At 62.6% G+C, this 445011-nt stretch carries 487 protein-coding genes, 9 tRNA genes and 3 pseudogenes (2 of these 499 cut by a window edge); 251 read left to right on the top strand and 248 right to left on the bottom strand.

Annotated features, from left to right (window positions below; translation table 11 throughout):
• From B208_RS0105645 to B208_RS0105630, 4 genes are all read right to left on the bottom strand, one after another.
• Positions 1-918, bottom strand: the 5' portion of a protein-coding gene (locus B208_RS0105645; RefSeq protein WP_007977621.1) for a carbohydrate ABC transporter permease. Its footprint begins 75 nt before the window's first position; the window shows 918 of its 993 coding nt (coding positions 1-918); its start codon is at positions 916-918; its stop codon lies off the left edge, out of view.
• A 2-nt stretch (positions 919-920) separates the two neighbouring features.
• Positions 921-2378, bottom strand: coding sequence for a substrate-binding domain-containing protein (locus B208_RS0105640; protein ID WP_007977619.1), 1458 nt, complete (start codon positions 2376-2378; stop codon positions 921-923).
• A 331-nt stretch (positions 2379-2709) separates the two neighbouring features.
• On the bottom strand, positions 2710-3696 hold the full coding sequence (locus B208_RS0105635) for an aldo/keto reductase (RefSeq protein WP_007977617.1): 987 nt from the start codon (positions 3694-3696) through the stop codon (positions 2710-2712).
• Positions 3697-3756: 60 nt separating this feature from the next.
• The gene (locus B208_RS0105630; RefSeq protein ID WP_007977615.1) at positions 3757-5172 is read right to left on the bottom strand and encodes a DUF6498-containing protein; all 1416 of its coding nucleotides are present in this window, start codon (positions 5170-5172) and stop codon (positions 3757-3759) included.
• Between the two features lie 162 nt (positions 5173-5334).
• Here B208_RS0105630 and B208_RS0105625 point away from each other — a divergent pair, with 162 nt between their 5' ends.
• Entirely contained in the window at positions 5335-6135 is an 801-nt protein-coding gene (locus tag B208_RS0105625; protein ID WP_007977613.1) for a hypothetical protein, read from the top strand.
• A gap of 13 nt (positions 6136-6148) precedes the next feature.
• Here B208_RS0105625 and trmB read toward each other — a convergent pair whose 3' ends face one another.
• Positions 6149-7210, bottom strand: coding sequence for an HTH-type sugar sensing transcriptional regulator TrmB (gene trmB, locus B208_RS0105620; protein ID WP_007977611.1), 1062 nt, complete (start codon positions 7208-7210; stop codon positions 6149-6151).
• 636 nt (positions 7211-7846) lie between these two features.
• Entirely contained in the window at positions 7847-8593 is a 747-nt protein-coding gene (locus B208_RS0105610) for a proteasome assembly chaperone family protein (protein ID WP_007977609.1), read from the bottom strand.
• A gap of 111 nt (positions 8594-8704) precedes the next feature.
• Here B208_RS0105610 and B208_RS0105605 point away from each other — a divergent pair, with 111 nt between their 5' ends.
• Positions 8705-9694 (top strand): mechanosensitive ion channel family protein, encoded by a 990-nt coding sequence (locus B208_RS0105605; RefSeq protein ID WP_007977608.1) that lies wholly within the window; start codon positions 8705-8707, stop codon positions 9692-9694.
• Positions 9695-9696: 2 nt separating this feature from the next.
• Here the strand turns inward: B208_RS0105605 and B208_RS0105600 are convergent, their stop codons facing one another.
• Both B208_RS0105600 and B208_RS0105595 read right to left on the bottom strand, forming a co-directional pair.
• A complete protein-coding gene (locus B208_RS0105600) occupies positions 9697-10095 on the bottom strand; it encodes a universal stress protein (protein ID WP_007977607.1) in 399 nt (132 codons plus the stop codon).
• A 35-nt stretch (positions 10096-10130) separates the two neighbouring features.
• On the bottom strand, positions 10131-11492 hold the full coding sequence (locus B208_RS0105595) for a bifunctional metallophosphatase/5'-nucleotidase (RefSeq protein ID WP_007977606.1): 1362 nt from the start codon (positions 11490-11492) through the stop codon (positions 10131-10133).
• An 82-nt stretch (positions 11493-11574) separates the two neighbouring features.
• Here B208_RS0105595 and B208_RS0105590 point away from each other — a divergent pair, with 82 nt between their 5' ends.
• The 4 genes from B208_RS0105590 to B208_RS0105575 all read left to right on the top strand — a co-directional run bounded on the left by B208_RS0105590 (position 11575) and on the right by B208_RS0105575 (position 13718).
• Positions 11575-11814, top strand: a complete 240-nt coding sequence (locus B208_RS0105590) for a DUF5816 domain-containing protein (protein ID WP_007977605.1) — start codon at positions 11575-11577, stop codon at positions 11812-11814.
• Positions 11815-11916: 102 nt separating this feature from the next.
• On the top strand, positions 11917-12240 hold the full coding sequence (locus B208_RS0105585) for a DUF7116 family protein (RefSeq protein ID WP_026177747.1): 324 nt from the start codon (positions 11917-11919) through the stop codon (positions 12238-12240).
• A gap of 106 nt (positions 12241-12346) precedes the next feature.
• Positions 12347-12835, top strand: a complete 489-nt coding sequence (locus tag B208_RS0105580; RefSeq protein ID WP_007977603.1) for a DUF309 domain-containing protein — start codon at positions 12347-12349, stop codon at positions 12833-12835.
• A 76-nt stretch (positions 12836-12911) separates the two neighbouring features.
• Positions 12912-13718, top strand: a complete 807-nt coding sequence (locus B208_RS0105575) for a M99 family carboxypeptidase catalytic domain-containing protein (protein ID WP_007977602.1) — start codon at positions 12912-12914, stop codon at positions 13716-13718.
• On the opposite strand, the gene B208_RS0105570 is transcribed toward B208_RS0105575, so the two are convergent.
• Positions 13719-14168 (bottom strand): UPF0179 family protein, encoded by a 450-nt coding sequence (locus tag B208_RS0105570; RefSeq protein WP_007977601.1) that lies wholly within the window; start codon positions 14166-14168, stop codon positions 13719-13721. It abuts the gene before it with no gap.
• Between the two features lie 53 nt (positions 14169-14221).
• Positions 14222-14608, bottom strand: coding sequence for a DUF5820 family protein (locus B208_RS0105565; protein WP_007977592.1), 387 nt, complete (start codon positions 14606-14608; stop codon positions 14222-14224).
• Positions 14609-15139: 531 nt separating this feature from the next.
• Between B208_RS0105565 and B208_RS0105560 the strand changes: the two genes are divergently transcribed.
• The 4 genes from B208_RS0105560 to B208_RS0105545 are packed head-to-tail and all read left to right on the top strand — an operon-like array spanning position 15140 to position 22778.
• On the top strand, positions 15140-17212 hold the full coding sequence (locus B208_RS0105560) for a PrkA family serine protein kinase (protein WP_007977590.1): 2073 nt from the start codon (positions 15140-15142) through the stop codon (positions 17210-17212).
• A gap of 3 nt (positions 17213-17215) precedes the next feature.
• The gene (locus B208_RS0105555) at positions 17216-19501 is read left to right on the top strand and encodes a PrkA family serine protein kinase (protein ID WP_007977588.1); all 2286 of its coding nucleotides are present in this window, start codon (positions 17216-17218) and stop codon (positions 19499-19501) included.
• A complete protein-coding gene (locus B208_RS0105550) occupies positions 19492-20799 on the top strand; it encodes a YeaH/YhbH family protein (protein ID WP_007977586.1) in 1308 nt (435 codons plus the stop codon). Before B208_RS0105555 ends, B208_RS0105550 begins: the two co-directional genes overlap by 10 nt.
• Positions 20796-22778 (top strand): SpoVR family protein, encoded by a 1983-nt coding sequence (locus B208_RS0105545; RefSeq protein ID WP_007977584.1) that lies wholly within the window; start codon positions 20796-20798, stop codon positions 22776-22778. Before B208_RS0105550 ends, B208_RS0105545 begins: the two co-directional genes overlap by 4 nt.
• On the opposite strand, the gene B208_RS0105540 is transcribed toward B208_RS0105545, so the two are convergent.
• The 3 genes from B208_RS0105540 to B208_RS0105530 form a co-directional block, all read right to left on the bottom strand.
• Positions 22770-23978: a DUF7504 family protein gene (locus tag B208_RS0105540; protein WP_007977582.1), complete on the bottom strand. Its 1209-nt coding sequence runs from the start codon at positions 23976-23978 to the stop codon at positions 22770-22772. The genes B208_RS0105545 and B208_RS0105540 overlap by 9 nt on opposite strands.
• A gap of 621 nt (positions 23979-24599) precedes the next feature.
• Positions 24600-24674 (bottom strand) — tRNA-Glu (locus B208_RS0105535).
• Positions 24675-24794: 120 nt separating this feature from the next.
• Complete coding sequence (locus B208_RS0105530; protein WP_007977580.1) at positions 24795-26762, bottom strand: 3-hydroxyacyl-CoA dehydrogenase/enoyl-CoA hydratase family protein; 1968 nt, start codon at positions 26760-26762, stop codon at positions 24795-24797.
• Positions 26763-26877: 115 nt separating this feature from the next.
• Between B208_RS0105530 and B208_RS0105525 the strand changes: the two genes are divergently transcribed.
• The 4 genes from B208_RS0105525 to B208_RS0105510 all read left to right on the top strand — a co-directional run bounded on the left by B208_RS0105525 (position 26878) and on the right by B208_RS0105510 (position 31860).
• Positions 26878-28032, top strand: coding sequence for an acyl-CoA dehydrogenase family protein (locus tag B208_RS0105525; protein ID WP_007977579.1), 1155 nt, complete (start codon positions 26878-26880; stop codon positions 28030-28032).
• 150 nt (positions 28033-28182) lie between these two features.
• Entirely contained in the window at positions 28183-28476 is a 294-nt protein-coding gene (locus tag B208_RS0105520; protein ID WP_007977578.1) for a DUF7344 domain-containing protein, read from the top strand.
• Positions 28477-28731: 255 nt separating this feature from the next.
• Positions 28732-30234, top strand: a complete 1503-nt coding sequence (locus B208_RS0105515; RefSeq protein ID WP_139025487.1) for a S8 family peptidase — start codon at positions 28732-28734, stop codon at positions 30232-30234.
• Between the two features lie 117 nt (positions 30235-30351).
• Positions 30352-31860: a S8 family peptidase gene (locus B208_RS0105510; RefSeq protein ID WP_139025486.1), complete on the top strand. Its 1509-nt coding sequence runs from the start codon at positions 30352-30354 to the stop codon at positions 31858-31860.
• Positions 31861-31982: 122 nt separating this feature from the next.
• Here B208_RS0105510 and B208_RS0105505 read toward each other — a convergent pair whose 3' ends face one another.
• Together B208_RS0105505 and B208_RS0105500 are read right to left on the bottom strand one after the other, a co-directional pair.
• Entirely contained in the window at positions 31983-32600 is a 618-nt protein-coding gene (locus tag B208_RS0105505) for a DNA-3-methyladenine glycosylase family protein (protein ID WP_007977575.1), read from the bottom strand.
• Between the two features lie 92 nt (positions 32601-32692).
• Entirely contained in the window at positions 32693-34051 is a 1359-nt protein-coding gene (locus tag B208_RS0105500) for a RimK family alpha-L-glutamate ligase (protein WP_007977574.1), read from the bottom strand.
• Positions 34052-34185: 134 nt separating this feature from the next.
• Between B208_RS0105500 and B208_RS0105495 the strand changes: the two genes are divergently transcribed.
• The 5 genes from B208_RS0105495 (at position 34186) to B208_RS0105475 (ending at position 38990) form a co-directional block, all read left to right on the top strand.
• Positions 34186-35262, top strand: coding sequence for a succinylglutamate desuccinylase/aspartoacylase family protein (locus tag B208_RS0105495; RefSeq protein ID WP_007977572.1), 1077 nt, complete (start codon positions 34186-34188; stop codon positions 35260-35262).
• A 250-nt stretch (positions 35263-35512) separates the two neighbouring features.
• Entirely contained in the window at positions 35513-35905 is a 393-nt protein-coding gene (sdhC, locus tag B208_RS0105490; RefSeq protein WP_007977571.1) for a succinate dehydrogenase, cytochrome b556 subunit, read from the top strand.
• Positions 35906-36271 (top strand): succinate dehydrogenase hydrophobic membrane anchor subunit, encoded by a 366-nt coding sequence (locus B208_RS0105485; RefSeq protein ID WP_007977568.1) that lies wholly within the window; start codon positions 35906-35908, stop codon positions 36269-36271.
• Complete coding sequence (locus B208_RS0105480; protein WP_007977566.1) at positions 36272-37138, top strand: succinate dehydrogenase/fumarate reductase iron-sulfur subunit; 867 nt, start codon at positions 36272-36274, stop codon at positions 37136-37138.
• 16 nt (positions 37139-37154) lie between these two features.
• On the top strand, positions 37155-38990 hold the full coding sequence (locus B208_RS0105475) for an FAD-binding protein (protein ID WP_007977564.1): 1836 nt from the start codon (positions 37155-37157) through the stop codon (positions 38988-38990).
• Between the two features lie 417 nt (positions 38991-39407).
• Here B208_RS0105475 and B208_RS0105465 read toward each other — a convergent pair whose 3' ends face one another.
• Both B208_RS0105465 and B208_RS24905 read right to left on the bottom strand, forming a co-directional pair.
• Positions 39408-39611, bottom strand: a complete 204-nt coding sequence (locus B208_RS0105465) for a XapX domain-containing protein (protein ID WP_007977560.1) — start codon at positions 39609-39611, stop codon at positions 39408-39410.
• Positions 39612-39653: 42 nt separating this feature from the next.
• On the bottom strand, positions 39654-39833 hold the full coding sequence (locus B208_RS24905; RefSeq protein WP_449404114.1) for a DUF7556 family protein: 180 nt from the start codon (positions 39831-39833) through the stop codon (positions 39654-39656).
• Positions 39834-40129: 296 nt separating this feature from the next.
• Here B208_RS24905 and B208_RS0105455 point away from each other — a divergent pair, with 296 nt between their 5' ends.
• Complete coding sequence (locus B208_RS0105455) at positions 40130-41152, top strand: DUF1616 domain-containing protein (protein WP_007977556.1); 1023 nt, start codon at positions 40130-40132, stop codon at positions 41150-41152.
• A complete protein-coding gene (locus B208_RS0105450; RefSeq protein ID WP_007977554.1) occupies positions 41152-41733 on the top strand; it encodes a metal-dependent hydrolase in 582 nt (193 codons plus the stop codon). Before B208_RS0105455 ends, B208_RS0105450 begins: the two co-directional genes overlap by 1 nt.
• Before the next feature lie 20 nt (positions 41734-41753).
• Here B208_RS0105450 and B208_RS0105445 read toward each other — a convergent pair whose 3' ends face one another.
• The 3 genes from B208_RS0105445 to B208_RS0105435 are packed head-to-tail and all read right to left on the bottom strand — an operon-like array spanning position 41754 to position 44670.
• On the bottom strand, positions 41754-41996 hold the full coding sequence (locus B208_RS0105445) for a zinc ribbon domain-containing protein (protein WP_007977551.1): 243 nt from the start codon (positions 41994-41996) through the stop codon (positions 41754-41756).
• A 47-nt stretch (positions 41997-42043) separates the two neighbouring features.
• Positions 42044-43060: a lipid II:glycine glycyltransferase FemX gene (locus B208_RS0105440; protein ID WP_007977539.1), complete on the bottom strand. Its 1017-nt coding sequence runs from the start codon at positions 43058-43060 to the stop codon at positions 42044-42046.
• Positions 43057-44670 (bottom strand): alkaline phosphatase family protein, encoded by a 1614-nt coding sequence (locus B208_RS0105435; protein ID WP_007977538.1) that lies wholly within the window; start codon positions 44668-44670, stop codon positions 43057-43059. The genes B208_RS0105440 and B208_RS0105435 overlap by 4 nt, the downstream gene beginning before the upstream one ends.
• Positions 44671-44982: 312 nt before the next feature.
• On the opposite strand from B208_RS0105435, the gene B208_RS0105430 reads away from it, so the two are divergent.
• The 3 genes from B208_RS0105430 (at position 44983) to B208_RS0105420 (ending at position 47769) form a co-directional block, all read left to right on the top strand.
• The gene (locus tag B208_RS0105430) at positions 44983-45927 is read left to right on the top strand and encodes a hypothetical protein (protein ID WP_007977537.1); all 945 of its coding nucleotides are present in this window, start codon (positions 44983-44985) and stop codon (positions 45925-45927) included.
• A gap of 202 nt (positions 45928-46129) precedes the next feature.
• A complete protein-coding gene (locus B208_RS0105425; RefSeq protein WP_007977536.1) occupies positions 46130-47560 on the top strand; it encodes a hypothetical protein in 1431 nt (476 codons plus the stop codon).
• Positions 47560-47769 carry a hypothetical protein gene (locus B208_RS0105420; RefSeq protein WP_007977535.1) on the top strand — a complete coding sequence of 70 codons (210 nt, stop codon included), beginning with the start codon at positions 47560-47562 and terminating at the stop codon, positions 47767-47769. Before B208_RS0105425 ends, B208_RS0105420 begins: the two co-directional genes overlap by 1 nt.
• A 9-nt stretch (positions 47770-47778) precedes the next feature.
• Here the strand turns inward: B208_RS0105420 and B208_RS0105415 are convergent, their stop codons facing one another.
• Positions 47779-48330 carry a DUF7344 domain-containing protein gene (locus tag B208_RS0105415; RefSeq protein WP_007977534.1) on the bottom strand — a complete coding sequence of 184 codons (552 nt, stop codon included), beginning with the start codon at positions 48328-48330 and terminating at the stop codon, positions 47779-47781.
• Between the two features lie 412 nt (positions 48331-48742).
• Here B208_RS0105415 and B208_RS0105410 point away from each other — a divergent pair, with 412 nt between their 5' ends.
• The 13 genes from B208_RS0105410 to B208_RS0105350 all read left to right on the top strand — a co-directional run bounded on the left by B208_RS0105410 (position 48743) and on the right by B208_RS0105350 (position 63361).
• Entirely contained in the window at positions 48743-49321 is a 579-nt protein-coding gene (locus tag B208_RS0105410; RefSeq protein ID WP_007977533.1) for an acyltransferase, read from the top strand.
• Entirely contained in the window at positions 49318-50394 is a 1077-nt protein-coding gene (locus tag B208_RS0105405) for a DegT/DnrJ/EryC1/StrS family aminotransferase (protein ID WP_007977532.1), read from the top strand. The genes B208_RS0105410 and B208_RS0105405 overlap by 4 nt, the downstream gene beginning before the upstream one ends.
• Positions 50387-51364 (top strand): Gfo/Idh/MocA family protein, encoded by a 978-nt coding sequence (locus tag B208_RS0105400; RefSeq protein WP_007977528.1) that lies wholly within the window; start codon positions 50387-50389, stop codon positions 51362-51364. Before B208_RS0105405 ends, B208_RS0105400 begins: the two co-directional genes overlap by 8 nt.
• Positions 51361-52716 carry a nucleotide sugar dehydrogenase gene (locus B208_RS0105395; protein WP_007977525.1) on the top strand — a complete coding sequence of 452 codons (1356 nt, stop codon included), beginning with the start codon at positions 51361-51363 and terminating at the stop codon, positions 52714-52716. Before B208_RS0105400 ends, B208_RS0105395 begins: the two co-directional genes overlap by 4 nt.
• Positions 52709-53692 (top strand): glycosyltransferase family 2 protein, encoded by a 984-nt coding sequence (locus B208_RS0105390; protein ID WP_018128754.1) that lies wholly within the window; start codon positions 52709-52711, stop codon positions 53690-53692. Before B208_RS0105395 ends, B208_RS0105390 begins: the two co-directional genes overlap by 8 nt.
• On the top strand, positions 53689-54750 hold the full coding sequence (wecB, locus tag B208_RS0105385) for a non-hydrolyzing UDP-N-acetylglucosamine 2-epimerase (RefSeq protein WP_007977520.1): 1062 nt from the start codon (positions 53689-53691) through the stop codon (positions 54748-54750). Before B208_RS0105390 ends, wecB begins: the two co-directional genes overlap by 4 nt.
• Entirely contained in the window at positions 54734-55627 is an 894-nt protein-coding gene (locus B208_RS0105380; protein WP_007977518.1) for a polysaccharide deacetylase family protein, read from the top strand. The genes wecB and B208_RS0105380 overlap by 17 nt, the downstream gene beginning before the upstream one ends.
• 136 nt (positions 55628-55763) lie before the next feature.
• The gene (locus tag B208_RS0105375) at positions 55764-56837 is read left to right on the top strand and encodes a GNAT family N-acetyltransferase (RefSeq protein WP_007977516.1); all 1074 of its coding nucleotides are present in this window, start codon (positions 55764-55766) and stop codon (positions 56835-56837) included.
• Positions 56834-57907 carry a DUF354 domain-containing protein gene (locus tag B208_RS0105370; protein WP_007977513.1) on the top strand — a complete coding sequence of 358 codons (1074 nt, stop codon included), beginning with the start codon at positions 56834-56836 and terminating at the stop codon, positions 57905-57907. Before B208_RS0105375 ends, B208_RS0105370 begins: the two co-directional genes overlap by 4 nt.
• A gap of 140 nt (positions 57908-58047) precedes the next feature.
• Entirely contained in the window at positions 58048-58968 is a 921-nt protein-coding gene (locus B208_RS0105365) for a glycosyltransferase (protein ID WP_007977511.1), read from the top strand.
• Entirely contained in the window at positions 58968-60020 is a 1053-nt protein-coding gene (locus B208_RS0105360; protein WP_007977509.1) for a DUF354 domain-containing protein, read from the top strand. Before B208_RS0105365 ends, B208_RS0105360 begins: the two co-directional genes overlap by 1 nt.
• A 25-nt stretch (positions 60021-60045) precedes the next feature.
• The gene (locus B208_RS0105355; RefSeq protein ID WP_007977508.1) at positions 60046-61845 is read left to right on the top strand and encodes a hypothetical protein; all 1800 of its coding nucleotides are present in this window, start codon (positions 60046-60048) and stop codon (positions 61843-61845) included.
• Between the two features lie 49 nt (positions 61846-61894).
• Positions 61895-63361 carry an oligosaccharide flippase family protein gene (locus B208_RS0105350; RefSeq protein WP_007977507.1) on the top strand — a complete coding sequence of 489 codons (1467 nt, stop codon included), beginning with the start codon at positions 61895-61897 and terminating at the stop codon, positions 63359-63361.
• A 49-nt stretch (positions 63362-63410) separates the two neighbouring features.
• Here B208_RS0105350 and B208_RS0105345 read toward each other — a convergent pair whose 3' ends face one another.
• The 7 genes from B208_RS0105345 to B208_RS0105310 all read right to left on the bottom strand — a co-directional run bounded on the left by B208_RS0105345 (position 63411) and on the right by B208_RS0105310 (position 70964).
• A complete protein-coding gene (locus B208_RS0105345; protein WP_007977506.1) occupies positions 63411-63722 on the bottom strand; it encodes a hypothetical protein in 312 nt (103 codons plus the stop codon).
• A 424-nt stretch (positions 63723-64146) separates the two neighbouring features.
• Positions 64147-64231 (bottom strand) — tRNA-OTHER (locus tag B208_RS0105340).
• A 65-nt stretch (positions 64232-64296) separates the two neighbouring features.
• On the bottom strand, positions 64297-65244 hold the full coding sequence (locus B208_RS0105335; protein ID WP_007977505.1) for an NAD-dependent epimerase/dehydratase family protein: 948 nt from the start codon (positions 65242-65244) through the stop codon (positions 64297-64299).
• Complete coding sequence (locus B208_RS0105330; protein ID WP_007977504.1) at positions 65241-66827, bottom strand: alkaline phosphatase family protein; 1587 nt, start codon at positions 66825-66827, stop codon at positions 65241-65243. Before B208_RS0105330 ends, B208_RS0105335 begins: the two co-directional genes overlap by 4 nt.
• A gap of 340 nt (positions 66828-67167) precedes the next feature.
• Positions 67168-68127 (bottom strand): polysaccharide deacetylase family protein, encoded by a 960-nt coding sequence (locus tag B208_RS0105325; RefSeq protein WP_007977502.1) that lies wholly within the window; start codon positions 68125-68127, stop codon positions 67168-67170.
• An 88-nt stretch (positions 68128-68215) separates the two neighbouring features.
• Positions 68216-70036, bottom strand: a complete 1821-nt coding sequence (gene glmS, locus B208_RS0105320) for a glutamine--fructose-6-phosphate transaminase (isomerizing) (RefSeq protein ID WP_007977500.1) — start codon at positions 70034-70036, stop codon at positions 68216-68218.
• Positions 70037-70553: 517 nt separating this feature from the next.
• Positions 70554-70964: a chemotaxis protein CheW gene (locus tag B208_RS0105310; protein ID WP_026177745.1), complete on the bottom strand. Its 411-nt coding sequence runs from the start codon at positions 70962-70964 to the stop codon at positions 70554-70556.
• Positions 70965-71132: 168 nt separating this feature from the next.
• On the opposite strand from B208_RS0105310, the gene B208_RS0105305 reads away from it, so the two are divergent.
• The 7 genes from B208_RS0105305 to B208_RS0105275 all read left to right on the top strand — a co-directional run bounded on the left by B208_RS0105305 (position 71133) and on the right by B208_RS0105275 (position 77465).
• A complete protein-coding gene (locus B208_RS0105305; protein ID WP_026177744.1) occupies positions 71133-71471 on the top strand; it encodes an ArsR/SmtB family transcription factor in 339 nt (112 codons plus the stop codon).
• A 1-nt stretch (position 71472) separates the two neighbouring features.
• Entirely contained in the window at positions 71473-71751 is a 279-nt protein-coding gene (locus B208_RS0105300; RefSeq protein WP_018128752.1) for a DUF7521 family protein, read from the top strand.
• Positions 71752-71931: 180 nt separating this feature from the next.
• Positions 71932-72558: an archaellin/type IV pilin N-terminal domain-containing protein gene (locus tag B208_RS0105295; RefSeq protein WP_007977494.1), complete on the top strand. Its 627-nt coding sequence runs from the start codon at positions 71932-71934 to the stop codon at positions 72556-72558.
• A gap of 10 nt (positions 72559-72568) precedes the next feature.
• Positions 72569-73201, top strand: coding sequence for an archaellin/type IV pilin N-terminal domain-containing protein (locus B208_RS0105290; RefSeq protein WP_007977493.1), 633 nt, complete (start codon positions 72569-72571; stop codon positions 73199-73201).
• 102 nt (positions 73202-73303) lie between these two features.
• On the top strand, positions 73304-74524 hold the full coding sequence (locus B208_RS0105285; RefSeq protein ID WP_007977492.1) for a HEAT repeat domain-containing protein: 1221 nt from the start codon (positions 73304-73306) through the stop codon (positions 74522-74524).
• 253 nt (positions 74525-74777) lie between these two features.
• Positions 74778-76571, top strand: coding sequence for a methyl-accepting chemotaxis protein (locus tag B208_RS0105280; RefSeq protein WP_007977488.1), 1794 nt, complete (start codon positions 74778-74780; stop codon positions 76569-76571).
• Between the two features lie 27 nt (positions 76572-76598).
• The gene (locus B208_RS0105275; protein WP_007977486.1) at positions 76599-77465 is read left to right on the top strand and encodes a CheF family chemotaxis protein; all 867 of its coding nucleotides are present in this window, start codon (positions 76599-76601) and stop codon (positions 77463-77465) included.
• 27 nt (positions 77466-77492) lie between these two features.
• Here B208_RS0105275 and B208_RS0105270 read toward each other — a convergent pair whose 3' ends face one another.
• The 17 genes from B208_RS0105270 to B208_RS0105190 all read right to left on the bottom strand — a co-directional run bounded on the left by B208_RS0105270 (position 77493) and on the right by B208_RS0105190 (position 93534).
• The gene (locus tag B208_RS0105270) at positions 77493-78029 is read right to left on the bottom strand and encodes a metallophosphoesterase family protein (RefSeq protein WP_007977484.1); all 537 of its coding nucleotides are present in this window, start codon (positions 78027-78029) and stop codon (positions 77493-77495) included.
• A 95-nt stretch (positions 78030-78124) separates the two neighbouring features.
• Positions 78125-78994: a CheF family chemotaxis protein gene (locus B208_RS0105265; RefSeq protein WP_007977482.1), complete on the bottom strand. Its 870-nt coding sequence runs from the start codon at positions 78992-78994 to the stop codon at positions 78125-78127.
• Between the two features lie 63 nt (positions 78995-79057).
• A complete protein-coding gene (gene flaJ / locus B208_RS0105260; protein ID WP_007977481.1) occupies positions 79058-80788 on the bottom strand; it encodes an archaellar assembly protein FlaJ in 1731 nt (576 codons plus the stop codon).
• A 1-nt stretch (position 80789) separates the two neighbouring features.
• Complete coding sequence (locus B208_RS0105255; RefSeq protein ID WP_007977480.1) at positions 80790-82604, bottom strand: type II/IV secretion system ATPase subunit; 1815 nt, start codon at positions 82602-82604, stop codon at positions 80790-80792.
• A 2-nt stretch (positions 82605-82606) separates the two neighbouring features.
• Entirely contained in the window at positions 82607-83374 is a 768-nt protein-coding gene (locus tag B208_RS0105250) for an ATPase domain-containing protein (RefSeq protein ID WP_007977479.1), read from the bottom strand.
• Positions 83371-83829 carry a fla cluster protein flaG gene (locus tag B208_RS0105245; RefSeq protein WP_007977478.1) on the bottom strand — a complete coding sequence of 153 codons (459 nt, stop codon included), beginning with the start codon at positions 83827-83829 and terminating at the stop codon, positions 83371-83373. Before B208_RS0105245 ends, B208_RS0105250 begins: the two co-directional genes overlap by 4 nt.
• A complete protein-coding gene (locus tag B208_RS0105240; RefSeq protein ID WP_232423724.1) occupies positions 83830-84285 on the bottom strand; it encodes a fla cluster protein FlaF in 456 nt (151 codons plus the stop codon).
• Positions 84245-85528: a FlaD/FlaE family flagellar protein gene (locus tag B208_RS0105235; protein ID WP_026177743.1), complete on the bottom strand. Its 1284-nt coding sequence runs from the start codon at positions 85526-85528 to the stop codon at positions 84245-84247. The genes B208_RS0105240 and B208_RS0105235 overlap by 41 nt, the downstream gene beginning before the upstream one ends.
• 158 nt (positions 85529-85686) lie before the next feature.
• The gene (locus tag B208_RS0105230) at positions 85687-86481 is read right to left on the bottom strand and encodes a CheR family methyltransferase (RefSeq protein WP_007977472.1); all 795 of its coding nucleotides are present in this window, start codon (positions 86479-86481) and stop codon (positions 85687-85689) included.
• Entirely contained in the window at positions 86478-86984 is a 507-nt protein-coding gene (locus B208_RS0105225; protein WP_007977470.1) for a chemotaxis protein CheD, read from the bottom strand. Before B208_RS0105225 ends, B208_RS0105230 begins: the two co-directional genes overlap by 4 nt.
• Entirely contained in the window at positions 86981-88150 is a 1170-nt protein-coding gene (locus B208_RS0105220; RefSeq protein ID WP_007977468.1) for a chemotaxis protein CheC, read from the bottom strand. Before B208_RS0105220 ends, B208_RS0105225 begins: the two co-directional genes overlap by 4 nt.
• Before the next feature lies 1 nt (position 88151).
• A complete protein-coding gene (locus tag B208_RS0105215; protein WP_007977466.1) occupies positions 88152-88748 on the bottom strand; it encodes a chemotaxis protein CheC in 597 nt (198 codons plus the stop codon).
• Positions 88748-90814 carry a chemotaxis protein CheA gene (cheA, locus tag B208_RS0105210; protein ID WP_007977464.1) on the bottom strand — a complete coding sequence of 689 codons (2067 nt, stop codon included), beginning with the start codon at positions 90812-90814 and terminating at the stop codon, positions 88748-88750. The genes B208_RS0105215 and cheA overlap by 1 nt, the downstream gene beginning before the upstream one ends.
• A 6-nt stretch (positions 90815-90820) precedes the next feature.
• Complete coding sequence (cheB, locus tag B208_RS0105205) at positions 90821-91858, bottom strand: chemotaxis-specific protein-glutamate methyltransferase CheB (protein WP_007977459.1); 1038 nt, start codon at positions 91856-91858, stop codon at positions 90821-90823.
• The gene (cheY, locus tag B208_RS0105200; protein WP_007977457.1) at positions 91855-92217 is read right to left on the bottom strand and encodes a chemotaxis protein CheY; all 363 of its coding nucleotides are present in this window, start codon (positions 92215-92217) and stop codon (positions 91855-91857) included. Before cheY ends, cheB begins: the two co-directional genes overlap by 4 nt.
• 85 nt (positions 92218-92302) lie before the next feature.
• Positions 92303-92785: a chemotaxis protein CheW gene (locus tag B208_RS0105195; protein ID WP_007977455.1), complete on the bottom strand. Its 483-nt coding sequence runs from the start codon at positions 92783-92785 to the stop codon at positions 92303-92305.
• Positions 92786-92853: 68 nt separating this feature from the next.
• A complete protein-coding gene (locus B208_RS0105190; protein WP_007977454.1) occupies positions 92854-93534 on the bottom strand; it encodes a DUF7500 family protein in 681 nt (226 codons plus the stop codon).
• Positions 93535-93683: 149 nt separating this feature from the next.
• Here B208_RS0105190 and B208_RS0105185 point away from each other — a divergent pair, with 149 nt between their 5' ends.
• The 4 genes from B208_RS0105185 (at position 93684) to B208_RS0105170 (ending at position 94934) form a co-directional block, all read left to right on the top strand.
• A complete protein-coding gene (locus tag B208_RS0105185) occupies positions 93684-93905 on the top strand; it encodes a helix-turn-helix domain-containing protein (protein ID WP_018128750.1) in 222 nt (73 codons plus the stop codon).
• 73 nt (positions 93906-93978) lie between these two features.
• On the top strand, positions 93979-94149 hold the full coding sequence (locus tag B208_RS24210; protein ID WP_007977450.1) for a hypothetical protein: 171 nt from the start codon (positions 93979-93981) through the stop codon (positions 94147-94149).
• A gap of 39 nt (positions 94150-94188) precedes the next feature.
• Positions 94189-94641: a thioredoxin-dependent thiol peroxidase gene (gene bcp / locus B208_RS0105175; RefSeq protein ID WP_007977447.1), complete on the top strand. Its 453-nt coding sequence runs from the start codon at positions 94189-94191 to the stop codon at positions 94639-94641.
• A complete protein-coding gene (locus B208_RS0105170; RefSeq protein WP_007977445.1) occupies positions 94638-94934 on the top strand; it encodes a hypothetical protein in 297 nt (98 codons plus the stop codon). Before bcp ends, B208_RS0105170 begins: the two co-directional genes overlap by 4 nt.
• Positions 94935-94940: 6 nt before the next feature.
• Here B208_RS0105170 and B208_RS0105165 read toward each other — a convergent pair whose 3' ends face one another.
• The 7 genes from B208_RS0105165 to B208_RS0105135 form a co-directional block, all read right to left on the bottom strand.
• The gene (locus B208_RS0105165) at positions 94941-95291 is read right to left on the bottom strand and encodes a YbjQ family protein (RefSeq protein ID WP_007977439.1); all 351 of its coding nucleotides are present in this window, start codon (positions 95289-95291) and stop codon (positions 94941-94943) included.
• Positions 95292-95330: 39 nt separating this feature from the next.
• Complete coding sequence (locus tag B208_RS0105160) at positions 95331-95840, bottom strand: macro domain-containing protein (protein WP_007977437.1); 510 nt, start codon at positions 95838-95840, stop codon at positions 95331-95333.
• A gap of 36 nt (positions 95841-95876) precedes the next feature.
• Positions 95877-96266 (bottom strand): hypothetical protein, encoded by a 390-nt coding sequence (locus tag B208_RS0105155; protein ID WP_232423723.1) that lies wholly within the window; start codon positions 96264-96266, stop codon positions 95877-95879.
• 202 nt (positions 96267-96468) lie between these two features.
• Positions 96469-97956, bottom strand: a complete 1488-nt coding sequence (dacB, locus tag B208_RS0105150; protein ID WP_232423722.1) for a D-alanyl-D-alanine carboxypeptidase/D-alanyl-D-alanine endopeptidase — start codon at positions 97954-97956, stop codon at positions 96469-96471.
• Between the two features lie 352 nt (positions 97957-98308).
• Positions 98309-98382 (bottom strand) — tRNA-Thr (locus B208_RS0105145).
• A gap of 17 nt (positions 98383-98399) precedes the next feature.
• The gene (locus B208_RS0105140; protein ID WP_007977431.1) at positions 98400-98876 is read right to left on the bottom strand and encodes a GNAT family N-acetyltransferase; all 477 of its coding nucleotides are present in this window, start codon (positions 98874-98876) and stop codon (positions 98400-98402) included.
• Positions 98877-100076, bottom strand: coding sequence for a phosphoglycerate kinase (locus B208_RS0105135; RefSeq protein WP_007977429.1), 1200 nt, complete (start codon positions 100074-100076; stop codon positions 98877-98879).
• 381 nt (positions 100077-100457) lie between these two features.
• On the opposite strand from B208_RS0105135, the gene B208_RS0105130 reads away from it, so the two are divergent.
• From B208_RS0105130 to B208_RS0105110, 5 genes are all read left to right on the top strand, one after another.
• Positions 100458-101402, top strand: a complete 945-nt coding sequence (locus B208_RS0105130) for a branched-chain amino acid ABC transporter permease (protein WP_171970518.1) — start codon at positions 100458-100460, stop codon at positions 101400-101402.
• Complete coding sequence (locus B208_RS0105125) at positions 101399-102712, top strand: branched-chain amino acid ABC transporter permease (protein ID WP_007977426.1); 1314 nt, start codon at positions 101399-101401, stop codon at positions 102710-102712. The genes B208_RS0105130 and B208_RS0105125 overlap by 4 nt, the downstream gene beginning before the upstream one ends.
• The gene (locus tag B208_RS0105120) at positions 102709-103542 is read left to right on the top strand and encodes an ABC transporter ATP-binding protein (RefSeq protein WP_007977424.1); all 834 of its coding nucleotides are present in this window, start codon (positions 102709-102711) and stop codon (positions 103540-103542) included. The genes B208_RS0105125 and B208_RS0105120 overlap by 4 nt, the downstream gene beginning before the upstream one ends.
• A complete protein-coding gene (locus B208_RS0105115) occupies positions 103542-104249 on the top strand; it encodes an ABC transporter ATP-binding protein (RefSeq protein WP_007977422.1) in 708 nt (235 codons plus the stop codon). The genes B208_RS0105120 and B208_RS0105115 overlap by 1 nt, the downstream gene beginning before the upstream one ends.
• 139 nt (positions 104250-104388) lie before the next feature.
• Positions 104389-105234, top strand: coding sequence for a right-handed parallel beta-helix repeat-containing protein (locus tag B208_RS0105110; RefSeq protein ID WP_007977420.1), 846 nt, complete (start codon positions 104389-104391; stop codon positions 105232-105234).
• A gap of 8 nt (positions 105235-105242) precedes the next feature.
• On the opposite strand, the gene B208_RS0105105 is transcribed toward B208_RS0105110, so the two are convergent.
• The 4 genes from B208_RS0105105 to B208_RS0105090 form a co-directional block, all read right to left on the bottom strand.
• Positions 105243-106514, bottom strand: coding sequence for an ABC transporter substrate-binding protein (locus tag B208_RS0105105; protein ID WP_026177740.1), 1272 nt, complete (start codon positions 106512-106514; stop codon positions 105243-105245).
• Positions 106515-106667: 153 nt separating this feature from the next.
• Complete coding sequence (locus tag B208_RS0105100) at positions 106668-108026, bottom strand: ABC transporter substrate-binding protein (RefSeq protein ID WP_007977418.1); 1359 nt, start codon at positions 108024-108026, stop codon at positions 106668-106670.
• Between the two features lie 101 nt (positions 108027-108127).
• Positions 108128-108706, bottom strand: coding sequence for a CBS domain-containing protein (locus B208_RS0105095; protein ID WP_007977417.1), 579 nt, complete (start codon positions 108704-108706; stop codon positions 108128-108130).
• Positions 108707-108845: 139 nt separating this feature from the next.
• Complete coding sequence (locus tag B208_RS0105090; RefSeq protein WP_007977416.1) at positions 108846-109604, bottom strand: GTP cyclohydrolase III; 759 nt, start codon at positions 109602-109604, stop codon at positions 108846-108848.
• A 183-nt stretch (positions 109605-109787) separates the two neighbouring features.
• Here B208_RS0105090 and udk point away from each other — a divergent pair, with 183 nt between their 5' ends.
• Entirely contained in the window at positions 109788-110525 is a 738-nt protein-coding gene (udk, locus tag B208_RS0105085) for a uridine kinase (RefSeq protein ID WP_007977415.1), read from the top strand.
• Here udk and B208_RS0105080 read toward each other — a convergent pair whose 3' ends face one another.
• The gene (locus tag B208_RS0105080; protein WP_007977414.1) at positions 110526-110846 is read right to left on the bottom strand and encodes a DUF5785 family protein; all 321 of its coding nucleotides are present in this window, start codon (positions 110844-110846) and stop codon (positions 110526-110528) included.
• A gap of 44 nt (positions 110847-110890) precedes the next feature.
• Positions 110891-111097, bottom strand: coding sequence for a helix-turn-helix domain-containing protein (locus B208_RS0105075; RefSeq protein WP_007977413.1), 207 nt, complete (start codon positions 111095-111097; stop codon positions 110891-110893).
• A 176-nt stretch (positions 111098-111273) separates the two neighbouring features.
• Here B208_RS0105075 and B208_RS0105070 point away from each other — a divergent pair, with 176 nt between their 5' ends.
• The gene (locus B208_RS0105070) at positions 111274-112251 is read left to right on the top strand and encodes a malectin domain-containing carbohydrate-binding protein (protein WP_007977410.1); all 978 of its coding nucleotides are present in this window, start codon (positions 111274-111276) and stop codon (positions 112249-112251) included.
• A 63-nt stretch (positions 112252-112314) separates the two neighbouring features.
• Complete coding sequence (locus tag B208_RS0105065; protein WP_007977408.1) at positions 112315-112962, top strand: TMEM175 family protein; 648 nt, start codon at positions 112315-112317, stop codon at positions 112960-112962.
• A gap of 434 nt (positions 112963-113396) precedes the next feature.
• On the opposite strand, the gene B208_RS0105060 is transcribed toward B208_RS0105065, so the two are convergent.
• Positions 113397-113479: transfer RNA gene (locus B208_RS0105060), tRNA-Ser, on the bottom strand.
• A 147-nt stretch (positions 113480-113626) separates the two neighbouring features.
• Between B208_RS0105060 and arcD the strand changes: the two genes are divergently transcribed.
• The gene (gene arcD / locus B208_RS0105055; protein WP_007977407.1) at positions 113627-115075 is read left to right on the top strand and encodes an arginine/ornithine antiporter ArcD; all 1449 of its coding nucleotides are present in this window, start codon (positions 113627-113629) and stop codon (positions 115073-115075) included.
• A 33-nt stretch (positions 115076-115108) separates the two neighbouring features.
• Here arcD and B208_RS0105050 read toward each other — a convergent pair whose 3' ends face one another.
• A complete protein-coding gene (locus B208_RS0105050) occupies positions 115109-115861 on the bottom strand; it encodes a TIGR04282 family arsenosugar biosynthesis glycosyltransferase (RefSeq protein WP_018128749.1) in 753 nt (250 codons plus the stop codon).
• Between the two features lie 68 nt (positions 115862-115929).
• On the opposite strand from B208_RS0105050, the gene B208_RS0105045 reads away from it, so the two are divergent.
• A complete protein-coding gene (locus B208_RS0105045; RefSeq protein WP_007977405.1) occupies positions 115930-116139 on the top strand; it encodes a hypothetical protein in 210 nt (69 codons plus the stop codon).
• Between the two features lie 104 nt (positions 116140-116243).
• Here the strand turns inward: B208_RS0105045 and B208_RS0105040 are convergent, their stop codons facing one another.
• The 4 genes from B208_RS0105040 to aroC form a co-directional block, all read right to left on the bottom strand.
• Complete coding sequence (locus B208_RS0105040; RefSeq protein ID WP_007977404.1) at positions 116244-116873, bottom strand: uracil-DNA glycosylase; 630 nt, start codon at positions 116871-116873, stop codon at positions 116244-116246.
• A gap of 31 nt (positions 116874-116904) precedes the next feature.
• Entirely contained in the window at positions 116905-117819 is a 915-nt protein-coding gene (locus B208_RS0105035) for a DUF7504 family protein (RefSeq protein WP_007977403.1), read from the bottom strand.
• Between the two features lie 355 nt (positions 117820-118174).
• Complete coding sequence (locus B208_RS25025) at positions 118175-118390, bottom strand: HalOD1 output domain-containing protein (RefSeq protein ID WP_073096567.1); 216 nt, start codon at positions 118388-118390, stop codon at positions 118175-118177.
• Between the two features lie 187 nt (positions 118391-118577).
• Positions 118578-119726 (bottom strand): chorismate synthase, encoded by a 1149-nt coding sequence (aroC, locus tag B208_RS0105020; RefSeq protein WP_018128748.1) that lies wholly within the window; start codon positions 119724-119726, stop codon positions 118578-118580.
• 104 nt (positions 119727-119830) lie between these two features.
• Here aroC and B208_RS0105015 point away from each other — a divergent pair, with 104 nt between their 5' ends.
• The gene (locus tag B208_RS0105015; protein WP_007977400.1) at positions 119831-120220 is read left to right on the top strand and encodes a hypothetical protein; all 390 of its coding nucleotides are present in this window, start codon (positions 119831-119833) and stop codon (positions 120218-120220) included.
• A gap of 3 nt (positions 120221-120223) precedes the next feature.
• On the opposite strand, the gene aroA is transcribed toward B208_RS0105015, so the two are convergent.
• Together aroA and B208_RS0105005 are read right to left on the bottom strand one after the other, a co-directional pair.
• Entirely contained in the window at positions 120224-121513 is a 1290-nt protein-coding gene (gene aroA / locus B208_RS0105010; protein ID WP_007977399.1) for a 3-phosphoshikimate 1-carboxyvinyltransferase, read from the bottom strand.
• 123 nt (positions 121514-121636) lie between these two features.
• Entirely contained in the window at positions 121637-122173 is a 537-nt protein-coding gene (locus B208_RS0105005; RefSeq protein ID WP_007977396.1) for a universal stress protein, read from the bottom strand.
• A gap of 111 nt (positions 122174-122284) precedes the next feature.
• Here B208_RS0105005 and B208_RS0104995 point away from each other — a divergent pair, with 111 nt between their 5' ends.
• The 5 genes from B208_RS0104995 (at position 122285) to aspS (ending at position 128823) form a co-directional block, all read left to right on the top strand.
• Entirely contained in the window at positions 122285-123463 is a 1179-nt protein-coding gene (locus tag B208_RS0104995; protein ID WP_007977394.1) for a M24 family metallopeptidase, read from the top strand.
• A 161-nt stretch (positions 123464-123624) separates the two neighbouring features.
• Positions 123625-124857, top strand: a complete 1233-nt coding sequence (locus B208_RS0104990) for a carboxylate--amine ligase (RefSeq protein WP_007977393.1) — start codon at positions 123625-123627, stop codon at positions 124855-124857.
• Between the two features lie 399 nt (positions 124858-125256).
• On the top strand, positions 125257-126318 hold the full coding sequence (locus B208_RS0104985; protein ID WP_018128745.1) for an ATP-NAD kinase family protein: 1062 nt from the start codon (positions 125257-125259) through the stop codon (positions 126316-126318).
• 53 nt (positions 126319-126371) lie between these two features.
• The gene (locus B208_RS0104980; protein ID WP_007977391.1) at positions 126372-127400 is read left to right on the top strand and encodes a phosphate signaling complex PhoU family protein; all 1029 of its coding nucleotides are present in this window, start codon (positions 126372-126374) and stop codon (positions 127398-127400) included.
• A gap of 112 nt (positions 127401-127512) precedes the next feature.
• Positions 127513-128823 (top strand): aspartate--tRNA(Asn) ligase, encoded by a 1311-nt coding sequence (gene aspS / locus B208_RS0104975; RefSeq protein WP_007977389.1) that lies wholly within the window; start codon positions 127513-127515, stop codon positions 128821-128823.
• A gap of 77 nt (positions 128824-128900) precedes the next feature.
• On the opposite strand, the gene B208_RS0104970 is transcribed toward aspS, so the two are convergent.
• Positions 128901-129311: a DUF7528 family protein gene (locus B208_RS0104970; protein WP_007977388.1), complete on the bottom strand. Its 411-nt coding sequence runs from the start codon at positions 129309-129311 to the stop codon at positions 128901-128903.
• Between the two features lie 143 nt (positions 129312-129454).
• Positions 129455-130657 carry an LEA type 2 family protein gene (locus B208_RS0104965; RefSeq protein WP_018128743.1) on the bottom strand — a complete coding sequence of 401 codons (1203 nt, stop codon included), beginning with the start codon at positions 130655-130657 and terminating at the stop codon, positions 129455-129457.
• Positions 130658-130766: 109 nt separating this feature from the next.
• Between B208_RS0104965 and B208_RS0104960 the strand changes: the two genes are divergently transcribed.
• From B208_RS0104960 to B208_RS0104945, 4 genes are all read left to right on the top strand, one after another.
• Positions 130767-130955, top strand: coding sequence for a DUF7525 family protein (locus tag B208_RS0104960; protein ID WP_018128742.1), 189 nt, complete (start codon positions 130767-130769; stop codon positions 130953-130955).
• A gap of 67 nt (positions 130956-131022) precedes the next feature.
• Positions 131023-131247: a DUF7123 family protein gene (locus B208_RS0104955; RefSeq protein ID WP_007977383.1), complete on the top strand. Its 225-nt coding sequence runs from the start codon at positions 131023-131025 to the stop codon at positions 131245-131247.
• A 38-nt stretch (positions 131248-131285) separates the two neighbouring features.
• Complete coding sequence (locus tag B208_RS0104950; RefSeq protein WP_007977382.1) at positions 131286-131717, top strand: SRPBCC family protein; 432 nt, start codon at positions 131286-131288, stop codon at positions 131715-131717.
• Positions 131714-132514 carry a carbon-nitrogen family hydrolase gene (locus tag B208_RS0104945; RefSeq protein ID WP_007977381.1) on the top strand — a complete coding sequence of 267 codons (801 nt, stop codon included), beginning with the start codon at positions 131714-131716 and terminating at the stop codon, positions 132512-132514. Before B208_RS0104950 ends, B208_RS0104945 begins: the two co-directional genes overlap by 4 nt.
• A gap of 31 nt (positions 132515-132545) precedes the next feature.
• Here B208_RS0104945 and B208_RS0104940 read toward each other — a convergent pair whose 3' ends face one another.
• The 4 genes from B208_RS0104940 to B208_RS0104925 form a co-directional block, all read right to left on the bottom strand.
• Complete coding sequence (locus B208_RS0104940) at positions 132546-133145, bottom strand: archaellin/type IV pilin N-terminal domain-containing protein (RefSeq protein WP_007977380.1); 600 nt, start codon at positions 133143-133145, stop codon at positions 132546-132548.
• 203 nt (positions 133146-133348) lie between these two features.
• The gene (locus tag B208_RS0104935; protein WP_007977379.1) at positions 133349-133585 is read right to left on the bottom strand and encodes a UPF0058 family protein; all 237 of its coding nucleotides are present in this window, start codon (positions 133583-133585) and stop codon (positions 133349-133351) included.
• A 282-nt stretch (positions 133586-133867) separates the two neighbouring features.
• Entirely contained in the window at positions 133868-134047 is a 180-nt protein-coding gene (locus tag B208_RS0104930; RefSeq protein WP_007977378.1) for a DUF7836 family putative zinc-binding protein, read from the bottom strand.
• Positions 134048-134143: 96 nt separating this feature from the next.
• Positions 134144-134338 carry a cold-shock protein gene (locus B208_RS0104925; protein WP_007977377.1) on the bottom strand — a complete coding sequence of 65 codons (195 nt, stop codon included), beginning with the start codon at positions 134336-134338 and terminating at the stop codon, positions 134144-134146.
• A gap of 188 nt (positions 134339-134526) precedes the next feature.
• Here B208_RS0104925 and B208_RS0104920 point away from each other — a divergent pair, with 188 nt between their 5' ends.
• Complete coding sequence (locus tag B208_RS0104920; protein WP_018128740.1) at positions 134527-135720, top strand: putative manganese transporter; 1194 nt, start codon at positions 134527-134529, stop codon at positions 135718-135720.
• Positions 135721-135734: 14 nt separating this feature from the next.
• Here the strand turns inward: B208_RS0104920 and B208_RS0104915 are convergent, their stop codons facing one another.
• From B208_RS0104915 to B208_RS0104900, 4 genes are all read right to left on the bottom strand, one after another.
• Positions 135735-136025: a winged helix-turn-helix domain-containing protein gene (locus tag B208_RS0104915; RefSeq protein ID WP_007977365.1), complete on the bottom strand. Its 291-nt coding sequence runs from the start codon at positions 136023-136025 to the stop codon at positions 135735-135737.
• A gap of 131 nt (positions 136026-136156) precedes the next feature.
• On the bottom strand, positions 136157-136462 hold the full coding sequence (locus B208_RS0104910) for a hypothetical protein (RefSeq protein WP_007977357.1): 306 nt from the start codon (positions 136460-136462) through the stop codon (positions 136157-136159).
• Positions 136463-136520: 58 nt separating this feature from the next.
• The gene (locus tag B208_RS0104905; protein WP_007977355.1) at positions 136521-136796 is read right to left on the bottom strand and encodes an ArsR/SmtB family transcription factor; all 276 of its coding nucleotides are present in this window, start codon (positions 136794-136796) and stop codon (positions 136521-136523) included.
• A gap of 61 nt (positions 136797-136857) precedes the next feature.
• A complete protein-coding gene (locus tag B208_RS0104900; protein WP_007977353.1) occupies positions 136858-137142 on the bottom strand; it encodes a DUF357 domain-containing protein in 285 nt (94 codons plus the stop codon).
• A gap of 113 nt (positions 137143-137255) precedes the next feature.
• Between B208_RS0104900 and B208_RS0104895 the strand changes: the two genes are divergently transcribed.
• A complete protein-coding gene (locus tag B208_RS0104895) occupies positions 137256-138593 on the top strand; it encodes an FAD-dependent oxidoreductase (RefSeq protein WP_007977351.1) in 1338 nt (445 codons plus the stop codon).
• Positions 138594-138667: 74 nt separating this feature from the next.
• Positions 138668-139006, top strand: a complete 339-nt coding sequence (locus B208_RS0104890; protein ID WP_018128738.1) for a hypothetical protein — start codon at positions 138668-138670, stop codon at positions 139004-139006.
• Between the two features lie 4 nt (positions 139007-139010).
• Here the strand turns inward: B208_RS0104890 and B208_RS0104885 are convergent, their stop codons facing one another.
• Positions 139011-140231 carry an inorganic phosphate transporter gene (locus B208_RS0104885; protein ID WP_007977347.1) on the bottom strand — a complete coding sequence of 407 codons (1221 nt, stop codon included), beginning with the start codon at positions 140229-140231 and terminating at the stop codon, positions 139011-139013.
• A gap of 243 nt (positions 140232-140474) precedes the next feature.
• On the opposite strand from B208_RS0104885, the gene B208_RS0104880 reads away from it, so the two are divergent.
• Positions 140475-140774 carry a DUF7545 family protein gene (locus B208_RS0104880; RefSeq protein WP_007977346.1) on the top strand — a complete coding sequence of 100 codons (300 nt, stop codon included), beginning with the start codon at positions 140475-140477 and terminating at the stop codon, positions 140772-140774.
• Here B208_RS0104880 and B208_RS0104875 read toward each other — a convergent pair.
• Complete coding sequence (locus B208_RS0104875; RefSeq protein ID WP_007977338.1) at positions 140771-141607, bottom strand: MBL fold metallo-hydrolase; 837 nt, start codon at positions 141605-141607, stop codon at positions 140771-140773. The genes B208_RS0104880 and B208_RS0104875 overlap by 4 nt on opposite strands.
• A 234-nt stretch (positions 141608-141841) precedes the next feature.
• Positions 141842-142189 carry a DUF7344 domain-containing protein gene (locus B208_RS0104870; protein WP_007977336.1) on the bottom strand — a complete coding sequence of 116 codons (348 nt, stop codon included), beginning with the start codon at positions 142187-142189 and terminating at the stop codon, positions 141842-141844.
• 237 nt (positions 142190-142426) lie between these two features.
• On the opposite strand from B208_RS0104870, the gene B208_RS0104865 reads away from it, so the two are divergent.
• Together B208_RS0104865 and B208_RS22935 are read left to right on the top strand one after the other, a co-directional pair.
• The gene (locus B208_RS0104865) at positions 142427-142987 is read left to right on the top strand and encodes a helix-turn-helix transcriptional regulator (protein WP_049805631.1); all 561 of its coding nucleotides are present in this window, start codon (positions 142427-142429) and stop codon (positions 142985-142987) included.
• Positions 142918-143214 (top strand): transcriptional regulator FilR1 domain-containing protein, encoded by a 297-nt coding sequence (locus tag B208_RS22935; RefSeq protein ID WP_049805630.1) that lies wholly within the window; start codon positions 142918-142920, stop codon positions 143212-143214. Before B208_RS0104865 ends, B208_RS22935 begins: the two co-directional genes overlap by 70 nt.
• Here the strand turns inward: B208_RS22935 and B208_RS0104860 are convergent, their stop codons facing one another.
• The 4 genes from B208_RS0104860 to B208_RS0104845 all read right to left on the bottom strand — a co-directional run bounded on the left by B208_RS0104860 (position 143215) and on the right by B208_RS0104845 (position 147978).
• The gene (locus tag B208_RS0104860; RefSeq protein WP_007977332.1) at positions 143215-144039 is read right to left on the bottom strand and encodes an enoyl-CoA hydratase/isomerase family protein; all 825 of its coding nucleotides are present in this window, start codon (positions 144037-144039) and stop codon (positions 143215-143217) included.
• On the bottom strand, positions 144036-144971 hold the full coding sequence (locus B208_RS22930; protein WP_198292363.1) for a 3-hydroxyacyl-CoA dehydrogenase family protein: 936 nt from the start codon (positions 144969-144971) through the stop codon (positions 144036-144038). The genes B208_RS0104860 and B208_RS22930 overlap by 4 nt, the downstream gene beginning before the upstream one ends.
• 389 nt (positions 144972-145360) lie before the next feature.
• The gene (locus B208_RS0104850; RefSeq protein ID WP_018128736.1) at positions 145361-146803 is read right to left on the bottom strand and encodes a zinc ribbon domain-containing protein; all 1443 of its coding nucleotides are present in this window, start codon (positions 146801-146803) and stop codon (positions 145361-145363) included.
• Positions 146800-147978, bottom strand: coding sequence for a thiolase domain-containing protein (locus B208_RS0104845; RefSeq protein WP_007977325.1), 1179 nt, complete (start codon positions 147976-147978; stop codon positions 146800-146802). The genes B208_RS0104850 and B208_RS0104845 overlap by 4 nt, the downstream gene beginning before the upstream one ends.
• A gap of 187 nt (positions 147979-148165) precedes the next feature.
• Between B208_RS0104845 and B208_RS0104835 the strand changes: the two genes are divergently transcribed.
• Both B208_RS0104835 and hflX read left to right on the top strand, forming a co-directional pair.
• Positions 148166-148513, top strand: coding sequence for a DUF2209 family protein (locus B208_RS0104835; RefSeq protein WP_026177736.1), 348 nt, complete (start codon positions 148166-148168; stop codon positions 148511-148513).
• A complete protein-coding gene (gene hflX / locus B208_RS0104830; RefSeq protein ID WP_007977319.1) occupies positions 148510-149805 on the top strand; it encodes a GTPase HflX in 1296 nt (431 codons plus the stop codon). Before B208_RS0104835 ends, hflX begins: the two co-directional genes overlap by 4 nt.
• Here hflX and B208_RS24200 read toward each other — a convergent pair.
• Positions 149802-149966, bottom strand: a complete 165-nt coding sequence (locus B208_RS24200) for a DUF7331 family protein (RefSeq protein ID WP_007977317.1) — start codon at positions 149964-149966, stop codon at positions 149802-149804. The genes hflX and B208_RS24200 overlap by 4 nt on opposite strands.
• A gap of 286 nt (positions 149967-150252) precedes the next feature.
• Here B208_RS24200 and B208_RS0104820 point away from each other — a divergent pair, with 286 nt between their 5' ends.
• On the top strand, positions 150253-150627 hold the full coding sequence (locus B208_RS0104820) for a winged helix-turn-helix transcriptional regulator (protein ID WP_007977316.1): 375 nt from the start codon (positions 150253-150255) through the stop codon (positions 150625-150627).
• Between the two features lie 6 nt (positions 150628-150633).
• On the opposite strand, the gene B208_RS0104815 is transcribed toward B208_RS0104820, so the two are convergent.
• The 5 genes from B208_RS0104815 to B208_RS0104795 form a co-directional block, all read right to left on the bottom strand.
• Positions 150634-151461 (bottom strand): ABC transporter permease subunit, encoded by an 828-nt coding sequence (locus B208_RS0104815; RefSeq protein ID WP_018128735.1) that lies wholly within the window; start codon positions 151459-151461, stop codon positions 150634-150636.
• Positions 151458-152393 (bottom strand): ABC transporter ATP-binding protein, encoded by a 936-nt coding sequence (locus tag B208_RS0104810; RefSeq protein ID WP_007977312.1) that lies wholly within the window; start codon positions 152391-152393, stop codon positions 151458-151460. Before B208_RS0104810 ends, B208_RS0104815 begins: the two co-directional genes overlap by 4 nt.
• A gap of 172 nt (positions 152394-152565) precedes the next feature.
• Positions 152566-153504 (bottom strand): winged helix-turn-helix domain-containing protein, encoded by a 939-nt coding sequence (locus B208_RS0104805; protein WP_007977311.1) that lies wholly within the window; start codon positions 153502-153504, stop codon positions 152566-152568.
• 41 nt (positions 153505-153545) lie between these two features.
• Positions 153546-154058: a cyclic pyranopterin monophosphate synthase MoaC gene (moaC, locus tag B208_RS0104800; protein WP_007977309.1), complete on the bottom strand. Its 513-nt coding sequence runs from the start codon at positions 154056-154058 to the stop codon at positions 153546-153548.
• Positions 154051-155475 carry a bifunctional ADP-dependent NAD(P)H-hydrate dehydratase/NAD(P)H-hydrate epimerase gene (locus tag B208_RS0104795; RefSeq protein WP_007977307.1) on the bottom strand — a complete coding sequence of 475 codons (1425 nt, stop codon included), beginning with the start codon at positions 155473-155475 and terminating at the stop codon, positions 154051-154053. The genes moaC and B208_RS0104795 overlap by 8 nt, the downstream gene beginning before the upstream one ends.
• Positions 155476-155788: 313 nt before the next feature.
• On the opposite strand from B208_RS0104795, the gene B208_RS0104785 reads away from it, so the two are divergent.
• Entirely contained in the window at positions 155789-155998 is a 210-nt protein-coding gene (locus B208_RS0104785; protein ID WP_007977303.1) for a hypothetical protein, read from the top strand.
• Between the two features lie 133 nt (positions 155999-156131).
• Here the strand turns inward: B208_RS0104785 and B208_RS0104780 are convergent, their stop codons facing one another.
• Complete coding sequence (locus tag B208_RS0104780; RefSeq protein WP_018128734.1) at positions 156132-156410, bottom strand: helix-turn-helix transcriptional regulator; 279 nt, start codon at positions 156408-156410, stop codon at positions 156132-156134.
• 83 nt (positions 156411-156493) lie between these two features.
• Here B208_RS0104780 and B208_RS0104775 point away from each other — a divergent pair, with 83 nt between their 5' ends.
• The 8 genes and pseudogenes from B208_RS0104775 to B208_RS0104740 all read left to right on the top strand — a co-directional run bounded on the left by B208_RS0104775 (position 156494) and on the right by B208_RS0104740 (position 164144).
• Entirely contained in the window at positions 156494-156757 is a 264-nt protein-coding gene (locus B208_RS0104775) for a DUF7111 family protein (RefSeq protein ID WP_007977300.1), read from the top strand.
• 134 nt (positions 156758-156891) lie between these two features.
• Positions 156892-157704 carry a diadenylate cyclase DacZ gene (gene dacZ / locus B208_RS0104770; RefSeq protein ID WP_007977298.1) on the top strand — a complete coding sequence of 271 codons (813 nt, stop codon included), beginning with the start codon at positions 156892-156894 and terminating at the stop codon, positions 157702-157704.
• Positions 157705-158481, top strand: coding sequence for a mechanosensitive ion channel family protein (locus B208_RS0104765; RefSeq protein WP_018128733.1), 777 nt, complete (start codon positions 157705-157707; stop codon positions 158479-158481).
• 125 nt (positions 158482-158606) lie between these two features.
• Entirely contained in the window at positions 158607-159560 is a 954-nt protein-coding gene (locus B208_RS0104760; RefSeq protein ID WP_018128732.1) for a polymer-forming cytoskeletal protein, read from the top strand.
• Between the two features lie 170 nt (positions 159561-159730).
• A pseudogene (locus B208_RS0104755) lies at positions 159731-160580 on the top strand (electron transfer flavoprotein subunit beta/FixA family protein).
• A 2-nt stretch (positions 160581-160582) separates the two neighbouring features.
• Complete coding sequence (locus tag B208_RS0104750) at positions 160583-162079, top strand: electron transfer flavoprotein subunit alpha/FixB family protein (RefSeq protein WP_018128731.1); 1497 nt, start codon at positions 160583-160585, stop codon at positions 162077-162079.
• Positions 162080-162082: 3 nt separating this feature from the next.
• The gene (locus B208_RS0104745; RefSeq protein ID WP_007977286.1) at positions 162083-163756 is read left to right on the top strand and encodes an FAD-dependent monooxygenase; all 1674 of its coding nucleotides are present in this window, start codon (positions 162083-162085) and stop codon (positions 163754-163756) included.
• A 7-nt stretch (positions 163757-163763) separates the two neighbouring features.
• Entirely contained in the window at positions 163764-164144 is a 381-nt protein-coding gene (locus B208_RS0104740; RefSeq protein ID WP_018128730.1) for a hypothetical protein, read from the top strand.
• Here B208_RS0104740 and B208_RS0104735 read toward each other — a convergent pair.
• The gene (locus B208_RS0104735; RefSeq protein ID WP_007977282.1) at positions 164141-164536 is read right to left on the bottom strand and encodes a DUF2267 domain-containing protein; all 396 of its coding nucleotides are present in this window, start codon (positions 164534-164536) and stop codon (positions 164141-164143) included. The genes B208_RS0104740 and B208_RS0104735 overlap by 4 nt on opposite strands.
• Before the next feature lie 130 nt (positions 164537-164666).
• Here B208_RS0104735 and B208_RS0104730 point away from each other — a divergent pair, with 130 nt between their 5' ends.
• On the top strand, positions 164667-165398 hold the full coding sequence (locus B208_RS0104730; RefSeq protein ID WP_007980494.1) for a GNAT family N-acetyltransferase: 732 nt from the start codon (positions 164667-164669) through the stop codon (positions 165396-165398).
• Positions 165399-165820: 422 nt separating this feature from the next.
• Entirely contained in the window at positions 165821-166795 is a 975-nt protein-coding gene (locus B208_RS0104725) for a deoxyhypusine synthase (RefSeq protein ID WP_007980492.1), read from the top strand.
• Here the strand turns inward: B208_RS0104725 and B208_RS25020 are convergent.
• Positions 166782-166880, bottom strand: a complete 99-nt coding sequence (locus B208_RS25020) for a dodecin domain-containing protein (RefSeq protein WP_018128728.1) — start codon at positions 166878-166880, stop codon at positions 166782-166784. The genes B208_RS0104725 and B208_RS25020 overlap by 14 nt on opposite strands.
• Positions 166881-167185: 305 nt before the next feature.
• On the opposite strand from B208_RS25020, the gene B208_RS0104715 reads away from it, so the two are divergent.
• The gene (locus B208_RS0104715; protein WP_007980491.1) at positions 167186-168367 is read left to right on the top strand and encodes a redox-regulated ATPase YchF; all 1182 of its coding nucleotides are present in this window, start codon (positions 167186-167188) and stop codon (positions 168365-168367) included.
• 54 nt (positions 168368-168421) lie between these two features.
• Here the strand turns inward: B208_RS0104715 and B208_RS0104710 are convergent, their stop codons facing one another.
• On the bottom strand, positions 168422-169690 hold the full coding sequence (locus B208_RS0104710; RefSeq protein ID WP_007980489.1) for a heme-copper oxidase family protein: 1269 nt from the start codon (positions 169688-169690) through the stop codon (positions 168422-168424).
• Positions 169691-169821: 131 nt separating this feature from the next.
• On the opposite strand from B208_RS0104710, the gene B208_RS0104705 reads away from it, so the two are divergent.
• Both B208_RS0104705 and B208_RS0104700 read left to right on the top strand, forming a co-directional pair.
• Entirely contained in the window at positions 169822-170490 is a 669-nt protein-coding gene (locus B208_RS0104705) for a helix-turn-helix domain-containing protein (RefSeq protein WP_073096549.1), read from the top strand.
• Positions 170491-170603: 113 nt separating this feature from the next.
• On the top strand, positions 170604-170957 hold the full coding sequence (locus B208_RS0104700; protein ID WP_073096552.1) for a dihydroneopterin aldolase family protein: 354 nt from the start codon (positions 170604-170606) through the stop codon (positions 170955-170957).
• Between the two features lie 89 nt (positions 170958-171046).
• Here the strand turns inward: B208_RS0104700 and B208_RS0104690 are convergent, their stop codons facing one another.
• From B208_RS0104690 to B208_RS0104675, 4 genes are all read right to left on the bottom strand, one after another.
• Complete coding sequence (locus B208_RS0104690) at positions 171047-172399, bottom strand: lysine N(6)-hydroxylase/L-ornithine N(5)-oxygenase family protein (protein ID WP_007980484.1); 1353 nt, start codon at positions 172397-172399, stop codon at positions 171047-171049.
• Between the two features lie 113 nt (positions 172400-172512).
• A complete protein-coding gene (locus B208_RS0104685) occupies positions 172513-173706 on the bottom strand; it encodes an amino acid kinase family protein (protein WP_007980476.1) in 1194 nt (397 codons plus the stop codon).
• A 150-nt stretch (positions 173707-173856) separates the two neighbouring features.
• Entirely contained in the window at positions 173857-174453 is a 597-nt protein-coding gene (locus tag B208_RS0104680) for an anthranilate synthase component II (RefSeq protein ID WP_007980475.1), read from the bottom strand.
• A complete protein-coding gene (locus B208_RS0104675) occupies positions 174450-175934 on the bottom strand; it encodes an anthranilate synthase component I family protein (protein ID WP_007980473.1) in 1485 nt (494 codons plus the stop codon). The genes B208_RS0104680 and B208_RS0104675 overlap by 4 nt, the downstream gene beginning before the upstream one ends.
• 324 nt (positions 175935-176258) lie before the next feature.
• Between B208_RS0104675 and B208_RS0104670 the strand changes: the two genes are divergently transcribed.
• A complete protein-coding gene (locus B208_RS0104670) occupies positions 176259-177125 on the top strand; it encodes an aminotransferase class IV (protein WP_007980472.1) in 867 nt (288 codons plus the stop codon).
• Positions 177126-177232: 107 nt separating this feature from the next.
• Positions 177233-177667: a VOC family protein gene (locus tag B208_RS0104665; protein ID WP_073096498.1), complete on the top strand. Its 435-nt coding sequence runs from the start codon at positions 177233-177235 to the stop codon at positions 177665-177667.
• 59 nt (positions 177668-177726) lie between these two features.
• On the opposite strand, the gene B208_RS0104660 is transcribed toward B208_RS0104665, so the two are convergent.
• Positions 177727-178038, bottom strand: a complete 312-nt coding sequence (locus B208_RS0104660) for a Rieske (2Fe-2S) protein (RefSeq protein WP_018128726.1) — start codon at positions 178036-178038, stop codon at positions 177727-177729.
• 274 nt (positions 178039-178312) lie between these two features.
• On the opposite strand from B208_RS0104660, the gene B208_RS0104655 reads away from it, so the two are divergent.
• On the top strand, positions 178313-179383 hold the full coding sequence (locus tag B208_RS0104655) for an amidohydrolase family protein (RefSeq protein WP_139025513.1): 1071 nt from the start codon (positions 178313-178315) through the stop codon (positions 179381-179383).
• Between the two features lie 48 nt (positions 179384-179431).
• On the opposite strand, the gene B208_RS0104650 is transcribed toward B208_RS0104655, so the two are convergent.
• Positions 179432-180325 carry a PhzF family phenazine biosynthesis protein gene (locus B208_RS0104650; RefSeq protein WP_007980465.1) on the bottom strand — a complete coding sequence of 298 codons (894 nt, stop codon included), beginning with the start codon at positions 180323-180325 and terminating at the stop codon, positions 179432-179434.
• 56 nt (positions 180326-180381) lie between these two features.
• Positions 180382-181293 carry a DUF4268 domain-containing protein gene (locus B208_RS0104645; protein WP_007980463.1) on the bottom strand — a complete coding sequence of 304 codons (912 nt, stop codon included), beginning with the start codon at positions 181291-181293 and terminating at the stop codon, positions 180382-180384.
• A 164-nt stretch (positions 181294-181457) separates the two neighbouring features.
• On the opposite strand from B208_RS0104645, the gene B208_RS0104640 reads away from it, so the two are divergent.
• The 6 genes from B208_RS0104640 to thiI all read left to right on the top strand — a co-directional run bounded on the left by B208_RS0104640 (position 181458) and on the right by thiI (position 188592).
• Positions 181458-182918: a pyridoxal phosphate-dependent decarboxylase family protein gene (locus B208_RS0104640; protein WP_007980461.1), complete on the top strand. Its 1461-nt coding sequence runs from the start codon at positions 181458-181460 to the stop codon at positions 182916-182918.
• A 73-nt stretch (positions 182919-182991) separates the two neighbouring features.
• The gene (locus B208_RS0104635; RefSeq protein WP_007980455.1) at positions 182992-184491 is read left to right on the top strand and encodes a class I adenylate-forming enzyme family protein; all 1500 of its coding nucleotides are present in this window, start codon (positions 182992-182994) and stop codon (positions 184489-184491) included.
• 94 nt (positions 184492-184585) lie between these two features.
• Positions 184586-185518 carry a complex I NDUFA9 subunit family protein gene (locus tag B208_RS0104630; protein WP_007980451.1) on the top strand — a complete coding sequence of 311 codons (933 nt, stop codon included), beginning with the start codon at positions 184586-184588 and terminating at the stop codon, positions 185516-185518.
• A 48-nt stretch (positions 185519-185566) separates the two neighbouring features.
• Positions 185567-186106: a class IV adenylate cyclase gene (gene cyaB, locus B208_RS0104625; protein WP_007980450.1), complete on the top strand. Its 540-nt coding sequence runs from the start codon at positions 185567-185569 to the stop codon at positions 186104-186106.
• A 65-nt stretch (positions 186107-186171) separates the two neighbouring features.
• A complete protein-coding gene (locus B208_RS0104620; RefSeq protein ID WP_007980443.1) occupies positions 186172-187371 on the top strand; it encodes a methionine adenosyltransferase in 1200 nt (399 codons plus the stop codon).
• A gap of 51 nt (positions 187372-187422) precedes the next feature.
• On the top strand, positions 187423-188592 hold the full coding sequence (gene thiI / locus B208_RS0104615; RefSeq protein WP_007980442.1) for a tRNA uracil 4-sulfurtransferase ThiI: 1170 nt from the start codon (positions 187423-187425) through the stop codon (positions 188590-188592).
• Between the two features lie 431 nt (positions 188593-189023).
• Here thiI and B208_RS24645 read toward each other — a convergent pair whose 3' ends face one another.
• From B208_RS24645 to B208_RS24195, 3 genes are all read right to left on the bottom strand, one after another.
• The gene (locus B208_RS24645; RefSeq protein WP_232423720.1) at positions 189024-189179 is read right to left on the bottom strand and encodes a hypothetical protein; all 156 of its coding nucleotides are present in this window, start codon (positions 189177-189179) and stop codon (positions 189024-189026) included.
• A 270-nt stretch (positions 189180-189449) separates the two neighbouring features.
• The gene (locus B208_RS0104610) at positions 189450-189638 is read right to left on the bottom strand and encodes a hypothetical protein (protein WP_007980441.1); all 189 of its coding nucleotides are present in this window, start codon (positions 189636-189638) and stop codon (positions 189450-189452) included.
• Between the two features lie 399 nt (positions 189639-190037).
• The gene (locus B208_RS24195) at positions 190038-190202 is read right to left on the bottom strand and encodes an HEWD family protein (protein ID WP_007980440.1); all 165 of its coding nucleotides are present in this window, start codon (positions 190200-190202) and stop codon (positions 190038-190040) included.
• Positions 190203-190280: 78 nt separating this feature from the next.
• On the opposite strand from B208_RS24195, the gene B208_RS0104600 reads away from it, so the two are divergent.
• The 3 genes from B208_RS0104600 to B208_RS0104590 all read left to right on the top strand — a co-directional run bounded on the left by B208_RS0104600 (position 190281) and on the right by B208_RS0104590 (position 191962).
• Positions 190281-190898: a YbhB/YbcL family Raf kinase inhibitor-like protein gene (locus B208_RS0104600; RefSeq protein WP_007980439.1), complete on the top strand. Its 618-nt coding sequence runs from the start codon at positions 190281-190283 to the stop codon at positions 190896-190898.
• A 196-nt stretch (positions 190899-191094) separates the two neighbouring features.
• The gene (locus B208_RS0104595) at positions 191095-191418 is read left to right on the top strand and encodes an EthD family reductase (RefSeq protein ID WP_007980436.1); all 324 of its coding nucleotides are present in this window, start codon (positions 191095-191097) and stop codon (positions 191416-191418) included.
• A 55-nt stretch (positions 191419-191473) separates the two neighbouring features.
• Positions 191474-191962, top strand: coding sequence for a TspO/MBR family protein (locus B208_RS0104590; protein WP_007980435.1), 489 nt, complete (start codon positions 191474-191476; stop codon positions 191960-191962).
• A gap of 59 nt (positions 191963-192021) precedes the next feature.
• Here the strand turns inward: B208_RS0104590 and B208_RS0104585 are convergent, their stop codons facing one another.
• Positions 192022-192420, bottom strand: a complete 399-nt coding sequence (locus B208_RS0104585) for a YlbF family regulator (protein WP_007980434.1) — start codon at positions 192418-192420, stop codon at positions 192022-192024.
• Between the two features lie 110 nt (positions 192421-192530).
• Here B208_RS0104585 and dph2 point away from each other — a divergent pair, with 110 nt between their 5' ends.
• Complete coding sequence (gene dph2 / locus B208_RS0104580; RefSeq protein ID WP_007980433.1) at positions 192531-193568, top strand: diphthamide biosynthesis enzyme Dph2; 1038 nt, start codon at positions 192531-192533, stop codon at positions 193566-193568.
• Positions 193569-193603: 35 nt separating this feature from the next.
• The gene (locus tag B208_RS0104575; RefSeq protein WP_232423719.1) at positions 193604-194869 is read left to right on the top strand and encodes a hypothetical protein; all 1266 of its coding nucleotides are present in this window, start codon (positions 193604-193606) and stop codon (positions 194867-194869) included.
• A gap of 215 nt (positions 194870-195084) precedes the next feature.
• Here B208_RS0104575 and B208_RS0104570 read toward each other — a convergent pair whose 3' ends face one another.
• Together B208_RS0104570 and B208_RS0104565 are read right to left on the bottom strand one after the other, a co-directional pair.
• Positions 195085-195993, bottom strand: a complete 909-nt coding sequence (locus B208_RS0104570; protein WP_007980431.1) for an esterase/lipase family protein — start codon at positions 195991-195993, stop codon at positions 195085-195087.
• 92 nt (positions 195994-196085) lie between these two features.
• Positions 196086-197042, bottom strand: coding sequence for a hypothetical protein (locus B208_RS0104565; protein WP_007980429.1), 957 nt, complete (start codon positions 197040-197042; stop codon positions 196086-196088).
• Between the two features lie 126 nt (positions 197043-197168).
• On the opposite strand from B208_RS0104565, the gene B208_RS0104560 reads away from it, so the two are divergent.
• Complete coding sequence (locus B208_RS0104560) at positions 197169-197561, top strand: hypothetical protein (RefSeq protein ID WP_007980427.1); 393 nt, start codon at positions 197169-197171, stop codon at positions 197559-197561.
• 65 nt (positions 197562-197626) lie between these two features.
• Positions 197627-198247, top strand: coding sequence for an METTL5 family protein (locus tag B208_RS0104555; protein ID WP_007980426.1), 621 nt, complete (start codon positions 197627-197629; stop codon positions 198245-198247).
• Between the two features lie 59 nt (positions 198248-198306).
• On the opposite strand, the gene B208_RS0104550 is transcribed toward B208_RS0104555, so the two are convergent.
• The gene (locus B208_RS0104550; protein ID WP_007980425.1) at positions 198307-199941 is read right to left on the bottom strand and encodes a rhomboid family intramembrane serine protease; all 1635 of its coding nucleotides are present in this window, start codon (positions 199939-199941) and stop codon (positions 198307-198309) included.
• A gap of 109 nt (positions 199942-200050) precedes the next feature.
• Here B208_RS0104550 and B208_RS0104545 point away from each other — a divergent pair, with 109 nt between their 5' ends.
• Positions 200051-200440 carry a MaoC/PaaZ C-terminal domain-containing protein gene (locus tag B208_RS0104545; protein WP_007980424.1) on the top strand — a complete coding sequence of 130 codons (390 nt, stop codon included), beginning with the start codon at positions 200051-200053 and terminating at the stop codon, positions 200438-200440.
• Here the strand turns inward: B208_RS0104545 and B208_RS0104540 are convergent.
• On the bottom strand, positions 200437-200895 hold the full coding sequence (locus B208_RS0104540; RefSeq protein ID WP_007980423.1) for a hypothetical protein: 459 nt from the start codon (positions 200893-200895) through the stop codon (positions 200437-200439). The genes B208_RS0104545 and B208_RS0104540 overlap by 4 nt on opposite strands.
• Positions 200896-201090: 195 nt before the next feature.
• On the opposite strand from B208_RS0104540, the gene B208_RS0104535 reads away from it, so the two are divergent.
• A complete protein-coding gene (locus B208_RS0104535; protein WP_232423718.1) occupies positions 201091-202098 on the top strand; it encodes a DUF4397 domain-containing protein in 1008 nt (335 codons plus the stop codon).
• 37 nt (positions 202099-202135) lie between these two features.
• Here the strand turns inward: B208_RS0104535 and B208_RS0104530 are convergent, their stop codons facing one another.
• Entirely contained in the window at positions 202136-202615 is a 480-nt protein-coding gene (locus tag B208_RS0104530; RefSeq protein WP_007980420.1) for an acyl-CoA thioesterase, read from the bottom strand.
• A gap of 86 nt (positions 202616-202701) precedes the next feature.
• Here B208_RS0104530 and B208_RS0104525 point away from each other — a divergent pair, with 86 nt between their 5' ends.
• The 7 genes from B208_RS0104525 (at position 202702) to B208_RS0104495 (ending at position 209138) form a co-directional block, all read left to right on the top strand.
• On the top strand, positions 202702-204387 hold the full coding sequence (locus tag B208_RS0104525; RefSeq protein WP_007980418.1) for a bacterio-opsin activator domain-containing protein: 1686 nt from the start codon (positions 202702-202704) through the stop codon (positions 204385-204387).
• A gap of 46 nt (positions 204388-204433) precedes the next feature.
• Positions 204434-204769, top strand: a complete 336-nt coding sequence (locus B208_RS0104520) for an ArsR/SmtB family transcription factor (protein WP_007980416.1) — start codon at positions 204434-204436, stop codon at positions 204767-204769.
• Between the two features lie 85 nt (positions 204770-204854).
• Positions 204855-205154 carry a HalOD1 output domain-containing protein gene (locus B208_RS0104515; RefSeq protein ID WP_018128722.1) on the top strand — a complete coding sequence of 100 codons (300 nt, stop codon included), beginning with the start codon at positions 204855-204857 and terminating at the stop codon, positions 205152-205154.
• A gap of 79 nt (positions 205155-205233) precedes the next feature.
• Entirely contained in the window at positions 205234-206952 is a 1719-nt protein-coding gene (locus B208_RS0104510; protein WP_007980413.1) for a TraB/GumN family protein, read from the top strand.
• On the top strand, positions 206949-207566 hold the full coding sequence (locus B208_RS0104505; RefSeq protein WP_007980410.1) for a zinc metalloprotease: 618 nt from the start codon (positions 206949-206951) through the stop codon (positions 207564-207566). The genes B208_RS0104510 and B208_RS0104505 overlap by 4 nt, the downstream gene beginning before the upstream one ends.
• A gap of 50 nt (positions 207567-207616) precedes the next feature.
• Entirely contained in the window at positions 207617-208591 is a 975-nt protein-coding gene (purM, locus tag B208_RS0104500; protein ID WP_007980408.1) for a phosphoribosylformylglycinamidine cyclo-ligase, read from the top strand.
• A gap of 130 nt (positions 208592-208721) precedes the next feature.
• Positions 208722-209138: a hypothetical protein gene (locus B208_RS0104495; protein WP_007980406.1), complete on the top strand. Its 417-nt coding sequence runs from the start codon at positions 208722-208724 to the stop codon at positions 209136-209138.
• Positions 209139-209211: 73 nt separating this feature from the next.
• Here the strand turns inward: B208_RS0104495 and B208_RS0104490 are convergent, their stop codons facing one another.
• The 8 genes from B208_RS0104490 to B208_RS0104455 all read right to left on the bottom strand — a co-directional run bounded on the left by B208_RS0104490 (position 209212) and on the right by B208_RS0104455 (position 214380).
• A complete protein-coding gene (locus B208_RS0104490; RefSeq protein ID WP_007980405.1) occupies positions 209212-209706 on the bottom strand; it encodes a GNAT family N-acetyltransferase in 495 nt (164 codons plus the stop codon).
• Positions 209707-209827: 121 nt separating this feature from the next.
• Positions 209828-210403, bottom strand: coding sequence for a metal-dependent hydrolase (locus tag B208_RS0104485; protein ID WP_026177734.1), 576 nt, complete (start codon positions 210401-210403; stop codon positions 209828-209830).
• Positions 210404-210507: 104 nt separating this feature from the next.
• The gene (locus B208_RS0104480; RefSeq protein WP_007980401.1) at positions 210508-211047 is read right to left on the bottom strand and encodes a CBS domain-containing protein; all 540 of its coding nucleotides are present in this window, start codon (positions 211045-211047) and stop codon (positions 210508-210510) included.
• 44 nt (positions 211048-211091) lie between these two features.
• The gene (locus tag B208_RS0104475) at positions 211092-211466 is read right to left on the bottom strand and encodes a DUF555 domain-containing protein (protein ID WP_007980400.1); all 375 of its coding nucleotides are present in this window, start codon (positions 211464-211466) and stop codon (positions 211092-211094) included.
• Positions 211467-211535: 69 nt separating this feature from the next.
• Positions 211536-212021 carry a GNAT family N-acetyltransferase gene (locus tag B208_RS0104470; RefSeq protein WP_007980399.1) on the bottom strand — a complete coding sequence of 162 codons (486 nt, stop codon included), beginning with the start codon at positions 212019-212021 and terminating at the stop codon, positions 211536-211538.
• Between the two features lie 84 nt (positions 212022-212105).
• Positions 212106-212378: a hypothetical protein gene (locus B208_RS0104465; RefSeq protein WP_007980398.1), complete on the bottom strand. Its 273-nt coding sequence runs from the start codon at positions 212376-212378 to the stop codon at positions 212106-212108.
• Complete coding sequence (locus tag B208_RS0104460; protein WP_007980397.1) at positions 212375-213745, bottom strand: hypothetical protein; 1371 nt, start codon at positions 213743-213745, stop codon at positions 212375-212377. Before B208_RS0104460 ends, B208_RS0104465 begins: the two co-directional genes overlap by 4 nt.
• Positions 213746-213846: 101 nt before the next feature.
• Positions 213847-214380, bottom strand: coding sequence for an Rrf2 family transcriptional regulator (locus tag B208_RS0104455; RefSeq protein WP_007980396.1), 534 nt, complete (start codon positions 214378-214380; stop codon positions 213847-213849).
• A gap of 148 nt (positions 214381-214528) precedes the next feature.
• Here B208_RS0104455 and rocF point away from each other — a divergent pair, with 148 nt between their 5' ends.
• Positions 214529-215449 (top strand): arginase, encoded by a 921-nt coding sequence (gene rocF, locus B208_RS0104450; RefSeq protein ID WP_007980394.1) that lies wholly within the window; start codon positions 214529-214531, stop codon positions 215447-215449.
• 345 nt (positions 215450-215794) lie between these two features.
• Here the strand turns inward: rocF and gyrA are convergent, their stop codons facing one another.
• The 3 genes from gyrA to B208_RS0104435 form a co-directional block, all read right to left on the bottom strand.
• A complete protein-coding gene (gyrA, locus tag B208_RS0104445; RefSeq protein ID WP_007980393.1) occupies positions 215795-218290 on the bottom strand; it encodes a DNA gyrase subunit A in 2496 nt (831 codons plus the stop codon).
• Positions 218287-220203, bottom strand: coding sequence for a DNA topoisomerase (ATP-hydrolyzing) subunit B (gyrB, locus tag B208_RS0104440; protein ID WP_007980392.1), 1917 nt, complete (start codon positions 220201-220203; stop codon positions 218287-218289). The genes gyrA and gyrB overlap by 4 nt, the downstream gene beginning before the upstream one ends.
• Before the next feature lie 101 nt (positions 220204-220304).
• Positions 220305-220973 (bottom strand): hypothetical protein, encoded by a 669-nt coding sequence (locus B208_RS0104435; protein WP_007980391.1) that lies wholly within the window; start codon positions 220971-220973, stop codon positions 220305-220307.
• 230 nt (positions 220974-221203) lie between these two features.
• Between B208_RS0104435 and B208_RS0104430 the strand changes: the two genes are divergently transcribed.
• The 3 genes from B208_RS0104430 (at position 221204) to B208_RS0104420 (ending at position 224994) form a co-directional block, all read left to right on the top strand.
• Positions 221204-223621, top strand: coding sequence for a DNA topoisomerase VI subunit B (locus B208_RS0104430; RefSeq protein ID WP_026177732.1), 2418 nt, complete (start codon positions 221204-221206; stop codon positions 223619-223621).
• Positions 223618-224712 carry a DNA topoisomerase IV subunit A gene (locus tag B208_RS0104425; RefSeq protein WP_007980389.1) on the top strand — a complete coding sequence of 365 codons (1095 nt, stop codon included), beginning with the start codon at positions 223618-223620 and terminating at the stop codon, positions 224710-224712. Before B208_RS0104430 ends, B208_RS0104425 begins: the two co-directional genes overlap by 4 nt.
• Before the next feature lie 96 nt (positions 224713-224808).
• Positions 224809-224994 carry a hypothetical protein gene (locus B208_RS0104420; protein WP_007980388.1) on the top strand — a complete coding sequence of 62 codons (186 nt, stop codon included), beginning with the start codon at positions 224809-224811 and terminating at the stop codon, positions 224992-224994.
• Positions 224995-225000: 6 nt separating this feature from the next.
• Here B208_RS0104420 and B208_RS0104415 read toward each other — a convergent pair whose 3' ends face one another.
• The 3 genes from B208_RS0104415 to ligA all read right to left on the bottom strand — a co-directional run bounded on the left by B208_RS0104415 (position 225001) and on the right by ligA (position 228439).
• On the bottom strand, positions 225001-225855 hold the full coding sequence (locus B208_RS0104415) for a zinc ribbon domain-containing protein (protein ID WP_018128719.1): 855 nt from the start codon (positions 225853-225855) through the stop codon (positions 225001-225003).
• An 83-nt stretch (positions 225856-225938) separates the two neighbouring features.
• Complete coding sequence (locus B208_RS0104410; RefSeq protein ID WP_007980386.1) at positions 225939-226688, bottom strand: MBL fold metallo-hydrolase; 750 nt, start codon at positions 226686-226688, stop codon at positions 225939-225941.
• Between the two features lie 104 nt (positions 226689-226792).
• A complete protein-coding gene (gene ligA / locus B208_RS0104405; protein ID WP_007980385.1) occupies positions 226793-228439 on the bottom strand; it encodes an ATP-dependent DNA ligase LigA in 1647 nt (548 codons plus the stop codon).
• Positions 228440-228560: 121 nt separating this feature from the next.
• Here ligA and B208_RS0104400 point away from each other — a divergent pair, with 121 nt between their 5' ends.
• Together B208_RS0104400 and B208_RS0104395 are read left to right on the top strand one after the other, a co-directional pair.
• Positions 228561-229037 (top strand): hypothetical protein, encoded by a 477-nt coding sequence (locus B208_RS0104400; RefSeq protein WP_007980383.1) that lies wholly within the window; start codon positions 228561-228563, stop codon positions 229035-229037.
• 26 nt (positions 229038-229063) lie between these two features.
• Positions 229064-230566: a hypothetical protein gene (locus tag B208_RS0104395; protein WP_007980380.1), complete on the top strand. Its 1503-nt coding sequence runs from the start codon at positions 229064-229066 to the stop codon at positions 230564-230566.
• Here B208_RS0104395 and psmB read toward each other — a convergent pair.
• Together psmB and B208_RS0104385 are read right to left on the bottom strand one after the other, a co-directional pair.
• Positions 230563-231297 (bottom strand): archaeal proteasome endopeptidase complex subunit beta, encoded by a 735-nt coding sequence (gene psmB / locus B208_RS0104390; protein WP_026177731.1) that lies wholly within the window; start codon positions 231295-231297, stop codon positions 230563-230565. The two genes, B208_RS0104395 and psmB, sit on opposite strands and share 4 nt — an antisense overlap.
• A gap of 76 nt (positions 231298-231373) precedes the next feature.
• The gene (locus B208_RS0104385) at positions 231374-231553 is read right to left on the bottom strand and encodes a hypothetical protein (protein WP_007980375.1); all 180 of its coding nucleotides are present in this window, start codon (positions 231551-231553) and stop codon (positions 231374-231376) included.
• Between the two features lie 281 nt (positions 231554-231834).
• Between B208_RS0104385 and B208_RS0104380 the strand changes: the two genes are divergently transcribed.
• The 3 genes from B208_RS0104380 (at position 231835) to B208_RS0104370 (ending at position 233137) form a co-directional block, all read left to right on the top strand.
• On the top strand, positions 231835-232503 hold the full coding sequence (locus tag B208_RS0104380; protein ID WP_007980373.1) for a helix-turn-helix domain-containing protein: 669 nt from the start codon (positions 231835-231837) through the stop codon (positions 232501-232503).
• 105 nt (positions 232504-232608) lie between these two features.
• Positions 232609-232887 (top strand): HalOD1 output domain-containing protein, encoded by a 279-nt coding sequence (locus B208_RS0104375; protein WP_007980370.1) that lies wholly within the window; start codon positions 232609-232611, stop codon positions 232885-232887.
• Between the two features lie 40 nt (positions 232888-232927).
• Positions 232928-233137, top strand: a complete 210-nt coding sequence (locus B208_RS0104370) for a hypothetical protein (RefSeq protein WP_007980368.1) — start codon at positions 232928-232930, stop codon at positions 233135-233137.
• Between the two features lie 83 nt (positions 233138-233220).
• Here the strand turns inward: B208_RS0104370 and B208_RS0104365 are convergent, their stop codons facing one another.
• Positions 233221-234939, bottom strand: a complete 1719-nt coding sequence (locus tag B208_RS0104365) for an adenine deaminase C-terminal domain-containing protein (RefSeq protein WP_007980366.1) — start codon at positions 234937-234939, stop codon at positions 233221-233223.
• The gene (locus tag B208_RS0104360; protein ID WP_007980364.1) at positions 234936-235889 is read right to left on the bottom strand and encodes an MBL fold metallo-hydrolase; all 954 of its coding nucleotides are present in this window, start codon (positions 235887-235889) and stop codon (positions 234936-234938) included. Before B208_RS0104360 ends, B208_RS0104365 begins: the two co-directional genes overlap by 4 nt.
• 113 nt (positions 235890-236002) lie before the next feature.
• Between B208_RS0104360 and B208_RS0104355 the strand changes: the two genes are divergently transcribed.
• Complete coding sequence (locus B208_RS0104355) at positions 236003-236248, top strand: DUF7553 family protein (RefSeq protein WP_007980362.1); 246 nt, start codon at positions 236003-236005, stop codon at positions 236246-236248.
• Here the strand turns inward: B208_RS0104355 and B208_RS0104350 are convergent.
• Positions 236245-237546, bottom strand: a complete 1302-nt coding sequence (locus tag B208_RS0104350) for a hypothetical protein (protein ID WP_007980360.1) — start codon at positions 237544-237546, stop codon at positions 236245-236247. The genes B208_RS0104355 and B208_RS0104350 overlap by 4 nt on opposite strands.
• Before the next feature lie 96 nt (positions 237547-237642).
• Between B208_RS0104350 and B208_RS0104345 the strand changes: the two genes are divergently transcribed.
• Positions 237643-237717, top strand: a tRNA-Val gene (locus tag B208_RS0104345).
• Positions 237718-237963: 246 nt separating this feature from the next.
• Here B208_RS0104345 and B208_RS23745 read toward each other — a convergent pair.
• Together B208_RS23745 and B208_RS24900 are read right to left on the bottom strand one after the other, a co-directional pair.
• Positions 237964-238134: a hypothetical protein gene (locus tag B208_RS23745; RefSeq protein WP_154652463.1), complete on the bottom strand. Its 171-nt coding sequence runs from the start codon at positions 238132-238134 to the stop codon at positions 237964-237966.
• A 1-nt stretch (position 238135) separates the two neighbouring features.
• Positions 238136-238267: a PIN domain-containing protein gene (locus tag B208_RS24900; protein WP_007980358.1), complete on the bottom strand. Its 132-nt coding sequence runs from the start codon at positions 238265-238267 to the stop codon at positions 238136-238138.
• Between the two features lie 260 nt (positions 238268-238527).
• Between B208_RS24900 and B208_RS0104320 the strand changes: the two genes are divergently transcribed.
• The 4 genes from B208_RS0104320 to B208_RS0104305 all read left to right on the top strand — a co-directional run bounded on the left by B208_RS0104320 (position 238528) and on the right by B208_RS0104305 (position 241414).
• A complete protein-coding gene (locus B208_RS0104320; RefSeq protein WP_232423717.1) occupies positions 238528-239163 on the top strand; it encodes a hypothetical protein in 636 nt (211 codons plus the stop codon).
• A gap of 274 nt (positions 239164-239437) precedes the next feature.
• Positions 239438-239836, top strand: a complete 399-nt coding sequence (locus B208_RS0104315) for a hypothetical protein (RefSeq protein ID WP_007980351.1) — start codon at positions 239438-239440, stop codon at positions 239834-239836.
• A gap of 528 nt (positions 239837-240364) precedes the next feature.
• Positions 240365-241012 carry a helix-turn-helix domain-containing protein gene (locus tag B208_RS0104310; RefSeq protein WP_018128717.1) on the top strand — a complete coding sequence of 216 codons (648 nt, stop codon included), beginning with the start codon at positions 240365-240367 and terminating at the stop codon, positions 241010-241012.
• 57 nt (positions 241013-241069) lie between these two features.
• Complete coding sequence (locus B208_RS0104305) at positions 241070-241414, top strand: DUF7344 domain-containing protein (RefSeq protein WP_007980347.1); 345 nt, start codon at positions 241070-241072, stop codon at positions 241412-241414.
• A 73-nt stretch (positions 241415-241487) separates the two neighbouring features.
• Here the strand turns inward: B208_RS0104305 and B208_RS0104300 are convergent, their stop codons facing one another.
• The 5 genes from B208_RS0104300 to B208_RS0104280 all read right to left on the bottom strand — a co-directional run bounded on the left by B208_RS0104300 (position 241488) and on the right by B208_RS0104280 (position 244869).
• The gene (locus B208_RS0104300) at positions 241488-241682 is read right to left on the bottom strand and encodes a hypothetical protein (RefSeq protein ID WP_007980345.1); all 195 of its coding nucleotides are present in this window, start codon (positions 241680-241682) and stop codon (positions 241488-241490) included.
• Between the two features lie 32 nt (positions 241683-241714).
• Complete coding sequence (locus B208_RS0104295) at positions 241715-241912, bottom strand: hypothetical protein (protein ID WP_007980344.1); 198 nt, start codon at positions 241910-241912, stop codon at positions 241715-241717.
• 134 nt (positions 241913-242046) lie between these two features.
• Positions 242047-242916: a succinate--CoA ligase subunit alpha gene (gene sucD, locus B208_RS0104290; RefSeq protein ID WP_007980342.1), complete on the bottom strand. Its 870-nt coding sequence runs from the start codon at positions 242914-242916 to the stop codon at positions 242047-242049.
• Positions 242913-244055 carry an ADP-forming succinate--CoA ligase subunit beta gene (sucC, locus tag B208_RS0104285; protein WP_007980340.1) on the bottom strand — a complete coding sequence of 381 codons (1143 nt, stop codon included), beginning with the start codon at positions 244053-244055 and terminating at the stop codon, positions 242913-242915. Before sucC ends, sucD begins: the two co-directional genes overlap by 4 nt.
• A 142-nt stretch (positions 244056-244197) precedes the next feature.
• Entirely contained in the window at positions 244198-244869 is a 672-nt protein-coding gene (locus tag B208_RS0104280) for a glycerophosphodiester phosphodiesterase (protein ID WP_007980337.1), read from the bottom strand.
• A gap of 53 nt (positions 244870-244922) precedes the next feature.
• Here B208_RS0104280 and B208_RS0104275 point away from each other — a divergent pair, with 53 nt between their 5' ends.
• The 5 genes from B208_RS0104275 to B208_RS0104255 all read left to right on the top strand — a co-directional run bounded on the left by B208_RS0104275 (position 244923) and on the right by B208_RS0104255 (position 252446).
• The gene (locus tag B208_RS0104275) at positions 244923-245879 is read left to right on the top strand and encodes an NADPH:quinone reductase (RefSeq protein WP_007980336.1); all 957 of its coding nucleotides are present in this window, start codon (positions 244923-244925) and stop codon (positions 245877-245879) included.
• Between the two features lie 64 nt (positions 245880-245943).
• Positions 245944-248781 carry a DEAD/DEAH box helicase gene (locus B208_RS0104270; RefSeq protein ID WP_007980334.1) on the top strand — a complete coding sequence of 946 codons (2838 nt, stop codon included), beginning with the start codon at positions 245944-245946 and terminating at the stop codon, positions 248779-248781.
• Between the two features lie 175 nt (positions 248782-248956).
• The gene (locus tag B208_RS0104265) at positions 248957-250012 is read left to right on the top strand and encodes a sodium:phosphate symporter (RefSeq protein ID WP_007980332.1); all 1056 of its coding nucleotides are present in this window, start codon (positions 248957-248959) and stop codon (positions 250010-250012) included.
• Positions 250013-250173: 161 nt separating this feature from the next.
• On the top strand, positions 250174-250815 hold the full coding sequence (locus B208_RS0104260; protein ID WP_007980330.1) for a pyroglutamyl-peptidase I family protein: 642 nt from the start codon (positions 250174-250176) through the stop codon (positions 250813-250815).
• 125 nt (positions 250816-250940) lie between these two features.
• Entirely contained in the window at positions 250941-252446 is a 1506-nt protein-coding gene (locus B208_RS0104255) for an HTTM domain-containing protein (protein WP_368085860.1), read from the top strand.
• Positions 252447-252453: 7 nt separating this feature from the next.
• Here the strand turns inward: B208_RS0104255 and B208_RS0104250 are convergent, their stop codons facing one another.
• A complete protein-coding gene (locus B208_RS0104250; protein ID WP_007980326.1) occupies positions 252454-254595 on the bottom strand; it encodes a CDC48 family AAA ATPase in 2142 nt (713 codons plus the stop codon).
• Between the two features lie 77 nt (positions 254596-254672).
• Here B208_RS0104250 and B208_RS24895 point away from each other — a divergent pair, with 77 nt between their 5' ends.
• The 3 genes from B208_RS24895 (at position 254673) to B208_RS0104235 (ending at position 256127) form a co-directional block, all read left to right on the top strand.
• A complete protein-coding gene (locus B208_RS24895) occupies positions 254673-254807 on the top strand; it encodes a DUF7128 family protein (protein WP_007980324.1) in 135 nt (44 codons plus the stop codon).
• 141 nt (positions 254808-254948) lie between these two features.
• Positions 254949-255095 carry a hypothetical protein gene (locus B208_RS24190; protein ID WP_007980322.1) on the top strand — a complete coding sequence of 49 codons (147 nt, stop codon included), beginning with the start codon at positions 254949-254951 and terminating at the stop codon, positions 255093-255095.
• Between the two features lie 117 nt (positions 255096-255212).
• Positions 255213-256127, top strand: a complete 915-nt coding sequence (locus B208_RS0104235) for a cation diffusion facilitator family transporter (protein WP_007980320.1) — start codon at positions 255213-255215, stop codon at positions 256125-256127.
• Positions 256128-256155: 28 nt separating this feature from the next.
• Here B208_RS0104235 and B208_RS0104230 read toward each other — a convergent pair whose 3' ends face one another.
• Positions 256156-256404 carry a DUF7508 domain-containing protein gene (locus tag B208_RS0104230; RefSeq protein ID WP_007980318.1) on the bottom strand — a complete coding sequence of 83 codons (249 nt, stop codon included), beginning with the start codon at positions 256402-256404 and terminating at the stop codon, positions 256156-256158.
• Positions 256404-256838 (bottom strand): DUF5796 family protein, encoded by a 435-nt coding sequence (locus tag B208_RS0104225; RefSeq protein WP_007980316.1) that lies wholly within the window; start codon positions 256836-256838, stop codon positions 256404-256406. The genes B208_RS0104230 and B208_RS0104225 overlap by 1 nt, the downstream gene beginning before the upstream one ends.
• Positions 256839-257111: 273 nt before the next feature.
• Here B208_RS0104225 and B208_RS0104220 point away from each other — a divergent pair, with 273 nt between their 5' ends.
• The 4 genes from B208_RS0104220 to B208_RS22920 all read left to right on the top strand — a co-directional run bounded on the left by B208_RS0104220 (position 257112) and on the right by B208_RS22920 (position 259790).
• Positions 257112-258182 carry a CNNM domain-containing protein gene (locus B208_RS0104220; protein WP_007980315.1) on the top strand — a complete coding sequence of 357 codons (1071 nt, stop codon included), beginning with the start codon at positions 257112-257114 and terminating at the stop codon, positions 258180-258182.
• A gap of 58 nt (positions 258183-258240) precedes the next feature.
• Positions 258241-259086 carry a shikimate kinase gene (locus tag B208_RS0104215; protein WP_007980312.1) on the top strand — a complete coding sequence of 282 codons (846 nt, stop codon included), beginning with the start codon at positions 258241-258243 and terminating at the stop codon, positions 259084-259086.
• Entirely contained in the window at positions 259044-259349 is a 306-nt protein-coding gene (locus B208_RS0104210) for a chorismate mutase (protein ID WP_026177730.1), read from the top strand. The genes B208_RS0104215 and B208_RS0104210 overlap by 43 nt, the downstream gene beginning before the upstream one ends.
• 81 nt (positions 259350-259430) lie before the next feature.
• The gene (locus B208_RS22920; RefSeq protein WP_018128716.1) at positions 259431-259790 is read left to right on the top strand and encodes a hypothetical protein; all 360 of its coding nucleotides are present in this window, start codon (positions 259431-259433) and stop codon (positions 259788-259790) included.
• A 325-nt stretch (positions 259791-260115) separates the two neighbouring features.
• Here B208_RS22920 and B208_RS0104200 read toward each other — a convergent pair whose 3' ends face one another.
• The 4 genes from B208_RS0104200 to B208_RS0104185 form a co-directional block, all read right to left on the bottom strand.
• Positions 260116-260739 carry a GNAT family N-acetyltransferase gene (locus tag B208_RS0104200; protein WP_232423716.1) on the bottom strand — a complete coding sequence of 208 codons (624 nt, stop codon included), beginning with the start codon at positions 260737-260739 and terminating at the stop codon, positions 260116-260118.
• A gap of 71 nt (positions 260740-260810) precedes the next feature.
• Positions 260811-261266: an arsenate-mycothiol transferase ArsC gene (locus B208_RS0104195; protein ID WP_007980306.1), complete on the bottom strand. Its 456-nt coding sequence runs from the start codon at positions 261264-261266 to the stop codon at positions 260811-260813.
• Complete coding sequence (locus tag B208_RS0104190; protein WP_007980303.1) at positions 261263-262096, bottom strand: arsenite methyltransferase; 834 nt, start codon at positions 262094-262096, stop codon at positions 261263-261265. Before B208_RS0104190 ends, B208_RS0104195 begins: the two co-directional genes overlap by 4 nt.
• A complete protein-coding gene (locus B208_RS0104185; protein WP_007980301.1) occupies positions 262093-262491 on the bottom strand; it encodes an ArsR/SmtB family transcription factor in 399 nt (132 codons plus the stop codon). Before B208_RS0104185 ends, B208_RS0104190 begins: the two co-directional genes overlap by 4 nt.
• Before the next feature lie 142 nt (positions 262492-262633).
• Here B208_RS0104185 and B208_RS0104180 point away from each other — a divergent pair, with 142 nt between their 5' ends.
• A complete protein-coding gene (locus B208_RS0104180; RefSeq protein ID WP_073096501.1) occupies positions 262634-263275 on the top strand; it encodes a LysE/ArgO family amino acid transporter in 642 nt (213 codons plus the stop codon).
• A gap of 159 nt (positions 263276-263434) precedes the next feature.
• On the opposite strand, the gene B208_RS0104175 is transcribed toward B208_RS0104180, so the two are convergent.
• Complete coding sequence (locus B208_RS0104175; RefSeq protein ID WP_007980296.1) at positions 263435-264115, bottom strand: carbonic anhydrase; 681 nt, start codon at positions 264113-264115, stop codon at positions 263435-263437.
• A 190-nt stretch (positions 264116-264305) separates the two neighbouring features.
• Between B208_RS0104175 and B208_RS0104165 the strand changes: the two genes are divergently transcribed.
• Entirely contained in the window at positions 264306-265334 is a 1029-nt protein-coding gene (locus tag B208_RS0104165; protein ID WP_007980294.1) for a bifunctional biotin--[acetyl-CoA-carboxylase] synthetase/biotin operon repressor, read from the top strand.
• A 44-nt stretch (positions 265335-265378) separates the two neighbouring features.
• On the opposite strand, the gene B208_RS0104160 is transcribed toward B208_RS0104165, so the two are convergent.
• The 3 genes from B208_RS0104160 to B208_RS0104150 form a co-directional block, all read right to left on the bottom strand.
• Positions 265379-265864 carry a universal stress protein gene (locus B208_RS0104160; RefSeq protein ID WP_007980292.1) on the bottom strand — a complete coding sequence of 162 codons (486 nt, stop codon included), beginning with the start codon at positions 265862-265864 and terminating at the stop codon, positions 265379-265381.
• 237 nt (positions 265865-266101) lie between these two features.
• The gene (locus B208_RS0104155) at positions 266102-267115 is read right to left on the bottom strand and encodes an amidohydrolase family protein (RefSeq protein WP_026177727.1); all 1014 of its coding nucleotides are present in this window, start codon (positions 267113-267115) and stop codon (positions 266102-266104) included.
• A 69-nt stretch (positions 267116-267184) separates the two neighbouring features.
• Positions 267185-268429 carry an HD domain-containing protein gene (locus B208_RS0104150; protein ID WP_007980288.1) on the bottom strand — a complete coding sequence of 415 codons (1245 nt, stop codon included), beginning with the start codon at positions 268427-268429 and terminating at the stop codon, positions 267185-267187.
• On the opposite strand from B208_RS0104150, the pseudogene B208_RS25180 reads away from it, so the two are divergent.
• The 8 genes and pseudogenes from B208_RS25180 (at position 268334) to B208_RS25175 (ending at position 275330) form a co-directional block, all read left to right on the top strand.
• Positions 268334-269788: pseudogene (locus B208_RS25180) on the top strand (DUF7537 family lipoprotein). The gene B208_RS0104150 and the pseudogene B208_RS25180 overlap by 96 nt on opposite strands.
• 41 nt (positions 269789-269829) lie before the next feature.
• Entirely contained in the window at positions 269830-270822 is a 993-nt protein-coding gene (cofD, locus tag B208_RS0104135) for a 2-phospho-L-lactate transferase (protein ID WP_007980282.1), read from the top strand.
• Complete coding sequence (locus B208_RS0104130; protein WP_007980280.1) at positions 270822-271565, top strand: beta/alpha barrel domain-containing protein; 744 nt, start codon at positions 270822-270824, stop codon at positions 271563-271565. The genes cofD and B208_RS0104130 overlap by 1 nt, the downstream gene beginning before the upstream one ends.
• Positions 271562-272398, top strand: coding sequence for a triphosphoribosyl-dephospho-CoA synthase (locus tag B208_RS0104125; RefSeq protein WP_007980279.1), 837 nt, complete (start codon positions 271562-271564; stop codon positions 272396-272398). Before B208_RS0104130 ends, B208_RS0104125 begins: the two co-directional genes overlap by 4 nt.
• A complete protein-coding gene (locus B208_RS0104120; RefSeq protein ID WP_007980277.1) occupies positions 272395-272970 on the top strand; it encodes a DUF447 domain-containing protein in 576 nt (191 codons plus the stop codon). The genes B208_RS0104125 and B208_RS0104120 overlap by 4 nt, the downstream gene beginning before the upstream one ends.
• A 94-nt stretch (positions 272971-273064) precedes the next feature.
• Positions 273065-273787: a protein sorting system archaetidylserine synthase gene (locus B208_RS0104115; protein ID WP_007980274.1), complete on the top strand. Its 723-nt coding sequence runs from the start codon at positions 273065-273067 to the stop codon at positions 273785-273787.
• A 57-nt stretch (positions 273788-273844) separates the two neighbouring features.
• Positions 273845-275095, top strand: a complete 1251-nt coding sequence (locus B208_RS0104110; RefSeq protein ID WP_007980272.1) for a HEAT repeat domain-containing protein — start codon at positions 273845-273847, stop codon at positions 275093-275095.
• An 82-nt stretch (positions 275096-275177) separates the two neighbouring features.
• The gene (locus B208_RS25175) at positions 275178-275330 is read left to right on the top strand and encodes a DUF7837 family putative zinc-binding protein (RefSeq protein WP_007980270.1); all 153 of its coding nucleotides are present in this window, start codon (positions 275178-275180) and stop codon (positions 275328-275330) included.
• Here the strand turns inward: B208_RS25175 and B208_RS23735 are convergent.
• Complete coding sequence (locus B208_RS23735) at positions 275324-275569, bottom strand: hypothetical protein (protein WP_073096504.1); 246 nt, start codon at positions 275567-275569, stop codon at positions 275324-275326. The genes B208_RS25175 and B208_RS23735 overlap by 7 nt on opposite strands.
• A gap of 670 nt (positions 275570-276239) precedes the next feature.
• On the opposite strand from B208_RS23735, the gene B208_RS25155 reads away from it, so the two are divergent.
• Positions 276240-277337 (top strand): phospholipase D-like domain-containing protein, encoded by a 1098-nt coding sequence (locus tag B208_RS25155; protein ID WP_394294988.1) that lies wholly within the window; start codon positions 276240-276242, stop codon positions 277335-277337.
• 13 nt (positions 277338-277350) lie between these two features.
• On the opposite strand, the gene B208_RS0104090 is transcribed toward B208_RS25155, so the two are convergent.
• Entirely contained in the window at positions 277351-279261 is a 1911-nt protein-coding gene (locus B208_RS0104090) for a DHH family phosphoesterase (RefSeq protein ID WP_018128712.1), read from the bottom strand.
• Positions 279262-279414: 153 nt separating this feature from the next.
• Between B208_RS0104090 and B208_RS0104085 the strand changes: the two genes are divergently transcribed.
• The 3 genes from B208_RS0104085 (at position 279415) to B208_RS0104075 (ending at position 280966) form a co-directional block, all read left to right on the top strand.
• Positions 279415-279903: a Mov34/MPN/PAD-1 family protein gene (locus B208_RS0104085; RefSeq protein WP_007980262.1), complete on the top strand. Its 489-nt coding sequence runs from the start codon at positions 279415-279417 to the stop codon at positions 279901-279903.
• Positions 279900-280325, top strand: a complete 426-nt coding sequence (locus B208_RS0104080) for an adenylyltransferase/cytidyltransferase family protein (RefSeq protein ID WP_007980260.1) — start codon at positions 279900-279902, stop codon at positions 280323-280325. Before B208_RS0104085 ends, B208_RS0104080 begins: the two co-directional genes overlap by 4 nt.
• 206 nt (positions 280326-280531) lie before the next feature.
• Complete coding sequence (locus B208_RS0104075) at positions 280532-280966, top strand: cupredoxin domain-containing protein (RefSeq protein ID WP_007980258.1); 435 nt, start codon at positions 280532-280534, stop codon at positions 280964-280966.
• A 208-nt stretch (positions 280967-281174) separates the two neighbouring features.
• On the opposite strand, the gene B208_RS0104070 is transcribed toward B208_RS0104075, so the two are convergent.
• From B208_RS0104070 to B208_RS0104055, 4 genes are read right to left on the bottom strand one after another with little or no spacing between them, the layout of a single operon-like run.
• Positions 281175-281810: a 30S ribosomal protein S3ae gene (locus tag B208_RS0104070; protein WP_007980256.1), complete on the bottom strand. Its 636-nt coding sequence runs from the start codon at positions 281808-281810 to the stop codon at positions 281175-281177.
• Positions 281803-282042 carry a KEOPS complex subunit Pcc1 gene (locus B208_RS0104065; RefSeq protein WP_007980254.1) on the bottom strand — a complete coding sequence of 80 codons (240 nt, stop codon included), beginning with the start codon at positions 282040-282042 and terminating at the stop codon, positions 281803-281805. Before B208_RS0104065 ends, B208_RS0104070 begins: the two co-directional genes overlap by 8 nt.
• The gene (locus B208_RS0104060; protein WP_007980252.1) at positions 282039-283202 is read right to left on the bottom strand and encodes a hypothetical protein; all 1164 of its coding nucleotides are present in this window, start codon (positions 283200-283202) and stop codon (positions 282039-282041) included. Before B208_RS0104060 ends, B208_RS0104065 begins: the two co-directional genes overlap by 4 nt.
• Positions 283203-283667 (bottom strand): 30S ribosomal protein S15, encoded by a 465-nt coding sequence (locus tag B208_RS0104055; protein ID WP_007980251.1) that lies wholly within the window; start codon positions 283665-283667, stop codon positions 283203-283205.
• Positions 283668-284659: 992 nt separating this feature from the next.
• Here B208_RS0104055 and B208_RS0104050 point away from each other — a divergent pair.
• Positions 284660-284731 (top strand) — tRNA-Ala (locus tag B208_RS0104050).
• Positions 284732-285039: 308 nt separating this feature from the next.
• Positions 285040-285912, top strand: coding sequence for an AAA family ATPase (locus B208_RS24185; RefSeq protein WP_171970507.1), 873 nt, complete (start codon positions 285040-285042; stop codon positions 285910-285912).
• A 947-nt stretch (positions 285913-286859) separates the two neighbouring features.
• On the opposite strand, the gene B208_RS24180 is transcribed toward B208_RS24185, so the two are convergent.
• On the bottom strand, positions 286860-287039 hold the full coding sequence (locus B208_RS24180) for a hypothetical protein (RefSeq protein WP_171970508.1): 180 nt from the start codon (positions 287037-287039) through the stop codon (positions 286860-286862).
• A 147-nt stretch (positions 287040-287186) separates the two neighbouring features.
• On the bottom strand, positions 287187-288083 hold the full coding sequence (locus B208_RS0104035) for a glycoside hydrolase family 16 protein (RefSeq protein ID WP_007980244.1): 897 nt from the start codon (positions 288081-288083) through the stop codon (positions 287187-287189).
• Between the two features lie 305 nt (positions 288084-288388).
• Here B208_RS0104035 and B208_RS0104025 point away from each other — a divergent pair, with 305 nt between their 5' ends.
• A complete protein-coding gene (locus B208_RS0104025) occupies positions 288389-288814 on the top strand; it encodes a methylated-DNA--[protein]-cysteine S-methyltransferase (protein WP_007980242.1) in 426 nt (141 codons plus the stop codon).
• On the opposite strand, the gene B208_RS0104020 is transcribed toward B208_RS0104025, so the two are convergent.
• Together B208_RS0104020 and B208_RS0104015 are read right to left on the bottom strand one after the other, a co-directional pair.
• Positions 288800-289702, bottom strand: coding sequence for an iron-sulfur cluster assembly protein (locus B208_RS0104020; protein WP_007980240.1), 903 nt, complete (start codon positions 289700-289702; stop codon positions 288800-288802). The two genes, B208_RS0104025 and B208_RS0104020, sit on opposite strands and share 15 nt — an antisense overlap.
• 2 nt (positions 289703-289704) lie before the next feature.
• Entirely contained in the window at positions 289705-290787 is a 1083-nt protein-coding gene (locus B208_RS0104015; protein ID WP_007980238.1) for an amidohydrolase family protein, read from the bottom strand.
• A 130-nt stretch (positions 290788-290917) separates the two neighbouring features.
• Between B208_RS0104015 and B208_RS0104010 the strand changes: the two genes are divergently transcribed.
• Complete coding sequence (locus B208_RS0104010; RefSeq protein WP_007980237.1) at positions 290918-291961, top strand: NAD(P)-dependent alcohol dehydrogenase; 1044 nt, start codon at positions 290918-290920, stop codon at positions 291959-291961.
• A gap of 80 nt (positions 291962-292041) precedes the next feature.
• On the opposite strand, the gene B208_RS0104005 is transcribed toward B208_RS0104010, so the two are convergent.
• Complete coding sequence (locus B208_RS0104005; RefSeq protein ID WP_007980236.1) at positions 292042-292650, bottom strand: DUF106 domain-containing protein; 609 nt, start codon at positions 292648-292650, stop codon at positions 292042-292044.
• Between the two features lie 157 nt (positions 292651-292807).
• Here B208_RS0104005 and B208_RS0103995 point away from each other — a divergent pair, with 157 nt between their 5' ends.
• Entirely contained in the window at positions 292808-293512 is a 705-nt protein-coding gene (locus B208_RS0103995; protein ID WP_007980235.1) for an HNH endonuclease, read from the top strand.
• Between the two features lie 93 nt (positions 293513-293605).
• Complete coding sequence (locus tag B208_RS0103990) at positions 293606-295186, top strand: DUF4448 domain-containing protein (protein WP_232423715.1); 1581 nt, start codon at positions 293606-293608, stop codon at positions 295184-295186.
• A gap of 35 nt (positions 295187-295221) precedes the next feature.
• Here B208_RS0103990 and B208_RS0103985 read toward each other — a convergent pair whose 3' ends face one another.
• The 9 genes from B208_RS0103985 to B208_RS0103940 all read right to left on the bottom strand — a co-directional run bounded on the left by B208_RS0103985 (position 295222) and on the right by B208_RS0103940 (position 305192).
• Positions 295222-295974 carry a DUF7289 family protein gene (locus B208_RS0103985; protein ID WP_007980232.1) on the bottom strand — a complete coding sequence of 251 codons (753 nt, stop codon included), beginning with the start codon at positions 295972-295974 and terminating at the stop codon, positions 295222-295224.
• A complete protein-coding gene (locus B208_RS0103980; protein ID WP_007980231.1) occupies positions 295971-296444 on the bottom strand; it encodes a DUF7266 family protein in 474 nt (157 codons plus the stop codon). Before B208_RS0103980 ends, B208_RS0103985 begins: the two co-directional genes overlap by 4 nt.
• On the bottom strand, positions 296441-297376 hold the full coding sequence (locus tag B208_RS0103975) for a DUF7261 family protein (protein WP_007980229.1): 936 nt from the start codon (positions 297374-297376) through the stop codon (positions 296441-296443). The genes B208_RS0103980 and B208_RS0103975 overlap by 4 nt, the downstream gene beginning before the upstream one ends.
• Positions 297370-297996: a DUF7288 family protein gene (locus B208_RS0103970; protein WP_007980228.1), complete on the bottom strand. Its 627-nt coding sequence runs from the start codon at positions 297994-297996 to the stop codon at positions 297370-297372. The genes B208_RS0103975 and B208_RS0103970 overlap by 7 nt, the downstream gene beginning before the upstream one ends.
• Entirely contained in the window at positions 297990-298418 is a 429-nt protein-coding gene (locus B208_RS0103965; RefSeq protein ID WP_007980226.1) for a DUF7287 family protein, read from the bottom strand. The genes B208_RS0103970 and B208_RS0103965 overlap by 7 nt, the downstream gene beginning before the upstream one ends.
• 2 nt (positions 298419-298420) lie before the next feature.
• Positions 298421-300463 (bottom strand): type II secretion system F family protein, encoded by a 2043-nt coding sequence (locus B208_RS0103960; RefSeq protein WP_007980225.1) that lies wholly within the window; start codon positions 300461-300463, stop codon positions 298421-298423.
• Positions 300460-304278, bottom strand: a complete 3819-nt coding sequence (locus B208_RS25015) for an ATPase, T2SS/T4P/T4SS family (protein WP_018128711.1) — start codon at positions 304276-304278, stop codon at positions 300460-300462. The genes B208_RS0103960 and B208_RS25015 overlap by 4 nt, the downstream gene beginning before the upstream one ends.
• A gap of 511 nt (positions 304279-304789) precedes the next feature.
• Positions 304790-304862: transfer RNA gene (locus B208_RS0103945), tRNA-Arg, on the bottom strand.
• Between the two features lie 33 nt (positions 304863-304895).
• Positions 304896-305192, bottom strand: coding sequence for a twin-arginine translocase TatA/TatE family subunit (locus tag B208_RS0103940; protein WP_198292362.1), 297 nt, complete (start codon positions 305190-305192; stop codon positions 304896-304898).
• A 141-nt stretch (positions 305193-305333) separates the two neighbouring features.
• Here B208_RS0103940 and B208_RS0103935 point away from each other — a divergent pair, with 141 nt between their 5' ends.
• Positions 305334-306158 carry an HD domain-containing protein gene (locus B208_RS0103935; protein ID WP_007982582.1) on the top strand — a complete coding sequence of 275 codons (825 nt, stop codon included), beginning with the start codon at positions 305334-305336 and terminating at the stop codon, positions 306156-306158.
• 10 nt (positions 306159-306168) lie between these two features.
• Here B208_RS0103935 and B208_RS0103930 read toward each other — a convergent pair whose 3' ends face one another.
• The 4 genes from B208_RS0103930 to B208_RS0103915 form a co-directional block, all read right to left on the bottom strand.
• The gene (locus B208_RS0103930) at positions 306169-306837 is read right to left on the bottom strand and encodes a hypothetical protein (RefSeq protein WP_007982584.1); all 669 of its coding nucleotides are present in this window, start codon (positions 306835-306837) and stop codon (positions 306169-306171) included.
• Between the two features lie 39 nt (positions 306838-306876).
• The gene (locus B208_RS0103925; RefSeq protein WP_018128710.1) at positions 306877-307407 is read right to left on the bottom strand and encodes a hypothetical protein; all 531 of its coding nucleotides are present in this window, start codon (positions 307405-307407) and stop codon (positions 306877-306879) included.
• A gap of 473 nt (positions 307408-307880) precedes the next feature.
• On the bottom strand, positions 307881-308987 hold the full coding sequence (locus B208_RS0103920) for a glycosyltransferase (RefSeq protein ID WP_007982587.1): 1107 nt from the start codon (positions 308985-308987) through the stop codon (positions 307881-307883).
• A gap of 41 nt (positions 308988-309028) precedes the next feature.
• On the bottom strand, positions 309029-310075 hold the full coding sequence (locus B208_RS0103915) for a glycosyltransferase family 4 protein (RefSeq protein WP_007982588.1): 1047 nt from the start codon (positions 310073-310075) through the stop codon (positions 309029-309031).
• Positions 310076-310240: 165 nt separating this feature from the next.
• On the opposite strand from B208_RS0103915, the gene B208_RS0103910 reads away from it, so the two are divergent.
• The 3 genes from B208_RS0103910 to B208_RS0103900 all read left to right on the top strand — a co-directional run bounded on the left by B208_RS0103910 (position 310241) and on the right by B208_RS0103900 (position 311764).
• Entirely contained in the window at positions 310241-310516 is a 276-nt protein-coding gene (locus B208_RS0103910; protein ID WP_018128709.1) for a ribonuclease P protein component 4, read from the top strand.
• Between the two features lie 205 nt (positions 310517-310721).
• Positions 310722-311171, top strand: a complete 450-nt coding sequence (locus tag B208_RS0103905) for a DUF5799 family protein (protein ID WP_018128708.1) — start codon at positions 310722-310724, stop codon at positions 311169-311171.
• Positions 311171-311764: a protein sorting system archaetidylserine decarboxylase gene (locus tag B208_RS0103900; RefSeq protein WP_007982591.1), complete on the top strand. Its 594-nt coding sequence runs from the start codon at positions 311171-311173 to the stop codon at positions 311762-311764. Before B208_RS0103905 ends, B208_RS0103900 begins: the two co-directional genes overlap by 1 nt.
• Before the next feature lie 6 nt (positions 311765-311770).
• On the opposite strand, the gene B208_RS24175 is transcribed toward B208_RS0103900, so the two are convergent.
• The gene (locus tag B208_RS24175; protein WP_007982592.1) at positions 311771-311926 is read right to left on the bottom strand and encodes a DUF7557 family protein; all 156 of its coding nucleotides are present in this window, start codon (positions 311924-311926) and stop codon (positions 311771-311773) included.
• A 225-nt stretch (positions 311927-312151) separates the two neighbouring features.
• Between B208_RS24175 and B208_RS23725 the strand changes: the two genes are divergently transcribed.
• Complete coding sequence (locus tag B208_RS23725) at positions 312152-312385, top strand: DUF7563 family protein (RefSeq protein ID WP_049805629.1); 234 nt, start codon at positions 312152-312154, stop codon at positions 312383-312385.
• A gap of 94 nt (positions 312386-312479) precedes the next feature.
• Here B208_RS23725 and B208_RS24170 read toward each other — a convergent pair whose 3' ends face one another.
• Positions 312480-312635 carry a hypothetical protein gene (locus B208_RS24170; RefSeq protein WP_007982594.1) on the bottom strand — a complete coding sequence of 52 codons (156 nt, stop codon included), beginning with the start codon at positions 312633-312635 and terminating at the stop codon, positions 312480-312482.
• A 299-nt stretch (positions 312636-312934) separates the two neighbouring features.
• Here B208_RS24170 and B208_RS0103880 point away from each other — a divergent pair, with 299 nt between their 5' ends.
• The 5 genes from B208_RS0103880 (at position 312935) to B208_RS0103860 (ending at position 317662) form a co-directional block, all read left to right on the top strand.
• On the top strand, positions 312935-313387 hold the full coding sequence (locus B208_RS0103880) for a ferritin-like domain-containing protein (RefSeq protein ID WP_026177724.1): 453 nt from the start codon (positions 312935-312937) through the stop codon (positions 313385-313387).
• 47 nt (positions 313388-313434) lie between these two features.
• Positions 313435-313725: a DUF5779 family protein gene (locus B208_RS0103875; protein WP_007982598.1), complete on the top strand. Its 291-nt coding sequence runs from the start codon at positions 313435-313437 to the stop codon at positions 313723-313725.
• A gap of 235 nt (positions 313726-313960) precedes the next feature.
• On the top strand, positions 313961-314752 hold the full coding sequence (locus B208_RS0103870; RefSeq protein WP_007982599.1) for a helix-turn-helix transcriptional regulator: 792 nt from the start codon (positions 313961-313963) through the stop codon (positions 314750-314752).
• A 68-nt stretch (positions 314753-314820) separates the two neighbouring features.
• Positions 314821-315495: a hypothetical protein gene (locus B208_RS0103865; protein ID WP_007982600.1), complete on the top strand. Its 675-nt coding sequence runs from the start codon at positions 314821-314823 to the stop codon at positions 315493-315495.
• 109 nt (positions 315496-315604) lie between these two features.
• Positions 315605-317662, top strand: a complete 2058-nt coding sequence (locus B208_RS0103860) for a hypothetical protein (protein WP_007982601.1) — start codon at positions 315605-315607, stop codon at positions 317660-317662.
• 48 nt (positions 317663-317710) lie between these two features.
• On the opposite strand, the gene B208_RS24890 is transcribed toward B208_RS0103860, so the two are convergent.
• The gene (locus B208_RS24890) at positions 317711-317845 is read right to left on the bottom strand and encodes a DUF7503 family protein (protein ID WP_018128707.1); all 135 of its coding nucleotides are present in this window, start codon (positions 317843-317845) and stop codon (positions 317711-317713) included.
• A gap of 175 nt (positions 317846-318020) precedes the next feature.
• On the opposite strand from B208_RS24890, the gene B208_RS0103850 reads away from it, so the two are divergent.
• Positions 318021-318431: a hypothetical protein gene (locus B208_RS0103850; protein ID WP_007982603.1), complete on the top strand. Its 411-nt coding sequence runs from the start codon at positions 318021-318023 to the stop codon at positions 318429-318431.
• Here B208_RS0103850 and B208_RS0103845 read toward each other — a convergent pair.
• Both B208_RS0103845 and B208_RS0103840 read right to left on the bottom strand, forming a co-directional pair.
• Positions 318423-318632: a ribbon-helix-helix domain-containing protein gene (locus B208_RS0103845; protein ID WP_007982604.1), complete on the bottom strand. Its 210-nt coding sequence runs from the start codon at positions 318630-318632 to the stop codon at positions 318423-318425. The two genes, B208_RS0103850 and B208_RS0103845, sit on opposite strands and share 9 nt — an antisense overlap.
• 162 nt (positions 318633-318794) lie before the next feature.
• Positions 318795-319238, bottom strand: a complete 444-nt coding sequence (locus B208_RS0103840; protein ID WP_007982605.1) for a DUF555 domain-containing protein — start codon at positions 319236-319238, stop codon at positions 318795-318797.
• A gap of 105 nt (positions 319239-319343) precedes the next feature.
• On the opposite strand from B208_RS0103840, the gene B208_RS0103835 reads away from it, so the two are divergent.
• From B208_RS0103835 to B208_RS22905, 5 genes are all read left to right on the top strand, one after another.
• Positions 319344-320381: a dipeptidase gene (locus B208_RS0103835; RefSeq protein WP_007982606.1), complete on the top strand. Its 1038-nt coding sequence runs from the start codon at positions 319344-319346 to the stop codon at positions 320379-320381.
• Between the two features lie 40 nt (positions 320382-320421).
• Positions 320422-321303, top strand: coding sequence for a DNA-3-methyladenine glycosylase family protein (locus B208_RS0103830; protein WP_007982608.1), 882 nt, complete (start codon positions 320422-320424; stop codon positions 321301-321303).
• A 66-nt stretch (positions 321304-321369) separates the two neighbouring features.
• Positions 321370-321546, top strand: coding sequence for a hypothetical protein (locus B208_RS24165; protein ID WP_007982609.1), 177 nt, complete (start codon positions 321370-321372; stop codon positions 321544-321546).
• A 73-nt stretch (positions 321547-321619) separates the two neighbouring features.
• A complete protein-coding gene (locus tag B208_RS0103820; RefSeq protein WP_007982610.1) occupies positions 321620-321898 on the top strand; it encodes an acylphosphatase in 279 nt (92 codons plus the stop codon).
• Positions 321899-321954: 56 nt separating this feature from the next.
• Positions 321955-322131, top strand: a complete 177-nt coding sequence (locus B208_RS22905; protein ID WP_007982611.1) for a 30S ribosomal protein S17e — start codon at positions 321955-321957, stop codon at positions 322129-322131.
• A 67-nt stretch (positions 322132-322198) separates the two neighbouring features.
• Here B208_RS22905 and B208_RS24160 read toward each other — a convergent pair whose 3' ends face one another.
• Positions 322199-322357: a hypothetical protein gene (locus B208_RS24160; protein WP_007982612.1), complete on the bottom strand. Its 159-nt coding sequence runs from the start codon at positions 322355-322357 to the stop codon at positions 322199-322201.
• Between the two features lie 105 nt (positions 322358-322462).
• On the opposite strand from B208_RS24160, the gene asd reads away from it, so the two are divergent.
• Positions 322463-323497: an aspartate-semialdehyde dehydrogenase gene (asd, locus tag B208_RS0103805; protein ID WP_007982613.1), complete on the top strand. Its 1035-nt coding sequence runs from the start codon at positions 322463-322465 to the stop codon at positions 323495-323497.
• 42 nt (positions 323498-323539) lie between these two features.
• Here the strand turns inward: asd and B208_RS0103800 are convergent, their stop codons facing one another.
• Positions 323540-324172: a 2,5-diamino-6-(ribosylamino)-4(3H)-pyrimidinone 5'-phosphate reductase gene (locus tag B208_RS0103800; protein ID WP_007982614.1), complete on the bottom strand. Its 633-nt coding sequence runs from the start codon at positions 324170-324172 to the stop codon at positions 323540-323542.
• A 362-nt stretch (positions 324173-324534) separates the two neighbouring features.
• Here B208_RS0103800 and B208_RS0103795 point away from each other — a divergent pair, with 362 nt between their 5' ends.
• The 8 genes from B208_RS0103795 (at position 324535) to B208_RS0103760 (ending at position 333887) form a co-directional block, all read left to right on the top strand.
• Positions 324535-325806, top strand: a complete 1272-nt coding sequence (locus tag B208_RS0103795) for a Single-stranded DNA binding protein (RefSeq protein WP_007982615.1) — start codon at positions 324535-324537, stop codon at positions 325804-325806.
• Positions 325803-327575, top strand: a complete 1773-nt coding sequence (locus tag B208_RS0103790) for a hypothetical protein (RefSeq protein WP_007982616.1) — start codon at positions 325803-325805, stop codon at positions 327573-327575. The genes B208_RS0103795 and B208_RS0103790 overlap by 4 nt, the downstream gene beginning before the upstream one ends.
• Positions 327575-328327, top strand: coding sequence for a metallophosphoesterase (locus B208_RS0103785; protein ID WP_007982617.1), 753 nt, complete (start codon positions 327575-327577; stop codon positions 328325-328327). The genes B208_RS0103790 and B208_RS0103785 overlap by 1 nt, the downstream gene beginning before the upstream one ends.
• Positions 328328-328369: 42 nt before the next feature.
• A complete protein-coding gene (locus B208_RS0103780; RefSeq protein ID WP_007982618.1) occupies positions 328370-329077 on the top strand; it encodes an SDR family oxidoreductase in 708 nt (235 codons plus the stop codon).
• 116 nt (positions 329078-329193) lie between these two features.
• The gene (locus B208_RS0103775) at positions 329194-330531 is read left to right on the top strand and encodes a sodium-dependent transporter (protein WP_007982619.1); all 1338 of its coding nucleotides are present in this window, start codon (positions 329194-329196) and stop codon (positions 330529-330531) included.
• Between the two features lie 145 nt (positions 330532-330676).
• Positions 330677-331999 carry a sodium-dependent transporter gene (locus B208_RS0103770; protein ID WP_007982620.1) on the top strand — a complete coding sequence of 441 codons (1323 nt, stop codon included), beginning with the start codon at positions 330677-330679 and terminating at the stop codon, positions 331997-331999.
• 96 nt (positions 332000-332095) lie between these two features.
• Positions 332096-333640 carry an acyl-CoA carboxylase subunit beta gene (locus B208_RS0103765; RefSeq protein ID WP_026177723.1) on the top strand — a complete coding sequence of 515 codons (1545 nt, stop codon included), beginning with the start codon at positions 332096-332098 and terminating at the stop codon, positions 333638-333640.
• On the top strand, positions 333621-333887 hold the full coding sequence (locus B208_RS0103760) for a hypothetical protein (protein ID WP_007982622.1): 267 nt from the start codon (positions 333621-333623) through the stop codon (positions 333885-333887). Before B208_RS0103765 ends, B208_RS0103760 begins: the two co-directional genes overlap by 20 nt.
• A gap of 309 nt (positions 333888-334196) precedes the next feature.
• Here the strand turns inward: B208_RS0103760 and B208_RS23270 are convergent, their stop codons facing one another.
• From B208_RS23270 to B208_RS0103750, 4 genes are all read right to left on the bottom strand, one after another.
• Positions 334197-335456, bottom strand: a complete 1260-nt coding sequence (locus B208_RS23270) for an MFS transporter (RefSeq protein WP_073096512.1) — start codon at positions 335454-335456, stop codon at positions 334197-334199.
• 24 nt (positions 335457-335480) lie between these two features.
• Positions 335481-336326 carry an SAM-dependent methyltransferase gene (locus B208_RS23265; RefSeq protein WP_081460926.1) on the bottom strand — a complete coding sequence of 282 codons (846 nt, stop codon included), beginning with the start codon at positions 336324-336326 and terminating at the stop codon, positions 335481-335483.
• A gap of 23 nt (positions 336327-336349) precedes the next feature.
• The gene (locus B208_RS23720) at positions 336350-336562 is read right to left on the bottom strand and encodes a hypothetical protein (RefSeq protein ID WP_026177722.1); all 213 of its coding nucleotides are present in this window, start codon (positions 336560-336562) and stop codon (positions 336350-336352) included.
• 346 nt (positions 336563-336908) lie between these two features.
• Positions 336909-337730 carry a class I SAM-dependent methyltransferase gene (locus tag B208_RS0103750; protein WP_007982625.1) on the bottom strand — a complete coding sequence of 274 codons (822 nt, stop codon included), beginning with the start codon at positions 337728-337730 and terminating at the stop codon, positions 336909-336911.
• 407 nt (positions 337731-338137) lie between these two features.
• On the opposite strand from B208_RS0103750, the gene B208_RS0103745 reads away from it, so the two are divergent.
• From B208_RS0103745 to B208_RS0103735, 3 genes are all read left to right on the top strand, one after another.
• Complete coding sequence (locus B208_RS0103745; RefSeq protein ID WP_007982627.1) at positions 338138-339967, top strand: acetyl-CoA carboxylase biotin carboxylase subunit; 1830 nt, start codon at positions 338138-338140, stop codon at positions 339965-339967.
• Between the two features lie 144 nt (positions 339968-340111).
• Complete coding sequence (locus tag B208_RS0103740) at positions 340112-340888, top strand: nucleoside phosphorylase (RefSeq protein ID WP_007982629.1); 777 nt, start codon at positions 340112-340114, stop codon at positions 340886-340888.
• 102 nt (positions 340889-340990) lie between these two features.
• Positions 340991-341263: a hypothetical protein gene (locus B208_RS0103735; RefSeq protein WP_232423714.1), complete on the top strand. Its 273-nt coding sequence runs from the start codon at positions 340991-340993 to the stop codon at positions 341261-341263.
• Positions 341264-341386: 123 nt separating this feature from the next.
• On the opposite strand, the gene B208_RS24155 is transcribed toward B208_RS0103735, so the two are convergent.
• On the bottom strand, positions 341387-341560 hold the full coding sequence (locus B208_RS24155) for a hypothetical protein (RefSeq protein ID WP_007982635.1): 174 nt from the start codon (positions 341558-341560) through the stop codon (positions 341387-341389).
• Between the two features lie 106 nt (positions 341561-341666).
• On the opposite strand from B208_RS24155, the gene B208_RS0103720 reads away from it, so the two are divergent.
• Positions 341667-342197: a GrpB family protein gene (locus B208_RS0103720; RefSeq protein WP_007982637.1), complete on the top strand. Its 531-nt coding sequence runs from the start codon at positions 341667-341669 to the stop codon at positions 342195-342197.
• Positions 342198-342303: 106 nt separating this feature from the next.
• Here B208_RS0103720 and B208_RS24885 read toward each other — a convergent pair whose 3' ends face one another.
• From B208_RS24885 to surE, 5 genes and pseudogenes are all read right to left on the bottom strand, one after another.
• Complete coding sequence (locus tag B208_RS24885) at positions 342304-342438, bottom strand: DUF7331 family protein (protein WP_007982639.1); 135 nt, start codon at positions 342436-342438, stop codon at positions 342304-342306.
• Positions 342439-342444: 6 nt separating this feature from the next.
• On the bottom strand, positions 342445-342639 hold the full coding sequence (locus B208_RS0103710) for a DUF7576 family protein (protein ID WP_007982641.1): 195 nt from the start codon (positions 342637-342639) through the stop codon (positions 342445-342447).
• A 2-nt stretch (positions 342640-342641) separates the two neighbouring features.
• Complete coding sequence (locus B208_RS0103705) at positions 342642-342884, bottom strand: HalOD1 output domain-containing protein (RefSeq protein WP_007982644.1); 243 nt, start codon at positions 342882-342884, stop codon at positions 342642-342644.
• Between the two features lie 107 nt (positions 342885-342991).
• The gene (locus tag B208_RS0103700) at positions 342992-345331 is read right to left on the bottom strand and encodes a bacterio-opsin activator domain-containing protein (protein ID WP_007982645.1); all 2340 of its coding nucleotides are present in this window, start codon (positions 345329-345331) and stop codon (positions 342992-342994) included.
• A 57-nt stretch (positions 345332-345388) separates the two neighbouring features.
• A pseudogene (gene surE, locus B208_RS0103695) lies at positions 345389-346164 on the bottom strand (5'/3'-nucleotidase SurE).
• Between the two features lie 292 nt (positions 346165-346456).
• On the opposite strand from surE, the gene B208_RS0103690 reads away from it, so the two are divergent.
• Positions 346457-346669, top strand: coding sequence for a hypothetical protein (locus B208_RS0103690; RefSeq protein ID WP_007982650.1), 213 nt, complete (start codon positions 346457-346459; stop codon positions 346667-346669).
• On the opposite strand, the gene B208_RS0103685 is transcribed toward B208_RS0103690, so the two are convergent.
• The 6 genes from B208_RS0103685 to tfe all read right to left on the bottom strand — a co-directional run bounded on the left by B208_RS0103685 (position 346666) and on the right by tfe (position 352100).
• Positions 346666-348387: a small ribosomal subunit Rsm22 family protein gene (locus B208_RS0103685; protein ID WP_007982652.1), complete on the bottom strand. Its 1722-nt coding sequence runs from the start codon at positions 348385-348387 to the stop codon at positions 346666-346668. The genes B208_RS0103690 and B208_RS0103685 overlap by 4 nt on opposite strands.
• Entirely contained in the window at positions 348384-349124 is a 741-nt protein-coding gene (locus tag B208_RS0103680; protein ID WP_007982654.1) for a prephenate dehydrogenase/arogenate dehydrogenase family protein, read from the bottom strand. The genes B208_RS0103685 and B208_RS0103680 overlap by 4 nt, the downstream gene beginning before the upstream one ends.
• 277 nt (positions 349125-349401) lie before the next feature.
• The gene (locus tag B208_RS0103670) at positions 349402-350103 is read right to left on the bottom strand and encodes a competence/damage-inducible protein A (protein WP_007982658.1); all 702 of its coding nucleotides are present in this window, start codon (positions 350101-350103) and stop codon (positions 349402-349404) included.
• A 34-nt stretch (positions 350104-350137) separates the two neighbouring features.
• Positions 350138-350905, bottom strand: coding sequence for a DUF5803 family protein (locus B208_RS0103665; RefSeq protein WP_007982660.1), 768 nt, complete (start codon positions 350903-350905; stop codon positions 350138-350140).
• Positions 350902-351573, bottom strand: a complete 672-nt coding sequence (locus B208_RS0103660; RefSeq protein ID WP_007982662.1) for a DUF2110 family protein — start codon at positions 351571-351573, stop codon at positions 350902-350904. The genes B208_RS0103665 and B208_RS0103660 overlap by 4 nt, the downstream gene beginning before the upstream one ends.
• Positions 351573-352100 (bottom strand): transcription factor E, encoded by a 528-nt coding sequence (tfe, locus tag B208_RS0103655; protein WP_007982664.1) that lies wholly within the window; start codon positions 352098-352100, stop codon positions 351573-351575. Before tfe ends, B208_RS0103660 begins: the two co-directional genes overlap by 1 nt.
• A 218-nt stretch (positions 352101-352318) precedes the next feature.
• On the opposite strand from tfe, the gene B208_RS0103650 reads away from it, so the two are divergent.
• Positions 352319-352639, top strand: a complete 321-nt coding sequence (locus tag B208_RS0103650) for an FUN14 domain-containing protein (RefSeq protein WP_007982665.1) — start codon at positions 352319-352321, stop codon at positions 352637-352639.
• 1 nt (position 352640) lies between these two features.
• Here B208_RS0103650 and gvpO (B208_RS0103645) read toward each other — a convergent pair whose 3' ends face one another.
• The gene (gene gvpO, locus B208_RS0103645; RefSeq protein WP_007982667.1) at positions 352641-353120 is read right to left on the bottom strand and encodes a gas vesicle protein GvpO, halophile-type; all 480 of its coding nucleotides are present in this window, start codon (positions 353118-353120) and stop codon (positions 352641-352643) included.
• Positions 353121-353137: 17 nt separating this feature from the next.
• Positions 353138-353401 (bottom strand): gas vesicle protein GvpA, encoded by a 264-nt coding sequence (gene gvpA / locus B208_RS0103640; protein WP_007982669.1) that lies wholly within the window; start codon positions 353399-353401, stop codon positions 353138-353140.
• 594 nt (positions 353402-353995) lie between these two features.
• On the opposite strand from gvpA, the gene gvpO (B208_RS0103635) reads away from it, so the two are divergent.
• From gvpO (B208_RS0103635) to B208_RS0103585, 11 genes are all read left to right on the top strand, one after another.
• The gene (gvpO, locus tag B208_RS0103635) at positions 353996-354439 is read left to right on the top strand and encodes a gas vesicle protein GvpO (RefSeq protein ID WP_007982671.1); all 444 of its coding nucleotides are present in this window, start codon (positions 353996-353998) and stop codon (positions 354437-354439) included.
• Positions 354440-355120, top strand: coding sequence for a hypothetical protein (locus B208_RS0103630; RefSeq protein ID WP_007982673.1), 681 nt, complete (start codon positions 354440-354442; stop codon positions 355118-355120). It begins immediately after the preceding gene.
• A gap of 150 nt (positions 355121-355270) precedes the next feature.
• Positions 355271-355897: a GvpL/GvpF family gas vesicle protein gene (locus B208_RS0103625; protein WP_007982675.1), complete on the top strand. Its 627-nt coding sequence runs from the start codon at positions 355271-355273 to the stop codon at positions 355895-355897.
• Complete coding sequence (gene gvpG / locus B208_RS0103620; RefSeq protein ID WP_007982676.1) at positions 355894-356148, top strand: gas vesicle protein GvpG; 255 nt, start codon at positions 355894-355896, stop codon at positions 356146-356148. The genes B208_RS0103625 and gvpG overlap by 4 nt, the downstream gene beginning before the upstream one ends.
• Positions 356148-356570, top strand: coding sequence for a gas vesicle protein GvpH (gene gvpH / locus B208_RS0103615; protein ID WP_007982678.1), 423 nt, complete (start codon positions 356148-356150; stop codon positions 356568-356570). The genes gvpG and gvpH overlap by 1 nt, the downstream gene beginning before the upstream one ends.
• On the top strand, positions 356563-357315 hold the full coding sequence (locus tag B208_RS0103610; protein WP_007982679.1) for a hypothetical protein: 753 nt from the start codon (positions 356563-356565) through the stop codon (positions 357313-357315). Before gvpH ends, B208_RS0103610 begins: the two co-directional genes overlap by 8 nt.
• Positions 357308-357745, top strand: a complete 438-nt coding sequence (gene gvpJ / locus B208_RS0103605; protein ID WP_007982680.1) for a gas vesicle protein GvpJ — start codon at positions 357308-357310, stop codon at positions 357743-357745. Before B208_RS0103610 ends, gvpJ begins: the two co-directional genes overlap by 8 nt.
• Positions 357732-358049, top strand: a complete 318-nt coding sequence (locus B208_RS0103600) for a gas vesicle protein K (protein ID WP_007982681.1) — start codon at positions 357732-357734, stop codon at positions 358047-358049. Before gvpJ ends, B208_RS0103600 begins: the two co-directional genes overlap by 14 nt.
• On the top strand, positions 358042-358842 hold the full coding sequence (gene gvpL / locus B208_RS0103595; RefSeq protein WP_007982682.1) for a gas vesicle protein GvpL: 801 nt from the start codon (positions 358042-358044) through the stop codon (positions 358840-358842). Before B208_RS0103600 ends, gvpL begins: the two co-directional genes overlap by 8 nt.
• Positions 358839-359087, top strand: coding sequence for a gas vesicle protein GvpM (gene gvpM / locus B208_RS0103590; protein ID WP_007982684.1), 249 nt, complete (start codon positions 358839-358841; stop codon positions 359085-359087). Before gvpL ends, gvpM begins: the two co-directional genes overlap by 4 nt.
• Positions 359088-359154: 67 nt before the next feature.
• Positions 359155-359391, top strand: a complete 237-nt coding sequence (locus B208_RS0103585; protein WP_007982686.1) for a hypothetical protein — start codon at positions 359155-359157, stop codon at positions 359389-359391.
• Positions 359392-359408: 17 nt separating this feature from the next.
• On the opposite strand, the gene B208_RS0103580 is transcribed toward B208_RS0103585, so the two are convergent.
• The 6 genes from B208_RS0103580 to B208_RS0103555 all read right to left on the bottom strand — a co-directional run bounded on the left by B208_RS0103580 (position 359409) and on the right by B208_RS0103555 (position 364001).
• A complete protein-coding gene (locus B208_RS0103580; RefSeq protein ID WP_007982689.1) occupies positions 359409-360506 on the bottom strand; it encodes an AI-2E family transporter in 1098 nt (365 codons plus the stop codon).
• Between the two features lie 89 nt (positions 360507-360595).
• Positions 360596-361321 carry a ribosome assembly factor SBDS gene (locus B208_RS0103575; RefSeq protein WP_007982691.1) on the bottom strand — a complete coding sequence of 242 codons (726 nt, stop codon included), beginning with the start codon at positions 361319-361321 and terminating at the stop codon, positions 360596-360598.
• A 54-nt stretch (positions 361322-361375) separates the two neighbouring features.
• Positions 361376-362134 carry an archaeal proteasome endopeptidase complex subunit alpha gene (psmA, locus tag B208_RS0103570; protein WP_007982693.1) on the bottom strand — a complete coding sequence of 253 codons (759 nt, stop codon included), beginning with the start codon at positions 362132-362134 and terminating at the stop codon, positions 361376-361378.
• A gap of 4 nt (positions 362135-362138) precedes the next feature.
• Entirely contained in the window at positions 362139-362618 is a 480-nt protein-coding gene (locus B208_RS0103565) for an Rpp14/Pop5 family protein (RefSeq protein ID WP_007982695.1), read from the bottom strand.
• 89 nt (positions 362619-362707) lie between these two features.
• Complete coding sequence (locus tag B208_RS0103560) at positions 362708-363313, bottom strand: class I SAM-dependent methyltransferase (RefSeq protein WP_007982697.1); 606 nt, start codon at positions 363311-363313, stop codon at positions 362708-362710.
• Positions 363297-364001, bottom strand: coding sequence for an RNase P subunit p30 family protein (locus tag B208_RS0103555; protein ID WP_007982700.1), 705 nt, complete (start codon positions 363999-364001; stop codon positions 363297-363299). Before B208_RS0103555 ends, B208_RS0103560 begins: the two co-directional genes overlap by 17 nt.
• A gap of 168 nt (positions 364002-364169) precedes the next feature.
• Here B208_RS0103555 and B208_RS0103550 point away from each other — a divergent pair, with 168 nt between their 5' ends.
• Positions 364170-365240 (top strand): phytoene/squalene synthase family protein, encoded by a 1071-nt coding sequence (locus tag B208_RS0103550; RefSeq protein ID WP_007982702.1) that lies wholly within the window; start codon positions 364170-364172, stop codon positions 365238-365240.
• A 223-nt stretch (positions 365241-365463) separates the two neighbouring features.
• On the top strand, positions 365464-366309 hold the full coding sequence (locus B208_RS0103545) for a LolA-like protein (protein ID WP_007982704.1): 846 nt from the start codon (positions 365464-365466) through the stop codon (positions 366307-366309).
• Between the two features lie 46 nt (positions 366310-366355).
• Here the strand turns inward: B208_RS0103545 and B208_RS0103540 are convergent, their stop codons facing one another.
• On the bottom strand, positions 366356-367213 hold the full coding sequence (locus B208_RS0103540) for a 3-hydroxyacyl-CoA dehydrogenase family protein (RefSeq protein WP_007982705.1): 858 nt from the start codon (positions 367211-367213) through the stop codon (positions 366356-366358).
• Positions 367214-367350: 137 nt separating this feature from the next.
• Here B208_RS0103540 and B208_RS0103535 point away from each other — a divergent pair, with 137 nt between their 5' ends.
• The 3 genes from B208_RS0103535 to B208_RS0103525 all read left to right on the top strand — a co-directional run bounded on the left by B208_RS0103535 (position 367351) and on the right by B208_RS0103525 (position 369676).
• On the top strand, positions 367351-367929 hold the full coding sequence (locus tag B208_RS0103535; protein WP_232423713.1) for a DUF7409 domain-containing protein: 579 nt from the start codon (positions 367351-367353) through the stop codon (positions 367927-367929).
• A 119-nt stretch (positions 367930-368048) separates the two neighbouring features.
• Complete coding sequence (locus B208_RS0103530; RefSeq protein WP_007982709.1) at positions 368049-368837, top strand: class I fructose-bisphosphate aldolase; 789 nt, start codon at positions 368049-368051, stop codon at positions 368835-368837.
• 2 nt (positions 368838-368839) lie between these two features.
• Complete coding sequence (locus tag B208_RS0103525; RefSeq protein ID WP_007982712.1) at positions 368840-369676, top strand: class 1 fructose-bisphosphatase; 837 nt, start codon at positions 368840-368842, stop codon at positions 369674-369676.
• A gap of 43 nt (positions 369677-369719) precedes the next feature.
• Here B208_RS0103525 and B208_RS0103520 read toward each other — a convergent pair whose 3' ends face one another.
• The gene (locus tag B208_RS0103520) at positions 369720-372125 is read right to left on the bottom strand and encodes a hypothetical protein (RefSeq protein WP_007982714.1); all 2406 of its coding nucleotides are present in this window, start codon (positions 372123-372125) and stop codon (positions 369720-369722) included.
• Positions 372126-372439: 314 nt separating this feature from the next.
• Here B208_RS0103520 and B208_RS0103515 point away from each other — a divergent pair, with 314 nt between their 5' ends.
• The 3 genes from B208_RS0103515 to B208_RS0103505 all read left to right on the top strand — a co-directional run bounded on the left by B208_RS0103515 (position 372440) and on the right by B208_RS0103505 (position 375163).
• Entirely contained in the window at positions 372440-372862 is a 423-nt protein-coding gene (locus B208_RS0103515) for a DUF7344 domain-containing protein (RefSeq protein ID WP_232423712.1), read from the top strand.
• 142 nt (positions 372863-373004) lie between these two features.
• Complete coding sequence (locus B208_RS0103510; protein ID WP_007982718.1) at positions 373005-374708, top strand: acyl-CoA carboxylase subunit beta; 1704 nt, start codon at positions 373005-373007, stop codon at positions 374706-374708.
• Between the two features lie 110 nt (positions 374709-374818).
• Entirely contained in the window at positions 374819-375163 is a 345-nt protein-coding gene (locus B208_RS0103505; RefSeq protein ID WP_007982720.1) for a DUF5658 family protein, read from the top strand.
• On the opposite strand, the gene B208_RS0103500 is transcribed toward B208_RS0103505, so the two are convergent.
• Complete coding sequence (locus B208_RS0103500) at positions 375160-375615, bottom strand: MaoC family dehydratase (RefSeq protein ID WP_007982722.1); 456 nt, start codon at positions 375613-375615, stop codon at positions 375160-375162. The genes B208_RS0103505 and B208_RS0103500 overlap by 4 nt on opposite strands.
• Positions 375616-375781: 166 nt before the next feature.
• On the opposite strand from B208_RS0103500, the gene B208_RS0103495 reads away from it, so the two are divergent.
• Together B208_RS0103495 and gdhB are read left to right on the top strand one after the other, a co-directional pair.
• Entirely contained in the window at positions 375782-377131 is a 1350-nt protein-coding gene (locus B208_RS0103495; protein WP_007982724.1) for an outer membrane protein assembly factor BamB family protein, read from the top strand.
• Positions 377132-377281: 150 nt separating this feature from the next.
• The gene (gene gdhB / locus B208_RS0103490) at positions 377282-378556 is read left to right on the top strand and encodes a glutamate dehydrogenase GdhB (protein ID WP_007982726.1); all 1275 of its coding nucleotides are present in this window, start codon (positions 377282-377284) and stop codon (positions 378554-378556) included.
• A gap of 124 nt (positions 378557-378680) precedes the next feature.
• Here the strand turns inward: gdhB and B208_RS0103485 are convergent, their stop codons facing one another.
• A complete protein-coding gene (locus B208_RS0103485) occupies positions 378681-378866 on the bottom strand; it encodes a hypothetical protein (protein WP_007982728.1) in 186 nt (61 codons plus the stop codon).
• 101 nt (positions 378867-378967) lie between these two features.
• On the opposite strand from B208_RS0103485, the gene B208_RS0103480 reads away from it, so the two are divergent.
• The 5 genes from B208_RS0103480 to B208_RS0103455 all read left to right on the top strand — a co-directional run bounded on the left by B208_RS0103480 (position 378968) and on the right by B208_RS0103455 (position 383443).
• The gene (locus tag B208_RS0103480) at positions 378968-379813 is read left to right on the top strand and encodes an HpcH/HpaI aldolase/citrate lyase family protein (protein ID WP_007982730.1); all 846 of its coding nucleotides are present in this window, start codon (positions 378968-378970) and stop codon (positions 379811-379813) included.
• Between the two features lie 84 nt (positions 379814-379897).
• A complete protein-coding gene (locus B208_RS0103475; protein WP_007982732.1) occupies positions 379898-381154 on the top strand; it encodes a Glu/Leu/Phe/Val family dehydrogenase in 1257 nt (418 codons plus the stop codon).
• A 206-nt stretch (positions 381155-381360) separates the two neighbouring features.
• Complete coding sequence (locus B208_RS0103465) at positions 381361-382032, top strand: metal-dependent transcriptional regulator (RefSeq protein WP_007982735.1); 672 nt, start codon at positions 381361-381363, stop codon at positions 382030-382032.
• A 1-nt stretch (position 382033) separates the two neighbouring features.
• Positions 382034-382747 carry a TMEM165/GDT1 family protein gene (locus B208_RS0103460; RefSeq protein ID WP_007982737.1) on the top strand — a complete coding sequence of 238 codons (714 nt, stop codon included), beginning with the start codon at positions 382034-382036 and terminating at the stop codon, positions 382745-382747.
• 39 nt (positions 382748-382786) lie between these two features.
• Entirely contained in the window at positions 382787-383443 is a 657-nt protein-coding gene (locus B208_RS0103455) for a LysE family translocator (RefSeq protein WP_007982739.1), read from the top strand.
• A 30-nt stretch (positions 383444-383473) separates the two neighbouring features.
• Here B208_RS0103455 and B208_RS0103450 read toward each other — a convergent pair whose 3' ends face one another.
• Entirely contained in the window at positions 383474-384181 is a 708-nt protein-coding gene (locus tag B208_RS0103450; protein WP_018128702.1) for an HD domain-containing protein, read from the bottom strand.
• Positions 384182-384273: 92 nt separating this feature from the next.
• Between B208_RS0103450 and B208_RS0103445 the strand changes: the two genes are divergently transcribed.
• Positions 384274-384996, top strand: a complete 723-nt coding sequence (locus tag B208_RS0103445; RefSeq protein WP_007982744.1) for an alanyl-tRNA editing protein — start codon at positions 384274-384276, stop codon at positions 384994-384996.
• Between the two features lie 25 nt (positions 384997-385021).
• Here B208_RS0103445 and B208_RS0103440 read toward each other — a convergent pair whose 3' ends face one another.
• Positions 385022-386047 carry a metallophosphoesterase family protein gene (locus B208_RS0103440; protein ID WP_007982745.1) on the bottom strand — a complete coding sequence of 342 codons (1026 nt, stop codon included), beginning with the start codon at positions 386045-386047 and terminating at the stop codon, positions 385022-385024.
• A gap of 255 nt (positions 386048-386302) precedes the next feature.
• Between B208_RS0103440 and B208_RS0103435 the strand changes: the two genes are divergently transcribed.
• Positions 386303-386644 (top strand): hypothetical protein, encoded by a 342-nt coding sequence (locus B208_RS0103435; protein ID WP_007982747.1) that lies wholly within the window; start codon positions 386303-386305, stop codon positions 386642-386644.
• Positions 386645-386676: 32 nt separating this feature from the next.
• Here the strand turns inward: B208_RS0103435 and B208_RS0103430 are convergent, their stop codons facing one another.
• Positions 386677-386862 carry a hypothetical protein gene (locus B208_RS0103430; RefSeq protein ID WP_018128701.1) on the bottom strand — a complete coding sequence of 62 codons (186 nt, stop codon included), beginning with the start codon at positions 386860-386862 and terminating at the stop codon, positions 386677-386679.
• Between the two features lie 238 nt (positions 386863-387100).
• Between B208_RS0103430 and B208_RS0103425 the strand changes: the two genes are divergently transcribed.
• On the top strand, positions 387101-387361 hold the full coding sequence (locus tag B208_RS0103425; RefSeq protein WP_007982751.1) for a DUF202 domain-containing protein: 261 nt from the start codon (positions 387101-387103) through the stop codon (positions 387359-387361).
• A 142-nt stretch (positions 387362-387503) separates the two neighbouring features.
• Entirely contained in the window at positions 387504-388127 is a 624-nt protein-coding gene (locus B208_RS0103420) for a PEGA domain-containing protein (protein WP_026177719.1), read from the top strand.
• 200 nt (positions 388128-388327) lie between these two features.
• Here the strand turns inward: B208_RS0103420 and B208_RS0103415 are convergent.
• The 7 genes from B208_RS0103415 to B208_RS0103385 form a co-directional block, all read right to left on the bottom strand.
• Positions 388328-388429: transfer RNA gene (locus tag B208_RS0103415), tRNA-Gln, on the bottom strand.
• A 277-nt stretch (positions 388430-388706) separates the two neighbouring features.
• Positions 388707-389135 carry a metal-dependent transcriptional regulator gene (locus B208_RS0103410; RefSeq protein WP_007982756.1) on the bottom strand — a complete coding sequence of 143 codons (429 nt, stop codon included), beginning with the start codon at positions 389133-389135 and terminating at the stop codon, positions 388707-388709.
• Positions 389132-389632 carry a hypothetical protein gene (locus B208_RS0103405; RefSeq protein ID WP_007982758.1) on the bottom strand — a complete coding sequence of 167 codons (501 nt, stop codon included), beginning with the start codon at positions 389630-389632 and terminating at the stop codon, positions 389132-389134. Before B208_RS0103405 ends, B208_RS0103410 begins: the two co-directional genes overlap by 4 nt.
• Positions 389633-389704: 72 nt before the next feature.
• The gene (gene sufD, locus B208_RS0103400) at positions 389705-390913 is read right to left on the bottom strand and encodes a Fe-S cluster assembly protein SufD (protein ID WP_007982760.1); all 1209 of its coding nucleotides are present in this window, start codon (positions 390911-390913) and stop codon (positions 389705-389707) included.
• A complete protein-coding gene (sufB, locus tag B208_RS0103395; protein ID WP_007982761.1) occupies positions 390910-392340 on the bottom strand; it encodes a Fe-S cluster assembly protein SufB in 1431 nt (476 codons plus the stop codon). The genes sufD and sufB overlap by 4 nt, the downstream gene beginning before the upstream one ends.
• 9 nt (positions 392341-392349) lie before the next feature.
• Positions 392350-393255: an ABC transporter ATP-binding protein gene (locus tag B208_RS0103390; RefSeq protein WP_007982763.1), complete on the bottom strand. Its 906-nt coding sequence runs from the start codon at positions 393253-393255 to the stop codon at positions 392350-392352.
• 161 nt (positions 393256-393416) lie between these two features.
• Positions 393417-396098, bottom strand: a complete 2682-nt coding sequence (locus B208_RS0103385; protein WP_007982765.1) for a DNA-directed DNA polymerase — start codon at positions 396096-396098, stop codon at positions 393417-393419.
• A gap of 108 nt (positions 396099-396206) precedes the next feature.
• On the opposite strand from B208_RS0103385, the gene B208_RS23715 reads away from it, so the two are divergent.
• From B208_RS23715 to B208_RS0103370, 3 genes are all read left to right on the top strand, one after another.
• Entirely contained in the window at positions 396207-396392 is a 186-nt protein-coding gene (locus B208_RS23715) for a DUF7331 family protein (protein WP_007982767.1), read from the top strand.
• A gap of 96 nt (positions 396393-396488) precedes the next feature.
• Positions 396489-396824 (top strand): DUF7322 domain-containing protein, encoded by a 336-nt coding sequence (locus B208_RS0103375; protein WP_007982769.1) that lies wholly within the window; start codon positions 396489-396491, stop codon positions 396822-396824.
• A gap of 25 nt (positions 396825-396849) precedes the next feature.
• Positions 396850-397284: a DUF7346 family protein gene (locus B208_RS0103370; protein WP_007982771.1), complete on the top strand. Its 435-nt coding sequence runs from the start codon at positions 396850-396852 to the stop codon at positions 397282-397284.
• Here B208_RS0103370 and rad50 read toward each other — a convergent pair.
• Both rad50 and mre11 read right to left on the bottom strand, forming a co-directional pair.
• A complete protein-coding gene (rad50, locus tag B208_RS0103365) occupies positions 397261-399927 on the bottom strand; it encodes a DNA double-strand break repair ATPase Rad50 (RefSeq protein WP_007982772.1) in 2667 nt (888 codons plus the stop codon). The two genes, B208_RS0103370 and rad50, sit on opposite strands and share 24 nt — an antisense overlap.
• Entirely contained in the window at positions 399924-401345 is a 1422-nt protein-coding gene (gene mre11 / locus B208_RS0103360; protein WP_007982774.1) for a DNA double-strand break repair protein Mre11, read from the bottom strand. Before mre11 ends, rad50 begins: the two co-directional genes overlap by 4 nt.
• A gap of 61 nt (positions 401346-401406) precedes the next feature.
• On the opposite strand from mre11, the gene B208_RS0103355 reads away from it, so the two are divergent.
• Both B208_RS0103355 and B208_RS0103350 read left to right on the top strand, forming a co-directional pair.
• Positions 401407-402969 (top strand): succinic semialdehyde dehydrogenase, encoded by a 1563-nt coding sequence (locus B208_RS0103355; RefSeq protein ID WP_007982776.1) that lies wholly within the window; start codon positions 401407-401409, stop codon positions 402967-402969.
• Positions 402970-404046, top strand: a complete 1077-nt coding sequence (locus B208_RS0103350) for an SDR family oxidoreductase (RefSeq protein WP_007982778.1) — start codon at positions 402970-402972, stop codon at positions 404044-404046.
• A gap of 155 nt (positions 404047-404201) precedes the next feature.
• Here B208_RS0103350 and B208_RS0103345 read toward each other — a convergent pair whose 3' ends face one another.
• A complete protein-coding gene (locus B208_RS0103345) occupies positions 404202-404474 on the bottom strand; it encodes a MarR family transcriptional regulator (protein WP_026177718.1) in 273 nt (90 codons plus the stop codon).
• 143 nt (positions 404475-404617) lie between these two features.
• On the opposite strand from B208_RS0103345, the gene pan1 reads away from it, so the two are divergent.
• The gene (gene pan1 / locus B208_RS0103340; protein ID WP_007982784.1) at positions 404618-405835 is read left to right on the top strand and encodes a proteasome-activating nucleotidase Pan1; all 1218 of its coding nucleotides are present in this window, start codon (positions 404618-404620) and stop codon (positions 405833-405835) included.
• A gap of 128 nt (positions 405836-405963) precedes the next feature.
• On the opposite strand, the gene B208_RS24150 is transcribed toward pan1, so the two are convergent.
• The 6 genes from B208_RS24150 to B208_RS0103310 all read right to left on the bottom strand — a co-directional run bounded on the left by B208_RS24150 (position 405964) and on the right by B208_RS0103310 (position 409211).
• Entirely contained in the window at positions 405964-406101 is a 138-nt protein-coding gene (locus tag B208_RS24150) for a hypothetical protein (RefSeq protein WP_007982786.1), read from the bottom strand.
• A gap of 42 nt (positions 406102-406143) precedes the next feature.
• Positions 406144-406341 (bottom strand): DUF5800 family protein, encoded by a 198-nt coding sequence (locus tag B208_RS0103330; protein ID WP_007982788.1) that lies wholly within the window; start codon positions 406339-406341, stop codon positions 406144-406146.
• A 119-nt stretch (positions 406342-406460) separates the two neighbouring features.
• Positions 406461-406976: an acyltransferase gene (locus B208_RS0103325; protein WP_007982790.1), complete on the bottom strand. Its 516-nt coding sequence runs from the start codon at positions 406974-406976 to the stop codon at positions 406461-406463.
• A gap of 81 nt (positions 406977-407057) precedes the next feature.
• Positions 407058-407354 carry a DUF7344 domain-containing protein gene (locus tag B208_RS0103320; RefSeq protein ID WP_007982792.1) on the bottom strand — a complete coding sequence of 99 codons (297 nt, stop codon included), beginning with the start codon at positions 407352-407354 and terminating at the stop codon, positions 407058-407060.
• A gap of 69 nt (positions 407355-407423) precedes the next feature.
• Positions 407424-408713 carry a phosphoribosylamine--glycine ligase gene (purD, locus tag B208_RS0103315; RefSeq protein WP_007982794.1) on the bottom strand — a complete coding sequence of 430 codons (1290 nt, stop codon included), beginning with the start codon at positions 408711-408713 and terminating at the stop codon, positions 407424-407426.
• A gap of 69 nt (positions 408714-408782) precedes the next feature.
• Positions 408783-409211 (bottom strand): DUF7522 family protein, encoded by a 429-nt coding sequence (locus B208_RS0103310; protein ID WP_007982796.1) that lies wholly within the window; start codon positions 409209-409211, stop codon positions 408783-408785.
• Between the two features lie 366 nt (positions 409212-409577).
• Here B208_RS0103310 and B208_RS0103305 point away from each other — a divergent pair, with 366 nt between their 5' ends.
• Positions 409578-411719, top strand: a complete 2142-nt coding sequence (locus B208_RS0103305; protein WP_007982799.1) for a thioredoxin domain-containing protein — start codon at positions 409578-409580, stop codon at positions 411717-411719.
• Positions 411720-411761: 42 nt separating this feature from the next.
• Here the strand turns inward: B208_RS0103305 and B208_RS0103300 are convergent, their stop codons facing one another.
• Positions 411762-412133: a thioredoxin family protein gene (locus B208_RS0103300; protein ID WP_007982802.1), complete on the bottom strand. Its 372-nt coding sequence runs from the start codon at positions 412131-412133 to the stop codon at positions 411762-411764.
• A gap of 98 nt (positions 412134-412231) precedes the next feature.
• On the opposite strand from B208_RS0103300, the gene B208_RS0103295 reads away from it, so the two are divergent.
• Positions 412232-413233: a PLP-dependent cysteine synthase family protein gene (locus tag B208_RS0103295; RefSeq protein ID WP_007982804.1), complete on the top strand. Its 1002-nt coding sequence runs from the start codon at positions 412232-412234 to the stop codon at positions 413231-413233.
• A 165-nt stretch (positions 413234-413398) separates the two neighbouring features.
• Here B208_RS0103295 and B208_RS0103290 read toward each other — a convergent pair whose 3' ends face one another.
• From B208_RS0103290 to B208_RS0103275, 3 genes are all read right to left on the bottom strand, one after another.
• A complete protein-coding gene (locus B208_RS0103290) occupies positions 413399-413872 on the bottom strand; it encodes a hypothetical protein (protein WP_007982805.1) in 474 nt (157 codons plus the stop codon).
• A 108-nt stretch (positions 413873-413980) separates the two neighbouring features.
• Positions 413981-414445 (bottom strand): DUF5804 family protein, encoded by a 465-nt coding sequence (locus B208_RS0103285; protein WP_007982807.1) that lies wholly within the window; start codon positions 414443-414445, stop codon positions 413981-413983.
• Between the two features lie 112 nt (positions 414446-414557).
• Positions 414558-414932, bottom strand: a complete 375-nt coding sequence (locus B208_RS0103275; protein WP_171970509.1) for a CBS domain-containing protein — start codon at positions 414930-414932, stop codon at positions 414558-414560.
• 156 nt (positions 414933-415088) lie between these two features.
• Here B208_RS0103275 and B208_RS0103270 point away from each other — a divergent pair, with 156 nt between their 5' ends.
• Entirely contained in the window at positions 415089-415577 is a 489-nt protein-coding gene (locus B208_RS0103270; protein WP_007982814.1) for a dual specificity protein phosphatase family protein, read from the top strand.
• Positions 415578-415603: 26 nt separating this feature from the next.
• Here B208_RS0103270 and B208_RS0103265 read toward each other — a convergent pair whose 3' ends face one another.
• Positions 415604-416524 carry an alpha/beta fold hydrolase gene (locus B208_RS0103265; RefSeq protein WP_007982816.1) on the bottom strand — a complete coding sequence of 307 codons (921 nt, stop codon included), beginning with the start codon at positions 416522-416524 and terminating at the stop codon, positions 415604-415606.
• Between the two features lie 167 nt (positions 416525-416691).
• Between B208_RS0103265 and B208_RS22895 the strand changes: the two genes are divergently transcribed.
• Positions 416692-416928 carry a hypothetical protein gene (locus B208_RS22895; protein WP_007982818.1) on the top strand — a complete coding sequence of 79 codons (237 nt, stop codon included), beginning with the start codon at positions 416692-416694 and terminating at the stop codon, positions 416926-416928.
• Here B208_RS22895 and B208_RS0103255 read toward each other — a convergent pair.
• From B208_RS0103255 to B208_RS0103230, 6 genes are all read right to left on the bottom strand, one after another.
• On the bottom strand, positions 416925-417356 hold the full coding sequence (locus tag B208_RS0103255) for an NUDIX hydrolase (RefSeq protein WP_007982821.1): 432 nt from the start codon (positions 417354-417356) through the stop codon (positions 416925-416927). The two genes, B208_RS22895 and B208_RS0103255, sit on opposite strands and share 4 nt — an antisense overlap.
• Before the next feature lie 243 nt (positions 417357-417599).
• The gene (locus B208_RS0103250; protein WP_007982823.1) at positions 417600-417986 is read right to left on the bottom strand and encodes a nuclear transport factor 2 family protein; all 387 of its coding nucleotides are present in this window, start codon (positions 417984-417986) and stop codon (positions 417600-417602) included.
• A gap of 160 nt (positions 417987-418146) precedes the next feature.
• Positions 418147-418998 (bottom strand): UbiA family prenyltransferase, encoded by an 852-nt coding sequence (locus tag B208_RS0103245; RefSeq protein WP_007982825.1) that lies wholly within the window; start codon positions 418996-418998, stop codon positions 418147-418149.
• A gap of 58 nt (positions 418999-419056) precedes the next feature.
• On the bottom strand, positions 419057-420178 hold the full coding sequence (locus B208_RS0103240; RefSeq protein WP_007982826.1) for a pyridoxal phosphate-dependent aminotransferase: 1122 nt from the start codon (positions 420176-420178) through the stop codon (positions 419057-419059).
• A gap of 44 nt (positions 420179-420222) precedes the next feature.
• Positions 420223-420372 carry a hypothetical protein gene (locus B208_RS24145; RefSeq protein ID WP_007982828.1) on the bottom strand — a complete coding sequence of 50 codons (150 nt, stop codon included), beginning with the start codon at positions 420370-420372 and terminating at the stop codon, positions 420223-420225.
• Between the two features lie 339 nt (positions 420373-420711).
• Positions 420712-421458, bottom strand: coding sequence for a proteasome assembly chaperone family protein (locus B208_RS0103230; protein ID WP_007982830.1), 747 nt, complete (start codon positions 421456-421458; stop codon positions 420712-420714).
• A gap of 94 nt (positions 421459-421552) precedes the next feature.
• Between B208_RS0103230 and B208_RS0103225 the strand changes: the two genes are divergently transcribed.
• Positions 421553-422458: an RsmB/NOP family class I SAM-dependent RNA methyltransferase gene (locus tag B208_RS0103225; RefSeq protein ID WP_007982832.1), complete on the top strand. Its 906-nt coding sequence runs from the start codon at positions 421553-421555 to the stop codon at positions 422456-422458.
• Positions 422455-422988, top strand: a complete 534-nt coding sequence (locus B208_RS0103220) for a DUF7122 family protein (RefSeq protein WP_018128699.1) — start codon at positions 422455-422457, stop codon at positions 422986-422988. Before B208_RS0103225 ends, B208_RS0103220 begins: the two co-directional genes overlap by 4 nt.
• A 14-nt stretch (positions 422989-423002) precedes the next feature.
• Here B208_RS0103220 and B208_RS0103215 read toward each other — a convergent pair whose 3' ends face one another.
• Positions 423003-424514, bottom strand: a complete 1512-nt coding sequence (locus tag B208_RS0103215; RefSeq protein WP_007982836.1) for a DUF790 family protein — start codon at positions 424512-424514, stop codon at positions 423003-423005.
• Positions 424515-424592: 78 nt separating this feature from the next.
• Between B208_RS0103215 and B208_RS0103210 the strand changes: the two genes are divergently transcribed.
• The gene (locus B208_RS0103210; RefSeq protein ID WP_007982838.1) at positions 424593-424979 is read left to right on the top strand and encodes a hypothetical protein; all 387 of its coding nucleotides are present in this window, start codon (positions 424593-424595) and stop codon (positions 424977-424979) included.
• Here B208_RS0103210 and B208_RS0103205 read toward each other — a convergent pair whose 3' ends face one another.
• The 3 genes from B208_RS0103205 to B208_RS0103195 form a co-directional block, all read right to left on the bottom strand.
• Positions 424980-425501 (bottom strand): hypothetical protein, encoded by a 522-nt coding sequence (locus B208_RS0103205; RefSeq protein ID WP_232423710.1) that lies wholly within the window; start codon positions 425499-425501, stop codon positions 424980-424982. It lies immediately after the preceding gene.
• Between the two features lie 255 nt (positions 425502-425756).
• Complete coding sequence (locus tag B208_RS0103200; RefSeq protein WP_007982842.1) at positions 425757-427094, bottom strand: DEAD/DEAH box helicase; 1338 nt, start codon at positions 427092-427094, stop codon at positions 425757-425759.
• Positions 427095-427117: 23 nt separating this feature from the next.
• On the bottom strand, positions 427118-427876 hold the full coding sequence (locus B208_RS0103195; protein WP_018128698.1) for a DUF2797 domain-containing protein: 759 nt from the start codon (positions 427874-427876) through the stop codon (positions 427118-427120).
• 162 nt (positions 427877-428038) lie between these two features.
• Here B208_RS0103195 and B208_RS0103190 point away from each other — a divergent pair, with 162 nt between their 5' ends.
• The 6 genes from B208_RS0103190 to B208_RS0103165 all read left to right on the top strand — a co-directional run bounded on the left by B208_RS0103190 (position 428039) and on the right by B208_RS0103165 (position 433918).
• Entirely contained in the window at positions 428039-428266 is a 228-nt protein-coding gene (locus tag B208_RS0103190) for a S8 family serine peptidase (protein ID WP_232423709.1), read from the top strand.
• A gap of 107 nt (positions 428267-428373) precedes the next feature.
• The gene (locus tag B208_RS0103185; protein ID WP_026177715.1) at positions 428374-429531 is read left to right on the top strand and encodes a S8 family peptidase; all 1158 of its coding nucleotides are present in this window, start codon (positions 428374-428376) and stop codon (positions 429529-429531) included.
• 172 nt (positions 429532-429703) lie between these two features.
• Positions 429704-430894, top strand: coding sequence for a S8 family peptidase (locus tag B208_RS0103180; protein WP_026177714.1), 1191 nt, complete (start codon positions 429704-429706; stop codon positions 430892-430894).
• Positions 430895-431046: 152 nt separating this feature from the next.
• Positions 431047-432180 carry a S8 family peptidase gene (locus B208_RS0103175; protein ID WP_007982848.1) on the top strand — a complete coding sequence of 378 codons (1134 nt, stop codon included), beginning with the start codon at positions 431047-431049 and terminating at the stop codon, positions 432178-432180.
• Positions 432181-432287: 107 nt separating this feature from the next.
• Positions 432288-433400: a S8 family peptidase gene (locus B208_RS0103170; RefSeq protein WP_007982849.1), complete on the top strand. Its 1113-nt coding sequence runs from the start codon at positions 432288-432290 to the stop codon at positions 433398-433400.
• A 185-nt stretch (positions 433401-433585) separates the two neighbouring features.
• Positions 433586-433918: a BsuPI-related putative proteinase inhibitor gene (locus B208_RS0103165; RefSeq protein WP_007982850.1), complete on the top strand. Its 333-nt coding sequence runs from the start codon at positions 433586-433588 to the stop codon at positions 433916-433918.
• A 31-nt stretch (positions 433919-433949) separates the two neighbouring features.
• Here B208_RS0103165 and B208_RS0103160 read toward each other — a convergent pair whose 3' ends face one another.
• Positions 433950-434882, bottom strand: coding sequence for an NAD-dependent epimerase/dehydratase family protein (locus B208_RS0103160; protein ID WP_007982851.1), 933 nt, complete (start codon positions 434880-434882; stop codon positions 433950-433952).
• 124 nt (positions 434883-435006) lie between these two features.
• On the opposite strand from B208_RS0103160, the gene B208_RS0103155 reads away from it, so the two are divergent.
• On the top strand, positions 435007-435552 hold the full coding sequence (locus B208_RS0103155) for a tRNA (cytidine(56)-2'-O)-methyltransferase (protein WP_007982852.1): 546 nt from the start codon (positions 435007-435009) through the stop codon (positions 435550-435552).
• Between the two features lie 65 nt (positions 435553-435617).
• Here the strand turns inward: B208_RS0103155 and B208_RS0103150 are convergent, their stop codons facing one another.
• Together B208_RS0103150 and B208_RS0103145 are read right to left on the bottom strand one after the other, a co-directional pair.
• Entirely contained in the window at positions 435618-436760 is a 1143-nt protein-coding gene (locus B208_RS0103150; RefSeq protein WP_007982855.1) for an acyl-CoA dehydrogenase, read from the bottom strand.
• 71 nt (positions 436761-436831) lie between these two features.
• The gene (locus tag B208_RS0103145; protein ID WP_007982856.1) at positions 436832-437122 is read right to left on the bottom strand and encodes a hypothetical protein; all 291 of its coding nucleotides are present in this window, start codon (positions 437120-437122) and stop codon (positions 436832-436834) included.
• Between the two features lie 133 nt (positions 437123-437255).
• Between B208_RS0103145 and B208_RS0103140 the strand changes: the two genes are divergently transcribed.
• Positions 437256-438080, top strand: coding sequence for a hypothetical protein (locus B208_RS0103140; RefSeq protein WP_007982858.1), 825 nt, complete (start codon positions 437256-437258; stop codon positions 438078-438080).
• Here B208_RS0103140 and B208_RS0103135 read toward each other — a convergent pair.
• Positions 438064-438630: an NUDIX hydrolase gene (locus B208_RS0103135; protein WP_007982860.1), complete on the bottom strand. Its 567-nt coding sequence runs from the start codon at positions 438628-438630 to the stop codon at positions 438064-438066. The two genes, B208_RS0103140 and B208_RS0103135, sit on opposite strands and share 17 nt — an antisense overlap.
• A gap of 159 nt (positions 438631-438789) precedes the next feature.
• On the opposite strand from B208_RS0103135, the gene B208_RS0103130 reads away from it, so the two are divergent.
• From B208_RS0103130 to B208_RS23710, 3 genes are all read left to right on the top strand, one after another.
• Positions 438790-438978 carry a hypothetical protein gene (locus B208_RS0103130; RefSeq protein ID WP_007982862.1) on the top strand — a complete coding sequence of 63 codons (189 nt, stop codon included), beginning with the start codon at positions 438790-438792 and terminating at the stop codon, positions 438976-438978.
• Between the two features lie 30 nt (positions 438979-439008).
• Entirely contained in the window at positions 439009-439428 is a 420-nt protein-coding gene (locus tag B208_RS0103125; protein WP_007982863.1) for an RNA-binding protein, read from the top strand.
• 100 nt (positions 439429-439528) lie between these two features.
• A complete protein-coding gene (locus B208_RS23710; protein WP_154652468.1) occupies positions 439529-439684 on the top strand; it encodes a hypothetical protein in 156 nt (51 codons plus the stop codon).
• A 638-nt stretch (positions 439685-440322) separates the two neighbouring features.
• On the opposite strand, the gene B208_RS0103115 is transcribed toward B208_RS23710, so the two are convergent.
• Positions 440323-440407 (bottom strand) — tRNA-Leu (locus B208_RS0103115).
• 86 nt (positions 440408-440493) lie between these two features.
• Between B208_RS0103115 and B208_RS0103110 the strand changes: the two genes are divergently transcribed.
• The gene (locus B208_RS0103110; RefSeq protein ID WP_026177713.1) at positions 440494-440814 is read left to right on the top strand and encodes a transcription initiation factor IIB family protein; all 321 of its coding nucleotides are present in this window, start codon (positions 440494-440496) and stop codon (positions 440812-440814) included.
• Between the two features lie 22 nt (positions 440815-440836).
• Here the strand turns inward: B208_RS0103110 and B208_RS0103105 are convergent, their stop codons facing one another.
• Positions 440837-441316: a phosphopantetheine adenylyltransferase gene (locus tag B208_RS0103105; protein ID WP_007982868.1), complete on the bottom strand. Its 480-nt coding sequence runs from the start codon at positions 441314-441316 to the stop codon at positions 440837-440839.
• Between the two features lie 50 nt (positions 441317-441366).
• A complete protein-coding gene (locus B208_RS0103100) occupies positions 441367-442131 on the bottom strand; it encodes a helix-turn-helix transcriptional regulator (protein ID WP_007982869.1) in 765 nt (254 codons plus the stop codon).
• 105 nt (positions 442132-442236) lie between these two features.
• Between B208_RS0103100 and B208_RS0103095 the strand changes: the two genes are divergently transcribed.
• The gene (locus B208_RS0103095) at positions 442237-443163 is read left to right on the top strand and encodes an FKBP-type peptidyl-prolyl cis-trans isomerase (protein ID WP_007982871.1); all 927 of its coding nucleotides are present in this window, start codon (positions 442237-442239) and stop codon (positions 443161-443163) included.
• 37 nt (positions 443164-443200) lie between these two features.
• Entirely contained in the window at positions 443201-443812 is a 612-nt protein-coding gene (locus B208_RS0103090; protein ID WP_007982873.1) for a VOC family protein, read from the top strand.
• Here B208_RS0103090 and B208_RS0103085 read toward each other — a convergent pair whose 3' ends face one another.
• Both B208_RS0103085 and pyrI read right to left on the bottom strand, forming a co-directional pair.
• On the bottom strand, positions 443813-444484 hold the full coding sequence (locus B208_RS0103085) for a hypothetical protein (protein WP_232423708.1): 672 nt from the start codon (positions 444482-444484) through the stop codon (positions 443813-443815).
• A 76-nt stretch (positions 444485-444560) separates the two neighbouring features.
• Positions 444561-445011, bottom strand: the 3' portion of a protein-coding gene (pyrI, locus tag B208_RS0103080) for an aspartate carbamoyltransferase regulatory subunit (protein WP_007982879.1). The gene runs 11 nt beyond the window's last position; the window shows 451 of its 462 coding nt (coding positions 12-462); its start codon lies beyond the right edge, outside the window; the stop codon is at positions 444561-444563.

The raw sequence follows: 445011 nt of genomic DNA, 5'->3' as shown, positions 1-445011 counted from the left end.
GAACGCGATGGCGGACGCCGTTCCGTACCGCCGGACGCTGAACGTCGAAACGACGAGGCAGGACAGCGACGGCACGGTCGAACACCCGGACATGGTTTGGATGAGGCCGTAAATCCGCATCGCCGCGATGGTGCGGAACAACATGGCCACCATGACCGTCGGGAAGACGAGCGGCAGCGTGATCATCTTGAACTGCTGCCACTTCGACGCGCCCGCGACCTTCGCCACGTCGTAGAGGCTCCGGTCGACGCTCTGGAGTCCGGCAAGGATGAGCAGCGCCATGAACGCCGTCGTCTTCCACACGTCGGCGACGATGATGATGGACAACGCCTCCGGGCTGTTGACCAGCGGCGTCGTCGAGAACCCGACCACGTTGTGAAGGATGTCGGCACCGAAGCCGATACCCGGTTGGAAGAGCAGGTAGAAGATCATCCCCTGAATGACGATGGGAACCGCCCACGGGAGGATGATGGCCACCCGCACCCACCGCCGACCGCGGAAGTCCTGGTCCAGCACGAGCGCCTGTCCGAAGCCGATGACGGTTTCGAGCAGGACGCTCGCGATGGTGAAAATGAACGTGACGATGAGCGCGCTTTTGAACGGATTACTGAGGTCGATGAACGGTTGCGGTAAGGCGACCGTATCGAGTTTCCCCGTCAATAGGTTCACGTAGTTTTCGAATCCGACGAACCCGCCGATTTGAGCGGGTCCGGTGATGCTGTCCGCGTGCAATGACATCTCGAACGTCCGCAAGAGCGGCCAGAAGGCGATGACGCCGAGCAACAGCAACGCGGGGAGCAAGAGCAGATACGCGAATTGCGTCTCGCTCAGGCTCTCGATCCAGCGAACTGCACCGGCGTAGGCACCCGACTTCGGCTGCTCCCGCAAGCCGTGTTCCGATGGTTCTTCAGTTGCCATGATTATTTGTTGTAGTTCTCGATTTCGGTCAACTGGCTTTTCAAGGTGGACATCGCCGATTCCGGCGAAGCCTCGTTGGCGTACGCCGCGTGCACCTGCTGGGCGATTTTACCCGACTCCTGCGGCCAAACCGCCGTGACGGGACGCGGCACCGCGTTCTGTCCGGCCACTCGAAGTTCGTCGACGTACCGGCCGATAACCGGCACCTCCTTTGCCTTCTTCGATTTGAGGAGTTCCGGCTCCGGCGGGAGCCAGCCGATGACTTCGAACAGCTTGAGTTTGAACGACGGTTGCATCATCGCCCGAATCACCTCGAAGACGGTTTCCCGCTTCGGCGAGTTCGGGTTCACGGTCACGTGCCACCCGCCGAGGGCCGCGGCGGGACCGCCCGTTCCCTTGTACTTCGCTTGACCGGGTTTGACGCCGTACGGAATCGGCATGACGCCGAGGTCCTTGCCGAACACGTCGTCGGCCCCGTTGATGACGATGGAGTACGGCCAGTTCCGGTGCATGACCGCGTGGCCGTTAGTGAACGGGGCACGCGACGTCTCCTCGGACCACGAGAGCACGGCGGTCGGTGAAATGCCACCCTTATATCCCTGCAACGTTCCGGGAGCGGAGGAGCCGTGAATGAACGTCCGAATCATCTTGATGGACTTGATGACCGGCTCTTCCGCCACCGTCACCGGACGCTTGCCGATGGGTCCGAACAGGTTATCGTGCGAACCAAAGTACGCGCCGCCCCACGAGGTCATGAACTCGTTGAAATCACAGCACGAGAGTCCTTCGTAGATGTCCGCTTGGAAGGTGAAGCCGTACTGCATGTCGTTTTGCTTTTTGACCTTATCCGTCACCTCGGAGAACTTCTTCCACGAGATGGATTCCGTTCCCCAGTTTTCCTCGTCGGGTTTGTACCCGGCCTCCTTTACGAGGTCCTTCCGATACTGCATCGTCGGAAAGTCGGGAAAGAGGGGAACTCCGTAGAGGTCGCCGCTGGTGGATTTCGCGGTCTGAACGCTGGCTTGGAAGTAGTCGTTTTCGACCTTCTTTACCAAATCTTGCGGCAGGTTTTCGCTGAGGTTCAGCACTTGCCTCCGAGCGATGAACGTCAGCGCCCACCCGCTGTCCATGAGCAACATGTCCGGCTCCTCCAAGTTGGCCGAGAGCCAGCGCTGGTACTGGGACTGGCGAACGTCCGTGTTGCTCGACCCGGCGAGAACTTCGACGTGGATGTCCTCCGACAGCCCGGCGTTGTGAAGCGCGTCGTTTATTTCTCCTTGTGCGTCCGCCGCGTCCGAGTCGGCGGCGAATTTGATGGTATTCGGGTCCGCGGGCTTTCCTTGACTCGTACAGCCGGCGAGACCGGCGGCAGTGCCGGAGGCTCCGACGGCCTTTACGAAGGTCCGTCGTGAGACGCCGTCTCGCCGACGGCCTCTATCACGTTCGCTAACACCCACCATGGTTTTCTAAGACGGAATTGCCGCATTTATAACTTTGGTGCGATTGACTACTGCCGTTGTTATATTTTATATACACGAATTATCACGTTCATGTTGCTTGTATCCCGGATAGGTAAAATCATTTGTGGACGATAACCATCATATATGGGTATTGTCGTTTGAAAACGGCAGCAAGGGTTGACTTCAAAAAATGAATGTGTTTCTACATGAATTATTTCGCCGTTGGTCTTCGGAATCCCGTTTCGTGCCGCCTTTCGGCCATTATCGCGGCAATTTTGGCCGTCGTCCGGGGTCTCGAACGGGTTTGTTTCTCCGACAAACGACGCACATATCAGATGTTCGCAATATCTCTGGACCAGACTGGTGCTTTCGGCGATTCGAGGCGCTCCAGTTCTTCGTCCGAGAGTGAGATGTCGAGGGATGCGACGTTTTCGACCAAGTGGTCCTCCGTCCGCGGGCCGATGATCGGCGAATCGACGACGGGTTTGTGGAGCAACCACGCGAGACTGACCTGTGCGGCCGAGACGTCTTTTTCCTCCGCGATGGCGCGAACCTCGTCCAGCACGGCCCAGTTCTCGTCAGTGAATCGCTCTTCCGTGTACTCGTCGCTGGCCGCCCGACCCTCCGTTACCTCCTCGTCGCGGTGATATTTCCCGGTCAGGAATCCCCCGGCCAGCGGCGACCACGGGATGACGCCGACGCCTTCCGCGTCACAGACCGGCAGGAGGTTTTCCTCCTCGTGACGGTCCACGAGGTTGTACTCCGGTTGCATGCAGGAAAACCGCTCGTAGTCCTCGACGTCACTTTCGTACAGCGCCTTCGTGAACTGCCACCCCGCCATCGTGCTCGCGCCGATGTAGCGCACCCGTCCCGTCTCGACGAGGTGATCGAGCGCGGAGAGCGTCTCCTCGATGGGCGTCGTCTCGTCCCAGCGGTGTATCTGGTACAAGTCGATGTAGTCGGTGCCGAGTCGGTCGAGGCTCGCCTCGGCTTGGTCCAGGATGTGTTTTCGGGACAACCCCTGCCCGTTCGGATAGTCGCCCATCCCGCCGAACACCTTCGTCGCAATCACGAGTTCGTCGCGGTTCCGTCCCTCGATGGCCTTGCCGACTATCTCCTCGCTCTCGCCGTGTGAGTAGACGTTCGCCGTATCGAGGAAGTTGATACCCATGTCCATCGCTCGGTCGAGGAGGTCGAGGCTGGCCGCCTCGTCGTTCATCATCCACGGCTGTTCGCTCCCGAAGTTCATGCAGCCGAGACAGAGCCGCGACACTTCCAGACCGGTGCTCCCGAGTTTCGTGTACTGCATTTCCGTCATGCTCGTTGAACACGTTCACGGAGCGGAGATAAAGGGCTGTGGGCGAACTATCGAGGAAGCTCACCAGTTCATCGCGGCGACCCAGAGGAGCGCCCCGAGAACCACGAGGAACGGCCCGCCGAAGAGGAGCGTGAGGAGGACGACGCCGCCCGCACCCATCTCGCCCGAGACGACCACACCGACCGGCACCGCGAGGAACGTGAGCGCGATACCTGCCGCGGCTACGAACATGGTTCTGTCGGGGTCCTTTTGCTCCGCGTCCGTCGCGGACAGGCCCAACCGCTCCGCGACGTCGGTGACCTCCTCGAACGGCCCGAGCGACGGTACGTGTCGTTCTTCGTCGGCGTCCCGCCAATCGAACGCGATGGTTCCGGTTCCGAGGAATCGGTCCACCACCCGCCGCGGTACCGAGGATTCCTCGATGTCGTCGATGGCGACCCGCCACTGTGGTTCGTCGAGCCAGCGGTCGTATTCGACGATTTCGTCGCCGTACCGCCGATACTCGACCGTTCCACGGCGGAGGTAGTGGCTTCCCATCTTCCCGAGGACGATGGGCGAAAGCAGCGCCACCCCGGCCGCCACGACGACCCATTCGAGCACTATCACTCCGAACGCGGTGAGGAGGACGGCGAGGTATCCCGTCCGACTCGCCAAGCCGGACACCCCCGGCACGATTCCGTCGGCGACGACGGCACGGGAATCGGGCCGAATTCGCTCGTCCGGCGTCCCGTCGGGCATCGACACCCGCTCTGGCGGGTCTTCGTTGCCGTCCGAGTCGAGCAGTCGTCCGACGATGCCGCCCGGTCGCTCGTCCGCGTACTCCGTTCGATAGTTGTGCACCTCGTGGGCGAGTTTCGCCGCGACGATGACGCCGACTCCGACGAGGCTCGCCGTCCGCGCACTCTCGATTACTCCCGCGACACCCATCAGGAGCACGAACACCGCCATGTGCCGCGCGGTCGCTTGTTGTGTCGCGCGTGGGGACGTCTCGGCGTATTTCTCCTCGCGGATGTACTCCCGATGGAACTCGACGCCCCGTCCGACCGCCATGCCGACCCCGCCGACCGCAACCGTCCGTATCAGTGCGGACGTCATCCGGTTCTGGAGACCGAGTTGGGCGAAAAGGAAGGCACCCAGAACGAGCCACACCAACAGCAGGACGTTCACCTGTGCGGCGGCGAACGGAACGTTTCGAACATACGCCGGTGGGCCATCCCGCCAGAGGGATTTGCCGCCGCGTTTCTCCCGCAGTTCGGACAGCGGGAGGTGCCGGTCCCCAACCTCGGGCGACCGTCGTTGCGCGAACAGCACCTTCGGAACGGACCAGCAGGTAACGATTCCCATCTCGACCCAGTACAGCACGAGGACGGCAACAGGCGTCCAACCGAACGACAGGACGCCGACGACCGGGAACAGGTTCGCTCCCAGCAAGGGAATCACGGTGGCGACTCGTCGGAGCGCATCGCGGTCGATCATGTATTCGGCGGTTCGAAGGGTATCCGACGCGACCCGATGTGATGGATGGAGGGCATTTCGACCGATACTTACCAATCGACCGACGTATGGGTTGTGTTCGAACGGTCGTCGAATCGCCCGTCTCCCGAAGTTTCAACCTCCCGGCGTCCGAATCCCCTGCCAATGATTGACGGACTTCGAAAGTCGGAGTACACGGGTGAAAACCGCTGCTGGCCGTGTACCGTACTGAACACTAGCATTCTTCTTCTCGCGTGCGCGGGCGTAACTCGACTGCTGTCCGGAAGTCGCTCCCGTCGCTTCGGCGTCGCGTCGGTGCTCGGCGTCGTCGGTGGAGCGGGAATCGCGCTTCGGGGCTATCTCGTTCCCGGAACGCCTCAGTTCGCACCCAAACTCGTTTCGGCGCTCTCCCCGACGCCGCAACCACTCCAGCCACCCGCGGAGCCGGGGTCGTTGGCCGGTGAATCCGACGAGGAGACCGGCGAGCGCGCGCTCTCAGAACTCCTCGATGCGGGCGTCGTCCACGCCGTCGGCGAGAGCCTCCAACTGGACGAACGGTTTCGAACCGACTGGCGCGCGGAGATGGAATCCGTTCGAGAGGGCGACCTCGAGGCGGCGGTTCGTGCCGCGTCGTCGTCCTCCGTCAGCGTACAATCCGTCGATAGCGGGGCGTACATCGTCGTCTCCGCCGGTGGCGTGGAAACCGAGCGTTGGCTTTCGCGGCCGGTCGCCATCGCGGACGTCGCGGCGGTGCGGACGCTGGCCGAGTTCGACATCGACCGCGACGTCCGCGTGCAATCGGCGTCGGCGCTCCGCGCGTTCTGTCGCGACTGTCCGGTGTGCGATACCCCGCTCGAAGAAACCAGCGCCGACAGCTGTTGTGGCAGCGGGAGTTCCACCCCCCTCGATGCGCCCGACGACGTGCTGGCCTGCCCGGAGTGCGACCAGCGCGTTTTCACCTTCTAAGCTCGCTTCCCGCTCACCGCTCGTAGGCCGGTGGTTCGTCCGTCCCGATTCGGATTTCGTGCGCTTCGATGTCTTCGAGCGCGGCGACCTGCCCGCCAACGGTGACCGTTCCCGTCTCGGTTTCGACCGACATTCCCGCGACGCGCTCGCCGCCCTCGAAGGAGAAGCCGACGACCTTTCCGCGAACGATACGGTCGTTTCCGGATTCGATGTCGCGGCCCTTGATGGTCGCGTAGAACTCGCCTTCCATCCCTTGAATCTCCTTGACGCACCGACGAATGGAGGCGTATCGGCGCGGGAACGAACGCTTTTCGGCGTCCTCCGAGAGGGTTCGCTCGGCGGTCGTCCAGAGCACCGTGCCGAAGAAGCCGGACACGAGGAATCCCAGCGCGGAGCGGTTGAAGATGACGCCGTACCGGTCGCGGTCGTCGCGGAGGGCGTCCTGCGTCGCGTACATCGAGTATTCGCCGTCCGCCACCGCGATGACGGGCGTCGTGATTCCGCGGCGCGCGCGGGCGGTAGTCGCCACGGACTCGTAGTCGAACTCCGTCGGGTCGGGTGCTTCCGAGGCGGGCGTGACGAGCAGTTCGGTGCTCACGCCCGAGTCGATGGCCGCCGCGAGGTCGTCGGCGAACCGTTCGAGGAGGTCGGGCGTCAGCGACAGCGCGAGTTCGTACTCGGCCGCCTCGATGACGTCTTCGAGGTAACGGAGGATGGTCGAGCGGGATTTGACCAGCGAGACGGCTTCCGTATCCCGCGCCGGGGCGGTGTAGCGCTCTTCGAGTTCGGTTATCATCTCGCCGAGCGACGATTGCACGTCGGAGAAGGCTTCTTCGGGGTCGATGGCGATGACCTTCATCGGTCGGGATTCGCGGAGTTCGACCAGTCCACGGTCGCTCAGACTGCGAACGGTGTCGTACACCCGCGGTTGCGGAATGTCGGTGTGGTCCGCGATTTCGCTCGCCGTCAGTCGTCCGTGTTCGAGTACCGTGAGATACGCGTCGATCTCGTACTCCCCTAAGCTGAACCGTTCTCCGACTCGTTCGAGTGTCAGATAGAGGTCGTCGGAGCTCATTATGAAACGGGAATCCACGGAGGACTATAGAACCCCAGCTTTCGCTTCCACCTTTTACGACGGTCACAGGCCAGAGCGATGGCGAGTGCCATCGCCCTGGTCGGTTCCCTGTAAAAGCTGGACCAAAAGCACGACGCCACCCCACTTCCGTCGCTCCTTTCAGTCGCTCCGTCGGGGGTCCTCGGCCCGCGAACGGCGAAGCCGTTCGCGGAGAGGTCGTTAGCGCCCTGAAAGGACAGGTAGCCTATCGCTTCGCCGGTCGCTAGATTTCGGCGAGCGACCGAAGGGAGCGGTAGGCCAGTCACATAACCGACGGAAGTCCGCAATCGACACAACTGCCGAAAACCAGCCGATGACACAACCGCCAGAATGTCAGCAACCGACCAACCATCGAAAATCGGCGATTGAGACGACCACCAAACTTCCACTGGTAACACAGCCGCCAGTCGCTAGTACGCTCTCCGGAAAATCGAAGATTTTCCGGGCCGACGACCGAATGGAGACGAACGACTCGCGCCGCGAGTCGTTCGTCGAAATGAGGAAGGAGTGCTTTTGATGAACGTTTTACAGGGAGGCGTCGGGCGGGCGTGGTGACTCACCACGCTCGCCCGACACCGACCGTCGTAAAACGTTCTGCTACATGTACATCCGGTCGTCCGGTCGTTCTCTGTCCCCGGCCGATTCGACACGCTGGGCGAGTTCGGCGTAGTACTCGCCGACTTCCTCGGCGAATGCTTCGAGCGGGTCCGTGTCGATGGTCAGTCCGTACACGTCACGGACGGCATCGATGAGGCGGAGCGCGGCCTCGACGTCCGGCGTCTGTGCGTGGACGGGGGTGACGAACACGCCGGTCGCAAGCGGCGTGTCGAGGCCGCGAGCGATGAGGGTCGCGTTCACGCCGTCGAGGAATCCGCGACCCATGCCGGGGATGTCCGTGCCGTCGAGGCGCTTCTCGTGGAAATCATCGGTGGCGATGGAGAAGACGCGGTGTTCGTCGGGACCGTGCGGGACGGGAATCCCCGAGAGGACGGCTATCTCCTCGACCCCGTGCTTCGCCGTCCAGTCGAGAATCGCGGTGGCGAAGGGGTCGGCGGCCCAGACGGGAACGAACAGTTCGCCGACGAGGATGGTCAGGTCGAGGTCCGACCGCGAGAACAGTCGCGTGTGGTGGCGCGGACGCCCGTTCTCGAACGGCGTAATCGCGGGCAACTGCTCGGCCGTGATGTGGCCCATCTCTTCGAGGTCGAGTTGCTCGACGAGGTAATTCGCGGCGGTCAGTCCGGCGAGACCGAACTCGGAAAACCCGGCGAGGAGGGTGCCGCTCGGCTCCTCGTGGTGGCTGATTTCGAACGTGGCCCGGGGGCGATGTGATTCGGACGTCATACGTTCGAATTGTCGCGGCGTGACTTAGTTTTCGCCACTATTTTTCCCGGGAACGACACGTCAAGCGTCGAAATGCGGGGGTTTTACTTGGTCGGGTGAGACGGAAGACTCATGCCGACGACCGGTACAGCGATTGATGGTATTCTCCGTTGGTTCGGCGCCATCGGAGCGTTCGAAGTCGCCACGAACGTTACCGTCACGAACGTCCTCCTCGCGGCCTTGTTCGTCCTCCTCGGCTGGTACGTCTCGCAGTTGGTCGTCAGCCTCGTCGGTCGGCAGGTCGCGCGCCGATTCCGAAGGCCGAGCATCACGAAGACCGTTCTTCGCGGGATTCGTGGCATCATCCTGTTCATCGCGGTCGCCACCGCCGCCGCACAGGTCGGCTTAGGAGCGTCCAACCTCCTGCTCTCGGTCACGGTGTTCTCCGCCACGGTCGGTCTCATCCTCGCACCCATCATCGGGAGCGTCATCAACGGACTGTTCCTGCTGGCCGACCAACCCTACGAAATCGGCGACCTCATCGAGTTGGTGGACACCAGCACCCCGGAAGGTGGAACCCGCGGCTACGTCGAGGACATCACGCTCCGGTACACGAAGATTTTCACGATGCAAAACACGTTCCTCGTCATCCCGAACGCGACGATGCGCGAGCGGGACGTGGTGAATTATTCGGCCGAGGACACGCGTTCGCGGCTTTCTCTCCAGATGCAAGTCACCTACGAGGGCGACCTCGACGAGGCGCGAGCCATCATGGAGCGGGCGGCCCGCAACACGCCGGAGGTCGTCGCGTCGGGGCCGGACATCCGTATCGGGAGCGCCCGTTATCCGAGCGACCCCGTGGCGCAGATACGGGATTACGCCGACCACGGCGTTCTGCTCGAACTCCGCTACTGGGTGAAAGACCCGTACTACATGCGCCGCGTCCACTCACACATCATGGAGCGAATCTGGGAGGAAATACAGGATGCCGACGTGGAGATCGCGTACCCCCACTCGCACCTCGTCTTCGACGATACGAGCGGCGTCGCGCGGGTCGCCGTCGAACGAGAACCCCAGCAGCGAACGCCCCCCTCCCGACCGGTCGAGTTCGACGAACGCTGACGCTATCCCACCGTGATAAGTTCGCAATCCACTTTCTCGCTGAGGAAGGTCTCGATGTCGGGGTCGTCCACCAGTCGGCGAATCGCACGCCGCCACCGACCGACCTGCTTACGGCCGATGACCACCACGTCGGCGCTCGTCGCGGCGATTTCCTCCAAAATCGTCTCCTCCACGAGAAAGCCGTCGCGGACGACGTATCTGGCGTTCCTGATCCGACCGAAGGCCTTCTCGACGGTTCGTTTCAGGTCGGTGCGTCGTATCTCGCTTCCGCGGTGATACAGATTCACGTGCAATACGGTGAGGTCGGCGTCTCGCTCTTCGGCCACGCGAAGAGCCTCGGAGAGCGTCCGACGCGAGTGTTCCGAAAGCGGATAGCGAACCGGAACGAGGACGCGAGTCATATCGAGTCGGAGGTGGTGCACCCGGGAGAACCTTACTATCTTTGCGCGATGCGACCCTCTATCTGGGGGTCGATGCCGAATCGACGGGCGTAGTCGGCCAGCACCTCGTACTGTACGTCTCCGGTTTCGACGTGGTGGTCGATGTCGAGCGCGGGGAACTCCCGGTCGCTGTGCAGGAGGTACTCGGTCGTCGCGAGGCTGTAGGTCGCGTCGTCCCGAATCTCGCGTCCGGCGATGGTCGCGGATTCGAGCGCGTTCTCCGCCCGGTTCCAGACGAGTTCGACCCCGCTCAGGTGACCGTGCCACCAGTCGTGTTCGGCGAACCCGATGGTCGGGTCGTGAGCCTGCCGGAACACGTCGAGGAGTTCGTCACCCGAGAGTTCCGCGACGACGACGCGCTCCTGAAACGGCAGGACGCTCACGAGGTCACCGACGGTCACCTCGCCCGAAAGCGGGTCGCCTTCGCGGATTCCGCCGCTGTTTTGCAGGCCGACGGCCGCGTCGGTCGCCCAGCGGTAGGCGTCGGCGACGAAGTTCCCGATTCGACTCTCGCCGCGGAAGGTCGTGGTTTTGGTTCGTTCGATGGGGTCGTCCACGCTCGCGACGACCGAACCGAGTCCGGCCGACTCCTTTCGTTCGTACAGCCGACCGGCCACGTCCTCGTTCCGCGGTGCGTCCGCGACGCGGTGTCGGGTCACGGTCGGTTCGGACCCGCCGTCGAAGGCCACTTCGAGGAGGACGTGGCCGTTGACACCCGGACGGGTAACGAGCGTCCCGTTCAGCTGTTCCACCCGCTCGGAGTGGACGTGTCCGCCGAGGATGACGTCGATATCCACCGCGTCGGCGAGCGCTTCGTCGCCGCGGCCGAGGTGAGAGAGCGCGACGACGATATCGACGCCCTCGTCTCGGAGACGGGAGACGGTTCGTTCGGCCGCCGCTATCGGGTCGGTGAACGTTAGTTCGCTCGCGTTCGGATTTATCGACGCCGTTTCGGGCGTGGTGACGCCGAAGAATCCGACCCGGGTACCGCCGATATTTCGGGTCGCGTACGGCGCGGTTCCGGCACCGGCCGCGAACCGGTCGTCCCCTTCGCGGACGTTGACGGTGAGCCACGTCTGGGGGGAGCGCCGGACGAGTTCGCGGGTGCGGTCGATTCCGTAATCGAAGTCGTGGTTGCCGAACGTCCCGAAATCGGGGGAGATAGCGTCGAAGAAATCGAGGGCTTGCCGCCCCTCGGTGACGAGCGAGAGGACGCCGGGGGCGGTGTTGTCCCCGGTTCCGACGACGACGGTTCGGTCGTCGCGTCTGGCGTCGATACAACCCGCCAGTCGGCCGAGTCGGTCCGGGTCGTCGTAGACGTTCTCGATGTCCGAATAGTGGAGGAGTCGGAGGGTCATTGCCGACGTGTCTCAGGGAGGAGACAAGATACCTTCGATACGTTCAACATCCCTAAATCGATGGGCCGACAAGGGGTGGATAATGACCACAGCGACGACGCCGGATGACGAAACCGTCTACATCAACGAGTCGGAAGGAACTCGCGGGTCGAAAGGTCCGTTTTTCGTCGTCTATCGCTCGCCCGAGCACGAACGGCGCTACGGCTACTTCTGTGCGAACTGCGAGACGTTGGACAACGCGATGGATTCGATGGGCCGCATCGAGTGCAACCGGTGTGGAAACCTCCGCAAAGCGACGGAGTGGGACGCGGCACACGAGTGACCGCCGTCCGGTAGGCATCCGTTTCGATATTTTGAATAGAGGGTGACATTTGTTCGAATCCGCAAGAACATTTATTACGTATTGTGTGTTACGTTCACATGGATGGCCCCTGTTAGCACACCACCGACCAAGGAGGCCAGGTCGATTTTCAACAGCCTCGGATACGAGGTATTGGACGACGGAGACGAATTTCGCGCCAGACGAAAGTGGCGCGAGGTACGCGTTTCCGCCCTCGCGGATTCCGGGGAGGCTCCGAAATATGGGACGCTACGTTGCTTCGTGACGTGGACGGAGAATGCGACACGACTGCGAAAACGGATTCGGGATTCGAACCCGGACTACGAGTGGGCAGTCATCGCGGTCGATGAAAGTGGCGACTACGAAGTCGCGCGAGCGCCGCCGAGCAAAGCGGTGGTTGCGCAGTAGGGACCGAACGAATCGAGCGAAAACGAGTATCGATTTTTCTCGACGCGTCGAGGACGACCAGTACCAACACACAAACGACTGGACCACCAACGACCAAGCGACCGCAATGGACGACCACACACGCGACCCGACCGCCGACCCGCCACCGACCGGCCGAATCCCGTCGGGGTGGCTCCCGGAGCGAGACTGCTGGGAACACGGAACGCTTCGAACGGCGGTGGTTCACGGCGTGCGACTGTTCAACGCCGGGGAGTTCCACGAGAGCCACGACTGCTTCGAGGACGAGTGGTACAACTACGGCAACGGGTCGGTCGAGAGCGCGTTCCTCCACGGAATGGTGCAGGTCGCGGCGGGCGCGTACAAACACTTCGACTTCGAGGACGACAGCGGCATGCGCTCGCTCTTCGAAACCGCGCTTCAGTACCTCCACGGCGTTCCGAGCGACTTCTACGGCGTGAACGTCACCGACGTGCGAACGAAAATGACGAACGCGTTGGACGACCCGACGGTGCTCCACGGGTGGAAAATAGAACTGGACGGGGAACGGCCGACCGTCAGAGAGATGGATTTCGACTACGCTGACGGGCTGGAGTAGTCGCCAACACGGTACCCTTTTGCCGCGAAATCGCGAGTGTAAAGCGCTTTCAAGCTTCGACACCTGACTTCGGTAAATGCGAATCGAGCAGTTAGGTGAAGGAACGCCGGAAGTGGCAGTCGTCGCCGGGATTCACGGCGACGAGCCGTGCGGTCCGAAGGCGGTCGATAGACTGCTGTTGGAGGACCCGGACGTGGAGCGGGCGGTGAAGGTCGTCGTCGTCAACGAGCGCGCGCTCGAACGCGGCGTCCGGTACGTCAACGAGGACTTGAACCGCGTCTTCCCCGGCGACCCGAACGCGGAGACGTACGAGCGGCGGTTGGCGCACGACTTGGTGTCGGAGCTACGGGACTGTACGGTCCTCTCGCTTCACTCCACGCAATCGTACGCGAGGCCGTTCGCGCTCGTGGACCGGGTGAACGCGGTCGCGCGGTCCATCTGCCCGTACCTGCCGGTCTCACAACTGGTCGAGACGGACAAGTTCACGAAGGGAAAACTCATCTCGCATCCGCACACGCTGGAGGTCGAGTGCGGCCTGCAAGGGTCTCCCGAGGCGGTCGACAACGCCTACGACCTTGTTCGCGGGTTCCTCGCGGGAACGGGTGCCCTTCCGTTGCCGGAGGGCAAAAATCCGGTCGATGCGGGCGAACAGGACGAGGTGGAAGTGTTCCGGATGGACCAACCGGTGCGGAAAAACGGCGGCACGGAGTTCGAAGTGTTGGTTGAGAACTTCCAGCGGGTCGAGCGGGGAGAGCCGTTCGCAACCGCCGACGGGGACGAACTGGTCGCCGAAAACCCGTTCGTTCCGGTGTTGATGTCGGCGTACGGCTACGAGGACATCTTCGGCTACACGGCGGAGTACATCGGCGTGCTGGGGAACTGATTACTCGTCCGTCTCGTCGAACTCGACGAGCGTCAGGTCGCGGTCCAAGTGGCAGTAGTCGTGGGGAGGGTCCCCGACGATTTTCGAAATCCGGTACTCCTCGTCGAAGTCGGCACCGGTGGGTTCGCAGAACTCGTGGCTCGGGCACTCGACGTGCGGGCACGGCCCTTCGAGTTTCGCGTTGCTCCCAGCGTAGGCGTTCCGCGCGGAGACGTTGGCGCGGACGGTCGCCGGTTCGACTTCGACGGCGCTCACGCCGTCGTCGTGGACGCCACAGGGGAGCGTCTGTGCGCCATCCCTGACGTCCGTGACGCGATATTTCACCCCCTCGGAGAGATTGAGACACTGGTTTCTGTAGGGACAGCCCTCGCAGGCGCTGGCTTCGCCCTGATAGACGAACTCCTGACCGACGTCCGCGAGGCGGGTTCCGACGAGCGTGATGGTGGACATAGGCGGGCGTAGGTGTGGCCGCCGGTTAAGCCTCTCGCCACGACGAAATCCCGCTACTCGGTTCGTCCGGTCAACTCGTCCAGTTTGTCGAGGTACGCCTCGCGCGGAACTAGATACCACGACCGGTAGTCCACTTCGCCGCGGTCGAACTCGTCCGCGAGCGCGACGGCGGCCTCCAATGCTTCATCGCGCGAGGAGAACCGCGGCGTCCGCGGCAAAGCGACCTCCGGTTCGAGGAAGAACTCGAAATACCACGAGTCGGTCGCCCGGCGCTCCTGCGGTGGCCGATTCGGGGTCCCTTGCGTGAGATACAGCGTCGGCATACACTCCGGCGGGAACTGCCGCGTGTCGAACACGTCCGGCCGGTAGGCGAGGATGCACCGACCGTTCGGTTCCTCGTTCCAGACGACCCACGACTCGGGGAGGTTCTCGATGGACACGAACGGCGGTTGGCGGCGGACGGGTGTAAGGGTTGTCAGTCCACGAGCATCGACCTTGCATATAAAGGGTGGGTTCGGTGTGATTTTTCACAATGGCCGATTTGAACGCTACAGGCCCACTCGTTCGTAACTTCGGGTCTTTCGGATGCTTAATCTATATCAAAAGAATCTTGTGCATGGGCAACAGTTATATATGGCCTCGTCCTATCCATTAAACAGTATCGGGTGGTAGCAGTCCGCACGGTACACGGTCTCGAACCATACGCTTCCGGGTGGATGGGTTTCGCTGGAATACGCCGACTGGTTTCCGAAGCGGTGGATGGCACGCACAATGATCCCGCGATTGACGCAGGAGTTACTGCGGGCGCGCTCGCCGTCGCCCGACAAGCCCCGCCGGAGAGCAATCGCGGTGTTCCGACCGACACAACTTTGTGAATGCGTGTCGACTACGTACTTCCCGCCGGTATCGGGCCGCCCGGTCGGTCTCTCTCTCCCTTGGTCCATACGAAGTCCCAAACAATGCGTGATACAATGAAAGGTGACATCGAAACGCTGGACGACCTCAGCCGCAGTTACCAGGAATCGATGCCGGAAGACCTCCGTGAAACGAAGTCCTTCGACTGGTACCTCCGAGAGGTATACGAAGACCCGAAGGTAGCTAGAAACGCCCACCAGCGAGTCGCCGATATGTTCGACTACTACGGCACGGAGTACGACGAAGACTCCGGCGTCGTCGAGTACCGACTCGCGTCCGAAGACCCCATATTCGACGGGGAGAACACGTTCTACGGGCGTGAAATCCACCGTGCGATTCACGAGTTCGTGAACAAGGTGAAGAGCGGTGCGCGCGGGCTCGGTCCCGAAAAACGCATCAAGCTCCTCCTCGGACCGGTCGGGTCGGGTAAATCCGACTTCGACCGACAGGTCCGCAAGTATTTCGAGGACTACACCCTCCACGACGAGGGGCGACTGTACACCTTCCGGTGGACGAACCTCTGTGACGTCATTCCGGACCAGGACCCGTCCGACGACGAGATTCGGTCGCCGATGAATCAGGACCCGCTCGTCCTGCTGCCGCTCGAACAGCGCCAGCGCGTCATCGACGACATCAACGAGGAGTTGGACGCGCCGTACACCATCAAAAACGAGCAGGCGCTCGACCCCGCGAGCGAGTTCTACATGGATTCGCTGCTGGCCTACTACGACGACGACATCAAGCAGGTGCTCGAGAACCACATCGAGATATTCCGCCTCGTCGCCGACGAGAACAAGCGCCAGTCCGTCGAAACGTTCGAGCCGAAGGACAAGAAGAACCAGGACGAGACGGAGTTGACGGGCGACGTCAACTACTCGAAGATCGCCATCTACGGCGAATCCGACCCGCGCGCGTTCGACTACTCCGGCGCGTTCTGTAACGCGAACCGGGGTATCTTCAGCGGTGAGGAACTGCTCAAACTCCAGCGGGAGTTCCTCTACGACTTCCTGCACGCCACCCAGGAACAGACCATCAAGCCGAAGAACAACCCCCGCATCGACATCGACCAGGTCATCGTCGGCCGGACGAACATGCCCGAGTACCGGGACAAGAAGGGCGACGAGAAGATGGAGGCGTTCAACGACCGGACGAAGCGCATCGACTTCCCGTACGTCCTCGAATACGAGTCCGAGGCCGACATCTACCGGAAGATGCTCCGCAACGCGGACGTGCCCGACGTGCACATCGAACCGCACACCCTGGAGATGGCGGGGCTGTTCGGCGTGTTGACCCGCATCGAGGAGCCGGACACCGAGATGGTGGACCTCCTCCAGAAGGCCAAATCCTACAACGGCGAAATCGAGGACACCGACGACATCGACGTGAAGAAACTCCGCGAGGAAGCCGAGGAGAAAGCCGACATCGGCGAAGGGATGGAAGGCGTCTCCGCGCGGTTCATCGGCGACGAAATCGCGGAGGCCATCATGAACTCCACGCACCGGAGCCGCGGCTTCCTGAGTCCGCTGTCGGTGTTCAACCACTTCGAGGAGAACTTGGAGAACCACGGGTCCATCCCCGAGGAGAACTTCGAGACCTACTACCGCTACCTCGAAACGGTCCGCGGAGAGTACCGCGAACGCGCCATCGAGGACGTGCGCCACGCGCTCGCCTACGACATCGACGAAATCCAGCGGCAGGGTGAGAAGTACATGGACCACGTGATGGCCTACATCGACAACGCCACCGTCGAGGACGAACTCACGGGGCGCGAGCAGGAACCCGACGAGAGCTTCCTGCGCGCCGTTGAGGAGAAGTTGGAGGTTCCCCGCGACCGCAAGGACGACTTCCGGCAGGAAGTGTCGAACTGGGTGTCGCGGCGCGCCCGCGAGGGGCAGGCGTTCGACCCGCAGGACAACGACCGCCTGCGCCGCGCCTTGGAGCGCAAACTCTGGGAGGACAAGAAACACAACATCAACTTCTCGGCGTTGGTGTCGGCGAATGAAATGGACAACGACGAACAGAACGCGTGGGTGGACGCGCTCATGGAGCAGGGCTACTCACGCGAGGGCGCGAAGGAGGTGCTCGAATTCGCCGGGGCGGAAGTCGCCCGCGCCGAAATGGAGGAGTGACCAGTGACCGAAGGGAGCGACTACATCGACGACGCGAACCGTGAACTCCGCGAGACGTACGAGGAGCCGATGAGCCTCGCGGAGTACGTAGACGCGGCGTTCGAAAACCCGACCATCGCCTCGCACGCGAGCAAGTACCTCCTCGAAGCCATCGAGTCCATGGGGACTCGAACGGTGGTCGAAGAGGGCGAGGAGAAGGAGCGCTACCGCTTCTTCGACGACCCCCACAACGACGGGGAACACGCCATCCTCGGCAACACCGAGGTGCTCAACGCGTTCGTGGACGACCTGCGGTCCATCGCGGCGCGGCGCGGCAAGGAGGAGAAGATAATCTGGTTCGCCGGGCCGACGGCGACCGGGAAGTCCGAGCTGAAACGCTGTCTCGTCAACGGACTCCGCGAGTACTCGAAGACGCCCGAGGGACGGCGCTACACCGTCGAGTGGAACATCGCCACCGCGACGGACGCGCCGGGACTCACCTACGGCGACGACGCGGTTGCGACGAGCGAGGAGAACTGGTTCGCCAGTCCCGTTCAGTCGCATCCGCTGCTCGTCTTCCCGCCGCGGGTGCGCGAGCGACTGCTCGACAGGCTGAACGACACCATCGACGACCACCTCGACATCCTCGTCGAGGGGAAACTCGACCCGTTCAGCCGGGAGGCTTACGACTATCTGGAAGAGCAGTACCGACGCGACGGTGAGGAAGAACTGTTCTCAGCCATCACCGACCCGGCGCACCTCCGGGTGAAGAACTACGTCGTTGACGTCGGCGACGGCATCGGCGTCCTCCACTCGGAGGACAGCGGCCGCCCGAAACAGCGACTGGTCGGCAGTTGGATGCAGGGGATGTTGCAGGAACTCGACTCGCGGGGGCGCAAGAACCCGCAGGCGTTCAGCTACGACGGCGTGCTCTCGCAGGGCAACGGCCTGCTGACCATCGTGGAGGACGCTGCCCAACACGCCGACTTGCTCCAGAAACTGCTCAACGTGCCGGACGAGAAGGCGGTGAAACTGGACAAGGGCATCCAGATGGACATCGACACGCAACTCGTCATCATCTCGAACCCCGACCTCGAAGCGCAGTTGAACCAACACGCGGACGCCGGGGGAGCGGACCCCCTCCGCGCGCTGAAGCGCCGCCTCGACCGTCGGGAGTTCCGCTACCTCACGAATCTCAGTTTGGAGGCCGAACTCATCAGGCGCGAACTCACGAACGAGACGGCGGTGTGGCAGGCGGACGTGTACGACGAACTCGACGCCCGGATTCGGGAACCGGTCGGCGTGCGGGTTCGGGACGGCGACGCCATCAACGAGCGCGAACTCGCTCCCCACGCCATCGAAGCCGCCGCGCTGTACAGCGTGGTGTCCCGACTCGACGCGAGCGACGTGCCCGCCGGACTCGACCTCGTGGACAAGGCCGTCCTCTTCGACCGCGGCTACCTGCTGGACGGCGACGAGCGCATCGAGAAGGACGACTTCGACTTCGACGACGACGCGACGGACGGGTCGGGCGGCATCCCGGTCACGTACACCCGTGATATCATTGCCGGACTGCTCAACGAAATCCGTGACCGCCACCACTCCGACTACGACGTCGAGCAGGTCATCATGCCCCGCGACGTTCTCAACGTGATGGCCGAGAGCATCGGTGACGCCCCCGTCTTCTCCGCGGCGGAGCGCACCGAGTACGAAAACCGCCTCGTCCCCGTGAAAAACTACATCTTCCAACAGCAGGAGGGCGACGTGCTGGACGCCATCATGCGCGACCGGCGCGTGGACGAGGAGACCGTCGCCGAGTACATCGAACACGTCTACGCGTGGGCGACCGGCGAGGAGGTCGAAAACGAACGCGGCGAGCGTATCGAACCGGACGCGCTGAAGATGAAGGTGTTCGAGACGGAGCACCTCGGCCGGTTCACCCCCGACGCCTACGAGGCGAACCACGAGGCGAGCCCCGCGGTGGCCGAGTTCCGCCGGAACAAGGTCATCACCGCCCTGAACCGCCACGCGTGGGAGAACCGGAACGAGGAGTTCGAAGTCGGCAACATCGACCCGAAGGAGGTTCCGATCATCAAAACAGTGCTTGCAAACAACGACTGGGACGACGTGCACCGTGTCTACGAGGATTTCAACCCGAGCCAGTGGGAGAATCCGCCGAAGAACACCGAGACGGCCGAGGTGAAAGAACAGACCATCCAGAACCTACAGGACCTGTTCGGCTACTCGCCCGCCTCGGCGGAACTGACGAGTCAGCACGTCATGAATCAGGTGAGCTACAAATGGGACTGAGAGACGACCTCGAACGGTACAGCGAAGTCGGCGAGGACCGCCGCGAGGACCTCGCCGAGTTCATCCAGTACGGTGACCTCGGTCAGAGTCTCCCGGACGAGATTCACATCCCCATCAAAATCGTGGACCTCCCGGAGTTCCAGTACGACCGCCGCGACAAGGGCGGCGTCGGCCAAGGGGAACCCGACGTGGGCGACCCGGTCGGCCAGCCACAGCCACAACCCGGCGACGACGGGGACGAGGGCGACCCTGGCGACGAGTCGGACGAACACGGCTACTACGAGATGGACCCGGAGGAGTTCGCCGAGGAACTCGACGACGAACTCGGGTTGAACCTCCAACCGAAGGGCAAGGAAGTCATCGAGGAGATAGAGGGCGACTTCACCGATATGACGAAGACCGGCCCCGACAGCACGCTCGACTTCGAGCGCATGTTCAAGGAGGGGCTGAAACGCAAGCTCGCGATGGACTTCGACCCCGACTACATCCGCGAAGCGATGGGCGTCGAGGGCTGGGGACCGGACGAGGTGTTCCGCTGGGCGCGGGAAAACAACCTCACCGTCTCGAAGCGGTGGGTCGAGGAGAACTACGACGACCTGCCCGAAGACGAGCGCTCGAAGTGGGAGAGCATCGAGGAGATGGAGTCGAACGTCCAGCCGACGAGCACCGCGCAGAAGATTCGGGAACACGGCGTCAAGAACATCCCGTTCCGGCGGGAGGACGAACGCTACCGCTACCCCGAAATCATCGAGGAGCGCGAGAAGAACGTCGTCGTCGTCAACATCCGCGACGTGTCCGGGTCGATGCGCGAGAAGAAACGAGAACTGGTCGAGCGGACGTTCACCCCGCTGGACTGGTACCTCACCGGAAAGTACGACACGGCGGAGTTCGTCTACATCGCCCACGACGCGGAGGCGTGGCGGGTCGAACGCGACGATTTCTTCGGTATCCGGTCGGGCGGGGGGACGAAAATATCGTCGGCCTACGAACTCGCGGGCCAAATCCTCGAAGAGGAGTACCCGTGGGCCGACTGGAACCGCTACGTGTTCGCGGCGGGCGACAGCGAGAACAGCCGGAACGACACGGAGGAGAACGTCATCCCCCGGATGGAGGAGATTCCGGCGAACCTGCACGCCTACGTCGAAACGCAACCGGAGGGCAAGGCCATCAACGCGACCCACGCGGAGGAGGTCGAACGGCACTTCGCCGAGACGGATAACGTCGCCGTCAGCTACGTCAACGGCCCGGAGGACGTGACGAGTGCGATTTACGAAATCCTGAGCACGGAGGCATCATGAACGAGCGAATCGAAACGCAGCGCGAGGCGGAACAGGTGCGCGAACCGGTCGTGGAAGCGCGAAAACTCGCGCGGAAACTCGGGCTCGACCCCTACCCCGTGAAGTACTGGATCGTCGATTACGACGAGATGAACGAACTCATCGCCTACGACGGGTTTCAGGAGCGATACCCGCACTGGCGCTGGGGGATGAAGTACGACCGCCAGCAAAAGCAGGGGCAGTTCGGCGGGGGCAAGGCGTTCGAAATCGTCATCAACGACGACCCGGCTCACGCCTTCCTCCAGCAGTCCAACAGCCTCGCGGACCAGAAGGCGGTCATCACCCACGTCGAAGCCCACTCGGACTTCTTCGCCAACAACCGCTGGTATCGGATGTTCGCGGACGACCTCGACGCGGCGGCGCTCCTCTCGCGCCACGCCGACCGCGTGCGTCGTATCATGGCCGACCCCGAAATCGACCGCGAGGAGGTCGAGAAGTGGATCGACAACGTGCTCTGTCTGCAGGACAACATCGACCAGCATCAGGCGTTCAAAAACCAGCACCGGGTCGAAGACGAGGAGCACGAGACCGACGAACTCGCGGACCAACTGGAAGACATGAACCTCAGCGACGAGGTTCGTGACGAGGTGTTCGACGACGAGTGGCTGGAAGCTCAACAGGAAAAACAGGCCGGAACGCTCGAAGAACCGGAAAAGGACATCCTCGCGTACCTCCGCGACCACGGGCACGCCTACGACCCCGAGGAGGGCAAGGCGGTCGAGATGGAGGAGTGGCAGACGGAGATTCTGGAGATGCTCCGCACGGAGTCCTACTACTTCGCGGCCCAGAAGACGACGAAGGTGATGAACGAAGGGTGGGCCGCCTATTGGGAGTCGATGATGATGGGCGAGGAGTGCTTCGCGGGCGCGGACGAGTTCATCGAGTACGCCGACCACCAAGCGCGCGTCCTCGGGTCGCCGGGGCTGAATCCCTACAAACTCGGCAAACAGCTGTGGGAGTACATCGAGAACACCGAAAACCGGCGCGAGGTCGTTCGGAAGCTCCTCCGCGTGAAGGGAATCACGTGGCGTAACTTCCACGACGTGGTGGATTTCGACCGCGTTGCGGACCTCATCGAACCCGACCCGGCGCTCGAAACGATATCGTCGGAGACGCTTTCCGACCTCGAATCGCTCCCGTCCGAGACGGTCGACGCGGAGGCGCTGGAGCGCGCCGAGGAGGGCGAAATCGACGTCGATTCCCATCCGTGGAAAGTGCTCACCTACGAGGGGCTCGCCGAGCGACACTTCTCGCTCTGCAAACTCCAGAATCAGGGCTTCCTCGAAGCCATCCCGCAAGCGGATTTGGAGCAGTACGCCCGCTACATGATGGACGACGAGCGGTACGAAAGCGTCGAGGAAGCGATGGCGGACGTGGCGTACACCGCCGGGTGGGACCGGATGTACGAAGTCCGGTCCAGTCACAACGACGTGACGTTCCTCGACGGCTTCCTGACGAAGGAGTTCGTGGTCGATAACGACTACTTCACCTACGAGTTCAGTCGGACGACCGGCGACTACCGGGTGACGAGCACGGAGTACGAGGACGTAAAGAAGAAGTTGATGCTCCAGTTCACCAACTTCGGGAAGCCGACGATGGCCGTCTACGACGGCAACTACGACAACAAGAGCGAACTCCTGCTCGGCCACCACTACAACGGCGTCATGCTCGACCTCGACCAAGCGACGCGTACGCTGGAGCGCATCTACGACCTCTGGGGCCACCCGGTGAACCTGAAGACCATCGTGAAGGAAATCGACGAACGCGACGCCGAAATCGCCCGGCGGCGCGACCGCGAACCGGAACCCGAGGAGCAAGGAAAACTCATCCGCTACGACGGCAACGAGTTCGAGATGCGCGACTTGCCGTGGAGCGAAGTCGAGGACATCGCGGCGACGGACGTGGATTACAACACGAAACCGGACGAGTGGCTAGCGTGAGTCGTAGAGTTTGATCTCACCGCTATCGACCACCACTTCGTATCCTTCGTACTCGAACGTCGCGTAGACCGAGATATCGGTGTGTTCGGCGAGTCGCTGCAACGCGTCGATGTCGATGACCTCGGCGAGGACGGGCCGTAGTTCCGTCGCGTGGCTGTCCGAAACGTCGCCGAGCGCCCGTGCGAGCGTCACGACGACCGAATCGGGCGCCGTCCCGTACACCGTCCAGTACGCTTCGCTCGACTCGTCCATCGCCCGGTCGTCGATTCGAACCGGCTCTTGGCCCGGAAAGACGGGTGTCGTCCCCGTCGCGGCGTCGTCCGCCGTCAACCGGACGTATTGTTTCAACGTCTCCGCCTCGGTCCTTGCGGAGACGGTCTCTTCGTCGCGTTCGAGAACGCCGACCGCGGCCAACGCCGGGAGATGGACGTGATGAAGAGTGATGTGAACACGTTCTATCTCGTTTTCGCTCGGCGTTCCCGACCGCTCCCACGCGGCGACCTGCTCCGCGATAGCCGAGATGGGCGCGGAATCCACGACTTCGGAAAGGTAACGACAGACCAGTCGGCGGCGCGGCGCGCCGAGAAGCGACGAGAGAATTTCGGCGGGGACGGGTTTCTCGAACCCGCTTTCGTGACATTCGCCAGCGACATCGAACAGCGAGCGTAGCATGGCTACCGTCGTCTCGTCGTGCTGGTCCGGGTCGAGATGGAAGTGCGCGACGATATCGCGTTGGCGGAGAAACTCCGTCAGCGAGTGCAGGAATCGAAACGCGGTCGTCCGGTCCACGTGACGAAGCACCGCCGAAATCGAGTCGAAACAGAGTATCGTCGGATAGTCGTTCGCGGCCCACTCGTCCAGATATAGGTGAATCGTGGTTTCGAGTCGGCCGAGACTGGCGGGGTTCGCAAGCGAGACGTCGTTGTCGTCGCCGGGTTGCAACCGGTGCGTTCCGGTCCGTGCACCACCGCCACCGACGGCGACGACGCCGAACTCCGTCGGTTCGTCGCCGATGCGCGACTCCCAGTGTTTGTACACGACTTCCGGCGCTCGGTTGTACGTCACGATGAGGACGTTTCGGTCGCTCCCGTCGCCGACGGAGAGTTGGCGTACGCAGTCGCTATCGTCCCCTCTCCCCATCGCGGCGGTAAAGAGAAGACCGCTTCCGACGCCGAATGATGAATCGCCTGCTGTGGTCATATCGTATGTATCTGCGACTTATTTCCTTCTCACGGGTGGCGAACGCATCGTCTGACGTGTCATAGAAAGGAATCCGGGAATAATAAAGATATCCGCTAGACTATTTGAACGGCCGAGTACACGTCATATGTTTTCACGGTTTATCGGCCGTTTTCTCCGCATTTTGTTGTTTGCTGTCTGTTTTTATCTCTGATATTTTAGTGTTGGTGAGTGAGATGTCACTTCAAAGCAGAGCCTCGACGTGGGGAGGAGCGACCACACAGCGGTCGCTTGCGGAACTGAAATCGGGAAAATGCTCGGTCAGGGATTTGAACTTGCCGAGACGGTCCGGGCATGCGTCTCGTCTGCTCAAATCCTTCCCTACGCATCGCTTCTTATCACACGGGAAGACAAACCGCGTCTTCCCTGCTCCCGTTCGCTTCGTCGCCGGCGCTTCGCGCCGGCTTCCAACGGGACCTTCGGTCCCGCCCGGCTTACGAGAACTTTGTTCCTCGAAAAGTGCTCGGTCAGGGATTTGAACCACCTGAAGACGCTTCCTCGCCTTCGGCGAGACTGCTTCTTCCGTACTTCAAATCCCCGACGCTCCGCGTCTTCTTCACTCACTTCGTTCGTTCAGAAATATGCTCGGTCAGGGATTTGAACCCTGGTCCTCGGCTCGAAAGGCCAAGATGATTGGCCGGACTACACCAACCGAGCGTCCTACGCTTCTTCGCACTCATTGCTTTCTGGTGGACTAGTTTAAACCTTCCGTTATCGACCGACAGCGGGCGGATTCCGCGTCAATCGGTGCCATCCCTTGTGGGAAGGGATAGCAGTTTACTTCCCTTCGAACTCGGGTTCCTGCTTCCCCATGAAGGCGGTGATGCCTTCCATCAGGTCGTCGGTGGCCATCAGGTGGCCGAACGCTTGGGCTTCGATTTCGAGTCCGGCTTCCGTGCTCTCCCAGCCCTTGAGCATCGCGCGCTTCGTGAACTTCTGGGCGATGGGCGGGCCGCCCGCGAGGTTCGCGGCGAGCTCGAACGCGCGGTCCTCGAACTCGTCAGTCGGAACGACCTCGTTCACGAAGCCGTAGTCGGCCATCGTCTCGGGCTCGAAGCGGTCGGCCGTGAAGATGATCTCTTTGGCTCGACCTTCGCCAACGATGTGCTGGAGGCGCTGGGTGCCGCCCCAGCCCGGCAGGAGGCCGAGGTCGTGTTCCGGCTGTCCGAGTTCGGAGCGCTCGCTGGCGATTCGGAGGTCGGCGCACATGGACAGCTCCATCCCGCCGCCGAGACAGTAGCCGTCGATTCCGGCGACCACCGGCATCGAACAGGATTCGAGTTTGCCGAACGTCTCCTGACCCTTGCGCGAGAGTTCGATGGCTCCAATCGGGTCGGCACCGCCCGCGGCCATGCTCTGGACGTCCGCACCGGCGGAGAACGCCTTGTCACCCTCGCCCGTGATGAGGACGGCGCGAACCTCGTCGTCCGCCTCCAACTGGTCGATGGCTTCGGACAGTTCGTCGAGTAGTTGCCCGCTGATGGTGTTCATGCGGTGCGGTCGGTCGAGGACGATTTGCCCGACCATCTCGCCCGGCTTCTCGATGCGGATGGCCTCGAACTCGATGCCCTCGTCCTCGGTCTGGTCGGCGAAACCGCCGATGTCGGCGCGCTCTTCGAGGTAGTCCGCGGGCTCGTACCGCGCCGCACCGGTTTCCTCGTGGAGGGATTCGAGCGTTTCGAGCAGGGTGTCCAGTCCGGCGTCGTCGGCCATCCGGGCCGGGCCTTCGGGGAAGCCAGCGCCGAGCATGACCGCTTCGTCTATCTCGCTCGCGGGCGCGACGTCGTTGCCGACGAGGTTCGCCACCTCGTTCGCCATCACGGCCTGCAGACGGAGTACGATGTCCTCGCTTCCGGCGTCGGTCGGGATATCGACGCCGCCGTTCTCGTAGTCGTAAAACCCCTCGCCGGTCTTCTTGCCGAGGTCGCCTTCCTCGACCTTCTCGGCGAGGAGCGGACACGGCTCGTAGGCGTCGCCGAGCACCTCGTGCATGTATTCGAGGACGTGGTAGCCGACGTCGATGCCGACCTGATCCGCGAGTTCGAAACTACCCATCGGCAGGCCTATGTCGAACTTCGTCGCGCTGTCGACTTCCTCGACGGTGGCGTCGCCGGACTCGACGATCCACGCCGCCTCGTTCATCAGGGGGACGAGCACGCGGTTGACGATGAATCCGGGGCTGTCCTTGCGCACGCGAACCGGCGTCTTGCCCATCTCCTCGGCCAACTCCTCGGTCACGTCGAGAACGTCCTCGTCGGTGTGTTCGCCCGTGATGACTTCGACGAGTTGCATCCGAACCGGCGGGTTGAAAAAGTGCATCCCGCAGAACCGCTCGGGGCGGTTCGTCACCTCGGACAGTTCGGTTATCGAGAGGCTGGACGTGTTCGTGGCGAAGATGGCTCGGTCGGGTGCGTACTCCTCGAGCTCGCCGTACACGTCCTTCTTGATGGCCATCTTCTCTGGGACGGCCTCGATAACGAAGTCGGCGTCGGAGACGGCTTCCTCGAAGTCCACGAGGGGCGTCACGCGGTCGAGCGCGGCGTCGGCCTCCGCCTCGCTGATCTGCTCTTTCTCGGCGAGTTTGTCGAGGCTCCATTCGATACTCTCGTAGCCGTTCTGGACGAACTCGTCTTTGATGTCGCGCAGGTTCACGTCGAATCCCGCGAGTGCGGCGACTTCCGCGATTCCGTGGCCCATATTGCCAGCTCCGAGAACCGCTATGGTGTTGATATCTTCGAGCTCCATGTAAGAAACCTCGTTACGGGGGTGTTTCAACGTTTCTCTCTCCGAGCTAATAAACAGTCTCCCAGTTTATATCCGGTTACAAAACGATTTATTCGTTGCCCCGTAACTCATGCACATGGACTTCGAGCTGACAGACGAGCAGCAAGCCATCCGTGACGAAGTGCGGCGGTTCGCAAAGAACGAGGTCGAACCCATCGCGAAGGAGTACGACCAGAAGGAGAAGTATCCGTGGGAGATTATCGACAAGGCGGCCGAGATGGGTCTGACCGGCGCGAACATCCCCATCGAGTACGGTGGCGCGGGTTACTCACCCCTCGAAGTCGCCATCATCGTCGAGGAACTGTTCGCCGTGGACCCCGGTATCGGTCTCTGCATCACGAGCACGGCCTTCGGCGGGGACGCCATCCGCGAGTTCGGGACCGAAGAGCAGAAAGAGAAGTATCTCGCGCCGGTCGCGGCGGGCGATGCCGTCATGGGGACCGCCATCAGCGAACCCGACACCGGTTCGGACGTTTCCTCCGTCTCCACGACCGCCGAGAAGGACGGCGACGAGTGGGTCATCAACGGCAACAAGATGTGGATCACGAACGGGTCCATCGGCGACTACTTCGTCGTCATGACGAAGACCGACCCCGACGCCGACGACCGCTACGCCGGGTTCTCACAGATTATCGTCGAGTCCGACCGCGACGGATTCGAGGCCGACAAGATAACGGGCAAACTCGGTATCCGCGCCTCCGACACCGCCGAACTCATCTTCGACGACGTGCGCGTTCCCGAGGAGAACCTCGTCGGCACGCGCGGCATGGGCTTCCTCCAACTCATGCAGTTCTTCGACGAAACCCGGACGGCCGTCGCCGCGCAGGGTGTCGGTATCGCCAAGGGTGCCTGTGAACGCGCGCTCGACTACGCCCAAGAGCGCGAGCAGTTCGGACGTTCAATCAGCGACTTCCAAGCCATCCAGCACAAACTCGCCGAGATGCACACGAAGACCGAGGCCGCGCGTAATCTCACCTACAAATCCGCGTGGAGCGTCGCCAACGGCGACGGGCAACTGACCCAACTCGCCTCGATGGCGAAGGAGTTCTCCTCGCGCGTCGCGGTCGAATGCGCCGACGAAGCGGTCCAGATTCACGGCGGTTCGGGCTACGTCAACGACTTCGACGTGGAACGACTCTACCGCGACGCGAAGATTACCCAGATTTACGAGGGCACGACTGAAATCCAGAAGAACATCATCGCCCGCGAACTGCTCGGCAAAGGGTTCTGACGACCCACCGAACCATACCTAGGTGTGTAGGCATCGTTCTTTTGCGTTTCTCTCGTAACAATGCTAGTAACGATGAGTTCCAACTCGACTAGTGTTACAGGTACGAATTCGGAGGATGACTGGGGTAGGCCGGACGAGCTCGATACGATAATGGAGGTCCTCTCCGACCATCATCGCCGATACGTTCTCTATCACCTTCGAAACAGCGACAATTCCGCCGAATGCGAGGAACTCGCCGAACGAATCGTCGAGTGGGACGACCGCACGACGGAGCACGACGAGGAGGACGTTCTCACGGAATTGCGTCATAAACATCTCCCGAAGATGGAAGCGGCCGGTATTCTCGACCGAGAGGGTGAGAAAGTCCGGTTCGACGAGCCGAACATGCCGATAGAGTCGTACCTCGACCTCGCGGTCGAGTTGGAACCCTCGGAGAGTTTCTAGTCACCATCGAGACGGCTGTATCGCTTCAACGCGGCGCCACCACGGCGCCGCGAACGAGGACCCGACTTCGAACCTGTTTTCGCGGAAGCCACCCCCGTCCGCGAGTGTCGTCCCGTCGCGTTCATTTCCGTCGCATTCATTTCCGTCGTATTCGTTCCCGCCGTCTGGACACGCGTTATCACCGTCGCCTAGACACGCGTTATCTGTTGCCGGAATACATAACGTTAAAACAAGGAACAATTGATATCTACCGGAATGTCACAAAAACCAACTCGACGTTCCTTTTTGAAAGGTGCAGGGGTGGCCCTCGCAGGGCTGACGATGACGGTGCCGACGATTTCCGCGAGTTCGTCGGAAGACCGATACATTCTCGACCTCCGGTCCGTGAGCGAAAGCGATTTGGCCGATGTCGAAGTCGTCCACCGGCTCGACCAAATCGACATCGCCGTCGTCAGGGCCGACGACGCGAAGATGAGCGGAACTCGGTATTCGAAGGACGTAGAGATGACTGTCACGTTCCCCGAGGTGGAACATCACGGGGACGAACACGACCGACACAAGCGGATGAGCGACCCGTTGTATCGACTTCAGTGGGACAAACAAGCGCAGGACGTTCCGCGCGTTCACCGCAGGACGCGCGGTGAAGGGACGCGCGTTTCGGTCATCGACTCGGGTGCGTTCGAAGACCATCCGGACCTGCAATCCGCGCTCAACACCGACCTCTCGAAGAACTTCACCGATGACGGCGGTGACTTCAATCCGGTCGAGAGCGACCACGGAACGCACTGCTCGGGTATCATCGCCGCCGACGACCGGAACGGCAAGGGTGTCACCGGAACCGCGCCTGGCACCGACCTCGTCGCCCTTCGCGTGTTCTCCGGGCCGACCGCCACCTTCGGCGATATCATCGCGGCGATGGTGTACAGCGGGGATATCGGATCGGATGCGGCGAACATGAGTCTCGGCGCGTATCCGATGCCGAAGGATTCCGACACCGCGGTCGTCCGCGATGCCATCGAGCGCGCGGCCTCGTACGCGAACGAACAGGGAACGCTCGTGGTCGCGGCAGCGGGGAACGATTCGGCCAACCTCGACGCCGACGGCGACGTGATCAGCCTCCCGAACGAGGCCGACAACGTGATGAGCATCAGCGCCACCGGTCCCATCGGCTATCGGTGGGACGACGAGGGGAGCGGAAGGGAAAAGCGCAACTACCACGCCGCGCTTCACCACCTTCGAAAACCGACGTACGAACCCGCCTTCTACACCAACTACGGCGCGGAAGCGGTGGACATCAGTGCTCCCGGCGGCAACGCGGATCAGGACGCCATCGGCACCGATTCCAAATGGTACTACGACCTCGTTCTGAGCACCGTCTTCACCGAATCGGACGGCGAGCGCGTCGCCGACTACGGTTGGAAGGCGGGGACGAGCATGGCGTCGCCGCAAGTGGCGGCGGTCGCCGCGCTCGTCAAGAGCGTCAACCCGGACGCGACGCCCGGCGAAGTGCGCGAACACCTCGAAGCCACGGCCCGCGACCTCGACGACCCGACCTACCACGGCGAGGGACACCTCGATACCGCCCGAGCGGTTTGGGAGGAAATAGGGGACGACGACCACGACCACGGTCGTGGCCACGGTCACGGTCACGATGATGACCACGACCGAGGTCACGGCGGCCACCGAGGTCACGACGATGACCATGGTCACGATGATGACGACCACGACGGCACCCGCGGTCACGGCCACGACGACTGAACTCGTTGTCTCTGGCTTCACTCGTTTAAATGACATTAAATAAAAACACATCTTTAAAATTTTTAAACAATAATGGAGTATTAAGATTAATATATTTGTAATGGGATGTGCAACCGAATGTCACGAAAACCGACGCGCCGTTCTTTCCTGAAGGGCGCAGGGGCTGCACTTGGCGGACTGACACTGACGATGCCGACCGTTTCGGCGGAATCGCGCGAAGACAGATATGTCGTCGATTTGCGAGATGCCCCGTCGGACGTCCTCGACGGACTCGAAGTCGTCCATCATCTCGACCAGATAGACATCGCCGTGGTCAAGGCGGAGAAGAGCGACGTCAGCGGAACGCGCTACTCGAAAGACGTTGAGATGGAGCTCAACCAAGCCGAGACCGAACACCACGAACATCCGGATCACCATCCCCACGATACGCGCTACGACCTTCAATGGGACAAACAGGCACAGGACGTCCTACAGGTCCACCGCAGGACGCGCGGCGAAGGGACGCGCGTCTCGGTTATCGACTCGGGTGCGCTCGAAACCCACCCGGACCTCCAACACGCGCTCAACACCGACCTCTCGAAGAACTTTACCGGCGACGGCGGCGATTTCAACCCGATACTCAGCGACCACGGAACGCACTGCTCGGGTATCATCGCCGCTGACGGGTCGAACGAAGATGGCGTTATCGGCACCGCGCCGGACACCGACCTCGTTGCCCTTCGCGTGTTCACGGGACCGTTCGCCACCTTCGGCGACATCGTTGCCGCGATGGTGTACAGTGCTGACATCGAGTCCGACGTGGCGAACATGAGCCTCGGCGCGTACCCGCTCCCGAACGATTCCGATACGGCACTGCTACAGGAGACTATCGAACGTGCGTCGGGATACGCAAACGAGAACGGGACGCTCCTCGTCGCGGCGGCGGGGAACGATTCGGCCAACCTCGACGCCGACGGCGACGTGATCAGCCTCCCGAACGAGGCCGACAACGTGATGAGCATCAGCGCCACCGGTCCCATCGGCTTCCTCTGGGACGACGAACAGCGGAAGGAGAAACACGAGGAGAAACGCGGCCACGGCGGTTGGCACCACGACCGTCACCACTACAAGCGGGCGCTGCATCACTTGCGAAAGCCGACGTGGGAACCGGCGTACTACACCAACTACGGCGCGGAAGCCATCGACATCAGCGCCCCGGGCGGAAACTTCGACCAGGACGCACCCGAGGACGCCAACGCTCAGTACGACTTGGTACTGAGCACGGTCTTCGAGTGGGGCGACGAGGACGACGACGCGGACATGGTCCCCGCGTACGGTTGGAAGGGAGGAACGAGCATGGCGTCGCCGCAAGTGGCGGCGGTCGCCGCGCTCGTCAAGAGCGTCAACCCGGACGCGACGCCCGGCGAAGTGCGCGAACACCTCGAAGCCACGACCCGCGACCTCGACGACCCGACCTACCACGGCGAAGGTCACCTCGATACGAAACACGCCGTGTGGCGGCGAATCCGTGACCACGATCACGGTCACGGCCATGGCGGCCACGGTCACGACCACGGACATGACCACGGCCACGGTCACGATGATGACGACCACGACGGCGACCACGGACACGGCCACGACGACTGATAGTTCGGACTCGCGGTGAACGCGACGGAACGACGGCAACCACGTTTTCTCTCCGCTTCAGATACGAGCACAAGCGACCGCCGCATCGGAAGCGTTCTCCGCTCTCTCGAAGCGTTCTCCGCTCACTCCGATTCGTACTCGGCCCAGATGTATCGGGTCGCAACCGAGCGGTAGGGCCGCCACCGCTCGCCGATTTCGCGCATCTCCTCGCGCGTCAGTTCCTCGCCGTCGCCGTACAACTGCTGAATTCCGCGCCGAACCGCGAGGTCTCCGAGCGGAAGGATGTCCTCCCGTTCCAGCACGAACAACAGGTACATCCGTGCGGTCCAGTCGCCGACGCCTTTGATTTCGGTCAGCGCGTCCACGACCTCCTCGTTCGAGTGCGCGGCCAGCCCTTCCGCGGTAAAATCGTTCCGCCGGAACGCGCGCGCCGCGTTCTTCAGGTACTCGACTTTCGTGCGCGAAAGCCCGGCGTCCCGAAGGTCTGCCTCGCCCGCGTCCAGCACCGTCTCCGGCGTCACCTCGCCGAGCAGGGCGAAGACGCGCTCTTTCACCGCCGCGGCGCTCGCCGTCGATAACTGCTGGTTGATGATGGAGATACAGAGCCGTTCGTACTCCGTCCAGTTCGATTCCGTGTACGGGTCGTGCTTGTCGAGCAGTTCCGCCATCACGGGGTCCTCGCGGAGGACGCGCTCGGCGCTCTCGGCATCCGCTTTTGCCCCGTCACGGGAAGGTTCCATACTGCCCAGCGGTACGAATCCGAGCGTAAAAAACGGCGTGCTTGGCGGCGTCGGGCCGACCTCGCGTTCACATCGTCCTCGAACGCGGTCGATTACCCTTCCTGTTCCTCCTCTTCTTCCATCTCGGCTTCTTCCTCGCCGTCGACGCGCCGCCGAACGTCCACCTGATAGTGTTCGAGGATGTCGCGGCCGAGGAGGACCGGGTAGTCCATGTGACTTCGGTCCTCGATGCTCGCGGTGACGGTGTGGCGGTTGCCGCCGACGCCGATAACCACGTCGACGACGGGACGCGACTTGCTCGCCTTTCGGCTCCCGGATTTGACGCGCGTCATGCTCTTGATTGGACCGGCACCGATTTGCGCCGCGAGTTTGGTGTCGATACTCGACCGGGTGGCCCCCGTGTCGGATTTGGCGACGACAGTCTCCGACCCGCTCGTTCCGCTCACCAGCACTTCCTCGGTGTAGCCGATGACGACGGGTTCGGTCGGCTCCGGGCTGCTGCTAACGGGTTTGCACGATGGAACCGAATCGTCGAGCGTGGCGGTCAGTTCCTCGACGCGGGTGTCGTCCACTTCGCCGCCGCCCGCTTCGATAGCGGCCTTTGCGATGTACGGTGCCGCGCTCCGCCCGGTCGCCTTGTACAGCCCTTTGAACCCGGCCGTCGGGTTCACTTCGAGGACGTACCAGCCGTCGTGTCCCTCGATGAGGTCGACACCGGCGTAGTCGAGACCGATGACGTCCGTCGCTCGACGAGCGATGTCCACCACGTCGTCGGGGAGGGCGTCGGTCATGTCCTCCACGTCGCCGCCGAGCGCGACGTTCGTTCGCCAGTCGTTCTCCGGCGCGTAGCGGTTCATCGCGCCGACGATTCGGTCGCCGACGACGTAGACGCGGAGGTCCCGGTGTCGTCCCTCGTCGCGTTCGATGAGTTCCTGGAGGAACGCCTGCCGCTCGCCGACGCGCGGATTGACCAACTCTTCCGCGCCGACCTTCCACGTCCCGCCGCCGTGGGTTCCGATGGCGGTCTTGTAGACCGCTTCCTCGCCGTACTTCGCCCGCCCGTCGTTCAGGCGGTCGGTGTCGAGCGCGAGCAGTGCATCCGGGACTTGGATGCCAGCGTCCGCGAGACTCGACGCGGTGGAGAACTTGTGAATCGCCGTCATCACCGCGTGTGGTCGGTTGAGAATCGGAACGAGAGAGTCGTATATGTTCGCAAGTCCGAGGGCTTCGGAGGGTTGTTCCGTATTGGACAGCAACAGCCGGTTCGCAACGACGTCGATGTCGGGTTCGAGCGTGACGTCTCCGTCCTCGATTTCGACCGCCGTGTTCTCGTGGCGAAGCCACTCCGGTTCGTGACCGAGGTCTTCGATGGCGTTGCAGATCGCTTTCGTTTCTTTGCTGTTGTGTAGACTGAGTACTCCTACGCGAACGGGCGAACCGTCAGAATCCATGTAGGGTACATTTCGTCCGTTCGGCCTTAAATCGTTCTCACTCGTTTTGAAGCGTCAACGGCTCTCACAGAATGGTTTCGGAATCAGACAAGTGTAGTAGTATGTTTTTATGTAGTGGTCCCCGAGTGACGTACATGACCGGGGACGAGGCGGAGCCGTTCACGTATAATGGCGGTATCGTGAAGCCGGGCGAGACGCAGAACATCCGGTACGGAATCAGCGAGACGTATCTCGGTGATCCGGTACGGATACCCGTCACTATCATCAACGGCGAGCATCCGGGGCCGACCATCTTCCTTTCCGCGGCGGCCCATGGGGACGAACTCAACGGTATCGAGGTCGTGCGCGAAGTCGCCTACGATTGGAACCACGAGGAACTCCACGGGACCATCGTCTGCATGCCCGTGCTGAACGTTCCGGGCTTTCTCGCCCAACAGCGATACCTCCCCATCTACGACCGCGACCTGAACCGCTCGTTCCCCGGCCGCGAGGATTCCACGAGCGCGAAACGGATGGCCGACCAGATATATCGCAACTTCCTCGAACCGTGCGACCTCGGCATCGACTTCCACACGTCAACCCGCGGTCGAACCAACATGCTCCACGTTCGGGCGGATATGCAAGACCCCGACGTCGCTCGACTCGCACGAGCGTTCGGGTCGAACGTCATCATCTCCTCCTCCGGCCCGTCCGGGGCGCTCCGACGCGAGGCGTCCGAGGGCGGTGCGCCGACGATAACCATCGAGATGGGCGAGGCCCACCGGTTCCAGCGCAACTTCATCGACCAGGCGCTCGAAGGCGTGATGAGCGTCTTCGCGGAGTACAACCTCCATCCGGACGACCCGGTGAAGTGGCCCGGCTGGCGGACCGTCATCGACGACGAGAAGGAAAAAACGTGGCTCCGCGCGGACGCCGGTGGCCTCGTGGAAATGCACTACGACCGCGGGTCGCTCGTCTACGAGGGGACGCCCATCTGTTCCATCACGAACCCGTTCAAGACGGAACGCGAAATCGTCGAGGCTCCCTTCACCGGCCTCCTCGTCGGTGTTCTGGAGAACCCCGTGGTGTATCCGGGGAACCCGCTCTGTCACATCGTCGAACTGAACGCGGACACCCGCCGGGCGCTGAAACGCGACCGGGCACACGCCGAAACCGAGGGCGACGTCCAACCGCCGGGATACGTGGGGGCACCCGAACTCGGCGAGCAGTGACGAGGTGGTGTCGTCGGCTCGAAAAAAGCGGCAATCTGTGAGTCGGCGAATCGTTGACAGCTATTTTTGCCGCCGAACGCGAGCCGACCACGATGCGGGTCGAAATTTCGCACGTTAGAGAGTCTCTCACGCAGGGATGCGAAATCACCGCTCGCCTCCGCGAGAGCTATCAGCGCGGACGCAACTTCCCGGAAAGAACGCGGACAGGTAGTAACTTCTATTTGCTCCCAGTACCGACCATCCGATTGGAATGAGTCAATCGTACAACCGGGGCCTCATCGAGGACTTCGGCCGATGGCGCGAGTTTTCGGCCGGGATGTGGGCCTGGATTTTCCACAAATTTACTGGGTGGGTACTCATCGGCTACCTGTTCACGCACATCGCCGTGTTGAGTACCGCCACGGCGAATCCGGGTACCTACACCGCAACGATTCAAGGTCTCGAAGAACTGACCATCGTCCGAATCGGTGAAGTGGGCCTACTCGCCGTGGCCGTTTTCCACATTCTCAACGGCGTCAGACTCCTCTTCGTCGATTTGGGTGTCGGATTGGAATCGCAGGACAAGAGCTTCTACGCCTCGCTCATCGTGACGGCAGTCATCGTGTTGGCGAGCGTTCCGACGTTCATGCAGGGGGCGTTCTAAATGGCGGAGCGCTACTCCTCCTTCCAGAGCGGAAGCATGTCGTGGTTCCTCCAGCGCGTCACGGCGGCGTTCCTCGTCGTGGTGCTGGCGTTCCACTTCTTCATGCTCCACTTCGTCCACCACGCGCCCGAAGTGACGTTCGCGGGCACACAGGCCCGGATGTCCCAAATCGGGTACTTCCTCACGATGACGCTGTTCCTCATCACGGCGGCGTTCCACGGCGTCAACGGCGTCTACGCTGCCCTGATAAATCAGGGTCTCACGGGGAGTCGAAAGACCGCGGTCAAATGGGTTCTCGTCGTGGCTGGCGTCCTGCTTTCCGCGCAGGGAATCTACGTCGCACTCGTCATGAACGGGTTGATGTAAATGAGCACGCAACTAACCGAAGAATCAGAGAGCGAGACCGAAACCGAGCGCACCGAAACCCCCGGCGACCGCCGACGGGCGGAAAAGAAGGCCCGTCAAGGGCGGTCGTCAGAGGTGCAAGAGCCGACCGAGGCGGACGAGGAGACGGTTCACCTCAAGGTCTTCCGCTACGACCCCGAAGTCGAGGGCAAGATGGACCCCCGCTTCGACGACTTCTACGTCCCCTTCGAGAAGGGGATGACCGTCCTCGACGCGCTGATGTACGCACGTGATCGGTTCGACACGACGCTCACGTTCCGTCACTCCTGCCGACAGGCCATCTGTGGCAGCGACGCGCTGTTCATCAACGGCACGCAGCGACTCGGGTGCAAGACGCAAATTTCGGACTTGGACGGGCCGATTCGCGTCGAACCCCTCCCGCACGCCGAGGTCGTCAAGGACCTCGTTGTCGACATGGAGCACTTCTACGACCAGATGCACTCGGTCGAACCCTACTTCCAGACCAACGACGAGCCGAGCGACGAACTGGAAGAACAGCGCCAAACCCGCGAAAACCGCGAGAAAATCAAGATGTCCACGCGCTGTATCTGGTGCGGTGCGTGTATGTCCTCGTGCAACATCGCGGCGGGCGACAACCAGTATCTCGGCCCGGCGGCGCTGAACAAGGCGTTCCGGTTCGCCATGGACAAACGCGAAGGCGAGGACATGAAGGAACACCGTTTCGAAATCCTCGACCAGGAACACGGCGTCTGGCGCTGTCAGACCCAGTTCTCCTGTACGAACGTCTGTCCGAAAGACATCCCGCTGACCGAGCACATCCAGGAGCTCAAACGAGAAGCGGTGAAGAACAACCTCAAGTTCTGGTAAGGCTAATTCAGACACAATGTACGAACACGACGTAATCGTCGTCGGTGCTGGCGGTGCGGGGCTTCGTGCGGCCATCGCGGCCCACGAGGAGGGCGCAGATGTCGCCCTCGTCACGAAGCTTCACCCCGTGCGAAGTCACACCGGCGCGGCGGAAGGCGGTATCAACGCGGCACTGAGAGAGGGCGACGACTGGGAACTCCACGCCTACGACACGATGAAGGGGTCGGACTACCTCGGCGACGCCCCGGCAATCGAGACGCTCTGTCAGGACAGCCCGAAAGAGACCATCCAACTCGAACACTGGGGGATGGCGTTCTCCCGCGAGGACGACGGTCGCGTCTCCCAGCGCCCGTTCGGTGGACTCTCGTTCGCCCGAACGACCTACGCGGGTGCCGAGACGGGTCACCACCTGCTCCACACGATGTACGAGCAGGTCGTCAAACGCGGCATTCAGGTGTACGACGAGTGGTACGTGAGCCAACTCGCCGTCACGAACGAAGACGACCCCGAGGAACGCGACTGTCACGGCGTCATCGGCTACGACATCCAGACGGGCAACGTCGAGGGCTTCGTCGCTCGAGATGGCGTCATCCTGACCACCGGCGGTCTCGGACAGGTCTTCGACCACACGACGAACGCGGTTGCCAACACCGGCGACGGTGCGGCGATGGCGTACCGTGCGGGCGTCCCGTTGGAGGACATGGAGTTCATCCAGTTCCACCCGACGACGCTCCCCTCGACCGGGGTTCTCATCTCCGAGGGTGTGCGCGGTGAGGGTGGTATCCTCTACAACAGCGAGGGCGAGCGGTTCATGTTCGAACACGGCTACGCGAACAACGAGGGCGAACTCGCGTCCCGTGACGTGGTTGCCCGCGCCGAACTGACCGAAGTGAACAACGGACGGGGAATCAACGACGAGTACGTCCACCTCGACATGCGCCACCTCGGCGAGGAGCGCATCATGGACCGTCTCGAAAACATCCTCCACCTCGCGGAGGACTTCGAGGGCGTCAACGCGCTCGAAGAACCGATGCCCGTCAAGCCCGGCCAGCACTACGCGATGGGCGGCATCGAAACCGACGAGAACGGCGAGACCTGCATCTCGGGACTGTACGCCGCGGGCGAGTGTGCCTGCGTGTCCGTCCACGGGTCGAACCGCCTCGGCGGCAACGCCCTGCCCGAACTCATCGTCTTCGGTGCCCGCGCGGGCCGCCACGCCGCTGGCAAGGACCTCGGCGAGGCCGAAATCTCCACCGGCAAGACCGACGACGCCGAGATGGGCGAGGTCGACACGCCCGTCGAACCAGGTGCGGTCGCGTCGGACGACGACAGCGCGGTCGCCGACGGCGGCGCGACGTTCGCCGACCCGACCCAGACCGTCGAAGCCACGCTGGAAGCAGAACGCAACCGCGTCGAATCCCTCCTCGAAAAGGACGACGGCATCCAGCAGGCCGAACTCCGTTCCAAGCTCCAGAAGTCGATGACGGCGAACGTCAACGTCTTCCGAAACGAGGACGGTCTGAAGCAGGCGCTCCGCGACATCCGCGAAGTCCGCGAGGAGTATCAGGACGTGTACGTCAACGACCCGTCGCGCACGTTCAACACCGACCTCATCCACACCATCGAGATGCAGAACCTCATCGACCTCGCGGAGGCCATCACGCTCGGTGCGCTGGCCCGCGACGAGTTCCGCGGTGCCCACTGGCGACAGGAGAACCAGGAGCGCCGTGACGACGTGTGGCTGAAGCACACGCTCCTCTCGTGGGAGGACGGCACGCCGCAACTCTGGTACAAGCCGACCATCCTCGAAGGGGAGAACAAGACGTACGAGCCGAAAGAGCGGTCGTACTAATTCACCTTTTACGACGGTCGAAAGCCAGCGGTCGGGTCGAAGCAACCCGACCGCTGGCAGTCTTCCTGTGAAATCTGACGACATCACGAAAATCCTCTATTTTCGAACGATTTTCCCGAACGACTCGCCCAGCGAGTCGTTCGGCTCCATTCAGTCGGTAGCCCGGAAAATCTCCTATTTTCCGGTGTCTCACAATCGCGCCGCGGTCGTGATGACTCGAAAGACCGGCGGCCTTTCGGCGAATGATGGACTCCGCGGTTGCGTCTTCTGCTGATATCTGTTGATCGTGTCACCTGCCGATGTCCGGTGGTTGCGTCGCTCGTCGGTTTCGGCGTCGTCGAGTCGCGTAGGAGGAGTCGGTTCGTGCGCTTTCGTCGGTACGTTCGTCGGCCCGTCCGGTGCGTCAAGTCGTTCGTCTCATCCGGCGAATCCGAGCGTCGTGAGGAGCGCGTTGACGCTCCATCCGGTCGCATCGACGAGTTTGTAGCCGAGGTAGATTCCGACGATTCCCATGATGCCCGGCAGTTCGGGCGGGGCGGGAATCGGCGCGCCGACGAACTTGAACAGTGCGCCGGTCAGCAGTCCGGTCAGTAGCGCGAGCGCGGTCAGTGTGTATTCCATCGGATGTGGACTGCGGAGACTGCAGTGAAAAGTAGTTCGGAGTTAGCGACACTGAGAGAGTGTTTGTGCCCCCGCCAGTGGCATAGAAATCCACGCCTCGTCCCGTGTAATGTCCGCGATGATGGCCAACTGGTTACCGTCGTCGTCCTCGTCGACGGCGAACATCACGTCGCCGTCGGGAGCCTGTTCGTCCGAGTCGTCGGTTGCGCGTGTCCAATTCAGAGTCGATCACCGTGGTTCGCCCGCCGTTACTGAGCGAGCACAGGGGGTACATCTCATTTCTCCTCCTTTGTTATGGACTTCCTTCGGCGTTACAAGAACCCCTTACCGGGCCGAAAACGTCAGTTTCGCCCGTTCGGACGGTTCGTAGGCGAGGCGAACCACGCCGGGTGGAGGGTACGCGCTGGATAACAAAGTACCAGCCGAGAATACGACCTTCACGGACTGATTTCCATGTCTCCCGGAGAACAACGGACGGACCAGCACCGCACGAAGACAACCCGTGGATTTCCACCGACATGAGCCACGAAACGAACGACTCGTTGTGGACCCGTCTCACGCGTCCGGTGTTGGAGTTCCCCGTCGATTTGGCCGTGCTCGGTATCGTCGTGATACTCCTGTCGCTTGCGCTCGTCCAACCGGTCGTGTACGGGACGCCGCTTGCCGTCGCGCTGGGCCTCCCGCTCGTGTTCTTCGCGCCGGGGTACGCTCTCGTCGCGTTGTTGTTCCCGCAAGCGGGGGCGTCGAAGTCGTCGAAGTGGGCGAGTCCGGGTCGGGTTCGCCAACACGGCGTCACGGCGGGCGAACGCTGTGCGCTCTCGTTCGGGGTCAGCGTCGCCTTGCTCACGCCACTCGGCGTGCTGTTCTCGCTCGCCCGCCTTCCCTTCATCCCGATGTACGTTATCGGCGCAATCGCTGGTTTCACGCTCCTCGTCTCGCTCTTCGCCGTGATTCGCCGGTTCAACGTTCCGAAGAAGGACCGGCTATCGGTGTCCGTTCGCGGCGGTGCGGCGCACCTGTACCGCACCATCTTTCACGAGGACTCGGCGGCCGACGTGGCGCTCAACCTCGCGCTCGTCCTGTCGGTCGTGGTCGCGCTGACGACCGTCGGCTTCGCCGTCGCCGCCCCGCAGGACGGCGAGCACTTCTCCGACCTGTCGCTGTACACGAAAGGGGAGAACGGAAACTACGTCACCGAGGGCTATCCCACGAACATCACCGCGGGCGACTCGAAACCCGTGTTCGTCGGCGTCCAGAACCACGAAGACCGGTCGGTCGAGTACACGGTCGTCGTCCAACTACAACGCGTGGAACAGCGTCCGAACGGGGGTGCCCGCGTCATCGAGCGGACGGAGTTGGGTCGCCTCGACCATCGAATCGATGCGGGCGACTCGTGGCGAACCCGGTACGACATCGAACCGAGCATGGCGGGTGAGGACCTCCGTCTCGTGTTCCTATTGTACAAGGGCGACCCGCCGAGCGACCCCGCGACGAACAACGCCGCACAACAAACCCAGATTTGGATAAACGTATCCGGATAATGTGGCCGTGGGAACATCTCGCGTTCGGGTATCTCGCCTACTCCGGCTACACCCGGCTCCGAACGGGCCGCGCGCCGCGGAGCGATGCGGTGGTCGTCCTCGGCGTGGCGACCCAACTTCCAGACCTCGTGGACAAGCCGCTCGCGTGGTCGCTTTCGGTGCTTCCGAGCGGGCACTCGCTGGCCCACTCGCTCCTGACCGCGCTTCCGCTGTCGGTGGTCGCGCTCGTGTTGGCCCACCGCGCGAAGCGAACCGACATCGGCGTCGCGTTCGCGGTGGGCTACCTCTCGCACCTCGCGGGCGACATCATCTACCCCGCCGCAGTCGGCCAAACTCCGTCGTTCGACTTCCTACTCTGGCCCCTCGTCCCCGTTCCCACCGACCAGTCGGGCATGGGATTTCTGGCCCGATTCCACGAGTACTTCGGGGAGTACGTGACGTACCTCGGCGACCCGGCGATTCGGGGATACATCGCGCTCGAACTCGGCCTCCTGCTCGGAGTGTTCTTCCTCTGGCTCTTCGACGGAATGCCCGGAATACCCCGGCGAATCGTCCGTTACGCGCCGGTAATCGGCCGATAACGTCCACCGGCTGACGTTTCTTATTCCTCGGACAGCACCGTTCCGCAGTGGTGACAGAGGTCGTTCTCGCGGTCGTTTCTCGCGCCGCACGACGGACAGTTCGTTTTCTCCGACGGGTCCTCGGATGTCCCGTTCGACTCCGACGACGACAGTCCGATGCCGACCAGCGCTAATCCCGCGACGATGATACCGACTTGGCCGAAAAAGGAGCCGATTCCGAAGAATACCAGCGCGAGTCCGGCCGTGACGAGGGGATTCTCCATACTTCGACTACCGACGGTCGGATAAAAAATCTTGCCAGTCGAATTGACTATCTGAACCGCTTGTACACGTCCGTCAGCAGGTTCATCATCCGCGTCCCGCGCTCCAGACTGTGATAGCGGACGAGTTCCGGGTTGAACTTCGCCTTGTAGCCACAGAGTCGGCGCTCGTTCGCGCCCACGAGGTCGTAGCGCGGGATTCCCTCGTCCATCGCGTCGCGCATGATGGCCCAGTCCACGAGGTCGTTGATGGGCACGTCGAGGTCGTGTTTCGCCCCGCCCTGCCACCGGTACACCCGTTCGTCGTCCGCCAGCGCTATCATTCCTCCCGCGAACTCGCCGTCCACGTCACAGACGTAGGGTCGGACCGCGCCGTCGGGCAGAAATCGGTAGAGGTCCACGACGAACTGCGGGGAGAGGCGGTACGGTTCGTCCTGCTCGTCGTGGCGGGCTTTCACCTGTCCGATGATTTTACGAATCGCTTCCGGCCCGCCGACGTGGATTTCGTACCGGTCGTCGTCGGTCCTGATGTTGCTGCGGGCGTCGCCGCTGAAACTGGACAGTACGTCCTCTTCGCCGGGCGTGAGGTCCACCTCGTAGGTGTGTCGCGGCTGGATTTCGAACTCGTTCCACTCGAAGGGGCGAACGTCGTCGTAGGTCCCGCCCGTCCGAACGTGGACGTACTTCGGCGCGTACTCGCGGTCGAGCCAATCGAGACAGCCGTCGATGAACCGGCGGTGTCGTCGCTCGGCCTTTCGTCGCTTCAGCTTCCCCATGTTCAGTAGGACGGGACCGAGGTGCGGGAGCCAGAGGTTCGGCGGCGGCGAAAACGCCGTTGTCACGCCGCCCTTCGAGATGGTGAAGGCGGGAAACAGGCCGACCGGTTCCTGTCCCTTGTAGCCCACGAGCGGATGGAAGGTCGCGCCCGTGTGGTCGGCCTGCACTTCGAGGGCCTCCAATCGATGGAAGAGTGCCCCCTGTGGTGATCGCTCCACGAGGTCGTTCCAGCGGTCCACGTCGTTCGTCCGTTCTACCCTGATGCCGTTCTTTTCGATGGTAATACTCATTCGAGATATCCGAGGTCGGCGAGTCGCGTTTCCACGCGCTCGTCGTCGGTTTCGACCGTTTCGCCCGCGTCGAACGCGGGGTAGCTCTGCTCGCCCGCCGACTCGACGACGGGGAGGACGCGACCGTCCATCCGGTCGCTCGCCGGGATGTCGAAGGTCGCCAGAATCGTCGGGGCCACGTCGAAGAGGTGGGACCCGGCGAGGTTCGCGTCGGGGTCGACGCCCTCGCCCGCCGCGGCGAAGATGCCGTTTCGCTTGTGGTTCCACGGTTCGCGGGGCTTTCCGAACTGCTGGCCGCGCAGTTGGGCCGAGAGGAACTGGTCGTACTCGTTGGGGACGCACGCGATGTCCACGGCGTCCTCGCTGTACGGACCGGTGAAGAACTCCTCGCGCGGGGCGACCGTCTCGAACACGGGGTCGCCGTCGGGGGTCCTGACGCCGCGGAGCTTTTCGATTATCTCCGCGCGAATCGACTCGTACTGGTCCGGCGAGACGACGCCGTTCGGGTCGCGGCCTTCGACGTTGAGTCGAACGCCGCACTCGATTCGGTCGCGCATGTAGGCGACGGAGTTGGGGAAATCGACCTGTTCGGTCGCCGCCCGGATGAAGTCCTCGGGAACGCGCTCCGCGACGAACGCGTCCAACCCGGCGCGTTCGAGGACGGCACCGATTCGCTGGCTCGTGATGCCGACTTTCGCGGCGAGGGCGAGCCCTCGTTCGGCGACACCCTGTTCGCGCGCGGAACTCTCTTCACCCTGCTGTAGTTGGTTGCCTGCGATGGTGGACCACGACGGCATGCCTTCGCCGCCGCGGGCCGTTTCGACGTAGCCCTCCTCGCGCAGGAAGTCGTTGACCCGGAATTCGTAGCCGCTGTACTCGCCGATACCGTGGTCGCTGGCGACGACGACCGTTTCGGGGTCACAGGCGTCGAGAATCTTCCCGACCTGCTCGTCCACCGCCTCGTAGACGGCGCGGACGATTTCGTCGTCGCCGGGGTGTTCGTGAAACAGCGTGTCGGTGCTCTGGAACTGAACGAAGCCGAAGTCGGGGTCGAACCGGTCCGTGAGGTATCGAAATGCGTCACCGCGCATGCGCGTGAGGCGGCGATACCATTCGACCGACTCGTCGTCGGGAAGGTTTCGCGGGGGATACACGCGATAGCCGCCGATTTCGTCCCGAACGTCGTCCAGGAGTCCCTCCGGGTGACACGTCGGGTTCTCGGGTGCCGTGTATCCCGGCAGTATCGCGCCGTCGATTTCGCGCGGCGGGTGCGTGACGGGTGCGTTGACGACGACGCTCGACAGTCCGTGTTGGTCCAACAGTTCCCAAAGCGTGTACTCGCGGACGCGACTGGCGTTTATGACGTCCCAGTCGTAGCCGTCGAAGTGGAGGAAGCCGAACACGCCGTGTTTGCCGGGGTTGACTCCGGTGTACAGCGACGGCCACGCGCTCGGCGTCCACGGCGGAAGTTGTGATTCCAGTGGCCCGGATGACCCCTCGTCGAAAATCGATGCGAGGTGCGGCAGCGCGTCCTCCTCGAACAGGGGTTCGAGGACGGACCGGCACCCCGCGTCGATGCCGATGAGAAGGGTCTGCATCTGACAGTCCATGCTGTTTCGGGAAACCGCACCTGCGTCCTTTGTTATGCGTGGGTTTCCGGCCGTATAGTCGGGTCGTACTCCCCGAATTCAGCATCAGAGGACGCCCAACAGCGAGCATGCTACTCAATAGCACGTTTCTCCGATTCGGCGACGATTACTCCGATTTCGGTATATAGTCGGACTGCACCGCCCCCGAAAATCGCCCCTATCGGCGGTCCACTCGTCCCCCCACGCGAATCGGCCACTACATTTAAATTCGCAAGCAGGCATTGAGCTGGAATCGCAACGTACTTAAATCAGTAAGATAGCATTGAACCTGCAATGGCACGCGACCAAACGACACACGAGCGAACCGAAACCAGTGAGAAATTCGAGCGTAATCGGCGGTCCTTCCTGAAAGCTGCTGGCGCGACGGTAACGTCCGCTGTCGGTCTCAGCGTGGCGGGTGGCCGCGTCAGTGCGAGCGAGTATGAGACGATTACCGTCCCCGCTGGCCAGACGAAATCCATTACGGTCGGAGATGGGCAGACGTTCGAGAACAAGCTCATCGACCAAAGCGCTCCGGGCGCGGCGGCGACGATCCGCGCCTCCGGGAGCGGCTGGACGATTCGCAACGTCGGGTTTAAAGGCGGTTGTGGCGCGACGAACTTCGGCTTCTTCAGCATCATCCCGAGCGTCTCGTCGGGCGGCACGGGAACCATCGAGAACGTGTACATGGGCGACGGTGCGGAGACGAACAGCGCCAACGAGGCCCAGCCCGGCGGACTGTGGGTCGACGCGAACACGCCCCACGAGGGCGAGTTGATGCTTCGTAACGTCAACATCCAGAAGTACGCGAACAACGGTCTGTACGGGAGCGGTCCCGGTGCGGCGCACGGGGCTGGGTCAGGCGGTCCCGTCAAAGTCGAAGGCTGCTACTGTGCGAACAACGACATCGCCAACGTCCGCCTCGGTACGCCGGGGTCGTACGTGAAGAACACCGTCATCGAGGACAACGGCGCACCGGTCCACCACCCGAACGGACCGAACAAGCGCGGAATCTGGGGCTGGTACGTCCCGATCACCGTGAAGAACTGCGACGTGAACGTCACCGAATACGACGCGGTGAACGGCGGATTCCACGGCGGCGAGGTCGAAGTGAAGAACTCGCGGGTCAAGGGCCCGACGAGCGGAAACGTTGCGACGAAGAACGTCGGCGGCAAGCCGAAGACGAAGGTTCCGAAGAAGGTCCCGCGAACTGCGAAGCAAGCTGCGAACGGCAACTGAGCGAACGATTCTAACGACGATTTGACGAATTTTGGCTGATTTGCTGGCCGTAGCTGCGTTTCTCGCCCGGTAACGTGCCGTTTCCGGGAAGAAACGACACCATTCTCCTCACGGATCCTCGACACCAATGACTTTTAAACACACGATTCTGCATTGAGACTGAATCGGAATCTATTTAAATTGGTAATGTGGCATTGAATCCATGGCACGCGACGAAGCGGTACGCGATACACCAGACGATAGTCTGTTAAACCGACGTTCGTATCTGAAATTCGCCGGAGCGACAGCTGCGGCGTTCGCGGCGGCGGGCGCGGCGAACGCGAAGCAGTATCGAACCATTACCGTCCCCGCGGGTGACACGAAGGTCATCACGGTCGGCGACGGCGAGACGTTCGAGAACGTCCTCATCGACATGACGGCGGACGGCGCATCCGCAATGGTTCAGACCAGCGGTTCGGGCTGGAAGATTCGCAACGTCGGGTTCAAAGGCACGCACCCCGGCGGACACTACCTCATGGTTCCCGGCGTCTCCGACGCGAACGGCACCGGACTGGTCGAGAACGTCTACATGGGTGACGGGCAGGTCGCCCGGACGAAAAGCGGCGGCATCTGGGTCAACGCGAACCTCCCCCACCGCGGCACGATCACCTTCCGCAACATCCACGTGGCGAAGATGATAGACAACGGCCTGTACGGGAGCGGTCCCGGTGCGCGCGGCTACGGCGGTAACCTCCACGTCGAGTCCTCGTACTTCAAGGCCAACACCATCGCCAACGTCCGCCTCAACGCGAAGGCGCGACCCTGCAACGTGACGAACACCGTCATCGATACGCGCGGGAACCAAGCCTGCGGCGTCGGCTGTTCCGCCCCCGGTTCGAAGAACACGCGAGGGGTCTGGTCGTGGTACGGCGAAACTCACCTCCGGAACTGCGATATCGTCGGCTCCATCTCGACCGCCCACGGCGGGTCGGTCACCAAGACGAACACGCGAATCGGCGGTAACGCGGACCCGACCCCGCCCAAGGGCGTCCCGATGACCGCGAAACAGGCCGCGAGCGGTGCGGGCGGTAGCTCCGGCAACCGTAAGCAGATGACCACGAAAAAGCAGGCCAAAGCACAGGGCCTTCCGAACGTCATCAGCATCTCCAGTTCGAACTCCGGTGCGCCCGCCTCCTACGAGTTCGAGGTCGCCGGAAAGGTCAAGAAGTCGACCGACCGCGGTGCGTCGAAGGACGGCGACGACAGTCTCAAGAACGGTATCGCAAAGGGGTCCGTCGCCGGCGGCACCGACAGCTACCGGTTCTCCGGCACGCTCGCCAGCTTCAGCCTCGACGGCAACGCGACCGTCTTCTTCAACGGCGAGCGAGTCACACCGGGTAAACTCGGCCTGCCGAAAACCATCGTCATCGACGGAAGCGTGAACAAGGGTTCAAACAGCTACTCGTTCGACGTCGGCGGAGACGTCACGAAATCCCGCGCCCTCGGGTCGGTAAACAAGCACGACACCGTTCACGGCACCCGCGTGAAGGGCAAAGTGTTCGGCGGTAAGGACGGCTACCGCTTCTCGGGCGACCTCAAGCGACTTCGCATCGATGGCAACGCGCGCATCTCCGTGGGGTCGGGAGGGAACTGATGAACCAGCAGCGATGGGAGCGAGTCCCCGCGGACCCCGACCTCGAAGGAGACCTCGGCTACGAAATGGACGAATGGGACGTCATCCGCGCGCGTCGGGACGGACGCGGCCGTCTCATGTTCCTTCCGAAGGACACGGAGATGCTCCGCGACGACGCGTTCATCCTCGCTGACCCGGACGCCGTTTGCAACGTCGAACACCGACAGTAGACGGCCTTTTTATTGGCCTTCCGCTCGCCGCAGTTCCGGCGGTAGTCCCTGCACGGTTCGGCGTCGGTAGTAGAGGTACTGCCCGATGGCCGAAACCCCGTACGCGATGAGAATTATCATGGCAGTGGCGATGCCCGAAACCAGCGTGAACGGGTAGATGTTGAACCACACGCCGAGAACGAGCAGGATGCTTCCGAGCGAGAGCGCGAGGTAGTACCGGTCCCACGGAATCGCGGGCCGGGAAACGTCGCCGAGGTACGTATCGAGTTCGCGGGCGCGACGCGAGAGCGAAATCGTCCCCGCATCGCGGTCGTACTCGACGATACCCGCGTCGTCCAACTTCGGAAGATGAGTCTGGTAGAGCGAGATGTAGACGCGCTTTCGCTGTTCGCTCGTCAGCCCCGACAGCGTGGTGTCGTTTTCCCACACGGCCACTTGATCGGTCAGGTCGGAGAGGTCGACGACACCTCCTTCCCGCCGCAAGTAGTAGAGCGCGTAGCGCCGTCGTGGACTCTTGAGAACCTCGAACACTTGGTCCTGTGAGAGTCCGGAACTAGCCATTGTGTGAAGACAGCAGTCGCTCGCTCATCGAAACCAATACACCCCCATTCGAGTACGCGACCACCCTGTGGTCACGGATGCCACCACCGCATACACCGGCAATCACCGCTTCCCCACTTTGTTACCACGGTGCTGTTCGGGGGTAGCCTCCCCATACATCCCGTCTATTCGTTCATACCGCCCGTTCCCGGAGGCGTAACGCGGATTTCGGCGCGGTAACCACCCGTGAACGGGCTAGTCCCGAACTACCCGCCGCCAAGGAGCGTATAACAAAGAGGACAGGTAGGGCATGGAGGATAACGCCTGTCCGTCGCGTACGCGGCGGAATCGGGCGATTCACGACTCAACCTATGAACTCACTACCATCCACTGACACGCCCTGTGAATCGTGTCTCCGCTGGGGTGGTCGTCCATGACCGAATCGCAGAGCCACGACCGGACCGTCCACCCGGACGCGACGGTCGGATACGCTTATTCGGACGATTCGACGTCGCCGGTCATCGGCGACGGTGCGACCATCCGGTCGGGAACGGTCATCTACGACGACGTAACTATCGGTGACGACTTCACGACCGGTCACGGCGCGCTCGTCCGGGAAGAGACGACCATCGGCGATGACGTTATCGTCGGCACGAACACGGTTATCGACGGCCAAACGACCATCGGATCGCACGTAAGTATGCAGACGAACGTGTACGTTCCGACGAACACTACCATCGGAAACCGCGTGTTCGTCGGCCCGGCGGCCACGTTCACGAACGACCCGTATCCGATTCGGCAGTCGGCCGACCTCGAAGGCCCGACGCTCGAAGACGACGTTAGCGTCGGGGCGAACGCGACCCTCCTTCCCGGCGTCACGGTCGGTGCCGGGTCGTTCGTCGCCGCCGGTGCCGTCGTGACGGACGACGTACCGCCGGAGACGCTCGCGGTCGGCGCACCAGCCGAAATCCGCCCGCTTCCCGAATCGCTCGCCGGGGGGAACGACCTGTGATTCCCATCGCCGACCCGGAGATGGGAAGCGAGGAGATAGAAGCGACCGTCGCGTGCATCGAGGAGGGCCAACTCGCCGACGGGCCGGAAGTCCGGCAGTTCGAGGACGAGTTCGCGGCCTTCTGTGGCACCGAGTTCGGCGTCGCCACGAGCAACGGGACGACCGCCCTCCACGCCGCTTTCGCGGCGCTCGGTATCGGACCGGGCGACCGGGTGGTCACGTCCCCCTTCTCGTTCGTCGCCAGCGCCAACGCCATTCGGTTGGCCGGTGCGGAGCCGGTTTTCGCCGACATCGACCCGGAGACGTACACGCTCGACCCGTACGCGACGGAGCAGGCGGTCCGGGAATACGAGGCCGACGCGATTCTCGCGGTGCACCTCTACGGGTTGCCAGCCGAGATGAACCACCTCCGGGACATCGCGGAAACCCACGACCTCGCGCTCGTCGAGGACGCCGCGCAAGCGCACGGCGCGGAGTACGACGGTCGCACCGTCGGGTCGTTCGGCGACGCGGCGTGTTTCTCCTTCTACCCGACCAAGAACATGACCACGGGAGAAGGGGGAATGGTGACGACCGACCGTCGGGACGTCGCGGAGCGCGCGGCGAGTTTCGTCAACCACGGCCGCACGGCGAACGGCGGCTACGACCACGTTCGCCTCGGTCACAACTTCCGGATGACGAGCATGGCCGCGGCCATCGGTCGCGTGCAGCTGTCGCGCCTGCCGAAGTACAACGAGGCACGACGCGCCAACGCGGCGTATCTCACCGACCGCCTCCGCGACGCGGCCGTCAAACCGCCCATCGAACCGGACGACTGTCGTCACGTGTACCACCAGTACACGATTCGCGCGGACGACCGGGACGGCCTCCAAGAACACCTCGAATCGAAGGGCGTCGGGACGGGCGTCTACTACCCGACGCCGATTCACGAACAGCCAGCATACCAGCACGTCGACCACGATGCCCCGATTTCGGAGCAGATGGCGGGGAACGTTCTCTCGCTCCCCGTTCACCCCGGACTGTCGGGGGACGACGTGCGAACCATCGCATCCGCTATCAAAAGTTATGAGTGAACCAACGAACGCAGTCGTCATCGGCGTCGGAAGCATGGGCCGCCACCACGCTCGCGTCTACAGCGAACTCCCCGAGGTGAACCTCGTCGGGATTCACGACGTGGACGAGGCCAACGCGGCCGAAGTTGCTCGAAACCACGGGACGCAAGCGGTCGACATGCAGACGGCCATCCGCGCCGCGGACGTCGCCTCCATCGCCGTCCCGACCCCGTATCACTACGAAACGGCGAAGCAGTGCATCGACGGGGGGGTAGACGTCCTCGTCGAGAAGCCGTTCGTCGCCGACCCGGACGAAGGAGTCGAGTTGATTTCGCGGGCGGAGAACGCGGGCGTGACGATACAGGTCGGGCACATCGAGCGGTTCAACCCGGCGATTCGAACGCTCTCCGAAATCGTCTCCGAACTCGACATCATCGCCATCGACGCCCAGCGACTCGGGCCGCCGCCGGAAGGACGAGCGGTGGACGTGAGCGCCGTGATGGACCTGATGATACACGACATCGACGTCCTCCTGTCACTCGTGGACGACGACATCTCCTCGGTCGCCGCGGTCGGGACGCGGGACAACCGCTATGCGAGCGCGAGCATCGAGTTCGACGGCGGCGTCGTCGCCGGACTCACGGCCAGTCGGGTGACACAGGAGAAGGTCAGAAAGCTCTCCATCACGGCGGCGGAGTGCCGGGTGAACGTCGATTACACGAACCAGTCGGTCGAGATTCACCGCCACTCCATGCCGGAGTACATCGAGGACAACGGCGACCTCCGCTACCGCCACGAGAGTATCATCGAGCGGCCGACCGTCGAGAACGGCGAACCGCTGAAGAACGAACTCCGGTCGTTCGTGCGGAGCGCGAAGAACGGTTCGACGCCGGTCGTCACGGGCGAAGACGGTCTCCGCGTCCTCGAAGTCGCGCGGGAGATAGACGGGTTGGCGTCCGGCCCCAAAGAACGGGAGGTGCATCTCGGGTGAGCCTCCGGGAGCAGACGACACTCTACGCGAGCGACGCGACGACCGAAGAACAGCGCGAGGCGTTCCTGTCCGGCGATATTCCGGTCGCCGTGTACGGCCTCGGAAAGATGGGCCTGCCGCTCGCGGCGGTGTACGCGGAAACCTGTGGGAACGTCGTCGGTGCGGACATCGACCCGGACGTGGTGTCGGCCGTCAATCGCGGCGACTGTCACGTCCAGCGCGAACCCGGATTGGACGAACTCGTCTCGGAAACGGTCGCGGCGGGGGCGCTCAGCGCGGTCGAATCGCCGACCGAAGCGGCGCGGGACGCGACGATTCACGTCGCCATCGTCCCGACGCCGATAACCGACGACGACGAACCCGACCTCGCCATCCTCCAGTCCGTGATGGAGAGCATCGCCGCGGGACTCACGCCCGGCGACCTCGTGGTCGTCGAGTGCACGGTGCCGCCGGGGACGACCCGGGACCTCCTGCTTCCGATGCTGGAGGCGGAGAGCGACCTGTCGCGCGAGGAGTTCGGCGTCGCGGTCTGTCCCGAACGAACGTCCAGCGGGCGCGCGCTGCAGGACATTCGGGGTGCCTACCCGAAGGTGGTCGGCGGCGTGGACGAGGAGAGCACGCGCGTCGCGGAACTCGTCTACGGCGAACTCACCGACAACGAGGTCATCGCCGTGCCGAACGAGACCACCGCGGAGGCCGTGAAGGTGTTCGAGGGCGTCTACCGCGACGTCAACATCGCGCTGGCGAACGAACTCGCCAAAATCGCCGACGCGGCGGACATCAGCGTCAACGAAGCCATCGAGACGGCGAACACCCAACCGTTCTGTGACATCCACAAACCGGGACCGGGCGTCGGCGGTCACTGCATTCCGTACTATCCGTACTTCCTCATCCGGCAGTTCGACGAGGAGTTCTCGCTGCTGACCACCGCCCGCGAGGTGAACGATTCGATGCCCGCGTTCACGGTGGAGAAGGTCGCAGAGTTGCTATCCGAGGAAGAGAAGTCCGTGTCGGACTCACGGGTGCTCGTCCTCGGACTGACCTACCGCCCCGGCGTCGAGGAGACGCGAGCGGCCCCGGCCCGACCCATCTGTGCCGACCTGACCGAGCGCGGCGCGGACGTGTTCGCGGCCGACCCGGTGCTCCCGAACGCGGACGGCTTCGACGCGACGAAACTCCCGCTCGAAGCGCTCGCCGACTACGACTTCGACGCGGCGGTGCTGGTGACGGACCACGACGAGTTCGCGGGCATCGACTGGGCCGGGTTCGACCCGATGGTCGTCGTGGACGGCCGCAACTCCCTCGACCTCTCGTGGACCGACCATCGCGTCTACACCATCGGAGGTGACTGAATTGTACGAGGGAAACACCGTCGCCGTCGTCGTTCCGGCGTACAACGAAGAGGGACTCGTCGGACGGGTCATCGACACCGTTCCCGCGTTCGTCGATAGGGTGTACGCCGTCGACGACTGCTCGACGGACGGAACGTGGGAGGAGATACGGTCCCACGCCGAGCGGTCCGATGCGGCCGCCGACGGCGGGTCGGCGGACGACGGCCGGACGTCGTTCGACCAGCGCGTCGTGCCGATCCGCCACACGGAAAACCGCGGCGTCGGCGCGGCCATCAAGACGGGCTACTGTCGCGCTCACGAGGAGAACATCGACGTGACGGCGGTGATGGCCGGTGACGGCCAGATGCGCCCGGAGATGTTGGAGCGGATCATCCAACCCGTCGTCGATGGCCGGGCCGATTACACGAAGGGGAACCGCCTCTCGACGCCGGGGTTCCGCGAGGGGATGTCGGCGTGGCGAAGCTTCGGCAACTGGCTGTTGACCTTCCTCACGAAGGTCGCCAGCGGTTACTGGGGGATGGTCGACCCGCAGAACGGCTACACCGCGATTTCGGGGCGGGCGCTTTCCGAACTCGACATCGAGGACGTGTACGACGATTACGGCTTCGCCAACGCCCTGTTGGTTCGCCTGAACGTCCACGAGATGCGGGTCGCCGACGTGACGATGCCCGCGGTCTACGGCGACGAGCAGAGCACGATTCGCTACTCGACGTTCATCCCGAAGCTCTCCGTGTTGTTGTTGTGGAGCTTCCTCTGGCGACTGAAAGCGAAGTACCTCGTCCGGGATTTCCACCCGCTCGCGTTCCTGTACGGCCTCGGGGCGTTCGGAACCGCCACCGGGTTGCTCTCGATGATTCGACGGAAACGGGAGTCGAGCGACGGACTCGCCGCGACGCTCCTCGGCGGCCTCTGTCTCGTGCTGGCGATGGCGTTCGACAGGGAGGAGAACGCGGACCTGGAGGTGCACGAAGAATGAAGGTGCTGACCGTCGTCGGCGCGCGCCCGCAGTTCGTCAAGGCCGCCGCCGTCTCCCGCGTCCTCCGCGAGGACCACGAAGAGGTGTTGGTCCACACCGGCCAGCACTACGACGAGGACATGTCGGACGTGTTCTTCGAGGAACTGTCCATCCCGTTCCCGGACACCAACCTCGGCGTCGGGTCCGACACGCACGGCAGACAGACCGGCGCGATGCTTGCCGGGCTGGAAGCGGAGATAGAGGACGAAGACCCCGACGCCGTGCTCGTCTACGGCGACACCAACTCCACGCTCGCGGCGGCCATCGCCACCTCGAAGATGGACCCGCCGCTGGCCCACGTCGAGGCCGGAATGCGGAGCGGGAGCGACATCCCGGAGGAGACGAACCGCGTCCTCACCGACCACGCCGCCGACCTGCTGTTCGTCCCCTCGCCGGACGCCGAGAACAACCTCGACGGCGAGGGAATCACCGACGGCGTTCACTTCTCCGGGGACGTGGGCTACGACGCCCTGCTCTGGGCGCGCGACCGGGCAGACACGGACGTCCTCTCCGAGCTCGGCGTGGCAAACCGGGAGTTCGTCCTCTCCACCGTCCACCGGGACACGAACGCGGACGACCCCGATAAACTGGAAGCCATCGTGGACGCGCTGGTTTCGGATCCGCGTCCGGTCGTCCTGCCCGCCCACCCCCGGACGGTCGCCCGACTGGAGGAGTTCGGCCTGTACGGACGGGCGGAGCGCGGACTGACGCTCACCGAGCCGGTCGGCTACCGGCAGTTCGTCGCCCTGCTCGACGCCGCGACGGTCGTCGCCACCGATTCGGGCGGCGTCCAGAAGGAGGCGTTCTTCCTCGACACCCCGTGTGTCACGCTCCGCGAGCAGACCGAGTGGGTCGAGACGGTCGAGAGCGGGTGGAACACGTTGGTCGGCGCGGACGAGGGTGCGATTCGAACCGCGCTCTCCGACGCGACGACGCCGACCGAGAAGCCCACGCCCTACGGCGATGGGAACGCGGCCGAACGAATCGTGGAGGTGCTTTCCGATGTTACCCGGGTATGAATTCGAACTCTGTTTGACCCACGACGTGGATAGACCGTACAAGCGACTGCAGGCCCCGTACTACGCGCTGAAGGACCGCGACCCGAGCCACCTCTCGGCGCTGGCACCCGGCGTCAACCCGTGGTGGCAGTTCGAGGAGATAATGGAACTGGAGGAGTCGCTCGGCGTGCGCTCGGCGTTCTACTTCCTCCAGGAGGAGTCCATCTTCCAGAAGTCGCCGGACGACTGGCTCACGCCGCGCTACTGGATAGAGCATCTCGGTCGGTACGACCTGTTCGATACGGCCATCCTCGACGTGCTCCACGACCTCGACGACGGCGGGTGGGAGGTCGGACTTCACGGTTCGTACGACTCCTACGACGACCCGGAAGCCCTCCGTGACCAGAAGACGGCGCTGGAGGCCGCGCTCGGCCACCGGGTTCGCGGCGGTCGGCAACACCACCTGAACCGCGCCGACTCGACGTGGGAGCACCACCGCGACATCGGGTTGGAGTACGACGCGACCCTCGGGTCGAGCTCCGAGTACGGGTTCGACCACGGCTACGGCGTGAAACGCCCCTTCGACGACGATTTCGTCGTCTTCCCGCTCACGATGATGGACATCGCGGTGCCGGACCCCGGTGACGACTTCGAGGCAGCGTGGGAAGCGTGCGAGGATCTGCTGGACGAAGCGGCCGAGAACGACGCCGTGATGACGGTGCTGTGGCATCCGCGCATGTTCGCCGACGAGTTCCCCGGTCACCGACGCCTCTATCGTCGCCTCATCGAGTCCGCGATAGAGCGCGGTGCGTGGGTCGGTCCGCCGGGCGAACTCGCCGACCGCATCGGCACCGCTTCCAAGAGTCGAACCGGAACTGCGAGCGTCCACGGTCGATGAGTCGCGCGAGTATGAAGTCGATAGTTCTCTCTCGTTCGTCGTAGCGACGGCCTACCTGCCGTTCCGTGGTGCCTTCTCGTCGGCAGGTGGGGGATAACAAAGTGAAAACCACCGTTATCGACTGGCGAGACGACGAATGAGAGTCGAACGTTTAGATATTACAGAATGGGACGATGCACTCCCCAGCGACGGGTTCGAGGTGTTTCACCGACCGGCCGCGCTGACCGCCATCGAGCGGCACGCGCCGGGGGAACTCCACCTGTACGGGGGATTCAAGGGACAGCAGGCTATCGCCCTGCTCCCGGTCGTCGTTCGGAACGGGCCGCTCGGAACCGCCGCGATGTCGCCGCCGCCGGGCATGGCGATTCCGCGGCTGGGACCGATACTGATGCCCACGAGTCCGAAGCGACGGAAACAGGAGAAAGTCAACCGCGAGTTCACCGAGACGGTGCTCGACCGGATTCGAACCGACTACACCGGGCGGCTAGCGCGAGTCGGTTTCGATTCACCCATGGCACAGCGCGTGGGCGAACAGATGGAGTCCGGGCTGACCCTGTTTCGCATGATCTGTGGCACCGACTACGGCGACCCCCGACCCTACTCGTGGGGCGACCTGAGCGTCGAACCCTATTTCACGTACGAATTGGACTTGGAATCGACCACGGCCGACGCCGTGAAGAAATCGTTCAGCAAGAGTCTCCGGCGGGAAATCCGCGACGCCGAGGACCTCGACGTGACCGTCACCCGCGAGGGTACCGACGGCGCGCGCGACGTGTTCGAACACACCGTCGAGCGGTACGACGAACAGGACGAAACCCTCGGTCTGTCGTGGAACTACGTCCGCGACCTCTGGGAAGGGCTGGGTGACGCCGCCCAAACCTACGTCGCCCGCGACGACGACGGGAACTATCTGACCGGCATCACCGCCCTCTACTCCAACGACGCCGCGTACTTCTGGCAAGGGGGTGCCCGCTCGGTGTATGAGGGCACCAGCGTGAACAGTCTCGTCCACTGGCGCATCATTCAGGATATCGTGGACGACCCGCCCGTCGAGTCTGTGACGACCTACGACCTGATGGGCGCGAACACGGAGCGGCTCTGTCGGTACAAGGCGAAGTTCGGTGCCGACCTCGTTCCCTACTACCTCGTCGAATCGAGCGGCACGACCATGGACGCCGCCAAACGGGCATACCAGTTCGTCCGAGGATGAGATACCTGTTCTTCACCAACACGCCCGCGCACGTCCACCTCTATCGGCACGCGATAGAGGACTTGCAAGAGCAAGGTCACGACGTGCTCGTCCTCGGGCGTGATTACGGCTGTACCCGCGCCCTGCTGGAGTACCACGACCTCCCGCACGAAATATACGGCAAGTGCGAGACGACGAAGTACTCGCTGTTCCGCGAACTGCCACAGCACTACGTCCAGATATTCCGGCGGACCCGTCGATACGACCCCGACCTCATCTTCGGCGTCGGGTCCTACGCCGCCCACGCCGGTGCGATGTCGCGGACGCCGGTCGTCGTCGTCGCCGACTCGGAACCGACGACGTTCGACCACATCGCCGCCCGGCCGTTCGTGGACACGTTCCTCACGCCGCACACCTTCGGCAAGGACCTCGGTGCGAACCACTACGAGTTCCGCGGGTTCAAGGAACTCGCCTACCTCCACCCAGACGTGTACGACCCCGACCCGACGATTCGGGACCGCCTCGGGGTCGGCCCGGACGAAGAGTACGCCATCGTGCGGTTCAACGCCTTCGGGTCCCACCACGACGTCGGCCACTCCGGATTCTCGCCCGAAAAACGGCGGGAGCTCGTTTCGGCCCTCTCGGAGCACGTCACGGTGTTCGTCTCCGACGAGGGGGGTAACCCTGCCCCCGGCGAATCGCACGAGTTCGACCTCCATCCCGCACTGCTCCACGACGCGCTGGCGGAGGCGTCCCTGCTGGTCGCCGACACCCAGACGATGGTGACGGAGGCGGCCCTGCTCGGCACGCCCGCGATTCGGTCGAACTCCTTCGTCGGCGAGTCGGATATGGGAAACTTCGTCGAGCTCGAACGCGAGGGACTCATCCACAACCTCCGTGATTTCGACGACGTTCTCTCACAGGCGCTCATCATTCTCGCGAACGATTCGGCGAAAGAGCGCCTCCGGAAACGCCGGGACGAGTACCTCTCGGACAAGGTGAACCTCACCGACGTCATCGTGGACGTCGCAACGACCGCCGTGGTTCCGAAGGAACGCATCGAACGGACGGTCGCGGTGACCCACCGGTAACGAAAACGACTCTTTTCGGTACGCCACTCCTGCAACCGGGAAAGCGGTGGATAACAAAGGCCGACTCGGCCATCGACTTCGGCAACGTGTCGAGAGGAACTTCACAGCCGAGGACTAGCACCCAGCAGGAGTCACTGCAGGTGCTGAACCTCGTGACGAATACAGACGCCCGCTTTTACAACGAACAACTGCGGGTTCTCGCGGAGCGCGGCGTCCACGGAGAGACACTCGCGCCGCCGGGAACCCACCGTGCCCGCGAATCGGTCACGCGCCGGACGCCGACGGATTACCTGCGATTCCTCCCGACGGTCCTCCGGAACTCCATCGGAGACTACGACCTGATACACGCGAACTACGGGTTGACCGCGCCGATGGCGCTGGCACAACTTCGACTGCCCGTCGTGCTCTCGCTGTGGGGGTCGGACCTGCTCGGCGAGTACGGTTGGTTGAGCAAACGCTGTGCACGTCACTGCGATGCGGTCATCGTCATGTCGGACGCGATGGCGGCGGAACTCGACGCCCCGTGTCACGTCATCCCCCACGGAATCAACCTCTCGCGGTTCTCACCCCAACCGAAGGACGAGGCGCGCGATGCAGTCGGGTGGAGTCGGGACGCCAAACACGTCCTCTTTCCCTACCCGCCGACGCGCGAGGTAAAGGACTTCCCGCGGGCGGAGCGCGTGGTCACGGCCGCCGCGAAGCAGGTGGACGGCCTCGTCGAACTCCAGAGCGTGTACGGGGTACCCCACGACGAGATGTCCACCTACTACAACGCGGCGGACGTGCTCTTGCTCCCCTCCAAGAGCGAGGGGTCGCCGAACTCCGTCAAGGAGGCGATGGCCTGCAACGTGCCGGTCGTGACGACCGACGTCGGCGACGTGGCCGAACGCATCGCGGACGTCTCGCCGTCGCACGTCTGCCAGTCTGACGACGAACTCGTCGCCGGGCTGGTGGACGTGCTCTCCTCGCCGCGCCGCTCGAACGGCCGCGAGAACGTCCGCGACATCAGCCTCGAACGCATGGGAGAACGAATTCACGCGGTTTACGAATCCGTCGTCTGATGCGAATCATCATCACCATCCAGCATCCGGCCCACGTCCACTTCTATCGGGGAATCATCTCCGCGCTGCAGCAACGCGGCCACGAGGTGTTCGTCTTCGCCCGCGACAAGGACATCGCGCTGTCGCTCCTCGAACAGTACGACATCGACCACACCGTCCTCGCGGGAACCGCCGATTCGATAACCGAACTCGCGCGGGTGCAAGCGACCTACGAGGCCCGGCTATTCCGGGAGGCGCTCCGCATCCGACCCGACGTGATGACGGCCATCGGCGGCGTGGCCGTCTCGCACGTCGCGCCGCTGGTCGGGTCGCGAAGCGTCGTCTGGATAGACAACGAAGGCGTCCAGTCCCATCGCATCATGACGCCGCTCGCCCACATCGTCTGTACGCCCCAGCGGTTCCGGGACGACTTCGGCGACGGGCACGTGCGCTACGACGGGTTCCACGAACTCGCGTACCTCCACCCGAACCGGTTTTCGCCCGACCCGGACCGTCTTCGGGAGTACGGCATCGAGCCGACCGACCCGTACTTCTTCGTTCGGTTCCGGGAGTGGTCGGCCCTTCACGACGTGGGCGAGGCGGGGTTCTCTCACGAGGCCAAGCGTGACCTCGTGTCGTTCCTCGCGGACCACGGCGACCTGTACGTCTCCAGCGAATCCGACTTGCCCGAGGAGTTCGCGTCGTACCAGCTTCCCGTCCCGCCCCATCTGGTCCACGACCTGCTCGCGTTCGCCGACCTCTACGTCGGCGATTCGGCGACGATGGCGACCGAGGCGGCCGTCCTCGGCACGCCGTCCGTGCGCGCCCAGTCGTTCGCCGGGCGGGACGACATGACGAACTTCCTCGAACTCGCGGAGTACGGGTTGCTTTATTCGACGGCGGACGACCGGCAGGCGGTCGAGAAGGCGAAGTCGCTCGTCCGAACGGCGAACCACGACACGTTCCGTCGCCGCCGCGAACGCTTGCTCGCGGACAAAATCGACGTCGCCGGGTTCGCCACCGACCTCCTCATTCGGGCCGGTACCAATCAGGCGGTCTATAACAAAGGGTGAATCCGGCGACGCTGGTGACGACTAAATGGCACGTACGTTCGCACACCGACCGGAAAAGGCGGCGCTCGTTCTCGGGTTCTGCGCGCTCGCCGTCGGCGTTTTCATCGCACACGATTCGCCAGCGCGAGCCTACGAACTCTCGATCTACCGAGCGACGCCGCTCCTCTTTTGGGTCGGCTCGGGCATCGCACTCTTCCTCGGGGTCGGAGTCGCGGTGTCCACGCCCGACTGGTACCGCTCGCTCGGACTCGTCCTCGGCGGGACGACTGTCCTCTCCGTCGCGTCGCTTCCGCTCATCAGGGGCTATCACTTCTACGGGCCGGGGGACTCGCTGACGCACCTCGGCTGGACGAAGGACATCCTTTCGGGCGCGATGCCCACCTACGACCTGCTCTACCCCGGGACGCACACGATAGCCATCGTCGTTCACGAAGCGACGGGGGTTCCGCTCGCGCGAGCCATGCTCGTGATGGTCTCCGCGTTCGTCCTCGTCTACCTGCTGTTCGTTCCCTTGGGCGTGAGCGTCGTGGTGGACGACGACCGGTCGGTCACCTACGCGGCGCTCGCCGGGTTCCTGTTGCTCCCGATAAACGCCATCAGCGTCTTCGTCATGCCCCACCCGACCTCGCAAGCGATACTGTTCCTCCCGCTGGTCATCTACCTCGTGGCGAAGTACGTCACCGCGACGAACCCGCGGGGAGTCCCGCTGTTCGGAACCGGGGCCGGAGCGCTCCTCGCGCTGTCCTCGCTCGCCATCGTTTTCGTCCATCCACAGCAGGCCGCCAACCTCATCCTGCTGTTCGGCGGGGTCGTCTTCGTGCAGTTCCTGTACCGACTGTTCCACGACGAACACGCCATCGCTCGACATCGCCCGCTGTACGCACAGACGTTCTTCCTCACGGCGATGTTCCTCGCGTGGTCCCCGTTCCATCAGCGCTCGGGCGGGGCGGTGAAGGCGCTCATCAGCAGCCTCCTCTCGGACCCGACCGCGGGTGCCGACTCCGCCCACGCGGCCGCGAGCCTCTCGCAACTCGGCGGCAGCATCAAACTGCTGTTCCTGAAGCTCTTTCTCGTTAGCTTCGTCTTCCTCGTCATCGCCGGGTTCTTCATGCTCGGCGGGTTGTTCAACCGCGTCCGCGGGACCGACGCCAGCGCGTTCAGCAAGTACATCGCGGTCGGTACCTTCCCGCTGGGCATCCTCTTCGTGGCCTTCTTGGCCGCCAGTTACGGCCAGTTCCACTTCCGCGTCCTCGGGTTCATCATGGTTCCAATCACCATGCTCGGCGGCGTCGCGTTCGCCCGCGGCGTGGGCGCGCTCGGGACCAAACTTCCGGTGCGCCCCGACGGGGGGCTCGGCGCGGTCGCGGCGGTGCTGTTCGCGGTCATGCTCGTCCTCTCGTTGCTGACCGTCTTCCACTCGCCGTACATGTACCAGCCGTCCGGGCAGGTATCGGACGGCGAGATGACGGGCTTTTCGGCGGCGATATCCCACCGCGGAGACGCGACGTTCACGGGGCTTCGAGCGCCGGGTGAACGGTACTCCGACGCGATCCTCGGGTTCGAGCGGAGCCGGGACGCCGAGTTCCGTGGGGAGGGGATATACGGCAACTACAACGCCACCGAGGAGAACTTCACCGCCGCTCGACTGAAGCGGGTCTTCGACGGCCCGCGCTATCTGCCGGTGACGCAGGCCGCACGGGAGCGCGAACTGGCCGTCTATCGCGGACTTCGGTTCCCGAAGAAGGGGTTCCGAACGTTGGAGAGTCGCCCCGGCGTGAACCGGGTGCAGTCAGGCGGCGGGTTCGACCTCTACTACATCCGATGACGAACCGACGACACCAGACGCACGGACGACACCACGGAGGCAGCCGATAATGGACGCAAAATCATTCGCACGCGGTTTCAAAGCGACGCTGGGCGCCCGAACGATTCACATCGCCTCGAACGGATTGCTGGTGCTGGTCCTCACCCGATTCCTGCTCACCCCCACCGAGTACGGTATCCTCGGCAGCGCGCTCGCGGTGTTCGGGGTCGCGGGGCTGTTCGCCGACCTCGGCACCTCGAAGTCGGCGGCCCGGTACGTTACCGAATACCGCGAGAACGACCCGGGACAGGTGCCCTACGTCCTTCGCGCCGCGCTTCGATACCGACTCGCCGCCGTCGTCGTCGTGGCCGCGGCGTTCACCCTCTTTTCCGGGACCATCGCCCGCCTCGTCAACCAACCCGACCTCGCGCCGCTGATGACCTTCGGCGGGGCGTACATCGCGTTCTATTCTCTCTCGACGTTCGCCGTCGTCGTGTTCCAAGGGTTCAACAAGGTGACGTGGAGCGCCGTGACGCGGGCGACCGGAAGCGCGAGCCTCATCGTCTTCGTCGTCGTCGGCGTCCTCGTCTTCGGCGGCGCTGGCGGGGCGCTCCTCGGCTACGTCGTGAGCTACGGACTGGCGACGGTCGTCGGACTCGGGGTCCTCTACTGGAAGTTTTACGCGACCATCGACAGCGCTGACGCGCCCGATGACGGACTCTCGCGGCGCGTCCTCCGGTACAGCGTTCCGCTCACGGCGACCCAAGGCGCGAACGTCCTCGACAAGCGCATCGACACCATCCTCGTCGGAGCCATCGTTGGACCGGTCGCGGTCAGCTACTACTACCTCGCCAAGAACATCGCCACGTTCATTCAGGCACCCGCGGCCTCCCTCGGGTTCACCATCTCGCCGACCTACGGCGAGCAGAAGGCGGAGGACGCACGGACCGCCGCCGCGCGCCTCTACGAGACGACGTTCCGGCACACGCTCCTCCTCTACGTCCCCGCCGCCGCCGGGTTGGTGCTCGTTGCCGGACCCGCGGTGACGCTGGTGTTCGGCGATAAGTACGCCGGGGCGGTTCCCGTCGTGCAGGTGTTCTCCGGCTACGTCGTCCTCGAAGCCGTGACCCTGATCACCAGCGACGCGCTGGACTACCTCGGGAGAGCGCGGGAGCGGGCGTGGGCCAAGGGCGCGACCTCGGCGGCCAACTTCGCGCTCAACCTCGTCCTCATCCCCTCGCTCGGCGCGGTCGGCGCGGCGTGGGCCACCGTCGCCACCCACTCGGTGTACGTGCTGGTCAACCTCTACGTCGTGCACCACGAACTCGACCTGTCGGTTTCGCGCCTGCTCCGCCACGTCGCGTTCGTCTTCGGTATCACGCTCGCCATGTCCGCCGTCGTCTTCGCCGCCCTCCCGTTCGTCTCCGGCCCGCTCTCGCTCGTCGCCGTCGTGCTGCTCGGCGGAGCGGTCTGGGCCGGACTCGCAACAGTGAGCGGCCTGCTCGACCTCCGCCGCGTCGTCGCCGTGTTGTCGTGAGCGACCGTCACAGCCGACTCTTTTCGTCCCGTTCGGTCGGTCGCCCGTCCTAGTTTCGACGAAGGCTCGACCGCTCGACGAATGGCCGACCGGTCGCCGCGATGGTGACCGATCGGCCCGCTTTCCTTCCGCTGTGGCTCCCATCGAAGTCGATGGCACACCGGACGAGGGCGATGATACGGTGGTGGACCGGGCGGCGGGCGAGTTTACAGACTCGCCCGCCGCCGCTGTCCCCGCGAACGAAGTGAGCGGGGGTCGTCGATGCGGAGGTCGGCACCGACAGCACTGGCTGAGGAACGGGAACCGGAGAAACGGAGACGGAAACCGCGCGGCGGTGAGCGACGGTGACGCGAAGCGTCACCGGAGCGGTCGCCTTCAGCGGTCGTCGCCGCGTCGAGTTGGTCGCCGCCGTGCTCCCGTTTCGTTCGACCGAGCGGTTTCGCCCCCGGGACGCCGCGCAAAATAGGAAATAGTACTATTTAGTACTTTTTAGTAGCAATCAGTGTCACACATTGGCATTTAGTAGAATTTGAGACGAAAACAGTATTTCACAGTGTACCCATCACGTCGAGGTCGGTGTTGAGGCTGTGATTCGTTTACTTCAAATCCCCGCGTTCGATTTTTCTCGTCACGTCCGTTCCTCGCAAAAACGGAAGGGGCGGGATTCGAACCGAAGCCAACGGTTCCTGCTCGTCTCACTGACGTTCGACGTGCGCGGGCGTGCCGCTGGCAGGATTCGAATCCCCGCGTTCGATTTTTCTCGTCACGTCCGTTCCTCGCAAAAACGGAAGGGGCGGGATTCGAACCACGCGAAGCCTATCAAGCTCCCACCGACGAGTCGGTGGTGCTCTACCACTGAGCCACCCTTCCACACTCCTTACGAGGAGCGAGAGTAACTTTGTTATGGCGTCCCTGAACCGCTCGAAAGGCGTCGATCAGACCGTCGGTCCTTCGACCAGTTCGGCGAGGCCGTCTGACAACGAGACGGTCGGTTCGTAGCCGAGTGCGGTTCTCGCCTTCGTAATGTCCGCCCTGCTGTGGTCGATGTCGCCCGGTCTGGGGTCGGTGTGAACGATATCCGAGGAGGAGTCGGTGACCGAACGAATCGTCTCGGCGAGCTCTCGAATCGTAACGCTTTCGCCGGTACCGACGTTGAACGCTTCGCCGGTCCGGTCGGTCGTGGCGGCGCGGCAGTTCGCCTGCACCACGTCGTCCACGTGGACGAAATCGCGGGTTTGGGTGCCGTCGCCTTGGATGGTGATGTCCTCGCCTCGGCGCGCTTGGTCGAGGAAGGTTCGGACGACCGCGCTGTACTCCGGGTTCTGGCGCGGGCCGTAGACGTTGAAGTAGCGGAGGGTGACCGTCTCAATCCCGTAGAGGTCCGAAAATCGGCGGGCGTACTGGTCGGCGGTCAGCTTGTCGATGCCGTACGGCGAGGTGGGTCGCTTGTGCTCGGATTCGACGACCGGAACGGCGTCGGGGTGGCCGTACACCGCGGCGCTGGAGGCGAGGACGACGCGTGCATCCTCGCGCCGGGCGCGGTCGAGGACGACCAGGGAACCGTTTCCGGTGACGGCGTGGCTTCGAAGCGGGTGTTCGACCGACCGGGAGACGCTGACCATCGCGGCCTCGTGAAAGACGATATCGACGTCGGCCATCGCTTCGGCGACGGCTTCCGGGTCGCGGACGTCGCCCTCGATGAGCGTGGCGTCCGCCGGGACGTTGCCGCGCTTTCCGGTGGAGAAATCGTCGAGGATTCGAACGTCGTTGTCGCGTGCGAGGGACTCGGCGAGGTGACTGCCGACGAAGCCCGCACCGCCCGTAATGAGAATCGTTCGGTCGCGTGGTGCCGTTCGAGGTGTCGAAGCGGAACCCTCGGTCATTCCATATACCCCAGTCCGCGGAGTCTGTCCTCCACGTCGTCGAAGTCCGCTTCGACGGCATCGGAGGACTCGGAATCGCCGTAATCACGCTGTGAAACGGCGCGGCGACCGGGTTTCGACCGCGAGTGGAATATCTCCTTTAGGACGCGACCGTCGGCGTCAGACGGAACCGCTTCGTCGAGGGAGTGAAGAAGCGTCGGCGCCACGTCCGCGACGGTCGCGTCGGTGGGCGTCGATTCGGCCTCGACGCTCGCTCCCCACGCGAAGAAGATTCCCTCGGGACGGTGGCTGGCGACTTTGCTGCCACTGTCGGAGAACACCGAGCGCGTCAGCGACACCGCCGTCTCGTACTCCTCGTCGCCCTTCACCACGAGGTCTGGCGAGTAGGGGTCGGTCGGGAACAGTTCGTCGCCGTCGTAGACGTTCAACGCCTCCTCGTCCGTTTCGGGGTCGGTCAACCCCTCGAACAACGAACGGAGGTCCTCCTTGAGTGCGGGTACGTCAGATGGCGAGACGACGCCGGGGTCGAATCGCATGGTGTCGTTGACGTAGACGTTACCCGACCCGTGAGCGAACGCGACCGTCTCGCTGAAATCGACGTCGTAGAGGTTGTGGTCTCCGGGAACGTGGCCGGCGACCGAATCGACCAGTTGCCGCGGTAGGTGTTCGATGAGCGTCTTCTCGTTGATGCCGAGGCGAGAGATCAACCCCTCGATGCGGTCCTTCGTCAACCCGACTTTGGCGAGCGTCCCCCGCGTTCCGTCGCCGCTCTTCCGCATCAGCAGGTTCTCGCGTTCGAGGAGCGTGTTGAGGAAGACGAACCGCGAAATCGGGCCGAAGCCGTGGTCGGAGACGACGAACAACACCGCATCGCGGGATTCGAGGTACTCCATCACCTCGCCGAGGATGGCGTCGAGTTCGCGGTAGTGTTCGAGGAGCACGTCGTCCTCCCAAATGAGGTGCTGGAGGCGGTCCGGCGCGGTGTAGACGAAAAAGAACAGGCGCCAGTCTTCCTCCATCAGCCGTCGCATCAGGGTCCGCCGCGTGTCGAGCAGTTTCGACAGTTCCTCGCGGAACTCGTCGGGGCGGTCGCGGTACTCGTCCCACGACAGTCCGATTCGATAGTCGGAGATGGTGTCTTTGATTTCGTCCGCGAGTTCGGGCGGGTGGGTAAATCCGTCGTCCATCTCCGGCGTCATCATCCCCGTGACGAGCGACCCGTCGATGTCGCTCGCCGGGTAGGTCATCGGAACGTTGCCGACGACGGCGGGCGAGATGATGTCCCAGAGTTCCGGCCGACGAACGTCCGCACTGGTGTTCATTCGGTGGGTGTACCCCTTCTCCAGATGCTGAAAGCCGTACAGCCCGTGCTTGTCGGGCCATACACCCGTGGCGATCGTCGGCCACGCGAGCGGCGTCGCGTCCGGTGTCGTGCTCGTGAGCGGTCCGGCGGCCCCCTCTTCGAGCAACCGAGCGAAGTTCGGTAGCTTTCCTTCCCCTGTCCATCGGCGAATCAAATCCCATGGGACGCCGTCCAGTCCGAGGACGAACGCCCGCTCCGGGCTCGCAGTTTCCATCGACATAGGTTATCGTTGCCGGGGCAGATGCCTGCCCGTGGCTCTCTCGGATTCACCACCGGGATTCGCTTTGTTATGGGCTGATTTCAGGCGTTCCGGCTCGGTCTACTCGAAATTTTCCTCGTCGATTCGTCGGGATGGGTGTGCGTGACCGGCCGCCGGATGCGAACAACGAACGACGCTCGAAGTCATCGCACCGGGGACGGCGAGCGAAGCGAGCCGCGACCGTACTCGCCCCCGAAAAGTGGTCGGTGTCGATAGCGTCAGCCACATCCGCGCAGTCCCGACCGACGCGCCGCTGGGAAGCCGTGAAAACGCATCCGCGAAAAGCGAACCCACCGAACGGTTACCGCGGACCGATGGGCGTCCGCGTCGTCGCGGGGTCGACACCGCGAATCTCACCGGCGACGTCCCCCATCGTCCGGACTTGCAGTCTGGCCTCGTCGCGCCGGGCGGCGAGGTGTTCGAGGATGGTTCGCAACCGCTCGAAATCCCGCTCCTCCGTGAAGTTGTTCGGGTGCATCCAGAGGTGGAAAATCCCGTCCTCGGCGTCGGCGGCGCGGTCGATGCCCCGTTTGGCCGACCGGACGAGCGGGTCGTCCCAGAGCCGTTCCGTGACGGTCCGAACCCGTCCCTCGTAGCCGAACAGGAACATCGACGCGGGGATGTTCACCAGTCCGTACTCGTCCACCTCGGGGTCGACCAGCGGCGGGTTCGTCTTGCTCACGGTCAGGTCGATGAGCTTACCCAGCGAGTCGAAGCGCGACCCGTCGTACCAGAGTTCCGGTCTTTCGCCGCGGTAGCAGGTGAAGCCGTAGGCGGCGAGCACGTCCCGGTGGCCGATGTTGTTCCGCGGAAAGACGAACGATTCGAGGGTGTGTCCCGCATCGTCCGCCACCTCCAACCCCGTCCGTGCTTCCGCGACGGCCACCTCGCGGTCGGTTTCCTCGTCACCGAACTCGACGTGGGAGAACGTATGGCAGCCGATTTCGTGGTTCGCGTCGGCATCGACGATGGAATCGACGAGTCCGTCGCCGAACCAGAGCGGGTGTTGTGCCGCAACGCCGCCGGGGTCTCGGTCGAACCAGTCGCCGGTCGACGTCGGATGCCCCGCATGTGTGCCGTCACACGAGTCGAGAAAGAGATGGCCAACGACGGCCCACGTGGCCGGGACGTTGAACTCGTCGAACAGTGCGAGGAGCCGCGACCACGATGTGCGAGCGCTCTCGACGTGTTCGGGTACCTCTTCGAAGTCGTGATACCCCCATGCGAGTTCGGCGTCGAGAGAGAGGACGACGGCGTTCATATGTGTCGAAAATGCGGTCGGACTGCGATTAAACCGCGCCGACCGTTCAGTTTCGTTCTGGTGGGTAAGCGAGGATTACCCGACCGCCTCATTCGACAGTCACGCTCTTCGCTAGGTTGCGTGGTTTGTCGATGGGTCTGTCGAGCAGGGCAGCAGCGTGGTACGAGAGCAGTTGCAATTGCACGTTGGCGAGGACCCCCGCCACGTCGGGATGCGTGTCCGGAATCGTTAACACGTCATCCACGTGCTGGGAAACCGTCTCGTTTGCATCGCTCGTGACCGCGATAACCGGTGCGCCACGGGCCTCTACTTCCTTGACGTTGCTGAGCGTCTTTTCGTCGTTCTGGCCGTCGAACACCGCGAATACCGGGGTCGTCGGCGTTACCAACGCCAACGGTCCGTGTTTCAACTCGCCCGCCGCGAAGCCCTCCGCGTGTTCGTACGATATCTCCTTGAATTTGAGCGCCCCTTCCAACGCGACCGGGAAAGCCGTCCCGCGGCCGATGAAGAAGTAGGCATCGCTGTCGTGATACCGTTTCGCGATACGATGGGCCTTCGTGAAGTCGAGGATTTGTTGAACGTGGTCGGGAAGGTCGGCGAATGCGGACAACACCGCTTCGATGTCCTCGCTCCGATGGCCAACGACGTCCCGGACGATTCGTTCGCCGAGGAGGGACACCGACGCGACCTGTGAGGAGAACGTCTTCGTGGCGGCGACGCCGATCTCCGGACCGGCGCGGATGAACAGTGCATCGTCGCACTCGCGGGCGGCGGTCGAACCGATGACGTTCGTCAGTGCGAGCGTCCGTGCGCCGCTCGCGTTCGCACGTCGCAACGCCGAAAGGGTATCAGCGGTTTCGCCGCTCTGCGTGACGCCGATAACGAGCGTTTCGTCGTCGACCGGTGGCGTCGAGACGGCGTACTCGCTGGCGAGGAACGTCTGCGACGGGACGCCGCGACTCTCGATGAAGTGGCTTCCGGCGAGCCCGGCGTGGTAGGACGTCCCGCAGGCGACGAACTGGACGCGCCGAATTCCGTCGAACGTCCCCTCCGGGAAGTCCTCAAGGGAGATGTCGCCAGTGACGTGTTCGATACGTCCTCGAAGCGTCTGACGAAGCGCCGTCGGTTGCTCGTGAATCTCCTTGAGCATGTAGTGCTCGTAGCCACCCTTCCCGGCGTCTTGGGGGTCCCAATCGACGGTCTGGACGGCTCGTTCGACCGGCGTGCCGTCGAGTTTCGTTATCTCGTGGCCGCCCGGTTCGATAACGACGACATCCCCGTCGTCGAGGAATATCACGTCGTCGGTGAAATCCAGAAACGCGGGAACGTCACTTGCGAGGAAGTACGTGCCGTCCTGGACGCCGAGGACGAGCGGCGACCCCGAGCGAGTCGCGTACACCGCGTCGCTTCCCTCGACCAACATCGCGACGGCGTAGCTTCCCGAGAGCCGACGGATAGTCCGTCGGAACGCCTGTTCCGGCGTCGCCCCTCGGTCGAGGTGCTCCTCGACGAGATGGGGAATCACTTCGGTGTCGGTGTCGCTCTCGAACGTATGACCGCGGTCCGAAAGCTCCGCCCGGAGCGATTCGTAGTTCTCGATGATGCCGTTGTGAACGACGGCGACCTGCCCGGCGCAACCGGTGTGCGGGTGTGCGTTTTCGTCGGTCGGCGGACCGTGCGTACTCCACCGTGTGTGACCGATACCGAGTCCGCCCGCAGGCACCTCGTCTATCAGCATGTCCTTCAGGTGGGAAATCTGTCCTTCGCGTTTGAAGACCGCGGGACCACTGCCGTTTTTCACGGCCAGCCCGGCCGAATCGTAGCCCCGATATTCGAGGTTTTCGAGACCGACGAGCAGTTCGTCCACAGCGTCTTTCGTTTCGCCAACTCGGGCGATGATACCACACATTAGCCGAATACCTCCGAGAAGTTGTTGTCACTCATTGCCGACGAAGCGATAGCTGGTGTTTGTTCCGATGGACGGTGCGACTTCGATAGACTGTTCGTCTAGCGTTCGGGAATCTCATAGGTAACTCGCCTCTGCTGTGTTCAGCTCCCCCCGGTGTCCGGCATCGGGGGTTGAACGGTAATTACGAATACCCGTTTTGCCTCTTTGTTATACGCATACTGACCACGACGAAGGACGGTCTTAGGACCCGCCAAGATGGTCGTACCCGCGATTCTCGCCGCCGGGCCGAACACCGGTCGTACCAGCGATAGACTTCGGAAAACGTTCGGTGCTCACGATTACGGTTTCACTACTTTCGAGTCGCTGACCCGGGAAGCAATTCGTCGAGCGGACGGACCTACCGATATCGGGTACCGCCCATCTACGAAAAGTCGCGCTCGATGCGGAAACCGGCGGCAAATGGGCACGGTAGAACGGGATGAGACGAGACCCTCGAGTTCGTTGCGACCTGTCACTCTCAGACGTTGATTGCGGAGGGCTTTACCCAGATGATGAACTCGCCGTCCTGTCGAATGACGCCGTGAACCGACTGGCTCTCGACCGACTCGTCCACCTCTACATCGTCCAGACTGATGACCTGATTCACCTCGTCGATGACCCACCCGATGCTCCGTTCGTCCTCCGTCTCGAAGACGATAACGCGGTTCCCGGTCCCCGAGCCGGACAATCCGAGCACCGTCTTCGGATTGACGATAGTCGTCGTCGTGCCACGGAGGTCCATGACGCCTTCGACGTGCGGCTTCGAATCGGGAAGCTTAGTCAATTCGTGTCTATCGACAATTTCGTCGATATGTGCTATATCGATACAGTACTGTTTGTCTTCAAGTCGGAAGACCAACACCTGCAACGCAGAAACAGTTTTTGACATGACTGGTTCTCCTGTTGGAGTCCACTTTACTGTTCCGCCGACGGCTGTCGAGGGAGATTCGCTTTTCCGTCGAGTGCAGCTCTCTACAATTCAAATTTTCTCATGATAAGTTTCTAGAGGAACGGTGACGGTATCTTTTTATGGTCTGGTTATCAAAGTCGATAACCGATGGGGTCTGTGGAACTGCTGAGAGTTCTCGGCAACAAATATAATGCCGAAATACTCGACGCAACACACGAGCCGAAATCCGCACAGGAGCTAAGCGACGAACTCGGTATCCCGATAGCGACGAGCTACCGACGAATCGAAGAACTCACGGAAGCGAACCTACTCGAACTGACCGGACGGGAATTCTCGAACGAGGGACGTCGAACGAAGGTGTACCGGCGTGACATCGATGCCGTTGCGATTTCGTTTCAGCGTGACGGTATCGACGTGTCCATCGAGAATCGGCCCGAGGTCGAAAACGCGCTGGTCGACGTGTGGCGTGACTTGAAGGAGCGCTAACATGCAGACGATAGAGCTTCTCTATGGTGTTTTTAGCGTCACACTTGCTATCGCGGGACTATCGATGGTCGCATTCGCGGTTCGCGCGTACCGACGAACCGGTCGCCGGACGCTGTTCCATCTCTCGATCGGCTTTACCCTCGTCGTCGCGGCGGCCCTCGCGACGACCGTCAGTGCGTTCATCTACGATTTCGAAGGCATCCGATTCTTGTTGTCGGTTAACTATTTGTTCTCGATCATCGGATTTCTATTCATAATATTTTCAATCATGTCTAGATGACATATTCTCACAAGTAGCTATTTTTACTCGACAATATTGGGCGTATTCTTTGGTTTGGAGCCGTCTAAATTCGATATCATGCCTGATAATTGGATACGTAGTTTTAATACGGTCCTTTGATTCGTTCCGCATAGCGTCCGAACCGTGATACATATCGGGTCGGACATGAAGTGAGAAATCATGAAAGACGCAATTCAAGAGCGCCTCAACAACAGAGGTCAGGTCGGTATCGGGACGCTCATCGTGTTCATCGCGATGGTATTGGTCGCCGCAATCGCGGCGGGCGTGCTCATCAACACGGCGGGCTTCCTCCAGTCGAAATCCGAGCAGACGGGTCAAGACAGTACAGCACAGGTGTCCAACCGCGTGGAAGTCGTTTCCGGCTTCGGGAACGTAACAAATAACGAACAGGTTGACTACATCAACCTGACGGTCATGCGCGGTTCCGGTTCGGACGACATCAACCTCTCGACGGCCACTATCGAGTGGATCGGTCCGAACAAGGCGAAGACGTTGGTCGCCGGGAATATGTCCCAGGCTGACGCAACTAGCGCCGGAACTGGTACGCCCGGAAGTAGCAACTACTTCAACGTCTCTGACATCAAGGACGAGGATGCATCCGCGCCGGTCCTCAACAGTCAGGACGACCGCTTCACTATCTCGATGAACGCGACGGCGATCAGCGCCCAGTCGCTGCAGGAAGGTCAGACGGTCGAACTCAAGCTCACCACGCAGTACGGTGCAGTCACCCTCTACCGCGCGAACATCCCGCAGTCGCTCTCGCAGGAAAGCGCGGTGACAGTCTAAGGTAATTAGAATGAAAGACGCAATCCAACAACGCCTCAACAATCGAGGTCAGGTCGGCATCGGGACGCTCATCGTGTTCATCGCCATGGTATTGGTCGCCGCAATCGCGGCGGGCGTGCTCATCAACACGGCGGGCTTCCTCCAGTCGAAATCCGAACAGACGGGCCAAGACAGTACGGCACAGGTGTCCAACCGCGTCGAAGTCGTCTCCGGCTTCGGGAACGTGACGCTCCTCAATAGCTCGGGTGACTACGATGCTACGAATGGCGTCGAAACCGTTGACGAAATCAACCTGACGGTCATGCGCGGTTCCGGTTCGGACGACATCAACCTCTCGACGGCCACTATCGAGTGGATCGGCCCGAACACGGCCACGACGCTGACGAAAAGCGATACCGCCGATGCCGGTAACTTCAGCGTCTCATCCATCAAGGACACGGATGACTCCGTGCCGGTCCTTAACAGTCAGGACGACCGCTTCACCATCACAATGAACGCAACCGCAATCTCGGGGTCCGGCGTCTACGGACTCAGTGAAGGTCAGACGGTTGAACTCCGACTCACCACGCAGTACGGTGCAGTCACCCTCTACCGCGCAAGCATCCCGCAGTCGCTCTCGCAAGAGAGCGCGGTGACGGTCTAAACGATTTTTCCCTTTCTTTTATCGACGCCATATTGCCTAGCGGAGCGTATCGACTCCTTGTCGGAAAGGTAGGTTTTTCATTCAGTACGGTAATTCCAACCCGTGACATCGCTGTTCACTCTCGAAAAAGAGGCAGACGCCGAACGCCTCGTCACGTTGCTTAGCGAGAGCAACAACGACACCGTCCGACAGCGAGCCGCGGAAATCCTTGGCGACCTCGACGTTCCGGACGATGAAGTTGTTGATTCACTGACCACGGCCGCACAGGACGATTCGAACGGTGCGGTTCGAGCCGCCGCTATCGACGCTCTCGACCAGCGCGAAGCGGTCGAACAACTCATCAGCGCAATCGTTGGCGAGGAGATCAGCGGTAGCAAAGCGGAGTGGGCACGAGCGGAGGAACTTACGGATGCGCTCACGTCCGATCAACCGGAGCTTAGAATGGCCGCCGCAAACGTCCTCGGACGAATCGGCAGCAGGTCGGCGACGGAGGACCTGATTCGTCGACTCCCCGACCCGGACCCTCGGGTTCGTGCACGCGTTGCGCGTGCGCTGGGGCGACTCGAGGATAAGCGGGCCGTGTCGCATCTCGCCGAGCGGCGGACCGACGAGGAGGTCGACGTCCGGCGCGAAACGGCCGAAGCGTTGGGTCGAATAGAGGGCGACGAAGCGCTCTCTGCACTGCTCGGGATGCTCAACGACCCCGCGGAAGCGGTCCGACGAATCACCGCCGGGTCGCTCGGTAACTTCGGCAGCGTGAAACCGCTCGACGCGCTCGTCGGTCTGCTGGGCGACAAATCGGAAGCGGTTCGGAAGGCCGCCGTGTTCTCGTTGATCGAACTGCTTTCTAACGTACCGCCGGAGCAGAGTCACGAACTCCGCGAGACGATGGTCCAGAAGTTGAGCACGAGCGACCACCGTGTCGTCGTCAGTTCGCTCGTCGATATCATCGAGGAAGGCTCCCAAGCGCACCAACGCCGGAACGCCACGTGGTTGCTCGGACGAGTTACGGGCACGCAACATCGGTGGGAGGCCATCGAAACGTTAGTCGGCGTCTTGGACGCCGACGATGGCATGACTGCCCAATTCGCGGTCACCAGCCTCGCGACGATCGGTGGTGAGTCCGTCGAAACCGCGCTTTTGGAAGTCCTCTCCGACCCGGAAGCGACGACGGATGCACAAGCGATGGCCGCGTTCGGTCTCGGAAAAGTCGGCGGAGAGCGCTCACGTGAACGACTCGATACGCTGGTCGACACCACCGACGACGAAGAGGTGAGAAAGCGTGCGTTCTCCGCACTTTCCAAGCTCGGCGGACGGGCATAGTATCACCGTTTTGTCAACGTTTTCGACGCCCTCGTTATCTCTTTTGAGATTTTACTAAAGTTTTATATTCGCCTAGTGTCTTGATTCGCCAACAATGGTTACGGACTCGCTCATCCGGGTTTTAAAGGACACTATTCTGGGTTCCGACATGTCTGGTGAGTCTCAAAAACGTATAAAATTCGATGGAGGGACACAAAACGAGTCGGTTACTGTCTCCGATCAGAACAGCATATCGACTGATTCTATCACGGACGTGTACGGCGGGACGAACGCCGGTGACGATTTGCAGCGAGCGCAAATCGAGCATCTGAACGGGTTGTTCTCGAACACCGAGGCAGCTATCGCGGAGGCTCCCCAACTCGGTCGCAAGCACGCGGACGCCGCGGTTCCGGGGGCGGCGTTCGCCGCGACGTACGGTGCGGCATTCGAGGCGATGATCGAAGCGACGTTCGACCGACTCGACCACCGACTCGGGGAGGGAAACGATGCGGTTTCCGACGAACTCGTGCGAGCCGAGTCCGAACTCGTGGATGGGGTCTGGGCTGGTGTTTCGGGCATGCAGGCCGGTTTGGAAGCACACGAAACATCACTGCTGGGGGACGAAGACGAGGATGAGGACGAGCTCAACGTCGATGACGAGGCGCTTCTGGATGGCATCGGCGTTCCGGTGTTCATGCTCGATGCCAACCACCGAGTCGTTGCGTGGAACAGTTCTATCGAGGAACTGACCAGCACGCCGCGAGCGGAAGCCATCGGGACGGAGCAAGCGAGTACCGCGTTCTATCCCGACGGCCGCCGTGCCAAGACGCTTGCCGATAAAATCCTCGAAGTGCCGGAGAACGCACACCTCGAATTCAATATCGAACAAGACGAGGACGACCATCAACTCTACCGCGACGAAAGCCACATGATGACGAAAGACGGGGAGGAACGTGAAATCGTCTTCTCCGCCAAACCGCTCTATCAGGACGGTGAACTCATCGCGGTGGTCGAGACGGTTAACGATCGGACCGAAGACGCTCGTCGCCACGAGAGCGTGACTGGATTGGTCGAAGAACTCGGAAGCACGCTGACCGCCATGCGGAGCGGCAACCTGTCCGCCCGTGCCGACTTCACGGACGAATACGGCGTGGTCGACGACCGGCTCATCTCCGTGGTCGATCAAGTGAACGACATGGGGAAACGGTTCGAACTCCTCGCAAGCCGGGTCGACGAACAGGCGTCCGAACTCGCCGAGTCGGTAGACCAAGCTTCCGGGTCCGCACACACCATCGAAGAACGCGTGGACGAACAGACGTCGCTTCTCTCGACCGTCGCAACCGAGATGGAGAACTTCAGCGCGAGCATGCAGGAAGTCGCGGCGAGTTCCGATCAAGTCGCGTCCGCGGCAGAGCAGGCGAAGGCGGCCGCCGACAGCGGTCTCGGCTCCAGTGAAGGCGCGCGTGAAGCGACGGACGACGTGATCGAGATGAGCGACGACCTCGTGGAAACCGTCACAGAACTCGAATCCCAGATGTCAGAAATAGAGGGTGTCATCGAGGTTATTGCGGAAGTCGCCGACCAGACCAACCTCCTCGCACTGAACGCGAACATCGAGGCCGCCCGTGCGGGCGATGCCGGAAGCGGGTTCGAAGTCGTCGCTGACGAGGTAAAAGAACTCGCGAACCAGACCCGCGAGCACACCGAAGAGATTGCCGGTCGCATCGAAGATATCCAGTCACAGGCCAACGAAACCGTCGTCGCCGTCGAAGAATCGAACCAGCAGGTCCGCTATGCGGGTGAGGAGATCGAAGACGCCCTCATCGCCCTCGAGGAAATCGCGGACGCGGTGGACGAGGCCGCAACCGGCGTGACGGAAGTCGCGGAGGCGAACGACGAGCAAGCCGCCAACGTCGAACAGGTCATGGCGACCGTCGAAGACGTGCGCGATACGACCGAGGAGGTCGAATCCGCCACCGAAGACATCGTTGGTGCCACCATGGAACAGACGGCCGCAATCAGTGAACTCGCGGACCGTGTTGGCGACCTCACCGACGGGTCGAACTAACGGGTACGATTTCCATCTCTCTCACTCATGAGTGAAGGCGAATACAAAATCACGGATACGAGGGGGAAGTTCCTCCAAGCGATGAAAGGCGGCCACAAGCTGAAGGACGCCGCTTGGACGAGCGGCCGCGTTCTGCTTTCGAACCGGCGGCTCATCCTCGCCGGAAACGGCGGGAAACGAACCATTCCCCTCTCCAAGATCAGCGGCATGAGCGGCCGATACGACGTGAACCAGTCGGTCGCCAGCGTCTCCGATTACGTCAGTTTGGAGTACGACGGCGACGTGTTTCTCGTCTCCTCACAGTTAGATATCGAGGAGTTCGAGGCCAAGCTGTACGGCGCGATGTTGAACCAGTCGATGATTCTCGTCAAGCACCCCGCCGTCAAAGGTGGTGTGGTGCAGAATACGGACTGGGAGCGCGCTCGGGTTAAAATCGAAGTCGGCGAGGTCGGTATCGCGGTCGCCAGTGGCGTCTTCATCCAGCTCGAACTCGACGACATCGGGCAGGTGGACACCGCAAAGCGAACCGTGGAAGGAGAGACTCGAACCGTCCTCGAAGTCGAGCACTCGGAGGGAAGCACCAGCATCCAGACGTACATCTCCGGAAAAGCGCGGCGCTGTTCCCTCCTCGGGTCGCTCTTTCAGAAGGGCGAACAGCAGAGCGAGTCGGGTGCCGACCTCTCGGAGACGGAAAAGGAGGTGTTGATGGCGCTATACACCGGCGTCTCCGCGTTCGAAATCCCGGACTTCCTCGGGATGGACGTGGACAAAGTAGAGGAGATATTCGAACGACTCATCGAACTCGACGTGTTGGAGGAGGTCAGAAAGCGTCGCGAGGTGAGTTTGAAGACGCGGGGACGAAATATCGCCAGTGGCTCGATCAGCGAAAAGTAATCCGAGCGAGTTGGCGTCCGTTCTCTTTTACGCTTCGTGCCGAGTTACGTCGAGGTCCCCATCGACGACTTCGACGGTCAGCATCGTCGCCTCGGTGTCCGGTCCGACCCCCGTTGCCGACCCCGGATTCAACAGTCGAACGCCGTCGTGCATCGTGTCTTCAACCTCGTGAGTGTGTCCGCCGATTCCGACCACCGGTTCGTCGCTCCTCGCACGCGCCGTATCGGCAATCGCGTCCAACCAATCGTCGCGATTCATGACGACGCCCTCGGAACTGGAAACCGCCCGTTCGACGGGGTTGACGATGCCGTGGACGACGACGAACGTCACGCCCGCGATGTCCACCGACGCGACACTCGGAAGGTCGATGTCGTTGGGATCCGCGTTCCCGTAAACGGCCGTCAGATCCGATGCGAGCGCCTGCACGTCGACGAGAGCGTCCTCCGAGCCGAAGTCGCCAGCGTGGATAACGTGATCGGCCGTCCGAATGTGCTCACGAAACGCGTCGGGAATCCGCTCCGCTTGGCCGGGCACGTGCATGTCGGAAACGATTGCGACTTCCATACGGCCACAAATAGTTCAGTTTATTAATATTTCCTGTATCGAATATAATATCTGCGATAGAATCGGTCGCCAGATGAACCGAACTTCGCGCCGCGCTACGTATTCACTTTCTCGATGCGGTCGCTGACGAGCATCTTTCCGGGTGCCGTCAACGACAGTCCGTCGTCGGAGGGGTCCACCAGTTCTTTCTTTTCGATTTCGGTGAGAACCATCGCGGCGCTGCCAGCGTCGATACCGAGCGCTCCCGCGAGGTTGCCGCTGTTCGCGCCGGAGTAGATGGCGACGAGGGCCTCCATCTCCTGTTCGGTGACGTCGATACGTTCCGCACGCTGGGATATCTCGGCGTATTCGAGGCGGAGATAGCGACCGAGAAGGTTCAGTTTTCGCTCGGCACCGACGGCGAATTCGGAGGTGACTGTCTGTCCGTTGTCGTTGTGTCGAATCGCAACGACGGTTCGGGTTTGTCCGCCGACGTCGCGGTCCTGTTTCTGGAAATAGCTCACGCCGGAGAGGTCAACCGCGAACGGTTCGGGAATCGAGAGGAACTCGACTTTTCCGGGTTGGATACGCAGTTTTCCGGTTTCGAACGTCTCGCCGGTGACGCGCCCGCCGACTCGCGCCGGGTGTTTCACCGTCACGGGCGTGCCGCTCAGGATGGCCTTGAAGAGAAAGACTTTGAACTTCCCGACGTTATCGTTTTCCGCTTCGATGACCGCCGAATGGCCTGCACCGTCTCGCTCGAACGCGACGGTGATTGTGTCCTGGAAGAACCCTTCGAGTTCGGAGGGAACGTGTCCGACCGAGATGTCGAATACCGACGTGAGCGGAATCGTCGTTTTCGACTCGCTCGTCGCCAAAACGAGCCGTTTTTGGCTCAGAATGATTCGACCCCGCACCGGCTCTGGCGACGGTTGGGTATCGAGACTGTAGCGTGCGACGAAATCGGCGATGACTTTTTCAGACATGACGTTGCTCCACGATTCGCGTTCGTTTTCGTGTTCTGTGTGCTAAACTCATAAGTAACTACCTTATACGTTCAAGAACGTCCCGACGACGATACGAGTGATCCACGCAACGACCCCGCTGACCCACGTCAGCAGGACGAAATGCATGTAGGCGTTCACCTTGTGACCGCCATCGACGATTCGTATCATGAGCGAGGAGAGTACCGAGTTTAGGAGGATGATGATGACGAGGAGGTACTCTATCATGATGTTGTTGTACACACCGGTGTGAATCAGCGTCCCGAAGTTGAACTGCGGCGTGTTCAGTCCGATGGACATCCCCGAGAGGATATTGACGATTTCGAGCCCGATGAAGAACGCGAACGTCGAGGCGGCGGTGATACCGTAGAGGACGCCGATGAGCGTCATCGTGGACTGTTCGCGCTGCTCGCGCAACTGCATGACCTCGTTCATGTTTCCGCTGATGAGTTCGCCGAGGTGCTTCGGTTCGCCACCCATCTGCCTGCCGATGAGATACATCTCGCTGAACTTCTGGATGAGATACGAGCGGGCGTCGGCGGTGAAATGTCGCCACGCGAGTTCCGATTCGATTCGCATGCTAAGCCGCTTGTACAGGTCGTCGATGTCGTCGGACAGCGCGCCGAAATCCTTCGTTCGAAGGGTTTTGAGCACGCGCGAGGTAGTGCTCTGTTTCGCCGTCTCGCTCGCGCCGAGCGCGCGGATGAAGTTCGTGAACTCGTCGTCCCGCTCTTTCACCTTGCCCTCTTCCCGGCGGACCACCAGTCCGGGTAGCACGAGCGGCGTCGTCGGTAGTGCCGCGAAGATGGGAAGCGGTATCGAACTGGGATCGACGGAGGTGCGGCCGAGCAGGACGAGCAGACAGATGACGATAGCGATCACGGTCAACACGATTCCGACGATGACGCTGATTCGAACTTTTCGTTCGGAGTCCGTCCGTCCCTTCTCCTCCGGGTGATACCAGACCGGGTCGTACGGTGCCGTCGTCTGTATCATGAACAGAAACCCCATCTGGACGAACGCGAACATGACGACGACCGCACCGACCGTCATCGTCGGATTCGTCCCCGTGAGGATGGGGAGCACCGTCGCGAACACGAGCGCGAAGGTGACGGAGAGAATCATCGACAGATAGAGGTCCTTCATCACTTCGAGATTCCGCAACGAGCCCTCGTAGATGGTAACGTAGTTCTGAATCACCACGTCCTGTTCGGAGAGGAGGAAGTCCTGAATCTCACCGCCGGAACCGATGGTGTACGCGAGGCGGTCGAAGAAGTCGGAAAGCGGCTTGCTCGGCACTTTCTTCGCCCGAATCTGCAGGGCGTCGTCCAAGCTCTGGTTCCACGTATCGACGAGTTGGACGATACGTTGCATCTCCAACGCGAGTTCCTTGTACTCCGCCTCCTCCGAGAGGATTCGAAACACCTGCACGCGGTCCATGTTCGCCGTCGAGAGGACGGTCATGTGCGTGATGAACAGGTGCAACCGATCTTCTATCTGCTTGCGACGGCGGTCCCGGAGTAGCTTCGGGTAGATGACCGCCGTCGTCAGGGCGAGCGCTCCGAGCAGCGGCACCGGCAACGCGACGAGGAACGGCAAATCGACCGAAAAGACGACGACGAGGCTGATGAAGAAGAACAGTATCGACGGAACGATGACCAGCCCAACGTACCGCACCATCGGCATCTCCATCTGGTGGTACGCTTCGATGGTCGAGGAAGCGGCAGCGCTCAGGAGCTGTTTCGCATCCGTTTGCTGTGCTTCTGCCTCTGCCATATCAGATCGACCGATGAACGTTGAACGGAAGCCCATCGACGCCATCGCGCTGGAAGGCCTCGATGACTTCGTTCACCTCGTGGTAGCCGAGGATGTTTTCTTCTATCATCCGCTCCATAATCTGCGCCCGGAAATCGAGGTCTTGGTAGATGTCGCGGGTGTTCTTGTAACCGAGGAGCGTCGCTATCTGTTCTTCCAGTACGTAGGAGTTGTTCATCCCCTGGAAGACGATTTCGTCCTCAACGGGGTCCCAGTAGAACGCTTGGCGCGTCACCACGCCGCCCATGTCCTTCGAATACCCCTCGATTTCCTGCACGCTCGTCACGCGGCGCAGGACCTTATCGCCCTGCTTGACCCGGTTCTGGAACAGCGCCACGTCGGCGTTGTCCATGAATGTCTCCGGGACGTTGATGGGGTCGCCGGTAAACCGCTGAATCATGGAAACGATGTCGCTCGCGTGGAAGGTGAGCATCACCGGGTGACCGGTCTGTGCCGCCTGAAACGCCATGCGTCCCTCGGCACCACGAACCTCCCCGACGATGATGTAGTCGGGGCGAGAACGAAGCGCGGCGGCTACGAGGTCGAACATGTCCACGTCGGCACTGGCTTCGCTTTTCCCCTCGCGCGTGAGGAGTTGCTGCCACGTGTTGTGTGGCGGCAGGACTTCGGCGGTGTCCTCCGCAGTGTATATCTTGCTGTCGCGGGGGATAAACGACAGGACGCAGTTGAGCGTCGTCGTCTTTCCCGACGCCGTTTCCCCGACGACGAACACCGTCTGTTCGTTCTCCAGACAGAGCCAGAGATACGCGGCGAGTTGCGGCGACAGCGTGCCCCACTTCGTAATCTGTGCGACCGAGAGGGGCGTCCCTTCGCTCTGACGGATGGTGAGGCTCGGCCCCTTGATACTCACGTCGTCGCTGTAGATGATGTTGATACGCGACCCGTCGGGGAGCGTCGAGTCGACGATGGGGTCGGAGTCGGACACGGGGTCACCGATTCGCTCGCCCATGTTTCGGAGCCAGTTGTCGAACCGGTCGTTCGTTCCGAAGTCCACGGTGGTCCCGAGCATGCCGTAGGTGCCGTGGTCCACGTACGTCTCGTGCGGGCCGATGACGTGAATGTCCTCGTTCGACGGGTCGCGCATGATGGGTTCCAACGGTCCGAACCCAACGATATCCCGATTCAGCCGATAGCGGATGTTCTCGTACGTTTGGTCCGAAACCTGGTACCTCCCGACGCCGGAGAAGCTCATTAGCTCCTCTACGACGTCGTTTTCGCGCAGCAACTGGATGCCCGCCCGTACGTCCCCGTAGGAGATGCTACTGACTCGCCGTGCGAGGTCTTGGGGGGAGACGCTTTGAATCCGTTTCTGAAGGCTCTTCGGCGAGAAGTTCCCGATGCGCGCCGAGATGCTGTCGTTTCCCTCGCCGATTCGAACCGTATCCTGCAGGAGTTCCTCGATTCTGTCGTCGTACTCGGACTCGCTCTCGGGGGCGGGTTTGGTGACGCTCTTTTCCAAAATTTTGCTCCGAACGTTCCAGAACAACTCCTGTTCGGTGTCGCTCAGGTCCGGTTCGATGGCGTAGTATTTCGTATCCCGACCGATGTCGCCGTAGATGTGGCAGTAGATGGGACCGCCCGCCGAGTAGATGACGTTCGGTTTATCCGCCTCCCACTCTCCCGACGGCTCTTCGATGAGTTTCGGGAACTCACCCGTAAACTGCTTGAAGCGCTTCAAGTAGTCGCGGAGGTGTGGGCGGCGCATGGCGACCTCGCGGAGTTCGCCTTCGATTTGGGTGGTCCCGTGTTCGGTCATTTTTAGGCGACGCTACGGCTCTCGATGACGATACCAGCGTCGGCGCGAACCGAGTACCCGATGCTGTCACCCACCTGTTCACCCATTCCGGCGAACCGCTTCACGGAGATGTTCCGACGGACGTCGTTTCCGACTTCGACCATCTGCAGCTCCATGAACACGTCCGCGATGGCACGGAACGGGCCGATGGCATCCTCGTCGACCGTCGATGGGTCGACCGTCAGGACGACAACTTTCCCTTGCGTCACGAGGTCTCGGAAGAACGAGATGATTTCGAGCGCCGCCTGTCGTTCCTCGTTCTGGCGAACCAACGCCTCGAAGGTCGGGTCGTTGCGGAGAATCGCATCGAACGTGTCGATGATGACGACATCGGCCTTCCACATCGCCTCCGCCTGCATCAGACGATTCAGGAGTTCCTTTCGCTGGCCGTCGTCAGCGTCGTCCGTGGGTGCGGTGATCTGACGAGTGCCGGAGTCCACGTCGGCGTGGAGGAACAACAGCCGCTCGTTCAGCAGGTGTTCTTCGACGCCGTAGGAAAGCGAGTGCATCTGGTCGATAAACCCACGAATCGTTAGCTCCGTCGAGAGCAGCGTTACGCTGTGGTCCGTCTCACATAATCCGTAGCTGAACCGCTGGCTCATGGCGCTCTTTCCGGCACCGTAGTCGCCTTCGATGAGCACGATAGAGCCGCGTGGGATTCCACCGCCGAGTTCGTTGTTCAGACGGTCGTGGTCTTGCAGGCCGAGCGAGTAGAGATTATTTGAACTCATGTTCTAAACTCCAACACCTCCGAGTCGCCGTTGACGACCATCTTCACACGATGGTCCTCGTTGGGCGCCATTGGCGCGTCGTTTCCGATTGTAACTCGTAGCACATTTCCGACGTCCCAGTCGCTTCCGTCTACGACTTGGACCGAGACATTCGATTGATACTTCCCGTCCAGTAGTATATCAATTTGGTCGCTTGACCCTTTTAAATTCTCTGCCCCTGTATTCTTCACTAGAACGGTAATATTTTCATTTCCGCTGGCATTATAAACTGCGCCGCTTCCAGGGTCGCTGATTATTTCGATGTCCGTCCGAACGTCGTGACTGACGTCGTAGCTTCTGTCGCCCAACGCTCCCGACAGTCGCTGAATTCCCGTCGTGAAGGTTCCCGCGACGCTCGCCGCGATGATGAGGCTCGCGATGAACAGGATGAGGTGGGACGTGGAGACACTCGCCACTCAGACCGCCTCCGTATCGGCGAGCCCTGGTCCAGTTACGACTTTCACTCGGGTTGGACCCGTCGAAACGTTGATTCGGTAGTGGAGGGTCTCACCGGGAAGCCACAGTTCCGTATCGTTGACACCGTTAACGTCGCGTGCCACGATGGCCCCCGAATCGGGGTAGACGCCATCGACCAACACGTCAGTGTCGTTGATATCCAGCGTGGTCGAACCGGTATTGTTCACAGTAATGTTCAGGTATCCTGCCGAATAGTTCACTGTTGTGATATTCAGTGCGGTGTTCTGTTGGTCGAGCACGTTCTCAGAGTGGTCTGTTCGAGCGTCGTTGATCCGCTCGAACCCGTTGTAGGCGGCCGAGTAGATCATTCCGAAGCTGATGAACATTGCCAGGAAAATGATGGCCGTGGAACCACTAACGCTGAAGCCCATGGCCCTCTCCCCGTATCTGTGCACAGTGGTCGACGACTTTCTGCTCGATTGCGTCTCCGGTGAGTTGGCTCATGAAGGTGAGACTCCGAATGTGGTCGTCCACGCCGAGAGTGGCGGGAGTCGCGTCGGTATCGACATCCGTCACGTCAGCAATCCCGCGAACGAACGCGAGTAGTTGCTCTTTAACAGGTTCGCTTATCCAGTCGATGTCCTCGTAGTAGGCGATGGTTCGAACGGCGTCTTCGGACCCGAACTCCTCGACGAGGAACTCCAACCACTCCATCACGACGAGATCGACGATGTACCCCGCGGGAAGGGTGGCGAGATACGGCTTTTGCATGCCGTTTCGCATCTCCACGGTCGTCTCCGCCGCTTGGGATTCGTTGGTCTGAGCGGGTTCTTCGAACTCGAAGTCGCCCGTCTCGGGTTCCGGCGCCGTCTCCAGTGCCGCTTCCTCTTCCGGCGCCGGTTCGGGTTCGACGTCGAACTCGATGTCCGATTCCGCTGCGTCGTCGGGTTCGGCATCGGCTTCCTCCGCCCAGTCCGCCTCGCCGGATTCGTACTCCTCTTTGAGTTCTTGGAACGTCGAACCACCCGCTTGTCCGTCGCCTTCTTTTTCCTCCATCCCCATATCGTCCATTTCCATGTCATCCATCTCCTCGTCTTCGATGTCGTCGAAGCTGTCGTCGAAGAAACTGTCCGCGTCGGCATCGGCGATGTCATCGTCCAGATCATCGTCCGCTTCTTCTTCCTCTTCGTCGAACAGACCGAAGCCGCCGGACTCACCGCCGCCGAACGCGTCACCGCCGAGGCCGCCGTTCGGCACGTCGTCCACGAAGGGGTTGACACCGCGCGTGACCATCTCGTAGATTTCGAGCAGTTTGCGGACGTTCTCCTCTACGTCGTCCACTTTTTCGCTTATCTGTTCGTTTTCGCTCCGAACGGTGCTGACGGTGGACGCGATGTCGCCGACCTCGTTTTCGAGGTCTTGGAGACGATTTTCGAGTTCTTGGGTCGACCCGCCACCGCCCATGTCTCCGAACCCGTCGTCACCGCCACCACCCCAATCGTCCATACCGCCGTCCATGCCGTCATCTAAGTCGCCGAAGTCGTCGCCACCGAGGTCATCATCGAACAGGTCATCACCGCCCGACTCCGACTCGGCACTCTCGTCGTCCTCCATGAAGTCCATGATTCCCATGGCACCCATGGCAACCGACCCGCTCAGGAGCGGAGCGAAGTGGGGAGCAAGAGTTATAAGTTTCATTATGGACACCACCGAACGTCACCACATTAATCTTCTGCCTGAGTTATCACATTTGATACTATGAAGAAAATCGCACATTTAAAAGGAAGAATTTGATGCATTCGTCCTATAAGTCGCAATAATCTCGTTTCGGGTAGTATTACTTGCCGACCTAGACGCTATGATTTCTGATATATTCTAAGACGTTTGTCTACTGGTTCATATTCTTTTTTCAATACTTCTGGAAGCGTCTCCGTCTTTCCGATGACGAGGTAGCCGCCGGTTCGAAGCGAGTTCGTGATGGTTCGGAGCATCGGCAGTTTGTGCTCGGCGTTGATGTAGATGAACAGGTTTCGACAGGACACGAAATCGAAATCCGACTTCGAGCTGCCGTGGATCAGGTCGTGACGCTCGAAATCGACCAGTCGCTTTACTCGATTCGAGACGCGAAACTCGTTCCCGTCCCGTTCGACGTACTGCTCGTACCCGTCCAGGGGTTCGAGCTGTTCGGCGATATCGGTCGTTCGAGTGCTCCGATAGACACCGCGCCGTGCCTTCGCCAGCACCTCTCGGTCGATGTCGGTCGCCGTTATTCGCACTTTCGTCGCATCGATATCGGAATCCACGAGCGCGAGCAGCGCCAACGAGTACGGTTCCCGTCCGTCGGAACACGCCGCGCTCCAGAGTTTCACCTGTCGGTGTGAGTCCGCGAGCGAGCGCAAGACATCGCGGATTTCCTCCCAGACGTCCGGGTTCCGGAGGAAGCTCGTCACGTTGACCGAAAGCGCATCGAGGAGCGCATCCCGCTCGTCCGGGTCGTCCGCAAGTAGCGCCCGATACTGTTCGTACTTCTCGACGTCGGTCCGGCGCATCCGGGAGGAAACCCGTCTGTCGAGATACGAGGTGTCGTAATGGCTCGTCGCAAACCCGAGTTCCGACTCGATGAACGACAGCAACGTGTCGAACGAACTCAAATTCGCTTCACCCCTCGGTGGGCGCTCTTCACGACGAGCACCGCCGTCCTCGTGTCGAATTCGAGCGAACGTCCGTAGTCCCCGCCGGTATCTTCGCCGACGATTGGAATTCTTTCATCGGCCAGCGACGCCTCGGCCGCTTCGACGTTTCGCGTCCCGACCTCGCTTCCAATTCCTGATAGTTCGAGCATGTTGCTTCCGCCCGCGATTTTCGCTTCGACCGTCTCCATATTTGCACCCGCGTCTTCCATCTCTGTGAGCATTCTGTTGATAGCTGTGTCGACGAACTTGGCTTCGTTATCATCCGATTCGGCCGTGGACGGGAGCATTGCGTGGGCGAGTCCCGCAACTCCGCTGGTCGGCTCGGACAGTGCGATTCCGAGACAGGAGCCGAGTCCGGTCGTCGTCAGTCGCGTTTCCGCTTCCGTCACGACGTACTCCGCCACGCCGACTTTTATCGGCCCACTTCCCCCACGCTTCGAGTCGCTACGATACACCTTCATAATCGTCCCGCGTTCGTTTTCCGTTCCGACGTCGCGTCGGCGTCGAGCGACGAGAGGACTTCCCGGAGTTCGGATTCGTCGGGAAGCACGTACAACGAGCAGTCGAACGGCGTCTTGGCGGCACGGATGGTCGCATCGGAAACGAACGCGAACTCCTGTTTCTGGCCGAGTTGGGCGACCAACGGGTCCGCAATCGCGCTGCCCATGTCGTGGGCGAACGTCGGCGGCGAGATGTCGATGGTCGTTTCGAGCGCGTTCGCCCACCCATCGATGAAGCTGCTCGCCATGATGTTTCCGAGTTCCTGGATGGCATTTTGCTCCGTTTCGCTCAACTCGCCGTCCGAAAAGCCGTCATCGCCGGGGAGCAGCGCACCGGAGATGTCGCGCGCCGACGTTTCGTCGAACAGAATCAGAACGAATCCGCCGGGGGACGTTTCGAGTTCGATGACAACGCCGACGTACGTCGTGTCACCCAACGCTTCCGGGACCTCTTCGACCGGAACGAAACTGACGTGCGTGATTTCGACCGTCGTCTCGATGCCGGTCATGGCGGTGATGTTCTCGGCGACCGTCGTCGCACCTCCGCGTGTCATCTCGTCGAAATGAGAGAGGTCTTCGACGGAGACCGTCTCCCCGTCGTCCCCGAGGAGTTCGCCGTACTCCCCGACTTCGGGCGAGAGGTGGACGCTGAACGAGATGGACTCGTCCACGGCCCCGATAGAACTCGCGAAAACGAACGTCTCGTCCGCATCGTCGAAGAGAAGCGTCGGGTCGCCGTCCACGTACGTCGGCGGCGAGATGTCGATGGTGGTTCCGAGGTAGTCCGCCCATCCGTCGACGAACCCACCCGCCATCACGTTCCCGAGCTCTCGAACCAGACTCTCGTCCATATCCTCCATTCCGGGCGCGAGAACGTCGCGCACGCGTTCGACGGCTTCCGCGGGAAACGTAAACGCGGTGCGCCCACGTAGCCCGCCGTCCAATTCGATGACGACGCCGACACACTGTTGACGTTCCAGCGCAGTCGCATCCGAGCGAACGTGCGTTCGCGTCACGTCCACGGACGTCTCGATGTCGGTCATCGCGGACAGGTGCGACGCCGCGCGTTCCGCCCCCTCGTGTGCCATTCTGTTTGCCGCTTCGAGCTTTCGGATGTCCACTTCCATCTCAGACCTCTATCTTCCGCATCATCCGAACCAAGTCCTCCAGTTCGGGGAACGTGTACACCTTCACCTCGACGTTCGAGTCGGGAACTCGGACACGCGAGTCGAGCACCATCGCCACGTCGTCGTCGCGGTGCCCGACGAGCGCCTCGACCGTGCGGCTGGCCGGGCCGTAGGTGAACTTCGGCGTCGAAAAGTCGATAGTCGTCTGGAGAACGTTCGCCCACCCGTCGATAAATCCGCTGGTCATGATGTTGCCGATCTCCTGAACGGCGGACTTCTCCATGTCGCTGAACCCCTTCTTCGCGGGTTCTCCCATTCCTCCCATCATGCCGTGTGCAAGCTGTTTTGCGCTTCCCACGGAGAAGAGAAACAGGATGTAGCCGTAGGGCTGTTCGACCAGTTCGATGTGGATGCCGACCTGTTTCTCGTGGCCCATGTGGGCGCGAACGTCGCGGATGTCGATGAAGTTCGTCTTCGTTATCTCCATCTCCGTCTCCATCCCCGTCATCTGACTGAGATGGTTCGCCACCGTGTTCGCACCCTGCTTTGCCATCTTGTTGAACAGGCTCAACTTCCGAATGTCAATCTGCAAGCTCATTAAAGACTCTCCACGTCGAGGATGGTCACCACGTCACCTTCGCCGAGCACCGCCGCGCCCGAGAGGCCCGGAATGCCGGACAGGATTCCCTCGAACGGTTTGACGACGACTTCCTCCTGTCTGCTCACCGCATCGCAATGAATCGCCACCTGTCGCTCCGACTCGTTGACGCGGACGAGCATGCCGTCCCCGTTTTTGGTCTCGCCGGGAACGTCGAGCGCCCGCCCGAGTCGAATGAGCGGATATACCGTATCGTCGTGGGTGATGACCTCCTCGCCTTCGATGTGTTGTACTTCGCCCATCCGCCGTATCTCGTCCACGTTCTTGATGGGGATTCCGTACTCCTCCTCACCTGACTCCACGAACAACACCTTGACGATGGCGACCGTAACGGGGAGCGAGAGGCTTATCGTCGTGCCGTCCCCGAGTTCGCTCTCGACGCTGATGTCGCCGTCGAGCCGTTTGATGGTGTTTCTCACCACGTCCATGCCGACGCCGCGACCGCTCACATCGGTGATTTCGTCGGTCGTCGAGAATCCGGCGTGGAAGATGAGTTCGTACACCTCCTCGTCCGAGAGCTCGTCGGCTTCTTGGCGCGACATGATACCCTTGCTCACCGCCTTCGTTCGGACGGCATCCGCGTCGATACCGGCGCCGTCGTCCGACACTTCGATGGTAACGCGGTCGCGCTCCCGTTTACCGCGCAGATGAACCGTCCCGGTCCGCGGCTTTCCGTTCGCTTCACGCTCGTCCGGCGTCTCGATGCCGTGGTCGACCGCGTTGCGAAGCAGGTGCATGAGCGGGTCGCTGATCTCGTTCAGGATGGTGCGGTCGAGTTCGATGCTCTTCCCCTCCATCTCGAAGTCGATCTCCTTCTCCTGCGTGCGTGCGAGGTCCCGGACCAACCGCGGGAACTTGTCCACGATTTTCTTGAGCGGCACGAGCCGCATGTCCATGACCGTATCCTGCAGGCTGGTCGTTATCTTGTCGAGTTCGTCCAGATTGTCCGAGGCGCTCCCGAGTTCGCCCTGTTCGACCGATCGACGGAGTTTGATGCGACTGGTGACGAGTTGTTCGACCAACCCGTGGAGGTCGTCCAACTGGTCTACGCCGACGCGAATCGACTGGATTTCGTCCACTTGCGTTTTGGTGGTCGATGTATCCGCTTCCGAGGACGCGTCGGATTCGTTCGATGCATCAGATTCGTTCGAACCGTCCGACGCATCCGAATCGTCGGCAGAGTCGGGGTCCGACGTGGATTCGCTGACCGAATCCGCCGTTTCATCGGCGTCGTCCGCTCCGTCCGCCTCGGAAATCGCATCCGGGATGTCGTCGGTCACGTCCGAGATGGTGGCGGCTTCCACCTTTCCGACGCCGTTGACGACTTCGTTAGCTTTCTCCTCGTCGCCACCCGTGACGAACAGGTCGAAGCCGTCGTCGTAGTCTCCGTCGTTGATGGCTTCGACGGACGGCACCGCACCGAGGAGCTCGAGTTGCTCCGTCACCTCGCCGAGCACGAACATCGCGTCGACGCCTTTCATCTGCGAGTCGCGCATCTCCACGTCGGCGTGGAACACGACGTCCACGTCTGCGAGCGCCGAGGGGTCGTCGAGCCGCGAGAGCGCCGCTTCGGCGGCCGTCGTCTCGGTCGCCGTTTCGTCGTCCGTCTCGTCGTCGTCCGGCGCTTCGTTTGCCGTTTCCAACGTGTTTCGGATGTCCTCGATGGTCGCGCTCGGGTCGGTTTTCGACTCGCCGTGCTCTTCGATTTCGGCGAGTATCAGCTCGATTTTGTCCACGCCAGCGAACACGTGGTCCATTATCTCCGGCGTGACGTCCATCCGCCCCTGTCGAATCTCGTCCAACAGGTCCTCGATGGCGTGTGCGAGGTTGCTTCCGTTCTGGAATCCCATCGCCGCGAAGTTCCCTTTCAGCGTGTGCGCCGTCCGGAAGATGGAATCCATCGCTTCCGCGTCGTTCGGGTCGTTCTCCAGTTCGAGCAGCGAGTTGTTCAGTTCCGTTATGTTCTCTTCGCTTTCACGAATGAAGTCCTGTATGTATTCATCCATATCGAATCACGTCGGTTTTCGTACGGTCGAAAGTATCCCCTGGGCAACCTCGTCGGCGGGAAGTACGTCGTCGACACAGCCGGTTTCGATGGCCCGTGCCGGGATTCCGAACACCGAACAGGTCGCTTCGTTCTGCGCGATGGTTCGTCCTCCGGCGTTCTTTATCGCCTCCACGCCGACCGCACCGTCCGCACCCATTCCGGTGAGAACGACCGCGGTGAGCGGATCGGTAATCGTCTCGGCGGCCGTCTCCATCGTCACGTCGATGGCCGGGCGAACGCCGTGTCGTACCTCGTTCTGTGTGAGTCGAACACGGATTCGCCCTTTCGCGTAGTTCGAGACTTCCATGTGGTAGTCCCCCCGTGCGACGAGCGCCTGTCCCGCACCGATTCTGTCGCCGTCCGACGCTTCTTTCACGTCGTACTCGGTTCGGTCGTCGAGTCGTTTTGCGAACCGAGCGGTGAAGCTGTCGGGCATGTGTTGAACGATGAGAACACGAAGCTGAGCGGACCGCGGCAACCCGGCGAGAACGCTCTCGACGACTCGCGGCCCGCCGGTCGATGCGCCGATAATGATGGTCGCGTTCTCGACGTATGTGTCGTCGGGTTCCACCGGAGTCGCCGTCGAATTGTCCGGTGCGCTGACGGTGACGTCAGCGCGCGCGACCGACCGAACCTTCTCGATGAGGTCGTCTCTGTGGGCCGAAATCCGGGTCGAAACCTCGCCGCCGGGTTTCGCCAGGACGTCGATGGCCCCCCGGTCGATGGCATCGAACGTCGCTTCCGCGCCGTCTTCGGTGTGTGCGGACAGCATGAGAATCGGGGTCGGCGTCGTTTCCATTATCTCCTCGACCGCTTCGATGCCGTTCATCGTCGGCATCTCCACGTCCATCGTCACGACGTCGGGTTCCTGTTCGGCGACGACTTCGACCGCCTCCCTCCCGTTCGTCGCCTGTGCAACCACGTCGATATCGCCCGATTCGAGAACGTCGGTGATAACGGTGCGCATGAAATGCGAGTCGTCGACGACGACCGCCCGCGTCATGCTGAGATAACGTCGTTGATGGCTTCCATCACGCTGGGCTTCTGAAACGGCTTCGTGATGTATCCGTCGGCACCAGCTTTGATCGCCTTCTTCATCTTCTCTTCCTGTCCGATACTCGTACACATGATGATGTTCGCGCTCGAATCGAACTGCTTGATTTCGGCCGTCGCGTCGATGCCGTCTCGAATCGGCATCACGATGTCCATCATCACGAAGTCCGGTTGCTTTTCCTTGTACAGTTCTATCGCTTCGACGCCGTTCTCGGCTTCGTCGGCGATTTCGAAATTTTCCTCCAGAATCTCGCGCAGTAGATTCCGCATAAATTCCGAGTCGTCGACAATTAGTACGTCATTCACCATTCAACTTTCACTATCGAGAGCTTTTGAAAGCGGTCAAAATAAATGCTCCCCTGTGATTATCACAGTTGATGATTTATCGAGATTCTTAACTCAGGCTAGTAATCATTTTGTCAATATCGACCCAGATGATGAGGTCGAGACCGTTTTCGTCGTCGGGTCGCTTGATGATTCCCTGTGCGATTTGGTCGCGGATGCCGCGGGTGTCGAGGTTCTCCAGTTCGTCGCTGGTGTCGATGTGCTCCGGGGCGTGGGTCGTCACGTCGAGCACCTCGTCCACCCGAATCCCGATTTTCTGTTTGTCGTCGGGACGGTCCAGAACGAGAACGTCGTTCCCTCGCTCGTCGGAGGCGACGCTGAGGAACTCCTTGGGGTCGATGATGGCCGTCGTCTCGCCGCGGAGGTCCATGACCCCCTCGATGGAATCCTGTGTCCGGGGAATGCGCGTGACCTTTTTCACCTCGACGATGCTGTCTACCTGCTCGATATCGATGGCGCACACGTCTTCGCCGAGTCGAAACTCCACGACTTGGGTTTCCCCGGCCGACGGATTCTGTTTCTGAACGCTCATAGTCAGTTACCGAATACATCGAACGGCAATACATAAAACCTACTCCCGACTATCACGGCGGATAATCGCTAGCCGTTTTCCGGGGGAAAGACGATGCCGTTCGCGTCCTGCATCGCTCGAAACAGGTCGGCGATGCTATCGTCGGGTGATAAGTCGTACGTTCCGAGAACACCACGGAAACAACGCGACGGGTAACGGACGCGAACGTTCGACTCCATCATGAGAATGCCGAGCACGTCCTCGACGGGCATGCTCGGTTCGACCTGCTGGGCGTACCACATGAGAAGGCTGTCGAAGACGGTTCCAATGTCGTCCGAAAACATCCGCTGATGGTTGATTTCGTCCTCGGCCTTCGCCGTGATGTGAAACCCGTATCTGGACGCCACGTCGCCAACGTCGTCTTCGAGCCATTCGCGGACGTCTTGGGAATCGATGTGGGGTTCCCCGTCCGATGGCGCGGATTGACTCGGAGTGTCCGGTGCCGACGCCGGGTCGATGGCGGGCGGGGAGTCCGTCGATGACGGCGATTTCTCCGGGGGCGCAGGTTCGACACCGGGATTCGCGTCGGCGGTCGGTTCGCCGGTCGTCACTGCCTCCGGGTCGTCGGGCACGGACGGCCTCCCGGACGCGCCGATGACGAACCGGCCATCGTCCAGCGTGACGACGTTCTCGCTGTCCTCGATGTCGAGTTCTTCGGGAGAGATGACCTTTCGGCCCTCCGGGTCAGAATCGTCCCGCGCTGGACTCATTGCCCACGCCTACCACGGCTCGTTACATAAAATCACCGGCAGTTTACCTCGGTGAGAATACCTCTCCAAGAAACGACGACTCCGACAGATTTCGACGATTGTCGTAGGGTAATTTTATTATCGTCGAATGTCTGGACCAGCATACCAACATGAGTGTTCAAACAACGCCTCTCGCACCGTTGCCGGACGAACTGGATTCGCCGCGCGCCAAACTGGTCTATCTCTCGCTCGCGACGACGGGCGGGGCGACGCTCGACGAACTCCAGACGGGTCTCGACCTGCCGAAAATCACGCTGTACACCATCATTCGAACGCTTCGAGAGCGCGGACTCGTCCGCCAAGACGGCGAAGCGCTGACGCTCGCCGCCTAACTCCGGAATCGCTTCACGTTCACTTTCACTGCGCTAGGCTTGCCTTCATTATCTGACCGGACAACATTCGGACATGAACGTCGAAATGAGCACGCAGGAGTCGACAGTGCGACCGTGGAATTCGGCAGACGTCTCCGGGTTGTCAGCCAGCGAAGTCGCCGCGTACGTTCGTACCTCGGCCGAGGAAGGTGCCGTCCACCTCGAACGCAAGGGCGGACGAACGTTCGTCGTCGTCGGCGAGTGACACCGCAACGCAGTTGGTCGCTCGCTCCGAAGCCATCCCATGCTCGAACCCGGCCAACCGGCACCTCCGTTCGAACTGCCGAACCAAGACGGCGAGACAGTCTCGCTCGCCGACTTCGATACCACGGTCGTCGTCTACTTCTACCCCCGGGCGGACACGCCCGGCTGCACCACCGAAGCCTGTGGCTTCCGCGATTCGTGGGACGAATTCGAGGCGCGCGGCGTTCCGGTCCTCGGAATCAGCGACGACCCGGTATCCGACCTCGTGAAATTCCGAGACAAATACGACCTGCCGTTCGACCTCCTCAGCGACGAGTCCGGCGAGGTTGCGAGCGCCTACGACTCCTACGGCGAAAAGAACATGTTCGGAAAGACCTTCGACGGCGTGTTTCGAAACACGGTCGTCGTCGCTCCAGACGGGACCGTCGAAGCCGTCTTCGAGGACGTCTCGCCGGACGGACACGCGGACGAACTCCTCGAAACCCTCGAATGACGTACCTTTCACACCCCGTCCGTGCCATTCGCGACGACCCGATGTCCGACGAGTCGGCCACGCTTCTCCTCCGACTCGCCGATGCGAGCGTAGAAACGACCACCGCCCGTGTTGAAGACCTCGGCGGCGAGGTCCTCGAGGAACTCGAATTCGAGACGCTTCGCGTCACCCTCCCGGAACCCGCCGTGGCCGACCTGTGCGAACTCGACGGCCTGGAGGCGATAGAAACCGCCGCAACTATCGAAATCGGGGGAGGGGACGCGGGTGAGGACGTAGATTTAAACGGCTCTTAAGCAATCTCAGCGAATCGAAACCGCGGTTCCGAACGCCTTGATGTTCATCATTCCGCCCTGTCCGCCGAGGGATTCGTCGGTGATGTCCACCGCGACTACCGCGTCCGCGCCGACCGATTTTGCCTCCTCGACGAGTTCGTCGAGGGCAGTTTCCTGATTCTCTTCGAGGGTCTTCTCCCACGATTTGGAGCGTCCGCCAACGATGTCGCGCAACCCACCGGCGATGTCCTTCCCGATGTTTCGTCCCGGCGTCACGTCGGCGACGACCACGCCGTGGTGGCCCGTGATTTCCCGTCCCGGAACGGTGTGGCTCGTCGTCACCAATATCTCGTCGTCGTGGTAGCTGAACGCGGTCATCGGTCGGTTCTTTTCAGCCACGAATCATAATCCTGCTGGTTAGCCCGAGCGGACAGCGGCGGCAACCTCACGGAGCGTTTCGTACTCCTCGTCGCTGTAGGCGATGAGGCGCGCGTCTTCGAGGGACTCGGGGTCGAAGCGGTGAATTTCCTCGCAGATGATTCGACCACCCTCTCGGAGGTCGAATCCCGCGATACCGCATCCGAGCGCGGGAAGCACCACTGACCTCGCTCCCCGCTCGTCGGCTTCGCGGAGCGCGTTTCGGGTCGCGTCTCGAACGCTCCCGGGCGTCGCCCGTCCGTCCCCGTAGTGTGGCATGGCCGCCGCGTGAACGACGAACTCGGCGTCGAGTTCGTAGGCGTCGGTGACCGCGACGGAACCGAGTTCGACCGGTCCCCTCTCCATCGCTTCTTCGTTTATCGGCCCGTTCGCGCCACGGCGGAGCGCCCCGGCGACGCCGCTGCCCATCCGGAGGCTGGTTCCCGCGGCGTTGACGAGCACGTCAGCACGCTGTGCGGCGATGTCGCCCTGAATCACGCTGAACTCCATATCCCCGCTACGCGGTTCTCGAACAAAATTTTCGGGTCAGTCGATCTGCTCTTCGAGGTAGGTCACTTCGACCATCAGGTCGGGGTGCTCGGCGTCCGGGTAGCGGAACGTCCACGCTCGGTCGAAGTCGATCCCTCGACGGTACCCCTTCAACAAGAGGTCGCCGAGCACGTCGCGGAAGTCCTTGAGAACGGCCTGCTCGGGCGGCTTCGTCGGCTGGGGAGGGTTCGTTATCTCTTTCGTCCCACCCTTTTCGAGGTGGGTTATCTCCGCCATCAAATCCGGTGTGTCGTCGGGATAGCGAAACGTCCATGCTCGGTCGAACCGGCGGTCGTTTTTGTACGCCGTACTGAGTACCATCTTGAGCGTACTCTGGAACTCCTCGGGCGACGCCATCCAGAGGGGGACACTCTGGGTGCGACTCATGGAGAAGGAACAGGCTCGGAGGCAGTATAAAACCGTCCGATAATTGTGTTGGCAGGAACGGCGAGCAACAGTTCACAATGCGGAATTCGGCGTTAAGCGGTCGCTAATCATGTCCACGGGCGGTCGTGTCGTGAGACGCACAGTCGGAATCGGTCCCCGTAAATCCGGGCATACCGGTCACCGAATTCGTCATCGACAACGGTTACGCGTCGATGAGCGCACGAACCAAATCGTCCTGATAGTTGCGAGCATCGCCGAGTCCGACGGTCACGTTCGACATGAGGATAGAGAACAGTACGTCCGGGTCCGTCGGCCGCTCGATGACACCCGAAAGCGCACGTGTTCCGCGAACCGTTCCCGTCTTCGCGTGAACCGGAACGTCCACGTCCCGCAACCGATACGCGAGCGTGCCCTCGCCCGGCGTCGGAAGCGACCCGATGAGCGTCTCCGACCACGGCTTCTTCCGTATCCATTCGAGCAGGGAAACCATGTCCGCCGCCGAAACGAGGTTGAACTGCGAGAGCCCGGAGCCGTCCCGGAAAACGGTTGCGGGAGAACCCAAGCTCTCGAAGTAGGCGCCGGTTAGCTCCGTCCACGCGTCGAACGACCCGTCATCGAGCGCACGGCGGGCCGTCATCAATGCGAGTTGGTCGGCATCGACGTTGTTCGAGTACAACAGCATCGGACCGGTCGTCTCGTGGAGCGGTTCGGATTCGATGCTCGTCTCGAACGCCGCCTCCCGCTCCGTGGGTTCCGTTTGGAGGACGACATCACCTTTGACGGAGACGCCTGCGTCCGCGAGGCGGTCCCTGAACACCGCTGTCGCGTGTTCGTCGGGTCGCATCACGGGTGCCAGTTCCGTCTCCTCGTATCCCGGCGGCAGTTCGCCGATGGCGTAGATGGTGCCGTTCACCCGGTCGAGATAGGTGTAGAAATAGCCGTTCGCCCCTTCGGGTGCCGTGGAGAGGTGCGATTCGACGGTGACGAACTCCGAGTCGGGTTCGACGGCGAGGTCGATGCCGTTCTCGGTTCGCTTGGCGGTGAGGGACACCTTGTTCCAGTGGAGCGCGAGCGTCGAACTCGGTGCGCCGTAAGAGTACTGCGGGTCCTCCCACGTCCATCCCTCGGGGTACCCGGGGCCGCGAACCGAAAAGACGGGGCCGTACCCAGAGGTGTCGAACGCGGTGATGTCGGCCACGAGGTCGCCGTGAACCGTCCGTACTCCGTTCTCCGCGACCTGTTCCGCCAATCGTTCGAGGTCGGCGGTGGACAACACGTCACCGGTGCCGCGTAGCACGAGGTCGCCGTGGAGTTGATTCCCGGTTATCGACCCGTCGCCGACGACACTGGTCTCGAACCGTTCGTCCGGTCCCACATGTTCGAACGCCAATGCGGTGGTGAGCAGCTTCGTGTTCGATGCCGGTTTGACCACCGTGTCCGCCTGATGACTTGCGAGGACATCGCCGTCCGCCCCGGCCTCCTTCGCGTACACGGAGACGATACCGCCGGGAAACTTCTCGGATGCGCGTTCGAGTAACCGCTCCACGGCAGAGCACCCCGATTCCCTCGTCTCATCGTCGTCCTCCGTTCGATTTGCCAGCGCGGTATCGCCGAGCATCGCGTTCGCGCCGACGGTTCCAGTCGCTCCGAGCATCGTCCGCCTGTCCAACTGCCAAATTTTATCTCCCATCCCGTAGTTTATTTTTCAATTGTTGGTAAATATTCATGCCCTCTTGTGCTAGGTAATAACTTGCTTTGGTAGTGCAACGGCAATTTCCGTGGCGAAAACGGAATCAACGAATCGTTTCGAAGAGAATCGTCGACACGATTCCCATGTATATCGAGAAAACAGTCGAGGAGGAATGGCTTCGAGCGTCGATACAATTTCACAAAAGTCGAGCGCCTTCCGCACCGAAAACGGGCGCAGATAGAAAGCCAAGGGTGGGATTTGAACCACGCCCGAGAACCGACGCTTCGCGTCGAACCTCGGTCTGCTTCAAATCCAAGAAGGTTGCGCAGGCGACGGAACAGTCGCCTGCACAAGCCAAGGGTGGGATTTGAACCCACGTATTCTCGATTACAAATCGAGTGCTTGAACCACCCAAGCTCCCTTGGCGCAACTGCCAGTTGTCGCTACTCCTTTGAGTGGTTATCGTTTTCGTCCGATTTTTCCATCTCGATTCGATGTGGTTCGTAACCCCTGTTTTCGTACAGTCTGCGGGCGTTCTCGTTTCGCGCCAGCACTTCGAGCGCCAGCACCTCCGCGCCCCGCTCTCGGAGTTTTTCCTCCGCGGCGGCGAGGAGCGCCGACCCGACGCCCTCGTTCCGCGACGCGGGTTCGACGTAGATGTTCTGGACGATTCCGCGAGCGGTCGAGTGCCGGTAGAGACCCGTCTCCAGTTCGAACATCACGAATCCCACGATACCCTCGTCTCGGGCGACGAGCAGGTCGTTTTCGATGACGTGGCGCGCGACCGCATCGCGGACCGCACCGCGGTTCTCCTCCGCGAGGAGGTGTGACCCGTGGTCGCGCTGGTCGCGGGCGAGTTCGACCCAGCGGTCGGTAACGTGGTCGATGTCCGCGCTGGTCGCGGCCTCTATCGTAACCATCTATTGCGATAGCGCTTGCAACGCCGGGAGTTCGTCGCCGGTGAGCATCCGAAGACACGCGCCCCCGCCGGTGCTAACGTGGTCGAACCCGCCGAGGTCGAACTTCCGAATCGCGGCCGCGGTGTCGCCGCCGCCGACGATGCTGAACTCGGCATTCGCGGCCGCGGTGTACATCTCGCGGGTGCCCGTGGCGAAGGTGTCGTCCTCGAACACGCCAGCTGGGCCGTTGAGGATGACGGTCCCGGAATCGCGGAGGATCTCGGAGTAGGCTGTGATGGTGGCATCGCCGACGTCCATCGCACCCTCGTCTTCGTTCGGCGGGAACTCCTCGCGGGTGAGTTCGACGCGCTCGCCGTCCCGTTCGACCGCAGCGTCCTTCGGGAGATGGATTCGGTCGCTGTACGTGTCGAGCAGTTCGGCGGCGTCGTCGATGTAATCCCAGTATCCCTCGTCGTGGATGAAGTCCGCGCTGGCGTCGCCGAGGTCCGCGCCGTCGGCGAACAAGAAGACGTTCCCGACGACACCGGCCGTCAGCACGTGGTCCGCGAGGTCGCGCTCCAGCACGTTTTTCGCGACCGCGATGGAGTCGGAGACCTTCGCGCCGCCGACCACGTACGTTCGCGGGCGCGGCGTCGATTCGATGTCGCCGAGCACGTCCACTTCGCGCTCCATGACGCGCCCGGCGTACCCCGGCAGCCGGGTCGGAAACCCGACGAGGGAGGGCTGTGACCGGTGTGCGGCCGCGAACGCGTCGTTGACGTAGGCGTCGAGGACGGGGACGAGGCGGTCCACGAGGTGGGTTTGGGCGGCTTGTTCCGCCGGGAACTCCATGTACTCCTCGCTGTAGAAGCGGGTGTTCTCCAAGAGCACCGCCTCTCCCTCGTTGAGGTTCGACACGGCGCGGCGCGCGTCGGCGGAGAACGTCGCATCGCAGTAAGAAACCGGGAAGGAGAGCAGTTCGTCCAATCGCTCCGCGTGTGCGCCGAGCCCGGCGAAATCGTCGCTTCCGGGTCTGCCCTGGTGGGCGAGGATCGCGACCTTTCCGCCGCGCTCCAACAGCTCCGAGAGGGTATCGACGTGCGCCAACAGACGCGCGTCATCGGCGAGCTCACCGGAATCGGTCAACGGACTGTTGATGTCGATGCGCACGCCGAGGGTCGTCCCTTGGACGGCGAGGTCGTCAAGGGTCTGTATGGGCATACGTGTGCCTGCAACACCGCCCGGCATATGTGTGTCGGTAATCCGTGCTGGAAATAAACACGTTTTCGAGTAAATAGACGGATTATTTCTTTTCTCCACATTCCTCTCCGAGAGCTGTTAGTATGCCGCCGTTACTGAAATTCGCTGGACCGCTCTGTCGGAAAGGTTTAATAGTCTTACCGGAACCGGTTATCGTGTGGAGAGTTATCAATGAACGGCGTAAATGAGACCTATTCACGTGGACGTCGCCTCATCGTCGAACGACCGCTGCTGGTGGTCGTCGGACTGGTCGGGGTACTCCTCGTTTTCGACTTCATCAATCGCCTGCTGTCCGGCGACCTACTGGTTTCCGACGTAGGGTCACTCGTGTGGAACGGCCTCATGCGGGGACTCATCATCGGTCTCGCCGGAATCGGGCTTTCGATGACGTACAGCATACTGAATTTCGCAAACTTCTCGCACGGAGACTACATCACGAGTGGCGCGTTCTCGGGGTGGGCAGTTACGTACCTCATCGCGGGGTTGGGGAGCAACAACATCGCGGGGCTGTTGCTGGTCGGCGCGGGCGGCTCCGTCTACGCCAGCAGTCTCGGTATCACCATCGCGACGACCCCGATAGCGGTCGTCTTGGGGCTGGTGTTCGCCGGTGTTAGCACCGTCGTACTGGCGCTCCTCATCGACCGTATCGTCTACCGACCGATGCGGGACGCGGAAGGGATTTCGCTCCTCATCACGAGCGTCGGCGTGGCGTTCGTGCTCCGCTACCTCATCGTGTTCGTCTTCTCGACCGAGAACCGCGGAACGACGGCGCTACAGGATATCCCCAAGTGGAACCTGTTGCTCTGGGACGGAACCGTCCGCGTGACGGCACACGACCTGACGCTCCTCGTCTGCACGGTCGGCTTGATGATCGGCGTTCACCTGCTGTTGCAGCGGACGAAACTCGGCAAGGCGATGCGCGCGATGGCCGACAACGAGGACCTCGCTCGCATCAGCGGCATTCCGACCGAACGCGTCATCCGCTGGACGTGGATCATCGGCGGCGGTCTGACCGGCATCGCAGGCTACCTGTTGGTACTCTGGAAGGGAACCATCGTCTTCCAGTTCGGGTGGCTCCTCTTGCTCCCGATATTCGCCGCGGTCATCCTCGGCGGCATCGGGTCGATTTACGGCGCGATTCTGGGTGGGTTGGTCATCGGGCTGACGTGGAACCTCTCCATCATATGGATTCCGAGCGCCTTCGGCCGCGCCGCCGCGTTCGGCATGATGATCCTCATCTTGCTGTTCAAGCCACAGGGTCTGTTCGCCGGGAGGACGACCGCATGAGTTCGAGCGTCCGCGATTTCGAGATCAACGACACGATGCTCATCCTCGGCGTACTGCTGGCCATCTACGTGCTGTACCTCTTGGCGGGGTCGGCGCTCGGCTACTCGCTCCGTGGCCAGTTGAACTCCCTCGCACGCCTCACGTTCCTCATCGGCGTGTACGGGATGTTGGCGCTCGCGTTGAACCTCCACTGGGGATACACGGGCCTGTTCAACATCGGCATCGCGGGGTTCATGGCGGTCGGCTTGTACACGATGGCCATCGTCTCGAAACCCCCCGCGAGCGCGACCGCCGGTGCCGCGACCGTCTCCGGTCTCGGCCTCCCGCTGTGGGTCGGCATCCTCGCGGGGATGCTCGCGGCGGCGATTCTCGGGTTGCTCGTCGCGCTTCCGGCGCTCCGGTTGCGGGCGGACTACCTCGCCATCGTGACCATCGCGACCTCCGAGATCATCCGCTTCATCGTGATGTCGGACCAGTTCCAGACGTTCACGCTGTTCGGCAAGACGCTCGGAACCGGCGGCGGTCGCGGTCTGTTGTTGAACTTCGAAGACCCGCTGCAACCGCTGTTCGACAGCGCCCCGTACGGCGCGCTCGACGACGCGCTCAATCCGCTCGTCGGCGGGTCCATCGGACCGGTGCTCAACTCGCTGACCTACGCCGTCATCCTGATGGGATTCGTGGCGGCGTTCTACTGGCTGATGAAGCGGACCGGTGAATCGCCGTTCGGGCGCGTGCTCAAGGCCATCCGCGAGGACGAGGAGGTGGCGAACTCCCTCGGAAAGAACACCGACGTGTTCAAGATCAAGTCGTTCATGCTCGGCTGTGCGCTGATGGGGCTGGCGGGCATCCTCTGGCAGATGCGCCAAGGTGCCATCACGCCGACCTCGTTCAAGCCGCAGGTGACGTTCTTCGTGTGGTTGGCCCTCATCATCGGCGGTGCCGGGTCGAACACCGGGAGCGTCCTCGGCGCGGCGGTGTTCGCCGGGTTGCTGTATCAGGGACCGCTCTACCTCAAGAACATCATCCGGCAGGTGTACAACGTGTCCGGCGCGCCGAACACGTTCGCGGATGCGGTCGGCCCGCTGTTCAACGGCCACATCACGCCGATGGTCGCGTACATCATCAACAACATCAACGCGCTTCAGTTGGTCATCATGGGGGCCGTCCTCATCTGGATAATGCAACACCGGCCCGAGGGCGTCCTCGGCCACCGCAAGGAGGAAGCGGCGAGCATCCCGCTCTCGCGTCCCGGCGGCGGCTCCGGCGAGGCGAAACCGACGCCCGCGGCGGACGGAGGTGAGGAGCAATGACCGCGAGCGAGACGGCCGAAACCGAGACGCTCGACATCGGAAACGAGGTGGCGGACCTGAGCGAGACGCCGCTTCGCGTCGAGAACCTCCGGAAGACCTTCGGCGGCATCACGGCGGTCGATGGCGCGACGTTCTCCGTCGAACAGGGGTCGTTCACCGGCCTCATCGGCCCGAACGGCGCGGGGAAGTCCACGACGTTCAACCTCATCACGGGCGTCTATCAACCGGACAGCGGCGCGGTGTACTTCAACGACGACGAGATTACGGGACTCCAGCCGTATCAGATAGCCGACCGCGGCATGGTCAGGACGTTTCAGATAGCCCGCGAACTCTCCGAGATGACCGTCTTGGAGAACATGATGCTCGCCCCGAAAGCGCAGGAGGGCGAACGGCTTTGGCGGTCGGTGACGCCCGGATTGCGGGGCGACGTTCGGGAGCAGGAAGAGGAGATGCTCGAACGGTCGTGGGAGATGCTGGAGTTCTTCGAAATCGACCACCTCGCGAGCGAGTACGCGGGCAACCTCTCCGGCGGGCAGCGAAAACTGCTGGAGATGGCGCGGGCGCTCATGACCGACCCGCAGATGGTCCTGCTGGACGAACCGCTCGCGGGCGTCAACCCGTCGCTGGAGAAGAAACTGCTCAAACACGTTCACGAACTCCGTGAACGCGGCTACACGTTCCTGTTGGTCGAACACGACATGGACGTCATCATGAACAACTGCGAACACGTCATCGTCATGCATCAAGGCAAAGTGCTTGCCGAGGGGAAACCCGCGGCCATCCGTTCGAACGAACAGGTCATCGACGCCTACCTCGGGGAGGAAATCTGATGGCGCTCCTCGAAGTGGACGGACTCGATGCGGGATACGGCGAGGACCTGCAAATCCTGAACAACGTCGATATGCGCGTCGAGGACGGCGAGTACGTCACCATCGTCGGCCCGAACGGGGCCGGGAAATCGACCGTGATGAAGTCCGTCTTCGGGCTGACGACATACATGGGCGGGACGGTCACGTTCGACGGGGGGGAGATTCAGGGGGACGCGCCGGAGGACATCATCCACCTCGGCCTCGGCTACGTCCCGCAGAACGACAACGTGTTTCCGACGCTCTCCGTGCAGGAGAACTTGGAGATGGGCGCGTACATCCTCGACGAGGTGCCCGAAGACGCCCTCGCTGAGGTGTTCGACCGGTTCCCGATTCTGGACGAGCGCAGGGACCAGAAGGCGGGCACGATGTCCGGCGGACAACAGCAGATGCTGGCGATGGGCCGCGCGCTCATGCTGGACCCCGACCTGCTGATGCTGGACGAACCCAGCGCGGGATTGGCCCCCGACCTCGTGGCCGAGATGTTCGACAAGGTGGACGAAATCAACGAGAGCGGGACGGCCATCCTGATGGTCGAACAGAACGCAAAAGAGGCCCTGCGGCGCTGTGACCGCGGCTACGTGCTCGTGCAGGGCGGCAACCGCTTCATGGACACCGGGGACGCGCTGCTGGCGGATGACGAGGTTCGACAGGAGTTCCTCGGCGGATAGTCCGCTCCCTCGTCTTCCGCTCGTAGTCCGCTCCCCTGTCTTCCGCTCGTTTCCTCGCACCTCCGCTCCCGCTTCACCCGCTCGTTTCTTCACCTCGCTTCGCCACAACCGACAAGCACGAGCGGTGCGTGTTGCATCCATGGCGCGTTCACGGTGGGTGGCCCCGGTGCTCGCGGTTGCGGTCGTGGCCGCGTTCGTCTTCGTGTTTGGGGTACCAACACCCGCCACGCCCGCCTTCGACGACCCGCCGACTCGCCTCGATTCCTGTTCGGTGATACGTGATTCAGGGCGCTACGTTCTCACCGACGATATCGACGAGCGCGCGGAGTCGTGCGTTCGAATCACCGCCGACGACGTGGTTCTCGACGGGAACGGACACGTAATCGACGGGCACACGTTTCGGGAGAACACGACGGGTATCGCGGTGACGGGACGGAACGTCACGGTGCGAGATCTGACGGCCGTCAACTGGACGTTCGGCGTTCGATACGAGGGGGCCCGCGGGGGGACCGTGACGAACGTGACGACGTGGCACACCGGGGACGGCGTGACGGTTTCCGACTCCCCGGAGTCGCGGGTCGGACGCGTGACGGCGACGAACGGCTTCACCGGGATTTTCGTGCGCGACTCCGACGGGAGCGTCGTCTCGAACGGCGTCGTCCGGGATATGAGTTCGGTCGGCCTGTTCGTCGCCGACTCCCGAGACGTGACAGTGAACAACGCCTCGGTCGTACGGAGCAAAACCGGCATCGCGTTGCTCGGAGACCGGAACGGACGGGCCACGGATGCCGTCGTTCGTTCGACCGACGAGGCCCTCCTGCTCGTCGATTCACGGAACAACGAGATACGGAACGCGACGCTTTCGAATCCCGACGGAGCGGCGGTCGTGGCGCGCTCGAACGAGAGCGACAACCGGTTGGTCGGGACTCGTGGGAACTGGACGAGCGACGGCGCGTCGGGGACGACGCACAAAAATCGGGCGTAGCGGCGCGCTCAGCCGAGCGCCTGTTGAATGACGGAGGAGTACGACGACTCCCCTTTGTTGAACGCCACCTGGTTAGTGACGTTGCCGCCTTGGTCCTGCTGGAACTTCTGTGCGAACTGGTTCGACAGTTGCTGGCCGTAATCGTTGTTGACGTACAGCGTCGCGGCGGATTGCGCGCCGATGCGCTCACCGGCGACCTGTGCCATCACTCCGCCTTGGAGCAGGTCGCTCGGCGCGGTGCGGAAGATGTAGTCGTCGTCCTGCAGGCGCGTGACGGTTATGGCCGTGCTGGACGGCGAACAGCCGACGATTTGGTTCGGGATAAACACCTCGCTCGCAACGGGGATGTTGTTCCCCGAGGACGCCGGACCGGAGATGGCGGGGAAGCCCGCGTTGACGAGGGCGTTCGCGCCGCTGAGCGACGCCTGCCGAGCGGTCTGGGTGTCCTCGACTTGCGTTTCGACTTGGAGGTCGACGTTCCCCTCGTTCACCTGCTGAATCGGGATTCTCGACGCCTGAATCATCGGGCCGCCGACGGACGCGAGGTCGCCGGTCTGTGGCAACAGGATGCCGACCCTGATGGTTCGACCCAATCCTCCCGGTGCGTTGTTCGCTTCCGGACCGCCCGCGTTGCTCTGGAACTGTCGGGTGTTGACGACTCGAATTCCGTCTTCGGTCTGCGGTGCGAACTTCCAGACGTCGTAGGCCGCGGACGCCGGGTCGCCGTTCGCGTCGAAGTTCGTCGAACTCGATGCGCCTTGGTAGTTGATGTCTTCGCCGTTCGCGGCGGCTTTCACGGCGTCGACCAAGTTTTCCGGGCCGTACTCGGTTCCCGGCGGATTGGCGACGCGACGCATCTGGTCGCGGATCTTCTGCCCGTCGTTCTCTCCCGCCGCCGCGTTGGCGAGGATGAGAATCGCCACGGAATCGTACGACTGGGCCGTGAACACGCCCGGCGGCGAGTCGTAACGGTCGCGGAACAGTTTCGTGAACGCCTGTTGGTTCGGACCGGCGGCGGCGGGTGCCGTCCCGGTCACGTTCTGCATGTTGTTACCTACTTCCTTCGGAAGGCTGGAACTCTGTAGCCCGTCCGGCACGAGGACGGGAACGTCCCGTCCGGTCGCGTAGAAGTCGCGGAACAGCTGAATTCCGCTCTCCGGATAGCCGATGACGGTGAGCATATCCGGTCCACCCCCCTGTTGGAGCGTTCCCATCAGCCCCACGGTTGTCGCTGCACCTGCCGCTCGAAGGTAGGCGCGACGGTCGATTTTCTGACTCATACCCGGTGGAACCCTCACCGTTCCGAGGGAAAAGTATATCTTAAACTATCATTATAGATGGCAGTCGGTTCATCGTCCGGCGGTCGATACACCAGCAGTCAGCGCGACTGACGTTTTTTCCCGAGAAAACGGCCGAACGAGTGAGACGCGCGGTCAGTTCGAACTCATCGCCTTCTTGATGACGGACGTGTACGACGATTCGCCCTTGTTGAACGACACCTTCTGGAGCATCGTGCCGTCGTACTTGTCGGTGAAGGTGTTCGAGAACTTGTCGGACAGCTGTTGACCGTAGCTGTTGTTGACGAACAGCGTCGAGGCCGTCTTGCCGCTCAATCGCTCGGACGCGACCTGTGCCATGACTTTGCCTTGGAGCAGGTCGCTCGGCGCGGTGCGGAACACGTAGTCATCGTCGTTCAGGTTCGTCACCGTCAGCGCGGTGCTGGACGGCGAACAGCCGACGATACCCTGCTTGATGTACACCTGCTGGCTCACGGGGATGTTGTTCCCGGACGACGCGGGACCACAGATGGCAGGGTACCCGGCGCTGACGAGCGCGTTTGCGCCGCTGAGCGACGCCTGTTTCTTTGTCTGTGAATCCTCAATTTGGGAGTCCACAGTGATGTTGATGCCGGCGTCGTTGACCTGTTTGACCGGTATCTTCGCCGCGTTTATCATCAGGCTCCCGGTCGACCCGAGGTCGCCGGTTTCGGGAAGCAGGATACCGACCTTGACTTTTCGGTTCTTGCCGCCGGGAGAACTGTCCGCCATCTTACCGCTCGGTTCGCCTTCGAATTTGATGGTATCCTCCGTCTTGATGCCACCGTCGGCACTGGAGTCGAACTTCCAAACGTCGTAGGCCGCGGACGCCGGGTCTCCTTTTTTGTCGAAGTCCACGACGCTCGATGCGCCTTGGTAGTTGATGTCCTCGCCGCGTGAGGCGGCCTTGACGGCATCCACGAGGTCCTCGGGGCCGTATTTCTGCCCGCCGGGATTGGCGACACGACGCATCTGGTCGCGGATTTTCTCCCCGTTGTTGGCCCCCGCTGCCACGTTGGCAAGAATGAGGATGGCAACTGCGTCGTAGGTGTGGGAGTTGAACACGCCTGGTTCACGGTCGTACTCGTCTTTGTACATCTCCGTGAACGCCTGCTGGTTCGGCCCGGAAGCCGCCGGCGCGGTCCCGGTGACGTTCGCCATGTCGTTGCTGACCTGCTTCGGCAGTTTCGAGTCGCGCAGGCCGTCGGGGACGATTATCTTCTGCTTCCCGTCGGTGCTCTTGTAGTAGTCGCGGAACAGCTGGATACCGCTCTCGGGGTAGCCGATGACGTTGATGACGTCGGGACCGCCGCTGTTCGTGCCGCCACCGCCTCCGTCACTGGTTCCGTCTCCATCACCGGTGTCGCTCGTATTGTCGTTTCCGGCACCGCCACCACCGATACAGCCCGCGAGTCCGGCGATTCCCGCCGTACCCAGGCCCTTCAACACGTCACGCCGTTCGATATCATATCGCATGGACAGGGATGGGTATCGACCCAGCCGATATAAATCTACCTTTAGCCGTTTTTAAAATTCAACAAATGCTACCATTTTTCGGAGAAGTAGGAGCGAGTCGGCTAGAAATCGCGGCAGTCGGCACAGACCAACTGTCCGTTGACGTTCGTCAAATCGTGGGTGAGCGCGCCGCAGACCTCACAGATGCTCTGATTCGTGTACTCGCTGTCCCCTCCGTTCGTCTCCATTCGTCCGCCGAGTTCGGTGTCCGCGGCTTGCCGTTCGCGCTCCCGTTCGTTGGAGCGCGTGATGCTCGGCGGGGATGCGGACGCCGAGATGACGTCCCGTTCGGTGAGGACGCCGAGCAGTTCGTCGTCGGCCCCGGTGATGATGATGCGTCGAATTCCCTGCTGTGCCATCATCCCGGCCGCGTCGGCGAGGCTACGGTCGGGACGCATCGAGATGACCGGCTTCGACATCGCTTCGGAGACGGTGGTTTCCTTGGGTTCTTCCTCGTCCGCGACGAGGGACAGTACGTCCGCCTCCGTCATGATTCCGACCGGTTCACGTCCACGGAGGACGACGACGCTCCCCACACCCTCATCCGACATGAGGCGAACCGCACCCAGCACCGTGTCGGATTCGCTGACCCCGACGTATTCCCGGGTCATCACGTCCCGCACTATGACTTCAGCGTCCATATGTGAACGTTTGACACAACCGTCCTAAAAAGTATCCCCGGCATCTTTATTCCCGCGTCCGTCGAATAGTACTAGCTACGTTTTCGGCCCCGAAACCGAGGTCTCGAATTCGGGGACGGCTACCCGAATTCGAAGACGACTACTCGAACTCGATTTTGCTGCCGGTCGCACGACACGTTTCCAACGCGTGTTTTGCGTCCATCCCGGCGTCCTGTGGCACCCGACCCTGACCGACGCCGACTTTCAGGTCGACTTCGACGCTCTCCTTGACGTGTCGAATCGCGTCCTCGTAGTCCGATTCGGTCAGATTCGGGCAGACGGCGATAACGTTGTCGCCCCCGACGAAAAACGAGAGCGAGTCGTGTGCCTCGCGCATGTAGCGCATCAGTTCGGCGTACCCCTGCTCGATGTGGATGAACGAATCGAAGGCGTTCACCTCGTCGGTGTAGTTGCCGGTCATGTCGTTCACGTCGAAGTGGGCGATCTGCACGTCGTCGTCCGTCCGGAACTCCTCATCTATCGTCCGACCGTCGAGAATCTCCCGGCGCGAGTGGTCCTGTGCGCTTCCGGCGTCCTGTAGCAGTTCCGTGGCGTCGTGAAGGGCCTGCACTGGATTCGTTCCGGTGGCGACGCTCAAACTGACGGTCACGGGATAGCGGTTGCCGACCGATTCCTGCACGAGCGCGTGGTCGTCCAGAGAGAGACCGTTCGTCACGGCCACCATGTTGTCGAATCGCGTGAAGAAGACGTAGCCCTCTCGGTTGCCGATGAGTTGCGAGAGGTCGGCGTACAAGCGCGATTGCAACGTTTGAAGGTCCACTTCCCGACGCGGTTCGGGCGTCACGGTCCACGGCCCGTAGTTGTCGATCTGAATCAACGTTATCTGGGCGTTCGTCACTGTTGGTCGTGCGTTGGCAGCACTATCGTATAAGCGGTCCTAATCGTGATTTGCGTCTCAAAAATGGGATGGTGGGGAATCGTTGGGGGATGGGACGGTGAACCGTGAGAATATCGGAACGTCAGTTCTCGGACCGATTCGGATTCCGGGGGATTCAAATCTCCCTTCCACCTGCACCCCACAATGAGTATCCCGTCGTTCGTCATCGGTATCGCGGGGGGCACTGGCGCGGGGAAGACGACAGTGGCCCGCGAGATAACGGAAGCGCGGAGTGATTCTGTCACTCGTATTCCGATGGACAACTACTACAAGGACCTCTCGCACCTCGACTTCGAGGAGCGGACGGAGATAAACTACGACCACCCGTCGGCGTTCGAATGGGAACTGCTCCGCGACCATCTCGACTCGCTGCTTTCGGGCCAATCCATCGAGATGCCCCAGTACGATTTCAGCGTCCACAACCGCAAGGACGAACGCGTCACGATCGAGCCGACGGACGTCGTGGTCCTCGAAGGCATCCTCGCGCTGTACGACTCCGAAGTCAACGAGATGCTCGACCTGCAGGTGTACGTCGAAACCGACGCCGACGTGCGTATCCTCCGCCGAATCGAGCGGGACGTGGTGGACCGCGGACGCGACCTCGAAGGCGTCATGGACCAGTACCTCTCGACGGTCAAGCCGATGCACGAGCAGTTCGTCGAACCGACGAAAAAGCACGCCGACCTCATCATCCCCGAGGGCGCAAACCGGGTCGCGGTCAACCTCCTCGAAGAGAAGGTCCGTGCGGAGACGCGAACGGAGCACGCGTGGGACGTCGAAGAAGAGATTCGACTCCCGACGGACGAGGGAACCGAGCGACCGGAAGCGCCCGCCGCGACACCCGACGGTGGCGGCGAGCGATGGTCGGAAAAGTCGGAGTAGTTAGGCGCGTTTCTTCTCGGGGTTTTCGCCGACCGGGTGGTAGTCCCAGAAGCCACCGGCCCGCATCGCGTTGCCGACGGCTTTGTGGAAGTCGGTTATCGTCTCGAACTCGGTCGGTTCGACGTATTCGAAGATGTCGCCGACGCTGACAACCTTCTTGTAGTTGATCCGAATCGGCTCGTCGGAGTGTTCCTCGACGAACTCGTCGCGTTCGAGCGGGAAGTCCTCGTCCTCGTCCAGTTTCTTCGCGAGGATAGCGAGTCCGTACTTTCGTCCTCCCTCGCTCCCTTCGTCACCATCCGGGTCGTGAGGCCAGTCCATGTTCGCACCTCTATCAGGGGAGAGCAAAAGGGTTGCTTTCTGTCTCACTTTCTCGGCGTGGGGAGTCCGTGTTCGACCAGACACCGATGACCGCGCCGAAGCCGTTCCGAGACGGCTTGGTGTGAGACGCCGAGTTCCTCGGCGAGGTCCGTGGTCGTCATTCGCCGTGGAATCTCGTAATACCCTCTGTCCATGGCGCTCCGCAACGTTTCGTGCTGTTGTTCGGTGCGTTCGTGCGGTTCGGTTACCATCGTCGTCCGCTTTTGGACGTTCTGTATCTCTAGCGGGAATTCGGGTGCATTCAAATGGGGGCGGTAAAATAACGCACGTACTTTCGTCTCGGTTGTACTTTAACCGGTGTATAATTAACTGGATGGCCTGCTGAACCTCGGAGCATGGCGCGGTATACGCGGGGGAGATGAGAAACATGTCAGGCTCTTCATCCGGAGGATTCATCCACGGGATACTTATCGGCGGTGGCGTCGTTTTCTTCGTTGCGGGAATACTGATCGTGACGGGGGTGCCGGGCGGCGTGCTCCAACCGGCGTCCGGCGGTGCGAACGACTCCACCAGTACCCCGGTCGAAACGACACAGACGACGCCGACCGCCACGACCACGACGGCAGCGCAAACGACGCAAACGACACGAACGACTTCGACCACCACGCGACCGTCCACCACGACGGCACAGACCACAACGACGACACAAACGACGACAGCGACGACGGCACCGAGTAAGACGGTTCGGTACCGTGTCAACGTCGGTGGCCGATGGCTCTCGTCGTCGGACACTGGCCCGAACTGGCTGGAAGATTCCGAAAACGACCCCGTTCGGTTCGGGAACGCGCGTGTCAGCGGCAGTCACACCAACGGAACGAACGACCCCATCGCCATGACGCCCGCGGTTCCGGCGGGCACGCCCGAGGCGATGTTCCAGAGTCGGCGGTACGACGCCGACACGAAGAACGACCGGACCGACGACACGGAGATGCAGTACCGCTTCCCGGTGCGGAGCGGGAAATACGAGGTCAGACTGTACTTCGCGGAGACGTATCTCGGTAACTCGGGCTGGAACGACCACAAGAAGGAAGGACCGCGGGAGTTCGACGTCGAAATCGAGGGCAACCGCGTCCTCCACAAGTACAACATGTACAAAGAACTCGGTCACGACCGGGGAACGATGAAATCGTACACCGTCACCGTCCGCGACGGCACCCTCAACGTGAAGTTCCTCCACCGGAAGGAAGACCCCATGCTCTCGGGCATCGAAATCGTCCGGGTGAACGATGGCAACGTGAACAACAGCCGCGACGGCTCGGACGGAACCGACGGATGGTCGTGGTCCCGCGACGTGCCCACCCAACCGCTCGCCGCGGTCACGGACTCGGGCTTCGAACCGGCGTAATTCCTGCTCGTCTATTTCGACGCGGAGATAGATAAAAGCGTGTGAACGTCGTACATCGGCCGCATGAGCGGCCTTCTTTCACGGGAGACGGAGGAGACGGAACGCCTCGTCACGTTCAGCGATGGCGTCTTCGCCATCGCCATCACGCTGCTGGTGCTGGACATCTCCGTGCCGACAGTCCCGGCGGGAGAACCGGCGTCGGTGCTTCCCACTCTCGTCTTCGAACAGTGGCACGAGTTGTTCGGATACGTGTTCAGCTTCCTCGTCATCGGGTCGTACTGGGTGCTCCACAGACGGGTGTTCGTGTACATCGAGAAGTCCGACAAACGCCTCGTCTGGCTCAATCTCCTCTTCCTCCTGTTCGTCGCGTTCGTACCCTACGCCACGTCCCTGTTCACCGCCTATCCCGACCGGTTCGGCGTCATGTTCTATGCGGGAACGCTCGCCGCCACGGGCTTCCTCCTCGCTGGATTGTGGGGCCACGCCGCACGGACACGCCTCGTACAGGAAGGGCTCCCTCCCCGTGCGATGGCCATCCGAGCTGCGCGATTTTTCGTGTCTCCGACCGTCTTCGTCCTCTCGATAGGAATCGCGTTCATCGACCCGTTCGTCGCTATTTTCAGCTGGTTGCTGGTCCTGCCCTTCACCGCCCTGTTCGAATCACGGCTCGTCAACTACCTCGAAGGAGAAACGGAAGAATCGACGTCGTAAACCGAACGATGGCTCGAACCGCCTCACTCGACGCTCACGATTCGTTCGCGTCGAGAACGGTGGGATTGGGATGTTGAACAACGCCCGAGAACCTGCACTCCGTGCAGAACCTCGGTCTAATTCAAATCCAAACGCCTCACTCGACGCTCACGAGTTGCTCGCGTCGAGAACGGTGGGATTGGGATGTTGAACCTCGTCCAGACATTCCTGCTCGCTCGCTATCGCTCGCTTCGCGGGCTGTGACTGGCCTGATTCAAACCCAATCGCCTCACTCGACACTCACGGATAGTTCGTGTCGAGAACGGTGGGATTGGGATGTTGAACCTCGTCCAGACATTCCTGCTCGCTCGCTATCGCTCGCTTCGCGGGCTGTGACTGGCCTGATTCAAACCCAATCGCCTCACTCGACACTCACGGATAGTTCGTGTCGAGAACGGTGGGATTGGGATTTGAACCCAAGAGGCATGACGCCACCTGCTTTCAAGGCAGGCGCAATAGGCCGCTCTGCCATCCCACCACGGGCGGGTGTACTCGGTACCGGGTCTAAGAAGTGTCGGTCTCGGTTCGCCGACGTATCCATCGAGATAGATTACGCGAGTGAAATATTATTCAAGGACATTGAATCACAACCGTTTAATTCCCCTGGTGCATTTCCCCGGGTACGATGTCATCACTGGATTTCGAGCCGCTGACGTACGACGAGTTGCCGGAGGACAGGCGACCTTCGTTCGGACAGGCGCTCTTGCCCGTCCTCGCCACGGTCGTCTTTCTCGCGGTCGGGTCGGCGTGGTTAGGGATGGACCCCCACATGCCGCTGTTGTGGGCCATCGCGTTCACCGGTCTCGTCGGCTACTACGTCCTCGGCCTCTCGTGGGAGGACTTGTACGACGGAATCGCGGACAGCCTGTTGATGGGGCTACAGGCCGTGTTCATCCTGTTCACCATCTACGCCCTCATCGCGACGTGGATCAGCTCCGGGACGATTCCGGGGCTGATGTACTACGGGCTGAAACTGCTGTCGCCGACCGTCTTCCTCCCCGTGACGGCGGTGCTGTCGGGACTCGTCGCCTTCTCCATCGGGTCGTCGTGGACCACGGTGGGGACGCTCGGCGTCGCCTTCATCGGCATCGGGTCGGGACTCGGGATTCCCGCGCCGATGACCGCCGGGGCCATCCTCTCCGGCGCGTACGCCGGTGACAAGCAGTCGCCGCTCTCGGACACGACCAACCTCGCGGCGGCGGTGACGAACACGAAACTGTACGACCACATCCGTCGCATGCGAACCGGGACGATGCTCGCGTTCGGCCTCGCCGTCGTCGGCTACGCGATTCTCGGCCTCCGGGCCAGCGGCGCGGTGCCGACCGGTCGCGTCGGGAACATCCAGCAGGCGCTGCTCGGAACGTACCACATCTCGCCGCTGGTGTTCGTCCCGCTCGTGGTGACGTTCGGGCTGGCGCTCCGAGGATACCCCGCGCTACCGTCGCTCGTCGCGGGAATCTTCTCGGGCGTCGGGACGGCCATCCTCGTCCAAGGGGCGTCGTTCACGGCCGCGTGGAACGTTGCGCTGGCCGGAACCGAACCGAAGACGGGTATGGAACTCGTCAACGGACTGCTCCAGAGCGGCGGAATCCAGGGTTCGGCGTGGACCATCAGCGTCGTCGTCGCGGCGCTCGCTCTCGGCGGACTGCTCGAGACGACGGGCGTCCTCGCCGTCCTCGCACACCGCCTCTCCGAGTCGGTCAGCAGCGTGGGCGGCCTGGTCGCCGGAACGGGTGCGGCCGCGATGGTGACGAACGTGCTCACCGCCCAGCAGTACATGAGCATCGTCGTGCCGGGAATGACGCTTCGCAACCTCTACGAGGAGCACGGACTCGACAGCAGCGACCTCTCGCGGGCCGTCGAAGCCGCCGGGACGCCGACGGGCGCGCTCATCCCGTGGCACGCCGGAGCCATCTACATGGCGGGTGCGCTCGGCGTCTCGACGCTCTCCTACGCACCGTACTACCTCTTCGGCTTCCTCTCCCCGGCCATCCTGTTCGTGATGGCGCTCACGGGGTGGCGGCTCGAAACCGAATCGTCGGAAAAAGCGGGTACGGTCCCGTCCGCCGACTGACGGACGTCTGAACAACGAACGAAGGAGACTGTTCTACCGAACCAACTTGCGTTCTCCGTCCCGTTCTTCGACGCGCACGCCGAGTTCGTGGAGGTACGACGCCGTGTTGACCGGGACGATTCGTTCCGCGGCGATACGCGCGTTCAGCAGGGGAATCAGCGACCGCAGGTCCTCGCCCGTCACCACGCTCGTCATCGAAGGGAGGTAGTCAACGTCGTGTCCGGCATCGACGGCGCGATGGGTTGCCGTTTCGAGTTCCGGCACGGTGTACACGTCATCGAAGTCGATGGTGCCCGTCGCGCCGAGGTAGTATAGTCGCCCGTCGTCCGCGGGGCCGAGGACGACCTCGCTCCGGCGGAGTTTCATCGCCGCGCTGTCGATCTCCTTCCGCGTCAGCATGGGCGCGGTGCCGTCCACGATGGCGACCGAAGTCACCCCCTCCTCTTCGAGCAGGTGCGTCGCCGTGTTTCCGGCGCGTCCCGAGAACGTCTCGCCGACCTGCACTTCGAAGCGCACGTCGCTCACGTCGTCGAGCGCTTCCTCGGCCAGCGCGCGGAGTTCCTCCTCGGAACTCCCGGCACCCTCGTACTCGTCCGGGATTTGGTCGTCGGGACGGTAGTTGACGAGCAGTTCGCCGCCGCTGTTCGCCGCCGCGAGGAACGTGTCCTTCAGCATGGCGGCGTACAGTTCGGTCGCCTCGCTCGCGGAGAGCGGCGACGTTTCGGGGAGTTCCGGCAGGACGAACCCTTCGCGCGGCGGGTCGGCCAGTACGGCGATGGTGGTCATACCCGCCCGTCGGTGCGGAAGCGCCTTGAAAGCCACCATTTTATGGCCTCCTCGTTCCAATTTCGCCCATGCACTGGACGAAACCCCTCGGCCTGCTCGGCGTCGCCGTTCTGGCGGTGCTCACGGTCGGCGCTCTCGTCGCGTTCGTCACGCAAACGCTCACCGGCGACGCCGTTACCGCCAGCATCGCCTCCATCGCCCTGCTCGTCGTGGCCATCGCCGGACTGGCACACGTCGGCGGTCGCTCAAAACGGTGGCGGCAGAACCCGTACTGGTAACCAAATCGAGACCGCTTGTCGGCCCTGTCGCTCTTTCGCCTGCCGTTATCGGCCGTACCGCCCTTTCATCGACTCGTATCGGCCGTGCCGCCCTTCGTCGGCCGTTATCGGCCCTGTCGTCCTTTCGTCTGGCGGTAGTCAGTCCCCATCAACTCGGCGAAGTGCTCGACGAACGCTTCCGTCTGTTCGTCCGTCTGTTCTTCGGGGTGTATCATCGGCACGAGTTCGAAGCCCCGCCCGCGAATCGTCGTCGCGTGGTCGTCAACGATGTCGATGTCCGCCGCGGGCTTCGTGGTGTATTCGGCGGCGATTTCGGCCAGCGCGCCCGCACCGACCGGGACGAGAATTTCGGGGTTTATCATCCGAATCTCGGCGTTCAGGTACGGCTCACACGTCATTATCTCGCCGTCGTTCGGCGGGCGTTCCGGGTGGTGACAGCGCGTCAGATAGGTGAGAAACGCGTTCTCGATTTCGGGTTCCTCGGCGTCCGCCGGGGACTCGTTCATGCCGAGCCGACCGAGAAGTCCCTGTAGTCGCTCCCCCGCCGCGTCGCCGGTGAACGGGACGCCGGTTTCGTCCGCCCCCGCGCTCGGCATCTCGCCGACGAACAGGAAGTCGGCGTCCACGTCGCCGTAGCCGTGGACGACTCGTTCACGGCGGTTACACAAATCGCAGTTCGTACACTCCTCGTCCATTCCGAAGGGGTTCGAGCGCTCCTCCTGTTTCGCGTTCATGCGTTCGCTTGTGCGGCGAGCCTAAAAGGGGCTACTCCTCGGCGAGGGCGAGAAACGACGCCGCCCATCGCGCGCCGTCACGCGCCGAGACGCGGTGGCCCCGTTCGTCGTAATCGATGAGGCCCGCGGAATCGAGTTTCGGGAGGTGAAGCTGATACAGCGTCGAGTAGTACTGGCGGTGCTGGGTGGATTCCGGTTCCATCTCGCCGATTTCGCGTCGTGCGACCGCCGTTGCCAACTCGTCGATAGCGACCGCCCCGTCTGTATCGAGAAGGTATCGAAGCGCGTCACGCCGACGCCTCGAACCGAGCGCCTCGAGCATGCCGTCGAGCGCGGGGCCGTCTCGGACCATCGTCGCGGACGAGCGAACGTCGCGGCCTCCCTCGTCGGTGACTTCGACCATCTCGTCCGCGAACACTCGTAGGGGAGCAATCTCCGAATCGTCGGCCGCGCCGTGATAACAGAAGTACCCGACGGCGTTCGCGTCCGCGAGTCGCTCGGAGACGGCATCGAAGAAGGGAATTATTTCGCGGGGTGAGACGTGCTCGAACGCGGTCGTGAGCGAGTCGAAAACGACCGTCGTCTCCCCGTCGTTCGCCGCGAGCGCGGACGCGACCGCCGATAGAATTCCGTCGAGGTCGTTCGGTCGGTGGACGGCTTCGACGGCCGCTTGTACGGTGCGTTCGGCGGATGATCCGTCCTCCGTGGGCGGTATCGCTCCGCCAACCTCGACGAGTCGAACCCGGTCGGGGAGCGTCCCGACGGAGCGTCGCCACGTTCGGAGGAACGACTCGGCGGACTTATCGCACGTCACGGCCACCAGCGCGTTCGTTTCGTCGTACGGGAGGGCGGGGAGAGCGTGACCTCCCGTACGACCGTCGTCGCTCGCCGGAGTGGTGACGAGGATGCATCTTCCTGCCTCGAAATCGAGATTCGCGTTCGTCATGGCGGCTGGTCTCGGTGCTCGTTCGTCGCGTGCGATAGCTGCTGGAGGGTCGTGGTCCGAGGGGAAAGGGTGAGATGATGTGTCATTGGTTCGGTTCTGTGGTTCGCGGTGGATGGGGGGATCGTTTTACGGTGAAGGGCGACACGGTCTCGCGCGTCAGCGGACGCTTCCGAAGCCATCTCTGACGGCGGAGCCGACCGGTTCAACCGCGATGACCGGTGCGAAATACGACGATCGGAGTACTGCCGTTCGCCGTCGTCTGTTCACCTCGTACGATGCAATTCGTAATAAGTTTATTCGTGAATAAAAGGGGGTGAGACTGCACGATGGCGCTCGTCGAACGGATGCGACAGTCTTAGTGGCCGCTCGTCTCGTCGTCAGTGGGTCGTTCACGGAGCAATACGTGCCCGTTCGAGTGTGCGAACACCGCGAAACCGTCCATCGCGAACGTGATGTGGCCCCGTTTTCGGCCTTTCCCTTCACGTGTGTCGGTAAAGAGCGCGTCGAGGGCGTCGGGGTCGATAACGTCAGCCAGCGGAATTCGAGTTTTGGTCGGGTCTACGCCTTGAATCGACGCGACCTATTCGATGACGGTTTCGCTCAGAAATCGTGGTGTCGCCGTGTCACAATACACGTGGTACGCGTGCGGATCGGAAGCGACGCGCGTCGGGGTGTTTGCTCCATTTTCTTCGCCACTGTCGACATTTGGTCTGTTCATCTACGATACAGCAGCAATATGTATCGAAAACGATATAAAATTACGTCTCAGGGCGGCTGGGATGATAGTCCGTTTCGTATGCACCCGGTCGGTCGTCCAGTCGGTCGGGATTGACCCGTCCGCCGAGCAACATGAAATCCACGAGCGTCAGCGCGAGCATGGCTTCGACCACGGGGACGCCGCGGGGCGGGAGCACGGGGTCGTGACGGCCGATGACCTGCACGTCCTTCTCCTCGCCGGTTTCCCAATCGACCGTCGTCTGGGTTTTCGGAATCGAGGTCGGCGCGTGGAGCGTAACCTCGCCGTAAATCGGTTCGCCCGTGGTGATGCCGCCCTGAAGGCCGCCGTGACGGTTCGTCACGGGTCTCGGGTCGTCGTTCTCGTCGAACTCCCACTCGTCGTTTCGGTCGTGTCCGGCCCATTCGCGTGCCTCTCGACCGAGCCCGAACTCGAAGGCGGTGGTCGCCGGTATGGACATCATCGCCTGTCCGAGTCGAGACTCGACGGAATCGAACCGCGGTGCGCCCAACCCGCGCGGAACGCCGCGCGCTTCGAAGTATATCGACCCGCCGATGGAGTCGCCCTTCTCTTGATAGTCGTCTATCAGCTCGCGCATCTCGGCGGCGCCGTCGGGGTCGGCGCATCGGACTTCGTTCTCCTCGCTGTGTTCGAGTATCTGCTCGAAACTCACGTCGTCGGAGCGCACGTCGCCGATTTGGTTGACGTGGGCTTTCAGTTCGATGCCGACGGACGAGAGTATCTTCTTGGCGATGGCTCCCGCCGCGACCCAGTTCACCGTCTCGCGCGCGGACGACCGACCGCCGCCGCCCCAGTTTCGCGTCCCGAACTTCGCCGAATAGGTGAAATCCCCGTGGCTCGGCCGCGGCGCGGTGATGAACGGTTCGTACTTTCCCGAGCGGGCGTCCTTGTTCTGGATGACCATTCCGATGGGCGTTCCCGTGGTGTAACCGTCCTGAATCCCGCTGTTGATGGTCACGGCGTCGGGTTCGTCCCGACTGGTTGATATCATCGACTGACCGGGTTTCCGTCGGTCCAAGTCGGCCTGTACGTCGTCGGTCGTGAGTTCCAGCCCCGCCGGGCAGCCGCTCACCGTGACGCCCATGGCTTCCCCGTGGCTCTCGCCGTAGGTCGTCACCTGAAAGAGGCGTCCGAATCGGTTTCCGTTCATTACCCGTTCCTCTGGCACCCTACCATTTAGAGGTTACAGGCCGCGGAACGTTTCGCCACGACGGCCGAAAGAAAATTTATAGCCGGAACGCGAAGACGGAGGCGATGAATCGGCGTCGATTCACCGCCCTGCTCGGTCTCGCAGGAAGTTTCGCGGGTTGTGTCAGTCGCCTTCCAGTCGATAACGGTGCCGACGCCGCGAAACCGGTGAGCCTCCGCGTTCGCAATTTCTTCGACGAGCGGCGGGTCGTCACGGTGACTATCGACGGAAATCGAACGGGCGACCACTACAAATCCGACTTTTACCTCTTTCCCGGATGGATAGCGAACCGTCGAAACATCCTCGAAGCGGACACCTACGAGGTGAACGTCCAACTCGACAACGGCATGTGGCGCACCGTGGACTGGCAGATGGAAGGCTGTGACACGAACGTCATTTTGATAGACGTCGGACCGGACGGAATCGGCGTCACCGCGACGTGCCAGAAGGACTGACCCTCAGCGCTGTACGCCCGCGCCGAGGTCGTAGAGGACGTCGAAGAAGTCGGGGAACGACACGTCGACGTGCTCCGCGTCGGCGACCATCGTCGTCCCGTCGGCGGCGAGTCCGGCGACCGCGAGCGCCATCACGATTCGGTGGTCGCCGTGCCCGTCCACGACCGAGCCAACGAGGTTCGATTCGTCGCCGTAAATCGTGAGCGCGTCGTCTTCCTCTTCGACGCTCGCTCCGAGGTTCGAGAGTTCTTTCGCCATCACGGCCACGCGGTCGGTCTCCTTGTAGCGGACGTGTTCGCAGTTTTCGATTCTCGTTTCGCCGTCGGCGATGGCGCCGAGCGCGGCGATGGTCGGAAGGAGGTCGGGCGTGTCGCCGACGTCGACCGTGACGCCCGAGAGCGATGACTGCCGAACCGTGAGCACGCCGTCGTTGCGGTTCCACTCGATGTCCGCGCCCATGCGGTCCAGCACGTCCACGATGAACGTATCGCCCTGTGCGCTCGGATACGCGCCCTCGATTCGGACGCGCTCGTCGTCATCGGCGGCGACCGCGCCCGCCGCGAGGAGGTAGGAGATGGAGGAGAAATCGCCGGGGACGTGGTACTCGCCGTCGCTCGGTTCGTAGAACTGACCGCCATCGACGCGGTAGCCGCCGTCGCGTTTCTCGGCGGTGACGCCGAAGTCGTCCAGCAACTCCAGGGTGATGTCCACGTAGGGGGCCGACTTGAGTTCCGTTTCGAGGTCGATGGTCACGCCCTCGTCGGTCAGCGCGCCCGCCATCAACAGCGCGGAAACGTACTGTGACGACACGTCGCCAGGAATCGACACCGTTCCGCCCGAAATCGGTCCCTTCAGGACGAGCGGCGCTTTCCCGTTGCCGCGGGTGCTTTCGCCGCGTCCGCCGAGTTGGTCGATTGCGGAGAGCATCGGTCCTTGCGGCCGCGAGCGGAGCGACGCGTCTCCCGTGAAAACGGTAATGCCGTCCACGAGCGCGGCCGTCCCCGAAACGAGTCGGGTTGTGGTCCCGCTGTTCGCACAATCGAGCACGTCCCCGGGGATCGTCGGTTCGCCGCCGAAGCCGTCGATTTCGATGGCCTCGCCGGTGTCGGTCACGTCGCCGCCGAAGGCGTCGACGGCCCGCATCGTCGCTTTCGTGTCGGCGCTGATGAGCGGGTCGAACACCAGCGCGCCACCGGAGTAGCCTGCCGCGAGAATCGCACGATGCGTGTAGCTCTTCGACGGGGGTGCCCGCGCCGTCCCCGAGAGTTCAGACTGGGAGATTTCGACGTCCATGTCCGACCCGTCTATCCGAACGGGTATCAGACTACCGCCCCCCGGAAAATATCGCCGGTCGGAGAGATTCCGCCGAGCGAAGATATCGCGCCGGTCGGTGCCGTCCCGACGGTCGGAGTCGCCTCACCTCACGATGGTGACGGGAACCGTGGCGCGTCCGGCGACCTGTTTCGCTACGCTGCCGAACAGGGTTTCGTAGCGCTCCGACGCGCCCCGATGGCCGACGAAGATGGCGTCGAAGTCGTTGTCCTCGGCGAACTCCGTGATGCGCTCGACGGGTTCGCCGTACAGCAGGCCGGTTTCGATTTCGACTCCCTCGCGCTCCGCGCTTGCTACTGCATCGTCGAGCAGTTCCTGCCCGCGGGTTTCCGCGTCCTCGACGCTCGTCAAGAGGAGTTCGCGGTCCGCCTCGGCGAAACTTGTCGGCGGTACGTCGCCCCCCGTGAACACCTCCGTCGGAACGACGACGTGAATCGCCGTGACCGAGGCGTTCGTGTCCGCCGCGAGGTCCACCGCGTAGTTCAGTGCGTCCGTGCTCGACGGCGAACCGTCGAGCGCGACCAAATACCCTCCCATGACGAGTGGTAGTTCGTCGTGAAGGAGGATGTGGATTTCGGCGGAAACTGGCGGTGGGTTCCGAGACCGCCGACGGGAAGACATCACGGTATTGCTCGAACCGTTCGGCAGTCCGCGGGTGGTTCCCGGGCGATGTTGCCGGGAACACGTTCGCGCTCCGACATCGTTTTGGTCGTCGCCTCTGTTTCGAACGACATGGCACAGGACCTCTCGGAATTGGATTCTGCCCTCGACTCGATGGGTGTGGACGGCTTCCTCATCGACGCCGATTCGACGGATTCGGACCAGTTGTATCTCTCGGGTTTCGACGCGCCGGACGCCTTCACGACGCTGTACGCCGATGGCGTCCACCTCCTCGTCTCCAGTCTGGAGTACGGTCGGGCGAAAAAGGAGAGCAACGCCGAAACCGTCTCCCGACTGTCGGAGTACGACTACTACGAGAAGATCGCCGAACACGGACCGGAGGCGGCGAAGAACCACATTATCGCCGAGTTCCTCGCCGACCACGGCGTCGAGTCGGTGGCGGTCCCCGCCCGGTTCCCCGTCGGAACCGCGGACGGACTGCGCGAGGCAGGCGTGACCGTTCGCCCCGACGACTCCTCGGTCCTCGTGGGCATTCGGGCGACGAAGACGGACGAGGAGATAGAACACGTCCGCGTCGCCCAGAAAGCGAACGAGGCGTCCATGCGCGCCGCCGAGGACCTGCTCGCGGCGGCGACGATAGAGGACGGCCTGCTCTACTACGAGGGCGAACCGCTGACCAGCGAGCGCGTGAAAGAGGAGATAGAGGTGACGCTCCTCCGCCACGGGGCCGCGCTTGACGAGACCATCGTGGCTTGCGGCGCGGCGGCGGCGGACCCGCACGACCGCGGCAGCGGCCCGCTCGCGGCGAACGAAGCCATCATCATCGACATCTTCCCGCGCGACAAGACCTCGAAGTACCACGCCGACATGACCCGGACCTTCGTCCGCGGCGAACCGTCCGAGGAGATACGCGAACGCTACGAACTCACGCACGAGGCGTTCGACGCGGCCTTCGACGCCCTCGAACCCGGCGCGACGGGCGAGGACGTGCACGCCGCCGTGTGCGACGTGTACGAGGCGGCGGGCTACGACACGCTCCGGAGCAACCCGAACGCGGAGACGGGATTCATCCACAGCACGGGTCACGGCGTCGGTCTGGACGTCCACGAGGACCCCCGACTCAGCCCCAGCGGCGGCGAATTGGAACCCGGCCACGTCGTCACCATCGAACCCGGCCTGTACGACCCCGAAGTCGGCGGCGTCCGCATCGAGGACATCGCCGTCGTCACGGAGGACGGCTACGAGAACTTCACCGACTACCCGATTCGACTCGTGGTGGACGAGGAGTAAGCCGAACTCGATCGGCGAGCGACCCCGATTTTCGATTCGGTTCTCAATTCCCTCCTTCTCAATTCTCTCCTCTTCGTTCTTGTCTCCGTTTCTGCACCCGAGATACCGGCGGCTTTCACCCGGTCGAACAGCCTTTAGGTACCCCTCCGAAAATCGAATCCATGGCCGACGAATTCCGTTCCTTCGAGGGGCTTCGGCGCACGCTCGCCGAGACGACGTTCGACAAACCACCGGCGATAGTCTGCAACGCACACGTCACCGGATTGAGCGTGGCTCGCGCGCTCTCCGCCCACGACGTACCCGTCATCGCCATCGACCGGGACGGCCTGGGCGTCGCACCGCCCTCCGACGCCGTGGACTTCGCCGGACGGGTGACGTTTCCGCTCGACGATGCGGCGGGGTTCCGCGAGGACGTGGAAGCGCTCGCCGCCGAGTTGGACCACGAACCCGTCGCGTTCCCGTGCATGGACGAATGGGTCCACGCATTCGCCGGGACGGAACCCGAGGGCGTCCGCCTGCCGTTCGCCGGTCGGGAGACCATCGACGCCGTTCTCGACAAGGAGTCGCTCTACGCGAAAGCCGAGGAGCTGGGCGTCCCGTACCCCGAGACCTACCGCCTCTCGGAGACGGACCCGGAGGACGCGGCCGACGCCCTCGGTTTCCCGCTGGTGGTCAAACCCGCCCGCAAACGCGAGTTCGAGGAGGCCGTCGGCACCAATGTCATCGAGGTTGCAGACCGGGAGGAGTTGGCCGACGTGACCGCGATGGCCGACGACGCCGGAATTCGCGTCATGGCACAGGAGAAGGTGAACATCGCGGCTGGACGCGACTGCTCACTCGCCTCCTACGTCCCCCGGTCCGGCGACCCGGTGACGTTCGTCGGCAACGCCCGCGTTCGCTACCCGCGAGCGTTCGGCACCTCGTGTCTGGTTCGAGCGACCGACCAGCCCGAAATCGAGGACCGCGCGCTGAAGGTGCTGGACGAGACTGGCTATTATGGCATCAGCGAGTCGGAGTTCGTCTACGACCGGGACCGCGAGGAGTACGTCCTCCTCGACGTCAACACTCGTCCGTGGAAGTGGATTTCGCTGCCCGTGCAGGCCGGTGCCGACCTGCCGGGGGCCGCCTACGCCGAAGCGGTCAGTGAGACGTTCGAATCCGACGAGACGCACGACGCGACGTGGGTCTATCTCGCCGACTATCTGAAACTCCTGTCGAGCGAGGCCGGGTTCTCGGACGTGCTGTCCGCGGGGCAGTGGGAATCGTTGCTCTCCGTCGGATTCGAGGATTCGGACGACCTGACGACCGGCGTGTATCGACCCAGCGACGTCGGTCCCGCCTACCGGCTCGTGAAGACCGAGTTCGGAACCAGCGACTACTACTGCTCCTGTTAGCCCGATTTCGGAGTAGTCCGGTCGCCCGTCGATAATCGGCAGTTTCCTCGCGTCTGTTTCTCTCGCGACGGCTTTTCTTTTCGCCGTCTCGTCGCCTCGCCTTGCCGTCTCGTCGTAGCGTTTCTCGGGGGACGGCTGGCGGCGAGCATCCCGCACCGCACCCGCACCCGTACCGCCGGTGTCCCCACTCCTCCCCGCCAGCGCGGGGATGCGCTCGCCGTTCGCGTCGCTCCCGCCTCGCGCGAAGCGCGCTGGCGCATCCGTTCGACTGGCGAGGAGGCCGTAGTGACGCGGATGGACGGGGACGGCGAATGGAGGACATCCCGCGACGAAACGAGTCCGGGGTCCGACTGTCGGTACCCATACGCCTTTCCTTCGGGGTGCCCAAGCCCCAGCCATATGCGAATCGGCGTGGTCGTCAACCCAATCGCTGGCATGGGGGGACGAGTCGGCCTGAAGGGAACCGACGGAAAGGTCGCGGAGGCGCGGGAGCGCGGAGCGGAGCGACGCGCTCCCGACAGGGCCGTTGCCGCTCTGTCGGCGCTGTACGACCGCGCGCCGGACTCCGAACTGCTGACCTACGCTGGCGAGATGGGGGCCGAGGAAGCGCTGGCGGCCGGGTTCGACCCCGAAATCGTCGGCGAACCCGGCGAGGAGGAAACGAGCGCGGCGGACACCCGCGAGGCGGTTCGCCGACTGGTCGCGGACGGCGTGGACCTCGTTCTGTTCGTCGGCGGGGACGGAACCGCCGTGGACGTGGCCGAGACGCTGGCCGAGGTCGAGGCCGACGCGCCGATGCTCGGCGTCCCCGCCGGGGTGAAAATCTACTCCTCGGTGTTCGCGGTGACGCCGAAGGCGGCGGGACGGGTCGCGGCGTCGTTCGACCGCACGGAGGAGCGCGAGGTGAACGACATCGACGAGGAGGCCTACCGGGCGGGCGAGGTGCGGGCCGAACTGAAAGCCGTCGCCAGCGTTCCGGTGGCCGAGTCGCTCCAGTCGGGAAAGCAACTCGGGGGCGGAACCGTCGAGAGCCTCGCGGCCGGGGTCGCGGACGACGTGCAACCGGGCGTCACCTACGTCCTCGCGGGAAGCATCGTCGGAGCCATCAAATCCGAGTTGGGGTTCGACGGGTCGCCGCTCGGCGTGGACGTGTGGCGCGACGGGGAGGTCGTCGCCCGCGACGCGAACGAGGAGGAACTCCTCGCCGCGCTCGGCCGCGTGAACGTCATCGTCGTCTCGCTCATCGGCGGGCAAGGGTTCGTCTTCGGACGCGGAAATCACCAGATTTCACCGGCCGTGATTCGGCGGTCGGACGTCGAAATCGTCGCCTCGAAGACGAAACTGGACGGCCCCGGCATCCTTCGGGCGGATACGGGCGACGTGGTGGTCGACGAGTCCTTGCGCGGTTGGTGGAAGGTGCGCGTCGGGCGGTTCGAACGACGAATGTTGAAACTATCGTGAGGCATTTAGTGACATACGGTGAAGTTTAAGGCTTTCTACGCGGATACAAGGATATGGAAACACGAAAGGTACAGCGGCTGGGTCCATCGACGTTGGCGATGACCCTTCCGGCGGAGTGGGCACAGCAACACGGGGTCGAGAAGGGCGACGAAGTGTCCCTTCGCATCAGCGGGAAGGGGACGCTCACCGTCCTGCCCGAGTCGGCCCACGACGAGGAGTCGGAGGCGACGATTCACACCGAGCAACTGGACGCTGATGCGGTCGAACGCGCCATCGTCGCCCAGTACGTCCTCGGGCGGCGCGTCATCCACGTCGTGAGCGAGGACACGCTCGAAAGCAGCCACATCAACGCCGTTTACAACGCGGAGACGCAGTTGATGGGGTTGGGCGTCATCGAGGAGACGCCGGAAAGCATCGCCATCCGGTGCTCCGTGGACCCCGAGGATTTCGACTTGGACAACCTGCTGGAGCGGTTGGAGAACACGGGCAGCACCATGCGCGGCGAGGCCGTAAAGGCGCTCGCCCACGGCAACCCCGACCTCGCCCAACGGGCGCTCAACCGGGAGCGGCAGGCGAACAAGATATTCGTCCTCCTCTTGCGTCTCATCTTCACGGCACACGAGAACCCCTCCATCGCCCGCGCCATCGGGTTGGACAGCGGTTTCCCGCTCATCGGCTACCGCTCGATAGCGAAGAATCTCGAACTCACGGCGGACAACGCGGAGGACATCGCGGATATCGTCCTCGAATCGGAGGGACACACGCTCGAAGTCGATAGCTCGACGATGCGCCGCATCCGGGAGTTCACGGACCAGGTGGACGAGATGACCGCGCTGGCCGTGAAGGCGAGCGTCGAGCGCGACTACGACATGACGCTCGAAGTCAGGCACAAGTTCCACGAACTCGGCGACCGGGAGTCGGACATCCTCTCGGACCTCCCCGAGATGTCGAACGACGACCTGCTCGAAGTCCGGGACGTGCTCGTCAGCCTCCAGCACACCGCCCAGTACGCCATGCGGAACGCGGAAATCGCGGCGAATCTGGCGCTCAACGAGGAGAGCGAGCACACGACCATCAACTGAGTCGAGCCACCCGGATTATCCCGATTATTCCACCGATTTGCGGCCCGTAGTCGGAAGAATCAATAGCCGCGACTGACTCGGTGGGAACACGATACGAAGCGTAGTCGAGACAATGATAGAGCGAACGTATTCTGACGACATCACGGCGGAACAGGACGGCGAGACGGTATCCATTGCGGGACACGTCCACGACATTCGAGACCTCGGTGGACTCTCCTTCGTCATCGTCCGCGACCGGGAAGGGCAGACGCAGGTCGTGTTCAAGGAAGGGAACGACGAGGACCTCTTCGAGGCGGCGAACGACCTCGGGAAGGAGGACGTCGTTCGAATTACCGGCTCGGTGAAAGCGAGCGACCAAGCGCCGGGCGGCGTCGAACTCATGCCGTCCGAACTCGAGGTCATCAACGCGGCCGAATCGCCGCTGCCGATGGAAGTGGCGAAGGACATCGAGTCGGACCTCTCGACGCGGCTCGACAACCGGAGCATCGACCTCCGGAAGCCGGAGGCGTACGCGGTCTTCTCGCTCCGCTCGAAGCTCGTCAACGCGATGGAGGAGTGGTTCGACGGCGAGGGATTCCGTAACGTCGATACGCCCCTGCTCTCGCAAGAGGGTGCGGAGGGCGGCGCGGAACTGTTCCCCGTCGTCTACTACGGCGAGGAAGTGTTCCTCTCCCAAAGTCCCCAGTTGTACAAGCAGATGCTCATGGCGGCCGGATTCGACAAAATCTACGAAACCGGGACGGCGTTCCGCGCGGAAGCGTTCGCCACCTCCCGGCACGTCTCCGAAATCTCGATGTTCGACGTCGAGTTGGCGTACATCGACGACCATCACGACGTGATGGACGTTCAGGAGGAGTCGCTTCGCCACACGCTCGAACGGGTGAGCGAGAACGCGACGGACGAACTGGAGACGCTCGGCGTCGACCTCGCGGTACCGACCGACCCGTTCCCGCGCGTCACGTTCGAGGAGGCCCGCGACATCCTCGCCACGGAGTTCGACCACGTGCCGGAGGACGAAACCGACCTCGACACGAAGGGCGAGAAACTGCTCGGCGAGTACTTCGAGGAGCAGGGCCACCCCGCCTTCTTCGTCGTCGGCTACCCGGACGAGAAGTTCTACTACAAACAGGACGTGCCGGGCGACGACATCGCCTCGCGGAAGTTCGACCTCATCTACAAGGGCCAGGAACTCTCCTCGGGCGGTCAGCGTGAACACGATATCGAGACGATGAGCGAGTACATGGAAGACCAGGGTGCGGACCCCGAGAACTTCCACTTCTACCTGGAGGCCTTCCGGTTCGGCATTCCGCCCCACGGCGGCTACGGCCTCGGTATCGACCGACTCGTCCAGAAGGTCGGCGAGCTGGACAACATCAAAGAAGCCATCCTCTTCCCGCGCGACCCCGACCGCGTGACGCCGTAGACGCGGCCGATTTTCGACCGACTTCGCGCCCGTTTTTCGACTTTTTCACACCGTTCGATGCGTTCCGCGTCGGCACCTCAGTCGGCGCCGACCTCCGTCGTTCCGGTAGCGACGGCCACCTCGTCCTCCTTTTCCGCGGTCAGCGGGTTTCGTGAGGATATCCGACACGGGAAATCGGGGTGTTCCCCGAAGTGTCGAATGAGCAGGTGGCGGCGCGACCCCGTGATTCCGGTTCTGCCGACGTCCTCCGCGGTGAACTGCGCGGGGAGCCGGTCGAACAACCGCGCCATCGCGTCGAACGTTTGGAACACCTTGGCGTTCCCTGCGGAGTCGGCACCGCGGCGGGAAACCTCGTAGCTGCCGTCTTCGCGGAACGTCCCTGCCGTGCGGAAGAACTCGCGGCGCTCGGTCAGCGCGTCGCCTACCGCGTCCTGCAGGTCGGTAGCAGTTTCGCGCGATAGCTCGAAGGTTTCGCCATCGATGTCCACTCGAATCGATTCACCGTCCCGCGTTGCGGTTACGGTATTCTCATTACGGGAGAAGAACTCGACCAGGAGAGTGAGTACTCCGTGTCATACACCCATCTGCTCCCGCCGGAATAAAAACTCTATCGGTGGTGGTGAATTCTACGTCAGTCGTAACGGGGCGCGATGATGCCGAGGCCGCCGAGCAAACCGCCGTCGTCCGTCGTCGCGGTTGTGGTGGTCGTCGCGTCGGTCGCCGCGGATTCGGTCGTGACGGTCGTCGTGGTTCCATCCGTACCGGCCGCGGTTCCGTCGCCCTCCGTGGTCTCCGTCGCTGTCGTCGCCGTCGTTCCGCTGGCGGTCGTTTTCATCGAGTTACCGCCCGCCGTTCCGTTCGCTTGGAGCGTGCCCTCGGCCGAGTCGTTCTCGAAGATGTGGGTCTGTATCCGTTTCTCGTAGGTGAGTTGGCGGAGCGGGACGCGAACCGTCTTGCCGCTCGGCAGCTCGATGTTGGCGTAAAACGAGATTTTCAGGTCCGTCTGCTGTCCGTTTCGGAGGTGACTGACCCACCAGTCGTCGAGGTGTTCGTTCCGGATGACGGTTTTCATCCGAATCGTCTCCTCGGACTTGCCGGGAATCGCGTACGGCCGGTCGGTCGTTCCGTTCCCGACGGCGATGCCGTTCATCGTCATGTCGTAGCCGATTTCGCTGATCGTGTACGTCACCGTCTTGGGGTTGTACACCCGCATCCGCATCCGAATCGGCGTCGTCTCGCGCGTCACGGCACCCCAGTTCGCGCTCGTTTCGTTCACGTAGAGCACCGGGTCGGAGACGAGCGGCGCGTTCGCGTTCACGGGTCGCGTTTCCGAGGAATTGAACTCGCCGATGATGTCCGTCTCTATCTGCTGGCTGTAGGGCACGCGCACCGACCGCCCGACCAGCGAAGAGTGAACCGTCGACTGAAGCCGGAGCGTGGTTTGCTCGCCGTTGCGGATGTGCGACACCCACCACTCTGGGATTTTGTCGTTTCGCATCCGCGTGGAGAACCGAAGCGTCGTGTTGCCGCGGTCGAGCCCGAGGTTCGACCTGCTCCCGTTCGCCATCGTCACGTCGTTCATATCGACGGTGTAGTTCACCGACGTGTTGCCCGCGCTGATGGCGATGGGATTCGGATTGTTCACCACGAGCGCGGTTTCGATTCCAGTCGTCTGATTTGTTACTGTTCCGAACTCGTTGTCTAACCCGACGACGCTCGGTACGCCGAGAACGCCGTACAGCACGCCTGCGCCGACGAGTGCGACGACGAGTACGATTGCGAGAAATCCTCGCTTTCCGAGACGTAAGATTCCCTTGAGTTTTCCCACGACCATACGCGGTTCCTGTCGAGCGACGGCAAAAACCCCTCGAATTACTGTCGTACCGTGGTAGTCTCTCCACCGAGTAGAATGAACTAAGTTCCCGCTCCGAAAAAGAGAGCATATGGCAGGAACACAGGCAGTTACGACGGATATGGGGACGGGACTTTCCGTGCTGTTCGTCCTCCTCGCAATCGCTGGTGCAGCGGTAACGTTTGTCACGCCGGGGACGGAAACCGCCGCGTGGGGCTTTGCGGCAGCGATGATTGCGGGAGTCCTCGCGGTCGCCGCGAGCCACCTCTATCAGAACTGACTCGAAATCGATACTTGTCCGGCGGAGGATAATGGTTAAGGCCGTCAGGCCCGTAGTGGGGGTGAGGATGACAGAGTTCAGCAACGAGGAACAGCGTATCCTCGAATTCCTGCGCGAGAGCGTGGCTGGTGGTGAGCGCTATTTCCGCGCAAAGAACATCGCCAAACACCTCGGACTCTCATCGAAGCAAGTCGGTTCCCGACTCCCCCGACTGGCCGAAAAGTCCGAAGACGTGGACATCGAGAAGTGGGGACGCGCTCGTTCGACGACGTGGAAAGTAAGTCCGAGCTAAGTGGCTGGCTTTTTACCGCTACAGCCTAATCTAGTCGTATGACTGTCCGGGTAGAGCGGACCTTCGATCTTCCGGTACCGCCGGAGGACGTGTGGGACTTCATCGCCGACCCAAAACGCCGAGCCGAAGCTATCAGCGTGGTTGCGGACTACGACACGAAAGCCGGAGGCAGGAGGGCGACGTGGCACATCGAACTCCCGATTCCGTTCGTGAACCGAACGATTCCCGTCAAGACGGAGGACGTGAGCCGCGAGGAACCTCGATACGTGAAGTTCGTCGGTCGCTCATCGGCGATGCGCGTCACGGGCGAGCACACTATCGAGGAGACCGACTCCGGTTGTAAACTCCACAATCGGTTCATCGTGGAGGGTCGGGTTCCCGGCATCGAGCGCTATTTCAAAAAACACCTGGACGACGAGTTGACGAACTTGGAGACCGAGCTGCAAGAGGAGGTCGGTGTCGTCTCGTGAAACTCGCACTCGCCCAAATCGCCATCGACGGCGGCGACGTGGAAACGAACGTCCGTCGGGCGACCGACGCCATCGAATCGGCGGCGGAACGCGGCGCGGACCTCGTGGCACTCCCCGAGATATTCAACGTCGGCTACTTCGCCTTCGATACGTACCAGCGAAATGCGGAAGCACTCGACGGGCCGACGCTCTCACGAATCTCCGACCTCGCCGACGAACACGATATCGGCGTCCTCGCGGGAAGCATCGTCGAGGACCTCTCGGAAACCGACGGCGAAACCCCCTCCGAGGAGGGCCTCGCCAACACGTCCGTCTTTTTCGACCGCGACGGGCGACGGAAAGCGGTGTATCGAAAACACCACCTGTTCGGCTACGAGTCGGCGGAAGCCGAGATGCTTGTTCCCGGTGAATCGCTCGGCATCGCCGAGTTCGATGGAATCACCGTCGGGATGACGACGTGTTACGACCTTCGGTTTCCCGAACTCTACCGCGACATCGCGGAGGCGGGCGCGACGTTGGTTCTCGTTCCGAGCGCGTGGCCGTATCCGAGGGTCGAACACTGGGAAGTGCTTACCCGGGCGCGTGCCATCGAAAACCAGTGTTTCGTCGCCGCCATCAACGGGTCCGGGTCCTACGAGGACGCGACGCTCATCGGTCGGTCGTCGGTGTACGACCCGTGGGGAACGATGCTCGCCAGCACGGGCGACGAACCGGAAGTCGTGGTCCGGGACATCGACCCGACGCGGGTGGAAGAGGTCCGCGGGGAGTTCCCCGCGTGGCACGATAGGCGTCGCTGAGCAGGCTGAAAAAACTGACAAAGGGGTGTGATTATAGCGCGATTGCGTGGCTATCCGAGAGCGTTTCCGGGATGCTGTGGTGGTACGTCACCGCACCCGCGGTAGTCACGATTTTGATCGTGAACTCCTGTCGCTCTTTGAGTCCGCCGGTGATTCTCTCCGTATCGAGGACGATTCTAAACCGGTCGTCCTGATTGACGAGAACGGGAAGCGTGTCATCCGTGTCACGAATCGGTTCGACTGTGAAGTTCTGCTTGTCCGGGGTGCTTCCGTTCACCAGAATGAGACCGTCGTCGGGTCCGAGCCACTCGATTGTCGCCTTCGAGAGGTTGATGTCGCCTGCGCCGGAGCCTTTCATCACCGTGAGATTGACGTAATCCACGACGTGTTGATTCATCGAGGAGTTATACGTGACATTCCCGTACGCGCTGACCACGTGTACGCGGTCGGTAACCTGTGCGGTACTCTCCGTTCCAGTTCGTTGGGATTTCGACTGAAGGAATCCTGCCGTGTTGATGAGGACGCCCGCAGCGATTGCGGCGACCAGCACCATCGCGATGAACACGATGAGTGTTCCGATGCCGACCTGACCTCGTTCCAGCGACGAACTGTCTGTCTTATTATCTTTCATGTTTGTCTTATGGCGTTTTTGTTTGATATTTGTCAGTCCACTACCGTCCGAGTACGGAGTGACATGTATTATAACCCACAGACCGTTATCATGTCTGAGAATCCGGTACAGCACAGAAGTTGTCACTTCTGGCAGGAGAATTTAGCAACAGCGGAAGTTGCCACTGGAGAATCAGTTATCGTCGAGAATCGGCGTACCGTCGCTCAGTCTGCCTGCGGTGCGACCGCTTCGCGTTCGGTCGCACGCATACCGTCGGTGATGGCCTCGGAGAGTGCAAAAACAGCTGCCTTGTGGTCTGTTTTTGATTTATGAATAGACGTCGGTCGTACACCGAGAGAGTCGTAGTCGTCCAGCGTGATCTGTTTCCCGTCCTGTTCCTCGAAATGGTTGCCAACTTCCGCAAGCAGGCCGTGAAGGTGGATGAGCTCCTGCTTCTTCATAAGCACACGAACGTAACGGTTGCAGGGTTATATTATTATCTTGAGTCCCGTTAGCACGCCGTATAGTCAGCTTTTCGGTGGTTTCCGGTCGGTATCGAAGCCGACTCCGAAATCGTCCGGTTCTGACGCTCGAACACGTTCGATTTCGAGGGGGCAGTCGTCGAGTGTGTCGGGGCATAACGACGAGTAAACGACTCGTTCGCTACGGGAGACGAGAGACGGCGAACCGCAAAAAGAGATCCGTCGTTCGAAATCGGTCCCTTCGCCGAGTACAACGTCGGCTTACTGGAGTTGTTTGAGCGTTTCGAGGTCGCGCTCGGTCCGCGTGAACTCCGACGTCCGTCTCGTTGCGTGACAGTTCGGACAGTGGAACTGTCGTTTGGGTTCCGGCAGATCGTTGGGACTGGATTCCCAGTGTTTTCCGCATTCCGGGCAGAGTAATCGAACGTAGGTTTCCACCATACCGACAGTATCGGTCGGAAAGGAGAAAAATCTTGTTGGCGCTCTGCCGAAACTGAGCGGCCGCTGTCCGTCGTTCGTCCCCCGAACGAGATTCGTTCAGAGCCGCTGGAGATTCGTCGCGCGTGGGCCTTTGTCCGCCTGTTCGATGTCGAATTCGACTTCTTGTCCCTCCTCTAAGTCCGGGCCGCCGACATCCTCCATGTGGAAGAACACGTCGTCGTCCGCGTCGTCAGTCTCGATGAAACCGTAGCCGCCGGTGTCGTTAAAGAAGGTTACCGTACCTTTCGCCATTGCAGGTAGATAGAACGGAGTGACGGGCATAAAAATTGCGGCTATTGATATCATATGGCACTATCTCAGTTCTTCGGAGGAGAGACGACGGTTGTTCGACGGGCAAAACACTAATGTAGTATAGTGCTAAACTAGCTTTTAGATATGTCTAAAACCATCTCCGGTAGGCAGAACGGAGCGTGGAGCGGATGAATAACGTTGTGGAGATATTCTTCGCATCCGTCAGGGACGGCTACGTGCAGGTGAGTGCGTTCGTCGCCGTTACCGTCCTCCTCTTCGGACTCGTCCAGTACCGAACGAACGGGGCGCTGGTCGAGCGACTCTCCGAAAACGAGCGCCTCCAACCGTTGTTCGGCGCTCTCATGGGACTCACGCCGGGCTGTGGCGGGGCAATCGTGATGATGCCGCTGTACGTTCGCGGGACGGTTAGCTTCGGCACCGTCGTCGCAACGCTCATCGCGACCGCCGGTGATTCGGCGTTCGTCATCCTCGCACTGGCCCCGAAAGCGGGATTGTACGCCTACGGCGTCGCCTTCGTGACGGCCGTCCTCTCCGGCTACGCCATCGACCGCTTCGGGATGGGTGTCGGCCGAATCGACCGCGCCGTCGCATCGTTCGGACGGACCGCGACCGACGGGGGGTTCGCCGCCGACGGTCCCGGCGGCAATCCGACGCACGAGTACGACGCAGGTTGTGAAACGGGGGCCGCACGAACCTCGTCAGTCCTGACGCCGCTGAGTCACGCGGCTCACGCGGTCTGGTGGGTGTCGGCGGCCGCCGCGCTCGTCCTCGGAGTGATGTACCTGCTCGCGGGTGCGCCGGACGTCGCGCTCACCGTCGGTCCCTCCTATGCCGGAGCGTTCACCGTCGTCGGAGTGACGGGAACCACCCTGTCGTTGTATCTCTACTTCGTCGGCCGACACTACCTCGGCGACGGGCACGTCGGTCGGGCACCCGAATCGTTCGGGGATGCGTACGAAACCCTCACGCACGCGGCGATGGAAACGAGTTTCGTCACCGTCTGGGTGCTCGCCGCGTACCTGCTCTACGAGTACGGTGTCTTGCTGTTCGGTATCGACGTCGGCGCGCTCGCCGCGGCCGCGGGCCTCCTCGCCCCCATCGCCGGTGCCGTCGTCGGCCTGATTCCCGGCTGTGGCCCGCAAATCGTGCTCGCCAGTGTGTACGCCGAGGGCGCGATACCGTTCTCCGCGCTCACCGCGAACGCCATCAGTCAGGACGGGGACGCCCTCTTCCCGCTCATCGCCATCGACAAAACGGCCGCGGTCGTGGCGTCCATCTACACCACGATACCCGCGCTCGTCGTCGGCGTCCTGCTTCACGTCCTGTTCGGTCCGATGAACGGATTCGGCGTCCTCGGCTGAGCCGTGTCGGGACGCTACGACACCGTTCGGATTATCCGCTCGACCTCCTCCCAGTTCCGTTCGGTTTCCGCCGATAGGACGTACCGCGACCCGTAATCTCCCGTCTCCGTTTCGACGAGCTCGTGCTCGACGAGGACGTCCAGATGATGCCGAACGGTGCTGTAGTCGATGTCGAGGTCGGCCGCCAACCGGTTCGGATTGCGCGGCTCCTCGGCGAGTTCCGCCAGTAGGGTCGCCCGGCGAGCGCCGCCGCGACTGCCGGAGAGGACGTACCACAGTTTCCCGCTTCCGCTCACCTTGACCACGCCCCGGTCGGTGCGCTTCGAGTTCGAGGTGTCACGGACGTTTCGTAGGTCCTCCGGACCCCTTGCTATGGAGTGGCTAAACACGCGTAAATGGTCATCTAGTCCGAGAGGCGACGGTCGAGAAGAGGAGGTCAGTCCCACGTGACCCACGCGAGGAACACCAGCGCAAGAAATTCGAGGACGTGAAGCGCGAGCATCGCTTTCCACGCGGGGGCGGGAACCTTGGTTGCGAACCAAACGGACAACAAGTTATCCCACGAGTAGATGTAGAACGCCAACGCGTTTTGCGCGAGAAGGAGGACGGAAAACACGGAGAGACCGAGCGTGTGTTTCGACTGAAACTGACGGTAGTTGTCGAGCCACACGTAGCTCAAGCCGAGGAGTAACACCACGTTGAGCGCCGTGGAAACCCGCGCGACGTCTATCCAGATTCCCATCCGTCGTCCCTCCTTTGTAATCGTGTTCGCATATATGCTTTCCCAGATTCGGCCATACTCATTCCACCTTCCCGATTATCTCCTCGACCGTCTCCCAGTGCTGTCGCACTCGGTCAGTCAACAGGTACACCGCACCGTACTCGTCGCCGCTGTTCTCGACGATTCCGTTGTCCATGAGGACGTCCAGATGGTGACGAACCGTCTTGTAATCGAGGTCCAAGTCCTCCGCGAGTTGGTTGGCGTTCCGTGGTCGCTCGTCGACGGCCCGGACCAACCGAACGCGGTTGGCTCCGCCACGGGTACCGGTGAGCACGTACCAGAGGACGCCCTCCATCACCCCCAACCGAAACACTCTGCCCACGTAAGCGCATCGCCCTACTGATTCAGTATGCGGCCTACACTGTGAACAGATGCCCCTCTCGGGGAACGTCGAAGACGCCGATGCGCGCCCCGGCGTCGAGCCACGCGTGGCCGTAGGAAAACGACGCCAGCGCGTTGACGAAATCGTCCTCGTCCTTGAAATGCCGCCCGTCCTCCAGATACGACCGGGCCATCTCCCGGCAGTCCACCGCCGCTTCGCCCATCGGGGTGTCCGTCGGCGCGGCGATTTCGGCGGCGTCGAGCGCCTCCGACAGCAGGCGTTCGTAGCGGTTCGTCTTCTCGACTAACTCTGCGGCCATAGCCGAATCGTGGCGGAGCGCGAAGGTAAGACCTTCGAGCGAGTTCGACGGCGAAACCGGAAACGACGGGAGACAGCGCAAGGTAAATACACGACGACGAGTGATATTGCACCATGAACGAAGAGCCTCGTGTCGAGATGTACATCAAGGAGAACTGTTCCTATTGCGATAAGGCCAAAGAACTCCTCGACGGAAAAGGAGTCGAGTACGAGACGTACAACGTAACCCGCGACGAGGAGCTGTTCGAGGAGATGGTCGAACGCGCCGACGGGCGAAAAACCGCCCCGGAAGTGTTCATCGACGACGAACTCATCGGCGGCTGGGACGAAACCTGCGCGCTCGAAGAGGAAGGCGAGCTGGACGAAAAGCTGGGCCTCGCGCTGGCCGACGGCGGTGAAACCGTCGATTCCGACCCGGAACACCGGAAAGTCATCGTTTCGGGGAGCGGCATCTCGGGACTCACCGCGGCTATCTACTCCGCCCGGTCGAACAACGACCCGCTCGTCCTGCAGGGCGACGAACCCGGCGGGCAGTTGACGCTCACGACGGACGTGGAGAACTACCCCGGATTTCCCGACGGCATCAGCGGACCTGAACTCATCAACAACATGCAGGAACAGGCGGAACGCTTCGGTGCCGACGTGCGGACCGGCATCATCGAGGACGTTGACGAGTCCTCCCGTCCGTTCCGCGTCGAGCTCACGAACGGCGACGTGTACACGACCGACGCGCTCATCGCGGCCAGCGGCGCGAGCGCCCGCACGCTTTCGATTCCGGGCGAGGACGAACTGATGGGCTACGGCGTCTCGACCTGTGCGACCTGTGACGGCGCGTTCTTCCGCGACGAGGAGATGATCGTCGTCGGCGGCGGCGACGCCGCCTTCGAGGAGGCGACCTTCCTGACGAAGTTCGCGGAGAAGGTGTACCTCGTCCACCGCCGCGAGGAGTTCCGCGCCGAGGACTACTGGCAGGACCGCCTGCAGGAGAAGGTCGACGACGGCGAAATCGAGGTCATGAAGAACACCGAAGTCACCGAGATTCACGGCTCGCCGGAGGGGGGCGTGGACCACGTGACGATGGTACGAAATCCCGACGGAAAGCCGTCCGAGAAACTCGACGACCCCGAAACCGAGGAGTTCGACTTCGACATCGGCGCGGTGTTCCTCGCAATCGGCCACACGCCGAACACGGGCTACCTCGAAGACACGGGCGTCGAACTGGACGAGGAAGGCTACATTCGAACGAAGGGCGGGAAAGGCGGAGACCAGACGAAGACGGACGTCCCCGGCATCTTCGGCGCGGGCGACGTGGTGGACTACCACTACCAGCAGGCCGTGACCGCCGCGGGAATGGGCTGTAAGGCGGCCCTCGACGCGGACGACTATCTGGAGACGGCCGAACTCGGCGAGGCGAGCGCCGCCCAAGAGGGTGCGGCGGCCTCCGACGACTGATCGAGGATTCAAGGCACGACGTTTTTCCGCGAAGTGAACGTCCAGCCACAGCGTTTAGTGTTTGGACGCGAGTAATGGCCCGCATGGACTTCGACCTTCGCGTCTCCGAACTGGACCCCCTTCACGGTCGGCTCGAAGAAGCACAGGAGCGCGTCTTCGAGTTACAGGCGGGAACCCGGGTGGACTCGGACGAGTTCTTCTCGAAGGAGTTCATGCGAAGTCACACCCAGTACGACTCGTTTCGCGCCTTCTATCGGGAGAGTTCGTGGGACCTCGACGAGGCGGGAGACATGGACGAACTTCCGAACGACCGTCTCGACGGCTACGTCGCGGAGACGACGGAGTTCGAGACGTGGGAGGAGATGAAGACGGCGGCGGCAGAAGAGGAGATACTCGACCAACTGGTTTCGTGACCCCTCACGTGAACCCCGGAATCATCGTCAGCACGCGATAGAGACCGAAGCTGATGAGTCCGGCACCGACCATCGAGAACACCCACGCGCCGAGCGTGTAGCCCGCTTTGGACGCCGAAACGCCGCCGCCGGACCCGGACGAGCGAACGGCCAAGCCAGCGCCGACGATGCTGGAAATCATCACCTTGTTGAACGAGATGGGGATACCGAGGACGATTGCGAGTTGGGCGATGAGGAAGGCGGGGATGAGCGCGGCGATGGACCGACGCGGACCCACCGACGCGTACTCCTGTGAGACGGCCTGAATCAGGCGCGGTGCGCGGGTCCACGCGCCGACGAGGATGCCGAGGCCGCCGAGCGCGAGGAGGTACACCGGGGACAGGTGAAGGTCCGTTTCGAAGATGGATTCGAGCGGTCCGGTCGCCAGACCGACCTGCGTCCCGCCGCTCGTGAACACGACCATGAGGCCGAGGACGACCAGAAACCGATTGATTCCCTTCTCCTCGTTACCCACGAGCGCCCACCGGGTGGCGAGGAGGGCGAGGAGTCCGAAGCCGACGCTGATGACGACCATGCCGAGCGTGTAGCTTCCGAAAACGTGATTCGGAAGCAGGTGCCAGTCGGTCGAGAGCGCGCGGGCGATGGACCCCGGCGCGCCGTTCGGTTTCGGCGTCACCGTCAGTTGAATGTTGGCGACGGCGTAGCCGACCAGTCCGGCCAACAGAGGGATGCCGACCGATTCCGGCACCGACTCGCTTCTGAGCGTCCGAGCGACGCTGTAGGCGATGATGGCGTTTGCGATAGGAATCGTGAACCAGAAGGCGAGGATTCTGACGTACTCGTCCGTGGCGAACCCGCCGCCGAGCGAGATGCCCGCGCCGACCATCGCCCCCGTGACGGCGAACGCCGAGGGAATCGGATAGCCGCGCGTGTTGCCGATGGTGATGAGCGTCGCGGCGGTCAGCAGGGCCGCCGCGGCCGCGACCGGCGTTATCGTCACGCCGGTCACGAGGTCTTTCCCGATTGTTTCGGAGATGCTCCCGCCCTGGACGATGGCCCCGAGTCCGGCGACGACCCCGACCAAGAGCGCGGCGCGGAGGACGGACAGCGCGTTCGCCCCGACGGCGGGTGCGACGGGCGCCGAATTGCTGTTCGCGCCCACCGTCCACGACATGAACATCGATGCCGTCAGCGCGACGGCGACGACGAGAACTAACGATGCCATTGTGCGTGTGACGACGGGTCGGGTGGTAGTTGTGTCACGATAGTACGAAAGAGATTTTTCTCCTTCAGATTCATCGCTACTCCCTACCGAATACAGCGTTAAGTGGCCTTTGGTACGAATTCCGCCGAATTGGTTCGAGAAAAGTTACGGATGGCTTGTACCGATACGGACACAAATTTGAACCCGCGGTCGCGGTGCAGTCGGCATCCACAGACCCTTAACGCTTCACGTCAAAGCGGAGGTATGGTAGATACCGACTCCGTCGAAACGGAAACGTACACCATCGAAGGACCGGACGGCAACAGCGACGAGATCGAACTCCCGCCGGGACTCATCGACCTCCTCCGCGAAGAGGACGAATCCCGAGAAACGGTCGTCGGCGACATGGCTATCGTCTCGTTCGTCCAGCAGGCCCACGCGGCCGTTCACCACACGCAGGGCGAACCCAGCGAGGACGTCGTTGCCATCGAGGAAAAGGCGCGAGAACTGTTCGAGGACCGAATCGGCATCACGTTCGAGCAGGCGACCGGCCACTCGCACTAACGGTCAACGCGGTCGCCGATTTCTACGATTTCGAGTGATTCGGGGTAGTCGTAACTCCGCGTGTGGTCGTAGAGCGCGGTCGGGTCCGCCGTCAGTCCTTTCCACATGTCCCAGTGGGTCGGAAGCAGGCAGTCCAGTTGCAGGGCGTCCGCGGCGGCGGCGATTTCGTTTTCGTCGCTGTACCATTTCGTGTACTTCGGCTCGCGGGTTTCCTTGTCGGGAATCCAGCCGTCGGAGCCGAACGCCAACACGCCGAGGTCGATGTCGTACTCCTCGCCGATGGCGGCGAGTTCGTCGCCGGGTTTGGTGTCGCCGCCGTGGAAGAACGTGGCCGACTCGTGTTCGATGACGTAGGAGACGGGGTGGGTCGCGTCGTCGTCGTGAGCGGGTTCGACGTGGACGGTGAACTCGCCGACTTCGAAGGTGTCGCCCTCCTCGACCGCTTCGAATTGGTCGGGAGAAACGTCCCACTCCTCGGTCCACTTCTCGTCGTCGCGCGCGACAGCGAGGCTGTCGTCCGGCGCGTAGAACGTCGCGCCCGTCGATTCGAGGATGGGGGCTTGACTCGGCCCGTGAACGTGGTCGGTGTGTTCGTGGGTCGCCAGCACCGCGTCCGCCTCCGTCACGTCGTCCGGGTCGAACGGAACGGGGATCATTCGCACCGTTCGCGGTGGGTCGCCGGTCCCGACGTAGGGGTCGATGAACAGCGTCGTTCCGTCGCTCCCCTTCAGGATGAATCCGTTACAGCCGAGATACCAGAGCGAAAAACCCTCCGGCGTCGCGTCTTCGACCGCGCGTGGCAGCCAGTCCCCCCAGTCGCTGTGAATCGCCATACCGAACACTGCTCGACAAGTGCGCCTAAACCTTGCGTTCGTTCCCCCGTCGGGTCGCTTATATGTCCGAAGAAATACAGGATAAATAGACAACTCCGAATTATTAACCAAAGACATATATCCTACCAGTCACATTCCGAGAACGCCTGCGGACGGTGTTTTCACTGTCACAGCAGGCAGTCGGTACTGCAATGTGTCTCTGACGGGTGCGGCCTCTACCGCCGCACCTCACATTCACCCGAATGTACCAGTAGCACGTTCGAAGGCGGTTTTGAGCGTCGGGTCGTCGAACGCGCGCTCCACGGTGTTCGTGTCGATATCGTACTCGATGCAGCCATGGCAGTCGAGTCGCGGCAGGTGATTGTGGTGCAGTTCGATGGACACGCATCGTCTGTCGTCAGTGCAGACGGCTTCGTGTTCGACGACGAACGTGGCGAGTTCGTCCAACGAAACCGGACACTCGTGGTCCAACAGATAACGGAGGGCGATACGTCGCTGATGGTGTCCGTAGATCGAGAACAGTTCCGATGTCGATGGAACGCGTGTGTCGTCGTGGTGGTTCGTATGTGTGTTCGTAACCATTTCTCCCTCCTTGCAGTCAGGTAGTCCGGCGACGGGGAGTGTCGAGCCTGCACGTAGCGGGGACCGGTGTCCGAACCGAGTCCGAACGATCGAATAATTATACTATGTGATTATTACTTTAATTAATCAAACGAGGTTCGAAGTCGAAAACCCGTCTCGAAAACTAACCGATGTTTATAATTGTTACTGTTTTTTAAAATCATATTTTTAAGGGAGGAGAAGAATCGATGGATGAGTATGAACGATTCTGGTGAGCGTCCGGACGCGTTGCTTTCGACAGTCGTCAAGCGTGCCGGATTTCTCACCGCTCTCGCGTCGGGGCCGATACCGAAACGACATCTCAGGGACGAACTCGACGTGTCCCGCTCAACGGTTTACAAAGCGGTTCGGGAACTCCACGAGTACGAACTCGTCGAACGAACCGACGAGGGTCTCGCGTTGACCCTCGCGGGGCGGATGCTCGAATCCGAGTACGGCGCGTTTCGAAGCGTCGCCGAGGACGTCAATCGAACCCGAGAACTGCTCTCGGTTCTCCCGAACGATTCGAGGGTGTCCATCGAACTCGTCGAAGGCGCCACGACGATTTTCGCCGAACGACACGCACCGAACCATCCTCTCCGATATTTCGAGGAGATGGTTTCCGATGCCGACCGGGTGTTGGGTATCTCACCCGTCGCACTTCCACAGTACGTCGAACTGTTTCACGACCGCATACCGTCGGTGAAGGGATGGCCGCCGAACTGGTGCTCGAACGTCCGGTCGTCGAATATCTCATCACCGATTACGGCGAGCGGTTGAACGAAGCACTGGCGTCGAACCACGTCTCGATTTGGGAGCTAGACACGACGCTTCCGTTCGGTCTCATCGTCACCGAAGGGGAACGGGATGGCGTCAGCCTCGTCGTCTACGACGACCGGGGTGAACTCCGCGGTCTCCTCACGAACGACACCTCCGACGCGATGGCGTGGGCGAAAGACGTGTTCGAAACCTACCGCGAGCGAGCGACGCTCATCGGCGGGCCGTAACTACCGCTCTTGCCACTCGGGGTCGCGGTCTTCGAGGAAGGCGTCGATACCCTCGTTTTTGTCCTCGGAGGCGAACAGCAGGGCGAACAGTTCGGCCTCGTACTCGATGCCCGCCTCCAAGTCCATCCGACTGCTCGCTTTGACCGCCTTCTTCGCCAGTTCGAGCGCCGTCGGGCTTTTGTCGGCCATCCGTCCCGCGAGTTCGTACACGCGGTCCTCGAACTCGTCGTCGGCGCACACTTCGTCCACGAGCCCGATGTCGTATGCCTCCTCCGCGTCGATGATTTCCCCGGAGAGAATCAACCGCATGGCCTGCCCCTCGCCGACCAACCGCGCGAGTCGTTGCGTGCCGCCGCCGCCGGGCATGATTCCGAGGTTGATCTCGGGCTGGCCGAGTTTCGCGCGTTCGTGTGCGATGCGCACGTCACAGCCCTGCGCGAGTTCGCATCCGCCGCCGAGCGCGTGACCGTTGATGGCCGCGATGACCGGCTTTTCGAGGTCGTCCACGTACTCGTAGACGCGCGGTCGCTTGCTCGCTTCGCGCTGCTCGTGTGCATCCCGCTCCCGGAGTTCCGTTACGTCAGCCCCGGCGACGAACGCCTTCGCCTCCGGTGCGCCCGTGAGCACGACGACGCGGACGTCCGAGGACGCCTCGACGGCATCGAGCACGTCCTTCAGTTCGGCGCGCAGTTGCGCATTCAGCGCGTTGCGGGCGTCGGGGCGGTTCAGCGTGACCATCCCGACGTGCTCCTCGACGTCGAAATCGACCGTCTCGCACTCGTGTGCGACCTGTTCGGGGCTTCCGGGCGTTTCGTCGTCGGTCATCGGTTCTCGTCCTCCATTTCGCCCGAAACGCCCTCAGACCCCGACTGACGAGCCGTCCGGCTTTCGCCGGAGACCCCCACGATTTCGCCGTCCTCCCACACGTAGAATCCCTCGCCGGTCTTCTTGCCGAGCTTCCCGGCGCGCACCTTTTGCCGGAGAATCTGTGGCGGGCGGAACCGCTCGCCCAGTTCCTCGCGGAGGTGTTCGAGGATTCCGAGGCGGACGTCGAGTCCAACCACGTCGCCGAGTTCGATGGGACCCATCGGGTGGTTGTAGCCGAGTTCCATCGCCGTGTCGATGTCGCGCGGACTCGCCACGCCCTCCTGAACCATGCGAATGGCCTCGACGCCGAGCGCGACGCCCAGACGCGAGGAGGCGAACCCGGGCGAGTCGTTGACTTCGACGCCCACCTTGTCGATGCCCTCCACGAACTCCGCGGCGAAATCGACCGTCTCGCGGTCGGCCTGTTCGGGAATCACGATTTCGACCAGCTTCATGATGTGCACCGGGTTGAAAAAGTGCAGTCCGATGGCCCGCGTCGGGTCGTCCAACGCGCTGGCGATTTCGGTCAGCGAGAGCGAGGAGGTGTTCGACGCGATGATGGCGTCGTCGGACGCGAACGCCTCAACGTCCTCGAACGTCTCGCGCTTGATCTCCATCTTCTCGGGCACCGCTTCGACCACCAAATCGGCGTCGCCGACGGCAGCTTCGAGGTCGGTCGTGCCGGAAATCCGGTCGAGCGCGGCGTCCTTCTCGGCTTCCGAAACCTTGTCGCGCTCGACGCCGCCTTGGAGGTTCGCCTCGATGCTCTCGATGCCGTTCTCCACGAACTCCTGTTCGATGTCGCGGAGCGTCACGTCGTGGCCCGCCATCGCCGTCACCTGTGCGATTCCGTGACCCATCGTCCCCGCTCCGAGTACGCCTACCTTCATCGTACAAAAACGCGTGCGGACCCACGAAAAGCGTTTTTCTCCGCCCTCGGTTCGGGACTCCCCGACCACGACGACGCTCAGTCCACCATCGTTCGCCTCGAACGAACGTATCCCAACGCCGACTATTTACAGAAAGCTTTTATCGTACCCGTGAAATCGGTTAATTGTCTCGGGTAGGGGTACACGAGACAGCATTTCTTTCGACGCCGCATATCGGAGATGTGAGTCTCCCTACCGCTCGAACACCGTTCCCAATTTCGCCAGACGTGGCAGCTTCGTTATCAATCTGTCGAACCGATTGGTTCGCGTTCGACTGTCCGTTTCTGTATTTCATTTAAAATCTATCGCCGAGATTTCTACCCACCGTGAGTAGCGCTGTGCTTTCCCGCTCACAATCCGTCTGGTGGACGAATTTTGAATCCGTACCTCGTCACGCCTTCCTGCGTGTAGATGCGGCGCATCGTCGTCTCCACGGCGTCGCCGACTTCGAGGCTTCCGGGGGCGGTCCCCGTCACCTGCGCCGGGACGCTCGCTTCGCCGCCGTCCGGTCCCGAGAGGGCGACGACCGCCACGTCGAAGTCGCCCGACTTGGCCTGCTGTTCCGCGAACTCCGGCGGCGCACCGCCCTGCGAGATGGTCGTCACGGCTTCCACCGTCCCTTCGCCGGTGAGTGTCACCGTCTCGTACTCGACCAAGGAGTGACAGCCGTTGCACGCGCCCTCCGGCGGGAAGTTCAGCGCGCCGCAGTCGGGGCACTTCCCGGCGAGCAGTCGGTGTCGTTGGTCGAGCGTACGCCGCCACGACGGCACGCTGACGTAGGCCCCGCCGCCGCTCGGCGGACCGGAGGTGAGGTCGCCGCGCAGTCGGAGATATTCCGCGTAGGAAACCGGTTCGTCGCCGGCGAGCGCCGCCGCGACGGGAACGTCGGCCGTCGTTTCGAGTACGAGCGCGTCCGCGCCAGCACCGCTGCCGAACGAGGCGGCGAGGATACGTTCGCGGCCGTCCGCGAGGGATTTGGCGAGGCTCAACGGGACGCTCGCCGCGCCGGTGTCGCCGAGTTCGTGGACGAGCGCCCCCGCCCGAACCTCGTCGATACCGACGCCGAGCGCGCCCGCGGCCCGGTAGGGGAGTTTGCCGTTCGGGGCCTGTACCGCCGCGGCGTCCACGTCCCCGACGTCCGCGTCCAATCGCCCGACCGCCCCGGCGAGCGTCTCGGAGAACGCCTCCCTGTCGTAACTCGTGACGCCCAATCCCTCGACGTTCTCGTCGCCGGTGGCCCGGAAGCGCGTGCCGGGGAATTCGGCGGCGTACTCGGCCCGTTCGCGGATGCTGACGGGGCCGTCGGCGGCGAGGACGAAGGCCGCCGCGCCCGCACCCGCCGCGTGGTCTTCCGCGGAATCCGGTTCGCCGCGGGGGGCATCCGCGGCGACGACCACTCCAACGCCGTCGTCCCACGGTCCCGCCGCGAGTCCGGCGACGAACGCCCGCGTTCCGGCGCGGGTGCTTCCCGTGAACACGTGTCGCGTCGCGTCAGACGGTACGTCGAGCATCCCGCCGAGTCGGGCGGTCACGTCCTCCTCGGCCATCGGCGGGGTGGTAGAAGCGAACGCGAGGAAGGAAACGTCCGGGTTCCCGGCGGCGTCGAGCGCGCGCGTCGCGGCCTCGTAGGCCATCGTCAGGGCGTCCTCGTCGGCGTCCGGGACGGCTTTCTCGTTCACTCCGGCGGCGTGGAACTGCCCCCACGCCTCGGCGAACTCGTCGGCCGAGATTCGGAATCGCGGGGCGTAGGCACCGACAGCGGCGATCTCCGGTACCCCTTCGTCTCCCGTCATGCCTCCACCTCCGATTCCTTTTCGAGCACGTGGACGACCGCGGCACCGCCACTCCCGCCGACGTTGTGGGTCAGGCCGCGCGTCGCGCCCTCGACCTGCCGGTCGCCCGCCGTCCGGGAGAGCTGTTTGTACGCCTCGACCATCTGTCCGGCCCCGGTCGCGCCGATGGGGTGGCCCTTCGATTTGAGTCCGCCGGACGTGTTGACGGGGCGCTCGCCGCCGAGTTCGGTCGCGCCGGAGGCGACGAACTCGCCCGCTTCGCCGGGTTCACAGAAGCCGAGGTCCTCGTAGGCGAGCAGTTCCGCGATGGCGAAACAGTCGTGCACCTCGGCGAAGTCGATGTCCTCGGGCGTGACGCCTGCCATCTCGTAGGCGGACTGGGCGGCCTCGCGGGACGCCGGAACGGAGGTGTAGGTGTCGCGCTGGAAGAGTCCCACGCGGTCGCTGGCCGCGCCGACGCCCGCGATTCGGATGGGGTCGTCAGTGTACTCGTCCACCACGTCCTCGCTGGCGACGATGGCGCACGCCGCGCCGTCGGTCGTCGGACAGCAGTGATAGAGCGTCAGCGGGTCCGCGACGACTTGGGCGTTCATCGCATCCTCCAGGGAGCACTCGAAGCCGAGGTGGGCGTGCGGGTTTTTCGCGCCGTTGGCGTGGTTCTTGACCGCGACGCGGGAGAGGTGTTCGGCCGTCGTGCCGTACTTCTCCATGTGCGCGTCGGCCATCTGGGCGTAGACCCCCGCGAACGTGGTTCCCGAGAGTCGCTCCCACTCGGTTTCCCCGGAGACGCCGAGCCAGTACTTCGTCGCGTCGCTCGACGTGTCGGTCATGATTTCGACGCCGCCCGCGAGAACGACGTCCGCCATGCCGCTCTTGACGGCCTGCACGGCCTGCCGGACGGCGTAGCCGCTCGCCGCACAGGCGTTCTCGACGCGGGTACACGGGATTCCGTCGAGTCCGACGTGTTCGGTCACGGCTGGCCCGGACAGGCCGAGTTGTCGCCCGCCGACGCCGAGCGTGCCGACGACCGCCTCGTCCACGTCGTCCGGGTCGATGCCCGCCGGAACGCTGTCGCAGGCCGCCTCGAAGGCGGTGCGAAACAGCGACCGATAGCTTTCGTCGGGGAACGACCCGAAATCCGTCTGGGCCGCGCCGACCAGATACGCATCTCGCATGTCTCCAACTGGCGTTCGCGGGGAGAAATAACTGCCGTCACTTTCACGAGGTCGGTGGCGGTTCCCGCCGTCGTTTCGACCGACGCATCCAGCGGGAGATTCAAGAACCTCGGTGTCCTACGGGCGCACGTGCACGGAAACGCGGCACGAATCAAGGTGAAGAGTCGGCACGGCTGACGTGGTGGGTATCGACATCAGCGGTCGCCACGAGGAGGACGGCGAATACCTGATGGTCGCCGCCGCGGTCCACGCGACAGTCGGCACGACGCGCCTTCACAGCGTCCAAGGGATGGGGTTCGCGGTCAGCTACCACGAACCGACGCTTTCCGCGACGACGGGGGTCGTCGCCGAGGCGGTTTCTGACCCGTCGGCGGAACCCATCGTCGCCGAACGGGGCGAATTCTACGAGGAACCGGAGTGGATGGTCGAACAGTATCTCGAACCTGATTTTAAGTACGTCGAGAGCATAGCCGAACGTGAAACCGTGCAGGCCGCACACCACGCCGCGTACGCCGCCCGCAAACTACTCCTATGAAAGCGATACTTGCAAAACGGGTAGACGACGGAACAGCTTCCATCGACGAACTGGCCGAGTTGGCTCGCGCCGCGGGCTACGACGTCGCCGCGGAAGTCACGCAATCCAGAGAGGAAGACGCCGCGTACCAGTTCGGCGAAGGGAAAGTCGCGGAACTCGCGGCCACCGTCACGGAACGGGGCGCCGGGGTGGTCATCTTCGACAACCAACTCGGGCCGTATCAGACGTACAACCTCGGCCAGCGACTGCCGGACGGCACGCGGGTCATCGACCGATTCCGGCTCATCCTCGAAATCTTCGGGCAGCGCGCCCAGACGCGCAAGGCGCAGTTGCAGGTCGAGTTGGCCGAACTCCGCTACGAGTTGCCGCGCGTCGAGGCGAAGACGAGCCTCGCAAAACGCGACGAGCGGCCGGGGTTCATGGGGCTCGGAGAGTACGACGAGAGCCACGAACAGGACATCAAGGACCAGATAAGCCGTATCAAGGACGAACTCGACGTCATCGCCGACAAGGAGGCCGACCGCAGACAGAAACGCCGCGAGTCGGGATTCGACCTCGTGGCGCTCGCCGGATACACGAATGCGGGGAAATCCACGCTCCTCCAGCGACTCGCGGCGGAGTTGGAAATCGGCGAGAACGACGAGTTACACCCCGACTTGGACCCCACGGCGGAGGCCGAAGACCGCCTGTTCACGACGCTCGGCACCACGACCCGGAAGGCCGACATCGAGCGGCGTGACGTGTTGGTGACGGATACGGTCGGGTTCATCAGCGACCTGCCGCATTGGTTGGTGGAGTCGTTCAAATCGACGTTGGACGCGGTGTACTACGCCGACCTCGTGTTGCTGGTCGTGGACGTGAGCGAGCCGATGGACGACATCCGGGAAAAACTCGTCACCTGCCACGACACGCTGTACGAGCGCAATCAGGCACCCATCGTCACCGTGTTGAACAAGATAGACGCCGTGAGCGACGAGGAACTCGAAGAGAAGCGGCGGGCGCTGTCGGCACTCGCGCCGAGTCCGGTGGCTATCAGCGGCAAGGAAGGGGTGAACATCGAGGAACTGAAACGGCGGATCGACATCGAACTGCCCGCGTGGGAGTTCGAACGGTTGGTCATGCCGATGACCGACGAAACGATGAGCGTCGTTTCGTGGGTTCACGACCATGCTCGTGTGGAGGACGTGACGTACACCGACGACGAAGTGGTCGTGGAGTTCGAGGCCCGTCCGTCCATCGTTCAGCAGTCACGGTCGAAAGCGAGCGACCTGACCGCCGCGCCGTCGGCCTAAAGCATCGAATATAACGATACCGCGCCGTTCGAGCAAATCCATGCCGTGTGATTCTTCTGGTCGTAAATGAGGACTGCGTCGTCCTGCACTTCGAGTTCGGCGTATCGGTCGTCGTCCCGGTCCCGTCGGGAATCGTCTGCTTCGTGCGTGCTCGTGGTCATGCGATTCGGTTGTCTGTCGTTATCGACTTTCTCTCCAATACCCGGTAGCAACCGGTCAGTGATAAGTGTTACCCAGTACCATGATTCTCCACTGTTCGATAGGCGACGGTCGAACGAGAACCTTTCGATTATACGTACATTCTCCATCCGAAACCGTTGCGTGCAGGACTCTCGCCGTGGTGCGCACGAAATCGCGTTTTCCCCGTGAAAGCCCGACCATACGGTTACCTTCGGTAAGTCGATTTCGTAACGTAACTTTTTAGCGACCGACTTCCTACCTCGCCGTATGAGCGACGAACCGGAACGATTGACGATGTGGTGTGCCGGTGAGGAGTGGTGTCCGATCACCGCGACGGCGACCCTCGTCGGGAAGAAGTGGCACCCCGTCATCGTTCATCGACTGCTGGTGAACGGTCCCCTCGGCTTCAACGCACTCAAAGAGGAGGTGGACGGAATTTCGAGCAAGGTGTTGTCCGACAGCTTGGACGATTTGGGGGAAAAGCGGCTCGTGAACCGCGAAATCGTGAACGACAAACCGGTCCGCGTCGAGTACTCGCTGACCGCGACCGGCGAATCGCTGGAACCCGTCATCCTCGCCATGCGCGACTGGGGGATGGAGTACGTTTCCCCCGCCGAGGACCCGGATTCGGCGACCGTGTGAGTCCCGTCACCCGAGGTCGACGTGCTGGAATCGGAGGTAGCCGAGCGCCGCGGGCAGGACGAACCAGAGCGCCAGAACGACCAGCCCGAACCACGCGTCGAGGTAGAAGGGCGGGTCGCCGATGACGCGCGCCGCGAACGACGTCGCTTGCGCCTTCGGGAAAAAGAGCCCCGACGCCGACGTGTAGGCATTCTTCGGATTCAGCGTCAGAACCAAGAAGTACCACGCCGGAAGCGGTCCTCCACCCGGTATCGCTCCTTCGACGAGGTAGTAGATTCCCATCGGAACGTAATCCCAGAGAATTTGGAACGTGACGAACACCCCGACGGCGGCGGCCATCGCTCGCGCCCGGGTCGCGGTCGCCGCGGAGATTCCGACGGCGATACTGACGAACACAGCGCCGAACAGCGCGGTCAGGAGGAGCAACGAGAGGTAGTCCGCCAGTGAGACGGTGCCGTATAACGCGGCGAGGACGCCCGCTGTGACGACGAACGCCTCGCCGATGGCGACGGTGACGACGGCGGTTCGTCCGAGGAGTTTCCCGAGCAGGACCTCCAGTCGGGTGTGTGGCAGGCCGAGCAGGAGTTTGATGCTCCCCGACTCGCGCTCGCCAGCGATGGCGAGGTACGCGGCCACGAGCGCCGTGATGGGGATTATCAGCCCCGCCGGGAGGGTGAGCATCTGGAGCGCCGACGTGTTGTTCAACTCCATCACCTGGTCGAGCGCGTACACCGTTCCGCTGGTGAACAGGACGAAGAGCGCCGTTATCGCCCACAGCGTCTTGGAGCGAACCGCGTCTTCGAAATCCTTGCGCGCGACGACGAGGACGCTCACGACGACACCTCCGCATCGACGTGCGACTCGTCGGCGTGGTTCGTGTAGACCTCGAAGAGGTCTTCGAGCGAGGATTCCTCCATCGTGACGTCGGCGACGGTGACGCCCGCCGCCTCGACGCGGTTTATCACCTTCGCCTTCGCCCTCGAATCGGTGTACGTGACCGTGACGACGGTCCCGTCTATCGTCGCGTTCGTCACGCCGTTGATGTCGTCGAACGAGACGCTCGGCGTCGCGCTCACGGTCAGTTCCATGGTTGCACCCGAACCGACCGCATCCCGGAGGCCGTCGATGGTATCGACGGTGACGAGTTCGCCCTCGTCCATGATGGCCACGCGGTCACAGACCGCCTCGACCTGACTGAGGATGTGGCTGGAGAAGAACACGGCCGTACCGCGGTCGGCCTCCCGCTGGATGATTTGGCGCATCTCGCGGACGCCGTGCGGGTCCAGACCCGACGAGGGTTCGTCGAGAATCAGCAACTCGGGGTCACCGACCAGCGCCATACCGAGCGCGAGGCGCTGGCGCATTCCCTTCGAGTAATCGCCGGCGGGACGGGCCGCATCACCCGCCGAGAGACCGACGCGTTCGAGGATGTCGTCCACGTCCTCGTTCGTGCCCTTGGAGTCGATGGCGAACTGGACGTGTTTGCGACCGGAGAGCCGACCGTAGAGGTCGAACGCGTCGGGAAGGATACCGATGCGTTCGTGAATCGCCTTCGGTTCCCGCTGGGCGTCGTACCCCAGCACGGTCGCACGGCCGTCCGTCGGTCGGACGTAATCCAGAACCATGTTGATGGTCGTCGATTTCCCGCACCCGTTCGGGCCGAGGAAGCCGAATATCTCGCCCTCCTCGACGGTCAAATCGAGCGCTGAGACGGCGACTACATCGCCGAACCGCTTCGTCAGTGATTCCGTTTGGATAGCAGTCATCGCGTTACCGACGGAACGGTGCTCGGACGGGGATACCTGTTCCGATTTGTCGTCCCTCTAACAACAATCCAACTAAAAATTCTTTGTGCTACCTTTATCCGTCGTGGAACTTCCGATTCGCTCGAACGGAACGAACCGGCGATGGCTCAACGAATCTTTTGCTCGCGGGTTGTCACGATGTTTCGTCGTTTATAATTCGCGTCTCGACCGCGCGGACGGACGTCACCGACAGCGTTTCGTCCACCTCGACGCGGAGTTCGTCGTCGCCGACGGTCATCGTCACCCTGAATTCGTACGGGTCGGACGAGAGGCACTCCGTCCGCCATCGGTCGGAGTGTATGTACTCGAACAGCTTCCAGAGGGATTCGTCCCGGATGTCCGTCCCGTGCTCCCAGTAGAACGCGACGACCGCCGGATGATAGACGAGACACAGTTCGACCGGGGCGGTTACCCGGTACCCACACTGCTCGCACGAGTGGACGCTGAGATAGATTCCGCCGACGGGTTCCTGTCCCGGCCGGATTGTATTCGTCATCCGACCGAGGCACTCCGAGCAAACCCCGTCGAGCACCATCGAGTACTCGTCGCGGACGTACCGGTCGGCGCTGTCCATTATCCCCGTCGGGGTACGATTCTTGGTCTGCGCCGGGGAGAGCAGGAACGACAACAACCGGAGTTCACACTGCGCGCACCGAACCACCAGCATCTCATCCTCGTACGTCGCGCGGAGCGTCGTCTCGTGACAACTGGGACACAGCCCGTCGAGTTCGATCGGCTCGAACTCGGGGCGTTCGTGGTACGTCCCGGCGAGAATCGTTCGCACGATTTTGTCACCCGCGTACGTCAGCTTGTATCCGGTTTCGGTTTCGCGGACGAACGTGTCGGTGAGTTTCTGCAAGTGATACGAGAACCGCGACGAGTTCGTCGCATCGACGCGCTCGTAGAGCTGTGAAAACGTCAGGCCGGGACCGCCGGCGACCGTCTCCTCGGTGCGTGCCTCCGTGGCTAGCTCTCGAAGGATTTCCACTCGCAACTCGTTCCCGAGTATCGAAAACGCTTCCTCCGGGGTCATGCGTTCCCGGTTCTCCGACGCGTCGGAACGGGGGGCCATCAGTCACCCGTAGTGAACGAGCGGCAAAGACCCTTGCCGAATCACGTCGGTCGCTTTTCCTTTTCGACCACCCGGACGTCACGAATCGCGGTGTCGGGATACCCGCCGTCGTCGTCCTTCTCGACCGCCTTCACCATGTCCCAGACGACGTTCAGCCCCGTCGTGACGCCCTCCAGGGCCTCCATCTCGCATCCGGTCTTTCCCGTCGTCTCGACGGCCACGGATAGGACCACGCGGTCGTCGCGCACGTCGAAGTCGGTATCGACGTTCGTGATGGGTATCTGGTGGCACATCGGAATCGTCTCCCACGTGTGTTTCACCGCCTGTACCGCGCCAATTCGGGCCGTCGCCAGCACGTCGCCCTTCTTCAGGTCGTTCGCCCGAATCGCATCGACGGTCGATTGCTGAAGGTGAATCTCGCCGCGCGCAACCGCTCGACGGGCCGTGTCGGGTTTCCCGCCGACGTTCACCATCTGCACCTCGCCGGAGTCGTCCGTGTGGGTCAATTCCTCGTCCGTCGTCAGTTCCTCGTCGGTCGTCTCGTTTTCACGCATCGTCCTCACCCCACATCGCGGCCGGAATCGTTTCGAGCATGTCGGACGCGAGCAGACCCTCGTATCGCTCGTCGTAGAGCAGGTCGCCCGCCCGCCCATTGACGAACGACCCGACGCACGCGGCGTCGAAGGCATCCGTCGTGCCGAACAGCCCCGCGACGATTCCGGCGAGCAGGTCGCCCGTGCCGCCCACTTTCATGCCCGTGTTGCCCGTTCGAACGACGCGCGTTCGGTCGCCGTCCGAAATCACGTCCGTCGCGCCCTTCGCCAGCACGACGTGCCCGATGTCGTCCGCGAGGGTTTCGATTTCGTCCGTCACCTCGCGCAAGTCGTCCGCGTCCGGGCCGTCCATCTCGGCCAGTTCCTTCCGGTTCGGCGTACAGACCAGCGTCGCGTCCGTGTCGAGGCCGGGAATCGCGGGGAGCGCGTCGGCGTCCACGACCGCCCGACCCTCGAAGGATTCGAGGAAGTCCGTCGCCGCGTCGATGGTCTCGTCGGCGTTGCCGAGTCCGGGGCCGATGATAACCGTGTCGTCGTACGATTCGGCCGTCTCGACCAAGCCATCGACCTGCTCGGGCGTCAGGCGGTCGCCGTCGTAGGGTTGGACGATGAGGTCCTCCGCGTAGCCCTGAATCTCCCCCGCGACGGTGTTCGGCGCGGCGACAAACGAGAGGTCCGCGCCCGCCCGCAACGCCGATTGGGCCGCGAGCGCCGGTGCGCCGGTGAACGGTCCGCCGCCGATGACGAACACGCGCCCCCCGACGTCCCCGCGAACGCTCCGCAGGTCGCCCGGCCCGACGAACCGCTCCGCGGCGGCGGGGATGCCGATGTCGGCCACGGTCACGTCGCCGTCGTGGTCGGCGAGGCCGGGTTTCATGTCGTGGAACGTGACGACCGCATCGGCTTCGACGGCCACGCCCTCGGCCTCGCCGGAATCGGCGTTCACGCCCGAGGGAACGTCCACGGCGAGGACGGCGGCGTCGGCGTCGTTGATGGCCCGGGCGACGGTCGCGGCGGGTTCCCGGAGCGCCCCCGTCACGCCGGTTCCGAGCATGGCGTCGATAACGAGGTCACAGTCGGGCAGTTCGAACGCGCCGGAGTCTTTCACTTCCGTCGCGTCGTACTCGGCCCGGCGGAGCGCGTCCCAGTTCTCCCGCGCGATGTCGGTTCCGATTGTTTCGGCCCGCCCGAGCAGGAGGACGGACACGTCGTACTCGTCGAGAAATCGCGCGGCGACGAAGGCGTCGCCGCCGTTATTTCCCCGTCCGGCGACGATACAGACCCGCGCGCCCGGCGACACCATCTCGCGGACGCGGCGGGCGATGGCGTTCCCGCTCGACTCCATCAACTGCTTGCGGGGCACCCCGAGGTGTTCGGCGTTCTCGTCCACGGCGGCCATCCGGTCTGCGGTGATCATGGTCGAGCGTTCGGTCGGATTCCGGGTTAACGTTACGGGCCGCGGTGCGAAGTTCGGTCGCCGCGTGGCGCGGAAACGGTCCGCGGTGTGGCGCGCGAATCGTTTTCAGTGTGGCGCGGAAACGCTCGGACACGACGGCCGTCCGATTCGAGACGGGACGGCGGTTCGACGGCGCGCTTCTCGGATTTCCGAGCACACCGAACCAATAGAATTAACTCACCATCGTTTGATATGTCGGACGAAGCAGACGAGGTATTCGCCGAAAGGCCAGTGGTAGAGCACTGACCTCGTGTGCTTCGACACCTATCGAAGCATGTCCGACAACGAACCTTCTTCGGAAAAGCGTATCGCCATCAAACAGGTCGGCCTCCGGTTCCGCGGCATCGACGCCGACGACGTGGACAAGGAGCTTCTCGGCTCGATTCACGCCGTTCTCGACGAGCAGGAACTGCCCGTCAGTAGTATTTCGGTCGAACCGCGCGAGCCGTTCGTTCCGCGGCGGACGGGACCGCATCGGCCCTGAACGGGGCTCAAGTCGTCGTTTTTTCGGAAGCGGTGTTCGGGTACGGAGACGACGTTCGAACGTTTTGCGCCCATGGGTACGTCCGCTACCGATTCCACTCCGTTCGACTCCCGTCCGTTCCCCCTACCGCCCGTCACTCCTCGACTTTCTCGCGCATCCACTCGAACTGCTCGCGGAGTCTCGCTTCTCCGACGTCCGTCAGCGAGAACACGTCGTACAGCCCCTCGACGCGCTTTTCGACGTGGCCGCTCTCGACGAGTCTGTCGAGGGTGGCGTAGTAACGCTTGGGGTCGAGCTGTTTGTCGTAGTGCGATTCGAGCCGGGTCTTCAGCTTCTGGCCGCGGAGTTCCCCGGCCTCGGCGAGGAGGATACACATGTCCCGACGGGTGCCGCTCTGGTGCCAGCGAGTCATGTGCGGGTGTGGGGCGGCGGGACTCACGTGGTTTTCGGGTTGGAACCGATAGCTTCGACTGTACCCCCTCCGAAGCGCCGTTCATGACCGCTTCGGACGACATCACGGCACGATACTTCGAAACAGATCACGAACGCGTCCTCGAATTCGACCGGAAGGGACGAACCGCGGCCGTCGCCCAGAACCGCGAAGGGTACGGAATGCTGAAAGTCCGGGAGACGGCGGACAGTCCGGAACTCGAACGGTACTACGGATTCGACATGGCGCTCGACCACGCGGCGGAACTGCTCGGCGTCCGACCGAACGACTTGCCGGTTCCCGACCGCGCATCCGACATGGGTATGTAAGTGTTCGAACACGGATTGGGTCAAAATCGGACTAACATCTCCATTCAACGATGAGAGACAGGTCCGCAAAAAGAGATTTCTGGTGACATATACCCCCACAAACCTTTTCTTCGGTGATTGAGTGCCCTTCTGTAATGGCTACCCTGAGCGAACTTCTGGAGGACCTCGTCGGTGGTGTCGACGCAGTGTTTCTCTTCTCCCCGAGCGGGTCGTACTACGAACGGTTCGCGGACTTGAACGACACCGACGTGGTGGTCGTCGCGCCGGACAACAACGTCGGCGCGGACAACTTCGTGGAACTCCCGCTGGAGTTCGAGAGCGTCAAAGACCGCATCCGATTCGGCATCGAAGGGGCGATAGACCACGGACTCGCGGAGGACGGTGACGAACTGACGTGCATCGCGAACATGTTCGGCGACGGGATCGATACCGTCACCCGCGTCAGGGCCGACGAGGACGTTCACTCGGGAATCTACGACCTGTTCGCCAATTCGCGGGCCGACCCCGGCGTCATCCGCGACGTGTTCGAAGTCGCCATCGAACTCGGAAAGAAGGGACAGAAGGGCAAACCCGTCGGCGCGCTGTTCGTCGTCGGCGACGCGGGCAAGGTGATGAACAAGTCCCGTCCGCTGTCGTACAACCCCTTCGAGAAGAGTCACGTCCACGTCGGCGACCCCATCGTGAACGTCATGCTGAAGGAGTTCTCTCGCCTCGATGGCGCGTTCGTCATCTCCGACTCGGGGAAGATAGTCTCGGCGTACCGCTACCTCGAACCGTCCGCGGAGGGCGTGGACATCCCGAAAGGTCTCGGCGCACGGCACATGGCCGGCGGTGCCATCACCCGCGATACGAACGCGACGGCCATCGTCCTCTCGGAGAGTGATGGACTCGTCAGGGCGTTCAAGGGCGGTGAAATCATCCTCGAACTCGACCCGGAGGCGTACTAGATGGCGGCGGACTGGCAGGTACTCCTCCAACAGGAGTACCGCATCGTCCTCGCACTCCTCATCCTCATCGCGGGCGGCATCGCGGGATATCTGCTCGGCCGGTTGAACATGCGCATCCTCAAGGCCGCCGGCCTCCCCGAGGTCGTCGAGGGAACGCCGTTCGAACGCACCGCCCGAAGCCTCGGAACCACGACGGTCTCGCTCATCGCGCGTCTCACCTCGTGGTTCATCTACGGCGTCACGATTCTCCTCGCGCTCAACACGGCCGAACTGCCGCTGAGCACGCAACTGTTCTGGCAGATCATCCTCTTTACACCGCAGTTGTTCGTCGCGGCGCTCGTGTTCATCGTCGGGTTCGTCGTCGCGGACAAGGCGGAACTGCTGGTGAGCGAACGCCTCCGGAGCGTCAAGCTCCCGGAAGTCAACGTCATCCCCCGAATCGTCAAATACAGCATCGTCTACATCGCGTCGCTCATCGCGCTGAGCCAAATCGGTATCGCGGTGCTCACGTTGCTGGTGCTGTTCGGCGCGTACGACCTCGCCGCCATCGTCTTCGGCGCGGTCGCGTTCTGGGACTTGCTCCGCTCCTCGGCGGCGGGCATCTACCTCCTGCTCAACCAACCGTACGGCATCGGGGACGAGATTCGCGTCGCGGGCAATCAAGGAATCGTCCAGGAGGTGGATATGTTCGTCACGCACATCGAGAACGACGGCGAGGAGTTCATCATCCCGAACCATCTCGTCTTCCGGAAGGGCGCGGTTCGGCTCCGGAACTAGCGGGTTCGCGGTCAAGGTGGCGGTCGCGGTCACGCGGCCGATTTTCGACCGATGGCTGAAACGTGGCAGACGAACGTCTGACGGTCTCGGGAGGTTTTATTACGAGCGACTTGCTGGTAGGATGTGTGCCGCTCCGTTCCGACCCACTGGATGAACTCTCGATTCCCGACGGGACGACCGTCGAAGAACACGACCTCGTGACCGACGGGGACATCATCGTCGGTGCACAGACGAGCGGCGCGTTCGGCGTTCACGGGAACAACGTCATCGCGGGCGAACGGGCGACTTTCGGCGGACACATCGAGGCCGAATCGGACTGCCGCCTCGACCTCTGGTGCGACGTGAATGGCGACGTGCTCGTCGGACAGGACGCCTATTTGGGCGAGCGCGTCCACGTCACGGGGCAACTGATGGTCAGCGGCGACCTCGACATCGGCGACGACGTACAGATCGACGAAGGCTTCGAAGCCAACGGGTGGATCGTCATCCGCAACCCGATGCCGACCGTCGTCTTCCTCTTCGTCTACCTCTCACAGCTTCTCCGACTCGGCGAGGAGGAAGCCGCCCAAGGCATCATCGACGAGATGGTGGACGAGAGCGAGGCGGAACCGGTGACGATTCCCCGAAGCGGCCACGTCAGCGACGACGCGTGGCGCGTCTCGACGCCCGCGACGGTCGGCGACGACTGTCGCCTTCACGGCAACATCCGGGCGGAGGAGATTACGGTCGGTGCGGGCAACGAGGTCTTCGGGAGCCTTCGAGCGCGCGGCGACATCGTGGTCGGCGAGCGAACGCGGATTCACGGCGACGTGACGACCCGCAGCGGGACCGTCGTCCTCGAAGACGGTGCGGAGGTGCTCGGCGACGTCTCGTGTACCGACCTCGAATTCCACGAGAACGCGACCGCCGACGGGACCATGCGCGCCCGCGGCGAGATGACGATGGTGCGAGCCGACACGCGAAAATCGACCGACGAGGAGAGGGCGAAATCCGAGAATACCGACGAGGACGCTTCGGAAGCGGTCGAGACGACGCATCGGGACCGAAGCGGGTCCGACGGCCCGGCCCCACAAGCCTGAGTGCTGATACCTTTTCGCCGTCGTTTCCGCTGAGCACGAGCCATCAACAGACGATTGTCCCGCGGCCGTATGTCAGATTTTTGTTGACTCTCCGACAGTATAATAACGACTGGCGCAATTGGTAATGATTGACGTATGCATACTAAATACACTCACGGTAGGAGGTACCGATGCACTCGGTCGTGTTGACCAAGGGCGTCCCGGACTTCCGCGAGGGGCAGGTGTCGTTCGACGAGGACGGCCACCTCGAACGTGGGAAAACCCCGACGGTGATGAACCCGAACGACCGGTTCGCACTGAACGCCGCCCTCCAGACGAAGGTGAAACACGGCGGGCACGTGAGCGCGATGAGCATGGGACCGCCCGGTTACGGCAACGTGCTGGGCGAGGCGATGGAGGTGTACGCCGACGACCTCTACCTGCTTTCCGACCGTGCGATGGCCGCCGCCGACACGTGGGCGACGGCGATCACGCTCTCGGCGGGAATCGAGAAGATCGGCGACCCCGACCTCGTGTTCGCGGGCTTCAAGACGGCGGATGGGGAGACGGGCCAGACCGGTCCCCAGACGGCGTGGTGTCTCGACTATCCCATCATCACGCACGTCATCGCGTTGGAGGTGGACGAGGACGAGGGACGCGTCCGCGCCAAGCGACTCGTCGAGGGCGACGTGGACGAAATCGAGACGGTCGAATCCCCGCTCCCGGCGTTCATCGTCACCGACCCCGAGTACGAGGCGAGCTATCGGACGGCCAGACACCGCCTCCGGCGAAAACAGCTGAAAGCCGAGACGGCGGATCGCGCCGAGGAGTACGAGGAGCACCTCACGACGTGGGACCACGAGGACCTGAATCTCGACCCCGACTACATCGGGGCTGGACACGTCGCCGACCATCGAGACCTCGGTGGACCCGATTCCGAAGGCACCGGCCGAGCGCGAAGCGACGATGGCGACGTTGGACGACGAGGAGGCGATGGCGGACGTGCTCGAAACGATGCGACCATTCGCGGCGGGTGACTGATAATGACCGACACCGACCCCGGCGACCGAACCGTCGAGGAGATAGAAGACGACGTACGCACCATCGAAGACCCCGGCGCGCTGTCCGACCTCCTCACGGCCGAGGAGGAAGGAAAGGACCGCAAGACGGCCAAAGAAGCGATTCAGGCGCGAATCAACGAGGTGCGGGAAGCGACCGACGGCGGCGAGGATACGGTCGATGCGGACGAGGGCGATGGTACGGGCGACGCGGACGACGCAGAAACCGAGGGTGAGTACGAGGCGACGGAAGAAGACGTTCAAGACCCGGACGAAGGGGAGGCGACTCTCGACAAGAAACACGTCCGGGCGCTCGAAAACGGCGTCTACCAGGACATGTGGGTGTACTGCGAGACGCAGGGCGGCGAACTTCTCGACGTGTCCAAGGAGATGCTCGGCAAAGCGCGCGAGCTGATGGACGGCTACGCCGAGGACTACGGTGACGAAGAACGGGTCGTCGCAGTCCTCGTCGGCGACGACATGGAAGAACTCGCAGAGGAGTGTATCACCCTCGGCGCGGACGTGGCGGTCTATCACGACGACGAACGATTAGCACGGTTCCGCCACAAGCCGTACACCGAAATCGTGGCGGACATGGCGCGAACGAAGGCCGACTGGAAGGACTACGACAAGCCGCGATACTTCCTCTTCCCGGCGACGAACAACGGGCGCGACCTCTCGGCGCAGGTACAGGGCGAACTCGACTCCGGGCTGGCGAGCGACTGTTCCGGCCTGACCATCACGGACGAACTCATCTCGAACCCGGTGAAGACCGGCGAACCCGGCGAGAAGGTGGAGTTCGAGCGCATTCTCCACATGCAACGCCCGGACTTCTCCGGCTTCGAGTACTCGACTATCCTCTGTATCGACAACCCGGACCGGGAGTTCCACCCGCAGGGCTGTTCGGTGATTCCGGGCAGCTTCGACGCGATGGCACCCGACGGGGACCGGGAAGGCGAGGTCATCGCACACGACATCGACCTCCCGGACGACTGGTTCCGCGTGGCGGTCACCGAGTGGGACACGCTGGACACCGGCGTCGATTTGACCGGACGAGAGGTCATCGTCGCCATCGGTCGCGGCATCGGCGACGACCCGACGAAGGGTATCGAACTCGCGGTGGACCTCGTGGACGCTTTCGACGACGCGGACCTCGGGCTGTCCCGCGGCATCGTGACGGCCTCCTACAACGTCGAGGGACACGTCGAACGGTACGTCACCGAGGAGCGCCAAATCGGCGAGACGGGACAGATAGTCCAGCCGCCGCTCTACATCGCGGCGGGTATCAGCGGCGCGATTCAGCACAAGGTGGGGATGGACGAGTCGGAAACCATTGTCGCCATCAACACCGACCGGGAGTCGGACATCCGGGACTTCAGCGACTTCTTCATCGAGGGCGACCTGTTCGACGTGCTTCCCCGCCTGACGGACGCGATAGAGGCGGGCGAACTGGATGCGGTCGTAGCGGAGGACGATGACTGAACGATGAGTGAGGAATACGAACATTACGAAGCCGTCGTGGTCGGTGCCGGTCCCGGCGGGGCCGCCGCCGCCGCGACGCTCGCACGCAACGGAATCGAAACGCTCGTCCTCGAACGCGGTGTCGAGGCCGGGTCGAAGAACGTCTCGGGCGGCCTCATCTACGCCGAGGAGTCGGCCCCCTACACCATCGACTCGCTGTTCCCCGACTTCCGCGAGGAGGCGGCGGAACGGCCGATTACGGACTACCACATCCACAACGTGGCGGGCGACAAGGTGAAATCGTTCGACATCACCCGACTCCACGACCACGACACGGAGTGGTGTGACGCGGTTCTCCGGCGCGAGATGGACTCGTGGCTGGCCGACCGAGTTCACGAGATGACCCACGAGACGGGCGGCGGATTGCTGACCGGCGTCCGGGTGAACGGCCTGCTCCGCGAGCGGGGCAAAATCGTCGGCGTCACGTGCGACGAACTCGACCCCATCAAAGCCGACTTCATCGTCGCGGCGGACGGCGTGAACAGCGAACTCGCCCGGCAAGCGGGACTGATGAACTGGGACGAACCGGACGAGTGGTTCCAAGGCGTCAAGGCCGTCATCGACATGCCCGAGGACGTCATCGACGAGCGGTTCGACGTCGGTCCGAACACGGGCGCGGCACATCTCTTCTCGGGCGACCTGTTTGACGGCGTTCGGGGAGGCGGCTTCCTCTACACGAACGAGGAGACGCTCTCCATCGGGTCCGTCTTCCACCTCGACAGCCTCGTCGCGGAGGAGGCGGAACCGCACCAACTGCTCGACAACCTGCTCACGCACCCGCTGCTCGCCCAGTGGTTGAACGGCCAGTACGACGAAGTGGAGTACTCCGCGAAACTCGTTCCCGATTCGAAGAAGGTAGCACATCCGGCACCGCACCGCGGGCGACTCGTCCTCGTCGGCGACGCTGGCGGGCAGATGCAGGCGCAAGGCCCCATCATCAAGGGCATGAACCACGCCGTGACCGCCGGGGCGCTCGCCGCCGAGGCCTTCGCTGAATCGCGGATGCGCGGCAACCCCGAGAAGGCCGGACGTCTCTACGAGAAGAAACTCGAAGACGAGGGCGTGATGGGCAAGCTCCGTCCGACCCAGTACCGGGCGACGCGCGGCGTCGCCGAGAACGACCGGGTGAGCGAACTCGTGGACGGCGTGCTCTCCTCGTCGCTCGGCCGCGCGGTGCTCAGTTCCGGCGTGATGTCGGGGCAACTCGAACGCCTGTACAGTTCGCCGTATCTCTCCTCGATGATTCCCGACACGCGGACGCCGTACGTCACGCTGCCGACGGTCATCGCGGAGGAGTTGGGAACCGAAATCACGGACGAAAACGAGGTCGAACCTAAGAGCCTCGCCGACCGCATCGGCGACCTGACCTACGACACCGACGTGGGCAACCCGCACATCAGACTGCGCGACAACTCTTACGAGGCCAGTGGTGCGGCGGTGTCGGCCTGTCCGGTCAGCGCGAAGGACTTCGGCGGCGGCTGTTACCGCGAGGAGACGGTCCGGGAGAACGGCAACGAGGAAAAGATCGTCAGCCTCGACACGCAACCCTGCGTCGAGTGCGGGACGTGTGCGCTCGTCGCCGATACAGAATGGGAACACCCGCGCGGCGGCAAGGGCGTCGAGTTCCGAGAGGGATAACGAGCGAATGAGCGAGTACCGCGTCCGAATCGCGTCCCTCGCGGAACGGGCGCGGAACGAGCGCGAATCGTTCGACGCGCCGGATACCTTCCCGGACGAGGAGCGGTCGGTGTCGTACCTCCGGGAGGGCGTCGGTGACGTCGTTTCCGTGTACATCGACGGTCGGACCGGCGAGTTCGCGCGGTTCGACGCGGACGAGATGGAACGGATGGAACGGGCGCTCAACGACTGGCTGGCGCTGTACGCACGCTGTTACGGTCGCGAGATAGAAACGGAGTTCACGGTGCGCGAGGTCGCGGAACTGGTGATACAGACTCACGACCTCCGCGACACGGTGCAGTTGCTGACGCGCGTTCCCGACCCGGAAACGCGGCGCGCCCGGCGTTAGTCGAACGCGTTTTCGTTTCCGACGAGTTCGAAGAGCGGGTCGTACTCCGCGGGCAGTTGCCCGCGAATCTGTTCGAATTCGCCTTCGGGAACGACCTCTTCGACGAGCGACATCACGCCCTGCGCGTGAAAGAGCGATTTCTGTCGGTCGATGGTCTCGCGCTCGGCGACGCGGTCGACGAACTCGTCGAAGTGGAACCGCTGGCCGGACTCCGCCTGCAGGAGATACCAGTCTATCTCCATCGGGAGCGGCCCCGCGAGGTCTTTGGCTTCGCCTTCCTGCAATCGCTCGCCGAGCGTCGTCAGCGTGGCCCGAATCGCTCGCACCGCCTGTCCCTGTTTACCCAACTGGAGTCGATGCTGTACCTGTCCGATGAAATCGCTGTAATCCATGCTTCCCCCCAGCGTCACCACGACGCCATGCTACAAGAATCGAGCGGCGGTTCTCACGGTCGCCGGGACTTCCCAGTACGGCGTCAAATCCATCGTTAAAAATAAGTATAGATAGATGGTAACAGTCCTCATGGAGTTCTCCGAGAAACTGGAGTTCGGCCACGAGGACCGCCGACGAATTTACGAGTACGTCGAACGCCACGGACGGGCGAACGCGAACGAGGTGCAGGACTCGCTCCGCATCGACCCGAGCGGGTTCCGTCATCACGTCGCCATCCTTCGTCGGGATGGCTACCTCTCGGAGGACGAGGACATACTCTCCGTCGCGCTGGAAACCGGCGCGGAAGAGGAGTTCGACGTGGACGACGTGGAGTTCATCATCCGCCCCGCGCGGCAGGAGGACCTCTCCGGCATCATCGGCGCGATTCGACAGGTCGCCCAGGAGGGGTCGTACATCGTCGCGGAAACGGTCGCCGACGAAATCGACCATCAGGAGGCCTTACTCCGGCACAACGACCTCGAATCCCGGATGTTCTTCGTCGCAACCGTCAACGACGAAGTGGTCGGGTGGGTCCACCTCAACGCGCCCGAACTCGATAAACTCAGCCACACCGCCGAGTTGACCGTCGGCGTGCTGGACGAGTATCAGGGCCACGGCATCGGCAGCCACCTCCTCGAACGCGGACTGGAGTGGGCGGGCGCGAACGGCTACGAAAAAGTGTACCAGAGCGCGCCCTCGACCAACCAGAACGCCATCGACTTCCTCGAAGCCCACGGCTGGGAAACCGAGGCCGTGCGGAAGAACCACTACAAGATAGACGGCGAGTACGTGGACGAAGTGATGATGGCCGTGAAACTGTAAGTTCGGGAGTCAGAGAGACGGGCGACATCGACTGCTTGCTTTTTGGATGGTTTTGCACGACACCGGGATTCGGGAATCGATGTGGACAGGAGCGAGAGTCGCTTTAGATTGTTTCGAGAATCCCGTGGAGGTCTGGTTGGCATCTCGTAGAGAACTTCCTGTACTCTCGTAGAAAGCTGCTTCGTGAGCAACGACCGACCGGCAATGAAACCGCACCTCACCCTCCCCAGCCACCTCGGTCGCTTGCTCGCGGCTAAACCGCGAGCATGAGAGCCACGCAGTGGCTCTCACCGCGTCCTCGTCCCTCGCGCGTTTCTCGCGCGCCGAACAGACGTAAGCCGACACTAGCATCTTCTACTTGTCCGCCGACACGCCGTCGCCAAATCTGAACACTCATTTTCGCGCGGTGATGAAAACGAACCATGAGCGACGAAAGTCACGAACACGTCGTCCCCGGAAGCGAGGAGGAACTCGATTCCGAGGACGTTGCGGGCTACGATTTCAGGGGCGATTTCGACTTCTTCGACATGCTGTCGTCGTACGAGACGACCGGGTTTCAGGCGACCCACCTCTCCGAGGCGATCGAACTGATTCGCGCGATGCGCGAGGAGGGCGCGGAGATATACCTCACCTTCACCTCGAACATCGTTTCTTCGGGGCTTCGGGAGACGCTCGCCTACCTCGCCCGCGAGGACCTCGTGGACGTGATGATAACCACCTCCGGGTCGATAACGGAGGATGTCATCAAGACCGAAAAGCCGTTCAAGATGGGCGAGTGGGACGTGGACGAGGCCGAGATGCGCGAGCAGGGCATCAACCGCCTCGGCAACATCTTCGTCCCCTCCGACCGCTACGTCTGGTTGGAGTCCTACCTCAACGACTTCTTCGAGGACTTCTTCGCCGAGGAGAAAATCCGCACGCCGATGGAGTTCTCCCGCGAACTCGGCGAGACGCTGGACGACGAGGATTCCATCCTCTCGAACGCCGCGGACAACGACATCCCCATCTTCTGTCCCGCCCTGACCGACGCGGAGGTCGGCAACTTCCTCTACTACTACCGACAGGGATACGACTCGGACATCGGCATCGAAATCGTGGACGACTACGACAGCCTCATCGAGCAGGGACTGCTCGCGGACAAGACGGGCCTCATCGTCCTCGGCGGCGGCGTCCCCAAGCACCACGCCATCATGACCAACCTCTTCCGCGGCGGCGCGGACTACGCCGTCTACGTCTCGACCGGCATGGAGGGCGACGGGTCGCTCTCCGGTGCCCCGCCGCACGAGGCCGTCTCGTGGGGTAAAATCAAACAGGAGGCGAAAAACTACGTGCAGGTCGAGGCCGAAGCGACGCTGGTGGTTCCCATGCTGGTCGCGGGCGGGTTTAAAGTGGAGTAGCCGCGTTCTCAAACGCTTCTTTGGCCGCGTCCTCCCACGACACCGCCGAGATTCCGAGCACTTCGATGACGTTCACCGCTGCCATGGCACGCGCCCGACGCCGTGGTCGAGATAGCTGATTGCGGCTAGATAGAAATGGCCAGACATGGTTCGTAGACGGTTGATTCGTTGCACGTGGAGATTCGCTTGAGAAGGGATACGAGAACGCTTCGTGAACAACTACTGGCGGCATACGACCGCACCTCGTCTTCCCCAGCCTCCTCGCGCGAACTGTGGCGGGGGCTTTCGAAGCGGTCTGCTTCTCGGCAACTGAAATCACAAAATCACCGAATACCTCTTCCCGTTGCAAAAATCGAAACACAATTCCGACCCTCTGTGGTACCATCAATCATGATTTCTATCGCGCTGGCGGGCAAACCGAACGCCGGGAAGTCCACCTTCTACAAGGCCGCCACGATGGCCGACGTGGACGTGGCGAACTACCCGTTCACGACCATCGACGCGAATCGCGGCGTGAGCTACGTCCGCACCGACTGCCCCTGTCTCGAACGCGACGAGCGCTGTGGCAACGACAACTGTCACGACGGCAAGCGCTACGTTCCCATCGAACTGCTAGACGTGGCCGGACTCGTGCCGGGGGCACACGAGGGCAGGGGACTGGGCAACCAGTTCCTCGACGCGCTGACCAACGCCGACGCCATCGTCAACGTCGTGGACGCCTCCGGGGGGACGAACGAGGAGGGTGAACCCGTCGAAGTCGGGAGCTACGACCCGGTGGAGGAGGTCGATTTCATCGAGGAGGAGATGGACCAGTGGCTGACCGGCATCATCGACCGCAACTGGGAGGGCGTGGTGCGCCAATCGCGCTCGCCCGGGTTCGACATCGACGAGGCACTGGCGGACATGCTGACGGGGTTCGGCGCGACGGAACACGACGTGACGGCGAGCCTCCGCGGCTTGGAGTACCCGAGCGACCCGCAGAAGTGGACGGACGAGCACCGCGAGGAACTGGCCCGCGACATCCGCGCGCGGACCAAGCCCATCATCCTCGTGGCGAACAAGGCCGACGTCGCGCCCGAGGAGAACATCGAGCGACTCCGCGAGACGGGGAAGATGGTCATCCCCGCGACGGCGGAGGGCGAACTCGCGCTCCGGCAGGGTGTGGAGGCGGGCGTCGTGGATTACGACCCCGGGGACGACGACTTCGAGGTGGTCGGCGACCTGAGCGACCAACAGCGGGCCGGACTCGAACGAATCCGCGACGTCATGCAGGAGTGGGGCGGCACGGGCGTCCAGGGAAGTCTCGACGCCGCCGCCTACGACCTGCTCGACCGTATCACGGCCTATCCCGTTCAGAACGAATCGAAGTGGACGGACGGACAGGGCAACGTCCTCCCCGATGCCTTCCTCCTGCAGCGCGGTTCGACGCCCCGCGACCTCGCCTACGCGGTCCACAGCGACATCGGCGACGGCTACCTCCACGCGGTGAACGCCAAAACGAAGCGCGACATCAGCGACGACTACGAACTCGAAGAGGGCGACGTGATAAAGATAGTCAGCACGGCGAAGTAGTTCGACGGGAGTCGCCGCGAGGGAGGAGAGTCAGGGAACGGGTCGCGGGCGGGTTCAATCGGCGGCGGACTCCCCCGTCGAGCGAGGACGCTCGGACACGTTTCCGCCGCGCCCGGAATCGGCGACCAGCGCCGTCCACAGTTCTCGGAGGAAGACGCCCCACGCGAGCGCGACGAGCGAGAACCCGCCGAGCGTGAGCGCGTCGGCGATACCCGAAAACGGCGGCAGCGCGGTCAGCCAGATGGCAACCATCCCGACGTTCAGGCTGCCGAGTTCGACCCACGACGGAGAAATCGCCCGTTCGGCCGCCGCTTCGAGGTCGAAGGACCACGGTCGCCCGTCGGTCGAGGCGGCGGCGACCGGAAGGAACGCCATCGCCAACTGGAGCATCCACCCGAACACCAATCCGTTGATGGCGGCGGTTTCGATGGGGGCACCCGGGACGACGGTCGGAAACAACAGCACCAGCGGCGCGAACGGGACCGGGACGACGAGCCAGAGGTACGCCCCGAGCACGTGGCCGATGCGAGCGTCCGGGCGGCACCCGCTCGCCCGTCTCGTGCCGACGACGTTCACGAGGAGCGCGACGGTCCCGACGACGTACACCGACAAGCCGCCGAACGTCAGGGCGTGGAACGCCAGCCACGGACCGGAGACGAGACCGATTGCGCCGAGCGTCAGCCCCCAGTAGGTGACGGGAACGAGCGTCGGATAGCGGAGGGTCGTGCCGTCCAGCGCGGGGACGAGGTGTAACAGGGTCCCGGCGGCGACGAGAGCGAGAAAGCCCCACACGTTCGCGTGGACGTGCGCCTCGATGGAGCCGAAGTAGCCGCCCGGGCCGTGAACGTCGAGCAACATCCCGAACGCCATGGAGACGCCGACGACGAGGAACCACGGAGCCGTCCGGTAGAACCGCCCCAGCCGACCGCGCGGACGGGACGAAAGGCGGAATACCGTGACCGTGAGCGAGACCAGCGCGAGCAGCACGAAACTCCCGCCGACGACGGCGGTTGTCGTCGAACCGGCCGCCATCCCGACGAGGAGGGTCGGAAATCCGACGTTCAACAGCAGCCACTGACGCCAGCGCGAGGCGTTCGTCGGGCGCGATTCCGTGGCCCCGACCGACGCGAGCAGCGACGGGAGGAGTCCGAACAGCGCCTGTGTCATCGCGCCGATGGTGACGAAGTGAATCAACAGCCACCGGAGTCTGGGAAGTGTTTCGGTGAGTCCCATCCCCGTCGTCAGCCGTCCGAGCAACGCCAGAAGGCCGACGGAGAGATAGAGACTCGCCATCGTGAGGAACGGATCGATTCGTTTTTGCATAGTTCTCCGTGCAGTCGCTACGCCGCGTGCTCCGGTATGGCTTGGCGCGAACCGGTCAGCGTCGTACGAACATGTTCGCACTACCGGTTTCCTTTCCGGCGCACCTCGTGTCCACCACCGACCGATTTCGTATGCCACACACCAAACTCATCGTAACGATACCGGAAGAGACGTGGATACACGGCGTTTCGACCGCACACCCGGACATCGAATTTACGGTCGTCGCCACGCTCGCGGGGGAGACGACGGGTATCGCCCTCCTCGAATGCACCGCTTCCAACGGGTCCGAGGTACTCGTCGATATCGAGCGGCGGGAGGACGTAACCGACCTCGACCTGCTCTGGACGCACGACGACGAACTGTTGTTGCAGGTCGAAACGGAAGCCCCCGTGCTTCTGACGCCGGTGTGGCGGACGGGTGTGCTTCCGCAAACGCCGTTCGTGGTTCGGGACGGCGAGGTCACGTGGGAACTGACGACGACTTCCGGTCGGTTGTCCCGCCTCGGCGACCGTCTCGCTGACGCCGAGATTCGGTTCGACATCGAATACGTCCGCACCTTCGGCACCGACTTTGCGAGCCATCTCCTCACCGACCGACAGCGACAACTCGTCCTCGCCGCCTTCGAACGCGGCTATTACGCGACGCCGCGAACGGCGACGCTCACCGAGGTCGCCGAATCGGTCGGCATCTCGAAAGCGACCGCGAGCGACACCCTCCACCGCGCGGAGGGACGCATCATCGACTGGTTCATCGGCGAACACGTCACGAATCACAGCGGGGCCGATCGGCCTCTCGACTAGTCCCTCCCGACCGTTCGCCGATTTCACGGCGTTTCGCTCGATGCCGCGGCCGCACCGTATTTATTTTCCGTCCGAACCGAAGCTGTTTATTCTCCGCGAGGCGAGTGTCGAACGTGACTCCTTCAGAGCGTGAGCGAGCCTGTTTCGAGGCGGGTGTGGAAGTCGGAGCGTTGTATCACCAGTTCGTCGGGACGCCGGTCGGTCCGGAAACCACCACGTCGCTCGAACGAGCCATCGAGGACGCCGGTGAGAACCGACCGGATTGCGGGTCGATTACGGTCGATATCCGCGACGACGAGCTGCTGGACGCCATCGAACACGACAACGGGTACACCGCGCTGGACGGCTCCCTGCTAGCGGTCGAGATGACGGTCCGTCGCGGGGAGACGACCGTCGATGCGACCATCGGGACGGCGGACGACGATTCGCTGCTGCGCATCGTCGATATCGAATCCGATCATCGGTAAAAAACGCGCGTGCCGGTTCGGTCGGCGTCGCGCCGATGTCGGTCGAACCACCGGATAATCGGTCGAACCACCGGACAGTCGAGCCGGTATCAGTCGGTCGAAAACGCCACTTTCTCTATCAGTTCGCTGTTCGGCGACTCCTCGACGAACTGCTCCACTCCGAAGCTCTGGAAGCGCGAGCCGTTCTCGACCGAGTATACTTCTTCCCCGACGATGCTGTTGATGATGACCGCGTTTCGATGCGAACAGAGCGACAGGTCGGCGACGTTGAACCCGTGGGCGTCCATCCCATCGTTCTGGACGAACAGTCGGCCCGCCAGCCCGTTCGTCTCGACTTCGAAATCGCGGTCGATGGAGAACCGCCCGTCCGCGTCCACCAACGCGTCCTCGACGGGTTCGAGGAAGGAAGGGACCGGACGATGGTAGCCGGTCGCTAGAATCACGACTTCGCTGTCGTGTCGGAACAGGCGATCTTCCTCCCACTGGTGACATCGAAGACGATACCGACCCTTGGACTGCGACTCGATGCTCTGTACCGCCGTCTTCGATAGCATGCCGACATCGACGTCGTTCCGTATCGAACGGCGGTAGAGCGTATCGAAGATTGCGGCGCTGGTACCCGGGGAGATTCCCTTGTACAACAGGTCCTGTTGGGCAACCCGCCCGTCGCTCACCTCTCGGGGGAGGTCGTAGAAGTAGTCCATGTAGTCGGGCGTTCGAAGTTCGCGGGTGAGCTTCGACGGGTCCACCGGATAGAACCCGTCCGAACGCGTCAGCCAATCGAGTCGGTAGCCGTGTTCCTCCTGTGCGCGCAACAGACTCAGGAAGATCTCGGCCGAACTCTGGCCGGACCCGACGACGGTGATGGAGTCGGCTTCGAGACAGTCCGCCCGCCGCGAGAGGAACTGCGAGGAGTGAAACACGTCTTCGCCGAGTTTCCCGGAGAGTTCGTCGGGAACGTACGGGCGGGAACCGACGCCGAGGACGATGTTGTCGGCGCGGTACTCGTGTCGTTCTCCCGTCTCCGGGTTTCTCGCCCGAACGATGAACGCGCCGTCGTCACCCTCGGAAACGGTAGTGACTTCCCGGTCGAAACGACAGTTTTCGAGCCGCTCCGACACCCAGCGACAGTACTCGTTGTACTCCTTTCGGGGGATGTTGAACTGCTCGTAGTTGAAGAACTCCCAATACCGGTCCTTCGTCTTCAGATAGTTCAAAAAGCTGTATTGGCTCGTCGGGTCCACCGGACTGACCAAATCCCCGGTAAAGGAGTTCTGCAGGTCCGTTCCCGGGATGAGCATGTCCCGATGCCAATCGAACTCCGTATCCCGCTCCAAGAAACGCGTTTTCAGACGTCGACCGGCGTCGTCGATGAGGGCAGCGAGACTGAGGTTGAGCGGCCCGATTCCAACCCCGATAACGTCGAAACTATCGGCAGCCATTGGCTAATATAAATAATTAGCAAGATATAAAATCAATGGTTTTTTAAAAAGATATAATTGGTGGGAAAAATGATGGCGGTCGTCGGCGCTCGACCTCTCTACGCGAACGTCGTTCATCCACGCGTTCTCGCGCTTTGGAGCAGGTCCTCGACGTGGTGACGGTCGTCCCAGTCCAGATACACCGTCATCGAAGTCGTCCCGATTTCGGCGTCGAATATCTCGATGGACGAATCCAACAGCGATGTCGCAACCCGCCGAACGGTGTCGAACGCAGCTCCGCGTTCGCCATCGACGACGTGAACGGCCGCGACGGTCTCCCTCGTCGAAACGCTCGAAAGGCCGTCGTGTTCCGTCACGAGACGGTGGACGGACTCGACCGCATCGTGCAGGTCGTCCCGACGAACGTAGCACGTGACCGAATCCATATCCGCGAACGCATTTTTGACCGCGATTCCGGCCGTCGAGAGCGTTTCGACGAGCGGTCCGTCGACCCGCGACCCCGACCGCGAAACGGTCCTGGATACGGTGATTCCGGCGAACGGCACATCGCGGACGTTCAACACGGTCTCGAACTCGCCGTAGATGTCGGTTCCGTCGGCGAGTACGTCGTCGTGTTCGTAATGGACGACGCTGAGCTCGGTCGTCTCGGTCTTGTATTCGAGGGCTGCCGGTGCGACGACCTCCGCACTGCAGGTGGCCAAATCTCGGACCTCTCCGACCGAGATTTCGTCGATCCGTTTCGTCCCGTCAACGGCCTTCGGATCGCCGGTGCGTATCCCGCGAACGTCGGTGACGAGGACGACTTTGTCCGCGTTCATGACGTTGCCGAGCAACGTCGCGGTCGTATCGCTTCCGCCCCTGTTCAGCGTCCGAACGTTCCCCTCGTCGTCCTCCGCGAGAAATCCCGTCACGACCGGGACGCACCCGTCCACCCGTTCGGGGAGCCGTTCTACGCCTCGTTTCGTTCGTTCGATGTCGATGCCGTCCCCGTCGTCCGGACGGACGAATATCGGCCAGTCGTCGTCCCCCGGTTCGACGAACGTGGCGTCCACGCCCGCCGCTGTGAGGTGCGATTTGAGCATCCGAACGCTAGTCCGCTCCCCCATGCTGACGACCTCGGCGCGGTCGAGGTTCGACGAGTCGGGGGGCAAGCCGTTCAGGAGTTCGTCTGTCGTGTTCCCCATCGCGCTCGCGACGACGACGACCTCGTGTCCCGCTTCGACCAATCCGGCGACCGTCTTCGTAGCCCGGTCGATGCGACGTCGATTAGCGAGGCTCGTCCCGCCGAATTTCACCACTAGCTTCATTGTTCGTCGTTCATGAATTCGTCTTCTCGGAACTCGGTTGGCGTTGCCCTGTCGGTTTCCGGCCGTTCGTGGACGCGACGGATGGCCGTTCGCTTCCGGCGGACTTCTGCCGGTCGCCTTCGAACGGTTCTCGCGGAAACCGCTTCCGCCCTACACGTCGGGGAAGGAATCCGTCCGACACTTTCGACAGAACGTTCGTATCAGTCGCTTCCCCGGCGGGGTCAGAACGCTCTCGGGATGGTACTGGATTCCGATGTGGGGTTTCGACTCGTGGCGGACGCTCATCACGACGCGCTCGTCTTCGTCTCCCTTGGTGTTTCCCGTCACCCGGAGCGAATCCGGGAGCGTCCCGCTCTGGACCGCGAGGGAGTGATATCGACCGACACGGAAGGGACTCGGCACGCCCTCGTAGATTCCCTTTCCGTCGTGGTTGATCTCCGACGATTTGCCGTGCACGACTTCCGGGGCGTGTCCGACCGTCGCCCCCTCCGCCGCACACAGCGCCTGATGGCCCAGACAGACGCCGAGTGCCGGTATCCGCGTCTCCTCGAAGATCGGGATGGAAACGCCCGCTTCTTGCGGCGTTCCGGGACCCGGGGACACGACGATTCCGTCGGGGTCGAGTTCGCGGATTTCATCGATGGTTATCGCGTCGTTCCTGCGGACGACGATTTCTTCGGCGAACTCGCCGATGTACTGCACGAGGTTGTACGCGAACGAGTCGTAGTTGTCTATCACCAGAATCATCGGGCGTCACCCACTTCGAGTTCGAGGTCCGCGTCGTCGTCGAGCGCGTCGCTGACGGCGTTGATGAGCGCGCGTCCCTTGTCGAGCGTCTCGTAAAACTCCGCGACCGGCTCCGAATCGTGAACGATACCCGCCCCGACGCGGAGGTAGTACCGCCCCGACGTCCGAACGAGCGTCCGAATCGTCATGTTCAGCGTCGCTCGGTCGTCGAACCCGAGCACGCCGATAGCGCCGGTGTACGGTCCGCGGCGGGTGAACTCCACCTCGTCGATGATCTCCATCGTTCGCGGCTTCGGTGCGCCCGTGATGGTCCCGCCGGGGAAGACGGCGGCGATGGAGTCGGGAATCGATTGGTCGTCTCGCCGGACTCCCTCGACCACCGACACCGTGTGCATTACTTCCGAATAGCGGTCGATGCGCCTGAAATCCGTCACCTCCACGCTCCCGTACTCGGCGACTTTCCCGAGGTCGTTTCGCTCGAGGTCGACGAGCATGGTGTGTTCCGCGTGTTCCTTCTCGTTCGCTAGCAGGTCCGATTCGAGTTCCTCGTCCTCCTCCGTCGTTTCCCCGCGCGGTCGCGTTCCCGCGATGGGTTCCGTGACGAGACGACGACCCTCACAATCCAAGAGCAACTCCGGACTCGTGCTGACCAGATCGACACCGGGGAATTCCAAAATTCCGGAGTACGGTGCGGGATTCACTTCCCTGAGCGCGCCGAAGACGTCCGTGGGATGGACCGCGGCGGGTGCGGAGAGCCGCTGGGAGATGTTCGCTTGGAAGGTGTCTCCGTCTCGAATGTACCGTTTCACGGTCCGAATCCGGTCGCTGTACTCTTCCTGCCCGACCTCGTTTCGGAACGATATCGGTCCATCGACGGGCGGGTGCTCGACCGACGGGTCGCCGTCTCGAATCCGCCCCACGTGCGCTTCGAGTCGGCTTCGGGCGTCGGCGTACACCGACGCGAAATCGTCGTCGGGGGCGACCCGCGGACAGCACGTGATTCGAAGTTCCGTCCCGTCGCCATCCCGCGGCTCTTTCCACGCGGAAACCAAATCGTACACGCCGAACTGGAGGCGGGGGAGCGACCTGTCGTCGTCCGTGGTGTCCGGGAGATCCTCCAACTCCCGTGCGATGTCGTACGACAGCCACCCGAACGCGCCACACGGATACGGGACGTCGCAGTCGCCGCGGACCAATCGCTCTCCGTTCAACAACTCCTCCAGTCGCTCGAAGCTGTCCGGTTCGTCGTCGGATTTCGTGAGCCAGTAGGCCGGTTCGATACCGAAATATCCCCATCCGTCCTGACCGCCGGTGGTCTCCAGATAGGCACCCTCCGAATCGAACCGCGCCTTTCGGTACGCGGTGTAGGGGTCGTCGACGGTTATTCGCACTTCGACCGGGATTCGAGCGTCTCCCTCCAAGCCGCTCGCGACCGATTCGAACTCGTCCTTCCGGGTAATTACAGATATTTCATCGACCATTTAGTAATTGCACCAATGAACGCTGTGTCGTTCATTAACTATCTTTCTGGAACTGTAAACCATAATTGTTTTAATATTTTGTTTTAATACCCAAATATATTCTCTGTATTAATCTGTATATTAATATCTCTGTGGAGAATGGATTATATATTCTGAAGTTTAGTTCGGGAAATATATAGTGAAAAAATATAAGAGGAACCGGTAAGTTTCTTCGGCTGTGAGAGTGAATCGTCAACACACCGCTTTCGGGCGAAACACACCCATCGTTTCGGAACCGGTCGATCACACTGCGGAACGTAGTTCCGTACCATCGAAAATCTATCCATGAGTGAATTGCAGTACTGCGTCGACGGGGAACTCGTTCCGGCATCCGAGGCGACCGTGTCCGTCACGGACAGGGGGTTCAAGTACGGGGACGCCGCCTTCGAGACGCTTCGGTCGTACGACGGCGCTCCGTTCGAGTGGGACCGACACTACGACCGCCTCCAGCGAACCTGTGACCTCCTGAACTTCGACCACGGATACGAACGGGGAGAGTTGCTGGACCACGTTCGGAAGACGCTGCGAGCCAACGGATTTTCGGAGGCGTACATCCGGCTTACCGTCACGCGAGGGGAGCATTCGGGGAAACTCGCCCCGCCGACCGACCCGTCCCCGACGCTCGTGATTCTCGTTTCGGAACTCCCCCGGAGCGGGGTCGGAGGGTCGCCCGTCTGGGATTCTCCCGCCGAAGTCGAAATCGTCGATACCGTTCGAATCCCGGATTCGGCGGTCCCGGCGGCCGCCAAGACGCACAACTATCTCAACGGAATCATGGCTCGAAGCGAGTCAGAGGCGGACGAGACACTCATGCTCGACGTGGACGGAAACCTCACCGAAGGGGCGACCAGCAACCTCTTTTTCTGTGACGACGGGGTTCTCAAGACGCCCTCCCTCGACGGGCCGGTGCTTCCGGGAATCACTCGGGACGTCGTGCTCGAACTGGCGAGGGAACGCGATATCGCGGTGGAGAGAGACACGTATCGCCCGGACGACCTCTACCGTGCGGACGACGCGTTCGTGACGAACACCACGTGGGAAGTGCGGCCGGTCACCCGCGTCGGGGACCGACGGTTCGACACCAGCGAGTTGACCCGAACGATACGGGACGCGTTCGACGCCCGCGTGGAGTCGGAGTACGACGATTCGTAAGCGATGCCGACACGAACTCCGCTGTCCCATCCGTCGTAGAATTATTCTACATGTTCAAAACAGAAATTAATAAAATAATTTAAACAGTGTTAGTAGATATTTCAACCATGGTTGTAGGACCAGCGCACCATTACGGCGTAAACGTGTCCGACCTCGACCGGTCGATCGAATTTTACCGCGACGTACTGGGACTCGAACTGCTCCGTGAGAAAAAGGAACTGAGCGAGCATCACGAGGACCTCCTCGGCGTCGAGGGGGCGAGCGGCGAGTTCGCCGTCATGGAAGGAAACGGAATCAAATTCGAGATGAAGTGCCTCGACGCCCCCGCGAACAAGAACATCAACGCGATGCGAGGGCCACACGACGTCGGCGACGACCACTTCTGCTGGCAAGTCGACGATATCGACGCGAAGTACGAGGAGTTCCGCGAGAAGGGAGTCGAGTTCCTCGGCGAACCCGAATCGGTCGGCACCGTCCAATCGAGGGTGGCCTACTTCTACGACCCCGACGGCAACGTCATGGAACTCGTGGAACCCGAATAGGACGAACGGTCGAAGACGGCCGACAGTTCGTTTTCGTTTTGAACCCGAACTGAGTCGCACTACTCCTTCGAGAGGTACACCGTCCCGTCTTCGACGAATGCGGCGTAGGTTTCGACGCATAGGTCACCCAAATGAGAGTGTTCGCCCGTCGTGAGGTCGAATTCGAACCCGTGCCACGGACAGAACACGGACGTTTCCTCGACCTTCCCGTCGCTCAGCGGCCCGCCTTGGTGGGGACACTTGTTCTCGACGGCGTAAAATTCGTCGCCCGACCGGAAAACAGCGATTTCGCGCCCGTCGAATTCGACCATCGTTCCCTCTCCCTCGGGAAATTCGGCGCGTCCTCCCACTTCGACTGCTGGCTCGACCATACAAATCTCTCCCGCAACTAGCACAAAAAAATTACGAATGAATAAGAAATAGTTAAGAGAACAAAGTGACGATGGAAACGCGCGGTCGAGTCCCACGAACCGCGTCGGCTCGCAGCAGTGTCTCCGGCCGAAACGCCCCCGACGTGACTTCGCACGCTTCGAACAGAGTATCGGCGGGGGTTTTTATTTCTTTTTTGCATAATATAATTTAATATTCTATTCAATATTTATTTATCAAAAGAACTATTGGTTTTGTTCCTAAGGTGTAGATATCATGGCCAGTTATGACGTAGACGATGTTACCGTGTACGACATGGAGGTGCATTCGCTAACGAGGTACAACCACCTCTTCGAGTACTTGGACGAGGACCTCAGGGAGCGGGAGGAGTCAGGGTACATGGCTCATCCCGAGATGGGGCCGATGCCGTGGGACGGGTGGGACCGTTCCGCCGGAGGACGAATCAAGTGGTCGCCGCATCCGATAACGCATCCCGACGACTACGACGAAAAGCGCGAGGAGTTCGGAATCGACGTCACCGTCTTCTCGCCGGGACAGTTCAAACTGACGCAGATTCCGAACGTCCCGAAGCGCATCCAGTATCTGTGGGCCATCAACGAGCACATCACCAGGCTGTACGCCGACCCACAGGAGGACAACTACGCGAAACTCCTGATAATCCCGGAACATCCCGAGGAGAGCGCCAAGGTGATAGAGGAGTACGGGAGTGACCCGGGCATCGTCGGGCTGTTCATCGTCGATGTCGGACCGAAACATCCTCTCGGTCACAAGCGGTTCGAACCGATATACGAAGCGGCGGAGAAGCACGATTTGGCGATCTACCTCCACAGCGGGAGCGGGTTGTACCCGGCGTTCCCGATGCCGGGGCTGAACATGGAGACGTTCATGGGGTATCACACGCTCGCCCATCCGATAGCGAAGATGTGGCACGCGACGAGCATCATCTCGCGGGGCATCCCGGAACGGTACGACGTCGATTGGTGCTTCTTGGAGGCGGGTATCTCGTGGATTCAGTTCCTCCGGACGCGCATGGACCGAGAGTATCTGGAGCGGCCCTCGGACGCACCGGAACTCACAAAACTCCCGAGCGAATATCTGAGCGACTTCTACTACGGCGTTCAGCCGCTCGAAGAGCAGCCGAGAAAGCCCGACGACCTCCAGTACATCATCGACATGAACGGATTAGAGGACCAACTCATCCTGACCACGGACTATCCCCACATGGACTTCGACGCGCCGTCCTCGGTGCTCGAACACGACGGTCTCACCGACGTGCAGAAACGGAAGATAATCCACGACAATCCCGAGTCGCTCCTCGGATTCTGAGCGACGTCGGGTTCACCGCGGAGCATCGACGAGTCGGGGGATGGAGCGCTACAGCAACCGACCGTCGGCGACGTTCGAAACCCGTCCGCCGACCCGGGAGACGATACCGTCGTCCGTCCGCTCGGCGCGGAGGTACAGCGTCGATGGGCGGTCCATCTCGTACCCTTGCTCGGCCGTGAACCGAACCGCGGCGCACGACGCCCGTTCACGTAAGCAGTACCCCGCGAGGCTCGTGTTCGCCGATCCGGTCGCCGGGTCCTCCGGGATGCCTTGGGACTCCACGAACACGCGAACGTGCAGGTCGTTTTCGGGGTCGCACGTCTCCGTGGCGAACACCAACACTGCGTTGACACCGAGTCTCTCGACCACGTGCTCGTAGTACGGTTCCCGGTTCGTGGCCGCACGACGTACGGTGTCGAGGCTCCGGAGCGGGAGCAGTAACTGCGGTAGCCCGGTGGAAACGACCTGGCAGGGAAGGGACGGCGCGATATCGTCGTGGGCGACACCTACCACGTCGGCGGCGATTCCCGGGTCGAGGGTGTCGCGGAACGATACCCTCCGCGGTTCGAGCCAGAAGACCGTCCCGTCGCCGTCGCGGTCGGTCGTCACGGTGACGGGACCGTCCGGCAGGGAGAGCGTGACCGCATCCGGGTCGCCGTCGGCGATAACGTCTCGAATCACCGCCGCCGTCCCGAGCGTCGCGTGACCGGCGAACGGCACTTCGGCTTCGGGTGTGAACATGCGAACGCCGTATCCGTCACCGGTCGGCGAGTCGTCGGTCACGAACGCCGTTTCGGAGTAGTCGATCTCCCGCGCGATGCGTTGCATCTCGTCGGGTGATAGCCGGTCGGCGTGCCGGACGACCGCGAGTTGATTTCCGGTGTAGCGCCCCCGCGAAAACACGTCGACGATGTGGAACGGCGTCGGAAGGTCGTCGGACATGCTATCGTCGGCTCCGTTCCGAATCGAATTCGTCGGGTGAAGCGACCATAAAAATCCTACAATCCCCGGATGCGCTCGTGAAACACGTCGTAGAACCGCTCGCCCGCGTCCAGCATCCACGTTTGATACTCGGACCACGACCCCTCCGCGAACAGGTCGCCGTCGCGTCGGAGGGTTATCCGCGCACGGTTGCCCTCGCCCTTCGCCTCGTCCGGCGACAGCCAGATGAGGTCCTCCCCGATATCGCGTTCGATGGCATCACGGTCGTCCGCGAGCGCCTGAAACCCGTCCGGATCGTCACGAACCACGAGTTGGGTCAACAGAACGGACGTGTAGCTGTTGATGGCGAACTGAAGCTTGTACCCGATTTCGCTCATCGAGTTGTTGTACCAGTTGTTCGGTTGTGGCTCGCACGACTCCAGACGGGTCGTTCGCCCTTCGATTCGGTCGCGGAGTTCGGCCCAGTAGCGGAGTTGGAGTAGTTGCTTTTCCGTGAGGCTCCGTTCCGACCGGGTGGACCACCCCGACGGTTCGACGAGCACGTCGGGCTGACCCGCCGAACCGCGGTCGGCGTCGTCGCCTTCGGACGCGTCGAACGACACGGCGAACAGGTCGGCGTGCGTGGCTTCGTTCAGCCACCGAAGTAGCGCCACGTGGTCGTCGTCGAACGCCGCTCCGACCAACACGAGGAAGTCCGGGTCGAGCTTCGACGCGGACGCCAGCGTCCGGTCCCATCGCTGCTCGTCACCGACCGCCTCGATGGCGACGGTTCGATTGGCCGTCGTCGTTGCGATGGCGTCGAAGGACAGCGCGTCGTCCACCGTGGCCGAAACGGTGTCGAAATAGAACCCGAGTTCGCGGTCGAACCCGGCCGCCCCGTCGGAGCGTACCGCTTCGATGAGGGACGAAGTTTCGGTGCTGTCGTGAGAGGCGGCACCATCGGGACCTGTTGTGCCGGTGTCAGTCATATATTTTCGCTACCGACGCTACACGTATATTTTTAATTGTTTTAATATTACGTTGAGAAAAGCGCATTTATTGTGATATACTCCCAGTCGCTCCGGTGGGTACGCCCCGATGGAATCGAATCCGTACGCAAACACTTTTAATTTTCAAATGGGTGTATGATATAATGGCCGATTCTACTCTCCCGTCGGACGGAGACGACCGTTCGTTCGGAGACCGACCGCTGGAACTCACCCGTACGGAAAAAGAGGAGATGGTTCGAGAGACTGAAGCCCGCGTGCTGGACCATCTCGACCGGTTGCCTGACGGACCCGCGTCCAACGTCGACGGTGCACACGAGAGGGCGGACGAACTGCGCGAACCGCTCCCCGAGGAGTCGATGCCGTACGACGAACTCCTCGATACGCTGTTCGAGGACGCCATCGTCCACTCCATCACCAACTCCCACCCGGGATACATGGCGTACACCGCGGGAGGCGGCCTCTTTCACGCCGCGCTCGCCGACTTCATCGCCGACGCGACCAACCGATACGTCGGGACGTGGTTCGCCGCCCCGGCGCTCGTCGCCATCGAAACGAACGTCGTCGAGTGGTTCTGCGAAATGATGGGCTACCCCGACGGCTCCTTCGGCCTGCTCACGTCCGGCGGGTCGATGGCGAACCTGATAGCCACGATAACCGCCAGGCGTGAACGCCTCTCGGAGGACTTCCTCGACGGCGTGATATACACCAGCGACCAGTCGCACCACTCGGTGACGAAGGCCGCGGTCCTCGCCGGTTTCCCGTCGGAGAACATCCGTTCGATTCCGACGGGCGACGAGTTCCGCATCGACGTGGACGCCCTCGAATCGGCGGTCGAGGCGGACCGAGCCGCCGGAAAGGAGCCGTTCCTCGTCGTCGGAAACGCGGGGACGACGAACACGGGCGCGGTGGACGACCTCGATGCGCTCGCCGACCTTTGCGAGCGAGAATCCCTCTGGCTCCACGCCGATGGAGCCTACGGCGGATTCTTCGCCCTGACCGAGACGGGGAAAACGCAACTCGCCGGATTGGACCGCTGTGACTCCATCACCGTCGACCCGCACAAAGGTCTCTTCCTCCCGTACGGGACCGGCGCGCTCCTGATGCGGGACGGTGGGGCGTTGGCCCGCGCACACGCCGTGGAGGCGGACTACATCCCCGACTGGGACCCCGACTCCGGGACGGTGGACTTCAGCCAACTGGGACCGGAGCTATCGAGGGACTTCCGCGGTCTTCGCGTCTGGCTGCCGTTGAAACTGCACGGCGTCGACCCTTTCCGCGCCGCGCTAGCGGAAAAAATGGAACTCGCGGAACGGGCCACCGACTGCCTCCGCGACCTCGAACCCGTCGAGATAGTCGCGGAACCCCAACTGTCCACGCTCGCGTTCCGGGTCGAACCGTCGGGCGTCGAGGGCGACGCGCTCGACGAACTCAACGAACGGGTGTTGGAGGAGGTCAACGCCCGCGGCCGCGTTCACCTCTCGGGAACGACGCTCGACGGCCGTTTCGCCGTCCGCATCTGCGTGCTCTCGTTCCGAGTCCATCGGGAGAACGTCGCCGACTGTCTGGAGGACATCGAGGCGGCCGTTTCGGAAGTCACGAAGTGAACCGCGTGCGGACTCACGACGAATACATGAGCGTCGTAGAGATTTTATATTATAATTTATATCAACTAAAACGATGTGGAACGTTAGTGAGCTGTTTCGAAACACGGTGAAGCGGACGCCCAACCGAACCGCCGTCGTCGACCCGATAACCGACCGACGGTTCACCTACGCCGACGTGGACGAGCGGGTCGAACGGCTCGCCGCCGGGTTTCGAGCGTTCGACATCGAGAAGGGGGAGAGAATCGGGCTCGCCCTCCCGAATACGCCGAAACACGTCTTTTTGTTCCTCGCGGTGCAGCGAGTCGGTGCCGTCGCCGTCCCCTTCAACTTCCACAGCAGCGACGAGACGTTGCGATACTTCGTTTCGGACGCCGACCTGTCGATGTTGGTGTTCGGTGGGCCAATCGCGGAGCAGGTGCTCGACCTCCGGGACGAACTGGACTGCGAGACGTTCGTCACGACCGCCGACGTCTCCGCTCCCGACGTGAACGGCTACGAACGATTGGTCCGTGACGTTGACGAGCGGGTTTCGGTGTCGATACTGCCGGACGACGGCAGTGTCATCCAGTACAGTTCCGGGACGACCGGAGACCCGAAGGGAATCGAGATTACGCACCGAGGCGGCGTCGAGAGGGTCTTTCTGAACGTCCACAGTCAGCGGATGTACGACGGGGAGACCGTCCTCGGTAGGATTCACCTCTTTCACACACTCGGCGTTCACGGGATGTTGCTGTCCACGGTACTGACGGGCGGCACGTACATTCCGGTGCCCGAATTCGACCGGGAGCAGTATCGACGGATAATCGCGGAGGAGAACGTCACCGTCCTCCACGAAGCGCCCGTGATGTACGAGCGGTTGCTCGGGTCGGAGGACGGGGACGACACCGACGGGGACCGCGACGTGTTCGATTCCGTGGAAATAATCAGCTTCTCCGGAGCGCCGATGAGCGAGGACCTGCTCGACGCGACCAAGCGCGTCATCGACCCCGACTACATCTACAACACGTACGGGATGACGGAGATATTCCCGCCATACACGAAAGTGAATCTCCGACACCGGGACGACCCGCGGACGTTCGGGTACGCGGGGGTGGACGGGATGCGAATCGTCGAAATCGACGAACACGACCCGACGGCGACGGTCGAGGCGGAACGCGAGGGAGAACTCATCGTCCACCGCGACTGTCCCGGAGCGTTCGAGGGCTACCTGCACGACTACGAGAGTGCCGAAGACGCGTTCGAAGGCGACTGGTACTTCACCGGCGACGCCTGCATCGAGACCGAGGACGGCTGTTTCGCCATGACCGGCAGGCTACGCGACCTGATAAAATACGTCGGGGAGAACATCTACCCGGAGAACGTCGAGGCGGTGCTCGCGGAGCATCCAAACGTCGAGGAAACCGCCGTCGTCGGTATCGACGACGACGAGTGGGGGGAGGTGCCGAAGGCGTTCATCGTCGCGGACGGCGACCTCACGGCGGCCGACCTCGACGACCACTGCGTCCGGAGCGACGCGCTCGAGGAGTACAAGCGACCCCGAGAGTACGAATTCGTCGGCGAACTCCCGGAGTGACGACCGGGTTTCACGACCTCCGCGTTCGCAAACGACGACCCGTGTCGAACACGTCAGGGAGTGTCGTCAAGGCCCTGACCGACGAAGGGGTAGTATGCGAGTACTCATCGTCGGCGGCAGCGGGTTCGTCGGAACGGCGCTCACGGAGGAACTGCACGGGCGGGGACACGACGTGACGGTGCTTTCGCGCTCGCCGCGGGATTCGGACCTTCCGACTGGAGTCGAGACGGTCTCGGGCGACGTGACCGACTACGAAAGCATCGAAGGCGCGTTTTCGGGCCGTGACGCCGTGGTCAACCTCGTCGCGCTCTCGCCGCTGTTCAAGCCGCCGAGCGGCGCGAGCCACGAGTCGGTCCACCTCGGTGGGACGGAAAACGTCGTTCGGGCGGCCGAAGAGCACGGCGTCCCGAAACTCGTCCAGATGAGCGCGTTGGGTGCCGACCCGGGCGGAACGACCGCCTACATCCGGGCGAAGGGCGAAGCCGAGGAAGTCGTCCGCGACTCGTCGCTGGAGTGGGTCATCGTGCGTCCGTCGGTCGTCTTCGGCGACGGCGGCGAGTTCGTCTCGTTCACGAAGGTGCTCACCACGCCGTACGTGACGGGACTGCCGGGGGGCGGGAAGACGCGGTTCCAGCCGATTTGGGTGGGCGACCTCGCGCCGATACTGGCCGACTGCGTGGAGGACGACGCCCGCCTCGGACGCGCCTACGACCTCGGCGGGCCCGAGGTGCTCACCCTCGCCGACGTGGCGAAACTCGCCTATCGCGCCGACGGGAAGTCGGTCGCCGTCCTGCCGATTCCGATGCCGCTCGCCGGAATCGGGCTGACGGTCGCGGACGCGATTCCGTTCGTTCCCATGGGTTCGGACCAGTATCGGTCGCTGAAGTTCGACAACACGGTGTCGGAAAACGACGTTCGGGCGTTCGACCGCGAGGCGAGCGACTTGCGAACCCTCGCCGATTATCTCGGCGTCGCTGGTGGAGCGAACGGAGCGGAACGGGACACGGCAGCGACGCGAACGGCGTGATTTCGCCGACACGGTGTGCTTTTGACTCCCGCCCCCTTCGTCCCGAGCATGTACGAAGTCGAAGTGAAGGTCCGGGCCGACCACGAGACGGTCCGGGAACGCCTTCACGAACTCGACGCCCGCTCGCTCGGCACGGTGACGCAGGAGGATTTCTACTACGACGCTCCCCACCGTGACTTCGCGGAGACCGACGAAGCGCTCCGCATCCGGCGGGAGGCGGACGACGACGACGCGGTGGAGGTCGTGACCTACAAGGGGCCGTTGGTCGAGCAGGAATCGAAGACGCGCAAGGAACACGAGACCGTGGTCGGCGACGGGGAAACCGTGGACCAACTGCTCTCGGCGCTCGGGTTCGAATCGGCGGCGACCGTCCACAAGGAACGCGAACGCTACGAACTGGATAGCTACGTCGTCAGCCTCGACGTCGTGACGGGGCTCGGCGAGTTCGTCGAGGTCGAAACCGAGACGAACGAAGCGGGTGTCGAATCCGCCCGCGTGGGTGCTTACGAGGTCCTTCACGAACTCGGTCTCGACCCCGACGACCAGATACGAACGTCGTATCTCGGATTGCTGCTCGAAGATGAGTAACGGTAATACCTGTGGTCGAAAGCGTTTCCGCAAGTTATAGAATCCGTGACTGCGAATCCGATATAATGACCGAGCGGAACATTCAGGTGGAACCTATCGACCGTCGGGCGGTCGAAGATCAGGACATCGAAATCGTCGAACGAAAGGGAATCGGCCACCCCGACTCCATCTGTGACGGTATCGCGGAAGCGGTCTCTAGCGCGCTCTCGCAGACGTATCTCGACCGCGTGGGCAAAGTCCTCCACTACAACACGGACGAGGCGCAACTCGTCGCCGGGAGTTCGAACCCGCGGTTCGGCGGCGGCGAACTCGTCGAACCCATCTACATCCTCATCGTCGGCCGCGCGACAAAGGAATACGAAGGAACGAAAATCCCGACCGACACCGTGGCGCTCGACGCCGCGCGCGAGTACCTCCACGAGAACATCCCCGAACTCGACGTCGGCCGTGACGTCATCATCGACGTGAAACTCGGGGAGGGAAGCGGCGACCTCCAAGACGTCTTCTCCGAGGAGGGCGCGACGGTTCCGATGGCGAACGACACGAGTTTCGGCGTCGGCCACGCCCCCCTCTCCGAAACCGAACAAATCGTGCTGAACGCCGAACGACGGCTCAACGGCGAGTTCGCGGCGGACAACCCCGCGCTCGGCCCCGACGTGAAAATCATGGGCAAGCGCGAGCGCGACACCATCGACGTGACCGTCGCCGCCGCGATGGTGGACAAATACGTCGAAAACCGCGAGGAGTACGACGCGATGGTCGAGGCGGTCCGCGATTACACCCATCAGGTCGCGTGCGAGTACACCGACCGCGAGGTGAACGTCTACGTCAACACCGCCGACGACGACGAGAGCATCTACCTCACGACGACCGGCACCAGCGCCGAGATGGGCGACGACGGCTCCGTCGGCCGCGGTAACCGCGCGAACGGTCTCATCACGCCGAACCGCTCGATGAGCATGGAAGCCACGAGCGGCAAGAACCCCGTCAACCACATCGGGAAGATTTACAACCTGCTGAGCACGGAAATTGCCGAAACCGTCGTCGCCGAAGTGGACGGCATCCGCGACATGCGGGTTCGCCTCCTCTCGCAAATCGGCCGCCCCATCGACGAACCGCACGTGGCGGACGCCCACGTCGTCACCGAGGAAGGCGTCGAACTGAGCGACATCGAACCCGAAATCGTGGACATCGTGGACGAGGAACTGGCGGACGTATCGAGCATCACGAAGCGGGCCATCGACGGCGACGTGACGACCTTCTAATACCGGCACGCCTTCGACAGTCGTTTATCTCGCCGCTTGTTATGCCCGGCTATGCATCCGTCGGGAGCCGATACCGTCCTCGTCCGGCACGGCGACGTGGGCGTGAAAAGCGGGAAAGTGCAGACCGAGATGGAGCGACGGCTCCGCGACAACATCGCCGCGATACTCGCGGACCGCGGTATCGACGCCGAGGTCGAACGCCGCTGGTCGCGCCTCCTCGTCCACGCGACCGAGGAGAACGTCGAGGAAGCGACGACCGCGGCGGCCGACACCTTCGGCGTCCAGTCCGCGAGCGCCGCCGCCGTCGTCTCGCCGGAACAGGCGGTCATCGAGGAGACGCTGGCCGACGCCGCCCGCGAGCACTACCACGAGGGGACTTTCGCCGTACGCGCCCGGCGCTCCTCGAAGGACCATCCGTTCACCAGCGCGGAACTCGAACGCGAGGGCGGTACCGCCGTCTGGAACGCCGTCGAGAACCCCGAGGTCGACTTGGACGACCCCGACATCACCTTCTCCGTCGAGGTGCGCGACGACGAGGCCTTCGTCTTCCTCGAAAAACGCGACGGGCCGGGCGGACTCCCGCTCGGCACCCAGACGAAACTCGTCTCGCTCGTCAGCGGCGGCATCGACTCCCCCGTCGCCACGTGGGAGGTCATGAAGCGCGGCAGTCCCGTGATCCCCGTCTACCTGGATTTGGGTGACTACGGCGGTATCGACCACCGTGCCCGCGCCGTCGAAACGGTTCGCAAACTCGCCAAATACGCCCCCGAACAGGACATGCGCGTCCGGAAGGTCCCGGCGGGCGAGGCGATGACACTCCTCGGCGAGGAGGTCGGTCCCGCCCGAATGCTCGTCTTCCGCCGGTTCATGTACCGCGTCGCCGAGCACATCGCCCGCGAGGAGTCCGCCCACGGCATCGTCACCGGCGAAGCCATCGGGCAGAAGTCCAGCCAGACCGCGCGGAATCTCGGCGTGGTCGGTACGGCCACGACCATGCCCATCCATCGCCCCCTCCTCACGATGGACAAGAGCGACATCGTGGCCCGCGCCCGCCGCATCGACACCTACACCGACTCCACGATTCCCGCTGGCTGTAACCGCCTCGCACCCGACTACCCCGAAACCAACGCCACCCACGAAATCGCCCAGAACGCCGAACCCGACGACCTATTCGAACTGGCCAAAGCGGCCGCCGAAAACGTCGAACTCATTGACCTCTGACCGACGAACGCGAAGCGAGAAGCGGTTACTTCGATTTACCAGTTTTCTCCGTCGTAGTTCAGTCGAGACGGACGTGCCGAAATTCTCGAACACCCCCGCCACGCTCGCTACGAGATGAGATTACTTGCGAGGATGCTCCGAGTGGAGCAACAGTGAACTTGACTCCGAAAGCCCCCGCCCGCTCGCGGTCGCTCAGCCGACATATCGCGGACCTCTCCGCACCGCCTGGTCCGCGATAGTGGCCGCTGAGCCGACCATGCAAGCGCGAGCGTTCGGCCCCTTTCAATCCCACCCAGCACCGCACCGCGACAGCCACACCCTCCCCAACCGATTCACTCCACTTCGTTTCGTTCATCCCTCGCGTGATAACCAAGCAACCCCTCGGACGGAGCGTCCTCGGGGTTGTTGGTGCACGCGCCCGAAGAATCGATTCAGTTCCACGCAACTCGGCGTTCCATCGTGGCGCGCGCTGGCGGGACGACGTGGCCATCCTCGGCCGCGTCGTCCCGCTGAAGCGTGCGAGGGATGAGACTTGCGAGACGCGTCGCGTCTCGCTGACCTGCGGCCGTGGCCCGCAGGTACCGCAACGAAGTTCTCGTGAGCGGAGCGAGCGAGAGCACGAAAGAGCGTGCTCTTTCGGAGTGAGGAACGCAATCGGTTGGGGAGGGTGTGGCTGTTGCGGTGCGGTCGCGGTTTCATCGACGTCTGTAGTTGCAGTCATAGAAAACCAACGCCACCCCGACGCGAACAGACGGAAGCGTTCGAGGTTCGCTCTACACCGGTATCGGTAATGTCGAACGGAGACAGTCTTGTTCGTAGCGAATCTGTTTAAAAAAATTCCCGGTATCCTTATCCAACTAACAGACGTACCCAGTGCGCCAGCGTTCGACCGAAACGCTGTGCATGGGGATACCGTGCTCCTCGAACAAATCGTGAATGTCGAGCAGTAACTCTTCACTCACGTTCTCGGGGGACACCGCGCCAAGGCGGAGGAGCGTCTGTTCGGTGGCGATACGTTTTTCCGAAGAAGGTTCGTTGTTCGACATGCTTCGAGCCTCTCGAAGCAAACGGGGTCAGTGCTCCTACACTGGCCTTTCGGCAAATACCCCGGTTTGCTTCGTTCGACATATCAAATTCTGGCGAGTTAATCCTATTGGTTCGGTGGGGTGTGGAAGCTGTCGCGGCCGAACGCAACCGCACGAACGGTCTTCTCTCTAGCCGTCGAACTGTCATCGACCTAGCCGCCAAACCATCCCAACCTAGTGTTGAACCAGTCACGCGCTAGGGGCCGAGTCACCACTCGCTAGTGGTCGAATCATCGGCCAAGTCGAATCATCGGCCAAGTCGAATCATCGGCCGAATCCCATTCCGGTTAAGTCCCATCCCGGTCCAATCCCATTTCGGTCGAGTCCACCTTACACCCATTCGCTCTTCTTCGACCTGATTCAATTCCGAATCGGGTTGTGCGAGCCGTTGATGTCCCACTCGTGGATGCAGAAGGGTCTGCCTTCCTCGCCAGCGATTCGCCAGTTGTGCGTCGAATCGTCCCACGAATCCTCGCGTCCGCACTCGACGCACTGCCGTCGTTCGGGTCGGTTGAGTTCCGCCATCGACCCGAGGGAAGGACGCCCACGCACTTAAACCGACGGCAACAGGGCATTTTACCGCGCGCCGCGAAATACCACGTAATGCTCCGACGACGAACCGTCCTCGTGGGATTGGGTGGGGGAGGCGTCGCCCTGGCGGGGTGTGCTGGCGTTCGCCGCGACGGCGACGGCCGGAGCGACCGCCCGACGGGAACGGAATCGACGCGAACAACCGAACGGAGCGACACCATGACTGAATTCACGACACCCGCGTTCGAGGACGGTGCCAGCGTTCCGACCGAGTTCACCTGCAGCGGTAATGACGTCTCGCCGCCGCTCGAAATCGGGTCGGTGCCCGACGACGCGAACTCGCTCGCCGTCGTGGTCGACGACCCGGACGCGCCGAGCGGGACGTTCACCCACTGGTTGCTGTGGAACCTCCTGCCGGGGACGACGACGGTGCCGAAAAACGTGCCACGGCGGCGGACGGTCGGGTCGCTCGACGGCGCGCGGCAGGGAACCAACGGATTCGGCGAAATCGGCTACCGCGATCCCTGCCCGCCGACGGGCGGCGGGCCGCACACCTACCGGTTTACGCTGTACCTCCTCGAACGCGAGCTACAGCTCGACGCGGGGACAGAACGGGACGCGCTGTTCAGCGCGATGGACGGGAACCGAGTCGGCCGGTCGCGGTTCACGGCGACGTTCGGGCGACGCTAACGGACGACCGTCGATGCCGGATTCGAGAATCCGTTCGACTTGCCCGACGAGGCGTTTCAGGTTCCACCCTTTCGGAGAACGCACTTGCGGGCGTCGGCGGAACGCTCACCTACCCGACTCCGTTTCGGGAGCGACGGCGGAATTTCCGCGGAGCAGTCGATACAACGAAGTCGTCGGGGAACCGACTTCGAGTACCATGATGAAGATGGTCGATCTGCTGGTGCGCAAGGACGGCATGACCCACGAGGAGTTCGAGGAGTACTGGCTCGAAGAGCACTCCGAACTCGCCAAGGAACTGCCCGGCCTGAGGAAGTACGTCACCTCCGTCTCGAAGGACCCCGAGAAGGCGGGCTACGACGGCGTGCTCGAACTCTACTTCGACTCGACCGCCGACATGAAGGCCGCCTTCGACTCCGAGAAGGGAACGGAGGTCATGGCCGACGCCGCCGAGTTCATCGACACGGAACAGGGACCGACGCTCATCCTCGACGAGACGGTCCAGTTGGACGACCTCGACTAGTCGAACCCACGTAGTTCGGCGAAAGGAACACCCTTTTTCGTGTCGTAGCGACCCCATGGAGATAGCACAGCGTTCGTCGTTCTCGCTCCGCGACGTGCCCGCCCTGCTCGTCTGTATCGTCGTCTGTGAACTGGCGGGGATCATCCCGTCGTTTCTGACCGCGAACGACGTGGCGACGTGGTACACGACCCTGCAAAAGCCCGCCTTCACGCCGCCGAGTTGGGTGTTCGGCCCGGTCTGGACGACGCTCTACCTGTTGATGGGTATTGCGCTCTATCTGGTCTGGCGACGGGGGGACAACCGGTTCGCGCTCGCGGTTTTCGCGGTGCAACTCGTCCTGAACGCCGGGTGGACACTCGTCTTCTTCGGCATGCGCTGGCCCGCTGGCGGACTCGCGGTCATCCTCGCCCTCCTCGCCGCCATCGTCGCAACGATGGTTGCCTTCGCCAGAATCGACCGACGGGCGACCCTCCTGCTCGTGCCGTACCTCTGCTGGGTCGCCTTCGCCACCCTGTTGAACTACGAACTCTGGCGGCTGAACTGAGTGCCGTCGCTCGCCGTGAATGCGTCGCAGGAGCAGAAAACGGGGATTCGGGTGTCCGACTACTCGTCCTGACAGCAACCGCCAGCCTGCTGGCCGAAATCGACGGCGAGCGGCTCGGAGACGGCGCGGTTCAAGTCCTCCAGTCGCGCCGTGAGTTCGTCCTGTGCGTCGAGATACTCCGCCATGACCGGCAGGGAGTGAAGTTCCTGCTGGGCCTTCTGGACCTCCGCCACGTCGTCTTGGGTCGCCTCGCCCGTCTGTCGCGCGAGCATGAACTCCTGTCGGAGCTGTTCGAACTCCTTGATCCGCTCCTGTGCCTCCTCGTCGGCTTCGACGGCCGCCTTCGTCTCCTCGAATCGCTGGTAGACGGGGCTTTCCACGATCGCCTCACCGAGTTCCGTCGCCAGCCGTTCGATATCGGACTGCTCCGCGGTCTCCGTCGTCGTGTCGACGCTCATGTCTCGGGATTCGGGCTGAAGGACTTTAGGCCTGCCGAATCCCGAAATCGAGCAGATCGGGAAAACCGAGAACGCCGAGGTTAAAAGTTCTCGCCCGCAATGAGGGGATAATGAGCAACGAAAGCGAGTACAGCGAGGGGGACCTCAGGAACACGGGGATGTCCCTCAAGCACGACCGGGAGTGGGACTACGAACTCGACCGCATCATCGAAGCGGTCGAGGAGCGCGACGCCGACAAGGTGGGGTTGCAGTTCCCCGAGGGACTCAAACGCCGCGGCCCGCAGGTGGCGGACGACCTGCGCGAACTGCTCCCCGACGACGTGACGATTCTCCTCTCCGGCCAGCCGTGCTACGGAGCCTGTGACTTGGACACCTACCTGATGAAGCGAACCGACGTGTTCGTCCACTTCGGCCACTCGCCGATGAAGAACACGGACAAGGTCATCTACGTTCCGCTGTTTTCCAACGTCGATGTCTTCCCCATCATGGAAGAATCGCTGGAGGAACTCGAAGTCGGCGACGTCGGCCTCGTGACGACCGCCCAGCACATGAACCACTTCGAGAAGATGCGCGAGTGGTTGGAAGAGCGCGGGTTCGACGTACACACCCGACGCGGCGACGACCGACTGACACACGAGGGGCAGGTCTTGGGATGTAACTACGCTTCGGCGGACATCGACGCCGACCAAGTGCTCTACGTCGGCGGCGGGAAGTTCCACCCGCTCGGCTTGGCGATGGAGCACCCCGATAAGACCGTCGTCATCGCCGACCCCGTGAACAACGTCGTCACCGTGGCGGACACCGAAAAGTTCCTCAAACAGCGCTACGGCGCGGTCCACCGCGCGATGGACGCCGAGAAGTGGGGCGTCATCTTCTGCACCAAAATCGGGCAGGGCCGCTGGGACGTCGCACAGGACATCCTCGACGAAAACGAGAACGCCTACCTCATCACGATGGACGAGGTGACGCCCGACCGACTGCGAAACTTCGACATGGACGCCTTCGTCAACACCGGCTGTCCGCGCATCACCACCGACGACGGCCCGCGCTTCCACAAACCCATGCTCACGCCCGGCGAGTACGAAATCGCCGTCGGCAACGAGCCGCTGGACTCCCTCGAATTCGACACCTTCCACGGCACGTGGTAGGAAAATTTTTGTAGCTATCGTTTCCTTTCTCTATCATGTCCCCTCGCCCGGATAGCCCTCTCTCCCGCAGACGAGTTCTCCTCGCCGGAGGGTCGGTCCTCGGTCTCGGTTCGGCTTCATTCGTCACCAATACCATGCCCGCACCGGTCGTGGACGCGCGGACGAAACACGTCGGAATCCCGTCCATCCCGCCGCGAATCGAGATTCCCGCGAGTCACGTCCGAGTCGCAAAGGCACACGCACAGCGGATAATCGACGAGGCGAAAACGGAGTGGAAACGGGCCGACAAATCCGCGTTGAAGGAGTTCGACCGGGACTATCTGAACGATTTACCGGACCGATCACGAGCCACGATAGACGACATTCAGGATGGTTCCGGAACGCCACAAACCCTCGAACGGTGCCAATGGGCGGCGAGCACCGCGGCCAAAACGCTCGGAACGGCACAGTATCTGAACGACGAGTATACGGAGAAAAATCCGAAACGGTCACAGACGAAACTCGAACGCGAAATCGACTCGTTTCGAACGAACATCGAGTACGAGTGTGACGACCCGAACGACTTCCTCGTTCACGTCGGACGGGTCGAACGGCACACACAGCAGGCCGCGTCCTTTCTCGACCTCGATTCGCCGCCCGAAGACGCGATGGAGGCGGGAAAATCGCTCAGTGATATCGAATCGGCACGACGGGATTTCGATGATGGCAGACGCCTCTACGAGCGGTATCGTGGCGGTCTGAAGGACCCGAACCCGTTCGGAGACGCACTCGCACGGAATCGAACGCACCTCGAACAGCAGGCGGAGGAACTTCGCTCGAAAGGGGACGACAATGCGGACGACGACCTGCCGAAAAGCCCGTATCGGCGACTGCGGGGTCGCATTTACACGCACGGATGGTTCTACGGTCGAAATACCCTCTGGGACGCAAAGCGGTACCGGGAAGACGGATACGAAGTGCTTTCGGCCACGACGACCGCCGACGCACTCCAGCACTTTCTCGCGTGGCGAGACGCGAAACGACGTGTCGATATTCCGAAAGAGTCGGGCGAAATCGGTTCGAAACGCGTCTTCCGAGCGAAGAAACTGGCGGTGTCCGAACTCCGCACCGCGCTATCGAAATCCGACGACGGGTCGTTCGCTCGCACCCTTCTCGATACAGCACACGGCCTCATCGATTCGGGCGACAGCACGGTCGATGACGAGGATTTCCCCCACGCCGAAGCCTACGGCCGGTATCTGCTCGGGTGGGCGTATTCGAAGCACGCACCGAAAACCGCGAAGCGACTAACTCGGCGGTAAATTCACGAGATCCAGTCAACGCTTACGTTGGCTGGCTCTCGTTCGTTCCTCCGTCACTCACGAGAACCGCGAAAAAGCTCCGCTTTTTCTGGCATTCGCTCGTTTCACTCACGAAAACTCCGTCGGAACGAGTTCCGACGTGCTCTCGTTCGTTCCTCCGTCACTCACGAGAACTCCGTCAGAGCAAAGCTCTGACTTGCTTCAGTTCACGATGCTCACTGAAACTCCCCAACAACGTCAGCCATACACCCGTCGCCGGGTTCGTGGTACGAGAAGTGGTCGGGGACGTAATCGACGTTGTGGTCCTCGTAGTTCGCGGGCGGCGTCCCCTCACAGCCCTCCTCGCCGACGGCGGCGTCGAATTCGCCGGTCGAGTACGCCCAGTTGAGCACGTTGTCGTCCGATTTCCAGAAATTGTCGAACTGTTCGACGACGTTGGCGATGGCGGGACCGTATTCGCCATCGACCGCCACGGCATCGTTGTCGGCGGCACCGCCGAGCAGGGTAGCCGACGCGACGTAATCGCGGTAGCCGAGCGAGTCCAACGCTTTGATGGTCGCCGGAACGACCCGCCCGCCGAGCGAGTGGCCGATGAGGCGCACGTCGGCACCGGTCCGGGCGCGGTAGTCGGTGATGAAATTGGCCAGTTTCGCGCCGTTTCGCTCCGCGATGTCCGTCGCGGGCCACCACTGGTCGAGGCGGGTGTCCGAGTCGTAGCTGAACCCGATAATGGGGTGGGTGTAACCGTTGTTCCGAAGCGAGGTCTTGACCGTCTCGAAGTGGTCCGGAGCCTCGTCCGATGCGACCAACCATCCGTGGACCGAGATGACCACCTCGTCGGGGGTCGCGCTTCCGTAGCCGGGGATGTCTCCCACGGTGTCGTAATCCCACTTCGTGTGCCCGTCCGTTAACTCCTCCTCGTACAGCCAGTTGATGTCGAAGTGACCGCGCGTCGTCGCACGGGGGAAGTCCGCCGGGCCGGTGATGTCTCCGTCGTCGCCCTCGAACCCGGCGACGCTTCCGGTGAACCCGGCCAACCCGACCGCCGCGGTGGCGGTCCCTTTCAGCATCGTTCGACGGCTCATTCCGGTCCGTCCGTTTGTATCGTCCGTGTCGCGTGGCATGAATACACATACCTAATCGGCGAATTTAATTCTATCGTAAATATTATTATATTTTATCGGGTAGAGGATTTCACTTTCTCGGCTTCGCGTTCTCACACGTCTACTGGTGTGATTCTGTATGTCTCGCCCTCGTACTCGATGACCCCCATGTCGGTGGAGAACGGGCCGGTCTGTTCAGTGTCGAGACGAACCATTTCGACGCCCGATTCGAACGACGCGAGGAGGTTGCGAAGCGCGGGGAGACGGACGGCCTCCTCGGGCAGCACGCGCCGCGGGTCCTCCGCTTCCGACTCGTCGATGCGCGTGGCGACGAACGTTTCCCCGCCGTCTCCCTGCCGGACGCGTTTCTCGTCGCCGTTCCGTCCGACCACTTCGAGGTCGGCGGTCGGCGCGAGTTCGAGGTCGTCACCGTTCAGTTCGAACCGGGCGGCGACGCCGATTGCGTTCTCGTAGCCCCCCTTTTGGAACCACCCGTCGATACCGAAGGCGTAGGTGCCGCCGCCGAGTCCCACGAGCGCGATGTCGTCGGTTCCCTGTGAACGGGCGCTCGCGGCATCGAGGTCGGTGTTGTCGATGGTGAGAGTCCACGTGTGCGAATCGCCCGATTCGAGCATCATCGCGGGTTCGGGGACGATTTGGGGCGCGATGTGGAACCACTCGCCGTCCACGCGCTTCGATACGGACCACCCGTAGTAGTTCGTCGTGAACGTCGCCCCCGTCTCGTTTCGGAGGGTGAACGAAACCGTCGCTTTCGGAAGGTCCACCCGCGTTTTCGACGGTACCATCTGCAACGTCGTCCCGTCGTCGGCGTCCACGGAGCAGACGACCCGGGAATCGCCGAACGACGGACAGTGATTCTCGGCCGGGATTTCGAGGGTCGGCGAGGCGGGTGTTCCGGTGGAGGTGTTCGGCTGCTCGGTGGTCGTGGTCGTGGTCGTTCCGTTCGTCGCGTTCGACGCGGCGGGGTCCGAACCCCCGGATGTCGATTCGGAGAGACACCCGGCGAGGAGGACGGACCCGACGCACGCGAGGGCACGTCGTCGGTTCATGGCATCACATCTCCCCTCGCTCAGTAAGTACTTTCAGGTGACTGTAACGGTCGTTTGACCCATATTCAATTACTACTGGACATACACAAACCTTTTTGTATTCCCGGTAGGTATTGTGTGGTAGCCATGAGCGCCACTCGTCCCTCGACCATCGAAACCGCCATCGAACGCTGCCGACCCGCGGACAAGACCCCCGTAACGCTCGACGCGGCCGCGCTTCCGTCCGGACGCGACGACCTGCGCGACCTCCAAGCCGAACTCGCCGCGAAGGAGTACGTCCCCGCCGAAGTGACGGTGGATGCCTGCTTCGACGCCGACTGTTCGTTCGCCACGCAGGACGAAGCGGACCGCATCCGCGAGTACATTCGAACCGCTTCGTTCCTCGGCGCGGGAACCGTCACCGTCGAGTTCGACACCGTGGCAGACGAATCGAAGGTCCGTCCGTCCCTCGCCGCGCTGAAGGAGCGCGCCCGCCGCGAGGGCGTCACGCTCGAACTGGACGGCCCGCTGGCACTGTAACTCGACCCTCGACCCTCGCATTCCGAATCCTGCTTCTTACGTCACCCCGCCGCGTTCGCCCGACCATGGGGAAACGCGCGCTGGAACGACGCCTCTCCGCCGTCACCGAGTTCGAGGACCCGCGGGTCGAGTTGGAACAGTACCCGACACCGGCGGACCTCGCGGCTCACCTCGTCCACCTCGCCGACGTGCACGGCGACATCGCGGGCGAAACCGTCGTCGACCTCGGAACGGGCACCGGCATGCTCGCCATCGGCGCGGCGACGCGCTCACCCGTCCGCGTCGTCGGACTCGACCGCGACCCGGCGGCGTTGCGCCAAGCGACGGAGAACGAACGTCGGGTGGAACCTGCCCGTTCCATCGACTGGATGCTCGGCGACGCGACTGACGCACCGCTGTGTCCCGACGACCCCGTGACCGTCCTGATGAACCCGCCGTTCGGGGCACAACGGGGCAACGAACACGCGGACAGGGAGTTTCTCGAAACGACCGCCGCCGTCGCCGACGTGTCCTACTCGATTCACAACGAGGGGAGCATGGCGTTCGTCGAGTCGTTCGCTGCCGACGCGGACGCCGCGGTGACGCACGCCTTCCGCGCCGAGCTACCGCTCTCGCGGCAGTTCGAGTTCCAGCGAAGCGACCGAACGGTTCTCGACGCCGAGGTCTTCAGAATCGAGTGGCGATAGTTTCCGTATCGGTGACGCTATTTTCCGTATCGGTGACGCTATTTTCCGTATCGGTGGCGCTAGTTGCGGTACTGTTCCTTCGCGGCGACTTGAACCCGCGTGTCGTTGATGGACGCCATGATGCGGCGTTTCTCGCGGGTGAACCGGATGCCGTCCACCGTGACCGTCGCGTTCCGCGTCGGCATCGGCGCGGTGCCAACGGTGGTGTTGTTCCGCGAGAGTCGAAGCGCGAACCGTCCCTTCTGCGCGACGATGGAGACGTTGTTCCCGGCGAGGACGGGACTCGCGGTCGCCGGTCCCGACGAGAAGGCGCGTTTCCACTGGCCGTCCAACGGGCGAAGCCACACCTGATACGCCGTCCCGCCGCCGGTGGCGCTCCAGCCGGTGCGCTTTATCCGCACCGCCTTCGACCAGCCGACGCCGCCGACCCTAACCGTCGCTCCGCCGGAGTACGCGAGTTGTCCCTTCGACACCTCCCGCGACCATATCTCCCGGTCCGGGTTGACGACGATGACGCCGCTCGTGTTCACTTGCGTCGTCTCGCCGCCAACCGACACGTCCACGACGGACACCTTCTGATTTGGTACGTCCTCGGCGTACGTCACCGTGTATCCCCGAACCGACACGCCGGAGAGCGCGTTCTGACCGCCGTGTTGAACCGACGTGAGGTTGATGGGAACGGCGACGCCCGCCATGGCGATGAGCGGAATCAACAGCAGAACCGCCCCTACCTGTCGAGTCTTCGGGGAGAACGCGTTTCGGTCGGTCGTGCGGACGGCGAGCGCGACCAGCGTCGCCAGCGCGAGTACGAAGATGACGCCGAGGCCGCGAAAGAGGACGAACGTCTCCATCCCGCGGTACCACCACAACGCCCACAGCGACGACGAGACGAGGACGATGACGCCGCCCGCCCACGTCCTGAGCGCGCTCGGCCGGACGTCACGCGTTCGGAGGAGGTAGACGCCCGCGACCGCGCCGAGGAAAAATCCCAACGTGTGGCCCTGCACGGCGATGCCGAACCACCACGGGCGCGAGAAGTGCGTCGTCGCTTCGCCGATGGTTTGGGGACTCCGAAACGCCACGTACAGCGTCTGAATCACGTCTTGGGCGGAGAGGGCGACGACTGTTCCGAGCGGGTAGCGAACGAGGGCGAACCCGGCGAAGGCGAAGAAGACGCCGGAAAACCCGATGACCGGTCCCCACGAAAACAGGCCCGTACAGAGCGCGATGACGACGACGCCGAGGGGAAACAACACGAACGCCCTCACCCACGGGTTCGTTCGCCACGAGGAAAACGAGGTCTCGCCCCGCTCCGGGGGGTAGTGTCCGAAGTAGTACTCCGCCAACGGCGCGACGGCGAGCGTGCTGGTCATGTTGCCGAGGAGGTGGCTGGGGCCGACGTGCGAGAACGGCCCGGCGAGCATGCCGAGCGGGTAGAGGTACGACCACGACGCGAACGCCACCGTGACGGGGTTGTACCAGTGGTTCCAGCCGTCCTGTACGAACAGGTACACCGCGACGACGCCCGTGACGCAGACGAGGGTGCCCCACGGGACGCCGAACAACAACCGCCTCCGGAGGACCGTTCCCCACCGTCCACGCGGACGGTCCAATCCCCAGACGATGAGCGCGGATACCAACAGGCCGAGCGACATACCGAGTTGCATCGGCCACCCGTCGAGCGGCGACACCATACCCGGAGTGTGTGACCCCGATACCATAAAACGAACACGTCTCGATTTACCGACCCTCGCGCCGAAGACCCGGAGAAAACGTTAGGTGGATTCGTGTGAACGAATAGGCATGACAGCCACGCCGACGGAAGGCGAGACGAGGACCTTCTCGCGGACGTTCACGGCCGCGGACGTTGCTTCGTTCGCCGACCTCTCGGGCGACCGCGGGAGCCACCACGTCGAGGAGGAAGAACCGATGGTACACGGCCTGTTGACGGCGACGCTCCCCACGAAAATCGGCGGCGACATGGATTTCGTCGCTCGGACGATGAGCTTTGAGTTCCGCCGCCCGGTGTACGTCGGCGAGGAGATAACGTGTGAAACCACGGTCGAGAGCGTCACCACGCGCCCCGAGCGCCACGAGATGGTGGTCTCGTTTTCCTGTACGAACGAGTCGGATGCGGTCGCCCTCGCCGGTGATATCGACGGTGTGATATTTCGGGAGTCGGCCGAGGATTAGAAATCGGGCAGGTCGTCGGGCGCGTCGAACTCCGCCTCCCAATCCACGTAGTCCGCTTCGAGTACGTCACAGACCACCTGTCCGAGTTCGGTTAGGGAGGCGTTGATGGACGAGACGGCGTTCCACGAGTCGATGTCCGGGTGGATATCCCTGACCTTCCAGTCCTCGGGGATGCCCGGCGCGTGGTACCCCACGCGGTCCGCGAAGTCGTCCCAGAAGAAGTCGAACTCGGCGAACAGGTCCAGATCGACCGCGGTTTCGAACTCGCGTTCGTCCAACTCGGTGTCCGCGGCCCACCGGTCGAACGACTCCTCCCACGCGCCCTCGTGGAGGAATGCTTCCAGTTCGTCGCGGTGGTAGTCGTTCTCCGCCGCCACCGACACGTCGTCGTACTCCTGCACATCTGCCTCCGGACGAAGCGTCGGCGGGTCCGGGGTCGGCACGTCGAGTCCCATGGCCCCGGATAGAACGGGATGTCGGATAAGCGTTCCTTCGACCGCCGAGGGCCGGACGCCGCCACCGCCGCGTTAGGCGAGGATTTCGATGCGACGGATTCGCCAGAAACGGGAGTTACCGGGCTCGAAAACCGCCATTATGCGGATGGACGGTGTGGGCGCTTTATCCTCGTGGTAGCCGACGATGCCACTGGAATGAGGGAAACAACACGCACACTCGGAGTCGGATTGGTCGCACTGTTGGTCACACTCAGCGTCGGCTTCGCCGGCATGGGGGCGATGGCCGAAGGAAATCAGAGCGGTGACGCACAGGTCCGCATCGCGCACATGTCGCCCGATGCGCCGCCGGTTGACGTCCTCGTGGACAACGAGACGGTAGTCTCCAACCTGTCCTACGGGAACGTCACCGACTATACCAGCCTGTCGGCAGGAGAACACAACGTCACGATTACGGCCGCTGACGACCCGAGCACGGTCGTCTTCTCGGACAACGTGACGTTCGACGCCGACACGAACTACACCGTCGCGGCAACCGGCCTGATTTCCGGAAGCGGCGACACCGCCTTCGAACCGGTCGTCTACGAGGACAACTTCACCGCGCCCGACCAGGGCAACGCCTCGGTGCGCCTCGTTCACGTCTCGCCCGACGCAGGACCGGTGGACGTGACAGTCGCGGAGACCAACACCACGCTGTTCGATAACGTCTCGTTCCGCAACGCGACCGCATACAAGCAGGTCCCGGCGGGCGACTACACGCTCGAAGTTCGCCCCGCGACGGCGAACGATTCCGGCGAGGTGCTGAAGACGTTCAACGTGTCGCTCTCCGACCGCACCGTCTACTCGGCGTTCGCGGCGGGCTACGCCGACAACAGCAGCGTCCCGGCCGGAAGTCCCGATAGACCGCTCGACCTCATCCTCGTGACCGACTTCACGGCGGCCGCGAACGAGACGACGACCGCCGCCCCCGCGACGACGACGGCGAACGAGACCACCACGACGATGACCGAGACGACGACTGGCGAACAGACGACGACCACGACGACCACCGAGCAGATGACGACCACGGCGATGAACGAGACGACCACCGAGCAGATGACGACCACGACGATGAACGAAACGACGACCGGAGAACAGATGACGACGACAACGACGGCGATGAACGAAACGACGATGGCGAACGAGACCACAACGACCAGCAAGTAGGGCGACGGTCGAATTTTTGCGGACGGTTTTTTCGCGGTCAGTCGATTCGGTCAACCACGTTCTGGAGCTGTTGGAGTCGCTCCTCGCGGGCCGAATCGCGGAGCGCCTGCTGGTTTTCGTCCGGGCAGTCGAGATTCGGGACCGGCGTCGGGGTGCCGTTTTCGTCCAGTGCGACGAACGTGAAAAACGAGGTCGTCGTCTCGCGTTCCTCGCCCTTCCGCGGGTCTTCCGCCCGGACGTTCACCTTCACGTCGATGCTGGTCCGGCCGGTTTCGAAGACGAACGCCTCCACCACGGCCACCTCGCCGCGGTCGATGGGCGAGATGAAGTCCACGTGGTCCATCGACGCCGTGACGCACTGGTTCCCACAGAATCGCATCGCAGCGATGGCCCCGCAGATGTCCATCCAGTGCAACACCACACCCCCGAGCGCCCGACCGAGGTTGTTCGTGTCGTTCGGCAACAGCAGTTCGGTCATCTCGGTGTACGAATCCATCAGGGTTGCCGTGTCTGCCATACCCGACCATTCTCGGGCGGCGTATTTAGTTGGCCGCGGTTCCCCGCGCGCCAGAGTTATCCACCTCGCTAACGGCTAGTATCGCAATGAGCGAGGAGCGGGAGGAGGGGGAAAAGGAGGGAGCGGAGGCGGAAGAGGAGCGAAGAAATGAGGGAGTGGAAGCGGAAAAGGAGCGACGAACGGATGAAACCCGACTGTTGGCGACCGAGAAGGTCGTCGCCGCCATCGGGGACGGAATCTACCAACTCGACCCGGCCGGTCGCTTCGTCTCGGTCAACGACGCCACGGTCGAGGCCACCGGCTACGACCGCGCGGAACTGCTCGGCGAACACGCCTCGCTTCTCGTCGATGAACCGTACGTGACGCGGGTCGAAGACGAAATCGCGGACCTGCTGGCGAACGAACCGGGCGGGGTCCGAGCGATGGAGGCTCCGATACGAAACGCGGACGGGGAACGGGTCCCCTGTGAACTCCGGTTTTCCGTGGTGCTCTCCGACGGCGAATTCGAGGGAACCGTCGGCGTCGTCCGCGACATCTCGTGGGAAAAGCGGCGGGACGCGGCGCTGCGAGCACAGCGCGACGAACTCGAACAGCTCCGTCACATCAACGCCGTCGTTCGGAGCATCGACCGCGCCGTCGTCCGTGCGGACACCGCGGACGAGATAGAGCGAACGGTCTGTGACCGCATCGCCGACGCCGACCCCTATCGATTCGCGCTCGTGGCCCGCTTCGACCGGGAGTTGGAGACGTTGACGGTGGTGTCGGGGGCGGGTATCGACGAGGAAGACGCAGAGCGGCTCCGGCGGATGGACTTCGACGCGTCGGACGGACCGGCCATCGAGGCGATTCGAAATCGGTCGGTGTGGGTGGTACAGGACGCTGACCGCGGCGACGAGTGGGGCGCTTCGGACTCCGACGCCGGTCGCTGGTCGATGGCGTTCGTTCCGTTCCGGTACGACGATTCGATTCACGGCGTCCTCGGCGTCTACGCCGACCGTCCGTTCGCGTTCGAGGGACCCGAACGCGAGGTTCTGGGGGAACTCGGGCAGATGGTCGGTTACGCCCTCTCCGCGGTCAAAACGCGACAGGCGCTCGTCTCGGAACGGACCATCGAACTGACCTTCCGGTTCTCGGAGGACGACTATCCATTTACCGCGCTCACGAAACAGGTCGGCGGTACGTCCCGGTTCGAAGACGCCGTACTGCACCCGGACGGCTCGCTCCTGTTGTACGTCTCGACGGAGGGTAGCGACCCCGAGCGCGTCCTCGAATTCTTCGAAGAATTCGAGGGTGTCACGCACTTTCGAGCCATCACCCAGCGAGAGGACGAGTGCCTGCTGGAGGTCCGCTACGCCGGGCCGATGGCGTTTTCCACGCTCGCAAATCACGGTGGTATCATCCGTTCGGCAGTTGCGGAGGAGGGGGTCGCGCACGTCACCGTCGACATTCCGGAGACGGGGGACGTTCGAGAGGTGGTCAACGCCATGACGGGCGTGTTCGAGGACGCGGAGCTCGTCTCCCGACAGACAGTCGAACAACCGACCGAAACGCGCGCCCGCTTCCGCGATACGCTCGACGACCGTCTCACCGAACGCCAGCTGACCGCCCTCACGACCGCGTATCGGGCCGGATACTACGACTGGCCGCGCGGAAGTACCGGCGAGGAACTCGCCGAATCGCTGGACATCGCGCCTCCGACCCTGCACAAGCACCTCCGAATCGCAGAACGAAAGGTTCTCTCCGCCATCTTCGACGAGCCGGAGCGAGACTAATCGTTTAGCCCTCTCACTCAATGCTCCTCGGTGTCTGGGTTCTGGTATGACAATCGAGACAATCCCGAGGGACGGTAGCCGATGGGACGACGCTACGACTCCCTCGCTGAACGCCATCTTCAAGGTGCTCTCGGTGCCGACTCGACGGGAGGCGTTGGTCGTCATCCGCTCGGAAGACGAGCCGATTCCGGTGTCGGAGCTCGCCGACCGGCTCGACGGAGAAACGGACCGGATGCGAATCGCGCTCGTGCACGTTCACCTCCCGATGCTCGACGAGGCGGGACTCGTGGCGTGGGACTCCGAACGCGAGTCGGTCGAATTCGTCGATTTCCCCGACGCGTACGAGGACTTGTTCGAGGTCGCCGACAGCTCCGTCCGATGAAACTCTGCTCACATTTCTGCCCCTATTTAAAAACTCAACCATTAAACGCACAGTAGCATGTGCGTTCGAATCGTCGAATCGATTCATGAACGACCCCGTGTTACAAGGAACGCCCGAACCGGTCGCGTCGGCACAGTACTCGTGGGGCGGCGAAATGACGCTCGTCCAAACCATCGTCGAGACGCTCTCGTCGGCGAGCGGTCGTGCCCCCGAAGAACTACAACCCCTCCACCACGTCGTCGATGTGGACGCCCTCGAAACTATTTTCGGTCCCCGCGGCGACGGCCAACTCCGCCCCGTCACGGGTGAAATATCGTTCGTCGTCGAGAATCACGAAGTCGTCGTCAAGAGCCACGGCCGTGTTCTCGTTCGCCGAGCGGATTAATTCGATTCGCAACCGAAACGGGTAGAAAAATTGCCTTGTCATCGATACTGGTAAAAATGGAGGGAGAGTATCGTCATTGATGACCGACCAGCACCCGCCGTCATCCGGTGGCGGCGAGGGAAACGTACGAGTCGTCGGAACGGCCCACGTCTCGGAAACGAGCGTCGAGCGAGTGGAAGAAGCCATCGAGGAGGATCAACCGGAAATCGTCGCCGTCGAACTCGACGAGGGACGATACCGGCAGATGCAGGGGGAAGTGGCTGACGACCTCGACCCGTCCGACCTCCTTCACGGAAACACCGTCTTCCAGTTCTTGGCGTATTGGATGCTGTCGTACGTCCAGTCGCGCATGGGTGAGGAGTTCGATATCCAACCCGGCGCGGACATGAAGGCCGCCATCGACGCCGCCGAACGACACGGTAGCGGCGTGGCGCTGGTGGACCGCGACATCCAGATGACGATTCAGCGCTTCTGGGCGCGGATGAGCGCCCGCGAGAAGTTACGGATGGTGGGCAGTCTCGCCCTCGGCGTCACCGACCCGCTCACCATCGGCCTCATCGGCGGTGCCGTCTTCGGCGTCTTCTTCGCCATGATATTCGGCATCTTCCTCTCGCCGCTCCTCGGATTGAACGCCACGCTCACCCTCGGTGCGGGAAGCGGTGCGCTCCAACTCGTCGGTGGTCTCGGTGGCGGCACCGTCGCCGGACTCGTGCTCGGCAGCCTCGCCCTCTCCGTCGGCCTGACGAGGCGCATCGATATAGCGCTCGGCGGCGGCCTGGTTCTCGGAATCGTCGGCGGCCTCGCGGTTGGCACCGGTGCCCTCGGCGTCGTCAGCGCCGGGACGCTCGTCGGAATCGGCGGCGTCGTGCTCCGAATCCTCACTTCGCTCGCTGTCGGCGTCGGCATCGGCATGGTGCTCGGCGTGCTCGGTGGGGTTCTCCTCGGAAGCGGAACGGTCGAGGAAGAGGAGTTGGACGAGGAGTTCGACATCGAGGACCTCACCGACGGCGACGTGGTTACGGCGATGATGGAGGAGTTCCGTCGGTTCTCGCCCGGCGGTGCGGAGGCGCTCATCGACGAACGCGACGCCTTCATCGCGCACAAACTCGTCGCGCTCCGCGAAGCGGGCCACGACGTCATCGCCGTGGTCGGCGCGGGTCACCGCGCCGGAATCGAGAGCTACCTCGCCAACCCGAGCACCCTCCCGCCGATGGAGTCGCTCGTCGGCACCGAGAAGGGAAAGCGCTTGTCGCTTTTCAAATTCTTCGGCTACTTCATCATGGTCGCCTTCTTCGCCTTCTTCATCCTGCTGGCGATGGCGGGCGTTCGAAACACGTTTCTCATTCAAGTGTTCGCGGCGTGGTTCCTGTTCAACGGCGTCTTCGCGTTCGGACTGGCGAAACTCGCGGGCGCACACTGGGGCAGCGCCCTCGTCGGCGGCGCAATCGCGTGGCTGACGAGCATCAACCCGCTGCTCGCACCGGGTTGGTTCGCGGGCTACATGGAGTTGAAGTACACGCAGGTCAACATCGCCGACATCGCCAAACTCAACGACATCATGAGCGACGAGGAGTTGCCCCTCGCCGACGTCATGTCCCGGATGCTCGACGTGCCCCTCTTCCGGCTCATCGCCGTCGTCGCCATGACGAACGTCGGGAGCATGATAGCGACGGCCCTGTTCCCCTTCGTCGTCCTACCGTTCCTCGGTCCGCAAATCGGCGGCGTCGATGAAATCACGCGGCTGATGGTCGAGGGCGCGCACAACAGCGCCGACCTCATCTGGGGTGTGCTGACGTGAACATCCGCTTCAGCGCGCGCGAACTCCGCGACCTGCTGGTCGCGTGGGGCGCGCTCGGCCTCGCCTTCACCCTCTTTCTCCAGCCCGGATTCGGACAGTCGCTCCTCCAGCCCGGCATGGGATTCTCGTCGGCGACGTTCGTCGGAGCGTTGGTCGTCTCGCTGTTCACGGCGGGTATCGGCTTCCTTCTTCACGAGTTGGCCCACAAGGTGGTGGCGATTCGGTTCGGCCAACTCGCCGAGTTCCGCGCCGATTACAATATGTTGTTGCTCGCCATCGTCGGCGGACTCGCCGGGTTCCTCTTCGCGGCACCCGGCGCTGTGTATCATCGGGGGATGGTGACGGAGCGGGAAAACGGCCTCATCGCGCTGGCCGGACCCATGACGAACGTCGTCCTCGGCGTTCTGTTCTTCCCGCTCATCTTCGTCGGGCCGTCCCTCGTCACGGAAATCGGCTACCGCGGCGCGCAGATTAACTTCCTCCTCGCGGGCTTCAACATGCTCCCGTGGGGACCGCTCGACGGCAAGAAGGTCCAGCAGTGGAGTACGACCGCCTTCATCGCTACGCTCGTTCCGTGCGTGCTGCTCGCGCTGTACGCGCTGCTGGTGCTGTAGCCGAACGGGACAACGGCAAACCTTTACTCGCCCGGAACACGCGTTTCACCATGACCGAGGAAGAGGAACTGACGTATTCCGACGCGGGGGTAGATATCGACGCGAGCGAAGCGGCGACGGCAGCCCTCGTCGGCGCGGTTTCGGACATCGACAACACGACCGACTACGCGGGACTGCTCGACATCGGCGACCAGTACCTCGCGCTGGCGACGGACGGGGTGGGGACGAAACTGCTCGTCGCGGAGGCGCTCGGCGACTACTCGACGGTCGGCATCGACTGCATCGCCATGAACGCGAACGACCTCGTGGCGAGCGGCGTCGAACCCGTCGCCTTCGTGGACTACCTCGCCGTGGACGAACCCACCGAAGAGTTCTCCGAGCAGGTCGGCGAGGGACTCGCGGCCGGTGCGGAGGAAGCGGGCGTCGCCCTCGTCGGCGGCGAAACGGCCGTCATGCCGGAAGTCATCTCGGGGCTGGACCTCGCGGGTGCCTGCGCCGGACTCGCGCCGAAGGACGCCATCTTCCCCGGTGAGGCAGAAGTGGGCGACGTTCTCGTCGGCTTCGAATCCAGCGGGATTCACTCGAACGGCCTCACGCTGGCCCGCAAGGCGGCGACGAAGGACCACGACTACGACGACGACTTCCCGCTCGACGAGGGAACCGTCGGCGAGGCGCTGCTCGAACCGACGCGCCTCTACACCTACCTGCTTCCCGCGCTCCGCGAGCGGGACGTGCACGCCGCGGCGCACGTGACGGGCGGCGGGTGGACGAACCTGCTCCGCATGGGCGAGCACCGCTACGAAATCGACGACCCGTTCCCCGCACAGCCGGTGTTCGACTTCGTGCAGGACGGCGGCAACGTCTCCGACGAGGAGATGCACCGCACGTTCAACATGGGCACCGGATTCGTCGTCGCACTCCCCGAGGACGACGCCGAATCGCTCGCCGAAGAGACGGACGGACGGATTATCGGCACCGTCGCGGAGGGCGAAACGGTGGCGATTCGCGGGTTGAGTTTGGACTGATAGCTGGATAATTTTCCATCCGAGCGGGGACGTGCTGTGGGGACGGAACGGTGTTTCTCCCGACGCGGAGTTGGTAGCTCCCACTCTTTGTTCCAGAATGCTTATTTAAACAGAGTGTGGTGTTCTCGCCATGTCCGGTCTGACCCGTCGCGCCCTGCTCGGTTCCGCCGGTACGTTCGCCGTCGCGGGGTGCGTGTTCGAGTCCAAGACGAGCACGTTCGACTCGGACCACACCATCTGGCTCGAAAATGGGTACGACGAGGAGCAGACGGTTCACGTCTGGGTGGTGCGGAAGGCGGCCGACGAAACCGTCTTCGAAGTCACCCGTCAGGTCGGACCGGCCGACACCGCCGCGCTGTACAACCTCGAACGGACGGGGGCGACGGACGTGGAAACGTTCCGCGTGTGCGTCCAACTCCTCGACGCCAGTTCGAGTGACACGGGTTACAAGCAGTGTACGACGGTCGAGACGAACGAGTGTTACGGAAACGTCCACATACAGATACAGAAGGACGGGGCGGTCGGTATCACCTACGCCATCTGTTGATTCCACCTGTTGATTACGCCACTCGTGCCCCACCGTCGCTCACCATTTCTTCTCACATCACCATTCCTCCGTGTCACACCTCTTTTACGTACATGTAGCCCGCCGTGTCGACCCGCTCGTCGTAGAACTTCTCGTCGCGCCGGTACCCCGCCGACTCGTAGAACGCGATGGCGCGTTCGTTTTCGGCCATGACGCCGAGTTGGATTCGCTCGCCGCCGCGCCGCTCGACGGTTCGTTCGACGTGGGCGAGTAGCCGTCCGCCGATACCCTCGCGCCACCGACCGGGGAGGACGTAGATGCGACCTAAATCGAACGTCGTGGACCCCTCGACCGGGTTCGCGCCGACGAATCCCACGACGCCAGTGTCGCCGTCCATGGCGACGTCGAGGATGGACGCTTCGGTTTCGATGAGCGAGCGAAACGTCTCCGCGTCGTAGTAGCGTTCGAGGAAGTCGTCGGTCGCCTCCGTGCCGATGATGGGCGCGTGAGCCGAGTGCCACGCCCGCTCCGCGACGTGTCGTATCTCCTCCGTATCCCTCGGTTCCGCCGAGCGAATCTCGATTCCCATGGCAGGCAATCGGTGACTTCGCGGAAAAAACTGTCGCGGAGGCCGAAATACCGCCGCTCGGTTCTCCCGACATCGCCCGTATTTCAGCGTTGGCCGACGGGCGAACGCGGCGTTGGAACGCTTACCGAACGACGCGCCGAACCGTCGTCAGCAGTTCGCGGGCGACCGGAAAGTCGTCGTACGCCCAGAGGAGAAGCGTACACGCCGAAATCACACCGACGAGGACGAAGTACGACGTGAAGTCGTGGTGAACGAGGTGGGTCCGATACTCGCCGAGGAACTGCCGCACCGTTCCGGTGAAACTCGGACTCTCGTCGGGCGGGAGCACGACCACCGGCCAGAGGACGTGTTCGACGCCGTACCAGAGTCCGTCGTTCATGTGTTCGAGCGCGTCGCCGACGTTGTGCGAGAGAAAGCCGAGGCCGAACGCGAGACCCAATCGCGGACGCGATGTCCGTCGCGCGACGGCGTGGGCGACGGCGACGACGAGCAGACTGACGAACACCGAATGACCGAGAGCGTAGCCGTTCCGGAAGACGCCGTACTGCCAACTCAACGGTTTGTCGATGAGGTCGGGAACGACCGACGCGACGGCGGCGACGACGACGGCGGTCCCGCCCGGCGGTTCGTGATGTCGAACGTGGACGAACACCGAATAGCAGAGGTACGCGAAAATCGCGGATTCCCACGGCCACATGCGTCGCTCTACGACGTCGCTCGGAATACGTTTGTGGTGAGAAACGGTATCGTCCGACACGGCAAAATGGAAGACCGCGACCGACCCGACACCCTGTTTCGTCGTTAGGACAGCCGTGCGGCGATGTCCGCTTCGGTGACGATGCCGATGGTTTCGCCCTCTTCCGTCACCATCACGGCCTTGTAGTGGTCCAGGAGGTTGCTGATTTCGTTGAGCGTCGCCGACTTCGAGACGGTCGGGAAGCTCTCATCCATGAACTCGCGGACCGCCTCGTCGCGGGCGTCTTCGCTGACGTGAACGAGGTCGCTCTCGCTTATCGAGCCGACCGGGACGCCCTCTTTGATGACCGGGAGTTGGGAGTAGCCCGCTTCCTGCATCTTCTGGACCGCTTCGCTCACGGTGTCGGTGGGTGCGACGCTGACGACGGACTTGTGCAGGAGGTCGCCCGCTCGCACGATGTCGCCCTCCGATTCCTCCAGCGCGTTCACGATTCGCCGAAGCGTCGAAAGCCGCGGGTCCACGTCGTCGCCCTCGATTCTCGCAATGAGGGGCTGTGAGACGCCCGCCCGCTCCGCGAGTTCGCTCTGTGTGAGCCCCAAATCGGTTCGGTGTTCCCGAAGGTCTTGGGGTGTCGGGAGTTCCATGCGTAGAAATTACCAATGGTTATGGTATAAATCGTTCGGACTGTTCAGGCGTCGCCGAAGTCTATCTCCTCGTCCTCGTCGAATTCGATAGTTTCGACGATCGAAAGCGGGACGTCGCGGAGCGCGCCGCCGACTTCGCTCTTGGCGATGCGCTGGGCGTGTTCCTCGCCCTCGGCGTTGAACACCTTCATTTCGAGGACGAGGCCGACGAGCGCGGTGTGGGCCGCGATGAACGCCGAATCGAACGGTTCGCCGCAGGCCGGACACCCCGTCGCGCCGACTTCGACTTCGACGTAGTCCATGTTCTTCTGGTTCAGCCGTTTCCCGGCTTCGCTGACCGCAACGCCAATCGCGTCGTCGATATCGCCGACATCACGTACCAACCATGCCGCCTCCATCGCAACGAGGTAATTGCTCATACTCGAACCAGACACCGGAGGGTTTCGTGTCTTTTGGTTTGCGGGCCGAAAACCGACGGCTCGGTGTTTTCATTCGACCGATATGTCCCGCCGCATCTCCACGCACGCGAGTTCGACGCCACCGGTCACCTCGTGCGTCACCGTCGAAACCCGCTCGTAGCCGTGTTCCTCGTAGAAGGGAACCGCGTTCAACGAGGCATGGAGCGTCAGCGAATCGACCCCCGCGTCACGTGCCACCGATTCGAGGTGCGAAAGGAGCGCCGAACCGACCCCGTTCCGCGCGTAGTCGGGGTGGACGTACACCGCCGAAACCACGCCGGTATCCAGTTCGACGCGGCCGAACCCGGCGAGTTCGCCGTTTCCTTCGGCCACGGCGACCGATTCCGATTCGTTCCGTATCGACTCCAGATACGGCGCGCTCCCGAACGGATGTGCCGCCCAGCGTTCGACCTGCTCCTCGTGATACCGTTCCGTTCCGAACGCCCGGATGGACGCACAGCGAAGGTCGAGAATCGGCTTGGCGTCGGCTTCCGTCGCGCGACGAATCGAGGGCATGGAATGCGAGACGACGGAGCGAACCCTAACGGTATCGGCGAAAACGGTGGTCGCTCATCGGCACCCAACCGGCGACCGGCGGAATTACGAGACGCCGATGATGGCGTAGATGAACAGGAACCCGAAGTACAGCAGGACGAGGACGCCGAGCGCCTTGAGACGGAAGTGTTTGAGTTCCTCCGTCTCGGTTTCGTAGGCGTCGTAGAACGCTTCCACCTCGTCTTCGGGCAGTTCGTCCCCGTGTTCTAACCCGCGGTGGAGGACGAGGTACTCCTCCTTCCGAAATGGGTGGCCGCAGTAGGCACACTCGTGGGGCGATTCGCCGGACGGAACGCTGTAGTCTGTCGTCGTGGTCATGGTGGTGTGAGCGTCGGTTGCGAGACGATCCACATGCTCGTCATCGTGTACAGTATCATCACGGCGACGAGCGGATACTGGCTTCGTATCGCCTGTAATCGGCTCGGAAACACGTCGTAGGCCGTGGCGTGGGCCACCCACACCGCGAGGAGGTGGCCGAGCAGGACGAACCCCATGTTGACGGCTCCGAACCACGCAGGCAGAACGATATAGACCGCCTGTGGCGGGTCGAACGGACTCGACAGCACGCCCAGGAGGGTCGGCGAAAGCGAGAGGAAGTAGCTCACGTAGTGGGCGAGGTGGTAGCCGACCGCGATGGGCAACAACGAGGGCGCGAAGCGGCGGGCGATGGTGGCAGGGGTGAGATAGGTGTCCGCGGTGTCTCGGGAAAGCCGCGTTGCGAGTCGGTACGCGCCGAGGAAGAGGCCGTATCCGCCGAGCAGTGCCGTGAGATACGCGGCGGTCAGCGGGATTCCGGCGGCGGCGACGGGGCGCGCGACGTCCGACCAGAGCGGGGTCGAGACGAAGCCGTCGTAGGTCGTCACCCAGAGGATGGCGATGACGAACCCCACTTCGTCGAACCCGGTGACGAGTTTCGTCTCGGTCAGGCGCGCACCCGGCAGTTGAAACTCGAAGCCGGATTCGGTGCGTCGGAGCGGAGCGACCCGCCCGTAGTAGCGAAACACGCGGGCGATGGGGTCCACCGTCCCGAACCAGCGGTCGGTGCCGTACCAGAGGGTTCCCGCGATGGTGACGACGCTGTAGAGGACGATGATGTCCGCCAGCATGTCGGGTTTGTCGGCGAGCGGGCTGATGACTTCGAGCCAGACAAGCGCGAGCAATCCGGCGACGCTCGGCCACGCGCCCAGTTTCTCGGGATAACTCGCGTCGCGGGTCGGCAGGAACTCCCCGACCGTTCGCCACGGGTTGAACGCGGGCCACGTGTTGCCGACGACGTACACCGATATCGTGTACGCCGCCCACCACCCGACCCAGACGGCGAGGATGGCGAGGTTTTCTCGGGGGGTTTGCGGACCGAACCATCCGGCGGCGACGATGGCGACGAGGGAGACGACGCCGACGACCTCCGTCACGGTGCGGAGGTCGTCGGCCGACCGCGACGTGAACCGCTGCCACTGGTGTATCGTTCGGATGAACGACCGGTCGGTAACGAAACTGGCGAGCAGGAACGACGCGCTCACCACGCCGCCGCCGGTGAGAATGAACAGCCAGAGCGGGACCGAGAGGGATTTCGAGGACCCCTGCAAACTTGCACCGTGCGCCAGTGCGTGGCCGGACAGGGAAACCAGAAGCCACAGCACGGCGACCAGACGGGTCGAATACCGAATCGTCGTTCGGCGGTGCATCGGTGGCACTAGGTGCGTCCGCGGATAATAGTTTCCGAAAGCGAACGGCAGGCGTCAGAGCGGAGAGAGCGAAAAAGTGAACCGTCGAATCCGACCCGTCTCTAGTGGTTCGGCTCTTCGGTCGGCGCTTCCATCCGGTGTATCTTCAGGATGAGGATGTTCCGGGTGTCGTCCTTGCCGTCGACGGCCCCTTCCACGACGAGTTTCGAGAGGGGCGTCGGACCGACTTTCACCTCGTCACCCTCGTGGAAGTCACGGACGGAGCCGCGAAGGTGAATCTCGGCGCGGCAGAGTTCGGGGTGGTGAACGCTCGTGAGGTCTATTTCCTCGATGTTGCTCTGTTCGACCGGTTCGCCGTCGTGTTCGAGGGGAACCTCGGCGGCCGTGTCCAAGTTCTGGATGTCGAGCGCTTCGAACGCCGTCGCGGTCGGCTTGTACCCGCCCTTCGGGCCGGGGACACCCTCCACGAGCTGGAGCGCTTTGAGGCTCTGCATCTGGTTTCGAATCGTACCGGGGTTGCGGTCAACCTCTTCGGCGATGTCCTCGCCCTTGACTGCATCCTCGGTTTCGCGGTGCAAGTTTACCAATGCCGTCAGTATCGTCTCCTGACTAGGCGTCAACTCAATACTAGACATTACTCGAATCTTGGTAATTGATTTCCTTAAATCCGCCGAATATGGTGGGAGAATCGCGGTACCTTACCCGTCAGTACTCCGCTCTTAAATAGAGTTCCATCCGGTCGAAAGGGAGCTTTTGAAACCCCCTCGACCCGTCCATTCGATCATGACGAAACCCGTCCAGATAATCGGGGCACCGGTCGACTACGGCGCGAACCGACGTGGTGTGGACATGGGACCATCCGCGATTCGATACGCGGGCCTGGCCGAAGAGCTTGCCAATGCCGGTGTGACCGCCATCGACTCCGGCGACCTGACCGTTCCGCGAGCCGAAGAACGCGACCCGGAAACCGAGGAGCCGAGGGAGGGCAAAGCCAAGTTCCTCCGCGAGACGGCGGACGTGTGTTCCCGCCTCGCCGACGAGGTGGCGGACGCCATCGACGACGACGCCTTCCCGCTCGTCCTCGGCGGCGACCACTCCATCGCCATGGGGACGCTCGGCGGTGCGGCCCGCGACGCCGAAATCGGTGCCATCTGGTTCGACGCGCACAGCGACTTCAACACTCCGAAGACCTCCCCGAGCGGGAACGTCCACGGCATGCCGCTCGCGGGCGCGCTCGGCATCGACGACTTCGCGGATACCGACTGGGCGAACGCCCCTGGCTTGCGCGCCGAGAACGTCGTCCTCGTCGGCCTCCGGAGCGTGGACGACACCGAAGTCGACGCCATCCGCGAGAGCGGCGTCACCACCTACACCATGTCCGACATCGACGAACACGGCATCACCGAAATCGTCGAGAAGGCACTCGACATCGCCACTGACGGCGTGGACGGCATCCACGTCAGTTTCGACATGGACTGGCTCGACCCCAAGGAAGCGCCCGGCGTCGGGACGCCGGTCCGCGGCGGCGTCAGCTACCGCGAAGCCCACTCGGCCCTCGAAACCGTGGCGACGCGCAACGAGGCGGACGGCATCCTCCGGTCGCTCGAATTCGTGGAAGTGAACCCGATTCTGGACGAACACAACGAGACCGCCACGCTCGCCACCGAACTCGCCGCGAGCGCGCTGGGGAAGCGTATCCTATAGCACCTTTTGCCGCGAGAGCGCGGTAGAGCCGCGCTCTCTGGCAAAATCTGCACCCAAAGCAGCGGAAGACGTTCCTGCTCGCTTACGCTGTGCGGGCATGCGACTTCCTGGCCTTCCTTCACTCCGTTCAGGAAGACACTCCTCACCCCCTTTCGGGGGGTCGTCGGCCCGGAAAATCGGAGATTTTCCGGCGAGAATGCTAGCGACGAGCGGTTGTGTCGATTTCGTAGCTTCGGTGATCCTCAAATTCCGATTTTGGCGGCCGCGACAATTCCGCTGATTCGATGGTCGTGGTGACGAACGACCCGAATCCTGAGAAAATGTGTTCGAAAAATCAGGGAGTCGCTACTCGTCCGCGACCGGTTCCGATTCCTCGGCCGTCTCGGCGTCGTCCGGGACCGCTTCCGCGGCTTCGGCGGGAATCACGTCCACGCTCGCCACGCGGTCGTCCTCGTCTACGTCCATCACGGTGACGCCCATGGTGTTCCGGCCGACCTCCGAGATGTCTTCCGCCCGGATGCGCATTATCTGGCCGCGCTCGCTCATCAGGACGAGGTGGTCGTCCTCGATGACGGTCTTTATCTCGGTGACGTGGCCGTTCCGGTCGCCCGTCTTGATGTCGATGAGTCCCTTCCCGTTGCGGGACTGGGAACGGTACTCGGTGAGTTTCGTCCGCTTTCCGTACCCGCGCCGGGTGACGGTGAGGAGGTCGTCAACGTCGCCGTTCGCGGCGACCATGCCGACGACTTCATCGTCGTCGTCCAGTCGAATACCGTGAACGCCGCGGGCGCTTCGGCCCATCTCGCGGGCCTCCGTCTCGTCGAAACGGATCGTCATCCCGTTCTTGGTGGAGACGAGCAGGTCCTTCGTACCGTCCGTCACCTTCACGTCCACGAGTTTGTCGCCGTCTTCGAGTCGCGCGGCGATGATGCCGGTCGAGAGGATGTTCTCGAACTCCTTCGCGGCGGTCCGCTTGACGTATCCCTGCTGGGTGACCATGCTCAGCGACTCGTCCTCCTCGAACTCGTCCGTCGTGATGACGGCGGTGATGTCCTCACCCTTATCCAAATCGAGGATGTTGACGGCCGACTTGCCGCGCGCCGTGCGCGACATCTCGGGTATCTCGTAGGTCTTCAGGCGATAGACCTGTCCGTGGTTCGTGAAGCAAAGCAGGTAGTCGTGCGTGTTCGCGCGGAACACCTTCGAAACCGTGTCGTCCTCCTTCACGTCCGCGCCGATGATACCCTTGCCGCCGCGCCCCTGCGCGTCGAACTGTTCGATGGGCATGCGCTTGACGTAATCCTGCTCGGTGACGACGACGAACACGTCCTCCTCGGCGATGAGGTCCTCGCGGGTGACTTCCGAGGTGTCCTCCACGATTTTCGTCCGCCGCTCGTCGGCGTACTTCTCCTTCATCTCCAGCAGTTCCTCCTTGATGACGCCCAGCAGTTCCGACTCGTCGCCGAGGATGGTTTCGAGGCGCTCGATGCGCGCCGTCACGTCCTCGTATTCGGCCTCGATTTCCTCGGATTCGAGCGATGTGAGGCTCCCGAGTTGCATCCGAACGATGTGTTCGGCCTGCTTTTCGGAGAAGTCGAAGGTCCCTTGGAGTCCCGACCGAGCACCGTCGCGGTCGTCGGCGTTGCGGATGAGTTCGACCACATCGTCGATGTTGTCGAGCGCGCGCAATCGGCCTTCGAGAATGTGCGCCCGTTCTTCCGCCTCGTCGAGTTCGAACTCGCTTCGTCGCCGAACGACATCGCGGCGGTGGTCCAAGTAGTGCTGAAGCAGTTCCTTCAGCGTCAGGACTTTCGGCTGGCCATCGACCAGCGCCAGCGAGATGATGCTGAACGTGCGTTCGAGGCGGTGGTTCAGCAGTTGGTTCTCGACGACCTCCGGAATCGCGTTCTGCTTGAGTTCGACCACGACGCGGATGCCGTCGCGGTCGGACTCGTCGCGCAGGTCGCGGATTCCCTCGATGGTGCCGTCGTTGACGTGGTCGGCGATTCGTTGGATGAGTCGCGCCTTGTTCGTCTGGAACGGCAGTTCGGTGATGACGATGCGGTCGTCCTGCACCTCGTACTCGGCGCGGACGCGGAGGCGTCCTCGGCCGGTTTTGTACGCCTGGTGGATGGCGTTTCGTCCGACGATGTTCGCGCCGGTCGGGAAGTCCGGTCCCTTGACGTGCTCCATCAGGTCCTCGACCGTCGCGTCCGGGTTATCGATGAGTTCGACCGTCGCGTCGATGACCTCGCCCAGGTTGTGCGGCGGGATGTTCGTGGACATCCCGACCGCGATACCGGACGACCCGTTGATGAGGAGGTTCGGCACCGCCGACGGGAGGACTTCCGGCTCCTCCAATCGCCCGTCGTAGTTGGGCTTGAAGTCCACCGTGTCCATCTCGATGTCGGCGAGCATCTCCTCGGACAGCGAGTCCATCCGCGCCTCGGTGTATCGCATCGCCGCTGGCGGGTCGCCGTCCACGCTGCCGAAGTTCCCCTGCCCATCGATGAGCGGGTACCGCATGGAGAACGTCTGTGCCATCCGGGCGAGCGCGTCGTAAATCGACTGGTCGCCGTGCGGGTGGAAGTCGCCCATGGTGTCCCCGACGATGTTCGAGGACTTGCGGTGACTCGCGTTGCTCGTCACGCCAGACCGGTGCATCGCGTAGAGGATGCGCTTGTGCACGGGCTTCAACCCGTCACGCACGTCGGGGAGGGCGCGACCCGCGATGACGGACATCGCGTAGTCGATGTAGCTCTGTTCCATCTCGTCCTCGACGCGGACGCTCTTTACCTTCTCCGCGACCTCGTCGGGGAGGTCTGATGTGTCTGAACTCATATATCGACCCACTCCGCTTCGGTGGCGTGGTCCTGGATGAACTGCTTTCGCGGCCCGACGGCGTCACCCATCAGCACCGAGAACATCTTGTCCGCCGCCGCGGCGTCCTCGATGGTTATCTGCTTGAGGATGCGGTTTTCGGGGTTCATCGTCGTCTCCCACAGTTGCTCCGGGTTCATCTCGCCCAGTCCCTTGAACCGTTGGACTTGCGAGGGGTTGCCGTCGCATTTCTCCTCGATGATCTCGTCGCGTTCCTCCTCGGTCATCGCGTCGTACGTCTTGCCGCGGTAGCGGACGCGGTACAGCGGCGGTTGGGCGGCGTACACGTAGCCCGCCTCCAACAGCGGCCGCATGTACCGGTAGAGGAGCGTCAAATAGAGCGTTCGGATGTGCGCTCCGTCCACGTCCGCGTCCGTCATGATGATGATTTTGTGATAGCGCGCGTCGTCGATGTCGAACTCCTCGCCGACGCCGGTGCCGATGGCGGTGATGAAGTTTCGAATCTTCTCGTTCTCCAGCACGCGGTCGAGACGGTGTTTCTCGACGTTCAGCACTTTTCCGAACAGCGGCAGGATGGCCTGGAACTCGCGGTCGCGGGCCTGCTTCGCGGACCCACCCGCCGAGTCGCCCTCGACCACGAACAGTTCGGACTTCGTGGGGTCGCGCGACTGGCAGTCGGCGAGTTTGCCCGGGAGCGCGCTCGATTCGAGCGCGCTCTTCCGGCGCGTGAGTTCCTCCGCCTTCTTCGCGGCTTTCCGGGCCTTCGCGGCCTCGACTGCCTTGCTGATGATGGCCTGTGCGGTGTCCGGGTGTTCCTCGAAGTAGACCGACAGTCCCTCGTGAACCGCGCTTTCGACGATACCGCGGACCTCGCTGTTGCCGAGTTTCGTCTTCGTCTGCCCCTCGAACTGCGGGTCCGGGTGTTTCACCGAGATGACCGCCGTCAACCCCTCGCGGATGTCCTCGCCCCGGAGGTTCTCGTCGAGGTCGCCCAGCATGTCGTTGTCGTTCGCGTAGTCGTTGACGACGCGCGTGAGGGCGGTCTTGAACCCGGTCAGGTGGGTGCCACCTTCGCGGGTATTGATGTTGTTGGCGAAGGCGTGAATCGAGCCCTGAAGTTCGTCCGTGGCCTGCATCGCCACCTCGACTTGGATGTTATCGTCCTCGTCCTCGAAGTAGATAACCTCGTTGTGGAGGGCGGTTTTCGTCTCGTTCAGGTACTCGACGAACTCGCGGATGCCGCCGCTGTAGTGGAACGTATCGCCTTTCTCCTCGTCGCGCTCGTCGGCGAGCGTGATTGCGACGCCGGAGTTGAGGAAGGCGAGTTCGCGGAGTCGGTTTTCGAGCGTGGAATAGGTAAAATCCGTCGTCTCGAAGATTTCCGTATCGGGCCAGAATCGCTGGTACGTTCCCGTTTCCTCGTCGTCGCGCATGTCGCGGACGCGCTCCATTTCGCCGGCCGGGTCGCCGCGCTCGAACGTCTGTTTCCAGACGCCGCCGTCGCGTTTCACTTCGACGTCGAACTTCTCCGAGAGGGCGTTCACCACGGAGATGCCGACGCCGTGGAGACCGCCGGAGACCTGGTAGGATTTGTTGTCGAACTTCCCACCGGCGTGGAGGACGGTCAAAATGACCTCCAACGCGGGCATGTCATACTCCTCGTGGCGGTCCACGGGAATCCCGCGTCCGTCGTCCGCGATGCTGACGGAGTTGTCTTCGTGAATCGTTACGTCGATGCTGTCACAGTACCCGGCCAACGCCTCGTCGATGGAGTTGTCCACCACTTCGTAGACGAGGTGATGTAACCCACGAGAGTCGGTAGAACCGATGTACATTGCCGGGCGCTTTCGAACGGCTTCAAGCCCTTCGAGGACCTGAATCTGCCCGGCGCTATACTCATTTCCGTCGCTCATAAATTCTGATTTTTAGTAGGCAGGCACCACTGATAAAGCTCACGCACGCGCGCGCGGTGCGAATTAAAATTATCCACCCCTCTCCTTTTCATGTCCCCTCGTCAGGAGAGAGAAAGACCGAACCGCCACGTCGATTCCGAGTCGTTTCGTCGAAACGCGCGAACGAACTCGTACGTCCCGGCGGGGAAACAGGACGCGTTCTCCGGGTGGTTCCACAGTCGATACGGTTCCCGCCGCGTTTCGCCTCCCGCGAGCGTTATCGACCGTTCCGTGTCCGGCATTCCCCTCGCAAGCGTCCGCGCGTCGGGCTGCCAACAGCCGTCGGTCCGGTTCCACTGTTCCCCCTGGCCGACCAGCAACAGGCGAGCGTCGCCGTTCGATTTCGACCCCGTGACGACGTTCAACCCTCGCGGGAGCGTGTACGAGAGCGTGACCGACGCCGACGTTCGATTGCGCAGCGAGAACACCACTTCCGCGGTGTGGTCGGCGGTAATTTCCGACTTCGTGAGGTCGATTGCGACGGAGACGTCGCCCGCTTCGAGCGTTCCCGCATCCGCGACCGTGACCGTCCGGTTCGCGCCGCCCCTCGACCCGGATTCGGTCGTCGTTCTCGTTTCGTCCGTCGTGCGCGTTCCGGTCGCGGTTCGCGTTTCGGCGGTCGTCCCCGTCGATTCGGTCGAGGACGAGTCGGTATCGGACGCCCCACCGAGACACCCCGCGAGCGTGCTCACGCCGGACAATCCCGCGGCGAGGAATCGTCGTCGGTTCATGTTTCGACCATCGTGTTCGGGAAGGAAAGCGACATCGATGGCTCAAACGACGATTTGAGATACTTCGAAGAAAACCAATCGACGCACGGCGGTTCGGGCGGGGAAAATCTCGGTGTCGAAATCGGCAAAAGGGGAATTCGGAATGGAGACGGCGCGTCGGCTTCACTTTCACTTTCACTCCACCCCATCGGCGCAGTTTTAACGTCCCCGACGATAAATACGCCCGAAGAATGCCTTCGATGCAGTCTACGCTCGGCGACGAGGGGATCGCCGAAGAGTTGGCCGAAAGCCAGCGACAGATCTCCATCGCCGAGTTCTTTGAGAAGAACAAGCATATGCTCGGCTTCGACAGCGGTGCCCGGGGGTTGGTCACCGCCGTCAAGGAGGCGGTCGACAACGCCCTCGACGCCTCCGAGGAAGCCCGATTGAAGCCGTTCGTCCGCGTAAAAATCGAGGAAGTCGGCGACTACTATCGACTCATCGTCGAGGATGAGGGACCGGGGATTACCCGCGAGCAGATTCCGAAAGTGTTCGGGAAACTGCTCTACGGGTCGCGGTTCCACAAGCGCGAGCAGTCGCGGGGGCAGCAGGGTATCGGCATCTCCGCCGCCGTCCTCTACTCCCAGCTGACGAGCGGGAAGCCCGCCAAAATCACGAGCAAACCCAAGGGAAGCGACCGACAGCGCTACTTCGAGCTCATCATCGACACCGACGAGAACGAGCCCGAGATTCAGTCCGAATCCGACACGCCGCCGGTCGGCAGGGAACTCGTCGGCACCCACGGCACGCGCATCGAACTCGAAATGGAGGCGAACATGCGCGCGCGCCAGCAGCTCATCCGGTACATCAAACACACCGCCGTCGTCAACCCGCACGCGAAGATCGTCTTCGAGGAACCGGGGATGGAAGACGGCGAGGAGATGGTGTTCGAACGCGCCGACGGCGCGAGCCTCCCCGCCGAAACCGAGGAGATTCGCCCGCACCCACACGGTGTCGAACTCGGAACGCTCCTGAAGATGCTCGGGAGCACCGACTCGCACAGTATCTCCGGGTTCCTGCAGGAGGAGTTCACCCGCGTCGGAAAGAAGACGTCCGAGAACGTCATCGAGAACTTCCGCGACCGGCACTACGGCCGGGAGGCCGCGTGGCGAGCGCCCCAAGCGCACGAGGAGGTTGACATCGAGTCGGCCGTCGAGGAAGCGGTGGCGAACAAGGGTGCCGAGGCGACCGACGCCTTCGCGGCCGCGGTCGCGGAGAAGGCCGCCGAGAGCGACCGAATCTCGCACCACCAACTGCGGGCGATCATCGCCGTCGCGGCCGACGAAATCGAAGCGGAGTTCGGAACCTCGTTCGGCGCGACGGTGCAGGAAAACGCCCTCGATTCGGCGTGGGCCGCGATCACCGACGACCGCGTGACGGACCTGTACGAACTCGTGGACGACGCGACGAGCGTCCGGAAGGACGACGAGACGGTTCGCGCCCTCGCGGAGCGAATCGCCGCGAAGTTCGAGAACGAGGACGGCCACGACCGCGCGACGGAAAAACGGCTCGAAGAATACGTCGGCCGCGCGGCCGACATGACCGAGGAGCGCGAGGACGTGACCATCGGAGAGACGGCCCGCGAGAACGTCGTCGATGCCATCTGGGATTCGATGGTGACGGTTCCCGACGACGTGCCGAAGGTCCGCGAAGTGGGGGACAGCCGCGATATCGCGAGCGAACTCCTCGACGCGATGAAGGAGACGGACATCATCTCGCCGCCGACCAACTGCCTGTCGCCCATCACCGCCGACCTCGTGGAGGCCGGACTCCGAAAGGAGTACGACGCGGACTTCTACGCGGCCGCGACCCGCGACGCCGACGTTCACGGCGGCGACCCGTTCATCGTGGAGGCCGGAATCGCCTACGGCGGCGACCTACAGGCTGAGGGTTCCGCCGAACTGCTCCGGTTTGCGAACCGCGTGCCGCTGGTCTACCAGCGCGGCGCCTGCGCGACGACGGACGTGGTGAAATCCATCGGCTGGCGTAACTACAACCTCGACCAACCCGGCGGCCGCGGCGTCCCGAACGGCCCGGTCGTCATCATGGTTCACGTGGCGTCCACGAACGTCCCGTTCACGAGCGAGTCGAAGGACGCCATCGCCAACGTCCCCGAAATCGAGGACGAAATCGAACTGGCGATTCGGGAAGCGGCCCGCGAACTCAAATCCTACCTCAACAAGCGCCAGTCGCTCAAGAAGCGCCAGAAGAAACAGAACGTCATCGCCACAATCTTGCCCGAAATGGCCGAGAAGCTCTCGGCCGTGACCGGCCGCGAGGACCTCGAAATCGGCGACTCGCTGGCGCGCATCATGAACAACGTGCTGGTCGAGCGCGAGGTCGAGGAGGACACGGTGAAACTCGTCGTGGAGAACCACGGTTCGACGAACGAATCGCCGAAACTGACCGACATCGTGGCGACCAAGCCCGAAAACCTGTCCGACGGTGCGAGCGCCGTCGAGATGGACGGCGAGTGGTTCGTGACGTGGGAACCCACCGTCGAGAGCGGTGAGGAATCCGTTCTCGAATATCACGTCGCCGAAGACGTATCGTTCGACGCCGTGACCGTCGAAGGAATCGAAGACGAACGACTGACCAACAACACATGAGCGCAGACAACGACAACGCAGACGCCCAAGCGAAACTCATCGACCTCGCCGCGGAGTTCTACGACCAGTTCGCGGGCGGGCAGATTCCCGAGATGTCGATTCCGACCCGGACGAAGAGCAACATCGAGTACGACGAGGACTCGAACGTGTGGGTGTACGGCGACCGGAAGAGCACCCGGAGCGCGAACAGCGTCCGTGGGGCCAGAAAGCTACTGAAAGCGGTGTACACCATCGACTTTCTCACGAATCAGTTGGAGGAAGACCGCTCTTCTACCCTTCGTGAGTTGTACTACCTCTCGGAGTCGTGGGACGCCGATGAAGCGCAGTTTTCCACCCAAGACGAGTCGAACCAGCTCATCGAGGACTTGGAAATCGTCTCGGAGGTCACCCGCGAGGACTTCCACATGCGACCGGAGGAGTCCGGCGCGAAGGTGATGGGTCCGCTGCTCCTCCGGGAACAGACCAACCGGGGCGACCGGGAGATTCACTGCCAGGACGACGTGGGACAGGGCGGGTACCAGATTCCGAACAACCCGGACACCATCGAGTTCCTCGACAACGACGCGGATTTCGTCCTCTGTGTCGAGACGGGTGGGATGCGCGACCGACTCGTCGAGAACGGGTTCGACGAGGAGTACAACACCATCATCGTCCACCTCGGCGGCCAACCCGCGCGGGCGACCCGCCGCCTGACGAAGCGACTGCACGAGGAACTCGACCTGCCGGTCACGGTCTTCACCGACGGTGACCCGTGGTCTTACCGCATCTACGGGTCCGTCGCCTACGGGTCCATCAAGAGCGCGCACCTGAGCGATTACCTCGCCACGCCCGAGGCGAAGTTCATCGGCATCCAGCCGAAGGACATCGTGGAGTACGACCTCCCGACCGACCCGCTGAGCGATTCCGACAAGAACGCGCTCGAAAGCGAACTCGAAGACCCGCGCTACCAGACCGACTACTGGGAAGAGCAGATAGAACTCCAACTCGACATCGAGAAGAAGTCCGAACAGCAGGCGCTCGCCTCCCACGGACTCGACTTCGTGACCGACACCTACCTCCCCGAGCGGCTTTCGGATATGGGTATCATCTGAACCGACGGTCGCTTTTTCCGAATCCGCCCCGTCGAGAGAATTCTTTCGCGTGATGAGTAGGTAGTCTCATCAATGGTCGGTGCGTACGAAAGACGCATGCCGAATGGGCTGAACCTGAAACTGACCGGCGTCGGCGCGATGATCTGCGGGGTTGTCTGGGTGCTGACGACGTACTCGGTGCGGGTCTCGAACCCGTTTCTGGCACGACTCGCGGGCGTGGTCGGCGTCGGCCTCGCCGCGCTTGCAGTCGTCGATGCGCTGGACGGCGGCCTGTCGGACTGACCGCGCTCAGACGAATTCGGTTTCGGCGGTCCCGGTAGCGTCGGCTTCGACTCCGGCACCACCGGATTCGAAGTCCCCGCGAGCGCACGACCGGCAGTAGTGGTTGTCGCCCTCGTTGACCGTCCGCACCGGGATTCCGGCGACGTACGTGCGCTCGTGGTAGGTTCGCTTTACCCCGTTTCCGACCGGTTCGGCACAGACGGAACAGGGCGTGGCCGGTTCGAAGACCGTCTTTTCGTCCGTCGAACGGACGCGACCGAACGTCGTGGGAGATTTGAAACCGGGGACGTGCTTGGGGGCGAGCAAGAGTAAAAACAACCCGAGCAGGAGCGAGGCGGTCCCGAAGACCAATCCCGTACCGGCCCAGTTGGTCAAGAGGAGGAACGACCCGAACAGGACGCCGAACAACCCGAAAAAGGAACTCACGAGGAATCCGAGGGCGCTTTTCGCCGACCAGCCGGTCGAAACGCCCTCGTTTTCGAAGTACTCCTCCGAGCCGTCCGCACGCAGTTCGATTCGCTCCGCGCCCGGCGAGTAACAGTACCACGCGTAGAGCAGGTTGCCGACGCCGCTGGTGGACATGAGCAGGAGGATGTGGAGCGGAATCGACCCGAACCCGCGGTTCACCATCACCACGCGCTCGCCGTAATCGTGTTTCACGTCCCATCCTTCGACCGTGAGGTCTTCCACCCGGCGGCGAAATCCGGGGTCCTGCGGATGGCGGGTGCCCGCACCGTGTGTGTAGCGGCGACCGTCACCCGCCGCTCCGACCGCACTCCCGCATTGCGAACAGAACGAATCGCCGGGGGAGAGCGCCGAACCGCACTGCGAACAGAAGTTGGAGGTTCCGTGGGGACGCATGGAGGAACCATCTCGGCCGCGGGGCAAGAAGATTGTGTTGAAGTGAACGGTTCGAATCGATGAACGAATCCCCGTTCCGATTTTCAGTCCTCGTCCAGCGCAACCGTGATACCCCTGTTCTCGACGTCCTCCGCGAACGCGGCCGAATCGGTTTCGAGCGCGGCGAACGTGCCGTAATGAATCGGCACCACGAGGGCCGGGTCGAGGTCGGCGGCCAACGCGGCCGCCTCGCGCCGGTCCATGGTGAAACTGCCGCCGATGGGCGGGAGGAAGACGTCCACGTCGAGCGCCCGGTGGCCCGAGAGCGCGTCGGTGTCGCCCGGCCAGAAGACGGTCGACCCGTTGAGCGAGAGCAGGTAGCCGATGCCGAATCCCTTCGGGTGGAACGGCTCGCCGTCGTCCCCGGTGTGCGGGCCGTTCTCCTCGTTGTACGCCGGAATCGACCACGCGTCACAGTCGCCGACCGTCAGGTGGTCTTCCTCGCCGATTCGCACTACCTCGTAGGGTAGTTCTGACGGCGGCGTCACGTCTCGCCCGATAGCATCTGCGTCCACGCCCTCGTAGACGACGACCGTGGCGTCCTCGCCCGCGACGCGCTCGATACCGTCCGAATCGTAGTGGTGGTCGTGGGTGACGAACACCGCGTCGCCGTCCGCCGCGTGGTAGTCCACCGGGTCGGGATGGGCCGCGTCGGGGCTGTCCGGTTCCCACTCGCCCGTCAGCACGCCGTACCGCCCGGGGTCGATGTACGCGACGAAGCCGTCCGCGGTTTCGAGGCGCACGGTCGCGTAGCCGAACCATTCCACCGTCACGTCGTCGTGTCGAACCGTCACGGGTTTCGATAGGGCGGGTTTCGAACAAAAGCGTTCGGATGGCGGCCGAATCCGACGACGACGTACCGGAGCCAGAGTCCGACCGCGACCGCCGACCCGCTCGCCTACTGCATCTCCGCGAGGCGTTCGATTCGTTCCAGCGAATCCGCGCTCTCCGGCGTCTTGTCGTCGCGCACCCCGAGGAATCGCGGGAATCGGAGGGCGAAGCCGGACGAGTAGGTCGGCGACTCCTGTATCTCCTCGTAGCCCACTTCGAAGACGATTCCCGGAGCGATTTCGACCGTTTGGCCGTCTTGCGTGGCGATGTGGGGTTCGAGCAGCTCGGTCAGTTCGGCCAACTCCTCGTCCGTGATACCCGTCGCCACTTTGCCAAGGGTTTCGAAGTCGCCGTCCTCGGTCCGCGCGGAGAGCAGGAAGGTCCCGAGGAAACTCGCCCGGCGGCCCTCACCCCACTCCGCGCCCGTCACCACGAGGTCAACCGTCTCCACGTCGGGTTTCCGCTTCCGCCAGTTCTTCCCGCGGCGACCCGGCGAGTAGGTCGAGTCGGGGTTCTTGAGCATGATTCCCTCGTGGCCCGCGTCGAGCGCATTGGCCTCGATGTCGGCGATTTCGTCCTCGTCGCCCGTGACGGTCAGCGCGGACACGCCCCCGGACAGAATCACCTGCAGTCGGTCGTGGCGCTCGACGAGCGGCGCGGTGAGCAGGTCCTCGCCGTCGGCGTGCAGGCAGTCGAACGCCCGGAGTTCGACGGCGACTTCCTCTCGGGCGCGGGCCACGTCGTGCTTGCGGCGGAACCGACGGAGCACCTCCTGAAACGGGAGGGGTTCGCCGTCGTCCATCGCCACGACTTCGCCGTCCACGATGGCCGGTGCGGCGAGGTTCTCCTCGGCGTACTCGACGACCTCCGGCAGCGGGTCCGTCACGTCCTCCATGTTCCGCGAGAAGATTCGAACCGTCTCGCCGTCGTAGTGCAGTTGCACCCGCGCGCCGTCGAACTTCCACTCGACGCCCGCCACCTCCCAGTCCTCCAGCGCGTCCGTGACGGCGCCCGCCTGCGCCAACATCGCCTGCACCGGCCTGCCGACTTCCAGTTGCAGGTCGTCCAACCCGTCTTCGCCCTCCGATTCGGCTACGCGGGCGACCCGCCCGTAGTCGTTCGACACCTGCAATGCCCGCTGGACGGACTCGACCGGCACGTCGAACGCCGCCGAGATGGCGTCCCGAACCGTTCCCTCGCCGACGCCGATTCGCATCTCCGAGAGGACGAGGCGGGCCAGATACCGCGCTTCGAGCGATTCCGTGCGGTTGAACAGCCCGAACAGGATATCTATCTTCGTGTCTTGACTGCCCGACCCCTCGGTCGTGGCGAGCGCGTCGAGTTCCGTCGCAACCTCCGCGACGGTCAGTTCGTCCCGCCCGCCGCCGAAAGCGGCGAGACCCTGCTGACCGCCGAACTCGTAACTCGCCGCGACCGCGCCGATATCGCCCATCTCGGCGAGGCGGTCCTCCACGTCGTCCGCCGAGACGTTCTGCCCCGCGGCGCGGGCGATGGCGGTGTAACACAGGTTCGGCCCGATGTCGAGCGTCGTGGAATCCCACGCCGGGAACACCCGCCCCTGCACGAACCGGGCCAGCACTTCGAGGTCGTCGTTCGCCGACGAGAGGAGGTCGGTGACGGCATCGATGATGTCGCTATCGGCACTCAATTCCTCTATCTCCGCGGCCGTGTCGGCGAACTCCCCGAACTCCATTATCGGCCGTTGCCGTCGGTCGGAGTTAAGCCTACGGCTTTCGATTTCGAGGGAGTTCGTGACTCAAACGCTCGTTTTACCGTTCCGATAGTTTATGGCTGAACACTTCGAGGGGGTATGCATGCGACGCCGCGAACTGCTCGTCTCGACCGGGGTTGCCGTGACCGCTGGTTGTATCGGGGGCTTCGTGGGCGGACGATGGTCCGAGGGACACGTTCGTGGCGTGGATTTCTCCGTCCAAAAATCTCCCGCGGATACCGAGGTAGACGCACCGCCGACCGTCGAATTTCGGCCCGAATCGAGTCGGGTCGTCGTCACGGGAACGCTTTGGGTCGGTTCTAGCTCGTGTAACGAGGCGAAGTTGGACGATGTTTCGTACCACGAGCGGGACGGGAGGCTCGACGTCGCCGTTACGTCCGGTGAAAAGGGTGGCCTGCTCCACGACGTCCCGCTCCTGCCGGTCGGCTGTACGGCGGACATGTCCGCGGACGCGTACGAACTCGTCGTCACGTTCCGCGGCTCGTTCCCGAAAACCGTGGTCGCGGTCGAACACGACGGCGAACCGGAACGAACGAAGGCGACGAAGCCCGTGGATTGAAGCGTCTGGCACTCTCACCCCCTCGCATGACGTCCGACCTTGCGTCGCAGGTAAAAGACGTGGCGACGGTAGACAGGGAGGAGTTTCAAACTCGTGTCGAGGAGGACGTAGAGGTCATCAAGCGAGAACTCGAAGACGGGACGTTCGACAACCCGCAATCCATCGTCGGGTTCGAGTACGAGTTCTACGCGGTGGACGCGGAGACCAAAGCGCTCTCCCGCGTCCCCCGGCGACTGCTCTCGCTCATCGGCTTCGAGAAGGAACTCGGCCTGCACAACGCCGAGATGTCCACGAGTCCGCAACCGCTGAACGAACACGGCTTGGCCGCACAGGAGGCGGAGGTGAAAGCCCGCCTCTCGGCGGCGGAAGCGCGGACGGGTGCGGAGGGAATGCGCCTCGTCAGCGACGGCCTGTGGACGATTCCGCCGACCGGCGAGACGGCCACCCGGTATCTCACCGACGGCGTGGACGACGACGGCGTTCAAATCGCGTCGAACATGAGCAACTCGGTGCGCTATCACGCGATGGCGAACACGGAGGAGGCCGTCGGGATGGAACTCGACGCGCCGCACGTCTCGCTCTCGGCGAAGACGGTCATGCCCGAGAGCCTGATAACGTCCATCCAACCCCACTATCAGGTGCCACACGCCCGCGACTTGCCGACCTACTTCCAGTACGCGGTTCGAATCGCGGCCCCGCTGTTGGCGCTCGGCGTCAACTCGCCGTTCTTCCCGCCGGACCTGTACGACGACGTGCCGCCGGAGGAAATCGTGGACGAGGCGTGGATGGAGAACCGAATCCACGTTTTCGAGTCGGTGTTGAACGCGTTCGACCCCGGGAAAGTGCGCTTCCCGGAGGACATCGATTCCGCGGCGGACGCCATCGACAACATCGCGGCGGACCGGACCATCGTCCCGATGCCCGTCTCGCGGTCGAACCGCTTCGACGACGAGTTCGCCCACTTCCGGCTGAAACACGGCACCTACTGGCGGTGGGTGCGCCCGGTCTTCGGCGGTTCGACGCGCGCCGACGCGAACGCGCGCATCGAGTTCCGCCCCATCGCCGCCCAGCCGACGGTCCGTGATTCCATCGCGTTTCAGGCGGCCTTCGCGGGGCTGTTGGAGAGCACCTTCCGCCGGGAGCACCCGGTTCACCACCTCGATTGGGTGGTCGCGCGGGACAACTTCTACGCCGCCATGCGCGACGGACTCGACGCCGACCTGTACTGGATAACGAACGACGGCAAGGAGACGACGGAGACGGACGACCTGTTCGCCGACCTGTTCGCACACGCGAAGGACGGCCTGCAAGCGCGCGGCCTCTCGGACGAGCAGGCCGCGAAGTATCTCTACCCGCTCCGACAGCGCGCCCGCCACGGCGTGACGCCCGCTGGATGGAAGAAACGAGAGGTTCGGGAACGGCTGGACGACGGCGAGACGCTCGCCGATGCGATTACCGGCATGCAACGCGCCTACATCGACCAGCAAAAAGAGACGTTGCTCGACGGAAGTTTCACCAACTGGGATTAGAGTACGTCGTCGAAGTCCTTGTGACCGGTGATATCGACGCCTTCCTCCGTGATTTCGGCGAGGAACACGCCGTTACCGCTGCCCGTGTCGCGCTCGACGGCGCTCTTGATACCGCGGGCCGCGACCATTTTTGCTTCCTCGTTCGAGAGACCTTCCTCGTAGTCCTGTTCGAGGACACCGTAGGCGAGTTGCATCCCGCTACCCGTGACGGTGTAGTCGTCGGACATGACGCCACCGGCGGGGTCGAGGCTGTAGATGTGCGAGCCTTCCTCGTCGATACCGCCGAGGATGGGCGAGACCATGAAGAACGGGCCGCCGCGGAGCATGTTGCCCGCGAGCGTCGAGAGAGCCTGCATGCTCATCTGCTCGCCGCGTCGGGACTCGTAGAGGTTAGACTCGATGCGCATCGTTCGGATGAACGACTGTGCGCCACCGACGGACCCGGCCATCGTCAGGGCCGCCGTCGGGTGAATCTGCTCGACCTTCTGGACGTTCTTGTTGGAGACGAAACGTCCGGCGAGGCTGGCGCGCATATCCGTCGCCATGACGACGCCGTCGGCGGTCGTGAGGCCGATGGTCGTCGTTCCGGTCTTGTTGATGTTCTCCATGTCCTTTTTCGAGTACTCGTTGTCGGGGAGCGAGCCGATCTCCGGCTCGTACGGACTCGTATCGTTACCGTTCAGGCGCTCCAGATTACGCGAGAAGTCGGAACCGTGCATTGGAGTACGCATTACCCGAACGTAATCCGTCAGCACTGATAAAACCAACCCTTCCGGGGTGTAACGAGGGATAAAACGAGCGGCGATATCAGGGCTGTGCGTCCTTCGTCTTCTCGTAGGACGTCGCCAGGGACGCCACTACTCGGTGCATGGGAAACGGAACCCCTGCCCGTCGAGCGACGAGAGCGACCGGAAGCAGGCAGATTCCGGCCAAGACGCTGAGCTGGTACAGGGCAAACAGTGTCGCGCGTCGAATCGGTGCGAACATTGCAACTTCACCCGAGCCTGAGCCACACCCGTATAAATAGATTATCGCCTGGCAGAATTCATAACTATTTATAACTCCAAAGCACCCCAATCCCGTCTTGCGATTCAACCGTGTTTGTGGAGTGTCCAACTCGATGTGAATTCGCGGGGGTCGAACGCGGTGGTCACGGCATTCCAACGCCGTCAATATGCGTAAGTTATGCGCATCATCATCGTCTCGTGCGCGGCGGACCCCCGCGAATGGCCGAAAGGATTGACGCATGCCGTGCCCTATTGTCCCCCGTGAACGTCGTCGTCGAACTGCGACTCCCACATGATGAGTTCGCGCTCGGGGAGTTGTTCTCGTATCGGTCCGACATCCGTATCGAGTTGGAGCGTATCGTGCCGACGCGGGAGTGTTCGATGCCGTTCGTCTGGGTCGCCACGGACGACACGTCATTTCTCGCCGATATCACGCCGGAGACACCGGCGCTCGAATCCATCGCCGTCCTCAGCGAAACTGAGAACGGGGCGCTCTGCCGCCTCGTCTGGTCGGATTCGGCCCAAGGTATCCACGAGATTCTGACCGGACAGGACGCGACGCTCCTCGATACCGTCGGGAACGAGGAGGGCTGGCTGTTCCGGATTCGGTTCCCGGACCACGACTCGACCACGCGGTTCCGGGAGGCCTGCGACGAGCGGTCGATTTCGTACGAGGTCCGTCGCATCTATCCCGTCGACGAGTTCCCGACGAAACGATACGGGTTGACCGACGAGCAGCGGGAAGCCCTCTCGACGGCGTTCGCATCGGGGTACTTTCACGTTCCCCGCAAGACCTCGCTCTCGGAACTCGCCGAAACGCTCGACATCTCGCCGCAAGCCGCGTCCGGTCGCCTCCGGCGGGGATTGGAGCGAATGCTCGAAGCGACGCTGTTGCCCCGCAGCGACTCGGTGGAATCACGGGAGGGGTAATAAAGATATGAACTACGAAACCCCAAACATTCCGTTTATGGTACGCCTCCAAACAAAGGATGCGAGCGATATCGTTTTCCGTGCGAGCGAAAGGAGGTATTTGACATGAGCCGGGAGTCGAACGAGCATCGGACGCCCCTCTACGAGACGGTTCACGAGGGCGGTCCGATAGCCGAGACGGTTATCGACGCTATCGCCGAAGTGACTGACAGCAGTTCGACGGAGATAGAACCGCTGTACGAGAGCATCGACCCGGATGCACTGGAGGACCTGTTCGGTCGCCACTCCGAGAAACGCGTCCCGAGGCGGGTCGAGTTCATCCACAAAGGGTTCGCCGTCGTCGTCGAACGAAACGGTCGAGTCACCATCTACGAGGACTCGTAGCGCCCACTACGCTTTTGGCCGTGTTCGACGTATTCGCCCCATGCCAGAGAACGAGTACGACGTGTACCTCGTCCCGAGTGGCAAACGGGGGAAAGATCAGAACATCGTATCGCCGGTCGAAGGCGACGAACTCGAGTTCTACGACACGGGGGTTTGGCTGCACCGAAAAGGCGGGAGAAACTTCTTCCCGTACGAGCAGATTCGAACGATTCGAGAACACGGGGGAGAGGAGGTAGAAGCGAGCGAGTAGGCGAGAAAGGAAAGAGCCGAAGGAGTGAGAAAGAGCCAAGGGAGTAGGAAAGAGTCGAGAGGAATGTCGAAAATTCCCGCCGACTATTCGGGCGTCAGGCCGACGATTTCACGCGAGAAGATGTCGGCGTAGCCCGAGAACGACAGTTTTAGCGAGGGGACGCCGGGGAAGGTCAGCGTCTGAATACCGATCATCGGCCGTTCGACGTCCGTGCCGAGGCTACGGAACGCACTCTCGATGGCGGTGTACAGCTTCGCCGTTTCCTCGACTTCGAGATCCGAGCAGACGCCGGCGATTCGAGTCGGGAGTTCGGCAACCACGTCGCCGTCCCTGACGACCGCCCAACCGCCGCCCATCTCGTTGACGTGGGCGACGGCGCGTCTGAGGTCCTCGCCGCTCCCGAGCGCAAGCACGCCGGGCGTCTCCCAGACGAGGCTGGTCGCAACCGCTCCTTCCACCGGACCGAAGCCGGTCACGAAGCCGGTGAAACCGGTTCCGTCCCCGTCCGGGTGCCGGTCGAGAAGGGTGACTTTCAGCAGGCCGTCTTCGGGTGCGGCGACGAGTTCCCCGTCCTCGACCGGCGGTCGAACCCGCGTCTGGCCCGAAATCAGGCCTTCGCGGTACTCGATGGCGCGGACCTCGCCGTCGTCCGCTACGTCGGCGGGCACGCGGAACTCCTCCGGGTCGGTGCTGACGTTCACGCTGTCGTAGAAGTGGTCCGGATACTCGTAGGAGCGCGGGGCGACGGTCGTCTCGTGGTTGTTGTAGACGACCTCGCCGCCGTTGATGACCGTGGTGACGTTGACGGTTTCCAGGTCGTCGATGAGCAGGATGTCGGCGATGTTGCCCGGCGCGAGCGACCCGAGGTTCGGCAGGTCGAAGTGGCGGGCGGGGTTGAGCGTCGCCATGCGGATGGCGTCCGCGGGCGCGACGCCCTCCTCGATGGCTCGGCGCACTACCACGTCCATGTACCCCTCGCCGATGAGTTCGCGGGGCCACATTCCGTCGGTCGAGAGCGAGATTTCGGCCGCGCCGACCTCCTCGTAGGCCTCGCCGACCGCCGCCATGTCGTCCCGAATCGACCCACAGCGACCCACGGCGTGGATGCCGTTCTCGACGCGTTCGATGATGTCTTCGCCCGTTATGGACTCGTGGTCGTCGTCCACGATGGTGGCGAACGCCTGTAGTTTCTCGCCGGAACAGCCCGCGCCGTGGCCGGTGACGGTCTTGCCTTCGAGGTGGGCGCGCTCGTACAGTTCCTCCGTCGGCGAGTCGCGGCCGACCGCGTGAATCCAGTCGGTTTCGCCGACGCCGACGACGCGAGCGTCGCCGAGGAGGTCCGTCAGCGATTCGGCGTCCGCGCGCGCCGGTTCGAACGTGTCGATGAGGGGTTGGGGCGGGACCGTGGCGAACACCCGAATTGGGAGGTAGGAGGTCGCGGCGAGCAACTGTTCGACGCCCTCCACGCCGAATGTGGGACCGAACCCGGAAACCTCGGTCACGACCGTCGTCGTGCCGCCTTCGAGGGCGTAGTGGTAGGCGTTCTCGAACGTCTGGTGGAGGTCGATGTGCGTGTGTGCGTCGATGAAACCGGGGGTGACGACGCGATCACTAGCGTTGATGACCGTCGTCTCGTCACCTATCGACTCGGTGCCGTCCTCGGGCAGCGCTGCGACGCGATTGTTTTTGACCACGACGTCGCGCGCCTGAAACTCGCACAGTTCCGGCATGAGGACGCGACCGTTCCGAATCACGAGGTCTGCGGGTTCGTCACCGAGCGCGACAGGTTGCAGTTCGTTCATTGAGTTACTCCTTCGTACACGACGACGCCACCTTGTTCGTGTCGGTTCACTTCGCCCCGCTCTTCGAGGACGTCGAGGTGTCCCACCGCCTCGCTCATTCCGGGGAAGTACTCCGTCGCGGGGAGGTCGCCGAACAGTTCGGTCATCACGTCGAACGCGGTCGTCGGGCCGTCGACGAGCGCACGGACGTTCTCCGTCCGCTCTTCGTGTGCGGCGAGGATTTCGTCGATTCGTTCCGCCGGGTCCGTTATCTCCTCGCGGTGGCCCGGCAGGAGGTAATCGAGGTCACGGTCCCGGAGCGCCGAGAGCGAGCGATTGAACGCTGGGAGGACGCGCGGACGACGGTCGCCTTCTTCCGCGGGCGGTTGGAGGAGCGGGTTCGGCGTGATGTCGGCGAGCACGTGGTCGCCGACGATGGCCTTCGATTGTCCGTCGTGCTCGAACGTGAAGATGGTCTCGCCGGACGAGTGGCCCTGCACGGCCTCCGCAGTCAGTTCGACGCCCTCGACGGTAACGGACTCGCCGTCGTCGAGTTCGAGGTCGGTTTCGACGCCGGGGGCCACAGAGAGGTAGGCCTCCGGCAGGTCGGTAACCGTTTTGGCGGTCGTTTCGGCCATTCCACAGCGGTCGAAGAAGTCGGCGAAGTATTCCTGTTCGTACGCGAGTCGGTCGCCGAAGTCCCGGACGATGGCGGCCGCTTCGGTACTGGCGACGATGCGGGCACCCGATTCTCGAAGCCGTTTTGCCGACCCGAAGTGGTCGGGGTGGGGGTGCGTGATGAGCACCTGTTCGATGTCCGTGGGAGCGAGGTCGTGTCGCTCCAATCCGTCGAGCAGCGCGGTCCATGCTTCCTCACTTCCCGGACCCGGGTCGACCAGCGTCCGCCCCGCGAGATAGGCGTTCACCGGTCCGATTTGAAACGGCGTCGGAATCGAAAGCCGCGTAAACATACATGCGTTCTTTCTTGGCCCGCGGTAAAACCGTTTTTGAACCGACACTCCCGCCGAATACCGACGGAACGATTATATCTGACCCGCGCGTAGCAACATAATCGGAGAGAACGATGAACGCACACTTCAAAGACGCGTGGCACCACCTCCGACATGCCGGAAGTCATCTCGGGCGTGGAGTGCGCGAAGAACTACGACCCGTCGAGCGAAAGGCCCGCGAGGTGACCGGACGAGAGCGACCCACCGAGCCGTCACGACGCGAACGAATGCGCGAAAACCTCCGCGACGCGGAGCACAGAGCGAAAGAACGGTCGCGGTCCGCGATGCGGGACGCGAAAAATCGAATGCGGATGAGCTAGCCGTCGAAGCCGATACACTCACACGCGGTGAAATCGCTGTCCTCGACGCGCGGCTCCGACGCGTTTTTTCTATCCACATCGACGCGCCCGCCGAACGTCGAGTTCCGGAACGTCGCGTCGTCGGCCTTGACGAGCACCGTCGTGCCGTCGGCGTCGTGCGTCGCCGTCACGCCGTCGAAGACGGTTCGCGTCCCGAGGACGTTGATGCCGTTGCGATTTTCGTCCCCGTTCCGAAACGCGAAGCGGCAGTTCCGAAGTTCGGTGTTTTCCCGCCACAGTTCGACGGCGTAGCCGTGTTTCGACCCGTCGCCCGAGTCCACGAGTTCGACGTCCTCCAGCACGACCGGCCCGTCCCCGTCGTTGACCTTGATGGGGCGCGCCGACGAGGTGCAGTCGATTTTCAATCCGCGTACGCGGGCGGAGCGACTCGAAACGCGGAGACCGTCGTTGTCACAGTTCGGCAGGCGGAGTTCACTGCCGGAGACGCGGCAGTCACCCTCCTGTAGCCAGAGGCCGCACCCCGTGTAGCTCGTCTCGTCCACCTCGATTCGCACGTCGCGGGCTTCGTCGCCGTCGCCCAAGCGGAGATTCGCGTTGCCGTTGTTCTTCCAGAGGCCGCCCTCGACGAGACACGGACCTTCCCCGCCCGCGAGGTAGCCGCCGTTGTTCACCCAGCCTTCGACGCGGCAGTCCCGAAACGTCAACTCGCCGCGGTGGTCGTCGGAGACGTTGACCCCGATGGGGTGGCTGGTCTGGGACTCCGCGGGCGACTGGTCGGGGTAGCTCTCCGGGGCGAACGCACAACCGTCCGGGAGCGAGACGGACACGACGCCCGCCCCCTCCGGATGCGTGACCGCCGCGTAAATCGCACCGAGGGCCTTCTTCCCCGCCGAGGCGCACTCGCCGTCGACGGTCACGCCCTCGATTTTTAGGTCCTCGCTCGCCCGCGCCGAGACGGCTTGCGCGCCCACGCCGTCAGCCGTCATATCGAACGTGAGGTTCCGGATTTCGACCGTCGTCGCCGACGCGCCGGGTGAGACGCCCCAGTCGCCGCCGACGTCGAGGCAGTACTGTTGGTCGGGGTCGCTCACGATCAGCGTGGCGTGCGGGTCGCCCACCACCGCAATCGCCTCGCAATCGTTGTGGACGAACGGCCCGTCGAGGTGGTAGCGCCCCTCGGGGAGCACAAACTTCGTCCGCGCCCGCGCGTGGGCCGACAGCACCTCGTTGAGGGATTTCGAGCCGTCCAGAACGCCGGGGTCCGCGTCGGCGACGTTTATAACGGTCCAGTCGGTCATGCTCGGGGGTCGGCATCGACGGCCCTTGGTCGTGGTGGCCGCCCGCTCTCGAAAGCAAGCCTTAAGTCCGGTGCAGGAAAACGATGAACTGCGTGCGGGTCGGTAGTCTAGTCCGGTTATGACAGCTCCTTCACACGGAGCAGATCGGCAGTTCGAATCTGCCCCGACCCATTTCTGATGACGCTACACGACGAGCGTAGCGAGGAATCTACGACGTCGAAATGGTCCGGCAGTTCGAACTCGCGGAGTCGCGTGCCCGTGGAGTGAACGAAGTGAACGAGCAGGAACGTCTCCACAAAGTTCGAAGTAGACGAGACGTGGTTCGAATCTTCCCCGACCCGTTTCTGACGATTCTGTGCTCTCAGTAGGATTCAACGTCGATGCCGTCGATACGCCCGAAATGCTCGCTGTTGCCCGTTACGACCGGTTCGTCTTCTCGAAGGGCAGTTGCGCCAATCGTCGCATCACCGATGTCGATTCGATTTCCGTCCCGGCGTAGCGTCCCATCGATGAATCCCGCCTTTCGAGCGATTGCTTCCGTGGTTTCGAGAACAGGACGAGGTTCGATGACTGCTTCGATTTTTTCACGTTAGGACTTCGGGAGGTCGCTGGCACCGATGCCGATGAAGAGTTCCTGCAGCGTCATGGCCGGTATCTTCTGGGCATGGCCATTTGACTCCAATTCGTCCACCTTTTCGAGGGCGTCCGAGTCGCTGTTCATCACTCGATGAGAAGCGACGTATCCAGAATCAATCTTTGGCTACGTACACGGTCGACCACGAACAGGTTGCCCCGTGAGGTCGTCTTGCGGTACGTCGCCTGAGTGGCTTTCACTCGGGAAGACCTGTCGATATTCATCCACCGGGCGGTTCTTCCACCATCGGGAAATCAGCTATCGAACGATCTAGTTGGAAAGGGATGGATTTTATATTTTTCCGTTCCGAAAAATATAATAATATAACGTCCTTGAATCCAAAAGCAATGAGTGAGAAAGAATTCGGACGACGACGTTTCCTCCGATCGACTGCGACCGCTGGAGTCGGGGTTGCCGGTGGAATCGCTGCGACCGGGACGGCAACGGCAAACACGGATGAAATACGGGTCTATTCCAATAGTAATTACTGGGAGTATCAGGTGCACACTGCCACAGGTTACGACGACCTAGAAAAGGGTGGTCAGGCTAACGGAGATGACGACATTCTCGGTGTGGGAAAGGACTTCGTGGATGGGCAGGTTAGTGACGGCGGGGTAGACAACTACTGGATGGACTCTGACGATTCTATTACTCAGATTAATGTCACTTATAACGACTACGGATGGCTAACGATCGATGTGACGACAGCAAATCTCAAAGCAGCAGTTTCAGTAGAGAGAGACGGGAATCCGGATTGGCCCGGATACGATTACACCATCGACATCAGTGGGCAGGTGCAACCTCACGATGAGTATTTCGACCCTGGTCAAGATGAGATTCAGAACGGTGACGCCGGTCCGTTTGTCGGAACTGTCGACCCCGGCGATATAGACGCGGTCTGGAGAACGGGCGTTCCGACACGCGTATTTATCGAAGATCCAAATTCTCCCGGCCTTGGGTTGACCATCTCTCTCCCGGATTGACGCATCTGTATAAGTTCCGCATGTATCGCGCACGAAAACGCGAAGAACGTTCTTTTAGCGGACCGCAGAAGCCGAGACGACAATTCTGATACCGATCCGGAGCACCTCGCCGAGTCCACACGATGGAGGACAGTGGACTTCGCGTGACGGACGTTCTCGGCGTCACACCCTTGGACGGTTCGCGGATGGACGATGGACGCCACTACGAACTAGCGGTCACGAACGGGAAGGATACGACCGGAAGAGGATACGTTACGGATTGTTCTTTCTCGGCATGTTCATGATCGTTGCCGGGGTAGTCCTCAGCATCGGTGCACTTCAGTACGAGTTTAAACAGGGTTCGAGCGGAGAGTATACGGGGCAACCGGTCTACGAATACGGGATGCTCACGCCACAGGAGCAGCACGTCGTCGACGGTGCGCTCAACGGAAAGACGTACGCCTTTGATTCCAGTGAGTCGCTTCCCAGTGCGTCCCGTCCCGGTTTTCGGCCGAAGAACGTGAAGGTGCACGTGCGGGGAGCGGACCGCACGTTCACCTATCGAACCGTCTTCCCGGCGACGTCACCGAAAGGGCTGGGGACCATCTCGCTCATCGGCGGCGGCCTGCTGGCGATGTTCGAAGCGGTCCGTCGCCAGCACTTCTCGACGTCGTGGCCGTGGCAGACCGGCTGAGGGCGACGCGTCCGTGGTGATGGTCGGCCTCGTGGAGCGGTTTTTACGGTCGATGTGTTCGCCAACAAGAACGAACTGTCGGAACTCCCTACGCGGCTAGCCGATGTCCACACGGCCACAACCGCATGTACTCGGGGTCTATCACGCCATCTTTCTGACGCGTTCGTCACAGAACGGATAGGTTTTCGGGAGCGGTCGCCGAGCGGTACGCTTTTCTCGCGGAGAATCCCTGTCGAACAGGCTTCGGTGACTGTCCGAAGTAAACGAGGTAGGTGTTCCAGCACCCGCCTTTACGGCGATACCTCGTTCGCTTCGTCCTACATATCCGCGTCCGGAGGATTACTGGCATCGACCGACAGGTTTGTATTCTGTCGGGACGCGCCGAACTGGTCCCGGCCGAAATCGCTCGAGTCATCGAGCGAAACCATTCAGTTCCAACACCATATACAAAAGCTCGCAAATTTTGGAACGAAATCGAAAATTGGCGATACCATGAGAGATATATTTCTCCACCGTTTGGGAGGACATGTGATAATCGCCGAAATCACCGTGCAAACACCTGTTCTCGAATCCACACTTGCGGCGCATCCCGACGTGACTATCGAGGTGGAGCGCGAGCGGAGCGTCGGCTCGGAGGAAACCGTCCAGTTGTTGTTCTGGGCGCACGGTGACGACCACGACGGATTCGAAGCGGCCATGGCGGACGATTCGTCGATTGCGGAGTTCGAACACCTCGCCGAGGACGACGGTCGTCGGCTCTATCGTGCAAACTACTCCGAAGCGGTAAGTGCCGCGTCGTCGAATCACGTGTGGGTCGACCTCGGCGGCGTCCTGCTGGATGCGGTCGGGACGCGGGACGGGTGGGAGGCCCGATTCCGGTTTCCCGACCGCGATGCGTTCGCGTCGTTCGCCGACTGGTGGCAGGACAACTACGACACCCTCTCCGTCGATGCGCTGTACAGCAGTGCGGACGACTCCGGCGGGATGGAGTTGACGGAACTCCAGCACGAAACGCTCCGCCGGGCGCTGGACGCAGGGTATTTCGACGTACCGCGACGGACGACGCTCGAAGAACTCGCCGAGGAATTCGACATCAGCGCGCAAGCGCTGTCGGTCCGCCTGCGCAAAGGGACCGCCGCGCTGGTCGAGAACAGCGTGACGGAAGACACCATATAAAGATTTGAGACGTAAACCAGCGGACACACCCCTCGGGAGGCGGAAGAAGCGTGTGTAATGGACCATGGACTCCCACTGAGTCGTTCGTTCGACGTTCTCTCTCATTATCGCCGTCGTCTCGTTCTCTACCACCTTCTCGAAACGTTCGACGGCGCGGTTCACCACGACGCGCTGGCCGAAATCATCGTCAACGAAACGGACGGAATGGAAGTCACGGCCGAGACACACGACCGCGCGATGACGAGTCTCAGGCACGTTCACTTCCCCAAGTTAGCCGATGCGGGACTCATCGAAAGCGGCCGCGAGGAGAACACCGTCCGCTTGCGAACGCTTCCGACGATGGTCGAACGACTGCTGGACCTCTCTTCGGACTACGAGATGGGCACCCCGAGTCGGCGCTGACGCGAACAGGACGGGTATCGAGAACGGCGGGTATCGAGCGCGGCGGAAACCGGATATCGGGTATCGAATATCTTCACGCCGTGCTCCGGTCGTTTCGGCGGTAGATGACGACCATCGTGAAGGCGGCGAATCCGACCACGATGGCGAATAGACCGGCGACCCAGACGCCGACCAGTTCGGCGAGATACGGAACGACGAGCAGAGCGAGAATGAGATACTGACGGTACTCGATTCGGCGAAGTCGTTTTTGTAGTTCGGCATCGTCCATACGAAATCGAACGGGAACCGGTCGGAAAAATATCACCCTCGGTTTCGGGCGTCCCGATAGCTGACGAGGCCGGAGAAGAGGACCAACCCGATGCCGATGGCTCCTCCGACGAACAGCACCGTTCTCCCCGAAAAGAGGAACAACGCGAGCGTGAACAGCCCCATCGCCACCGGGATGGCGGTCCCGACGAGTTCCGTCGCGCTCCGTCCGGCGAGCGCTTCGGTTTTCATCGGACGAGTGTACGGAGGCGGATCTGAAGGATGTTTTGGACGAGCGTTCGGCCGACAGTTCGGACGAGCGTTCGGCTGACGAGCGATACAGTTGCGCGATAAAAGAAACGAGAATCGAACCGTTCGAGGACTGCTTACAGGAAGTCTTCGATGTTGTCCGCGACTTCCTCGGGGGTGTCGCCGACCGGGACGCCCGCGTCGTTGAGGGCGTTGATTTTGGACTCGGCGGTGCCGGTGCCGCTGCCGGAGACGATGGCACCCGCGTGGCCCATGCGCTTTCCTGGCGGGGCGGTGCGGCCCGCGATAAAGCCGGCGACCGGGGTGTCCATGTTCTCGGCGATGAACGCCGCCGCTTCCTCTTCGTCCTCGCCACCGATTTCGCCGCACATGACGACGGCATCGGTATCGGGGTCGTCCTCAAAGAGCGAGAGGGCGTCGATGAAGTCCGTGCCGATGATCGGGTCGCCGCCGATGCCGATGGCGGTCGTCTGCCCGATACCGCGCTGGGTGAGGCTATCCACGACTTGGTAGGTCAGCGTCCCCGAACGGGAGACGAGACCGACGTTCCCGGACTCGAAGATGTTGCCGGGGAGGATACCGAGTTTGGCCTCGCCGGGCGTGATGATGCCGGGGCAGTTCGGGCCGAGCAGGCGCGTGTCGGTCTCCGAGAGGCGCTTGTACACTTTCGACATGTCCTGCGTTGGGACGCCTTCCGTGATGGCGACCGCGAGGTCGAGGTCCGTGTCGAGCGCCTCGAAGATTGCGTCTCCGGCGAACGCGGGCGGGACGAAGATGACGGACGCGTCGGCGTCCTCCTCCTCGACCGCTTCGTTCACGGTGTCGTAGACGGGCACGCCCTGCACTTCCTGGCCGCCCTTGCCGGGGACCGCACCGGCCACGACGTTCGTTCCGTACTCCATCATCTGTTCGGTGTGGAAACTGCCCTCACCGCCAGTGATACCTTGGACGACCACTCGGGTGTCGTCGTCGACGAGAATGCTCATTGTTCTTCCTCCGCGTTTTCGACGGCACGCTGAACCGCGTCTTCGAGCGTCGCTTCGACCTGAACGAGGTCGGTGTTCAGGATGTCCATTCCTTCCTCGGCGTTCGTCCCGGCGAGTCGAACGACGACGGGTTTCGGAATCTCGTCGAGCGATTCGAGCGCCTCGTTGATACCCTTGGCAACCTCGTCACCGCGGGTGATGCCGCCGAAGATGTTGAAGACGACCGAATCGACGTTCTCGTCCGAGAACACCATGTCGAGCGCGTTCGTCACGCGCTCGGCTTTCGCGCCGCCACCGATGTCGAGGAAGTTGGCGGGTTCGCCGCCGTAGTAGTCCACGAGGTCGAGCGTGGTCATGACGAGTCCGGCACCGTTGCCGATGATGCCGACGTTGCCATCGAGTCGAACGTAGTCGAAGCCGTACTCGCCGGCCTTGCGTTCGAGGTCGTCCTCGTAGGAGTCCTCCTCCATCTCGGCGAGGTCGGGGTGACGGAAGAGCGCGTCGTCGTCGATGTTGAGCACCGCGTCGGCCGCGATAACCTCGTCGTCCGAGGTGACCATCAGCGGGTTGATTTCGGCGTCGTTCGCGTCCTTGTCGGACCAGAGGTCGTACAGCGTCGTGAGGACGCCCGCGACGTCCATGGCGATGTCCTTGTCCACGCCCGCGTCGAACACGGCCTTACGAGCCTGGTACGGGTGCATGCCGAACGCCGGGTCGATGTGCTCCCGCGCGATGGCGTCGGGCGTCTCCTCGGCGACGGCCTCGATGTCCACGCCGCCTTTCGTGGAGACCATTGCGACCGGTTTGCCCTCGCCGCGGTCCATCGTCACGCCGACGTAGAGTTCGTTGACGAAATCGACGGCACCTTCGACCAACACCTGTTCGACTGTGTATCCCTTGAGGTCCATTCCGAGAATGTCCTCGGCGGCTTCCTCGGCCTCGTCACGGTCTTCAGCGAGTTTGATTCCGCCGGCCTTTCCGCGGCCGCCGACGTGTACTTGCGCTTTTACCGCGACAGGGTAGCCGATGTCCTCCGCCGCTTCGACGACTTCCTCGACACTCTCTGCGAGCGCCGAATCCGGCGTCGGAATTCCCGCGTCGGAAAACACCTCCTTCGCCTGATACTCGTGTAGCCTCATGCGTTCGAAAGGGGGTTTCCGCGCCGCTTAAATCCCGCCGGTTCACGCCCAAGGCGGTTTTTGCCGCGACCCGTTTTGACGTCCGGCCGGACGGTCTATCGTCGATTATTTCGCCGTATTTACCGCCCTTTTATCGGGGACTTCAGAAGACCGCCGACGTGTCGGAGACGATACCATCGACGCCGGCCTCCGCGAGGGTGGCCGCCCCCTCCTCGTCGTCCACCGTCCACGAGTTCACGGTCAATCCGGCCTCGTGCGCCCGCGCCACGAACGACGCGTCGCAGAGGTCCGCTCGGGGGTGCACACACGCGCAGTCCAAATCGACGGCAGTGTCGATGCAGTTCGGCCCGCGCTGGTTGATGTAGGCCAGTCGAACGTCTGCGTCCCGTTCCCGGAGGTTCCGGAGAACGCGCGAGTCGAACGAGGACAGCAGTATCTCGTTTTCGACTGCCCCCACCGCGTCTAACACTCGGTCCGCCATCCCGACGTGTTTCAGTTCGAGGTTGATGGCCGTCCCCGCCGGAACCGCGTCGAGTGCGGTTTCCAGCGACGGAACCGTCTCGTCAGACCCGAGAATCGAGAGGCCTCGGAGCACCGACCACGGTGTGTCCTGGACCAACCCGTACTCGTCGGTCAACCGTCCGAGTTTCGCGTCGTGGAAGACGACGAGTTCGCCGGTGCCACACCGCTGGACGTCCATCTCGATGGCGTCGGCGCAGTCCGCCGCCCGCTCGAACGCGAGCGGACTGTTCTCGGGATAGTCGTCGGCGAACCCGCGATGGGCGATGTGGTTCGGCGCGTCGGTTGGGGACATACTGTCACTGTGACCCCTGCGGACTTATTTTCCTTCCCATCGTGGCCCCACACATGCGCGCAGTACGCTATCACGAACACGGCGGGCCGAACGTGCTACAGGTAGACGACATCGACCGACCGGAACCCGACGACGACGAACTGCTGGTGGCGGTCCGCGCCGCCGCGGTCAACCCCGTGGACACCTACTTCCGCGAGGGGTCGTACTCGCCCGGCGACCTCCCGTGGATTCCGGGGTCGGACTTCGCGGGCGAGGTCGAAGCCGTCGGCGACGACATCGAGGAGTTCGAGGCGGGCGACCGGGTGTTCGGTACCGGCCTCGGGAACGACCGACCCGGAACGTGCGCGGAGTACGCCACGACGCCGACGGATACGGTCGCCCACCTTCCGAATGGCGTCGGCTTCGAGGAGGGCGCGGCGGTCGCCCTCGTCGGCGTCACGGCGTGGCGGGCGCTCATCGACCACGGCGACCTCGAACCCGCCGAAACCTGCCTCGTGCACGGCGGTAGCGGCGGCGTCGGCCACGTCGCGGTGCAACTCGCGGCCGCGACCGGTGCCCGCGTGACGACGACGGCGAGCGAGGATTACCACGACCGCCTCGAAGCGGTCGGCGCGAACACGGTGCTCGACTACCGCAGGGAGGACCTCGCGGAGGCGGTGGAAGAGGCCGGGAAACCGGACGTCATCCTCGACCACCGGCTGGACGACTACCTCCAGTTCGACGCGGACGTGGCGGCGACGGGTGCCCGCATCGTCGGCATCGGCAACGAGGATGTGGCGGCCGGGTTCGAGAACGTCCCCGCCGCGCGCTCGAAGGAGCTGACGATAACGCTGATGAGCATGTACAACACCCCGGACATTTCGGCGGTGCTAGCGCGGTTGGCCCGACTCGTCGCGGACGGCGAAGTCGTCCCCGAAATCGCCCGGACGTACTCGCTGGACGAGGTGGACGAGGCACAGCGCGACGTGTTGGAAGAGAGCTTCCTCGGGAAACTGGTCGTGGAACCGTAGCGACGGACGGCGACACCTGAGTAGGCAACGCGCTTAATTCGCTTCGCTCCCAACGAAAACCACGATGCAGGACAGGCAGGCCGCTGGTTCTGCCGCCTTCGCGCGGCTCGGCTCGGAGGTTCGGTCGGCGCTCTCCGAGCGAGGCTTCTCGACGCCGACGGAGCCACAGAAGCGTGCGATTCCGCCGCTCGCGGAGGGAAAGAACGGGCTCGTCATCGCACCGACCGGGACGGGCAAGACCGAGACGGCGATGTTGCCCGTCTTCGATTCCGTAGCGGAGGCAAACCCCAGATTTGGGATTTCAGTGCTCTACATCACGCCGCTCCGGGCGCTGAACCGCGACATGCGCCAGCGACTCGAGTGGTGGGGCGAGACGCTCGACATCGAAATCGACGTGCGCCACGGCGACACCACGGACTACCAGCGCCAGAAGCAGGCCAACGACCCGCCGGACGTGCTGGTGACGACACCGGAAACGCTGCAGGCGATGCTCACCGGGTCGAAACTACGGAAAGCGCTGGAGGACGTCCATCACGTCGTCGTGGACGAGGTACACGAACTCGCCAGCGCGAAGCGGGGCGCGCAGTTGACCATCGGGTTGGAACGCCTGCAGGAACTCTCCGGCGAGTTCCAGCGAATCGGCCTGTCGGCGACGGTCGGCGACCCCGAAGAGGTCGGCAAGTTCCTCACCGGCGACAGGGGATGCGAGATAATCGAAGTGGACGTGGGGAGCAAGGTGGACTTCCGGGTGCACGAACCCGAAATCACGAACGAGGACGAGCGATTGGCGGGGGAACTGATGACGAACCCGGACATCGCCAGCCACGTTCGGGCGATTCGGGATATCGTGGAAACGCACGATTCGACGCTCATCTTCGTCAACACGCGCCAGACCGCCGAAGCGCTCGGGTCGCGGTTCAAGGAACTCGGCGCGAACATCGGCGTTCATCACGGAAGCCTCTCCAAGGAGGCCCGAATCGACGTGGAAGACCGGTTCAAGGACGGGGACCTCGACGCCCTGCTCTGTACCTCCTCGATGGAACTCGGCATCGACGTGGGGCGAATCGACCACGTGGTCCAGTATCAGAGTCCGCGGGAGGTCGCCCGTCTCCTCCAGCGCGTGGGACGGGCGGGCCATCGAATGGACGAGGTGTCGAACGGGACCATCGTCACGTCGAACCCTGACGACGCGCTGGAGGCGATGGCCATCGCTCGACAGGCAACGGACGGCGACGTGGAACCGGCCCACATCCACCACGCGAGTCTGGATACCGTCGCAAACCAAATCGTCGGTCTGGTCATGGACTTCGGGGAAATCGACGCCCGGCGCGCATACGAAATCGTCACGCGAGCCTATCCGTTCCGCGACTTGGACGAGGAGACGTTCAAGGGCGTCGTGCGAGAGTTGCAGGGCAATCGACTGGTCTGGCTGAACGAGGAGGCCGACAGGCTGGAGAAGTCCGGCAAGACGTGGCAGTACTTCTACGCCAACCTGTCGATGATTCCCGACGAGGAGACCTACACCGTCCACGACATCGCCAGCGGGTCGCAAATCGGGACGCTGGACGAGCGGTTCGTCGTCAACTTCGCGGAACCCGGCGAGGTGTTCATCCAGCGCGGCGAGATGTGGCGCATCGCCGAAATCGACGACGACGAGAGTCGGGTCAACGTCTCGCCCATCGAGGACCCCGGCGGCGAGGTTCCCTCGTGGGTCGGCGAGGAGATACCCGTCCCGTTCGAGGTGGCCCAGGAAGTGGGTGAAATGCGCGCCGTGGCGGGACCGCAGTTCGAGCGCGAGGCACCGCGCGAGGGGGTAGCCCGCGAGTTCACGAACCGCTACCCGACCGACCAGCACACCGCGGAATCCGCGCTCTCGCAACTCGACAGGCAGGCCGAGACCGACGCACCGGTTCCGACGGCAGATCGAATCGTCGTGGAGTTCGCCGCCGGGAAAATCGTCGTCAACGCCTGCTTCGGCCACAAGGTGAACGAGACGTTCGGGCGCGTCCTCTCGTCGCTGGTCGGCCAGCGAACCGGGTCCTCGGTCGGGATGGACATCGACCCCTACCGAATCGAGTTGGACGTTCCCGCCAAAATCGACGGACACGAAGTCGTCGAAGTCCTCCACGAGACCGACCCCGAGCACGTCGGCCCGCTCATCGAACTCTCGCTCAAGCGCTCGGACACCCTGAAGTTCACGCTCGCGCAGGTCGCCGCGAAGTTCGGCGCGTTGAACCGCTGGGAGGGAAGCGGTCCCGTCTCCATGGGCCGTCTCCTCGGCGCGCTGGAGGACACGCCGATGTACGACGAAGCGGTTCGAGAAGTGTTCCACGACGACCTCGCCGTCGATGCGACCGCGGACCTCCTCCGCGATATTCGGGCGGGCGACATCGAAATCGTCACGACCGGCGGGCGGACCCCGGTCGGTAGCGGCGGCCGCTCCTCGGGACGGGAACTGCTCGCCCCCGAGAACGCCGACGCGAGCGTGATTCAAACCGTTCGAGAACGGATTCAGAACGACCGCGTTATCCTGTTCTGTTTGCACTGTCAGGAATGGCAACGCAAGACGGAGGTCGGGAAGGTCAACGACCAACCCAAGTGCGTCCAGTGCGGTTCGACCAGAGTGGCCGCGCTCAATCCGTGGGCCGACGAGGTGGTCAAAGCGGTGCGGGCCGACGACAAGGACGAGGAACAAGAGAAGATGACGAGGCGGGCGTACAACGCCGCGAACCTCGTCCAAAGTCACGGGAAGCGGGCCGTCATCGCGCTCGCGGCCCGCGGCGTCGGCCCGCAGAACGCGGCGCGAATAATCGCCAAATTGAGGGAAGACGAGGACGATTTCTACCGCGATATTTTGGCCAGAGAGCGGCAATACGCCCGGACGCAAGCGTTCTGGGACTGATGAGGGGTTGGTGGTGAACGGTTTACCTCGCGCGAGCAAATTGTGATATCGTTCCGTCTTCTATTTATGTCGCCGCTTCTGAGATGTTCGTCCAATTCAGGACAACCGTTTAGACCGTCTACGGAGTACGTCCTTCCGGTGGGGACACATTAGTTGGGACTCCGTTCACGACAGATTGCCCGAACAGCCGACGGTAGTCCTCTCGGTGCGACTGCTCGTGACGATACTCCTGTTCCTGTTCGCCATTCGACTGTTGGGGGCGACGACCGACGCGCTCGCGCCGTTCCTCCAACGGAACCTCCGCCGGGTCGTCGTCGGCGACGCGCCCGCGCTCGGGGCCAGTTGGTTCGCCTCGTACGTGCTGGCGAACGGTTCCATCGTCGCCGCGCTCTCGCTCTCCCTGTTCAGTTCGCACCTCATCGTGCCGTCGCAACTGTTCCTGATGATAATCGGGTCTCGACTCGGCGCGGCGGCCATCGTCATCTTTATCGGCACGTTCGATTACCTCAACGAGGAACTCGACTCGCTCCGCGAATCGGTGAGTATGGGCCTGCTCGCGTTCCTCCTCACGCACTCCATCTACCTTCCGGTGTTGGTGGTGGGGTATCTCTCGATGCCGCTGGTCCAAACGACGGTCCCGGTTGAGCGAACCCCGCCCGCCACGGGAGCGTCACCGCCGGACGTGTTTTCGGCGCTTACCGGCGGCCTCATCGACGTGCTCGGTGCCGGAGTGGCATTTATCGTGGCCATCCTCTGTATCTTCCTGAGCATGCGCCTGTTCGACCGGATACTGAAGAGTCTCGACAAGCAACGGCTTCGACGCCGCTATCTCTCCCGACTGCAAAACAAGTGGGCGTCGTTCTTCCTCGGACTCGTCATCACCGGCCTGACGACGAGCGTCGCGTTCTCGCTCGGCGTCATCGTCCCGCTGTACAACCGCGGCCACGTCAAGCGCAACGAGATCATCCCGTACATCCTCGGCGCGAACATCGGAACCTTGGTCGATACGCTCATCATCGCGGTTGCCCTCGACACGCCCGTCGGCGTGCAGACCGTCGTCCTGTTGTTGAGCATCGGCCTACTGGTGACGCTCCTGACGCTCGTTCTCTATCCGCTGTACACGCCGTTCATCGACGCGATGCAGAACGAAATCGTCGGGACCAAAACCTACTTCATCGGATTTCTCCTCACGTTGCTCGTCGTTCCGCTGTTGCTCATCGTCCTCGGGTGACGGTCGGCGTCGGAGCCACACGACTTCACACGGGTCACGATTTTACGCGCCATCCCGGTCCCCTCGTGGTTTCGGCGCGATGTTCGTCGAGATATCCGACCCAATCCGTCCGCCTTTCCGCGACACCATCAACTAAGCCGCCGCGCCGAAATCGTCCGTGCATGACGCTGCTCCTGACGGGCTACGAACCCTTCGGCGACGACGACGAAAACCCGAGCGAGATGGTGGCGCGCGAACTCGACGGCGAGGAACTCGGCGGCCACGAAATCGTCGGGGAAGTCCTCCCGGTCGAGTTCGACGCGGCGTTCGAAGCGATGCGGGACCACATCGAAACCCACGACCCGACCGCAATCGTCGCCACCGGTCTCGCGGCGGGACGGGCGGGAATCAGCGTCGAGCGCGTGGGTATCAACGTCAACGACTCGGGGAGCACGCCGGACAACGCGGGCGCGGAGCCGCGAAACGAGCGAATCCGCGGCGGCGAGGCGGCGGGCTACTTCGCCACGCTGCCCGTCGTGTCCGTCGTCGAATCCCTGCTCGACGCCGGGATTCCGGCTCACGTCTCGAACACCGCCGGGACGCACCTCTGCAACAACGCCCTCTACTCGACGCGGGCGTATCTGGAGCGCGAGAACCGCGACGTTCCGATGGGCTTCGTCCACCTCCCCTGTACGCCCGAACTGGCGGCGAAACACGCCGAGGACGGGAACGGAACCAGCGGCGCGTCGGTCCAACCGAGCATGCCGCTGTCGATGCAGTGTGCGGCGATACGACGGACGTTCGACGTGACGCTTGAGGAATGAGTTACGAGGTCGTTTGTGGAGATTGTAGGTCAAAGGGGATGAGTGACACCGATTTGGATAGGGTATACGACGTTAGTTTATATGAAATATAGAAGACTTATATAATATTAAAAATATTCGCGGACATGGATATGTTCGCGACCGCGACAAATATTGGTGAACGGGGTCGCACTGCTCTCGCCCGTCGGTTTGAAATCGACACACGAGCGTTGGCAACCTTCCGGATATTCCTGGGCTTCTTGTTGCTCTCCGATCTGGTTCTCCGGTCGCGCGACCTCGCTGTTTTCTACACAGACTCCGGTGTTTTACCCCGCTCGGTTCTCGAAACGCGGTTCCCCGGGCTTTCTCACCTTTCGATCCACACGATTTCGGGAGCGGCGTGGTTTCAAGCGGTCTTGTTTATCGTTGCCGCCATCTTCGCTCTGTTGCTTCTCGTCGGCTATCGAACGAGGGTTTCGACGGCGATTTCGTTCGTTCTCCTCGTGTCGTTACATGCTCGAAATCCAGTCCTCCTGAACGCTGGAGATTCCTTGCTTCGGCGATTGCTTCTGTGGGGTATCTTCTTACCGTTGGGTGAACGCTGCTCCGTCGATTCGCTGTACGACGAGGGCCACGACGAGCGAGTTGTGAGCCTCGCGTCCGCCGGGTTGTTGGTTCAGGTCGTCGTTATCTACACCGCGAATGCGCTGTTCAAACTCCGCGGCGAGTTGTGGACGCGCGGCGTTGCGGTGGAGTACGTGTTCAGTCTCCACAATCTCACCACGTTCGTCGGGGACGCTTTGGCCCGGTATCCGACGATTCTTCACGTCTTCGACAAGTTCTGGTTCACGATGATCGTGACGTCGGCGCTCCTGATACTCCTGACTGGCTGGTCGCGGGCGGCGTTCGCATCGCTATTCATCGGGATGCACTTTGGAATGTTTCTCACCATGCATCTCGGTCTCTTTCCGTTGATTTCTATCACGGCACTGCTTCCGTTTCTCCCGAGCGTCGTCTGGGATTCCGTGGACCGGTTCGTCGAACCGGTCGTGGGGGCACGCGACGAGGCACGTCGGATGAGTTGGTGTGAACGTGCCTTTCCTCACCCTCGGACGCCGAAGGTTCTGAATGACGTCCGTCAGGGAATAGAACGAATCACACCGCTTATTTTGACATTCCTTCTCGTGTTCGTCCTCGTCTGGAACGCCGCGACACTCGGGTACGTCCGAACGCCAGAACAGGTAGAGGATACGGTGAATCCGGCCGAACATCGCTGGAGCATGTTCGCACCCGAACCGCGAGGAACCGACGGGTGGTACGTCGTTCCCGGGCGACTCGAATCAGGGCGGGAAGTGGACGCGTTTCATCGGGGTGCCGTTCGTTGGGACCGCCCGTCCGATGAGGGGCTCGGATTCCCCAGTCATCGGTGGCTGGTATATCTCCTCGACCTCCAGCGGCGCGACTACGGGACGCTTCGACCGGCGTTCGCCAAGTACGTCTGTCAACGTTGGAACGAAACGCACGACGATGACCTGACGAACGTCTCCGTCTACTACGTTCGGCAACCGACGAGGCTCGACGGCCCGGAGCCGACCGAACGGGTAGAAATCACGAATCGCTCGTGTAGTACTCGAAACCGAGATACGACGTAATATCTGACTATAGCGTCGGCTGAACGAACTCACGGGCGGCATCGAAGTGGCGCTGCTCGATGACGATTTCGTCAGCGCGCTCGTTGGCTTCCTCGGGCGTCAACTCGTCGGCCGCTTCGCGGATGGCGCGCATCGACGCGGCGCGGACGAGCGCCTCGATGTCGGCACCGGTGTACCCCTCCAGTTCCGTCGCCAACCAATCGAGGTCGATGTCGTCGGCGAGGGGTTTGTCGCCCGCGTGGACGGACAGGATTTTGCGACGACCCTCCTCGCCGGGGGCCGGAATCTCGATGTGGGATTCGAGTCGCCCGGGACGGAGGAGCGCGGGGTCGATGGCCTCGCGGCGGTTCGTCGCCGCGAGGACGACGAGGTTCGGATTCTCGGTCAGGCCGTCGAGTTCGGTCAGCAGTTGCGAGACGACCCGTTCGGTGACTTCGTGGGACTCGCCCCGCTGGGACGCGAGCGCGTCGATTTCGTCGAAGAAGATGATGGCGGGGGAGGCCTGTCGCGCCCGGTCGAACACCTCCCGAACTGACTTCTCGCTCTCGCCGACGTACCGGTCCAGCAGTTCCGGTCCGGCGACGGAGACGAAGTTCACGTCGCTCTCGCCAGCGAGCGCGCGGGCGAGGAGCGTCTTCCCGGTTCCGGGCGGGCCGTAGAGGAGGACGCCGCTCGGCGGTTCCGTCCGCGTCGCTTCGAACAGATTCGAGTACGAGAGCGGCCACTCGACGGCCTCGATGAGCGTCTGCTTCGCGTCGTTCAGTCCCCCAACGTCCTCGAAGGAGATGTCCGGTGCTTCGGCGACGAACTCGCGCATCGCGGACGGTTCGACGCTCGCCAGCGCGGTGTTGAAGTCCCCCCGCGTCACCTCGACGGAGAGCAACGCGTCGTCGTCCGCGCCGTCGTCGCGCGCGCGCCGGAGCGCCGCCATCGCCGCCTCCGTGACGAGCGTGTGGAGGTCGGCACCGACGAACCCGTGAGTCGTCGCGGCGAGTCGTTCGACCGCCACGTCGTCGGCGAGCGGCATCCCGCGGGTGTGGACTTCGAGGATTTCGCGGCGGCCGCCCTCGTCGGGCGCGCCGATTTCGATTTCGCGGTCGAAGCGCCCGCCGCGCCGGAGCGCCGGGTCGATGGCGTCCACGCGGTTCGTCGCGCCGATGACGACGACTTCCCCGCGGGACTCCAACCCGTCCATCAGTGACAGCATCTGGGCGACGAGTCGGTTCTCCATGTCGCTTTCCTCGTCGCGCTTCCCGCCGAGGCTGTCCACCTCGTCGAAGAAGATGATGGCGGGGGCGTTCTCGTTCGCTTCGGTGAAGATTTCGCGGAGGCGTTCCTCGCTTTCTCCCTTGTACTTGCTCATCACTTCCGGGCCGGAGACGGAGACGAAGTGGGCGTTCACCTCGTTGGCGACCGCCTTGGCGATGAGGGTTTTTCCGGTTCCGGGCGGGCCGTAGAGCAACACGCCCTTCGGCGGGTCGATACCCAACCGGCGGAAGAGTTCGGGGTTCGAGAGCGGCAGTTCGACCATCTCGCGGACCCGCCGGAGTTCATCGTCCAGTCCGCCGATGTCCTCGTACGCCGCGCCGGTGACGTCGGTCGAATCGTCGGCGTCGGTGGAGGATGTGGAGACGGATTCGACCATATCCGAGAGGGAGACTTTCACGTTCGTGTCGTTCGTCACGCGGACGGTTCCACCGGGATTCGTCCGCGTGACGACGAATAGTCCCGCGTCGCCGAGTCGCTCGATTCGCGCGCGCTCACCGGACTGAACCGGACGGTCCAGCAGTTCCCGCTTCACCGCCCGCTCCAGCGTGTCAACGTCGTCGAGCGAGAAGTTCGCCTTCGGGACGACCGTGATGGAGTCCGCGTCGGAGACGGAGATGGGACGAACGGAAACCTCGTCGCCGATTCTGACGCCCGCGTTCGTCCGCGTTTCGGCGTCGATTTGGATGGTGTTTTCCGGCACCGTGCTCGCGGCGGGCCACACCTTGACGACCGTCGTTCCGTTCCCCTCGACGGCGACCGTATCGCCGCTCAGCACGCCGAGTTGCTGTCGGGCCTCGTCGGCGATTCGGGCGATACCCCGCCCGCCGTCGCGCTTTTCCGCACCCCGGACGGTAAGCGTAACCGTCGGTGTATTCGTCATATTCCCTACTCGTCACCCCACCGTCTTCAGGGTTTCCCGGAGAAACCCCTTTGTCCGATGCTGCCGATTGTTCAATTATGGTTGCTCGAACCGAGCGCGACGATGCGACATGGTACCAGTGCGAGCAGTGCGGACTGATGTTCGACGACCGGAGCGACGCGGAACAGCACGAGGAACACTGCGACGCGGAGGACCCGAGCTACATCCAGTAGCGGACACGACGAACGGGAGCAGGTGACGGCGGCATCGGTGGACGGATAATGGCGGGCAAACGGCGACGAACGCGCGTCGATTGCCACGCGGACGTTCACCACTGCCGACAGCTTAAACCGAGTGGCAGTCGGGAACGTACTATGGGGTACGATACCACAATCGGCTGGTCGCTGTTCACGTCCGGCGTCGTCACGCTCCTCCTGAAGGTGCTACCGTACGATTCGCTCTATTGGGGAATCGGACTCATCGTCCTCGGCGTGGTGGTGATGTCGCGCCGAATTACGTGATGTTGCGTCCGAGTCACCGTGTAACCGATTACCGTGTGTTTTAGACTCACTCTAAAACCGATATTTGTCAACTCTAATCCATATATTCTTAACCACGGGCGTTCCACGAAGGAACGAATGGCCGACCACCGGAGCGAATTCCTCAAGGCGTCGTGGGCCAACGTGGTGACGAACGTCCTCAAAATCGTGGTGGAGGGGGGACTCGGACTCGCGTTCGGAAGCCTCGCGCTCGTCGCCGACGCCGCCCACTCGGTGGCCGACCTGTTGGCGAGTGCGGTCGTCCTCGTCTGGGGACGTCTCTCCTTTCACGGACCCGACTCGAACCACCCGCACGGACACGAGCGGGTCGAACCGCTGACCGCCCTGTTCGTCGGCGGGACGCTCGTCCTGCTCGGCCTGAAACTGCTGTACGACGCTGGACAAACGATTCGCTCCGCGCCGGAGGCAACCTACAGCATCGCCCTCGCTGGGGGACTCGCCTTCGCCTTTTTCGACCGCGCCTTCTGTTACTGGTACACCAAACGCGTCAACCGAAACGTGGGGTCGTCCGGCCTCGCCGCGCTCGCCGCCGACAGCAAAAACGACCTCTACACCACGCTCGCGGCGATGGTCGGCGTCGCCGGAATGGCCGTCGGGTTCCCGGTTCTCGACCCGCTCGCGGGCGGAGTGGTCAGCCTGCTCGTCATCCACCAGGGCGTGGAGATTTCGCGGGAGAACGTCAACTACCTCGTGGACACCGCCGCCCCGGAACCCGTCCGAGAAGAGATTCGGGACGAAGTGCTCTCCCACGACGACGTTCACGGTGTACACGATTTCACCGCCTACCACGCCGGAACCGTCCTCGAAATCGAGTTCCACGCCGAGGTCGCGGCCGACCACACGTTCATCGAAGCTCACGACATCGAAACCGAACTCCGAGACTCACTCATCGCCCGCGACGACGTGGGCGACGTCCACATCCATCTCGACCCCGAAGGACTGGGCGAGTGGAAGGACGCGGACGAGGAACCGACGTCACCGCTCGTCAACTGAGTTCCGGCGGCTACCAGTCAACCACTACTCAGTCCAGCCCTGCCCGTTCCCGATGTTCCGCGGCCAACTCCTCCGCTCCTTCCCGCGATTGGCACGTCTCCCAACGGACCTGCTCGGCGTCGCCGTACGTGAGCGCGGTTTTCAACTCGTCGCGGAGGACGCCGACGCCGATTTCCAGTACCTCGCCGTCGGTCCCCAGTTCGTACATCGCCCAGCGTTCCGGAGCCCGCGCGACCGTCCCCCTGTCGAGTTCCAGCCAGCGCTTTGCGAGCGGCATTATTCGTCGTCGTCCTCGACGAACTCGAACGAGCGCTCGCCCAGTTCGTCCTCCTCGAAGACGAACACTCGCCCGCGTGCAATTTTCGGACTGGCCTCGACTTCGACGGCGTAGCCGTCGGCCCGGACCGTCACTCCGGGGAACAGTTCCTCCTCTTCGCCGGGTTCGAGGATGACTCGGCCGACGCCCGTCTCTTGCAGGATTTCGTCGTGGGTGTCCCGGTCGTTGACGTAGGTCATGACGCCCTCCGTCTCGGTCGGGTCGGTGACGAGCACCTGAATCAGCTTTCCTGGTTGCGTTCGAAGCGTCCCCTGTACCTTCTTCGGAATCCCGTTGTAGAAGACCTCCCGGCCGTCCGTGTATTCGACGACGATGCCGTCCTCGGTGAGTTCGACGCCGAGCGTATCGGGGGAAACGTCGTTGCGGACACTCATACCCGGCGGTTTGTCGGGGACGGGGAAAAGACCCCCGTTCCGGCGCAACGATTCGTTCGCACCCCGTCGGACGACCCACGCGGGAGAGCATACCGACCCGAGATTCGACGTAATGCCCGAGACTCGACGGACGGTTGATGCCACCAATGAACTTGACGGACACAAACATCGGCGCAATATTATTTGAAAATCTCATTTTCCAATCGCCATCATAGGAAGATGGTTTGAAACGAGCCAGTAGTATCAAATGAGTGGAACCGCTACGCACGGACGATGAACACCGTGGTGATAGCTGCGCGGTTGGCCGCCGGACTACTGTTGATACTGGCGAACGGGTACTTCGTCGCCATCGAGTTCGCGCTGACCCGCGTCCGCCAGTACTCCGAATCGGAGTTCGACTCGCCCGACTTGCGGAGGGCGTGGGAGATGACGGAGAACCTCGAAATCTACCTCACGAGCTGTCAGGTCGGTATCACCGCATCCAGCATCGCGGTCGGTATCGTCGCCGAACCGGCGCTGGCCGCCATCTTCGAGCCGATATTCGCGGGGACCTGGTTGGCGTCGGTCGGCGCGGGGGCGCTCCTCGGATTCCTCATCATCAACCTCGTCCACCTGACCCACGGGGAACAGACGCCGACGTACCTCGGCGTCGAGCGCACGAAGTTCGTCTGTCGGTACGGCGCGACCCCGCTGTACTGGTTCCATCGGGGCATCGCTCCGATAATCACGCTCGGCGACGGGGTGGCGAAGTGGACGCTGCGTCTGTTCGGCGTCGAAATCACCGGCGCGTGGAAGGACGCGGAAGCGGACGCCATCGAAACCCGCGCCGACCTCCACCAGGAACTCGGCTCCGTCCTCGAACGAGGCGACCTCGCGGACGAGCGCCATCGGGAGGTCCTGAACGCGCTCGCAATCGGCGAGATACCGGTTCGAGACGTCATGATTCCGCGCGAGGACATCGTCTCCCTCTCGACGTCCGCGTCCCTCGACGAGAACGTCGAACGCGCCAAGAACAATCCGCACACGCGGTTTCCGCTGGTCGGCGAGTCGCTCTCCGAGTACCACGGGAACGTCTACATGCCCGCGCTGTACGGCGCGGACGACGCGCTCCGGTCGGGAGAGACGACCATCGAGGAGGTGGCACACCCGCCGACGACCGTCGTGGCGGACGCATCCATCAGCGACGTGGTGGACCAGTTCCAGGCCGAAAATCAGGAACTCGCGCTGGTGATGGAGGACGGAGAAGTCGTCGGCCTCATCACCGCAACCGACGCATTGGAGGAAATCGTCGGTGAACTAGAGGACCCGACGGACGAACCGACCGAATCGTCCGCGGCCGCGTGACGGCATCACGTATTGCGTCTACCGCCATCCTCAAGACGGATACCCGCGAAGGCCGACCATGCACGGTCGCGCGAAAGCACCCGCCGCCGGGACGATACTCAACGCACTGGCGACCGGTGTCGGGTCGGCGTTCGCCATCGCCATCTCGACGACCGCGGAGGTCGAACTGGACGATTCCGGCGAGATACGGGGCGAAATCGCCGACGCTCCCGACGCGGACGCTCGACTCATCGAACGCTGTGCGGAACTCGTCCTCGACGTCGAAGACGAGGCGTTCGGCGCGACGGTCCGCACCGAGAGCGACGTGCCGATGGCTTCCGGCCTGAAGAGTTCGAGCGCCGCCGCGAACGCGACGGTGCTGGCGACGCTTTCGGCGCTCGATATCGAGATGCGGCGGGAAGACGCCTGCCGAATCGGCGTGCAGGCGGCCCGCGACGTGGGCGTGACGGTCACCGGTGCGTTCGACGACGCCAGCGCGAGCATGCTCGGCGGCGTCACCGTCACCGACAACTCGACGGACGAACTGCTCACCCGCGACGAGGTGGACTGGGACGTGCTGGTGTGGACGCCGCCGGAGCGGTCGTTCTCCGCCGACGCGGACGTCTCCCGGTGTCGGCAGGTCGGGCCGATGGCCGAACTGGTGGCCGAACTCGCGCTCGACGGCGACTACGGCCGGGCGATGACCGTCAACGGCTTCGCCTTCTGCGGTGCGCTCGGGTTTTCGGCCGACCCCATGGTGGAAGCTCTGCCGGACGTGGCGGGCGTTTCGCTGTCGGGAACCGGCCCGAGTTTCGTCGCCGTCGGCGGGCGAGAGGTTTTAGAGGACGTACGGAAAAGCTGGCAGTCATTGGAGGGCACGACATGGCTAACGACGACGCAAACAGACGGAACCCGAACGATATGACGCTCGACGAACTGCGCGACGAAATCGAATCCATCGACCGCGAACTGGTGGAACTCATCGCCCGACGGACCTACGTCGCGGACACGGTGGCGGAGGTGAAGTCGGCCCAAGACATCCCGACGACGGACGAGTCACAGGAACAACGCGTGATGGACCGGGCGGGCGAGAACGCCGAGAAGTTCGAGGTGGACTCGAATTTGGTGAAGGCGATTTTCCGGTTGCTCATCGAACTGAACAAGGTGGAGCAACGCGAGAATCGGTAGCGACTGACACAACGCACAGTTTGAAAATCGTCACGAAGAGCTATTACTGATTGCGTGCATCTGTGTCATGGACGAAAGTGAATGGCCACAAAACAAAGCCGCAAAGTGCTGTTTCCCGGCAGTTGGTGGGTTCCGATTTTGTCGATACCCATTTCGTTCCTCCTTTGGCTGTCGGTAACTCTCCTGAACACCGCCTTCGCACAGCATGTCGGACTACAGGTTTCAGGATATCTGAGTGAGACGGCATCAGTGCTAACCGTCGTGAATTACGCACTCTCCCTGTTCGCCCCGTTCGCACTCTACTACGACCGAACGTATGTGAGCGAGAAGTCGAAATGGACGCCAACCCTCCTCTACTTGTTCATCTTTGTTCCGCTGTTGAACGTACTGATTGCGACCTTCTATCTGGCCCGCCGACACCGGTTCGTTGGAAATCCGTAGTTCGTTCCACCCTGAAAATAGAGGCAATCCACACAGAATCTATCACATCTGTTGGGAATCTGAACAAGGTGGAGCAAAGAGAAAATCGATAATCGCGGTGGGAATTCTAGCGAAACATCGGCGGCGGGGGCGTACTCTTCGGCGGGTTCTTTCTCCTGAAAGTCGGCATCGAATGGGCTCGCTTCCGCGCCGAACACGCCGCCGACTCCAGCGGACTCGCGGCGTGGTTGGCACCGCAAAAGTCAGGCTCGACGTCGGGGGACTGAAGGGAACGACCGCTCTCGCGTGAAGACGCCGTATCGAACGGCGAGCGACCTCGTGAGACTTACCGAACGACCCGAATCGTCGCCAGTTCTTCGTCCGCAACGTTCTCGCGCCACTGCGCTTGCGAGATGGTGTACGCGCGTAAGTCCCGCGGGCCGCCGGAATCGCCCGGCGGAAGCCAATTTCGGAGGATGCCGTCGTACTGCCCGCCGTAGGCATCGACGTACTTCTCGATGGCGCGTTTCGACCGCTCGTTTTCGGGTTCGTGTCCGACGCTCACGAGTTCGAGGTCGAGCAGTTCGAAGGCGACGTACAGCATCGCTCCCGCCCGCTCTGCGGAGTAGCCGCGTCCCCAGCACGGCTCTCGAACCCAAATTCCGAACGACGTCTTGCGTTTGTCCCATTCGAGCCACAGCTCGGCGACGCCGACGAATTCGTCGTCCGCGTTCGACCGCATGGCGTAGGTCGCCCGTTCGCCGGACTCCCACGCGTCCCTGACTTCGGTCAGTTCGTCCATCGTTTCCTTCGGCGTCGCGTGAGGCGTCTCCCCGAGCGGGCGCATTACGGCATCCATCTCGCCGGAGCGGTGATACTCGTAGAGGTCGAGAACGTCGACCGACTCGTGTAGCGGCACGTACCGAAGCCGTTCACTTTCGATGGTCGCCGGGAACAAAGTAGGAGACATAGGCGTGGATACTGCGGATTCTCCGACGGGGGCTAAAAGTGACGCGGTGCTCTTCGGCGAAACCGCACCCGTTAGACACCTCGTTCAGTGGCGTTCTCGGCGAGTTCGTCGAACAGTTCCGAGACCCTCCGCTCGATGTCATCCCGTATTCCCCGCACCGCCTCGATTTCCCGTCCGTGCGGGTCGTCGAGCGCCCAGTCGCGGGCGTCTCCCCGCCACGTCATCGGACAGACGTTCTCCGCGGAACAGCCCATCGTGATAACGATGTCCGCGTTCATCGTCTCGTCGTGCGTGATTTTTCGCGGAGTCCGGTCTCCGAGGTCGAACCCGTTCTCGGCCATCGTTTCGACGACGACACCGTGGACGTGATTCGCGGGGTCGGTTCCACCGGTGACGATGCGTACCCGGTCTTCGAGTCCCCGCCGGTCACGCTCTCGCTCGGCGAAAGCGGTCGCCATCTGACTCCGCCCCGCGTTCTGTACGCAGACGAACGCGACCGTGACGGTGCCGTCATTTTGCTCCGTCATTCGCTCTCACCCTGTCGAGGCTTCCGGCCCGTTATCGCCGCGGAGACGATGTATTCGCCGAGGTCGAGGCTGTCGTCCCATTCGCGGATGAACTCTTCGCTGTCCTCTTTCGGCGTTATCTCGACGTCGACGAAACCGGCCTCGGTTAGCATCGCTCGCAGTTCGTCGATTGTCGAGGAGCCACCGACGCAGGCGGCCACGGATTCGGGATCCGTTCGAACCGCATCCGGGATGGGAGCGGTCATCACGACGTCCGAGACGGCCACCCGTCCGTCCGGGCGGAGCGCCCGAAACGCCTCGCGGAAGACCTGCGGCTTGTTCGGCGAGAGGTTGATGACGCAGTTCGAGATGATGACGTCGACCGTCTCGTCGGAGACGGGGAGGTGTTCGATTTCGCCGAGGCGGAACTCGACGTTCGTCGCGTCGTTCTTCACGACGTTCTCCCGAGCCTTCTCGACCATCTCGGGAGTCATGTCGACGCCGATAACCCGCCCGGACTCGCCGACCTCCCGTGCGGCGAGGAAGCAGTCGAATCCCGCACCGGACCCGAGGTCGAGCACCGTGTCGCCCGTTTCGAGCGACGCGATGGCGTTCGGATTTCCGCACCCGAGTCCCAAGTCCGCGCCGTCCGCTACCGAGTTCACTTCGTCATCGTCGTAACCGAGTTGCTCCGAACTCTGCGTGGCCGATTCGTCACAGCAACCGTCTCCGTCGGCGCAACCGTCCGTCTCCGTGGCGATTCGGGCGTACCGGTTGCGAACGGCGCGTCGCTGTTCCGCGGCATCGAGATTCCTGTGCTCCTCGTCGGTCGTGTCCGTATTTTCGCTCATTCGTTTTCACCTCGTGTCGCGTCGAGCGCCGCAACGACCCGTTCCGCCCGCGCCGTCGTCCGATAATAGCGCCACGTCCCTTCTTTTCGGCGGGACAGCAACCCGGCGTCGGTGAGGTCGGACAGCGCGTGGCTGACGGCGCTCTCGCTCACGTCGAACGACGGGGTTATCTCACAGACGCAGAGTTCGTCCTCCGCGGCGGCAAGCAATCGTGTGATTCGGTACCGAGTCTCGTTCCCGAGGGTTTTCAACGCGTCCAAATCGGTCGCGTAGTCGTCCGGAATCCCCCCCGTGAAGGATTCGAGTTCGTCGAGTCGCGCTTCGACGTCGGCGTCACAGCATCCGTCGGTCTCGTCCGCGATGAATCGCCGGAGTCTGGTCGTGTCCTGGGTCACGCTTGAGTAATTGAACAACCATTCATATTAGCATTCCGAACACCACCTTGATTGTTCATCGTTAACAAGAACCACGAATGCGGAAGGCATTTAGATGCGAACGACCTCTCGGTGGTAGAGGTGATGCGTATTAACGACGACAATCGCCATTCTGATTCAGGGTATCGTTCTCGGCGTCTCGATTGCGGCACCGGTCGGGCCAATCGGCGTCCTGTGCATCCAGCGAACGCTTTCTAAGGGACGGCTCTCGGGCTTCGTCAGCGGACTCGGAGCGGCGTCCGCGGACGCCGTGTACGGCACCATCGCCGGATTCGGAATCACGATACTGTCCTCGACGCTGCTCGCCCACCGGACGAGCATCCGTCTCGGCGGCGGGGTCCTCCTCCTGTACCTCGGCGTACAGTCGCTCCGCGCCGAACCAGCGGAAACCGTACCCACCGCAATTACCGGACCCACCGCGTCCACCGCGTCCACACCGGACGTACCCGGGCTCGTGCGAGACTACGGTTCGACGTTTCTCTTGACGATAACCAACCCCGTGACCATCCTCGCCTTCGTCGGCATCTTCACCGGGTTGGGCGTCGGAGTGTCGGGGAACGATACGGACGCCGCCGCGCTGGTCGGCGGCGTCTTCCTCGGGTCGGCGCTCTGGTGGTTCGCGTTGAGTTCCGCCGTGGGGCACTTCCGGACGCGATTCGGACGGTCAACCATGCGCCGGGTGAACCGACTCGCGGGCGTGATTATCGTCGGGTTCGGACTGCTCGCGCTGTGGGGTGGGTTGTAGTCCCGCCGTCGCGGTCACGCTCCCTCCGAATCGTTGCTCCACTGTTCCGAGAGGAGTTCGAAGAATACCTGCAGATCGGCGACGAATCGAACGGAGCAAGGCTGTTGTCTCGGAAGGCATCGGTGGGGAGGGCGGTTCGAAAGTGTCGCGGTCGCGTCCTCAGTACTGCCAGAGCCGCTCGATTCGTCCGCCTATCTCCTCGTGGTCGTCTCGCAACGTTTCGACGGCGGTTTCGCCGTTCGCGTTGATGACGTGGACTTCTCCTCTCTCCCCGGAGTAGACATCCTGGAAGTCGTAGACGACGCCGATGACGTCCACGTCGTCCGGGATGTCGTCGCTGTCCAGGAGGAATTCGACCTGTCTATCGACGTTGTACTCGACGAGGCGGTTGATGGCACCCGCCCGGTCCACGTCGTCCGGGAGCGCTTCGACGCCCGCTTCGAGGCGGGGTTTCAACAGGTCGAGGCAGTGTTCGATACCCGCGGGTTCGGACACGCCGTCCGTCAAAGCGTCGTACGTCGCCGTGACGGCTCCACAGCCCGTGTGTCCCACGACGACGACGGTTTTCGTCCCCGTGTGCTCGACCGGGTAGAGCACGTCGCCGGAGACGACTTCACCGTCGTCCGTGCGCTGGACGACGCGGTTTCCGATGTTGCCGCACGTGAAGACGTCGCCGGGTTCCTCGTTCCCCCAGATATGGTCCTGCAGGACGCGCGAGTCCGAGCAACAGACGGTGACGACGCCCGGTCGTTGGGAGTCCTGTACGTCGTCAAATCGGGTCCGGAACGCCGCGGCGTGGTCCGCGTTTCGCTGCAACATCTCGACGAACCTGGAGTGCATGGTTGTATGCACTCTCTACTTCGAATTTATCCCTTGGGTTTCCAGCCGATTCGCGTCGGAACGTGGTTGAAATCGGCCGGAGCGTGGTTGCTGTCGGAACCGGACAGAATTCGGGACGGATGGAACCGGCGGTGACGGACGCCGCGACCAAACGGGACGATTCTTGTCGAACGGGTTCCTATCGGACGGTATGAACGAGACACGGCGGGCCGTCTTGGACGCGCTCGCGGACGGTCCAGTTTCCGGGCCGGAACTCGCGGACAGCCTCGACATTTCGCGGAACGCGATTTGGAAACACGTCGAGGCGCTTCGCACCGCCGGGTTCGAAATCGAGAGCACGAGCGATGGCTACCTCCTCGATGACGTCCCCGAGTTCGGTCCATCGGTCGAGTACGGACTCGACGCACCCTTTTCCGTCGAATATCACGACTCCATCGGGAGCACGAACGACAGAGCGCGGGAACTGGCCGAGGAGGGTGCCGAGGATGTCGTCGTACTGGCGGACGAGCAGGTCGGCGGACGGGGGCGTCTCGAACGAACGTGGGTCGGTCCGTCCGGCGGCGTCTGGTTGAGCCTCGTGCTTCGCCCGAACATCCCGCCAGCGCACGCGCCGCTCCTGACGCTCGCCGCCGCCGTCGCGGTGGCGCGAGCGGCGCGGGAGGCCGGCGTCCCGGCGGAAATAAAGTGGCCGAACGACGTCCTCGTGAGCGAGGAACGAGCGAACGAGGGCCAGTCGGACCGGAGTTCTGATGACGTCCTCGTGAGTGAAACGAGCGAGGGCCAGTCGGAGCAAGGCACCGCCGCCGGAGCGAGAGGCGGAGAGAAGCTCTGTGGCATCCTCACCGAGATGGAAGGCGAGGCGAATCGCGTCTCGTGGGTAATCGTCGGCACCGGAATCAACGTCAACATCCCGGCCGACGACCTCCCGGAGGGCGCGACGAGCGTGCAGGAAGTCGTCGGGAGCGTGAACCGACGGGTGTTCGTCCAACGGGTGCTAGAGGAGTTCGACGCGCTCCGAACGGACGTGGATGCCGTCCTTCCGGCGTGGCGAGAACTGTCGGCGACGCTGGGCCAGCGGGTACGGGTCGAAACGACGAACGGAGACGTGGTTGGAACAGCGGTCGATATCGTCACGCCGGGCGCGCTGGTCGTCGAGACTGACGATGGAGACGTCCGCGTTCACGCGGGCGATTGCGACCACCTTCGCCCGGCGAACTGACGACCGATGAAGATGTCGAAGGTTGGAACTGACGGCGTTCAGGTTCAGCTACTGCTGTGTGCTTTGCCGGTCGCCGAGACGTCCGGTCCGTCGTCCTCACCGCCGACGCGGACCGTGAGGACGGGGACGGTCGAAGCGCGGACGACGCGCTCGGCCACGCTGCCGAGCAGGAGGCGGTCGATGCCGCCGCGTCCGTGCGTTCCCATCACGATGAGGTCGAAACCGTCCAGTTCGGCGTAGCGGACGATTTCCTTGTTCGGCGGCCCTTCGAGCAAGTGGGTCGTCAGCGAAACGTCGTACTCCTCCGCGACGTGGCGGGCGTCTTCGAGCGCCGATTTTCCCTCCTCTTCGAGCATGTCGGAGACGCCCTCCCACGACGACTCCATGGGGAGGCTGGCGAACGTCGAGGAGTTGATGACGTATATCGCGTGCAGTTCCGCGCCGTGCGCCTCGGCCAGTTCGGCGGCGTGTGCGATGACGCACGTCGTCTCCTCCGAACCATCGGTCGGGACGAGAATTCGGTCGTACATTGGAATGTTACCGAATGGCACGGTATGGGTTGTCTTAACTCATTTGGTGAGAACTTCCTTCGAAACGAAACGGCATCGGTCGCGGGACGTACATTCCCGAAGTCCGGTGCGACAACGGCGGTGGGAGGACGACGGCGAGGCGGTAAGGCGGTAAGGCGATGAGATGGCAAGACGGCAAAGCGGTAAGACGGCGAGGTGGCGACAGCGGTAACGTGACAGAACCGATGGAATGCCGACCTACAGCACCACGTCGGTTACGTCGCTTGCACCCGCCCGACGGACCACCGAACGAACCACGTCGCGGTTTCCGGCGAGGTTGTCCGAGTCGCCGTCGAGGACGAGCAGTTTCGCGTCGCGTCCGGGTTCGATGACGCCGCGGTTCAGCCCCGCGATGCGCGCCCCGTTTCGCGTCGCCATCCGAAGCACTTCGCGGGGCGAGACGTCCGTCAACTTCGCCGTGAACTCCATCTCGCGGAACATCGACGGACTGTTCAACATCACGTTGTCCGTCCCGAGCGCGACCGTCGTCCGTTCGAGAAGGTCCCGAATCGGGGGCATACCGACCCCGGTGACGAGGTTCGAGCGCGGACAGACCGCGATGGGAATCTCGCTGTCTTCGATTCGGTCGAGGTGAATCGGCTCGGGGTGGACGACGTGAACGAGGAAATCCGGCGAGAGGTCGAGCGCCGGGTTGATGTCGCTCGGGTCGGCCTCGCCCGCGTGGATTCCGAACGTCTTCCCTGCCCGTTTCGTCGCCGTCCGTTCACGGCCGAAGTCGGCGTCGTTGGCTCCGCTCGCGCCGAATCCGTCCGCCGCTTCCATCGCATCGACCGTTTCCCGACCGAGGATGAACGGGTCGATGTCCAAGCTCTCGGCGGCCTCGCGGAGGGCGAAGACGCCCTCGACGCCGCCCTCGCGGAATTCGAGAAACGAGGCGGTTCCCGTCGATTGCATGAACTCCAACGACCGCCGCATCGCTTCGACCTTCTTCGCACGCGACGTCTTCCGAAGAAGTCGGTGTTTGAGTCCGTCCGGCGGCGCGACGAGTTCCTCCAACGAGAGGCCCGCACCGGCCTCCTTCGCGATGGAATCCCCGATGTGGGTGTGTGCGTTGACGAACGCGGGACAGACGATGTTCGACGACGAAACGGATTCTTCTTCGATGGCAGTTATCGTACCATCCTCGACGACGACGCGGCCTTCCACGGGTTCGAAGTTCGGCCCGGACAGGATGGTGCCCTCCACAAGCATAGATGCCGATTATCAGTTGTCGGACTTAAACGCCTCGTCCCGTCCAAATCCGTCGGTTTCGGCGTTCGGTCACTCCTTGTCCCCTTCGTCCGCCTCGAAGTCGGTCAACGTCGTCCGGACGCCGGTCCGGATGTCGCTGACGAGCGCGCCGTCGGTCTCCAACCCGAGGACGCGTTCGGCCGCGTGTCCGACCGCCTCCGTCGTCTCCGCCGGAGTGTACACGCCGAGTCGCCACTGGTCGCGTTGGACCTGCTGGAGCGCCCGCACCAGCGTCGATTGCTTGGCGAGCGGCCGAATCTCGCCGTTGACGACGACCCGCGACGACGATTCGGTCATCTTCGGTCGGCTCGGAACGTCGAGCGTGACGTGTTCCGAATCGACGCCCGCGTCCGCCGCGATGTCGTCTTCGTACTCCCGAATGGTCTCGTGATCCGCGTCGATGATGTCGTCCGAGACGTCCACCATCTCCGCCCAGACGGCGCGTTTGTAGAGGTCGCGGTCCGACAACCGTCGGGCGAGTTCGGCGGTTTCCGGGTTCGTTCGGAGCGCGACCAGCAGGTCGTGGTCGTCCATTCGTCGCAACTGCTCGGCGTCGATATCGGGCGCGTCGAGGAGTCGCTCGCTCGCCTGCTGGAGCATCGACTTGCTGATTCGCGTGACGTGGTGGTTGTACACCGTCGGATTCATCAGGGCACGGGCGACGAGCAGGCTCTCTGCCGTCTGGACGTTCCCCTCCGCGAGGACGAGTTTCCCGTCGAAGAACGTCAGTTCGTGCGTCAGTCGCTCGTGGTCGATGGTGCCGTAGGGAACGCCGGTGTGGTGGGCGTCGCGGACGAGATAGTCCATCCGGTCCACGTCGAGTTCGCCGGAGACGACCTGTCCGAGTTCCCCCTCGCCCGCGATGAGTCCGGCGATGGTGTCCGGGTCCAAGTCGTGGTCGCGGAGGATGTCGCCGACTTCAGTGTCCGCGAGGAGGTCGTGAACGTCGTCGTGGTATTTGCCCGTCCGGCGGTGGATGAGTTCCTCGATGGTGTGGCTGTACGGCGAATGGCCGATATCGTGGAGGAGGGCGGCCGCCCGGACGCGTTCTGCCTGCACGCCTTCGATACCGAGATTGGTGAGGGCTTCGCGGGCCAGATGGTACACGCCGAGGCTGTGCTCGAATCGGGTGTGGTTTGCGGAGGGGTAGACGAGACGAGCCGTTCCGAGTTGCGTGATATGTCGCAATCGCTGGACCGCGTGCGTATCGAGGAGGTCGTTCGCAACGCCGACGACCTCGATGTGGTCGTGAACGCTGTCCTTGATAGTCTTCATTACGTGAACGTTGGCCCGTCATGGTATAAAAACCGAAGGACGGCAGTGGTGATTATCGTCAGTGATAGTGGAGACTGTGATATATGTGTACGGTCTGTCTTGTTCTACTCGATGAAACTACGTTCACCCGCAAAAGTCGCTGCGCTTCTCCTTCTCGTCGTCTCGTTCTCGGGATGTACAGGGGGGAACGGTGACCCGACTGAGTTGGCAACGCAGACCACCAACACGGCGACTACCGCTCCCACCGGCACAGCGACGACCGGTCTGATTTACGACCTCCCGCTTTCGAGCGACGAACTCGTCGATGGTAACGAAAACGCCCTCCGCGCCGCTGGGAGTTTCACCGCGGAAGAACAGTTCTATCTCCAAAGTAGGAACACGGACGAGTATCGGTGGGTGAACACCACGACGCGAGTGAACGTCGAGGCGGGAGAACTACGCCGCTCGCAAAACTGGTCCGGGACAGCCGGTGCTCAGTCGATACGAACGTACGTCGCTCCGTCCGGGGAAGGGTATTAGCGAACGTCCTTCGGCGACGATATGGGTGTCTCGTACAGTCGAACGAGGTCGGATGACAGTATCTCTACGTCCCTTCGCCCGAATCTCACGGCGTACGTCGAAGGCACCCGTTTCGAATACCGCGGCGTCGAGCGTTCCTCCGGGACGAAAACGCACCACTACGTCGCTTCGAACGTGAGCGCGTTTACGGCCGACGGGGAGAAGCGTATTTTCGGATTCGACCGAGCGAACTTGACGAACGCGTCGGTGGAGCTGTACGTGACGGACAACGGTGTCCTGAAGCGATTCGACTTTCACTTCGTGGTACGGACGGAAGGAGGACCGATAGAGGGGCGAATGCGGTCGGTCTATCGAGACATCGGTACCACGACCGTAACACGACCCGCTTGGCTGTCGGAAGCGAAAGAGGGTGGGTCCGAGGACGCCCGGACGAACTACTCGGAGACGGTAACGGAGACCGTCCGAGACGACTCGCTCGGCGCGACGATAACCGTCACCGGGCCACGGTACGCAATCGAAGACGTCGAACTCGAACGACAGACGGGCGGGATCTGGGACACCGATGGCGACGGATTTCGGAAAGCACAGGTCTCCGCCCTCGTGTCCGTCCGAACGTCGCGCGAAATCACTCCCGAGAAAATCGAACTTTCGTACGACGACTCCGGGATGTTCGATGAGAATCGGAACGTAGTGATATTCGAGTACGACCGGGAGTTACAGACGTTCGTACGGCTATCGACCACCGTCGATACCAGTGCCAACGTCGCTCGGGCGAGCATCGACGGTGATGGAACGTATCTCGTGATGAACCGGGAGACGTGGCAGTCCCTGTGGGAGTGACGAGGGCAAGGATTTAGACGAACGCGCAACCACCTCCGTGTATGGTCACGTTTCTCTCAGGGGGGACGGGCACCCCCAAACTGTTGGAGGGGTCCGAGTCGGTCGTTTCGCGCGCCGAGACGACCGTCGTCGGCAACACGGGGGATGACGTCGAACTCGGCGGCCTCCTCGTCTGTCCCGACATCGACACGGTGTTGTTCCAGCAAGGGGACGTCCTCGACCGCGAACTGTGGTGGGGAATCGCCGACGACACGACGGCGACTCACGACGAACTCCATCGCCTCGCTGAGTCGGCAGGACTCGACGGAGGACCGCGGTACCTCTCGGACGACCGGCAGACGAGCGGACGGGACATCTCTCGTTGGCGGCGGTTCTCGGGCGTCGCGGAGTTCATGCTCCTCGGCGACCGCGACCGGGCGGTGCACGTTACACGGACGGGGTTGCTGGACGAAGGGAAGACGCTCACCGAGACGACGCGGATTCTGGCCGACGCCTTCGATTCGCCGACGGACGTCGTTCCGATGAGCGACGACCCCGTTGCGAGCATCATCCACACGCCCGACGGGGAGATGCACTTTCAGGAGTTCTGGGTCGCACGCGGCGGCGAACCGGCGGTCACGGACGTCGAGTTCCGCGGCGCGAGCGAGGCCCGACCGTCGCCCGCCGCCCTCGACGCGCTGACGGACGAACCGGTCGTCATCGGCCCGTCGAATCCGGTGACGAGCATCGGCCCGATGCTCGCCATCGACGCCATCCGCGACGCGCTCGAATCGACCACCGTGGTCGCGGTGTCGCCGTTCGTCGAGGACCGCGCCTTCTCCGGACCCGCGGCGAAACTGATGGAGGCGGTCGGCTACCAACCGAGCACGGCGGGCGTGGCGGAGGCGTACCCGTTCGTCGATGCCCTCGTCCTGGACGACGAGGACGGAACGACGCTCGACCGCCCGACGGTTCGAACGGACACGAAGATGGACGACGCGGCGGACGCGGCGCGCGTCGCCCGCGCGGTGAGCGACGCGCTGGAGGTGGCCTGATGTTCGAGCCACGGGTCGCGCTCGCCAGCCTCAGTGGAGAGTCAGATGCGGACTGGGCGCGCACCGCGTCGGAACACGTCGGCGCGGCGTTCCTGGGCGGTATCGCGCTGGACGACGAAACGCGGAAAGCGGCGAGGCAGTTGGTGTCGCGCAACCGAAACGAGTTCCTGCCGGACGACCCCGTTTCGTTCGTGGACGAGCAACTCGCCGCGCTCGCGGACGTGCCGATTCGCCCCGGCGTCAACGTCCGCTCCGCCACCCTTCCGCCGATTCGCGCCGTCGGGGACGTGTGCGAACGTCACGGCGCGATACTGGAACTCAACGCCCACTGCCGACAGGAAGAGATGTGCGCGGTCGGTGCCGGGCAGTCCCTCCTCCGGACCACGGACCGCCTCCGCGAGCAGGTTCACGCGGCCGCCGAAACGGGGGCTACGGTAAGCGTCAAGGTTCGAACCGAAGTTCCCGGCGTGGACCTTCCGAAGGTCGTACGGCAGGCCGTGGACGGGGGTGCGGAAATCGTCCACCTCGACGCGATGGATTCGGAACACGTCGTGAGGGACGTCGCGGACGCCACCGACTGCTTCCTCGTGGCGAACAACGGCGTCCGCGACGAGGAAACGGTCGCCGAATACCTCGACTACGGCGCGGACGCGGTGAGCGTCGGACGACCGAGCGACGACCCCGAGGTGCTCGCCCGCGTCCGTCGTGCGACCGACGAGTGGTTCGCGGAGGTGGCGGTATGACGCCCGCCGAACACGCCCAACTGGCGCTGTTGCTGGAGGTCGCCGGGACGCCGAAACCCGGAAACGTGGACCGGGACCGGGACTTCCCCGACTTGCGCTTCGAGCACTTCCTCGCCGGGGCCATCGGGTCCGGTGCAGGACTCAGGGCCGCCGAGGAAGGAAAGCCGGTCGGCGAGGCGTTCGAGCAGGCCGTCGAGGGAATGAGTCACCAAGAGGGTGGCAACACCCAGTTCGGCGCGTTGCTGTTGTTGGTTCCGCTGGTGAAAGCCGACGAGTTATCCCCCGAGAGTGTGACGGAGGTCGTGGAGGAAACGACGGTCGAGGACGCCGAGGGATTCTATCGCGCGTTCGAACACGTCGATGTGGCCGTCTCGGACCCGCCCGAGGGGATGGACGAGTTCGACGTTCGCCGCGGAAGCAGCGCGGTTTCGGCCCTCAGGGAGGCCGACACGACGCTTTACGACGTGATGGAACTGAGCGCCGACAAGGACGGCATCGCCCGCGAATGGACGAACGGGTTCCCGCGCACGTTCCAAGCGAGCGAACGAATCGCCGAACTGGACGGCGGTATCTCCGCCCGCGCGGCGCAGGTGTACCTCGAATTCCTCGCCCACGAACCGGACACCTTCGTGGCGAAACGCCACGGGAAGAAGGTCGCCGAGAGCGTCCTCGTCCGGGCCCAGGAAGCGCTTCAGGAGGCGCGCGAGGGGAACTCGGAACTCGTCACGGCGTTCGCCGACTCGTTGGTCGAGGAGGGAATCAACCCCGGCACGACCGCCGACATCGTGGCCGGAGGCCTGTTCGTCGCGTTGGAACGGGGCGTCTCGCCGTGAGCGACGCAGACTGGCCGGTCGAACTGCGCGGCGTGACCGAATCCGTCGTCACGACGCTCGGACCGAACGGGTTGTGGAACGCGGCCGCGCTCGGCCTCCACGCGGGTGCCTCCGCCCCGGTAACCGCCCGGACGTGGGGCAACACCCGGACGCGGCGGAACTTTCACCGGCAGGGCGGCGGCGTCGTCCAGTTCACCCGCGACCCCGTGGATTTCGCGGAGGCCGCGCTCTCGATTCGGGAGGACGAAGAGCCGGTCCTCGATTCCGCGGACGCGTGGGTCGAAGTCGAGGCCGAACAGATTGGAGCGGGGGAAACCGACGGCACGCGCTGGGAGGAGTGGGAACTGACGCCGGTCGAGTCGAGGGTTCGAGAGCGGCGGGTGCCGCTGACGGACCGCGGTTTCGCGGCGGTCGTGGAGGCGACGGTAGCGGCGTCCCGGCTGGGGGTGGACGGGTTCGACGACGCGGACCTCCGCTCTCGGTTGGACTACTTCGAGGAGGTCGCGCGGACGTGCGGCGGCGAGCGCGAGCGAGCCGCGTTCGACCGGATTCGGGAATTCGTCGAGTGGTGAGCCGCGTTCGTCGGTGATTTCGACCCCTCCGTCCGCCGATGGGTCGGGGGGATTTCAAAAGAGGTATCACCCACGCTCGCACTACCCGCCGAGTATGAAACCCCGGTTCGTGGGTCGGCTTTCGCTCGCCGACGCGGTGACAGTATCGAACGCCGCGCTCGGCTTTCTGGCGGTTTCGGTCGCCACCGCGAACCCGAGGCTGGCCGCGCGCCTCGTCCTGCTCGCCGCCGTCGCGGACGGACTCGACGGGGTGCTCGCCCGCCACGTCGGCAGTTCCGCGGCCGGGCCGTATCTCGATTCGCTGGCCGACGTGGCCTCGTTCTCGGTCGCACCGGCGATGCTGGTCGTCGCCGTCGTGCGCCAGACGTGGGGCTACGACCCGCTTCGCGTGGCGATTGCGACGCTCGGCGGGGCGCTGTTCGTCGCCATGGCCATCGTCAGGCTCGGGCTGTACACCGCCTACGACACCGACGACGACGTGACCGAGGGGATTCCGACGACGCTCGCGTCCGTCATCCTCGCCGCGGGCGTCCTCGCGGGCTTCACCGACCCCATCGTGGTCGTCGCGCTCACGTTCGTCCTCGCGGGACTGATGGTCTCGACGATAACCTATCCCGACCTGTTGGCCCGCGACGCGCTCATCATGGGCGTCGTCCACTCGCTCGCCATCCTCGTGCCGGGTTTTAAGGGACGGGCGTTTCCGTACGCCCTGTTGACGCTCGCGCTGGCCTACCTCGTCCTCGGGCCGGGATTCTACTGGCGCGAGACGGAGGGGAAGACCCCCCCGGCGAAGACGACAGAAGGGAAACGCTCTTGACGGCTACGGTCCGAATTTTTCGCATATGAGAGCAACGGTACAGCCGGGGGTGGACGCATGAGCGACGAAGACGCCGAGGAGACGCAGGACTCCGAGGCCCAAGAGACGGAACTCGTCAGTGCGGAGACCGTAGAGGAGCAACTCGAAAGCGCGGAAGCCGAACTCGAAGACGCCGAAACGGAGGCCGAACTCGACGTCGTAGAAGCGCAACTCGACAAAATCGAGGGACTGCTCGAAAGCGCTGACCTCCCCGAACCGGACGAGGACGACGAGGACGCGGAGGACCCGCGCGAGGAACTGGAAACGCGCCTCTCGGACCTCCGCGACGAACTCGAAGACCAGCGCGGGCCGTACGCGGAAGACGTCATCAGCGACGTGGAAGACGCGGCGGCGACCATCACGGACACCCGCTGGACCGACGACGGGAGTGAAGAACTCGTCACCGTCGTCGAATCCTTCGCCGAGACGGTACAGGACGCGCTCGGGACGAATTTCAGCGTGACGCTCTCGCGCAACGCGGACGACCTCGCCGAAATCCTCGGAACCGCGGCGACCGCCATCGGCGACGCAGACCTCGACCCGGACGAGGACGCGGACACCCTTGAAACGCTCGTCGAAGCGACCGAGGAACTGCAGTCGGGCGTCGACGACGCCGAAGAGTGGAGCGACCTGTCCACCCGCGAGCAACTCGAAGCCGAAGGGTACTACGACGTGCTCGACCACCGCAAGGATTACCCGCCTGAGTGGGGCGCACTCAAGGTCTGGGAGAAGCGCAACCGAGCCGACATGGTGCTCCTCGCGCTCGATTCCCTTCAGTCGAACTTCATGGAACGTCACTGCCTCGAAGCGCTCGAACGGATGGGCAATGAGGACGCCGTGGAACCCATGCTCCAGCGCGCCCAGCGGCGCGACAAGGACGCCATCCGTATCCTCGGCAAGACCGGCAGCGAGGACGCCATCGACACCATCATCGATTACGTCGACGCCGACCCCGGCATGGCAAAGACGGTCATCAAGGCGCTCGGCGAAATCGGAAGCGACGAAGTGACCCAAGAGGTCGCGGACCAACTCGTCGCCGACGATGTGGACGTTCGAAGCTACGCCGCACGCGCACTCGGTCGCATCGGCGACACGCGCGCCATCGAGCCACTCGCGGACACGCTCGAAAACGACGACTCCGACTCCGTTCGAGCGAGCGCCGCGTGGGCGTTGAACCAAATCGGCACCGAAAGCGCGCTCGACGCGGTGCGCGACTACTCCGACGACCGCGCGTACATCGTCCAGAGCGAAGCGGAAAAGGCGCTGTAATCGGCCAGTAAGCACTCCTTACCGCTGTATAATCGGTCAATAACGAAGTCCCCCGAATCCGTTTTTTCTCGCCGAGAGGTTCATGGCGACCGAATCTTCCCGTCTCGGTATGTGTCCGAACTGCGGAAACAGTATCACCAGTGGCTATCTTCTCATCGAGTACGACACCGAGGATGGGTCAGAACGATTCGCCGAATGTCCGTCCTGCGAGGATATCGTTCACCCCGCTCACTGAGCGAGGAACGTCGCAAAGAATTCGAGCGCGAACGCGAGGGCGAGACAGAACGCACCGACGCGACCGATCCACGTGTACTGTCTGACTTCCATCGGCGAGATGTCGAGGGTGTAGTCGTTGTAATCAGGGTCATACTCGATGTAGTTCGGTACCTGAAAGAACTCGAAGAAGACGAGAACTGCACCGAGAGCACCCAACGCATATCCCGCCAGTTCGAGTATAATCGGAACGTCGACCATACAGAGTGGGCGAAGGTAGCGGACAAAAATCCACCGCTCCGAGCGTTTATATTGGAAGACGAAACCACTTCGCTCCGTGTCCGCCAAAGTCGCGTTCGCGCTCCTCTTGGTGCTCGCCGTCTCCCCGGTATCGGCGTCCGGGATAGGGTCGGGACCGGGGACAACTCCCCCCACGGCATCGACCCCTGTCTCGGCCTCCGCATCATCCTCGGCGTCCGTCTCTGCCTCCGCATCATCCTCGACGAACCGCACGCCGAGAATCGTCGCCGTGTACCCGAATCCGGTGGCGATGGACGATGCGGGGGAGTTCGTCCTCGTAGCCTTCCAGAACCGAACGAACCTCTCGGAGTGGGCGATTTCGGACGGCGAAGCGACCGCCGACCTCCCGGACCGAACCGTCTCGGGGCGTATCGCGTTCTCCACGGCACCGAACCGTACCCAATCGCTCACCTCGTTTCGAACCCTCCCGCTCTCAAACCTCTCGCTCGCGAATTCGGGTGAAACGATCACGTTGTGGCGAAACGAGACTGTTCCCCAGCGCGTGGACGTGGTCAGCTACGCCGATGCCCCGGACGGGGAATGCTGGCGACCGAAGACGAAGAAGTGGCGTCCCTTGGGCGCGACGAACCTATCAATCGCTCGCGCCGACGCCACGAGCGTCCGCGCGTTCGTGCTCCCGGACGACCCGGAGGTCCCCGCGCACGTCCTCCGGAATGCGAGTCATCGAATCCTATTGGCCGGATACTCGTTCACCTCCCGTCGCATCGCGGACGTCCTCATCGCGGCGGCCGACCGGGGCGTGGACGTTCACGTCGTCGTCGATGACGCGCCGGTCGGCGGTCTATCGACGCGGGAGGCGACCGTCCTCGACGACCTCGCCGCTCACGGCGTCACCGTCGAAGTCATCGGCGGAAAACTGGGGCGGTACGACTTCCATCACGCGAAGTACGCCGTCGCGGACGACGAGGCCGTCGTATTGACCGAGAACTGGAAACCAGCGGGGGTCGGCGGCCACGCCAGTCGCGGCTGGGGCGTCGTCGTCGGCCGCGACGCCGCTACCGACCTCCGGGAGGTGTTCGTCGCCGACACGTCGTGGAACGACACGGTTTCGTGGTCGAAGTTCAGGGCCGGGCGGTCCTTCACCCCCGCCTCGCCCGCGAACGGAAGCTACCCGACGCGGTTTCGTCCGAAGCGCGTCCCCGTCGATTCCGTGAGCGTTCTCGTCGCGCCCGACAACGCCGAATCGGGCGTCCTCTCGCTCCTTCGGTCGGCGAACGAGTCGATTTGCGTCCAGCAGATGACGGCAGGCGGCATCGGCCAACCGTTCGTCCGCGCGACGCTCGCCGCCGCCCGCCGCGGCGTCGAAGTCAAAATCCTCCTCAGCAGCGCGTGGTACGTCCGCGACGACAACCGGCGGGTCGCCGACTGGTTGAACGAACGGGCGGACGACGAGGGACTTCCCCTCCACGTAAAACTCGCCGACCCGGACGGCTACGAGAAAATTCACGCCAAGGGCGTCGTCGTGGACGGACGACACGTCGTCGTCGGCAGCCTGAACTGGAACAACCATTCTGCCCGCGAGAACCGGGAAGTCGCCGTCGTCCTCCACGGGGACGCGGCCGGTGCGTACTACGGACGCGTGTTCACGGCCGACTGGGGAGATGGCGAAAAGACGTTCCCGGTCGGTCTCGCCGCGTTCGTCGTAGTCGGCGTCGCTGGCGCGGTATGGATCGCAAAACGGGAGGTTCGATTCGAGTCAGAACGCTAAGCCAGCGGGGAGTTCAGTCGTCTTGCTGGTGTCCGACCGTCGTGCTCTGCAGGTCCTCGTCGAGTTCCGCGTCGGCCATCTTTTCGACGAGCGCGTCGAGCACCTGCTCGCGCATGCCCTTGACGAACTTGATACTCCCGACGACGAGGTGGCCGCCGCCGCTGACGCCGCCGCCGACGACCTCCTCGTTGAGTTCCGTGACCATCTCGGGGATGTCGAGGCGCACGCCGTCGCTTCGGAGGACAGCGAAGTCCGGGCCGTAGCCGATGGTGATGACGGGTTCGCCCGTCTCCTTGACCTTGCGGTCGTGGATTTCACCGGTCGTCTTTCCTGGCGGAGGGTAGGTGAACCGGTAAGCGTGATTTTCGACGTCAACGCGGTAGAGATGCGCCTCGCTCGCCAATCGTTCGTGTTTGACGTGGGGCATCGCGGCGTCGAGTTGCTGTTCGGTGTCCTCCTCGGCGCGGTTGGAGAGGAACGAAACGAGTTCGCGGTGGCGTTCCTCGTCGTCACAACCGACGTTGAGCACGTCGTTGATGAGGTTCCGTCCGGGGTCGTACTTCAGCCAGAACGCGCCGTAATCGAGCGCTTCACCCATGTCCGAGAGGAACTCCTCGTCGTAGCCTTCCGACTCGGCGAGTTCGACGTACTCCGTCATCGCGTCGGCCTTGGAGCGGTCGGAGATTCCCGCGACCGCGGGAACGTGGCGGAGCTCGTCCGTGATGTCGGGCCATATCATCCGCGCGAGTTCGACGCACATCATCCCCGTCGTGATGCGGTAATCCTCGTCGTAGAGATACGGGTTGACGTGGCCGTCGATATAGGGGTCCACCGCCTCGGGGTCGGGGTGGTGGTGGTCGACCACGAGAATCGGGATGTCGTAGTGTGCGAGGTTGGCGTACGCGGGGACGTCCTCCTCCGTGCTTCCGTTGTCGAGCATGAGCAGAAGGGGGAGCTTCTGGCCGTGTCGGGCCTGATCTTCGAGCGCGAAGTTTAGGTCGCGGGTCACGTCCTCCATCTCGTAGAACGGTGCCTTGCTCGGCAGGCGCTTGAACAGGTGGCGCTTGGCCTCGGGCGCTTGATGGGTCTCCTCGATGAAGCGGCGCAGAGCGAGTTCGACCGGGAGGCTCGCGCACATACCGTCACCGTCGGCGTGGTGCCGAACGCGAATCGGTCGGCTTTCGAGCACCGTGCGACGGAGCTGTTTTGCGATTTCTTCGAGGTCGGGGAACAGCTGTTCGAGCGCGGGCCACTCGATGAGCGGCTCCACGTCGTGGGGTTCCGCTCGCTCGTCGAGCGCCGTCTCGATTCGGTCGCGAACGACGTCCTCTTCCTCGCCTTCCAGCGCGGTGAGGGACGCGACTTCGACCTGCAGCGCACCGTCGCGTTCTTCGACGACGCCGACGAGGTGTACGAGGTCCTCGATATCGATTTCGGGATGTGCACGGACGCCCGCCTCCTCGAACGCGGCACAGGGGACGACACCCGTGTGGTCGCTGACGTGGAAGATGGTCGGGCCGCCCGTCTGTTTTATCTGGACGACTTCGCCTTCGAGGTGGACGGTGTCACCGACCTGCTCGCCGAGGCTGCCGGTTTCGGCGACCTCGTACTCGTGGGCGACGGCGACGGTTTCGGGGTCGTCGATATCGACCGGCGTGAAACTCAGGTCGCCGTTATCGCGTACTTCGACGAGTTCGACGACGAGTTCGTCGCCGACGTCGTACGAGGTAGAGAGATTCGATTCGTGAACGAGACCGGAAACCGAGTCGGAGAGGTCGACGAACACGCCGTAGTCGACGACACCGTTGACGACAGCGTGATACAGCTCGCCCTCAGACGCATCGGAGAGAGTACAGTCCGCCGCGAGTTCGTACACGACGGGAGTATCCGGTCCACCATCGGGACCGTCTTCAGCGGGATTCATCTTGTGCGTTCTTTCGGCCGCACTATTTTTAACGCTTTGCAACTGCTCCGCCCGCGAACCGATTCCACCACAGTCGTTCACGACGATTCGCCCCGCCAGAGACGACCCGCTCCCTTCGCAACGTTTAGAACGCGGGCGGACGGAGTGTAGCACATGCGGCTGTTCCGGTCGAACGAAATTCTCGGTATCGCGGAGGGCGCACTGACGTTCGCGCTCGAAGCCTCCCGCGATGCCCATCCGAACGAGTACATGGGCTATCTCCGTGGCGAGGAGGCGAGGAAACTCGGCCTCGACCGCGACGGCCTCGTCATCACCGACGTACTCGTCATGCCCGGCACCGAGTCGAACAGCGTCAGCGCGACGGTGAAGACGAGCACCATCCCCAACGACATCCGGGCGGTCGGGTCGGTGCACTCGCACCCGAACGGCGTCCTCAGGCCGAGCGATACGGATTTGGGGACGTTCCAGAAGGGAGCGGTCCACATCATCATCGGCGCGCCCTACGAGCGAAACAGTTGGCAGGCGTTCGACCGACACGGAGAGCCACAGCGACTCGACGTGCTCGACGTGGAACTGCCCGAGGCGGAATCGTTCTTCGACTTCACGCAGGCGGACATCGACGAGGAGCTGAGAGATAAGTGACACACGTACTCGCACAGGGAACCTTCGACATCCTTCACCCCGGCCACGTCCACTACCTCCGCGACGCCGCGGGGATGGGCGACCGACTGTCGGTCATCATCGCGCGTCGGGAGAACGTAACGCACAAGGAACCACCGATTCTGTCGAATCGCCAACGCCGGGACATGATAGAAGCGCTCGGCGTCGTGGACGACGCGCTCGTCGGCCACCCCGAGGACATCTTTTCCCCCATCGAAGACCTCGACCCGGACATCATCGTGTTGGGCTACGACCAGCACCACGACGACGCGGCCATCGAGGCCGAACTCGATCGACGCGGAATCGAGTGCGTCGTTCGGCGCGCTTCGCCGCTGGACCCCGACGACGACGAACTGCTCTCGACCGGTCGAATCATCGATCGAATCTGCGAGGAGCGCTGCTGAATTCGGACCCGACCGTCTGGTACTGATTGGTACTAATTGGCACTGATTAGCACTGATTAACACTGATTGGTACCGTTCGATGGAGATCAGCTTCGTTCCGTGCGATGTTGGTCGATACTGGTCGATGCTGGTCGGTATCGTTCGTGGTGTGCCCCGCTGAATCACGTTTCGAGAGACATATACGACGGGAAATCAGAGCGTAAAGCATGAACCGCCGAGCGTTTTTGGCCGGAGTCGTCGGCGCGACATCCGCCACCTTGGCAGGGTGTTCGAGCGTGATGAACATGGGGTCCGGGTCCGGTTCGGATGGCGACTTCGACATCGGGATGAGCGCGATGGCGTTCCACCCGGAGACGTTCGAGGTGGAAGCCGGAACGACCGTCGTCTGGAAAAACACGGGAATGCGACGCCACACCGTCACCGCCTACGAGGACGGCATCCCGGAGGACGCCGAGTACTTCGCCTCCGGCGGCTACGACGACGAGCAGACCGCCCGCGACGCGTGGATGGACGGCAAAGGTGCGGTAGACCAAGGGACGACGTTCGAGCACACGTTCACGGTACCCGGAAACTACGCCTACTTCTGCATTCCGCACGAGAAAGCGGGCATGTCCGGGACCATCGTCGTCAAAGAGAAGTGACCGCGAAGTAACTGCCGTCGATTGACCGCGAAGTAACTGCCGTCGATTGACCGCGAAGTAACTGCCGTCGATTGACCGCGAAATAACTGCCGTCGATTGACCGCGAAATAACTGCCGTCGATTGACCGCGAAATAACTGCCGTCGATTGACCGCGAAATAACTGCCGTCGGTTTTTGCTCGATTAAAAAACGAAACGCGAAGCGTCGCTTAGACTTCGGCTTCTTCTTCGTCCACGTCCACGGAGGTCTCCTCTTCCTCGGCGACCTCTTCGGGGTGGGCTTCCAGCGTCGCTTTCTGGATTTCGACGCGGCGAAGCGGGTAAATCGTCTTCGCGTCGCCGTAAATCGCGCTGGAGAGGCGACCCTCGACGACGCTGTCGATGAGGTCCTGGAAGGTGTGGTCCTTCGCGGCGTCCTGCACGATGTCGATCATCGTGCGACGGATGGCCATCTCTTGACTGTGGTCCGCCTTCTTCGTCGTGAAGGCGACGGGCTGAATCTGGACGCGGTAGTCGTCCGAGGTCAGCACCGTGACGTACGCCTCGACCTTCGAGGCGCCGCGTCGAACGAGACTGCGGAGGTAGTCGCGGGTGAGTTCGTGGCGGACGAACTCCGTGTACGCCGCGTCACTACCAACGTCGTTGATCTTGAAGACCAACTTCGTGTTGTTTTCGCTGGCGTTGTTCGTCAGTTCGCCGAGCGTTGTTTCGATGGTGCGACCGAGCACCTTCTCCGGTTCGTCTGCGGGGGTCGTTCCAAGCTCCTCTCGGTCGAACTGCTCGGGAGCGAGAACGGTGTACCACCGCTTTTCCTGTGATTTCTTCGAGACTGATCGTTCACTCATAGTTCGTGTTTGTGTGTTGGTTTGCCGTCTGTACTACCTGTGTTGCCACCGAGAGGTTCACGACGTAATCGTCGATGGTCGTCTGGAGTCCGCCGGTCGTCTCGCGTTCGATGTGCGTCACAATCGTGCCGTCCTCGACGCTCGTATCGATTTCGGGCGTGTTGTCGGGCACGACTGCCGCCGCGATGCGTTCTGCGTCCTCCAGCTCCGTTCGAATCGTCGCTCGTCTCATAGCGCCTCCCGGAACGCCGAAAGGAACTCCTTCGCGTCCGCGTCGAACCGCGCGTATCCCCGCTGTCTGTTTCCGGTTCCGTGGCCGTCGAGCCGCGACCCGGCTCGCCGCATGGCGTCCCCGAGGTCGGTGCCGTCCGAATCAGCGTCCTCCCTCGGGTCGCCGACGGCGACCGCGGCGGCCTCGTCGTCGGTGACGACCAGCGCGACCGGTTCCGGCGACCTGAAATCGCCGAGGAGTCGCGCCGCCGTCGCAACGGGTGCGTCGTCCATCCGGGCGACGAACAGGCCGTCGTATCGACCCGTCGTCGCCTCGCGGAGCACCGCGTGGGCCGCCGTCGCGTGCGTCCGCCACGCGTCGAGCGCGGGCGCACGTGCGTCGTGACCCAGTGCGAGCGCGATGCCGGTGCCGGGTTGTTCCCGAGACACCGCGTCGAGCACGTCGGCGTAGCCGCCGAGCGTCGCAAACGGGTGGTCGTCACCGAGTTCGTACGGACGAAGCGCCCGTTCGACGGTTTCGCCCGCTCGCGGCGTCGCGTCCGCCGGTCCGGCGACCGAGAACGCGACGAGCGAGGCGACGTGTCGATGGGCGTCGTCGTCCAGTTCGACCGGCAGGCCGAGTTCCGCGAGTTCGGCCTGCACCGCCTCCGCGTCGCCGGAGAATCCGGCGTGAAAGAGGGTCGAATGGGCCAGTCCGTCCGCGAGGTCGTCCGTCGGCGTCGAAACGCCGGGGCGTCGCGTCAGTCGGCCGTCCGCCGCATCGAGCAGTCGCGCGGTATCGCCCGCACCCGGCGAGAATCCCGTCGCCACGGCACCGGCAAGGGCCAGCACCGGGTCGGGGGTTCCGCCGAGTTCGGCCGCGATATCGAACGCGAGGGCGCTCGTCGGGCGTGTGGCGAGTACCACGTCGCCGCCCGTCGCGCCGACCGCCACGACGCACTCGTCGTCACGGGACTCGACTCGTCGGGTGGGCAAGGTGGTAGCACTCACTTGAAACGGAATCCCGACTGTCGTGCAGGCGCGGGCGAGGAGGCCGCTCGATGCGAGCGCGTCGCCGTCCGCGTGCGCGACGATCCGAACGAAGTCGGCGTCGCGGAGCGTCGCGGCGATGTCGCTCGCGGTTCGGGCGTCCTCGGCTGCGGTTCGACCGGACGTGGACATCTATTCGAGGAGTTCTTTCGCGTTGTCGTAGGAGTACGTGAAGTCCTCGTCGATCTTGTCGCCGCGGTAGTAGTTGACCAGGCGGCGAACCTTCGACTCGGTGTTCTGCAGCGCGCGTTTGTTCTGCTTGTCCTGACCGTTCTCGTTGACGTGCTCACGGAGGCGCACGGCGCGAACCATCAGGTTCTCAAGGTCTTCCGGCAGCTCGTTCGCTGCGTCGTTTTCTTCGAGAATTTCGGTCACTTTCTTGCCCGTTGCGAGCTTCACGTTCGGGACCGGCGTGCCGGTCACGCCCTCGTCGCGGAGCTTCTGCCCGATTTCGCTCGGGCTGTAGCCGTCCTCCGCGAGTTCGACGACGCGGTCTTCCACGTCGTCAGCATCTACATCGCTCCACTCCGGTGGTTCGTCGGTCACGGGGCGGTCCGAACCGGACGACCCGCGACGTCGTGTGTGCATTCGTGCCATTGTTTGAGGATAGGAACTGCACGAGCCGCTGTGCTGGCGGTGGGTTCCGCCAGTCGTGACATGAGTCACGTTGCACGTCCGCAATCCCAGAGCCGTGAAATCTCACGACGAGTCGGATTTGCGGCTGTGCCGTTCCCTACAGACGCGTTCCGTTCTCGCGGGTTAAAGGGTTTCCATTCGAGTACGGTTTCGGCGGCGACGGGGATGGAGTCGAACACCCCCGCTACGTGTTGTAGTCAAGAATGGTCGAATCACAACTACCGGGATGGTGTCTTCGAAGGCCCCCGCCACGCTCGCTACAACACGATGCCGATTTTGATGCCGTTGACGGTACGCGAGTACTGACCAGCCGCGCGGCGCGTGCGCCAGCAGGCCCGAGGCCATCACGGCCGAGGGCCTGCTGATTATCACGCGAGGGATGAGCATCGGAGGCCGGAGGCCGAGAAGCGCAATCGGTTGGGGAGGGCGTGGCCGTTGCGGTGCTGTGCGGTTGCGGTATTTGGGTGGACTGAAAGGGGCCGTCCGCTCGCGCTTGCGTGGTCAGCTCGACGGCCACTATCGCGGACCGAGCGGTGCGGAGAGGTCCGCGATATGTCGGCGAGTGACCGCGAGCGGGCGGGGGCTTTCGGAGTCAAGTTCACTGTTGCTCCACTCGGAGCATCCTCGCAAGTAAACTCGTTTCGTAGCGAGCGGGCGGGGGCTTTCGGAGTCAAGTTCACTGTTGCTCCACTCGGAGCATCCTCGCAAGTAAACTCGTTTCGTAGCGAGCGGACGAGGGCTTTCGGAAACTGCTTCTCACGGACGCCAATCACCGTTCCAGTAAAAACAACACGTGACAAGCGGACGGAGGCTCTCGCGGTCAGTATCGTGGTCATGTCCGACGTAAAACCGGAATCAGGGACACGAGGAGAGTGGTGTGGTACTCCGCGCCGGGGGTGGGGCGATTTCGAGAGGTTTATCAATGGTCGCACGGAAGAAGTGAATGCAGACGCGGGCTCGTAGATCAGTGGTAGATCACTCCCTTGGCATGGGAGAGGCCCCGGGTTCAAATCCCGGCGAGTCCATTCAACCTTTTACGACGGTCGCATTCAGGAGTGGCAACTGTCGTTGCCACTCCTGTTGGCTCCCTGTAAAAGGTTGATCAAAAGCACTCCTCGCTCCCGGTGGTCGCTCGTCGGCCCGCTCACTTCGTTCGCGGAGATTTTAAAAGGAGAGAAATGTGGGGAGATGAATATTAAAATATGAAAAGGATATATAATAGTAAGGTATGAACAATCTATTTATAACATAAATCTGTTTTGGTGACTTCTGAGTAGATATCAGCTGCTGAATGACTAGAAACATTCATCAAGTCTTGACGTGAGATGTGAATATGAAAATCAGTGAGGTATTTCGAGATAGTGGCTATCCAGAGATTACTTATGTTGAAAGGCGTGATGGTGGCAAAGAAGAGGAATTAGCTAATTACCTGTTCAAAGAAAGTGCTGTTGTATCTTTATCAGGCCCTTCAAAATCGGGGAAGTCTGCTCTTGTTAATCATGTTGTTCAAGAAGTAGATCGAGTACCTGATGATTTGATCACCATTAGAGGGAATAATATTGACTCAGAAGAGAGATTCTGGAAGTCAGTATTGAAAAAACTAGGGGAACCTAGCAAGCGCTCACGTGAGACACGAACGGGGACGAAAAAGAAGGACCATTTTGGTATTGGTGCCGCGATTCAAGCACTTACAGCAAAGTACACAAAATCATCAACTCAAGAAGACTTTGAGGTCATTATTGAAGAGCATGATTTGGGTTTGGACAGTGTGATTGAAATATATGAGGAAGAGAGATTTGTTATATTTATTGATGATGCACATAAGATACCTGACGATATACATAAAAATCTAGCTGAGCAGATTAAGGAAGGGCTTGACAGAGGATTGTTAATGTGTGTTGGATATATTGATTATCGGTCCGATGCACTCACATCAGCAGATATTGATTTATCATCAAGGATTGACTCTGTGAGTTTAGAGCAGTGGAGTCAAACAGATCTAGAAAAGATTGGGAAGAAAGGCTTTGATCAATTGAATTTAAAGGTGGATAAAAAAGTAATTGAATCTCTTGCAAGTGAGTCAATTGGGTCTCCCCAACTGATGCAGAAACTCTGCTATACATTCTGTACACAGAATGGCATATATTATGAGCAAGAGAAAGAATTGGAATTAACTCTAAAGAACAATCAATTAAACAGGTTCTAAGGAACGTAGCGGGTGGCCTAAATAAAACCTATTCTACAGTATATGATCTGATAAGTGGTGCTGCAAAAGGAAATACAAATATAAAATATGATTTTATTGATGGGACCAAAGGAGATCGGTACAATGCTGTTCTTCGTGGTATCGCAATCAATGAACCAAACACAAGTTTTAAACTCAATAGTTTGAAAAATAGAATATATGGCGAGTGCGATGGAAAATCGCCACAAAGTGGAAACATCACTCAAGACGTAGAGCGAATGAGCGATTGGGTGAAGGATTCGGAGAAGGTAGAAGACTTTGTGTTTGACTATGTGAAAGACCGAAATAAGCAGGTACAGATACCAGAACCTGCCCTGATTTTCTACCTACGATGGTCAGGAGTGCTTAATTATGAACCCGAATTACAGGTAGTGTTTGATTGACGTATTTAACACTCCTTCTATAAATATAAAATATATTATAATAACTACAAACATGTTGATTGGTGAATTACTATTCTACTGCGTCTCTTTTCGTCCTACCCCAACTCGCTCGCGTCCAATTCCCCCGCGAGATACTGCTTCCCTTCATCAGTCAAAACGTAGAGTCCGCGAGATGGCCGCTCCAACAAACCCTTCGAAGCGAGTTCTCGGCATCGAACACCGATATAGTCGTTATTCTTGGTGAGTTCGTTCGCCAACGATTGTGGTGTCCCCGCTCCAGATTCATCTAAGAGTTCCATGATTTCGTCATCGACTGGATTCATCCAATCTGCTCGTTGGCGGCGCATCTGGCTGGAGGGAGGATGCTCCAGTATTCGCATAGATGTGTCGGTTTTCTAATTGAAACTATGCTAGGCATATTTTAGAATAGGTTTGACAGATTTTTGAATATGCTAAGCATAGATTTATGTCGGTAGGACATACACACAGAATCACGGAAGCCATCCGCGGGCCACACACTCCTCGTTAGCCCCAGTGGGGAGCCGAAGCGTCGGGAATCGCGCCCGTGGTGGCGTCCGTGTTCACGCGCTCGAACCCATGTGCTCCGAGAATTCGCCGGACGATTCGCCCCGAGAACCGTTCCCCGACTGTCCGCGCTGTGGCGCGCCCGTCCTGCTGGTCGTGACGCGCGGGCCGGACAGTCACGCATGCCAGCCCTGTGGTTGTCCGGTCGCTTCGGGAATTACGCCGGGTGCTTCGAAGGGGGATGAATGAGCGCCCTGCCGTTCGCACGGCCCCGAAAAAGATAGCATTCGACCGTCTCCGACGCTCTCCGAAACGCCTCGCGCCTGCTCACACCCAGTCGTAGACTCGGATGTAATCAACCTCCATGCGCTGGGGGAACTGCGTGCTGGCGTCCGGCGCGCCGGGCCAGTCCCCGCCGACGGCGACGTTGAGCAGGAAGAAGAACGGTCCGTCGTCGAACACCCACTCTCGGCCCGCGTTCTGCGCGTCGTACAGCGTGGTCACGAAGAACTGCTGACCGTCCACGAAGAACTTGATGGCGTCGGGGTACCACGTCAGCGTGAACGTGTGGTAGGCGTCCGAGAACCAGTTGCTTTGGCTGTAGGACCCGCCGACGCCCGCCCCGCCGGAGTCGGGACCGTGGACGGTTCCGTGAACGGTGTCCGGGTCGGAGCCGATGAGTTCCATGATGTCTATTTCGCCGCAGTCGGGCCAGCCGACCGACCCGATGTCGGACCCGAGCATCCAGATGGCGGGCCAGATGCCCTGTCCGTACGGAAGTTTGGCGCGCACGTCCACCCGCCCGTACTGCTTGTTGTACTTGCCTTGGGTCGTCATCCGCGCGGAGGTGTAATCACACCCGCCGTACTGCTCCTCGCGAGCCTCGATGACGAGGTGACCGTTCTCGGTCCACGCGTTATTGCTCCGATAGTACTGGAGTTCGTTGTTCCCCCACCCGTTGTTGTTCCCGGTCTCGAAGTTCCAGATGCCGGTGTCGATGTACCCGGCATCGAACTCGTCGCGCCAGCTAAGCGTCCAGTCGTTCCCGTCGAACGCCTCGGTGTGGACGTCGTTCGAGGCCGCACTCGCGGTGCCGGTGGCGAACGCGCCACCGAGTGCGACCGCCGCGGTACTCAGGAACTGCCGACGATGAAATCCGCCCGTCGTTCGTTCGCCGTTCGCTACGCCGTCGCCCGTCGATTCGCTTGACTCGTCAGTATTCATGGTCTCTCCACTGCGCCGGTGGCCACCGCTCACCCGACTGACTGCCACATGCAGGCGGGTCTCGGCCGTCCACCGACGACAATTTTAATCATATCTTTTAGTACTTAATTATTATTTCTAGTAAGAGTAATTAATATCTGGGAGAGTCGTGTCGCTCGATGTCGAGTACGTCGCGGAGACGGTCGGGGTCGGGGTCAGGATCGGGGTCGAGGTCGGCTTCGGACGGATTATCAGTTTCAGTCCGAGGTGAGGGGTTATCCGTTCCGACGACCTTCGAGGATCACGGACGAATCGAACACACAGTCATGAACGTCAATATTTTCGAGACTACAATCGACATCGACGAGTCGCTCGTCGCGGAATCGAGCGACGAAATCCGGGACCAGATACGAGAGTACGAATCGGGCGACCGCCTGGATTTCGACCTCCGCGTCACCCTTCCCGACGGGATGACCGGGACCGTGATGAGCGCGATGGCCGACATACCGTACGGAGAAACGCGGACGTACGGCGAACTCGCCACGGCCCTCGATACGACACCCATCGCCGTCGGGCAAGCGTGCGGTCGAAACCCCGTCCCGTTGGTGGTTCCCTGTCACCGCGTCGTGGGGAGCGACGGGTCGCTGAAGGGCTATTCGGCGGCTGACGGGACCGCGACGAAGCGACGCTTGCTGGACCTCGAAGCGGAGGTCTGTGAACGCGCCCGACAGACCCGGCTACCGACGCGCTGATTCGGAACGACGCGCCTCGTGAAGGGCGGCACAGACGCCGCCTTGACCGTCCATGTTCACCCGGGCGAGCCGCGCGCGCCGGTGGACGAGTTCGCCCCGGTCCGGGTCGATGGGGTCGCCCTCCGGCGTCCGAAAGAGGCGGTCGTCGCCGTCGGCGAAACAGCCGACTCGCTCGGCCTTTGCCAGATACCGGTCCAGCGGGTCGGCGTCCACCACGACCGCGAGCGCGCCGCCCCGCACGTCGATGGCGACGGACTCCCCGCCGGGGAGACGGTGACAGTCCCCGCGAGACATCGCCGCGATTTGCTCGTGGGTCACCCCCGCCGCCAACAGCGCCTCGACGGCGACGTACTGGCGCGCGAGTCGAGCCTTCGAGTCGAGGGTCGCGCGGGTCGCCTCGATTCCGCCGTCGGCGTCGGGGAACGTCTCCTCGAAGCCTCGACCGCCGTTGACCCCCTCCGTGACCTCGCGGGCGTGCATGTGGTCGTTCAGGTGCATCTCACAGCGGGCGACGCCCGGCAGCGACTCGACGGCCTCGCGCCCGTCGATGGCCATCATCCACGCGAAGGCCGGTGAACACCACGCCGTCGGCAGCGTGAAGCTCACCTCGACGTGCGCGCCGGACTCGTCGCTTCCGTCGAGGTCCCCGGTTCCGTCGAGGTCCCCGATTCCGTCGTATTTCCCGATTCTACCGTATTCCCCGGCGCTATCGAGGTCCGTCGGTTCGCCGGGTTCGATGGCGATGTCGTCGATGTATTCGAGTTCGACGATGGACCGGTCGAGTTCGGGGTCGGTCACCTCGGCGAGCGCCGACCGGACGGCCGCGCGGGTCGGATTCCGTCCGCCGTCTCGCTCCGAACCGTCGGAGTTCGAATCGTCCGCGGACATCGTTAGTCGGCCGCCGTGGAGTCCGTCGTCTCGTAGTGGGTTTCCAAGCCGAACTGTTCGGTGATGGCGTCCTCGCGGAACTGACGCTTTTTCTCCTCGATGTCGATGTCGTACAACTGGGCGGCGTTCTCGCCCATGATTTTGCGCATGACTTCGGGCGTCAACTCCACCCCGTACTCGTCCTTCTGGTCGTCCGTCAGTTCCGCGTTCATCACCGTCTCGACCAGCCAGTCGGGGTTCCACAGCGCGTAGTCGCTCCCGAACAGCAGGCGGTCCTCGCCGAGCCAGTAGAGCAGTTCGCCCATGATTTCGCCGAACTTCCGCGGGCGGTTCTGTGCCATCGGCGCGGCCACCGCCAACCCGCCGTACACGTTGGGTTCTTGGGCGGCCAGCCAACAGAAGTCGTCCAGCCGCGGCAGCCCGACGTGTTCGACGACGAAGTTGAGGTCCGGGAACGACGTGGCGGCGTCGTCCACGTCCTTCACGTCGAAGGCGTCCTTGTTCAGCGGCCGAATCGTCGGTCCCTTGTGCGGGTGGATGTTCTCGATACCCAACTCGGCGCACTTCTCCAAGAACTCGAAGGACTCCTCGCTGTCGAGTCGCCAACCCTTCGAATCGCCGAGCCACTCGGCGGTGTAGAGTTTCACGCCTTGGATGTCGAACTCCTCCTTCTGGCGTTCGAGTTCCCGCAGTCCCTCCTCACCCTCGCGGGGGTCGAAGCGACCGTTGACGATGAAGCGGTCCTCGTGTTCGTCAGCGAAGTCGGCGTTCCTATCGACCGTGTTGAACCCCTCGTCGTAGAACTCCTCCAAGTGCGTGGGTTGGAAGATTCCCATATCGACCGCACCGTTGCCGAACAGGTCCTCTATCATGCGCTCTTGCGAGTATTTCCGGTACTCCTCCAGCGTCCACTCGCGTTCCGCGGGCGTGAATCCGGCGTGATAATCGTAAAAACACCGGATGAACTGCTCGCCGCCCTCGTGGATGATGTTTTCTTCGCTCGCGTCCCAAAAGTGAATGTGGGAGTCGATGACGAACACATCCTCCTCGTTCTCCCATTGGCCGTCTCCGGTTCCGCGGTACATATCGACCCCATGGACGGCTTGCTAGCACATAACAGTCATTTACAATTATGTAATATGTGCGCCCAAACACATATCCGGATTGAGTAGTGCACGAATATTTATGCGTAATTCGACGGTTATTCTACGCGCCATGGAAGCCGCACGCCTGCACGAGTACACCGAGGATATGGAACACGCGCTCAGCATCGACGAGGTAGACCGCCCGGAGCCGAGTCGGTCGAATCACGTCGTGGTCGAAGTCAAAGGCGCGGGGTGGTGTCAGACCGACAACCACGTCATCGAGGGGATGTGGACGGAGTACGTGGACCAGGACCTCCCGATGACGCTCGGGCACGAGAACGCCGGGGAGGTGGTCGAAGTCGGCGGCGAGGTCCACACCGTCGAGGAGGGTGACACGGTTATCTGCCATCCGGTGATGACGTGCGGCCAGTGCCGTCAGTGCCGCCTCGGCGAGGACATGTACTGCGAGAACGTCCAGTTCCCCGGCCTGACGACCGACGGCGGATTCGCCGAATACCTGCTGACCAACGAGCGGGCGGTCATCCCGCTCCCCGACGGGGTGGACCCCGTGGACATCGCGCCCCACGCGGACGCGGGAATCACGGCCTACCACGCGGTCAAGAAGGCCACCCGAGAACTCAACCCCGGCGACCACGCCGTCGTCATCGGCGTCGGCGGACTGGGCCACATCGGCCTCCAGTGTCTGGACGCGATGAGCGCCGTCGAAATCACGGCCCTCGACGTGAAGGAGGACGCCCGCGACTTGGCCGACGGACTCGGCGCACACCACACGGTGGACCCGAGTTCGGAGGACGTCCCCGACACCATCGCGGACATCACCGACGGAGCGGGTGCCGAGCAAGTCATCGACTTCGTGGGCGCGGACGAGACGACTGGCTACGCCCCGGACATCGTTGCCCCCGGCGGCGACCACCACGTCGTCGGCTACGGCGGCCACATCCACGAACCGTCCCAGTCGCTCGTGGACGGCGAGTTCGCCTACCGCGGAACGCTGGTGGGCAAGTACACGGAGCTACAGGAACTGGTCAAACTCGTCGAACGCGGCGACGTCACGCTGCACACGACGAGGTACGGCCTCGACGACATCAACACCGTCGCCGAAAAACTCGAACACGGCGAAATCGAGGGGCGTGCGGTCATCATGCCGTCGTAGGCGGTTCGCCGGGTTGGGGTGTGGAGGAATTCCGGTCCCGGTTTCCGTTCGCTCGTCGTTCGTCGTCCGTCCTCCTCCGGTCACGCGAGGACGCGCGACAGCACGCGCCGCGAGACGAAACTGAACGACATCGATCCGCCGAGATACCAGACGAGCCAGACCTCCACCGGCCCGACGAGGGTGGCGGTCAGCGCGACGTGCCCGACGACGGGGAGCGAGAGCGCAACCGGAACCGTCGCCGCCGCGGGATTCGCCATCGCCCAGCGAATCCATAGGAACACCGGTATCGTGAGCAACATGCTCCACACCAAGGGACGGAACTGTAGTTTCAGCATCGCCACCCACGACCGCATCAGTTCGCGTTGGTCGTCTTCGAGAGCCCCCGCATCGTCGCCGTCCGGCGGGGACTGCAGTTTCTCCTGCAGAGTTTTCATCCGCTCCTGTAATCGCTCCATCGCGTCGGAATCTCGGAGGAGGAGCTGAAGAGTCGTCGAGTACAGTCCGGTCGCACCGGCCAACCCGAACAGGAACACCGAGGCGGGAACGAGCGCCGCGAACGGAGCGAGAACGACGTCGAACGCCGCCACGACCGCGCTTTGAACAGGTACGAGGTAGTAACCCGTCATGAGGACGAGCGCGAACACGCCAGCCAGTTTGTCGTACACCGTCCAGCCGTTTTCGAGGACCATATCACGACATATTTGTTGTTTAAACATCAATTTTGTCCTCGATTATCTTCGTTCGACGGAATCGCGGTTCGTCGCGTTTCGAATTCGTCCTCCGTCGCGTTTCGCAATCGTTCGAGGAGTGACAGGATCTATATACCACCGATCCGTTCACCGCGGCATGGTCACGTGGCGGAACGCCGTTCGCGTCGAGCTCGCACGGCATCGCACGCACACCGGGAGTTCCGTCTTCACCCTCGACGAGGTGTACGCGAACAGCATCGACCACCTCCGGACGCGATTTCCGGGGAACGACCATCCCGAGGCGAAGGTTCGGCAAATCCTCCAGCAACTCCGTGACCGCGACGAAATCGAGTTCGTGGACGACACGGGGCGCTACCAAATCGCGTCGCTCGACCTCGCGGACATCGACGCCGCCGAGTTCGACCGTATCGCCGATGCGAGGCCGGATGCCCCCGCCGAACTCCCCGAGGGAACCGACGACCCGGAGCGGGTCCGACGGACCGTCGAGACGGTTACGAGAAACCGGAAGGTAGTCGAACGACTCAAGGAGCGCTACGACTACGAGTGTCAGCTCTGTGGGACTCGCCGCCGACGAAGCCGAACCGAGGGCTACGCGGAAGCGCACCACATCGAACCGCTCGGTGGCCCCCATTTCGGCCCGGACATGCCGGAGAACCTCCTCGTCGTCTGCCCCAACCATCACCGCGATTTGGACTACGGGTTGCTCCGAATCGACCCGAAAACCCACGAACTGGACCACGCGTACGACGGGTCCGTGGGGGACACCCTGACCGTTCGAAAGGGCCACGCCGTCGGTAGCGAGTTTCTCCGCTACCACAACGAACGAATCGCCGACTTCTGAGGGAATCTCGCACGTCCCGTCCGATCCCCAACCATTCGTTTCTATTGACTGTTTGGTATAGATTTATGCAGTTTCGAAGTGGAAAACGAAATGATGACACATCGGAAATCGGACATACAATCGAAAAATCGCCGTGGGCAGTCCCCGCTCATCGGTGTCGTTTTGATGATCGGATTGGTGACGGTTTCCGTCGTCGGGGTCCTCCTCATCGGGTCGTCGGCCGTTCATCAGATTCGGGGGACGGTCGGCGTGCAGAACGCGGAGCACGCGATGCGGGAGGCGGACGCCAGATTGAGCCAAGTCGCCTTCGGAACGAACGACGAGCACATCCTCGATTTCGGCGGACAGGACGGGAACGTCGAAGTCACGAACGACGGGGCGATGACCATCTCGCTCGTGAACGGGTCGAACCCGGCGTGTAGCAGGCGAATCGAATTCGGTGCCATCGAGTATCACGGCGCGGACGGCGAAGTCGTCGCGTATCAGGCGGGCGGCGTCTGGAAACGAACCGAAAACGGGAGCGTCATGATTTCGCCGCCGGACATGCAGTACCGGAACGGCACCTTCAGTTTTCAGTTGGTGAACGTCACCGGGTCCGCCAGCGGTCCCGTCGAGCGACTCCGCGCGACGAAGAACGTCACGGCGTCCCGCGCCGACAGCGAGGCGTTCCGCGAGACGTTCGACGCCCCGCGGTGTACCCCGCCGGACAACGCGACGCTCACCGTCGAGAGCGACTACTACCGGGCGTGGGCCGACTTTTTCCGAACCCACGTCGATGGTGGGACCGTGGCAGTGGACGACGCGAACGAAACCGCGTCCCTGACGGTTATTCTGAGCGGTTCGACGGCCGAAAGCGACGACAACAGCGTCAGCACCCAACGAAACGCCTCGGTCAGCGTGGACGTTCTCGGGACCGAAATCTCCTCCGGGGGCAACCTGAACTGGGTCCAAAACGACACGACCGGCGAGTGGGAGGTCCACGGCACGAAGCGCAACGCTCCCATCAACATGCGCATCAACGTCGGCGACGACACGTACGAGCCGTGGGGCGATGGCGTCGGGCCGACGGACGTCATCAGACACGATATCAACGACCCGACCAACGGCGAGCACTATCACTTCTCCGAGAACGTGACCGCGGGCGACGTCATCAGCGTGGAGGGGACCGCGTACGGTATCGGCTCCGTCGATTGGGGTTCGTCGGCGACGAAGCGGCTCAACCAGTACGAGTCCGGCGGGGAGCGGTACGATTACGTCTGGGAATCCTACCGGACCGACTACGAAGGGTCGCTGATGACCAACATCGTCGTCGAAGCCGATGGAACGGGGACGAACGAGGGGAACGTCGTGCTCCTCTCGGACGGGATGGCGGTGCCGGGCTACGGCTCCGCGAACCCCGAACAGCGGAACATGTCCCAGATGCTCGGCGGCCGCATCAACGACACCGGCTACCTCGACCTCGACCCGAACGAGTTCGTGTTGGTGTACGAACTCTCCTGTCCCGACGCCACCACCGACGACATCGGGACGGGGAAATGCGGCAGCGGCGATCCCGATTACAACGACGCGGTGGTCCTCATCTCGATTCACGAGGACGGCAGCGTCGGCGAACCCGAGGACTTCCGCATCCACGTGACGATGAATCAGGTCACCATCGAGCGAGCCGACGGGTGAAAACCGCTTGTAAACGAAAAACGCGATGGGAATTGTCAGTCCCGGACGGAGAACGCGACGGTCGTCTCGCGGACGACCGCCCGTCGGGTGTGACATTCGTACCACGACCCGTTTTTCGACCAGCCGGTACCCTCGAAGTACCGACGCCACGCCGCGTCGTCCGGCGACGACGCGACGGTTATCCTGACCGTCGTGGCTTGCGCCGCGTCCTGTGGCGTCGAGTCGGTCGGGAAGACCAGTTCCTTCGACGCGGTTCGTCCGACGAGGAGCACGGACCCGTCCGTGCGAAGCGCGGACGGTCCCCCCGCACCGACGACCGACACCGACGAGACGAACGCCCGGTCGGGACCGCACGCGAACGCCGGAGGGCGGAGGGTGACGCTTCCGCCGTCGCTCCGACCGAAGACGGCTCCCGCTTCGTACCGAACGACGCTCCCGTCGAACGAGTAGACGAGCGACCCGTGCGACAGCGTTCGGTTGAGCGTCACCGCGGACGGACTCGTCTGGTCGACTACGACGCGAAGCTCCGTCTCGTTCTCGACCGAAAGCGACCCGCCCGACAGACGAATCTCACCGGCGCGGGCGGGCGCACGACCGCGTTGCAGGTCGTCGAACGTCGTCGCCAGCGCTGAAAACGCTCGCTGGGCGTTCCGCGACTGTTCCGCGTTTCGAGCGCTCGTCAGCGACCCGACCCCGCTGACGTAGAGGATACCGACCGACGCGACGATTATCGAGAAGATGAAGATGAACCCCAGCACCTCGCTCACGCCCCGTTCGTCGAACGTCATGGTTTCGTCACCCCGAGCGTTCCGTTCACCGCGTCGTATTCGATGACGACGGTGCCGCCGGACACCCGCCCCGGTTGCACGGGCGTCGCAGTGGCGAACGGCACCGTCACGGTCACGTCGTCGGTCGAGAGGACGAGACACTGCTGGGTGGAACACGGCGGCGTCCCGCCGGTCACGAGTTCGACCGCGTAGTACCTCCCCGCGACCTGTTCGGGGTGGCGCGCCCGCAGTCGAACCGCGGGGTCGTCGCCCGCCTGCACGAGGACGTCAACGCTCGTCAACTCGCCCGCCATCCGCTCGCCGACGACGCCGAGTTCGTTCCGCACCGCTTGCGTTCGCTGGTTCTCCACGAGACCCCCGGCGGCGGTGATGAGTCCGCCGAGGAGCACCGCGGTGATGGCCATCGTCAGGACGTACGTGACCGTTGTCGAGACCGCCCGGTCGTCCGCCGTGAGTCGCGTCGGAATCATGGTTCGTAGAGGGTGGTGTGTATCCGCGTTCCGTAGGTCAGTCCCGGCGTCGCGTAGGTCAACCGCACCGCGAAGTCGTAGACGACGTACGTTCGATACGGCGACGCCGAGGAACCGGTGTGCACCGCCCCGGAGGGAATCGTCGCGTCGGTCCCGTTGAGGACGATGGAGTAGTTCCCGCTCGCGTTCACGCCGTTCCGGTACTCGACGTCGTAGCCGTCGCCCACGCCGTCGGCGAACGTGAACGAGCATCCACCCGCCGAGCCGTTTCGGAGGTCGATTCGAACGCGCTCCGCGGCGACCGGACAACTCGCCGTCGGCGTCGCGGAGCCGTTCGTTCGGACGACGACGTTCGTCCCGTTTCGGTAGACGGAAAGCGTCCAGTCGGCGGCTCCGTCGGTCGTCGTCACCGCGAAGGCCGTGTCGGGGTCGGTCGAGAGCGACGACCGGTTCACCGTGGCGACGTACCGCCGAACGTCCGCGTTGCGCGCGACCGTCCAGTTGCTCCCGTCGCCCGCGTCCGAGAAGTTGCCGCCGGAATCCTGTTCGATGCCGGTCCCGACCGTTTCGTCGGTGACGGAGAGGTTCAGCGACGCCGGAGAGCGCCGGGCGATTCGAAGCCCGATGAGCGTCCCGTACTCCGCGACGCTCCCGTTGACGGCGGTTCGGACCGCGCTCGGCGAGTCGTATCGCGCGTCGTCGTTCACCCGCCGGACCAGCGAGCCGACGTCCTCCCGAACGAGCGTCTGTGCGTCCCGCACGTCTTGCGTGGCCGAAATCGGCTCCCGATTGGCGACGTTCTCCGCGTAGAGGACGCTGTTGAGGACGACGACCACGCCGACCAGCGCGATGGCGATGACGACTGCTCCGACGAGGATGAGTTGTCCCCGGTCGTCGCCGCGGAGGCCTCGTCGTTCGGCGTCGGCTACCATACGACCAACCGCACCTCCACGACGTTGTAGACGACGCCATCGCTGGCGTCGGGCGCGTAGAACCCACCGGAGCCGAGCGCTTCGAGCGTCGCGTTTCCGGCGTCCTCCGGCGCGGTCAACCGCTGGTCGTCGTACAGAACCACGTCGCGGGTGGCCGTCACCGCGTTCGCCGACGGAACCCCGCGGTAGACGACGCGCTCCGTGGCGGTTTCCGTCGGGTCGCTCGCCAGCTGGTAGGTCACGTAGAGGTTGTACGTGTAGCCGCGGGCGGTGAACACGTCGCGGAGCGTCTCGCCGAACGAATCGCACGTCCCGTCCGGCGAGACGGTCGGGGCACACGGCGGGTGAGTTCCGTATCCCACGTCGGTTCCGTTCGTGTAAGCGAACCCGCCGCTCGCGTTCCAGTAGCGGGTGAGGTTTCGAAGCGCGCCGTCGGTGTCGGCGGTTCGAAGCGCGTCGTTCGCCTGCACCCGGAGTTGTGCTTTCACGTCTTGGTCCACCGTCCCCGCCGTCGTCGGCGTCAGCACGATGGACTGAAAGACGAAGAGCAGCGCGGTCAACACGACGAGCGCGCCGACGAACCCTTCCAGCGTGTACGCCTGCCCCCTGTCGTCTACCATACTCTCACCGTCAGTCGGTAGGTTTTCGCGCCGATTCGCACGACCCGGCCCGTCGCGGCAGTCGGGTGCTCGCCTGGCGCGTCGCCCGCGGTCCACGCGACGGTTCGCGTCGCCTCCTCGACGACGGTGACGTTGACGTCCGTCGTCCGCGGGAAGCCGAGCGTCTCGCGGAGTTCGGTTTCGTTCCGCTGGAAGAACGTCGCGGTCCGAGCCTGGTCGAGCACGTTCGGGTGACCATCGACGGAGAGGTTCCCGACGATGAACGTCGCGCCGCGGCTCGCCCGAGCGGTGGTCGAATCGCCAATCGGTGCGTTGAACGGGGTGAAGATACCCGGCAGGAACGCGACGACGAACGCCACCGTCAGCAGGAAGACGCTGATGCCGAGCACGTAGTCGTTCAGCGTCTGGCCTCTGTCGTCCATCGTCAGCCGACCACCACCCAAACTCCGAGCGCGGTCGTCGCCAGCGCGACCGAGAATTTGACGCCCGACAGGAGGTCGGCGTCGCGGATGTAGCCGCTGATGAATCCCGAGAGGATGGCTTGTATCGTCACCGCGTGGAAAAAGAGCATCGAGAGCGTCTCGGTATCGATGCCGTCGCCGAAACTCATGCCGGACGAACTCATGCTCGCTCCGGACGCGCCGTTTCCGCCCGCACTCGCCGAGAGGTTCGCCATCACGTCGAGGAACTGGGTCTTCAAAATCGCCATCACCGCGAGCAGGGTGAGGTACGTCATGATGATGATGACGACCTGCATGCGGGCGCGGGAGCGGCGCTCCCGCGCGATGTCGTCCTGATTCTCGCTCGTCTGCGCCGCCGTCGTCAGAACCGCCGTAATCTGGCTCGACGCCTCCTGTGCCTTGCTGATGAGTTTCACCGTTCGGGCGAGTCGCGGAATGTGGTATCGGTTGTTGAACTCGATGAGCGCCGCTTTCATGCCCATGCCGTATTCGACCTTGGCGTGAATCCGGTCGAACTCGTCGGCGAGTTTCCCCGAGGACGTTTCGGCCACGTTCTTGACGGATTCGAGCAGCGTCAGACCGGTGTCGTTCGCGCTCGACAGCTTACGCAGGTCGTCCGAGAGCTTTCGAATCACCTTGTGGCGCGACCGGACGTTCCACTCGCGGAAGACGGCGAGCGGGACCCCGTTCACGTACAGCGGGATGTAGACGTAGACGAACGTCGTCCACGTCGGGTTCGCCCGCAACCCCTCGACGGACGAGGCCACCGTCCCCGTCCACACCGCGCTGGCGACCAGCACCATCGAGGTCGGGAGCGTGATGCCGAGGACGTACAGCGGGTTGTCGCGGAAGAAGACGTGCGGCCGTTTCAGCAGTTCGAGGGTGGTGTGCGTTCCCTCTTGGCTTTTGATTCGGTCGAAGACGGAGAACTCGCCGACGAACTCCTCGACGAGGCCGAGGTGGAGGAGTCCCGCCCCGGAGACCGTTTCGAGGCGGTCGCCGCCGTCGCCGGAGTCGAGGAAGCCGTCCCCCACCTCGTCCTGTTTCACGGTCGAGACGAGCACGAGAAAGCCGACGCCGGTGAGCGGAATCAGGGCGTACACCGTTCCGTAGAGCAGCATCTCCTGTGCCTTTCCGAGCATGCTCATGATGACGAGGATGATGATGAGCAACAGGGGAAACAGCGAGAGCGTCATGTACATCTCGCCGAACAGTTCCAGCGTTTCGAGCGTCAACTCCTGTTCCTGTTTCGCCGTCCGCATGTGCTTGTCCTTCTTGTCGTCCAGAAACCGGGTCATGTTCCCGCCGCTGTTGATTATCGAGAGCATGTCGGTGAAAAACTGGGACAGTTCGTCGCTCGGCGTTTCGAGCGCCCGCTTTCTGATGGCGTTGCGGTAGTCGATGTCGAAGTACTCCGTTTCCTGCACGACGCTCTGGAACTCGCGGGACACCTCGCCGTAGGTGTCGTCCGCCTTCGCCATCGCCTCCAGAATCTCCAGTTGGTTCAGTCCGCCGATGGAGAGGGCGTACATGAACGAGATGGCGTCCGGCAGAAGCATGTTGATCTCCCGCTTTCGCGCCCCGGCGCGGCTGTACGGGATGACGAGCACCGTTCCGAATCCGGCCAGAAACCCGACCGCACCGAGGACGACGCCGGTGCCGAACACCAACGCGGGAACCTTGAGCGCGTTCAGCGCCTCGGCGACAGTTCCGGAGACCGGCATGCCGATCCAAACCCCGGTGCCGACGACGCCGAACCGCAAGAGGAGATAGCCGAGGAACAGCCCGACCAGCCACAGGGCGAGTCCGGCGAGCGTTCCGATGGCGAGGCCGCGCGAGAGGTACAACTCCGCCGTCTCTGACATCCGCGCCTCGGCTAGCTTCCCTTCGATGTCGGCGACGAAATCGCTGTTCTCTGGGAAGATACGGTCGTACAGCGGGTAGAAGGCGTCGGTGAGGACGTCCGCGCTCGAACCGTCCCCCGCCGACGCGGAGCCGAGACTCATCGCTCGTCCTCCGGTTCCTCGCTCGGGGCGTCCGTCCCGTCAGTTTCGTCGCTTTGGTTCGCCCGTTCCTCCACATCCGAACCGTCCGCGTCCGCCCGTACCTCCACGTCCCCACCGTTCGTATTCGCTCGTTTCTCCACGTCCGCACCGTCCGCGTTCGCTCGTTCCACCTCGTCGGAAACCGTCGCCTCTTCGAACCCGCCGAACGGGTCGTCGTCGAGCGTCGGTTCCGGGTCGAATTCGGAATCGCGGTCGGTGTTCCCGCCGAGGGCGTTCGGTGGAACGTCGGTCGCCGGGGCTTCGGTCGGTTTCGCCGTGTCCGCTAGCGCGACCGCGAGGCCCTCGTTCGGGACGTACACGTCTCGATACCGGTCGAAGAGCCGGTCATCTGCCTCGGCGAGGATGTCCGCGGAGAGGTCGGCGATTTCTTCGGTCGGGTCGGGTCGCGGGACCATCTCCTCCTTTTCGGGGTCGATGTCGATGAGCACGCTCTCCATCTCGCGGAGGTCCGCGAGGCTGTCTTCCAGCGCGTCGTTCGCCACCAGCGCGAGGATGGTGTCCGGGTCGTTGATGAACGCCTGAACCGTCGCCGCGACCTGCGTGTACTCGTTCAGACCGTTGTCGATGAGGTAGGCGAGGATCGTCCGGCGTTTCAGGAGTTCCTCGTCCAACCGCGATTGGTCCCACCCGCGGTCGAACTTGATCTCTTCCAGCGTGTTCGACCCGGTGAGGGGTTCGTGTTCGTCCGTCTCGGCGCGCCACTGGAACACGTCTTTGACGTTGATTTCGTCGTTCTCCGTGTCGTAGTGGTTGATTTCGGTCAGCGATTTCGTCCGGCGCACCTTGCTCCCCTTCACCCGCGTCTGCGTCTGGACGGACACCAAATCGAGCGCGGTGAACAGCGTCTTCGAGAGGTTGATGGGTTCCGTGGTGAACCGTTTCAGCACCTCGCCCACGGTGTCGGCGTGGAACGTCGTGTAGGTCGTGTGTCCCGTCGACATGACCTGAAAGAGCGTCCGCCCTTCCTCGCCCCGAATCTCGCCCATCACGATGTAGTCGGGGCGTTGGCGGAGCGCGGCCTCCAGAAGGTCGAACTCGTCCACGTCGCTCTTGTCGTCGTCCGAAAACGAGGGGCGCGTGACGCTCGCAATCCAGTTGCGCTGGGGGAGTTCGACCTCGCGCGTGTCCTCGATGGAGACGATTTTGGTGTTGCTGGGGATGAACAGCGAGACGGCGTTGAGGCTCGTCGTCTTCCCGGACGCGGTACCACCGGCGAAGATGAGCGACCGGTGGTTCTCGATGGCCAACCAGAGGAACGCCATCTCCTCCAGCGAGAAGGTGTTCCAGTTGATGAGGTCGATGGGCGTGAACGGCACGTCCTTGAACTGCCGGATGGTGTAGTTCGTCCCGTGGTCGGACACCTCGCGCCCGAGCGTCAACTGGGCACGGGACCCGTCGGGCAGCGTGGCATCGACCTGCGGTTGACGCTTGCTGATACCCTTTCCGGAGCGCTGAGCGAGTTTGACGACGAAATCGTCCAACTCGGTCTCCTCGTGGAAGACGTTCGTGATGACCTGCTCGTAGTCCGAGTGGTAGACGAACACCGGCGAGTTGTAGCCGTCACAGGAGATGTCCTCCACGTTGATGTCGTGTTTGATGCCGTCGATGCGCTCGTAGCCGATGAAGTTCCGCTTCAGGACGTACAGCAGTTTCTCGACCTGGTACTCCGTCAGCGTGTCCGCGTCCTCCTCCAACAGGGCGGGTTCCGGCCGGGCCATGATGCCGTCGAGTTCGCCACCCTCGTCGTCCACTTCGTGCTCCTCGATGGTCTCCTCGATTCGGGTTCGAACCGCCCGGCGAAGGCTCTCGTCCCCGGCACGTTCGCGGAGAAGTTCGTCCCACCGCGTCCGAAATTCGCCGAGACGCCCCCCTCCGGCGGCCGTCGCCGGGTCGTCAGGGGAAGTCGGTTCGACCGATTCCGCTGTCGATTCCGTCGCCGGTCCCGTTTCCGGTTTCGTCGCTGCTATCGTTTCTGCCGTCTCGGATTCGGCGGTCTGGGCGACGGTTTCGACCGCCTCGCCGTCTGCGTTTCCTCCGTCGGTTTCCTGACCGTCCTCGGGAGTGTCGCCCTCCGCTTCGGTTTCCAGTTCTCCCGCCTCCTCTCCTTCTTCGGATTCGTCACCGTCGGTCTCCTCGGCTTCGTCGGTCCCTTCTCGTTCCTTCTCCGTTTCTTCCGCTTTCTCGGCCTCTTCGTGCTCGCGTTCTCCCTCCGAATCGCCGTCTCCGTCCGCTTCGCCTTCGGGTGTGTCGTCCCCGTCGGACTCGTCCACCGCCGACCCGTCGGTCACATCTCCGTCTTCATCCGTTTCGTCGGGGGTCGGTGCGTTCGGCACCGATTCCGCGCTCGACTCCGATTCCGAATTCGGTTCCGGTGTCGAATCCGAATCCAAATCCGACGCCGAATCGGTCGATTCGACGCCGCTCGTCCGCGTCCCTCGGAGGCTTTCCACGTACGGTTCCGCCCGTTCGCGGAGGGTTCGAAGCGTCTCGTCGGTGCGGGTTTCGATCTCCGCGGAGTATCGCGTCCACGTCTCGCGGGCGTGGTCGTACCCCGAAAGCGTTCCCTTGAGAAGGTCGGCGATTTGGTCGTCGTCGAGCATGTACAGGTCGTAGCGCGACAGAAGGCGAAGCGCCTCGCGCTCGATGACGTCCTCGCGGGCCTCTTCGTCGGCTTCGACGACCACCTCGTCGCTCGCGTACTTGATGGAGGTCCTGAGTTTGGCGGTCAGAAACTCCCGCAGGTCCTCCTCGATTCGCGTCCGGTGCGGCTCCACGAGGTAGTACTTCGTCTCGTTTTCCTTCTCGGAGTGGAAGATGATGACGAACGAGTAGGGTTTGTTCACCCAGTAGCGGTCCACCTCGCGGAAGTGGCTCTTCTTCGGGAGCGCGACCGCCTTCTCCAAATCGTAGCGGTTGACGACCGTGGTGTACCCTTCGACGGTCGAAAAGAAGGCGTCCTCGTCCAGTTCCTCGGGAACGTCGAGCGTCCGCTCGTCCTCGATTTCGAGGAGTTTTCGCGCCTTCGCCGCCCCCTCGGTGAGCAAGTCCGGCAGGTCTTCCTCCTCGAAGCCGAGCCACTCGGCTTTCTCGAATTCGATGACGTCGCCGTCCTCGTCGCGGGGCTTTTCGTGCGGCTTCTCGCGGTCCGGGTCGTAGTAGTACTCGTACCGGAAGTGCTCCCAGAGGTACTCGCCGACCGTGACCGGCGTGGTCGCGGGGTCGAGAAACGCCTCGAATCGGTCGCTCCCGCGGTTTCCGGCGAACGCTCCGCGAAAGAGCCGTTCGGGGAGTTCGTCGGGGTCGAAACCGAGCCACTCGGCTTTCTCGAATTCGATGACGTCGCCGTCCTCGTCGCGGGGGCTTTCGTGCGGCTTCTCCCGATTCGGGTCGTAGTAGTACTCGTACCGGAAGTGCTCCCAGAAGTAGTCGCCGAGCGCGACGGGCGTCTCCTCGTAGTCGAGAAACGATTCGAAATAGTTCCCGAGCGCGGCCGCGGTCTCCGCGGCCGTTTCGACCCGCGATTCGGTTTCCTCCGGGTCGAAGCCGAGGAACTCCTCGGCCGGAAACGGACGCGGCTTTCCCCGCCAGTTGGTCGGGGGGGTGCCATCCTCGTAGAAGAACTCCACCTTGAAATCCTCCCACGAGTACGACCCGACCGCCACGCGGGACGGGAGTCCATCGGAGAGACGGATCCCGTCCGGTCCAGCGTCGCCGGGGTCCCCACTCCCGAGCGCTTCGGACTCGTCACTAGCCATTGAGTATCGCCAATCGCTAATCCATTAAAAAACCTTGTTAAAATTAATATACATGTGATATTTGCCATATTTGTATCTGGTGGCTCGTAGTCGTGTGGTTTTCGAATCTCAGAAGGGATATAATTCTCATTCGTATCAACTCGTTTGAAGAGGGAGAGAGAACCGCGTTCGACGCGAGGCGGGAAGAACAGTGGCCGCTCCGCGCCGAACACGGTCATGCCTGACTTGGCTGTTGTCGCGGCATCTTCCGTCGGAAGCTACCGCATTTCTTGCTGTCCGTTGACACACAATAAATCTTTCATCATGCTTGCGACGAAGAGCAAACGGAACGGGAGCGTCATCGGTCGTGGCGGAACCTCACACAAACGTGGTAAAAACGGCGTGGCGGGAGTAAGTGAATCTCCGATTCACGAACGTCGAAAGACGCACCGCGTCTTTCGGGACTCCCGCGAACGAAGTGAGGGTGAGTAAGCCACCCCGTTCCCACGGCTCACTAACGTTCGCCGGAGAACGGGCGTGGCGGGATTCGAACCCGCGGTCGAGAGGTTAGGAACCTCTCGCCCTATCCGCTAGGCCACACGCCCTGTATAATATGTAATAGCTCGCGGGAAAAACAACTACGATTCCGATTCGGTCTGGGTTTCAGTCTCGGTCTCGGTCTCGGTCTCGGTTTCGGTGGTCGTGGTCGGTTCGCTTTCGACCTCGGTCGCGGTACTGGAACCCGAGCTTTGCATCTCCTGCAACTCTTGTTCGACTTCTTCGCGGCCTTTCTTGAACTCTCCCATCGCCTCACCGGTGGAGCGGGCGAGCTTCGGAATCTTGTTTGCACCGAACAGGAGAACCGCGATGAGCAGAATCACCGCGAGCTCCATCCCGCCGGGAACCGGCCCGAATAGTGGTATCATTTCGAACATCCTCTACCAGTTTCTTACCCATTGCCAACTATAGGCTTTTTGCTCTTCTCAGGGTCGTTTCCCGACCTATTTTCCGTCCGAACGACCCGTAAAACCCCGTCGCGCCCGAGAGTTTTTCCCCCCAGAACGTGAAAATGGAACATGGACGACGTTGCAACGGAACCGCAAACGGAGAACGGACGGCGTGCGTACGACCCGGACGCGGACCACGCCTTCCCCGACGAAAAGCTGAACGAGGTGCTCGAATTCATCGCGAACGACGACGAGATTCAGGCGTATCTCGACGCGCAAAACGTCAACGCGGTGACGAGAAAAGGATACAACGACCACGGGCGAAAGCACATCGAAATCGTTCGGAACCGCGCGCTGCTCCTCTACGACCTGTTGAAACGCGGCGGCGTCGAGTTCAACGGCGCGGCCGACGAAGGACTGGACGAAGCGGACGAGAGCGTCATCGTCGCCTTCGCCGCGACGCTCCACGACATCGGTCACATCGTTCACCGCGACGACCACTCTTACTACTCGATTCCGCTCGCGGCGGACGTCCTCGACCGCGTGCTGCCGAACTTCTACGACACGGCGAACTCGGTTCGGATGAAGGGCGAGATTCTCCACGCCATTCTCTGTCACCACACCGAGGAAGACCCGCTGACGACGGAAGCGGGAGTCATCCGGGTGTCGGACGCGCTGGACATGGAACACGGTCGGTCGCGCATCCCCTACGAGAAGGGTGGTCGGGGCATCAACACCGTCTCAAGCCAAGCCATCAAGAAGGTCACCCTCCGACAGGGAGATACGGTGCCGGTTCTCGTCGAAATCGAGATGCTGAACGCGGCGGGCGTGTACCAGGTCGATAACCTGCTCAAGGCGAAACTCCACGGCTCCGGGCTGGAGGACGACATCCGAATCGTCGCCTTGAACGTCCGCGAGGGGAGCGATCACATCGTGGAACGGGTCGAGTTGTAGCCCGTCCGTCTCACCGAGCGCGTTCGAGGCGGTCGATTCGTGTCTTCGTCGGCGGAGAGAGATGAACGACCGCGGAGAGGAGCGACTCGGTACGCCCGTGGTTCGATTCGAGATAGGTGATAATGTTCTCCGCGCCGACGTAGGTCGCCGCTCGTTCGTCGGCGCGGTAGACGCGCCACGCGACGAGTCGGTACAGTCCGTAGAAGACGACGAGCGCCCCGACGATGATGCCGATAACGACGGCGAGTGCGGCGGAGAGCGAACGAAACAGGTCGGTCTGTGCGGCGTGAAGGGCGAACGCCACGATGCCGAACAGCAGTTCGATGCGAAGTAGATTCGCGAGTATCCGCACGTCGTAGGCGTAGGTATCGAGGAGGGCAACCGAAAGTGCGGAGACGGTGCCGAGTTCGTCCTCGTGTTCGTCGATGACGGTATCGCTGAGCAACAGTCGTCGGTATCCGGGAGGTCCCGAACCGCCGGAGAGGTTCGAACCGAGCGCGTTGCCGCCGAGCACGACCGTCGGAGGACTACCGGAGGGAAGTTCGCTGGCGAGCCGACCGGGAAGCGATTTCGTGTCGTTCAGTTTCCCGACGAGGAGGGGTCCCGCGAGATAGTTCACGAGGTACAGTGCTCCGAGGATGGCAGCGAGGGCGACGAGTACCAGAATGAGTTCATTCATGGTGCTGTGTAATAAAGAAGCGAGGTCGGTTCTTATACCTTATGCGAGCGCGAACGCACCGATGGCGAGCGGAATTTCGATCTCCCACAAGAGAAGGATTATCGCGATTCCGGCGATGACGGCGAGCGCGTAGAACAGCCAATCGATCATGTCGTCCGTCTCGGCCCAGTTGCTAATGGCCTCGATACCCGCTTTGAGACCCGCTTCTGCGAGCGCGGCGACCGGCGAGTAGGGGTACAGCAGGTCGTCGATACAGAGGACTTCCGCGCAGAGGTCGAGGTCCTCTTGACCGGTCCACACGCAGCCGTCCTCGGAGAGGCCAAGCCAGAAGGAGAAGCTCTTTCGAAGCGACCAACTTCGGTCGATTTTCAGGTCGTATGTGTCCACGGTAAGGTCCACGTAGCCGAGATTCGGCGTACTCTGATAGCAACTGGGTTTGCCGTAGTGTCCGGGTGAGCCCTCGACGCAGATTTTCTTTCCGTCGGCACCGTAGTCGGTCCAATAGCAGGCATCGAACGGGAGCACGCCGGGGACGTAAACGCTAGAACTGGTCGTAACCGAATCGCTCATGACGAGATCCTTATACTGGGGGTCCAAAAGCGATCGGAGTCGGTGTTGCTTTTCGTTCTCCGATAGGTCACTCGCTTGGACTGCATCCCACGGGATGGCCGATCCAAGAAGGTCAGATGCCAAGTCGACCATGGCATCCCAGATGTTGTCTATCTTGTTCTGCGGAGCGCTTGCTGCAGCACCAGTACCGCTCATAGACAGCACGCCGCCCGTACTCAGGCCCGCAACTCCTAACGTCTGTAGCAGCTCTCTTCTGTTTGGATTTATATCTTTCATCCATGAATCAATATATACTAACTCGATAAATACTTTCTGTATCTTGTAATATTTATCTAATATTTTCTAGAAATTATATTTCGACGTACGATTCCGTAGAGAACTCTCATTCTGAAGAAACGACGGCGAAAAAGAACGGCACGTCGTCCGAGACCGACCGTCAATTAGAAAACGCGGTTCGAAACGCGACCGCGCTTTCAGCACACCCGGTCGTACACCCGTTCTAACTTCTCGACCGCGCGTTCGACGCTGATTTCGTCCCGACGGGCGAGACAAGACTCTCGAAGCCTCTCGCGTTCCGCGAGCGTACGGCGAATCGATGCCCGAACATCTTCGATGTCGCCGCTCTCGAAGTGATAGCCGGTTTCGCCATCGACGATGGTGTTCGACAGCGCTCCGGCGTTCGCCCCGACGACCGGCGTCCCGCAGGCGTTCGCTTCGAGCGCGACGAGGCCTTGCGTTTCGACGGGACTGGGGAACGCGAACACGTCGAGAGCGGAGTAGAACGCCGCCATCTCGTCCCGGTCGAGAAATCCGAGAAAACGGACGTCCACGTCATAATCGCGGGCCTGTTTCTCCAACGATTCGCGGGCGGGACCGTCGCCGCCGAAGACGACCGTCAGGTCCATGCCGTCGGCCGCCGTGATGATCTCCGAGAGACGCTTTTCGAAGCCGTGGCGGCCGGTGTAGCCGACGAGCGGGCGATCCACATCAAGGTCGTATTTCCGAACGAAGGCTGCCGTTTCGACCGGGTGAAACCGCTCCACGTCGATACCGTTCGGGACGACGTGCACGGGCGCATCGACGCCCACCGTCTCGACGATGTGCTCTCGCGTCGCCTCGCTCGGCGTCAACACGGCGTCGGACCGCCCGAAAAACCACCGCTCGTACGCCCCTGCCGCCCGTTCCACGTAGTCGGCGACGGAATCGTTCGGGACGAGATAGTCCGCGTACTCCCCTGTCGGCGTGTGGTACGACGTCACGAACGGGAGTTCGTTCTTTCGCGCGAGTCGAAGACCGCCGAGGCCGATGGCGAACGGCGTGTGGGAGTGGACGATTTCGGCGTCGAGGACCGCCTTCGGAACCCGCGGCGTTCCGAGTCGATAGCCATCATAAAAGGGGAACGGAAGACTTCCGATGGGATGTTCGCCTTTCTCCGGCGCGTAGTCGTCGGATTGGGGATACACCACGTCCATCCGCCCGCCGTTTTTCTCCCAAAAATCGCGCCACGTTCGGATGGTGTAGGTGACACCATTGATGGTCGGTAGATATGTGTCCGTGAACGCGGCGACCCATCGGCTCATTGTTCGGCCATTCGAGGACGGGAAGTTAAGTGCTTGTGACTTCAGACGAGTTTTGTATACTCCTCGACAAGACGCTCGCCGACGCGCTTCAGGCTGTGTTCGCTCGCCGTCTCGCGGGCGTTTTCCCCCAATCGCTCCCGAAGTTCGGGGTCGCGTTCGAGCAGTTCGAGCGCGCGTCGGAACTCCGTCTCCGTTTCGCACTTCAGACAGTCCACGCCGTGCGTGAAGAACTCGTCGAAGACGGGGATGTCGCGGAGTACGACGGCCTTTCCGCACGCCATTGCTTCGAGGACGACGATTCCCTGATTCTCGACTTTCGCCGGGAAGCAGAACACGTCGCCCGCCGCGAACGCGCCGCGCTTGTCGTCGACCCACCCGGTGAACGTCACGTTCTCGGGCGGGTTCTCCGTCCACCGTTTGACCGTCGAACTGGCGTGCGGGCCGTCGTCCACCGTCCCGAACCACGCGAAGTCGAAGTCCGTCTGCTGGGCGACTCGGCAGAACGTCGTGAGACCCTTGCGCTCGAAGACGTTCCCCAGTGCGAAGACGACCATGCCCTCCAAATCGTACCGCGCGCGGTACTCATCGCGAAAGGATTCGAACCCGGCGAGCGATTCTGCGTCCACGCCGTTCGAGATTGGGTGAATCGGCGCGTTCACGGGATACCGTTCGAGGACGGATTTCGTGTACTCGCTGGGACAGAGCACGAGGTCGGCCTGCGAGTAGAACCACTTCAGATACCGACCGAGCGGGCGCGCGACGAGGCTCGACCCGCGGAAACTCTCCGCGAAGTCCTCGCTCGTGACGTGGGAATGGAGGACGAGCGGGATATCGTTCCGTTTCGCGTGGCGCGCGACCGCGACAGACCCCGGCCCGATGACGTTGCAATGTGCCACGTCGAAGTCGGCGAAGAAACGACCCCCTACCGCCCCGGACAGCAGCGCGCGACCCGGCGTTTCCCCCTCCCACGGCGACGTGATCACGTCCACGTCGGTTTCCGCTAACGCCTTGCGCTGTTGCTTCGTGGAGGTACCGATGCCGCTCCGGGCCAGTCGGGATTCGAGTTCGAGGTAGTTGAGTACGCGCACTGCGGGGGAAATGGCATAGCGCCCAATTACTCCTTTCGGAAAGGACTCATTGAACGACCGCAAAGTATTTGTTCCCATACGAGCATGACTCGCATGGGGCAATACAGGAACGATTTCTATCCTTGTCCTGTCTCGCCCCGGAAACCCCCCACCCCCCCATTCCGAATGACAGTAGCTCAAGAGCGAATAGAGCGTCTCGAAGTACTTGCACGGGACGCCACCGCAGAGTGTAACGACGACCGAGCGCGGGAGTACGTCCGCCTCGCCAGACGAATCGCCGAGCGACACCGCCTTTCGCTCCCACAGCAGTTCAAACGATTCACCTGCGACGCCTGTGACGCCTATCTCCGTCCCGGAAAGAACGCACGGGTCCGACTGCAGGACGGCCACGTCGTCATTACGTGTGACTGTGGCAATCAGGCGCGCTATCCCTACGACTGACCCGCACAGCGCCGTTCTCCCCGTTTTGATTTCGACACGTCTCCCATCGGAAAGCAGCCATTACGAACCGAATCACCGACCGTAGGAACTCCCTACCGGCGTGTTTTCGCCATCTTCGGCGGGTCTCGTCCCCTCTCGACGGTCCGTCCCGTTCGTCGTTCGCGCAGACGAAACTACCAAGTCTCGCGCCATATCACTGTCACCTATGAGCGGACAACGGTGGACGGACATGATAGTGGGGGACAGGATGGCGGTCGATAGGGAGTTCGCACAGGAAGTCGCCGACTCCCAATTCTCGCGCCAGGAGTGGGGACTGGTGATGACCGCGGTCGAGTTCGACATCGAACACCCCGAGGACGACGAGCGCGCGAAGCTCGTCGCCGACACGAGCAAGGTGAAACAGGTGATGCCCGAGATGGAGAACATCCAGTCGCAGATGAACTCCATGACGGGGAAGTCGTCCAAGAAGGAAGGACGGGGCGTCTTCGGGTCGGTCAAGGACGCGCTCGGACTGGGCGGCGGTGGCGGGAGCGGCGTCGACGAGGAGCGACTCGCCGCGGCCGAGGGGTTGGCACAACGGTACGCCGACGAACTCCAGACGCGCCTCGAATCGACCGGGAAGTGGGCGCGCGTCAGAAGTGCGGTTCAGGAGTGATGGAGGTCGCACCCGGCGCGTGGCGATACGCCGCGCCGCCGTTCCTGCTCGCTGGGCCGCTCGGATTGCTCTCGCCGCTCGCCACGCTCGCGGCGCTCGCGCTCGGCGGTGCCGTCCTGCTCTTCTTCCGCGACCCGGACCGTTCTCCGCCGTCGGACGGCGTCCTCTCGCCCGCGGACGGCCGCGTCTCGGTGATCCGCGAGGAAGGAAACCGCGTCCGAGTCGGCGTGTTCATGAACGTGACGGACGTGCACGTCAACCGCGCGCCGCTGTCGGGGCGCGTCGAATCGGTCGAACACGAACCGGGTACCCACCGTCCCGCGTTCAGCAAGGAGTCGGACAACAACGAGAAGGTCCACATCGGCCTTTCGACGTGCGATCTGACGCTTATCGCGGGTGCGTTCGCCCGGCGAATCCATCCGTACGTCGAATCGGGCGACGAACTCGCGCGGGGAGAGCGATTGGGCCACATCGCGTTCGGCAGTCGAGCGGACGTGCTCCTTCCGGCGTCGTTCGACGCGGCGGACGTAGAAGTAAGAAACGGTCAGCGCGTGCGCGCGGGTGAGACGGTTCTCGCTCGGCGCGATGACTGACGCGATTCAGTCGCTCGAATAATCGCCGCCGTGGAAAAGCGTCATCTCCTCCGCTTCGTAGATGTTGATGAGTTCGTTGATGATCTCGTCGTAGGATTCGTCTTCGACGCGCAGGCTGTCGAGGCGGGAGACGGTCTCCTCGTCGAGTGTTATCTTGGGCATCGATGTTCTCTACCCCTTGGACAATCATTAAAGCATAGGCCGGTCCGAATTTCCCGCCGTCGTTACGGTCTTCTCGAACGGAGAAGTCCGCCGTATCGCCCGAGTAACCGGTCGTTACCGGAATCGTAGAGTTGTCTTTCCAGACGACAGTGGTTGGTTTCGCCCCGACAGTCACCGGATAACAAAGTACCCACACTGATGTTAGTCGTACCGACGAGGTTCAGCATGACAACGACAAACAGCCAGATTGCCAGTGGAAGCGACACTGTGGCCGAAAACCGATGTCGAAGTTGCGGTTCCTTCGTGACCCGCGATTTCGCCCGCGTGTTCGGAAACAACGAGAACGAGGTCTTCGGGTGCCTCGAATGTATGACGGCGACCGAAGTCAAGAAGGGCGGTGCGCGGGCGGAGTTCGTCGACACGTCCAAGCTCGTCGGCGGCCGAGAACCGATCCGCTGAGCGCGGCGTCGACGCTGGGGGACGGGGAACCGGGTCGGACAGGAAATGGGGGACGGGAGAAAAACCAGGCGGTCTCTTTTTCCGATTCAGGTGCTCACGGACGGCGTTCGTCAGTCAGCAGCTCGCCGCCGCGTTCGAACACGCGGTTCGCGTCCGGCGCTTCGTAGGGCGGTGTGTGGCTGATGTCCGCCATCGTCTTTTTCGGTCGGTCTCGGTTCGTCGGTCGTCGTGTCGAGTTTTCGTCCGTCATGTATCGGTCGTTGGTGTCGTTCGTCTCGGTTTCGGTGGTTCGCAGTACGTTGCACGGTCGGCTCTATTCGGTATCGATTCGAGGATTCGATGGTGTGAATGTGTAGGGGTCAGACCCCTACGATGAGAATCGTGCCGACGACAGCGCCGCCCGCAACGTTCGTATGCGAATGTTTGACATACTGTTCCATCGCTACCGTGCTAATGTGTGTCAAGGCATATAACCGTTGTGTGCGAGGCAACCGTTGCCACCCTCGTTCGCCACAATCGTAAGGAGGGTTCGTGTCGTACTCCCGAATGATGACGAACGATGAAGTAACGGACCTCCTTCGAAAGGCGTACAGCGACGAGATAGAAACCGTGATGAACTACCTGACGAACTCCATCGTCCTCGAAGGCGTGAGCGCGGAAGAGGTACGAGAGAGCCTGGAGACGGATATCCAGGAGGAGTTGGGGCACGCGGAGATGATCGGCCAACGGCTCAAACAGTTGGACGAGCGCCCACCGGCGTCCTACGATTTCGAGGCGCGGCAGGAAGGCTTGCAACCGCCGGAAGACAGCACCGACGTCCTGTCGGTTATCGACGGCGTCCTCGAAGCGGAGGAGGATGCCATTTCGACGTATCGAAACGTCATATCAGCGGCGCGAGATGCGGACGACCCCGTGACTGAAGACCTCGGTGTTACCATCCTCGCCGACGAGGAGGCCCACCGCACGGAGTTCCGCGGATTCAAGCGCGAATACGACAACTGAACCGAACCAAGGCAAGGATTTTTCTCGGGGGGATGAGAGGTACCGGCATGAACGATTCGGGGTTCGACTTGGACCTACAGGCGGCCGAACAGGAGATCGAATTCGACGAGAACGAGCGCGTCATCCTCGGTGTCCTCGACGGGACCACGGCTATCGCGGAACGCCTCGATGCAGTCGAACGCGGACACGTCCTCGTCCTCGCGGTCGACGGCGACCTCACCGAGCTCGCGGCCGACCTCGCACCGGCGGTGAAAAAACAGGGCGGAAATTTGGTGCACTTTCGGGAGTTCCTCATCATCTCGCCACCCGGTATCGAAATCGATACGAGCAGACTCTGAGAACTGCCTGCACCTCGGAGGGAAACGGTGGGGTATCACCGTTCGTGATGTACGTCAGGGGGGACCACAGGGTGGCCCAATCGGCAAAAATACACCAACAGTATATAAAAATTCCATTCTAGATTCCAGAAATTTGCATTTTGAGTAGATTGCTCCAATTGATATGGAATTTGATAGTCAGTTGCCCAAGAACGATAGTGAAAAGAATCCAATGGGTGTATAGGGAACTGCCGCCATGGAGCACCAACAGTCCCTCACCGAGTACGTTCTCCGGTCCGGAGCACGGACAGCAGTCTTACAGGCAATCGTCGACGGTTCTGAAACGACACGCGCGCTGTTGAACCGGGATTTGGCGAGCGAATCCGCCGTCTACAACGCCCTCACGGAATTGGAAAATCGCGGGCTGATTCACTCGCCACGCACCAAACGGTGGGCACCGACCGGAACCGGCTCGGTCGTATCCGCGCTCGTCCGCGAACAGCGGAAGACGGAACGAGTACTTCGAATCGACATCGACTACTGGAAACGACACGACGTCACCGCGTTGCCCTCCTCCGATTTGCTTCGTATTGCCGACCTCACCGGTGGAACCGTCATTCGCGCGACCGACACCCATCCGTCGCGGGCCGTCCGCGAGGTGGAACGGCGACTCGAAACGACGACTTCCGCGTCCGTCATCGCGCCCATTTTCAACGAGCGATACTCCGATGCGCTCCTCGACGGGGACGGCGACGCGCGGCTCGTACTGGCGACGGACGTCCTTCACTCCCTCCTCGCGACCACGGACGCCACGGTAGACGAAGACCTGAACGTTCGCGTGGCCGACACTTCGTTCGCGCTGACGGTGACCGACGACGGCCTGTTGCTCTCGCTCCCGCTGCTGGACGGGTCCTACGATACGCAGACCGAGTTCGTCGTCGAGACCGACCGCGCACGTCGAAAGGGAAACGAACTGTTCGAGGCCGTCTGGGCCGACGCGGAACCCGCCGCCGAGTACGTCGAGTCGATGGAGACGGACCTCACGTAGTGCCGTCGCCGTCGGGGGACGGAATCGTTGCCCCGTCGATTTATGCGCGTTGACCGACTAGTGAGAGTATGCCACTGAAAGAAGCCGAGTCCCCTACGGAATATCGGGAAATCGACCGCTGGGACGGCGGCGTCGGCTGGCTCGCACACCCGGAGGAAACGATGGAGCGAGCGAGCCACGCGCTCGCCATCGACGACGACGTCTGGGTTATCGACCCGGTCGATGCGCCGGGCATCGACGACCTGTTCGCCGAGTTCGGAACGGTCGCGGGCGTCGTCGTCCTTCTCGACCGCCACACCCGCGATGCCAAGGAAATCGCACAGCGACACGATGTGCCGGTGTACCTTCCGACGTGGGTCCGACGGAGCGTGAGCGGGGTTCCGGTCCGACGGTTCGAGACGACGCTCGCCGACACCGGACTGCGCGTGCTTCGACTGGTCGATAACCCGGCGTGGCAGGAAGCCGCGCTGTACGACGAGACGAACGGAACGCTCGTCGTCCCCGAATCCGTCGGCACCGCCGACTACTTCCGAACCGGTCGCGAGCGACTGGGCGTCCATCCGATGGTTCGACTCCTACCGCCGAACGAACTCCGCGGGTTGACGCCCGAGCGGGTCCTCGTCGGACATGGCCCCGGTATCTTCGACGATGCCACGGTCGTCCTCGCGGATGCGCTCGACGGGTCTCGCAGACGATTCCCCTCGTTGCTGGCGAAGACCGTCCGCGGATTTGTATCGTCGTGATACCACAAGAATTACAGATTGCCGATAGTTTTTTAGCATTTGCTCGATATGAACGACGCATGTGCCATGAGCGCCGGAATTTTTCCCCTCTGGTTGTAGAGGTGATCCGGTGACTATTTCGTTCGATTCCCGTCCGGACGGAATCGAAATTCGAGACCAAATCGAACGACGTACGTGCACGCTTCAGACGTTCGACGCGGTTCGACCTGTCCCGGCCGACACTCACTCGTTTCGTTTTCCCGTCGACCGCGCGGTCTGTCTCTCGACCGGCGGCCTTCGGCTCCCGACACCGGCCGCCGTCTACGTCCGCGACGAGACCGGTGAGATGGTGGCGAGCGTCGAAGGGATGGCGAACGAGGCGCTCCCGTCGGGAAACTACACCATCGAGCTCTGTACCCCGATCAAACTGTATCTCGACGTCGAGGAATCGCTCGACATCGGTGCGACGTTCGAGGACATCACGTTCCGGTTCGGTTCGAGGACGACCGTCGTCGTCGGTGGGCGGTCATCCCACCGACGCCCTTCGGGAACGGTGACGACGACGAGCGACCCGACGGACATGATGGCGGCGATATCGACGTTCGGGTCGGCGTTGAAGACGACCAGTCCAGAGCGGTCGTTTCCCACCCTCCGCGGGCATCCGCCGGTCGTCGAACTCGGCGACGAACTCCGCGTCCCGGACGCCCTGCAACCGCCCGAAACGGGCGTGACCATCGAAGTGCCTCCCACGTACGAATCGATTTTCCCCGTCGCCTCGCTCGCGTACTACCTCGGTGCGACGGTCGTTCCGGGCAACTCCCCTCGAATCGTCACGGACGACTTCGAACACCCGCTCGGCGGCGCTCGGGATTTCGAAAGCGAGGTCGAACGGGTGCTGAAACAGACGTTCCTCCTCGACTGCGTGACTCGGACGGAAGGACTGTATCCCATCGACCTCCACGAACGCCGAACGCTCGAATCGACGGTCGACCTCGATTTTGCGGCGCTGTACGACGCCCCGCTGGATGACCGCTTGGAAACGTACCTCACGATTCCCTACGGGATGCTTGAGGACCTCGTCCCCGATTGGCAGTTGACCACGCACGTCTCCTCGACGGCAACTAACGTCGAGATGCTTCCGTTCCTCGTGGACGACCTCGCCGCCATTCGAACGCCGCGAGCGACGGAAGTGTCCGCGTCGGCGATACAGGTACCGGCGGTCGAACAGTTCGTTCGGGGGAATACCAGAAGCACGTCGGAAACGACGTCGAACCCGCGTACGTTCGTCGAACCGGAGCAGACCGACTCGCTCGAACAGGTGTGGGTCGGCGACGACGCGCCGGTCGGCGCGAGCAAAGCGACCATAAACGCGTTTCACAACCGACTCGAACGCACGACCACGGACAGAGAGATAGCCATCACCGTCGTCTGCAACGACCGCGAGATGGACGAGGAACGGAACCTCGCGGACGAAGTGTACGGATCGGGACGAACCCTTCCGTTCGACGTGAGCGTCGAACACGATTTGAGCGTCGCCGAACTGCGTTCCGTCCTCGAATCCGAGACGCAGTTTCTCCACTACATCGGTCACATCGACGAGGGAGGTTTCAACTGTCGTGACGGGATGTTGGACGCAGCCGAACTCGACGACATCGGCGTCGAAGCGTTCCTCCTCAACGCTTGCCGGTCGTTCGAACAGGGAATGGCGCTCATCGAGGCAGGAGCCATCGGCGGCGTCGTCACTCTGAACGACGTCATAAACAGCGGCGCGGTTCGCGTCGGCAAGACGATGGCACGGTTGTTGAACCGTGGGTTCCCGCTCTGGGCGGCGTTGGACATCGCCCGCGACAGGAGCATCATCGGCGGTCAGTACACCGTCGTCGGAGACGGGAGCATCAACGTCGTTCAGACTGAGAGTATCGCGGCCGTTCTTTTCGATATCGAGGTGAACGGAGAGAGGTTCGAGGTAACACCCATCACGTATCTTTCCAACGAGGGGGGAATCGGTGCCTTCGTCAATTTACGTCTGGACGAGACGAACCGATCATATCTGGCATCGGGGTCTCTTAGTACGCTCACAATGGATAAGGACACCCTCACTCGACTTCTCGCTTTGGAGGATGTCCCGGTCCGACTCGATGGACGGTTTACGTGGAGCTATTCCCTCGATGTGGATACGCTCGGGTAGAGTCTCACTCGCCCACACGCTACTACAAAACGATCAATAGAATCGGATTTACGTTCCAGTCGAACCGCCCAACACGGCACCTGCCGCACTCCCGGCCTGTGAAAGGATGAGTACGATAGCGAACAGTACGCCGATCATACGGGGGTTCTCCGCCAGATACGTGGTCAGTTCGTTTTCTTCCATACCCATACGACATATCCGATAGTATATTAAATTTTCTATTATTATAATGAAAAATATCCAAGAACTGTCGGTATTATATTATCACTAGATTGTAAGAAGGAAATCGTTATTAAATTATCACTTCCGGCTGTCGTTGGGCGACGCTGTTATCTCGATACGACACGAATGGCCCACCGTGGTCTTCCTCACCCGTGGATTGAGAGACGCACTCCTCGAACTTGCCGCGGACGCCGAGCCGGAAAAATTGACCGTCCCGCTGGCCATCACCCCGGCCGAGGAGTTGGACGGCGCGGACCATCTCGAAGCGGAGACACCGGTGTTCACCCATTTTTATCCCCCGAACACGGGCGGGTCGGTCGCGGCCGTCTTCGGTATGGACCTCTCGATTCCCGCCCGCCAGACACAGGGCAGGTTTATCTCCCACCCGCAAGGCCACCTCGAAGTCACGCAGACGGACGACTTACACGAGGTGGTGTTGGTCGCGGTTCCGCCGTGGACCGCGGAGATGGTGGCGGCGTTCGACCGGAGCGGCAGAAAACGGAAACTCGTTATCGTCGACGCGGAACCGCCCGTCGAACTACTCTAGATACCCCAGCTCGCGCAGTTGGTCCGTGATTTCGCTGAACTCGGATTCCGTCAGGCGGCCCTGTCGCTGGTGCTGAATGACGATGCTGCGGAGCAGGAACCGAACGAGGTCGCTCGTACTCGAAAAACTCGTCCCCTCTATCGTCTCGTCAACGCGGTCGGCGAGGTCCTTCGGAATGGAAACCGTCGTGTATTCGGTCATATCTCCCGGTTGGTCGTCCCATCGGTTATCGTTTGTGTCCCGCCGCTCCCGAGCGGCATCGTTCACGACAAACAAGCGGTTTGCGACGTCCACTGACAGCGACCGACATATCTCTCGTCGCCGCGGTCGAACAGCGCGTCACAGCGACCCCCGGATACCGGTTCAGTCGATGAGGTCCTCGAACTCGGGCAGAACGTCGTCCGAATCGTCCTCCTCGTCCGCGTCGTCGGTGTCTGCCTCGGCGTCGGTTTCGGCGTCCTCGTCCTCGTCCTCTTCGAGTATCTCGACGTCGAGCACGGCGAGCGGGATGTTCTCCAACCGCTGGCCGATCTCCTTACGAGCGATGCGCGAGGCGTGTTCCTCTCGCTCGACGTTGAACACCGTCATTTCGAGCTCCAAGGCGACGAGCGCCTCGTCGGCGGCGATGAACGCTGGTGGGAGTTCCTCCCCGGACGGCGACGTTCGTGACCCCATGTTTATTTCGACGTAGTTCAGGTCGGGATTGAGCATCTCGCCGGTCTTCGAGATGGCGATGCGCACCGCCTCGTCCGGCGTTTTCACGTCGTATACCGGTATCGCGGCTTCGACGACAACTCTACAGTTCATAATCCCAACGGTAATTGCACAGCCAGGAGTATGAATTTTCGCCCTTTTCAGGCGTCATGACAGGTCACACCAGCACTTATGTCCGTTTCGTACACACCAGTAGCAATGAGTTTCCCACCGGTCGTGGACGGCCACAACGATACGCTCCTCCGATTGCACGGAATCGACGACCCCGTGGCGACGTTCACGCGAGGCACCGAGGAGATGCACATCGACCGCCCGCGCGCCCGCGAAGCGGGACTCGGCGTCGGCTTCTTCGCCACGTTCGTTTCGGGGGGCGACGACCACGAACTCCGATGGACGGACGACGGCTACGAGTTCCGCGTCCCGGACGCGCTGGACCACGACGACGCGCGAGCGACCACCTACCGAATGCTCGAACTGCTCCACCGCCTCGCCGCGGAGATAGAGGACTTCCGCGTCGTCCGCTCCCTCGACGACTTCGACGCCTGCCTCGAATCCGGCGACCTCGGCGCGGTGGCACACATCGAAGGTGCGGAAGGCGTCGCACCGGACTGCGCGAACCTCGACTTCCTCTACGCCGCGGGCGTCCGTTCCATCGGTCCGGTGTGGAGTCGCCCCAACGCCTTCGGTGCGGGCGTCCCCACGAAATACCCGAGCAGTCCCGACGTCGGCGGCGGATTGACTGACGCGGGCCGCGACCTCGTTCGCGCCTGTGAGGAGCGCGGCATCGTCATCGACTGTGCACACCTGACCGAAGCGGGATTCTGGGACGTCGCCGAGACGATCGGTGCACCGCTCGTCGCATCGCACACCGGCGCACACGCTCTCTCGCCCCACTCCCGGAATCTGACCGACGAACAGATAGACGCCGTGGCCGACTCGAACGGTGTCGTCGGTATCGGCTTTCTGGAGACCGTCCTGTCCGACGAACCGAACCCCGAGGCGACCGCGACCATGGCCGACCTCGTGGACCACATCGAGTACGTCGCCGACCGCGCCGGGAGTTCCCACGTCGTGCTCGGGTCGGATTTCGACGGCGCGCGGATACCGGACGACGTGGGCGACGTGACCGGACTCCCCGACGTGCTGGCGGCGCTTCGGGAACGCGGGTTCAGCGAGGACGACGTTGCGAAGGTGGCCCACGAAAACTGGCGACGCGTGCTGGCCGAGACGTGGTGAATCGAAAGAGTTGCTTGCCTTCGATGCCGACACCCGGCCGATGGAAACCGGTTCGATACCCGTCGAGGACCTCCCGGGTGGGTTCGACCTGCAATCGACCGTCGAGAGCGGCCAGAGTTACCTCTGGCGGCGCGAGGACGGTCGGATGTACGAGACGACGCACGCCTACGGCGGGTCCGCGTGGTACTACGCCGTCACGGACTGCGAGGTCGTCCGCGCCCGCCAGCGGGACGGCCTGTTGGAGTGGGAATCGACGACCGACGCCGAGTCACTCCTCGTTTCGCTCCTCCGACTGGACGACGATTTGGACGCGATACTCGACGCGACGCCCGAGGACTCGCTGGTCGAAACCGCCTACGACGAGTATCGCGGGATGCGAATCGTCCGCGACCCGTTCTTTCCGTGTCTGGTCTCGTTCATCTGCTCGGCCCAGATGCGCGTGCGTCGCATCTACGACATGCAGACCGCGCTGGCTCGCCGGTTCGGGGAGAGCGTCGAGTTCGACGGGAAGACGTACCACGAGTTCCCGACGCCGACGCAGTTGGCCGCGGCCGACGAATCGGACCTCCGGGCGTTGAAACTGGGCTACCGAGCACCGTACGTCAGGAAGTCGGCCGAACTGCTCGCGTCCGGCGAAGTGACCGCGGAAGACGTGCGGGGGTTGCCCTACGAGGACGCCCGCGACGCCATGCAGGCGTTCGTGGGCGTCGGCGACAAGGTGGCCGACTGCGTGCTCCTGTTCGCGCTCGGCTATTTGGAAGCCGTGCCGCTCGACACGTGGATTCAGAGCGCCATCGAGGAGCACTACCCGCACTGTGACCGGGGGTCGTACCGGGACACCTCGCGGGCGATTCGAGAGCAATTCGGTGGCGAGTACGCCGGATACGCCCAAACGTACGTGTTTCACTACTTGCGGAGTTGAGCCGATTATATCGCCGCGGAACAGTTCAGTGGAAAACTATTTCGTCGGGGCGGGGAGAGTGGTATCATGGCAACAGACTTGTTCGGCTTCTTTCTCGCGTTTCTCCTCGGCGTGGCGGTTTCGGGCACCGGCGCGTATTTCGCACTCAGGTCGTTCGTTTATCAAGAACTCGACCTCACGAAGGAGGAGATACGAACGGCGGTCAAACACCTCGCCTACGAGCGACTGCCGTCCGAGGAGTGACCCGCTCCGAGAATCGTCGATTCGAACGTCGAATGGCCCCGACCGTTTTGTGGCTCGGATTCGAACGTCCGGTATGGCAGACCGAACCCGCGCACACGTGTTCGTCTCGGGGACGGTACAGGGCGTCTACTACCGGGCGAACACCCGCGACACCGCACAGGGGAAGGGACTCGACGGCTGGGTGCAGAACCTCTCCGACGGGCGCGTCGAAGCCGTCTTCGAGGGACCCGAGTCGGAAGTCGAGGAGATGGTCGAGTGGTGTCACACGGGCAGTCCCGCCGCTGACGTGGACGACGTGACGGTTACCTACGCGTCACCCGAGGGCGAGGACGGATTCCGGATTCGGCGGTAGCGCCCCGGCGAACGCGAACGAATGCTTTTAAGGCCCGCTGTCGGAAACAGTTCGGTATGGCAATCAAACCCGACTACGTGAAAAAGACAGGGAACATCCTGTTGGAACGATACCCGAGCGCGTTTACGAAGGACTTCGACCAGAACAAGGACAGCGTCGAACAGCTGACCAACATCGGTTCGAAGGGCGTCCGCAACCGAATCGCTGGCTACGTCACGCGCAAGAAAGAATAACTCTCCTTCATTTCGGGCTCGCTTCGGGCTCGCTTTTCATCGATAACGAATACCACGTCGAGCTGTTTCAATCGTCACCGGCCACTCCAGTCACCTGCGAGAACTCGGTACAGCCACACCGCTCGCACTCGCCCGTATCGGTCGGGAGGACGTACGTGCCGTCCTCACGAACGCGGACGGAATACGGCTGCCCACACTCCTCACAGGTGACGAACTCCCAATCCATACGACTCTTGAGGTGTCACTCGATATATGAGTCTTCCCCGCCCGCCTCACGGCAAACACCGACACCGTCGAAAGCTACTTGCACACTCCTGCTATCGGTTCGCACATGAGTGTCAACGTTGGTATTCTGGGTGGAACCGGTGCGGTCGGACAGCGATTCATTCAACTGCTCGACGGGCATCCCGAGTTCGAACTGACGACGATAACCGCGAGCGACGCGAGCGCCGGTAAGGCCTACCGCGAAGCGGCGAAGTGGCGCATCGACTCTCCGATTCCGGAGTACGTCGGTGACATCGAAGTACGCGCGACCGACCCGAGTGACGTACCGGACGATGTAGACCTCCTCTTTTCCTCGCTTCCCTCCGGGGTCGCCGCGGACGTCGAACCGAAGTTCACCGAGGCGGGCTACGTCGTCTCCTCGAACTCCTCGAACAGCCGGATGGCCGACGACGTTCCGCTCGTCATCCCCGAGGTCAACGCGGACCACCTGAACCTCATCGAAGTCCAGCGCGACGAGCGCGGATGGGACGGCGCGCTCGTGAAGAACCCGAACTGCTCGACCATCACCATGGTCCCGACGCTCGCCGCCCTCGACAACTTCGGGTTGGAGCGCGTACACGTCTCGACCCTGCAGGCCGTCTCCGGCGCGGGCTACGACGGCGTAACGTCGATGGAAATCATCGACAACGTGATACCCCACATCGGCGGCGAGGAGGACAAGATGGTGACCGAACCGAAGAAGCTCCTCGGCTCGTTCGACGGGAGCGAAATCGTCCAACACGACGTGGACGTGGCGGCCTCCTGCAACCGCGTCCCGACGCTCGACGGCCACCTCGAAAACGTGTGGGCCGAAACCGCCGAGGAAATCACGAAGGCGAGCGCCGAAGCGGCCTTCGCGGAGGCGACTACCCTCGACCTGCCGAGCGCGCCCGACCCGCTCATCGAGGTGTTCGAGGACCCGGACCGCCCGCAACCCCGCCTCGACCGCACCATCGGCGACGGTATGCAAATTGCCGTCGGCGGCGTGCAGGAGACGCCCGCCGGAATCCAGTACAACTGCCTCGCACACAACACGATTCGCGGGGCCGCCGGTGCCAGCGTGCTGAACGGCGAACTCCTCGTCGAAGACGGCTGGGTATAGAAGGAAGGGTATAGAAGCGATCGCGGGTCGTTTTTTCGGCGGTTAGGAGACCAGATAGCGGAGCAAAACGCCGTCGTCCACGCGCTCGACCGAATCGAGGTCGAGGTCCGGGAACGATCTCCGTTCGACGAAGCCGTCGCCGTCCGCGAGGGTCGGCGCGTCGCGGCCGCCGATGACCACCGACCCGACGTAGAGGCGGAGTTCGTCCACCAGTCCGCCGTCGAACAGCGAGAAGATGAGTTCGCCGCCGCCCTCGACCATCACCCGTTTGGTCCCCCGCGATTCGAGTTCCGAGAAGGCCTGCCCGAGCGCGACGCGGCCGTTTCCGGCGACCACGACGTCCGCCCCCGCCTCGCGGAGCGCCCGGACGTTCCGGTTCGGCGCGCTCTCGGCGACGAAGACGAGCGTGTCCGCCCTGTCGTCCAACACCCGCGCGTCGAGCGGCGTTCGGGCTTTCGAATCCGCGACGACGCGGACCGGATTGACCCCCTCGTCGGCGGTCAGGGACGGGTCGTCCGCGAGGACGGTGCCGACGCCGACCACGATGGCGTCGCTTTCGACCCGCAGGTCGTCCACCCGGTCGAAGTCGTCCGCGCCGCTGATGGCGACCTGCTCGCGCTGGCGAGAGGAGAGTTTTCCGTCGGCGCTCATCGCGGCGTTGACGACCACGTGCATGTTCCGGGGTACGCTTCGGCGGTGAAAACCCCTTTCGGTGTCACGGGAGCGAGGATGTTCGCTTTCTCTGGGAGAATTTGGTTCCTGAACGAAGTGAAGGAGTCGGTTGGGGAGGGTCGTGGCGCAGTGGCGGGGCGGTTGCGGTCTTCATCGTTGCTCGGTAGTTGCAATCACAGTAGCACCAACCACAATTCGCGGTGAACGAGAACATTCGAGCTGGTTATCGCTCGGTGGTGCATACGAAAACGTCGATTCAGTTCACGTCGCTGGTGTGAGTTCCGATCCAATTCCCCGACCCACTCCCCGCTCTCACATCTAGCGACGACGAACACTTTTAATCCATCCCGTTCCAACTTCGAGTGATGAACGTAGACGACCATGCCGAGGCGCTCGCCTCCGACCTCGGTGTTGACAAAGAGGAGGTCAAAGCAGACCTGCAGAACCTCATCGAGTACAGCGTCCCGATAGACGAAGCCAAACAGAGCCTTCGCCGGAAGTACGGCGACGGCGGTGGTAGCAGTTCTGCTCCCTCCACCGCCGACATCGCCGACGTGACGACCGACATGGGCAACGTCACCATCACCGCGAAGGTGCTCACGGTGGGCAAGCGCTCGATTCGCTATCAGGGCAACGAACAGACCATCTTCGAGGGCGAACTCGCCGACGAGACGGGGAAGATTTCCTACACCGCGTGGAACGACTTCAACCTCGATGCGGGGCAGGTCATCACCGCGGGCAACGCCGGGGTCCGCGAGTGGGAGGGCAAACCGGAACTCAACCTCGGGGACAGCACCAACGTCGCGCGCGAGGAGACCGACCTCGACGTGCCGTACGAGGTCGGCGGCGACGCGACGCTGGCCGAGGTGACGCCGGGGGACCGCGGCGTCGCGCTGGAAGTGACCGTCCTCGAAGTCGAGAACAAGGTCATCGACGGACGGGACGGCGAGACGGAGATAAAAAGCGGCGTGGTCGCCGACGAGTCCGCTCGCTTGCCGTTCACCGACTGGGAGGCGCGCGACGAAGTGACGGAAGGCGCGGCGCTTCGCGTGGACAACGTGTACGTCCGCGAGTTCCGCGGCGTGCCGTCCATCAACTTCTCGGAGTTCACGACGGTCGGACCCCTCGCGCGCGACGTGGACGTGAACGACAGCGCGACGCGCATGTCCGTCCGCGAGGCGGTCGAAACCGGCGGCGCGTTCGACGTGGAAGTCCTCGGTAACATCGTCGCGGTCCGCGACGGGTCGGGACTCATCCAGCGCTGTCCCGAGTGCGGCCGCGTCGTGCAGAAAGGCCAGTGCCGAAGCCACGGCCAAGTCGATGGACAAGACGACTTGCGCGTGAAGGCCATCGTGGACGACGGGACGGGCACCGTCACCGCGATTTTGGACGACGAACTTACCGCCGAGGTGTACGGCGGCGGCCTCGACAAGGCCCGTCAGCAGGCGCGCGACGCGATGGACCAGGAAGTCGTCGCGGACACCATCCGCGAGAAAATCGTCGGCCACGAGTACCGCGTCCGCGGTAACCTGTCGGTGGACGACTACGGTGCGAACCTCGAAGCGAGCGAGTTCGCCGAGACGGACGACGACCCGGTCGACCGTGCCAAGGCCCTCCTCACGGAGGTGGACGCATGAGTTCGCAGGGCGGCGTCGGTCGTCGGGAAGTCGCGTGGCGAATCTTCGCGGCCGAGTACGACGACGCCTCGCTCGAACACTCGGACAGCGACGAGGAGCGCGCCCCGAACTACGTCGTCACGCCGACGGGTGCACGCATCAACCGCCTGTTCGTCGTCGGCGTGCTGACCGAAATCGAGCAGGTCGGCGACGACGTGCTCCGCGCCCGCATCGTGGACCCGACGGGCGGCTTCGTCGTCTACGCCGGGCAGTACCAGCCGGACGCGCTCGCGTTCCTCGAACGCGCCGACCCGCCGATGTTCGTCGCGGTGACGGGCAAGGCGCGGACCTTCCAGCCCGAGGATTCGGACCTCGTGTACACCTCGATTCGACCCGAGAGCATGAACGCGGTGGACGCCGAAACGCGCGACCGGTGGGTGGTCCAAACCGCGGAACAGACTCTTTCGCGCATCGAAACGGCCGCGGGTGCGCTCGACTCCGGCCAGTACGGCGAGGAGCTTCGACGGGCGCTCGAAGCCGCCGACGTGGACACGGGACTGGCGGCCGGTGTGCCGCTGGCGCTCGACCACTACCGAACGAACACGCCGTACCTCGCGGAACTGCAGGACGTCGCGCTCGACGCTACGCGAGTCGTCGCGGGCGAACGTGACGAAGTTGGGACGCTCGACGCGTCACCGGACGAACCCGGCGACGCGACGCTCGACGTGGACGTCTCGCTCGACACCGCGGCGGTCGAAACCGGGACGAGCGAAATGGAATCCCCGGCCACCGAACCCGAAACGTCGGCCGAGTTCGACGCGGAAGTCGGCTCGGACTCGGGAGCCGAACCGGAGACGGAACCGGCGGCGTTCGAATCGAGCGGCGCGGAACCGACCGACGCCGACCTGACCGACGCCGAACCGACGGAACCGGAATCGGAAGAATCCGAATCGACGTTCGAGACGGAATCCGAACCGGCGGACGAACCGGCCGCGGAAACGACGGTTCCCGACACCGACGCTGAACCGGAGACGCCTCCGGCAGAGGCCCGCGAACCCGCGGAGACCGACGAACCGGTCGAATCGGAACCCGCCGGCGAAACCGGTGTGGAGGAGTTCGACGCGAACCCGTCGGACGAGACCACCGTGAGCGACTCCGACGAGTCCGCGGACGACCTCGGCGATTTCGACGCCGGACCGTCGGACGAGGAGGACGGTCCCGGCGACTTCGACCAACCGATGGGCGAGGACGTCAGCGGCGAGATGTACGAGTTCGACGAGGGCGAGCGCGAGCAGATAGAAGAGGAGTTCGGTACCGAGTTCACCACCGGCGCGGAGGTCGGCGAACCCGGCGAGGCCGACATCGAGACGCCGGAACCGGCCCAGGAGATGGCGACGGAATCGGAGGCGGACCTCGAATCCGACACCGCCGCCGAACCGGCCGAAGCGACCGGCCCGGACGCCGACGCGGCGCAACCGGAGCAGACGGAAGCCACCGAACCGGAACCGACGCCGAGCGAGGAAAGCGGGACCGAATCGGCGATGGAACCGGAACCCGAAGCGGCGGGCGGGGACGACGGCGACAAGCCGGTTCCCGAGAATCTCGAAAACACGGTGATGGAAGTCATGCGGGGAATGAACGACGGCGACGGCGTGGAGCGCGAGCGCCTGCTCGCCAGCGTGGTCGATTCCTACGACGTGACGCCCGCAGACGTCGATGACGCGCTCCAAGACGCGCTGATGGCCGGACGGTGTTACGAATCCGGCGAGGAGACCCTGAAGCCCATCTGATGGCGCTGGTCGAACCGGTCCCCGGCGAACCCGCCGCAACCGCGACGCTCGGCGACGAGCGGGCGCTCGTCGTGGCGGACTACCACGCCGGAATCGAGGACGGCCTCCGATACGAGCAGGGCATCAACCTCGACAGCCGAGCGGGAGAGCGCCGGAAGCGGATGGTATCGCTGGTCGAACGCACCGACCCGAACCGGGTGATCGTTCTCGGTGACCTCATGCACTCCATCGCCGGACCGGGCGGTGCCGAACGCGGCGAAATCGAGGTGCTCCTCGAATCCATCGACCGCCCGGTGACGCTGGTGAAGGGGAATCACGACGGCGACATCGAATCGTGGATCGACTGCTCGGTGACGCCGGGCGACGGAATCCGCCTCGGCGACGTGGGATTCGTGCACGGGCACACGTGGCCGAGCAGGGACGTGCTTTCCGCGGACGTGGTGTGCGTCGGTCACGAACACCCGTGCGTGCGGTTGGAGGATTCCGTCGGCGGCAGTCGAATCGAGCGCGTCTGGTTGCGCGGCGAGCTGAATCCGAGCGCGTTCGAGGAGCAGTACGGTGACGAAGAAGCGACGGAGGTGGCGAGCGGCGGCGAGCTGATAGTCTTCCCCGCGTTCAACGACCTGACGGGCGGGACGTGGGTCAACGTCGCGGAGCAGGGATTCCTCGCGCCGTTTCTGCCCGGCGGGCTTTCCGACGGAGAGGCGTACCTGCTGGACGGCGCGCGGTTGGGTCGGTACGACGCGATTTGAACGGCCGTGCGTGTTTTCATCCCGCACGGTGTTGGACGGTCCATGGACGTGAGCTTCGACTTCGACGGTGCGGTGGTCCTCGTCACGGGCGCGAGCGGCGCACTCGGAAGTGCGGTCTGTGCCGCGTTCGACGACGCGGGCGCGACCGTCTGTGCGACGGATGTAGTCGAACCGGACGAGGAAGACGCGCTGCTCGACGGCGAACGCGTCAACTTCTATCGGGCGGATTTCACGGACGAGTCCGCCGTCGAGTCTGTCGTGTCCGACGTCGTTGCCGACCACGGCGGCATCGACGCGCTAGCCAACATCGCCGGAACGTGGAAAGGCGGGTCGCATATCGAAGAGACGGACGTGGGAACGTTCGACCTGCTGTTCGACGTGAACCTGAAGACGATGTTTCTGGCGTCGAAACACGCGCTCCCGCACTTACAGGAGCGCGACGGTGCAATCGTGAGCGTCAGCGCGCGCTCCTCGCTCGAAGGCGGCGAGGGAGACGGGCCGTACCGCGCGTCGAAGGCGGGAGTTCGTCTCCTCACGGAGACGATAGCGGAGGAGAACTCCGGCACCGTCCGAGCGAACGCCGTGATGCCGAGCGTCATCGACACGCCCGCGAACCGCGAGATGATGCCGGACGCGGACCACGAAAAATGGGTCGCCCCCGAGGATATCGCGGAAATGATTTGTTTCCTCTGTAGCGACGCAGCGAGCGTGACGAGCGGGGCGGCGGTTCCGGTGTACGGCGAGGCGTAGGTCGCGGGCGCGACGACGGCTGTTTTTATCGCGCTTATCTTTATTGTCCCATTTTCAATGTAGGAAATATACATCGGGTCGTTTATAACACTTAGTTAAAAATGGCAAGCATACACATGGCACAACGTGAGACGTGGACGTCACGAATCGGATTCATCTTCGCCGCGGTCGGTAGCGCGGTCGGACTGGGGAACATCTGGTCGTTCCCGTTCCAGACCGCGACGAACGGCGGTGCGGCGTTCCTCGTGGTCTATCTCCTGGCGGTGGCGCTCATCGGCTTTCCGACGATGCTCATCGAGTTCGTCATCGGTCGGCGGGGGGAACAGAACCCGGTCGAGGCGTTCCGGAAAATCGGACACGGGCAGTGGTCGTTCGTCGGGGGACTCGGCCTGTTCTCCTCGCTCTTGACGCTCGCGTTCTACAGCGTCGTCGGCGGGTGGGTCCTCAGCTACATCGTCGGAAGCGCCACGGGAAGCTACTTCGGCGACCCCGGAACCTATTTCGGTGCGGTGTCCGCCGGACCGACCGCCGTCGCCGCTCACGCCGTTTTCATGGCGATCACCATCGGCATCGTCGCGCTCGGCGTCACGGGCGGCATCGAGCGAGCCACGACGTTCATGATTCCCGCCATTCTCGTCCTCCTCGTCGGACTGGGCGCTTGGGCGACCACGCTCGAGGGTGCCACGGCGGGGTACAACTACTACCTCTCCCCGGACTTCGGCGTCATCGCGAACAACTTCGGTACCATCGTTCCGCCCGCGATGGGACAGGCGTTCTTCACCCTCTCGCTCGGGTTCAGCGTCATGATCGCATACGCGTCCTACCTCGGCGAAGACGACAGTCTCCCAGCCGACGGGGGAGCCATCGTCGTCGTCAACACCCTCGTCGCGCTCCTCGCCGGGTTCGTCGTCTTCCCCATCCTCTTCGCCACGGGCGGGGCGGAAGGCGCGAGCGGCGGTGCCGGAACGGCGTTCGTCGCCCTCGCAGGCGCGTTCGGTAACCTTCCGGCGGGACAGATAATCGGCTTCGTCTTCTTCGTCGTCCTGCTGTTCGCGGCCCTCTCCAGTTCCATCAGTCTCCTCGAAGTGCCGGTGTCCTACATCACCGAGCACTACGGCTACCGACGTTCGACGACCGCGGTCGCGGCCGGCGTCTTCATCTTCCTCGTCGGCGTCCCCGCGACGTTCGGTACGACCTGGCTCGGCTTTTACAACGACTTCGTGTTTAAGTTCCTCCTTCCCATCGCGGTGCTCCTCCTCGCCGTCTTCATCGGGTGGTTCGCCGACACCGACGCGATGGACGAACTCGGGCGAGGGAGTTCGGTGGGCGGGTCGTTCAAGACGATTTGGCTGTGGTGGGTGCGGACCGTCGTCCCCATCGCAGTCGTCGTCACCCTCTACTTGGGTATCAAGGCACTTTACACGGGACTCTCCTCGGGGGCCTACTTCGGCTGACGACGAATCGTAACGTATCGGTTAAATTTCCTTCCGAATCGGAATTGTAAATAGCAAATCAGATGCCCGAAAACCATGATTATCGTACTTTGACGGTTTTCAATCTCGAAAGCCTCATAACCGCTGGGCAAGCGAGTGCATAGCAATGGTACGTGAATCGTGGGCGAGCCGAGTCGGCTTCATCCTCGCGGCGGTGGGGAGCGCGGTCGGCCTCGGCAACGTCTGGCGCTTTCCGTGGATGACGGCCAAGTACGGCGGAAGCGCGTTCCTCGTCGTCTATCTGTGTATCGTATTGCTCGTCGGCGTCCCCGGACTCCTCGCGGAGTTCGTCATCGGCCGCCGGTCGAAACGTAATCCGGCGGGCGCACTCGCTCGACTCGCGCCCGGCACCAAATCGTGGGGCTTCGTCGGTCTGTTCGGCGTCGTCACCGCGCTCGTCTTGCTGTCGTTCTACAGCGTCGTCGGCGGGTGGATCGTTCGATACTTTCTCGCCAGTTTCACCGGGTCGTACTTCGCCGCGCCGGGGGAGTACTTCGGAACTATCAGCTTCGGTTGGGAAGCTGCCGCGTTCCAAGTTGCGTTCCTCGCGCTGACTGCACTGGTCGTCCTCGGCGGGGTTCGCGGCGGCATCGAGAAGGCGACGAAGGTGATGATGCCCCTCATCATCCTCCTGCTCGCGGTGCTGGCGGGGTGGGCCATCACCCAACCCGACGCCGGTTCGGGACTCTCGTTCTTCCTCGATTTCAACCCGGAACCGATTCGAAACGACCCCATCGGACTGTTGCAGGCGGCGGCCGGACAGGCCCTCTTCACCCTCTCGCTCGGCGTCGGGACGATGATAACCTACGCCTCCTACCTCGGCGAGGACAACAGCCTCCCGTTCGACGGGAGCGTCATCGCCGTGTTGAACACGGCCGTCGGCGTCCTCGCCGGACTCGTCGTCTTCCCGCTCCTGTTCGCGTTTCAGGGCGGTCTCACCGACGCCTCCGCGGGCGGCGGCCCCGGCGCGCTGTTCGTCTCCGTCGCGGGCGCGTTCACGCAAGTCCCCTACGGCGAGGTCGTCGCCGTCGGGTTCTTCGCCGCCATCCTCTTCGCCGCCCTGTCGAGCTCCATCAGCATGCTCGAAATCCCCGTCGCGTACCTCGTAGACGAACACGGCGTCTCGCGGCGGACGGCGACGCTCAGCCTCGCGGGGGTCATCCTCGTCACCGGCACGGTCTGTGCGCTCACCCCCGACCTGTTCACCTTCGTAGCGGACACCCTCGTCAACCTGATGCTGACCGCCGGACTCGCGGGATTCCTCGTCTTCGCCGGATGGATCCTCGGGTCTGACGCGCTCGCCGAGTTCGACTCCGGCGCGGGGGGATTCGCCAGTTCGCTCGGCGTCCCGTGGCTCTGGAGCGTCAGGACCGTTCTCCCGCTGTTTCTGCTCGTCACCCTCGCGGTGAACCTCTACTCGCTGTTGTAGGCTGTCGAACTGTCCTCATCGTAGTACGGAAACCTTTTGCGCTCGCTCGTACTGCAAACGCGCAATGATAACGCGTCCGGGTGTTCAGCGATGACGATGGACGAGCGCATCGACGAACTACGCGAAAAGCGCCGCGAGGCGGAGAAAGGCGGCGGAGAGGAGCGAATCGAGAAACAACACGAGCGAGGGAAGATGACGGCGCGCGAGCGCATCGACTACTTCCTCGACGACGACACCTTCAACGAGTTCGACCAACTTCGAACCCACCGGAGCCACAACTTCGGCATGGAGGAGAAACAGGTGCCCGGCGACGGCGTGGTGACGGGCTACGGCGAGGTCAACGGCCGCAAGGTGTTCGTCTTCGCCCACGACTTCACCGTCTTCGGCGGGTCGCTCGGTGAGGTGTTCGCCCAAAAGGTGACGAAGGTGATGGACCGCGCGATGGAAGTCGGCGCGCCCATCATCGGCCTGAACGATTCGGCGGGTGCACGGATTCAGGAGGGCGTCGAGTCGCTCGCAGGCTACGCCGACATCTTCCACCGCAACCAGCAAGCGTCCGGCGTCATCCCCCAGATTTCGGCCATCATGGGGCCGTGCGCCGGCGGTGCGGTCTACTCGCCCGCCATCACGGATTTCATCTTCATGGTGAAGGACACGAGCCACATGTTCATCACCGGCCCCGACGTCATCGAGACGGTCACGGGCGAAGAAGTCACGTTCGAGGAACTCGGCGGCGCGACGACCCACACCGGAAAGAGTGGCGTCGCCCACTTCGCCGAGAACAGCGAGGAGGAGGCGCTGGACGACATCCGCCGCCTGCTCTCGTACCTCCCCCAGAACAACGTCGAGGACCCGCCGCGCTTCGAACCGTGGGACGACCCCGAGCGCCGCGACGAGGAACTGAAATCCGTCGTCCCCGACGAACCGCGCAAACCGTACGACATCCAGCGCGTCATCGAGGGCGTCGTGGACGAGGATTCGTTCTTCGAAGTGCAGGAGGGCTACGCGAAGAACATCGTCGTCGGCTTCGGCCGCCTCGACGGCCGCTCGGTCGGCATCGTGGCGAACCAACCCCGCGTCAACGCAGGAACCCTCGACATCGAGTCCTCGGAGAAAGGCTCGCGGTTCGTGCGCTTCTGCGATTCGTTCAACATTCCCATCGTGACGTTCGTGGACGTCCCCGGCTTCATGCCCGGCACGGACCAGGAACACGGCGGCATCATCCGCCACGGCGCGAAACTGCTCTACGCCTACTCCGAAGCGACGGTGCCGCTCATGACCGTCATCACCCGCAAAGCGTACGGCGGTGCCTACGACGTGATGGCAAGCAAGCACATCGGCGCGGACGTGAACTACGCGTGGCCCACCTCCGAAATCGCCGTGATGGGACCGCAGGGAGCGGTCAACGTCCTGTACAGTTCGGAGCTCGCCGAGGCCGACGATCCCGATGCGCGCCGCGACGAACTCATCGACGAGTACCGCGAGCAGTTCGCCAACCCGTACACCGCCGCCGACCGCGGCTTCGTGGACGACGTTATCGAACCGCAGGACACCCGTCCGCGGCTCATCGACGACCTCGAAATGCTCTCGACCAAGCGCAAGTCGCAACCGGAAAAGAAACATGGCAACATCCCGCTCTGAGGACGTGAACCTCTCGATTCCGCCGGACGCCACCGATGAGGAAGCCGCCGCCATCATCGCGGCCATCGACGTCCACCTCCGCGAGCAGGAGGCGGCCGCCGCGGAGGGCGAAGAACGACCGGATTGGGAGGGCGACCGCTGGCGCTTCGCCGGGCGGATGGCGGGGTTGCAGAACCGCAACGTTCGCGTCCCGACGAACGCCCCGACGAACGAGTGGAGCGCGGCGGGGCGGACGACGCGGTACTGAGTTCACTTTCGGTTATGATTTCAGGTGCAGTGAACGTGGTCCACTTGTACGCGAAGAGTGAACTGGCCGGGGTCGATTTGTCTTACTCCTGCTTGTTGCACTAAGCAGAACTACAAGAGTTTGGCAAGCGTGTCGAATTTATGTACTATCAACAATGATTCTAAAAATCAGATATTGGGATCATGCTGAGTAGTGAACATGGATAGGGAATACCCGAATTGGACCCCTCGAAATACATTATGCGTATTCTAAACACTATTTTGACAAATTTTGTCGGGAGATGTCTATCTTGAGGGGAAGTAAATTTCATTAATTGTTCAGTAAATCAGATCTCGCTGAATCATTTTCTCCAACATGAGCAAGGGGAGTCAACGCAATAATAATACCGGATAGAGATACAAAAATACCTTCAATAAGTAGTAAATTAATAACTCCAAACTGAGCAAGAAGCGGGCCAGTAAGTGCAACACTAACTGGCGGTGCAGCGAGCCCAGCGGCAGTCATTACAGAAAAAACCCGTCCGCGTCTCTCATCAGGGACTGCAGATTGAACCAATGTCTGAAGTGGAACTTGAATAAGTGAAATTGCCACCCCACAGAACGCAAATAGGATGATCGCAGCGACTAAAGAAAATGAGACTTGTGATGGGATTATAGCAACAAGTATCAGGGAGAGTCCAGTGAGAAGTGTGCCACCTGTCATAATAATTCCTCTATACGAGCTAAGACGAGTATTGACCCCGCCAACAATCGTCCCACCGATTAAAACCCCCGCATAGAGGCTACCATACAGTATCCCAAACGCAGTACTCCCATGTCCGAGTATATTTTCGGTGAACAGTGGTAATACGATGGCAAGTGGGCCTAATGCAAATCCGGTAAGGGCAGAGAGAATGATAACACTTGGCAAAATACGGTGCTGTCGGATAAAGTCAATCGCATCACGCGCCTCCGCTAGTAATCCTGTGGAATTATTGCTTGAACGGTCTGGTGTACCTGCTTGCCTCGAAATAGGTAGTAGAATGATAGCTGAAAGGAAGAATGACGCTGAATCCAGATAAAATGCAGAAAATGATCCAGTAACACCCACAATAATACCACCAATCACATACAGGGTCTGTGATGCACTAGTGGTCATTTGTTGGAGTGCATTTGCTGAATCAAGTTCCGTGTTTGGAACCAGTCGTGGGATAAGCGAACTCCGAGCAGGACCAGCAAATGATTCCATTAGACCTGAAATAGCTGCAACAAAAAGCACCACTGGTACGAGAAGTTGGCGGGATCCAATGAGTGGTATTAAGAGAACTGCTGCACCCCGAATAAGGTCGGTGCCAATTAAAATATATTTACGGTTTAGTCTATCAACTAAGGAACCGGCAGGAAGTGAAAATAACACGCTTGGTCCGAGACTTGCAACGACTACTGCAGACATCAACACCGGATTTTCAGTTACTTCGTAAACAACCCAAATCAGTGCAATTTCATGGATACTATCACCAATCCGTGACACAACTTGAGCCAACCATAGCGAAAGAAATCCTCGATTTTTAAGTGATGATCTGAAGCTCATAAATTAATAAAATAATGTATGTAGTTAAGAGTTTTTATTAGTTATTGTTTCTATATGTTCTTTTGATTTGAACAATTCAGCGAGTTCTTCGTTCTGTACTGGTCGTTCATTAGCTGGTGGGATGTATAACGTCTGGATTGCATTTATCTCATCAGCCATTTTCTCAAAATCCTTAATTTCGAATTCTATCTGTCTTGAATTAGAAATCGGATAAGTTGCGGTCTGTAAGAGTGAAACAGAATGGTCCGGTGGATAAAATCGCTCAAGATATTCTCTAAATCGAGTAAATCGTTCAGGCTCACTTGAATTAGTGGTATAAAGTGCCGATTCAAGCATACCCACTTGCCATATCATTGCCGGAATATCTGGATTAAGGTCAAACTCACGAAGGAGTAAATCGCTTGCCTCGAACATCTGGACGCCATTTTTAGCAGGGTCGAAAGCAATGTCGGAATATAAGCAATCCATAGATGAGATACCTGGTTGGACTTCAACTTCTAATCCTCTTTCTGGCGCCTCATCAATCACCCATCGACTAGGTGAAACAAAAACCATTGGATGACCATATAGGGCAAACACCACAGGACCCTCAGACTCTTCTGCTCCATCTAGAACCTGTTGAGCCATACGAGCATATGTATTATCGCGCTTTTCACCTTCGTTGTATTCATCAGTGAGAACATGAACTTGGTCAGTAAATTCTTCTAGATATTTTTTGACAGATTTTTGGAAATGGACTAAATATACTCGTTCACATTGCTCAAGTGCTGAGATCGCTTCTTGAGTAAATTGACGGGTTCCTACCATTCCTGTTCCAATCACATAAATATCTACAAAATTCGTACTGTCCGAGTTGCTATTGTTTGTCATGGTAAAAATTGTGGAAGCGATTGTTAGTTATTCACGACAACAACAAGTACTGCAGCGGCCAACGCATCGTCAATAACATCGCGAATTCGGCTTTCTTTGCCACTTTTCAGCGCTTTTTCCTCGTGTTCTGCGAGATCATACTCTTCCAATGCCGCATCTGGATTACGCTGGAAGAGGTTGAGGAACTGTTCATCTTGCATCGTGCGTTCGACCACTTTTGTTGCAGTTTCCGACATGGCATCAAATACAAATTTCACCGTGGCCAATAAATCTAGTCTATAATTTAATCTTTAAAATATGGGAAATAATATATCTTCTGGAGACTACAAATGTCGAACCTCGATTTAAAAATCGGTCATTTCGTATGGACCTTGAGCGGTGACCGAGAAGCTGTAGCGACTGTGAGCAACCGGACCGACCACCGATTTCAACAGAGTTGCACACTACGTAATGCACCAGGAACGATTCATGGATTGAGAGGGATATCGTGGCGTGTCCACTCCCGCGTAATTGAACGGAGGTGGCAAAGCACATGAATGGGAGTGGCAAAGCACACCGCCGGACGAGCAAACGCTCCAGATTCTATACTCGACACACCGCCAGCATGTGCTCCGAGAAATCGACCACGGCACGGTCCTCTCGAAGCATCCGGACGACCTCGCGCACGCTCTCGACGGCTTCGTCGCTGGCGTCGGCCAGTTCGGGTTTCATGCGGTTGGCGACGCCCTCCAAACCGACCAGTTGCTCGACGTCGAAACCGGCGTCCTCCAGTTCCGCTTCGAACTCGTCGGCGCGGAAGAAGTGACACTCCGCCCAGCCTTCTCCATCGGCGTGTTCGGCGACGCGTTCGGCGGTGTACTTGCCGTCCTCGGTGATGGGGGCGAGCAGGCCGTGGCTGGATTCGAGGTTGAACTTCATGATGTCCCGGAGGGGTGCGAAGCGACTGATGACGGAGACGAAGACGGGGGCGTCGGATGCGGCGACCCGGCGGAGTTCGCGCATGGCGGTGGCGCGCTCGTCGTCGTCCACGACGTGGCTTAAGGGACCACCGAGACAGCACACCGCGTCGAACACCTCGTTCTCGAATCGCAAGTCTCGGACGTCGCCCTGCTCCGCCGAAATAACGTCTTCGAGGCCGCTTTCGGCGGCGTTCTCGCGGGCGAGTTCGACCTGCGTCTCGCTCACGTCCACGAGCGTCACGTCGTAATTACACTCTGCGAGCCAGAGCGCGTAGCGGCCCGACGCGCCGCCCACGTCGAGGACGCGGCCCGAGTCGGGGAGGTACCGGTCGAGGTAATCGACCGTGTTTGCGAACTCCATGCGGGTAACGGGGTCGCGTTCCAGTCGCTCCCACTCGCGTTCGCCGTACTCGTCGTAGTACCGCGCGGGGTCCATGTCGCTCATCGTCGGCCCTCGCTGAATCGTCGAATCGTTTCGCTGGTGATACGTCGTTCCGTCCGTTCGTCGATGTTCATCTGTTGTGTGGGGTGGGTTCGTTCGATGGTGAAAACACGACTCGCCCGGTTTCACCCCGACGCCGCGTCAGCGGCCGAATCGAGACTCCACCCGGCGAAAAGCAGACGCTGGCCCGTGATTCGGGTGTCCAGCGTGGGGTGGAGTCGGTCGTCGCACGACCCAGATGTCAGCTGACGGGGATAAAAAGGTTCCGCTCTCGACAGGTGAGCGCGTCACACGAGGACGGGGCGGACGTGAGCTTCCGTCACCCAGTGGGAAAACCACCCGTTGACGCCGTAATGGCCGACCCTGAATCGACAGAATGAGGTGGTCCTCCCGAATAGTTTCCCGCAGGAATGTTCGACAAGGTTCTCGTCGCAAATCGCGGGGAAATCGCGGTCCGCGTGATGCGCGCCTGTGAGGAACTCGGAATCGACACCGTTGCCATCTACAGCGACGCCGACCGAAACTCCGGACACGTGCGCTACGCCGATGAGGCGTACAACGTCGGCCCGGCGCGGGCAGCCGAATCGTACCTCGACCAAGAGGCCATCATCGACGCCGCGAAAAAGGCCGGTGCCGACGCGATACACCCCGGTTACGGGTTCCTCGCGGAGAACGCCGACTTCGCCGCGCTGGTCGAAGCCACCGACGGCGTGACGTGGATCGGCCCGGCCAGCGAATCGATGGAGCAACTCGGCGAGAAGACGAAAGCCCGGAAGACGATGCGGGAGGCTGGCGTGCCCATCGTCCCCGGCACGACGGACCCCGTTGAGGACCCGTCGGAGGTCACGGACTTCGGCGACGAACACGGCTACCCCGTCGCCATCAAGGCGGAGGGTGGCGGTGGCGGCCGCGGGATGAAAGTCGTCCGCGGCCCCGAAGAAGCGGAAGACCAACTCGAATCCGCCCAGCGCGAGGGTGAGGCGTACTTCGACAACGCCAACGTCTACCTCGAACGCTACCTCGAAAACCCGCGTCACATCGAGGTGCAGATCATCGCGGACCACCACGGCAACGTCCGTCACCTCGGCGAGCGCGACTGTTCGCTCCAGCGCCGCCACCAGAAGGTCATCGAGGAAGGCCCGTCGCCCGCGCTCTCGGACGAACTCCGCGAGAAGATAGCGGAATCCGCCCGTGACGGCGCGGACGCCGCCGGATACTACAACGCCGGTACCTTCGAGTTCCTCGTGGAAGAGGACGAGGCGCGCGGCGATGGCGAACTCCTCGGCGTGGACACGAACTTCTACTTCCTCGAAGTGAACACCCGAATTCAGGTCGAACACTGCGTCACGGAGTGGTTGACCGACGTCGATATCGTGAAGTGGCAGATTCGCGTCGCGGCCGACGAACCGCTCGGCTTCGAACAGGACGACGTGGAACTCGAAGGGCACGCGATGGAGTTCCGCATCAACGCGGAGAACGCCGCGAACGACTTCGCTCCGGCGACGGGCGGGAAACTGACGACCTACGACCCGCCGGGCGGAATCGGTGTTCGCTTGGACGACGCGCTCCGACAGGACGACGACCTCGTGACCGACTACGACTCGATGATAGCGAAACTCATCGTCCACGGTGCCGACCGCGAGGAGTGTATCGTACGCTCCCAGCGCGCACTCGCGGAGTACGACATCGAGGGAATCCCGACCATCATCCCGTTCCACCGCCTGATGCTCGAAGACGACGAGTTCGTCGCGGGGACCCACACCACGAAGTACCTCGACCACCACCTCGACCAAGACCGAATCGAGGAGGCACAGGAGAAGTGGGGTTCGGCCGAATCCGCGGGCGAGGACGAGGAAGTCGTCGAGCGCGAGTTCACGGTCGAGGTCAACGGCAAGCGCTTCGAGGTCAACCTCGAAGACCGCGGCGGCGTCGCCGCCGTCCCGTCGAGTTCCAACGGCGGCGGCCAGAAGCCGAAACCGGCGGGCGGCAGCGGCGACGGCGGCAGTCAGGCCGTCGTGGACGCCGAAGGGGAAACCGTGTCCGCCGAGATGCAGGGCACCATCCTCGACGTGAAGGTCGAAGAGGGCGACGAGATTCAGTCGGGCGACGTGGTCTGCGTCCTCGAAGCGATGAAGATGGAAAACGACGTCGTCGCGTCCCGCGGCGGTACCGTCACGCAGATTGCCGTCAGCGAAGGCGATAGCGTCGATATGGGCGACGTGCTCGTCGTCGTGGACTGATCAGCAACCGACGGCGACAGTCGAAACGCGATTTTCGGATTTTTGGGTCGGTCGAGTCACGCCCCTGCTACCGACTCGTGGCAAGGGGTATCGTCCAACGTGCCCGCACAACATACATTACGGTGTCCTGTCTCGTCACGAACGATGGCGTTTCCAAATCTTCCCGGAAAGCAGGCGGCCGACCCGCTGGTCACACCCGCCCAACACTCCGAGTACCGACACGCGGAAAGCGAAACGGGACGGACGAGACTGCCGGAGGCGGTCGTCCTCTGTTACAGTCGCGGATTGATGGACTACCTCACCGAAACCCACGACGGCCAGCACGTGGGGAACTACTACGGCGACCTCTATTCCTTTGCGGACGCCGACTACGCCGTCGGCGTTCTCGGCAACTTCGGGATAGGAGCGCCCACCACAGCGATGTTGATGGACGAACTCGTCGCGGACGGCGTGGAGACGTTCCTCTCCATCGGGTTCGCCGGGTGCCTGGACGACACCATCGAGATGGGCGATTTCATCGTCTGTGACAAGGCCATCCGCGACGAAGGGACGTCCCATCACTACGCCGAGTCCGAGAAGTTCGCTCACGCGAGCGAATCGCTCACCGACGAGACCATCGGACTGCTCCGCGAGCGCGACGAACGGTTCCACGTCGGGTCGTCGTGGACCATCGACGCGATGTACCGAGAGACGAAACGGGAGGTCGAGCGGTACGCCGACGAAGGCATCCTCACCGTCGAGATGGAGGCGTCCGCGGTGTTCACCGTCGCCGCCCATCGCGGCGTGGACGCCGCGTCGATGTTCGTCGTCAGCGACTATCTCGGCCCCGCCGACTGGGAGCCGAAGTTCCATCTGACGGGGGAAGACATGCAACACCTCGGGGACACCGCGAAGGCAGTTCTCGAAAACGGCGTGGCGTGAGCACCGACGACGCCCGCGGAATGCGCGTGGTCCGAGACTCCGGGTCGAGAGGGAAACGTTTCATATAACCCCCACGTGTACGGACGGATACTCGGACGACACATGCAAGAACTCGGCGAGCATTACCGACCGGCGGGCGAACCGCCCGAATCGAACGTTCATCGCGTCGTGGGGCGGACGGACGGAGTGACGCTGTTGCGAGTCACCGACGCCGACGGGAGGCGGGTCAACTCCGGCGAGATACGTCGCTGCTCGTCCGCGACGCTCGATGAGGAGTTCGAACCGGCGAGAAATCCGGACGCCGGGTTCAATCCCGTTTCCGCCGTGGGGGACGTGCTCACGTGGCTGTACTGGAGCGTTCGGAAGTTCCTGTAGGCCGCGTCTCGACGGATGGACCGTCCACACGTGCTCACGGAAACAGCGATAGGAGGGCGCCAGCGAGCGAGAGTACCGCGCCGAGGACGACGAGCGGCGTGAAACCGTCCGGTTCGAAGTCGTTCAAGCCACCGTCAGCACGTCGTAGAGGCTCCCGAGGATGAGACCGACCCCGCTGATGGCGAACAGCCACAGGCTGATGCTGGAGTCTCCTGCCGCGAGGCCGGGAATGGAAAGCGTGGCGAACGAGAGCCCGATGATACCCAACGACACGTAGTGGAGGAGGGCGCGGTTCATGATTCTAATTCGTCACGAACGGGAATAAACATTCCGCGGAAGGCACGCTCGGGCGAGCATCGTATCCAGTGCGAACGTTTATTCCCGGGTTTCCCATGGAAGGCGTATGGTCGGTCTGCAGCGTGGCACCGTCGAGCTGGAACCCCACAGGGACGAGTGGCGACGGGAGTACGAGACGGAGGTCGAACGGATACGGGAGGTCACCGGCGACGACGGACTCGCTTTCGAGCACGTCGGAAGCACCGCTATCCCGAACATCGTCGCAAAGCCCATCATCGACGTGCTCGCCGTCGTCGAGGATGCGTCTCACGCCGCGCGACTCGTCTCCGTGCTGGAGGGGCACGGCTACGAGTATCGACCGAACGACGGCGTTCCAGACCGCGCGTTCCTCGCCAAGGGACCGCGGGCGAACCGGACGCACTATCTCTCGCTGACCGAAGCGGGAAGCGACTGCTATCGGGAATCCGTTCTGTTCCGGGATTTCTTGCGCGAGCACCCGTCCGCCGCCGCGGAGTACGACCGCCTGAAGCGGGAGTTGGCGGACGAGCACGGGGACGACAGACCGACGTACACGCGGAAAAAGGAACCGTTCATCCGGCGCGTGCTCGAACGCGCGAGTGACGAACGCAACCCGTGAGTTCGTCACTCGCCCGGTCGCCGAGTCCGCAACCGTCTCCCGCGGTGGCCTCCGCGAGCACCAGTGATGACTATCTTCGGTCCGATGTTCCGAAAATACGCGCCATTTATGGTCGCACCGAAACCGTCGTGCTGGAGCGAATCCACGCCTGGTGATTCTCCGGGTCGTAGAACATCGCCACGGTTCCGTATTCGTCCTCGTATTCGCTGTATTCTATCTCGTTAGGTGCTCGGTCAGTCATTCTCTGTTATCGGTTGGTTCGATGGCTGTTCCACGCGTCTCGGCAGTCGGTCGTACAGAACGGATACAGACGGAACGTTCCCGTCGCGTCGGTGTCGGCGAGAATCGGATGCCACGATTCGATGTCGATGTCGTCGCCGCAGACGACGCAGGCGCACTCGTCGAACGGCGCTTCGGTTTTACCCACGCACTGTTCGCCCATCGTTACTCCGGTGTGGCTTCGACGGTGCCGTTGCTGTGTACGCGTACCTCGAATCCGTCTATCGTGAACTCGACGCGGCCGCCTCTCGTCCGCTGATGAAAGAGCGAGTCGAGCGCATCCGGGTCGATGACGTCGTACAAACACGTCTCGAACTCGGTCGCATCGTCGTACCCCGCCGCGTCCATCACGGCGGACAGGACGTCGAGGCTTACCCGGTCGCCCCCTTGGTCGCGTCGTCGTTTCATATCCGTTCTCATACCCACCGGTAGGGAATACTATGTAAAGGCACTTCCAGCTAGATTGAATGTGATAATTCGAGGAGGGGGCTATCAATCTAGATGGCGCTCCAAGCTCACGATTCGAGCAGCCTCCGGAGCAGTTTCCGCTCCGCGGCGCGCAAGTGATGTTGGAACGTGGGTTGGGAGATATCGAGCGACCCTCCGACTTCCTCGCCGGTACTCTTCCGGGGCGAATCGAAGAAGCCGCTGTAGTAGGCCGTCTCCAGGACCTCCAGTTGACGGTCGGTCAGGAGTTCCGCGAGTACCGTATCGAGGTCGCCGGACGCGACCGGTCGTTCGCGGTGCCGACGGCTTCGCAGTTCCAACGCCGGGAATCGCGTCTGGAGCACTTCGACGAACGTCCGAACGTCCGCATTCATCGGGAGTCTGACGACCACCGTCCCCGGGAGCGGTCCGACCGTGAACGTCTCGGGAACCGCTCCGTGGTCGAGGAGCGTCCCGACGAAACTCGAACCGGTCAACGTCGCGGCGAACAGCGTCGAATCTTCTCGACTGCTCACCCGTTCGATGTCGATGACTTCCAGCGACCGGGACGCCAGGGCGCGGACGTCCTCCGATGAAGTGTCGTTGACGGTGAAAAACGCCGTCACCGTGCCGTCGTGTTTCGAGACGACACCCATGAACTCGACGTGACAATCCAGCGTTTTGGCGATGTCCACGAACACCACCGTCGAGTCCTCGATGTCGAATTCGAGTTCGACCACCTCGCCACCGGCGAGCGCCTTCTTGCTCTCGACGGCGTTGATGGCGTACGCGATGGTCTGGCTCACGTCTTCGAGCACGGCCCGCTCCAGTTCGTCGAACGTCCGCGGCTGGTCGGAGTAGACCGACAGTACCCCGTAAACGGCGTCGCCGTAGCGAAGCGGGAGGGAACACGACGAGCGATAGCCGCGTTTCAGCGCCTCGCTCTGCCACTGCTCCGAGAGCGGTCCGCGAAGGACGTCCTGCACCACTTGCGCCCGTCCGGTTTTCAGCGCGGTTCCGGCCGGGTCGGTCGTCTCGTCGGTGGTCGTGATGGCTATCGCGTCGAGATAGCCCCGTTCGATTCCCGCCGATTCGTGCGGGACGACCCGTCCCGTCGCCGGGTCGTCCACGCCGATCCACGCGAAGCGGTACGGTCCGCCGCTCGTCAGGCGGCTACAGACGGCGGACTCTATCTCCTCGCGGGTTCGCGCCTCCACGAGCGCCCGGTCGATGCGTCGGATACCCTCGTTCAGTTCGTTGAGCCGTTCGAGCGCCGCGTTCTGCCGACGGAGCGTCGCGTCCTGTTCCTGCAGTCGGCGCTGGCGGACCGCTCGTCCGAGCGCCGATTCGACGGCGGCGGCACAGAGTTCCGCGATGTCGAGGGTCGCGTTCCCGGAGATTTCGGTGATGAACACGCCGTGCGTCCCGAGCGGGAGGGAGACGATTTCGTCGTCGAATGCGGCCTCGTTCTCGATGAACGACTGCCACGCGATGCCGTCGCCGTCCAGCAGTTCGTCCGGCAACGTCTCCGCACCCGTCGTCTCCGCGTTCGTTCGGAGCGCGCCGGTCGATTCGTCGTACAGCGCGATGCGCGTCCTCGGCAGGGATAGCAATCGTTCCGCCGCTTCGACCGTGACGGCACACACCTCGTCCGAGGTTTCCGTCTCCAGCAGTTCCCGCGTGATGTCCGATAACGCGGCGAGCGCTTCCTCGTGACGTTCGCGTCGGGTCACGTCAACCGAGACGCCGATGACGCGATCGACGTCGCCCGCCGAATCGAACACGGGTTGATACACGACGTCGTAGATAATCCCCCCGAATTCGCTGGTCGTCTGAATCGGCTCCCCCGACAGGGCGCGACGGCAGTTTTCGAGGATATCAGGGTGGTCTTTGTACCGGTCGTCGATGGACTCGCCGACCAGTTCCCCGTCTTCCAACCCGGTCGATTCCAATCCGCTCCCCTCCACGAGTTGGAACGTCCCGTCGGCGTCGATGACGAAGAATATCACCGGGACGTTGCGAACGATCATCTCGTACCGCTCGACTTCGGACTTCGATTCGTGTCGCTCGGTGACGTTCATGTGTGCCACGACGACGTACCGATTGCCGTCGTCCGTCACGTCCGCTGCGCGCATCACGAACCAGCGCCGCTCGTCCGGCGAGTGACACGGGTATTCGAGGCTAAAATCGGTCCGATCCCCCGACAAAATGGCGCGGATGCCCGTCGCCGCTTCGTCCGCCGTCAGCTCGTCCGCACCGTCACAAACGTCGAGATAATTGACCCCTATCGTCGGCTCGGCCAGACCGTTTTCTCGGCCGAACCGCTCCCACGCGTCGTTCGTTGCGACGATGACCCCGTTCTCGTCGAGCACCGCGACGTTGACGGGAACGACATCGAGCGCAAGCTGTTCGATATCGGTACGACTCACGATTCTTACCCCCCAGTCATCAGGCCCGGTTGGACTCCAGCGGGTAAAACGGTGGCGCTAGACCCGGTACTCCGTCACCAGTTCGTCCAGCGATTCGTGGTGGCGCGTCGTGTGCGGGGCGGTCAACGGCGAGACGCTCACCTTCCCGTTGAACACCGCGTGACGGTCCGTCCCCTCGGCGTCCGGCAGCGTCTCGTCGCCCATCTGTTCCCACGTCCGGTCGTGCAGCGTGATGACGCCGCCCTCGTTGGTCGTGTCCATGTCGTAGACGTGCGAGGGCGGGTGACCTCCATCGGAGTCGCCCCGTCGCTCGACATCGGCGCGTTGACGTTCAGGTACTCGGCCTGTTCGAACACGCCCGCGTCGAGCGCGTGTTCGGTGAGATAGGTCGTCGCCTTCGCCGCCACGTCGTACTCCTCGACGGTCGTGTCGTAGGGCCAGAGGTGGTTCGGCACGTGCAGCGAGACGGCGATGGCGGGAACGTCGAAGAAGGCGGCCTCGACCGCGGCGCTGACGGTTCCAGAGCGTCCGAGAACGTACGCGCCGAGGTTCGCCCCGTTGTTACACCCGGAGACGACGATATCGGGATAGGGACCGAGTTCGGTCAGTCCGGCGACGACGCAATCGGTGGGAGTGCCCGTGATGGCGTAGCCGAGTTCGTGCTCCTCGACCTCGACCTCGTAGGACATCGCGCGACCGACCGCGCTCTGATCGGTCGCGGGTGCGACGGTGGTCACGTTGCCGATTTCCTGGAGGCTCTCGTACAGCGCGCGGATACCGGGACTGTCGATGCCGTCGTCGTTCGTCAGAAGAATTTCCAGCGAATCGCCCATGCAGGGGAGTTGGAACGGGAACGCAAAAGTACTCCGCTCGGTGCGTGCCAGCACTCCCAACGCGAGTCCGACCCGGCCGTGAAAACGACGAGTTGGACAGTTCCAGGGGAATGGAAGAGAGGTGAACGAACGAGATGGTAGACGACCGAAAAGCGCCGCAGCGAGCGGTCTCGAGCGTATTTCGAGACGGAGCGAGAGGGGCCAAGTGTGTCCAATCGTTGTTATAATACAGTATTGATAATTAACGAATCACATGGATTTATGCTGTGAGGCTCACACTATCCGAACGGACATGGCGGAGGGAAATGTCACAGACGCTCACACACTCGAACTCAACTACGAATACGCGCAGCGTAACGTAGACATCCTGTCCATCTGGTTCGAGTGTGAGCCAAAGAAGACGGTCGAACTGCTCGCGGAAAACGGGATTCCGCTGTCGCCGAACGATGAGGGGAAGTTCGGTTCGTACTACAACTTCGTCCGGGAGTGCGTCGAGGCGAACTAGCGGCGGTCCACGACCGTCCGTTCGTCCACGACGAGGTTGTACGCTTTTTCGTCCTCGTTCCAGAGCACGAGCACGTCCTCGAACGAGAGGAGCGCACCGTAGGCCGCCTCGCGGAGCGCGCGATTGAGCGACGTTTCCTTCGTCAGGACCGCGAAGTTCCCCACCGCCTCGCTGCCGTCGCTCACCTTGAACACGGGGTTTTCTCCATCCTCCGACAGCGAGTGGCTGAGTTTCACCGCGACGAGGTTCACGCGTTCAGTGACGTGGCGTTCCATCTCCGCCATCTTCGCGGATTCGGCCCTGCTCGCGGTGAACTCACGCCGACGGGTTCCGTCGGTTCGGAGGACGACGTGTGAGAACTGCACGTCCACGTTGACGAACTCGCCGTCGCCCTCGATATCGTCCAGCGTCACCGTCTCCGATGGTTCGGCCACATCGGTTCCTCGCCCGCTCGCATCCATCCCTCGCCCGTTCGCGTCGAGTCCGTCACCGGAACTGACATCGTGTTCACCGGCACTGGCATCGTACTCGCTTGCATCGAGTCCGTATTCGCTCGCGTCGATGCCCTGCTCGCTCGTTTCCTTGGCACCGTCGTCCGACTCGAACTCGTAGTTGCTGGCGTCGATTCCACGATGTTCGACGTGTTCGGAGGCGTCCTCGGAGCGACCATCAGCGCCGCTCTCGGAATCGTCGCCATCACCCTCACCGTCACCGCTCTCGCCCGCGTCCAGTCGGCGTTGGAACGGCGGGACCGACAACTCGGGTTTCACGTCGAACGACCAGCAGTCGTCGCTCGGTTCCTCGCCGGGCCAGAGGCGGAGCGTCGGCGAGAACACCGTCGTCCGGTCGGCGACGCTTCGTTCGACCTCCCGGAGGCCGATGCTGGCGTTCTTGTCCGCCGGGGCGATGGCGACCATCGACCCGTCGGGCGCGAGGTAGTCGAGGTACTTCCGAACGACCGCTTCCGGGTCGGACAACTCGCTCAGCACGTTGGCGAACACGATGAGGTCGTACTCCGCCTCGCCGTCTTCGGGTTCGAACGCCTCCGCGGTGTCGCGGTGCACGGTCGGGTAGAAGTTCTCGCCAGTCTCCTCCAGCATCGCGGCGAGAACGTCCGCGGCGTCGCTCGGTTCGACGGCGTGATACTCCACGAACGTCTCCGACGGGAGGAAGTCGTGGAGGCCGAGCGCGGGGCCGCCGACCCCTGCGCCAACGTCCAGCACGCGAAGTTTTCCGGGAAGCAGGCCCCGCCCCGCGAGTTCCGAGAGGACGTACTGGACCACGGCGTAGTAGTCCGGCAGGTGGTAGATGGCGTAGCCGAGCGCGACGCGGTAATCGTACTCGACCGGGTTCTGCGCGAAGTAGTCCTCCTTGAGCCGTCGAATCGTTCGCCGGAGTTCGTCGCCCGACGCGCCGTCCGGCCACCCCGCGCCGAACTCCGCGACGAGCAGGTCCTCCAGTTTTCGACCGTACGTTTCGGGGAACGACTCGACGCCGCGGAATTCGGGGCGAACGGGGTCGTCGGATGCGGGTTCGAAGGTGCCGTCGTCGCGCTCCACGAAGCCGAGCGCTCCTGCCTCCTCGCGGAGCACCTGCCGGACGACCGCGGGATGCGGTTCACCTTCGATGTATTCGGAAATCTCCTCGGGGTCCACGGGCCGCACGTCCTGCAGGTACTTCGCGTTCGACAGCACCTGCTCGCGCTGCTCTGCGTTCATTCGTCCACCTCGCTCTCCGCCGCCTCGCGGTACAACCGCTCGAACTCTGCCGGGTCGGCGTCGGCCAGTCGCTTCGCCGCCTCCGCCACGTCCGTCGCGCCGTCGAAGGTGGCCTGAATGTCGGCGTAGACGCGCGGTTCCCCGTCGGTTACGTGGTCCGCGAGGTCGGCCAACTCCTCGTAGACGGGAGTTCGAAGGCCCTCGGGGACCGGGTTCGCCGCCAGCGCGAAGGCGAGCACCGCCGCGTGCGTCCCGGCCTGCACCGTCGTCATCGCGTCGTCGTGCTCCGCCGCCGTCGTCTCGACCAGCGTGTTCCCGCGGGCTTCGATCGCGTCGAACAGTTCGCTCGTGACCGGTCCCGATTCGTCCGCGACGACGGCCACGTTCCCCGGCGCGGTGTTCGCCCCGAACAACGGATGCAGGCTCACCCGTTCGACGTTCGGCGCGTGTTCGGCCATCGCTTCGACCGGTTCGGCCATCACGCCGCTCACGTCGAGCATCGCCCGGTCGGCCTTCGGCGCGTGTTCAGCGATGGCCGCCGAAATGGCCGGAATCGGCACGGCGAGACAGACCACATCGAATGATTCGTCGGCGTCCAGCGCGACCGCTCGTCCACCGACCGCTCGGGCGGCCTCCGCCGCAACCCCCTGTTCCGCGTCGGCAAACGCGATGTCGCCCGGTATCGCCTCGGCGAACCAGCGACCCATCGCGCCCGCCCCGACGACGAGTACGTTCATTGCCTTCGCGTTGGTGTGGTCCGCCCAAAAGCGGTTCGTTTGCGGGAATTCCTCGGTCGGTACAGTGCTCGTCCTTCCGCGGGTTTATCGCTCATCGAACGACGGCATCACTGGGTGTAGTTCTCAAACCTTAAGAGACAGCGCCGACAACCGCCGGGTATGATTCCACTCGAAGCCGTTCCCGCGAATGAAGCAGGTATCGTCGTTCTCGTCGTCGGACTCGCGTTCACCGTGGCGTGGCTCGCCTACTTCTACAGATAATCGAGGCGGTTCACCGCTAGGCGTTCGTCTCGTCCGGCGCTTCGACTCGCTCGCGCAACCACTCGGCGGCGTTTTGGACGGTGTTCTCGTCCGTCCCCTCGATTTTGACGCGCACGTAGTCGCCCGGATAGCTCCCGACTTTCACGTCGAACCGCTCCCGGAGCGTCTCGAATCGGTCGAGCAGCGCGCTCTCGGGTTCGCCCGCGGGAACCGTCTCGGTGTAGTACGGCTCGCCGTCGAACTCGTCGGCGATTCGCTCGAACATCGAATGCATCTCGCTCGGCACGCCCGGCAGGACGTAGATGTCCTCTATCTCCGCGCCGGGGGCGACGCCGACGTCGTTCGGCAGCATCCGCGACCCTTTCGGCAGGTGGGTCGTCCCCGACGTCAGGTCGGCGTGCGAGTAATCCGAGTGCGCTTCTATCCACTCGACGGCTTCCGTGTGCTCCTCGACGGGAACGCCGACGGCCGCCGCGATGCCCTCCATCGTCAGGTCGTCGTGCGTCGGGCCGAGGCCGCCGGTGACGAGCACGGCGTCGTACTCCGCGCGGGCTTCGTTCACGACGCGGGCGATGTCGCCCACGCGGTCCGGAACGACGAACACCCGCTCCACGGCCACGCCGCGCTCGGTCAGTCGCTCGCCCAACCACGCGGCGTTCGTGTTGACGGTATCCCCGGAGAGAATCTCATCTCCGACTGTTACCAGCGCAACGTTCATACCGAACCGTTGACCGCGATGAAGAAAAGTGCTCTCACATTCCGGGCGGCGGCCCGTCGCCCACATCATCGTCCGAGATGTCCATGTTCAGGCCCATCTCCTCCCGCTGGCGTTCGAGTTGTCGAATCTGATAGCGGTAGTAGGCCAACCCGACCAAGCCGATGAGCAGCGCCAGCGCGACGATTCCGGCGAATATCCACTTGTCGCGCCCGAGGTAGTAGCGGACCGAGATGCTGTCGGATTTCACCGGAGTCGACCAGATGATGTGTTCACGACCGTTCTCCATCGTCGTCTCGTAGCCGCCGGGACGCACGTCGCTCAACAGGAAGGTATCGACCCGCATCCCGCGCGGGATGGTCACCTCGTACGTCTTCTCCTTCAAGTAGGTCGGGACGTAGAACGTCTTGCCCTGTCTCGACGCCGTGTACGCGAGTTGTCCCTGTCCCTGTGGCGGTTTGATGATGGTCGAGGATTTCGTCTTCTTCACCTCGATGTGGTCGGCGTCGACGACGGTGCGGTTAGGGTAGCGGAACTGCACGGCGGAAATCTCGACGGGTGCCTCCTCGCCGAAGGATTCCTCCTGGTGGATTTCGAGGGTCCCCTTCTTGTCGAGTTCGTAGACCGCCTGATATTGGTTGCTCGTGACGTTGTACGTCACGTCCTGTGGGGTGTCCCAGTCGTACGTCGCGTTCCGCGAGAGTTTCTGCTGGCTGATTTCGCCCGGCCCGAACACGGAAGTACAGCCGGCACTGGCCACGAGGAGGAAGAGCAGACCAATCCCGAGGGCGAGCCGTTTTCTCATGGAATTACACAACGGATTTCGGCCGGGATGTAGCCGCCGATGCTGGCGAGTAGTCCCGGTGGGTCGGTGTTTTCGGTACAGACGATGCTCTGTTCTAACACGCCGAGTCGCTCGACGGTCACGATGTCCTGTGCGTGTCCGGCGCGGTTGACCGTCGCCCGGACCTCGCCCCGCGTCGCGCTGTTGACGTTCACGCGGCCGTTCCCGCGCGACCAGTCGAACAGGCGGTCACGCTCGTCGTCCGAGAGGCGCGACGAGCCGTCGTCCGCGTAGACGAACTCCATCGGCATGTGCTGGACGAGTCCGAAGCGTTCGACGACCTGTTCCGGTCTGCCGGGACCGAGGCCGAGTTCGGCCGCCGGAATCCGAACCTCCTGTCCGGCGTCGAGGACGACCCCGTCGTCGTCCCACGATTCAAGCGTGCCGACGTAGGTGTCGCCGTCGCGGAGGTTCGGCGTGACTTCGCCCCACTCCTCGGCGAGGACGTTCCGGGCGACCACTTCGTCCTCTCCTTCGACGGTGACGGAGACGAAATCGTCGTGCCGGACGCCGATGTCGAACTCGACGTCGAGGTCGCCGAGCGCGTTTTCGACGAGGGACTGGAGACCGTCGAGTGCGCGTCGTTTCGCGTCGCCGCTGACGTACACTTTGGTTGCGAGAACGACCATTATGCACCGAGCGTTTCGACGTTGAGTTCGTCTTCGAGGTCGTCGATTCGGTCCTCCATGGACTCGACGAGCATCGAGTTCTCCATGGATTCGAGGGGCGAACCACATTCGGGACATTCGAAGCCGAAGTCCATCGCCTCACCGAACTCGAACCGGAGCGAGCAGATTTCACAGAGATAGAACTCGTGGTTCCGTTCGTACTCTTCACGCTGCTGGAGCGCGTCCAGGAGGCGGTACATCTCTTCCTCCAAGTTCTCCGGTATCTTGTCGTACTCGAACGTCCAGAGGTAGGTGAGCCACCCCGAATCCTCGTCGCGGAGGCGTCGATAGCTCGCCAAGTCGTTCTCGTAGAGGATGAACAGCGCCCGTCGAACGTCGTTGAGTTCGAGGTCGAGTTCCTCCGCGAGTTCCTCGTCGGTCACTTCACCGTCCGGCGGCGCGGCGGCGACCGGCATTCCTTTCGGCCCGACCAATTCGTGAAGATATTTCTGAATCACCGGGTCGCTTAGCAGGTCCTCGAAAGCCATTGATATGTTATATCGGGTCGTTCATCTGTTTAAAACCATCGGGAGCGCGTCGGTGGTATCGTTTCGGGAAGCGACTGGCTCCCCGGAGTGATGTCGGTCGCGTGTCGAATCATCGACGGGACGAGACCATCGAATCGGCCGCCGTTTCCGCCGTCTTCTCGTTTGGTATTCGTTCAAAACCACAAGAAATTTAACCTATCAGTGTTCTGGGTGTGACGATGCAAGTCGGGATAGACCCTCAACAACTCGGACTCCAACTGGGAAGCGGTGCCGTCATCGGCGGCATCATCGGGTTCGCCGCGAAGAAAGTCGCGAAACTCATCGCGGTGATCGTCGGCCTCGAACTCGCCCTGTTCAAGTTCCTCGAATCGCGCGGGATACTAACGGTAGACTGGGAGAAACTCTCGGCCGGACTGTTGAAGACCGGTCAGGTCGCCGAAAACGGGACGCCCCCGTCGTGGCTGACGACGCTGCTCTCGACGCTCTCCGTGAGCGCCGGATTCATCGGCGGATTCATGATCGGCTTCCGAAAGGGATAGTTCACCACTCCTGACTGTCCCCCCGGCGGTATCGTTCCCTGAGGCGGTACCCGCTCACGTCACCCGACTCGGAAAGTGAAATCGCGTACTGTCCGAGGATGTCTTGGGTGTCCGGTATCGCGCTCCGTTCTACCATTTCGACGACGACCTCCCAGCCGTCGCCGTCGTCCGTTATTTCGATGATTCCGTCGAGCGGGTGCCCGACCAAATCGTCGGCGACGTCCTCGACCGTCTCGCGGACGTCCATCACGTCGAACTCACCGTTGCCTGTCGCTTTTTCGTCGTCGGAATCCTCGCTCACGTTTTTGTCTCCCTCCCGGTCGTCTCTCGTCTCGCCGTCGTTTCCAGAGACGTCCTCGTCGGCGTCGTCTATCGTCTCGTCGTCCGGGCCGTGCTGGTGGCAAAATCCGTCGTCCTGTGCCGGGTGTGCGCACCGCTCGCCGTCCTCGGTGAGCGCCCGGCACTGGTCTGCTTTGGACATGGTGTTTTACGCCGTTCTTATGACGTACTGGCCTCGGGGGACGCGACCTCGACCTGTTCGAAGTCGATTTCGTCCTCCGAGGATGCTCGTTCTAACTTCGCCATCTCCTTTGCGTAGTGGAGGAAGGTATCGACCGATGCGACCACGACGCGCGCCTCGACGGTGAGCACCTCGATGCCGACCACGGAGATGCGAGCCCACACGTCGATGACGACTCCTTTGTCGAGGATGCGGTCCAGAACGTCCGCGAGACTCGACGAGTTTGGTTCTGCTTGTACCATAGTTGTTCAGGGGAACCGAATCCCTCCCTTGGGTAGTGTAGGTGAACGATATTTCACCGTTCGGGCCGACCCTGCAAGTTACTTTTAACGGGAGCGGAGAGACGCCGCTCGAAAAGGACGAGCGAACGACCGTCACATCGGCCATCGTCGCGGAGACACGGGGTCCGCTATCCGCTTCCAATGTATCGTCAGAAATCCCTCTTTCCCCCTCCGAAAAAACCACAGTTGGTAGCAGTGCCCCACTACCGAGTGTCAAATCAACGATACGGTTCGGGAGTCCGGCAGTTTGCCGGAACCCATCCTTTAGCAGGCCCAGCTGATTCCAGCAGGAACGCAGTCGTCCCAAAGGTTAAATCCAAGCATTGTTCTCACCTCCGGATAAAATCATCTTCGTATCTATATTAAAGTTTATTATATATTTCAAAATTGTAGAGACGAATATAGGAGTAGAGGGGGACAGAACGTCCGTTATCCACGAAATTCCCTCCGAAGACGACCGTGCCGGTTGATGGGTATTCCGTCGGTCCAAAATCGGCACCGTTCTTGCAGGCAAACGAACTATGGTACTCGGCCACGACTCGATTCCGGGGAACGATGACCGACTCAACGAGCGACTCCGAGACGGACGAGTTCGACGACGTGGTAGACCGGTTGTCCGCGGCGGTCGAGAAGACGGAGGATGACGACTCGTCGGGCCAAACCGGGACGGCCAAAACGGTCGATGTGGACGAGATAATCGATTCCGACGGCGACATCGACCTCTACGATGCGAGGGATATCGGACGGGCCATCGCCGGGGACCTCATCGGGTCGCCGCTCGACGGAATCGTCGAAGTCGGGGAACAGGACGACGACGGCTGGCGGGTCGTCGCCGAGGTTGTCGAGCGGACCGCGGTGCCGGATACGCAGGATATCCTCGGACGATACGTCATCAGCCTCGAATCGGACGGGACCGTCCACGGCTACGGTCGTGCGGGGCGGTACCGCCGCGGAAGCGTCGAAACGCAGAGCGAGATATTCGCCACGGAAGAACGCTGAATGGGGGACGACATGACCGAAGACGAAACAGGAACGGTACGAAAGCTGGTCGAACAGAACGTGGGTGAGGAGCTAACTGTCGAAGAGTTGGTGGACGAACTCACCGAAATGGAAGCCGAAAACGGGGGAACCGTCGGTCGTGACCTCGGACGACTCGTCGGCTGCGGCCTCGGGATGGTGGTCGGACGAAAGGTCGGGGAGTCGCTCGGAAATCGCCTGGAAGCCCGTTTCGAGGGGAACGGCGAAGCCGAATCGGAGGGTGAAGAGACGGACGGGGAAGAAGAGGCACGCGAACGACTGGTCCGAGAGCGCGTGCAGGACGCCTTCGAAGTGAGCAAGGAGGAGGCGACGGAGATAATCGCCACCGCGAGCGGCATCGGCGGGAGCGAAAGCGAGGACGACGAACGGACGGCGAGCGAAGACGAAGACCGGGAGTCCGAGAGCGAAGACGAACGGTCCAGCGATGAAAACGGGGCATCGACGGACCAAGAGAAAACGGAAGAAAAACAGGCGTCGGAGGAGGAATCCGAAAATCGGCAGGGAAAGAGCGATGCCGAGGACGCCGACGAGGAGACCGATTTCGAGGACGGAATCGAACTCGACCAACTCTCGAACGAGGACCTCGAAGCGCTGGCCAACGACCTGATGGACGAACTCGACCAGCGAAAAGCCGCCCAGTGACGACCGCGGCCCCGTTTCGAATAGCGGTCGGGCCGCAAGCAACCCGCCGAAACGGGGCAAAAGCGGCGCATGCTTGCATTTTCCGCCACACGACTTATTAACGCACGTCACGTCGGTTGCCAGTCGTAGGAGCACCGTCTCCATGAAACGATGAGTTCGAACCGATACGTCTACGGGGTCGTCGAGAAGAACGATTTCGAGTTCGACACTGAAACCGTCGGTGACGCCGACCGGGTGTACACGGTAACGTACCGGTCGCTCTCCGCCGTCGTCTCGGACATCGACACGACCGACCCCGAGCGAACCGACGAGGATAGCAAGACGCACGACGAGGTACTTCGGGACGTCCTCGAACGTGACGACGTGGACGCCGTGGTGCCGATGCAGTTCGGCATGGCGTTCAAAGACAACCGAAGCCTGAAGAGCGTCCTCAGGGGTGCACGCCGCGCGTTCAGGAAGGCGCTCAACGAGGTCGATGGACACGTCGAACTCGGCGTCAAACTCGTGGCCGGGGAGGACGACGAGTTGCCGCGCGACGAAATTCGGGAGGACGTGGGCGAGCGACTCGCGGCCGTCGCCGAGAGCGAGACGGAGGACGACCTGTTCAGCGACCGCCTCGTCCTCAACCGGTCGTACCTCGTGGCGACCGAGGACCGCGAGACGTTCGCGGCTGAAGTGGGGGAGATACGCGACGAGTACGGGGAATTGACCGTCCAGTTTACGGGACCGTGGGCACCGTACAACTTCGTGGACATCCACGTCGGAGCCCAGCGATGATCATCGTCGACGACCTGCTGTTCAAACCGCTGGTGTCGATGGTGGACGTGCTTCACTCGCTGGCGGTGGACGAGATGTACGACGTTGCGGGCATTCAGGACGAACTCAAGGAGACGCACCTGCTGTACGAACTCGGTGAGTTGTCGGACGAGGAGTACGAAGAGCGGAAAGCGACCCTCGAAACACGACTCGACGTCGCGGAGACGGCCCACGAACGACTGCGAAGCGGGAAAGTCGAGGTGAAACGATAATGGGACTCATCGAACGGCTGGTCAGACTGGCCAACGAACTCTCGGACGACGACACGACACGCGCACACACTGGCGGCCGCGACACGCCACGGGGGAAAATCAACTACGGAATCTCCGTCGGATCAATCGAATCGGGCGCTCCGCGCAAGCAACGGAGCCAGTCCCGACAGCGGCAACAGAAATACCTGACGAACACCCGGGAGGAGGACGGCGAACTCGTCGTCACAATCGACCTCCCCGGCGTTTCGAAGGACGACCTCGGGGTCACGTTCGACGCCGAGACGGGTACCGTGGAGGTCCGCGAGGGCGAACGACCGATAAAACGACTCGCCCTCGACTGGGAAGCCGCGCGAGTCACGAACGCATCGTACAACAACTACATCCTCGAACTGCGCATCGGTCGGGGGGTGCCCGATGGATAGCGACCGAATCGACGCGTTCACCGAGGACGTGCGGTCGGGACTCGACGGGCTGACGGCGGCGTTCGAGGCGGCCGACTCGTTCGAGGACGTCTCGCGCGAAGCGCAAAAACTCTGGGACGTGCTGGACGAGGGCGAGGACGTACTCGACGAACTCGACCTCACCGACGTTCCCGAGGTCGTCGAACTGTCCGAACTCCCGGACGTCATCGAGTTGGAGGACACCCCGGACGCCGTTGACGAGGGCGACCCGGGGGAACTCATCGACGTTCGAAGCCTGATACGCGCCGTCGAGTTCCGCGAACTGTGGTCGTCCACCGACGTCCGAAGCCTGTGGAACGAGAGCGACGAGTTCACCGACGCGCTCGAAAACGTCGGGGTCGGCGATTCGGACGGGGACGACGACGGAGACGGCATGATGGACGGCGACCTCAAAAACGAGGTGCAGTCCGAACTGTACGAATCGAAACTACGGAACCAGTTGCAAGAGAGCGTGGACGAGTTCCGCGAGCAACTCATGGACACCCGAAACGACCTGCAGGAGGTCAAAGAGGAGAACGAGTCGATGGGCGGGGCGGGACAGCCGTCGTCCGAGAACCCGTCCGCGTACTCCACGATGGCGGGGTCTCGGTCGGACATGGGCGGCGTCGCGCGCTACTCGACGGTACCGAAGAGCGGGTGGCACTCGTCCGGCGGCGGGTCGAAACGAATCTACGGCGACCGATTCGAGGGGGAAGACGATGAGTGAAACCGGTCCCACCCGAAGCCAGTCCGACCTCGCGGAGATGTTGGAACTCCTCCTCGACAAGGGTGTCGTCATCAACGCCGATATCGTGGTGACGGTGGGCGAGACGGAACTGCTCGGCGTGAAACTCCGGGCCGCCATCGCGTCGTTCGAGACGGCCGCACAGTACGGCCTCGAATTCCCGGAGGGCACCGACATGCAGCGCGTCGAGGAGGCCGCGAACGTCGAGGAACTGCCAGAGTCGGAAACCGTGACCGTCGGCGTCGACCCCGACGACGAGTACGAGGAGTCGGAAGCAGACGCCGAGTCGAACGAGAGAAGCGAAGAGGAGGCGGAAGCGGACGAGAGAAGCGAAGAGCAGACGGAATCGAAGATGGGAGAAGACACCGACGAAGAGACCCAGACGGCGGAGGCGGAGCATGACGGCGATTGAAGTGGACGGCGACGACGCCGGAAAGGGACTGGTCGCGCTCGTCATCACCGTCGTCGAATTGCTCGTCGAAGCCATGGAGCGCGAGGCGGTCCGGCGGATGGAACAGGACGACCTCTCGCCGGAAGAAATCGAACGACTCGGGGCGCAGTTGGCGGCCATCGAGGACGAACTGGAGCGATTGAAAGAATCAGAAGGCATCGAAGAAGGGGTCGACAACCTCCGCGGCGATTTGGACGACCTGATTTCGGACGCGCTGGTCGATATGGCGAACCGCGAACCGGGTCTGGAGGGATTCGGTGGCTGAACCGACCTTCGAGGAGGGGCGGTACCTCTACTGCGTCGTGGAGAGCGCCGACGAAGGGACCGTTGACGACATCGAGTTTTCGGAAGCCGGAATCGAGGGCGACCCCGTTTCCGTCGTCGAACACGGCGATTTGGGGGCGGTCGTCCAGCCCTGTGATTCGCCGTTCGACTCGGACGACCTCGGGACGGTTCGGGAGTGGCTGCTGACCCACCAATCGGTCGTGGACGCCGCCGGAGAGGCGTTCGGCACCCCGCTCCCGTTCCGCTTCGACACGATTCTCAAGGGCGACGACGACGCTGTGTCGGCGTGGCTCGCGGACCAATCCGAGACGCTCGCGTCCCATCTGGACGAGTTGGCGGGCCATTGGGAGTACCGCGTCGGCGTCGCGTGGGACGACGACCGAGTTCGAGACGAACTCGAATCGAACGACGCGGAGTTGGCCGACTTGCGCGAGCGAATCGACGACGCGACCGAGGGAACGGCGTTCCTGCTCGAAAAGCAGTACGACAACCGCCTCCGCGACCTCCGACAGGCGCGGAAGGACGACCTGACGAACCGACTTCGGGACGACCTCGACCCGCTCGTCTCGGCGTTCGAGACGATGGATTCGACGGGGGACGTGCTCGGGTCGGAGACGAACGAGGAAGTCGTGCAGGTCGCCTTCTTGGCTCACGAGGAGAACGAGGACGAAATCGGGCGCGTGCTGGACGACGTGGCGTCGGAACCGGGCGTCGAAATCAGGTTCACGGGGCCGTGGCCGCCCTACTCGTTCGCACCGGAGTTGGACGCATGAAGCCGACGAAGGACGACCACGCCGTCGTGGACCTGCTCGACGTGATACTCAGAGACGGCGTTATTTTGCAAGCGGACGTCATCATCACGGTCGCCGACATTCCGCTCGTCGGCCTGAGTCTCCGGGCCGCCCTCGCGGGCATGTCCACGATGACCGACTACGGCTACTTCGAGGAGTGGGACGCCGCCCAGCGACAACTCGCTCGCGCGCCGAACGAGCATCCGTTGCTCCCCGACGACGGCTGATTCTAATAAGCCCCCTGCGTGGGCAACCACGATTGGTACCAGCGGAAGCGACGAGTGTACGAACGCGATGGTAACAGAGATAACCGACGACGACGAGGGGAAGAAAGTCGTGGACGAATCGGGCGATGAAGTCGGTATCGTCGCCGACGTACAGCACGGCACCGCCCACGTCGACCCGAACCCGGGTGTCACCGACAAGGTGAAATCGAAACTCGGGTGGGGCGACCGGGACGAGGACACCTACCCGCTGCAGGAGGAAATGGTGTCGTCCGTCACCGACGACGAGATTCGAGTGAACGCGTAGTTCGCTCCTCGACGAGGTTACTTTTCTTCCGGCGGATTCGACCCGATGGAGAGCGACGAGGACGGCGTGATTCGCCGCCCGTGCACCAAGTCGCCGAACACGATGTCGGCGAACTGCACGACGAACACCAACACTAGCGGCCCGAGGAAGATGCCGTACCAGCCGAAGAGGACGCCGCCGAGGATGTACGCGAACATCACCAGTCCCGTGTGGGTCGTCCGACCCGAGATGTAGGGCCGGACGACCGTCTGTGGCAGGAGGTCCAACAGCAGCAACGAGACGACGAAGAAGACCGCCGGAAACCAGAGGAGACGGGTGTTCACCCGAAGCGCCTGCCAGACGAAGTAGAGCGTGAGCGGGACGTACACCAGCTTTCCGACGACGATGGGGACGAACGTCGCCAGCCCCGTCAACAGGGCGAACACGGTGGGAATGGGAAACGACACCGCACCGGGAGCGATGGCGGCGAACCCGTTGTAGAGGACCGTCGCCGCCACGCCGACGAGCAGGACGGTGAGGACGTTCCCGAAGTACACGATGGCGAGGTCCTCGTCCACCGCCGTGAGATAGGCGACGACGGCGCTGTCCTCGCCCATCTCGCCGCGGAACCACGCCGCCAGTCGGTCGTCGTCGCGGAGCGCGAAGAAGGCGAACGAGATGGAGAGAAACAGCGTGAGCAGGCTTCGAGAGATGATGCCGACCGATTTCGCCGCGGTCGTGAAATCGCTCCAAGCGGTTCCGAGGTCGGACCCGACGAGTCGTTGCGGATGTGAGAGCACCCCCGGAACGTCGGTCGAACCGGGAATCAGCCGCGAGTAGTAGGTTTCGATGCCCGTCCCGGTGAACGCGCTGAGTTCCCGGACGCCGACGGCGACCGTGTAGCCGACGAGGAACAGCGCCGGGAGGGAGAGCAGAAACAGCGTGGCCGCCGCCGCGAGCGTTTCGGATTCGAGTCGCGTCGTTACCCGTCGGTAGACCGGGCGCGACCCGTAGTAGACGAACAACCCGAGGACGAGCGTGCCGACGAAGGCGTAGGCGACGAACGCGAGCGCCAGCGCCAACGCGATTGCGAGCAGCCACCAACCCAGCCGCGACCGCCGTTCTGGAACCTCCATCGTCCCGAATACACGACGACTCCGCAAAAGACTGTGTTCGCCGAGTCGCCCGCGCTATCGAAAAACGAAACCGGTCGTGGCGGAGCGAGTTACCGCGTCTGAAGGTCGTCTTCGTCCTTGACGATGCGCGTTTCCGCCTCACCGCTCGTGTGTTCGTTCACGAGGTCGTAGAACTCGTTTTGCATCCCGGCGGGGAACGTCATCACGCCGACCCACGACCCGTCGTTCTGCCACTCCTCGCGCTCCAAATCCCCGAACTGGCGGATTCGGGCCTGTGCGCTCCCGGCGTAGTTCGCGGGCACCTGCACCGCGATGGTCACCTCGTCGAACCGAATCGGGATGACCGGACGGAGCGCGTCGAGCGCGTCGTCCACCTGCTGGTCGACGGGTTCCATCGGGTCCACCGAGAAGCCGGCCTGCTCCAGCGCGTTCTCGATGCGCTCCGGCGGGTGGGGCGCGTTGTCCATCTGCGGGTTGACCGCGTTGCGCGTGATGCGGTTGACCAGTTGTTTGTGCTTCTGTTCCTGCATCTCCCTGCGCTGCTCGGCCGTGATCTGAATCTCACCGCGTTCGACCACTTCGGGGATGATTTCGAGCGGGTCCGTCGTCTCGAAGACGGTCTCCAAATCCTCCTCGGCCGGTCGGTCCCCTCGGCTCGCGTTCTCGAACACGTCCTCGGCGGCGATGACGTCCTCGATGTCGCCGTCGAAGTCGCCGCGTTTCATGGCGAGCGCCGCATCCGGGTCTACGAGCACTTCGAAGCGAGCACCGTGCGATTCCAGACGCGCCGTCACCGCCTCGTCGAGTGATATCATACCCGAAGGTAAACGCGCCCACCTAAAAGATGTTTCCCGAGAAAAACGTCGAAATTACTCTTCCGGCTCGTCTTCGTCCTCGGATTCGAGGAGGTCGAGTTCGTCGAGGTAGCTCTCGACTTCCTCGTCGTCGAGCATTCGGAAGCGTTCGCTTTCGACATCGACGGTGGCGAGGCCGACGCCATCCGCCGAGAGTTGGTCGTCGTTGACCGTTCCGAGGCCGCTCAGGGCGAGGTCGATACCGCCGTCGAGGTCCATGCCCTCGCTGTAGTTCGATTCGAGGTAGTCCTGAATCTCGCCGCGGTCCGCGCCGACCGCGAGCGCTTTCCATTCGTACGGCGTCCCGGACGGGTCGGTCTCGTAGAGGCGCGGTTCGCCGTTCTCGATGCCGCCGATGATGAGCGCGACGCCGAACGGTCGCGCACCGCCGACCTGCGTGTACTGCTGGATGTGGTCGGTGACTTCTTTCGTCAGCGTCTCGACGCCGATGGGTTCGCCGTAGCGCAGTCGGTTGATCTGGGACTGGCGACGCGCGAAGTCGATGAGCTGGCGGGCGTCGGCGACGTGGCCCGCGCTGGCGATACCGATGTGGTCGTCCGCCTTGTGGAGCTTTTCGACGCTGGTCTGCTCCATGAGCGGCGACCGCGTGTGTTTGTCCACCGCGAGGACGACGCCGCCCTCGGTTCGGACACCGATGCTGGCGCTCCCTCGTTTGACGGCCTCCCGTGCATATTCGACTTGGTAGAGACGGCCGTCCGGGGAGAAGATCGTAATCCCGCGGTCGTACGCCTGCTGTTGGGCTTGTCCCTGCATAGTATCACTCGAAATCGAGTTCCGTCGCGCCTACGAACGAGTCATCGACCTGAATGTCGAGCGCGCCATCACGTGTGATGGCGGGTCGGGTTTCGTCCGCGAACACGACGCTTCTCTCGCCCGAAACTTCCCTTTGGCGACCTAAATACTTTTCTTCACAACCTCGGACCGTCCCGCTTATACCGCGGACGAACACGCCGACGGAATCGCCGTGCACGTCGTCGATGCAGGCCAGCACCGCCCGGGCCTCGTCCGTGTGCCCCCGACGAACCCGAACCAGCGCCTCACCGTCTCCGTCCTCGAAATCGAAGGAGAACACCGTCAGGTCCGCGTCCGCGCTTCCGGCGTCGCCGAGGAGGTTCTGCGCGGCGAACCAGATGCTCCGCTGGAACGACCGGCGGTCGATGTTCGCGTCGGGCCACGCTTCGAGTCCGACCGCGAGATACCGCCAGTGGGGCCGGATGTGCTTCGGGAGGTGTTTCATTCGAGGTTCTGACGGACGTTGGGCGGCGGTGGATTTGAATGGCCTGCTCTCGCGTCGGGTAGTAAGAATCGAGTCCGGTTCCGGAGACCTCAGGTGCGTTCGGCGACCAGCACGCCGACCTGTTCGTGCACCCGCTCGACGGCGGTCAGGGAGAATCCGTTGTCGGTCAGCACGTCGGCCAGATGCCCGACGGTCGAGGGGTCGTCCACTTCGGGGCTGTAAAACGGTTCCTTGGGGTCGGGGAGGCCGAAGAACATCACGTCGCCGAGGACGAACTTTCTCGGGCCGAGTTCCGCGATGGCCTCGATTGCTTCGCGCTTCTCCTCGTCGGAGAGGTGGTGCATGGCGAAGTTGGAGACGACGATATCGACCTCGCCGTCCACGTTCGGGTCCCGGAACCGTCCCTCGCCGAACTCGACGTTCTCGATGCCGTTTTCCTCGGCCTTCGTTCGCGCTTCGTCCAACATCCCCTCGCTGATGTCGCGGCCGATAACGCGCTCTGCGCCGGGAGCGAGAGCGAGGGCGATTGCGCCCGTGCCGGTCCCCAAATCGAGGACGGTATCGTTCGCTCCGGGGTCCGCGTGATCCACGACGAGCGAGACGCAGGCGCGGTACTCCTCGCTGTCCTGTGAATCGTCGTAGTCGCCCGCGATGTCGGAAAATCGGTTCGCGTGTTCCTCAATCGTCTTCTTCATACCGGCCACGTTTCACGCCGGGGGCAATGAAATCGTCGGAGCGAATCGTCCGGTTTCGCTCGGCGAGGCGACCCCACTCCCGGAGCCCGTCCTCGATTTGCTCGGGGGAGAAGCCGACCACTTCCCCGACGGCTTTCAGTTCGCGGGGACCGCGGAGGTGGAGGTGCGAGGTGGGGTCGCCGCTGACGACGAACGGCGCGCCGTATTTGACGACCAGTTCGCGGAGTTTGCGGAGGTCCTGTATCGCCTGCACCCGCGGCCCGCCGTCGGCGCGGAGGATGCGCGACAGGTTGAACTCCACCCGGACGCCGTGTTCGGCGGCGGCCTTCGCCAGCACGTGGTTGAAATCGCCGCGGCCGCGCATCGGGTGAGCCAGCACGTCGATGCGCTCCTCCTCGACGGCGAAGCGGTTGAGTTTGTTCGTCCCACCGTGGAGCAGGAGTATCGTCGTCTTCGGGCGGAAGTTGCCGACGTGACCGCTGGCCTGCGACGGGTTGTCGGCGCGGATTTCGAGGCCGTCAACGACGTCCACGTCGTAGGCGTCGCTGACCCGCTCGGCGTCGAATTCGGCTCGGGAGTCGCCGTGGTTGCGGACGACGATGCCGTCGAACCCGTAGTCGGCGGCCGTGGCGGCGAAGCGTGCGACGGTACCCTCCCCATCCGGGACGGCGTGGACGCCCTCGTACATTCTCGTGTTCGGGTCCGCGGCGGCGAGACTTGGCGCTTGCGACTCGGACCGCGAACGCGGACCGCTCGGTCTGAGTCGGAACTGATTAGCCGTTCCAGTGACACCGGAGAGGTAAGCCCAAGGGGTTTTAGCGTCTCAACCCGAAAGGCCGGAAGGTTCAGTAACAGAATGGACAGCCACCCACCGACCTCCGCGACCGCCGACACGCCCTCCGAGGCAGACCTTGAGTGGTGCCACCAGGCCGTTCAAGGCGTCTCCCGGACGTTTGCCATCACCATCGACCTCCTCGATGCGCCGATGGCCGATGCCATCTGTGTCGGATATCTCCTCTGTCGTGTCGCCGATACCATCGAGGACGCGGGCCACATTCCGCCCGCCGAGCAGACGCGTCTGCTCTACCAGTACGACGCCGTCCTCGACCCGACCGATTCGACGACGATAGACGAGTTCCGTGAGGACGTGGACGAGTGGATACCGGACGACGACGGCGACGACGCCGATTGGTCGGTAGTCGCACACGCGCCCCGAATCGTGGCGACGTTCGACACGTGTTCCCCGTCCGTCCGGAACGCTGTTCGACCGCCCGTTCGGGAACTCGTCGGCGGGATGGCGATGTTCGTCGAACGCCACGCCGACGAGGGCGGCCTTCGAATCGGGACGCGCGCGGAACTGGAGGAGTACTGCTACTACGTCGCCGGAACCGTCGGCGAACTCATCACGAACCTCGTCTGTCGGGACGCGGATTCAGCACAAGCGAACCGCCTCCGCGAAACGTCGGAGTCGTTCGCCCTCCTCCTGCAACTCGTCAACGTCACCAAGGACGTGTACGTCGATTACCACGACGAGAACAACGTCTACCTGCCGGAGACGTGGCTCGAAGACGCCGACGTTCCGCAGGACGACCTCTGTGACCCCGAACACAGCGACGACGTTGCCGCCGTCGTCGAACGAACCGCCGACCACGCTCACAGTTTCACCGACGACGCTCAGACGTATTTGGAGAGCATGCCGCGCGAACGGGGCAACCGTCTCGTCGCGTGGACGATTCCGTACCTCCTCGCAGTCGGCACTCTCCGCGAAGTGCGAAAGCGCCCGGAGGACGCGCTTCGCCGGGCGGGAATCAAGGTCTCGCGCGAGGAAGTGCACGCTCTCATCTCCTCGCTCGCCGGTGGCGTCGAACGCGACGCTCTCGGCGACTTGCGCCGAACGATTTCCGAGCGGCCATTCCACCTGTCCTGATTTTCGGCCGTCCATCGGCATCAGTTCGCCCCCGGTACGAGGTAATCTCAAGACGGGAACTCCTTTCAGAAGAGCCACATCTTCGGACAGACTTATCTGGTTTTGTGCTGTATTTTTCGTTCTTGCAATAAATGACAGAACGCCGCCCTCCCCGAACCGAACGAATCGACTCCCAAACGACTTCCGCGCGGTCGAAATCGAACCAATCGGCAGGTGAACGCTGATGCGGTCCCGGATTCCCGTCCTCCTCACGGTTTGTCTCGTGCTCGCCGCCATCAGCGGGTGTGTCGGCCAAGCGCCGAGCAACGGTGCCGGTTCGGGGTCGCCGACGAAGACGACCGAAACGACCCAAACCGCGTCGTTCAGCGACGCCAAGGCCCACGAGGTCGTGGACGACATCCGCGCGAAACAGCGGAACATCAGCACGTACCACGCCGTCGAAGTGGAGAAGCGCACGTATCACCTTTCGAACGGAAGCACGTACTCCCGGACGCGCAAGATAGACACCACGAAGAAGTACGTCGATGGGGCGATGCTCCAGCGACGGGAGTACTTCTCGCCGCGTTCGAGAACGGTCATCGAGAACGAGACGAGTTTCATCACCTACGATAGAGCCAACGGCACGTACCGCGTGGGTAACCGACGTAGCGGCGGCCCGAAGCACTACTTCATCAGCGGTATCTACGAGGCGCGAAACGAGTTCGAGGCCGCCTTCGAGGACGACTCGCTTTCGTACCGCGGTACGACGACCGTCCTCGGTCACGAAGTGTACGTCATCGAGTTCGACAATCCCAAAGACCCGAAGAACGCCTCGTGGTACACGTCGAAGTTCTGGATAGACACCGAATCGGGCGCGCTCGTCAAGAGCAAGACCGACTACCCGGTACCGTTCGAGAGGACGCTCGCCGAACTCAAAAACGGGCGACCGACGAAGGGAACCACGTCGGACGACGGGGCGGTCATCAAAAACGCGACGGTCGTCTTCACCTACGAGAACCTCTCCGTGAACGAGGACCTGCCAGAAGGAACGTTCGAACCGCCGGAGAACGCCACCAGGAACGGTCGGTAGGGTTCCAGGCTCACATTTTCCGTCGCCGTTCAGTTTTCGTCGCCGTTCAGTACTCGTAGAAGCCCTTCCCCGTCTTCTTGCCGAGGTCGCCCGCGTCCACTTTGCGCTTCAGCAGGTAGGCGGGTTTGTATCGGTCGCCGAGTTCCTCGAACAGGGTCTGGCTGGCGTCGAGACAGATGTCGAGTCCGATGTGGTCGGCGAGCGTGAGCGGACCCATCGGGACGTTCGTTCCGAGCGTCATTCCCTTGTCGATGTCCTCCTTGTCGGCGACGCCCTCGTCGTAGGCGCGGATGCCCTCGTTGATCCACGGCATGAGGATGCGGTTGGTGACGAAGCCGGGTTTGTCGTCGGACTCCCACGTCTCCTTGCCGAGTTCCTCCGCGAGGTCGTGGGCGAGCGTCACCACGTCGTCGTCCGTCTTCTCGCCGACGACGAGTTCGACGCCCTTCATGATGGGAACGGGGTTCATGAAGTGCAGACCGACGATTTGCTCCTCGCGGTCGGTCACGCTGGCGATGGTCGTGATGGAGAGCGTGCTGGTGTTCGTGGCGAGCACGACCTCTTCGGGGAGCGCCTCGTCCAACTCCGCGAAGATGTCCTGTTTGATGTCCATGTTCTCGACGGCGGCCTCGACGACGAAATCGCAGTCCGCGAGGTCGTCGAGTTCGGTCGTGCCCGTGATTCGGTCGAGTACCTCGTCGGCCTCCTCCTGACTCATCTTCTCCTTTCCGACGAATCTGTCGAGACTCCCTTCGATGGTGTCGAACCCGTTTTCCACGAACTCCGCTTTGATGTCGCGCATAACCACGTCGAACCCGTTCTCGGCGGCGACTTGCGCGATGCCGCTGCCCATGGTACCTGCGCCAACTACGCCGATGCTGTCGATATCGGAAAGCGTCCGCATGGTGGCGAGTGCTCCGGGGACGGTTGTAAGGATAGCGGAACGAAAGCGAAGGAAGAAATATGTTGACACAGTAACGATTCGAACAGGTCGGATGGCGAAACATTCAAGATGAGCGAGTGGGAGAAAGAAATGAATCGGTGAGGGCCGTGACGGAAAACGAGACACGCAAAGCGGACGTGACCGAAACGACGGACGTGAAATTCGTCGGACCAGCGACGGCGGCGGTTATCGACGACGCGTCGTTCGGCGTCGAAGCCATCCAAAACCGAACCGTCTCCTACGAGATGCTCCGCGAAGCGGGCGTCAATCCCGGCGTCGCCGGTCGTCTGCGGCGCGAACACTCCCTGTCGTGGTCCTTCGAATCCGGCAACGACCTGACCGACAGGTCCACGCAAGTTCGTGGCCTCCAGGACGAAGAGCGGGCGTGGATTGCCGCCAGTTCCGGCGACTGGGAGCGTGAGACGCCCGAAACCGCCACGACGGACGGGAGCGGCGAGGCTGAAGCGGAGGAGGCGGCGTGGCGCGACCGAAGTAGCCCCGACCCCGTAACCGACGTGCCGGAAATCGACGACCGCCTCGCGGACGAACTCGCGGAAGCGGGCATCACCTCGGTTCGAAGCCTCGCCATCGCCAACCCGGAGCGCGTCGCCGACTCGCTTTCGTTCGACCGGAATCGAGTTACTAAATGGCGCGACTCGGCCCACGAATTGCTGTGAATTTACTACTATTGTAGTCTTCAATATACTCGATAGGACTCCCGAGATGGCCGAAAACGGGCATTCCGCTCTGCGCGCGACCAGTACACTCATATACGTCGTGGGCGCAGTTCGGGACGATGATTCCGCTGACTGACTCGCAAGTCACGCGAGACGGCAAAGCACTCATTCTCGCAATGGACCACGGACTGGAGCACGGACCCTCCGCCGACTTCGGTTCCGTCCCGGACACGCTTAACCCCGAGAAGATCTTCGAAACCGCGACGCACGATGCGGTGACCTGTCTCGCGGTCCAGAAAGGTATCGCCGAGACCTACTACCCCTCCTACGACGACGACGTGAACCTGCTCGCCAAGCTCAACGGGACGAGCAACCTCTGGACGGGCGAACCGTACTCGCCGCAGAACTGGACGGTCGATTACGCCGCCGAACTCGGCGCGGACGCCGTCGGCTACACCGTCTACTCCGGTTCGAACCACGAGTGCGACATGTACGAGGACTTCCGCGACATACAGGAGCGGGCACACCGCGAATACGACATGCCCGTCGTCATGTGGTCGTACCCCCGCGGACAGGGACTCAAGAACGACACCAAAGAGAGCGTCATCGCCTACGCGACCCGAATCGCGCTCGAAATCGGCGCGGACATGGCGAAGGTCAAGTACCCCGGAACGCGCGAGTCGATGGAATGGGCCGTCAAATCCGCCGCCGACATGCCCGTCGTCATGAGCGGTGGGTCGAAGACCAGCGACTACGAGTTCCTCTCCAGCGTCGAAGCCGTAATGGACGCTGGCGGTTCCGGACTCGCCGTCGGACGGAACGTCTGGCAGCGTGACGACCCCGAGCGCATCCTCGACGCGCTCGAAAAGGTCATCTTCGAGGGCGCAACGGCCGACGAAGCGCTCTAACGATGGAGACGGTTGATACAATCCTCGCGACCGTCGCGGCCGCCGCGCCGGAAATCCGTGGCGGTCTCACCGGTCGCCGTCGGAAGGCCGACGAGGAGAACCCCAGCGGGGAAATCCAGATGGCCGCGGACGTGTGGGCCGACGAGCACCTCGAAGCCGAGTTGACCGCCATCGAGGGCGTCGGCGAGTTCGCCAGCGAGGAGCGCGAGCACGTCGTCGATTGCGGCGAGGGACTGTCGGTCGCCATCGACCCCCTCGACGGGTCGTCCAACCTCAAATCGAACAACTCGATGGGGACCATCGTCGGAATCTACGATGTGCCGCTCCCGGCGAAGGGAACGGACCTCGTCGCGTCGGCGTTCGTCCTCTTCGGACCCATCACGACGATGATGGTCGCCCGCGACGGGTCCGTGACGGAGTACGTCATAGAGGACGGCGAACAACGAGTCGTTACCGAGGACGTTACGCTCCCGGACGACCCCACGGTCTACGGCTTCGGCGGCCGCGTCCCGGACTGGCCCGAGGCGTTCACCGCCTACGCCCGCGACGTCGAGGACGAACTCAAACTGCGCTACGGCGGCGCGATGATCGGCGACGTGAACCAAGTGCTGACCTACGGCGGCGTGTTCGCCTACCCCGGCCTCGAATCGCGCCCCGAGGGAAAACTCCGCCTCCAGTTCGAGGGGAACCCGATGGCGTACATCATCGAGTCCGCCGGTGGCCGCTCCTCCGACGGCGAGCAATCGATTCTCGACGTGACGCCGGAGGAACTCCACCAGCGAGTGCCGCTGCACATCGGTAACGCGGAACTCATCGACCGCCTCGAATCGGCGCTGTAACGCTCCGCTCCGTTTTTTCCCGTCCCACTCGTGCGACGACGAGTTACGTCCCGGCCGTCGTATTCGTCACTGGCCTCGTCGTTACTGGCGTTGCTGGCGTCGTTTGTGGACCCGTCGTCGCAACCGTGGTCGGACCGGCGGTCGCAGTCGGTCCGCTGACGGTCGTCTGTGGCACCGTCGTTTGCGGAATTCCGCCGACCTGCCGGATGCACGCCTGCACGTCGTCCTGCTGTGCCGTCGCGACCTGCTGGCCGTTCGAATCGAAGACCGTCGCGTTGACGAAGACGTACCCGGAGACGTTGAGGTCGGCCGTCGTGTTCGTCCACGTGGTGGTTCCGTTCGGCGCTCGCTCGAAGTCCGCCGCCGAGACGTTCCGCGTCACCAGCACGGCGGACTGCGGGTTCGAGGCGTTCACCAACACCGCCTCGACCCGGTAGTCCGCGGGTTGGGTCGCGTTCGCCGTGATTCTCGTACACGTCAGGTTCACCGTGAGCGGTGGGGTCGGCGGTGCGGTGGTCGTAGTTGTCGTGGTCGTCGTGGCGTTCGGTGTGGTGGTCGTAGTCGGCGCAGCGGTCGTAGTAGTCGCCGGGGTCGGCGGAGTCGTGGTGACGTTCGTGGTGGGTGTGGTCGTCGTGACAGTTGGTGTCGTGGTGGTGACGTTCGTGGTCGTCGGTGTCGAAGTGGTCGTGGTGGTCGCCGAAGTCGTCGTCGGGGTTGCCGCCGGAGTCGTCGTAGTCGCACCCGACGTCGTGGTCGGTTGCGTCGGCGTCGGTTCCCCGCTCGCCTCGCTTCGGGCGGTTTCACGGAGGGTCTCCGGCGGGACGTTTTCCTCCGTCTGGAGGCGGGTTTCGGCCTGTGAAATCCCGGAGCGTGCGGTCTGTTGTATCTGACCCGCGTCGTTCACGTCCCGCTGTTTGGCAGCCTGCGTCGCACCCGCGGCCGCGCCGAACGACGCCGCTTGCACCTGCCGGACGCTCGCTCGCTGGATTTGCGTGACTCCGCCGGTCGCCGCTCCGCGTGACGCGGCCTGAATCTGCGTCACGGTCGCCTGCTGGCTCTGGGAAATCGCGCCGCCCGCCGCGCCGCTCGTCGCCGCTTGCACCTGCCGGACGGAGACTTGCTGGCGTTGGCTCGCCGTGACGCCGCCCGCACACGCCCCTCGCGCCGCGGCCTGCACTTGGGTGACGCTCACCCGCTGATTCTGCGTGATGGCACCCGACGCCGCGCCGAGGCAGGCCGACTGAATCTGCGTGATTCGAACGGTCTGCACCTGCGTGATGCCTCCCTGTGCCGCCCCTTTCGCGGCGGCGTGTATCTGCTGGACGTTCACGACCTGTTTCTGGACGGCACCCTGCACCGCGCCTTGTGCCGACCCCTGTGCGACGATCTGTATCTGAACGATGCTGACGACCTGTATCTGCGTGACGCTCAACGCGCCGACCGCCGCGCCGCGACACGCCGCCTGTATCTGCTCGACCGACGCCTGCTGGACCTGCTTGAGTCCGCCACTTACGGCACCCTGCGCCGCGACCTGAATCTGCGTCACGGTCACTTGCTGAACCTGCGAGACGGCACCGGCCGCCGCACCGCGAGTCGCCGCCTGTATCTGTTCGACGCTCACCTGCTGACGTTGCGTGACGCCGCCCCGAGCAGCGCCCATCGCGGCGACTTGCACCTGCTTCGCGTTCGCGCGTTGGGCTTGGACCGCCCCGCTCGCAGCTCCGCGGGTCGCCGCCTGTATCTGTTCGACCGAGGCGCTCTGTCGCTGGTCGAGCGCGCCGAACGCGGCCCCCTGCCCGGCCTCCTGAATCTGGGAGACGCTGGCCTTTTGATTCCCGGTTGCGCCGGTCGCCGCTCCCTGTGCAGCGCCGCGGGCGGCGGCCTGCACCTGCGAGACGGTCGCCCGCTGGCTTCCTGCGGCCGCGCCGTGACCCGCGCCGAACGCGGCGGCCTGCACTTGGGAGACGTTGGCCTGCTGTACCTGCGTGGTCGCACCGGTCGTCGCGCCGCGCGTCACCGACTGAATCTGGGTCACGTTCACCCGCTGACTCTGAAGCAGGACACCGTGTGCGGCACCGCGGGCGGCGGCCTGCACTTGGGCGACGGACGCCTGCTGATTCTGGGAGACCGCCTGTGCCGCGCCTTCGATGGCGGCCTGTCGTTGCTGTTGCGTGATGGTGACGCCCTGTCGCTGTGCCAGCGCCGCCCCCTGAACGGCCCCGCGGGTCGCGGCCTGCTCACTGTCTGACTGGTTCGCTCCTGTCTGCTGGAGGAGCCTCTCCGAACTCCCGCTCGCCGATAACAGCGGGAGCGTTCGTGTGGATTCCGACGATTGGTCGCGGGGCGCATCGGACTGTTTCGAAATCGAAACGACCCCGAGACTCGCGGTGCTGACGAGGATAAGGAGGGTGAGGCCAACCGCGAGGCCGGTGCGTGTACGTCGAGTCATGAGATACGACCTGCACGCCGGAAATCCATGTTAACAGATGGCATTGTTAATTCCGTTCTTCGAACCACCGACCTCGGTTGAGGATTCCCGAAGGGTCGCAGTCGCCAATACCGAAAGTAGTCACAGCGAACTATCGCGGTAATCTCGATTTCGAAGCATCGAATCCCGTCACCGCACCACCCCGAATCTATTCGGTGTCTAATTCATTAGAAATAAAACTCTTGGGGCCGGTGATTTCATTTTCGCTGCCAGTTTTCTAGGTGTCTAGATTCACCATTCTTTATCTATGCTGGTCAACTGCTCTTGAGCGTCGCATGAGCAACGAGTCACCCTACCGTGACGACTCGGGGAACCGTCCGTCGAGTCATCCATCCCACGTACTTCGCGCTGAGCCAGCAGTGAGCAGACCGTCGTTCGATGACATCTTCGAACTGCTGTCGGATAAGCGACGACGATACGCCATCCACTATCTCTCGACGACAGCGGACGGCGTAGCGACGCTTTCTGATCTCGTCGAACAGGTCGTTACGTGGGAGACCGAAACATCGGCCAACGACGTCCCTGACGACTACCGTCGCCGCGTCGAGGCATCGCTTCACCACACACACCTCCCGAAACTCGCTGACGCGAACATCATCGACTACGATGCACGGAGTGAATCGCTTCGGTACTGGGGTCAACCCGTACTCGAAGAGTACGCGGAGCACGTCGCGGCCATGGAACTGCCCGACCAGTAACTGCCTTCGATTTCACTCCGCGCTACCCCTACCCTCGCAGACGCTTCTGGCTCTCCCCATCGTTTTTCCTCGGGACGGATGCGAAAATGTTGCCGCGATAGAAAGGGAAAACGGTTTGAAATCGCCTCACGGATTCACATTCATGAAAGTTCGTATCGGTAAGGAGGCGACCGACGAGGAAGCCTCGGCAATCGCCAGCGCGCTCGCCAAGCACGTCGGCAGCGAGGTGGAAGTGTTCGTCGGCGACGCGGACGAACCGACCGCCACGTGGAGCGACCCCGGTGAGCCGCCGGAGGATGACCTCGGGCCGACGGAGCGCGAGGAACTCCTCTGGGAAGAGATCGAGGACATCGAGTCGGGCGGGAAAGAGAAGTACAAAGAACGCCTCTCGGAGAAGGGCAAACTGTTCGTCCGCGACCGACTCGACCTCTGGTTCGGGGACGATGGTCTGAAGTTCGAAGATGGTCGATTCGCCGAGTTCGACGCGGACGACCGACTGCCCGCCGACGGTCTCATCACCGGTGCGGCGGAGTTCGAGAACCGCGACCTCCACTTCATGGCGAACGACTTCACGGTCAAAGCCGGAAGCATGGCAGCGAAGGGGGTCGAGAAGTTCCTCCGCATGCAACAGCGGGCGCTCCAGAACGGCAAACCCGTTCTCTACCTGATGGACTCCTCCGGCGGCCGAATCGACCAGCAGTCCGGGTTCTTCGCCAACCGCGAGGGTATCGGCAAGTACTACTACAACCACTCGATGCTCTCCGGTCGCGTGCCACAGATCTGTGTCCTCTACGGGCCGTGTATCGCGGGGGCGGCCTACACCCCGGTTTTCGCGGACTTCACCATCATGGTCGAGGAGATGTCGGCGATGGCCATCGCCTCCCCGCGGATGGTGCAGATGGTGACGGGCGAGGACATCAGCATGCAGGACCTCGGCGGCGCGAACATGCACGCCGAACACTCCGGGAGCGCCGACCTCGTGGCGCGCGACGAGGAACACGCCCGCGAACTCGTTTCCGACCTCATCACGTACCTGCCCGACAAGGCTCACGAGAAACCGCCGCGGAGCGAGCCGAAAGCCCCCGAACTGTCTCCCGAGGGAATCGACGGGGTAATCCCCGACAGCCCGAACCGCGCCTACGACATGACCGACCTGATAGACCGCGTGGTGGACGCGGACTCCTACTTCGAACTCAGGCCGGACTTCGGCGGCGAAATTATCACCTCCTTCGCGCGAATCGACGGGCGACCCGTCGGCATCGTCGCCAATCAACCGGCACAGCGCTCCGGGGCCATCTTCCCCGACGCCGCCGAGAAGGCCGCCGAGTTCATCTGGAAGTGCGACGCGTTCGAGATTCCGCTCCTCTACCTCTGTGACACGCCGGGCTTCATGGCGGGGTCGCAGGTGGAAAAGGACGCGATTCTGGAAAAAGGGAAGAAGATGATTTACGCCACCTCTTCCTCCACCGTTCCGAAACTCTCCGTCGTCGTTCGGAAGGCCTACGGTGCGGGTATCTACGCCATGTCCGGCCCGGCCTACGACCCGCAGAGCGTCATCGCGCTCCCGTCGGGTGAAATCGGCATCATGGGACCGGAAGCCGCCATCAACGCCGTCTACGCGAACAAACTGAACGCCATCGACGACGAAGACGAACGCGCCCAGCGCGAGCAGGAACTCCGCGAGGAGTACCGCGAGGACATCGACGTCCACCGTATGGCGAGCGAGATGGTCATCGACGACATCGTTCCGCCGAGCACCCTCCGCGAGGAACTCGTCCAGCGCTACGACTTCTACGCGGGCTTGGAGAAGGACCTGCCGGACAAGAAACACGGTACGATTTTGTAAGCCGAACGGCTTCGAGGGTTTAGCCCCTCTCTAAGCCGGATAAGCCGGTTCATAATAAAGCACCGTTCCGCCGTGCGTGTGGATGACGTGGAATTCCCGCGCCATCATCCATGAGCCATCAGCAGTTCTCCTACCGGTATCAGCGCACGGACTGGTTCGATTTCGGCGGCATCGAGCGATTGCTCTGGGCCGTCGTCATCCTCGCACTCGTCGGGGATTTACTCACGACGTACGCCGGGTTGCAGGCGGGGCTCACCGAATCGAACCCGGTCGCACGCCACGCACTCGGCCAGTTCGGCTTCCTCTCGCTCGTCGGGTTGAAGGCGTTCGCGCTCGGCGTGGGGTTCGTCGGGCGGACGTTGATTCCGCGGGAGTACGTGGCGCTCGTCCCGGCGGGCCTCGCCCTCCCGTGGCTGTTCGCCGTGGTCGTGAACCTCTCACTGTTCTTCCATTAGGGTTTCTTGAGCGAGAGCACCGTCCGCTCGAACTCGCAAACCAGCGTTTCGTCGTCTCCATCGACTTTGAAGACCTCGACCTTCATGGTGACGACGCCGCGCTCGCCGTCGCTCGTCTCGCGCTTGTCCGTGACGGTGGACTGGGCGCGAATGGTGTCCCCGTGGAACACCGGCTCGGGGTGTGAGACGTTATCGTACGAGAGGTTGGCGACGATGGTGCCGTCGGTCGTGTCCGGAATCGAAACGCCCACCGCCACGCTCATCGTGTACAGTCCGTTGACCAACCGTTCGCCGAACTGGGTGTCCGCCGCGAAGTCGGCGTCCAAGTGGAGCGGCTGTTGGTTCATCGTCATATCACAGAACCGCTGATTGTCGCTCTCGCTGATAGTTCTCCGCTTTTCGTGTTCGATGGTTTGGCCCACTTCGAACTCCTCGTAGTACAGTCCCGTCATGCGAACTCCTGCGATGAGTGGGGGAAAAATCCTGTCGGTCTGGAGGCGATTGTCACGACCGTTTCGACTGTTGCACGCCCGATGGTCGGGTGTAAGCGGTTCATAACAAAGTAGATAGTATTCGAACGAAGTGATAATCAGACCAACATCAAGTCAGTGATGAAACATGGAGGGAGAGGACACGCGACGGACGACAGCGGGGAATCGTGACGGAAAACAGACTAGAACACCGTCGGAGTTCGGGGGGACGGGACGACGTGACGCGTTCGATAGAAACGCGACCGGCGAGTTTCAGTTCGACCAGGTGGTTCGACGCGGCGAGACCACGATTTCGCGGAGCGTCGAATGGTCGTCCGAACGGTCTACGACGACCGACGAAGCGTCCTCGGAGGGGCGAACCACGTTCATATCCGACGGCGGTGTCGATGCTCCGGATTCGTCACGAGCGTCCGCCGACGCCGGTATCGACGCCGAGCCGGAGACCCAAAGCGGGACGTCCTCCTCCGACGTCGAGACGGAGCGGACGGCACCGATAGCTCCGACGGACGACAGCAGGCGCGCCCACGCGCGCTGGTACGCCCAAGTCGGCGGTCCGGTCGAAACCTCGCCCGTCGTCAGGGACGGGTCCGTGTACGTCGGAACCGAGAACGGGTTCGTCTGTCGTATCGACCGACGGGACGGCGTGAGCGACTGGCTGTTTCAGGCGGCCAACGCGGTGGGGTCGCCGGTGCCGGGCCCGGAGTTGACCTACGTCGGCGACCGAAACGGGAACCTGTTCGCCCTCGACGGAGCGAGCGGGGCGCGGGAATGGACCTTCGAGGCCGACGCGGGCGTGGAGGTGTCGCCGGTACTGCTCGGCGATACGCTCTACGTCGCGGCGCGGGACGGGCAGGTGTCCGCGCTCGACGCCGTGACCGGCGAGCAAACCGCGTCGTTCCGGAGTCCGGCGCGGGCGCTCACGTCGGTGCGAATCGCGGGCGGAAGCCTCTACGCGACCGGACTCGACGGCGGCCTGTTCGCCCACGACCTGGACGGCGGGGACGAACGCTTCCGCTTCGCGCCGTCTCTCGCCATCGCTGGCGCACCCGCGGTCATCGGCGACACGGCGTACGTCGGGACCGTTGACGGTGACCGCATCTACGCGCTCGACGCCGAGACGGGCGAGATGGAGTGGCGGTACGAAGCCGACGACGGCATCTGGTCGTCGCCCGCCGTCGGGGACGGCATCGTCTACGTCGGCTGTGCGGACGGGAGCGTCTTGGCGCTCGACGCGCGGGACGGGGCCGTTCGGTGGCGCGTCCAAACCGGCGCACGCGTGTGGGGGTCGCCCGTCGTCACGGACGAACTGGTGTACGTCTGCAACGACGACGGACTACTGCTCGCCCTCGACCGGGCCGACGGTCGTCTCCGGTGGCATTTCCGGGCCCACGATTCGTTGGTCGGCGCGCCAGCGGTGGGGAGCGATGCCATCTACGTCGGGGACGTCGCCGGGACGGTCTACGCCCTTCCCCCGTAACCCGTCTCACCTCGCGCGTGTCCCTCTCTCTTTCATGTTCTTTCCCGAACATCGTGCCGTGGTATTGCATAGCGACGCGGTGTCGGATGGTAAGGTCTTTCTCCGGTCGCTTCCGACTAAACGGGCAAGCCTGTCGGAGGCGTCCACACTATGGCATCTACTGGGAAGCAGACCACGGACGAACCGGAAACGGCGGTTGAAACGGCCCGACGACAACTCGAACGCGCTGCGGCGCACCTCGACGTCGACCCCGGCGTCATCGCGCGCCTGAAGCACCCGGACCAAGTGCACCGCGTCTCGGTTCCGCTGAAGCGGGACGACGGCGACACGGAAATCTTCACCGGCTACCGCGCACAGCACGACAGCGTGCGGGGACCGTTCAAGGGCGGCATGCGCTACCACCCCGGCGTGACCGAGGAGGAGTGTATCGGCCTCTCGATGTGGATGACGTGGAAGTGCGCCGTCATGGACCTCCCGTTCGGGGGTGCCAAAGGCGGCATCGTCGTCAATCCGAAGGAGCTCAGCAACGAGGAGAAAGAGCGACTCACGCGCCGGTTCGCCGAGGAACTGCGGGACTTCATCGGCCCGATGCGCGACATCCCGGCCCCCGACATGGGAACCGACGCGCAGGCGATGGCGTGGTTCATGGACGCCTACTCGATGCAGGAAGGCGAAACCCAACCCGGCGTCGTCACCGGCAAGCCGCCGGTTATCGGCGGGTCCTACGGCCGCGAGGAGTCGCCCGGCCGCTCGGTCGCCATCATCGCCCGCGAGGCGTGTGAGTACTACGACTACCCGCTCGAAGACACGACGGTCGCAATCCAAGGGTTCGGGAGCGTCGGCGCGAACGCGGCGCTCTCGCTTCACGAATGGGGCGCGAACGTCGTCGCCGTCTCCGACGTGAACGGCGCGATTTACGACGAGGACGGCCTCGACATCGACCGGATTCCGACCCACGAGGAGGAACCGGAAGCCGTCACGACGTTCGACGGCCACGAGCCGATTCCCAACGAGGAACTCCTCGAACTCGACGTGGACGTGCTCATCCCGGCGGCAATCGGCAACGTCCTGACCGAAGCGAACGCCCGCGACGTGCAGGCGGACATCATCGTCGAGGGTGCGAACGGCCCGACGACGACCACTGCGGACGAAATCTTCGAGAAGCGCGACATCCACGTCATCCCCGACATTCTCGCCAACGCGGGCGGCGTCACCGTCTCGTACTTCGAATGGTTGCAGGACATCAACCGCCGTCAGTGGTCGCTCGAACGCGTCAACGAGGAACTCGAATCCGAGATGCTGAACGCGTGGGACAGCGTGCGCGCCGAAGTCGAAGAGCGCGGCGTGACGTGGCGTGACGCCGCGTACATCGTCGGCCTCTCGCGTATCGCGGACGCCCACAAGGCCCGCGGACTCTGGCCCTAACGCGGTTTCAGTTCGGGCATCGAATCGAGTCGAATACGAACGGAGAAGACGGTCACTTTTTATCGTCGGGTGTACGGTTCCACGGACGCGCCGACGGACACGGCAAGCGCGCTCCACCCAGCGACTACCGGTTGGACAGTCCGGCCCCGATTGCGACGCCTATCGCAATTCCGATTCCCATGCCGAGCGCGATGTTGTCCAGTGCGACGCCGAGTCCGGCACCGAGAGCGACGCCGAGTCCGATACCCATTCCCATGTTGCCGTCCGAATCCGCCTCCGAATGTTCATCCGGTTCGTCCGTTCGTGACATACCGGTTCACCGCCGGGAGGGGGAATAAAGATATCTGGGAGAACGAACGGTCCGCCCGCACCTTCGGTGGCTTGAAATCGACGCCACGCGTCGCCTCCTGTATGCCACGACGAAGCGTCATGTTCACGCCGGGCGACCGGCCCGAGATGATGCGGAAAGCGCCCGGAGCGGGGGCCGACGTGATAGTGTTCGACTTGGAAGACGCCGTTGCCCCCGAACGGAAGGCGGAGGCTCGAACCGCGATTCGTGACGTGCTCACCGACCCGGAATTCGACCCGGACTGTGAGGTGTGCGTCCGCGTCAACCCGACGGGAATCGCGGCGGACGACGACCTCCGCGGAATCGCGGACGGCGCGGAAACGGTCGATTCCGTCATGCTCCCGAAAACGGGGTCGGCGGACGACGCCGAGACGCTGGCCCGACTGCTCGACGAACACGACTATCGGGTCCCCATCCTCGCGCTGGTCGAAACCGCCAGCGGAGTCCTCAACGCGGCGGAAATCGCGGCCGTGGACGAGACGGACGCGCTCGTCTTCGGCGCTGAAGACCTCTCCGCGGACATCGGAGCGACCCGAACCGAGGAGGGGACCGAAGTGCTCTACGCTCGGGAACACGTGGTCCTCGCGGCGAGCGCGGAAGACGTGGACGCAATCGACACGGTGTACACGGATATCGACGACACCGACGGATTGGGCGAGGAGACGGAGTTCGCAATCCGACTCGGCTACGACGGGAAGATGGCGATTCATCCCGCGCAGGTGACGCCCATCAACGAGGCGTTCACCCCCGACCCGGAACGGGTCGAGTGGGCCGAGGCGGTCCTGGAAGCGAAAGCGACGGCCGACGAGGAGGGACGGGGAGTGTTCAGAGTTGACGGAGAGATGATAGACGCGCCGCTCATCGCGCAAGCCGAGCGGATTATGGAGTACGCGCAGGCTGACAGCTGACCCGTGCCCTTATATCTCATTTAGGGGTAATAGCCCATTCTTATTTCGTCATGCTTAACAGTGGGTGGGTGGGATTGGCAAACGATGTCCGAACAAGCCAATCCGTTCGAGAGCTTGCAGGAACAGATCGACGACGCGGCGGAGTACCTCGACGCGTCACCCGACGTTCTCGAACGGCTCAAGCACCCCCAGCGGATACTCGAAACGAACCTCTCCGTCGAAATGGACGACGGTTCCATCGAGACCTTCAAAGCGTTCCGTTCGCAGTTCAACGGCGACCGCGGCCCGTACAAGGGTGGCATTCGCTACCACCCCAACGTCAGTCGCGACGAAGTGAAAGCCCTCTCCGGGTGGATGGTGTACAAGACGGCCGTCGTCGACATCCCCTACGGCGGCGGGAAGGGCGGCATCATCATCGACCCCGACGAGTACAGCGAGGCGGAGTTGGAGCGCGTCACGCGCTCGTTCGCCAAGGAACTCCGACCCTTCATCGGCGTGGACCAAGACATCCCCGCACCCGACGTGAACACGGGCCAGCGCGAGATGAACTGGATAAAGGACACGTACGAGAAGCTCGAAAACACCACGGAACCGGGCGTCATCACGGGCAAGGCGCTCGAAAGCGGTGGCAGCGAGGGTCGCGTCGAGGCGACGGGGCGCTCGACCATGCTCACCGCCCGCGAGGCGTTCGACTACCTCGGCAAGGAGATGGACGGCGCGACCGTCGCCGTGCAGGGCTACGGGAACGCGGGATGGATTTCCGCGAAGCTTCTCGAAGACCTCGGCGCGAACATCGTCGCCGTCTCTGACTCCAGCGGTGCTATCCACAACCCCGACGGACTCCACGCCCGCGACGTGAAAGACCACAAGAACGAGACGGGAAGCGTCGTCGGCTACGCGGGTGCCGAAACGGAACTCAGCAACGAGGAACTCCTCACCCTCGACGTGGACCTGCTCGTCCCCGCCGCGCTCGAAAACGCCATCGACGGCGACCTCGCACGGGACGTACAGGCCGACGTCATCGTCGAGGCCGCGAACGGGCCGCTTACGCCGGACGCGGACGACGTGCTCACTGAGCGGGACGTGTACGTCTTCCCCGACATCCTCGCCAACGCGGGCGGCGTCACGGTGTCCTACTTCGAGTGGGTACAGAACCGTCAGCGCTTCTACTGGTCCGAAGAGCGCGTCAACGAGGAACTCGAAGACATCATCGTCTCCGCGTTCGACGACCTGACGAGCGCCTACGAGGAGAACGACCTGCCGAACTTCCGCACCGCGGCTTACGTCGTCTCCCTCCAGCGCGTCATCGACGCGTACAGCGAGAGCGGCAACTGGCCCTAAACGCGAGCACCCACTCTCACGAATTGGCTTTCCGACCGGCACGAATTTTCCAGGAGTTCGATTCCGGCGAGCGCTCCGTTCACGCAGCGTCGTCGCCGAACGATTGAAACGAGAACGCGACGCATGCCAGAGAGACACATTCCGCGAGGACGACCGCCGAACACACGACAAATTGAAGGTTTAGAACTGTCTAATTCGGACCAGTGATGCTAAGCGACGTGATGGAAGACTACTTGAAAGCCATCTATACGCTTCAGAAGGAGGATGGGGGGCCGGTCGCCACCTCCGAGATAGCGGAGTATCTCGGCGTGACACCGCCCACGGTCACCAGCATGATAGAGAAACTGACCGACCGCGGACTTCTCGACCGCGAGAAGTACAAGGGAGTGGAACTCACCCCCGAAGGCGAGACGGTCGCCCTCGAAGTGCTCCGCCACCACCGCCTGCTCGAATCCTATCTGACCGAACATCTGGACTACTCGTGGAGCGAAGTCCACGAGGAGGCCGACCGCTTGGAACACCACATCAGCGAGGAGTTCGAACGACGGGTGGCCGACGCGCTCGGGAACCCGACGGTTGACCCCCACGGCGACCCCATCCCGGACGCGAACCTCTCGCCCATCGACGAAGACGACACCACGCGCCTCACCGAGCACGAGGAGGGTTCCCACGTCGTCGTTGCGCGCGTGAGCGACCGCGACGACGAGGAGTTGCGGTATCTGGCCGACGCCGGTATCACGCCGGATACCGAACTCGAAATCGTGGACATCGCCCCCTTCGGAATGGTGACGGTCGCCGTCGACGGTGGTGAGCAAAGCCTTCCGGAAACCATCGCCCGGTCGATTCGCGTCCGGGCCGTCGTCGAAGAACTCGCGTGAGATGGTGGGAACAGCGACGCCGTTAGCGACCGGTCTCCAGCAGGTCATTCAGCGCTACGACGGCTACGGTCCGCTGGCGGCCGCGTTCCTCGCCAACTTGCTCGCCACGTTCGGGGACAAGGGACAACTCGTCGTCGTCACGCTCGCCTCGCGTTACGACGCGAAAAAGGTGTTCGTGGGCGCGATGGCGGCCTTCACCCTCTGGAGCACCATCGAAATCGTCTTCGGTCACGTCATCGTCACGGTTCTTCCGGGGGCCGCCATCACTCTCCTGACCGGCGGCTTGTTCGTCCTCTTCGGCCTCTGGACGCTCAGGAGCGCGATTGTGACGTTCGGGAAGGAATCCGACGACCGTCCGTTGCTCACCGGCGGCGGAGTGGACGTGGGTATGAGCGGTACCCTCCTTCCAGACGGCCTGTTGACTCGAATGGGTGCGTACGGCGGGGTTCTGACGACTTTCGTCTTCATCCTGTTCGCGGAGTTCGGCGACAAGACCCAACTGCTGACCATCAATCTCTCGACGACGTTTCCGAACTCGCCGCTCTCGGTATTCGTCGGCGTCGTCGCGGCGCTCGGCCTCAGAACTGGTCTCGACGCGTTTATCGGCGAACGGTTCGAGAGAGTCCTCCCGACGAAGTGGCTCGAACTCCTCGCCGCGGTCGTCTTCCTCGCCTTCGGCGCGCTCGTGTTCGCCGAATGGACGGGTTACCTCTAACCGCGCGCTTTTACTCGTCCCACGCAAAGTGGTGGACAGATGATAGAGATGCTCGTCTCGGGGCTTGCGGGCGTCGTTTTGGGGCTCTCGCTCGCCGCACCCCCCGGCCCGATGAACGCGGTCATCGCCGAGGAGAGCGTGCTCCGCGGATGGCGGTCGGGATTCCTCGCCGGACTCGGCGCGATGACCGCCGACGCCTGTTTTTTCGTCCTCGCGCTCGCGGGCGTCATCGCGGTCGTCAGGGAAGCGCCGATCGTTCGCGGACTCATGGTCGGCGTCGGCGGGCTGTTGATGCTGTACTTCGCCTACGGCGCGGCACAGGACGCGACCTCGACGTTCACCACCGACGAGGTGGACGAGGACGCGAAGGGATTCAGAAAAGCGTTCGCGCTGGCCATCACGAACCCGTATCAGATAATCTGGTGGCTGACGGCGGGGGTCGGACTGCTCGACCCCGGTCGGTTCGACGTGCTCTCCGGACTGCCGGGGAGCCTCACGGTTTCGACCGGCGGGCCGATAATCATCGTCGGTTTCTTCGCGGGAATCGCCTGCTGGATTACGGGATTTCCGGCGGCGCTATCGGCGGCCGGAAAGCGGGTCGATTCGTTCGCACCCGCCGTCGCGTACGTGAGCGCCGGTATCCTCGCGCTCGCTGGCGTGTCCTTCGTCTACGACTCCGTAACGACGCTCGTATGACCGAAAACTGCTGGTTGCGTTTCCGCCGCCTCAGTGTCGTCCACCGCGCGGCGACCCGGACGGTTCGGCGTCCATTTCTGGAACCTCCTCTTCGAGCCACTCGCGGAACCACTTCACGCGCTTGAGCCGACGGTGAGCGATGTCCTGTGCCGTCTCGCTCTGGACGCGGGAGGAGGCGTCCTTGCCGCGTTCGAGCACGCGGTCCACCATCTCGGCGGCCGCCATGTGCGTCCGCGCCTCGTATCCCATCCGCAACAGCATCAGCGCGGTTCCGTTCGCCCCGACCTTATCCAGCATGTCCGCCTCGATGAGGCTCTGTGCCTCCTTCGAGAGGCGCGAGAGGTCGCCCTGATAGGAGTGGTCTTCGACCGCCTTGCACACCTGGTCGACGAACGATTCGGGGAATTCGCCGTGCGATTCCAGATACTCGCGGGCGACGCGCGCGCCCTCCTCCGCGTGGACTTCTTGGTCGGCGTCGAGTTTGGCGATGTCGTGAAACAGCGCGGCTACGCGGGCGACGTCGATGTCGGCCCCTTCCCGTTCCGCGATGGTCTCGGCGAGGTTCACGACGTTGAGGATGTGGTTGTACCGGTAGTCGGCGGAGTGCCACGGATACCACCGCATACGACCCCCGCTCTCCTCGTTTTTCACGCTTGCAGCGAGATACTCGTAAACAAACGTCTTCATGTCCTCGAATTCCGATTGGGAGACGGGAGAACCTTTAATTTCGACACCCACAAAACTCCCTCCATTGTTCAGCGTTCGTACTCATTACTGATACAAACGCACGATTCGCTCTTTAGCGTTACGACGAGGTGATTAAGTGACGGGTGTTCTATTCGACGTGTATGACCGAAGCGTTGTATCTCGACGCGACGAGCGAGCGGGAATTCGAGGCCACGGTCGAACGCGTTACGAGTAACCGCGTCGTGCTCGACCGAACCCTGTTCTACCCCGAAGGCGGCGGCCAACCCTTCGATACCGGCGTGCTCGAATCCGAGGACGAGACGTGGGCGGTCACCGACGTACAGAAGAAAGACACCATCTACCACACGCTCGACGGGACGCTACCCGAGGAAGGGACGACCGTCACCGGACGGATCGACTGGGAGCGACGCTACGCCCACATGCGGTATCACACCGCCCAGCACCTGCTCTCCGCGGTGTTGCTGGAGGAGTACGACGCGCAAACGACGGGCAATCAGTTGTACGAAGACCGTGCCCGCATCGACTGTGGTTACGAGCGATTCACCGACGAGGAGTTCGCCCGCATCGAATCGGTGATGAACGACCGCATCGACGCGGGATTGGCCGTCAACTGGTACGAGATGGACCGCGACGAGGCCGAGGCGTCCCTCGACCCGGAACGGACGCGAATTCACCTCCTTCCAGAAAGCATCCGACGAATTCGCATCGTGGAAATCGAAGGCACCGACCGAACCGCCTGTGCGGGGACGCACGTCGAACGAACCGACGAACTCGGCGCGTTCCGGATTACGGGTCGAGAGACGAAGGGAAGCGACGAGGAACGACTGAAATTCGTCCTCGAATAGGGTCGTCCGTCCGAAAAGCCGCCGCCTAAGCGGACCGGTTCGTAACCAACAACGGCTCGTTTTCGAGCGGAAGGGACGCGAGTCGGTCGAGCGTCATCTCCGCGAGCGCGTCGCTTCGAGCGGAGTCCTTTTTGGCGTGCATGTAGGCCTCCCTCGTTCCCGCCGGGTCGGCGGTCGGGACGAAGCGAACCGCCGTTCCGAGCGGGCCGATTTCGAACAGGAGGTACGCCTGGGGGAACGAACACAACGACGGCGCGACGAGTTCCCGTACCCCCCTCGTCTCGGCGATTGCGGGGACGTGTAAGTGTCCGGAGACGTGCAGGGGAACGTCGTGTTCGGAGAGGACGTCGGCCACGTCCGTCGCGTTTCGAATCGGGAACGACGAGCGCCACGAGTGCGCGTCCGTCTCGTCACACAGTCCCGGAAGGTTGTGGTGGGAGACGACGATGGGCGCGTCCGTCTTCGGAAGCGTGTCGTCCAGCCACGCGAGTTGGTCGGCGGAGATACGGCCGTCGTGGCAGTCGGAAAGCGTCCCGTCGGGCGTCGAAGCGCTGTTCAGCCCGATGACGTCCACGCCGCCGACCCGTTCGTGGAAGGGGAACCCGTCGGGCGTGAACGCCGATTCGAACGACGAGAGCGGCGGCGTCTCGTGGCTGTCGAAGGACTTCGGAACGTCGTGGTTGCCCGGCACGGCGACGTGAGGTGCGTCGAGGTCGGACAGGAGCGACCTGACGGTTTCGAAGTCGGCGACGGACCCGTCCTCGGTGAGGTCTCCCGCGAACACGACCGCATCCACCTCGCGGGCGTTCGCGTCCGCGATGACGGTTTCGAAACGGTCTCGAGTACGATGGAACACTTTCCACGTGCCGCGCTTTTCGGTCGAAACGTGGGCGTCGGAGACGACGGCGACCGTCGTCCGGGTCGCGCTCCGTGGATGGGAAAATCGGGCGAAAAGGGGACCCGCATCCGCGTTCTCGGAAGGTGATTCGCTGACGGCCTCGGTCGGATGGGACTCGTTCCGAAGTCCCGCCGCTGTCCCGTCTTCGATCATCAAGCGTACGGTCTTCTGGAGGAGATATAAATCTAGCGCACACAATATATATCTAGACCCATAAAATATATAGACATCGGAGAGAATGGTACGCGTTCGGTCACATCACGTTCGACACACGTGTCTGACTGACTTTCATTACGTCGCACGTCGAAAGGATGAGCGAGGATGAGTACGAGAAGCCTCCAAGGAATCGGAACATCAACGACGACGACGAGTTCGTCGTCCTCCTATCTCAATAGGGGTTTGCAACTAGTGGGACTGTTTTTCTTCATCAACGGCATCTACGTGGCGTTCTTTTCGGCGAACATACTGACCACGTTCGGCTACTATTTCGTAGTCATCGCCGCCATCTGTGCGGTGCTCTCGCGGCTCATTTCACCGGAAGAACCGCTCATTTCGCCTGAAATCCAACGGAAGGCCAAACGACTCGCGAACCGCTCGGATTCGTCCCGAACGACCCGTTCTCGGGGCCGAGAAGCGGACCAACGGACCGGGTTCGACATTCGTCGGTATCTCCGACCTGTCGCACGAGTAATTCGGCAGATGGACATTCGTCGGTTCACCTCGGGCGGTAACGGTCGAGACCGACTCTGAATTTCAGGCTTCATTTTTCGCGTCCTCGACTCTCACCGCTGTGAGCGACCGTACAACGTCAGCGTCCCGTCCTCCGTGAACTCACCCTCGTCGTACACGCTGAGTTTGACGTATCCCGTCGTGAGCAGTCTATCGACCGGCGGCCGTACGTGTGGTCCGAACTGCAGCGAGAGGCACAACGATCCGTCCTCCTCGAAGCTCGCGTCCGTAACCGACATTTCGTATCGCCCCTTTTGTTCGTACTGCATAATATTATTCATTTGATGGTAGATATTGCAGAAGTAGCGCGAGGATATATGTCTTGTTTCTATTTGTCGCCGACTGAGAACGTACAGCGGACGCTTCTCGATAGTCGGCGACGCCTCAGAACGTCTCATTGCCAATCGACGTATTGTCGTTCGAGTCCAAGGAAAGCGATATGACAGCAGACGACTCGAAGCTCCAATCGGGGCGGTGATGCGGCTCGCGCGAGAACAGACACATCTCGCCCGCGAACGGACGATACTGGCACATATCAGAACGGGCATCTCCATGTTCACCTTCGGGACCGTCATCGTCGGCTTTTGCAGCGACAAGGATTTTGCGACCGAACTCGGTACCATCGCCATCGTCGTCGGTATGCTCTTCTTTCTCGGAGGTTGGATTTCGTACGCGCGGAGTAATCGGCGCATTCGTACCGTCCTCGCGGAAATCGAAGAATCGCTAGAGTGCGATTGAACACGTCCGTGCTGCCCTTACCCCTCTCGGAGGTATTCCCACGTTACCCTCAATGGGGGACGGCTTGATACGAGGAAATAGGGTCTTGAAACCGGTAAAAGGATTTTTGGGCTCTCACGAAAATAGTCACACACACACAACTATGAATCGTCATCGATCTACAGCGGTCGTCCTCGTGCTCGCCGTCCTCCTCGCCGGTTGCGCCGGACTCGGCGGGTCCGATACGACGACCACCACCACCACGACGGACGCACCGACATCGACGAGTGCGTCCACGGCGACGACAGCGAGTGGCGCGACGACGACGGACGCGACGACCACCACAACCACGACCACCACCACGGTGGAGTCGTGGTCACCGCCCAAAGAACCGCACACCCCGCTCGACGACAAGCGGGACACCAATCAGGAGAATCGCATGAAGAGCGTCACGCTCGTCGACAAGGTGAAAGCCAAGAGCGGCAACGGCTACTCCAACTTCAACGTCGAAGTCACCGCGAACACCAGCCTCCCCAACGTCGACCCCGAACCGCTCGTGGACGGCGACCCGTACTTCCTCGTCCAAATCAACGGTAAAAACGTCGGCCGGACCAACGTCCGCTTCCAGCACGACCCGGGAACCTACACCGTCGAAATCGAACAGGGTGCCTTCGACCAGTTCAACGACGGCACGCTTAACATCACGGTCTACCTCCTCGACGCGGACAAGCAGTCCGACGACATCTACGGCAAGTGGACCGGAACGATACAGTACAGTTCGAAGTGAGAACGTTTTGCGGATTGTTGCGGTTTTTTGTGAGTCGATTCGAGAGGGTTCGATGGTAGTCGGCAGTAACGTCGGTTTTTGGAGCTTGGTCAGATGGTTTCACAATTATTCGAGCCCTCAAAAATAGAACCTTCTATAATCGGTTCGTAGACTACGAGTGACCACTCATATCGCTATCAAAACTAGAACGCTGGATGTTATAGTCCCGGGCGGATTCGAACCGCCGTCAATGGCTGTCTTCCGTAACTGGAACACCAGTCACGTCCAAAGGCCATTATGATTGGCCGCTACACCACGGGACTCCTCGTTTCGCTCGTCGTCCCGCGTACCTCGCAAATCCGATGGATTTGCTCACCACCACGGGACTGCTCATCCCGTGTGATTCGCAGTTTCGAAGAAACTGCTCACCACCGGAAGCCGATGTGTCGGCTTCCGAGCCTCGTCTCACTTCGTTCGACGAGACACCCCGGGACTGCAGAGCGTAGTTGCCCTCTCGTATGAAGGCTACGTCGTCACGTAATTCGGGTGGCTACTTGAACGTAACGCATGCGCTTCGTCGTGAAATTCGATAGCCTGCGCTCAGTCCGCGAATCCGTCTTCGACCAGATGCTCACACATGTCCTCGTCGGCGTAGAAGCAGTCCGGACACTGTGGCTCGCGGTCGATGATGGTGTCGAGTCGGTCCGCGACCGTCTCGTCGATGACGCTTTCGAGCTGTTTCGCCTCGGTTCGGAAGTCGTCCACTTCGAGGACGTTGGCGAGGAAGCGCTCCAGGATACAGTAGGTCTGAAGGGCGTCGCTGGCACGCGTTTCGCCCTCCTCAGTGAGGGTCGCGCCGCGATATTTCTCGTGTTCGACCAGCCCGCGCTCTTGGAGCTTGCCGACCATCTCGTTGACGCTGGCGGGACTCACGCCGAGCCGGTCCGCGAGGGCACCGGTCGCCGCCGGGCCGTCATTGATTCGCTGGACGAGGTAGATCGCTTTCAGGTATTGATCTGCTGTGTTCATTTGCTGGCCTCCATCAGGTCCGCGACTTCTTCGACGCCCGCCGCTTCCTCCGCTCGAATCGCGGAGAGCGTTTCGAGCAACCGCTCGCGCTCGACGCCGAACTCGGTATCGCTCGCCTCGACGGCGACGATGAGGTCGTCGTAAAACTTGTACGCCGTCTCCTCGCCGTGCAGTTGGTCGTAGAGTACGCCGTCGAAGTCGTCCGGGGCCGTTTGGGCGTACTGCTCGCCCACCAGTAGCTCGATTTCCTCGAACGGAATCGTCTCGGCATCGAGTTCGTCGATGAGCGATTCGAGACGTTCCCGGTGTTCGGCGGACTCCTCGCGTGCCTCGTCGAGCAGGTCACGAACGTCCTCGTGGAGTTCGTTTTGCTCTTCGGAGGGGAGGGTTTCGAAATGGCGCGCGGCCCGTGCCTCGACGACTTCCTCCAATACGACGCCGATTTGGAGCAAGCGCGCGAGTTGGCGGTCCGACGAGACGCGCTGACTCACACTCATGGCTGTGGAAAAGGGGTGGGGAAACTTAACACTCCCTGATGTGACCGCGCGAAAAAGAACGGACTGGAGAGGTCAGTAGTCGAGGCGCTCGACGATCTTCGCGTCGAGGTCCTCGCGGAGTTCCTCGACTTCCACTTCGTCCAAGACGGGGACGAAGAACCCTTCCACGAGCATGTTCTTGGCCAGTTCGTCCGGCACGCCGCGCGAAGTCATGTAGAACAGGTCTTCCTCGTCGACCTGTCCGACCGTCGCGGAGTGGCTGGCTTCGGTGTCGTGGTTGTTGATGATGAGCTTCGGCGACGCGTCGGCCTCGCTCCGGTCGGAGAGCATCAGCGTGTTCTCACGCTGGTAGGAACTCGTGTCCCACGCTTCCTTGCCGACGTCCTGGACGCCCTCGTAGACCGAGCGCGCTTCGTCGTCGAGCACGCCGCGGGTCACGAGGTCCGCCGTCGTGTGCTCGTTCTTGTGCCAGACGCGAGCGGCGACGTCGAAGTGCTGGTCGTCGTGGCCGAAGAACGCGCCGACGGTCTTCGTCTCCGAGCCCTCGCCGTCGAGCATCGTCTCGACGGAGGACTTGGTGAGCCGCGAGCCGATGTTGCCCTCGACCCAGTTGACGGTGGCGTGGTCGGCGGCGGTGCCGCGCTTCAGCGTGTAGGTGTAGGTCTCCTCGTCGACGTCCTGCAGGGAGCCGTACTGGACGTGGCTGTTCTCGCCGGCCGCGATTTCGACGAGCCCGCTGTAGTAGCGTTCGCCGTCCAGTTCCTCGCTCTCCTGGCGCTCCAGAATCGTCACCGAACTCGATTTCTCGGTGACGACGAGCGTGTAGTTGAAGAGCGACTGGCTCTGCATCGTCGTCCGAATCGTCACGTCCTCCGCGTCGACGCCCTCGGGGACGTAGACGAGGGTGCCGGACGTGAACAGCGCCGCCGACAGCGCCGTCAGGTAGTTCTCCTGCGGGTCGATGACCGAGCCGAAGTACTCCTCGACGATTTCCTCGTGTTCGTCCAACGCGTCGGACAGCGAGAGGACGGAGACGCCCTCGGGTTCGACGCGCTCTTTCTCCTCGGCCGCCGACAGCGGGTCGACGAAGCTCTCGTAATCGAGTGCGTCGAGGTTCGTCCAATCGCGTCCCGGCGTCCGGATGACGTCGGGCATATCGAGTTCGGAAAGCGCGTCGAGCGCTTCGAGACGCGTTTCCAGCAGCCAGTCGGGTTCGTCGAGGTCGCCCGAAATCTCGCGGACGGTCTCCTCCGAGAGGGTGCTGTGAACCTGCGTGCTCATCCGAGGCTGCCCTCCATTTCGAGTTCGATGAGGCGATTGAGTTCGACCGCGTACTCGATGGGAAGTTCTTCCGTGATGGGTTCGATGAACCCGCTCACGATCATCTGTTTCGCGTCGTCGTCGTCGAGACCGCGGCTCTGGAGGTAGAAGACGTCCTCGTCGCCGATCTTCCCGACGGTCGCCTCGTGGGCGACGTTGACGCGGTTCTCGTTGATCTCCATGTACGGCATGGTGTCCGACGTGGACTCGTTGTCGAACATCAGCGCGTCACACTCGACCGACGTGGACGAGTCCACCGCGCCTTCGCTGATGTGGACGAGGCCGCGGTAGTTCGTGCGGCCGCCGTCCTTGCTGATGGACTTCGACTCGATGGTCGAGTTGGTGTTCGGCGCGTTGTGGTAGACCTTCGCGCCGGTGTCGATATCCTGCCCCTCGCCCGCGAAGGCGATGGAAATCTGGTTCGCGGACGCGCCGCGGCCCTTGAGAATGGAACACGGGTAGAGCATGGTGGATTTCGATCCCATGCTTCCCGAGACCCACTCCATGCGCCCACCGGCTTCGACGATGGCGCGCTTGGTGTTGAGGTTGTACGTGTTCTTCGACCAGTTCTGCACGGTCGAGTACTGGACGTGAGCGTCCTCGCCGACGAACACCTCGACGCCGCCGGAGTGGAGGTTGAACGCGGAGTACTTGGGAGCGGAACAGCCCTCGATGTAGTGGACTTCGCTACCCTCTTCCGCGATGATGAGCGTGTGCTCGAACTGCCCCATCCCCTCGGAGTTCATGCGGAAGTACGCCTGCACCGGCATCTGGACGGTCACGCCCTCGGGGACGTAGACGAACGACCCGCCGGACCAGACCGCGCCGTGGAGCGCCGCGAACTTGTTGTCGCTCGGGGGCACGCACTTCGTCATGAAGTACTCTCGAACGAGGTCCTCGTGCTCCTGGACCGCCTCGTCCATGTTGCAGAAGATGACGCCCTTTTCCTCCCACTGCTCCTGCATGTTCTGGTAGACGACCTCGGACTCGTACTGGGCACCGACGCCGGAGAGCGCGTTGCGCTCCGCTTCCGGGATGCCGAGTTTGTCGAAGGTGTCCTTGATGTCGTCCGGGAGGTCGTCCCAGTCGTCCGCGCCGCCGCGCTTGTCGACGTCGGGGCGGATGTAGGGGACGATCTCCTCGACATCGAGTCCCGAAAGGTCGGGCTGGCCGGGCCAGTCCGTCGGCATGGGCATGTTCTGGTAGTGTTCCAGTGCGCGGAGACGCCGCTGGAGCATCCATTCGGGTTCGTCCTTGTCCTCGCTGATGAGGCGGACGACCTCTTCGGTCAGCCCCTTGTCGGACTTGACCGCGGCCCGCTGTTCTTTCTTGAACTCGAACCGTTCTTCCGTATCTGTCTCTTTCAAGTGATCCTGATCTGAACTCATACTAACACCTTATGCGGTCTCGTAGACCTGGTCGCGAACCCAGTCGTACCCCTTGTCTTCGAGTTCCTCGGCGAGTTCCGGGCCGCCTTCCTTGACGATTTCGCCGTCGAGCATGATGTGGACCGTGTCGGGTTCCACGTAGTCGAGGATACGCTGGTAGTGGGTGATCTGGAGGATGCCAGTTCCCTGTTCGTCGCGGAGTGCGTTGATTCCTTTCGATACGTCCTGCAGTCGGTCGATGTCCAGCCCCGAGTCGATTTCGTCCAGCACCGCGATGGACGGTTCGAGGATGGCGGCCTGCAGCACTTCGTTCTGCTTTTTCTCACCGCCGGAGAATCCGGCGTTGAGGTAGCGCATTGCGAACTTCTCGTCCATGTCGAGGAGTTCCATCTTCTCCTTGAGGAGTTCCTGGAACTCGGCGACGCCGACTTCGCCGTCGTCCGCCGGGCCTTCCATCGGGCTGGTGTCGTAGCCGGATTCTTCCTCTTCTTCCTCAGCTTCGTCCTCCTCGCTGAAGAGGTCTTCGCGCTCTTCGAGCTTCGCGTTGAGCGCGGTGCGGAGGAAGTTGGACATCGTGACGCCTTCGATTTCCGCGGGGTACTGGAACGCGAGGAAGATACCGAGCGCCGCGCGCTCGTTCGGTTCCAGTTCGAGGAGATTCCACGTGCGCATGTCTTCGGGAATCTCGATGTCTTCGAACTCGTCGGCTTCGAGGTGAAGCAGTACCTCTCCCTCGGTGACTTCGTACGCGGGATGTCCCGCGATGACTTTCGATGTCGTCGATTTTCCGCTGCCGTTCGGTCCCATCAGGGCGTGAATCTCGCCGGATTCGACTTCGAGATCGACGCCGTTGAGGATCTTTTCGCCTTCTTCCACGACCTCCGCGTGGAGATTTTTCAGTTCGAGCGTTGCCATTGTTAGGTTCACCTAAGTCGTTTGGAGCAAGGGTAGGTCGTCCCATAACCGTTTCGCATTCCTGTGCAATCGGTTTTCGGAAAGAAAAAAATTGTTTCCCACATAGAAAGAGAGGTAATTCGCTTCACAGCCGCGTGATGAGTGAAAAACGAACCGCGTGATTACATGAAGCTACTGAGGCCGGTCTGTTGCTGGCCCGTCTTCACTTCCTCCCACGAGATGTCGAGCGCCTCCAGAACCCGCTCGATGGGTCCTTTGAGCGTCTTATCGAGCATCTTGTCCCAATCGACTTCGAACTCTTCGGGAATCTGGTCGGCGTACTCGAAGCAGATGACGTCCTGTTCGTGTTTGAACTCGCCGTACAGCGTGTCCGGCCGCGCGTCCAACTCCTTTTCGCGCTCGATTTTCTCGAAGTACGCCGGGTGCACCTTCTTCAGGTAGAGGCGCTTCGGCTTGCTCCCGCGCTGGAAGTTGGTTCCGAGGAGGAGGTTCGCGTACTTCGCGCCGCGCACCTGTGCCGTGTCGGTGTCGTAGTTATCGAGCCGTTTCCCGATGCCGCCCGGGATGGCGACTTCGTTCAGATCGACGTTCCCGGCCTGAAAGTCCTCGATGATGTCGTGGACGTACTCTTTTACGTCGTCCAAGTCCTCCCCCGTGACGATCATCTCGATGACTTCCCGCTGGACCTCCTTCGTGATGGGCGCGATGTCCGAGCGCTTGTACTCGAAGCCCGTGATGTCGATGTCGTCTACGTCCTTGCCCTCCTTCCAGACGATGTAGCCAGCATAGCGCTTTTTCTTGCCCGCTTGGAAGAAGCGGCGGTACAGTTTCTCGAACTCGATTTGGAAGCGGTGTTCGTTCGCGTTCAGCTCCTCGCGCGCGAACTCGTCGTAGCGGGCGTTGATGTGGTCCTCGATTTCGAAGGACTGATCGATGGCGTCGTCCCTCTCGATGTTGCCGCCGAGTTCGAGCATGACGGAGTCAGTGTCCCCGTACGCCACTTCGTAGTCGATTTCGTTCGCCGCGGTTTCGGTGAACTCGATGACTTCCCGGCCGGTCGCGGTGATGGCCGCGCCCATCTCCTTGTCGTAGAGGCGGAACCGCTCCCATCCCAGCACGCCGTAGAGCGAGTTCATGATGACCTTCACTGCTGCCTGCTGTTGGTCGTAGATTTCGTACTCGGCGCTGTTCGGGTCGTGTTCGTTCCGGAGCGCCTTCTTTTCCTCGCGCTCGCTCAACGTCTCGTTGATGATTTCCCGAACGATTCCGTCCGGTTCCTTCCGGAAGTGGCTCCCGTTCGGCGCGACGTACGTGTCACCGTCGTACTCGTCTGGATTCACCGACGTTTCGGGCGACAGATTGAGCGTCACCATACACATCGGGTACAGCGACTTCAGGTCGAGTACCGTGACGTTCTCCTTGACGCCGGTAATCGGTTCGAACACCGCGCCGCCCTCGTAATCCTCCGCCTCGAACTGTCCCTTCGACGGAAGCGCGAACTGCCCGTGTGCCTTGTGCAGGACGTACACGTCCACCGCGTCGCCCGGTGTCGTCGCGTCTTCGAGTTTACACCCGACGAACGACGCGACTTCCCGCCAGAAGGAGACGATATCCTGCTTCCTATCGAGTTCGACGCAGAGTTCCACGTCGCGGACGTTGTATTCGAGCAGGCGCGTCGGATTCTGCTCCCACAAATCGCCGATATCGCCCGCGTAGCGCTCCTTCCCGACGCCGAGTTCGGTCTCGCCGACCGCGTCCAGTCGATAGGAGTCGAGCTCGCTGAACTGAGTCCGCTTGTACGCGTACAACAGGTCGAAGACGACGCGACCTTTGACCGTCGGGCCGCCCCAGTCGCTCCGCCAGACTTCGTTCACGCGCGAGAGTCGGTTGTAGTCGAGGTCGTAGTCGTGGTGCGGCCCCGCCAACCGTTCGAGTCGGTCGAGGAAGTACGGCGCGTCGAAGTCCTCGAAGTTCCACCCTGTCAGTACGTCGGGGTCGGTGTCGTCGATGTAGTCGAGGAACTCCGCCAGCATCTCCTCTTCCGTCTCGAACGTTCGAACGTCGATGTCCGAGCCGCCCCGAAGCGGTTCGTAGTCCGGGAGTGCGGCAGGGAGGTCCGCATCCCCATTCGGCGCGTCGAACAGCCACGCGATGTACTCGTCGCGGTAGGAGTCGTGGCTCGTGAGACAGATGATCGGCTCCTCGCCGTCCTCCGGAAAGCCGGAGCGGTCGTCGACTTCGATGTCGAAGGTGTGAACGCGAAGGTTCGCTTGTACCTCTGCCGCCTCGACTTCGTTCTCCTGCACGACGATAGTTCCGTCCTCACGGCGGCGCTCGGGGAGCCGAATCCCGCTTTTGATGTCCTTGTCGATGAGAAAGCGGTTAGGAAAGAGGATGTCGGCCTCGAAGTGTTCGAACTCGTCGCGGATGTTACCGACGTCCCGCGGCGTCCGTCCGAATATCTTGGTCAACTGCTCGCCGCGGATGCTCTCGTAGCCCTCCTCGGACCCCGTAATCCGCCCGTCGTTCAGTTTACCATCGTTCAGCGTCTCCGTCGGTGCGTAGAAGTACGGCCGAAAGCCGACGACTTGGACGTGCTCCTGTTCGTCATCCGGCGTCCGTCCGAAGACGTGGATGATGGGTTCCTCCTCGTCACCACTGCCGTCGATAGTGTAATCGACTTGCGTCACCGCCAGCTCGATGGTTCCTTGCGATTCGGGGAGCCAGTCGGTATCGGCGTCCACGACGTTCGCCGTCGTCGATTCGTTCCCCGCAACGGCGTGGGCTTCTGCCGCGGGACGCGCTTCCCCGCCCGCGAAGTCACCAAGCCCAGATTGAGTCATGTCGATTGTTTTTGGCGCTTCCGGGTAAAAACCCTCCCGTTTGTGCCAGTCGGGAAAGGGGAAAGAGATTTAATGTGTTAACTCATAGCACAGGGTGAGGTCAAGCCAATGTCTGACCGTGCAACAGAGGACGGAACGCTGGACCGCGCAGAAACCGAACTCCCGGTTCCCGACGAACCGATGAGTTCGATCGAAGCCTATGAGACGGAGGATGGTGTCGTATTCTACGACGCCAACAATCCCCTTGGTTGGCTTAAGGCGTCCAGCACGGTCACGCTAGAGAAACATATCTGAATCGAGCGTCTCAATCATATTTGAATCGTGCGTCTCAATCGAACGCCTGCATCGACTCCGAACGCTTTTGCCGTTTACACACGAACTACGACCACGGTGTTCGACAAATTCGGTCACGACGATGAGGGTTCCGAGAACCGGGGAGACGCTCCGGAAGCCGACATGGTTCCGACCGTAGACGACCCGTCAGAGCGTCTCCGCGTCGATACCCCGTCGGTACGTGACTACAGCACAGTGGACGCCGACCCGGAGATACAAAAGGAGTTCTGGTCGCAAGTCCTTCTCTTCAACATCGCCCTATTCTGTCTCAGCCTCGGCCTCATGCTCGTCGCGTTCCAAAGCCGGTGGACGTTCGGCGGCGGACTCGTTGTCATCGGTCTCTTCGCGTTCAGCCGCGGCTATCGTCGCTACCGTAACGTCCAGAAGGACTAACCGTTCGCCGCCGCTATCCCGAGCCATGCGAACCGTCCGTGACGAATCGGGACGACGATATCTGCTGGTCAAGCGGTCGAGCGATTCGAGCCTCGTCCGCGACCCGCGAACGGGAGAGGAGCGCTACGTCGAAAACGACCGTCTCGATGCCGCGGACGGCGAGTCACCGCTCGAAACGTCAGCACGACGAATCTCGTCGCCGGTCAGACGGATTCTCACCGCCGTGCCGAACGAGCGCGCGCTCGGCCTGTTGGTCGAATTCTACGACCGTGGTCCCCTTCCCGCCCGCTCGCTCGTCTCGGCGTACGACCTCTGTGAAAGCGACCTGCACGGATTGCTCGCGGAGTTTCGCGCGGCGGGTCTCATCGAGGAGCGAACCGTCGCGGGCGAACGCGGCTACGGCTTGACCGGCACCGCCCAAGACGGACTGGCGTCGTTAGTCGGCGACGCCGAGCAGTGATTCTCGCTGTTCGACGTGCGACCGGTTCGTCGTCGAATCCTTCTCCACGCGAACGAGGTTGTCCGCGCCGCCGACCAGTTCGTCGTCGTGGCTGACGACGATTATCTGTTCGACGCCCAACTCCCGCATCGACTCGACGAGTTCGACCAACTGCGAGACGTGGCCCGAATCGAGGAACACCGTCGGTTCGTCCAGAATGAGCGGTGGCATCGGCGCGCTCCCCTCGATTCCCTCCGCGAGCAGGCGATAAATCGCACACCGCAAACTCAAGTTGAACAGCGCCCGTTCCCCGCCCGACAGCTGTTCGGGGTCGAGGGGTTCGCCGTCCTTCTGGTAAATCGTGAGTCGGTACTCCCCGTCGAGCGCGATACGGGCGTACGAGTCGTTCTGGTAGATGAGGTCGAACACCTCGTTCAACATCCGCTCCAGACTCACGACGTTTCGCTGACGGAGTTCCGCCCTGAGGTCGCCGTACATCGACTGGAGGTCAGCGGCCTCGTCGTACAGCGATTCCAGCGCGGACACCCGTTCCTCGATGTCGTCGCGGCGGTCACGGAGTTCCTCCAGTTCCTCTATTTCCCCGCGAACCGCGCCGATCCGGTCGATGAGGTCGTCCCGCTGTTCGCGTAGCGACGATAGTTTGTCCGCAACCTGTTCGAGGTAGTTCTCCGCCCGCTGTTTGTTGTCACGGGCTCGCTCGACCGCCGACTCGTCGTATGCGTCACGGAGTTCCGACTGACGCGCGCGTTTATCCGAGAGATTCTCGCGGCGCTGGTCGTTCAACTCGTCGAGATGACTCCGTTTTTCGGCGAGGCGGTCCAGTTCCGACTCCGCGTCCGCCTTCTTCTCCTGTACCGTCTGTATCCGTTCGATTCGGGTTCGACGGTCGGCCACCGCCTCCCGCTCCCGTTCCAGCCGTTCTATCTCCTCCCGCTGCGTTTCGGCTTTTTCCTCCAGTTCCTCCGCCGACTCCTTGCGCTCCGCCGCGTCCGATTGGAGCGTCTCCGCTTCTTCCCGAAGCGTTTCGGCCTCCTCGCGTTTCTCCCGAATCGCACTCTCCCGGTCCTCGACCAGTTGTTCGACGTTCGTCCGGTTGTTCCGGCGCTCTCGAACGCGGTTTTCCGCGGTAAGGAGGTCCTCAGCGTCATCGATTCGCGCTTCGAGGCGCGTCCGTTTCTCACGAAGCGTTTCGACGTTCTCCCGCAGTTCGGACACTCGCTCCCGGTCTTCGTCTATCGTATCGACGTGCGGCGATTCTTCGACCGGTTGGCCACATTCCGGGCACTTCCCGGCGTCGAGGAGGCGTTCCGCCTCCGCCACCTGCTCTTTCGCGGTGCGAAGGTTCGCACGGACGTTCGTCTCCTCCTCGCGGCAGTCTTCGAGGTCCGAACGGAGCGATTCGAGATGGTCTTCGGCCTCCCCGAACTCGACCGGCGCGTCCGCGAAGCGTTCGCGGTACGACTCGATTTCGTCGTCGATTTCGGTCAATTTCTCGCGGCGGTTTTTGAGTTCCGCCGTCGCCTCCTCGACTTCGGTATCGAGTCGGTCCGCCCGTTCTCGTTTCTCCGCCGCCCGGGATTCGAGGTCGGCCACGCGCTCGCCGAGGTTCGACGCCTGATTGTCGAACATCCGGGCCTTCATGCGATGGTCTTCGAGCGTTTCCGCGAGCGACTCGTCCTCGGCATCGAGCGCTTCGAGTCGGGAGTCGAGAGCCTCCTCGTCGGCGCTTTCGAGGTCCGTTTCGTCGAGCAGCGTTTCGACCTTCGAGGTCAGTTCCGCGATGGTCTCCCGAACGTCGCTCGCCCGCTTTCGGCACTCCTCGCGTTCGCGTTCCGTCTCGGTTATCTCGTCTTGAAGCGCCTCGATATCCGTTTCGAGGGAGTCCAGTTCCTCCCGCTTCTCCTCCGACGTTTCGAGGACGGCTTCCGCGTCTTCGAGCGTCTGCCGTGCCTCGTCGCGGTTCCCCTCGAACCGCTCAATCTCCGATTCCGTCTCGTTCCGTTCCGATTCGAGGTCGTTCAACAACCCGTGGAGGTTCTTTTCCTCTTTCGCTTCGATTTGGGATTCGAGTTCGGAGTAGCTTCCGCGGCGGTCGTCGAGGACGCTTTTGACGCCGAGGCGGGCGTCGCTCGCTCGTTCCCGGTACTCCTCCAATTTCCCGAGTTGGAGGAGGTCGTCTATCATGTCTTGGCGCTGTGCCGGGGTGGCGTTGATGAGTTTGTTCACCTCGCCCTGCCGGACGTAGGCGCAGTTGACGAACGCCTCCGCGTCCATGCGAAACAGGTTGACGATGTGAGCGCGCACGTCGCGGGCACCGTCGATGTTCCCGTCGGGCGTTTCGAGGACGCATTTGGCGGTCTGGGCCGACTCACCCGTCGCACGAATCCGACGGTGGATGTGGTAGCTTCCGCCCGCATGGGTGAACCAGAGTTCGACCTCCGCGTCCTCCGCACCGATGGTGACGACATCTTCGAGCGTCCTGTCGAGCGCCCGTGCACCGTACAGCGCGAAGAAGCACGCTTCGAGCAGGGAGGATTTGCCGCTCCCGTTGAGTCCGTGAATGACGGTGATACCCGATTCGAGTGCGAGATCCGCGTCCTCGTAGCACTTGAAGTTCGAGAGACGAACGCGCTCGAATTTCACAGGTAATCCTCCATCGATATCTGTCCGTCAGCACCGTCGTCGGTGGCGGTGCTAGACTCGTCGCTAGCTGTGTTCGCATCGTCGGTGGCGCTGTCGGAATCCGCCACGGCCTCGGCGGGCGGTGACTCCGGTCGTGACTCGTCCGCGGAGGAATCCTCCGACGGCGACTCCGCCGCCGAATCGTCTTCGGCGTCCGTGTCGTCGGCCGGTTCCGAACGCACCGATACCGAGACCGTCTCGGCGTCCGATTCCTCGGCCGCAGTGTCGCTCGTCTCCGGCCCGTCTTCGTCGGGCGCGTCGGCCTCCGCCGGGTCGAACGCGGCGGTATCTTCCGAAATCCTCGTTGCGACGTGCTCTTCGACCGCATCCCGAACGTTCGAATCTGCGACCTTGCTGGCGCGAACGAGTTCGTCCAGTTCGTTCGCCGCCTCGCTGAGTCCCATCTCCCGGACGCGTTTTCGTACGGCGTCGTCGGGGTCGGCGAACGAAACCGAGTGGTTCTCGGATTCGGTATCGATTTCGCGCCGGTCGGTCACACGGGCGACGAGCGCACCCTCGTCCAGCGCGAACTCCTCGACTCGTGCGGGTGTCACGTCGGTTCCCTCGCCCTCGATGGAGACGAGGACGACCGACTCGTCCACGTCGTGTTCTCGAATCGCCTCCCGAACGAAGTCGATGCCGTCCCCCTCGGCGAGCGTGACCGAGACGAACTCGAAATCGCGGGTTTCGATTCCGCGTCGCGTAATGGTCACGTCGTCCTCGAAGTGGACGATGTTGTATCCCCGGTCGTCGCGCTCGGTCGCGCTCGCGCGCTCGGTCGAACCGCAGTACGTCACCCACGCGTCGGCGACGCGCTCTTTGCCCGGTTTGTGGTTGTCGCCGAGCAACATCGCGTCGAAATCGACCGACGCCTCGGTCAGCACGTGTTCGGCGTCCCAATCGCCGAAGTCGAACGGCTGAAACAGGCCGTGTGCGACGAGCGCGGCGGATTCGGCGTCGTGCGCCTCGAACTCGTATTCGAGGTCGTCGCGCTTCGAGACCGGTACGTGGTCCAAGCCGTAGAAGGCAGTATCACCGACGAGAACGGGAGACGGTCCGAGCCGCGTCGCAAGTCCCAGCGTCTCGAAGAGGTCGAGCCACTGCTGACCGTGCGTACTCTCGTGGTTCCCGACGATAGCGAGAAACGGGATGTCCGCCCGACGAAGCTTCCGGAGGACCGAAATCGTCCCGTGGAGGTCCACGAGTCCGGGTCGGCGGTCGTGGAACAGGTCGCCGGCGTGGACGACCGCATCCACCTCGTCCTCGATGGCGTCCTCGACAACTCGGTCGAAGGCGGCAAGAAAATCGTCCCGTCGCTCGGGCGAATGATACTGACGATACCCGATGTGAGTGTCGCCCGTGTGAATCACCCGTGTCATTGGTTCAGCGATAAGTTCCCGCCTCATAAATTGTTTCCGTGACTGCCGCGTTTACATCGACATGGCGTTTCAGGCGTCTCACATACCTCCCGACACGCTCGGTGACCTCGGCCGTTCCGTTTCCGCCGAGGAAAGCGACGACTCGATGTCCGTCGAGGCACCGTTCACCGGGGAGAGAATCGGCGACGTACCGGCGTGTTCTCCGCGGGACGTGACGGCGGCGGTTTCGCGCGCTCGAACGGCCCGGACGGAGTGGTCGTCGTGGTCGATAGAGCGGCGGGCGGACGTCCTGTCTCGGTTCCACGACCTCGTGTTGGACCGGCAGGCCGAACTGCTCGACGTGATGGTACTCGAGAGCGGAAAGGCCAGACGAGACGGCTACGAGGAGATTCTCGACGTTGCGACCAACGCGCGATACTACGCCGCTCGCGCCGAGGAATTCCTCCGGCCGCGGCGACGGGACGGGGCGATTCCGCTCGCCACGAAGACGATGGAGTACCGAACGCCAGTCGGCGTCGTCGGCGTCATCACGCCGTGGAACTATCCCCTCACGCTCGCCGTCTCGGACGCGATTCCCGCGCTCCTCGCCGGAAACACGGTCGTGTTGAAACCCGCCGAGGAGACGCCGTTTACCGCGCTCCTCGCCGCGAAACTGCTCCGGGAAGCGGGACTGCCGGAGGACGCCTTTCGAGTCGTCACCGGATGGGGTGACGAGGTGGGTCTGGCGCTCATCGACGCCGTGGATTTCGTGAATTTCACCGGTAGCACCGAGACGGGACGAACCGTCGCGGAACGCGCTGGCAAGAATCTCGTGAAATGTTCGCTCGAACTCGGCGGAAAGAATCCCATGCTCGTGCTCGACGACGCGGACGTGAGCGCCGCGGTCGAGGGTGCGATTCGGGGCTGTTTCACCAACGCCGGACAGCTCTGTCTCTCCTTCGAGCGGTTGTACGTGCAGGACGGCGTGTACGACCGGTTTCTCCCTCGATTCGTGGAGCGGACGCGCGAACTCTCGATGGACCCCTCGTTCGACTACGACGTCGAAGTCGGGTCGCTCGTCTCCGAGCGGCAGTTCGAGAAGGTACGGAACCACGTTGACGACGCCGTGAGCAAGGGCGCGACGGCCGTGGTCGGTGGGAACGCCCGTCCCGACGTGGGACCGTACTTCTTCGAGCCGACGATTCTGACGGGAGTAACCGAAGAAATGACCGTGGCGCGCGAGGAGACGTTCGGTCCGGTGGTCGCCGTCACCCGGTTCTCGGACGACGAGGACGGAATCGCGCTGGCGAACGACTCCGACCGCGGTCTGAACGCGAGCGTCTGGACGACGGACTCGGACCGCGGATGGGAAATCGCCCGCCAAATCGACTGCGGGACGGTCGGAATCAACGACCCGTACCACGCGATTTGGGCGTCCGTCGATTCGCCGATGGGAGGGATGAAAGACTCGGGAATCGGCCGCCGTCACGGCCGGGAGGGGATTCGAAAGTACACCGAGTCGCAAACGGTCGCTGAACAGCGATTCGCCTCGGTCGCCCCGCCCCGCCGGGTCCCGACGAAGTGGTACGCCCGTGCGATGACGGGCGTGATGCGCCTGTTCAAACGAATCGAGGAGGGGTGGTAGATGAGCGTCTTCCTCACCGGTTTCCCCGGATTTCTCGGGTCCGCCTTGACGGAGCGGCTGGTCGCCCGTGGCAGCGACGTCACCTGCCTCGTCCAGCCCAAATATCGGCGAACCGCCGAGCGGCGAGCGCGGGAAATCGAACGCGCACACGCGGCCGACGGAGAGGTCGAACTCGTCGGCGGGGACATCACGGAGGCCGACCTCGAATTGGGCGAGGCGGTCGAATCGTTGCAGACCGACACCGAAGCGGTGTATCATCTCGCGGCGGTCTACGACCTCGCGGTGAGTCGGGAGGTCGGGATGGCCGTCAACGTGGAGGGAACGAAAAACGTCCTCGACTTCGCGGACGGCTGTGAGAACCTCCGGCGGTTCCAGTACGTGAGCACGTGCTACGTGAGCGGGCGCTACGACGGGACGTTCACCGAGGACCATCTCGTCGAGGGGCAGCGGTTCAACAACTACTACGAGACGACGAAGTATCTCGCGGAAGTTGCGGTACAGGAGCGGATGGAGTCGGGATTGCCCGGGACGATTTATCGACCCGCAATCGTCGTCGGGGACAGCGAAACCGGCGAGACACAGAAGTACGACGGACCGTACTATTTGCTTCGATGGCTCATGCGCCAACCCGGCGTGGCGGTCACGCCCGTTCTCGGCGACCCGACGGCGTACGAGGTCAACGTCGTCCCGCGGGATTTCGTGGTCGATGCCATCGCCGAACTGAGCCGACTCGACGAGTCGGTCGGGGAGGTCTACCAACTCTGTGACCCGAACCCGTTGACCGTGGACGAGATGCTTCGCGCCTTCGGCCGGGCGACCGGAAAACGGGTCGTCCGGGTGCCGACTCCGAAAGGTGCGCTGAAGCGCGTGCTCTCCCGGTTCCCGGAACTGGAGATCGAACCCGCGACGCTCGATTACTTCGACCACCCGACGAGCTATGCGTGTGAGAACACGGTCGCCGCGCTCGAAACCGCGACCGATGGCGAGATTCAGTGTCCGGCGTTCGGTTCCTACGTCGGGAATCTGGTCTCCTTCGTCCGCGAACACCCGGAACTCACGCCCGACGCGATGGTCTGAGCGCGGCGGCGTGAGACAGTGGGGAGAAACGGCACGCCTCGGCGAGGCGGAAGACGAACGCGAGGGAATTGCGGAAAGCGAAATGGCCACGGATGGCCGTCGTTGGCCGCGGCATGAGGTATAAACGCTCGGGAGTCGGAGACGGACGCTCTACGTTAGAGGTCGAGCGTGTACAGGCGTTTTCGGGCGTCGGAGAAGGAAAACCGCGAGTCCACGAGGTTTTCGTCTTCGAGACGGGTCAGCGCGTAGCGGACGGTTCGCGGCGGGAGCAGCGTCTCGTCCGCGAGTTCGCTCTGGGTCATCGTCTCGTTGTACTCCAATACCTTTGCGACTAGCTTCGCGCTCGGCGGCAGGTCGCGGATGGCCGCGGTCGAATCCACATCTTGCAGCCGGTTTTCGGTCGTTCGTGAAAGCTCTGGGGCGCTCATCACATGTCCGTTTTGAATACAGGGTAATAATATTTCCTGTTCGTTCTTATTACTGTAAGGAATTAAAATCCACGTGTGGTTGCGGTGTAGCAACAGGTCGGTCACCCGAAGCCTCTTAAGATACAGGCCCTTATCCCGAGTTGATGACCGACACTGTGGATGACGTAGAACTCCCCTACGACGAGGAGAGTACGTCCCAACAGGAACAAATAGAGGCTCTCCAAGAACGTCTCGACGTCCTCGAATCACAGAACGAGGAAATGCGGGACAAGCTTCTCGATGCGAACGCAGAGAACAACAAGTATCAGCAGAAACTCGAACGGCTCACCCACGAGAACAAGAAGCTGAAGCAGTCGCCGTTGTTCGTCGCCACGGTACAGGAGATTACCGACGAAGGCGTCATCATCAAACAGCACGGCAACAACCAAGAGGCAGTCACGGAAGTGACCGAGGAGATGCGCGAGGAACTCGACCCCGACGCGCGCGTCGCCGTGAACAACTCCCTCTCTATCGTGAAGACGCTGGACGACGAAACCGACGTTCGCGCTCGCGTGATGCAAGTCACGAAGAGCCCCGAAGTGACCTACGAGGACATCGGCGGACTTGAAGAGCAGATGAACGAGGTCCGCGAGACGGTCGAACTGCCGCTCGAAAATCCCGACATGTTCCAAAAGGTCGGTATCGAGCCGCCGAGCGGCGTCCTCCTCTACGGCCCGCCGGGAACCGGGAAGACGATGCTGGCGAAGGCAGTCGCCAACCAGACCGACGCCACGTTCATCAAGATGGCCGGGTCCGAACTCGTCCACAAGTTCATCGGCGAGGGCGCGAAACTCGTCCGCGACCTCTTCGAAGTCGCCCGACAGCACGAACCCGCCGTGCTGTTCATCGACGAAATCGACGCCATCGCGTCGAAGCGTACCGACTCGAAGACGTCCGGTGACGCGGAGGTCCAGCGCACGATGATGCAGCTGCTCTCGGAGATGGACGGCTTCGAGGACCGCGGCGAAATCCGCATCATCGCGGCGACCAACCGCTTCGACATGCTCGACCGCGCCATCCTTCGCCCGGGCCGCTTCGACCGCCTCATCGAAGTCCCGAACCCCGGCGAGGAAGGCCGCGAGCAGATTTTCCGCATCCACACCCGCGACATGAACATCGCGGACGACGTGGACTACGAACAGCTCGCCGTCGAGACGGGCGACGCAAGCGGTGCCGATATCAAGGCCATCTGTACCGAGGCCGGGATGTTCGCCATCCGCGACGACCGCACCGAAATCAGGATGCAGGACTTCGTCGACGCCCAAGCAAAGATAGAGCAGGAAGAAGAAGAGAACGACGAAGTGTCCAAGACGTTCGCCTGAGCCGGTCGGCCTCCTCCGGTCTCCGGACTCAAAGCTTCCTGTAACACAGTTGCGGTTCGGTTTTTCTCATTTCGTTTTCGTCGCGCTCGTCAGCTCCGGAGTCTCAACACTCGTCGAGGAACCCCGATTTACACCAGCGCCGTAAAAAGTGCGTAGGGAACGCCGAACAGCAGTATCGTCATCGACACGAGAATGAGCAGGTACGAGCCGACCGTGCTCGCCGCGGTCATCCATGCGGGGTGTTCGAAATCGGCGGGAAGGTTCATACCGAACGTTTCGTCTCCCCCGTCTAAACGCTACCGGAGTGGTCAGCGGAGGATGTCGCCGATTCGGCGGGCCTGCCCGCCTATCGCGGGGTCCTTCTCCACGATACGGAGGACTTGGTGGTCGGTCACGTCGTAGTAGGATTTCCCCGTCGCCTCCTCGATGAGGTCCTTGGAGAGGCGGAATTCGGTTCCTTCGTAGACGACATCGACACCTTCGTCATCGAACGAGAGCGTGGTCATACCACGGCGTTCGCCACGGTCAGGTAAAAAAGCTACAGAACGCGGCCAGGAAGACGAAGCGCGGAGAGCGAGAGCGGAAATCGATGGAGCGGAGTCGTCAACACTCGTTCGTCGGACGATTACTCCACGGTTTCGCTCGACATCTCCGTCGCGGGAACGCCCGCGACGGTCGCGCCCGGCGGTACGTCCCGAGTTACCAGCGAATTGGCCGCGACCTGTGCGTTCGCACCGATTTCGACGCCAGGGAGGATAATCGCGCCAGCACCGATCATGGCGCGCTCGCCGATGACGACCTCTCCGGTTCGGTACTCGTCCTGCAGAAACTCGTGACAGAGGATGGTCGCGTCGTAGCCGATGATGGCGTGGTCCTCGACGGTGATGAGGTCGGGCCAGAACACGTCGGGCGTCGATTCCAGTCCCCACGACACCCCGCGGCCGACCGTGACGCCGATTTTTCGGAGGAGCCAACTCTTCAACCGAAGGCTCGGATTGATCCGAACGAGCCAGATGACGAGGTAGTGTATCGCAACCCGAAGCGGACTCCGGGCGTTCGTCCAGTACTGCAAGGAGTTCAGGCCACCGGGCGTCGTGTGGTGCGCGATTCGCTCGTGGCGCCGGGTCGTGTCGTCGCTCACGACATCGACTTGCTTTCGAATTAGCTTGAACCTACCTTTCTCTCGGTCTACGGAGCACCGAATACGGTTCCACGCCAGCCGTTAGCAGTCTATCAGTTCGAAGAATGGTTCGAGGTCGGTGACGGCCGCGGTCGGTGTTACCGTACCGTCGTCGCGGTCGAATTCGACGATTCCCATCCCTTCCAGACGGGGGAGGTGGGAGTGAAGAAGACCGGTTTTGATACGGTCGACCTGACGGTCGGTTTTCGAACTCGTCTTGTTGGCGAGTTCGGAGACGGTCGTCGCACCGTCGCAGTTCAAGAGGACGTCGAGGACATGCCGACGCTGACGATGCCCCAGTGCCTCGAAGATTTCGTCCGTGTTCAGCTCTCGTTTCATACCATATCTGTCCGTATGTAACGGCTTGAGTATGGGCCGATTGACGGTCCCGTAGTGTGGTCGTTACGATCAGTTACGCAGTGCCTGTACGTGGTCGATTCGTCGCTGTACGAGTTCCTCGGTCCCGATGTCGTGGCGCATGTGCAGTCCCTCTTCGCCAGCGACCGACAGGGCGTCCTCTGCGATTGTTTCGGCGTCCGCGATGGACTCGCCGCGGCCGACGACGGCGAACGAGCGCGACGTGGTGGTGTAAATTCCGTCGTCCCGTTCGTCGACGCTGGCGTAAAACAGGATGGCCTCGCCCGCGTTCTCCTCAGTTATCTTCACCTTCGCCCCCGCTTCAGGGTCGGTCGGATACCCGTCAGGCACCGCGTACTTACAGACGGTCGCCTCCGGCGCGAAGGAGAGTTTCGGCAAGTCGTCGCCCTCGCGTGCCGCGACGAGCACGTCGAGGAAGTCCGTCGTCAGAACCGGCAGGGTGTTCATCGCCTCGGGGTCGCCGAACCGGGCGTTGAACTCGATGACGTTCACGCCATCGGCCGTGAGCATGAACTGCCCGTAGAGGACACCGCGGTAGTCGTCCAACGCTGCGACGGTCTCCTTCAGCACTTCGACGGCCTCGTGGTAGTCCTCTTCCGTCATGAACGGGAGTTCGAGCCCCGCGTCGCTGTAGCTCCCCATACCGCCCGTGTTGGGACCCTCGTCGCCCTCGTAGGCGCGCTTGTGATCCTGAATCGCGGGCGTGACGCGCAACTGACCGTTCGCCACGAGCGCCTGCACGGTGAACTCCTCGCCGACGAGTCGCTCTTCGAGCACCACGCGGTCGTAGTCGCTGTCGCGGAGGTACGCCTTCGCCTCCTCGTCTGTCACTTGGTCGCCGATGACTTTGACGCCCTTGCCGCCCGTCAGCCCGGCGGGTTTGACCGCGAGGTCGCCGTCGTACGCGTCGATGAATTCGCAGGCCGCCTCCATGTCGTCGAACGTCTCGAAGTCGGGGCAGCCAGGAATGTCGTGTTCCTGCATAAACCGACGCTGGAACGCCTTGTCCGTCTCGATGCGCGCCTCGTCGGCGTGGGGACCGAACGCGTAGATTCCGGCCTCGTCCAACGCGTCCGCGACACCCGCGGCGAGCGGTCCCTCGGGACCGACGACGGCGAGCGTCGCGCCGACCTCCTCGGCGTAGGCGACGACGGCCGTCGTGTTCGTCGTCTCCAGCGTCTCGAAGCCGTCCGCGAGACGGGCGATTCCGGGATTCCGGTTGCCTGCACAGGCGTAGAGGTCGGTGTCGCTGTCGGCCAACGCTCGGGCGATGGCGTGTTCGCGGCCGCCGCCACCCACCAGCAGTACGGTCTCACTCATGTGGGCACGATGTGCGCACAGCGGTGTAAACGTTGTCGTTTGACAGCGGCAAAGTATACATATTCGTGGTTATTCCGAGCCGAATCGGTGGGTCAGCATCGTGCGGAGCGACACCGCGACGTCCTCGAAGTCCGCGATGTGCAGGCTGTCGCTCGTCAGTAGCACGCCGTGGTCGCCCACGATGACGCGACTAACGAAGCCGTCCGAGAACGCGCGGATGGTGAGTTCGTACTCACCGATTGCCGGTTCGAACCCCTCGTCCGCGAGCCGTCTGTACGTCTCGTGAGTGTCGAAGCCGAGTCGTTCGTTCTCCACGAAGACGCTCTTTCGTTCCTTCGCAACGTCGCGGTCCCCCCCGTGCAAGTCGCTTCGGAGGTACAGCAGGTCGAATCCGTCCGGCGTGAAGTGGATGACGCTCCGAAGGGTGTCCCCGATTCCCGTCCGACAGGTCGTTGCTATCTCTTCCGCGAACTCCTCGTCGATGCCTGTTTCGGACATGTCATCACAGTACGCCAGCGACGCACATGAGTTGTTGGATTTCCTAAAAAAGTGACCACTCCGAGACGCCGATACGCCGTCGATTCGGTGAGCGAAGCGTGAAGCCACAGCACCGCGGCGGTGAATCGACGACGACCGTCGGTACTCCTGACAGAGAAACGGTTTCATCGAAAATCGACATCAGTGGATACACTGAATCGTACCGATGAGTACTGTTCTCTCACGGAGAGCACTGTATCCTCATTGAAGATACTGAAAACTACTGAAAAATCCCAAAATGTACCATTTTTTACTATCCCATCGGAAAACCGGCTCGTATCGAATGAATCCCCATCTTTACCTCTCCCAAACCACTGCTAGACAGGTATGACCGCGCCCACCGAGCGAAATCGACTCGACGAGGAGGAGAGTCCGTATCTCCGCCAGCACGCCGACAATCCGGTGCATTGGCAACCGTGGGACGACGCCGCGCTCGAAGCCGCGAAGGAGCGGAACGTGCCCATCTTCCTCTCCATCGGCTACTCGGCCTGCCACTGGTGTCACGTGATGGAGGAAGAGAGTTTCGAGGACGAGGACGTCGCGGAGCTACTGAACGAGCACTTCGTCCCGATAAAGGTGGACCGGGAGGAACGCCCGGACATCGACGCCATCTACATGAGCATCTGCCAGCAGGTCACCGGCGGCGGCGGATGGCCGCTGTCGGCGTGGCTGACGCCGGACGGGAAACCGTTCTACGTCGGGACGTACTTCCCGAAGCGCTCCCAGCAGGGGCGGCCGGGGTTCATCGACCTCCTCGAAAACGTCAAAAACACGTGGCAGGAGAACCCGGAGGAGATGAAAAACCGGGGCGAACAGTGGACGGACGCCATCGAGGGCGAACTGGAATCCACGCCCGAGGCGGACGACGCCCCCGGCCCGGAACTGCTCGGAAGCGCGGCCGAACAGACCGTCCGCACCGCCGACCGCGAGTACGGCGGCTTCGGGCGCGGCGGACCGAAGTTCCCACAACCGGCGCGACTCCACCTGCTCCTCCGAGCGTACGACAGGACCGGCGCGACCCAGTACCGCGATGTGGCGGTCGAGGCGCTCGACGCGATGGCCGACGGCGGCATGTACGACCACATCGGCGGGGGATTCCACCGCTACGCGACCGACCGGAAGTGGACGGTGCCGCACTTCGAGAAGATGCTGTACGACAACGCGGAACTGCCGCGCGCGTACCTCGCGGGGTACCAACTCACGGGTGACGAGCGATACGCCGAACTCGTCCGCGAGACGTTCGCGTCCCTCGAACGCGAGATGCGCCACCCGGAGGGCGGCTTTTACAGCACGCTCGACGCCCGGAGCGAGGACGAGGCGGGCAACTACGAGGAAGGACCGTTCTACGTCTGGACGCCGAGCGACGTGTACGAAGCGGTGGAAGACGAACGCGACGATGACATCGACACCGAAACGAGGGCGGATATCGTCTGTGAACGCTACGGCGTCACGCAATCGGGCAACTTCGAGGGAAAAACCGTGTTGACCCTGACCACGGACGTTCCGGACCTCGCGGAGAAGTACGACGTGTCCGAGGACGAGGTTCGAGACGTGCTCGCTGACGCCCGCCACTCGATGTTCGAAGCGCGCGAGGAGCGCGAACGACCCCCCCGCGACGAGAAGATACTGGCCGGGTGGAACGGGCTACTGATTGCCGCGCTCGCGGAGGGCGGCTTCGTGCTCGACGAGCACTACACCGACCTCGCGGCGGACGCGCTCGATTTCGTCCGCGAGAAGCTCTGGGACGAGGCGGACGCGAAACTCTCGCGGCGGTTCAAGGATGAGGACGTCGCAATCGACGGCTACCTCGAAGATTACGCCTTCCTCGCCCGCGGCGCGTTCGCGCTCTACGAATCGACGGGGAACCCGGACCACCTCGAATTCGCCCTCGACCTCGCGCGCGCCATCGAACGCGAGTTCTGGGACGCGGAGCGCGAGACGCTGTATTTCACCCCGGAAAGCGGCGAGCGACTGGTCGCACGCCCGCAGGAGCTCGCGGACCAGTCCACGCCGTCAAGCCTCGGGGTCGCAACCGACGTGCTGGCCGTTCTCTCGGAGTTCGCACCGGACGAGGCGTTCGCCGAGATTCCGGAGGCGGTGCTCGAAACCCACGCCCGGACCGTCGAGTCGAACCCGTTCCAGTACGCGACGCTGGTGCTCGCCGCCGACCGCAACGCGACCGGCTCGCTCGAACTGACCGTCGCGGGCGACGAACTCCCCGAAGCGTGGCACGACCAACTCGCGGAGACGTACCTCCCGATGCGGGTGTTGACCCGGCGGCCGCCGACCGAGGACGGCGTGGCGGCGTGGTGTGAAAAACTCGGGGTGGAGAACGTGCCACCGATTTGGGCCGACCGCGAGTCTGCGGGCGAACCCACGCTCTACGTCTGTCGCTCCTTTACCTGCTCGCCGCCCGTGACCGACATCGACGCCGGACTGGAGTGGGCCGACGACCTCGCGCCGGAGTAGCGTTCACATCGCGTGGAGAGCTCATAAGAGAGGTGGTCGAACTCAGGCCAACGCGTCGCTTTCGAGCAGTTCGCGGGCGACGTACTCGGCGGCCGGTCGGTCCTCCTGTTCCTCGAAGCGGGCGATTTCCTCGCCCGCCCGCTCGACCACGATTGTCGGGATGAGCGTCACGTCGTACTCCTCGGTCAGTTCTCCGACCTTCTCGTCGTCCACCTCGTAGACGTGAATTTGCTCCCCTTCGACGCCCGCGGCGTCCAGCGCGGCGAAGAAGTCGGGCAAGCGTGACCGGCAGTCGCCGCACCAGTCCGCACCCCAAACGCGATAGGTGAGTTCGCCGAGACCCGATTCGAAGGCGTCTATCGTCTCGCTGTGTTCGCTCGCGTCCCACTCGGGATTCGGTTCTGTCGATTCCATAGTCGGGACTGGTGGCGAACGCGGATAAGAATTCCCGCTTCCGGCACCGACTGCCGGAGTCCAGTAGGGGTTTAGGCGTGGGATTCGTACCGCAAACCATGAAATCCTCCATCCTCGACGCCGTGGGGTCGCCACTCGTTCACGTCCGGTCGCCCGAGGGCGCGACCGTCGCGGCGAAAGTCGAATCGTTCAACCCCGGCGGGTCGGCGAAGGACCGCCCGGCACTGGCGATGGTCGAGGCCGCGGAGCGCGCGGGGAAGCTCCAGCCCGGCGACCGAATCGTGGAACCGACGAGCGGCAACACGGGCATCGGCTTGGCGGTCGTCTGTGCCGCCCGCGGGTACGACCTCACCATCGTCATGCCCGCGTCGAAGTCGCCCGAGCGCAGACAGCTTCTCAAAGCCTACGGCGCTGACCTCGAACTCGTGGACGGAAACATGGAGTCCGCCAAGGCGCGCGCGGACGAGCTCACCGAATCGGCCGACGCGGTGCAACTCGGCCAGTTCGAAAACGCGGCCAACGCCGAGGCTCACTACCGCACGACGGCCGAGGAAATCATCGAACAGGTCGATGGCCGCGAGATAGACGCCTTCGTCGCGGGCGTCGGCACCGGCGGGACGATAACCGGAACCGCCTCGCGCCTGCTGGAGGAGTACCCGGACATGGAAGTCGTCGCCGTCGAACCCGAGCGAAACGCCGTCCTCTCGACCGGCGAACCCGGCGAGGACGAGTATCAGGGGATGGGCCCGGGATTCGTCAGCGACCTGCTCGACACCGACCTGCTCGATTCCGTCGAACGCGTCGCGTTGGAGGACGCGGAGGACGAATGTCGGCGTCTCACCCGCGAAGAAGGCATCTTGGTGGGCCAGTCGAGCGGCGCGGCGAGCATCGCGGCCTACCGGGTCGCCGAACGACTCGCTCGGCCGGAACTCAACTGCCCGGAGGTCCCGGAGGAGTGGCAGGACGGCGGGAAACACGACGAGAACGAACAGGTGGCATCCGATGGCGGAGTCGGCGAAGAGTACGACGACTGTCCGCTCGTCGTCACCGTCTTCCCCGACAGCGGCGAGCGCTACCTCTCGACGGGAATGTTCGACTGAAGGGGTGCCGACAGGGATAACTCGACATCGGGACGATTTTCAGAAACTGGGAACGATGAGCCGACGTTTTGTACCCCGATGCGCTGTTTCCGGCGTGGGTTAGCCATGGCCCATCCGTATCGCCTGCTCCGCTGACGTAGCGATCTCCCGGTCTTCCGAAGCACCCTACCCATCTCGCCCCGCGTCGAGGAGCACGGCGACGGTATTCTGCAGGTATTGCGCGGCGGACGCGAGAGCCATCAGACCCTCCATCACGGCCTGTCGATTTGCGCCGTCGGGATAGATTCGATGTTCGAGTCGAATCGACCGCGCATCCGCGAATTCACACGACGCCCCCTCCGCGTCGAGGAGGGTGTAAAAGCCCGGCGTCGCCGCCAACGCCGGTCCGATTCGCGTCAGTAGTTCGGTCCGGTGCTCCTCGCTTTCGAGGAGCGTTTGCGTCCCCTCGGTGTCGAACGCTGTGTCACTGACCAGTCGAATCGGACCCAGCGTCTCCTCTTTCACGATGCGTATCGGCTGGTGTGCGAGTCGAAGCCGAATCGTGAACTCGGTTCCCTCGTCGCTCACGTGTCGAAGGTCGTCCACGACCGTCCCGTCGAGCCACGCCGCTACCTGCTCCTCGCTGATTGGCCCCACCATACAGCCCTCTCGCCGAGAACGTGGAAAAGGATTGTGCCGGAACCGTCGGGAGCGATTTCGTCCGAGTTCGTGTCGTTTCTCCCCGCCAGAACCCTTCTCCGTTTCCGTCTACGCTCGGAACTCGTCTTCCGTCACGCGGACGACCAGCGTGTCGTCTACGTCGCGCAGGTCGTACTCCGGGACGCCATCGACGGTCCGGGCGACGTACATCGGTTCCACGAGTTCCGCGCCGAACTCCCCGTCCACCACGCCGTACACCTTGAGCAGCGGGTCCGTCTCGGCGGCTTCCACCTCGCGGTCGCGCACCCGTGCCGCGAGCTTTCGGGAGAGCCACTCCTCGTCGCTCACGCTCGGGTCGAGGACGAGCGCTTCGTCCACGAACCGAACCAGATACCAGTTCAAGTCGTTCAAGAGCGACGTCGCGGAGCCGACGCTGATGGTTTCGAGTTCGAGGCAGTTACCGTACGGTTCGCGGAGTTGGTAGGTGGCGAGCGCGTCGCGCGCCGTCTCACGGGAGAACAGTTCGGCGCGCAACTCGACTTCATCCGAACCGACGAGCAGGACGCGGGTCACAGTTTCCGGTGGGAGCGGCGAAGTAAAGCGATTTCGTCTTGCAGCAGCGACCGACCCGTCGCCACCGTTCGTGCGACACCGTCCGACTCACGGGCCGGACAGACCGTCGCCATCAGGAGAGGAGGGCGGCAACGTCCGTCGACGAGACCATTCCCACGTACTCTTCGTCCACGACGGGGAGGTGTTTGATGCCGAAGGTGGTCATCATCGCGGCGACCTCCTCCATGTAGAGGTCGGGGGTGACGGTTTCGACGTCCTCCGTCATCACGTCGGCGACCCGCACCTCCGTCGGGTCCAACCCGTCGGCTGCGACGTCCAACACGTCGGAACTGCTGATTATCGCCCTCGGCGAAGTGGTCACCACGAGGGCGCTGATTTCGTTGTCACGCATCACCGTCGCGGCTTCGGAAACCGTCGCGTCCGACGGGATGGTTTTCAACGGGGTGGACATCATGTCCTTCACACGAGTTCTGTCGTTGGTACTCATACCACGTAGACGAACCGGAGGGATATTGTTCTTTTCCCGGTTCGAGTCGATTCAAAACGAAATTTACTGACAATTCGTCGCTACCCATTTCGATTTTCAACCATAGCAGTCGAAAAATCGAAAGGTTGAACTATCGTATTCGACGACCCTGTGAAAATGCCGGATGAATTCGATGCGGACGGTCGGCCGGACGTTTTCGTCCGACCGCTGGGATACGTGGCCGACGAGCCAGTGGTTCGGCGTATCGGCGCGCGGGACCTGTTCATCGGGAACGAATCGGCGGCACGTCCCGACTGCCACGACCGCTACGACCGGACGTTCGAGTACGTCCTCTCGGCGTCGACGGAGAAACAGCCGCTCACCACGCACCACCATCCCCTCATCGACGGCGCGGGAAACGAGTGGCGCGCGTTCGAAGCGGCCGTGGACACCGCACGGCGGCTCTTTCGCAGGGACGGGTCCCTCCTCGTCCATTGCACGGCGGGGGTTTCGCGGAGTAGTACGCTCATCGCGGCCACGCTCGCCGCCGAGGAAGACAGAGAATTTCACGACGCGCTCGCCATCGTGCAGGACGCTCGGCCGCACGCGATGCCGAATCCGGCCCTCCACGAGTTGGCGGTGACGTACCTCGCGGCGAAAACGTAGGTCGTCGGATTTCGACGACTCTCGCGCTACTCCGCGAAGAACTCGACCAGCAGGTCGCTCACTCGCTCCGGCCTGTCGTTTTGTACCCAGTGGCTGGCACCCGGCAGTCGCTCGATTCGGAGGTCTGGAATCCACCGGTCCAGCCCCTCGGTCAGTTCGTTTCCGAGGGCGAAATCCTCCGTCCCCCAAATCAGCATGGTCGGAACTCGCACGTCGAACGAGTCGTTCGACCCGCCGACGAGGGACCGAAGCTGGGTCGGAACGCTCTGCCGGAACAGCGCCCGGTAGTAGTTGATGGAGCCGGTCAACGCCCCCGGTTTCGCGGCGGCCTCGACGTAGCGCCGAACGTCGTCCTCAGTGAACGCATCCGGATTCGTCGGGGTATCCGTGAAGATGTTCTCGATGGACTCGTACCCGCGGGCGGACAGGAACAGTTCGGGAAGCCACGGCAGTTGGAAGAAGAATATGTACCACGACCGTCGGAGTTGCGACGGCGTTCGAAGCACCTCCCGGAACCGACCCGGATGTGGAGCGTTCAGGACGGCGAGTTTGTCCACGCGCTCGGGGCGGTCGATACCGACCTGCCACGCCACGGCACCGCCCCAGTCGTGTCCGACGACGTGGGCCGTCTCCTCCCCGAAGTGGTCGATGAGGCCGGTCACGTCGGCGACCAGCTCGTCCGTCCGATACGCATCGACGCCGTGCGGTTTCTCCGAATCGTTGTAGCCGCGCATGTCGGGCGCGACGACGTGATATCCCGCCGCCGCGAGCGCCGGAATCTGCTCGCGCCACGAGTACCAGAACTCGGGAAAGCCGTGGAGGAGGAGGACGAGCGGTCCGTCTCCGGCCTCGACGTAGTGGAGACGGACGCCGTTGACGATAGCGTCGTCGTGGGTCAGTTCGGGCATGCGTTCATCCACGGTATTTTCGTGGATAAGCGTTGACATACGGTCGTGATGGGCTCCCCAGTAGCCGATTCGTTTACCCTCCCGCTCACGGCGGTTCAACCGAGTCAGCTGTACCTCGACGGTTTGAAACTCTCGCTCGTGACGCAGTGGTTCGACTTCGACGCGCCGAACTACGACCCGCTCCCGGTTCGGAAATTCGACGACAGATGGACGTTCACGGACGGACACACGCGCGCACCTTCGCCGCCCATCTCACCGGTGCGGACGAACTCCGCGTCGTCCGGGACACGGACGATATTTCGATGGGGACGTACGAACGATGCGTCTCGTGGTGCAAAAGCGAAGATGTCACCGAGATTTCCGACCTCACTGGGCGGGTCGTCACGAACGCGACCTTCGAACGACTGTGGGTTGACCGGTGCCAGTCTCTGGACCGCGATTAATCCAAAATTCGCTCGATGTAGTCGTCCATGTCCCGGGCGAGCGAACACGCGCCGGGAGGAACCCAGAAGTAGCTGTAGACGACGCCGTTGTCCTCGCCGCTGCCGGTGACCGTGTGACGCCATTCGTCGCGCTCCACGTTCGCGACGAGGTGGAAGAAGTGGCGACGATACGCTTTCGGCTTCTCGTGGTGATTCCACACGTCGGTCGAGAGCGGTCGGATCGAGTCGAATTCGGTCAACCCGCTCTCCTCTCGCACCTCTCGGACGACGGCTTCGCGGGGGTCCTCCCCGTCCTCGATGGTTCCTTTCGGTACCTGCACGCCCGCGTCCTCGTTGGCGTGTTCGAACACGAGCAGTTGGCGGAACTGAGCACCGCTGCGGGTGATATAGGCGTAGGCTTTGTCTTCAGTTACTGGTCGGTCGGTCACGGGTACGGTTACAAAACGGGGAGCGGGGGCGTAAGCGTTACTTCAGTCAGGTGTCCGATTCGGTTGCGCGGTGTCGATGCGGACGTTCGAGAAACGAGCGGTCCGTAGTGGCCTCCGTCGATACGATTGGCTCGGCAGGTCGAAGTGGTAACGAAACGCGGGTGGGTTGCGGTATCGGGCTCATCGCGCGCAACCCTCGTCCGCCCGGTAGTGTGCCGATTCGTGGAGCCACACGTCGACCGCCTACCGCCACAGGGCGGTGTCCGTATAGTTCACAAACCGGGTGATGTGGCCGTCGTGTAGCTCGTTGACGTGTGCGAACGGACTCTCTATTCGCTCGCCGTCTTCAGTCGTCGCATGGAACGTCCCCACGGCGACGACCGTATCACCGCCGTCGATGAACCGGTCCGGTTCGACCCGAAACGACTCGAATCGTTCCATGGCCGGAACGAAGACGTTCTCCCGCACTGCATCGGGGCCGTGGTAGGTCCCGGCGAAGACGAACCCCACTGGTTCGACCCATTCGACGTTCTCGGCCATCGTGGCCAGAACCGATTCGAGGTCGCCCTCGTTGAATCCCTCGTACACCGTCCGTACCGTCTCAACGTTGCTCTGGTGTGTCGATGCCATTCTATCCCACCCATCTAGACGGAGGAGTCGAACGGGGATATAGAGCACTGCTATCGGACTGTCCAATTCGAAACGATCGAACGCGGTCGTGGGACGATTCGTCGAGCACGGCACTCATCGACGAGGAAAGTGAACCCAGTCTCGCGGTTCGACCGTTGGCTCATGAGAGCGGTCGAAACCACACCGCCGTTAGCAACAGCGCGAGGAAGACGTAGGACCCTCGAATGAGCAACATCGTGGCGAGTTCCGGTCCGCTCCGGTACGCGATTCCGGCCACGACGCCGAAGGCCAGCACCGCGAGAGCGGAACTCGGCGGGAACACCCGCGCCACCGAAAATCCGAGTACGCAGAGGAGCGCGGTCAGAATGAGTCCGTAGGCCGCGATCCGGGCGCGATTTCTGCCGAGGACGACCGCGACGGTTCGCTTCGAGATGGAGCGGTCGTACTCGTAATCCTGCGCGTCGTCGATGACCTTCACGCCCGAGAGGAGGACGAGGAAGACGAACGCGAACGCCAGCGCGACGGGCGAGAGCGTCCCCGTCTGAACGTAGTAGCCGCCGAGGATGGAGAGCGCGATACCGAGCGGATAGCCCGTCGTCGTCGTGACGGGGTTCGTGTCGAGTTGCGGCGCGTGGAGGTAGCCGATGAACCACGTCGGGAGCGTGATGAGGACCGCGCCGATGCCGACGGTGAGCCAGAGTCCCGCGAGACACGCCGCGAACAGTGCACCCGCCGCGGCGAGCAGGAGTTTACAGCCCCGCTCGGTAATCGGATGATCGTCGTCCTCGCCCCGAAAGTAGAAATCCACGTAGCCGTCCTTGACGTGGGCCGTGTAGACGGCCGCGAAGATGGCGGTCATGTGGAGGAGTCCCGTCACCAGCGAGAAGTGTCCGGCCAGCATGCTGCCGAACCACGAGGCGGCGACGGGAGGGAGCATGAACACCGGATGCACCTGCGATGCGACTGCACGTGCTGCGGGGACCACGCCGGAACCGTGGCGCGAGATGGGCATCGAATCGATTCACAACGCCCGCGATGATAAAGTCTCAGGCCGGGAGAAATCGGAAAATTCAGCGAATAGCGTCCGCCGCCTCGCCCATGATTTCGAGCGCGGCTTCGAGTTCCTCGACGTTCGTCGCGTAGGAGATTCGAGCGTAGCCCTCGCCGTGCTCGCCGAAGGCTTCGCCGGGGACGATGACCGCGCCGCGGTCGAGCACCTCGTCCACGAATCCCTCGGGGACTTTCGGCATGGCGTAGAACGCACCTTGCGGCGTCGGCGTTTCGAGGCCGATGTCGGACAACCCGTCGAGGAGTACGTCGCGGCGCTCCTCGAAGGCGGCGACCATCTCGTCCACGGGGTCCTGTGGGCCGGTGAGCGCGCCCAACGCCGCGAACTGCGCCGGGGCGCTCGCACAGGCCTGCACGTACTGGTGGACGCGAAGCATGCGCTCGATTCGGCGCTCGCTTCCGGCGACCCAGCCGAGTCGCCACCCGGTCATCGAGTAGGTCTTCGAGCAGGCGTTGACCACGACCACGTTGTCCGTCTCGGCGAACTGCATCGGCGAGTAGTGCTCGCCCTCGAAGACTATGTGTTCGTACACCTCGTCCGAGATGCAGAGCACGTCGTGTTCGTCCGCGATGCGGGCGAACTCACGCATGTCCTCCTCGCTCGACACCGCGCCGGTCGGGTTGCCGGGGCTGTTGACGACGAAGGCCGCGGTGTCGTCGGTGATGTTCTCCTCGACCGTCGCGGGGTTGAGGGTCAAGTCCTCGCGGAGCGGGACCGGTTTCGGCGTTCCGCCAGCGATGTGCGTCAGGGCGTCGTAGGCGACGAAACCGGGGTCGGGGAAGATGACCTCCTCGCCCGCGCCGACGTGCGCTTCGAGGGCGATGTGGAGCGCCTCGCTCCCGCCCGCCGTGGCGATGATGTTCTCCGGCGGGACCACGAGGTCGTTGTCCCGTTCGTGTTTCGCGCTGATGGCCTCACGAAGTTGGGAAATCCCCTTGTTCGACGTGTAGGCGTCCGTCGCCCCCGATTCGATGGCTTCGAGCGCCGCCTCCCGAGCGTGGTCCGGTGTCGGGAAGTCCGGTTGCCCGAGTCCGAGATTGATAGCGTCCTCGCCCGCCGCCTCGAACACCTTCCGAATGCCGCTTATCGATACGTGCTCAACCCTGTCCGAAAAGCCGGTCATACGCCGGAGACCACGTAACGGGGGAGGATAATTCTTCGCTTCGGTTACTTGACCTGTGCGCGGAGCGCTTCGAGATGGTCGTCGATGACCGACAGCGCGGCATCCGCGTCCATGTAGCCGTTGTCGTACTCGCTGTACACCTTGTCCACGTCGCGGAAGAACTGGTCCAAATCTACGTCGTCCGTATCGCTCATGAGTGGGGAAAAGCGGTTGGAATGGAAAAAGGCGATGGCTTCGATGTGGACTGTTGCAGTTGACACAATCACCAGAAGTCAGCAATCGACACAACCACTGGTTGCTAGCACTCTCTCCGGAAAATCGGAGATTTTCCGGGCCGACGAGCGAGCGGAGCAACGCGAAGCGAGCGAGGAGTGTCTTCGTGAGCGGAGCGAACGAAGGCCAGGAAGTCGCAGCCCGCGGAGTGAAGCGAGCAGGAACGTCTTCTGCTGCTTTTGATGAACCTTTTACAGGGAAGCAGTCAGCGGTCGCGCGCTACGGCACGCGACCGTTGACATCTGACCGTCGTAAAAGGTTCATTGGAACATCCTGAGCGGCTTTGCCTGCGAACTCTCGGCTTCTTCGGTTTCCTGCATCCGCTGGGCGAACTGCTCTTTCTGTTCGCGGATTTCCTCGGCGCTCTCGACCAACTCGTCCGTGTTCACGTCGATTCCGGCGATGGGGTCGATGGCGTCCTTGAGGAGGATGCGGGCCGCCTCGGGGTCGGGGAACCTGGGGTCGGACTCGACGATGAGGCCGATAGCGCCGACGCCGCTCCTACTGGCGCGGTGGAGGAGCGCACCGGTCGGGCCGCTGATAGCGCCGGTTTCGGACGGGGAGCCGATGTCGTGCTCGTCGAGCAACTGTCCGAAGTCGCCGGTCGCGGTGCCGTAGAGTTCGGGGACCTCACCGGCCTGTTTCTGGTGTGGAAGGCCGCTCAGGTAGAGCGGGGTCGCGTCGTGCGAATCGACCCACGAGGTGACACACCGCGCGAACTGGGGCGCGGCCTCGGACGAAATCGGAACGTCACTTCGCAACGCGAGCAGGTCCCGTTCCTCGTCGGCGTAGAACCGAACCGGCGGGAGCAGGTCCCGGTCGCCGCCCTCGTATACGGCGATTTGAGGGATTCCCTCGCAGTCCACCGCCGCGTAGTAGGTCATGTCGAACTGCTCGATGAGGTGGTCGGTGGCGATTTTACCGACCAACCCCAGTCCGGGGAGCCCTTCGACCAGCGTCGGTGCGTCGAGTTCGATGTCGTCCGCGACCACGGCGATGTTCGTCATACCGGTCCATTCGGGTGGATTCACCTTAAAAACGAGGACGGGAGCGACGGCGGCTTCGAAACCCACAAACACCTCTCGCCCGCATAGGCGAGCAATGGACCCACTGGAGCGCTACGAACCGATACTCGACGATTTCGAGGCGTTTCGCGCGGCGTGTGAGCGTCCGCTACCCTCGGTCGTACGAGTAAACCGCATCAAAGCGACCCGAGAGCAGGCGACACGGGCGTTCGACGAGGAAAACGTGGAGTGGACGCCGCGCGAGTGGAACGAGAACGTACTGGAAATCGAGGGGAAACCCGGCAACACGTGGCCCTCGTTTCACGGCTGGACGCACGGACAGGAAGAGGTCTCTTCGATTCCGGCGTTCGTCCTCGACCCGGAACCGGGCGAGCGCGTGCTCGATTCCTGTGCCGCGCCGGGAAGCAAGACGACGCAACTCGCCGCGCTGATGGACGATACGGGACTCGTCGTGGCGAACGACAGCAACCTCGGTCGCCTGTCGGCGCTCCGGTTCAACACCGAACGGCTCGGCGTCACCTGCGCCGCGGTGACGAATCAGGACGCCCGGAACTTCTCGCTCAAGCCGTTCGGCCTCTCCGCGTTCGACGCGGCGCTGGTGGACGTACCGTGTTCCTGTGAGGGGACGGTTCGAAAGAATCCGACCGCGCTGGACGATTGGGGATTGGACCACATCGAGGGCGTCGCGGGCGTCCAGAAGGGCATCCTTCGCCGCGCGGTGCAGGCCACGCGGGAAGGCGGAACCGTGGTGTACTCCACCTGCACGTTCGCGCCCGAAGAGAACGAGGCGGTTCTGGATTACGTTCTCGCGCGCGAGGACTGCCGACTGGTCGAGTACGACATCGGCCTGCGGTCCGAACCCGGCCTCACGGAGTGGCACGGCGACGAGTTCGACGAGAGCATCCGGAAGGCGAAACGATTCTATCCGCACCACAACGACACGGGCGGATTCTTCTGCGCGAAACTGGAGGTGGGCCAATGAGCGAAAACGGAGACGACGGGACGGAACTGGCGACGAACGACGGCCAGCGGTTCGACCGCCTCCCGGCCACCGAGGAAGACCGAGAGGTGTCGGGACGCGCGAGCAGGGAGGAAGTCCTCGACTGGTGGGACGACCGGTTCGGAATTCCGCCGGAGACGTTCGAGGAAGCCTCCTTTTGGGAGAAGGGGAAAGGTAAAATCTGGATACTCGACGGCGATTTGGAGTCGCCCGTCCACATCGAAGCGCTCGGGATGACGTTCCTGCGCACGCGACAGCGACACTGGAAGCCGACGACGAACGCGGCACAGCGGTTCGGTCGGCGCGCGACGAAGAACGTCGTCGAACTCGACGGCGAGCAGGCCCGTCGCTTCGCCCGCGGCGAGGACCAAGAAATCGAGTGGGACGGCGACTGGGGATACCTCATCGCCGCGCACGAAATCGCCGGCGAAATCGAACCGCTCGGCGTCGGACTGTTCCTTCACGGCGAACTCCAGTCGCTCGTTCCCGGCGGACGACAGCGTGACCTCTGAAACGGGCGAACGTTCTATTCTTCGGCCCGTGTTCGAATCACGCCGCCGCTCAAACCCTCCCACTCGACGGCGTAACCGAGTTCGGAGAGGAGCGCGCTGTCGTCTTCGATTCCGCGGTCTTCGAGGACGGATTTCGCCGTCGAGTAGGCCATCCCGTCCTCGATTTCCGCGTCGAGGTCGGCGAGCACGGCGGGACGTACTAGCGTTCTCCCGACGCGTCGATGGTCCGGAAACGTCGCGTCCTCCAACGCGTCCTCACTCACGCCGTGCGCCGTGGCGAGGTCGGCGAGCGAAATCACGTCCGCGTCCGGGACGAGTTCGTCGGGGAGCGCCGCGGCGCTTTCCGCGACCAGTTCGTCCTCGTATCGGCGGAGCGCGTCGCGGACGTCCTTGAGACGAATCGACCCGGAGTACGGAATCGCGCGGTGGTCGCGGGCGGCTATCTCCTCGCCGACGCCGAGGCTCTCGTCCACCGCGACGAGCAGTTGCACGTCGTCCACGGCGTCCAGTTGCGAGAGCTTCTTTTCGACGTACTCGGGCGTCCAGAAGCCCATGATTTCGAAGAACACCCGGAAGTCGGCGTGTCGGTAGTCGAAGGCGAAGTCGGGAATCATCACTCGCGCACCGGCCGCCAGCGGTTCGGGTTCGCGCACGAGGTCCCAGTCCAAATCGAGCGCCTCGAACCGGGTGGCGAACTCCCGTTCCACCTCGCTGTCGAACGATACGTCCGCGATGGGTTCCGTCCCCGGCGGTCGAACCGGGTCGTCGTCGGTGAGCACCAGTTGGCGTTCGGTTCCGCGGTCGTCGATGGTCGCCGTGAGTCGCCAGTCCTCGGCTTTGACGACGGTTCGGAGTAGTCGGGCGAACCGCGTCCCGTAGCGCCGCGTCGAGCGAAAGAGCGCGTCCGGGCCGGTGACGACGACTTCACGTCCGGCGTCCGTCTCGTGGATTTCGTACATCAATCGAAGCCGTTTGACGGCCGAAACGAGCGCCCGGGGGTCCGAACTTCGTACCCGGAGTTCCGTCGCGTCGAACAGCGCGGTTTGGGCGAGCGACAGGTTGTACTGGGAGACGAGTTCGTCCGGGTCCCAGCGGGAGTCGAACGCGACCAGCAGTTGGCGCTCTTCGAGGTCGGCGTACAACGAATCGGCCACGTCGTCCGGCGTCGAACCGAGGCGCTCTGCCGCACGTCGGAGTGCGGTTTCCCGCTCCTCCTCGGTGACCACGTTCACGGCTTCGGCCGCTTCGAAGGCGACGCTTCGGGCGCGTTCGGGGGGCACGACCGCCGACGTCTCGAACGTCGCTTCCCGGTCCAGGAGTTTGGCGAACCCGCGAACGAGTTTGAAGTCGGGCGCGTCGGTTTCGAGGTCCGAAAGCGCGGACCGAAGTTGACCGTACGGTTCGCCGACGTGCCCCTGATACGTGCCGAGGATGCGTGCGGCGAGCGGTCGCTGTTCACGACCGGCGAACCGCGGATGATAGCCTCCCCCGGCGCGGGACACCCGGAGCAGGTCTTTGGTAAGCACGGCCGAAAATACACGTCCGGTGTACAAAAGGCGTCTGAATGAGAAGATTCATTCCAACCGCTCCAATCTGTATGGAGTATGCGAAGACGAGACGCCCTCCAACAGTTCGGCCTCGTTGCTGCTCTCGCCTCTACCGGTGGCTGTGCGGCCATTCTCGGCGGTCGCGGCGGTAACCAAGACGACGGTGATAGGAGTCGAGCGGGGAACTTGGAAAGCCTCAAGATTCGACCGAAGAAAGGCGACGACGGCAAGCTCGTGGTCGTCGTCACGATTCAAAATCACGGGGACAGCGAGGAGTCCGCGGAACTCGAGGTGACGGCCGACCTCAACGACGTGGTACACGAAATGAACCCGACGGTGACGGTTCCCGGAAAGGAAACGAAAGACGTAGAGGTCCCGTTCGAGGTGACGTACGAGAAATACAGCGAGGCGAGCAGCACCTCGATCAGCATCAATCTAAAATAATTACAGCACCAGTCCGACGAGGACAGCGACCACCAGCAGTTTTTTGATGATGATGACGCCGATGATGACCTGTTTCGTGGAGAGCGAGTTGGTCCACGTGACGAATCGGCGAAGGAAACCGGGCGTTCGCGCGAGTTCCCGTCCGAACAGTTCGAGTTCCGTTCGGAACGTCTCGGCGATGGAGCCTTCGCTCTCCGTGTAGGGGAGGTGAGTGGTCGGAACCCAGCCCTGACTCGTGTACCGGACGGATACCGTGAGGCCGTCGAGGTGGCCGACCTGTGCGAACTCGAAGCCGCGTTCGTCGGTCAGCGCTTCGAGTTTGCGCACGTCGCGGGCGTCGTCCAAATCGTAGACGAGTCGGGTCTCGTCGGCCGTCCAGTCGAAGGCGAGCGTGAGACTGACTTGTGCTCGGCTCACGCGGACGTCTTGCACCGTCGCGGTCTCGGTGTTGCCGTGTCGCTCCTTCTGTTTCGCGGTCAGTAGCTCGTACTCCTCGGTCGAGGTGGTGGATACGTCGGTCATCATCGGCCTCCATAGCGGAATCGTCGAACGGGGACGACCCCTGAGAGCCATGTCAGAGGAAGTGGGGTCGTCCCCGTTTGAGTGAAAGTGCATCGGAATATTGAATACTACCAAAATACTATCAAAACCATAGAGATAATGTATAGTATAGAAACAGAGCATACTATCTGGAGCGGACGAAAGACAGTCCTCGACGGTTAGGGTCAGCGCTCGACTGTTGGCCGAGTGAGTCGCTATCGGTGGACGACAGGAAAATTATCGGCGGCGGTTTGCGACGCGGACTTCCGCCGTCTCCTCGGTGACGACTTCGTACAGGAGTGCGCGTCCGCCGTCCTCCTTCGCTCGGAGGATTCGGCCGAGGCGTTGGGTGAACTCGCGTTCGCTCCCGCTCCCGGAGAGGACGACGGCGACGTTGGCGTCGGGAACGTCGACCCCCTCGTCCAGCACGTTCGAGGTGATGACGCGCGAGTACTCCCCGCGTCGGAATCTATCGAGAACGTCCCGGCGTTCGGGCGTCGAGGTTCGGTGCGTGATAGCCGGGAGGAGAAAGCGCTCCGAAAGGCGGTACACGAGGTCGTTGTGCGCGGTGAATACGATGATTCTGTCGTCCCGGTGGGCGTCGAGGATGTCCGCGAGGGCCGTCACCTTTCCCTCGCTGTTCATCATGATGTCGCGTGCGCGCTGTTTTGCGAGGAGGGCTTCGCGTGCCTTCGGGTCGCTCCCCGAGCGCTTGACGAGTTCCTGATAGTCGCTGCCGCTCCGCATCCGAATCGAGGAACTGGCGAGGTAGTCCGTGAACACGCCTTGGGCGTCCTCGTATCGTTCGCGCTCCTCGGGCGTGAGTTCGACGGTCAACCGTTTCACGTCGTAGGGTGCGAGGTGGGTTCCGGCGAGTTCGTCCACGTGGACGTCGAAGACTTTCTCCCCGACGAGTTCGCTGACGACTTCGTGGGCACCGTCGGGTCGCTCGAACGTCGCCGTCAGCCCCATTCTAGCGGGGGCGGCGAGGAGGCGCGCGATTTCGCGGTAGCCCTCGCCGCCGAGGTGGTGAACCTCGTCGAAGAGCACGAGACCGAACCGGTCGCCGATGTCGTCGGCCCGGAGGTAGGCGGAATCGTACGTCGAGACGGTGAGGGCTTCGACGTTCTGTTCGCCGCCGCCGAGTTGGCCGATGGGAACGTCGAACTCGGTGTCGAGGATGCGCCGCCACTGTTCGAGCAGGTCGATAGTCGGGACGACGACGAGGGTCGCGGCCTGACAGCGTTCGATGGCTTTGACGCCGATGACGGTCTTTCCGCTTCCGGTCGGCAGTTCGAGGACGCCGCGTCGGTCCGCGTCTTCCCACGAATCGAGCGCCTTCTGCTGGTAGTCCCGGAGTTCGTAGGCGGAGTAACACGGCGGTAAATCGGGCGCGTCGAGGACGGAATCGTCCACCGAAATCCCGCGTTCCTCGCAGTAGTCGCGGATAGCGGCGTAGCGGAAAGCGGGCGCTCGGAGCGTCTTCGAGCGGGGGTCGGAGTCGGCGAACGGAACGTCGCGCTCGGTTTCGACGCGGAGCGTACCGTTCTCGAACGTGAGGGTCACGTCGGCCACACCGAAACTGGGGAATCCGCGGCCTAAAAGGTGCCGAGGCTGGCCTGCAGGCTTCGATCGGTCGCGCCGCGTTCGAGTTCGTAGCCCACGAGGTCGCGCATGTCCGTCGCGTAGGTCGTTCCGCCGCGTTCGAGGACGAGGACGCGGCCTTGCGTCCCGAGGACGGTGCCGCTGGCGAGGGTTTCGTGGACGGGTGCCGATTCGAGTTCGAAACCGTAGTCGAACGAGAAGGTGTCGAGCGGATCGAACCGGGAGAGGGCGTCCCGCCAGACCGCCTCGTCCACCGGTTGGTCGAGGGTGCGAATCTTCGCCGGAACGCGAACGCGGTCGGTGAACGTCTCCGCGATTTCGGCCTCCAGTTCGCGGGCGATTCGCCCGTCTTTCACCGTTTGGAGGTGTGCGGCGCGGTCCGCACCCTGCTCGCGGAGTCGTGTTTGCAGTCGCCATTCGCGCGTAACGCCGACTTTGACCGTCGTCGGACCGAATGCTGCGAGGTAGATGGCGTGGTCCTCGTAGCAGTCCATCTCGGCCTTGAGGCACGTTCCGGTACACCGGGCACACACCCACGTACTGGTGTGTGCGTCACAGTAGGGGGCGTTGGGGCGAGAACACGCGATGTGCGTCGAACCGTCGAACGTACCCGCACAGTGTCTGTCGCCGAGCGTGTATTCCAGTTCGACTCCGCGTTCGAGCGGTTCGCGCGAAAGGGTCCCGTCGTCGTCCACCAGCAACGCTGGCGGGTCGTCTCCCGCCGCACCAGTCTCGTACCCAACGATTTGCACGGGTGTAGTTGGGTCTTTCCGGGTAAAAGACGTGTCGTTCGAAGGGACGACGAACGTGTTCGAGTTTTGATTTGTTCGATGGAAGTGTTAAAATAGATTTATTATGGAATATTTGAACGGAAGAAGAATGTTTTAATAACTATTGTGTAGTAGTAACATGGTGTGGCGAACCATGGCAAGGGAGATTCCGGCCGGGATACTGTCGAGGTGAACGTCGGCTACGACGGGACCGACGGCAAGAACGCGGCGATGGACGCCGCCGTGGAGGTCGTTCGGGAGTTCGAATCGCTCGACGTGGTGACGATTCGAATCTCACGAGAGGACTGGGCGGAACTCGACGATCATCCCGAGATACGGTACGTCGAGGAGAACGGGAAAACCGGGGCCTGACAGGGGTCGGAGCGGTGTTCAACCCCGACCGAGAGACGCTTCTGAATATTAATTTCTCAATTTATAGCAGGAAATTATATTACGATGTAGTTTATTGATACAGCCGCATGGCAAGGAAAGCCAATGGCGTATCACGGCGGAATATTCTCAAAGTAACAGGTGGCTCGCTAGCGGCGGCCGGGGCAACCGGCCTGGCGTCGGCAGCGCCGACGGACAAAGTGGAGGTCAACGTCGGATTCAAGAGCGCACGCGGTCGCGCGATGACTCGAAGTAGTGCGGACGAAATCGTCCGCGAGTTCGATTCCATCGAGGCGATGACGATTCGCGTGTCCAAGCGCGCGGCAACGGCGCTCGAAAAGAATCCGAACATCCGCTACGTGGAGGAGAACGGCACGATGCAGGCGTTGGGCCAGACCCTCCCGTGGGGTATCGACCGCGTGGATGCCGAAGTCGCACACTCGAACGGTGACACGGGTTCGGGTGCCGACATCGCCATCATCGACACCGGTATCGATTCCGACCACCCGGACTTGCAGGCGAACATCGGTAGCGGCAAATCGTTCGTCAAATGTCGCGGTGGCAAGAAGACGTGCCGAAACAACTGGGACGACGACAACGAACACGGGACCCACTGTGCCGGTATCGCGGACGCGGTGAACAACGGGCAGGGCGTCGTCGGCGTCTCGACGCAAGCGACGCTTCACGCTGTCAAAGTGCTCAGCTCGCGGGGGAGCGGTTCGTACTCCGACATCGCGGCCGGTATCGAGTACGTCGCGGACCAGGGCTGGGACGTCGGGAGTATGAGCCTCGGCGGTTCGTCCGGCTCAGCGACGCTCCGAGACGCGTGCCAATACGCCGTGAACAACGGCGTGTTCCTCGTCGCGGCCGCCGGTAACTCGGGTCCGTGTACGGACTGTGTGGGATACCCGGCTGCCTACCCCGAAGTGATGGCGGTGGGTTCGACGAACGATTCGGACGGCCTCTCGTACTTCTCCAGTACCGGTCCGGAAGTCGAAATCGCCGCACCGGGCAGTAGCATCTACTCGACCGTCCCCGGCGGTTACGACACTCTCTCGGGAACCTCGATGGCCTGCCCGCACGTCGCCGGTGCCGCCGGACAGTTGATGGCCAACGGCGCGTCGAACACGCAGGCACGAGACACCCTCAAGCAGACCGCAGAAGACCTCGGGCTGTCCGCCAACGAGACCGGTTCGGGTCTTCTCGACGTCGCCTCGGCACTCGGCTACGACTCCAGCGACAACTGAACGGCCGACTGTCACCGACAGTACGTTTTCTACCGTTTTCACGTAATTGTCGGCCCAACCCATTATCATTCTACGTTTAGCAGCCGGATTAACGTATAATTTCCTAGATATTATATTTATATAAAGTATAATAGTTAATTTTTTAAACCCATGTTATGTATTGACTAATGGTATGGCAAGGAAAGCCAATGGCGTATCACGTCGGAACGTACTCAAAGTAACAGGTGGCTCGCTAGCGGCGGCCGGGGCGACCGGCCTGGCGTCGGCAGCACCGACGGACAAGGTGGAGGTCAACGTCGGATTCAAGAGCGCACGCGGTCGCGCGATGGCCCGGAGCAGCGCGGACGAAATCGTCCGTGAGTTCAACTCCATCGAGGCGATGACGATTCGCGTGTCCAAGCGCGCGGTAACGGCACTCGAAAAGAACCCGAACATCCGCTACGTGGAGGAGAACGGTACGATGGAAGCACTCGGTCAGACGCTCCCGTGGGGCGTGGACCGCGTGGACGCCGAGGTCGCACACTCGAACGGTGACACGGGTTCGGGTGCCGACATCGCCATCATCGACACCGGTATCGACGACGACCATCCCGACCTGCAGGCGAACATCGGTAGCGGCAAATCATTTGTCTCCTGTGGGAGCGGCGGATACACCGGGAGTTGTATCCTCTACGGCAACAGTAACTCCTGTAACGACTCGTGGTCCGACGACAACAACCACGGAACCCACTGTGCCGGTATCGCGAACGCCGTGGACAACGGGCAGGGCGTCGTCGGCGTCTCGACGCAAGCGACGCTCCACGCCGTGAAGGTTCTCGACTGCTCCGGTAGCGGTTCCTTCTCCGACATCGCGGCCGGTGTCGAGTACGTCGCGGACCAGGGCTGGGACGTGGCGAGCATGAGCCTCGGCGGCTCTTCGGGCTCGCAAGCCCTGCACGACGCGATTCAGTACGCCTACGACAACGGAGTCGTCATCGTCGCCGCGGCCGGAAACGACGGACAGTGTACCGACTGCGTCGGCTATCCGGCGGCGTACTCCGAGACCATCACGGTCGCGTCCTCGAACGACAGCGACCAGCAGTCCTCGTTCTCCAGTCAAGGTCCCGAGGTGAACATCATCGCACCCGGTACCGACATCTACTCGACCGTTCCCAGCGGCTACGACACGTACTCGGGCACGTCGATGGCGACTCCGCACGTCGCCGGTGCCGCCGGTCAACTCATCGCACAGGGGTACTCGGCCCGCGATGCCGAGAGCCGACTCCTGAACACGGCAAAGGACCTCGGTCTGTCGAGCAACGTGCAGGGAAGCGGCCTCCTCGACGTCGCCGCGGCGCTCGGCTACGACTCCAGCGACAACTGAACGGCGAAGATACCCGAACGACCCCCTCTTTCGTCTTGTTTGAGCAAGGAACGATCCGCATAGAGTCGGGAATAGCGTCTCTCTCGTCCTCCGGACAATATTTTCATCTAATATTAGAAAATATTATGTGGTTGTATTTTATATATGAATTGATGTCGAAAGAAATCAAGAATGCGACGCGACGAAGCGTGCTGAAAGCGACCGGCGTATCGATGGTTGGCGTCGGTGCGAGCGGCGTCGCCGCCGGAAAACGCGAACTTCGGGGAGTGAACATCGGGTTCGAAAGTCGGGCAGGTCGTCGGCTGGCTCTCGAATCGGCGAACGACGTCGTTCGGGAGTTCTCGGGCATCGACGCGGTGACGATTCGTGTCCCGGAGGCCGCGATTTCCGCGCTCGAATCGGCACCGGGCGTGACCTATGTGGAGGAGAACGGCACGATGCACGCCCTCGGCGAAACCCTTCCGTGGGGCGTGGACCGCGTGGATGGCGAGGTCGCAACCGCGAACGGTGCGACCGGAACCGGGGTGGACGTGGCGGTCGTGGACACCGGCATCGACGCGAACCATCCCGACCTGCAGGCGAACGTCGGGTCCGGGAAATCCTTCGTCGGGAGTTCGTGGAGCGACGACAACGGCCACGGGACGCACGTCGCGGGCACTATCGCGGCCGTCGATAACTACAGCGGCGTCGTCGGCGTCGCGCCCGGGGCCACGCTCCACGCCGTGAAGGTTCTCAGCAGCACCGGGGCGGGGTCGTACTCCGATATCGCGGCCGGTATCGAGTGGGCGGCCGACCACGGACACGACGTCATCAACCTGAGCCTCGGCGGGTCGTCGAGTTCCTCGACGGTCGATGCCGCCGTGCAGTACGCCTACGACAACGGATGTCTCCTCGTCGGTGCGGCGGGCGGGTCCGGGCCGTGCAGCGGCGGTTGCGTCGGCTATCCGGCCTCGGCGTCGGAAGTCATCGCGGTGAGTGCGACGAATCAAAGCGACGACATCGCCAGCTTTTCGAGCAGAGGACCGGAGATAGAACTCGCCGCACCCGGTCAGGACATCGAATCGACGTACTGGGACGACACCTACGAGACCCTCTCGGGCACGTCGATGGCAACGGCACACGTCTCCGGCGCGGCCGCCCAAGTGATGGCCGCGGGCTACTCGAACACCGGCGCACGACAGCGATTGCGCGACACCGCGGAGGACCTCGGCTTATCGAGCGACGAACAGGGCTACGGCCTCGTAGACGTCGCTGCAGCACTGGGATTCGATTCGAGCAATAACTGAACGGCGGTGGGTAACGCCACAAATTATTTCACAAGTTAGTCTATTCTAATTAATCTCATAATCTCAGAAAAAAATTTAAGAGAATATACTTCATCGTTTTGCCTGCAATGCCACGCAACAAAAACGGCGTTTCACGACGTAACGTTCTCAAGGTCACAGGCGGTGCGACGGCAGGACTCGCCGTCACCGGTTTCGCAAACGCGAAGCCGAGCGATAGAGTACGGGTCAACATCGGCTATACGGGCGAATCGGGGCGACGGGCGGCGCTCGATGCGGCATCGGTGGTTCACCACGACTTCTCGTTCGACGCGGTTACGCTCGAAGTACCCAAGCGCGCCATCACGGCACTGGAACAGCGAAGCGAGGTACGCTACGTCGAGGAAGACGGGACGATGCACGCGTACGCACAGACGCTTCCGTGGGGTGTCGACCGCGTGGACGCGGATGCCGCCCACGACTCCGGGTACACGGGGTCGGGTGCCGACATCGCCATCATCGACACCGGTATCGACGCCTCGCATCCCGACCTCGACAACAACCTCGGTAGCGGAACGTCCTACGTCGGGTCGAGCTGGGACGACGACAACGGCCACGGAACCCACTGCGCCGGTATCGCGGCCGCCGAAGACAACGGACAGGGCGTCGTCGGCGTCGCGCCCGAGGCCACGCTCCACGCCGTCAAAGTCCTGAACAGCAACGGAAGCGGTTCGTACTCCGATATCGCGGCGGGTGTCGAGTACGTCGCGAACCAAGGCTGGGACGTCGGGAGTATGAGCCTCGGCGGTTCGTCCGGTTCCTCGGCGCTCAAGGACGCGGTTTCGTACGCCTACGATAACGGCGTGTTCCTCGCCACGGCGGCCGGTAACTCGGGTCCGTGCTCGAACTGCGTGGGCTATCCGGCGGTGTACAGCGAGTGCGTGGCTATCAGCTCGACGAACGATTCGGACGGCCTCTCGTACTTCTCCAGTACCGGTCCGGAAGTCGAACTCGCCGCGCCCGGCAGCAGCATCTACTCGACCTACTACGGGGACAGCTACGACACTCTCTCGGGAACCTCGATGGCCTGCCCACACGTCGCCGGTGCCGCGGGCATCCTGATGGGACAGCTCGGCTACTCCAACACCGGCGCGCGAAGCCGACTCAACAACACGGCGGAGAACCTCGGCCTGTCCAGCAACCAGCAGGGTAACGGCCTGCTCGACGTGTACTCCGCGATCTGAACGGACACTTCACCCCACCACCAATCGCATCGCATACCACCACCGCATCGCACCGACGATGCGCTTTTACCGGCACCTTCTCGGCACCAGCGGGGGAATTCCGGGACGCGAACCACCGACGGTAGGCAGTGGCCGGGTGTACCCGGAGGACAACCTTTTCGAGGCAGGACATCGTACGGAAAATAATGACGCTCGAAAGCGAGGTGACGGCGACGCCGACCGGCGGAGCCGTCGAGTTCGAACTGACGGTTCGAAACCCGGACGCCGATTCGCGGAACGTGACGTTCAGAAGCGGACTCAAGGCGGATTTCGCCGTCCTCGAAGACGGTGCGGAGATCTGGCGCGCGAGCGACGGAAAGATGTTCACGCAGGCGCTCCAATCCGAGTCGTTCGACCCGGATACGGAGCGGACCTATCCGGGTGAGTGGCCGGACCCCAGTCCGGGCCAGTACACCGTCGTCGCAACGCTCGAAATCATGGACGAGGACGTGGAAGCGCGGACGGACTTTTCGGTCTGATTTTCGAAAACGAGGTTCGACCGAATCCGGGTCAGTCGAGTCTATCGTACAACTGCTCGGCCGCCCGACGAACCGCTTCGTCGCTGCTCTGTGCGGGCGTCCACCCCAGCGCGGACAGTTTCTCGATGGACAGTCGCATCTTCGGCACGTCGCCCGTCCACCCGCGGTCGCCGCCGGTGTACTCGTACTCGGGGTCGAGGTCCATCACGTCCGCCACGATGTCGGCGATGGCGTTGACCGAGGTGGTCGTCCGCGTCCCGAGGTTGTAGGTGTTCATCGCATCGTCGGCGTTCTCGACGACGTAGCGCATCGCTTCGGTGCACTCGGTGACGTGCATGTAGGATTTCTCCTGGAGTCCGTTCCCGAGGATGGTCAGCACGTCGGGGTTCTCGTCCAACTTCTCCACGAAGTCCGGGACGACGCCCGCGCCGAACCGCGGACCGACGATGTTGGCGAATCGGAAGTTCCACACGGTGAAATCGTAGGAGTGGGCGAACGTTGAGAGGAGCGCCTCCTCCGAGAGTTTCGCCGACCCGTAGATGCTGATGGGTTCGAGCGGCGCGTAATCTTCGGGCGTCGGCCGCGGGGCCTCGCCGTACACCGTCGAGGAGGACGTAAACGCGAAGTTCGTCACGCCGACCTCGTCCATGCGTTCGAGAATGTTGTACGTCATCTCGCCGTTCTCCTCGAACTGGGGCCGCGGGTCGTCGGTGTTGACGTACTTATCCGCCGCGGCGAAATGGAAGACGGCATCGAAGGAGCCGTCGATGACCGCCTCGACGGCGGATTCGTCGGTTAAATCGGCCTGAACGAACTCGGCGTCGTCGTGAACGGACGACTCGACTCCGTTGGAGAGGTCGTCCGCGACCACCACGTCGTTGTCCGCGACGAGGTCGTCGACCATCTGGGAACCAACCAAACCGGCACCGCCGGTTACGAGAACTCGTTTACCGGAGAGTTGCATGCACGGTTCTGCGATTGTGGCCGGGAAGTGTGTTCCGGTCTGCCGGAACGCCGTCGAAAAAACGTCGCGTTACCGCAATCCGTATTTCGAAACCTCCTAACGCGTTCGGCCGCCATCGAAGCGTATGCACGACGAACCGTCGGTCACGGTCGTCCGTCTCGGCCACCGACCCGGACGCGACGAACGGATGACCACACACGTCGGACTCACCGCCCGCGCGTTGGGTGCGGACCGCGTGGTCCTTCCCGACAACGCGGGACAATCGCAGGAGACCATCCGCGACATCACCGACCGCTTCGGCGGCCCGTTCGAGGTCGAACTGTCCGGCAGTCAGAAGGCGCTCATCCGAAACTGGGAGGGAACCGTCGTCCACCTCACGATGTACGGCGAGCGCGTACAGGACGTGGAAACCGAGATTCGGGACGCACACGCGGACGAACCGCTCCTCGTCGTCGTCGGGGCGGAGAAAGTTTCGTTCGACGTGTACGAAGCCGCCGACTGGAACGTCGGCGTGACCAACCAACCGCACTCCGAAGTCGCCGGACTCGCCGTCTTCCTCGACCGGTTGTTCGACGGCCGGGAACTCGACCGGGAATGGGAGGACGCCCAACAGCGCGTCATCCCCAAGGAGACGGGAAAGCAGGTCGAACCCGTCGGCGAGAAGGAGTAAGAAGAAAGAAGAAGTGTCGAAGGAGTAAGAACCGACCGCACGTTTCGTTTTCAGCTCTCTTCAGCTTAGTCCATCATCTGCGCCGCGATGGTGTTCCGGAGGACTTCGCTCGTTCCCTCGTATATCTCGTTCAGTTTGGCGTCGCGGTAGTAGCGTTCCACGTCGAAATCCGTCGTGTAGCCGTAGCCGCCGTGGATCTGAATCCCTTCGTTGGCGACTTCGCGCGAGATTTCGCTGGCGAACAGTTTGGCCTGTGCGGCGTGCTTGATGAAGTCCTCGCCCCGAATCTTGCGGTCGGCGGCGCGGTGCATGAGCAGTTTGGCGGCCTGTACCTTCGTGTCCATGTCGGCCAGTTTGTGCTGGATGGTCTGGAAGTCGCTGATGGGCCGGTCGAACTGCTCGCGCTGTTGGGCGTATTCGAGCGCGTCGTCCCGCGCGGCGCGGGCGAGGCCGATGCTCCGCGCGGCGATGGTGATACGCCCGCCGTTGAGCGTCTTCAGCGCGTGGACGAACCCGTCGCCCTCCTCACCGAGCAGGCGGTCCTCGGGGATCCGAAGGTCGCTGAACCGGAGTTCCGCCGTCGGACAACCCTTGTCGCCGAGTTTGTGTTCGGTTCCCTCGACGTGGAAGCCGTCGTCCTCCTCGGGGCGGACGACGAACGACGAGATTCCCTTGTTACCGGCATCGGGGTCCGTCTTGGCGAAGACGGTCACGGTGTCGGCGACGGAGCCGTTCGAAATCCAGAGTTTGCCGCCGTTGAGGACGTACTCGTCGCCGTCCTTCTCGGCCGTGGTGTCCATCGCCGGGACGTCGCTTCCCGCGCCGGGTTCCGAGAGGGCGAACGCTCCGATGTCGGTGCCTTGGTTGAGCGGCGTGAGGTACTCCTGTTTTTGCTCCTCGTTCCCGAACTCGTAGAGCATGTTACCCGCGAGGCTGGTGTGGGCCGCGACGATGGTGCCGAGGCCGCCGCTCCCCCGCGAAATCTCTTCGAGACCGATGGCGTAGGAGTGGTAATCGAGTCCGGCCCCGCCGTACTCCTCGGGGAAGGGCATGCCCATCAGGCCGAGATCTGCCATCTCCGAGACGAGGTCGCTGGGGAACTCGTCGGTTTCGTCGATTTCCGACGCGCGAGGTTTGATCTCCTCGTCAACGAACTCCGCGACCATATCCCGGATCTGTTTCTGCTCTGCGGAGAGACTGAAGTCCATACGGGAGAATGTGGGTAGTCAATCCTTTACTTTTCGCATCCCGGCCGCTCCCCGTTTACAGCGGCCGCCGTTTAGGACAGTCGCTTGCGGATGGAGTCGAGCGTGACGACGCCCTGCACGAGGTACGACGCTTCCTTGCTCTTCGGGGCGATCGTCGCCGCACCGAGCAGGAGCGCGCCGCGCTTCGCGTTACCCTTCTGGAAGGCGTAGCCCGCTTGCGCGAGCAGGGACAGGATGTTCAGCTTGTCGAACGAGGAACTCCCGGACCCCTGCAACGCCTTCAGCGGTCGGTCCTCGCCGGGGGCCGCGGACGGGAGGACGCCCAAACAGGCTCGCGTGATGCCGAGTAGTGTTCGAATCATGGACTAGAGCATTGGGTCTCCTCCGGGGTAGGTCTGTGGTGCGAACTCGAAAGGGGTTGAAGAGGGGGGAGCCGACGGAGGGTCGAATGCCGCGTTCGAAACGTCTTACCGGCGCGAACCCGAACGGCGAACCATGTACGGCGTGGTGACGCGAAACCCCGAGGAACTCGACTGGCCCGAGTTCGAGCGTGGGTTCTACGAGATGAAGGACGTGACGGGACGTGCAACCGAACCGGTCGAGGCGGGCGTAAACATGATTTCGTGCTTCGGCGACAGCACCGCCGCCGAAAACGACCCGTCGCTGGTTCCCGTGAGCGACGAGGGCGAACTCGCCACGCGCGAGCAACCCTACTTCGACTGGGGGTACATCTGCCCGACCCGCGAGGCGTACCGAGACGGGCTGTTGGAGATGGTCTCCGACGCCGCCGAGGCGTACCCCGACGTTCGATTGGACGACGTGGGCTTCCCGCGGGCCGAATACTGCCACTGCGAGCAGTGCGAATCGGAGTTCGCGGCGAGCGACTACGACGACTGGAAGGCGTGGCGCGCGAGCGTCATCACGGAGTTCGTCGCGGAGGCGAGCGACAGAATCCCCGGCAAGACGTATCTGACGCTGTATCCCGACCCGTACCCCGGCCACCTCTACGAGCGGGCCGGACTCGATTTGGACGCGCTCTCCGAACACGTGGACGAGTTCGTCGTTCCGCTGTACGACATGGCCTATTCGACCACCTACTGGCTCGAAGTTATCGCCAGCGGGTTCGAAGACGCCCTCGACGCGCCGTTCAGCATCGAACTCTACGCGGTGGATATCGACATCGACGACCTCATTCACGCCACGGAGGTCGCCGACGCCTACGGTAACGACGTGTTCTTCGGCTACGAATCAGGGAACGCCCGCGCCGCGGTTCGGCGGATGGACGCCGACTCCCGCGACGGCGTTACGCACGGGAACTGAATTTCTCTTCTCTCCACTTCACCAGTTGCTCGCGGTCGCGGGTGTTCTCCGGGAGTTCGGCGAACCACTTCGCGTCCGTTATCTCGCCGTCGGGGTCACACAGCGTCGGCGTCGTCGTTTCCGCACAGGCCTGAAACACCGGGAGGACGCCCCACGTCGAGTAGTCGCCGCACCGAATCGCCGTCCGGGTCGCAATCGCCAATCCCTCGTAATCGGCTTCGACACCCGCTTCCTCGCCGAGTTCACGCTCCGCGGCCTCGCGGTAGGTCTCGTCCGCTTGAATGCCGCCGCCGGGGAGTACCCACATATCTACCCCGGCGTGCCAGACGAGGAGGAGTTCGCGGGACGGGCGGTAGACGATGGTGTGTGCACCGTACGGTGCACCGCTTTCGGACACGCGGTTGGCGAGCGTGCGAAACCGACCGCGGGACACCTCGTAGTTTCGCGTGAACTCCAGAAACTCCGTGTGTCGTTCCGTCAGACGGTGATAGGCCTGTTCCGCCCGTTGTTCGGCCTCGGTCGCGAGAAACCACAGCTCATCGAGCGTCATCGTATAACTGACCGCGGGCAGCCCCTGAGGACGAGCGAGAATCCGAGTGCGCGAGGAGTCCAATCATATGCCACGATATTCTGGCGGGCGAAATAAGCCTTCGGACGGCGACACTCGTGAATCGGTCGGTTTTTACGACCGGATGGGCTATCCGGCGGTATGAGCTTCGAAGAAGACGACGCGGTGATTCTGCACGACCAGCACAGCGAGTACGACGGCGAAGAAGGCACGGTCACGCAAGTCATGGAGAACATGTTCGGCGACGCCACCTACACCATCAGCTTCGAGGACGGCCAGGAGACGGGCATCCCCGAAGATTCCCTCGAAGCCGTCGAGGACGAGGAGTAACTTTTCTTTCTTCGATTCGTACGTACTAACATGGCTAGCGTTCCGTTTCACTACATCGACCTGCGGGCATTCTGCTATGCGACCGAAGACGACCAGCGCGTCGAGGATGCTCTCCGCGCGTACCTCCCCGAAGACGCCGAAATCGAGCGAATGAAAAGCGAGGGCCACCTCGGCGACCGCATCCTCATCCTCTCGGCGCGGGTGGAGAACGCGGACGAGATGCGTCACATCCTCGGCAGACTCCGCGAACTCGACGACATCGAGGACCTGCGCGACGAACTCGACCAGCGCGTGGACGACAACTGCTCGTTTTTCGTCTCGCTCGACAAGCAAGCCGCCTACCGCGACGAAATCGAACTCGGCGACGGAATCACCCTCCGCGCGAAAGTCGAAGCCTACCCCGCGAAGAAGGACGCCGCGGTCGAGAACGCCCGAAAAGCGCTGTCGTAACCCTGATTACGGGGTCTCGATCCCGATTAAGCCGACACAAAGTTTATCACAGTCCCTATTGTTGTGACAACCGTTACCACGCAACGCGTGGATGAGTATCATGCAAGAGTGTCCATACTGTAATTCTGACCTTCGTCACGGCGGTAACTCACGGACGACCCGCAACGGCAACCCGACCGGCCACAAGAGCACCGGTACCGAGTACGTGTCGTGTCCCGACTGCGGCGGTATGATCGACGGCTTCTCGGCCCACTAACCACGCGAACGCCTCTTTCGATTTTTTGTCGTCCCGTGCGCTCGGTGGGATGTGATTTTCGCCCCGAGCGCATGCTCTGCGGTGTTCACGGTGGAACTGTGCGGGACCGGATTCGAACCACGCCCGAACGGTTCTGCTCGCTCACGTCCGTTCGCTGTGGACTGCGTTCGGTCTCCTTCGAATCCGTTGACTGCATTCTCCGCTTACGACAGTTGTTCGCGGAGAATGTGTGGGACCGGATTCGAACCACCTGAAGACGCTTCCTCACTCGCGGTGCTCGTGAGACTGCTTCTTCCGTACTTCGAATCCACCGCGCAATTTTGCTACTCGCGGTGCTGCTCGTGGCAAAATGTGCGGGACCGGATTCGAACCGAAGCAAGACAGTCCTGCTCGTCTCACGTCCGTTCGACTCCGCGGGCTGTGTCTTGCAGGATTCGAATCGTTGGCTGCATTCTCCGCTCACGACCGTTGTTCGCGGAGAATGTGCGGGACCGGATTCGAACCACGCCAAGACGTTCCTGCTCACTACGTTGCGCGGGCGTGCGTCTCGTCTACTTCGAATCTGCTCGGCAATTTTCATCACTCATGCTGCGGGGAGCACACGCTACGCGGTGCTCCCCGGTTATTCGTGATGAAAATGTGCGGGACCGGATTCGAACCGGCGGACCTCTACAGGACAGCGTCCTAAGCGCTGCGCCGTTGGCCTAGCTTGGCTACCCGCACGCAGTAGGGGCTTTTCAGGTGCGAGATAAGAAACTGTCGTTCTCCTCGGACGAGCGTTTATAACGGATGACGCGCTAATTTTCCTCGTGTATCGGGCTCGTGACCAAGTGGAAAACGAATCGTGGCTCACCGAACTCCAACAGGCCGCCGACCGTCTCGACCTCGAAACCGCCGCTCGGTCGCGGGCAGCAGACCTCTTTCTCTCGACGGTCTCCGATGCCGAGGACCCCGAAGACCGCTCGAAACGCGCGGTCGCCGCGGCCAGTCTGTACGCGGGGTCGCTCATCGAGAGCGACCAGCGCTCACAGCAGGCGGTCGCGGACGCCATCGGCGTCTCTCGATTGACGATTCAACAGCGCTGGAAGACGGTCCTCGAAGAGGCGGGGCTTCAACCGCCGTCGTGGTAGCCGATCGGGAAGAGAAAGAACCTCAGTTGCGCCCGTCGCTGTCGGGGGTCAGGTTTCCGTGTTCGTCGATTTCCCCGGCGACGATGCGCGTGCTGGAGATGATGTCGCCGTCCTCGGCCGTGACGTGCGGGACCACGACGATTTCGAGGGGGTCGAAGCCGCGCTCAGCACGGAGTTCGTTGATTCGTTCGCCGCCGTGTTTCGTCTCGGGGGAGACGATGAGCACGTCGAACTGCTCCTCCGTGGCGATGCCGGTCGGTTCGGTGAGTTTCCGTACGTCGAACTCGCGGTCGTAGTCGTCCGCGAAATCTCGGAGTTCGGATTCGAGGGCGCGCTTCCGCTCCTCGAACGGGCGGACGTATCTATCCACGTTTCGAGTCGCCGGGGCGAGGTCGTCGCTCGTCAATCCGACGGTGACGTCGCCCAACTCGAACGCTCGCTCGAACAACGCCCGGTGTCCGTCGTGAACCGGATCAAACGTCCCACCCAACGCAACGTCCATACTCCGGCGAATGGTTCCGCGTGGTTTATCACCTTCGGAACGGCGTGCCGTCACCCGACGGGTCGGGACTCCTTTCGATACCGTCGGTACAGTTCCTCGGCCCACTCGAAGAAGGCGGGATGAGTACACTCCACGAGCGCCCGAAGCTGTCCGTCGTCGTTGTAGGCCCCCGCGAGCGCCCACCCGTCGCCGAGCGTCACCCCGAACTCGACGGGACCATCGTGTCGGTAGATGTCGATGGCGCGGCGAACGAGCCTGAATTCGAGCGGGTTGAGCGAGCGCGCGGTTTCGAGCGTGTCGGCGGGCATGACGAGTTCCGTCTCGACGCCCTCGAACACGAGTTCCGCGTGAACGTCGTGATACAGGCGGCTCAGGACGGGCGCGAGCATCCGAATCGAGTCGGTCTTCCGCGAGCGGAGTCGGCTCACGTAGTGGCTCACCGGAGCCTGTGGCTGGTCCGCCGACGCGACGACGAGGGTGGCGTCGTGCAACCACGCAGGGTCGGGAAGGTGGGTCGCGTCTGGGAGATGGCGGAAGAACGCGTCGAACCGCTCGATGGTCCCCAGCGTCTCGACGTAGTTCGCGTGCGTTCGCGTGACGAGTTCGCCGCTCGGGGTGAGGGCGTACTTTCCGTCACGTTTTCGCACCCATCCGCGGTCGGCGAACTCCGAGAGGTTCCGTTGGGCGCTCCGGCGAGAGACGTCGAGCGAATCAGCGACGTCGCGCGGAGACCCGGGTGACTCGCGGAGATGGGTGAGCAAGCGCAACCGCTCCGGCGATCCCGCGAGAAACGCGACCGTCTCTGGCGTTTCCATCGGGCGAGAGTACTCGTGGGGACGATGTAAACGTCCCCCTTGGACCGAATTCCCTCGCGAAGGCGAAACGTGATTCTTAAGGGCCGAACGGGTGTCGTTTGGGGTATGAGTGACGAACAAGAGGCTGACGCGACCGAGGAAGAGACCGCAGAAACACAGGAGGGGCTGCAGGAAGGAGACTTCATCAACCTCGATTACACCGCACGAACCGTCGAGGACGGCGATCTCGTCGACACGACCAGCGAAGAGGTCGCCGAGGAAGAGGACGTAGAGACGGAGGGCCGCGACTTCGGTCCCCGAACCATCGTCCTCGGTGCCGGTCACATCTTCGAAGACGTCGAAGAGGAAATCTTCGGCAAGGAAGCGGGCGACGAGGGAACCGCTACCGTCGAACTCGCGTTCGGCGAGTACGACAACGAGGAGGTCCGCACGGTCAGCGCCGACAAGATTTCCGAGGAGGACCGCTACCCCGGCGCAAACGTCAACGTCGACGGCCAGCAGGGCTACGTCGAGACCATCATCGGCGGCCGCGCACGCGTCGACTTCAACCACCCGCTCGCGGGTGAAGACCTCGAATACGAGTACGAAATCGTCGACGAAGTGGAGGACGCAGAGGAGAAGGCGAAGGGCCTCTTCTCGATGTACATCGACGCCGACCTCGACATGTGGCTGCAGACGGACGAGGAAGAGGAAGAAGTCGAGAACGAGGACGGCGAAACGGAGACCGAGACGGTCGAGAAGGAAACCCTCTACATCGAGGCGACGCCGCAGCTGTCGATGAACCAGCAGTGGATGTTCCAGAAGCAGCAGATCGCACAGGACGTCATCGACCGCCTCGACCTCGACCGCGTTATCGTGCAGGAGACCATCGACGGCGCCGGTGCCGGTATGATGGGCGGCATGGGCGGAATGGGTGGCATGGGCGGTGCCGACCTCGAAGAAGCCCTCGAAGACGTCGATATCGACGAGGACGAACTCGTCGAGGAACTCGAAGAGGAAGGCGACGACGAAGCCGAAGACGTCGAAGAGTAATCGAATCGTCTTTTTAGATGGCCGAGCAGTGTCGGGTATGCACTCCCCGACGCGACTCTTTCATCTCCATTTCAACACGCCCGACGTGAGCCACGCGGAAGCCGAACTCGACGCGCACGGACTGCCGCCCTACCAGCGCTTCGGGCAGGTCGATGGCGAATTTCACTCACTCGACGCGAGCGACCCGGTTCCGGACGGGTTCCGCCTTCGCCTCCAGAACGCCCAACGCGGCTACGTCAACGTCACGATTGCGCCGGGACGGCGACCGCACTTCGACCATCTCGGACTCTGTACCTCCGACTTCGACGCGATTTGTGACCGGGCGAACGAAGCGGGGTGGTCGGTCCGTGACCGCGACGGGAGACGCACGTTCGTCATGACACCGTGGGGGTTCCGCGTCGAACTGCACCGCGACGGAAGCGACGTGGAGGCCGACCTCGGGTCGTGGGACGACGCGCGGTTCGAGCGCGTCGAACTCGCTGTTTCCGACCCCGACGCCGAAGACGAATTCCGAGCGGTGTTCGGGGAGATACCGGGACTGGTGTTTCGGCAGGATACCGACGATGATGGCGTACGCGTTCCACGGTTCGAACTCGGCGGTTCGGCGTTCTCCGCGGGAGAAACGGTCGAAAGTACGTCGTTCCTCTGATCAGTTCGTCGCGTTCCGCGACCGGACGGTTCTGGCCGACCACTCACCGGCGTCGGCCTGTCGAACGATTCCGGACTCGATGCTCGCGTTTTGAATTTCGACGGCGGGTTTCGGCTCCGTATCGGGGTTCGTCACGTCCGGCGACACGGGCGGGTTCGCGGAGCGTCTCGGAACCGTGGTGTTGACGACGGTCAGTTTCGTCACGTTCAGCGTGTCGAGGTTCGCTCCCTCGACGGTGACGTTTGCGAGCACGTGTCGCTTAATAACGCGGTTACTCACGCCTGGGTCGAACAGGTCGCCGCCCGGAACGTCCCAAATCGAGCGGTTTCTGATGACGATTCGGTCCGCGCTCACGTTTTTCAGCGTGCCGTTGCGGATGTGGACCGTCGCGATGGAGACGTTGCGGAGGGTGACGTCGCGCTTGGTTCCGTTTTCGGTCTGTAGCGTGTCGACGTGAACTTCGTCCACCGTCGCGTTGTTCACCGTGGTGTTCCGGAGCGCCCACGTTCTGACCGTCACGTCCTTGGTTGACACCTTGTACTGGCCGAGCTGTAACGACGGATTTGCCGCGGCCGCCCCGGTCAGCCCGCTGCCAGCGACGGCTACCCCACCCGAGAAGACGACGAAAAGCGACACGACGACAGCGGCGTGTGCGCCGATTCGAGTTCCCATACACGCCACGAATTCGAGCGACGGCATAAACCGCTTCGACCGTTTTTCCCAGTTCGGCGGATTAGGCCGTCGTTTCTCACTTCACGCTGATATGTGCGGCGAGGTCGTCGCGGATGATGGTTTCGCAGTACTCACAGCGGACGCCATCGGAGAGCACCTCGAACTTCGAATCGACGGGTTCGTCCTCCGTCGAGATGCAGTTGCTATTCGGACAGGAGAGGATGCCGACGACGTACTCGGGGCGCTCCAAGCGATGCTTTTCTGCCACTTCATACTCCCGAATGATGTTGATGCTCGCGTCGGGGGCGATGAGCGAGAGGACGTCCACCTCGTTCTGACTCAACTCCTTTCCCTCGACTTTCACGATGTCCTTTCGGCCCATCCGGTCGCTGGGTACGTTCATGCCGACGCTCACTTCCTCGCCGTCGCTTCCGTCGATGCCGAGGATTGCGAGGACGTTGAGCGCCTGCCCGGCGCGAATGTGGTCGATAACGGTGCCGTTTCGAATCTTGCTGACGCGGAGTTCG

The sequence above is a fragment of the Haladaptatus paucihalophilus DX253 genome (assembly GCF_000376445.1).
Taxonomy (GTDB): Archaea; Halobacteriota; Halobacteria; order Halobacteriales; family Haladaptataceae; genus Haladaptatus; species Haladaptatus paucihalophilus.
This window is presented reverse-complemented; position numbering and strand designations above follow the sequence as displayed.

Bases quoted from the DNA above. Each gene is read 5' to 3' on its own strand.
- B208_RS0105190 (WP_007977454.1), bottom strand. From the start codon at position 93,534: ATGAGTCCAGCGCGGGACGATTCTGACCCGGAGGGCCGAAAGGTCATC.
- B208_RS0103880 (WP_026177724.1), top strand. From the start codon at position 312,935: ATGACGAACGATGAAGTAACGGACCTCCTTCGAAAGGCGTACAGCGAC.
- dacB (WP_232423722.1), bottom strand. From the start codon at position 97,956: ATGGGAGATAAAATTTGGCAGTTGGACAGGCGGACGATGCTCGGAGCG.
- B208_RS0105415 (WP_007977534.1), bottom strand. From the start codon at position 48,330: ATGGCTAGTTCCGGACTCTCACAGGACCAAGTGTTCGAGGTTCTCAAG.
- B208_RS0104280 (WP_007980337.1), bottom strand. From the start codon at position 244,869: ATGTCCCCAACCGACGCGCCGAACCACATCGCCCATCGCGGGTTCGCC.
- B208_RS24200 (WP_007977317.1), bottom strand. From the start codon at position 149,966: ATGACCACGAGCACGCACGAAGCAGACGATTCCCGACGGGACCGGGAC.
- B208_RS0103510 (WP_007982718.1), top strand. From the start codon at position 373,005: ATGAAAGTTCGTATCGGTAAGGAGGCGACCGACGAGGAAGCCTCGGCA.
- B208_RS0104385 (WP_007980375.1), bottom strand. From the start codon at position 231,553: ATGTTCGCACCGATTCGACGCGCGACACTGTTTGCCCTGTACCAGCTC.
- B208_RS0104955 (WP_007977383.1), top strand. From the start codon at position 131,023: ATGACAGAGTTCAGCAACGAGGAACAGCGTATCCTCGAATTCCTGCGC.
- B208_RS0105250 (WP_007977479.1), bottom strand. From the start codon at position 83,374: ATGAGTTCAAATAATCTCTACTCGCTCGGCCTGCAAGACCACGACCGT.
- B208_RS22935 (WP_049805630.1), top strand. From the start codon at position 142,918: ATGGCCGCCGAACTGGTGCTCGAACGTCCGGTCGTCGAATATCTCATC.
- B208_RS22895 (WP_007982818.1), top strand. From the start codon at position 416,692: ATGGACGTTCACGGACGGACACACGCGCGCACCTTCGCCGCCCATCTC.
- B208_RS0103185 (WP_026177715.1), top strand. From the start codon at position 428,374: ATGGCAAGGAAAGCCAATGGCGTATCACGGCGGAATATTCTCAAAGTA.
- B208_RS23715 (WP_007982767.1), top strand. From the start codon at position 396,207: ATGTCTGACCGTGCAACAGAGGACGGAACGCTGGACCGCGCAGAAACC.
- B208_RS0104920 (WP_018128740.1), top strand. From the start codon at position 134,527: ATGAATAACGTTGTGGAGATATTCTTCGCATCCGTCAGGGACGGCTAC.
- cheA (WP_007977464.1), bottom strand. From the start codon at position 90,814: ATGGATGAATACATACAGGACTTCATTCGTGAAAGCGAAGAGAACATA.
- B208_RS0105065 (WP_007977408.1), top strand. From the start codon at position 112,315: ATGAGCGGCCTTCTTTCACGGGAGACGGAGGAGACGGAACGCCTCGTC.
- B208_RS0103555 (WP_007982700.1), bottom strand. From the start codon at position 364,001: ATGTACGAGGGCGTCCACGCCGTCCCGGATGGGGAGGGTACCGTCGCA.
- B208_RS0105135 (WP_007977429.1), bottom strand. From the start codon at position 100,076: ATGCCCATACAGACCCTTGACGACCTCGCCGTCCAAGGGACGACCCTC.
- B208_RS0105165 (WP_007977439.1), bottom strand. From the start codon at position 95,291: ATGACCGCGTTCAGCTACCACGACGACGAGATATTGGTGACGACGAGC.
- B208_RS0103690 (WP_007982650.1), top strand. From the start codon at position 346,457: ATGGCGGAGGGAAATGTCACAGACGCTCACACACTCGAACTCAACTAC.
- B208_RS0105045 (WP_007977405.1), top strand. From the start codon at position 115,930: ATGCACTGGACGAAACCCCTCGGCCTGCTCGGCGTCGCCGTTCTGGCG.
- B208_RS0103475 (WP_007982732.1), top strand. From the start codon at position 379,898: ATGTCCGAACAAGCCAATCCGTTCGAGAGCTTGCAGGAACAGATCGAC.
- B208_RS0104610 (WP_007980441.1), bottom strand. From the start codon at position 189,638: ATGTCGAACAACGAACCTTCTTCGGAAAAACGTATCGCCACCGAACAG.
- B208_RS0104250 (WP_007980326.1), bottom strand. From the start codon at position 254,595: ATGACGAATACACCGACGGTTACGCTTACCGTCCGGGGTGCGGAAAAG.
- B208_RS0105495 (WP_007977572.1), top strand. From the start codon at position 34,186: ATGACCGGGGACGAGGCGGAGCCGTTCACGTATAATGGCGGTATCGTG.
- B208_RS0103745 (WP_007982627.1), top strand. From the start codon at position 338,138: ATGTTCGACAAGGTTCTCGTCGCAAATCGCGGGGAAATCGCGGTCCGC.
- B208_RS24170 (WP_007982594.1), bottom strand. From the start codon at position 312,635: ATGACGGACGAAAACTCGACACGACGACCGACGAACCGAGACCGACCG.
- B208_RS0104655 (WP_139025513.1), top strand. From the start codon at position 178,313: ATGGCCAGTTATGACGTAGACGATGTTACCGTGTACGACATGGAGGTG.
- B208_RS0103440 (WP_007982745.1), bottom strand. From the start codon at position 386,047: ATGATCGAAGACGGGACAGCGGCGGGACTTCGGAACGAGTCCCATCCG.
- gvpO (WP_007982667.1), bottom strand. From the start codon at position 353,120: ATGTCCAAAGCAGACCAGTGCCGGGCGCTCACCGAGGACGGCGAGCGG.
- B208_RS0104895 (WP_007977351.1), top strand. From the start codon at position 137,256: ATGAACGAAGAGCCTCGTGTCGAGATGTACATCAAGGAGAACTGTTCC.
- B208_RS0105455 (WP_007977556.1), top strand. From the start codon at position 40,130: ATGAGCCACGAAACGAACGACTCGTTGTGGACCCGTCTCACGCGTCCG.
- B208_RS24165 (WP_007982609.1), top strand. From the start codon at position 321,370: ATGGCAACAGACTTGTTCGGCTTCTTTCTCGCGTTTCTCCTCGGCGTG.
- cheB (WP_007977459.1), bottom strand. From the start codon at position 91,858: ATGACGCGGGCGGTCGTCGTCGACGACTCGCATTTCATGCGCACCGTT.
- sucC (WP_007980340.1), bottom strand. From the start codon at position 244,055: ATGAGGCTACACGAGTATCAGGCGAAGGAGGTGTTTTCCGACGCGGGA.
- B208_RS0103750 (WP_007982625.1), bottom strand. From the start codon at position 337,730: ATGAGCGACATGGACCCCGCGCGGTACTACGACGAGTACGGCGAACGC.
- B208_RS0103225 (WP_007982832.1), top strand. From the start codon at position 421,553: ATGGACCCACTGGAGCGCTACGAACCGATACTCGACGATTTCGAGGCG.
- B208_RS0105040 (WP_007977404.1), bottom strand. From the start codon at position 116,873: ATGAACGCGAAACAGGAGGAGCGCTCGAACCCCTTCGGAATGGACGAG.
- B208_RS0103205 (WP_232423710.1), bottom strand. From the start codon at position 425,501: ATGACCGACGTATCCACCACCTCGACCGAGGAGTACGAGCTACTGACC.
- B208_RS0105095 (WP_007977417.1), bottom strand. From the start codon at position 108,706: ATGGACGCTGAAGTCATAGTGCGGGACGTGATGACCCGGGAATACGTC.
- B208_RS0104880 (WP_007977346.1), top strand. From the start codon at position 140,475: ATGGTAGATACCGACTCCGTCGAAACGGAAACGTACACCATCGAAGGA.
- cheY (WP_007977457.1), bottom strand. From the start codon at position 92,217: ATGGTGAATGACGTACTAATTGTCGACGACTCGGAATTTATGCGGAAT.
- B208_RS0103720 (WP_007982637.1), top strand. From the start codon at position 341,667: ATGGTCGGTCTGCAGCGTGGCACCGTCGAGCTGGAACCCCACAGGGAC.
- wecB (WP_007977520.1), top strand. From the start codon at position 53,689: ATGAAGGTGCTGACCGTCGTCGGCGCGCGCCCGCAGTTCGTCAAGGCC.
- B208_RS0103905 (WP_018128708.1), top strand. From the start codon at position 310,722: ATGAGCGGACAACGGTGGACGGACATGATAGTGGGGGACAGGATGGCG.
- B208_RS0104300 (WP_007980345.1), bottom strand. From the start codon at position 241,682: ATGGACGATGCCGAACTACAAAAACGACTTCGCCGAATCGAGTACCGT.
- gdhB (WP_007982726.1), top strand. From the start codon at position 377,282: ATGGCATCTACTGGGAAGCAGACCACGGACGAACCGGAAACGGCGGTT.
- B208_RS0105420 (WP_007977535.1), top strand. From the start codon at position 47,560: ATGAACCAGCAGCGATGGGAGCGAGTCCCCGCGGACCCCGACCTCGAA.
- B208_RS0103455 (WP_007982739.1), top strand. From the start codon at position 382,787: ATGATAGAGATGCTCGTCTCGGGGCTTGCGGGCGTCGTTTTGGGGCTC.
- B208_RS0103980 (WP_007980231.1), bottom strand. From the start codon at position 296,444: ATGATTCCGACGCGACTCACGGCGGACGACCGGGCGGTCTCGACAACG.
- pan1 (WP_007982784.1), top strand. From the start codon at position 404,618: ATGACCGACACTGTGGATGACGTAGAACTCCCCTACGACGAGGAGAGT.
- B208_RS0104595 (WP_007980436.1), top strand. From the start codon at position 191,095: ATGATGAAGATGGTCGATCTGCTGGTGCGCAAGGACGGCATGACCCAC.
- B208_RS0104370 (WP_007980368.1), top strand. From the start codon at position 232,928: ATGCCAGAGAACGAGTACGACGTGTACCTCGTCCCGAGTGGCAAACGG.
- B208_RS22920 (WP_018128716.1), top strand. From the start codon at position 259,431: ATGGCCACAAAACAAAGCCGCAAAGTGCTGTTTCCCGGCAGTTGGTGG.
- B208_RS0104090 (WP_018128712.1), bottom strand. From the start codon at position 279,261: ATGAATCCCGCTGAAGACGGTCCCGATGGTGGACCGGATACTCCCGTC.
- B208_RS0104215 (WP_007980312.1), top strand. From the start codon at position 258,241: ATGCACGGTCGCGCGAAAGCACCCGCCGCCGGGACGATACTCAACGCA.
- B208_RS0104475 (WP_007980400.1), bottom strand. From the start codon at position 211,466: ATGAGCAATTACCTCGTTGCGATGGAGGCGGCATGGTTGGTACGTGAT.
- aroC (WP_018128748.1), bottom strand. From the start codon at position 119,726: ATGAACGGAAACCGATTCGGACGCCTCTTTCAGGTGACGACCTACGGC.
- B208_RS0104925 (WP_007977377.1), bottom strand. From the start codon at position 134,338: ATGGCGAAAGGTACGGTAACCTTCTTTAACGACACCGGCGGCTACGGT.
- B208_RS0105475 (WP_007977564.1), top strand. From the start codon at position 37,155: ATGTACGAACACGACGTAATCGTCGTCGGTGCTGGCGGTGCGGGGCTT.
- B208_RS0103460 (WP_007982737.1), top strand. From the start codon at position 382,034: ATGGTGGGAACAGCGACGCCGTTAGCGACCGGTCTCCAGCAGGTCATT.
- B208_RS0105080 (WP_007977414.1), bottom strand. From the start codon at position 110,846: ATGGACTGGCCTCACGACCCGGATGGTGACGAAGGGAGCGAGGGAGGA.
- gvpJ (WP_007982680.1), top strand. From the start codon at position 357,308: ATGAGTGAAACCGGTCCCACCCGAAGCCAGTCCGACCTCGCGGAGATG.
- B208_RS0104665 (WP_073096498.1), top strand. From the start codon at position 177,233: ATGGTTGTAGGACCAGCGCACCATTACGGCGTAAACGTGTCCGACCTC.
- B208_RS22930 (WP_198292363.1), bottom strand. From the start codon at position 144,971: ATGAAGGTAGGCGTACTCGGAGCGGGGACGATGGGTCACGGAATCGCA.
- B208_RS0103500 (WP_007982722.1), bottom strand. From the start codon at position 375,615: ATGACGGGACTGTACTACGAGGAGTTCGAAGTGGGCCAAACCATCGAA.
- B208_RS0103525 (WP_007982712.1), top strand. From the start codon at position 368,840: ATGGAGACGGTTGATACAATCCTCGCGACCGTCGCGGCCGCCGCGCCG.
- B208_RS0105435 (WP_007977538.1), bottom strand. From the start codon at position 44,670: ATGGACTGTCAGATGCAGACCCTTCTCATCGGCATCGACGCGGGGTGC.
- B208_RS0105195 (WP_007977455.1), bottom strand. From the start codon at position 92,785: ATGAGCGTTCAGAAACAGAATCCGTCGGCCGGGGAAACCCAAGTCGTG.
- gvpO (WP_007982671.1), top strand. From the start codon at position 353,996: ATGACCGACTCAACGAGCGACTCCGAGACGGACGAGTTCGACGACGTG.
- B208_RS0103865 (WP_007982600.1), top strand. From the start codon at position 314,821: ATGCCACTGAAAGAAGCCGAGTCCCCTACGGAATATCGGGAAATCGAC.
- B208_RS0104350 (WP_007980360.1), bottom strand. From the start codon at position 237,546: ATGACCGACTGGACCGTTATAAACGTCGCCGACGCGGACCCCGGCGTT.
- B208_RS0103290 (WP_007982805.1), bottom strand. From the start codon at position 413,872: ATGGTGGGGCCAATCAGCGAGGAGCAGGTAGCGGCGTGGCTCGACGGG.
- B208_RS0103665 (WP_007982660.1), bottom strand. From the start codon at position 350,905: ATGAGAAAACGGCTCGCCCTCGGGATTGGTCTGCTCTTCCTCCTCGTG.
- B208_RS0104115 (WP_007980274.1), top strand. From the start codon at position 273,065: ATGAAACCCCGGTTCGTGGGTCGGCTTTCGCTCGCCGACGCGGTGACA.
- B208_RS0104420 (WP_007980388.1), top strand. From the start codon at position 224,809: ATGCCGAATGGGCTGAACCTGAAACTGACCGGCGTCGGCGCGATGATC.
- B208_RS0104590 (WP_007980435.1), top strand. From the start codon at position 191,474: ATGGAGATAGCACAGCGTTCGTCGTTCTCGCTCCGCGACGTGCCCGCC.
- B208_RS0103345 (WP_026177718.1), bottom strand. From the start codon at position 404,474: ATGAGCGCCCCAGAGCTTTCACGAACGACCGAAAACCGGCTGCAAGAT.
- B208_RS0104160 (WP_007980292.1), bottom strand. From the start codon at position 265,864: ATGTACGACCGAATTCTCGTCCCGACCGATGGTTCGGAGGAGACGACG.
- B208_RS0103425 (WP_007982751.1), top strand. From the start codon at position 387,101: ATGCGGCTCGCGCGAGAACAGACACATCTCGCCCGCGAACGGACGATA.
- B208_RS0104570 (WP_007980431.1), bottom strand. From the start codon at position 195,993: ATGCCACGCGACACGGACGATACAAACGGACGGACCGGAATGAGCCGT.
- B208_RS0104635 (WP_007980455.1), top strand. From the start codon at position 182,992: ATGTGGAACGTTAGTGAGCTGTTTCGAAACACGGTGAAGCGGACGCCC.
- B208_RS0103770 (WP_007982620.1), top strand. From the start codon at position 330,677: ATGGTACGTGAATCGTGGGCGAGCCGAGTCGGCTTCATCCTCGCGGCG.
- B208_RS0104470 (WP_007980399.1), bottom strand. From the start codon at position 212,021: ATGCCCTCGATTCGTCGCGCGACGGAAGCCGACGCCAAGCCGATTCTC.
- B208_RS0103165 (WP_007982850.1), top strand. From the start codon at position 433,586: ATGACGCTCGAAAGCGAGGTGACGGCGACGCCGACCGGCGGAGCCGTC.
- B208_RS0104365 (WP_007980366.1), bottom strand. From the start codon at position 234,939: ATGAACGAACTGCAACCTGTCGCGCTCGGTGACGAACCCGCAGACCTC.
- B208_RS0104400 (WP_007980383.1), top strand. From the start codon at position 228,561: ATGCGACGCCGCGAACTGCTCGTCTCGACCGGGGTTGCCGTGACCGCT.
- B208_RS0103230 (WP_007982830.1), bottom strand. From the start codon at position 421,458: ATGACGAACATCGCCGTGGTCGCGGACGACATCGAACTCGACGCACCG.
- B208_RS0104750 (WP_018128731.1), top strand. From the start codon at position 160,583: ATGACCGACACCGACCCCGGCGACCGAACCGTCGAGGAGATAGAAGAC.
- B208_RS0103295 (WP_007982804.1), top strand. From the start codon at position 412,232: ATGAAATCCTCCATCCTCGACGCCGTGGGGTCGCCACTCGTTCACGTC.
- B208_RS0103990 (WP_232423715.1), top strand. From the start codon at position 293,606: ATGACACATCGGAAATCGGACATACAATCGAAAAATCGCCGTGGGCAG.
- B208_RS0105625 (WP_007977613.1), top strand. From the start codon at position 5,335: ATGATTGACGGACTTCGAAAGTCGGAGTACACGGGTGAAAACCGCTGC.
- aroA (WP_007977399.1), bottom strand. From the start codon at position 121,513: ATGGACGTCGAAATCTCCCAGTCTGAACTCTCGGGGACGGCGCGGGCA.
- B208_RS0105485 (WP_007977568.1), top strand. From the start codon at position 35,906: ATGGCGGAGCGCTACTCCTCCTTCCAGAGCGGAAGCATGTCGTGGTTC.
- B208_RS0104575 (WP_232423719.1), top strand. From the start codon at position 193,604: ATGTCCCCTCGCCCGGATAGCCCTCTCTCCCGCAGACGAGTTCTCCTC.
- B208_RS0103545 (WP_007982704.1), top strand. From the start codon at position 365,464: ATGCGGTCCCGGATTCCCGTCCTCCTCACGGTTTGTCTCGTGCTCGCC.
- B208_RS0104675 (WP_007980473.1), bottom strand. From the start codon at position 175,934: ATGGTCGATGAAATATCTGTAATTACCCGGAAGGACGAGTTCGAATCG.
- B208_RS0104935 (WP_007977379.1), bottom strand. From the start codon at position 133,585: ATGAAGAAGCAGGAGCTCATCCACCTTCACGGCCTGCTTGCGGAAGTT.
- B208_RS0103765 (WP_026177723.1), top strand. From the start codon at position 332,096: ATGGACGAGCGCATCGACGAACTACGCGAAAAGCGCCGCGAGGCGGAG.
- B208_RS0104725 (WP_007980492.1), top strand. From the start codon at position 165,821: ATGAGCGACGAAAGTCACGAACACGTCGTCCCCGGAAGCGAGGAGGAA.
- B208_RS0105070 (WP_007977410.1), top strand. From the start codon at position 111,274: ATGTCAGGCTCTTCATCCGGAGGATTCATCCACGGGATACTTATCGGC.
- B208_RS24185 (WP_171970507.1), top strand. From the start codon at position 285,040: ATGAAAATCAGTGAGGTATTTCGAGATAGTGGCTATCCAGAGATTACT.
- B208_RS0105525 (WP_007977579.1), top strand. From the start codon at position 26,878: ATGGACTTCGAGCTGACAGACGAGCAGCAAGCCATCCGTGACGAAGTG.
- B208_RS0104375 (WP_007980370.1), top strand. From the start codon at position 232,609: ATGAGCCGGGAGTCGAACGAGCATCGGACGCCCCTCTACGAGACGGTT.
- purM (WP_007980408.1), top strand. From the start codon at position 207,617: ATGACCGAGGAAGAGGAACTGACGTATTCCGACGCGGGGGTAGATATC.
- B208_RS0104230 (WP_007980318.1), bottom strand. From the start codon at position 256,404: ATGCCGCTCGCAAAGCGCTGGCTGGAACTCGACAGGGGGACGGTCGCG.
- B208_RS0104670 (WP_007980472.1), top strand. From the start codon at position 176,259: ATGAGTGAATTGCAGTACTGCGTCGACGGGGAACTCGTTCCGGCATCC.
- B208_RS0103910 (WP_018128709.1), top strand. From the start codon at position 310,241: ATGACAGTAGCTCAAGAGCGAATAGAGCGTCTCGAAGTACTTGCACGG.
- B208_RS0104155 (WP_026177727.1), bottom strand. From the start codon at position 267,115: ATGCTTGTGGAGGGCACCATCCTGTCCGGGCCGAACTTCGAACCCGTG.
- B208_RS0105120 (WP_007977424.1), top strand. From the start codon at position 102,709: ATGACCGCGAGCGAGACGGCCGAAACCGAGACGCTCGACATCGGAAAC.
- B208_RS0104930 (WP_007977378.1), bottom strand. From the start codon at position 134,047: ATGGTGGAAACCTACGTTCGATTACTCTGCCCGGAATGCGGAAAACAC.
- B208_RS24145 (WP_007982828.1), bottom strand. From the start codon at position 420,372: ATGAGCGATACGGACGACGTAGATTTGGACCAGTTCTTCCGCGACGTG.
- B208_RS0105480 (WP_007977566.1), top strand. From the start codon at position 36,272: ATGAGCACGCAACTAACCGAAGAATCAGAGAGCGAGACCGAAACCGAG.
- B208_RS0103305 (WP_007982799.1), top strand. From the start codon at position 409,578: ATGACCGCGCCCACCGAGCGAAATCGACTCGACGAGGAGGAGAGTCCG.
- B208_RS0103845 (WP_007982604.1), bottom strand. From the start codon at position 318,632: ATGACCGAATACACGACGGTTTCCATTCCGAAGGACCTCGCCGACCGC.
- B208_RS24175 (WP_007982592.1), bottom strand. From the start codon at position 311,926: ATGCCCAAGATAACACTCGACGAGGAGACCGTCTCCCGCCTCGACAGC.
- B208_RS0104225 (WP_007980316.1), bottom strand. From the start codon at position 256,838: ATGAGTGTCCGCAACGACGTTTCCCCCGATACGCTCGGCGTCGAACTC.
- B208_RS0103515 (WP_232423712.1), top strand. From the start codon at position 372,440: ATGAGCAACGAGTCACCCTACCGTGACGACTCGGGGAACCGTCCGTCG.
- B208_RS24160 (WP_007982612.1), bottom strand. From the start codon at position 322,357: ATGGATTGGGAGTTCGTCACCTGTGAGGAGTGTGGGCAGCCGTATTCC.
- B208_RS0104745 (WP_007977286.1), top strand. From the start codon at position 162,083: ATGAGTGAGGAATACGAACATTACGAAGCCGTCGTGGTCGGTGCCGGT.
- B208_RS0103210 (WP_007982838.1), top strand. From the start codon at position 424,593: ATGCGAAGACGAGACGCCCTCCAACAGTTCGGCCTCGTTGCTGCTCTC.
- B208_RS0103780 (WP_007982618.1), top strand. From the start codon at position 328,370: ATGGACGTGAGCTTCGACTTCGACGGTGCGGTGGTCCTCGTCACGGGC.
- B208_RS0104690 (WP_007980484.1), bottom strand. From the start codon at position 172,399: ATGGCTGCCGATAGTTTCGACGTTATCGGGGTTGGAATCGGGCCGCTC.
- B208_RS0105560 (WP_007977590.1), top strand. From the start codon at position 15,140: ATGAAAGGTGACATCGAAACGCTGGACGACCTCAGCCGCAGTTACCAG.
- B208_RS0103480 (WP_007982730.1), top strand. From the start codon at position 378,968: ATGCCACGACGAAGCGTCATGTTCACGCCGGGCGACCGGCCCGAGATG.
- B208_RS0105270 (WP_007977484.1), bottom strand. From the start codon at position 78,029: ATGGAAGTCGCAATCGTTTCCGACATGCACGTGCCCGGCCAAGCGGAG.
- B208_RS0103465 (WP_007982735.1), top strand. From the start codon at position 381,361: ATGCTAAGCGACGTGATGGAAGACTACTTGAAAGCCATCTATACGCTT.
- B208_RS0104520 (WP_007980416.1), top strand. From the start codon at position 204,434: ATGACAATCGAGACAATCCCGAGGGACGGTAGCCGATGGGACGACGCT.
- B208_RS0104785 (WP_007977303.1), top strand. From the start codon at position 155,789: ATGTCCGACAACGAACCTTCTTCGGAAAAGCGTATCGCCATCAAACAG.
- B208_RS0104715 (WP_007980491.1), top strand. From the start codon at position 167,186: ATGATTTCTATCGCGCTGGCGGGCAAACCGAACGCCGGGAAGTCCACC.
- B208_RS0105140 (WP_007977431.1), bottom strand. From the start codon at position 98,876: ATGGTTACGATAGAGGCCGCGACCAGCGCGGACATCGACCACGTTACC.
- B208_RS0104940 (WP_007977380.1), bottom strand. From the start codon at position 133,145: ATGAAAGATAATAAGACAGACAGTTCGTCGCTGGAACGAGGTCAGGTC.
- B208_RS0104530 (WP_007980420.1), bottom strand. From the start codon at position 202,615: ATGGCAGACACGGCAACCCTGATGGATTCGTACACCGAGATGACCGAA.
- B208_RS0104660 (WP_018128726.1), bottom strand. From the start codon at position 178,038: ATGGTCGAGCCAGCAGTCGAAGTGGGAGGACGCGCCGAATTTCCCGAG.
- B208_RS0103650 (WP_007982665.1), top strand. From the start codon at position 352,319: ATGCAAGTCGGGATAGACCCTCAACAACTCGGACTCCAACTGGGAAGC.
- B208_RS0103970 (WP_007980228.1), bottom strand. From the start codon at position 297,996: ATGGTAGACGACAGGGGGCAGGCGTACACGCTGGAAGGGTTCGTCGGC.
- B208_RS0104275 (WP_007980336.1), top strand. From the start codon at position 244,923: ATGCGCGCAGTACGCTATCACGAACACGGCGGGCCGAACGTGCTACAG.
- B208_RS0105605 (WP_007977608.1), top strand. From the start codon at position 8,705: ATGCCGACGACCGGTACAGCGATTGATGGTATTCTCCGTTGGTTCGGC.
- B208_RS0104640 (WP_007980461.1), top strand. From the start codon at position 181,458: ATGGCCGATTCTACTCTCCCGTCGGACGGAGACGACCGTTCGTTCGGA.
- B208_RS0104810 (WP_007977312.1), bottom strand. From the start codon at position 152,393: ATGACTGCTATCCAAACGGAATCACTGACGAAGCGGTTCGGCGATGTA.
- B208_RS0104465 (WP_007980398.1), bottom strand. From the start codon at position 212,378: ATGACCACGACGACAGACTACAGCGTTCCGTCCGGCGAATCGCCCCAC.
- B208_RS0103975 (WP_007980229.1), bottom strand. From the start codon at position 297,376: ATGGTAGCCGACGCCGAACGACGAGGCCTCCGCGGCGACGACCGGGGA.
- B208_RS0105110 (WP_007977420.1), top strand. From the start codon at position 104,389: ATGGCGCGTTCACGGTGGGTGGCCCCGGTGCTCGCGGTTGCGGTCGTG.
- B208_RS0105595 (WP_007977606.1), bottom strand. From the start codon at position 11,492: ATGACCCTCCGACTCCTCCACTATTCGGACATCGAGAACGTCTACGAC.
- B208_RS24155 (WP_007982635.1), bottom strand. From the start codon at position 341,560: ATGAACCGCGCCCTCCTCCACTACGTGTCGTTGGGTATCATCGGGCTC.
- B208_RS0104885 (WP_007977347.1), bottom strand. From the start codon at position 140,231: ATGGCATCGTTAGTTCTCGTCGTCGCCGTCGCGCTGACGGCATCGATG.
- B208_RS0104010 (WP_007980237.1), top strand. From the start codon at position 290,918: ATGGAAGCCGCACGCCTGCACGAGTACACCGAGGATATGGAACACGCG.
- B208_RS0104805 (WP_007977311.1), bottom strand. From the start codon at position 153,504: ATGGCCCCCCGTTCCGACGCGTCGGAGAACCGGGAACGCATGACCCCG.
- B208_RS0105610 (WP_007977609.1), bottom strand. From the start codon at position 8,593: ATGACGTCCGAATCACATCGCCCCCGGGCCACGTTCGAAATCAGCCAC.
- B208_RS0103960 (WP_007980225.1), bottom strand. From the start codon at position 300,463: ATGAGTCTCGGCTCCGCGTCGGCGGGGGACGGTTCGAGCGCGGACGTC.
- B208_RS0103790 (WP_007982616.1), top strand. From the start codon at position 325,803: ATGAGTTCGCAGGGCGGCGTCGGTCGTCGGGAAGTCGCGTGGCGAATC.
- B208_RS0103985 (WP_007980232.1), bottom strand. From the start codon at position 295,974: ATGACGTTCGACGAACGGGGCGTGAGCGAGGTGCTGGGGTTCATCTTC.
- B208_RS0103520 (WP_007982714.1), bottom strand. From the start codon at position 372,125: ATGACTCGACGTACACGCACCGGCCTCGCGGTTGGCCTCACCCTCCTT.
- B208_RS0105585 (WP_026177747.1), top strand. From the start codon at position 11,917: ATGGCCCCTGTTAGCACACCACCGACCAAGGAGGCCAGGTCGATTTTC.
- B208_RS0105545 (WP_007977584.1), top strand. From the start codon at position 20,796: ATGAACGAGCGAATCGAAACGCAGCGCGAGGCGGAACAGGTGCGCGAA.
- B208_RS0103355 (WP_007982776.1), top strand. From the start codon at position 401,407: ATGGCGTTTCAGGCGTCTCACATACCTCCCGACACGCTCGGTGACCTC.
- B208_RS0103920 (WP_007982587.1), bottom strand. From the start codon at position 308,987: ATGAGCCGATGGGTCGCCGCGTTCACGGACACATATCTACCGACCATC.
- B208_RS0104980 (WP_007977391.1), top strand. From the start codon at position 126,372: ATGGAAACACGAAAGGTACAGCGGCTGGGTCCATCGACGTTGGCGATG.
- B208_RS0103410 (WP_007982756.1), bottom strand. From the start codon at position 389,135: ATGAACACAGCAGATCAATACCTGAAAGCGATCTACCTCGTCCAGCGA.
- B208_RS0103420 (WP_026177719.1), top strand. From the start codon at position 387,504: ATGAATCGTCATCGATCTACAGCGGTCGTCCTCGTGCTCGCCGTCCTC.
- B208_RS0104535 (WP_232423718.1), top strand. From the start codon at position 201,091: ATGAGGGAAACAACACGCACACTCGGAGTCGGATTGGTCGCACTGTTG.
- B208_RS0104705 (WP_073096549.1), top strand. From the start codon at position 169,822: ATGCCACACACCAAACTCATCGTAACGATACCGGAAGAGACGTGGATA.
- B208_RS0104765 (WP_018128733.1), top strand. From the start codon at position 157,705: ATGGCGGCGGACTGGCAGGTACTCCTCCAACAGGAGTACCGCATCGTC.
- B208_RS0104985 (WP_018128745.1), top strand. From the start codon at position 125,257: ATGCGAATCGGCGTGGTCGTCAACCCAATCGCTGGCATGGGGGGACGA.
- B208_RS0104060 (WP_007980252.1), bottom strand. From the start codon at position 283,202: ATGTCCACGTCCGGTCGAACCGCAGCCGAGGACGCCCGAACCGCGAGC.
- B208_RS0105370 (WP_007977513.1), top strand. From the start codon at position 56,834: ATGAGATACCTGTTCTTCACCAACACGCCCGCGCACGTCCACCTCTAT.
- B208_RS0104425 (WP_007980389.1), top strand. From the start codon at position 223,618: ATGAGCGCAGACAACGACAACGCAGACGCCCAAGCGAAACTCATCGAC.
- B208_RS0104260 (WP_007980330.1), top strand. From the start codon at position 250,174: ATGACGCTGCTCCTGACGGGCTACGAACCCTTCGGCGACGACGACGAA.
- B208_RS0104360 (WP_007980364.1), bottom strand. From the start codon at position 235,889: ATGTTTACGCGGCTTTCGATTCCGACGCCGTTTCAAATCGGACCGGTG.
- B208_RS0104320 (WP_232423717.1), top strand. From the start codon at position 238,528: ATGAGTGAGAAAGAATTCGGACGACGACGTTTCCTCCGATCGACTGCG.
- B208_RS0104910 (WP_007977357.1), bottom strand. From the start codon at position 136,462: ATGGGAATCTGGATAGACGTCGCGCGGGTTTCCACGGCGCTCAACGTG.
- B208_RS24890 (WP_018128707.1), bottom strand. From the start codon at position 317,845: ATGGAAGAAAACGAACTGACCACGTATCTGGCGGAGAACCCCCGTATG.
- B208_RS0105275 (WP_007977486.1), top strand. From the start codon at position 76,599: ATGAGTGAAGGCGAATACAAAATCACGGATACGAGGGGGAAGTTCCTC.
- B208_RS0104210 (WP_026177730.1), top strand. From the start codon at position 259,044: ATGGCTAACGACGACGCAAACAGACGGAACCCGAACGATATGACGCTC.
- B208_RS0104070 (WP_007980256.1), bottom strand. From the start codon at position 281,810: ATGAGTGAACGATCAGTCTCGAAGAAATCACAGGAAAAGCGGTGGTAC.
- B208_RS0105425 (WP_007977536.1), top strand. From the start codon at position 46,130: ATGGCACGCGACGAAGCGGTACGCGATACACCAGACGATAGTCTGTTA.
- B208_RS0104235 (WP_007980320.1), top strand. From the start codon at position 255,213: ATGGCCGACCACCGGAGCGAATTCCTCAAGGCGTCGTGGGCCAACGTG.
- B208_RS0105215 (WP_007977466.1), bottom strand. From the start codon at position 88,748: ATGAGCTTGCAGATTGACATTCGGAAGTTGAGCCTGTTCAACAAGATG.
- B208_RS0105290 (WP_007977493.1), top strand. From the start codon at position 72,569: ATGAAAGACGCAATCCAACAACGCCTCAACAATCGAGGTCAGGTCGGC.
- B208_RS0105050 (WP_018128749.1), bottom strand. From the start codon at position 115,861: ATGACCACCATCGCCGTACTGGCCGACCCGCCGCGCGAAGGGTTCGTC.
- B208_RS0103155 (WP_007982852.1), top strand. From the start codon at position 435,007: ATGCACGACGAACCGTCGGTCACGGTCGTCCGTCTCGGCCACCGACCC.
- B208_RS0103565 (WP_007982695.1), bottom strand. From the start codon at position 362,618: ATGAAACACCTCCCGAAGCACATCCGGCCCCACTGGCGGTATCTCGCG.
- B208_RS0104875 (WP_007977338.1), bottom strand. From the start codon at position 141,607: ATGGCGATTCACAGCGACTGGGGGGACTGGCTGCCACGCGCGGTCGAA.
- B208_RS0104585 (WP_007980434.1), bottom strand. From the start codon at position 192,420: ATGAGCGTCGACACGACGACGGAGACCGCGGAGCAGTCCGATATCGAA.
- B208_RS0103710 (WP_007982641.1), bottom strand. From the start codon at position 342,639: ATGGGCGAACAGTGCGTGGGTAAAACCGAAGCGCCGTTCGACGAGTGC.
- B208_RS0105600 (WP_007977607.1), bottom strand. From the start codon at position 10,095: ATGACTCGCGTCCTCGTTCCGGTTCGCTATCCGCTTTCGGAACACTCG.
- B208_RS0105550 (WP_007977586.1), top strand. From the start codon at position 19,492: ATGGGACTGAGAGACGACCTCGAACGGTACAGCGAAGTCGGCGAGGAC.
- B208_RS0103965 (WP_007980226.1), bottom strand. From the start codon at position 298,418: ATGGACGACAGAGGCCAGACGCTGAACGACTACGTGCTCGGCATCAGC.
- B208_RS0104680 (WP_007980475.1), bottom strand. From the start codon at position 174,453: ATGATTCTGGTGATAGACAACTACGACTCGTTCGCGTACAACCTCGTG.
- B208_RS0104495 (WP_007980406.1), top strand. From the start codon at position 208,722: ATGTCCGGTCTGACCCGTCGCGCCCTGCTCGGTTCCGCCGGTACGTTC.
- B208_RS0104545 (WP_007980424.1), top strand. From the start codon at position 200,051: ATGACAGCCACGCCGACGGAAGGCGAGACGAGGACCTTCTCGCGGACG.
- B208_RS0104775 (WP_007977300.1), top strand. From the start codon at position 156,494: ATGACCGCTTCGGACGACATCACGGCACGATACTTCGAAACAGATCAC.
- B208_RS0104415 (WP_018128719.1), bottom strand. From the start codon at position 225,855: ATGCGTCCCCACGGAACCTCCAACTTCTGTTCGCAGTGCGGTTCGGCG.
- B208_RS23720 (WP_026177722.1), bottom strand. From the start codon at position 336,562: ATGTCGGAAACTGCAACAAAAGTGGTCGAACGCACGATGCAAGATGAA.
- B208_RS0104685 (WP_007980476.1), bottom strand. From the start codon at position 173,706: ATGAAGCTAGTGGTGAAATTCGGCGGGACGAGCCTCGCTAATCGACGT.
- B208_RS0105505 (WP_007977575.1), bottom strand. From the start codon at position 32,600: ATGGAACCTTCCCGTGACGGGGCAAAAGCGGATGCCGAGAGCGCCGAG.
- B208_RS0104430 (WP_026177732.1), top strand. From the start codon at position 221,204: ATGCCTTCGATGCAGTCTACGCTCGGCGACGAGGGGATCGCCGAAGAG.
- B208_RS25020 (WP_018128728.1), bottom strand. From the start codon at position 166,880: ATGGCAGCGGTGAACGTCATCGAAGTGCTCGGAATCTCGGCGGTGTCG.
- B208_RS0104630 (WP_007980451.1), top strand. From the start codon at position 184,586: ATGCGAGTACTCATCGTCGGCGGCAGCGGGTTCGTCGGAACGGCGCTC.
- B208_RS0105330 (WP_007977504.1), bottom strand. From the start codon at position 66,827: ATGTCGATGGAAACTGCGAGCCCGGAGCGGGCGTTCGTCCTCGGACTG.
- sufB (WP_007982761.1), bottom strand. From the start codon at position 392,340: ATGAGTTCAGATCAGGATCACTTGAAAGAGACAGATACGGAAGAACGG.
- psmA (WP_007982693.1), bottom strand. From the start codon at position 362,134: ATGCAGGGACAAGCCCAACAGCAGGCGTACGACCGCGGGATTACGATC.
- mre11 (WP_007982774.1), bottom strand. From the start codon at position 401,345: ATGACACGGGTGATTCACACGGGCGACACTCACATCGGGTATCGTCAG.
- B208_RS0104195 (WP_007980306.1), bottom strand. From the start codon at position 261,266: ATGACGGAGCAAAATGACGGCACCGTCACGGTCGCGTTCGTCTGCGTA.
- B208_RS0104550 (WP_007980425.1), bottom strand. From the start codon at position 199,941: ATGGTGTCGCCGCTCGACGGGTGGCCGATGCAACTCGGTATGTCGCTC.
- B208_RS0103560 (WP_007982697.1), bottom strand. From the start codon at position 363,313: ATGAAGAAGACGATTGAGGAACACGCGAACCGATTTTCCGACATCGCG.
- B208_RS0105305 (WP_026177744.1), top strand. From the start codon at position 71,133: ATGGGGTCTGTGGAACTGCTGAGAGTTCTCGGCAACAAATATAATGCC.
- B208_RS22905 (WP_007982611.1), top strand. From the start codon at position 321,955: ATGGCAATCAAACCCGACTACGTGAAAAAGACAGGGAACATCCTGTTG.
- B208_RS0103875 (WP_007982598.1), top strand. From the start codon at position 313,435: ATGAACGATTCGGGGTTCGACTTGGACCTACAGGCGGCCGAACAGGAG.
- gvpA (WP_007982669.1), bottom strand. From the start codon at position 353,401: ATGGTACAAGCAGAACCAAACTCGTCGAGTCTCGCGGACGTTCTGGAC.
- B208_RS0104220 (WP_007980315.1), top strand. From the start codon at position 257,112: ATGAACACCGTGGTGATAGCTGCGCGGTTGGCCGCCGGACTACTGTTG.
- B208_RS0103150 (WP_007982855.1), bottom strand. From the start codon at position 436,760: ATGGACTTCAGTCTCTCCGCAGAGCAGAAACAGATCCGGGATATGGTC.
- B208_RS0103610 (WP_007982679.1), top strand. From the start codon at position 356,563: ATGGATAGCGACCGAATCGACGCGTTCACCGAGGACGTGCGGTCGGGA.
- B208_RS0104600 (WP_007980439.1), top strand. From the start codon at position 190,281: ATGCTCCGACGACGAACCGTCCTCGTGGGATTGGGTGGGGGAGGCGTC.
- B208_RS0103430 (WP_018128701.1), bottom strand. From the start codon at position 386,862: ATGTCGGTTACGGACGCGAGCTTCGAGGAGGACGGATCGTTGTGCCTC.
- B208_RS24150 (WP_007982786.1), bottom strand. From the start codon at position 406,101: ATGAACCTTCCCGCCGATTTCGAACACCCCGCATGGATGACCGCGGCG.
- B208_RS0105005 (WP_007977396.1), bottom strand. From the start codon at position 122,173: ATGTCTTCCCGTCGGCGGTCTCGGAACCCACCGCCAGTTTCCGCCGAA.
- sucD (WP_007980342.1), bottom strand. From the start codon at position 242,916: ATGAGCATTCTCGTCGACGACGACACCCGAGTGGTCGTCCAAGGTATC.
- B208_RS0103220 (WP_018128699.1), top strand. From the start codon at position 422,455: ATGAGCGAAAACGGAGACGACGGGACGGAACTGGCGACGAACGACGGC.
- B208_RS24210 (WP_007977450.1), top strand. From the start codon at position 93,979: ATGAACGTCGAAATGAGCACGCAGGAGTCGACAGTGCGACCGTGGAAT.
- B208_RS0105510 (WP_139025486.1), top strand. From the start codon at position 30,352: ATGTCACGAAAACCGACGCGCCGTTCTTTCCTGAAGGGCGCAGGGGCT.
- B208_RS0104130 (WP_007980280.1), top strand. From the start codon at position 270,822: ATGTTCGAGCCACGGGTCGCGCTCGCCAGCCTCAGTGGAGAGTCAGAT.
- B208_RS0103775 (WP_007982619.1), top strand. From the start codon at position 329,194: ATGGCACAACGTGAGACGTGGACGTCACGAATCGGATTCATCTTCGCC.
- B208_RS0103275 (WP_171970509.1), bottom strand. From the start codon at position 414,932: ATGAGTACCAACGACAGAACTCGTGTGAAGGACATGATGTCCACCCCG.
- B208_RS0103630 (WP_007982673.1), top strand. From the start codon at position 354,440: ATGGGGGACGACATGACCGAAGACGAAACAGGAACGGTACGAAAGCTG.
- B208_RS0103140 (WP_007982858.1), top strand. From the start codon at position 437,256: ATGTACGGCGTGGTGACGCGAAACCCCGAGGAACTCGACTGGCCCGAG.
- B208_RS0105580 (WP_007977603.1), top strand. From the start codon at position 12,347: ATGGACGACCACACACGCGACCCGACCGCCGACCCGCCACCGACCGGC.
- B208_RS0105350 (WP_007977507.1), top strand. From the start codon at position 61,895: ATGGACGCAAAATCATTCGCACGCGGTTTCAAAGCGACGCTGGGCGCC.
- B208_RS0104850 (WP_018128736.1), bottom strand. From the start codon at position 146,803: ATGACGGGAGACGAAGGGGTACCGGAGATCGCCGCTGTCGGTGCCTAC.
- B208_RS0103685 (WP_007982652.1), bottom strand. From the start codon at position 348,387: ATGAACGCAGAGCAGCGCGAGCAGGTGCTGTCGAACGCGAAGTACCTG.
- B208_RS0104510 (WP_007980413.1), top strand. From the start codon at position 205,234: ATGACCGACCAGCACCCGCCGTCATCCGGTGGCGGCGAGGGAAACGTA.
- B208_RS0103795 (WP_007982615.1), top strand. From the start codon at position 324,535: ATGAACGTAGACGACCATGCCGAGGCGCTCGCCTCCGACCTCGGTGTT.
- B208_RS0104515 (WP_018128722.1), top strand. From the start codon at position 204,855: ATGAACGACCCCGTGTTACAAGGAACGCCCGAACCGGTCGCGTCGGCA.
- B208_RS23270 (WP_073096512.1), bottom strand. From the start codon at position 335,456: ATGAGCTTCAGATCATCACTTAAAAATCGAGGATTTCTTTCGCTATGG.
- B208_RS0105540 (WP_007977582.1), bottom strand. From the start codon at position 23,978: ATGACCACAGCAGGCGATTCATCATTCGGCGTCGGAAGCGGTCTTCTC.
- B208_RS0105075 (WP_007977413.1), bottom strand. From the start codon at position 111,097: ATGGTAACCGAACCGCACGAACGCACCGAACAACAGCACGAAACGTTG.
- B208_RS0103385 (WP_007982765.1), bottom strand. From the start codon at position 396,098: ATGACTCAATCTGGGCTTGGTGACTTCGCGGGCGGGGAAGCGCGTCCC.
- B208_RS0105105 (WP_026177740.1), bottom strand. From the start codon at position 106,514: ATGAGTCAGAAAATCGACCGTCGCGCCTACCTTCGAGCGGCAGGTGCA.
- B208_RS0104005 (WP_007980236.1), bottom strand. From the start codon at position 292,650: ATGGTCCTCGAAAACGGCTGGACGGTGTACGACAAACTGGCTGGCGTG.
- B208_RS0104270 (WP_007980334.1), top strand. From the start codon at position 245,944: ATGCAGGACAGGCAGGCCGCTGGTTCTGCCGCCTTCGCGCGGCTCGGC.
- B208_RS0104845 (WP_007977325.1), bottom strand. From the start codon at position 147,978: ATGCGAGATGCGTATCTGGTCGGCGCGGCCCAGACGGATTTCGGGTCG.
- B208_RS0105125 (WP_007977426.1), top strand. From the start codon at position 101,399: ATGAGTTCGAGCGTCCGCGATTTCGAGATCAACGACACGATGCTCATC.
- B208_RS0104295 (WP_007980344.1), bottom strand. From the start codon at position 241,912: ATGAAAACCGAAGCGCTCGCCGGACGGAGCGCGACGGAACTCGTCGGG.
- thiI (WP_007980442.1), top strand. From the start codon at position 187,423: ATGCATCCGTCGGGAGCCGATACCGTCCTCGTCCGGCACGGCGACGTG.
- B208_RS25175 (WP_007980270.1), top strand. From the start codon at position 275,178: ATGGCGACCGAATCTTCCCGTCTCGGTATGTGTCCGAACTGCGGAAAC.
- arcD (WP_007977407.1), top strand. From the start codon at position 113,627: ATGTCATCACTGGATTTCGAGCCGCTGACGTACGACGAGTTGCCGGAG.
- hflX (WP_007977319.1), top strand. From the start codon at position 148,510: ATGAAAGCGATACTTGCAAAACGGGTAGACGACGGAACAGCTTCCATC.
- B208_RS0104960 (WP_018128742.1), top strand. From the start codon at position 130,767: ATGGCAGGAACACAGGCAGTTACGACGGATATGGGGACGGGACTTTCC.
- B208_RS0103575 (WP_007982691.1), bottom strand. From the start codon at position 361,321: ATGATATCACTCGACGAGGCGGTGACGGCGCGTCTGGAATCGCACGGT.
- B208_RS0104490 (WP_007980405.1), bottom strand. From the start codon at position 209,706: ATGGGAATCGAGATTCGCTCGGCGGAACCGAGGGATACGGAGGAGATA.
- B208_RS0104645 (WP_007980463.1), bottom strand. From the start codon at position 181,293: ATGACTGACACCGGCACAACAGGTCCCGATGGTGCCGCCTCTCACGAC.
- B208_RS0105500 (WP_007977574.1), bottom strand. From the start codon at position 34,051: ATGGATTCTGACGGTTCGCCCGTTCGCGTAGGAGTACTCAGTCTACAC.
- B208_RS0103625 (WP_007982675.1), top strand. From the start codon at position 355,271: ATGAGTTCGAACCGATACGTCTACGGGGTCGTCGAGAAGAACGATTTC.
- B208_RS0103840 (WP_007982605.1), bottom strand. From the start codon at position 319,238: ATGAACTGTAGAGTTGTCGTCGAAGCCGCGATACCGGTATACGACGTG.
- B208_RS0104035 (WP_007980244.1), bottom strand. From the start codon at position 288,083: ATGAATACTGACGAGTCAAGCGAATCGACGGGCGACGGCGTAGCGAAC.
- B208_RS0104905 (WP_007977355.1), bottom strand. From the start codon at position 136,796: ATGGAGGGCGTCCTCTGGTACGTGCTCACCGGTACCCGTGGCGGAGCC.
- B208_RS0103735 (WP_232423714.1), top strand. From the start codon at position 340,991: ATGCAAGAACTCGGCGAGCATTACCGACCGGCGGGCGAACCGCCCGAA.
- B208_RS0104650 (WP_007980465.1), bottom strand. From the start codon at position 180,325: ATGTCCGACGACCTTCCGACGCCGTTCCACATCGTCGACGTGTTTTCG.
- B208_RS0105430 (WP_007977537.1), top strand. From the start codon at position 44,983: ATGGCACGCGACCAAACGACACACGAGCGAACCGAAACCAGTGAGAAA.
- B208_RS0103835 (WP_007982606.1), top strand. From the start codon at position 319,344: ATGAGTTTCCCACCGGTCGTGGACGGCCACAACGATACGCTCCTCCGA.
- B208_RS0103870 (WP_007982599.1), top strand. From the start codon at position 313,961: ATGGAGCACCAACAGTCCCTCACCGAGTACGTTCTCCGGTCCGGAGCA.
- B208_RS0103105 (WP_007982868.1), bottom strand. From the start codon at position 441,316: ATGGACGTTGCGTTGGGTGGGACGTTTGATCCGGTTCACGACGGACAC.
- B208_RS0105520 (WP_007977578.1), top strand. From the start codon at position 28,183: ATGGAGGTCCTCTCCGACCATCATCGCCGATACGTTCTCTATCACCTT.
- B208_RS0103245 (WP_007982825.1), bottom strand. From the start codon at position 418,998: ATGCCCATCTCGCGCCACGGTTCCGGCGTGGTCCCCGCAGCACGTGCA.
- B208_RS0103680 (WP_007982654.1), bottom strand. From the start codon at position 349,124: ATGAACGTACTCGTCGTCGGGGCGGGCGCGATGGGTCGCTGGTTCGCC.
- B208_RS0105400 (WP_007977528.1), top strand. From the start codon at position 50,387: ATGAGTGAACCAACGAACGCAGTCGTCATCGGCGTCGGAAGCATGGGC.
- B208_RS0103705 (WP_007982644.1), bottom strand. From the start codon at position 342,884: ATGAAACGACGACGCGACCAAGGGGGCGACCGGGTAAGCCTCGACGTC.
- B208_RS0104710 (WP_007980489.1), bottom strand. From the start codon at position 169,690: ATGCAAAAACGAATCGATCCGTTCCTCACGATGGCGAGTCTCTATCTC.
- B208_RS0105225 (WP_007977470.1), bottom strand. From the start codon at position 86,984: ATGAAGGTGTATCGTAGCGACTCGAAGCGTGGGGGAAGTGGGCCGATA.
- B208_RS0104565 (WP_007980429.1), bottom strand. From the start codon at position 197,042: ATGAACCGACGACGTGCCCTCGCGTGCGTCGGGTCCGTCCTCCTCGCC.
- cyaB (WP_007980450.1), top strand. From the start codon at position 185,567: ATGTACGAAGTCGAAGTGAAGGTCCGGGCCGACCACGAGACGGTCCGG.
- aspS (WP_007977389.1), top strand. From the start codon at position 127,513: ATGATAGAGCGAACGTATTCTGACGACATCACGGCGGAACAGGACGGC.
- B208_RS0105265 (WP_007977482.1), bottom strand. From the start codon at position 78,994: ATGTCTGAAAAAGTCATCGCCGATTTCGTCGCACGCTACAGTCTCGAT.
- B208_RS24900 (WP_007980358.1), bottom strand. From the start codon at position 238,267: ATGAACAGCGACTCGGACGCCCTCGAAAAGGTGGACGAATTGGAGTCA.
- B208_RS0103240 (WP_007982826.1), bottom strand. From the start codon at position 420,178: ATGACCGGCTTTTCGGACAGGGTTGAGCACGTATCGATAAGCGGCATT.
- B208_RS0105575 (WP_007977602.1), top strand. From the start codon at position 12,912: ATGCGAATCGAGCAGTTAGGTGAAGGAACGCCGGAAGTGGCAGTCGTC.
- B208_RS0103900 (WP_007982591.1), top strand. From the start codon at position 311,171: ATGGAGGTCGCACCCGGCGCGTGGCGATACGCCGCGCCGCCGTTCCTG.
- B208_RS0104995 (WP_007977394.1), top strand. From the start codon at position 122,285: ATGGCACAGGACCTCTCGGAATTGGATTCTGCCCTCGACTCGATGGGT.
- glmS (WP_007977500.1), bottom strand. From the start codon at position 70,036: ATGTGTGGTATCATCGCCCGAGTTGGCGAAACGAAAGACGCTGTGGAC.
- B208_RS0103160 (WP_007982851.1), bottom strand. From the start codon at position 434,882: ATGCAACTCTCCGGTAAACGAGTTCTCGTAACCGGCGGTGCCGGTTTG.
- flaJ (WP_007977481.1), bottom strand. From the start codon at position 80,788: ATGGCAGAGGCAGAAGCACAGCAAACGGATGCGAAACAGCTCCTGAGC.
- B208_RS24190 (WP_007980322.1), top strand. From the start codon at position 254,949: ATGGGGTACGATACCACAATCGGCTGGTCGCTGTTCACGTCCGGCGTC.
- gvpG (WP_007982676.1), top strand. From the start codon at position 355,894: ATGATCATCGTCGACGACCTGCTGTTCAAACCGCTGGTGTCGATGGTG.
- B208_RS0104110 (WP_007980272.1), top strand. From the start codon at position 273,845: ATGAGCGACGAAGACGCCGAGGAGACGCAGGACTCCGAGGCCCAAGAG.
- B208_RS0105015 (WP_007977400.1), top strand. From the start codon at position 119,831: ATGAATCGGCGTCGATTCACCGCCCTGCTCGGTCTCGCAGGAAGTTTC.
- B208_RS0105335 (WP_007977505.1), bottom strand. From the start codon at position 65,244: ATGACCGAGGGTTCCGCTTCGACACCTCGAACGGCACCACGCGACCGA.
- B208_RS0105160 (WP_007977437.1), bottom strand. From the start codon at position 95,840: ATGGAGTTCAGCGTGATTCAGGGCGACATCGCCGCACAGCGTGCTGAC.
- tfe (WP_007982664.1), bottom strand. From the start codon at position 352,100: ATGGCTTTCGAGGACCTGCTAAGCGACCCGGTGATTCAGAAATATCTT.
- B208_RS0104965 (WP_018128743.1), bottom strand. From the start codon at position 130,657: ATGGTCGTGGGAAAACTCAAGGGAATCTTACGTCTCGGAAAGCGAGGA.
- B208_RS0104175 (WP_007980296.1), bottom strand. From the start codon at position 264,115: ATGCACTCCAGGTTCGTCGAGATGTTGCAGCGAAACGCGGACCACGCC.
- B208_RS0103800 (WP_007982614.1), bottom strand. From the start codon at position 324,172: ATGCACGTGGTCGTCAACGCCGCGATGAGCGCCGACGGAAAACTCTCC.
- B208_RS0103600 (WP_007982681.1), top strand. From the start codon at position 357,732: ATGACGGCGATTGAAGTGGACGGCGACGACGCCGGAAAGGGACTGGTC.
- B208_RS0104950 (WP_007977382.1), top strand. From the start codon at position 131,286: ATGACTGTCCGGGTAGAGCGGACCTTCGATCTTCCGGTACCGCCGGAG.
- bcp (WP_007977447.1), top strand. From the start codon at position 94,189: ATGCTCGAACCCGGCCAACCGGCACCTCCGTTCGAACTGCCGAACCAA.
- B208_RS0104085 (WP_007980262.1), top strand. From the start codon at position 279,415: ATGCGGCTGTTCCGGTCGAACGAAATTCTCGGTATCGCGGAGGGCGCA.
- gvpH (WP_007982678.1), top strand. From the start codon at position 356,148: ATGGGACTCATCGAACGGCTGGTCAGACTGGCCAACGAACTCTCGGAC.
- B208_RS0103405 (WP_007982758.1), bottom strand. From the start codon at position 389,632: ATGAGTGTGAGTCAGCGCGTCTCGTCGGACCGCCAACTCGCGCGCTTG.
- sdhC (WP_007977571.1), top strand. From the start codon at position 35,513: ATGAGTCAATCGTACAACCGGGGCCTCATCGAGGACTTCGGCCGATGG.
- B208_RS0105310 (WP_026177745.1), bottom strand. From the start codon at position 70,964: ATGTCAAAAACTGTTTCTGCGTTGCAGGTGTTGGTCTTCCGACTTGAA.
- B208_RS0105445 (WP_007977551.1), bottom strand. From the start codon at position 41,996: ATGGAGAATCCCCTCGTCACGGCCGGACTCGCGCTGGTATTCTTCGGA.
- B208_RS0103130 (WP_007982862.1), top strand. From the start codon at position 438,790: ATGAGCTTCGAAGAAGACGACGCGGTGATTCTGCACGACCAGCACAGC.
- B208_RS0105465 (WP_007977560.1), bottom strand. From the start codon at position 39,611: ATGGAATACACACTGACCGCGCTCGCGCTACTGACCGGACTGCTGACC.
- B208_RS0104025 (WP_007980242.1), top strand. From the start codon at position 288,389: ATGAACGTCAATATTTTCGAGACTACAATCGACATCGACGAGTCGCTC.
- B208_RS0105590 (WP_007977605.1), top strand. From the start codon at position 11,575: ATGACCACAGCGACGACGCCGGATGACGAAACCGTCTACATCAACGAG.
- B208_RS0103100 (WP_007982869.1), bottom strand. From the start codon at position 442,131: ATGGAAACGCCAGAGACGGTCGCGTTTCTCGCGGGATCGCCGGAGCGG.
- B208_RS0103145 (WP_007982856.1), bottom strand. From the start codon at position 437,122: ATGATTCGAACACTACTCGGCATCACGCGAGCCTGTTTGGGCGTCCTC.
- B208_RS0103740 (WP_007982629.1), top strand. From the start codon at position 340,112: ATGGCGTTTCCAAATCTTCCCGGAAAGCAGGCGGCCGACCCGCTGGTC.
- B208_RS0105355 (WP_007977508.1), top strand. From the start codon at position 60,046: ATGGCACGTACGTTCGCACACCGACCGGAAAAGGCGGCGCTCGTTCTC.
- B208_RS0103330 (WP_007982788.1), bottom strand. From the start codon at position 406,341: ATGACCACGCTCTCGTTCGATGACGAAGGTGTCGATGTCGTCTACGAA.
- B208_RS0103995 (WP_007980235.1), top strand. From the start codon at position 292,808: ATGGTCACGTGGCGGAACGCCGTTCGCGTCGAGCTCGCACGGCATCGC.
- B208_RS0105360 (WP_007977509.1), top strand. From the start codon at position 58,968: ATGCGAATCATCATCACCATCCAGCATCCGGCCCACGTCCACTTCTAT.
- B208_RS0104435 (WP_007980391.1), bottom strand. From the start codon at position 220,973: ATGAACCGACGACGATTCCTCGCCGCGGGATTGTCCGGCGTGAGCACG.
- B208_RS24885 (WP_007982639.1), bottom strand. From the start codon at position 342,438: ATGACTGACCGAGCACCTAACGAGATAGAATACAGCGAATACGAGGAC.
- B208_RS0104780 (WP_018128734.1), bottom strand. From the start codon at position 156,410: ATGACTCGCTGGCACCAGAGCGGCACCCGTCGGGACATGTGTATCCTC.
- B208_RS0104355 (WP_007980362.1), top strand. From the start codon at position 236,003: ATGAACGCACACTTCAAAGACGCGTGGCACCACCTCCGACATGCCGGA.
- B208_RS0105255 (WP_007977480.1), bottom strand. From the start codon at position 82,604: ATGACCGAACACGGGACCACCCAAATCGAAGGCGAACTCCGCGAGGTC.
- B208_RS23725 (WP_049805629.1), top strand. From the start codon at position 312,152: ATGACAACGACAAACAGCCAGATTGCCAGTGGAAGCGACACTGTGGCC.
- B208_RS0104820 (WP_007977316.1), top strand. From the start codon at position 150,253: ATGAGCGACGAACCGGAACGATTGACGATGTGGTGTGCCGGTGAGGAG.
- B208_RS0103180 (WP_026177714.1), top strand. From the start codon at position 429,704: ATGGCAAGGAAAGCCAATGGCGTATCACGTCGGAACGTACTCAAAGTA.
- B208_RS0104075 (WP_007980258.1), top strand. From the start codon at position 280,532: ATGAACCGCCGAGCGTTTTTGGCCGGAGTCGTCGGCGCGACATCCGCC.
- B208_RS0105035 (WP_007977403.1), bottom strand. From the start codon at position 117,819: ATGACGAACGCGAATCTCGATTTCGAGGCAGGAAGATGCATCCTCGTC.
- moaC (WP_007977309.1), bottom strand. From the start codon at position 154,058: ATGCGTGAAAACGAGACGACCGACGAGGAACTGACGACGGACGAGGAA.
- dph2 (WP_007980433.1), top strand. From the start codon at position 192,531: ATGAGCAACGAAAGCGAGTACAGCGAGGGGGACCTCAGGAACACGGGG.
- B208_RS23710 (WP_154652468.1), top strand. From the start codon at position 439,529: ATGCAAGAGTGTCCATACTGTAATTCTGACCTTCGTCACGGCGGTAAC.
- B208_RS0105635 (WP_007977617.1), bottom strand. From the start codon at position 3,696: ATGACGGAAATGCAGTACACGAAACTCGGGAGCACCGGTCTGGAAGTG.
- B208_RS24895 (WP_007980324.1), top strand. From the start codon at position 254,673: ATGGTTGCTCGAACCGAGCGCGACGATGCGACATGGTACCAGTGCGAG.
- B208_RS0105410 (WP_007977533.1), top strand. From the start codon at position 48,743: ATGACCGAATCGCAGAGCCACGACCGGACCGTCCACCCGGACGCGACG.
- B208_RS24195 (WP_007980440.1), bottom strand. From the start codon at position 190,202: ATGGCGGAACTCAACCGACCCGAACGACGGCAGTGCGTCGAGTGCGGA.
- B208_RS0104455 (WP_007980396.1), bottom strand. From the start codon at position 214,380: ATGTCTAGTATTGAGTTGACGCCTAGTCAGGAGACGATACTGACGGCA.
- cofD (WP_007980282.1), top strand. From the start codon at position 269,830: ATGGTCACGTTTCTCTCAGGGGGGACGGGCACCCCCAAACTGTTGGAG.
- B208_RS0103550 (WP_007982702.1), top strand. From the start codon at position 364,170: ATGGACAGCCACCCACCGACCTCCGCGACCGCCGACACGCCCTCCGAG.
- B208_RS0104795 (WP_007977307.1), bottom strand. From the start codon at position 155,475: ATGATCACCGCAGACCGGATGGCCGCCGTGGACGAGAACGCCGAACAC.
- trmB (WP_007977611.1), bottom strand. From the start codon at position 7,210: ATGAGCTCCGACGACCTCTATCTGACACTCGAACGAGTCGGAGAACGG.
- B208_RS0103390 (WP_007982763.1), bottom strand. From the start codon at position 393,255: ATGGCAACGCTCGAACTGAAAAATCTCCACGCGGAGGTCGTGGAAGAA.
- B208_RS0105450 (WP_007977554.1), top strand. From the start codon at position 41,152: ATGTGGCCGTGGGAACATCTCGCGTTCGGGTATCTCGCCTACTCCGGC.
- B208_RS0104255 (WP_368085860.1), top strand. From the start codon at position 250,941: ATGGATATGTTCGCGACCGCGACAAATATTGGTGAACGGGGTCGCACT.
- B208_RS0105155 (WP_232423723.1), bottom strand. From the start codon at position 96,266: ATGAGTCGCACCCAGAGTGTCCCCCTCTGGATGGCGTCGCCCGAGGAG.
- B208_RS0103090 (WP_007982873.1), top strand. From the start codon at position 443,201: ATGCACTCCCCGACGCGACTCTTTCATCTCCATTTCAACACGCCCGAC.
- B208_RS0103095 (WP_007982871.1), top strand. From the start codon at position 442,237: ATGAGTGACGAACAAGAGGCTGACGCGACCGAGGAAGAGACCGCAGAA.
- B208_RS0105130 (WP_171970518.1), top strand. From the start codon at position 100,458: ATGCGGGGACTCATCATCGGTCTCGCCGGAATCGGGCTTTCGATGACG.
- B208_RS0103760 (WP_007982622.1), top strand. From the start codon at position 333,621: ATGGCAACATCCCGCTCTGAGGACGTGAACCTCTCGATTCCGCCGGAC.
- B208_RS0105115 (WP_007977422.1), top strand. From the start codon at position 103,542: ATGGCGCTCCTCGAAGTGGACGGACTCGATGCGGGATACGGCGAGGAC.
- B208_RS0104860 (WP_007977332.1), bottom strand. From the start codon at position 144,039: ATGACCGACGACGAAACGCCCGGAAGCCCCGAACAGGTCGCACACGAG.
- asd (WP_007982613.1), top strand. From the start codon at position 322,463: ATGAGTGTCAACGTTGGTATTCTGGGTGGAACCGGTGCGGTCGGACAG.
- psmB (WP_026177731.1), bottom strand. From the start codon at position 231,297: ATGCGTACTCCAATGCACGGTTCCGACTTCTCGCGTAATCTGGAGCGC.
- B208_RS0103580 (WP_007982689.1), bottom strand. From the start codon at position 360,506: ATGGAGGTTCCAGAACGGCGGTCGCGGCTGGGTTGGTGGCTGCTCGCA.
- B208_RS0105530 (WP_007977580.1), bottom strand. From the start codon at position 26,762: ATGGAGCTCGAAGATATCAACACCATAGCGGTTCTCGGAGCTGGCAAT.
- B208_RS0104485 (WP_026177734.1), bottom strand. From the start codon at position 210,403: ATGTGGCCGTGGGAATCCGCGATTTTCGCGTACCTCTGCTATTCGGTG.
- B208_RS0104200 (WP_232423716.1), bottom strand. From the start codon at position 260,739: ATGTCTCCTACTTTGTTCCCGGCGACCATCGAAAGTGAACGGCTTCGG.
- B208_RS0103785 (WP_007982617.1), top strand. From the start codon at position 327,575: ATGGCGCTGGTCGAACCGGTCCCCGGCGAACCCGCCGCAACCGCGACG.
- B208_RS0103300 (WP_007982802.1), bottom strand. From the start codon at position 412,133: ATGGAATCGACAGAACCGAATCCCGAGTGGGACGCGAGCGAACACAGC.
- B208_RS0104055 (WP_007980251.1), bottom strand. From the start codon at position 283,667: ATGGCACGAATGCACACACGACGTCGCGGGTCGTCCGGTTCGGACCGC.
- B208_RS0105295 (WP_007977494.1), top strand. From the start codon at position 71,932: ATGAAAGACGCAATTCAAGAGCGCCTCAACAACAGAGGTCAGGTCGGT.
- B208_RS0105300 (WP_018128752.1), top strand. From the start codon at position 71,473: ATGCAGACGATAGAGCTTCTCTATGGTGTTTTTAGCGTCACACTTGCT.
- B208_RS0103265 (WP_007982816.1), bottom strand. From the start codon at position 416,524: ATGTCAACGCTTATCCACGAAAATACCGTGGATGAACGCATGCCCGAA.
- B208_RS0104525 (WP_007980418.1), top strand. From the start codon at position 202,702: ATGAGCGAGGAGCGGGAGGAGGGGGAAAAGGAGGGAGCGGAGGCGGAA.
- B208_RS0103585 (WP_007982686.1), top strand. From the start codon at position 359,155: ATGGTAACAGAGATAACCGACGACGACGAGGGGAAGAAAGTCGTGGAC.
- B208_RS0104740 (WP_018128730.1), top strand. From the start codon at position 163,764: ATGAGCGAGTACCGCGTCCGAATCGCGTCCCTCGCGGAACGGGCGCGG.
- B208_RS0103270 (WP_007982814.1), top strand. From the start codon at position 415,089: ATGCCGGATGAATTCGATGCGGACGGTCGGCCGGACGTTTTCGTCCGA.
- B208_RS0104735 (WP_007977282.1), bottom strand. From the start codon at position 164,536: ATGGATTACAGCGATTTCATCGGACAGGTACAGCATCGACTCCAGTTG.
- gvpM (WP_007982684.1), top strand. From the start codon at position 358,839: ATGAAGCCGACGAAGGACGACCACGCCGTCGTGGACCTGCTCGACGTG.
- B208_RS0105185 (WP_018128750.1), top strand. From the start codon at position 93,684: ATGAGTGTTCAAACAACGCCTCTCGCACCGTTGCCGGACGAACTGGAT.
- B208_RS0104890 (WP_018128738.1), top strand. From the start codon at position 138,668: ATGGCCCGCATGGACTTCGACCTTCGCGTCTCCGAACTGGACCCCCTT.
- B208_RS0103505 (WP_007982720.1), top strand. From the start codon at position 374,819: ATGAGCCATCAGCAGTTCTCCTACCGGTATCAGCGCACGGACTGGTTC.
- B208_RS0103485 (WP_007982728.1), bottom strand. From the start codon at position 378,866: ATGTCACGAACGGACGAACCGGATGAACATTCGGAGGCGGATTCGGAC.
- B208_RS0104190 (WP_007980303.1), bottom strand. From the start codon at position 262,096: ATGAGCGAAAATACGGACACGACCGACGAGGAGCACAGGAATCTCGAT.
- B208_RS23265 (WP_081460926.1), bottom strand. From the start codon at position 336,326: ATGACAAACAATAGCAACTCGGACAGTACGAATTTTGTAGATATTTAT.
- B208_RS0105640 (WP_007977619.1), bottom strand. From the start codon at position 2,378: ATGGTGGGTGTTAGCGAACGTGATAGAGGCCGTCGGCGAGACGGCGTC.
- B208_RS0104730 (WP_007980494.1), top strand. From the start codon at position 164,667: ATGGAGTTCTCCGAGAAACTGGAGTTCGGCCACGAGGACCGCCGACGA.
- dacZ (WP_007977298.1), top strand. From the start codon at position 156,892: ATGGCTACCCTGAGCGAACTTCTGGAGGACCTCGTCGGTGGTGTCGAC.
- B208_RS0103310 (WP_007982796.1), bottom strand. From the start codon at position 409,211: ATGTCCGAAACAGGCATCGACGAGGAGTTCGCGGAAGAGATAGCAACG.
- B208_RS0105375 (WP_007977516.1), top strand. From the start codon at position 55,764: ATGAGAGTCGAACGTTTAGATATTACAGAATGGGACGATGCACTCCCC.
- B208_RS0103660 (WP_007982662.1), bottom strand. From the start codon at position 351,573: ATGGTCGTTCTCGCAACCAAAGTGTACGTCAGCGGCGACGCGAAACGA.
- udk (WP_007977415.1), top strand. From the start codon at position 109,788: ATGAGTATCCCGTCGTTCGTCATCGGTATCGCGGGGGGCACTGGCGCG.
- B208_RS0103125 (WP_007982863.1), top strand. From the start codon at position 439,009: ATGGCTAGCGTTCCGTTTCACTACATCGACCTGCGGGCATTCTGCTAT.
- B208_RS0104150 (WP_007980288.1), bottom strand. From the start codon at position 268,429: ATGAAGACTATCAAGGACAGCGTTCACGACCACATCGAGGTCGTCGGC.
- rocF (WP_007980394.1), top strand. From the start codon at position 214,529: ATGACGAAACCCGTCCAGATAATCGGGGCACCGGTCGACTACGGCGCG.
- B208_RS0104990 (WP_007977393.1), top strand. From the start codon at position 123,625: ATGGCCGACGAATTCCGTTCCTTCGAGGGGCTTCGGCGCACGCTCGCC.
- B208_RS0104540 (WP_007980423.1), bottom strand. From the start codon at position 200,895: ATGGGACTCGACGTGCCGACCCCGGACCCGCCGACGCTTCGTCCGGAG.
- B208_RS0103540 (WP_007982705.1), bottom strand. From the start codon at position 367,213: ATGCGGACGCTTTCCGATATCGACAGCATCGGCGTAGTTGGCGCAGGT.
- B208_RS0104560 (WP_007980427.1), top strand. From the start codon at position 197,169: ATGAGCGCCACTCGTCCCTCGACCATCGAAACCGCCATCGAACGCTGC.
- B208_RS0104865 (WP_049805631.1), top strand. From the start codon at position 142,427: ATGAACGATTCTGGTGAGCGTCCGGACGCGTTGCTTTCGACAGTCGTC.
- B208_RS0104315 (WP_007980351.1), top strand. From the start codon at position 239,438: ATGTTCATGATCGTTGCCGGGGTAGTCCTCAGCATCGGTGCACTTCAG.
- B208_RS0105515 (WP_139025487.1), top strand. From the start codon at position 28,732: ATGTCACAAAAACCAACTCGACGTTCCTTTTTGAAAGGTGCAGGGGTG.
- B208_RS0105630 (WP_007977615.1), bottom strand. From the start codon at position 5,172: ATGATCGACCGCGATGCGCTCCGACGAGTCGCCACCGTGATTCCCTTG.
- B208_RS0103085 (WP_232423708.1), bottom strand. From the start codon at position 444,484: ATGGGAACTCGAATCGGCGCACACGCCGCTGTCGTCGTGTCGCTTTTC.
- B208_RS0104015 (WP_007980238.1), bottom strand. From the start codon at position 290,787: ATGTACCGCGGAACCGGAGACGGCCAATGGGAGAACGAGGAGGATGTG.
- sufD (WP_007982760.1), bottom strand. From the start codon at position 390,913: ATGAGCACGCAGGTTCACAGCACCCTCTCGGAGGAGACCGTCCGCGAG.
- B208_RS0103320 (WP_007982792.1), bottom strand. From the start codon at position 407,354: ATGAAACGAGAGCTGAACACGGACGAAATCTTCGAGGCACTGGGGCAT.
- B208_RS0103175 (WP_007982848.1), top strand. From the start codon at position 431,047: ATGTCGAAAGAAATCAAGAATGCGACGCGACGAAGCGTGCTGAAAGCG.
- B208_RS0104870 (WP_007977336.1), bottom strand. From the start codon at position 142,189: ATGGTTACGAACACACATACGAACCACCACGACGACACACGCGTTCCA.
- B208_RS0105170 (WP_007977445.1), top strand. From the start codon at position 94,638: ATGACGTACCTTTCACACCCCGTCCGTGCCATTCGCGACGACCCGATG.
- B208_RS0103830 (WP_007982608.1), top strand. From the start codon at position 320,422: ATGGAAACCGGTTCGATACCCGTCGAGGACCTCCCGGGTGGGTTCGAC.
- B208_RS0105380 (WP_007977518.1), top strand. From the start codon at position 54,734: ATGTTACCCGGGTATGAATTCGAACTCTGTTTGACCCACGACGTGGAT.
- B208_RS0103350 (WP_007982778.1), top strand. From the start codon at position 402,970: ATGAGCGTCTTCCTCACCGGTTTCCCCGGATTTCTCGGGTCCGCCTTG.
- B208_RS0104020 (WP_007980240.1), bottom strand. From the start codon at position 289,702: ATGTCCGCGGACGATTCGAACTCCGACGGTTCGGAGCGAGACGGCGGA.
- B208_RS25015 (WP_018128711.1), bottom strand. From the start codon at position 304,278: ATGGCTAGTGACGAGTCCGAAGCGCTCGGGAGTGGGGACCCCGGCGAC.
- B208_RS0104165 (WP_007980294.1), top strand. From the start codon at position 264,306: ATGAACGAGACACGGCGGGCCGTCTTGGACGCGCTCGCGGACGGTCCA.
- B208_RS0103530 (WP_007982709.1), top strand. From the start codon at position 368,049: ATGATTCCGCTGACTGACTCGCAAGTCACGCGAGACGGCAAAGCACTC.
- B208_RS0105570 (WP_007977601.1), bottom strand. From the start codon at position 14,168: ATGTCCACCATCACGCTCGTCGGAACCCGCCTCGCGGACGTCGGTCAG.
- gyrA (WP_007980393.1), bottom strand. From the start codon at position 218,290: ATGAGTTCAGACACATCAGACCTCCCCGACGAGGTCGCGGAGAAGGTA.
- B208_RS0105235 (WP_026177743.1), bottom strand. From the start codon at position 85,528: ATGAAACTTATAACTCTTGCTCCCCACTTCGCTCCGCTCCTGAGCGGG.
- B208_RS0105100 (WP_007977418.1), bottom strand. From the start codon at position 108,026: ATGCGATATGATATCGAACGGCGTGACGTGTTGAAGGGCCTGGGTACG.
- B208_RS0104305 (WP_007980347.1), top strand. From the start codon at position 241,070: ATGGACCATGGACTCCCACTGAGTCGTTCGTTCGACGTTCTCTCTCAT.
- ligA (WP_007980385.1), bottom strand. From the start codon at position 228,439: ATGGAGTTCGGGGAGTTCGCCGACACGGCCGCGGAGATAGAGGAATTG.
- B208_RS0105440 (WP_007977539.1), bottom strand. From the start codon at position 43,060: ATGAGTATTACCATCGAAAAGAACGGCATCAGGGTAGAACGGACGAAC.
- B208_RS0103170 (WP_007982849.1), top strand. From the start codon at position 432,288: ATGCCACGCAACAAAAACGGCGTTTCACGACGTAACGTTCTCAAGGTC.
- B208_RS0103925 (WP_018128710.1), bottom strand. From the start codon at position 307,407: ATGAGCGATTCGGTTACGACCAGTTCTAGCGTTTACGTCCCCGGCGTG.
- B208_RS0104395 (WP_007980380.1), top strand. From the start codon at position 229,064: ATGACGTCCGACCTTGCGTCGCAGGTAAAAGACGTGGCGACGGTAGAC.
- B208_RS0103930 (WP_007982584.1), bottom strand. From the start codon at position 306,837: ATGAATGAACTCATTCTGGTACTCGTCGCCCTCGCTGCCATCCTCGGA.
- B208_RS0104125 (WP_007980279.1), top strand. From the start codon at position 271,562: ATGACGCCCGCCGAACACGCCCAACTGGCGCTGTTGCTGGAGGTCGCC.
- B208_RS0104555 (WP_007980426.1), top strand. From the start codon at position 197,627: ATGGGGAAACGCGCGCTGGAACGACGCCTCTCCGCCGTCACCGAGTTC.
- B208_RS0103940 (WP_198292362.1), bottom strand. From the start codon at position 305,192: ATGTTCGAAATGATACCACTATTCGGGCCGGTTCCCGGCGGGATGGAG.
- B208_RS0105220 (WP_007977468.1), bottom strand. From the start codon at position 88,150: ATGGAAGTGGACATCCGAAAGCTCGAAGCGGCAAACAGAATGGCACAC.
- B208_RS0104620 (WP_007980443.1), top strand. From the start codon at position 186,172: ATGACCGAGCGGAACATTCAGGTGGAACCTATCGACCGTCGGGCGGTC.
- B208_RS0104460 (WP_007980397.1), bottom strand. From the start codon at position 213,745: ATGCACCGCCGAACGACGATTCGGTATTCGACCCGTCTGGTCGCCGTG.
- purD (WP_007982794.1), bottom strand. From the start codon at position 408,713: ATGAGTGAGACCGTACTGCTGGTGGGTGGCGGCGGCCGCGAACACGCC.
- B208_RS0104900 (WP_007977353.1), bottom strand. From the start codon at position 137,142: ATGGCCGCAGAGTTAGTCGAGAAGACGAACCGCTACGAACGCCTGCTG.
- B208_RS23735 (WP_073096504.1), bottom strand. From the start codon at position 275,569: ATGGTCGACGTTCCGATTATACTCGAACTGGCGGGATATGCGTTGGGT.
- B208_RS0103370 (WP_007982771.1), top strand. From the start codon at position 396,850: ATGCGAACCGTCCGTGACGAATCGGGACGACGATATCTGCTGGTCAAG.
- B208_RS0104065 (WP_007980254.1), bottom strand. From the start codon at position 282,042: ATGAGACGAGCGACGATTCGAACGGAGCTGGAGGACGCAGAACGCATC.
- B208_RS0104480 (WP_007980401.1), bottom strand. From the start codon at position 211,047: ATGGAACTCCCGACACCCCAAGACCTTCGGGAACACCGAACCGATTTG.
- B208_RS0103935 (WP_007982582.1), top strand. From the start codon at position 305,334: ATGGACGACGTTGCAACGGAACCGCAAACGGAGAACGGACGGCGTGCG.
- B208_RS0105325 (WP_007977502.1), bottom strand. From the start codon at position 68,127: ATGAACGCCGTCGTCCTCTCTCTCGACGCCGAACTCGCATGGGGGTAT.
- B208_RS0103135 (WP_007982860.1), bottom strand. From the start codon at position 438,630: ATGACGCTCGATGAGCTGTGGTTTCTCGCGACCGAGGCCGAACAACGG.
- gyrB (WP_007980392.1), bottom strand. From the start codon at position 220,203: ATGAGCGACGGAAATGAGTATAGCGCCGGGCAGATTCAGGTCCTCGAA.
- B208_RS0103820 (WP_007982610.1), top strand. From the start codon at position 321,620: ATGGCAGACCGAACCCGCGCACACGTGTTCGTCTCGGGGACGGTACAG.
- B208_RS0103250 (WP_007982823.1), bottom strand. From the start codon at position 417,986: ATGGCATCGACACACCAGAGCAACGTTGAGACGGTACGGACGGTGTAC.
- B208_RS0103670 (WP_007982658.1), bottom strand. From the start codon at position 350,103: ATGAACGTTGCGCTGGTAACAGTCGGAGATGAGATTCTCTCCGGGGAT.
- B208_RS0103495 (WP_007982724.1), top strand. From the start codon at position 375,782: ATGGAGGGAGAGGACACGCGACGGACGACAGCGGGGAATCGTGACGGA.